Raw genomic sequence first — 353050 nt, forward strand, 5'->3', positions numbered from 1 at the left:
GAAGCTGGGCGAGGCGAACTGCAGGACCCGGCTGTGCGGGCCGATCCCGAACCGCTCGCGCTGGGTGGCGACCAGCTTGGCGACCCCGGCGTGCGCCGGAAACGTCGCCGGCCCTACTCCACCGGCTCCCCCGTGGGCCCGCTCGCCCCCGTCGGCTCCACGACCGCCCCCTGCCAGGACAGCGCCTTCCAGCCGTCGGCCGGGGAACCCTCCAGGATCACCACGCCCGTGTTGTCGAGGGGGCGGGAGGCGGCGTAGGGGACGTCGACGTTGTCGGCGCGGGCCGCCGTCCACAGGCGGATCACGGCGCCGTGGCTGACCAGGGCGACCGTCCCGGCGCCGCTCGCGGCGGCCTCGGCGATCACCGCGTCGTAGCGGCCCAGGACCTCGTCCCCGGTCTCCCCGCCGGGCATGCGCGGCGCGGTGTCCCCGGCCGCCCACGCGAACACCGTGCGCATGTACTCCTCGCCCCGCTCGGAGTGGCCGGGCAACATCTCCAGGTCGCCGGCGGAGACCTCGCGGATGCCGTCGCGGACGACGGGGTCGAGGCCCCGGGCGGCGGCCAGCGGGGCGGCGGTGAGCTGGGTGCGGGTGAGGGTGGAGACGTAGAGGGCCTCGATGTCCTCGTCGGCGAGGGCTCCGGGGAGGGCCGCTGCCTGCTGCTCGCCGAGGGCGGTCAGACCGGGCCCCGGTACCGCGGTGTCGAGCAGGAAGTCGACGTTGGTCGGGGTCTGCCCATGACGTATGAGGAGCAGGCGCATCCAGGGGTTCCTCTCACTCGGCTCACTCGACCGCACCGCGGGCCGGCAGGAAAGTGCCACTTCAGGGTACCCGGACCCGTATGAGCCCAGACGTCGACCTCACCGTCCCGAAGCCCGGCCGGCACGCGCTGCGCGACCGGCTGCTCGCCCTCGACAGCCGGCTGTTCGAGATCGGCGCCGAGCGGAACTGGCCGCTCGCCGAACCGCTGCTCCCCCGGCTCAGCCGGAGCGCCAACCACGGAGTGCTGTGGTTCGCGACGGCCGCCGCGGTGGCCGCGGCCCGCACGCCGCGGGCCCGCCGGGCCGCCGCCCGCGGCCTGGCCTCGCTCACCCTGGCCTCCCTGGCCATCAACACCCTCGGCAAGCGCTCGGTGCGCCGCCCGCGTCCGCTCCTGGACCCGGTGCCCGCGGTACGGCACCTGAAGCGGCAGCCGATCACCACCTCGTTCCCCTCCGGGCACGCCGCGTCGGCCGCCGCCTTCGCGACCGGGATCGCCCTGGAGTCCCCGGCGTGGGGCGCGGTGGTGGCACCGGTGGCGTTCTCCGTCGCCATGTCCCGGGTCTACACGGGCGTGCACTTCCCGAGCGACGTGCTCGCGGGCGCGGCTCTGGGGGCCGGCGCCGCGTTCGCCGTACGGGGGCTGGTGCCGACCCGGGCGCAGACCGGCCCACCGCCCCGGCCGCGCGCCGCGGCCCCGGCGCTGCCCGGCGGGGACGGGCTGGTGGTGGTGGCCAACCGGGCCTCCGGCAGCGCCGACCGGATGCGGGTGCTGCACCGCGAGCTGCCCGCGGCGGAGCTGGTGGAGTGCGAACCGGGCGAGGTGAAGGACGAGTTGGCGAAGGCGGCGGCGCGGGCGCGGGCGCTCGGGGTGTGCGGCGGCGACGGCACCGTGAACGCGGCGGCCGGCATCGCCCTGCGCCACGGGCTGCCGCTCGCGGTGCTGCCCGGCGGCACCCTCAACCACTTCGCCCACGACCTGAGCGTGGAGGACGGCCGGGGCCTCGGCCGGGCGGTGCGCGAGGGCGAGGCGGTCCGGGTGGACGTCGGCCGCTTCGCCTCCGGCGACCTGGAGGGCGTCTTCCTGAACACGCTGAGCCTGGGCGTCTATCCGGAACTGGTCCGAGAGCGGGAACGCTGGTCGCACCGCATCGGCGCCTGGCCCGCCGAGGTACTGGCCGTACTGCGCGTGCTGCGCACCGACCGGCATCCGCTCCGGGTCGAACTGCGCGGCGAGACCCACCCGTTGTGGCTGCTGTTCGTCGGCAACTGCCTCTACCACCGGCTGGCCCTGACCCCGGGCCGCCGCACCGACCTGGCGGACGGGCAGCTCGACGTACGCGTGGTGCACGGCGGCCGGCATCCCGCGCTCCGCCTGCTCTCCGCCGCCCTCGCGGGTCCGCTCCCCCTCCCCCACTCCCGGCTTCGCCCGAGCGGGAGGTACCCCCGCCCCGCCCAGACAAAGGTGAGCCGACTGCGCCTGACCGGTATCGCGGCCGGCACACCGCTCGCCTACGACGGTGAAGTCACCGACGTGGCAGGCGAGATGACCGTCGAGAAGCTGCCGGAGGCACTGACCGTGTACCGCCCGCTGCCCTGATCCGCCCACCGGGCATGACAGAGCGTCAGTCCACATCGCGAAACGCGGGTCTCATCATTCGACATGCGGGCGTAGCGTTGCGGATACCGCGGGACGGGGCCGTCCGGCCCCGTCCGCCGGTGTGACGCGAAGGGGTTGAGCCATGTCCAAGCCACAGGAGACCGCCGTCTACACGCACGGGCACCACGAGTCGGTGCTGCGCTCCCACACCTGGCGCACCGCCGCCAACTCCGCGGCCTATCTGCTCGGTTCGCTGAAGCCCCACATGAAGATCCTGGACATCGGCTGCGGCCCCGGGACGATCACCGCCGACCTGGCCGAACTGGTCCCCGACGGAGAGGTCACCGGCGTCGACCAGGCGCCGGGCATCCTGGAGCAGGCCCGTGCGACCGCGGCCGGTCGCGGGCTGGCGAACGTGGACTTCGCCGTCGCCGACGTGCACGCGCTGGACTACCCGGACGACACCTTCTGCGTGGTCCACGCCCACCAGGTGCTCCAGCACGTGGGCGACCCGGTGCAGGCACTGCGCGAGATGCGCCGGGTCACCAAGCCGGGCGGCTTCATCGCCGTACGCGACTCGGACTACGCGGCGATGACCTGGTTCCCGGCGGTGCCCGGCCTGGACGACTGGCTGGAGCTGTACCGGCGGGTGGCGCGCGCCAACGGGGGCGAGCCGGACGCCGGGCGGCGGCTGAAGTCCTGGGCGCGGGCGGCCGGGCTGACGGACATCACGGCCACCTCCGGCACCTGGACGTACAGCACGGCCGAGGAACGGGCCTGGTGGGGCGGGCTGTGGGCGGACCGCACGGTCGCCTCCTCCTATGCCGAACGGGCCACCGAGGGTGGCCACGCGACCACGGAGCAGTTGGCGGTGATCGCGGCGGCCTGGCGGGAGTGGGCGCAGCAGGAGGACGGCTGGTTCGCCGTACTGCACGGAGAGATTCTCTGCCGCACGTGAGCCTGATCCGCGCATGCGTACCGGTGGTGACGCCGCCGCCACCGGTGGCGGAACAAGTCGCGCGGCAGCAGCGGTCCCCCGCGGCCCGAGGTCCAGGTTCAGGTCCGCGGGCCGCAGCCCGGCCATGCGGTCCTCCAGGAGCATCAGGGTGCGCCCGATGCACTCCTCCTGCTGCTCGGTGAGGTCCCCGGTGTCGAATCCGACGGTCCGGTGACCGGCTCGGTGATCAGCTCCGTGAAGGAGTAGGCCGCCCACGGTCCGGTGAGTTCCACCCGCATCGCCGGTGCCTCGTCCTTCGTGCGGTCGACCAGTTCCACGAATTCCTCGGAAGCCGCGCGGGACACCAGATAGGCAGCGTTCAGCAGGTTCTGCCCGGACACTCCCGAAAGCGTGGCGTTCTGCGGAGGGTGCAGCCGGGAATCCTCGGCGCGTCCGGAAAGCCGCTCGTGCAGCACACGCGCGAATTCCTCGGCGGCCGGCGGGGGCGGCTGCTCGGGCGGGTCGGCGTACAGCATCACGCCCCACTCGACCCGCCCCTCGAGCCGGTCGAGGGTGTGCAGGAAGTCCGCCTCGCGGGCCTCCATCATGGTCCGTACGCCGCTGTCGTCCCGGAAGACCGTGGCCGGCCGGAGCGGGAGCGGCGTGGTGACCGTGGTGAGCGCGTCGACCACGCCCTGATGGGCACGGGCGGTCGCGGCCAGCCAGTCCAGGTCCTCCAGGTGGTCCCGCAGCGGCTCCTCGGCGAAGTCGCCCTCCGGGACCGTACTGACGACGGCGACCAGCCCGTGGTGCCTGAGCAGCCCCGGTGGGACCCCGGCCACGCCGGTGAGCTGGGCCTGCAGGGCCGCCGCGAACGGACGGCAGACGGCGTACACGTACCGGAGTCCGCCCTGTGCGGTCATCTGTCCTCCTCCTCGCGCTCGCCCTCGTCCCGGTACTCCTCATCCTGCCCCTGCTCGGCGTCCTCCGCCTCGTCGTAGGGCCTCGTCCTCCTACGGCTCCTCGTCCGGCGTCTCGTTCTCCTCCTCGGCCACCCCGTCCTCGTGGCCGCGGACGGGGTGCCTGCTCCTTCCGGTTCTCGGCCCCGCCGGCTACTTCGCGGCCCGGCCGGGCGTGCTGACCGCCGGCTCGGCGGGCCCCGGTTCGACGAAGCTGTACGGCGGGAGCGGCCCGTTGACGCTCAGGTCGAGATGCGGATGGCTCCTGCGCAGCCGCTCGACCCCGGCCAGGAAGGTCTCGGCGGAGTGCCGGTCCACGAGGAAGGACACGTTGACGAGCCAGCCGGTGGAGCCGGGCCCCGCGCTGACGGCGGCCGACTCGGTTTCGAGCGTCTGCCGCACCGCGGCCGCGTCCTCGGCCTCCCGGGCCCGTACGGCGCCCACCACCATCTCGCCGAGCCGCAACCGGCTCTGGTAACTTCCGCCGCCCGCTTTCCGGTTGGCGTCGGCCAGCGCGCGCAGCTCGGGGTTCTCGGACATCACGCGGTGCAGCACGGCCTCTTCGATGTGGCTGGCCTTGACGTTGTACTCGACCTTGCCGTCGAGGGTGCGCAACCGCTCCAGGTAGTGTTCGGCGCGTTCGGCGAGGACGCCGGTGACGGTGTCGTCGTCCGGTGCGACGCTGCCGAACCGCATGGGCAGCACGCAGCCGCCGCCCCCGGCCTGCGCCAGCACGTTCTGGTGGGCGAGCAGCTCCCGGCGCATGGGCCGGAGCCCGTCGGGGGCCTCACTGACCAGTGCGGCCAGTCCACCCTCCGTGAGAACCCGCACCCGGCGCGGCGGATCGCCGACCCCGTCCATGCCCGCGGGCAGAGCGGGGTGCGCGGCGGTCGTGATGCCGTAGACGTACGTACTCACTCCTGCTCCTCCCTCTCCTTCTTCTTGCGGCGGGCCGGGCCGTCCTGCGGGTGCGTGGCCGGGCCCGCACCGGGGTGGAGTCCGAGCCGGGTCAGCGCACGACCGCCTCCTCGACCAGCAGCCGCCCGGCCACCGCGATCGCGTCGGCGTCGATCCCCGCGGCGTGCAGCTGCTGGTCGGGGGCGGCCGAACCCGGCATGGTGCGCACGGCGAGCCGCACCAGCCGCGGCACGGGCCTGCCGTCCGCGAACGCCTCCGCCACCGCGTCGCCGAGCCCGCCCTCCTCGTGGTGGTCCTCGACGGTGAGCAGACAGCCGGTCTCCTCGGCGGCCGTGCGCAGCGTCTGCCGGTCGACGGGCTTCACCGAGTAGAGGTCGACGACCCGGATCCGGATGCCGTCCTCGGCGAGCGCGTCGGCGGCCTTCAGCGCCTCGTGCAGGGTGACCCCGGCGGCGACCACGGTCAGCCGGTCCTCCTCGGAGGAGCGCAGCACCTTGCTGCCGCCGACCGGGAACTCCTCGTCCGGGCCGTAGATCACCGGGCTCGCCCCGCGCGAGGTACGCAGATAGCGGATGCCGTCGAGCCCGGCCATGGTCGCGACGAGCCTGGCGGTCTGGTTGGCGTCGCACGGGTAGAGCACGGTCGAGCCGTACACCGAACGGAACATCGCCAGGTCCTCCAGGCCCATCTGGGAGGGCCCGTCCTGCCCGATGGCCACGCCCGCGTGCGAGCCGACCAGGTTGATCCCGCTGCCGCTGACGGAGGCCATCCGCACGAAGTCGTAGGCCCGGCTGAGGAAGGCGGCGAAGGTGGCGGCGTACGGCACCCAGCCGCGCGCGGCCATGCCGACGGCACCGGCCACCAGTTGCTGTTCGGCGATGTAGAACTCGAAGTAACGGTCCGGGTGTTCCTTGCCGAAGAGCTCGGTGCGGGTGGAGTCGCCGACCTCGCCGTCCAGCGCGACCACGTCGGCGCGGGCGTGGCCCAGCGCGACGAGCGCCTTGCCGAAGGCGTCGCGGGTGGGAACCTCTTCTCCCATGTCGTAGCGCGGGAGTTCGAGCGCACCGGTGGGCACCGAGTGCAGCGCGCGGGCCGCCGGCGGCTCCTTCACGTGGACGCGGAGATCCCGTACCCCGCCGAGTTCGGCGATGGCCTCCTCGGCGTCCGGCAACGGCTTGCCGTGCATGCCCTCGCGGTCCTCGACGGCGGCGACGCCCCGGCCCTTGCGGGTGCGGGCGAGGATCACGGTGGGCTGTCCGGCGGTCGCCGCGGCCTCGCCGCAGGCGCGGTCGACGGCGTCCACGTCGTGTCCGTCGATCTCCACGGTGTGCCAGCCGAAGGCCTGGAAGCGGCGGGCGTAGGCGTCGAGGTCGTGGCCGTGCCGGGTGGGGCCGCGCTGGCCGAGCCGGTTGACGTCCACGATCGCGGTGAGGTTGTCGAGGTGCTCGTACCCGGCGTGCTCGGCGGCCTCCCACACGGAGCCCTCCGCCAGCTCGCTGTCCCCGCACAGCACCCAGACCCGGTAGCGGCCGTGCTCCAGCCGCTTCCCGGACAGCGCGATGCCGACGCCGACCGGCAGTCCCTGGCCGAGGGAGCCGGTGGCGGTCTCCACCCACGACAGCCGGCGCGGGGTCGGGTGCCCCTCCAGGTGGCTGCCGAGCTTGCGGAAGGTGAGCAGCTCGGCGTCGTCGATCGCACCGGCCGCCTTGTAGGCGGCGTACAGCAGCGGCGAGGCGTGGCCCTTGGAGAGGACGAAGCGGTCGTTGCCGGGATGGTCGGGCCGCTCGAAGTCGTAGCGCAGATGGCGGGCGAGCAGGACCGCCATCAGATCGGCGGCGGACATCGACGAGGTCGGATGCCCGGACTCGGCCGCGGCGGCCGCCCGCACGCTGTCCACGCGCAACTGCTGGGCGAGTTCGACGAGTTCGGCGGTGTTCATGAGGCTCCTTCCGGAGGATGGTCCGTGACGGATTCGGGGGCCTTCGGCAGCTCGGGCGAGGCGGTGTCCAGCGGCACCGACCAGGACCGAACGAGGCCCAACTGGACGCCCTGGCGCGGCAGTACGGCGTCCAGCAGCCAGTCGGCGGCGACCCTGGCCCGGCCCGAGGGCATCGCCGCGAGGTGGTAGCCGCGGGCCATCAGCCCGGCGGGCGGCCCGGCCAGGGGTACTCCGAGCGGGTCGGCGGCGGCCTGCACGCCGCCGAGGTCGACGACGAACCCCAGGTCGCGATGGCGGTACGGGCGCCGGTGCCGTCCGACACCGAGCGAGGCGGCCACGTTCTCGCCGGCCACCCGGCCCTGCCGCCAGGCGTGCTGCGCGGTCATCGGCGTGAACGCGCCGGGATTGACGAGGTCGGGCACCGCCGCCGCGTCCCCGCAGGCGAACACGTCGGCACAGCCGGGCACTTGAAGGTATGGATCGACGATCAGCCGCCCCTTCTCCAGGGGCTGTCCGGTGCCCTCCACGAGCGGGTCGGGCCGTACGCCCACGCACCACACCAGGGTCCGCGACGCCACGAACTCCCCGTCGGAGAGCAGCACCCCGTCCCGGGTGGCCTCCTTCACGGAGGTCTCCGTCCGCACCTCGACCCCCCGCCGGCGCAGCACCCGGTCGGCGGTACGGGACAGCTTCTCGTCCATGCCGGGCAGCACCCGGGGCGCCACGTCCAGCAGCAGCCAGCGCGGCCGCACGCCGTGCGGGAGCCGGTTGCGGCGGGCCAGGTCGACGGTGAGCATCCGCATGTGGGCGGCGACCTCGGTCCCGGTGTACCCGGCACCGACCACGACGAAGGTGCACCGGGCGGCGGCGAGGCCGGCATCGGGGGCGACGGCGGCCAGCTCGATCTGCCGGATCACGTGGTCACGGAGGTAGAGCGCCTCCGGAAGCCCGCGAAAGCCGTGCGCGTGCTCGGCGACTCCCGGGACGGGCAACAGCTTGTTGACACTGCCGACGGTCAGCAGCAGCCGCTCGTAGCCGAGGCTGCCGGCGGTGCCCTCGGGGTCGGTGTAGTGCACGCCCTGCCCGTCGAGATCGACCTGGCCCGCCTCCCCCAGCACGGTCCGCACCCCGCGGAGGGCACCGGACAGCGGGAGGGCGATCCGCCGGGGATCGAGGATCCCCGCGGCGACCTGGGGCAGCAGGGGCAGATACAGGAAGTAGTCGGTGGGGTTGAGCAGGGTGATCTCGGCACGGCCCCGGGCCAGCCTTGCAAGCGTACGGGCCGCGCGATACCCGGCGAACCCGGCGCCGACGATCACAATCCGGGGCCGATGACTCACGGTGCGCCTCCGGGGATACGACGAGGTCCAAGGCCACCCACGTAACCGTAGGCGGGACCCTCGAACTCCGCTCGCCGAAGCGCGCCCCATCAGGGGCGCGGGGAACTGCGCGAGCAACCACATCCGGCCCGTAGCCGACCGCGCACAGCCGACCGCATGTCGCTCCCGTCAGCTCCGGTGATGAGGCGCCTCCGGATCCGCACCCGGCCTGCCCGAGAGGCCCGGCGGCTCCGCCGGCACGGGCGGATACGGCAGCCCCGTCCCGCTCGGCGGTGCACCCGGCGCCGTCCCGCCGACCACCCGGTGCGGCGCATGCGGCCTCCTCGGCCGCCCCGCCTCCCGCAGCGCACCGGCCACCGCGCCCAGGATCACCGCGGTGACCAGTGCCGCGGCCCACGCCGGGAGCAGGATCGCCCACGCCAGCCCCACGGCCAGCGCCACGGCGGCCCCGGCGTACAGGGCGACCGCGCCGGACGCGCCGTACAGCACGGCGGCCCGCCGCCGCTTGCGGCCCTGCTCGCGCAGCTCGTCCCGGACGGTCTCGCGGGCGACCTGTGCCAGCTCGTCGACGAGGTCCTTGTCCAGATGTTCGAGATGATCCAGATGTTCCATACCGTGCGGGTACCCGGACCGGAATGGCCATAACAGGAGATCACCGGAGGTGACGCCATCCCGGCCCGTGGCAACTAGGCTCGTGCCCATGGAGATTCTGGGCGCCTCCCTGCGCATCTGCGTCGACGACATCGAGACCGCGATCCCGTTCTACGAACGCCTCTCCGGCGGCAGAGCACAGCGCTTCGAACGCGGCGGTGTCCAGGTCGCCGCGGTCGGCTCGTTCCTCCTGATGAGCGGACCGGAGGCGGAGCTGGAGGTGCTGCGCAAGGTGGCCGCGACGATCGCGGTGCAGGACGTCGACGCGGCCCACCGGCTGCTGGACGACCTCGGCGCCCGCATCCTCGCGGGGCCGGTGGCCACGCCCGCCGGCCGTAACCTGCTCGCGATGCACCCGGACGGCTCGCTGTTCGAATACGTCGACCAGCACCGGGGCTGATCCGGGGCTGGTCCGGGACGGGTCAGAGGCCCTGCGGCCGCATCCGGAAGTCGTACCGGGCGGGCAGCGGCTCGTCACCGAGCCGCGCCCACAGCCGGCCGTGCGCATCCGACCCCTCCCGCAGGTCGGCCACCTCGAACCCGGCGTCGAACACGGCCCGGGCCGCCGCCCGCCGCCCCTCCGCGAGCAGCAGCTCCGCCTCCAGGAGCCGGAACCGCCCGCGCTCCCGGATCGCGGGCAGCAGCGCCTCCCACACGGCGCGGGCGTCCGCGACCCGCCGTACCCGCAGCAGCGCCTCGATGGCCTCACGGCCGAGCGCCGCGCAGGCCGCGGTCCAGGTCTCGCCGTCGTCGCGGCGCTCTCGGCACAGGTCGTCGAAGGCGTCGGCGTACCGCTCGGCGGCCCGCTCGTGCTGCCCGTACTCCTGGTCGGCGACGGCGAGACAGCGCAGCAGCGGCCAGAGCGACGGGGCGAGCGGGAGGGCCCGCTCCCAGCTGCGGACGGCCTGGGCGCGGTCACCGGCGTGCCACTGGGCGACGCCCAGGTGGTACTCGGTGTGCGGGGTGGCGGGGGCCGTCTCCAGCATGTCCCGCCAGTGCGGGGCCACCAGGGTCGGTCCGGGCGGCCGCACCCGGCGGGGTTCGGGCAGGGTGCCGGTGCGCAGCAGCTCGCGCCAGGGCGCCTGTTCCTCGGTCAGCGTCGGCTGGGCGAACGGCGTGCCGGGCAGCTTCCAGTCCGCGCGCAGCACTTCGAGGGCGCCCCAGCCGGAGCCGGTGGCGAGGAGTTCACCGGGTTCGGTGTCGGCGTACGGCTTCCAGGCGGCGTAGGCGGCGTCCAACTCGGCGCGTGGCAGGGCGAGTTCCAGCCGCTCCGCGACGTTCTCCGGCGATGCTGCCGACAGCGGGCCGTACGCCTCCAGCCAGGACACCTCGCTCTCCGCCTCCAGACGGACGTGCTCCAGCTGGGTGCGGGCCAGTCCGGCCTGGATCTCCCGGTAGCCGCCGGTGCCGGGTCCGCCGAGCCACTCCTGCCAGCGGCGGCCTCCGGGCCCCGACCCCCACACGAACTGTTTCCGGCCGCGCAGTTCGTCGGTGGAGGTCTGCACCAGGCCGTGGCCGTCGGCGTCCAGCGCGGCGATCCAGCGGCGCCGCCCGTCCGGGATGTCGTAGAACCAGTCCGCCGGGTACGGGGGTTGGACGTCGTACGCCGGTACGGGCACCCGGTGCAGTCGGCGCTCGGGCCCGGACTCCCAGGCCTCCTCGGCCGGGACGACGATCCGGCGGTCCTCCGGTACGGCCGTGTTGGACCACCAGTAGCCGGGCACCGGGTGTTCGTGCGGGTTGCGGACGCGGACGCCGGCGTACAGGAAGTCGGAGCCGTCCGGCAGCCACAGGTCGACCTGGAAGGGCAGATCGCGCAGCCGTTCCCACTCCCACAGCCGGAGCATCTCTCCCCCACTGCCTGAACGGCGTGCGCGGTGCCCCCATCCATCGGGGGCGGGGACGCGGGCCGCGTGGAGCGGGGCGCAGGAGAGGGTGGTGTGGCCGGTGGCGCCGATGTTCCACTCGATGCCGCCGGCGTACCAGGCGCCGTTGAGCGCGAGGTTGGCGGGCTGGAACACCGGGTTGCGGTACAGGAGTTCACGGCCGGTGGGCAGGTGGACGAGGGAGGCGACGCGGCCGCCGAGGCCGGGCAGGACGGTGGCGCGCAGCCGGTCGTTCTCGATCACCAGGGCGTCGAACCCGCGAGGCGTGCGCGCTCTGCCGTAGCCGTCGCGGATCCGCACCGGGAGGAGGCTGCGCAGCGGCTCGTGGCCGAGTTGGCGGGCCATGTCCCGCGGCAGGTCCTCCCGGTCGCGCCCGTCGACGCGGTGGTCCCCCACTGCCTGAAGGGCGTGGGCGGTGCCCCCATCCTCCAGGAGGCGGAGCGGCGGCAGCGGGTTGTCCGGGCCCAACTCCGCCGCGGGCAGGGTCAGTACCTCACGTCGGATCCTCGTCACGATCACCATGGAACCCGGCACCGGGTGAGCTGACCAGGGGAGCTGCCGATCAGGATTGCGCAAAGGTCAGCCGGTGGACCGCATCTCCGCCGTGATCGCCCAGCGTTCGTGGTCCCGCCAGGCCCCGTCGATGTAGATCATGTTCGGCGAGAAGCCCTCCAGCCGGAACCCGGCACCGCGGGCGAGCGCGATGGACGCGGCGTTGCCGGGCTGGGCGTTGATCTCCAGCCGATGCAGCCGCATCGGCCCGAAGGCGTAGTCCACGACCAGGCCCATCGCCTCGCGCATCAGCCCGCGCCCGGCGGCGTGCGCGAACACGCCGTAGCCGAGCGCACCGCACTGGAAGCCGCCCTCGACGATGTTGTTGATGTTGATGAACCCGGCGATCGCCCCGCCCTGCTCCCCGCCGCGCTCCCCGGCGTCCTTCTCGCAGACCAGGAACCCGGCCTTGCTGCGGTCCTCGATCAGCCGCCCCGCGTAGCCGGCGTAAGCCGCGTCCGTGGTGGGCGGGAACAGCCAGGGCTGGTGGAGGTCCTTGCTCTCCCTGGTCCGGGCGATGAACTCGGCGCCGTCCTCGTAGGTGAAGTGGCGGATGCCCACGCGGGGGCCCTCGGCGAGATAGCGGGAAGCGGTGTGCGGCATCCCGACACCCTACGCGGAGCCGGCTCGGGCGTGTCTCGGAATACGCCTCCGCAGGTCCGGAGGGCTCCGCCTGCCGGGGCGCGGCCCTCCGGGTGAGCTCTCAGCGCAGCGCCGGCTCCAGCAGGGTCAGCGTGCCCGCGTCCGCGTCCAGCTCGGCGGCCACTCCGAGCGGCATGGTCAGGGCCGCCTCGCAGTGCCCGAACCCGAACTCCTCCAGCACCGGCACGCCGAGCCCGCCGAGCCGGTCGAGGAGCATCGGCCGCACCTGCTCGTAGGGCCCGCACCGGTCCCAGGAGCCGAGCAGGATCCCGGCGACACCGTCGAGCCGGCCGGACCGCAGCAGCTGCGTGATGCTGCGGTCGAGGCTGTACGGCGCCTCGCCGACGTCCTCCAGGAGGAGCAGACCGCCCCGCGCGCCGGGGTGGGTGTGCGGGGTGCCGACGCCCGTCGCGAGCAGTCGCAGGCAGCCGCCGACGGTGACGCCCGTGGCCCGGCCGCCCACCAGCGCGGCGCCCCGGGAGGGGATCGTGCGGACCGTCTCCGGGGCGAAGAGGGTGGCCCGCAGGTGTTCCTGTGCCTCGGTGCTCTTGACGAAGTCGGCACCGGCGGCCACTGGACCGTACAGGGTGGCGAGGCCGAGCCTGATCGCGAACGCCTCGTGCAGCACGGTCGCGTCGCTGAAGCCGACGAACACCTTCGGGCCGGCCGCCCGCATCGCCTCCCAGTCGAGCAGGTCGACGAGGCGCTGTGCGCCGTAGCCGCCGCGCGCACAGAGCACGGCGGAGACGGACGGGTCGCACCATGCCTGCTGGAGGTCGGCCGCGCGCTCGGCGTCGGAGCCCGCGAGGTACCCCAGCTCGCCGTCCGTGGCGAGCACGTGGGGTGCCGCCACCGGGTCGAGATCCCAGCCGCGCAGGATGTCGAGGCCCGCCTGGAGCCGCTCCTCCACCACCGGCCCGCTCGGCGCCACGACGGCGACCCGCGCTCCGGCGGAGAGCCTCGACGGCCTTGTCAGTTCCCTCACTTCGGTCAGTTCCGCCACTTCGGTCACTTCACCAGTTCCAGCTCGGGGATGCCGGGCACGTCCAGCCCGAACACCTGAGCGTAGAGGGCGAGCTCGGCCTCCAGCGCGCGGACCAGGGTCTCCGCGCGCCGGAAGCCGTGGCCCTCGCCCGCGAAGGTGAGGTACGCGTGCGGCACCGGGCGCCCGTCGAGCCGGGCGAGGAAGCGCTCGCACTGCGCGGGCGGACAGATCACGTCGTCCAGCCCCTGGAGCAGCAGGAAGGGCGCGGTGAGGCGGTCGGCGTGCTCGCTGGGCGACCGCTCGGCGTACCGCTCGGGCACCTCGGCGAGCGGGCCGATCAGGGATTCCAGGTACTGGGACTCGAAGTCATGGGTCTCCTCCGCGCCCCAGCTGGTGAGGTCGAGGACGGGGTAGGCGATGGTGCCGCAGGCGTAGACGTCGGTGCCGGTCAAAGAGGCGGCGGTGGTCCAGCCGCCGGCGCTGCCGCCGCGGATCGCGAGCCGGGCGCGGTCGGCGGTGCCCTCCTCGGCGAGGGCGAGCGCGACGGCCGCGCAGTCCTCGACGTCGACCACGCCCCACTGCTCGCGCAGCCGCTCCCGGTACTCCCGCCCGTATCCGGTGGAGCCGCCGTAGTTGACCTCGGCGACCCCGATGCCCCGGGAGGTGAAGTAGGCGATCGCGAGGTCGAGGACGAGCGGTGTCCTGCTGGTGGGGCCGCCGTGTGCCCAGACGACGTAGGGCGGCAGTTCGCCCTCGGGGGCGCTGTGTGCGGGGTGGTGGGGCGGGTGGATGTGGGCGTGCACCTCGCGGCCGCCGGGGCCGGCGAAGGTACGGACCTGCGGATCGGGGTAGTAGGCGGGGTCGACCGCGTCCCGGTGCGGGGTGCCGACGACCCGGGCCCGGCCGGAGGCGGTGTCGAGTTCGACGACCTCGTGGGCGGTGCGCGGGCCGGCGCCGACCGCGAGGACGCGGGTGCCGTGCACGGCGAGGGTGGCGGAGAACTCGGTCCACGGTCCGGCCGCGTCGGCGATCTCGCCGGTCTCCGGATCGAGTATCCCGAGCGTCATCGCCCCACGGCCGTGGAGGACCGCGACCAGCCCGTTGTCCAGCGGCGCGAACCAGTTCTGGCCGAGCCGCCAGAGCGGCCCCGCGAACTCCTCCTCGCGCGGGCACAGGGCCACGTCGTCGCGGTACAGGTTCCACCAGCCGCTGCGGTCGCTCGCGTACAGCAGCCGGTCGTCCGCGGACCACGCGACCTGCGCCACGGCTTCGGTGGGACCGCCGGCCACGGTGCGGACCGTGTGCAGGGTTCCGTCGGCGCCGACCTCGCCGACCAGCAGTTCCGTGCCGTCCCACGGCATCCGCGGATGGTCCCAGGCGAGCCAGGCGGCCCGGCGTCCGTCGTGCGAGAGGCGTGGCCCGGTGACGAACCGGTGCCGTTCTGCGGTGAGTTCGCGTACGGCGGTCCGGTCGTCGGCGGCCGAGCCGTCCAGCGGTACGGCGGCGAGCACCCGGCGTACGTCGGTCGGCCCGTCGCCCGTGAACTCCTCAAGGACACACCAGACTTCGCCACGGTCGAGCAGCAACTGCGGCTCGGCCCAACGGGGTCCGGGCGGGGTCAGCGGCCGGGGTGCCTCGCCGGGCCGGTACAGGTACAGCCGCTGGTCGTCGAAGTGGACGAAGACCAGCAGCGGTTGACCGCCGCCGTCGGGTACGGCACCGGCCCAGGGCCGTCCGCCGTACTCGATGACCCGGCTGCGGACGTGCCACGGCGCGGGCAGCACGGACTCCCCGGTGGTGCCGCTGACCAGGGTCCTGCGGCCGCCCTCAGCGGGCCGGGGTTCGGTCCACCAGGGCTCGTCGCCGACGAAGCCCACCCATTCGGCGAAGCCGTCGTGCGCCGCCGCCAGGGCCGCGTCGATGGGTGAGGGCCACGAGCCGTACGCCTTCGTCTCCACGTTCTCTCCTCCTCGCCTGTGCCGTGCCATGCGGTGCTATGCCGTGCGCAGGAACCGGTCCAGGACCCGGACGCCGAAGTGCAGGGCCGCGACGGGGACGCGTTCGTCGACGCCGTGGAACAGGGCCTGGTAGTCCAGGTCCTCGGGGAGCTTGAGCGGGGCGAAGCCGTAGCCGGTGATGCCCAGCCGGGAGAACTGCTTGGCGTCGGTGCCGCCGGACATGCAGTAGGGCACCACGTGCCCGTCGGGGGCGAACTCCTCGACGGCGGCGCGCATCCGGGCGTACGTCGGTGAGTCCAGCGGCGCCTGGAGGGCGACCTCCCGGTGGAGGAACTCCCAGTCGACGTCCGGGCCGGTGAGGCGGTCGAGGGTGGCGCGGAACTCGTCCTCGGTGCCGTACAGATAGCGTCCGTCGACGAAGGCGGCGGCCTCGCCGGGGATGACGTTGACCTTGTAACCGGCGTTCAGCATGGTCGGGTTGGCGCTGTTGCGGACGGTGGCCTCGACCAGTTTGGCGGCCGGGCCGAGCTTGTCGAGGAGCAGGTCGACCTCGGTGAGGTCGGGTTCGATGCCGTAGAGCGCGGCGAGTTCGGTGAGGGCGGCGGAGACCGTCGGGGTGAGCCGGAGCGGCCACCGGTGCTCGCCGATGCGGGTGACGGCGGCGGCGAGGCGGGTGACCGCGTTCTCCGTGTTGACCTTGGAGCCGTGTCCGGCCCGGCCGCGCGCGGTGAGCTTGAGCCAGGCGGTGCCGCGCTCCCCGGCGGCGACGGGGTAGAGGTGCCGTCCGGTGCCGTCGTGGAAGGTGAAGGCGCCGGACTCGCCGACGCCCTCGGTGCAGCCCTCGAACAGTTCGGGGTGGTGGTCGGCGAGGAACCCGGAGCCGTCCTCGGCGCTGGCCTCCTCGTCGGCGGTGAACGCGACGACGATGTCCCGGCGCGGCCGCACCCCGTCCCGCGCCCAGGCCCGCGCCACCGCCAGGATCATCGCGTCCATGTTCTTCATGTCGACGGCGCCCCGCCCCCACACGACCCCGTCGCGGACCTCCCCGGAGAAGGGGTCGACGCTCCAGTCGGCGGCCTGCGCGGGTACGACGTCGAGGTGGCCGTGGACGAGGAGCGCGTCCGCGGTCGCGTCCGTCCCCTCGATGCGGGCGACGACGTTGGTGCGCCCCGCGGTCCGCTCAAGCAGGATCGGCTCCAGACCCGCTTCCGCGAGCCGCTCGGCCGCGTACTCGGCGGCGGGCCGCTCCCGGCAGTCGCCGCCGCCGAAGTTGCTGGTGTCGATCCGGATCAGCTCGGAGGTGAACCGGACGACCTCGTCGAGAGCCTGCTGGTCAGCCATACTGCTCCTCCACCGCGGCCGAGACGATCGTGGTGACCGCCTTGAAGGTGCGGATGCCGTCGTACATGGTCCCCTCGGTGTACGCGACCTTCCGCTCGCCGACCTGGTCCACACCGGGGACGACGGTGGCGGCGAGGGCGAGGTGCTCCGCGTCGAACTCCAGGGCGATGGTGAACGGTCCGCCGGTCACGGGTTCGTGGCGCACCGCCAGCCCGGCCGCGTCCTTGGCGGCGGCGCGGATGTCCGCGGCGGTCCGGGCGGGCGTCCGGCACACGGCCGCGTACCTCGACACGTGGTCCTTGACGGCGACCTTGCGGGCCTCGGGCGCGTAGCCGAGGGCGTCCTCGCAGGTCAGGTCGTCGCCGGTGACGAGGACGACGGGGACGCCGTACTCGGCGACGACGCGCGCGTTGAGCAGGCCCTCGCTGGCGCGGACGTCGCCCAGCCAGACGCCGGTGACGGAGTTGGGCAGGTAGGTGTGGGCGAGGACGCCCTCCATGCCGGCGCCGGTGTGGTAGCCGATGAAGGCGACGCCGTCGACGTCACCGTGCTGGACGCCCTCGACCATGGACAGCGTCTTGTGGCGGCCGGTGATCATCTGGGCACGGTCGTCGAGCTGCTCCAGGAGCAGGTTGCGCATGCTCCAGTGGGCCTCGTTGATGAGGACCTCGTCGGCGCCGCCGTCGTAGAACCCGAGGACGGCGGCGTTGACGTCGGAGGTGAACATCGGCCGGCACCGCTCCCACTGCGGCGCGCCGGGCAGCACGTCGCCGGGCCAGGTCACCCCGGTGGCGCCCTCCATGTCGGCGCTGATGAGGATCTTCATGCTGCTTCACGTTACGCGCCGGCGAGGGAACTTCCTACAAGGCAGGGAGGAGGTTGAGCCCTCTGCCGGACCTCGGCACTCCAGCGGCCGTGCCGACCGGTGCGCCGCCGGACAGGTGTCGGGCACTCGCTCCCTGACCAGGTGCATGCGGTTCGAGACCACGACGCCCCGCCGTTCACCCCGATCCCCCGAGGACCCGCTCACGAGGACCTCAAGGCCATGCCGCTTTTGGGTGACCATATCAAGACATATACCTTGCATCGGTGTTTCGATGAGTGGTGGCCAGCGGACGCTCGCAGCGACACCGCACCCGCTCTGACTGGTCCGCGGTGCATTGCGCGAGCCGTTCTCCCTCCTCCGCGAAGGGACGTCTCCCTTTCATGCCCACCAACAACAAGACCCGCACTGCGTCGGCGCCGAGGAAATCGGCGTCCTCCCAGGACAAGCTGATCGAGTCCTTGAAGCAGTACATCCGCACGCGCGGTCCGGACCTGCTCGCAGACCCCAACGTGTCGTCCGTCGGGATCGGCCACAAGCTCAAGAACGGCACCCGAGGGAAACAGATCGCGCTGCAGTTCACGGTCGACAGGAAGGCCGAGCCGGAAGCCCTCGAGGCGCTGGGCACGACCCGGATCCCGGAGAGCATCACGGTGGACGGGGTGGAGGTGCCGACCGACGTCATCGAACGCAGCTACCAGCCCCACTTCCGCGTGGTCGCGGAGGCTGAGAAGCCTCAGCGAAAGACCCGCCTCAACCCCATATTCCCGGGGGCCAGTGTCGGCGGCGTGACGGTCACGGCCGGCACCATCGGCTGCATCGTGTTCGACAGGGCCGACGGCACCCCGTACGTGCTCAGCAACTGGCACGTACTGCAGGGCCCGGACGGTCAGCTGGGCGAGGAAGCCGTCCAGCCCGGCCGGTTCGACGACAACCAGATCTCCCACAACCGCCTCGGCGTCCTGAAGCGGTCCCACCTCGGCCCGGCCGGCGACTGCGCCGTGGCCACCATCGAAGAGGGACGGACCTTTGATCCCAAGATCCTGGGACTTGACGTGGCACCCCAGGAGTTGGGTGAGGCGGCTCTGGGAGACAAGGTCATCAAGAGCGGACGGACCACGGGCGTCACCCACGGGATCGTCCGCCGCATCCAGACGATGGCCAAGATCGACTACGGTGGCGACGTCGGTGAGAAGATCATCGGCTGCTTCGAGATCGGCCCCGACAACGAACACCCGGCGGCGGACAAGCAGATCAGCAGCGGCGGTGACTCGGGTGCGGCCTGGCTGTTCAAGACGAACGGGCGGCCGAGCAAGGTCATCGCCGGACTGCACTTCGGCGGCGAAAGCGCCGGCGACCCCGACGACCACGCGCTGGCCTGCCTCGCCGGCTCCGTCTTCGAGAAGCTCGACATCACCCTGCAGCAGCCCTCTCCCGAGGAGGTACAGCCCCTGCAGGGCTACAACCCGGACTTCCTCAGCGAGCAGATCGACATACCGCAGCTGACCGCGGAGATCAACGGGGACGCCATACGCCTCAGCGGCTCCGAGGTCATCCCGTACACGCACTACTCGCTGGCCCTCAGCAAGAAGCGGCATTTCCCCTTCTGGGTGGGCTGGAACATCGACGGCGCGAACCTCAAGAAGCTCAGCCGGTCCGGCATACCGTTCACCAAGGACCCACGGCTTCCCGCGAACACTCAGGTCGGGAACGAACTGTACGAGGCCAACCGGCTCGACCGCGGCCACATCGCCCGCCGTGCGGACCTGATCTGGGGCAGCATGCCCGAGGCTCAGAAGGCGAACACCGATTCGTTCTTCTACACCAACATCACCCCGCAACTGGACGACTTCAACCAGAGCGCCAAGAACGGCCTGTGGGGCGAGCTGGAGGACGCCATCTTCGCCGACGTCGACGTCGACGACCTGAAGGTGAGCGTCTTCGGCGGACCGGTCCTCCAGGACGACGACCGCGTCTACCGGGACGTGAAGATCCCCCGTGAGTTCTGGAAGGTCATCGCCTTCGTCGAGCGAGGTGAGTTGAAGGCCAAGGCGTTCTTGCTCACGCAGAACCTGGACCAGCTCGAAGCCCTGGACCTCGACGAGTTCCGCGTCTTCCAGGTCACCCTCGACGAGATCGAGGAACGAGCCCACATCCGCTTCCCCACCGCCCTCCACAAGGGCGACCACCTGCTCGTGCCGGAGGCGGTGGCCGAGCGAAGGCCATTGGGCGACCTGGCCGACATCCACTGGGACTGACCCGGCGGCCCGCCGGCGTGTCTCGTCCTCAACACTGGGGCGTCGACTTGGCCGGGATGGTCGTGGCCGGTCGGGGTGCCGGGCGAGGAAACGCGACATCTTCCTTTTGAACCTGGCGGATCAGCACGTGCAGGCGACGTGGCGGATTGAATTCCTGAGCCAACTCGTGGGCAGGATGCGCCAGTTCAGCACTGAGGCGGTGAAGGAGAAAATGGGCCGGCGAGCGTGACGCCGCGGCGGGCTGCCCGAGGGGCCCGCCACGGCGGACGGCCGCCGCGTGCATCAGCACTCCGGGGTACGGCACGGATGCCGATCTGGAGGCCTTCGGCTCGGCGAGCGCCTCCTCGCGGATCGGCGTCCGGGACGCACACGTCGGCCGAGGCCGTCCAGGCGTGCAGTCTGTACCGCTCGTTTCAGGCGGCCCAGCTCCTGGACGAGGGGAGGTCGGCGCGCGCGTAACCCGGGGCGGCCAAGGACAGCAGCCGGAGGACACGCCCGAATCCCAGCGAACTTCCGGATGTCCGCCGCCGCCATCCGGAGAAAACGTGTCCGTTTCCAGTCGGCGATCAGCGCTCCGTCGGACATCCGGCTGACACGGCAATACGGCGACAGCATCCTTGGGTAGACGTGGTCGGCGTTCTTCGCGTCGGCGGCGCTCGGGCACGGCCGCGCCTCCGGAGCCGGAGCCGTAAGGACGCGCATGCACGTCGGGACCCCGTGAAGCTCCGGGACTCAAGGTGCAGGGGAGCCGAAATACCCATAATGTGGTAATTGGAGCGTTTCCGGGGTGTCTTCCTCTTCGTCGGGGGGTTCGGCGGTGGTTCCCGTCACCGCAAGAATCGCAGCACCGTCAGGAGACATGATGGCCACCCACAAAGCCGGGCCTCGCGCTGTCTCGGTCTACGCACTCGCCGGCATCCGGCTCTTCAACGGAGTCACCGGACTGCTCGCGCCCGACCTGCTCATCCGGCGCCTCGACCCCGATCGTGAGCCGCCCAGTCCGGCAGCCGTGTACGCCTTCCGGCTCTTCGGGATCCGTACGATCCTGCTCGGCCTCGATCTGCTGACCAACCGCGACGAGCGGCTGCGGGAGGACCTGCGCGACGGCGTCCTGATCCACGGCAGTGACACCGCGACGGCGGCCACGCTGGGCCTGAGCGGTCGGCTTCCCCCGCGTACCGCGGCACTGACCACCCTCATCTCGGCTGCCAACACGGTCCTGGCCGCCACTTCGCTCGCCAACTCGGTGAAGGGGAAGGGGAAGTGACGGGAGGGCCAGGTGCCGATTCCCCGGCCGAGACGGGTTTCGACTACATCGTCGTCGGCGCCGGGGCGGGTGGCGGACCGCTGGCGGCCAACCTCGCCGCCGCGGGCATGCGCACCCTGCTGCTCGACGCGGGCGGTGCCCCGGAGAACGACAACTACCTGGTGCCCGCCTTCCACGCGGACGCCTCCGAGGACCCCGTCCAGTGCTGGAACTACTTCGTACGGCACTATGCCGACGAGCAGCAGCAACAGCGTGACAGCAAACTGGTCCCGGACCGGGGCATCCTCTACCCGCGTGCCGGAACGGTCGGCGGCTGTACCGCTCATCACGCGCTGATCACCGTCTATCCGTACAACCGCGACTGGGACGCGATCGCGGAGGAGACCGGCGACGCCTCGTGGCACAGCACGGCCATGCGCCGGTACTTCGAGCGGCTGGAACGCTGCACCTACCGGCCGAGGCCCAAGGAGCCGCCCGCCAATCCGCTGCTGGCCGCGCTGCTGAAGGTCCTGCCCTTCACGGGCGCTCGCTACCGCAACGAAGCACGCCACGGATTCGACGGCTGGCTGCCGACCACCCTCGCCGACCCTGAACTGGCCGTCCAGGACAGGCAGTTGCTGAAGGTCATCCTCGCGGCCGCGGAGGACGCGCTGGCCGACTTCCTCGACCGGCCGCTGTCCCCGCTCGAAGGGTTCGGCTCGTTCGTCGACCCCAACGACTGGCGGGCGCAGACACACGCCCTGCAAGGGCTGTGGCAGATCCCCCTCTCCACGGCGAACGGACGGCGCAGCGCCGTTCGCGAGCGGGTCCAGGCCGTACAGCGAAGCCGTCCGGACGACCTGGTGGTCCGGACGAACGCGCTGGCGGCCCGGGTCGTACTGGACGGGAACGGAGCCGCGGCCGGAGTCGACTATCTGGACGGCGCGCACGCCTACCGGGCCGACCCCTTGAGCCGGCCGAACGCCAAGCCGCCGGTCCTGCGCAGGGTCCTCGCCGCCCATGAGGTGATCCTGGCCGCGGGTGCCTTCAACACACCCCACCTGCTGATGCTTTCGGGCATCGGACCGCGTGAGGAGCTGCGACGGCACGGCATCCCCGTACAGGTCGACCTCCAGGGTGTGGGCGCGAATCTCCAGGACCGGTACGAGGTCGGCGTGGTCAGCCGGATGGACCGCGAGTTCCCGGTCCTCAAGGACTGCGACTTCCACGCGCCGCGACCCGGGACCGGGCCGGACCGCTGCTACCGGGCCTGGCGGCACGGCGAAGGTCTTTACACGACCAACGGCGCCGTCGTCGGCGTCACCCGCAAGTCCCGTCCGGAGCTGGACGCACCCGACCTGTTCATCTTCGGCGGCCCCTTCGACTTCCGGGGCTACCGGCCCGGCTACTCGCTCGACCTGACACTCCACAAGGACCGTTTCACCTGGGCCATCCTCAAGAGCCGCACCCACAACACCGGGGGCCGGGTGCGGCTGCGCTCCACCGACCCCCGGGACACCCCGCTGGTGAACTTCCACTACTTCGGCGAGGGCACGGACAAGGACGCCGTGGATCTCGAAGCCATGGCCGGTGCCGTCGAGTTCGTGCGCCGGATGAACCGCAAGGCCGGCTCCGTGATTCTGGAGGAGTTGTGGCCCGGCAAGGACATCGACGGCGCCGACGGCGTTCGCCGTTTCGTGCAGGACGAGGCCTGGGGCCACCACGCGTCCTGCACCTGCCGGATGGGACGGGCGGACGACCCTTCGGCCGTCGTCGACAGCGAGTTCCGGGTGCGCGGAGTGGACCGCCTGCGGATCGTCGACGCCTCGGTCTTCCCCCGCATTCCCGGATTCTTCGTCGCCGCCCCCATCTACATGATCAGTGAGAAGGCGAGCGACGTCATCCTCGCGACCGCCCAAAGAGCCACCGCCCAAGGAGTATCGCGATGAGCAGACAACGACGCGCCGCAGAAGGTTCCGCAGCCGGATACCGTACGTCACTGCCCTGGCGGATCATCACCGCCGGCGCCGAATACGTGGACCGGCGTATCGGCTGGGACAGACTGCCCGTCATTCCCGGCCTGCTGACGCTCCTCGGACTGCGCATCAGGCTTCGGCAGAAGAACCTCCACGACACCGGCCTACTGCCCTCGGTCAATCTGCCCGATCCCGCGCCTCCCTCCGAGACCCACAAGGTGAACCGGACCGCCGACGGCAGCCACAACGACCTCGCCGAGCCTCGCATGGGCATGGCGGGCACCCGCTTCGGCCGGAACATCCCGCTGGACCGGATCGCACCGGCCGCACCCGAGGACGTACTGTCCACGCCGAACCCGCGCGAGGTCAGCCGCGCCGTGCTCACCCGCGACGCGCTCATCCCCGCCGAATCGGTCAACTCGCTGGTCGCCGCCTGGCTTCAGTTCATGGTCCGCGACTGGTTCAGCCACGGGACCAGCCCCACGGAACGGCCCTGGGAAGTGCCCCTCATGGACGACGACCCGTGGCCGGAGCACCCCATGCGGATCATGCGGACGCCGGACGACCCGACCCGCGACCCGCAGGCGCCGGCCGGAACGCCCGACACCCGCGTCAACGTGTCCTCCCACTGGTGGGACGCGTCGCAGATCTACGGGGCGAACGAGACCGAGCAGCGCCTGCTGCGCGCCGGCACGCTGGGCACGTTGCATCTGTGGGACGACGAGCAGTCCCCGGTCCCCTCGGACCCCTCCCGGGACCCCTCGCACATCCCCGGCTTCTGGCTGGGCCTCGCCATGATGCACGACCTGTTCGCCCGTGAGCACAACGCGATCTGCGATCACCTGCACGGCGCGTACCCGTCCTGGAACGACGAGGAACTCTTCCAGCGCGCCCGGCTCGTCAACGCCGCGCTCCTCGCCAAGATCCACACCGTGGAGTGGACACCGGCCGTGATCAGCCACCCCACCACCGTCAAGGCACTGCGCGCCAACTGGTGGGGCATCGCGGGCGAGCGCGTCCACGATCTCTTCGGCCGGATCAGCGACAGCGAGGTCGTCAGCGGCATCCCCGGCGGCGAGACGGACCACTACGGCATCCCGTACTCCCTCACCGAGGAGTTCGTGGCCGTCTACCGCATGCACCCGCTCATCCGCGACGAGTGGCATCTGCGCTCCGCCGCCGACGACACGAGCCTGCGCCACTGCACCCTCCGCGACATCGCGGGCCCCGGGGCGCTGAAGGTCATGGAGACCACCGGGATGGCCGATCTGCTCTACAGCTTCGGCACGCTCCACCCCGGACTGGTCACCCTGCACAACTTCCCCAGGTTCCTCCAGGAATTCGAGCGCCCCGACGGGCAGCTGCAGGACCTCGCCGCCACCGACATCCTGCGCTCCCGGGAATTCGGTGTCCCCCGCTACAACGAGTTCCGGCGGCTGCTGCGGCTGAAGCCCGCGGCGAACTTCCTGGAGCTGACGGAGAACCGGGCGTGGGCCGAGCAGATCCAGTGGCTCTACGACGGCGACATCGAGAAGGTCGACCTCTCGGTCGGGCTGTACGCGGAGAAGCTGCCGGCCGGATTCGCCTTCAGCGACACGGCGTTCCGCATCTTCATCCTGATGGCCTCACGCCGGCTGAACAGCGACCGCTTCTTCACCGAGTACTACACGCCCGAGGTGTACTCCAAGGCCGGTATGGCCTGGATCGACGACAACAGCATGATCACGGTGCTGCTGCGCCACCACCCGGAGCTGCGTACGGCTCTTTCGGGGCTGACGAACGCCTTCGTGCCGTGGCACACCGCCGGAAGGACGGTGACCTGACATGGCAGCGACGGACAGGTTCCGCGAGGAACGGGAGCGCCAGGTCGCGGCGGCCGCCGCGCGGTACGACGAGTCCGGCGACGAGCGGCGGGCGGTCGAGGAGCAGCAGGACGCCGGGGTCGCCTTCCCGGATTCGGAGGAGGCACTCGCGGCGCGCGCGGCCCGGCTGCTCGACCGGCAGGCGGTGCCCGCCGCCCTGGTGGTGGAGGCCGTCCGGGCGGAACCGCTGGCCCCGACCGCCGCGTACGAACGCATCCTCGGGGTGTCCAAGGACCTGCAGGCATGGAGTTTCCTGCCGCGCGGTGCCCGCGCGGCACGTACCGTCGCCCGGATCTCGGTGCGGGAGAACGGCCGTGAGCTGCCTCTCGGCACCGGCTTCCTGGTGTCGCCGAGCCTGCTGATGACCAACCATCACGTGCTCACCGACGCGGAGGCCGCCCGGCAGTGCTTCGTGGAGTTCGACGCCCAGGTCACCGTCGACAACACGGCCCAGCCGGCGACGCGGCTGGAACTCGACCCGGGCGGGTTCTTCGTCACGGACGAACGCCTCGACTTCGCCCTGGTGCTGGTCGCCCCCGGCCCGGACCCGCGGCCCGCCGGGGACACGTTCGGCTGGAACCGGCTCAGCGCCCAGCCGGGAAAGCTGGTGATCGGCGAGCCGGTCAACGTCGTCGGCCATCCGATGGGACGCCTCAAGGAGATCGCCGTACGCGACAACATGCTCCAAGTACGCCTCGACGACTTCCTCCACTACAAGACGGACACCGAGCCGGGCAATTCCGGCTCTCCCGTCTTCAACGACCAGTGGGAGGTCGTCGCGCTCCACCACAGCGGGGTGCCCAGGACCGACGAACAGGGCCGTACCCTGCGCCGGGACGGACAGGTCTGGCAGCCCGGTGACGGCGACGACGCCATCGACTGGGTGTCCAACGAGGGCGTACGCGTCAGCTCCATCCTCAAACACCTCGCCGCCCTGTCCCTCACCTCCCGGCAGCGGGAGCTGCTGGCGGAGATGGGCCCGGAGTCGGGACTGCGCCTCGCGGAGGCCGCCGGTCCGGTTGCGGCTCCGGCTCCCGCCGCCGGCCCGGTGACGGTCCCGGCACCCGCCGTCGCGGCGGCGGGCCCGGCCGTCGAGAAGGCCACCGCGCGTGCGGGCCTGCGCGCCCGGGACGGAGCGTTCGGCGGCACACGGCATCTGGTCTTCCTGCACGGTCGCTCCCAGGAAGGCAAGGACCCCGAGAAACTGCGCCGCGAATGGGCGGCCGGACTCAACCAGGGGCTTGTCCGCGCCGGGCTCCCTCCGGTCGACCCGGCGGACGTCTGGTTCCCCTACTACGGGGACCGGTTGGTGCAGGCCCTGACCGCGCACGAGGCCGTCCCCCGCCTCACCGAGGCGCCGGCCGCCAGGGCGGCGGAGGCGGTCGCACCCGTCACCCCCACCGCCCGCGCGGTGTACGAGGAGATCATCGGCGAGGCGGCCACCAAGTGGGACATGCCGAAGGAGAGCCAGCTGGCCACCGAAAGTATCGGCCTGGACGACGTGGTCGGGACCCTGCACAAGCGGCTGGGCTGGCTGGCCGCCAGGAGCGACCTCGATGCGTGGGCCATCGCCCTGGTCTTCCGTGACGTGGCCGCCTATCTCGACGACCGGCGCATCCGGGACGAGGTCCTGGACTGCGTACTGGAGACGATGCCGGACACCGGGGACGTGGTGCTCGTCAGCCACAGCCTCGGCACGGTCGTCGGCCTGGATCTCGTCACCCGGCTGTCCCCCGGAGTGAACTGCGTGCATCTGACCACGGCGGGCAGTCCCCTCGGCCTGGACAGCGTGTACAGCAGGCTGCTCGTGGGCGGGCCGAAGCGTCCGGACATCGTGGCGGACTGGCTCAACGCCTGGTGCCCGACCGACGCGGTGGCCATCGGATGCCCGCTGGGCGACGACTGGGCGGACGGACTGTCCGACCTCGCCGTCGTCAACGCCCGCGACCGGGCGCACAGCATCGTCGAGTACCTCGCCCACCCCGAGGTCGCCCGGTCGATCGGCGGCCACCTCGGCGCGTGACCAGTGGGCATCGGCTTCACGGCTTCTGGGTCTTCGGGCCGTCCGGTTCCGGGTCAGAGGGCGGGCGTCCCACGTCCGACAGCGTCTCGCGGGCCCGCTCGTCGACGAAGCGGGTCACGAGATGCTGGGCAGCGCCGAAAATGACGGCCCAGGCCATTATCTGCGGGCTGGAATCCAGATCACTCAGACCAGGAATGAACGCACCCCTGATGAGCAGCACTCCTACGAACGCGGTCAGAGCCCCGGTGGGGAATTTCAGCAGGGCTGCCGACAGCGGCAGCATATAAGGACTGCTCGTCCCCTGAATCCGGCGTAGCGACGCAATGACCGTGAGAGCCGCACCGGCCAGTCCTGCCGCCTCGGTGACGAGCACGTCGACTCGCTGCGCGTAGTCGCTCGGAACGTTCCCCTGCTTCAGGGGAACCTCCCCGGAAGGGCATGCGGCGAACTTCTTCCCCCCAGGGAGGAAGCACATGTTCAGCGAATCGGGGCAGTACCAGCCCCAGGCTGCGAGCCCAGCCGCACCGAGGAGAACGAAGAAGGTCGCAACCCGCAGAATGATGCTGAGGCTGCGGACTCTACTGAATTCGGCGTCCAGCGCGTCGTACGAAGCGCTCAGAGCGAGGGCGAGGAGCCCGCGGTCGCCCGGCAGCGGTCCTTTCGTCTCCATGCGTTCCGCGACCGCGCTCACCTGTATCCGAAGCGGGTCGACCGGGCGAAGATGCTGTTCGACGTGGCTCAGTACGTCGACGCTTCGGCCCGGCAGGTCTTCATCCGCACACAGCGTGAGCAGCATCACGTCGGTCGCGCGGACATTGGCCCAGGTCCGCTCGAGGGCTGCGGCCCCGGAGAAGAGGCGGCGCCGCGCGGAGATCGCGCACCCCGCCTCCTTCAGTTGCCGCGCGATCCCCTCCAGCGTCTCTTCTCGCCGACATTGCTCAGCCCGGTCCGCTGCCTCCCGGCACCTCTCACGGTCTGCCTGCTGTTCCAGAAAGAGAACGCGTGCGGCAGCTCGCTCGCGCCAGGCCGTTCTATGAGTCCTGAACAGCCCCTTGGGCAATGTGGGGAGCTGAGCCACGTTCTTTCGCCGGGTCGGCCCGCAGGGGTGATCGCACTTCGATTTCTCCGGCGTCGGCGTGCGCCTGACCATGAGCGAAGCGATCCACAGGAGTATGAAAACAGCGACGCTCCCTCTGGGCCTTTTCGTGCTTTCCGAACCCGTGAAGGCTTTCCCGTTGGTCATTCCGACCTCCAGTAAAGACTCCCCTCATCAGGGTAGGACTGCCGGCCAACAGGTGCACGTCAAGAAGGGCTACCGGCCCGGCGGGTCGGTAGCCATCCGGTGCCGCCCCTCAGCTCTCCCGTCCCGCCAGCACCCACTTCGACGGCAGGACGATCAGCTCACCGTCCGGTGTGGACTCGGTCGTGGTCAGGGGAAGGTCGCCGCTCGCGAGGACGGCGAGGCCGGCGTTGCGCAGGTACTCCAGGACCGCGGCGTCGGCGACCTCGCCGGGGGCGATGCCGTGCCGGAAGACCGGGGCGAGCTTGGGCGGCGGTCCCGACGGGCTCTGGGCGAGGCCGCCGAGGACGGGCCGGGCGGCCTCGGAGAGCTCGACGAGGAAGACCCGGCCGCGGCTGCCGACGAGGGTGGCGATCGTGTCGATCACCGGCTGCCGGTCGTCGGGTTCGCACTGGTGCAGGACGCCCCGCATGTACACGTTGGCGTCGCCGAGCTCCGCGTGCAGGGCCTGGGCCTCGCTCTTCTCGGCCGCGTCGAGCAGCCGGTAGCCGGCCTGTCCGCCCGGGTCGGCGTGCCGGGCGTGGTCCAGGGCGGCCTCGGAGATGTCGGTGCCCAGGACGCGGGGGAAGCGCTCGGCGAGGAAACGGGTCTGGGTGCCGTTGCCGCAGCCGAGGTCGACCAGGGGCAGGCCGGGGTCGGTGAGGTGGGGTTCGAAGAGGGCGACATGGACGGCGGCGGTCACGGCCGGTTCGGCGTCCCAGAACACCGCCCCCGGTTCGTCGGGCGCCTCACGCCAGAAGCCCTCCCAGGCACTGCGGTACCGACTCGTCACGCTCATGGCCCAACTCCCCAGGATGCAGCCGCGTATGACCCGTCGTAAGTGACGGGCCAGTACGGTTTACCCTGCGCAGGTTTCGGCCACAAGCGCCCGGCGCGTTCCTTCACTCCGCGTTCGACGTACGTGCGCCCCCTGGGTGTGCGGGACGCGGGTCAGCGGCGCCGGGCGGTGAGTTCGAACCAGACGGTCTTCCCGGCGGCCGTACGGCTGGTGCCCCACTCCCGCGCCAGCGTGGCGACCACCCGCAGTCCGCGTCCGGCCTCGGCGCCGGGGTCGACGCCGAGCAGGGTCGGCAGGGTGTGGTCGTCGTCATCGACCTCGCACAGCAGGGTCTCGCCGTGGATGAGCCGGAGCTGGACCGGGCGGCTGTGGGAGTGCCGTACGGCGTTGGTGACGAGTTCGCTGACCATCAGTTCGGCGGGGTCGGCGAGCCGGGCCAGGCCCCAGTCGTGGAGCTGCTCGCGGACGACGGCGCGGGCCCGGCGGACCTCGGCCGGGTCGAGGGCCAGCCGCCATTCGGCGACGTCCTCGGGCTCGATGCCGTTGAGGCGGGCCATCAGCAGGGCGACGTCGTCCTTGCGGCCGCCGCGGGTGTTGAGGGCGCGGATGATGGTGTCGCAGGCGTCGTCCATGGAGGCGGCCGGGTGGGCGGCGGACTCGCAGAGGGTGGCGAGACCGACGCCGATGTCCTCGCCGCGCATCTCGACCAGTCCGTCGGTGCACATGACCAGCCGGTCGCCGGGTTCGACGCGCACCCGCAGCGACTCGAAGGCGACCCCGCCGACGCCGATGGGCGCCCCGGTGGGCAGGTCCAGGAGTTCGCTGCGCCCGTCGACCGCCCGCACCAGCACCGGGGGAATGTGGCCCGCGTTGGCGAGGTGCAGTTCGCTCTCGATGGGGTCGTAGACGGCGTAGAGGCAGGTGGCGAGGTAACCGTCGCCGAGGCGCTGCGCCAGGTCGTCGAGGTTGCGCAGGAGTTGGGCGGGCGGCAGGTCCATGGCCGCCATCGTCTGCACAGCGGTCCGCAACTGGCCCATCATCGCCGCCGAGTTGAGGCCGTGGCCCATCACGTCGCCGACGACCAGGGCGGTGCGGGCGCCGGGGAGTTTCACGGAGTCGAACCAGTCGCCGCCGACCCGGCCGAGCAGGGTGCCCGGCAGATAGCGGGTGGCGATGTCGCAGCCCGCCATGCGCGGCGGGATGTGCGGCAGCATGCTGTCCTGGAGGGTCTCGGCGACGCTCTCCTGGTAGGTGTACATGCGCGCGTTGTCGAGCACGAGTCCGGCGCGGGCGGCGAGTTCGGCGCCGGTGACCCGGTCCATGTCGTTGAACATCTCGCGCTCGGGGTGGCGCAGCAGGATCATGAAGCCGAGCACGACATTGCGCGCCTTCAGCGGTACGACCAGCATCGAGCGGCCGGTGATCAGCGGCCGGATGTCGCGCTTCTCGAACTGGGAGGCGATGGCGTGGCCCATCTCCACGCTGATCCGCGGGACCAGCACCGGTTCACCGGTGGTCATGCACTGGAAGAACGGGGTGTGCGCCGGGAACGGCATGGCCTCGCCGACCGGGACGACGTCGTCCCAGCGGCCGGGTTCGTCGGTGTGCTCCAGGGCGACCCGGTGCCACATGGTGGTGGTGTCGGGCACACCGTCCGGGAACCCCTCGCCGGCGACGACCTGTTCACGCAGGTAGGTGCCGGCGACGTCGGTGAAGCGGGGGACGACGGCTCTGCTGACCTCGACGATGGTGCGGGACAGGTCGAGCGAGGTGCCGATCTTCCCGCTGACCTCGGTGAGGAATTCGAGGCGTTCGCGGACGGCCGCGTACTCCAGGTCCTCGCCCTCGTCGTCGGCGAGTTCGGCGGGCACCGGCAGGCCCTGGGCGGCGACACGGGCCGCGCGCTCGCGGCGGGCCATCCGCTCGGTGCGCCGGGCGACGCCCCAGTCGGGGGTCACGGGCACCCGGTCGTTCTGGCTGAACTCCAGGATGGGGTAGCCGAGTTCGAGGACCTGGGCGACGATCCGGGCGCTCTCGTCGACGCTCATGCTGGGCAGGATCTCGGGCAGCCGGCGGGCGAGTTCCTCCGCGCCGGGGAAGTCGGTGTGCAGGGCGAAGCCGGGTGCGATGCGCTCGAAGGCGATGCCCTCGTCCTGCTCGGCCCGGCGCAGCCGCTCGGCGTCGGCGGCGAGCACCAGCAGCCGCTCGTCCCCCGGGCCGACCAGCGGGTACGCCCACCAGAGCACATCGGCGCGGTCGCGGTCGGGGACGGTGAGCCGGGCGCGGCCGGCGGCCGGGAAGTTGAGCCGTCCGTCGAGGGAGGACTCCAGGTCGGGGCCGAGTCCGTCGTACGCCGCGTAGGCGCCGTACCGGGTGATCTCGTCGTCCTCGGGGAGCGCGCCGGAGACGGGCAGCAGGTCGAGGACGGAGCGGCCGATGGCGTCCTCCTTGGCGGCGCCGAAGAGCCGCCGGGCGCCGGTGCTCCAGTGCGAGACGTCGCCTGCGCGGTCCACGACGACCACTGCCAGGGGGATGCGGCCTGACGCGCCGTCCCCAGCACCGAGGCCGGGATGTGTGTCCCGCTCGCTGCCATGGTCCATGGCCCAGGCCCTCTCTCCCCACGGCTCCGCAAAAGATCTGTGCCGCCCGCCACTACCGTACGGTGGCCGCCGGTTGCGATGTGTGGCAATCCTGGAATTGGTTTCACCGGACCGCACCGGCGCGCAGGTCCGCGCCCCTGTCCGGCGCGCGCTCGCCCCTCGTGCCCTCCTCGTTCCGTGCTCCTTCCGTCCTCGTTCAGTCCTCGTTCAGTCCTCGTGGCCGAGCTGGAGATCGCGTTCGGTGCGGCCGCCGCCCGCGACCTGCAGGACGGTGGCGACCGGTGGGTAACCGGCGGCGATGACGGTGTACTCGCCGGAGGACAGGTCCACGAACCGGAACGTTCCGTCGGCGCCGGTGGTGAGGGTGTCCACGACGTTCCCGGCGGCGTCGAGCAACGTCACCCGCGCGTCCTCCACCGGCCGGCCGCCGCCCGCCCGGACCGTGCCCTTCAGCACGGCGCCGCCCGCGAGTTCGACGTTCTGCCGGGTCTCCCGGGAGGCCTGGACGGTGACCGGGAGGGCGGCCGGGCGGAAGGCGGGGGCGCTGGCGGCGAGGGTGTACTCGCCGGCCACCAGCTCGGTGATCACGTAGCCGCCCTCGCGGCCGCTGCGGACGCTGGCGACGACCTCGCCGTGCACGTTGGTGAGGGTGACGGTGGCGTCCCGTACCGGGGTGCCGTCGGCGGTGAGCACGCTGCCCGCGAGCCGCCCGGCGCCGCCGAGGACGACGTCCAGCTCGACGGGCCGCTCGCCGACCGTCACGGAGACGGCCTGCGGCTGGTGACCGCCCGCGGCGGCGATCAGGACGTACGACCCGGTGCCGGGCGTGGCCAGGGCGTACCGGCCGTCCTCGGCGCTGGCGCCGCGGCCGATCTGCCGGCCGACGGCGTCGATGAGCGTGAGCGCGGCGCGCGGCACCACGGTCCCGTCGGGGTGCTGCACCGTGCCGCAGACGGGGATCCCGGCGCCGGTGTGGGGCGACCGTGACGGCGGGATCGGGGCGTTGGCGGCTGTCGGTTCCGTTTCGGCGGTGGGATGGGACACCAGCGGTTTCTCCTTGAGGAAGCAGGCGACGAGCAGGCCGAGGACGAGCACCGGGACCAGGTAGAGGAAGATCCTGGGCATCGCGTCGGCGTAGGCGCGGATGTAGGCGTCGCGCAGCGCCGGGGGCAGCGCGTGGACGAGCTGCGGGGTGAGGGACTCGGGGTCGGGCAGGCGGGCGCCTGCCTGGGCAGGGAGACGTTTGTGCAGGGCGTCGGCGAGCCGGTCGGCGAAGAGGGTGCCGAAGACGGCGGCCCCGACGCTGCCGCCGATCTGCCGGAAGTAGTTGTTGGCGCTGGTGGCGGTGCCGAGGTCGGCGGGCCGCACGGAGTTCTGCACGGCGAGGACGAGCACCGGCATCACCATGCCGATCCCGGCGCCGAGGACGGCCATCCAGATGCTGTACTGCCAGCGCGGGGTGCCGACTTCGAGGCGGGACAGCAGCCACATCCCCACGACGGACACGCCGCCGCCGAGCACCGGGTAGATCCGGTAGTGCCCGGTGAGGCTGATGAGCTGTCCCGCGACGATCGAGGCGCCGACGATCCCGCCCATCATCGGCAGCATCAGCAGCCCGGACTCGGTCGCCGAGGCGCCGTCGACCATCTGCAGGAAGGTCGGCAGATAGCTGGCGGCGCCGAACAGGGCGACGCCGACGACCAGTCCGACAAGGCCGGTGACGTTGAAGACGGAGTCCCGGAACAGCCGCAGCGGGATGAGGGGTTCGGCCGCGTGGTGCTCGGCGACGGCGAACAGCACGCCGGCGACCAGCGCGCCCGCGCCCAGCCCGAGGATGACCCGCGAGCCCCAGCCGTACTCCGTCCCGCCCCAACTGGTCAGCAGCACCAGGCAGGTCGAGGCGGCGGCGAGCAGCAGGGTGCCCAGCACGTCGAACTGGCGCCGGACTTGAGGCTTCGGCAGCTTCAGCACGGCGGTGATGACGGCCAGGGTCACCAGCCCGAAGGGCACGTTGACGTAGAAGCACCAGCGCCAGGAGAGGTGGTCGGTGAAGTAGCCGCCGAGCAGCGGTCCGGCGACGGAGGCGAGCCCGAAGGCGGCGCCGATCAGGCCCATGAAGCGGCCGCGCTGCCGGGGCGGCACGATGTCGGCGATGATCGCCTGCACGCCGATCATCAACCCGCCCGCGCCGACGCCCTGGAGGGCGCGGAAGGCGATCAGCTGGTCCATGCTCTGCGCCCGTCCGGCGAGCGCGGAGCCGACGGCGAAGACGAGGATCGCGAACTGGAAGACGCCCTTGCGGCCGATGAGGTCGCCGAGCTTGCCGTAGACGGGGAGGCCGACGGTGGAGGTGAGCAGGTAGGCGGTGATCGCCCAGGACATCTTGTCGAGGCCGTGCAGCTCGCCGACGATCTTCGGCAGCGCGGTGGCGACGATCATCTGGTCCAGCGCGGCGAGGAGCAGGGCGAGCATCAGCCCGCAGAAGACCAGCCGGGTGCGGCGCGGCCCGAGTCCGGAGACCGGGGCCGGTTCCGGCACGGGGGCGTCCGCGGACACCACGGCCGGCTCCTCGTACTGCACCAACGTCGTTCCGCCCACGTACCGCTCCCCTCGTCGCGCCTGCGCACAATTGCCGCCTTATTTCCCGTAGGGCGACAACTGCGAGCAAGCACGACGAGTTACGGCACGAGACCGGCCGACACGGAGATCCACCCGAACCGGTGAGGGAGCCAACGCCCCCTGTTCATCCGGAGGTTACTCACCTCCGTGCGAACCGGTACTACTTCTCTACCTCGGTGGCGAGCTTGTCGAGCACCGCGTCGTAGATCCGGCCGAGGCCCTTGGGCGCGAAGGTCTTCTCGAAGAAGCCCCCGATGCCGCCGGCGCCCTGCCAGGTGGTGTTCACGACGACCTTGGACTTCCCCTCGCCGGCCGGGGTGACGCGCCAGGTGGTGACCATGGAGGAGTTGCGGTCCTTCTCGACCAGCTCGCCGTCGGTGGGCTCGCTGACCTCCAGGAGGCAGTCCCGGACCCGCTTGCTGGTGGCCTGCAGCTTCCAGTGGACGAGGGTGCCCTCGCCGTCGCCGCCCTCGCGCACCTCGTACTCGCTGAAGTGCTCGGAGAGCAGCTTCGCGCGCGTGCCGCTGTAGTCGGCGATCGCGTCGAACACCGTCTCCGCGTCCGCGGCGACGACCCGCTCTGTAGTGGCCTCGACCTGCGCCATCGCTTTCCTCCAGCACCTGAGTTCTCGGGGTTGCGCCAAGCCAACCACCCCGGCGCCCGGCCGCCCAAATCGGGGTACCGCAAGCGATCGGAAACGTGATCGGAAACGGCGTCCGCGCGGTCTCCACAGATCGTTCGCACGATCATGGGAACAGATGTTCTATTCTGTGGGAAGTGCTACCGAGGAGGCGTCATGCGCTGGGAGAACCTCACCGAGGAGGCCGATCACGGCCGGGCCGGCACCGCGCTGTTCGGCGCGGACGCGGTCACGACCCGGACCTTCGACACGCCCGAGTTTCGAGGAATCACGTTCCACGAGGTGCGGGCCCGCTCGATCATCAACCGGGTACCGGGCGCCTCGCGGATGCCGTTCGAGTGGACGGTGAACCCGTACCGGGGTTGCTCACACGCGTGCGTGTACTGCTTCGCCCGCAAGACCCACAGCTATCTGGACCTGGACACGGGGATCGGCTTCGACACCCAGATCGTGGTCAAGGTCAACGCGCCGGAGCTGCTCCGCCGCCAGCTCGGCTCGCGCCGCTGGCTCGGCGACCACATCGCGATGGGCACCAACGTCGACTGCTACCAGCGCGCCGAGGGCCGCTACCGGCTGATGCCGGGGATCATCTCCGCCCTCACCGAGCACGCGAACCCGTTCTCGATCCTGACCAAGGGCACCCTGATCCTGCGCGACCTCGACCTGCTGCGCCGGGCGGCGGACGTCACGGACATCGGCATATCGGTCTCGGTCGGCTTCGTCGACCCCGAGCTGTGGCGGACCGTGGAACCGGGCACCCCGGCCCCCGAGCGCCGTCTGGACGTGGTCCGCGCCCTCGCCGAGGCCGGCATCGGCTGCGGGGTCCTGATGGCGCCGGTGATCCCCTTCCTCGGCGACCACCCGGCCCAGCTCCGGGCCACCGTGCGGGCGATCGCGGCGGCCGGGGCCACCTCGGTGACGCCCCTGGTGCTGCATCTGCGGCCGGGCGCCCGCGAGTGGTTCATGAGCTGGCTCGCGGCCCACCACCCGCACCTGGTGCGGCGCTACGAGCGGCTGTACGCGGAGGGCGCCTACGCTCCCAAGTGGTACCAGCGCCGGATCACCCGTCAGGTGCACGAGCTGGCCGAGGAGTACGGCATCGGGCCGAACCGCGCGGACACCGCCCGCCGGATCCCGGTACCGGCGGCGGAGGAGGAGCCCGCGCTGCCGGAGCCGACCCAGCTCACCCTGCTCTGACCGACCTGCGGGCCCGGGGGCGTTCGGGCGCAAGCCTCGGACCAATTGGGTCATTCATCGTCAGAATGCGTTCTTCCGGGTCCCGTTTCCGGGACGATGCGGCGAGGACCGTGGCACGTGCGGTCCGCGACCCTCCGTCCTGGGAGGACCCATGCGAACACGCGCAGCCGTGCTGTGCGCCGTCGCCGCCGTCGTGGCCGGTTCGGTCACCGCCCTGCCCGCGACCGCCGCCACCCGAGCCCCCGTCCAGGTCTCCCCGGTGACCTGGACGAAGTGCGGCACCACCGACTACCCGACGCTCCAGTGCGGCTCGGTCAAGGTGCCCCTCGACCACCGGAACCCGCGCGGGCGGCAGATCACGCTCGCCCTCTCCCGCGTCCCGCACACCGCGTCGGCCTCTCAGGGGCCGCTGCTGGTCAACCCCGGCGGCCCCGGCGGCAGCGGGCTGACCCTGGCGGGCTTCGTGGCGTCCACGCTGCCCAAGAAGGTGGCGGCCCGGTACGACGTCATCGGCTTCGACCCGCGCGGCGTCGGGAAGAGCAGCCCGGCGATCGACTGCGCACCCGGCTACTTCAAGCCGGTGCGCCCCGACTCGGTCCCGGCCACCCCCGCCCTCGAACAAGCGAACCTCAAGCGGGTGCGGTCGTTCGCGGCGGCCTGCGGCAAGAAGTACGCGAAGCTGCTGCCGTACCTCGACACGGTCAATGCCGCACAGGACCTCGACTCGATCCGCCAGGCCCTCGGCGCCCGGCAGATCAGCTACTTCGGCTACTCGTACGGCACCTACCTGGGCGCGGTCTACGCGAAGCTGCACCCGGACCGGATCCGCCGCCTGGTCCTGGACTCGATCGTCGACCCCATCGGCGTCTGGTACGACGACAACCTGAGCCAGGACTACGCGTTCAACGACCGCCAGCGCGCCCTGATGGCGTGGATCGCGAAGTACAACTCGACGTACAAGCTCGGCACCGACCCGGAGAAGGTCGAGGCCAAGTGGTACGCCATGCGGGCCGCGCTGGCGAAGAAGCCGGCCGGCGGCAAGGTGGGCGCCTCCGAACTGGAGGACACCTTCATCCCCGGCGGCTACTACAACGGCTACTGGCCCTACCTGGCCGAGGCGTTCTCCGCCTACGTCAACGGCAAGAAGACGGCCGCCCTGGTCGAGGCGTACCAGAACTTCGCCGCCGTCGACGCGTCCGGCGACAACGGCTACAGCGTCTACGCGGCCGTCCAGTGCCGGGACTCCTCCTGGCCGCGGGACTGGAACCAGTGGCGCAAGGACAACTCGGCGGCGTACGAGAAGGCACCCTTCATGGTCTGGAACAACGCCTGGTACAACGCGTCCTGCGCGTACTGGCCGACGAAGGCTCTGAAGGCGCCGAGCATCGCCAACGGGAAGCTCCCGCCGGTCCTCCTGTTCCAGGCGACGGACGACGCGGCCACCCCCTACCAGGGCGGCGTCACGGTCCACCGCCTGCTGGCCGGTTCCAGCCTGGTCGTGGAGCAGGGCGGCGGCAACCACGGCATCACGCTCAGCGGCAACACCTGCCTGGACGCCCACCTCGCCGCCTACCTGACCGACGGCACCGTCCCGCACAGCGCCGGCACCGTCGACGCGGTCTGCAGGAAGACCCCCGACCCGAAGCCCCTCACCACCAAGGCGGCCTCGACGTCGTCTCGCGGCTCGACCCTGCACGGGCTGCTGGGCTTCCGCGGCTGAGCCGGTCCTGACGTCCCGTCGGGGGCGTTGTCAGACCCGTGGTCCACCATGGACGCATGAGTGATCTGACCCGTATCCCCGCCCCCGACGGAGTCGCCCCCGCCGCCCAGTACACGCACGTGGTGGCGGCGACCGGCCGGTTCGTCGCCGTCTCCGGCCAGCTGCCGCTGGACGAGGACGGCGAGCTGGTCGGCGAGGGCGATCCGGCGGCCCAGGCCCGCCAGGTCTTCGAGAACCTGCGCCGCTGCCTGGCGGCGGCCGGGGCGAACTTCGACGACGTCGTCAAACTCACCTACTTCGTCACGGACATGGCCCATCTGCCGGCCGTCCGCGCGGCCCGCGCCGCCCACATACCCGACGACCGCCTCCCGGCCGCCTCCGCCGTCCAGGTGGCCGCGCTCGTCGCCCCGCAGTTCCTGATGGAGATCGAGGCACTGGCGGTGGTGGCCGGCTGACGCCGAATCCCGGGCGGCCGGAGCCGTCCGGTCCCTAGGGTGCCGTCATGAACGACAACTCGGCCCACGTCACCTCTGCCCATGACGCGTCCCTCCATGTCCGCCCGATGACGCTCGACGACTGCGACCGGGTCTCGGAGATACGCGTCCGGGGCTGGCAGTACGCCTACCGGGGCCTCATGCCGCAGCCGTTCCTGGACGGGCTCAGTGTCGAGCGGGACGCCGAGCGGCGGCGGGCCAGGTTCCGGGACGGCGGGGACGGGGTGACGGAGCTGGTCGCCGAGCGGGGCGGCACGATCGTGGGATGGGCGGCGCACGGGCCGTACCGGGACGGTGAAGTGCGCACCGGGGACGCCGAGTTGTACGCCATCTACGTGGACGCCGCGCACCTCGGGACCGGCGCCGGGCGGGCGCTGCTCGCGACGGTCCTTGAGCAGTGCGCCGGGTACGCGCGGCTGTATCTGTGGGTGCTGAAGGAGAACGCGCGCGCCCGACGGTTCTACGAGGCCGCGGGCTTCGCGGCCGACGGCGTCGAGGAGCCGTACGAGGTCGACGGGGTGCCGGTGCCCGAGGTTCGGTACGTCAGGGAGCTCGGCGTCACCTCTGCCTAGGGATGCGGGCGAGGGCCTGGACCGCCGCCTCGGCGAGGGTGGGGTGGGCCAGGGCCTCGGTCAGGACGCGGCGGGCGCGGGTGTCGCCGAGGGCGCCGAGACCGTCCACGCAGGCGAGGGCGACCTTGCGGTAGGGATCGTGCGGGCGCAGCCGGCGTTCCAGGGTGGTGATCAGGGCGGGGACGGACTCCGGGGCACGGAGTTCGACCAGGAGACGGACGGGGTGCAGGGCGTAGGCGACGCGGAGTTCGTTGGTGGCGAGGGCGGCGGCCGCGCGGGCGGTGCGCGGGTCCTGGAGGCGGGCGAGGGCGTAGGAGGCGGAGGCGCAGCGGGGTGGGTCGCGGTGGTTGAGGAGGAGTACCAGGGTCTCGAAGGCCCGCGGGTCGCCGGCCGCCCCCAGCCGGAACGCCGCCAGCTCCCTGGCCCACAGGGGCTGTCCGGCCGCGGTGAGCACCTCCGCCAGTTCGTCGTGGTCCTCGGTGGCCAGGAGCCGGTCGAAGGCGGCCGTCCCCTGCGACTCCTGCCGCAAACGCTCCGTGAGTGATCGCAACTCTTCGTCCACGAAGCCCAGCGTAGAGGGGTCGCGGGGGCGGAGGGACGTACATCACAAACTCGGGGGGCTGGCGCGCTCGTTACCCGCCGGTTAAGCTCAATCGAGCGAGTCACCCACTCGCACTAACGCTCACGCCGGTTTGGTGACGCAGCCGCCGTGAGGACGAAGGTCGGTTCGGTACCTCGTACCGCAGTACGACCCGGCTCGGGACAGGGCCGGTCGGAATCCGCCGCTCCCGGGCGTGTGCGCGCCCGCGGCGGCAGCACCGGGCGTGTGCGCTCGCAGCCCGGCACCACCCGCATTCACGCAGCTCTCTCCGCACCCGGTGCGCCCCTCGGCGCACCCGGGAGCGTTTCCAGTCGTCACCCTCATTCCTGGAGTCCCGCGATGGCCACTCCCCAGTCCGACCCTTCCCTGTCCCCGCTCCAGACGATCGCCGTCGTCGGCCTCGGCACCATGGGCACCGGTATCACCGAGGTCCTCGCGAAGGCCGGCCGCCAGGTGATCGGCATCGACGTCGGCGAGGCCCAGGCCGCCCGGTCCGTCGCCGCACTGGAGTCCTCCACCGCCCGTGCCGTGGTCCGCGGCAAGCTGACCGAGCAGGAGCGCGCCGACATCCTCGGCCGGGTCCGCACCGGCACCGACCTGACGGCCGCCGCCGACGCCGACCTCGTCATCGAGGTGGTCCCGGAGTCGTACGACATCAAGCACCAGGTCCTGCGGGAGCTGGACGGCATCGTCCGCCCCGAGACCATCCTCGCCACCGGCACCAACGCGCTCTCCGTGACCCGGCTGGCCGCCGACTCGGCCCGCCCCGAGCGCGTCCTCGGGCTGCACTTCTTCAACCCGGCCCCGGCGATGAAGCTGGTCGAGGTCGTCTCCTCGGTGCTCACCGCGCCGGGCGCCGTCGCCGCCGTCACCGACCTGGCGATCGAGCTGGGCAAGGAGCCGGTCGCGGTCGGCGACCGCCCCGGGTTCGTCGCGGACGGGCTGCTGTTCGGCTACCTCAACCAGGCCGCCGCGATGTACGAGGCGAAGTACGCCTCCCGCGAGGACATCGACGCGGCCATGCGGCTGGGCTGCGGCCTGCCGATGGGCCCGCTGGCCCTGCTGGACCTGATCGGCATCGACACGGCGCGTACGGTCCTGGAGGCCATGTACGCCGAGTCCCGCGACCGCCTGCACGCCCCGGCGCCCATCCTCAAGCAGCTCAGCGAGGCGGGCCTGACCGGCCGCAAGTCGGGCCGCGGCTTCTACTCCTACGAGGCGCCGGGCAGCGCCGGCGTCGTCCGGGACGCGCTCACCCCGCTGGACGGCGCCGCGCTCACCCCCGGCCGTACGGTCCGCTCGGTCGGCGTCGCCGGCTCCGGCACCATGGCCTCCGGGATCGCCGAGGTCTTCGCCAAGGCCGGGTACGAGGTCGTCCTCGCCGCCCGCAGCGAGGAGAAGGCACAGGCGGCGAAGGCCCGCATCGGCAAGTCCCTGGACCGCTCCGTCGGCAAGGGCCGGATGACCGCCGAGGCGGCCGCACAGACCCTGGACCTGATCACCCCGGCCGGTTCGTACGACGCCTTCGCGGACGTCGACCTGGCCGTCGAGGCGGTCGCCGAGGACCTGGAGGTCAAGCGGCAGCTGTTCGCGACGCTGGACAAGGTCTGCAAGCCCGGCGCGGTCCTGGCCACCACCACCTCCTCGCTGCCGGTCGTCGCCTGCGCCCGCGCCACCTCGCGGCCGCAGGACGTGATCGGCATGCACTTCTTCAACCCGGCGCCGGCCATGAAGCTGGTCGAGGTCGTCCGTACCGTGCTCACCGCCGAGGACGTCCACGCCACGGTCCGCGAGGTCTGCGGCCGCATCAGGAAGCACGCGGTCGACTGCGGCGACCGGGCCGGGTTCATCGTCAACGCCCTGCTGTTCCCGTACCTGAACAACGCGATCAAGATGGTCGAGGAGCACTACGCGTCCCTCGACGACATCGACGCGGCGATGAAGCTCGGCGGCGGCTACCCGATGGGCCCGTTCGAGCTCCTCGACGTGGTCGGCCTGGACGTCTCGCTCGCCATCGAGAAGGTGCTGCACCGGGAGTTCCGCGACCCGGGCCTCGCGCCCGCGCCGCTCCTGGAGCACCTGGTGGCCGCGGGCTGCCTCGGCCGCAAGACCGGCCGTGGCTTCCGCGAATATGCCCGCCGCTGACGGCGTCGGCGACTGGTTCGGGGACGAGAAGGACTGGGGCGGACTGCTCGACCCGGGCGGCCGTCCCCCGCCCGCCCGACGCAGCCTTCCCCCGCCCTTCGCGGGCGGGGGAAACCCCGGACCTGCGCATCAAGCTGCGCACATGCAGTACGTTCGGGTCATGCCCCAGCCCGCCAAGTCCTCACGTACCCCCGCCACGCCCGACGCGCCGGAGAGCGCCGCGGGCAGCCGCGCGGCGGCCCAGCGGCTCAAGATGCGCCGGGAGCTGGCGGCCGCCGCGATGGAGCTCTTCGCGACGAAGGGGTACGAGGCGACCACCGTCGACGAGATCGCGGCCGCGGCCGGGGTCGCCCGCCGCACCTTCTTCCGCCACTTCCGTTCGAAGGAAGAGGCGATCTTCCCCGACCACGACGACACCCTGATCCGCGCCGAGGCCGTGCTGAACGCGGCCCCGGCCCACGAGCACCCGCTCGACACGGTGTGCCGCGGCATCAAGGAAGTCATGAAGATGTACGCGGCCCGGCCGGACATCTCGGTCGCCCGCTACAAGCTCACCCGCGAGGTACCCACCCTCCGCGAGGCGGAGATCGCGTCGGTGGCCCGTTACGAGCGCCTCTTCACCCGCTACCTCCTCGGCCACTTCGACGAGCACGCCCACGCGGACGACGCGAACGACGACCCGCTGCTGGCCGAGGTCGCGGCGTCGGCGGTGGTCACCGCCCACAACCACGTGCTGCGCCGCTGGCTGCGAGCCGGCGGGCAGGGGGACGTCGAGCTGCAGCTGGACCATGCCTTCGCGATCGTGCGGAAGACGTTCGGGAACGGGATCGGGGCGGGCCGGGAGGCTGCGCCCCGATCGGCCGCGTCGGCCTCGGTCGCCTCGCAGGGGGAGGTACTGGTGACGGTGGCCAGGACCGATGCGCCGCTCGACGAAGTGATGCGCACGATCGAGCAGGCGCTGAAGGAGCGGTCGTAGAGCGACGGTAGTGGCGGGTCGCGGTCACCGGATCGCGGCTCCGCCGCTCGTACGCAGTCGCCGGACGGGCTGGATCTCCTCCGACCGCGCCCTGACGTGTGCGTCACGCCGCTCGTGTGAGCCACACCTCACGGCCCGCCCCCGACGTCCGGACGTCTCCCGCAAGACGGGCCATTTTCCCCTACCCGCCAGTAGGTTTGATCGATCATCGCTCATTTGTTACGTAAAGATTTCATCTGAGAGCGATTTCTGGCACTCAGTGCCTTGCCGCCTGACACGCGGTGTCATACGTTGATGGTGTCCGGCCTGTCCCGGTGAGCCCATCGGCCCACCCGCCGGACGCCTGCGTCACAGGCAACCTCCCGCGCCACAAAGCGCTGCCGAAGCACCACCCCGCCGAACCGACGGCACCTTCCCGAAACCCTCAGCAGCACCGACGTAACCCTCAGCGCCCCTCCCCCTCAGGGGGGCGCACACCGCCGGAGGCAACACCGTGACCACTCAGGCCATTCTGGACGCGATCCAGTCGCCGGAATCGACGCCGGCCGACTTCGCCGCCCTGCCGCTTCCCGAGTCGTACCGCGCGATCACCGTGCACAAGGACGAGACGGACATGTTCGCGGGCCTGGAGACCCGCGACAAGGACCCGCGCAAGTCGATCCACCTCGACGAGGTCCCCCTGCCCGAGCTGGGCCCGGGCGAGGCCCTGGTCGCCGTCATGGCATCGAGTGTCAACTACAACTCGGTGTGGACCTCGATCTTCGAGCCGCTGTCGACCTTCGGCTTCCTGGAGCGCTACGGCCGGCTCAGCGAGCTGACCAAGCGGCACGACCTGCCGTACCACATCATCGGCTCCGACCTCGCGGGCGTCGTCCTGCGCACCGGCCCGGGCGTCAACGCCTGGAAGCCCGGTGACGAGGTCGTCGCGCACTGCCTCAGCGTGGAGCTGGAGTCGTCGGACGGCCACAACGACACCATGCTCGACCCCGAGCAGCGCATCTGGGGCTTCGAGACCAACTTCGGCGGCCTCGCCGAGATCGCGCTCGTCAAGTCCAACCAGCTGATGCCCAAGCCGAACCACCTCAGCTGGGAGGAGGCCGCGGCCCCGGGCCTGGTCAACTCCACCGCCTACCGCCAGCTGGTCTCCCGCAACGGTGCCGGCATGAAGCAGGGCGACAACGTGCTGATCTGGGGCGCGAGCGGCGGGCTCGGCTCGTACGCCACCCAGTTCGCGCTGGCCGGCGGCGCCAACCCGATCTGTGTCGTGTCCTCGCCGCAGAAGGCGGAGATCTGCCGGGCCATGGGCGCCGAGGCGATCATCGACCGCAACGCCGAGGACTACAGGTTCTGGAAGAACGAGCACGAGCAGGACCCGCGCGAGTGGAAGCGCTTCGGCAAGCGCATCCGTGAGCTCACCGGCGGCGAGGACGTCGACATCGTCTTCGAGCACCCGGGCCGCGAGACCTTCGGCGCCTCGGTCTACGTCACCCGCAAGGGCGGCACGATCGTCACCTGCGCCTCCACCTCCGGCTACAACCACGAGTACGACAACCGCTACCTGTGGATGTCCCTGAAGCGGATCATCGGCTCGCACTTCGCCAACTACCGCGAGGCCTGGGAGGCCAACCGGCTGATCGCGAAGGGCAAGATCCACCCGACCCTGTCGAAGGTCTACTCCCTGGAGGAGACCGGCCAGGCCGCCTACGACGTGCACCGCAACCTGCACCAGGGCAAGGTCGGCGTCCTCTGCCTCGCCCCCGAGGAGGGCCTCGGCGTGCGCGACGGGGAGATGCGGGCCAAGCACCTCGACGCCATCAACCGCTTCCGCAACATCTGAGACACCCGAGGTCATAGATGACTGAGCGTCAGATCGCCGAAGGCGGCCGGAAGTCCGTGCCGCAGGCGCCGAGGGAGAAGGACCGGCCGTGGCTCATGCGCACGTACGCCGGGCACTCCACGGCCGAGGCGTCCAACGAGCTGTACCGGCGCAACCTCGCCAAGGGCCAGACGGGTCTGTCGGTGGCGTTCGACCTGCCGACGCAGACCGGCTACGACCCCGACCACATCCTCGCCCGCGGCGAGGTCGGCCGGGTGGGCGTGCCCGTGGCCCATCTTGGTGACATGCGCCGCCTTTTCCAGGACATCCCCCTGGATCAGATGAACACCTCGATGACGATCAACGCCACGGCGATGTGGCTGCTGGCGCTCTACCAGGTGGTCGCCGAGGAGCAGGGTGCGGACATCACCAAGCTCCAGGGCACGACCCAGAACGACATCGTCAAGGAGTACCTGTCCCGCGGGACGCACGTCTTCCCGCCGGTGCCGAGCCTCCGTCTGACGACGGACATGATCGCGTACACGGTCTCCCACCTGCCGAAGTGGAACCCGATCAACATCTGCAGCTACCACCTGCAGGAGGCGGGCGCCACGCCGGTCCAGGAGATCGCGTACGCGATGTCCACCGCCGTCGCCGTGCTGGACGCGGTCCGCGACAGCGGCCAGGTGCCGCAGGAGCGCATGGGTGACGTCGTCGCCCGCATCTCCTTCTTCGTGAACGCCGGCGTCCGGTTCGTCGAGGAGATGTGCAAGATGCGGGCGTTCGGCCGCATCTGGGACCAGGTCACCCGCGAGCGGTACGGCATCGAGAACCCCAAGCAGCGCCGCTTCCGGTACGGCGTCCAGGTCAACTCCCTCGGGCTGACCGAGGCGCAGCCGGAGAACAACGTCCAGCGGATCGTGCTGGAGATGCTCGCCGTGACGCTCTCCAAGGACGCCCGCGCGCGTGCCGTGCAGCTCCCCGCCTGGAACGAGGCGCTCGGCCTGCCCCGGCCCTGGGACCAGCAGTGGTCGCTGCGCATCCAGCAGGTGCTCGCCCATGAGAGCGACCTGCTGGAGTACGACGACATCTTCGAGGGCTCGCACGTCATCGAGGCGAAGGTCGCCCAGCTGGTCGAGGACTCGCTCGCGGAGATGGACCGGATCCAGGAGATGGGCGGCGCGATGGCGGCCGTCGAGTCGGGCTACCTGAAGTCTCAGCTGGTCGCCTCGCACGCCGAGCGGCGGGGCCGGATCGAGTCCGGCCAGGAGAAGATCGTCGGCGTCAACATCTTCGAGACCACCGAGCCGAACCCGCTGACCGCCGACCTGGACACGGCCATCCAGACGGTCGACCCGGCCGTCGAGGCGAGGGTCGTGGCGGCGATCGGGCACTGGCGCGACACGCGCTACCAGCCGCCGTTCAACCACCCGCGGCCCTGCAAGGCGCTGGAGCGGCTGAAGGAGGCCGCCAAGGGCACCGACAACCTCATGGAGGCCACCCTGGAGTGCGCCCGCGCGGGCGTGACGACCGGTGAGTGGGCCGGGGCCCTGCGGGAGGTGTTCGGCGAGTTCCGGGCGCCGACCGGGGTCTCCTCGGCGCCGGTGGCCGTTCCCGTCGAGGCGGGCTCGGCGCTCGCCGGGGTGCGGGCCAAGGTGGACGCCACCGCGCGCGACCTGGGCAGCGGCAAGCTGAGGTTCCTCGTCGGCAAGCCGGGTCTCGACGGTCACTCCAACGGCGCCGAGCAGATCGCGGTGCGCGCGCGGGACGCCGGCTTCGAGGTGGTCTACCAGGGGATCCGGCTGACGCCCGAGCAGATCGTGGACGCGGCCCTGGCCGAGGACGTGCACGCGGTCGGCCTGTCGATCCTCTCCGGGTCGCACGCCCAGCTGGTCCCGGACGTCCTGGAACGACTCCGTGTGGCCGGTGCCACAGATATACCGGTGATCGCCGGTGGCATCATCCCGAACGGTGATGCCGAGCAGCTCAGGGAAGCCGGAGTGGCCGCGGTCTTCACCCCGAAGGACTTCGACATCACCGGAATCATCGGCCGCATCGTCGACGAGATCCGGAAAGCGAACAAGCTCGACCCCCTGGAGGTCCCCGCATGACCACGCCCGTCAACCGGCTCCGCCCGCGGCGCTCCTGCCTGGCCGTGCCCGGTTCGAACCCCCGCTTCCTGGAGAAGGCGCAGGGTCTCCCTGCGGACCAGGTCTTCCTCGACCTGGAGGACGCGTGCGCGCCGCTCGCCAAGCCCGGGGCGCGGCACACCATCGTCAAGTTCCTCAACGAGGGCGACTGGACCGGCAAGACGCGCGTGGTGCGGGTCAACGACTGGACGACCGAGTGGACGTACCGTGACGTCGTGACCGTCGTCGAGGGCGCCGGCCAGAACCTCGACTGCATCATGCTGCCGAAGGTCCAGACGGCCCAGCAGGTCGTCGCGCTGGACCTGCTGCTGACCCAGATCGAGAAGACCATGGGCTTCGAGGTCGGCAAGATCGGCATCGAGGCGCAGATCGAGAACGCGCAGGGTCTCAACAACGTCAACGAGATCGCCACCGCGTCCCAGCGCGTCGAGACGATCATCTTCGGCCCGGCCGACTTCATGGCGTCCATCAACATGAAGTCGCTGGTCGTGGGCGAGCAGCCGCCCGGCTACCCGGCGGACGCCTACCACTACATCCTGATGAAGATCCTGATGGCCGCCCGCGCCAACAACCTGCAGGCGATCGACGGCCCCTACCTGCAGATCCGCAACGTCGAGGGCTACCGCGAGGTCGCGCAGCGCGCCGCCGCGCTCGGCTTCGACGGCAAGTGGGTGCTGCACCCGGGGCAGGTCGAGGCGTCCAACGAGATCTTCTCGCCGTCGCAGGAGGACTACGACCACGCCGAGCTGATCCTGGACGCGTACGACTACTACACGTCCGAGGCAGGCGGCAAGAAGGGCTCCGCGATGCTCGGCGACGAGATGATCGACGAGGCCAGCCGGAAGATGGCCCTGGTCATCTCGGGCAAGGGCCGGGCCGCCGGCATGACCCGTACGTCGAAGTTCGAGATCCCGGAGGCATGAGGGCGATGCAGTTCGGACGCACGTACGAGGAGTTCGAGGTCGGTGCGACGTACAAGCACTGGCCCGGAAAGACGGTCACGGAGTACGACGACCACCTGTTCTGTCTCCTCACCATGAACCACCACCCGCTCCACATGGACACCAACTACGCCGAGAAGACGACGGACTTCGGCAAGAACGTGGTGGTCGGGAACTACATCTACTCGCTGCTGCTCGGCATGTCCGTGCCGGACATCTCGGGCAAGGCGATCGCCAACCTGGAGATCGAGTCGCTCAAGCACGTGGCGCCGACCTTCCACGGCGACACGATCTACGGCCAGACGACCGTGCTCGACAAGTGGCCCTCGAAGTCGAAGAACGACCGCGGGATCGTCTACGTCGAGACCAAGGGCTACAAGCAGGACGGCACGCTGGTGTGCATCTTCCGCCGCAAGGTGATGGTGCCGACCGAGACGTACATCAAGGAGCGCGGCGGCGAGCAGCCGGGCCGCCCCGAGCTCAAGGAACAGGGGAAGTAAGCGATGGCCCGTCTCGCCCAGACCGCCGGTCTGACCGACGTCCAGCAGGAGATCCTCTCCACCGTCCGCGACTTCGTGGACAAGGAGATCATCCCGGTCGCCACCGAGCTGGAGCACCGCGACGAGTACCCGCAAGCGATCGTCGACGGCCTCAAGGAGCTCGGCCTCTTCGGCCTGATGATCCCCGAGGAGTACGGCGGCCTGGGCGAGTCCCTCCTGACGTACGCGCTGTGCGTCGAGGAGATCGCCCGCGGCTGGATGTCCGTCTCCGGGATCATCAACACGCACTTCATCGTGGCGTACATGCTCAAGCAGCACGGCACCCAGGAGCAGAAGGACCACTTCCTGCCGCGCATGGCGGCCGGCGACGTCCGGGGCGCCTTCTCGATGTCGGAGCCGGGCCTGGGCTCGGACGTCTCGGCGATCACCTCGAAGGCGGTGAAGGACGGCGACGAGTACGTCCTGAACGGCCAGAAGATGTGGCTGACCAACGGCGGTACGTCGTCCCTGGTGGCCGTCCTCGTGCGGAGTGACGAAGGCCACCCCGAGGGCACGGCCCCCCACAAGTCGATGACGACCTTCCTGGTGGAGAAGGAGCCCGGCTTCGGCGAGGTCCGCCCCGGCCTCACCATCCCGGGCAAGATCGACAAGATGGGCTACAAGGGCGTCGACACCACCGAGCTGATCATGGACGGGCTGCGGGTTCCGGCCGATCGGGTGCTCGGCGGGGTCACCGGCCGAGGTTTTTACCAAATGATGGACGGGGTCGAGGTCGGCCGCGTCAACGTGGCGGCCCGTGGCTGCGGTGTCGCGCAGCGTGCGTTCGAACTGGGCGTCCGGTACGCCCAACAGCGTCACACTTTCGGCAAGGCGATCGCCCAGCACCAGGCCATCCAGTTCAAGCTGGCGGAGATGGCCACCAAGGTCGAGGCCGCGCATGCCATGATGGTCAACGCCGCACGCAAAAAGGACTCCGGGGAACGAAACGACCTTGAGGCCGGGATGGCGAAGTACCTCGCCGCCGAGTACTGCAAGGAGGTCGTGGAGGACGCCTTCCGGATCCACGGCGGCTACGGCTTCTCCAAGGAGTACGAGATCGAACGTCTCTACCGTGAGGCGCCGATGTTGCTGATCGGCGAAGGTACCGCCGAGATCCAGAAAATGATCATCGGGCGAAGGTTGCTCGAAGAGTATCGATTCCAAGGCTGATTGTCCCGGTACGGGGTGTTTTCTTCGAGAAGAAGATCACACCCCGTCAACGGTCTTCGGCCGCCGACTCGGCTTCCTGGCTTGCCCAGTTGTGGCCCCCGACCGGTACGATCCCGGAAAGCCGCCGTCCCCATTTCCCGCGCGGCATCATCCGCTACGAAGGTCATCCATGCCCCACAGCCAAACCTCTGCACATCGAGACAGCCTGGCCGGCGTACGCCTCGCGCGCGGAGCATCGCCGTGGCTTCTCCCGACCGTCGCCACCGCAGCCGTCAGCCTCCTCCGCGCCCGTCGCTCCGGCGCCGCGAAGGCCGTCGCCCTGCCCGCCACCGCGCTCGCGGCGGGCATGCTGTGGTTCTTCCGCGACCCCGAGCGTGAGATCGCCCAGGGCCGTGTCATCTCCCCCGCCGACGGTGTGGTGCAGAGCATCATGCCGTGGAAGGACGGACGCACCCGGGTCGCGATCTTCATGAGCCCGCTCAACGTCCACGTCAACCGCGCGCCCCTCGCGGGCGAGGTGACGTCGGTGGAGCACATCCCCGGTGGCTTCGTTCCCGCCTTCAACAAGGAGAGCGAGAACAACGAGCGCGTAGTCTGGCATTTCGACACCGAACTCGGCGACATCGAGATGATCCAGATCGCCGGCGCGGTGGCCCGCCGTATCGTGCCCTACGTCCCGCAGGGCACGAAGGTCGAGCAGGGCGACCGCATCGGTCTGATCCGCTTCGGCTCGCGTGTCGACATCTACCTGCCGGAGGGCGTGGACGTCGCGGTCGAGGTCGGCCAGAAGACCGTGGCTGGGGTGACTCGCATTGACCGTGATTGATCCTGAGACCCAGGCGGGCTGGGTGCCCGAGGCCGACGAGATCGGCGACGACGAGGAGGAGATGCCGCTCTCTCTCCGCCTCTCGATAGCGGACACCCTCACGCTCGGCAACGCCACGTGCGGCTTCATGGCGGTGTACTTCACCACCACCGGCATCCTGATCCCGCACCTCACCGGGGACGACCAGTCGGCCGGCATGGCGCGCCACAGCGCCGCGACCGCGGTCATCCTCATGCTCTGCGCGGCGGTCTTCGACCTGTTCGACGGCCTCGTCGCACGCAAGCTGCGCTCCTCCCCCATGGGCGCCGAGCTGGACAACCTCTCCGACCTGATCAGCTTCGGCCTCGCGCCGGCGTACTTCGTGCTCGTCTACGGCATGGTGGCCGACGACGCGTACCAGAAGGTGGCCGCGGTCGGAGCGGTGGTGGTCCTGCTGGCGGTGGTGCTGCGGCTGGCACGCTTCAGCTGCGTGACACCGCCGAACGGCATGTTCCAGGGCATGCCGTCGCCGTTCGGTGCGCTGACGGTCGTCTCGATCGTGCTCCTGGAGCTGCCCTTCTTCGCGACGCTCCTCGCGATCCTCGGCACGGCGTGGCTGATGGTGAGCCGGGTCGAGTACCCGAAGCCGCGCGGGCGCCTCGCCGGGGCGATGCTCTCCTGGATCGTCCTCTCGATGGGCCTCCTGGCGGCCTGGGCCTTCGACGCCCCCGCCGGCCAGCTGCTCCTCCAGACCGGCTGCGCGCTGCAGCTGGTGATGGGCGCGGTGATCCCGCTGTTCGCCACGGCCCGCCGGGTGAACAACTTCCGCGACAACAGGCGCGAGGCGCGGGCGGCGCAGTCCTGACCCTCGTGACGACGTGAAACGGGTGTGGCCCGGGCCTTGCGGCCCGGGCCACACCCGTTTCGGCTTCAAGGGCATACGGGGTTGGCCTTTGACCGGTCAACCACCCCTGGTCGGCGCCGAGTTGCAGAGCACAGAGCAGGAGAGGACGGTGGAATTGGATTGAACTTTACGGGGATTTGTCCCCATTCGGGGATGGGGATTACCCACCTCTTACGGATCGGAGGACAGCCATGCCCACGCCCACCCCCAAGGACTACTCGGTCCCGCACGTCTCGAAGATTCCGGCGAACGAGGGCGACACCGTCAACCTCTTCGTCCGGGAGTACGACGGCACCCAGGGCAACCAGCCTCACGAGGTGGTGCTGATGCTCCACGGCAGGAGCGTGCCGGTCCTCGCCGGGTACGACCTGACGGTCCCCGGGTCCGCCATCGACTACAACTGGGCACAGGACCTGGCCAAGCACCACTACGACGTCTTCATGATGGACCTGCAGGGCAACGGGCGGTCGCCACGCCCGAAGATGGACGAGCCCCGCAACGCCAGCCCGGCACAGCGCAGCGTCCTGTCGCCCAATCCGCTGTCGCCCCCGTACACCGGGCCGCCGTTGTACCCGCACCAGCTGAGCAACACCGACAGCGAATGTGCCGAGCTGGCCACCGTGGTCGAGTTCATCAGGTCGCTGCCCGGCAGGAACAAGCCGATGGACTTCATCGGCTGGTCCGCCGCGGCGCCGTCCATGGGGCCGTACACCCTCCAGCACCCCGAGATGGTCAAGAGCCTGTTCCTGCTCGCCCCCGTCTTCCCGCCTGCGGGGCGGTGGTCGGGCGACCCCGCGGACCCCTTCGCGATCCCGCCGAACACCCAGCTGCCGGTCTCCGACCCGCCCACCCTGTACGGCTTCCCGATGTTCGTCAGCGACAAGCAGGGCTTCGTGGACGCATGGACCCGCGAGCAGGGCGACCCACCCCAACGGGAGCCTGGCATGGAGGACACGGTATGGGCCGCCATGATGGCGAACGACCCCGTCGGCAGCAAATGGGGCCAGAAGTTGCCATCCGGCGCGTACGAGGGCATCCACCGGTTCCGGAACCTCTACTCCTGGGGCTGGACCAAGGAGACGGTGCCCTACCAGGACGCGTTGGGCAACTACGTCCTCGGTGACCGGGTTCCGGTCGCCATCGTCTACGGAGAACGGGACAAGACGGCCAACACCCAGCCGAACGTCCCGGTTCCCCCGCCCCTGCGCTTCTCCGTGCCGGCCCTCTACAAGGCCATCGGAGGGCCCGAGAAGCTGATGTTCCAGCTGGAGGGTGCGGGACACTCCATACTCTGGGAGCGCCCCGCCGAGATCGTGCACGACATCGCGTTCCAGTGGCTCCACAACAAGCACAAGGTGTGGGGCCTCACGAGCGGCAGCTACTACCGTGACTCAACGGGCGCCCTGACGCCGGTCTAGGCCGCCCTCAGCAGAGAAAGTCCCGCCCGATCTGCTCCGCCACCCGCTCCAGGATCGGACCGGCGTCCGCGATGCACTTCACCAGGTCCGGTTCGACCTCGGTGAGCGGGTAGGCGCGGCGGATCCCGGCCCGCCCGAGCGCCTCCGGCGGCAGGGCGAGGCGGCCGCAGACCGCGACGACCTCCTTGTCGGCGGCGCGCGCCGCGGCCGCGACCCCGGCCGGCGCCTTCCCGTGCAGGGTCTGCTCGTCCAGCGAGCCCTCCCCCGTGATCACCAACGTGGCCCGTTCCAGCGCGGGCGCGAAGCCCAGGACGTCGAGCATGACCTCGATGCCGGGCCGGAAGCGCGCGCCGAGCAGCAGCGCGCCGTACCCGATGCCCCCGGCGGCCCCCGCACCCGGTGCCGCCGCGTACTCGGCGGCGCGCGGACCGACCTCGGTCTCCAGGACCTTCGCGAAGGTGCCCAGCGCGGCGTCCAGGAGCTCCACGTCGTCCGGCGAGGCGCCCTTCTGCGGGCCGTAGACGGCCGGCGCGCCCTTCGGCCCGGTGAGCGGGTTGTCGACGTCGCTGGCGAGGATCAGGTCGACGGCGGACAGGCGCGGGTCAAGGCCTGACAGGTCCGCACGGGCCAAATCGGCGAGGCCGCCGCCGCCCGGCGGTACCGGTTCGCCGTCCTCGTCGAGGAACCGTGCCCCGAGCGCCGACAGCATCCCGGCGCCCCCGTCGGTCGTGGCGCTCCCCCCGACCCCGAAGACGATCGTGCGCGCACCCGCGTCCAGCGCGGCCCGCAGCAGCTCTCCGGAGCCGTACGTGGAGGCCGTCAGGGGCGCGAAGACGCCGCGGGGCAGCCGCTGCAGACCGCTCGCCTCGGCCATCTCCACGACCGCGGTGTCGCCGCGCAGTGCGAACGCGGCGGTGACCTCCTGCCCCAGCGGCCCGGCGACCTCCCGTTCGTGGCGATCGAATCCGGCCGCGACCGCCGCGGCCACCGTGCCGTCCCCGCCGTCCGCGACGGGCAGCGCCTCGACGTCGACGCCGGGCACGACCCGCCTGAGCCCCGCCGTCACCCGCTCGGCGACCTGCACGGCCGTCAGCGAGCCCTTGAACTTGTCCGCGGCGATGAGCACGCGCTGTGTCACCTGTATCCCCTTGCTCTCCGGGCCTCGCGCACGTCAAGGCCAGTCGCGCCGCTGTGACCTTAACCGGAGGACACCCTCGCCGTCATGCCCCGCCCGGACCGGCGCGTACTCCGCAGTGGCTACCCTTCCCGAGTGACCACGACTGACGCCTACGCCGCGTACATCGCGAGCCTCCCCCGGATCCTCGCCGGGGCCGCCGCGCTCTTCCGGGACACCGAGGGACGGGTACTGCTCGTCGAGCCCAACTACCGGGAGGGCTGGGCGCTGCCGGGCGGGACCGTCGAGTCCGACGACGGTGAGACCCCGCGCCAGGGCGCCCGCCGCGAGACCCTGGAGGAGATCGGCCTGGACCGCGAGATGGGCCGGTTGCTGACGGTGGACTGGGTGCACGGCACCGGCCGCCCGCCGATCGTCGCCTACCTGTACGACGGAGGTGTCGTCACCGACGCCGACCTCAAGGCGATCCGGCTCCAGGAGGAGGAGCTGCTGTCCTGGCGGCTGGTGCCCCGCGAGGAGATCGCCGCCCACCTCCCGGGCGCCCTGGGACGGCGTGTCCTGGTCGCGCTGGACGTTCTGGCGGAGGGCGCGGGCCCCGCCGAGCTGGAGAACGGCGACCAGGTGGGCTGAGCGGGCGGGCATGCCCGTCCCTCCGGGGTGGCCGTGCCCGGCGAACCGGCTCAGGCGACCGTGACCTCGATCGTGTGCCAGCCGGTGGCCCCGTCGGGCAGCGGCTTGTGCGCCTGCCCCGACTGGACCCGGCCGGTGCCGTCCGTGGCGCGCACCTGCAGCCGGTGCCTGCCGGGCGTCGCCTGCCAGGGCCAGCTCCACTGCCGCCAGGTGTCCACCGACGGCACCGCCGCGAGCCGTGCCCGCTGCCAGGGGCCGTCGTCCACGCGGACCTCCACCGCGGACACCCCACGGTGCTGCGCCCACGCCACTCCGGCGACCATCACCCTGCCCGGTGCCGGCCGCCCGCCCCCGGCCGGGGTGTCGATCCGCGACTGCGTCTTCACGGGAGCCTGCTCCGCATAGCCCCGCCGTACCCAGTAGGCGCTGAAGTCCGAGAAACTGCTCAGCTCCAGTTCCGTCAGCCACTTCGTCGCCGACACGTAGCCGAACAGGCCCGGCACCACCATCCGGACCGGGAACCCGTGCTCGACCGGCAACGGCTCCCCGTTCATCCCGACCGCCAGCAACGCGTCCCGGCCGTCACGCAGCACCGCCGTCGGCGTCCCGGCCGTGTATCCGTCCACGGAACGGCTGACCACCTGGTCCGCCCCGGCGTCCGGTTCGACCTCGGCCAGCAGATCCCGGACCGGTACCCCCAACCACCGCGCGTTGCCCAGCAGTTCGCCTCCGACCTCGTTGGACACGCAGGTCAGCGTGATGTAGCGCTCCACCATCGGCATCGCCAGCAGTTGGTCGTACGTCAACGTCAGCGGCCGTTTCACCCGGCCATGAATCCTCAGCCGCCAGTCCTTCGGCTCCATCTGCGGCACCGTCAAGGCGGTGTCGATGCGGTAGAAGTCCGTGTTCCTGGTCACGAACGACTGCACCCCGGAGACGCCGGTGGAGACCCTGGCGGGCAGGGGCGGCGCCGGACTCGCCGGGGCCGGCAGCACCACCGCGTCCCGGGCCGCGGCCACCCGCTGGGCCCAGAGCCGTCGTCCGCCCGGCACGGCCAGCGCGGCCGCGCCGATCGCACCGACCACCAGCGCGAGAAACCGCCGCCGGTCCCCCGGTTGTCCGACGCCGGCCAACGCCGAGTCGCCGGCGGCCGGCGAAGGCGTGTCCCGCACAGGCATGTCCCGCACAGGGGTGTTCGCTCCCCGCTCCGGCGTGTCCGGGCCCGGGCCCGTGGCGTTCGCGGCGTTCTCCTCGTCGCGCGCCGGGACCTCGACCGCGGGCGGCAGCGTACGGCGGAGCAGGACCAGAAGGCCGGTGGCGGCCAGGGCACCGGCCACCGACGGCAGGGGGTAGGCCCACGTGGCACTGGCACGGGTGACCGCGGCGAGAACGCCGACCGCCCCGAACAGGGCGACACCGGCCAGCCCGTACCAGAGCCGGCGCATGGCCAGGACACCGACGAATGCGGCGAAGACCGCCAGCACCAGCACGATTCCGGCCTGGAGCGCCAGCTTGTCGTACGTGTAAAAAACCGAGACCGCGAACTCCTTGACCGGAGTGGGCGCCGCGTCCACGGCGACCCCGCCCACCGCCACCAGCGGCGCGGAGGGCCCGCCCGTCGCGGCCGCCACCAGCTCGCCGACGCCCAGGGCCAGCGCGGTGGCCGCGACGCCGGCGAACTCGCCGTACCACTGCTTCGGCGGTCTCTCCGGTGCCGGCCGGTCCGGCTGCGGGGACTCCGTGTCGATGCCGGTCACCTCATGACTCCTATCGGCCGAGCCGGCGTCCGCGGGCGATGCCGGCGCCGAGCAGGACCACTCCGACGAGGGCCACGACCGGGCCGAGGACCGCCCACAGCGTCACGCCGCTCATCGCCGAGTCCTTCATGACGTTCAGGCCCTGCAACGTCCAGCCCGCGCCTACGAGGATCAGTACTACGCCGAGGACGGGGTAGAGCCACTTCTTCTTCATGGGACACCTCCGGGTGCACAACCAGGGATCGTGATGACGAGCGTGCTGGATCCGTGGCCGCCGCGGCGACCACGCTTGGACGGACCCGCATGTCAACCGATCGGCGTACGCGGGACCCCTCCGGAGCGTGGACGTGCCCCGGCGCCGGGCCGGGCATCCTGGACTCGGCGGGTCCGTAGACTGACTGCCGGAGCCGGGCGGACTGAGGTGATCGCAACGTGGCAGCGCGCAGCGGCGTCGACTTCGGGCACCGCTACCGGGTCGGATGGCATTTCCTCGTCGGCGTGGTGGCGGTGTTCGTCGCCGTCGCCATAGCGGCCGACGTCACCATGGCGCTCGGCCAGCGCCTGCTCGCTCTCGGTACGCTCGCCGTCATCGTCGCCTGGTACGCCCTGGTCGCCCCGCAGGCGGTGGGGAACGGCGACGAGCGCTGGGGCGTGGCGTACTTCGCCCTCCTGGCGGTCGCGTTCCCCCTGCTGCTGGCCATCGCCCCGATCGGTGCCGCGCTGATGTTCGCGCTCTGCCCGCAGCTGTTCGTGATGGTCACGAGGTGGCGGGTCCGTCTGCCACTGCTGCTGATCCTCTACGCCGAACACGCCTGGGCCATGTTCGCGCGGATCGGCGTCAGCCGTTACTCCCTGGCCATGATCGGCGCGACCGTTCTGGTGCCCCTGACCGTGACGATCCTCGCGGGCGTCTATCTGACCGGCATCCGGGAGCAGAACCGCAAGCGGGCCGCGCTGATCGAGGAACTCACCCGGACCCGGGCGGCGCTGGAACGCGCGAGCCACGAGGCAGGCGTCCACGCCGAACGCGAGCGCCTCGCCGCCGAGATCCACGACACCCTGGCACAGGGCTTCACCAGCGTCCTCATGCTCGCCCAGGCCGCACGGACCACCCTGCTGCGCAATCCGGCGGCCGCCGACGGACAGCTCGACATCCTGGAGAACACCGCCCGCGAGAACCTCGCGGAGGCGCGCTCGCTGATCGCCGCGCTGGCCCCGGTCGACCTGACCGGCCGCAGTCTCGCGGATGCGCTGGACCGCCTGGCCGCCCGGCACACCCGCGACACGTCCACACGGGTCGAGGTGTCGGTCGTCGGCGACCGCCCCGGTGCGCCCACCGGCACCGACGTCGCGCTCCTGCGCACCGCGCAGGAGGCTCTGGCCAATGTGGGCAAGCACGCCGACGCCACGAGCGTGCGCATCGAGCTGTGCCACGAGAAGGGCCTCACGACGCTTGCCGTGACCGATGACGGTCAGGGTTTCGATCCGGCCGCCGTCCGTGCCGGCTACGGCCTGCTCGGCATCCGTACCCGGGCCGCCGGCCTCGGCGGCACCTCCACGGTGCGATCGGCTCCCGGCCAGGGCACCACCGTCCGCGTCGAGCTGCCGTCGGCCCCGCCCGAGCAGGCGGCGCGCAGCCCGCGCCCGGTACCCGGCCACAGCGCCACCCCGGCCGCAGAGCCCGCCGGGCCGGGCCGATGACCATTCGCGTCCTGATCGTCGACGACCATCCCGTCGTGCGCTTCGGCCTGCGCGGCATGCTGGAGGCCTACGACGACCTGCGTGTGGTCGGGGAGGCGGCTTCCGGCGCGGAGGCCATCGTCCTCGCCGCGACGGCATGTCCGGACGTCGTCCTGATGGACCTGCGGATGCCGGGCACCGACGGCGCCACCGCGACGGCGCGTATCCGCCAGGAACACCCCGGCGTCCGTGTCCTCGTGCTGACCACCTACGAAGGTGACGCCGACATCCTGCCCGCGATCGAGGCCGGCGCGACCGGATACCTGCTCAAGGACACCCCGATCGGTACCCTGACCGACGCGATCCGGGCCGCGGCCCGCGGCGAGACCGTTCTCGCCCCGCCGGTGGCCGCACGGCTGGTGACCCGCATGCAGGCACCTGCCGGCAACCAGCTGACGCCCCGCGAGGTCCAGGTGCTCGGCCTCGTCGCACGCGGACTGTCCAACGGCGAGATCGGCCGGCAGTTGTACATCGGTGAGGCCACGGTGAAGACACACCTGCTGCGCACCTTCGCCAAGCTGGGCGTCAACGACCGCACCGCGGCCGTCACTCTCGCCCTCTCCCGCGGCATCCTCACCCCACCGCACCAGTGAGCCTCGCCCGCCGCACCCGGTTATCCGTTCGCCTCCGGCCGCGCAGGCGTCCTACTCTCGGCGCATGAACAAGCCTCTCGTCGCCATCCTGAGTGGCGCGGGCATCTCCACCGACTCCGGGATCCCCGACTATCGCGGGCCCAACGGGCTGTGGCGAAAGGATCCCGAGGCCGAGAAGCTCGTGACGTACGAGTACTACATGGGCGACCCGGAGATCCGGCGCCGGTCCTGGCAGATGCGGCGGAAGAACCGGACGCTGAAGGCCGAGCCGAACGCGGCGCACCGGGCGGTGGCCGAGCTGGAACGGTCCGGCGTGCCGGTCAGGGTCATCACGCAGAACGTCGACGGACTCCACCAGCTCGGTGGTATGCCCGCCCGCAAGGTGCTCGAACTGCACGGCAGCGCGCGGAGTGTCGTGTGCACGAAGTGTCAGACGCGGGGGCCGATGGCGGACGCCCTTGCCCGGGTCGCGGCCGGCGAGGCGGATCCGCCGTGCCTGGAGTGCGGCGGGATCCTGAAATCGGCGACCGTGATGTTCGGGGAGGGGCTCGACCCCGTCGTCCTCGGCGAGGCGCTAGCCATCAGCAAGGCGTGCACGGTGTTCATCGCCGTCGGGAGCAGCCTCCAGGTCCAGCCGGCCGCCGGCCTCGCGGGCGTGGCCGCCGACCACGGCGCCCGGCTGGTCATCGTCAACGCGGAGCCGACGCCGTACGACGACCGGGCCGACGACATCGTCCGGGAGCCGATCGGCACGGCCCTGCCGAAGCTGCTCGCCGCGCTGCAGGCCGGCTGAGCGCTCCGCTGGAAGTGCCGCGATGTGCCGTCTGTCGACTGCGGCGCAGCGGACTTCGCCGGACCCGCTCAGAAGAGGCCCGCTCCCCGCTCGAAGTCCAGCAGGCGCTGCTTGCGCGGCAGGCCGCCGCCGTAGCCGGTGAGGCTGCCGTTGGCGCCGATCACCCGGTGGCAGGGGACGATGATGCCGACCGGGTTCTTCCCGTTGGCGAGGCCGACCGCGCGAGAGGCCTGGGGGTTGCCGAGGGCGTCGGCGAGTTCGCCGTACGAGCGGGTCTCGCCGTAGGGGATCCGGCACAGCTGTTCCCAGACGCTGCGCTGGAAAGGGGTGCCGTTCAGGCGCAGTTCGACGGTGAACTCCTTCAGCTCGCCCGCGAAGTAGGCGGTCAGCTGTTCCTCGGTCTCGGCGAAGAGGTCGTCGTCGCGGTCGCCGAAGGTCTCCTCGGGCGGGCGATGGCGCTGGTCCTCCATGTAGAGGCCGCAGAGGGTGCCGTCCTCGGCCACCAGGGTGAGGGGGCCATAGGGGCTGTCGGTCACGGTGTGGTTCTTCACGGCAATGTCCTTGAACGTCCTTATACGGGCAGGAAGTTGATCGGGTGGCTGTCGGTCGCCCACAGGTACTGGACGGCGTAGGCCCGCCAGGGGCGCCAGGCCGCCGCGCGTGCGGTGAGGGCGGCCGGGGTGCCGGGCAGGCCCAACTCCTGGGCGGCGCGCCGGATTCCGAGGTCGGTGGGGAGGAAGGCGTCCGGGTCGCCGAGAGCGCGCATGGCGATGACGTCGACGGTCCAGGGGCCGAAGCCGGGGAGGGCGAGGAGCCGGGCGCGCGCCTCGGACCAGTCGCTCTCGACGCCCAGGTGGAGGGTGCCGTCCGCGAGTTGACGGACCAGGGTGGTGAAGGTGGTGCGGCGGGTGCGGGGCATCGCCAGGGCCTCGGGGTCCACGGCCGCGAGTGCCTCGGGGGACGGGAAGAGGTGGGTGAGGCCGCCCTCGGGGTCGTCCACCGCGGTGCCGTGGGCGGTCACCAGGCGGGCCGCGTGGGTGCGGGCCGCGGCCGTGGAGACCTGCTGGCCGAGCACGGCCCGGACGGCGAACTCCGCCTCGTCGACGGTGCGCGGCACCCGCCGCCCCGGCGCCTTGTCGACCAGGGGTGCCAGGAAGGGATCCGTGCGCAGCTGGTCGTCGACGGCGACCGGGTCGGCGTCCAGGTCGAGCATCCGCCGGCAGCGGCTGATGGCGACGGGCAGGTCCCGCAGGTCGCTGAGGGTGAGCCGGCAGGCGATGTGGTCGGGCTTCGGAGCGAGGGCGGCGATGCCGTGGCCGTACGGCAGCCGCAGGGTCCGCCGGTAGGCGCCGTCCCGCCACTCCTCGACGCCGGGTACGGCGGTGGCCGCGAGGTGGCCGAAGAGGTTGTCGGGGTTGAGGGGGGCGCGGAAGGGCAGGCGGAGGGCGAGTGCGCCCGGGGCCTGGTTCGCCGTCTCGGGGCGGCGGTTGCGCAGGTCGCTCGGGGAGAGCGCGAAGACCTCGCGGACGGTGTCGTTGAAGGTGCGGATCGAGGAGAAGCCGGCCGCGAAGGCGATCTCCGCCATCGGCAGCGCGGTCGTCTCGATCAACAGGCGGGCGGTCTGGGCGCGTTGGGCGCGGGCGAGGGCCAGCGGGCCGGCCCCGAGTTCGGCGAGCAGCTGGCGTTCGACCTGCCGGGGGCTGTAGCCGAGGCGGGCGGCGAGGCCGGGTACGCCCTCGCGGTCCACGACCCCGTCGGCGATCAGCCGCATGGCGCGGGCGACCAGGTCGGCGCGCTGGTTCCACTCCGGGGAACCGGGGCTGGTGTCGGGGCGGCAGCGCTTGCAGGCCCGGAACCCGGCCTGCTGGCAGGCGGCCGCGCTCGGGTAGAACGTCATGTTCTCGGGTTTGGGCGGTACCACCGGGCAGCTGGGCCGGCAGTAGATGCGGGTGGTCAGGACGGCGGTGAAGAACCAGCCGTCGAACCGCGCGTCCTTCGACTGCACGGCCCGTACGCAGTGCTCGCGGTCGAGGTGCATCCCTTTCTGCATGGGTCCAGCATCGGCCACCGGATGTGGCCGATGCTGGCGGAAATCCGACACGAAGGTGCGCTGACCTTCGGGACCCCGACGACCGGGAGGTTCTACGGCCGTCAGGCGAAGTAGTGGTCCTGGTCGAGGTCGGCCAGCAGCCCCGGCTGGGCGGGCCGCCAGTCGTACCGCTCACGGGTGGCGGCGCTGGATGTGGGGTTGTCGTTGCCGACGAAGGCCGCCATCCAGCCGAAGTGGTCGGACGCCTCCTCCCGTGCGAGGGACACGACCGGCACGTCGAGGCGGCGGCCGATGACCTCGGTGATGTCGCGGAGCGGGACGCCCTCGTCGGCGACCGCGTGCAGCACGGCCCCGGCCGGGGCCGTCTCCAGGGCCTTGCGGTAGAGGGTGGCGGCGTCGAGACGGTGCACGGACGACCAGCGGTTGGTGCCGTCCCCCACGTAGGCGGCGACACCCTTGTCGCGGGCGACGCCGATCAGGAACGGGACGAAGGCGTGGTCGCCTGCTCCGTGCACCTGAGGGAGCCGGATCGCCGACACCCGCACCCCCCGGTCGGCCAGGGCCAGGGCGGAGCGTTCCGCCTCGGCCCGGTGGGCGCCGGGGCCCGCGGGGTCGGGCGTGTCCTCCTCGGTGCCGCGGCGGCCCGGGGCGAGGAGGCCGGTCACGGAGGTGACGACCAGGGGCCGGCCGGACTCGGCGAGCGCGTCACCGAGGGCCTTCAGCACGTCGAGTTCGGTACGGAGAGCGCCGGGCATGTCGGAGAAGTCATGGTTGTACCCCGTGTGGACCACCCCGTCCACCGCTCCCGCCGCCGCCCGCAGCCCGGCGACGTCGTTCAGGTCGCCGCGGTGCGCCTCCGCTCCCACCTCCTTCAGGACCGCCTCGGCCGCGTCCGAGCGGGCAAGGCCGAGCACCTGGTGGCCGGCGCCGAGCAGTTCGCGGACCACCGCGCTGCCGATGAACCCGGTGGCGCCGGTGACGAACACACGCATGACACATCACCTCAGGGAGAGTGCGACTTCTTGGATGGCTTCAGCGTGCGCCCGGCCCCGGGGCCGGGTCCAAGACCTGTTCCGTACCCGGTGATGTCCGTCCGGTCATGACCGCAGCTCACGGCGGCGGCAGCGGAGACGCCGGGAGTAGAGTCGAGGGGTGCCCGATTCCTTCGTACCGCCGGTGGACCTGGAGCTGCGCCTGGTGCGCTACTTCACCGTGGTCGCCGAGGAGCTGCACTTCGGCCGCGCGGCCGACGCCCTGCATCTCGCGCAGCCGTCGCTGAGCCGTCAGATCCGGCGGCTGGAGCGGGAGTTGGGCGTCCGGCTGCTCGACCGCACCCCGCGCGGCACCCGGCTCACCGAGGCAGGCGAGACCTTTCTGCCCCAGGCCAGGGAGCTGCTGCGGACCGCCGCCCGGGCCGCCGCCAGCGCCCGCTCGGCCGCCGGGCACGGCCCGTTCACCGTCGGCTACACCACCCACCAGATCGTCACCCCGGCCGTCCGCGAACTGCGCCACCGCCACCCGGAGGCCGACGTCCGCACCCTGCACGTGGACTGGAACGAACCGCGCGCCGCGCTGCTGGACCACCGGGTCGACGTGGTGGTGACCCGGTTCCTGTTCGCCGCCGACGGCCTGGACATCACGGTCCTCTACGACGAACCGCGGGTCCTCCTGGTGCCGCTCGGCCACCGGCTGGCCGGCCGGGAGTCGGTCACCCTCGCCGACTTCGCCGACGAGCCGCTCCCCCGTTTCACCGGCGCCGACCGGATCGGCGCGAATCCCCCCGGCCACACCAACCTGGGCGCCCTGGTGGAGACGCTGGAGGACAAGCTGGAGCTGGTGGCGAGCGGTGAGGTGGTGTCCCTGGCGCCGGCCGGGTTCCGCGGCAACCTGCGGCCGGACATCGTCGGCGTCCCGGTCGAGGACGCGGCCCCCCTCCAGGTGGTCCTCGCCACCCGGGCCGGGGACCGGCATCCCCTGTTCCCGGCGTTCCGCCGCGCGGCGGAGGCCCATCTGGTCCCGCCCGGCGCCGCCCGGACCGAGCGACCGCATGCGGGGACCGGGGCAGGCCGATGAGCGGATCCGGGAGAGTCACGCTGAACGACGTGGCCGCGGCCAGCGGTGTCTCGCGCGCCACGGTCAGCTTCGTGCTGAACGACGACCCGCGCCAGAGCATCTCGGCCGCCACCCGCGACCGGGTACGGCAGGCCGCGCGCGACCTCGGCTACGTGCCGCACGGGGTGGCCCGGGCGCTGCGCGAGGGCAGTTCCCGGGTGGTGGTCCTGGACCTGGACCGGGGCCTGGAGGGCAACTACTCGCGCAGCTACGTCCGCGGCCTCGACGACGAACTCGCCGCGCACGGCCATGTCCTGCTGGTCCGGCACGGCCGGCACTCGGCGGAGGCGACCCGGCAGGTGCTGGACGCGATCACCCCGCGGGCCGTGCTGCGGTTCGCCGAGCCGTATCTGACCGGTCACGACCTGGAGGACCGGGGCGGCGGCTGGAAGGACGGCCTCGCCGCGCACGCGGCCCTGCAGATCCGGTACCTCACCGAGCACGGGCACACCCGGATCGCGCTGGCCCTGCCGGAGGACGACTCCGCGCCGGCGCGGGCCCGGCGGCGGTTCGCCGAGCACACCCTGCACAGCCTGGGCCTGCCGCCCCTGGTGCCGTTCACGGTGCCCCGGCCGCGGCAGGCGGGCACCGGGGCGGTGGCCGCGCTGCGCGCGGCGCACCCGGACGTCACGGCGGTCGCCGCCTTCGACGACGACCTCGCCCTGCGCACCCTGACCGCCCTGCACGACCTCGGCCTGGCCGTCCCCGGCGACCTGGCGGTGATCGGCTACGACGACACCGAGTACGGCGAGCTGAGCACCCCCGCCCTCACCACCGTGCACATCGACGCGGAGGCCCACGGCCGGCTTGCCGCACGCACCGCGCTGGGGCTGGACGCGGCCGGGCTGGTACCGGTACCCGCACGGATCGTCGTGCGGGACTCGGTGTGATCGTCGTGCGGGACTCGGTGTGGACGGAGTCCCGCACGCCGGGTGCGGAACGGCCCGTCAGCCCACGCGCGTGTCCGCCGTGTCCGTGGTGTCCGCCGACTCGTCACCGCGTGCCACGCACAGCGCCCAGATGATGAATCCGGACAGCGCGATCATCACGACGGACCAGACCGGGTAGTACGGCAGGGACAGGAAGTTGGCGATGATCACCAGCGCGGCGATGGCCACACCGGCGCCGCGTGCCCAGGCGGCCGGCTGGAAGAGGCCGATGCTGACGACCACGGCGATCACGCCCAGGACCAGGTGGATCCAGCCCCAGCTGGTGAGGTCGAACTTGAACACGTAGTTGGGGGTGGTGACGAAGACGTCGTCGTCGGCGATCGCCATGATGCCCCGGAACACCGCGAGCAGTCCGGCGATCAGGAGCATGACGGCGGCGAAGGCGGTCAGTCCTCCGGCCCACGCCATCTTGGCGGTGTGCCGGCGCGGGTGGTGCGCGGGATGTGTGGCGGTCATACGGCTGCCTCGATTCGTTCTCGGAGGGGGTGCTCAGCGCCCGTGGGCGGTGGGCACCGAGCCGGAGCCGGAGCGCTCGGCCGGCGGGTAGTCGCTCAGGACCAGTGCCTTGGCCCGGCGGAACTCCTCGTCCGAGATGTCACCGCGGGACTTCATCTCGGAGAGCTTGGCCAGTTCGTCGACGCTGCTGGTCTGGCCGGGGCCGCCCTTGGCGGTCTGCCGGATGTACGACTCGAACGCCTTCTGCTGGTCGCGGGCCTGGGCGATCTCCCGCTGCCCCATCCCCTTGCCACGGGCGATCACGTAGACGAGGACGCCCAGGAAGGGGACGACGATGCAGAGGAACAGCCAGCCGGCCTTGGCCCAGCCGCCCATCGAGTCGTCGCGGAAGATGTCCACGACGACCCGGAACAGCAGGACGAGCCACATGATCCACAGGAAGAGCCACAACATCGTCCAGAAGGCGCTCAGCAGCGGATAGTCGTATGCGAGGTAGGTCTGCGCGCTCATGTACGTCCTCCGTCCACGGCGCCGGCCGGTCGGCCGGGCCCTGCCGTCCCAGCGTGCGCGCGGCGGGCGCCGGGGTTCCTCACCCGGTGCGGGTGATCGTGCGCCGTTCCCGGGACCGCGGCCCCGTCACTCCGGCAGGCGCCGCATCTCGACGACCCGCAGCCCCAGGGACAGGCAGCGGTTCAGCAGGCCGTACAGATGCGCCTCGTCGACGACGGGACCGAACAGGACCGTCTCGCCGGACATCGTCACGTGTTCCATCTCCGGGAAGGCCCGGGTCAGCGTCTCCGACATGGTCCCTTCGACGCGGATCTCGTAGCGCATGAGCCGTCTCCCGCCGCGGGTCTGCTGCGGTCAGTCCGTCCCGTGATCCTGCCCCGGACGCCACCCGCGGGCCTCACCCGGCACAGGTGAACCGGGCCGAGGCGGGTGGCGGTCGGGGGTGAGGCGGGCAGCGGTCACAGCAGTCCGCGCTCGCGTGCCCGGCGCACCGCGTCGGCGCGCCGGCCCACGCCGAGTTTCCGGTAGATGCTCTTGAGGTGCGTCTTCACCGTGTTCACGGAGACGTACAGATCGGCGGCGATCTCCTGCGTGGACATCATCTGCGCCAGCCGGCCGAGCACCTCCCGCTCGCGTCCGCTCAGTTCCTCGACGAGCAGCGGCGGGGAACCGGTGCCGGGGCCGTCGCCGTAGAGCCAGCCCGCGGCCAGGCCGTGCAGCGGCGGGGAGTCCAGGAGGCGGCGGATCTCCGGCCCGGCGTCGAGGAACGGGCGGCGCAGCCGGTCCCGGCGTGCCTGAAGGAGTGCCCGGGCGAGCAGCTTGCGGGCGGTGCCGGGGTCCCCCGCTCCGGCCGCCGCGCGGGCCCGCACCAGGGTGGCCCGGACCGTGACGCCGGGGCCGGTCCGGCGGTCCGCGGACAGCCGGTCGGCCGTCTCGACGGCTTCCTCGCGGCGGCCGGCGGCGAGCCGCGCCCACGCGAGCTCCGCGGCGCACACCGGCCCGTGCGGGCCGTCGATCCCGTCCAGCAACTCGGCGGCGGGGCCGGTCCGGCCCTCGGCGAGCAGGACGGCCGCGGCGGCCAGGGCCGTGTTCGCCCGGGCCCAGGGCGAGGTCACGTGCGTCCGTACGGCAGGGTCGGCCGCGTGCGCGGCGGCGACCGGGTCGCCGAGCGCGAGCCGCAGCCGGCCCGTCACCAGGGCCCGGCAGGCCTCGGTCACCGGGTCGGGCGCGCCCGTGCCGGGGCCGGACTCGGCGGCCTCGTCCAGCAGGGCCCCGGCCCGCTCCAGCTCGTCGCGGTCGACGGCCACGGCGGCCAGCACCAGCTGGCCGAGCCCGGCGCCGGGGAACGGGCGTCCGCCACAGTGCCGGGTCGCGTCCGTCGCGGCCAGGGCCCGGCTCTCCGCGCGGTCGAGCCGGCCGTCGAAGTAGTCGAGCAGCGCCAGATGGCCGAGGCAGTCCTCCCGGGGCAGTTCGGTCAGGGCGTCTCCGGGCAGCTCGGCCACCTCGGTCAGAGCGGCCCGCGCCTCCTCGAAGTGCCCGGCCCACACCCGGGCCGAGCCCAGATGGGTGAGGAGGAGGGCGGTGAGTTCGGGATGCCTGGCGAGGAGGTGGGCGGGCACCTCGCGGCGCAGTCGGGCGGCCTCGGCCATCGCCTGCTCGGCCCGGCCCGGAGAACCGGTCAGCCGGGCCGCGAGGGATTCCAGGACCACGCAGCTCAGGCGGCCCGCGGCGGCGGTCGTACCGGGGGCCGGGCTCTGCACGGCGCGGCCGAGGTGGGCGAGGCCGTGGTCGAGGTCGTGCCCGGCCAGCTCGCGGGCCGCGCGTACCAGGTCCACGGCCGCTCCGGTGGCCTCCGGCCCCATCGCGGAGAACAGCTCGGCGAGGTCGTCGTCGGGCAGGCCGGTGAGGAGCCGGCCGATCGCCAGGTCGTCGACGAGGGTGCCGGCGGCGCACTCCCAGTCGCCCGCCGCCGCGCCCTGGGCCAGCGCCTCGGATACGGCGCCGTGGGCCCGCAGCCACCACGCGGCGCGCCGGTGCAGTTCGGGTTCGAGCCCCGGGGAGCGCGCCCGCAGATGGACCCGGAGGATCTCCCCGAACAGCGGGTGCAGCCGGTACCAGGAGTGTCCGAGGTCCTCGACGAAGGCGTTCTGCCGGCACAGCCCGGCCAGCAGCGGTCCGGCGTCGGGGCGGCCGGTCAGCGCCTCGGCCAGGTCGGGCCCGAACCGGTCCAGGACGCTGACCCGCAGCAGCAGGTCCTGCGTCTCGGGCGGCTGCCGGCCGACCACCTCGGCGAGGAGGAAGTCGGCGAGGGTGCTGTGGCCGGCCTCGAACTCCTTGAGGTACGTCTCCGGATCCGCGCTCTGCTGGGCGGCCAACGCGCTCAGCCGCAGTCCGGCCGCCCAGCCCCGGGTGCGCGCCACCAGGGCACGGGCGGCGTCGGCGGGCAGCCGAAGACCGTGCCGGGCCAGCAGGTCGGCCGCCTCCTCGGGGGTGAAGGCCAGCTCGTCGTTCCTGATCTCGGTCATGGCCGCCGCCGCCCGGTAGCGGTGCAGGGGCAGCAGCGGCTCGGTGCGGGTGACGAGGATCAGCCGCAGTCCCCGTCCGGCGTGGTGCAGGACGAACTCCAGCTGCTCGGCGGTCTCCGGGGCGGCCGGCCGGTCGAACTCGTCGAGGACGAGGATCGCGGGCCGGTCGCGTCCGCTCAGTTCGTCGGCGAGGCGGGTCAGCAGCCGATGGTCCACCATGCGGAGGCCCCCGGGAGAGCCGACGGTCCCGGCGGGCGGCGGTGTTCCGGCGGTGTGCAGGGCGTGCAGCACAGAGGCCCAGAACATGCCGGGTCCCTGGTCGCCCGCCTCGTTGGTGAGCCAGGCGACCGGTTGTCCGAGCCGGGCCGCCCAGTCGGCGACGAGGAGCGTCTTGCCGGCCCCGGCCGCGCCGTTGACCAGCGTCAGCGGGGTGTCGAGGGCCTGGTCCAGGTGTGCGGTCAGCCTGGGTCTGCGGACAAAGGTGGCGGGTCTGACCGGCACGGCGAACCTGGTACGCAGAAACGGCTCCCCCAGGGGATCGGCGTACCCGGGGGCCGGTCCCCGTGCGCTGTCGTCCCTCGCGGCCACAGAGGTCACCTCCCGTGTCCGGTCGGCCGTGGTCGGCGCTCCGCACGATCAGGATCCCAGCGTTGCGGCCGCCGCGCAGGGCGCACGGGGCCCGCCGCCCGGCATCAGGGCGGCTGCGGGTCCGGGTCCCGGCGGGGCGGCGGGCTGCCGAGGCGGGCGGCGAGGAACGGCTCCTGGGCGAGGACCGCGCCGGTGCTGACACTGACGGTGGCGGTCAGGCAGACCACGATCAGCCAGGACAGCAGCACGAACACCGAGCCCAGGGGGCCGTACTCGGCAACGGTGCGGTCGAGGGTGCGTGGCAGGTACAGCTGGGCGGTCGCGCTCAGGGCGGTCAGGGCGGCCGCCGTGATCAGGGCACCGGGCAGCAGGGGGCGCCAGCCGATCCGGCCGCCGAGGAGCAGGTGCTGCGTCCACCACCACAGGCCGGTCTGGCAGACGAGGGTGACCGGGACGCCCAGCCAGACGCCCAGGCCGAATCCGTTGTGCAGGGTGCCTTCCAGGAGCAGGGCGCCGATCCACAGGACGAGCCAGGCCACCCAGCGCCAGGGGGCGATCCGGGTGCCGCCCCGGGGGATCTCCCAGGCGCGTTTGCACAGCCGTTGCACGGCCCGGCTGACGGCCGTGGCGGAGATCAGCGCCATGAGGCCGCCGATCACGCCGGTGGTCTGCCGCAGGTCCTCGTTGGCCGGCTGCAGCAACTGCTGGATTCCGGTGTCGACCGGGCCGGACAGTCCGAAGGCCGAGCGCAGGGAGTGGAGCAGCTGGTCGCGGACGACCGGTGGGGCGTAGGCGGCGAAGACGAAGAGCAACGGAACGGCGGTCAGGAAGCACTGGGCGGCCAGGCGGGTGGCGGTGTCGAAGATGTTCACGGACACCATGCGCTCGGCGAGGTGCGTGACGACCGGAAAGCGGGTCTCCGCCCGCCGGTGCACGGCCTTCGCGGTGGTGACCAGGCGCGCGGTCCGCTCGCGCCACCGGGACCCGCCGGACCCGGACCTGCCGGACCCGGACCCGCCGCTCCGGGACACTCCGGTCCCGGACCCGCTGTGCGGCCTCCGCCCGCTGGTCGGCATCGCCTGCTCCTTTCCCTGCCGTCCAGGGTGCGGGGCGGGCGGTGCGACGGCACCCCGTGCCGTGCCGTCAGGGCAGCTGCCGAGCGAACGCCTCGTAGGCCCGCTCGTCGAAGAGCACGAACCGCACCTCCTCGACGGCCGTGTCCGCGTCCTGGACGGTCGCGACGGCGATCCGGGCGCCGTCGTCCATCGGCCAGCCGTAGATCCCGGTGGAGACGGCGGGGAACGCGACCGTGCGGGCACCGAGTTCGTCGGCGCGCTTGAGGGACTCGCGGTAGCAGGAGGCCAGCAGGCCGGAGCGGTCCTCGCCAGTGGAGTGGACGGGGCCGACGGTGTGTATGACCCACTGGGCGTCGAGGTCGCCGGCCGTGGTGGCGACGGCCTGACCGGTGGGCAGGCCCTTGCCGTAGTGGCCGGCGCGCAGCTTGCGGCAGTCCGCCAGGATGGCGGGGCCGCCGCGGCGGTGGATGGCGCCGTCGACGCCTCCGCCGCCGAGCAGGGAGGAGTTGGCCGCGTTGACGATGGCGTCGACGCTCTGCCGGGTGATGTCGCCCTGGACGAGGGTGATACGGGTCATGACTGTCGCAACCTCCTCCACACGGCCTTCGCCGCGTTGTGCCCCGACATGCCGTGCACGCCCGGTCCTGGCGGGGTGGCCGAGGAGCAGATGAAGACGGCGGGGTGCGGGGTGCCGTACGGGAACAGGGAGAGCTTGGGGCGCAGCATGATCTGCAGGCCGGAGACCGCGCCGGTGCCGATGTCGCCGCCGACGTAGTTGGCGTTGCGGGCCGCGAGTTCGGCGGGGCCCGCGGTGGCGCGGGCCAGTACGCGGTCGCGGAACCCCGGGGCGAAGCGCTCCAGTTGACGCTCCATCACTTCGGTGAGGTCGCCGGTCCAGCCGCTCGGCACGTGGGCGTACGCCCAGAAGACGTGCTTTCCCTCGGGGGCGCGGCTCGGGTCCACCACGCTGGGCTGCACGGTGATCATGAACGGCCGGTCGGGGGCGCGGCCTTCGCGGGCGGCGGCGCGCAGGGCGGTGCCGATCTCCGCGCTGTCCGCGGCGACCTGCACGGTCCCGGCGCGGCGGGCCTCCGGTGCCGTCCAGGGGACCGGGCCGTCGAGCGCGTAATCGATCTTGAAGACGCCGGGGCCGTAGCGGTAGCCCTGGTAGTAGTTGCCGAGGCCGGCGATGCGGGCGAGGGCGGTGGGCGAGGTGTCGAAGATGTACGACCGCGCGGGCGGCAGGTCGTCGAGGCGCTTGACCTCGTAGTCGGTGTGGATCGCGCCGCCCAGATCCGTCAGGTACGCGGCGAGGGCGTCGGAGATGGCCTGGGAGCCGCCGGCGGCCACCGGCCAGCCGCGGGCGTGCGCGGCGAGCGCGAAGACCAGGCCGACGGCGCCGGTGGCGAAGCCGCTCAGCGGGGCCATGACGTGGGCGACGAGTCCGGCGAAGAGGGTGCGGGCCTGCTCGTCGCGGAAGCGGCGCAGCAGCAGGGTGGCGGGCGGCAGCCCGGCCAGGCCGAACCGGGCGAGGGTGACCGGGTCGCGCGGCAGCGCGGTCAGCGGCAGGGACATGAAGTCCCGGGCCAGGGTGTCCCACTTGGGCAGGAAGGGCTCGACCAGCCTGCGGTAGGTGCCCGCGTCGCGCGGCCCGAAGGAGGCCGCCGTCTCGGCGACGGAGCGGGCCAGCACGGCCGCGCGGCCGTCGGGGAAGGGATGCGCCATCGGCAGGTCCGCGTGCAGCCACGTGAGGCCGTAGCGCTCCAGGGGCAGGGCGCGGAACGCGGGCGAGTTGATGCCGAGCGGGTGGGCCGCGGAGCACGGGTCGTGCCGGAAGCCGGGGAGGGTGAGCTCCTCGGTGCGGGCGCCGCCGCCCACGGTGTCCCGCGCCTCGAAGAGCGCCACGGAGAAACCGCGCCGGGCCAGCTCCACGGCGGCCGTCAGGCCGTTAGGCCCCGCCCCCACCACGACCGCATCGAGCATCGACGGCACGTTCGGACCCCTTCGTCAGCCGATGGCCACTCGGGTTCAGGATATGCCGGGGGACTGACACTCCCCTCGCTCGGGTTACCAGTGCGGGTTCAGCAGCAGGTCCACGATCCGGTGGGCGGTGGCGGCGTCGCGGGCCGCGGTGAACGGCAGGGCGTTGTCGCCGGTGATCCGGAACGGCTCGCCGGCGATCGTGAGGTGGGCGCCGCCCGCCTCCTCGACCAGCAGCAGCCCGGCCGCGTGGTCCCAGGCGGCCTCCCAGGAGAACGCGGTGGCGTCCAACTCGCCCCGGGCGACGGCGAGATACTCCAGGCCCGCGGAGCCGCAGGCACGCGGGGCGAAGCCGTCGGTCCACAGCGGGAAGAGCGCGCGCTTCTGCGCGTCGGTCGTGTAGTCCGGGTGGGAGGTGGCTACCCGGAGGTCCCGGTCCGCCTCGGGCGCGCCGGAGAGCAGCCGCTCGCCGTCGAGGAAGGCGCCCTTGCCCCGTACCGCCGTGGCGAGTTGCTCACGGGCCGGGGCGTAGGTCCAGGAGGCGAGCAGGACGCCCCGGTGGGCGAGCGCCACCAGCGTGCAGAAGCCGTCCTCGCCGCGCACGAACTGGCGGGTGCCGTCGACCGGGTCGACGATCCACACCGGCGCGTCGCCCTGGAGCGCGTCGTAGGTCTCCGGGTCGGCGTGCACCGCCTCCTCGCCGACCACGACGGAGCCGGGCAGGAGGGCCCCGAGCTCCGCGGTGAGATACCGCTCGGCGAGCCGGTCGGCGTCGGTCACCAGGTCGTGCGGGCCGCTCTTCTGGTCGACCTCGTGGTCGGCGAGCCGGCGCCAGCGAGGCAGGATCTCGGTCCGGGCGGCCTTGCGGATGGCGTCCTCGACGTCACCGGCGTGCTGGAGGAGAAACTCGTCGATGGTCTCCGTTGCTTCGATCATGCCTCCATGAGAGCACGCGCCACTGACAACAATCCCCACGGGTCGGATGTACGGAACATGGAATACGGACGAACAGGCGGCGCCGACGGTCGGGGGGCCGTCGACGGACGTACCAGGTCAGCGGTCCGGCGTCAGCGTCCCACCGCGTAGCCCTGCATCCCGCGCGGGTTGGCCGCCGCCGACAGCACCCCGGTTCCCGGGTCCCGGGCCACCGCGCACAGGCGTCCCTCCGACCAGCCCGGGCCGACCGTCACGTCGTGGCCGCGCCGCCGCAGCTCCGCCACGACCTCGGGGTCCGTGCGGGACTCGACGGTCAGGCTCCCGGGGCGCCGGCCGCGCGGGTAGAAGGAGCTGGGGAAGCTGTCGTTGTGCCAGTTCGGGGCGTCGATCGCGCCCTGAAGGTCGAGGCCGCCGCGGACCTCGCCGCGCAGTGCGACGGCGAGGAAGAAGTGCAGCTGCCACTGGTCCTGCTGGTCGCCGCCGGGCGTGCCGAAGGCCAGCACCGGGGTGCCGTCGCGCAGGGCGATCGACGGGGTGAGGGTGGTGCGCGGGCGCCGGCCCGGGGTGAGGGAGTTGGGCAGGCCCTCCTCCAGCCAGGCCATCTGGAGCCGGGTGCCGAGCGGGAAGCCCAGCTCGGGGACGACGGGGTTGGACTGGAGCCAGCCGCCGCTGGGCGTGGCCGCGACCATGTTGCCCCAGCGGTCGACGACGTCCAGGTGGCAGGTGTCGCCCCGGGTGGTGCCGTCGGCGGCGACCCGGACGTCCCCGGGAACCTGCGCGACCGTCGGCTCACCGGCGCCCAGCGGGTCGAAGGCGGTGCTCCGGGCGGCCTCCACGCGCGCGTACCCGGGCAGCCCCGGCGGGCGCCCGCCGGGGCTGCCCGGCCGCAGCTCGTCGGAGGCCTTGGCGCCGATCAGCTCCCGCCGCCCGGCGTTGTACGCGTCCGAGAGCAGCTCGGCCAGCGGTACCTCGGCCGCGTCCCCGTACCAGGCCTCGCGGTCGGCCATGGCGAGCTTGCAGCCCTCGACGAGGAGGTGGACGTAGTCGGCCGAGCCGTACGCGGGCAGTTCGGGCGGCAGCAGGGCGAGCTGCTGGAGCAGGGCCGGGCCCTGGCTCCAGGGGCCGGCCTTGCACACGGTCCAGCCGTTCCAGTCGTAGGAGACCGGGCTCTCGTAGCTCGCGGACCAGCCGGCCAGGTCGGCGGCGGTCAGGGTGCCGGTGTGCCGGGTGCCGCTGGTGTCCATGGTGGGGCGGGCGGCCTGCCGGACCAGCGCCTCGGCGATGAAGCCGGTGCGCCACACCTCGCGGGCCGCGTCGATCCGGGCCTCCCGGTCCCCGGCGCCCGCGGTCTCGGCGAGCAGCCGCCTCCAGGTGGCGGCGAGGGCGGGGTTGCGGAACAGCTCGCCGGGGCGGGGTGCCCGGCCGCCGGGCAGGTAGAGCTCCGCCGACGACGTCCACTCGGTCTCGAACAGCTTGCGGACGCTCTCCACCGTGGCGCCGACGTTCTCCACGGGAGGGTGCCCGAGCTCGGCGTACCCGATGGCGTACGCCAGGATCTCGTCCAGCGGCTTGGTGCCGTGGTCGCGCAGCAGGAGCAGCCAGGCGTCGAAGGCGCCGGGGACGGCCGCGGCCAGTGGTCCGGTGCCGGGGACGAGGTCGAGGCCGAGGTCCCGGTAGTGGGCGACGCCGGCGCCGGCCGGGGCCACGCCCTGCCCGCACAGCACCCGTACCTCGCCGCCGGCCGGGGCGAGCAGGATCGGCACCTCGCCGGCCGGTCCGTTGAGGTGCGGCTCGACCACGTGCAGGACGAAGGCGCCCGCGACGGCCGCGTCGTACGCGTTGCCGCCGTTCTCCAGGACCGCCATCGCCGACTGGGAGGCCAGCCAGTGCGTGGACGACACCATGCCGAAGGTTCCCTGGAGGGTGGGACGGGTGGTGAACTGCATCTGTCACCTCGCTGTGCGCACGGCCGGGCCAGGTGTCTGGCGGTTGCATGCTTTCACGGCCGTGGCGAGGCGAACCCCCTCCGGGGCTCGCCTCTCCCCGTCAGTCCTTGTCCGAGTCGGGCTTGTTCGTCGCCGCCGCGTACGCCTGGGACGGGGTCATCGCGATCCCGTTGAGGCTGACCGTCTTGTACGGGCTGACCTTGGCGCAGGTCTTGGAGTCGTCGGCGGTCGAGGCGTTGGCGTTGGAGACGGCCGCCTTGGTGTCGCCGGAGCTGGCCGGGTAGGAGGTGCCGCTGCTCCAGTCGCTGCCGATCACCAGGGTGACGCCGGTGCCGCTGCCCGACTTGATGTGCGAGCCGGGGATGTCCAGGGCCTTGGCGACGGTCTGCGCCTCGGCCTTGTCGCCGCTGCCGTAGGTCAGGGTGGTCGTGGTCGCGGAGTTCGGGGCGTTGGCCGTGCTGGTGCCGGTGCTGAAGCCCTGGGAGATCAGGGAGTTCGCGATGGCGGAGGCGCGGCCCGTGATGTCGGTGCCGTTCTCGACGGTCACGGCGATCTGCGACGCGGGCACGGTCGCGGTGGGCGTCGGCTTCGCGCTCGCGGTCGCCGAGGCCGCCGACGACTTCTTGCCCGAGCTGGTGGTCAGCGACTGGTCGTTGGCCATGGTGGCGAACAGGTCCTTGGCGCCCGCGCCGACCACCACGCGGTTGCTGTTGTTCGGGTCGGGCGCGGTCTGCATGGTGGTGAACGTCATCCGCTTGGTGGGGACCTTGTTCACGTCGGCCGCGAGCGAGATCAGCTTCTTGACGCTGTCGAGGTCGTCGTCCACGGTCAGCGCCTTGGTGGCCGCGTCGGCGAGGCTGTAGACCGCGGTGGGGTCGGTGAGGGTGCCCGCGCTCTTGAACTTGCGGATCATCGCGCTCAGGAAGATGTGCTGGGAGACGGTACGGCCGAGGTCGCTGCCGTCGCCGAAGCCGTGCCGGGAGCGGACGAACTCCAGGGCGGCCTCGCCCTTGAGGGTGTGGGTGCCCTTGGACAGCTTCAGGTGCGAGTACGTGTCGTACACGTTGTTGTTGACGCAGACGGAGACGCCGCCGACCGCGTCGGACATCTTGACCACGCCGGAGAAGTCCAGCTTGACGAAGTGGTCGATGGGGACGCCGGTGAGCTGGTGCACGGTGGCGACCTGGCAGGCCGCGCCGTACTGGAGGGCGCTGTTGACCTGGCCGTAGTAGCCGGAGGTGGACTCGCGGCTCGAACTGTCCTTGCAGGCGGGGACGTCGACCATGGTGTCGCGCGGGATGCTCATGACCGTGGCGTTGGAGCGGTCGGCGGATATGTGGACGACCATCTCCACGTCCGCGTTGCCGTTGCCGGTCTGGACGCCGGTCTCCTTGCAGCCGCCGCCGAGCTTGCAGTCGGCGGAGCTGGTCCGGCCGTCCGAGCCGATCACCAGGATGTTGATCGGGGTCCGGCCGAACGCGTCGGCCTTCTCGGTGCCGCCCTTGCCGTCGAGGGAGACGCTGTTGATGTTGCCGTTGAGGTGCTGGTAGAACCACCAGCCGGCGCCGGCCGTGACCAGCACCAGAACCGCCGTGCACAGGCCCAGGATCTTCAGGACCCGCCTGCCGCGGCCCGCCGTCTTCGCCCGCCGGGAGCCCCTGCCGCCGCGGGTCTTCGCCGCCTGCCGGGCGGCGGCCCGGCCGCCGGTCGGCCGCGTCCCGTCGGGCAGGGCCCCACGCTGTCCGGGCACCCGGTCGGTGCGGCTGCGCGTGGCCTGGCCTCCCGGGCCGTCCCACGGGTCGGTCATCTTCCACTCCCATGAACGGTCGGGTCCGTCTGCGGGTACGGTCGGGCGGGTCGGGCGTCCGCGGCGGGGTAGGGGCAGCCGCGAGGTGGGCCCATTTGGGTTGCGTGATTGCGCAATCTAACAAACCCACAGCCCCGACAGCACAGGCCCCACCCGAATTCACAGGTGAGGCATCTCATGAAACCTCCAGGACACACCTGCCGTCCGCCCCCGCGCACCGGCCCGGGTCCGCTCGGTCAGACGCCGGCCTCGTACAACCGCCGGACCGTCACCGGTGCCTGGTGGGAGCGCGCGGTCAGCTGTCCGACGGTCACCCGCACCACGGTCACGATGTCCGGATCGTCCACGTAGTAGACCTGCCGCCGGCCCTCCCGGCGGGACCGCACCAGACCGGCGAGCCTGAGCTTGGCCAGGTGCTGGCTGACCGCCGGCAGCGCGCCGCCGACCCGGTCGGCGAGGCGCGTCACGTCGCTCTCGCCCTGGGACAGCGCCCACATGATGTGCAGCCGGGCCGGCGAGGCGAGCAGCCCGAACACCGCGGCCGCCTCCGTCAGCACCCCGTCGGAGGGGTCCGTGAAGCCATCGGTGTTCTCCGCCACAGCCCACTCCCTCCCGTCACAGTGTCCGCACAGGCGCCCACTCAGTGTAGGCGTGCGGTCACCGTGCCCTGTAGGGCCTCCCCGCAATGTCCGCCACGTGTTCTTCGCATTGTCATGGGCGCGTGACAGATCATCGACGGCTCGACGTCAGGCGTATCCGGCGGCCCGTCCCGTTCATAAGCTTGCGCAACAACGCAACTCAACGGAGCGGCGCCCCGTGGAGCGGCGGCATTCACGGAGCAGCACGCGTACTGGAGGACAACGAACGTGGGCATCATCGGCTGGATCGTCCTGGGTCTCCTCGCCGGAGCCATCGCCAAGGTCCTGCTGCCCGGCCGCGACCCGGGTGGCCTGATCGGCACCACCCTCATCGGCATCGCGGGCGCCTTCGTGGGCGGCTGGCTCTCCTCCCGCTTCCTGGACCGCCCGGTGGAGAAGCACTTCTTCGACCTCTACACGTGGGGCGCCGCGATCGCCGGCTCCCTGGTCCTCCTCGTCGGCTACCGGCTGCTGTTCGGCAACTCGCGCGACTGAGCACCGGACGGTCCCGACGGTGACTCCGGTCACCCTCGGGGACCGGATGCAGTCACGACATTCCGGATGTACGGGGACCGTGGACGCGCGACATTCCGGATGTAGGGGGACGGCCCGCGGCCGCTGTCAACAGCGCGCCGGGCCCGGCCCACAGGCAAGGCACGGATTCCACTTCCGCCCCACAGGGACTCGTGTGAAACTGGCGTCCCGTCCGCAGTGCGGGCCACTCCGCACACCGTCCCCCAGCGAGAAGTGCGACTTGCGTTCTCTTCCACTGCCGCTCGCCCTCACCGCGCGCCTGACGCCGGTCGCCGTGCTCGCCTGTGCGGGCTGGATGATGGCGTCGGGCCCGGACAAGACGACGTCCACGAGTTCCTCCACCGACACCTCGGCCCAGCAGGCGGCCGGCCAGTCGGCGGGCGACTCCCCGTCGACGTCCTCCGCGTCCACGGCGGCCACCAAGACGTACTCCGCCGCCCCCGCCCCCTGCGGCAGCATCCCGGTGGCCACCATCAAGTCGCTGGTGCCCGGCGCGAAGACGGCCGGCAAGGAGATCCCCTCCACCGACACCAAGCTGCGCCGCACCTGCTCCTGGAACGCGCTCAAGGGGTACGACTACCGCTGGCTCGACGTCTCCTTCGAGATCATGGACACGAACGCGGCGGCGGCGAAGGAGTACAAGGACCGGGTCGCCGAGAAGAGCGGCGGCGGGGCCGTGCCGGGCCTCGGTGACACCGGCTACTCGGTCGTGAACCTCACCACCGAGGACAAGCAGCAGACCCGCGAGGGCGTGGTGATGGCCCAGGTCTCCAACGCGCTGGTGGTCGTCACCTACAACGGCAGCGACTTCGAGAACAAGAAGGCGCCCGACACGGACGTGATCAACAAGGGCGCCATCCAGGCGGCGAAGGCCGCGGTGACCGCGCTGAAGGGCAGCCAGTAGCCTCGGCGCCTGGCCGCCCTTCGTGCGCACGCCTCCTCCGGTCACGCTTCCTTGGGCCGCACCAGCACCGTCAGCCCCAGGTACAGCACCAGGGACGTGCCCAGGCCGACCGCCCAGCCGTAGTCGGCCAGTGAGGACAGGGCCGGGATGGGCCTGCCGTCGATCAGCGGTTTGAAGCTGGCGCCGCCGACCGCGAGGATGCCGCCGACGAGGAAGGCCACGACCGCCCGCCAGTTCCAGCCGCCGTCGTACCAGTACCGGCCGCCCGTGCGGTACAGGTCGGTCAGGTCGAGGCGGGTGCGGCGCAGGATCCAGTAGTCGGCGATGAGGATGCCGGCGACCGTGCCGAGCAGACCGCCGACCAGGCCGAGCCAGGTGAAGATGTAGCCCTGCGGGTCGGAGTACAGCTTCCACGGGAAGATCAGCACACCGAGGACGCAGGTGGCCAGGGCGCCGGTGCGGAAACTGATCCTCCGGGGCGCGATGTTGGAGAAGTCGAAGGCGGGCGAGACCAGGTTGGCCGCGATGTTCACGGAGAGCGTCGCGACGAGGACGGTCACCAGGGCGTAGAGCAGGCCGACCACGTTGTCCGTCTTCGCGGCCAGCTGGACCGGGTCCCAGATCGGCTGCCCGTACACGGCCTGCGAACCGGAGGTCACCAGGACGGAGAGGAAGGCGAAGAGGGTCATGGTGGTGGGCAGGCCCAGCGCCTGGCCCCAGGTCTGCGCCTTCTGGCTCTTCCCGTACCGGGTGAAGTCGGGGATGTTCAGCGACAGCGTCGACCAGAAACCGATCATGCCCATCAGGGACGGCCAGAAGATCTTCCAGAAGCCGCCGCCCCAGCCGAGCTTGGAGGGCTGGTCGAAGAGCGGGCCGAGGCCGCCGGCCTTGTTGCTCATCCAGATCAGCATCACGACGGCGCCGACGATGACGAAGGGCGCGGCCCAGTTCTCGAAGCGGCGGATCGTCTCCATGCCCCGGTAGATGATCGCGACCTGGAGCACCCAGAAGAGCGCGAACGACAGCCACATGGTCCAGGCGTAGCCGCCGATGTGCGAGGCGTTCGCCCAGCTGTCGCCGATCAGCTTGCCGGCCAGGAAGTAGATGGCCTCACCGCCGATCCAGGTCTGGATGCCGAACCAGCCGCAGGCCACCAACGCCCGTACGACGGCGGGGAGGTTGGCGCCGCGCACGCCGAAGGAGGCGCGGGCGAAGACCGGGAAGGGGATGCCGTACTTGGGTCCGGCGTGCCCGGTGAGCAGCATCGGGACGAGGACGATCAGGTTGGCGAGGGCGATGGTGAACACGGCCTGTTTCCAGTCCATGCCGACGGCGATGAGCCCGGAGGCCAGGGTCCAGGACGCCGTGTTGTGGGCCATGCCGACCCAGAGCGCGGAGAAGTTGTACGTGGTCCAGGTGCGCTTGGCGACGGGGACCGGCAGCAGGTCCTCGTTGGCGTACGGGCCACTCGGCGGCGGGGAGCCCGGGGTGAGCTCGACGCGCCCGTCGGAGGCGGTGACTTGGCCGGACGTCGGTATGGCCGTGGGAGCGGTGTCGGTCATGGGCAGGCCAATCGGGGTGAGGCGGGACGGGAGAGAGGCCGTGCGGGCGGGGCGGGGGGGTACGCGGTGGGGTGCGCCCTGACCCCCTTCCCGGGACGGCGGGAAGGGGGAGACCAACTGTCAGGAGTGGGCTAGCCGTTGACGGCCGGGATGACCTTCGTCCCGTACGCGTCGATGGTGGCCTCCTGAGCGTCGTGCATGTCGTAGACGGCGAACTGGTCGACGCCCAGCTCGCGCAGGGCGTTCAGCTTCTCGATGTGCTTCTCGGCCGGGCCGATGACGCAGAAGCGGTCGACGATCTCGTCGGGCACGAACTCGGTGTCGGGGTTGCCGCTGCGTCCGTGGTGCGAGTAGTCGTAGCCCTGGCGGGCTTTGATGTAGTCGGTGAGTTCGTCGGGTACGGCCGCGGAGTGCTCGCCGTACTTGGCCACCAGGTCGGCGACGTGGTTGCCGACCATGCCGCCGAACCAGCGGCACTGGTCGCGGGCGTGGGCGAGGGCCTCGGGCGAGTCGTCCTCGGTGACGTAGGCGGGGGCGGCGACGCAGACGGTCACCTCGGACGGGTCGCGTCCGGCGGCCACGGCCGCGTCCTTCACCGCCTTGACCATGTACTCGGTGAGGTAGAGGTCGGAGAGCTGCAGGATGAACCCGTCGGCCTCCTCACCGGTCATCTTCAGGGCCTTCGGGCCGTACGCGGCCATCCAGACGGGGAGTTGGGCGCCCGGTTTGACCCAGGGAAACCTGATGACGGTACCGCCGAGGTCGGCCTCGCCGCCGCTGCCGAGGGCGCGGATGACCTTCATGGCCTCGCTGATCCGGGCGAGGGTGTTGGGCTTGCGGCCGGCCACCCGCATCGCGGAGTCGCCGCGGCCGATGCCGCAGACCGTGCGGTTGCCGAACATGTCGTTGAGGGTGGCGAAGGTGGAGGCGGTGACCTCCCAGGTGCGGGTGCCCGGGTTGGTGACCATCGGCCCGACCGTCAACTTGCTGGTGTTGGCCAGGATCTGACTGTAGATCACGAACGGCTCCTGCCAGAGCACGGCGGAGTCGAAGGTCCAGCCGTAGCGGAAGCCGTTGCGTTCGGCCCGTTTCATCAGGCTGACGACCCGGGAGGCCGGCGGGTCGGTCTGCAGGACGAGTCCGAAGTCCATGGGCGCCTCTCCTAGTTGAGGTACTGACAGGTGGAGCGCGGGGTGTAGACGCCGTGCCCGGCGTGTCCGGTGTACTCCCGCTCGGTGATGACGGGTTCGCCGCGTGAGAGGACCGTCTCGACCCGGCCGGTGAGGCGCTTGCCCTCGTAGGCCGAGTAGTCGACGTTCATGTGGTGGGTCTCGGCGGAGACGACCTGCTCCGCATGGGGGTCGTAGATGACGACGTCGGCGTCGGCACCCGGGGTGATGGTGCCCTTCTTCGGGTACATGCCGAACATCCGGGCCGGGGTGGCGCAGGCGATCTCGATCCAGCGGCGGCGCGAGATGTGCCCGTCGACGACGGCCTGGTGCAGCAGGTCCATCCGGTTCTCGACGCCGGGCAGGCCGTTGGGGATCTTCGAGAAGTCGCCGCGGCCCAGCTCCTTCTGGCCGACGAAGCAGAAGGGGCAGTGGTCGGTGGAGACGACCTGGAGGTCGTTGGTCCTGAGGCCCTGCCAGAGCTTGGCCTGGTGTTCCTTGGGGCGCAGGGGCGTGCTGCACACGTACTTCGAGCCCTCGAAGTCGGGCTCCGCGAGGTTGTCCGTCGACAGGAAGAGGTACTGCGGACAGGTCTCGCCGAAGACCGGGAGCCCCTCGTCCCTGGCCCGGGCCAGCTCGGCGACCGCCTCCATCGCCGAGACGTGCACGACGTAGAGAGGGGCGCCGGCCACCTGGGCGAGCTTGATGGCGCGGTGGGTGGCCTCGGCTTCGAGGAGCGCCTTGCGTACCTCCCCGTGGTAGCGGGGGTCGGTCTCGCCGCGGGCCAGCGCCTGCTCCACCAGCACGTCGATGGCGATGCCGTTCTCGGCGTGCATCATGATCAGGCCGCCGTTCTCGGCGGAGCGCTGCATGGCGCGCAGGATCTGGCCGTCGTCGGAGTAGAAGACGCCGGGGTAGGCCATGAACTGCTTGAAGGAGGTCACCCCCTCCTCGACCAGCAGGTCCATCTCCTTGAGCGTCTCCTGGTTCACGTCGGAGACGATCATGTGGAAGCCGTAGTCGATGGCGCAGTTGCCCTCGGCCTTGGCGTGCCAGGCGTCGAGGCCCTCGCGCAGACTGTGGCCTACGCTCTGCACGGCGAAGTCGACGATGGTGGTCGTACCGCCCCAGGCGGCGGCCCGGGTACCGGTCTCGAAGGTGTCGGAGGCGAAGGTGCCGCCGAACGGCAGCTCCATGTGGGTGTGGGCGTCGACGCCGCCCGGGATGACGTACCTGCCGGTGGCGTCGATGGTGCGTTCGGCGGTGAAGGCCTCGGCGGCGGGGGTTCCGGTCGCCGCGAGGGCGGCGATGCGGCCGTCCTCGATCAGGACGTCGGCGTGGATCTCGTCGGACGCGGTGATGACGAGTCCGCCACGGATGAGGGTGCGGCCGACCATGGGTTCACGCTCCGTTCGGTTGTCGGGAAAGTGCCGGTCGTCGGTGGCTGGTCGCGCAGTTCCCCGCGCCCCTATAGGGCGCGATCAGGGAGCCGTCAGTGGGGCGTACGCGTCCGGGCGGCGGTCCCGGAAGAACTGCCAGCGGTCGCGGACCTCGCGGAGCTTGGCCAGGTCCAGGTCGCGGACGACGAGTTCGGTCTCCTTGTCGGAGGCCACCTCGCCGACGAACTGGCCCTCCGGGTCCACGAAGTATGAGGTTCCGTAGAAGTCGTTGTCGCCCAGGTCCTCCACGCCGACCCGGTTGATCGCGCCGACGAAGTACTCGTTGGCGACGGCCGCCGCGGGCTGCTCCAACTGCCAGAGGTAGCGGGAGAGTCCACGCGAGGTCGCCGACGGGTTGAAGACGATCTCGGCACCGCCGAGGCCCAGCGCCCGCCAGCCCTCCGGGAAGTGACGGTCGTAGCAGATGTAGACGCCGATCTTCCCGACGGCCGTCTCGAAGACCGGCCAGCCGGCGTTCCCCGGGCGGAAGTAGAACTTCTCCCAGAAGCCGGGGACCTGGGGGATGTGGTGCTTGCGGTACTTGCCGAGGTAGGAGCCGTCGGCGTCGATCACGGCGGCGGTGTTGTAGAGGACGCCGGGCTGCTCCTCCTCGTACACCGGCAGGATCAGGACGAGGCCCAGTTCGCGGGCGAGCGCCTGGAAGCGCTGGACGATCGGGCCCTCCGGGACCTGCTCGGCGTACTCGTAGAAGGCCTTGTCCTGGACCTGGCAGAAGTAGGGTCCGTAGAACAGCTCCTGGAAGCACAGGACCTGCGCGCCCTGCGCGGCCGCGTCGCGGGCCGCCTGCTCGTGGACCTGGATCATCGACTCCTTGTCGCCGGTCCAGGCGGTCTGGAAGAGGGCGGCACGGATCACTCGGCTCATCGGGACCTCCGGTCGCTCGGGCGTGTGTCGCTCGATGTGCGAGGAGCCTAGAAAGTCCGAAAGCAGGCTTTGAGTGCCATCGTGTCACGTCTGCGGGCGCCCGGCGTGCCACCGTGTCACGTTGCCGTCGACCCATGTTTCACCGCCGTTTTCCCAGGTCGTCGCATGTTTCACTGCTGTTGCGCGTCGTGCGCCAGGAGTGCGATGTGCACGGAGGCCGCCTGCTCGAAGTCGTCGAGGTCGACGCCGAGCCTGGTCTGTATCGCCTCCAGGCGGCGGTACAGCGCGGGGCGGGAGACGTGATGGAGCTGGGCGGTGCGGGACTTGTTGCGGCCGGTGGCGAGGTAGGTCCGCAGGACGCCGAGCAGGTCCTGCTCGGTGCCGTTCCCGCACAGCAGGCCGTCCAGCTCGCGCTCGGCGAAGGACTGGACGTGCGGGTCGTCCCGCAGCAGCCGGATCAGGCCGCGCAGGTGGACGTCCCTGAGCCGTACGACGGCCGGCAGGTCGAGGGCGGCGGTGGTGTCGGCGACCGCGTCGGCGACGTGCTGGGCCTCGCGCAGCCCGACGGGCACGTCGTCCCAGACGGTACGGGCGCCCGCCGCGGCGACGACCGCCTGCGGCCCCGTCGACTCGCCGTGCAGCCGGTCGGCGAAGTGCGCGGCGAGGGCGTCGGCGTCCTGGTCGCGGGCGAGGCTGAGGAGGACGGCGGTGATGCGCTCGGTGAGTTCGGCGACGAGCCCGGGCAGGCCCAACAGGCGCAGGATCCGCTCCAGTTGGGCCGGTTCCGCGTCCCGTACGACGAGGGGGACGAAGGTCCGCCGGTTGACCGGGAGTCCCGCCGCCCGGGCCCTGGGCAGCAGTTGGCGGGCCGGTACGACCCCGGAGACCAGGTCGGTCAGCAGGCTCTGCGCGGACTGCTCCTCCCAGGTGTGCGCGGAGCCGCCGCCGAGCATGCGGTGCAGGACGAGGGCCTCGGCACCACGGTCGGCCAGGAGCCGGCCGGTGGCGGTGTCGCCGCGGTAGCCGCACAGCATGATCTGGCCCCAGCGCTCGCCCCGGCCGCCCAGTTCGGCGCGGATCCAGCCGTCGGCCGCGCCGCCGCCGGCCTGCCGGGCGATGCGCTCCCAGTCGCGCAGCACGTCGTCCACGGCCGACCGCTCCCCCGCGGTGGCGAGGACCCGGTGCGCGAGGTTGGTGACGACGACCGGGCAGGCGCTGTGCACGGCGACCTCGTCGAGGAGCCGCTGGAGGGGGGCGTCGGCCGTGATGAGGCCGGTGAGCGCGGTGCGGACCGACTCGGAGAGGCTGACGGCGGCGAACTTCCGCCGTACCAGCCTGGACTGGACCTCCTCCGTCAGCTCGGCGAAGGGGAAGGGGCGGTGCAGGACCACCAGGGGGAGGCCGCAGCGGTCCGCTGCGCGGCGCATGGCGTCGGGCGGGGCGGGGAAGGCGCGGCCGAGGCCGAGGACGACCGCGGCGGCCTCGGCCCGGTGCAGGGACTGGATGTAATCGGCCTGTTTGTGGGCGTCGCCGGCGAGCAGGACACCGGTGGTGAGGACCATCTCGCCGCCGGTGAGCATGACGCCGACGTCGGGGGCCTCGGCGACGTGCACCCAGCGGACGGGGCGGTCGAGGTGGGCGGCGCCGGCCACCACCTCGGGGTCGCCGGCCAGGACCCTTTCCAGGGCGAGGATCTGGCGGACCGACAGTATGGGGTCTGTGGTGTTCGGGGGATCCCAGGTGGCGGTCATCTTGCTTGATCCCTTGGTCGGGTTCGGTGCGATGGGAACTGCGGGCCGGTGGGGGCTGGTCGCGCAGTTCCCCGCGCCCCTGACGGGGCGCTCCAGTGCGGGGCGCCTACCAGGCGCCCCCTCCAACAAGCACTCCTCTAATAAGCACTCCTCAAGGCCTGTTCGAGAATCGCTACGCCTTCCTCCGCCTCCGCCACCGTCAACGACAGCGGCGGGGCGATGCGCAGGGCGCTCGTGTTGTGGCCGCCGCCCTTGCCGATCAGGAGGCCGCCTTCCCGGGCCGCTTCCAGGACGGCCGAGGCGGACTTGGGGTCGGCCTCGTCCGTGCCGGGCTTGACCAGTTCGACGCCGATCATCAGGCCGCGGCCCCGGACCTCGCGTACGCCGGGCAGTTGGGCGGCGACCGCGCGGAGGCGTTCGATGAGGAGGCCGCCGACGCGGCGGGCGTTGCCCTGGAGGTCGTGTTCCAGGAGGTACGACAGGTTGGCGAGGCCCGCGGCCATGGTGATCTGGGTGCCGCCGAACGTCGAGATGCTGTTGGAGTCGAGGCAGTTCATGATCTCGGAGCGGGCCACCACGCCGCCGATGGAGCTGCCGTTGCCGATGCCCTTGGCGAAGGTGAGGATGTCCGGCGGCCCGCTCTGCCCGTGTGCCTGCCAGCCCCAGAAGTGCTCGCCGGTGCGGCCCCAGCCGGTCTGCACCTCGTCGGCGATCCAGAGGATGCCCTGCTCCTGGAGGACCTTGCGGAACGCCGCGTACAGCCCGTCGGGCGGGGAGGTGAAGCCGCCGACGCCCTGGATGGGCTCGGCGATCAGCGCGGCCGGCGGACGGGTGTGGCCGAGGAGGTCGCGCAGGTCGTCGACGCAGGCCGCGATGAAGTCACGGTCGTTCAGCTCGGCGAACGGGCCGCGGGTGCGGACGCCACCGTGGACGTACAGCGTCTGCAGCGGGGAAAGGGAGGTCGGGGACCAGCCCTTGTTGCCGGTGATGCCGACCGCGCTGAAGGAGCGGCCGTGGTAGCTGTTGCGCATCGCCAGGACGGTGTTGGTACGCCGGTAGGTCGTGGCGAGCAGCAGGGCCGTGTCGTTGGCCTCGGTGCCAGAGGTGGTGAAGAAGACCCGGGCGTCCGGAATGCCGCTCAACTGGGCGATGCGTTCGGCGAGTTCGACCATCGGACGGTTGAGGTAGAGCGTGGAGGAGTGGATGATCCGGCCGGCCTGCTCGCTGACCGCCTTCGTCACCTCGGGGAGCGCGTGCGCGGTCATCGTGGTGAGGATGCCGCCGAAGAAGTCGAGGTAGCGGTTGCCGTCCGCGTCCCAGACGTGCCGGCCCTCGCCGTGGGTGATCTCCAGGGGCTCGTCATAGTAGAGGGCCAGCCAGTCGGGCAGCACCTGGCGGTGGCGGGCGAAGAGGTCGTTCACGGCTGTACCAGCCCTTCGTAGGCGTCGGGACGGCGGTCGCGGTAGAAGGCCCACTGCTGCCGCACCTCGTCGATCAGGTCGAAGTCGAGGTCGCGGACGACGAGTTCCTCGCCCTTGTCGCTCGCGACCTCCCCCACGAACTGCCCACGTGGATCGACGAAATAGCTCGTCCCGTAGAAATCGTTGTCCCCGTACTCCTCCTGGCCCACCCGGTTGATGGCGGCGACGAAGTACTCGTTGGCGACGGCGGCGGCCGGCTGCTCCAACTGCCAGAGGTGGGCCGAGAGGCCGCGCGAGGTGGCCGACGGGTTGTACACCAACTGGGCGCCGTTGAGGCCGAGTTGCCGCCAGCCCTCGGGGAAGTGGCGGTCGTAGCAGATGTACACGCCGACCTTGCCGACGGCGGTCTCGAAGACCGGCCAGCCGACGTTCCCGGGCTTGAAGTAGTACTTCTCCCAGAAGCCCTTGACCTGCGGGATGTGGTGCTTGCGGTACTTGCCGAGGACGGTGCCGTCGGCGTCGATCACGGCGGCGGTGTTGTAGTAGAAGCCGGACTGCTCGACCTCGAAGACCGGGACGACGATCACCATGCCGGTCTCGCGCGCGAGTTCCTGCATACGACGCGTGGTGGGGCCGTCCGGGACCGGCTCGGCCCAGCGGTAGTGCTCGGGTTCCTGGACCTGGCAGAAGTAGGGGGCGTTGAAGACTTCCTGAAATCCGATGATCTTCGCGCCTCGGCGGGCCGCCTCGCGGGCGTGTTCCTCGTGTTTCGCCACCATGGACTCGGTGTCGCCGGTCCAGGTGGCCTGGACCAGAGCGGCGCGTACGACGTTGGCCATGAGCTGCTCCTTCTACGCCCGTAGAGGGTCGAAAGTAAGCCTCCTCGGAGTCCTTGCCAAGACCATCGTCGTTAAGCCGCCGAGTCGATCGCGTTTCTTACCCCGGTGGAGGAGCCAGAGGGCTCCGCCACGGGGGTTCGGCTGTGTGCCGAGTGCCGGTGCGCGGGGGCTGATCGCGCGGTTCCTCCCCCAGCCTTCGGCCGGGGGTACCCCCGGCGCCCCTTTCGGGCGCGCCCGGGTCACGCCTCTCAGGAGGCGAGGCCGGCCACCCGCAGGGCGTGCAGCAGGTCCCAGTGACGCTGGTCCGAGACCGACTGGGCCGAGCGGAGCAGCAGGGGCACCAGGCGCCGGGGATCCGGTTCCGCGCTGTGGGCCGCCTCCTCCGGGGTGCGGACCTGGACGTATGTGTCCAGCAGGGCCCGGGCCTCGCGGTGCCGGCCCTCGGTGTCCAGGGCGAGGACGGCCTCGCCGATCTCCGGGGCGGGGCGGGCAACGCCCTGGCGCAGGATCTGCCGGCCGTCCTCGGTCCGGCCCGCGGCGGTCAGGGCGTCGGCGGCCGCGACGAGCCGGGCGGGCGGCAGCGAGGCCGCCTCCCACAGGAGCGTGGCCCAGTCGGCGCCGAGCCCGGCCCGCTGGAGGGCGTCCGCGAGCAGCGGGAACCGGGCCGCGGACCAGTGCGCGACCTCGGCCAGCAGCGCGTGCGCCTCCCCGGTGCGGCCCTCCGCCCGGAGCCGTTCGAGCCGCTCCACGGCCGCCGCCACGGCCCGCTCCGACTCCTCGTCGGACTCCGCCGGCACCTGCTCGGGCCGCGCCGGTACCTCGACGGCCCCGGCGAAGCGGGCGCCGCGCGGGGTACGACGGCCGGCGGCGGCCGCGGGCACCGCCTCCGGCGTCTGCGGTACGGCGGCGGGCAGGGCCTCGTCCTCCGCCAGGCCGGCGAACCGGGCACTGCCCCGCCGCCGCTTGCGCTGCTTGGCCGGGGCGGGAGCCGGGGCCGGCTCGGGAGGCACGGTGAGGGTCTCGCCCCGCGGGCGTCCGGCGGGCTCGGCCCGGTGCTCCAGCCGTCCCATCCGGGCCTGGAGCTCGGCGCACCGGGCGGAGGCCCGTTCGTGGTCGTCGCGGGCCCAGGCGAGGTCGATGCTCAGAGCCTCGGCTTCCTCGCGGGAGTGCGCGGAGTCGAGGGCGCGGCCGAGCTGGGCCAGCCGTTCCGCGGCGTACCGCTGTTCGCGGAGGGTGACGTCGAGGCGGTCGCTCAGGTCCTCGCGGGCGCCCGGCCGGGTGTCGTACGCGGCGAGCGCGTCCGCGTGCAGCCGGCGGGCCTGCTCGGCCTCACGTGCGGCGAACTCCGTGCCGTAGCCGGTCGCCAGGTCCTGGAGCAGCGCCTCCACGACGTCCCAGGGCGGCACCTCGCGCCCGCCGAGACAGGCCTGCATACCGTCGGGGTCGCGCTGCCAGAAGACGGCGCACCAGCCGCCGCCCTGGTCCAGGCGCGCCAGCAGGCCGTTCAGGTAGTTCGCGAACTCCCGTACCCGGCCCGGGAGTTGATCCACAGTCATCGCTCGACTCCCGCCAGACCGGAACACTCCGGCTCCGTAGGCAACACCAGTTGTGTTACGGGGTTGCTACGGGGAGTTTTCAGCGGGCGCGCGGAGTCCTCATTGCCCGATCTTGACCGATGGGCGTCACGCACCGACGCACGTCACACGACGACCAGGGCGCAGCGCTCCACCAGGTCGTCCATCGACAGGCCGAGCGCGCGGGCCAGCGCGGCGACCGTGAAGAAGGCGGGGGTCGGGGCCCGCCCGGTCTCGATCTTGCGGAGGGTCTCGGCCGAGATGCCCGCCGCGGCCGCCACCTCCGTCATGCTCCGGCCACCGCGCGCCTCGCGCAGCAACCGCCCGAGCCGCTCGCCGCGTTCACGCTCTTCTGGGGTGAGAGGGGTGCGCACCATGCCACCATTCTAACCCGGTCGAGAAAACCGGTATATTAATTGGCATGGTGGAACTGAAGACAGACACATCGATCGACGCCATGTACGCGTCGGGCCAGGTCGTCGGGCGGGCCCTGACGGCCGTACGCGAGGCCGCCGGCATCGGCGTCTCCCTGCTCGAACTGGACGAGGTGGCGCGGGAGGTGCTGCGCGAGGCCGGAGCCTCCTCCCCCTTCCTCGGCTACCGGCCCTCGTTCGCACCCACCCCGTTCCCCGCCGTCATCTGCGCGTCCGTGAACGACGCGATCGTGCACGGCATCCCGACCGGCTACCGGCTGCGCGACGGCGACCTGGTCTCCATCGACTGCGGTGCGGTGCTGGACGGCTGGGCGGGTGACTCGGCGATCAGCTTCACGGTCGGCAGGCCGCGCCCGGCGGACGTACGGCTCGTCGAGACGGCCGAGCGGGCGCTCGCGGCGGGCATCGCGGCGGCGGTCGTCGGCAACCGCATCGGCGACATCGCACACGCGGTCGGCCGGGTGTGCCGGGACGCCGGTTACGGCATCCCGCAGGACTTCGGCGGACACGGCATCGGCCGCCGTATGCACGAGGACCCCGGGGTACCGAACGAGGGCCGCCCGGGCCGCGGCCTCCCGCTCCGGCAGGGCATGGTCCTCGCGATCGAGCCCATGCTGATCGGCGGCGGCCGGGACGGCTACCACGCGGCCGAGGACGGCTGGACCCTGCGGACGAACGACGGCTCCCGGGCGGCGCACGCGGAGCACACGGTGGCGATCACGGAGGCGGGGCCGCGGATTCTCACGGCCAGGAATTCAAAGAACTGACACAGGTTTTTCCTGCGCATTTCTTATCGCAATCTGCGGGTCGGCGCCGCGCAAATGAATTCTCCAGAACGCTGAACAACGACGACGGTCCCCTCGTACACCTATCCGTGACGGGCGGACAAAAAGCCGCTCAATCAGCGAAGGAGTTCTCATGGAAAACGTGCGCATGCGCGTCCCGTTCCCCCGGCCCACGCGGCGGCGGCCGCTGCCTCCGCCGCCTTCACCCCAGGACCGGCGGCGGCCCCGGCCGAATACCAACGGCCGCTGATCACGTGACATAACACTCGCCGGGCGCACCGGCCGGATTCCGGGTCCGGCCGGTGCGACAGCGCGGCACGAGAAAGGCATTGATTGTCGTGGCGGGGCGTACGGCGCCGCTGCGTTGCCGAATTGATCGGCTGATTTCCCGGCGGTTCGGCCCGGCCCCCGAGCGGCTGGACGTGCCCCCCTCCGGCGGGCGTGCGAAGGTGGTGTGACCGGGCCCTGCAGGGGCACCCGCGTGGACCGGCACGTCGACCAGCGAGCGCGTCCCGTCAGGCGCCGGGACGCCGGAACGGAACGAACGCTCATGACCAGCGGTTACCCCGGACCGGACAACTTCGGACAGGATCCTTTCGGAGAGTTCCTCGCACGCTTCTTCGGCGGCGGCGGAGCCCGCCAGGGCCCCCGGCAGATCGACATCGGCAGGCTGCTGAGCCAGCCGGCCAGGGAACTGGTGAAGGGCGCCGCCCAGTACGCCGCCGAGCACGGCAGCCGGGACCTCGACACCGAACATCTGCTGCGCGCGGCGCTCACGGCGGAGCCCACCCGTTCCCTGCTGAGCAGGTCCGGCGCCGATCCCGACTCGCTGGCGACCGAGATCGACGGCCGCGCGGGACCGGTCCAGCACCCGCCCGGCGAGGCGCCCCCGCCGACCTCGCTCTCCCTCACCCCGGCCGTGAAACGGGCCCTCCTGGACGCGCACGACCTGGCCCGGGCAGGAGGAGCCGGGTACATCGGCCCCGAGCACGTGCTGGGCGCGCTGGCCGCCAACCCGGACTCGGCCGCCGGGCACATCCTGAACGCCGCCCGGTACGCCGCCGCCGGCCTGCCGCCGGACGCCACGGAGACCGACCGCTCGCTCGCCGGCCCGGACACCCGGCGCCGTACGAGCGGCACGCCGACCCTCGACAAGTACGGCCGCGATCTCACCGAGCAGGCCGGGGAGGGCCGGATCGACCCGGTCATCGGCCGCGACGACGAGATCGAGCAGACCATCGAGGTGCTCTCCCGGCGCGGCAAGAACAACCCCGTGCTGATCGGTGACGCCGGCGTCGGCAAGACGGCGATCGTGGAGGGGCTGGCCCAGCGGATCGCGGACGGAGACGTGCCGGACGGGCTCGCCGGACGCCGGGTGGTCGCCCTCGACCTGTCCGGCGTGGTCGCCGGCACCCGGTTCCGGGGCGACTTCGAGGAGCGGCTCACCAACATCGTGAGCGAGATCCGCTCGCACTCCGACCAGCTGATCGTCTTCATCGACGAGCTGCACACCGTGGTCGGCGCCGGAGGCGGTGGCGAGGGCGGCGCGATGGACGCCGCCAACATCCTCAAGCCCGCGCTGGCCCGGGGCGAATTGCATGTCGTGGGCGCGACCACGCTTGAGGAGTTCCGCAAGATCGAGAAGGACGCGGCACTGGCCCGCCGCTTCCAGCCGATCCTGGTGCCCGAGCCGACGGTCCCGGACACCATCGAGATCCTGCGCGGCCTGCGCGACCGCTACGAGGCCCACCACCAGGTCCGGTACACCGACGAGGCCCTGGTCGCCGCCGTCGAACTGTCCGACCGCTACCTCACCGAGCGCAGGCTGCCGGACAAGGCGATCGACCTGATCGACCAGGCCGGCGCCCGGGTCCGCCTCGGCGCCCGCACCAAGGGCACCGACGTACGCGCCATGGAGCGCGAGATCGAGCAGCTCACCCGGGACAAGGATCAGGCGGTCGCCGACGAGCAGTACGAACGCGCCACCCAGGTCCGGGACCGCATCGGCGCGTTGAAGACCCGCATCACCGAACTCTCCGGCGAGGACGAGGCGGACGAGGGGCTGAACCTGGACGTGACGGCCGAGGCGATCGCCGAGGTGGTCTCCCGGCAGACCGGCATCCCGGTCAGCAGCCTCACCCAGGAGGAGAAGGAACGGCTGCTCGGTCTGGAGGCCCATCTGCACCAGCGGGTCATCGGCCAGGACGAGGCGGTCGCCGTCGTCTCCGAGGCGGTCATGCGCTCCCGCGCCGGTCTCGCCAGCCCCCAACGCCCGATCGGCAGCTTCCTCTTCCTCGGCCCGACCGGCGTCGGCAAGACCGAACTGGCCCGCGCACTCGCCGAGGTGCTGTTCGGCAGCGAGGAGCGGATGGTCCGCCTGGACATGAGCGAGTACCAGGAGCGCCACACCGTCTCCCGCCTGGTGGGCGCCCCGCCCGGCTACGTCGGCCACGAGGAGGCGGGCCAGCTCACCGAGGTCGTCCGCCGCCACCCCTACTCGCTGCTCCTCCTCGACGAGGTGGAGAAGGCCCACCCCGACGTCTTCAACATCCTGCTCCAGGTCCTGGACGACGGCCGCCTGACCGACTCCCAGGGCCGCACGGTGGACTTCACCAACACGGTCATCGTGATGACGAGCAACCTGGGCTCGGACGTGATCACGAGGCAGGGCGCCGGCATCGGCTTCGGCCCCGGCGGTGAGGAGGCGACGGAGGAGGCCCGCCGCGAGCGGGTCCTGCGCCCGCTCCGGGACCACTTCCGCCCGGAGTTCCTCAACCGCATCGACGAGATCGTCGTCTTCCGCCGGCTCACCGGCGACCAGCTGCGCCAGATCACCGAACTCCTGCTGGAACACACCCGCCGCATGCTGCACGCCCAGGGCATCACGGCCCACTTCACGGACGCGGCGGTCAACTGGCTGGCCGAACACGGCTACCAGCCGGAGTACGGCGCCCGGCCGCTACGGCGGACCATCCAACGGGAGGTGGACAACCAACTCTCGCGCTTGCTCCTGAACGGCACGGTCACGGAGGGCGGTCAGGTGACGGTGGATGTAGAGGGCGATCGTTTGGTGTTCAACGGGCCGAACCAGTCAAGCGCCCCTGCCTGAGACGCGCCCCAAAGGGGCGCGGGGAACTGCGCGACCAGCCCCCACGCACCTGGCAACTACGGCGCAGGATTCACCACCTGAGCCGACCCTCCACCCCTCCGCACCGTCTCCGCCGCCGCCAGCCACTTCCCACCCGGCAGCCGCTGCACGCCCGTAGCCGCCCCGATCTCGGGATTCAACGAGAACGAGTGCCCGATGGCCTCCAACTTCCCCCTCAGCTCGGGGTCGTTGTACAGCGCCGGCTCCAACTCGGTCTTCGCCGCGTTCCGCTGTGACGCCCGAGGCGCGGCGATCGCGTCCACCAACGGCAGATGCCGGTCGAGGAACTCGGTCAGCACCTGAAGCACCGTCGTGATGATGGTCGCCCCACCGGGCGACCCGACCGCGACCACCGGACGGTTCGCCTTGTCCAGAACGATGGTCGGCGAGATGGAGGACCGCGGCCGCTTCCCCGGCCCCGGCAGGTTCGGGTCGTGCACCGCGGGGTTCGCCGGGGTGAACGAGAAGTCGGTCAGCTCGTTGTTGAGCAGGAACCCACGCCCGGGCACGGTGATCGCGCTGCCGCCGGTCTGCTCGATGGTCAGCGTGTAGGAGACGACGTTCCCCCACTTGTCGGCGACCGTGAGGTGCGTCGTGTTCTCCCCCTCGTACGTCGTCGGCGCCGCCGTGCCCGTCGACCCGGGGTTGTTCGGGTCGCCCGGCGCGACCGGGCTGGTCAGCACCGCGTCGTCGCTGATCAGCTTCGCCCGCTCGTCGGCGTACCGCTGCGAGAGCAGCCCCTTCGTCGGCACGTCCTCGAACGCGGGGTCGCCGACCCAGCGTCCCCGGTCGGCGAACGAGATCCGGCTCGCCTCGATGTAGCGGTGCAGGTACTGCACCTCGCTTGCCTTGGAGAGGTCGGTGTTCTCAAGGATGTTGAGGGCCTCCCCGACCGTCGTCCCGCCGGACGACGACGGCGCGATCGAGTACACCTTCAGCCCGCGGTACCCGGTCTCGGTGGGCGCCTGCAACTTGGCCCGGTAGGCGGCCAGATCCTTCGCGGACAGCTTGCCCGCCCGCGCCTTCCACCCCGAAGCGGGGTCCACCGGCGGGTTGTTCACCGTCGACACGATGTCCTTGCCGAGGTCTCCCTGGTAGACGTCCGCGACCCCCTTCTTCCCCAGCTCCTTGTACGTCCGGGCCAGTTCGGGGTTCTTGAAGGTCGAGCCCACCACCGGCAGCTTCCCGCCCGGCAGGAACAGCTTGGCCGTGTCGGGGAAGTACCGGAACCGGGTCTCGTTCGCGGCGGTCTGCGACTGGAAGGTGCCGTCGACGACGAACCCGTTGCGGGCGATCCGCTCGGCCGGTTTCAGCACCGAGCCGAGCCGCTCCGTCCCCCACTGGCTGAGCGCCGTCTGCCAGGTCGCCGGCGTCCCCGGGGTGCCGACGCTCAGTCCGCTGCTGACGGCGTCGGCGAAGGCGAGCGGCCGGCCGTTCTCCACGAACAGGTTGGAGTCGGCGGTCAGCGGCGCGGTCTCACGGCCGTCGATCGTGTGCACGGTACGGGACTTGGCGTCGTAGTAGACGAAGTAGCCGCCGCCTCCGATGCCGGAGGAGTAGGGCTCGGTGACGCCGAGCGCGGCGGCGGTGGCGACGGCCGCGTCGACCGCGTTGCCGCCCTTGCGGAGCACCTCGATGCCGGCGGCGGTGGCGTCCGCGTCGACGCTGGAGACCGCACCGCCGTAGCCGACGGCCACCGGGGTTTTCGCGGTGGTGGCGGCGCCGGGGGCGGGAGGCGCCGCCGCCCCCACCGACACCACGGCGGCCGAGACCGCCAGGACCGTCAGTTTCCGCGCGACAGGGCGACGCATCCGCACCTCCAGTTCCGGAACGTCCGCGCAGCGTACCGGCGGGGCCGCAGCCCCGACAGCCACATTCAGGGCACTGTCATATGACTGCCACACTTCGAACACGGGTACGTTCCGGCCACCTGTGACCGCTAGCATGCGCGCCCATGAATGACGACCTGCGCAACATTATCCTCGGCGTCGTGGCGGCCGGCATCAGCGCGGCGCTCGGCTGGCTGGCCCGTACCTCGCTGTGGCGCCGGAGCCTGCGCCGCAAGCAGGCCTTTCTCGGGCTGCCGGAGAACTCGGAGTCGCTGCTGGTCGTCAACCGCGATCCGGCCACCTCCGAACCGGCGGTCCACCGTCTCGACGTGTTCGCGCTCCTGGAGCTGGCCGCACTGATCAAGGACTGCGGTGCGAACCTCCAGATGGTGACCCAGGACAACGTCCAGCAGGGCTTCGGTGAGCGGACCGAGTTCTGCGTCGGAGGTCCCGGGTCGAATCGCCGCATGCTCGCTCACATGTCCGCGATGCTGCCGGGCGTGCGCGTCAACATAGACCCGGAACCGGGTCCGGACCGCGGCGCCTTCCAGATCGGCACCGAGCGCTACCGCCTCGACCCGGGCATCACGGAGTACGTACTGCTGGCCCGCCTCACCGCCGGCCAACGCCCGGACGCCCGCCCCGTGTTCCTCTTCTGCGGGCAGCGTGCGATCACCAACCAGGCGGCCACCCGCTACCTCGCCCGCAACCACGAGCGGCTCGCCCGCAAGCACGGCAAGAACTCCTTCGTCCTGCTCCTCAAGGTCGTCAACTCGCAGGCGTACGGCCCTGACGTGGTCGAACTCGTCGAGGACGTCACCCGTGCCGCACAGGCACCGCTGCCGCCCGACGCAAGCGAGACGCCCCGCGCCTCGCACCGCGCCTCCTGATGCCCGCACCCTTCAACAATCTTTACTCGTACGTAACTTACCGACGGGTTACTTACGGTAAGAGGTCACGGTTACCGTCGGGTCACTTTGCATTGACACATACGGGGAGTGACCTGTGGGAACCCATCGCAAGGCCCTGCGCACGACCGCCGTGGGCGCCGTCTCCGCGACCCTGATCGCCGGAGGTGTCCTCGGGTTCGCCCCCGCCGCCCAGGCCGCCACGAACAGTGTCCGGTTCGTCGACATCACCGGCGACGGCGGCACGACGCTCAAGGCGAACGTCGTCACGCCCGCGGGCGCCGACGGTTCGCACCGCCACCCGCTGCTCGTCATGCCCACGAGCTGGGGCTTCCCCCAGGTCCAGTACCTGGCCCAGGCCCAGAAGCTCGCCGACTCCGGCTATGTCGTGGTGGCCTACAACGTCCGGGGCTTCTGGCAGTCCGGCGGCGGGATAGAAGTGGCGGGTCCGCCCGACGTGGCCGACGCGTCCAAGGTGATCGACTGGGCGCTCGCCAACACCCCGTCCGACGCCGGGCACATCGGCATGGCGGGCGTGTCGTACGGCGCCGGCATCAGCCTGCTCGCGGCCGCGCACGACAAGCGGATCAAGGCGGTCGCCTCGCTCAGCGGCTGGGCCGACCTGATCGACTCGATCTACTCGGGCCGCACGGAGCACTCTCAAGCGACCGCCCTCCTTGACGGCGTCGGCCTGGTCACCGGCCGCCCGAGCGCGGAGACCAGCCAGGTCTTCAAGGACTTCTTCGCCGCCGACCTGTCCAAGGAGCAGGAACTGATCGACTGGGGAAAGAAACGTTCCGCCGCGACCTATGTCGACCAGATCAACAAGAACGGCGCGGCGATCATGCTCGCCAACGCCTGGGGCGACACGATCTTCCCGCCCAACCAGATCGCCGACTTCTACGGCCGGTTGACCGGCCCCAAGCGGCTGGAGCTGCGCCCCGGCGACCACGCGACCGCCGAGCTGACCGGACTGTTCGGGCTGCCCAACGACGTGTGGACGGACACCGAGCGCTGGTTCGACCACTACCTCAAGGGCGAGGACAACGGGATCGACCGCGAGCGGCCCGTGCAGCTCAAGTCCCGTTCCACGGGCGGCTACGAGGGCTATCCGGACTGGAAGTCGGTCGGTGCCACGCGGCGGAAGATCGACCTCGCGGGCACGGCCACCGTCCACGCGAACGTCGACTCGGGCGCGGACGGCGGGGTCGTCTTCCTGTCCAGCATCCTCGACCAGGTCGCCCAGCTGCCCCCGGTCGCCTCGATCCCCCTGCTCCCCCGGCGCTGGGCCGCCGTCTGGCAGTCCGAGCGGTACTCCGGCGCGCAGCAGGTGCGCGGCACCGCCCGGTTGCACACCACCCTCACCCCGACCGCGGAGAGTGGCACCCTCGTCGCCTACCTCTACGACGTGGGGCCGCTCGGCCTCGGCAAGCTGGTCACCGACGCGCCGTACACCTGGCACGGCCGGACGCCCGGCACGGCGTTCGACGTGGACCTGGACCTGTTCTCCACGGCCTACGACGTGCCCGCGGGACACCGGCTCGCGCTGGTGATCGACACGGTGGACCCGCTCTACATCGAGCACAACCCGTCCGGCGCGCAGCTGACCTTCTCCTCGCCGGTGGACGACCCGTCGTACGTGTCCGTTCCGCTGCGCGAGCAGTGATCTCCGGCTGCCGCCGGCCGGGCCTGGCCCTTTGGCTGCTGCCCCCCTACGGCAGCAGCGTCCCTGGTTCGGCCGGGGCCACCTCGGCGGCCCCGGTCTTGGGACTGTGCCGCTCCCGCCTGGCCACCCAACCGGCGAACCACGAAAGCAGCATGCACATCCCGATGTAGATCGGCGAGATCACCATCACCACGGGGATGAAGGGCAAATCGTAGTCGAGGTTGGACGCGATCAGTTTCCCGGCATGGAGGAACTCCTCGTAGGTGATGAGATAGCCCAGCGAGGTGTCCTTCAGGGCCACCACGAGCTGGCTGATGACGGCGGGCAGCATGGCCCGGACGCCCTGCGGCACCAGGACGTACGACATGACCTGGGTCTTGCGCATGCCGAGCGCGAACGCGGCCTCCCGCTGGCCGCGTTCGACGCTGATCACCCCGGAACGGAACACCTCGGCGAGCACCGAGCCGTTGTAGAGGGTGAGTCCGGCGACCAGGGCGGGCAGGGGCTGGACCTTCAGCGCCACGAAGACGAAGAAGATCATCACCAGGACGGGCATGGCGCGGAAGAACTCCACGACGACGGTGGCGAGCAGGCGCACCGGCCGGTGCTCGGAAAGCCGTCCGGTGGCCAGCAGTCCGCCCAGCGCGAGGGAGAGGACGGCCGCCGTCGCGAAGGCCTTGAGCGTGTTGCCGAGGCCGCGCAGGAGGAGTTCCTGGATCCCCTGGTAGGCGAAGGGCATCCACTTCGTGTACGTGAACTGGTCGGTGTCGAAGAGGAGGTAGAGGATCCAGGCGAGCAGGGCCAGGATGACGACGGTCGCGAGGACGCCGTAGGCCGTGTGCCGTCTTCTGGTGACGGGTCCGGGGATGTCGTAGAGCGCGGTGGCCTCGGTCATCGGGCGACTCCCCACCTGCGCTCCATCACGTGGAACAGGGCGCTGATGGCGAGAGTGAGGACCAGGTAGCCGACGGCGATCCAGACGAAGGTCCAGACGATGTTGTAGCCGAGCTCGCTCAGCGTCCGGTAGGTGCCGAGGAGTTCGGTGACGCTGAAGGCGCCCGCGATCGCGGAGTTCTTGGCGAGCGCGATGAGGGTGGAGCCGACCGGCGGGATGACCGACCGGAACGCCTGGGGCAGGATCACCAGCCGGAGGGTCTGCCCGAAGGTCATGCCCAGGCTGCGGGCCGCCTCGCCCTGTCCCCTGGACACCGTGTTGATGCCGGCGCGCAGCACCTCGCAGACGAAGGCGGAGGTGTAGCAGCCGAGGGCGAGGACCGCGAACACCTGGAAGGGCAGGACCAGTCCGAAGCGGGGCAGGCCGAGGAGCACCGCGAAGAACAGGAGCGTGAGCGGGGTGTTGCGGAGCACGGTGACCCAGGCCGTGCCGAAGGCCCGCAGGGATCCGACGGGCGCGACCCGGAAGGACGCCATGACGAAGCCGAGGAGGAGGGCCAGCGCCGAGGCGTAGACGGTCAGTTCGAGGGTGCCGAGGAAACCCTCGGCGTACGTGTGGAAGTTGTCTGTCAGTACGTTCATGCCGTCCTCGCTCAGCTCGCCGGATAGCGGTCGATCGGGGGCGGTGCCGGGGCGGGTACGCCGGACAGGCCGAGCGTCGCCTCGTACGCCGTCTTCCAGTCGCCGTTCTTCTCACGTGCCTCCAGTGCGTCGTCCATCGCGAAGCGCAGGGCGGTGTCGCCGCGGGGGACGCCGATACCGAACGGCTCCTTGGAGAAGGGCCTGCCGACGACCTTGAGTTCGTCGGGGGCCTTCGCCGCGTAGCCGATGAGGATGGCGTCGTCGGTGGTGACGGCGTCGACCTGGTAGGTGAGCAGGTTGTCGACGCAGACGGAGTAGGTGTCGTAGGCGACGAGGACCGCTTTCGGGTAGTCCGCCTTGATCCGCTGGTACGGCGTGGAGCCGGCCGCCGAGCAGACGCGCTTGCCGGCGAGGTCCTGGGGGCCGTGGATGTCGTTCTCGTCGTGGCGGACGAGGAGGGACTGGCCGGCCATGTAGTAGGGCCCGGCGAAGCCGACCAGCTTCCTGCGGTTGTCGTTGATGGTGTACGTGCCGACGTAGTAGTCGATCTGGCCGTTCTGCAGTGCGGTCTCGCGGTTGGCGGAGGCGATGGTGCGGAAGCGGATCGTCTTCGGGTCGAAGCCGAGGGAGGCGGACATCATCCTGGCGATCTCGATGTCGAAGCCCGAGTAGACGCCGGTGGCCGGGTCCCGCTCGCCGAGGTAGGGCTGGTCCTCCTTGACACCGACGACGAAGTGGCCGCGCTTCTTCGCCCGGGTCCAGGTCGGGGAAGCGGGCAGCCGGAAGCCCTGCGCGACCTGGTACTCGGGGAGCCTGTCGGCCGCGGGGCCCTTCCGCGGCGGGCTGCCCTCCTTGCCGCAGCCGGCGACGGCGCCGCCGAGCAGGGCGGTGAACAGGGCCAGGGCAGCGGTCACACGGGCGGCGGGCACACGGGTGGTACGGACCATCGGTGGGGCTCCCCGCTCAGTGCTTGAGGATCTTGGACAGGAAGTCCCTGGCGCGCTCGCTGCGCGGGGCGGTGAAGAACTCCTCCGGGGTGCGGTCCTCGACGATGCGGCCGTCGGCCATGAAGACGACCCGGTGGGCTGCGGAGCGGGCGAAGCCCATCTCGTGGGTGACGACGACCATGGTCATGCCGTCCCGGGCGAGCTGCCGCATGACCTCCAGGACCTCGTTGATCATCTCGGGGTCGAGGGCGGAGGTGGGTTCGTCGAAGAGGAGGGCCTTGGGTTCCATGGCGAGGGCGCGGGCGATGGCGACGCGCTGCTGCTGGCCCCCGGAGAGCTGTGCGGGGTATTTCTCGGTGTGCGCAGACAGGCCCACGCGGTCCAGGAGTTCACGCGAGCGCCGGTCGGCCTGCTCCTTCTTGCGCCTGCGGACCTTGATCTGGGCGAGGGAGACGTTCTGCAGGACCGTCTTGTGGGCGAACAGGTTGAAGGACTGGAAGACCATGCCGACCTCGGCGCGGAGCTTCGCGAGGGCCTTGCCCTCCTGTGGCAGCGGCCGGCCGTCCAGCATGATCGTCCCGGACTCGATGGTCTCCAGGCGGTTGATCGTCCGGCACAGCGTCGACTTTCCCGACCCCGAGGGGCCGATGACGACGACCACCTCTCCCTTGCCGACGGTGAGATCGATGTCCTGGAGGACATGGAGCTCGCCGTAGTACTTGTTGACGTCCCGCAGTTCGATCAGAGGATCGACGGCCATCCGCAGCCCTACCCGCTCTCAGCTGTGTCGTGGTTGCCGCAAACTATCCAGCCGCGAGTGGGCTTGAGGCACGACACGCACTTTTCGGGCATTAGCCGTATTTACACCGTCTTTATCATCCTCCGGAATCACCGCACGGGCGGCCGTCGTTCAGGCCTCGGCGACCTCCGCGTAGAGCTGGGAGAGCTCGGGGACCCCGCTCGCGGCCCAGTCGTGTCCCGACTCGACGACCTCGAACTCCCGCCCGGACGCAAGCCGTACCACCGGCTCCCCGTCGGCCCGGATCTCCCACTCGGCGCCGGCCACGGTCCGGGTCAGGACGGTGCCCAGATACAGGCCGGCGTCGGTGCCGAGCCAGGTCAGGGTCTCCTCGTCGTCCCGCCAGCGCGGGAGCAACTGGTCGAGGGCCTCCAGCGAGGCCGGGGTGTCGTCGAGGGCGACTCCCTCCTCGGCCGCCTGGGCGCGCAGGAACTCGCACTCGGCGAGCAGATCGGGGTCGGCTCGGTGGGGGACGTCACCGGTCTTGCCGTGCCTGTTACCCAGAAAGGGGAAGTCCATGGTCCCAGGTTGACACTCACACCTCCAGGTCCACCACCACCGGAGCATGATCGGAAGCGCCCTTTCCCTTGCGCTCCTCGCGGTCGACGTAGGCGTCCTTCACAGCTTTGCCGAATGCTTCGTTGCCGTACACCAGGTCGATGCGCATGCCGCGGTTCTTGGGGAAGGCGAGCTGGCGGTAGTCCCAGTAGGTGTAGGGGTGGTCGTACTTCAGCGGGCGCGGGACGACGTCGGTCAGGCCGGTCTCGCGCAGGGCGGTGAGCGCGGCGCGCTCGGCCGGGGTGACATGGGTGAGGCCCTCGAAGGCGGCCACGTCGAAGACGTCGTCGTCCGTCGGCGCCACGTTGTAGTCACCGAGGACCGCGAAGGGGCGGCTGCCGCCCGCGTCCCCGGCGACGGCGGCCTGCAGCGCCTCGAACCACTGGAGCTTGTACGCGTAGTGCGGGTGGTCCACCTCGCGCCCGTTGGGCACGTACACCGACCAGACCCGGACCGACCCGCAGGTCGCGGAGATCGCCCGCGGCTCCACGCTGCCGTCGTATCCCGGATCACCGGGCAGGCCCTTGACGACGTCCTCCAGACCGACCTTGGAGAGCACCGCCACCCCGTTCCACCGCCCGGTGGCGTTCACCGCCGCCTCGTAGCCCAGCTCGCGCAGCGGCTCGAAGGGGAACTGCTCCTCGGCGACCTTGGCCTCCTGGAGGCAGAGCACGTCGGTGCCGCTGCTCTCCAGCCAGGCGAGGAGCCTCGGCAGGCGGGCGGTGATCGAGTTCACGTTCCAGGTCGCGATGCGCATGCTCCACAACCTACCGGGCCCCTCTGACAACCGGCCTCGGACGTCCGGTCCCGGACAGCCGACGGCCGGCCACCGGCCTCAGACGTCCGCCGAGGCCCCCGGCGCCAGCCGCTGGTGGTCCGCGCCGCCCAGGGTGCCGATCTGGCGGTCGTAGATCGGCCGGGCGAGGTCGGTGAGCAGGGCGTCGTGGATGTCGTAGGCGCGCTGCGGCTTCACCTCGCGGACGTAGTCGATGACCTCGGAGATCTTGTTCCAGGGCGCCATCACGGGGAGCATCAGCGTCTCGACGGGATGGTCGGGGACGGTGAGGGCGTCGCCGGGGTGGAAGACCCTGCCGCCGTCGATCAGGTAGCCGACGTTGGTGATGCGCGGGATGTCCGGGTGGATCACGGCGTGCAGCTCGCCGTGCACCTGGATGTCGAAGCCGGCGGCGGTGAAGGTGTCGCCGTGGCCGACGGTGTGCACCCGGCCCGGGAAGGCCGCCGTCAGCTGGTCGGCGACGGACTTCAGGGTCCAGATCTCGGCGCCGGGGTCGGCGTCCAGCGCGGCCCGCAGCCGGCCCTCGTCGAAGTGGTCGGCGTGCTCGTGGGTGATCAGGATCGCGTCCGCGCCGACGGCTGCGTCCTCCTCGCTGAACCCCCCGGGGTCGAGGACGAGCGTGCGCCCGTCCTTCTCCAGGCGCACGCACGCGTGGGACTTCTTGGTGAGCTTCATGGTCACCATCCTGCCCCCGGACCGTCCCGCAGTCCTCGGGGACTCCTCGGTCCCCGGGGTCCCTCAGCCCTCGGGAGTGGTCTCCTCGCGGATGACCTGCTGAGCCACCCGGAACGCACTGTTCGCGGCCGGTACCCCGCAGTACACCGCCGCCTGGAGCAGCACTTCCTTGATCTCGCCCGGGGTGAGGCCGTTGCGCAGCGCGGCCCGGACGTGGAAGCCCAGCTCCTCCAGGTGCCCGCCCGCGACCAGCGCGGTGAGCGTGACACAGCTGCGCGAGCGCCGGTCGAGGCCCGGCCGGTCCCAGATCTCGCCCCACGCGTAGCGGGTGACGAACTCCTGGAAGTCCCCGGAGAACTCGTCGGCCTGCTCCAGCGCCCGGTCCACGTGCGCGTCCCCGAGCACCTCCCGGCGGACCTTCAGCCCCGCCTCGTACGGGTCGGGCCGCCCCAGCGGCTGCGCCGCGACCACCGGCGGGGCGATCTCGGCGATCGGCGTGAACTGGGGCGCGACCTGCGGCACGGCCTGGGGCGCGGCGGGCAGCACCGGCTTCACCGGGGCCGCCGGGATGGCGATCTGGCCGGTGGTCGAGTCGTAGGCGGGCCGCCACGCGGCGGAGAAGTGCCGCACCAGCAGCTCGGTGACGGCGGCCGGCTGCTCGACCGGGACCAGGTGGGAGGCGCCGGGTACGACCGCGAGCCGGGCGTCCGGGATCCCGGCGACCAGGGTGCGGGCCTCGGCGGGGCCGGTGACCTGGTCGTCGGAACCGACCAGGACGAGCGTCGGTACTCCGACCCGGGCCAGCTCGTGCCGTACGTCGAAGCCGGCCAGCGTCTCGCAGGCGGCGATGTAGCAGCCGGGGTCGGTGGTGCGGACCATCTGGACGGCCCACTCGGTGATCGCGGGCTGGGCGGCGGCGAACCCGCCGGTGAACCAGCGGTCGGGCGAGGTCCGGGCGATCGGGTCGAGGCCGTTCGTCCGTACGATCACACCGCGCTGCCGGAACTCGTCCGCCGTCCCGAACCGGGGGGAGGTGGCGACCAGCGCCAGCGAGGCGACCCGCTCCGGGTGGCGCAGCGCCAGCTCGATGCCGACGGCCCCGCCGAGCGCGCAGCCCGCGTAGCCGAAGCGCTGCACTCCGAAGGAGTCGAGCGTGGCCAGCAGCCGGGCGGTCAGCTCGGTCACGGAACCGGCCGGGTGCGCCGGGGCGCCGCCGTGCCCGGGCAGGTCGTAGCGGAAGACCCGCCACTGCTGGACCAGCTCCGGGATCTGGCGGTCCCACATGTGCCAGGTGGTACCCAGTGAGGGACCCAAGATCAGGACAGGAGCGTCTTCTGGCCCGTCAAAGCGGTATTGCAGGGTGTTTGCTGGTGTCTCGCTCACCCGCCCGACTCTCTCATCTCTCACGAGATCACACATGACCGGTTCCGGCCCAGGGCCTCTTCCCCCTCTCCACGGCCGGTGCGGTACCTCCGGAGCCCTCGGGAAACGGGTACACGTTCTCCGCATGTACACATGTTCTCGCCGGCACTCCCGCCGCTCGGTGTGCCGCGTGCGGCGCGGTGTCCCACCCGGACCGCGGAGCCGCAGAGCGGATGCGACGGGTCGCCGCAGGCCCGGGTGAGCAGGGGGTCCGCGGGTGAGTGCGGCGGATCGGCAGCGCGGAATCGGGCCACGCCGGGGGCGTCACGTGGCGTGCGGACGGGTCCGGTCCCGGCCGGCGGTCATCCGGGGTCCGGCCCGGTGGACGCGGCGGCTGTGAACGTGGTGCCACGGTTGTGAGGATGCGGTGGTCGCCGCACACCCCTGGGGTGAGTCCGCGCCCCGCCCCCGGCTGCGTCACGCCGCCCCCGGCCGACGGTCACCCCTGGCGATCGCCGGCGTCGACCGCCCGTCGCCGGCCGGTCACGAGGAGGGCCCGTGGTATCTCGACCCCGTGCCGTTCCAGCCCTCCGGGTCCTCGGCCCGGTAGTGGTGGTTCACCGTGCCGGACGACGGGTGGTTCGCCACTCCGCCGACGGGGGAACCGACGATGACGGCGGCCAGGATGAACGGCAGCGCCAGGACGGCGGCAAGCAGGGACTGACGCAGCGGAACGCCGGATTTGCATCGCTTCACTTTATGTATCCGTTCTGGTGAGTTCTGTGCCGCGTGCCACCGGGCCCGCAGCGATTGGCCATGCTGGCAGGCCGTGATCAATGCGTGATCAATGTGCAGGTCAGGCGGTGAATCGGTGGCTGCTGCGCCCCATGCCGCGACGGCCGCCTCCGCGACGGGAGCGCCTTCCCGCGGGCCGTGAACGACGTCATGGAGCGACGCTCCGGTCCGTCGTCAGGCCACCCATGATGTCCGCGTCGTCGGCCAGGATCGCCTGGTGCAGCGCATGCAACTGCCGTCCGGGGAAGATTCCCAGGTCGTCGGCGAGCAGCTGGTACGCCTCGCGATAGGTGGCCAGCGCGGCGTGGCGTTGGCCGGACCGCCACAGGGCCATCATGAGATCCGCGCGCAGTCGTTCCTGGTGCGGATGATCAGCGACCGTGGCGAGGAGTTCGGGAATTATCTCGAAGTGCTGACCGTCCGCGAGCTGCGCCTGGAAGTACTTCATCAGCAGTCCGAGCCGGAACTGTTCCAGCCTGGCCGCCTCGGCCTGCATGACCAGAGTGTGGGTGAGGCCGCTCAGAGGCTTGCCCCGCCACAGCCGGATCGCCTCGCGCAGCAGCCTGCCGGCCTCCTTGGGCGCACCGTTGTGGAGGCTTTCCTGGCCGAGCTGCCACAGTTGCTGGCACCGCTCCAGGTCGACCTGATCGGACTCGGCCGTGAGCTGGTACCCGTCGCTGGTCGTGATCAGACGGACGCCGGTCGCGTAGGCGAACTGCCGGCGCAGGCGGCTCACGTACAGTTGGATGTTCTTCTTGGCGCTCGAAGGTGGTGCCTCTCCCCAGACGGCCTCGATGATGTTGTCGACCGAGACGTGCCGGTTGGCATGGAGACACAGGTAGGCGAAGAGGATCTGCGGCTTCGCTCCTCCCGGGGACACGGTGACACCGGACACGAGGATCTCGAGCGGCCCTAAAAGATTCAGCTGAGTGGGGCCGGTCTCGACCCCCGCGTCCGGGTCGGCGTCCGAACGGGACGTTCCGCCGCCCTGCCTCGCTCTGCGCATGAGCTCCACTCCTACCCCCTTACGAGAAACAAGGACCATCCGGGGAAATGGCGACGCATCCTGATGACGGGCCGCGTGTCAGACGAGGGGCAGGGCATAGACTCATCCGGATTCCTATTTTATGAACTCATCGGCGACCCGGGGCGGCCACGAATTGATTTGCAGTATTCCCGTCGAGTAGGCGAGCGCGATCAGCGCCACCCGATTCGGCATGCCGAACTGCCGGAGCATGCGCGAGATGTGGTAATCGACGGTCTTGGGGCTGATGAATAAACGTGAAGCCAGGAATTCTGAGGTCAGTCCTGCCGCGGTTCCTTCGAGGATTTTCGCCGCCATCTCACCGATGACCAGACTCTCGCTGACGGTCTTCGGCCCGGCGGGGTCCGTGGGGTGGAAGAGCTGTATGACCACAGCCCTGTTCGGCGAACTACCCCACAGGGCTGTCGCCGTGAGCACGGCCCTGAGCGGTGTGGCAGACCGTCGCCGCAGTGCTATGCGGTGACTGAACTGGTCCCGGTCTCCGACGAGCAGCTGGTTCAGGTCGCGGTCGAGAGCCTCGCGGAGGTCCGATTCTATGAGGTAGCGAAACGGCTTTCCGTACAGTTCCTCGCCCGACCCGCCGAACTGTCGGAAGAATTCCGGACTCCCGTACTGCATCTGGTGCTTGCGGTCGAGAAAAACCAAGACCTCTCTGTCCGTTGTCAGCGCAGAATGACCCATTCGTGCTCCTGTGGCTTTCGACTGCACCCTGCCGGCCCGATCGACGGCGACTCGCAGGGCAGACCTGTCGTAGGCGCCGCTGGGCATGGAGCGCTGCACGCGCCCGACCTGTTCGGTTACGGCCATACTGGCTCACGGCGATCAGCGCACGATCAGTGCGGAATCGATGAGTGCGGGCGCCGCCCGCACCCGGGTGCAGCGAGCGGAGCGGCACCGGGCGCCGGCGGACCGTCCGGTCCCCGGGCCGCTACGACGACGGGCCGGCCGGGGTCCTCGGACCGGTGCCCGGTGTCAGCACGGCTCCGGACGCCCGGTGGCGACCGGTGCGGCCTCCGGCGTCGGGGCGCGCGGGATCACCGCGGATCGGCGTATCCGGCGGCCAGGTCACCGAGCGAGACCGGTGCACCGGGATCGGGCAGGGCGGCAAGCCTGGTCCGCCTCGCGTGGTCCACCAGGTCCTGAGGGGTCAGACCGGCCAGTGCCTTGCTCACGTGCTCGAGCATGGCGGTGGCGGCGGCGAGGACGGCTTCGTCGTCCAGGGGACGCGCTTCGACGTTCATCGCCCTGGCCGTGAGCTTCTGGAGGCTGCGGAACAGATCGCCCTTGTGGACCTCACGGATCGTCAGTGACAGGTGCACGGACAGGCCGCCGCTGCCGACTGCCTCGTGGGCGAAGGCGCGTGGGATGTACAGGACGTCCCCGGCGTGCACGGTGGCGCGCAGCACCTCCGCCGGCTTCTCCCCTTCCACACTCCCCTCGCGCCATTCACCGTTCGCCGGTCCCTCGTAGACACGCCAGTCCTTGCTGCCGGCCAGCTGGAGAACGAGCACATCGGCGTCGTCGCGATGCAGTGGAGCTCCCTGGGCGCCGGGCGGGGTGACGAAGCAGAACGCCTCCACCGGCCGCTGGAGTTCGGCCGAGAGGCGGGCCAGCAGATCGCGGGTGGGGCGGTGCCACTGGTCGACCCGGTGCATGAGCAGGGTCGCGCCCTGCTCGATCAGTCCCCGTATCTTCTTCTGGTCGGCGAACCCCGGGTGGGAGACGCCTCGGACCGAACGTGCCGAGAAGTAGGTGTCGGTGGGCAGGGGACCCTCGGCGCCGGTCATCTCCAGGTAGGGCTCGTGCAGGAAGCCGCTGGCGAGGGCGTCGTCCACGTCGGCCGGCGTGAAGGGACTGACGAGGGAGCCGTCGGGAGTGAAGACACCGGGACGGCGGCGCCAGTGGTCGGCGGCGAAGGCCGCCGGGTCGCCGACCCACCGGGACAGTGTCGTGGAGTGCGCAATGGTCATGTCGTGCGTTCCTCTCTGTGCTCGGACGATGTGCGCCGGGGCACGTGGGGCCGGAGAACGGGCAGGTCGCCCCGCTCGAAGCGCTGTTTCGTCTCGGAGATCCGCACCTTGCCGCTGGTCGTCACGGGAAGGCCGCCGGCGGGCAGCAGGGCGACCTCGGAGACGTACAGGTCGAGGACCTGGGCGAGCCGGCGCCGTACCTGGGCGGCCACCTGCGCGGGGGACGGTGCGCCGGAGCCGCCGGTCACTTCCGACACCAGGCACAGGAGTTCGCCGGCCGCCTCGTCCTCGACGGTGAAGGCGGCGCACCGCCCCGGTCTGAGGCCCGGTACGGCGGCACAGGCCGCGGCGATGTCCGCCGGGTGGAAGTTGCGGCCGCGGTGCACGAGTACGTCGTCCGTCCGTCCGAGGACGAACAGCTGGCCGCCGTGGAGGAACCCGAGGTCCCTGGTGGGATGCCAACGGGATCGCCGGACCGGCTTGCGCCAGTAGCCGCTGAAGAGTTGCGGGCCCCGGATGTGGATCTCTCCCACGCGGTGCGGGTCCTGGCGGCCGTCGCCGATGCGTACCCGGGTTCCCGGCAGCGGGACGCCCGAGGAGAGCAGGGTGGTGGAGGGGGTTCCCCGCCCGGCGCGGACCGCGCGGCCCGCACGCAGTGCTTCGGTGCTGACGGCGAGGCGGAGCGGCGGGAGTTCGGGGGTGGTGGCGGTGACCGTGAGGGTCGCCTCCGCCATCCCGTACGAGGGACACAGGACCTCGGCCCGGAACCCCGCTGCCGCGAACCGGGCGGCGAACCGCTCGGCGGTGGCGGTGCGGACCACCTCACCCGCGCTGCGCGCGACCCGCCAGGCACGCAGGTCCAGGGTGGCCATCTCGTCGTCGGTGGTCTTGCGCGCGCACAGGTCGTACGCGAAGTCGGGAGCGCTGGACAGCGTGCCGCGGCAGACGGTGAGAGCGGAGAGCCATTCCGCCGGACGGCGGGCGAAGCGCTCGGTCGGCAGGAGCACGGACTCGTATCCGCTGAACAGCGGCCTGAGGATTCCGGTGATCAGACCCATGTCGTGGCTGAGCGGCACCCATGTCACGGCGACGTCGGCCGGGCTCTCGCGGTAGCAGACGGCCGCCTGGCGGCAACTCGACCGCAGGGCACGGTGGTCGATGACGACGCCCTTGGGAGAGCCGGTCGATCCGGAGGTGTACTGGAGAAAGGCGGGTGTTCGCGGGCTCACCCGTACGTCGGGCGCGCCGCCGCGCTCCGGCACGGCGGCGGCGACCGCCGGCAGCTCCTCCCAGGTGCGGATCCTGACCCGCGTGGCGGAGTCCTCCAGCGCGGGGCGCACCGTGTCCCGCCACGCTTCCGTGGTGATCACGAGAGCCGGGCAGCAGTCCCGAACGATGGCACGCAGTCGCTGCTCGAACGCCTCCGCGCGCATCGTGCGCGGGCCCGGGGCGGGAACCGCGACGAGTCCGGTGCCGATCACGGCCAGCAGGACGGCGGCGAACGTCTCGTCGTTCGGCAGCACCAGGACCACCCGTTGTCCGGGTTCGGCGTCCAGGCCCCGCAGCGCGCGGGCGACGGTGGCCACCAGCCGGTCCAGTTCCCCGAAGGTCGTACGGCGCCGGATCTCCCCTTCGTCCCAGCTGGTCAGGGCGATGGCTTCCGGCCGCTGCCGGGCGTGGTGCCGGAGCCATCCGGTGGCTGTGACGGAGTCGTGGGCCGGTCCTCCGCTACCGGGGGCCACGCGGAGCGCTCCGGGCCAGGACGCCGAGATCGGCCCGCCTCAGCTTGCCGCTGGGCGTACGGGGCAGGGAGCCCGAAACCGCGAGCACGACGCGCGGACGGGGCAGGTCCAGTTCTTCCGCCGTGGCCTCGATGGCGGGCACCGGGTCCTGGAAGTCGGCACCGTGACCGTGTTCCACGAAGCACACCGGTCGGTCGCCGGCGCCGTCGAGGGCGGCGGCGTCGGTGACTCCGGGCAGCAACCGGATGTCGTGCTCCAGTCGCGCCATCCGGATCTCCCGCGGGCTCTCGGCCCGGCCGAGGACGAACAGATGTCCCTCGTCGTCGAGATGGCCCACGTCCCCGGTCTTCAGCACGCCGGTGTCGGTCGGATCCCGGTCGGCCGCCCGCAGCCGGATGTCTATGTCCCCGGTCTCGCCCGCGGGCACGGGCCGGCCCTCCCGCGAGATCTCGACGCGGATCCCCGGCAGGGGCCGTCCGACGGATCCGGGCCTGGCCAGCCACTCCGCCGTGGTGATCTCGGTGATGACACCGTGGGACGTGCCGTAGTACTCGTGCAGGACCGGCCCGAACAGGTCGATGGCCGCGCGCTTGACCCCGGGTGGGCAGGCGGCTCCGCCGTGGAAGACGACCTGGAAGGGGTGGCTCGGTGCCGCGCCGGCCTCGACGAGGTCGGTCAGGCGGTCGGGGCTGAGCATGGCGCTGTCCGTACGGTGACGGTCCGCCAGTTCCGTGAAGGCGTCGCAGGACCAGCTTCGCTGGACGACGACCGTGCTGCCCGCCTGCAGCGCGTACAGGGCGGGGCCGAGAGTGCCCAAGTGGTAGGTGGGGTTGGCCATCAGGTGCGGGCCCCGGCCGACTCCGGCGCCGTAGCGTTCGACGACCGCGACCCCGCGGTACGGCCTGCGTGGACGTGTCCGCGCCACGGCCTGCGGCAGTCCGGTGGTACCGGAGGTGGCGAACACGAGGCGGCCCGCGGCCGGCGGCGTCGCGGGCGTGGCGGGGCCGTCCGTCCGGGCCGTCAGCTGCGTGTCGGTCACGACCGGGCAGGGCAGGGCGGGTCCGTCGGCCCAGGGCCCCGCACTGATGTGTACGGCGGTGGACACCGAAGCGAGCAGGGACGGTCCCATGGGGATCCCGAGCAGCTCACGGTCGATGGGGAAGAGACCGAAGCCGTGTCGCAGCGCGGCCAGGGCCAGCGCGAAGAAGGCCGGTCCGGTGGGAATGTCGGTCGACACGACCGCGCCGTCCGGGATCCGGTGGGCGCGCAGCCCCCGGGCCAGGGCGTCCGCGCGGCCGGTGAGATCGCCGTAGGTGCTCTGCTCGCCGTCGGCGATCACGGCCACGCGGTCCGGGTGGGTCCGCGCGGTGGCCCAGGGGTCCCAGAGATAAGGCTTCATGATTCCTCAGTGCTTGGCTGTCGACGAGGCGGGAGAGGGCTGCGCGAGCGCGGCGGCGAGTGCCGCGAGGTCGGGGAGGCTGACGACCAGTTCGACATCGACCTCGACGCCCAGGCTCTCCTCCAGACGGAGGCTCAGTTCGACCGCGGTGATGGAGTCGCCGCCGAGGGCGAAGAAATCGTCCTCGGGCACGACCGGCCTGCCGAACACCTCGCTCACGGCGGTCAGTACCTCGTCGATCGGCGTGTCGGACATGGCGCCTTCTCTGCTGGGGGGCGTGGGTCGGAATCGGGCACGGCGGGGAGGCGGACGGCCCTCACGGCTCCTGCCCGGTCATCCGGCGGGCACGGTGGCCGCCAGACCGGCGAGCATGTCGTCCAGGACCGACCGTGCCAGCCGGCGGTCGGCCCGGTGCCCGTCGTAGAGGAGGTCGACGCACAGGCGGTCGCGGAACTCGGTGCACCGGAGGTGAAGTGCGAAGGTGTCATGAAAGGTGATCCTGTGCAGCGGGTAGGCGTCAGCCGTGATCCGCAGACCGCCGATGTCGTCCGCCACCGCGGAGTTCCCTTCGAACCGGCGCAGGTTGACGTAGATGTCGCGGCTGACGGGTGCGCCGCCGGTCTCCTCCGCCTCCCGGGTCAGCGCGGTGAGGTCCGCGGCGTCGAGCCTCTGGTGCCGGAGCCCGTTGAGCAGTTGATCACGCACCTGGGTCCGCACGGAGAAGGCGTCGGCGCCGGCGTCGCGCAGGGTCAGCGGGCAGGAGCCGGCGAACATGCCCACCACGTCCATGTCCCGGGACGCACGCGAGTCCATCGAGGTCCACAGTCCCACTTCGGACATGCCGGTTCGAGTGGCCAGTGCGGTGACGAACAACCCGACCGCCGACTGCAGGACGGTGAAGCGGAACTCGGCGCACAGACCACGCAGCGCCGTGACCGTCGCGGCCGGCAGTTCCGCGCTCACCATGCCTCCTTCCGCGGTGTCGGCCTCGGCGGGGCCGGTCCGGGGCCAGGAAACACGGGTCATGAAGGCCAGGCGTTCCCGCCAGTTCGCCTGCGCCTGCTCGCGCAGCCGCTCGCTCGTCCGCTCCCGCTGCCGGACCGCCGCGTCGGCGAACGAGGGGGCGGTGTCCGGCGGGGACCCGCCGTCGCGCAGGGTCTGGTAGTCGCGCCAGACCTCATGCCCGAAGAGGTGATGGGCCCGGCCGTCGAAGACGAGGTTCTGGAAGGTGGCCAGCAGCGCGTGGTGGTTCTCGTCGTAGCGCAGCAGCCTGATGACGAACGGCCGTTGTGTGCCGTACGACCACGGGGTGACGCAGTCGCGGGACAGCAGGACCGAGGCGTAGTGGGAGAACTGTGCGGGCGAGGCGGCCTTCACCTGCACCCGTCGGACGACGTCCTCCTCGTCCTCGATGCCCCGGGTCCACTGCAACGGGTGCGGGCCCGGCACCGGATCCATCTGGAGGTGCAGGGCGTCGTGCCGGACCACGAAGGCGCGTACGGCCGCGGCGAGGGCGTCCGTGTCGAGGTCGCCCAGGATCTCGAACGCGAGCTGAGTGTTCTTGTGGGACCAGCCGTCGGAGAGGGTCTTGGTGTGGAACCACTCCTGCTCGTAGGTCAGGGGGAACGGGGTACGGACCTCTGGGTCCGTCAGGCGAGGCACAGGTACTCCGTTCCGCTCTCCTTGAGGACGGCGGGGGAACCCGCCTCGACGATGCGTCCGTCGCGCATGACGACGACCTGGTCCGCCTCGTCCATCACGGTCAGGCGGTGGGCTATGACGACGACGGTGATCCCCGCGTCCAGCAGCCCCCGCATGATGGATTCCTCGAGAGCCGGGTCGAGGGCGCTGGTCGCCTCGTCCAGGATGACCAGTTCGGGCTTCTTCGCCAGCGCCCGCGCCAGCACGATCCGCTGGCGCTGTCCGCCCGACAGCCCGTGGCCGCCGGGGGCGACGAGGGTGTTGTACCCCATGGGCATGGCTTCGATCTCCTCGTGGATGTGGGCCAGCCCGACCGCCGAGATCAGATCCTCCCTGCTGATGTCTTCACCGCCGAAGAGGATGTTGTCCCGGATGGTGCCGCCGAAGAGGTGCGCGTTCTGGTTGACGTAGCCGATGCGCCGCCGGTAGGTGGGCCGGTCGAGTTCGGCCAGGTCGGTGCCGTCGACGGTGAGGGTGCCGCCGGTGGGTGTGTACAGTCCGGCCAGCAGCATGCCGAGAGTGGACTTCCCGGAGCCCGAACGGCCGATGACGGCCATGAACTGCCCTGGTTCGAGTTCGAGACTGACGTCGACGAGGGTGGGCCGCGGAGCCCCCGGATAGCGGAAGCCGACCCCTTCGGCCTTGATCCGGCCGGGCCTGGCCACGCCGGTCTCGGCGAAGGCGCCCCGCGGTTCGGGGGCCGCTCGCAGGACGTCGTCGAGTTTGGCGAGGGTGGGCCGGACCGCGGCCAGCTGGGAGCCGGCGTCGAAGAGGCCCTCCAGCGGGATGAACAGGGCGATCGTCAGGGTCATGAAGCCCATGGCCTCGCCGAGCGAGTAGCGGTGGCTGAGGACCAGCCAGATCCCGGCGACCAGCACGATCAGCGGCGCGGCGAACTGCAGCGTGCGGCTGAGGGACGCGAACAGGGCGAGGTTGCGGCGGGCGTTCAGCCGCTTGTTGACCTCGTGGACCAGGGTGTGCGACCAGCGCTCCACCGCCCGGCCGTCCATGCCGGCGGCCTTGAGGGTGGTGATGCTCTCCAGCATCTCCACCAGTTCCTCCTGGGCCTTGGTCTGGCGTTCGAGGACCTCTTGGCTCAGTCCGGTCTGCCGGCGCCAGGTCAGCACGAGGATGCCGGTCTGCACGACGACCAGCACGGTGACGAGAAGCGACAGGAGCGGGTTCGCGACGGCGATGGCGATCAGATAGACGACGATGAGCAGGCTGTCGAAGACGGCCGAGACCGCGGTGAGGCTCAGGACCTGGACGAGCACGTTGCTGGTGCGGACCCGTAGCGCGAGATCACCGGAGTTGCGCACGGTGAAGAAGTCGTAGGGCAGGTCCGCCATATGCCCGACGATGCCCAGGGTGAGCCGTTTCTCGATGACGGCCTGGCGCCGGGTGACCAGAAACGACCGCGCCACGGACAGGGAGAAATAGAAGACGACCAGAGCGGCCAGGATGGCGCAGGCCGTCCACGCTCCGCCGGTGGACCGGTTGCCGAGGACGCGTTCGACGAGGAATCCGGCGGTGAGCGGCAGGGCGAGTTCGAAGGCCATGAGTCCGGCGGAGGAGGCGAGGATCAGCGCCAGTTCCCGGCCGCGCGGCAGAAACTGCCGCAGGCGGTGCCAGGGACCGCGGAGTTCTCTGCCGCGCAGGCGCCGGCGGGAGCCGGTTTCGAGCGGCTGCTCGAACTCCAGGGCCACGCCCGTGAAGGACTCGGCGACCGTCGCCATGGTGAGCCTGCGGCGTCCATGGACAGGGTCGACGACATCCACATGGTCTTTGCCGGCTCCTTCCAGGACGACGAAGTGGTTGAAGTTCCAGAACAGGATCGAACCGGGGGACAGCCGCGCCAGGGCTTCCGTGCCGGCGCGTACGCCGCGGCCCTTGACGCCGTATTCGCGGGCGATCTCCAGGAGGGTGCGGGCCGATGCGCCATTGCGTCCGGAACCCGCACGCGCGCGGATCTCGTCGAGGGACACGTCCACGCCGTGGTGGCGCAGCACGGTCACGAGAGCGGCGGGACCGCAGTCGCTGACCTGGGTCTGGAAGCAGACCTGCAGCCGCGCTCCGCGTGTGCGTCGCCCGAACCGCTCGCGGACCGCGGCGATCCGCTCGGCCGCTCCCCCGGGCCGGGTCACGGCAGGAGCGTGCCCGAAGACCGGTCCGAGGCCATCGCTCCTGCGATGGTGTTCGAGCGCCTCGGCGTTGAAACGCGAATCGCCAGGCATGAGTCCCTTCCCGTTGTGAGTCACTGGCCTGTCCGCCCGCGACAGAACGTCCGGACGTGAGCCGCCGGCCCGTCCGCCGAAGAAGCGCAGGCCCCTCCGGCGGACGGACCGCGGACCTCAGATCGTCAGATGACGCAGGTGAGGGAGACCCCGAACTGGCCGCCGACGATGTCGTCCAGCTCCTCTTCCGACAGGTCGGAAATGTCGATGTCGTCGAAGTTTTCCATGACTTCTCTCTTTCGCAGGGGCTTCTTCGCATCCGTGGATCGGATTCTGTAACCAGAGAACGGTGTCGAGCCACACCAAGAAATCACCGAAAAGCGATGCCCGGACGAAATCCACTACAGGCACCGAACCACCTGACGAGAGGAAGCACAGGGGATGTAATGCGTTCACTTCACGTCCGGATGACCGAACGACTGAACCGTAGAGAGCAACATTCGATCAGTCAAGCCTCGATTTCCCGTCCGCCGACACTATGAACTGAATAGGCTGGGCAGGAAGGGAAAGGTTCCGCATAAACGTCCACACTCATGGTCGCATGAAAATCGACTGGCAGAACGGCGGCCCGGAAAGACTAGTGGATTCCCTAGATCTTCGAGTTCCCCGCCCCGTTCGGGCGCCGGGCACGCGCACCTCCGGCCGCGGGACGCGGCCGGAGGTGACGGGGCCGTGGCGACGGCCGCCGACAGGTCTCGGCCACTCGGGGGAACGCCGGCCGGCCCGCTCGGCCGGTCGCAATTGGCCCGGACGTGGCACCCGTTGGCTCCCCGGCGATGCCGAGCGGAAACGCCCTGATTGGTAGACTCCCGCAGGCCATGGTCTCCTGCAGCCTCAGCCGGGAGATGCTCTGAGCATGTGCCGTATTCGTGGAGGAATGATCTCGGTGTTGACGATGCAAGAAGCACTGCTGGTGCTGAACAAGTACTGGACCGAACACGGGTGTCTGGTCGTTCAGCCCATGAACACCGAGGTGGGTGCGGGCACGCTCAACCCCGCTACGTTCCTGCGGGTCCAGGGACCGGAGCCGTGGCGTGTGGCATACGTGGAACCGAGCGTCCGGCCCGACGACTCACGTTACGGCGAGAACCCGAATCGGCTGCAGACCCACACGCAGTACCAGGTCATCCTCAAGCCCGAGCCCGGAAACGCGCAGGAGCTTTTCCTGGGCAGTCTGCAGGCACTGGGCATCGACACGGCCGCACATGACATTCGCTTCGTCGAGGACAACTGGGCGTCCCCGGCGCTGGGCGCCTGGGGGCTCGGCTGGGAAGTATGGCTCGATGGTCTGGAGATCACCCAGTTCACATACTTTCAGCAGGCAGGCGGCATCACCCTCGACCCGGTGTCCGTCGAGATCACCTACGGCATGGAACGCATCCTGATGGCGCTTCAGGGCGTCAATCACTTCAAGGACCTCAAGTACGCGCCGGGTGTCACCTACGGCGAGGCGTTCGGCCAGGCCGAGTACGAGATGAGCCGCTACTACCTCGACGAGGCCGACCTGGAGACCCAGCGGAGCCTTTTCGAGGCCTACGCGGGCGAGGCGCGCCGCATGCTCGACGCGCGTCTTCCCGTTCCCGCGTACTCCTTCGTCCTCAAGTGCTCGCACGCGTTCAACGTGCTCGACGCGCGGGGCGCCATCTCCACCACGGAGCGGGCACGTTCCTTCGCCCGGATGCGCGGGTTGGCCCACGAGGTCGCCGAGTTGTGGGTCGCACGGCGCGAGGAACTCGGTTTCCCTCTGGGCCGCGTGTCGAGCAGCGACTCCGCCCCGGCCGACACCGCGGTGAGCGAGGCTCCGGGCCGGGCGGCGGTCGCAGAACCCGTCGGGGCCGAGCAGGGCACGGTGACCCCGCCGGCCGAACCGGGGCCGGCCACCCTCGTGGTCGAGATCGGCGTGGAGGAGATGCCGCCGGCCGAGGTCACCCGGACCTCGCAGGCGGTGCGCACCGCGTTGACGGAGAAACTGGGCGCAACCCGGCTGGGACACGGTGAGATCAGGGTCGACGCCAGCCCCCGACGCGTGGTGGCCACCGTCCTCGGCGTGGAACCCCGCGAGGCCGACTACGAACAGACCGTGCGCGGGCCCCGGGTCTCGGCGGCGTTCGACGCGGAGGGAAACCCCACCAAGGCGGCCATCGGCTTCGCCAGGAGCAACGGCGCCGAACCGGCGGACCTCGGTCGCGTCACCGTCGGGGCCAACGAGCATGTCGCGCTCACCCGGCAGGTCGTCGGGCGCTCGGCCGAGGACGTCCTCTCCGCTCTCCTCTCGGAGGTCGTGACCGGACTTCGCTCCGAGAAGAACATGCGGTGGAACGCTCCGCGGCTCTCCTTCACCCGTCCGATCCGCTGGATCATGGCTCTGCTGGGAGAGCGGGTCGTCCCTTTCACGGTGTCCAGCCTGACGTCGGGACGTACGACGCAGGTTCACCGTGACGCGGTGCCTCCCACGGCGGAGGTGCCGACGGCCGACGGGTACCTGCCCTTTCTGAAGGAGCACGGAATCCTCGCGGACGCCGCGGAGCGGCGGCGCCTCGTGGTGGACGGCGCGGCGCGACTCGCCGAGGCCGTGGGCGGACACATCCAGACGGAGCAGTACGGCGCGCTGATCGACGAGATCACCAACCTGGTCGAGTCCCCCACCCCGATCCTCGGGAACTTCGACCCGAAGTACCTCACGCTGCCCGCGGACATCCTCGTCACCGTCATGCGCAAGCACCAGCGCTACCTTCCCGTGGTGGATGCCGACGGCAGCATGCTGCCCCACTTCGTCGCGGTGGCCAACGGAACGTGCGACCACGACGTCGTCCGCCACGGCAACGAGGCGGTGCTGCGCGCCCGGTACGAGGACGCCTCCTTCTTCTGGAAGGCGGATCTGGAGACCCCGCTGAGCGAGATGAGAGAGAAGACGCACCTCCTCACGTTCGAGGAGCGTCTCGGCTCCATGGCGGACCGCGCCGACCGCATCTCGGCCATCGCCCGCCGGCTGGCGAAGGTCATCGGCCTGTCCGGCACGGACCACGACGTCCTGGAACGGGCCGCGGCCCTGACCAAGTTCGACCTCGGCTCCCAGATGGTCACCGAACTGTCCAGCCTCGCGGGCATCATGGCGCGCGAATACGCCGTGCGCGCGGGCGAGAGCCAGGCGGTGGCGCAGGCCCTCTACGAGAACGAACTGCCGCGTTTCGCCGGCGACGCGTTGCCCGAAACCCTGCCGGGGGCCCTGCTGGCCCTGGCGGACCGGCTCGATCTGCTGGTCGGACTCTTCGCGATCGGGGCCGAACCCACGGGCAGCTCGGACGCGTTCGGGCTGCGCCGCTCCGCGCTGGGCGTGGTCAACATCCTCCTCAGCAGGAGCGACCTGGCCGCGATCAGGCTCGGCCAGGCGCTGGCCGTCGCGGCGGAGCACCAGGCCGTCACGGTCGAGCAGAAGCATCTGGAGGACGCGGCCCAGTTCGTGCTGCGCCGCTTCGAGCAGCAGCTGATCGAGCTGGGGCACTCCACCACCGACGTCCGCGCGGTGCTGGTGCGCGGCGACTCGCCGCGGCTGGCCACGCGGACCCTGGAGGAGCTGGAAGGCCTGCAGGGTGACGACCGGTTCGCCACCGTTCTCGCGGCGTTCCAGCGGGTACGGCGCATCGTGCCGGCCGGGCTGGAGGCGGTGTACGACCCGGAGCAGCTCCATGAGCCCGCCGAGCAGGCTCTGCACGCCGCCCTGATCAAGTGCCGGCAGGTCCTCGACGGGGAGACCTCGCTCGTCCGCTTCAACGCGGAGACGGGCGAGCTGGTCGACGCGGTGAACATCTTCTTCGACAACATCCTGGTGATGTCCGAGGACCCCGCAGTCCGGGCCAACAGGCTGGGCCTGCTCGCCGGAGTGCGCGACCTCGCGGAGGGCATCGTCGACTGGGAGTCACTGGTCTGAGAGGTCCGGCCGACCACTGACGGTTCATGAGCGGGTGCCCGTACGGGCACCCGCTCATGCGTTCCCCGGAGCCGGTCTCCCCTGCCCCGCAATCCCCCCGGCCTCACGTTGTATACACACTTTCGAGGATGAACCGACCCGATTGATAGGCTGTTGACAGCCGACGGCGGTCGGCTGGCCACTTCAGCGCACAGGTGATCGATCCAAGCGTGAGCCGATCCCCACGGTGAGTTCGTGACCATGGTGGTGACGACGGCGTTCGGAGTGGTCGGGCAAGGAGGGCCTTGGCGAGGTGACGGAAGAACTGCTCTTCGCCGTTCTCGGGGCGGTTCGTGCATACCGGGGCGACGCGGAACTGCACCTCGGTCCACCCCAGCTCCGGGCCATGCTGGCGGTCCTGCTCCTGCGACCGGGGCACACCGCGTCAAAGACACAGCTGGTGGACGCGTTGTGGGGTCCCACGCCCCCCAGCAAGGCCACCACCACGATCCGCACCTACGCCTGGCAGTTGCGCAGACTCCTGGAACCGGACCGCTCCACGCCGAGCGTGCTCGTGTCGGTCGGCGACGGCTACCGCCTGGTCGTCCCCCCGTCCTCGCTCGACGTGGGGCAGGCCGAAACGCTCACTCGCGAGGCGGCGCAGGCACGTGCCTCGGGCCGGCTGGAGGAGGCGAGCGACAGGCTGGTCCGCGCACTCGACCTGTGGCAGGGAGAGACTCTGGCCGGAGTGCCCGGCCCCTTCGCCATGAGGCAGCGTGACCGGCTCGAGGAATTACGCATCGCTCTGCTGGAGGAACGTTTCGACGTCGACCTGGCCCTCGGCCGCCATCGCCAGGTCATTCCCGACCTGGCGGACCTCACGGCCATACACCCCCTGCGCGAGCGTCCGTACGGCCTGTTGATGCGCGCGCTCTACGGGGCGGGCAGACAGGCCGACGCGCTCGCGGTGTTCAGCGGTGTCAGGAAGCTGCTGCTGGAGGAGCAGGGCATCGATCCCGGGCCTGAGCTGACCGCCGTCTACCGGCAGGTCCTGGAGAACGATCCGGCCCTCTCCATAGCGGCCGTCGAGGAACCCGCGGTGCCCGACGAACCGAAGCCGGCCGAGCCCCTCCCCGCGGCCGCCCGGGACCGGGAACCGCTGCCCGTTCCGGCACAGCTTCCGCCGCCGCTTCCCGACTTCGCCGGCCGCACCGACGCCGTCAGCGACATGCACACCCTGCTGACGACGCCCGGACGGCGAGCACCGACCGTCGTGGCGATAGCCGGGATGGGCGGCAGCGGGAAGACCTCACTGGCCCTGTTCACGGCCCACGGCGTACGGCACGCCTACCCGGACGGGCAGCTCTACGCCGATCTGCGTGGAGCGGACGACAACCCCGCCGAGCCCGCCGGCGTCCTGACGGGGTTCCTGCTGTCGCTGGGCGTCGCCGCCGAGGCCGTACCAGAGACCCTCGAAGACCGTTGCAAACTCTTCCGTTCGATGCTGAACGGCCACAGGGTGCTGATCGTCCTGGACAACGCACGTGACGCGTCGCAGGTCCTGGACCTGATGCCCGGATCGGTCGGCTGCGGAGTCATCATCACCGGCAGGTCCCGTCTCTTCGGTCTGCCGGTCACCAAACAGCTCAGCATAGACACCTTCAGGCCCGAGGAGGCCCTGTCGCTGCTCGGCGCGGTCATCGGGCACGAACGGCTCGACGCGGAACGGGAACAGGCGCTCGAACTGCTCCGGCTGTGCGGATTCCTGCCGCTGGCCATCCGGATCGTGGCCACCAGGCTGGCGTCCCGGCCGCGGTGGGCCATCGCGACACTGACCGCCCGGCTCGCCAACGAGCAGCGACGCATCGAGGAACTGCGCGTGGGTGACGTGTCGATCCACGCGGTCTTCGAACTCGGCTACCGGCAACTGCCGCCCGAGCAGGCCCGCGCCTTCCGGCTGCTCGCCGTCCCGGGGTCCCTGGACTTCGGTCTGCCGGTGGCCACGGCCGCACTCGCGACGGACGAGGAGACGGCGGAGGAGCTGCTGGAAGCCCTGGTGGACGCCGCCATGCTGGAGTCCCCCGAACCGGGCCGCTACCGCTACCACGACCTGCTCCGCGCCTTCGCCCAGTGCGCGGAGCCGGAACACCAGAACGACACCCGGCAGGCCTTCGGCAGACTGCTCGACTACCTGCTGGCCACCGCGTGCAACGCCTTCGCGCAGGCCGTGCCCGGAGACCCGGTGGCGAACTCCCTCGGCCCGCTGCGGTCCCAGGGGCTGCACTTCGGCGACGTCCACACGGCGCGTTCCTGGATCACCGGCGAGATCGGACTGGTGACGGCGGCCGCGCTGCACACCGTCGGACGGCGGACGGAGCCCTACGACGGCCAGTTGCGGACCGCCGTCGACCTGCTCATCGCGGTCAGCCCCTTCTGCGCCGACGTCCGGTTCGAGGGGCTGCGGTCCGCCGCACTGGAGCTCGCGCGGGAGGCCGAGCTAAGGGGCGACCAACGGGTTCTGGGCCGGGCACAGTTGCTGTGCTGCAGCATCGCCCTGCAGGCCGCCCGCCCGTCCGACACCGAGGAGCACGCGCGCCTGGCCGTCACGGCGTCGAGGAACACGAAGGACACGGTCATCCTCCGGCAGGCGCTCAACAACCTCGGTGTGGCGGTCATGTTTCTGCATCGATACGACGAGGCGGTGGAGTGCTTCGACGAGGCGATCGCACTCGCCCGTGTCCTCGGCCACAGGTCCGGCGAGGCGGCGACCACCATCAACGCGGCGCTCGCCCGCGTGCGCAGCGGCCGGGCCGCCGAGGCGATCCCGGCCTGCGAGACGACGCTGGTGACCCTGCGTTCCATGGGCGACCTTCCGGGGATCGCCTACGCGTTGTACGTGCTGGCTCTGGCACTGCACGAACACGGGCGGTTCGACGACGCCATCGCCCGCTACACCGAGTGCCTCGCGGTCTGCCGGTCCGCCGGCATCCGGGGGCGTGAGGCCCACGCCCTGTACCGGCTCGCCGAAACCCTCCGCAGGACAGGGCGGTACGACGAGGCGGTGCGGTACGCCACCGAGGCCGTGGCCCGGTGCGAACAGATCGGAGCCGTACGGGACCACGCCTACGCGTTGATGGTCCTGGGCCGGGCCGAGGCCGATCGCGGCGGCATCGACACCGCCCGTGTCCAGCTCGGCAAGGCGCACGAACTCTTCACCGGTCTCGGCCTGCCCGATGCCAACGATGTCAGCCGGATCCTCGATCATCTGCCGGGCGGCTCCGCACCGACGGACGCACCGTGACGGTACCGGTCGCCGACCCATATCGGCACATCGCGTCACGTCACTAAAATCCCCCTCGCGATGGAGCGGGAATACCGAAAAGTCGAGGCGCACGTCGAATATACCAGGGATGGACCACGTATATTCCCCGGCGTGCGAGAGTGAGCGCCAGCGGTCACAATATGCGCACAAAAAGCCGTGGAGCAATCAGTAATTCAGCTCCGGGGCAGCGCGGACCGCATTCGGCCCTTTCTTAGGAGGCGTTTGAATGCCCAAACCTCGCGAACAGAAGGACAACCACCTCATCTACGCCGACGCCGTGGGGTCGCGCGGTAAGTCGGGCGTGTGGTTCGGCGAGCGCGAAGACTTCAAGGCCAAGCAGGTCAGCGTGATGGACGCCGTCAAGGAGCGGATCGAGTGGGTGCCGGTCGAGGACGCCGTCATGGCGATCAGCCTTGACCCGCCCGGCATCGTTCTCATGGCGCCCAACCCGTCGCTGCCCGGCATCATCGTCCTCGCCGACGGTGCGACGTCCGAGAACACCGAGCATCTCAAGAAGCACTACACCGAGATCGTTCAGGGTGTCCTGAAGGACGCGAACATCGCGCAAGAAGACTGATCGATCCATCCCGCTGCGGTGTCATCGGCAAGCGACGGTGGCACCGCAGCGGGCTTCTCGCTGTGCGGTTCGTTCCGACGCATGGCTGGTTCCGTTTCTTTAGGAGTTCACCGTGACGAACGATGCCGATCGACTCTGGAACAAGTATTTGCTTGTCGCTCAGGGGGCGGAGGGTATTGTTTTTGATCCCGTCTCCCTGGGGAGCGCGAGTCTCACCGCCGATGAGATGAAGCGGATCCGCGACGACGAGCCCCAGATCCTGGCGGAGATGAAACAGCTGGGCTTCACTTCCGAGCCGCCGGCCGCACCTCAGCGTGATCTCATCTTCGACCGGCTCAACGGGCTGGGAATGACCGGAAAGCCGCCGCGGATCAGCGGATACCGCATCGTGGTGACCGACCGCTGCAACATGACCTGCACGTACTGCTTCGTGGACACCAACACGGGCGCCGACGACATCACCATCCCCGACCTCCGCGAAGGGCTCGAGTACCTCTTCGAGCAGAACGCCGGCCAGGAGGAGGTCACCATTCAGTGGTTCGGCGGTGAGCCGACCACCCGGTTCGACCTCATGCAGTACGGAGACGAGTACGCTCTCGAACTCGCCGAGAAGCACGGCGTGGGGCGTGTGCAGTTCACCGTCGTCACCAACGGTGTCCTGATCAAGGACCCCATGATCGAGCACTTCAAGAAGTTCAAGTACGGCGTGGGCGTCTCCTTCGACGGGGCTCCGGACGACAACAAGGTCGAGCGGTTCCTGCTGTCGGGCAAGCCTGCGGACCAGCGGATCCACCGGAACATCCAGCGGCTGATCGATGCCGGGGTGCACGTGGGCTGCAACCTCACCCCCACGCCGATCAATGTGAGCAACCTGCCGGACACCGTCGAGTACGTGCTGTCTCTCGGCATCAACTTCATCTACGTCAACACCCCCATTCCGATCTCCGGCCGCTGGCACGTCGAAGGCGAGGCGCTGTGCCGCGCGGTGTTCCGTTCGCGGCTTCTGGCGCTGTCCCGCGGTGCCATGCTGTTCTCCTCGCTCGACCGCATCTATCAGGCCCTGGACACCCGCCTGCCGAAGATGTACGAGCACATCCAGCAGGACGGCGGCCTGAACGCGGCTCTGCTGTCCCGCGGGCGCATCTCCATCCTCGACCTGAACTGGCGCGACGACTCGTTCGTCTTCCCGATCAGTCAGCTTCGGGAGCAGCCTGAGCTGCTGGCGGGAGCCGCCAAGAACCTCCTGCCGGCGAAGCAGTGCGGAGAGTGCCCCGCCGCCGCCGTCTGCGGTGGTCCGTCCCGCAACGACGTCTCGCTCCGGAACAACCCCGAGCCCGATCCGCAGATGTGCGACTTCTTCCAGTTGGGTCTCGAACTCGCCCTGACCGACCAGACGGGGTTGCAGTGACCGACAGCCTCGGAGCACTCCGCGGAGTGCTCGTCTCGACCGCCGACAACTGCGAAGTGAACTGCCGGTTCTGCTTCCGGGCCGATGTCGGACGCGACGTCCTGAGCCTCAACACCTACGCCCGGGCACTGTCGCGGCTCCACGAACTCGGCGTTGACGAGCTGTGCTTGTCCGGCGGCGAGCCGACCGACCACCTGGAGTTCCGTCAACTCGTGCGCGTTGCGCTTCAGTTCGGCTTCCGCACCTCGGTGGTCACCGCCGCCAGGACCGGCCCGCGACTCGATGCCCTCGCCGGTGTCGCCGGCATGCTCAGTCACGTCACCGTCTCCGCCGACAGCCGTAGAGCGGACGAAATCGGCCGCACCGGCCGCACGATCTCCTCGACGCCGAAGGTCTTCGAGGCGTTGGGACACCGTCGGGCGAGCCTGCATGTCACCGCATACGAGCTGGACGAAGACGACCTGAAGGCCATCGTCTCGGTGGTCGAGACGGCCGATGTCCCGGTGGAGGTCAGCCCGCTGCTGCCGTCGCCGACGTTCCGTTTCGAGAATCCCCACCTCAAGCGCGACCTGGCGTTGATCGACACCTTCTTCGGCATGTCGGAGCAGCTGAGGACAGTGGTGTCGGACTACCACGAGTGGCTGCGCGGCCCGGTCGTCCGGTCCTGCCAGTCCGCGCGGCTGTACCTGTCCGCGGACGGCTTCCTGCGCCGCTGCCCCTACGACAGCTCTCAGCAGGTGTCGGTCTTCGCGACGCGGCAGGAGATCGGCGAGGCGCTCGAGCAGTCGTTCTGCGAACCACCGACCACCGGTCTGGCCTGCATGGCGATCTGCCGTTCGGAATCCCACGAAGGGTGAGTCGTCCATGAACACGATGCAGGATCAGCCGTCCGTGGTGATCGGCACCATGCGCTGCTCGGGGTCCTTCAACGGCCTGATGGTGCTGGGTCGCGACGCGGACGAGGGCCGGGAGTTCGTCGAGGGTGCGCTCGCCCAGGGCTTCACCACGTTCGACACCTCGCCCGTGTATGCCCGCGGGAGAGCGGAGGAGGACCTCGGCGCGCACCTTCCCGGCGACGCGTCGGTCTGGACCAAGGTCGGGATCGACACCACCACTCCCCTGCCCACCCTGGACTACAGCCTCGAAGGAATGGCCAAGTCGCTGCAGGGAAGCCTGAAGCGGCTCGGGCGGGACCACGTCGAGGTCGCCTTCGTGCACAATCCGGAGCCGAGGCGGGTGTCGGACATCGACTTCGCCGGGTTCGCCAGGCACTGCTCACGGACGGGGCAGGCGGATCTGGTGGGCGTCAGTGTGCTGCTGCCGGACGTGAGTCTGCCGCAGATCGCCGGCAGGCTGCCCGCCGGCAGCGTGGTCATGTGCGAGGCGGACCAGCTGGATCCGCAGGACACGAACGTGACGCGCCTCCTCGCCGACTACCGCCTCGTGGTCCGCAGTCTCTTCTCGGGCGGCTCTCGGCTGCGGGCGGTACCGCCCGAGCGCAGGGCGGAGGCGATCGCCGCCAGGATCTCCGAGATCCACGAGATCTACCGCCCCGAAGCCGTGGTCATCGGCCCTCGGACCAAGGAGCAGCTGGATGACTACGAGGCGGGGCCGGCCTGGCTCACGTCCGCTGCCCGGCACTCCGCACCCGGGCGGTCCCATGTCACTCGATGAGGCGGAGGTGGCGCAGCAGCTGCGGGTGTTCGGATTCGCCCGCCTCCGGGGGGCCGCCGCGGACACCGTGGAGGAACTGCAGCGTGCTTTCGGCCGGCTGATCGATCTGCCGGCGGACGGTACGCCGAACGAGAGAGTCACCAGGTTCGACGCCCTCAACGAGATGCCCGAGCTGGGGCTGATCTCCGGATCGGCGTGGGTGGGCGCGATCTGCGGGGCGTTCTTCGAACGCAACCACCAGGTCATCACCAGCGATGCCAACGCGCTCGTCGGCGACTCGTACTGGCACTCGGACGGTTTCTACACCACGCCGTTCCTGCGTTTCGTTCTGTACCTGGACGCCACCGCGCACGACACGGGTGCCCTGCGTTTCCTTCCCGGTTCACATCGGGCCGACAACGGCTGGCTCGGGGAACCGACCCAGCACGTCATCAGGCACGGGGAGGACCTCGGTCTCACCGGTGGCGACGTTCCGGCGGTGGTCGTCGGGTCCGAGCCCGGCGACGTCATCGTCTTCGACACGAACGTCCTGCACTCGGCATGGCACGGCGACATACGACGGCAGCTGGCGTTCAACTGTGTCGGTGACCCGGTGACCGAGACCGAGCAGCGCGACACGCGTCGCTACTTCCTCAACCGCTACGTCTCCGGATCGGTGTCCATCGGATGAGACTCACCTCTTTGTCGGTGACCGACGCCGAGGTCACCCGCTTCAGGACGTTCGGGTTCCTCCACCTGCGCGGTGTGCAGAACGACGTCGTGCCGGCCGTCGCCGACGCCTTCGAAGATGTCTTCGAGAACTTCCCGCAGGTCGGCCGGCAGGGGCGTGCGGGCGTCGCCCGGATCGCCGAGCGCAGCGAGGTGCTCCAGAAGGTGCTCCTGGCCGAGGACCGGTGTCCTCAGGTGGCACGTCGGCTGCTGGGCACGGATGTCGTCTACGTCGGCGGCGACGGAGTCCGCTACGACGGTGCCACCTACTGGCACCGGGACGGGAACCACCGCGCTCTGCGGCTCCTCAAGATCGTCCAGTATCTGGAGCCGCTCGACGGCGGCACCGGAGCGCTGCGGTTCATTCCCGGCACCCACCGCAGAGGCGAGAGCTGGGACTCGTTCGCCGCGGAGATGGAGAACCCGATGCGTCGCCTCGGGATGCGGCCCGAGGAGGTGCCGGCCTTCACCGTCGACTCCTCCCCCGGTGACCTCATCGCCTTCGATCCGCACTCCTACCATGCGTCGTTCGGCGGTGCCGACAAGCGGCGGCAGATCACCACGACGTACGCGGCCGTGCCGGAGTCGGCCGAAGCGCGTCAGGAGCTGACGAGCTATCTGCTCGCCGACCGATCGCTCCTGTAGCCCCTCCCCCGGTACTCCGTCAGGCTTATGAAGCGCGTGAATTGAACGGGTTGGTTTGTGATGGACAACGTAACGGCGGAGACCACGGTGCCGCAGATCCCGACGGACCGGGAAGCGGAACCGGTCAAGTGGTTCGACGAACTGCGTGAGTCGCACGGTGTGCACTGGGACGAGAGCACGAACACGTGGTATGTGACGCGATACGACGACGTGTACGACCTTCTGCCTGATCCCCGGCTCGGCGCCCAGGTGGAAACCTACTGCCCGCCCTCGCTGACGGAAGAGCAGGAGAACACCTACTGGCGGGTGACGGAGTTCATCGACCGCTGGCCCGTGTTCTCCGATCCGCCGCGGCACACCGGTATGCGGCGTCTGCTCCTGCCGCTGTTCACGCCCGCCGCCGTTCGGCAGATGGTCGCCGCGATGACGGATTCCGTCGCGGCGACGAGTCCCACGGTGACGCCTGACAGGCTGTTCGCCGATGTCGTCAGGCCGGCTCTGGCAGCCGGCCTGAGCGATCTCCTGGACGAGGAGCCGGACGGCCTGGCACAGCTCGCGGACTGCGCCACCCGGATCCTGGCCGTAGGGCCGATCGAGACGTACGACCCCGGCATCGGGCGGCTCGCGGAAGAGGCCCTGGACGAGCTGACCGGGCTCGTCGCGCAGCGCTGCGCGGCTCCCCGGGGGGTCCTCGCCTCGGCGCTGAGCCGCGCTCTGTCCGACGGGACGTTGGATCTTCTGGACGCGACCGCGATATACGCCCAGCTGGTGAGTGGCGCGCTGGAACCCACCGCGGCGGCTGTCGCACGCCTGCTGGAGGCGTTGACCGGCCCGGAGAGCGCCGCCGTCGACCTGAAGGAAGACGTCGACGGGGCCGTGGACGAGGCGCTGCGGCTGGTCACGCCCTTCCACTTGGCCACCAGGCGCGCGCTGTCCGATCTGACCCTGCACGGTCACACCGTACGGGCCGAGTCGCGCGTGGTCCTCGTACTCGTGGCGGCCAACCGCGACCCGAGGCGGTTCGCCGACCCGGGCACCTTCCGTGCGGACAGGACCGGGGCTCGCCATGTCGCCTTCGGGCGGGGCCGGCACGCGTGTCTGGCCGCCGGACTCACGCGGCAGGTCATGAGGGAGATGATGCTGCAACTCGCGTCGACCGGCCTGTTGGAGGAGCTGCCTCGGCTGACCGCGGTGTGGAAGGGGGACTTCGGGGCGCGTTTCGCCGACGACCTCGTGGTCACGCGGGACGCCTGAGGCAGGCCCCAGGGGCGCGGACCGGGCCGTCGCGGTCCTCTGTGCCGTGACGAGCGCCGGCAGGGCCGTGTGGACCGGCGACCGTCGCCCCTCGTCGGCCCGCTCCGCCGGCTCCTGAACCGCAGCGACGCGGCGGGCCGCGTTCCCGTCGATCCCCGCTTCCAGATAAGGCATCACGATGATGGTCGAACCGAACAGCCTGACAGCCCTGCGCCCGGACAGCTTTCAGCCTGATGCGGAAAGTTCGGAGGCCGGACACGCCAGAAGTTTCGAGGAGACGTGGGACTTCCTGAAACCACTGCTGCCCCGCGTCCCCGTCACGCGCGTGTACGACACCACCCCCCTGGATTACATCAGCTCCCCCGTGTGGTCGGCCGTGACACCTCTGGCCAAAGACCTGATGGTGAGCGCGGGAAAGGGGGCGACTCCGATCGCGGCGAAGCTCAGCGCCGTCATGGAGGCGATCGAGCGCGTCTCGGCCGAGGAGATTCCGGCCCGCCGGATCGTCAGGGGTTCCTACGAGGAACTCGCTCCCGCCGCTGCGGTCGACCCGGAGGACTTCAGCCTGCCGCAGGACACGACGTACCGGCCCGACGCCGTTTTCTCCTGGACGGGAGCGTACGACCTGGCGCAGGGGGGCCATCATCTGGTGCCGACCGACCTCGTCCTCAATCCCTCCACGGAAGGCATGACGGCTCGGATCGAGACCAACGGGCTCGCCTCCGGAAATACGTATTCAGAGGCGGTCCTCCACGCGGTCTGTGAGCTTGTCGAGCGCGACGCGGTGTCGGAGGAAGCGTTCTACTCCGCTCACCACGACCCGGTTTTCTCTCCTCGTCGACCTTTGAGGGTCATATCTCCGGAGTCGGTTCCAGCCGGAACCGCGAAGGAGCTCATCGACGCGCTGACCGGTCAGGGTCTGGTTGTCCGGATACAGGATCTGACCAGCGTGATCGACATTCCGGTCATCCGGGTCGTCCTTTTCGACGACGGCTACTTCGGGCAGGAGGGCAAGGTGACCTACTTCCCCGGGTACGGGGCCGACCTCCAGCCCGAACGGGCGCTGCTTCGCGCTCTCACCGAGGCGTGCCAAGGTCACGCCAGCTTCGCCACGGGTGCGCGAGAGGTGTTCGAGACCGGGCGCGCGCGGCGCAGGCCGGCCGAGCTGAAGCGGCTCGACTCTCTTTACCGGAACCCCGGCTCCCTGGCGTTCCCGCAGGCCAAGGACGGCAGCGGCAGCATCCTGCAGAACATACGCACGGTCGTCGGCCGGCTGCGGGACGCAGGACACGAAAAGTGCCTGGTGACAGAACTCAGCCGCGAGGATCTCGGCGTGCCGGTGGTTCGTGTCCTGGTTCCGGGCCTCGCGTCTCCCTACGGTGAGAGTTCGCGCACCCCTACCCTCCGCCTGCTGGAATCGGTGATCTGAGCCATGAGAACCACCATATTCACCGGGCCGTCCCTGCCGCCGGGCGAGGCACGGGTCCTTCTGCCGCAGGCGCACGTCCTTCCCCCCGCGAAACGCGGCGACGTCTACCGGGCCAGAGAAAGCGGAAGCTCCCGGATCCTCATCATCGACGGATCGTTTTCGCAGGTGCTCCCGGTGTCACCGCGAGAGGTCGTCGAGGTGGCTCGCGACGGCGCTCAGATCGTCGGGGCGTCCAGTATGGGGGCCATACGGGCCGCGGAATGCTGGCCCGTCGGCGTCCACGGTGTCGGAGCCGTCTACAGGATGTACCGGTCCGGCCTCTTCGATTCGGACGACCCCGTGGTGGTCGCGACGGATCCCGACGACGACCACTCGGCGGTGAGCGTCGCCCTGGTCAATATCCGCGCGGCGATCAGAAAGCTGTACGGTCTCAAGCTGATCACCCGGTCCCAGGGTGTGGAGCTTCACCGGGTCGCCGCCGAATCGTACTATCCCGACCGGGTCTGGCGGCTTCTGCTCAAGAAGGCCGGGATCGACGACCCGAGTGGCGTGATAGGTGAAGTCGCAGCCTCTGTCGACATCAAGAGGGTGGACGCACTGAGGGCTGTTCGCTTTCTTTCGCTCCTGCCCGACGGGGCACCTGCCGATGGAACCGACCGCCGATTCAGCCAAGGGCCGCGATACTCCTCGCACGACCCGCTTCTCGGCCACAGCCGTGAAGAACTCGATCTGTCACTCCCTCCGTTCATATTCGGAACCGGCCGGTATCAGAAATACATCCGGTTCCTGCTGGCCGGACAGCTCGATGTCGCAGGACTGACCACCGGGAGCGAGTCGAAGCTCTCCCGGAATTCCTCGGTCGAGCCGGCTCTCGCGGGCCTCTTCCTGGACATTCCGTCACTGTCCGCAAACCTGATGGACAAGATTCATCATTTCAGGCAGTTCGAGACGGAAGTGATGCTGTGGCATGCGGTTCACCGGCTGAAGGATCACAAGACGAGCCGCACGGAGGTGACACCCCCTCATGAGACCAAGGTCAGGGACTCGATAGCGAAGGCCCACGGCTATGACAACTGGGACGCGCTGACAACCGACTTGCGTGACGACGCTCTGCCCAGCGGGGTCCCCCTCGACTGGATCGAGGAAGCCTGTCACGACTTGACTCTCGCCAGGTCCTGACACCCCCGGAACCGCCGGGCGGCGACACCGACGGAGGCCGGCGACAGGAAAGCGCGGACCTCTGGAGGTCGCCCGCCGCCCCGAGTCCGGTCAGCGCGCCCACCGGATCCAGGCCGGAGGTGCCTCTGAGCCACCAGCGGACGTGAGATGGGTCGAGGACCGCACGGGACAGGTCGCCAGGTCCTCCTCGTCCAGGAGCTGGAGAACTGACGAGCAGGCAGCCTCGCCAACTCCCACAGACCGTCCCGAACGATCCATCCCCAACGCCCCTCCCCATGCCCAGCCCAACAATCAACTGACCATGTAGGACACGGTCTTGGACGCGTAGGCGAGTGCAATCGCAAAGCAGGCGCACCCCGAGAGCGTCACCAGGATGGTCCTCGGCGGGGCCTCGCCGTATCACCCGCCTGTCACACAGCCATCACCAACTGGGCATGCCTTCCGGGAGCAGGAGGCCCTGACCTGTGGTTTCATGCCCGCACCGGACTGACGTATACGCCCCTGGACGGTCTTTACAACCTGTGCCAGGTCGCGCCGAGCGAGGGGCCGAGGACAAGAACCGGGGCGTCTTCCGGGCCGTCGAAGCGGTACTGGAGGGCAGGGGTCTTCGTCGCTCCTCCGGATCACCGGGGAACCCCCGCACCGCCTCCACGGCAGGGCGGGGCCCGGTGTCCCGGCCGGGCTACGTGACCTCGACGGTCACCGAGTGGGTTCAGTCGGAGGGCGGAAGCAGTGTGCCCAGTGGCCCGAGGTCCAGGTTGAGGTCCTCCATGGTCAGCCCGTACTGGGCGCACAGGTCGCTCATGCGGTCGTGGAGGAGCATGAGTGTCACGCCCAGGCGTTCTTCCTGTTCGTCGGTGAGGTCTCCTTGGTCGACGCGGTGCAGGGCCTGTCGTTCCATGAGCTGGCGCAGCAGTTCCACGAGGGTGAGGACGAGCCTGAGGAGGTCCCGTTCGACGGTGTCGGGGTCGGAGCTGATCCGCCGGGCCGGGGAACGTGGGCCCTTTCCGGCCGGCGGGTCCAGGTCGCGTGGGGCGGCGGGCAGCAACCGGAAGGCGCGGGCGGCGGCCTCCGCGACTTCGGCGGCGCGGGACGGCGGCCGGCTCTCACCCTCGGCTGTCATGGTCGCCGCCTTGCAGCGGGCCGGTGCTCGTCCAGGGCGAGGGGTTCTGCTCGCTGATGGAGACGATCAGGGCACGCAGTGAGACACGTACCAGATCGATGTCCGCGATGGACAGCACGACGTCACCGGTGAGGACGACCCCACCGGTCAGCAGCCGGTCCAGGAGATCGATGAGCGCGACCTGCCGCTGAGGCAGGCGCTCCGCTTCGGGTGGCGGGCTGGGCGTGCTCACGGGGGTGCTCCCTCCGCGGTACCGCCGGATTCGCCGGGTGGCATGGCGAAGGAGTACGGAGCCCAGGGGCCGGTGGCCTCGACCCGTACCCCGTCCAGCCCGTCGGCGGCGCGCGTCACGTCGGCCAGGAAGTCGTCGCAGCGCTCCAGGGGCACAAGGTAGGCGTCATTGACCACGTTCTCGCCGGCGCCGGCGGCGCTGCCGGCCGCTTCGGCGAGAAAACCCTGTTGCACGCGGTGCCGTACCCGGTCGGAGGCGTGCTTGCGGCCCGCGGTCTCCACCCGCTCGGCGGCCTGCTGCGCAGCCTGGTAGACGGTGTCGCGCACACTTTGCTGCTGCCGGCGGTTCCGCAGATAGGCCCGCCCGGGGTGCGGGTCCGCCGCGGGAACGGCCGGAGCCGCGGGGACCGCGGACGGCTCGACGTAGATCTTGACCCCCCATTCGACATGTTCGGAGAGCCGGGCCAGGCGCTCGGCGAACACGGTCCGCCCGGCTTCCAGGACCTCCCGGGCCCGGTTGTCGTCCAGGTAGACGGTTGCCAGGCGCAGGGGAAGGACGGTGGTGCGCTCGGCCAGGGCTTCGATCACGCCGTGGTGGGCGCGGGCCACCGTCTCCAGCCATTCCAGGTCCTCGAGATGCTGCTTGAGGGCGTCCTCCCTGAAGTCCTGCGCCGGCACATGACTCACCACGAGCCCCAGCTGATCGTCGCCGGTGTCGGTGACGAGGCCGACCGGGGCGTCGGCGACGCCCCGGAGCGGTGCGGCCGCCTCCTGTACTCCCCCTGCGGCTCGTACCACCGCATACGCGTAGGTCAGCAGGTCACTCATCGCGAGCACTTCCCCGGCGACGGCCACCCGTGACCCGGGGCGTCTCCTCCTCCGCGGGGAGGGCGTCGCCCTGGCGGAGGGCATCGATCTCGGCCCGCAACCGGCGGTTCTCCTCGGCCAGTGACCGTTCACCCCTGGCCCGGGAGGAGAGCGCGGGATCGTGCTCCCACCAGTCGATGCCCATTTCCTTCGCCTTGTCGACGGAGGCGACCAGGAGGCGCAGTTTTATGGTCAACAGCTCGATGTCGAGCAGGTTGATCTGTATGTCGCCCGCGATGACGATGCCCTTGTCGAGTACCCGTTCAAGGATGTCGGCGAGATTGGCGGAGGAGCCCTGCCCGTAGGGCGGCGCCGCTCGGGACGGGTAGGAACCAAGCCTGTTGGCCAGGGGTTCAGTCACGGTTGCGGCCTCGAATTCCCTCGTACCGGATCAGGAGTGTCAGCCCTGCCGGTAGGCACGGATCTCCTCCAGCCGGTCGAGCAGTTCGTCCTCGCGCCGGTCGAACTGCTCCTCGTCGATCTCTCCCGCGACGAGGAGACGCTCGAGCTCGGCGAGTTCGCGGTGCACCGGTGCGGGGTCGTAGTACTGGTTCTCGGCTTCCTCCCGGACCCGCTCCACGACCCATACGACGCCGCGCACGGGGGCCAGGGGAAGGGTGACGAGCTGGGTGAACAGGCCCATGAGAACTCCTTCAGACGAAGCTGTAGGGGGGCAGGGGGCCGTTGAGCCGGAAATCGAAGTCGTCACCCATCTGATGGGCGACGCTCAGCTCCGTGGTGAGGAACGCCTCTTCCTGGTCCTCGGTCACCAGGAACGACACGTTGAGAAAGTCCGAACCCGTCGGCTGGGACGAATCAAGCGTCCGGGCGTAGGGGCGCAGCGCTTCGACCACACCCGCCGCCAGCGACTCCTGCCGTGCCTGTACCTCCCGGGTGACCAGCTCCCCCAGTTGCAGCGATGCGTCGGGGGCGGCGGTGCCGCCGCGGATCTCGTCGTTGAGCTCTCGTGCCCCGTCCGACTCCCGCAGGATCTGCCGCAGCAGCGCGTCCTCGTCCTGCGACGCCTTGAGGTGGTACTCGCTGCACCCCTCCAGTGCCTGAAGCCGGTCCGTGTAGTCCGCGGCATTCTGCTCCAGGGCCACCCGGACGGCCTCGTCGCTCTCGGCGATGAGACCGAACCGCATGGGGAGCACGGTGCCGTCGGCCATGAGGCGCTCCTGTACGGCCTGGTGTGCGATGACGTCGCGGCGCTTGGGGCGTAGATCCTCCGGCGCGTCGCTGACCACAGCACACAGCGGTCCGGCCGTCACTGTCCGCAAGCCCGCCGGAGGCTCACCGACGCCGTTGAGACCGTCGAGGCGGAGCGGATGCTGCTTGCCGGTGATGGAGTAGATGTATACGGCCATGGCTCATTCCTTCGCACGCGGCGAGCCTCATTCACGCTCACGTCGGGAGGCGCGCCGAACCGGCCGCCGTCGCCTCTCCACGGGTTCCCTTTCCTTGCCCTCGTCTTCTTCCTCGGGCTCTTCTTCTTCGGCTTCCTCGGCGTCGTCACGGCCGGTGATCCCCTTGAGGGAATCGGTGACCGCTTCCGCCGCGCCGGAAAGCGCCCCCTTGGATTTTCCTTTGGCTCCGCTCTCCATTGTGTCTCCGACGATGTCGGTCAACTGGGCGGGCGCCTTCCTCCCGGATTCGAGGTCAAGGCGGTTGCACGCCTCGGCGAAGCGCAAATAGGTGTCGACGCTGGCCACGACGATGCGAGCGTCGATCTTGAGGATTTCGATCCCCACCAGCGACACGCGGACGAACACGTCGATGACGAGTCCGCGGTCGAGAATGAGTTCCAGGACGTCGTAGAGGCTGCCGGTGCCGCCACCGCGAGCGACACTGCCTCCACTTTGCGGCACCACCGTCATGGTGCCTCCCTTCACCGGCAGCGCCGTCTCAGCCCCGCCGATCGATTTGGCCACGCGTATAGCGGCGCTTCCGTTCGTATCCCACCAGATCGCCTTCCTCGTCGAGCGTCACTCGATAGGTGGCCATCACGCTGGTGGTTTCCGGGACGCGCTCCAATTCGAGTACCTCGACATCGGCTTCCCAACCGGTTTCGGTCGGTTTCACTGCCGAGACGGACTCGGGGGCACGGCCGAGCAACTCCTGGAGTTGTCCGACGGCGGAGCGTATGGCCCAGCCGACGTTGCCCTTGCCGGAGCGGCGACGGGAACCGCTCGTGCCGTCCCCGTCGGAACCGCGGCTCCGACTGCTGGATCGCCTTCGGGGTTCTGGTGCGGCCATGGTCTCTCCGGTGGTCGGAGCGGGCGCCATATTCCACCCACGAACCCTATAATTTCATAACATAGGGACACATATCGCCCTAGCGTGGATGACTTCGCGGTGACCTGCCCGGTGGTTGCATGGTGTGTCTGTGGCACAGCGGGCTGTGAGGCACGGTGCGTGCGATCCGCCTTCTGTCTCCATCGCGGGTCCGGGAACGGGGCGTTGGTCCGGATGCGGGCGTTTTCACCTGCCCTTTCCGAAGGGAACCGCTCATGAACGACACGACCAAGGTCGGCCTCGCCGCCGCCGTCGCAGCGGGCTATGTGCTCGGACGCACGAAAAAAGCGCGCCTTGCCTTCGCCATGGCAACCTACCTCGCCGGCCGCCGCTTTGGGCTCGACCCCCAGCAGTTGATGACGACCGGACTTCGCAAGATCGGTGATGTTCCAGGGGTTGCCGAGTTGAACGAGCAGGTGCGCGGCGAACTACTGGACGCCGGCCGCAAGGCACTGGCAGCCGCTGCCGATCGGCGCCTCGCGGACCTTGCCGACTCGCTCCATGAGCGGACGCTGCGCATTGGCCAGGAAAAGGACGAGGACGAAGAGGCCGAAGAGGACGAAGCCGAGTACGAGGAGGACGAGGAGGAGCAGGAGAAGGGCGAGGGGCAGTACGAGGAGGAAGAGGAAGAGGAAGCGGAAGAGGGGGAGGAGGAACCGGAGGAGGAAGAGCCGGAGGGCGAACTGGAGGAAGAGCCCGAGGAGGAGGAAGAGCCCGAGGAAGAGGCCGAGGAGGAGCCGCCGCAGCGTCGCCGTCGGCGGACGGGAATCGCGGCGCGGAAGCGCCCGGACGCACCCGCTCCCCGTAAGGCGGCCGCCAAGAAGGCCGCTCCTGGAAGGAAGGCGGCCCCGGCGAAGAAGACCGCAGCGCACCGGCCCCCCGCCAGGAAGGCGGCGTCGGCGAAGAAGACTGCGAAGAAGTCTCCGCCTCCCGCCAAGAAGGCCGCTGCGAAGAGGCCCACTGCCAAGAAGACTTCGCCGAAGAGGGCGGCCGCGAAGAAGGCGCCGGCCAGGAAGACGGCCCCGGCGCGGAAGACCGCTGCCAAGAAGACGACCGCGCGGCGGAGGTAGGCCATGGCCGGCAAAGTGCAAGACACCAACCGCCAAGAGAGTTCGGGTCTGGACCTGCTGCGCGAAGAGTTCGTCGACTACCTCGGCGCTCAGGTGGGACATCTCGCCGACAAGGCAGGGGACAAGTTGGGGGATGTCACCGACCACCTTCTCGACGCGGCCGAGAACGGGGGCACACTCGCCGGCGTCGGCGGTCGGATGCTCAAGGGCGACTCCCCGCTGAAGGCGTTCGTGGGTCAGAAGGCCAAGGGGCTCAAGGACAACGTGATGGGCAAGGTCAAGAACATTTTCGGCGGAGGGAGCGGTGGCAAGGCCGGCAGCACCAAGGTCATGAACATCATCGAGGTGCTGGACGTGGGTGTCCCGATCCGCACGGCGTACAACTACTGGACCCAGTACGAGGAGTTCAGCAGCTTCACCAAAGGCGTACGCAGTGTGTCCAAGAACGACGAGGTCGCCAGCACCTGGAAGGTGAAGGTCGGTCCGTCGACTCGGGGCTGGAAGGCATCAGTCGAGGAGCAGGTGCCGGACGAGCGCATCGTATGGAGCTCCGAGGGCGCGAAAGGCACCACCCACGGCTGTGTCAGCTTCCACGAACTCACACCCGACCTGACGCGCATCGTGCTCGTCGTCGAGTACTACCCATCGGGCCTCTTCGAGAAGACCGGCAACCTGTGGCGCGCCCAAGGCCGCCGTCTGCGGCTGGACTTCAAGAACTTCCAGCGCTACGTCACCTTCGCCGACGAGGAGGTCGAGGGCTGGCGCGGCGAGATCCGCGACGGCGAGGTGGTCCGCAGCCACGAGGAGGCACTGGAAGAGGAGGAAGCGGCAGCGGAGGACGAGGACCAGGAGGAGTACGACGAAGAAGACGGGGAGGCACTCGACGAGGAACAGGAAGGGGAGGCACCTGACGAGGAAGAGGAAGAGGAGTACGACGAAGAGGAGCCGGAGGACGAGTACGACGAAGAGGCCGAAGCCGGACGAGGCGCTCGGTGAGGTGCGGGGAGATGGCCGCCGTGACGGTCATGTCGGCGTGGCCGGCCCCCGTGAGCACCAGGCGCCTGGCGTCAACACCCGGGCACGGGACGTCAAGCTTCAGGTCGGTTGTCACGCCGTTCGTGGTCGGCGTGGAGCAGGTGATGTCGTCGGTCGTTCTGACCGCCGACGTGTCGTAGGTGATCGCCGGGCCGCTGGGGGCGCTGACGGTGCCGACGCGGCGGACGGTCCGGCCGAGGAGTCGTCGTCCCCGCAGCCGCCGGAGACCCCCGTAAGCGAACCGGAGATTCACTCTCCGGTTCGGAGGAAGGTGTGTGGGGTCGATGGCCCGGCGACGCCGCCGCAGCCCCGGACGGCGCGGTCGTACGATGTGCCAGGACGATCGCACACCCCCGGAAGTGAGACCTCTGCATGGCGGCACCCTCCGCATCCGGCGCAGCCGGCGGTTCCGGTGGAGCGGGTACGCCCAGGCCACGGCGCGACCGCGAGTTGAACCGCCGCAAGCTCCTGGCCGCCGCCCGCGAGGTGTTCCGTGATCACGGCCTGAAGGCGACTCTGGACGACGTCGCCCGTCATGCCGGGCTCGGGGTGGGGACGGCCTATCGCCACTTCCCCAACAAGCAGGCCCTGATCGACGAGCTGGTCGACGACATGTTCGCGCGCGTCGAGGAAGCCACCCGGGAGGGGGCCGAGGACGACGACGCCTGGCGCGGGCTGACGGTCAGCCTGGAGCGCGTGGCCGAACTGCAGGCGCTCGATCGCGGCCTGCGCGAGGTCGTGCTCCACAGCGACCGCACGGTGCCGGCGGGGCTGCGCCACCAGGAGCGGATCAGGCGCAACGTCGATCTCGTGGTCGAGCGAGCCAAAGAGCAGGGCGTGCTGCGCGCGGACGCGGAGCCCTGGGACCTGGTCGTGATCCAGCAGATGCTGGCCGCGGTGACCGAGCGGAGCGGACAGCCGGACCTGTGGCGGCGCTATCTGAGGTTGCTGCTGGACGGGTTGCGAGCCCGTCCCGAGCGCACGGAGCCGCTTTCCGGCGGGGACTACGGCAAGCGGTTCGACGCGCCCGGATCGCACTGGATGGGCCCGCCACCGCTGGGTACGGACGCACCGGACGCACCGCGCGACTGACGGAAAATCCTCCGGTCCGGCTCTTGGCGGCGGCGACCGAGCCGCGCACGAGCCCCCTTCGGACCATGCAGGACGTCCCGAATACCACGGCCGTCTCGTCGTGGTACTCGGGAACGCCCCCGTTACTCCGGCACAGGAGTCGGTTGAAGCAGCGGCGTCACTTTCAGAATGCCTGGCGGAACTGCTGCCAGGTCTCGTCCGAGACCCAGTTCGCGCCGCAGCGGGGAATCGTGCCGTCCTTGTCGGCGGCCACGATGTAGTGCTGGCCGACCGTGAAGGTCAGCCGCTCCGGAAGGTCGGGGTCACTGCTCACCAGAACCGTGCGCGAGCCGCCACCGCGCAGCCAGTGATCGACGTGGAAGGTGACCAGGGGCCCCTTCACGGAGGTGACCGTCCCGTAGAAGAGCGTCGGGTACCCCGCCAGCTGGTCGGGAACGGGTGCCTGGCACTTGCCGACGGCGTTGCCGGGGAGGGTCAGGTTCAGCGAGGCGCCGGCCGTGGTCGAGTGGCCGTTGCCGGAATTCGCCGCGATTCCCACGGTGATTCCACCTCCCAGCAGCAGAGCGGCAGCCGCCGCGAGCCCGAGGAGACTGCGGCGCCCCCTTCCTGCGGTCGCCTTCGCCGTGTGCGGGGTGTCGGTGGCGGTGTTTTCCGATGGGAGCACGGCGTCGGTGTTCAATGCATCCTCCACAAGACGATCGATGTCGGGCAGCGGAGCTTGTGAGGTCAGTGCCGGGTCCGCTTCCCTCAGCAGGGTCAGCAACTCGTCGTCATTCACTGACTGCTCCTTCCTTCACTCATCTTGTGTCCGGGGCTATTTGCGTTCTTTCGCTCCGGCTGCAGTTTTTCGGCGAGTTTCTTTTTCGCCCGGTGAAGCCGCATGCTCACCGCATTGGGCGTCAGGCCGGTCACTTCCGCGATCTGACGTGGCGCCAACCCCTCCCACGCCCACAGTCGCACCACCTCACGGTCCAGCTCCCCGAGTGCGGCGAGCGCGACGTGCAGGTCGCCATGATCGGTGTCGGTTGCCGCAGGGGCCTGCTGAGTGTGCATCAACCGCTCCACCAGGCGGAGCCTGCGTCCGTCCGCCCGGCGGGCGTTGGCCAGGCAACCCCGTGCCACCCCGTAACACCAGGGGAGCACGTCATCGCGGTCGGGCGGGGAGGCGGTGCCGAGTCCAGGCACGTGATCGATGCGACGCCACAGCACCAGCATGGTCTCGGACAGGACGTCCTCGACCATGTCAGGGGCCGTTCGCCGCAGCAGATACCGGTGCAGGGGTTCCGCCACCACGTGCGCCAGACTCTCGAAGCGCGCGCGCCGCTGCCGACGCGTCTCCTGTTCCGTCATGGATTCCACGACCCGTCCGTGTCCGGCACCGGCCAGTTCCTTTCATCAGCACCGCCGTCGGGTCTGCGTCAGCGACCCGCCCGGCGCGGGCCGGGAGTTGACCGGCCCCACATCCTGGCAGGCGGCATCCGCCTCCTCACCCGGACTTCAGGCCGGCCCCGTCTCGATCGCCGCGCGGACCGCGGCATGACGGCACGGTTCGGCAGGTCCGCCGTCCAGGCCGTGCCGTGCGGCGAAAGCGGTGACCGGCTCGGGATCGGGCACCAGCAGCGCGGTCACGTAGGGGCGGGGGCTGCAGAAACGCTGGATACCGGCGCAGCGCACGGTCGGTGGCACCGGGGTAGACGTAGTAGTCGCCCGTGAGCCTCTCCACTCGGTCCATGGCGACGCTGGTTCGGGCGGAGAGCCCGTGGATCCGCTCCGGAGGCACGCCCCACGCGACACGGAGAGACTGTTCAGCGCGCAGCGCGCCGGGCCGCTTACGCGGCATCGACCTTTCGGTTCGTGCCGTCGATATCCGATCCGGCGGCAGACGTCGTTGCCGACCGCTCCTTCGCATTCTCCTCGGGCTGCCGTGACGGCCCGTACGGCTGTGACCGTACCCCTTCCGCGCCGTACGGCAGCTGTCGTACCACCCAGTGACGGTGCCCGGGGGATGTGCGGGTGCGCTCCGGACGACACCTTTGGCACGTCGAACCCGACGCCATGTCTTGACCCTTCGTCTTTCGCCCCACCACATCCCATTGCGCGCGGACCGGCCGGAACATTTCGGATGCGGCCGCGGGAGGACAGAAAATGCAACGCCTATTCCTCGGCCTCGCCGCCGCCTCGCTTCTTCTCGGGGCCACCGCCTGTGGATCGTCAGGCGGTTCCGGTGATTCCGCGTCAGCCAGTGGCGGCGTCACCCACGTCAAGGTCGGAGTCATCCCGATCGTCGACGTGGCCCCCGTCTATCTCGGACAGCAGAAGGGGATCTACCAGAAGTACGGTCTCGATGTCTCGATGACCACGGCGCAGGGTGGCGCGGCCATCGTGCCGGGCGTGGCCAGCGGCCAGTTCCAGTTCGGTTTCAGCAACACGACGTCGCTCATGGTCGCTCAGAGCAACGGCGTACAGGTGAAGGCGGTCTCCAACGGTGTGGCGACCACCGGCGTGGACGGCCACGACTACGGCGCACTCGTCGTGAAGAAGGGCAGTTCCCTCAAGTCCGCGAAGGACCTGGAGGGCAAGACGGTTGCCGTCAACACGCTGAACAACATCCTCGACACCTCGGTCCGCGAGTCGGTGCGCAAGGCCGGGGGTGACCCGTCGAAGGTGAAGTTCGTGGAGCTGGCCTTCGACCAGATGCCCGCCGCCCTGGAGAAGGGCCAGGTGGACGCCGCGATGGCGGTCGAGCCCGCGCTGACCACCGTATTGAACCAAGGGGGCACGGAGATCGCGTCACCCTACGTGGACGTGGCCAGGGATCTCACCGTCGCCATGTACTTCACCTCGCAGAAGTACGCGAAGCAGAACCCCCAGGTGGTGGACAAGTTCCAGAAGGCCACCGCGGAGGCGCTGGCCTACGCGGACAGCCACCCGGACGAGGTCCGGGACGTCGTCTCCACGTACACGGAGATCCCGTCCTCCGTCCTGTCGAAGATCACGCTGCCGAAGTGGCCACAGGACATCAGCCGGTCCTCGGTGGAGACCCTGGAGAAGCTCGGCGAGCAGGACGGCCTGTTCAAGACCGCCCCGGACCTGGATGAGCTGCTGCCGTGAAAAGTCCGAACATCGCACTCGGGGCGGCGGGGCTCGCGGCCTTCCTCGCCCTCGGCGAGGCCGTGCCACGGCTGGGCCTGGTCGACGCCGACTACTTCTCGCCCCCGAGCAGGATCGCCGGCGCGCTGGGCGCGGAACTCGGCGACGGCGCCTTCTGGTCGGCGCTCGGGAACACGCTGACGGGCTGGGTGATCGGCCTGGGAATCGCGTCGGGCGCGGCCATCGTCTGCGGCCTGCTCATCACGGTCGTGCCGTTCCTGCGGCAGGTGACGGCGTCGACGATCGAGTTCCTGCGTCCCATCCCGTCCGTGGCACTGATCCCGCTGGCCGTGCTGCTGTACGGCACCGAACTGCGCTCGGTGCTTGTGCTGGTGGTGTACGCGTCGTTCTGGCAGGTACTCATCCAGGTGCTGTACGGCGTCCAGGACGTCGACCCCGTCGCCGAGGAGACGGCGCGGTCGTACGGGCTGGGGACCTGGGCACGCATCCGGCACGTGATCTGGCCGACGGCCCTGCCCTACGTCATGACCGGGATCCGGCTCGCCGCGGCGGTGGCCCTGGTGCTCGCCATCACGGCGGAACTGGTCATCGGCGCACCGGGACTGGGGGCGCTGATCGCGGTGGCCCAGGCGTCGCAGGCCGTGCCCGACATGTATGCGCTGATCACGGTGACCGGAGTCCTGGGGCTCCTGATCAACCTGGGGGCCCGGGCGGTGGAGCGGCGGGCGCTGGCGTGGCACCAGTCCGTACGCGGGGAGGTGGTGTCGTGAGGGCGCTGACACGACAGGTGCTGTTCGCGGCCGGCCTGCCCGCGGTGCTGCTGGGACTGTGGTGGGTCGCCTCGGACGGGAGCACCGACCCGTTCTGGCCACCGCTGCGCACGATCCTTCGGACCTTCCCCTCGGTGTGGACCGGCGAACGCCTGCGCACCGACCTGCTGCCCAGTGTGCTGCGCCTGGCCTGCGGCTGTACGCTCGCGGGCGTCGTGGGCGTCGGCCTGGGCACCCTCATCGGTTCCTACCGCGGGGTGCGGGCCTTCTGCGAGCCCGTGCTGGAGTTTCTGCGGGCCGTGCCGCCCCCGGTACTCGTCCCGGTGATCATGCTGTTCGCCGGCATCGGCGACACGATGAAGACGGTGGTGATCGCGAGCGGCTGTGTCTGGCCGATCCTGCTCAACACGGTGGAGGGCGTGCGCGCGGTCGACCCGGTCATGCTGGAGACGGCGCGTTCGTATCACCTCCGTGGTGCCGGACGGCTGCGCCACCTGGTGCTGCGGTCGGCGAGTCCGCAGATCGTGGCGGGTCTGCGCCAGGCCCTCTCCGTCGGCATCATCCTCATGGTCATCAGCGAGATGTTCGCGGCGAACAACGGCATCGGCTTCACGGTGGTGCAGTTCCAGCGCAGCTTCGCCATCCCCGACATGTGGACCGGAATCCTGCTCCTGGGCCTGCTCGGATTCCTGCTCTCCCTCGCCTTCCAGTTCGCCGAGCGCCGGGTGCTCGGCTGGTACCACGGCCTGCGCGCATCCACCCGGAGGTCGTGAGTGAACATTCCGAAAGGGCGAACCATGCTCGACGTACGTGGTCTGAGGAAGACCTATCAGGGGTCCGGCCGGCAGGTGGAGGCGGTCCGCGATCTCACCTTCACGGTGAAGGCCGGTGAACTCGTCTGTCTGGTGGGCCCGTCGGGCTGCGGCAAGACGACCCTGCTGAAGTGCATGGGCGGACTTCTCAGCCCGTCCGCAGGACAGGTGCTCCTCGATGGTGAACCGGTGACCGGGCCGCCGCCCGGAATGGCGATCGTCTTCCAGGAGTACGGGCGCAGCCTCTTCCCGTGGCTGAAGGTCGGCGACAACGTCGACCTGCCCCTGAAGCAGAAGAAGACACCCAGGGCGGAACGCCGAAGGCTGGTCGCCGACGCCCTGCGGTCGGTGGGGTTGCCGGACGCCGCGGACGCCTATCCCTGGCAGTTGTCCGGAGGTATGCAGCAGCGTGTCGCGATCGCCCGGGCGCTGGCCTACGAGCCCCGGGTCCTCCTGATGGACGAGCCGTTCGCGGCGGTCGACGCGCAGACCCGCGCCGACCTGGAGGACCTGGTGCGAGCCCTGTGGCAGGAGCGCGGGATCACCGTCCTGTTCGTCACGCACGACATCGACGAGGCAGTCTACCTCGGCGAGCGGGTGATCGTCCTGTCCGCCTCGCCGACCGTCGTGCAGGACGAGCTCCGGATCGATCTGCCCGACGAACGGGATCAGCTGCACACCCGGGCCGCCCCGCGCTTCACCGAGCTGCGGACTCACGTCTACGAGCAGATCCAGGCGGCCAAGCGAGCGGGCCGGGCAGGGACGTCCACGCCGTCGGCCGCATCGGCCGCCGGCGGGCATCCGGCGGGCTGAACCCGGCCGACGGTCGTCCCGATCACCGCCGCCGTCAGCGTCCCGGCACCCGGGCGGACGGCGGCGGCGCGCGTCGGTGGACTGAGCGGGCCTTCCGCGGGCCGGGCAACAGCCCGGTGACACCCTGCGCGACCGCCGCCGCCCTACCCGGAGACGGGATCTCCGTTTTGCCGTAGGGTGAGGGCATGAACGACGCCTCGATCCGGGTGGTCATCGCCGACGACCAAGCTCTGCTGCGGGGCGGATTCCGCATTCTGATCGACTCGGCCGACGACCTGGAGGTGGTCGGAGAGGCCGAGACCGGCCGCGAGGCCATCGAGATCGTCCGCCGGACCACCCCGGATGTCGTGCTGATGGACATCCGTATGCCGGAGCTGGACGGACTGGCGGCCACGCGGGAGATCGCCTCGGATCCGGACCTGGACGGCGTGCGCATCGTGATCCTCACCACCTACGAGGTGGACGAGTACGTCCTGCAGGCCCTGCGGGCCGGGGCGTGCGGTTTTCTGGGGAAGGGGATGCGCCCCGCGGAACTTCCGGAGGCCATCAGGGTCGCTGCCCGCGGCGAGGCCCTGCTGTCCCCCCGGGCCACTCAGTCGTTGATCAAGAGATACCTCGCGCTCCCCGAAGGACCGCCGCCCGTCCGCTCCGCGGAACTGGCCGAACTCACCGACCGTGAGCGGGAGATCGTGGCGCTGGTGGCCGAGGGACTGTCCAACGAGGCGATCGCCGACCACCTGATCATCTCCCGCCAGACCGTCCGCACCCATGTGCACCGCGCCATGGCCAAACTCCGGGCCCGGGACCGGGCACAGCTCGTGGTGACCGCCTACCGGACGGGGCTCGTACGCCCTGCGGCCGCGGACCGGTAGCCCCGGGCCACGAACGCGCTGCCGCAGCCGTGGCTCAGGGCTTCGTCCGGGGTGCGGGAAGGAACGCGTCCACGCTGAACACCTCGGGGCCCTCCTGGACGTCGAGACGACCACCGACGGAGGCGGCCCGCTCGCGCAGGCCCAGCAGGCCACGACCGGTGCCCCAGCGCTCCGGGGAGGGCAGCGGGGTCGTGACGGAGGAACCCCGCCGGACCTCGCCGCGGACCACCGGGTTGACCACCGTGATCCGGAGCCGGTGCGCGGCGAAGGACAGGCGGACCCTCGCGGTCGGGGGCGTCGCGTACTTGAGCGCGTTCGTCAGCGACTCCTGGATGATGCGGTAGCCGGCCACGCTGACGGCCGGGCTCAGGTCGAAGGCCCTTCCGCCGCTTTGTATGTCGATCGCCAGGCCGGCGGCCCGGAAGCCGTCGAGGAGATCGTCGAGGCGGTCGAGGGTGGGCACGGGCTCCGGCGGGAGCGGCTCGCCGTCGGGCTGGCGCAGGACGGTCAGCATCGTGCCGAGTTCGGCCAGTGTGCTGCCGCTCGCCGCGATGACGTGCTCGATGGCCGCTTCTGCCGCGTCGGGCTGTCGGCGCAGCAACTGGACGGCCGCCCCGGCCTGGAAGTTGATCACGGTGATGCTGTGGGCCACGATGTCGTGCAGGTCGCGGGCGAGACGCAGCCGCTCCTCGGCCACCCGTCGGCGCGCCTCCACTTCCCGGGTTCGCTCGGCGCGCAGGGCACGGTCCTTGATGGCCTGGATGTAGGCGCGGCGGTTCCTGGTGGCATCGCCGATGGCGGTGGTCGCACCGAGCAGGGCGATCAGCACGAGGTTGCCCGGGTCGAGGAGATGGCGCCCCGTCACAAGAAGCGTGAGGATCGGGACCACGATCGCGGTCACCGTGCCGGTGATCAGAGCACGGGTGCGCGGGGCCGCCACAGCCGCGGAATACAGGGCCACCAGACAGCACACTATTCCGGGGCCCGGCTCCCCCGTCCACAGGAGGGCCGCAAGGAAGACGGCGGTCGTCGTCGCCAGCACGGCCAACGGCATACTCCGTCGCACCGTCAGCGGCCCCGCCGAAAACACGGCGAGCAGCGTCGCGAGCCATACCGGGGCACCCTTTTCGAGGAACCCCGGGAAAAGGAGGGCCGCACAGGCAGCGGCAAGCAACCCGTCGACGAGGAACGGGTTGCCTGGCGCCCGGCTCCGGATTCCGTGCAGCACTCTCACCATCGCCGGACTCCGGCCGGTCTTTTCTCGCGGCAGCGCGTGCCCACACACTTCACGCCGTTCACGGTACGCGCCGCAACCGGCCCGGACACCCTGCCCGTCTCGTCGTACCGCTGCCGTCCTGACCGCGGTGGCCGCCCGGACCCCTGGCTCGATCTGCACCTTTCCCGGAACCCGAGGGATTCGGTGGCCGGTTCGCCCTACGCGGACCCACGTATGCGGCCCGGCACGATACGGCAGGCGCCGTATGCGCGAAAGACGGTATTCAGGGGACGCGCGAACCGGTTTCCAGAAGGCAGTTTGAACACGTCGCACCCTCCACACGACGAAACCCGCACTCCGACAAAGGTGATGATGTGAAGCGCCGAATATTCCTTTCCGGTATGGCAGCCACCGCGGCGGGCGCGACCGCCGCCTGGTACTACGGCGGAACGCAGGGCGCGGCGGCGTCGACCGGAAACCCGCTGACGTTTCCCAGGGACTCCTGCACCACGAAGACCCAGACCATCACGACGGCAGACGGCACCGAGAAGAGCGTCACCTACCGGTTCTGGGAGAACGTCGTATACGTCGCCAACCCGGTGGACCCGACCTACCAGTGCCTCAACGTCCAGGAGCCGATCGAGATCGACGGGCGGGCCATCGACGCCTCCCACGCTCCGATCTTCTTCTCCATCCCGCTCGGCGGCTTCCTCTCGGGCACGCCCGCCGGCGGCACGAACCCCGGCGGCGGCTTCCCCGGTGCCACCCCGACCGCGACGGCCACGGCCGGGGGCGCGCTGCCGCCCGGGGCGGGCGACCAGGGCGTCAACTCGGCACTGGCCCTCGCCGCCGGCTACGTCGTGGTCACTTCGGGTGCCCGGGGCCGGGAGAACGTCAAGGACGGCAAGTACTACGGCAAGGCTCCCGCCGCCCTCGTCGACCTGAAGGCGGCACTGCGGTACGTCCACAGGAACAGGGGCGTGCTGCCCGGCAACCCCAGCAGGATCATCACCAACGGTGGCAGCGCCGGCGGCAACTTCTCGTCCATGATGGGCGCCTCGGTGGGCAGTGCGCTGTTCGACTCCTATCTCCGGGAGATCGGCGCGGCGGAGGCGAGCGACGCGGTGTTCGCCTCCGCCGTTTTCTGCCCCATCATCGACCTCGGCAACGCCGACAAGGCCTACGAGTGGATGTTCGGCTCGGCCAAGCTGGACGGCGAGCTGGTCGACCGGACGGCCTCGAAGGAGCTGACCTCGCAGTTCGCGGAATACCAAGCAGCCCTCGGCCTCCATGGCGTGGGCCGGTTCGGACGGGTGACGGCCGCCAACTACGACCGGTACCTGCTGGAGAACTACGTACAGCCGGCCGCGACCAGTCACCTGCGGGCTCTCCCGGAGGCCGACCGGACGGCCTACCTGACCGCCAACCCCTTCATCGAGTGGTCGGGCGGCAAGGCGTCCTTCTCCTGGGACGGCTACATCGCGCACATCGGCCGGTCCCGTCCCGTGCCCGCCTTCGACGACAAGTCCCTGTCGGAGCCGGAGCCGGGTTACTTCGGCGACGAGACCCACAATGCACGGCACTTCACCGACTTCGGCCTTCGGTACGCGACCGGTGACAAGACCGCCACGGTCGACAGCGACATCCCGCACAAGGTCATGCTGACCAACCCGATGTCCTACCTGGAGCAGCGCAACCCGCGGCGGGCGAGGCACTGGTGGCTGCGTATCGGCACCAGCGACACCACGCACTCCCTGACCGCGATCACCAACCTCGCCCTCAAGACACAGAACCTCGGCGACGACGTCAACCTCAAGATGTACTGGGACGGTGGCCACGGCGCCAACGAGGACCCGGGCGACCTGATCAAGTGGATGGGCGAGATCACCGGCTACACCGTCGGGTAGCACGACGGCCGAGCCCGGCCGGGCCGGGACGGAAAGCGCAGAGCACACACCTGGGCGGGGTACCTGACGGTGCCCCGCCCAGTGGTCGCGAGAAGCACAGATCATCGATCTCGTTCTCCGCTGACCTCGTGCGCCGCGGCGAGTTCCCCTGCCGCGTGCTCACGGGCCGGTCACTGCCCGATGCCGTGGGCGAGGAGGCTCTCGGCGGTCTCCGCGATGGTGTCCTCGATGGGCCGCGCCCGCCACCCGAGAAGCCGCTCCGCCTTGGCGCTCGTGGCGTCGAGATCCCGTCCCAACTGGTGCCTCAGCAGTCGCAGTTCCGGGTTCACGGTGCCCAGTGCTCGCGCGAGCCACACGGGCAGTTCACGGGCCGGGGCCTTGGCGGCGCGCTCCCCCAGGCGGTCACGCAGAATGCGCGCGATCTCGACAACCCGCAGGCTGTGCCCGGCGGTTGCGAGGAAGCGCTCGCCGGCGGCCGCCGGATCGGTCATCGCGCGCAGGTGCAGATCCGCGACGTCGCGCACGTCGACGAAGCCCATCCCGAAGGGAGGACAGGCAGGCACCCGTCCCTCGATCATTCTGCGCACGAGGCGCAGGGAGGGCGGGTCGTCGGGGCCGAGCAGTGGTCCGAGGACCCCCACGGGATGAACCACTGCCAGTTCCAACCCACCGCCTTCGGCGGCGACGAACTGCCAGGCGGCGCGCTCGGCGAGCGTCTTGGACCGCTGGTAGGGCGGGATGTCGCTGTCGACGTCGGTCCAGTCCTCCTCGGTGAACGGGGTCGAGCGCGGTGGGTGCCCGATCCCGATGGCGCCGAAGGCGCTCGTCAGGACGACCCGCCGCACGCCTGCGTCCCGGGCGGCGCGCAGCACCCTCAGGACGCCCTCCCGTGCCGGGACCACCAGTTCGTCGTCGGTCGCCGGTGTGCGGCGCAGGGTCGGCGAGGCGACGTGGAGGACGAAGTCGCAGTCGGCGACGGCGTCGTCCCAGCCCTCGGGGTTTTCGAGGTCGGCGCGTACGACCGTCAGACGGTCGTCGTCGAACGGTGCGGCCGCGTGCAGCCACGAGCGCAGGGCGGGCTCGCGTCGCAGGTCGCGGACGGTGGTGCGGACGGTGTGCCCGGCGTCGAGCAGGGTCAGGACGCACCAGCTCCCGATGAATCCGGTCCCTCCGGTGACCAGTACCTGTGCCATCTCTGTCTCCTCAGCTCGCGACTCGAAAGCTCGCGACTCGAATACGGTCGCTGCCCTGGCGGGGCGGCGGGTTCTGCCGTGCCTCGGTGGCGACGAACGGTGGTGCCGGACTCCGCGCCCCGGGGCACGAGCGGGCAGCGGCGGCGGCGCTGACGACGGGGTTCACGCGAGAGCCATACCGGGAACGCGCTTGCGGATGGCCTCCATCTCGGCCTCGTCGGAGACGCCCTGCCAGTCGTACCGGGGGGTGTACGGGGCCTCCAGGGCGCGCACTTCGTCGTCGGTGAGCTCGATGTCGAGGGAGGCCACGGCCTCGTCGATCTGCCGGATCGAGCCGGCGCCGACCAGCGGCGCGGTGACGACCGGCTGGCGGCGCAGCCAGGCGAGCGCGACCTGAGCGCGGCCGGCGCCGTGGGCGTCCGCGACCTGTCCGACCGCGTCGACGATCGCGTGGTTGGACGCCTCCTGCTCGGGCGAGTAGAGGGTGTCGGCGTACGCGCCATCCGTCTCGGAGCGCGGTGTCGAGCGGGCGTCGTCCCACGCGCGGGCGAGACGGCCGCGGGCCAGCGGCGACCAGATGATCGTGCCGACACCCTCGTCCAGGCAGAGCGGGATCATCTCCCGCTCCTCCTCGCGGGCGAGCAGGTTGTAGTGGTCCTGCATCGACACGAACCGCGCCCAGCCGTGCTGCCTCTGCAGGCGCAGTGCCTTCGCGAACTCCCAGGCGTGCATGGACGAGGCGCCGAGGTAGCGGACCTTGCCGGCCTTCACGAGGTCGCTGAGCGCCTCCAGCGTCTCCTCCCACGGGGTGGCGTGGTCGTTGCGGTGGATCTGGTAGAGGTCGATGTAGTCCGTGCCGAGGCGGCGCAGGGAGTGGTCGACCTCGGTCATGACCGCCTTGCGCGACAGGCCGCGGCCGTTCGGTCCGAGCCGCATCGGGTGGCGCAGCTTCGTGGCGACCACCACGGCGTCGCGGTCGGCGAAGTCCTTGAGCGCGCGGCCGAGGATCTCCTCGCTGGAACCGTTGGAGTACATGTTCGCGGTGTCGAAGAAGTTGATCCCCGCCTCCAGCGCGTGCCTGATGAGCGGGCGCGCCTCCTCCTCGCCCTTCGACCAGACGGGGTGCCCGCGGTCGGGTTCGCCGTAGGTCATCGCGCCGATCGCGATCGGGGACACGTCCATACCTGTGGTGCCGAGCTTGATGTACTGCATGACGCCCCTCTAAAGTAAGTGGAGAACTCTCCGCATAACGTAGTGGAGAGCTCTCCACTTAGCAAGTGAGGTCCCGTGGTCCGTTCAGACGCCCGTGAGAACAGGGCGCGCATCCTCGCCGCCGCCCGCGAAGCACTCGCGGCGGACGGCAGCACGTCGATGAACCAGATCGCCCAGCGCGCGGGGGTGGGCGCGGGCACCCTGTACCGCAACTTCCCGACCCGTGAGTCGCTGGTCCTGGCCGTCTACCAGGACGAGGTGGTACGCATCGTCGGCACGGTGCCCGACCTGCTGGCCCGGATGCCGCCGCTGGAGGCGCTCCGCCACTGGACGACCGGCCTCGTCGAGGCCATGCGCAGAAAGCACGGCCTCGGCGACGCCCTCGGCCCGGGCGCGCACCAGACGATCACCGAGCAGAGCTACGGGCCGGTCATCGCCGCGATCACCGAACTCCTCGACGCCGGCAAGGAGGACGGAAGCATCCGTGTGGACGCCGACCCCGGCGACTTCCTCCAGCTGACCGGCGCGTTGTGGCGCGCCGCGTCCAGCCCCGAGGACCGGGCACCCCACATGCTGGCGCTCATCCTCGACGGACTCCGCACCCACCGGTAGGCGCCGCGCACACGCGGCCCGGCCTTCGCCGGCGCCCCCGGCGGCCGCTTCCTCCGGCACCTCGTCATCGGCGCGGTCGCCGGCGACCCGGCCATCGGCGGATGTGGTTCAGCCATGTCGTGGATGAGCCGGACAGCGGATTCGGATCGCGCGGAGGATGGTGGCCGGGTTCCGGTCGACTCATGGTCGTCCCTTTGATCGCGGCGCACGGCGGCGGTGGCCTCCCCACCCACCTCGGCCGCTCCGACCACGCCTGGCGGGCCCGCCCCGACGCCCGCGGCTGCGCCCGGGAGCCGAGCAGCTACGTGCGACGTCCCGGAGACGTCCTCGGCTCCGGAACCTGCGGCAACGGCGGTGCCTGGCCGAGCCGTGGGGCGTGCGCGGCAGGCAGGACCCGCCGCCGCTGCGGCCCGGCGACACGGTGACGCTCACCGTCGAGGGCATCGGCACGGTCTCCTACACCGTGGTGCACGGCGCTGATCCCGTGCCGGTGGCGGCCGCCCGGCGGCGCTCCCGCGAGCGGCCGTCGGAAACCTGAACCGGTGACATGGCCCGGCGGACTGCCCTGACGACACGCGGCCGTGGTCCGGACCGCATGAGCCGGAGAGGGAGCTGCGTCGTGGAGGTTCCGCCCCGCTCGAACAGGGCGGCCGGCGCCTCGCCCGTGGCGTTGAACGCCGCCTCGGCCCGGTCGAGGATCGCGGGGTCGTGTTCGACGTGACGTTCGACGAGAGGGGCACTTCTACCGGCCGTCGGCCGACAGTTCCTTCACCGGAACCCGCCGGAACTCGATCGTTTCGTAGGCCGTCCGGACGCCCGTTTCGTACAGGATGCCCACACTCTCGCCGTCGGTCTGAACGAGGTCCGAGTACCCGGCCTTCCGCGTGGACAAGGTCAGCGCCTTGCTGAAGGACCGCCCGCCGTCCGTACTGCTCCACAACGCCATCGCCGCGCGGTCGGCCGGCACGGAGGGCCCCGAGAACAGCAGGTTCCCTCCCTCCCCGGCCAGTTGCAGCACGCTCCCCTCCACCAAGGGCACGTCGTTCAGCGAGCGCTGCTCCGCATAGCCTCGGTCCAGGCCGGCACCCCCGTCACTGGAGTAGGCGTCCAGGCGGTTCCCCGGGCTCGTGCCCTTCTGGTTCCGGGCGTTGAAATACAGTCGTCCGTCAGGCAGTTGAGCCGCTGTCGACTCGTTCGCGTTGTAGACGCCCTCGTAGGAGTCATCGATGAAGCCGAGGTGCCAGGACCTCCCCCCGTCGTCGCTGTAGATCGCGTGCGCCCCGTAGTACTTGGGCTCCTGGCCGGTGTCCGGCGAACCCGGAGGCGGCGCGGAAGAGTGGTTCGCCGGGACCACCAGCCGCCCCGCGTGGTCACCCCGCGTCAGCGCGACGGCGTGGCCCGGTCCTGTGGCGTACCAGCGCCAGTCCGGCCTCTTCACCTCCGACGTGATCTCCCGCGGGGCGGAGAAGGAGCGTCCGTCGTCCTCGCTCGTCTGCACGAAGACCCGCCGGCCCTGCTCGCCCGTGGCCTCACCGCGCAGAATCTGCGCTTCGGTGACGTCACCGTTGTGGTACGAGGTGACGAGCACGATGTTCCCGGTCCGGGGATCGACGACCGGGGACGGGTTGCCCCGGGTGTTCCCCTCGCCCTTGGCGACGACCTGCAGCCGCCCCCACGTGCATCCGCCGTCCCACGACCTCCTGAGCACGACGTCGATGTCGCCGTGGTCCGCCCTGCCACCGACCCGGCCTTCGGCGAAGGCGAGCAAGGTCCCGCCGCGCGTGCGGACGACGGCGGGTATGCGGTAACTGACATAGCCTCCCGTGTCCGAGGCGTACGGAACGGAGGAGACGCATCTTCGGTCCGGCTGGGCGTCCGCGCTGCCGGCCCCGTCCGCCCAGGGCCGGTCCAGGACCACGAGCGCCGCGATGCCGATCGCGACGGCGCCGAGCACGGACATACGGCGGCTCGGGAAAGGACGGCTCATTGCTCTCCAGGTCAGCGGGACAATCCAGCCGAACCTAGAGGCGTGGCTGTGACGCGGCAACGCCTTTGAGGTGAAGGGGAGATGAAGGGCCGGGCACCCGGTTCGACCCCGAGCACATCGCCGAGCGGTACCGGCGGGCGGTCGACGACGCCGAGCCGGGTGTCGTCGACGCGCACTTCAACGGGGCCTGAGCCGCGTTGGACAGCCTCCTGCCCCTCGGCCGGTTCCGGCCTGGGTCAGCTGCTGAAGTAGAAGTAGTTCCAGGTGCCGTACGTGGTGGTGTTCACGTTGTCGCCCGAGGAGGGGTCGATGTACGAGGTGCGCACCCGGGCGCGTACGCCCGAGCTCCCGGGGTGGCCGAGGTTGACGATGGACTTGCCGTTGGTTCCGAGGGAGAAGTACTCGGAGTCCGTGGTGTACCACTTGCCGGCTGAGTAGACCTGGAGGTCCAGGCGCTCCTTGCGGCCCTTGTAGTAGGTCATCGTGGTGGTCAGGACGGCGTCGGTGTTCTTGTGGTAGTAGCGGTAGCGGGTCGAGCCGATCGTGCCGGTGCGGTAGTACTTGGACAGTGAGCTCGCGGTTTTCACGTGTGCGTAGGCGGTGGACTTGGCGGTGCGGCCGGCGTAGCGGGCGTCGCCCTTGAAGACGGCGGTCACGGCGGTGTCGCGGGACATGGTGACGGTGGCGGACAGGTTGCCGTGGGCGTCGGTCCTGCCGGTCTTCAGGAGCTTGTTCGGCTTGTCGCCGCCGTAGGGGTCGGCCCAGATCTCCACCGTGCGGTTGCTGTAGGTGGTGCCGAGGTGGGCCGTGAAGACGACGTTCTTGCCGTAGGCGTACGTCTTCTTGTTGTTGGTGAGGGTCAGAGCGGGTGTGGCGCGGGGGACGGTGACGGTGTCCGAGGCGGATGCCGGGGTGTGCGAGGCGTCCCCGGCGTAGGTCACGGTGTAGCGCACCTTGCTGCCGGCAGGCGGCGCGTCGGTGAAGGAGAACGTGCCGTTCGCGCCCAGCGCCTTGGTGCCGAGCGATGTGCCCGAGGGGGACAGCAGGTCGGTGCGCACGACGTTGAGCGGGGTGCCGGCGGGCAGCTTCAGACCGGTCGTGAGCGTGCCCTTGACGGTGAGTGTCTTGCCGCGCGTGCCGGTGGCCGGAGCGTCGACGGTCAGCTTCGTGACGTACTTGCGCGGTTCGGTGACGGTCTGCAGCTGTCGGAAGTCCGTGGTCCCGGTCAGCACGAACAGTTTCGTGCCGTCCGCCGACCAGGCCGTCGAGTGCCCGCCCCACGGCATCCATGAGTCCGACAGGTTGCGGATGCTGGCGGGGGCGTCGGCGCCGCCGGGGAAGACGTAGGTGTCGCCGGTGTTCTCGGTGTCGAGGGCGGTCGCCGCGACCGTGCCGTCCGGGGCGACGCTGACGGTCTCCGGCTCGTCCTTGACCGGGTACTCGTGCACCTTCTGCAGGTCGGAGAGCCGGTATTCGGTGACCGCCCGGTTGCCCGGCCCGGCCACGACGATCGACTGTGCGTCCGGTGTGAGGGCGCCGTCCCGGTAGAAGCCGCCCTCGTCCGCGGCGACGCGGATGACCGGGGTTCCGGAGGAGACGTCGTAGACGATGATCGGTCCGCTGCTGATGCCGGGGTCCAGGGCGACCAGGGTGGTGGGGTTCGCCGGGTCGGCGAACAGCCTCGGCGTGGTGGCGAAGTCGTGGTCGCCGGCGAGGTCGAGGGTCACGGTGGCCGGGTCGGAGCTCAGGTCGACGCCACCGAGCCCGGAGTCCCACTGGTCGCCGTAGCCGAACCAGATCCGGCCCTCGGTGAGGGCGATCCAGCGCGGCGCCGTCCCGGCGCCGGTCGGGTACTCGGCGGTCTGCGTGAGCGTCGTGGTGTCGAACGCGACGATCTTGTCCGCTCCGGTGACCGCGGCGTACAGGGTGCTGCCGTCCGGGCTCAGCTGGAGATCGGACACCTGGGGCAGGCCGGTGAGCTTGTCGAGCACCTTGCCGTTGTAGCCGACGACGGAGATCGTGTTGTCGCCGCTGATGTAGAGGTGCTGGTGGGCGCCGTCGACGACGGTGTCGTTCACGGTGCCGACGCTGATCGGCACGCTGGTGTCGGCGGCCGCCGGGCCGGCCGTCGTCAGCACCGCGGAGCTGAAGAGGGCTGCCGTCGCGACGGCAGCCGGAAGTGTGCGGAAACGCACGGTGATTCGAACCCCCCAAGGGCGAGTGGCCGCTGTGTGCGGCCTGTACCGGCCCTGTAGCCGGTGAGCGAAGGTTAGGCCGGAGCTCCGACACCCCACGCGGCGCCCTCGGTTCTGTACGGGCAGGCAGGCCAGTTCGGAGAGGGAGCAGGGTGGCGACGGCGAACTGAGCAAAGAGGCGTGCGTCAAACGCCCTTCAGCACACGGTCAAGTGCCGCCCGGCCCACAGGTCCCCAGTTCGGCTTGCCGCCGGGAAGGCCCCGGTCTCCGTTCTGCCCCATGAGCATCAGGAAGAGGCTCTTCATCGCGGCCAGCCCGCGGGCGCGCCGGATCGCCGCCTCGTCCGCATGCGCGTACATGTCGAAGAACCGTGCGGCCGTGCCCGCGGGTAGCAGCACCCATGCGGCGGCGAGGTCCCACGCCGGGTCGCCGGCGAACATCGCCCCGAAGTCGACGATGCCCGAGAGCGTTCCGTCCGAGACGACGACGTTCGCGGGATGGAGGTCGCCGTGCACCCACACCGGCGGGCCCTCCCACGCGTGGGCCGCAACGGCGTCGTCCCAGACGGCCCGGACGTCGGCAGCGATGTCGTCGGGAGCAACGGCCTGGAGGAATTTCTCGAAGCCGTCCGTGCAGTTCCTGGGGTGAGCGCCGAAGTCCGAGCTGATCGGCGCCTCGGCGGGCGCCGGCACGTGGAGCGCCCGGAGGAAACCCGCCAGTGTGTCGGCCGCGTGGGTGCCGCGGCTGATCGAGCCGTGGTCCAGCGGCTCGCCGGGAACCCATGTCATCACGGTCCAGTGCTTGGGGAAGCGCTCGGACGGTTCGCCGAACCGCACCGGGGTCGGCACCGGGAGCGGCAGGCGCGGGGCCAGCACGGGGAGCCACCGCCGCTCCTTGAGCTGGAGCTCCGGGGTGGGGTCCATGCGCTGCATGCGCACGGCCAACTCGTCCCCGAGACGCCACATCTGGTTGCCCCAGCCGCCCGCCACCTCGCGGATGGCCAGCCCTGCAAGGTCCGGATGCTGCTCCCGCAGCAGGTCACGGACCAGGTCTGCGGTGATCTCGATCCCGGTGTCGGTCATGCGAAGTCACAGTACCGAGATGCCCCGCCCCCAAGCGGCCCAGCGTCCCCGCCTTGTCGAGATCCGCGACAACCTCGTCGCCCGGGTCACCGCCGGGCGTGAGTCCCAGGGCTGCCCTTGCCCGTCGGGTGCGTTCGTCGGCGAGGACTTCCGTCCGGCCCGTTTCGACGGCACGAGTCCTGCTCGGCGACCAGGAACTCGGCGCTGCCCGCTGAGGCGGCCTCGACGATCCGCGGGAACGTGGCGTCGTCGAAGACCGCTCGGTCGGGCCGGTAGCTCGTGACGAACCCGCTCAGCAGACGGTAGATGTCGTCGGCGTCCGAGGGCGTGGCGTCGCGGATGGTCGTCATGCGGGGCCGTCCGCCGGGAGGTCGGCGATCGACGCCGTGGCGGCTGTCCGCTCCGGGGGAACACCCGACGCGGCGCAGACCTCCACCGGTCCGGTCGCGTCGGCGTGCCCGTGCAGCGGGAAGGACACGCCGAGCGAAGCGAGGATCTCCGGTGGACCGACGGGTGCGAGAGCCTTCACCTCTCCGAGATTACCTTGCACAGCAAGGGAATTGACCGTACGTCAGGCAGCCCGCAGGGGCGCCACGGTCTCGCTCACGCGTCGCCGAAGCGCCGGCGGAAGTCCTCGGCCAGGGTGTCGCCCGCGGCCTCGGCCAAGCGGCCGACCACCGGGTGCAGTACCAGGCGTCGGCGGCCTCCACGGTCACCTCCGTCCAGAGGTCGTCGTGGCCCCAGTCGTCGTGAGTGGTCACCGTGGCGTGACAGGTGTCCGGCTTGACGCATTCCGATATGGGCATACGATGGCTGCCATGGCACGAGCAGCGACGACGTCGGACGCGTTCAACGCGATCGCCGAGCCGCAGCGCCGGGACATCCTGGCGCTGCTGCGGGCGGGTGAGTGGCCGGTGAGCGACCTGGCCCAGGAGCTGGGGATGAGCCAGCCGCGGGCGTCCAAGCACCTGCGGGTGCTGCGGGAGGTGGGGCTGGTGCGGGTCCGCGAGGCGGGCAAGCAGCGCCTCTACGGTCTGGACGCCCGCGGGCTGCGGCCGATCCACGAGTGGGTCGGTGGATTCGAGCGGTTCTGGAACGAGAGTTTCGACCGGCTGGACACCTACGTGCAGGACCTCAAGCAGACCCAGCAGGAGGAGTGACCGATGGCAGAGGCAGGGCAGGAAACGCGCGCGGAGCCGGCGACGGCCGACCGGGAGATCGTGATCTCCCGGATCATCGACGCCCCGCGGGAGCTGGTGTTCGAGGCGTTCACCGAGGTCCGGCACCTGTCGCGGTGGTGGGGTCCGGAGGGGTTCACCACCACCACGCGGTCCTTCGAGTTCCGCGAGGGCGGGGAGTGGGTCTTCGTGCTGCACGGGCCGGACGGGACCGACTACGCCGAGTGGATCCGCTGGCTGCGGATCGTCCCGCCGGAGCGGATCGCGCTGCTGCACGGTGAGCACCGCGACGACCCGAACGCCTTCGAGTCGGTCCTGACCTTCGCGCCGGACGGCGCGGCGACCCGGATCGTGATGCGCACGGTGTTCCCCACCCGGGAACTGCGCGACGAGGCGGTCGAGAAGTACCGCGCGGTCGAGGGCGGCCGGCAGACCCTGAGCAGCCTGGCGGCCTATGTCGCCGACCTCGCGCGGAAGGGGGCGGAGGGCTGATGGCCGGGAAGGTGTTCTTCAGCGTGTCGATGTCGCTGGACGGCTTCATCGCGCCCGAGCCCGTGCCTGTCGAGGACGAGCTCTTCGCACCCGGCAAGCAGGACGACCCGGACGTTCGGCGCTGGATGGCGCAGTGGACGGAGCTGCAGCAGTGGGTCTTCCCGCTGCGGTTCTTCCGGGAGAACCTGAAGCTGGGCGAGGGCGGCGAGGAGGGCCGCGACAACGACGTCGCACGGGCGACGTTCGAGCGCACCGGCGCGAGCGTCATGGGCAAGCGCATGTTCGACCTCGGCGAGCTGTCATGGCCGGAGGAGGCGCCCTTCCACACCCCGGTCCTCGTCGTGACGCACACCGCGCGCGACCCGTGGGAGCGGCCCGGCGGCACCACGTTCCACTTCGTCGACGACGGCATCGAGCACGCCCTCGACCAGGCCCGGAAGGCCGCCGGCGACCGCGACGTCCGCATCGCGGGCGGCGGCGCGACGATCCTGGAGTACCTGAACGCCGGCCTGGTCGACGAGTTCTCGATCACACTGTCACCGGTGCTCTTCGGCGCCGGCACCCGCCTGTTCGACGGCGTGGACGCGTCCAGGGTCGCGCTGGAGCCGGTCCGTTCGGAGCCGTCGTCGCGGGTGACACACCTGACCTACGCCGTGCACCCACGGTAGCCGCGCCACCACTCCACCCCGGCGACCCCGTTTCCGAGGGCAGTCGAGCGAGCTTTGCTGCGCCCGGGGAACCGGATCAGGCCTCGGCGCCGAGCAGGCCCGTGCCCCGGGGGACCGTGGCCCGCAGTTCCCGCACCAAGGCGCGCACGACGGCGGATCCGACCAGTTCGGAGGTGGTGACATAGCCGACCTGTCGTGTCGGGGGGTTGGGGCCGAGATCAGTGATGCGGAGCGAGGTCGGTGCTCCGGCCAGGGAGAGCGCGGGCATGATCGCCATTCCGTGGCCTCCGCTCACCAGGGAGAGCACCGCTCCGTCGTCCTCGGCCTCGACGGTGGCCTTCGGGATCCAGTCCTGCGCCGCCCACCAGTCGCGGGTGTACGAGCCACAGTTCTCGGCCCAGTCGACCAGCGGCAGCGAACGCGGGGACGCGTGACCCGTCGGGTGCACCAGGGCATACGGCTCTTCGAGGAGCCCCCGCGCGACCAGACCCGGGGGCAGCGGCACCGAGCCGCCCAGTGTGGCGATGGCTATGTCGGCTTTCCCGTCGGCCACTTCGCCGATGGTGCCGCGCCCCACCTCGCGTACGATCCGCACCCGTGGCTCGATCCCGGGGTGCCGGGCGGACAGCCGCTGCAGGACCGGCGGCAGCAGGTGGAGAGCCGCGCTGCGGAAGGCCGCGATCCGCAGCGGCCCCTCGGCGGCATCGGGCCCCGCCGCGCCGCGCGCCTCGGTGGTCAGGACGTCCAGCAGGCGCAGGATGCGGCGGGCGTGCGCGACGGCCTTCTCGCCGGCAGAGGTGGGGCGGGCGCCGGTGCGGCCGCGGTCGAAGAGAACGGCACCGATCTTGCGCTCGCTGCCGCGAACCGAGTGGGAGACCGCGGACTGGGTCAGACCGAGTGTGTCCGCCGCGGCCGAGAACCCGCCGGTGTCCGCGACCGCCACCAGGACGCGCAGTTCGTGCGGGGCGAGATCGGAGTCGGTCGTACGGGCCACAGGGCGCTCACCTCACGGTATGAGAACTGCTCATGGAACGGCGCGACGCATGAGCCCAACCGGCTGCCGGGGCGGCGCATTCCCGCCCTACGGTCCGGGCATGAACGAGACCGCACTCACCGTGCACCAGACCGCCCGCCCGCACGGCTTTCCCACCGTCGGGCACTTCGCCTTCGTCGAGTCCCCGCTTCCCGAGCCCGCGGTCGGCAGCGCGCTCGTGGAGAACCTCTACTGGTCCGTCGACCCGTATCACCGCGAGATGATGGACGACGTGCCCGGCGGCTTCGCGCTCGACGCACCGCTGGAGGGCCGCGCCATCGGGCGGGTCATCGCCTCGCGCACGCCTCGGCTGACCGAGGGCGAGATCGTGTTCCACCGACAGGGCTGGCGCACCCACTCGGTGGTCGTGCCCGGGGAGATCCGGCGGCTGCCCCGCTTCGACCGAGTGCCCCTGACCGCGTACTTGAGCGTCCTCGGCGGCACCGGCCTGACCGCCTATGTGGGCCTGACCCGGATCGCCCGGCTCCGGGAGGGAGAGGATCTGTTCGTGTCGGCCGCGGCGGGCGGGGTCGGCACGGCGACCGGGCGGTTCGCCAGACTGCTCGGCGCCGGACGGCTCGTGGGCAGCGCGGGCTCGGCGGCGAAGGCCGGCCACCTGGTGCGGGAGGTGGGCTACGATGCCGTCTTCGACTACCACGACGGGCCTGCCGCCGACCTGCTCGGCAAGGCCGCGCCGGACGGCATCGACGTGTTCGTCGACAACGTCGGCGGCGAGCAACTGGCCGCGGCGGTGGGCGCGCTGCGCGAGTTCGGACGCGTCGTCCGCATCGGCACGATCACCCAGTACAACACCCCCGACACGACGTTCCCGCGCTTCGACTACGCGGACATCGTGGAGAAGAGCATTCGCATGGAGGGCTTCTTGGTCAGCCACTACCGTGACGTGCAGGAGGAGTTGTACGAGTTCGCGGTGCCGCATCTGCAGAGCGGGCGGCTCGCTCCGGACGAGACGGTCGTCGACGGGTTCGGGCACATCGTGGACGCGTTCCTCGGAATGCTGCGCGGCGAGAACACCGGCAAGATCATCGTGCGCGACCGCACACAGGTCCCGTCCGCAGGATGACACCGGGACCGGCATTGCGGAGCGGCGCCCTCTCCGCACACACGAGAACCGGGAGGCGCCGGGCGGGCGCCTCCCGGTCGAGGCCAACGGCGAGGAAAGCGAAGGAACTCGTTTCGGTACAGGAGTTGAGAAGGAAGCCCCTTCATGGCCTCGCCGTGGGCGACGCTAGCACTCAGCCCGGGATCAGGTCGCGCAGATTTTCGAGGGTGATGATCCGCGAGTCCGGATGCAGTCCCTCGGGACGTTCGAGGCCGATGTACGTCACGGGCTCGCCCGGGACCGGCTCGCCGTTCCACAGGTCGACGGTCGTGGTGTCGCCGGCCATCAGGTCGGTCAGGTACCCCACCGTCAACTGCTCGCGCTCCACGACGGCGCGCACCACCTTCGACACGGACACCTGGTTCTCCTCGACCCGGTTGGCCGACGAGATGCCCTTCAGATACAGGTGCAGCCACTTCGCGTGCCACCGGCCGTCGTCCGCGCGCCGGAACACCAGCGGCAGTGCCACCCGGCCCATCCCGCGCAGCTCCGACTTCATCCGCACGGTGCGCGGCTCGAACGGCCGGCCCTTCTGCTCGCCGTCGCGCAGCATGAAGCCGAAGAACGACTCCTCGACCTCCTCGAAGCCTTCGCCGGCGTAGATGTTGACCTGCGGAACGATGAAGGTGCCGCGCACTCGGTCCAGGGACAGGCTGATGAACTCCGAGGCCCCGTCGGGCGCCTCGGTGACGTCACCCGAATGCTCGCCCCCGACGGCCTTGAGGGAGGTATAGGAGAGCCAGGAATCGGTGCTGTAGTCGGCGTTGAGAAGCAGTGCCGACAGGTCGTAGTCGGTCCGGTGCTCGGTCTCTTTCCAGTACACGAAGAAGCGCAGTTGTTCGCCGTCGACCGCGGAGACCGACCCTCGCGGCAGTACGCCGAACCCGGCCGCGGTCGCCCGGCCGCTGAGCGGAAGCGCCACGTCGAGGACATCGGGGTCGAGCAGCAGCCGGCCCGGCGCCGGGAGCCGTCGACGCATCTCGGCGTCGAGGGCGGCGATCAGACGTTCGCGGTCGGCGGCCGGTACCGGCGGCCGGACGTCGGGGGTCACCCAGGCGCGGCCCCGGCGGTTGACGAAGACCCGCGGTTCGCCGCTCTCACGCGCCCGGTTGTGGAGATGCTCGCGCACCGCGAGCACGACCCGGCCGGAGACGCCGGGAGCGACCTGTACCGCGGCGGCCACCACCGCGTCCCGTTCCTCCTGGTCGGCGGCGATGCGCAGCAGGAGGTCCAGGGCGCGGAACAGCTTGCCGGGAGCGGACTTCAGCAGCGTCACCGCACCGGGGACGTCGAACGCGTCGAGCAGCTGCTCGATCCGGCTGTCGAAGGACCGTGCCTCCTTCTCGCCCCGCGCGACCGCGAACACGTCGGCGGCGTGCGGCCAGCGCGGGTACTCGTGCGGGTGGAGGCGCTCGCCGAGCCGCTTGAAGGGCTCCCGGTGCGCGTGCACGTCGGCGAGCTTGGCGGGGTTCGCGGCGACCACGGCGTCGAGACCCGCGAGCAGTCCCCGGCGCACCGGCCGTGACAGCGCCCGGAACCGGGTCGGCTCCTGCAGCGTCACGTCGCCGCCCGACAGCGCGCAGGCCAGCCGGAGCACATCGGTGACCGTGTCGAGGAGAAGGTCCGCCCCGATGCCGAGCCGGGCCTCGTTGACGACCGCCCGGTTCTCCCGGACCGGGATCGCCTCCGGCTGCGGGCCGAGCGCGCACCGCTCGGCGAGGGTCTTGAGGTCGCGCAGGTCGTCCTCGCCCAGCGGGGTCGTGCTGCCGGCCAGGGCCAGGTACAGGTCCGTGAGTTCGTCGTCCAGGTCCCGGCCGAGGTGCAGGACGGTGACCCGGTCGCCCGCCGAGGCGATCAGTTCGTCCTGCGCCGCGAGCATGTCCTCGTAGGTGTGCTGGTACCGGCCGTACGTGGGCAGGCCGAGCAGGTCCAGCACCCCGTGCCCCAGCTGCGTCAGCACGTTCTCGCGCGCCTTCTCGTCGCCGAGCGCTTTCGCCACGCACCGCATCCAGAACTCTTCGGTGTCCGGCACGTTCGCCGGGAAGTCGATGAAGTACGAGTTGTGCCGGACATGGTCGCCCACCATCTCGCCCACGGTGCGCAGCGTCCGCCTGGCGGTGTGCACGACCGCGGCCTCGGACAGCCCCGACAGCCGCTCCAGCAGCTCCGCCGAGAGCTTGAAGCCCACGGAGGTCAGCGCCGCGTCGAACTGCCGCGCGGCGACGGCTCCTTCCCCGGCGGAGCCCTTGGGGGCGGAAAGGCGGTGGGTGTGCCGGATGACCAGCGATTCGGGACTGTGCGCCATTCGGGGATGATCGCAGAGGTGCGCGAGCCTGTGCACGGGGGTTTCTGTGCGCGCTCCGACGCTGTGCTCACACCCGCCACAGCACGATCACCTCACCCGCGAGCGGCAGTTGCGGGACAGCCCTTGGGCGGATCACGGGTGGGACAACGGCCGAGCCGGTCGGCGGATCGGTGGGGGGTCTCGGGACAATCATGGGCATGAGCGACCGAATGTCCGATGCCGAGAACCGGCTGGCCAGGATCGAGGGGCTGCTGGAGAGCGGCGAGCACGATGTCGTGCCCGCGTGGCGCAGGGCCACCCAGGGCGAGCCGCGGTGGGCGGTGACCGCCGTGATCCTGGCGGCGATCGCCCTCCAGTTGATGCTGCCGCACCGGCTCGCCTTCCAGCCGTACTGGCTCCTGCCGGTCCTGGAGGTGGTGCTGCTGGCCGGCGTCATCGCCGGCAACCCCCGGCGGGTCGAGCCCCGCACCCGGTGGCTGCGGCTGCTGGGACTGGTGCTGATGGGGGTGATCAGCCTGGCCAACGGCTGGTCGGCGGTCCGGCTGGTGGTGGGTCTCGTGAACGGCACCGAGGGCCGTGACGCCGGGCCGCTGCTGCTGACCGGCGGGGGCATCTGGCTGACGAACGTCATCGTGTTCGCCCTCTGGTACTGGGAGTGGGACCGCGGCGGGCCGATGGCCCGGGTCCTCGGCCGGCACCAGTACGCGGACTTCCTCTTCGTGCAGATGCAGAGTCCGGAGACCGCACCACAGGACTGGGAACCGGGCTTCCTCGACTACCTGTACCTGTCCTTCACCAACTCCACCGCGTTCAGCCCGACCGACGTGATGCCGTTGTCGCACTGGGCCAAGATGCTGATGATGCTGCAGTCCTCGGTCTCCCTGGTGACGGTGGTCCTGGTGGTGGCGCGGGCCGTCAACATCCTGCAGTGACGGCGGGACGACAGAAACGGCGGCGACGGCGGTGACAGCACCGACGGCCGGGCTGCCTTAGGTTCGTCTCCATGAGCGAAGACTCCTTGCGCCTCGTCACGGTCGAGCGCACCGGCACCGGCCGTTTCACCGCCACGAACGCCCGCGGCGGCACGCTCGCCTTCGGCACCGGCGACGGCACCGAATTCACCCCGGTCGAGCTGCTGCTCGCCGCGATCGGGGGCTGTACGGCGGCGGACGTCGACGTGTCCACGAGCCGTCACGCGGAGCCGGCCACGTTCACCGTCACCGTCAGCGGCCACAAGGTGAGCGACGAGGACGGCAACCGGATGGCGGACCTCGCGGTCGGCTTCTCGGTCGCCTTCCCGGAAGGCACGGCCGGCGACCGCGCCCGCGCGATTCTGCCCCGGGCGGTCGCCGTCTCCCACGACCGGCTGTGCACGGTCAGCCGCACGGTCGAGGCGGGGACGCCGGTCGCCGTGTCGGTCGAGGACGTCTGACGTTCGTCGCCGGGCCGGGTCCTGCCGCGTGGCTGCGTGGGCGTGACAAACGCGTCGTCAGATGCCGGCGGAGCGGTCAAGGGATGACACCCCGCACGGCGGACTGTCACCGGCTGATGGCCAAGGGGTTACCGTTCGACCCAACTCACTTTCCAGTGGGGCCAGTTGACACAGGTTGGCGCTAGCGTTCGACCTGCGGCCACCAGGGGAGGGCCGTACAGCGGTCTGCTGGGGGTGAGCGTGATGGGGCGGGGACAGGTCCTGTCCGCGGCGGCGGTGGCACTGCTGCTCGCGGGCTGCACGAACGGCGGGCACGACGACGCCGGGGCGACGCCCAGGGACACGGCCGGGGGCAGTTCGAGCACGGCGGGCAGTTCGAGCACGGCGGGCAGTTCGGCTGCCTCGGGGGGCGCGAGCGCCTCCCCGTCCCCGTCCAGCCAGCCGTACACGCTGGCCGAGGCCGTCGCGCCGAAGACCCGGGCCGAGGCCGTGGCGTTCGTCCGCGGACTCACCGTGCAGTCCGACTACTTCGGCACCGGGTACCGAAGACGGGACCCGTACGAACTGGGTCCGGCCGACTGGGCCGTGCTCGGCGCGGACTGCCTGTGGCGCCGGGAGGCGCTCCCGTCGACCGTGCTGGCCAGTCTGACCAGGTCGTTCGTCCGGCCGGGCACGGGCGGCTCGGGAGCGGTGTACGTGTCCCTCACCGTCACCGTGCACACCTCGACCCGCCAGGCCCGGCGGGACATGGCGTCCTCGCTGGAGGAACCGCTGCGCTGCCCGCAGGAACGGCTCAACGCGACCGACACCGTGCGGGGCATGACCTCGCGCGGCGATCCGTTCGGCGAACAGCGCACCGCCACCACGGACGACGACCTCACCGAGTACGGCGAGTACGTCGTGGACGGTGACACGAAGGCCCGTGACTTCGACTGGTACAAGCACCGCCTCGGCCCGGTGACCGTGGCCGCGACCGTGCGGCACGCCGCGGGTGAGAGCGAGAAGGAGCAGACGGCCCTCACCGAGGCCGCGCTGACGGGCGTCGGCTATGTGACGGCGAACGTGGACCGCTACGGCCGGGACCGGGCCTCGGACGCCCCGTCCGCCAGTCCGTCCGCCAGTCCGTCCGCCTCTTCGTCCACCGAGGTGAAGGGAGCGGGCGATGAGTGAGACGCTGCGGCCGTCCGACCCGTCGTCGGTCGGGGGTTTCCGGCTGCTGCGGCGGCTCGGCGCCGGCGGCATGGGGGTGGTCTATCTGGGCCGCTCCGCATCGGGTGCGCTGGCCGCCGTGAAGGTGATCCGCGCGCAGGGCGCCGCCGACGACGGCTTCCGGGCCCGGTTCGCGCGGGAGGCGGAGCTGGCGGCCCGGGTCGACAGCCCCTGGGTGGTGCCGGTGCTCGGCGCGGACGCCACGGCCCAGGAGCCGTGGCTGGCGACCGGGTTCGTGGCGGGTCCCTCGCTCGCGGAGGCGGTCGCCGCGCACGGACCGCTGCCGCCGTCCGCCGTACGCGTGCTGGGCTCGCTGCTCGGCGAGGCGCTGGCCGTCGTGCACGCGGCGGGACTGGTGCACCGGGACGTGAAGCCGGGCAACGTGCTGCTCGCGGTCGACGGGCCGCGGCTCATCGACTTCGGTATCGCGCGGGCCGCCGACGACACCGCCCTGACCGCCTCCGGCATGGTGGTCGGCACCCCGGGCTTCCTCGCCCCCGAGCAGGCACGCGGCGAGGCGGCCACCGCTGCGAGCGACGTGTTCGCGCTGGGCTGCGTGCTGGCGTACGCGGGCACGGGCCGCCCGCCGTTCGGCACCGGCGCCCCGGACGCGCTGCTCTACCGCACGGTGCACGACGAGCCCGACCTCGACGGCGTCACCGGCGGGCTCCGCGGGACGCTGGACGCCTGCCTCGCCAAGGACCCCGGCGAGCGACCCGGCGCCGCGGACCTGCGGCTGCGGCTCGCCGAGGATTTCCGGCTGCGGCCGCCCACCGCCGACGCGGCGCAGTCGCCGTCGGCCTGGTTGCCGGACCCGGTGGCCCGGATGGTGGCGGCCCGGGCGGCGGAGAGCCTCGCCCTGCCGGACATCGAGCCCACGGTGGTCGACGACCCCGGCACCGGGCAGCCGGCCCGCCCGTCCCGGCGGCGTCTGCTGCTGGCCGGGGGCGCGCTGCTACTCGCGGGCGGCGGAACCGGGGCGGCGCTCTGGGCGGCGGGCCGCGACGACGGATCGGGGAAGAAGACGGCGGCCCGGCCGTCGTACGTGCTCGGGCTGCAGGTGACGAAGAGCGGGGCGGCGGCACCCCTGGCGCGGGCCTGCGAGCGGGCCGCGCGGCTGGCCGTCGCCGAGCACAACGCGACCGCGGGCCGCGCCTTCGACCTGGGCGTACGGGTCCTGGACGACCACGGCACCGTCGACGGAGCCACCGCGGCCGCCCACGAACTGGCCGCGGACCGGGCCGTCGTGGCCGTACTCGGCCCGGTCACCGAGCTGACGATGCGGGCGGCGTCGCGCGTCTACGCGTCGGCGAAGCTCACCCATGTCAGCAGCACCACGGGGCAGAACGACTACTACGTCTGGTCGCCGACCGTCACCTTCCAGACCGGGGTGGGCCATCAGGCGGCGGGCACCGCGATCGCCCTGCAGGCGCTGCTGAACGGCCTGGGCGCACCGGCGGGCATCGTCATCGACCGCTCCGGGGGCTCCGTCGAGCACGACCAGGGCAGTCTCCTGGTCAACCAGTGGCGGGAGTCGCTGCACGCCCAGGTGGTCCCGAAGGTCGTCGCCGAGGACACCGACGACGCCCCGGCCGCCGTCGCCTCCGTCCTCTCCCGCAAGGTCCACGACTTCGTCTACCTGGGCCCGCTGGACGCGACCGTCCGGGCGGCCCGCCAAGTGTCCGCGGCCGGCTTCACCGGACCGCGCTGGATGTCCCATCTCCTCTACGGCTCCGACTTCCCGAAGCTGGCGGGCGCGGCGGGCGAGGGCTGGTTCGTGGTGACGCCCGTCGTCGACGCGAGCGTTCTGAAGACGAAGGCGGCAGAGCGGTTCACGGCGGCCTGGCGGAAGCGGTACGGCGGCGTCCCGGACCCGTACGGCGCCGAGGCGTACGACAGCGTTCGGATGGTGCTGCGCGAGTTCGCCAGGACCGTACCGTCCGGCGGCGGCCGCCCCGACCGGCTCGCGCTCGCCCTGCGGCTCCACAAGGCCACCTACCAGGGCATCGCACGCACCTACGCCTTCAACCAGTACAACCAGTTCAACGCCGACGCCCGGACCATGGGCGGTGAGACCTACGTCCACCAGGTCCACGACGGGCGGTTCGTGCAGGTCGGGCCGATCCTGGCCAAGCAGACGAAGGGGTAGCGGAGTTGGAGCGGCTCCAGCCCGCCGACCCGTCCTCCGTCGGCGGTCACCGGCTGGTGGGGCGGCTCGGGGCCGGCGGCATGGGCGTGGTGTACCTGGCACGTTCGCCGCACGGTGCCTGGGTCGCGCTGAAGGTGATCCGCGAGGAGTACGCGGGAGACCCCGGCTTCCGGGCCCGGTTCCGCCGCGAGACCGAGCTGGCGGCCCGGCTCACCAGCCGCTGGACGGTACCCGTGCTCACGGCCGACGCGGACGCCCGCGCGCCCTGGCTGGCCTCCGCCTACGTGCCCGGCCTGCCGCTGTCCGAGGCCCTCGCGCTGCACGGCCCCTGGCCTCCCGGCCCGGTCCGGACGCTGGGCGCCGCCCTCGCCGCGGCCCTGGACGACGTGCACCGGGCCGGTCTGGTCCACCGGGACGTGAAACCGGCGAACGTCCTGCTCGCCGCGGACGGACCGCGCCTGATCGACTTCGGCATCGCCCGCGCGGTGGGCGCGACCGCACTCACCACGGACGGCTCGGTCATCGGCTCCCCCGGCTACCTGTCACCGGAACAGGCCCGCGGCAAGGCCGTGGGAGCGCCCAGCGACGTCTTCTCGCTGGGCTGCGTGCTCGCCCGTACGGCGACCGGACGGCCGCCGTTCGGCACCGGGGGCGCGGCGGCCGTCCTGTACCGGACGGTGCGCGAGGCCCCGGACCTGACCGGCGTCCCCGAGCGCCTCGCCCCGATGCTGCGCGCCTGTCTGGCGAAGGAGCCCGGCGACCGCCCCACGGTGCCTCAACTACGTGCTCACTTGGGCGAGTTCACTGCGGAGTCATGGCTGCCGGAGGGCCTGCCGGCGCTGGTCGCGGACCGTGCCGCGCGCGTCCTCGACCTGCCGGTGCCGGAGCCCACCGCCCTCTCCGGGGTGCCCCTCGCCGACGCCCCACCCGCTCCGTCCCGGCGCCGGCTGCTGATCGCGTCGGCGGCGGTCGGCGTCAGCGCGGTCGGCGGCGGCAGCGCCTGGTGGCAGTGGGGGCGGTCCGGGACGCCGGGGTCCGGCAAGGGCCCGCTGCCGACCCGTACGATCGCGCTGCTCGGCGACCTGTCCACCGCCGCCGTCCAGGCCCAGGCGCGCGGGGCGCGGTTGGCGGTCGACCAGCACAACGCCCGCTCCGACCGGACCTTCGACCTGGCCCTGCGCATGGCCGACGACCAGGGAACGGCGGTCGGTTCGGCCGCCGCGGCCGCCCGGCTCGTCGCCTCCCGCGAGGTGTACGCGGTGGTCGGCGCCGGCACCAACACGACCGTGCCCGCCGCCGTGCCGGTGTGCACCGCGGCCGGGCTCTGCCTGCTCATCATCCGCGCCGACACGGACGCGCTCGATGTCACGAACACCACCAGCTCCCTGGTCCTGCGCAGCAGCCGCACCGCGGGGCCCGGCGCCGTCGTGAAATATCTCAACCGGGTGGCACGGCCCGCCAGGACCGTCGTCGTGTACGACCTCACCGACGCCGACGAGGGCGAGGCCACCGTCCGGGGCGCCACCGTCTTCGGGATGCTGAAGGTGGGCACCGTCGAGGTGGCAGAGGTCGCCAAGGACGCCGGCTTCACCGACATGGCCCACGGCCTCGCCGCCCACCCGGACACGGCCGTCCTCTTCGCGGGCGGCCTCCCGGCCCGCGCCGCCGCCTGTGCCGAGGCCCTGGCCGACACCGGGCACCGCGGGTTCCGCGGCGGCGACGAACACATCCTCGGCACGCCCTTCCTGAGGGCGGGCGACGGCTGGTGGATCAGCACCGGGTACTGCGACCCGGCCACCGACCCGAAGACCCGGGCGTTCGCCGCCGCCTACCGCACCCGTTACCGTACGACTCCGCCACCGTGGGCGGCCGAGGCCTACGACGCCGTCGGCTACGCCGCCCACGGCCTCGCGGCGCCCAGCAGCGACGAACGCGAGTCCCTGCGCGCGGAGTTGCTGCGCAAGCCCTGGCAGGGCATCACCCGCAGGTACAGCTACGAGAGCCAGACCCAGTACCTGGAGACCGGCCAGGACGGTGGGTGGTTCCTCTACCGCGTCGAGGACGGCCGGGCCCGGTTCGTGGCCCGGCACGACGACATCGGGAAGAAGAAGACGTCGTAGGCCTCCCGTGGGGCGGCGGGCCTAGAAGTCCTCCGCTGCGCCGAGGCCGGTCAGTGCGCCCACCGGGTCCAGGTCGGGGGTGCCTCTGGGCCACCAGTCGTCGTGGCCCGGCTCCGACTCGTAGGCGTACCAGAGGCCGTCGCGGCCGAAGCGGAGCTGGAGGTGGCCGCCGGGGTGGGTGAGATGGTTGTGCCACGGCCGGAAGGCCGGGAGGTCGGCGGCGAGCAGCAGCGGCCGGGCCCGGTCGAAGCGGCCGGCCGGCGGGTCCCAGGGCTCTTCCAGTACCGCCAGCCCCTCAAGGCCGCCCTGCCGCCAGGCGGCGACCGCGCGCGCCAGGTCGCCCGGGGTACGGCCGACGGCGTCCGCGAGCGTGGCGTAGAGGGCGCGGGTGGACGCGGTGAGGCCGGATCCGGGGCGGGCCGCGGCGAGCCGCACCGCGTCCTGCCAGAGGGTCAGGTCGCCGACCGGGTCGTGTCCGGTGGCGAGCAGGGCGTGGGCGCGGGCCGCCGCGTCGGTGGCCAGCTGGTCCAGCGCGAACGGGTCCGGGCCGCCGGGCACCCCCGGATACACCGGCGGCTGCTCGGGATGCGCCGGAACCGGCAACGGAGGTGGCAGCGGCGGGAGTTGACGCGGCACGAGGGCCTCGGTGGCCCGGACGCCCGGCAGCGCGGCCGGCCGCCGCTCCCGGGCCGCGCGGGCGGCGTTGCGCCGGGACAGCGCGTCCAGCACCTCGCGCTCGCCGCGACCGCGCAGCAGAAGCAGCACGAACGGGTCGGCGTCCAGCAGCCGCGCGGTCTGGTAGCAGAGGGCGGCCGCGTGCTTGCAGGGGTGACCGAAGTCCGGGCAGCTGCACCGGGGTTCGAGCTCACCGGGCCCCGGCAGCAGCGGAACCCCGCTGTCGGCGAGGGTCTGCGGCAGCTCCTTGTCGAGCAGCGCGGCGATGTCGGCGGGCCGGTCGGCGGCGGCCTCCAGCAGCCGCTCCCACTCGTCCTCGCCGAAGGTCCGCAGCCGCAGCTGCACGCGGTACGGCCGGGGCCGGCTCCCCTGCACGTAGGCCAGGACCAGTCCCGGGGTCACGGTGATGGCGTCCACGTGCCCGCGCTCGGCGTAACCGCGTCCCCGCGCCAGCCGCTTCACGTCCAGCGCGCCCTCTTCCAGCGCCCGCACCCAGGCGTTGCCCCACCAGGTCGCGGCGAAGTCGGAGGCGGCAGCGGAGGTACGGGGCGGGAGGGAGGGGAAGGTGCGGCGGAGTTCGGTGTCGCGGTGGGGGGTGGCCATGGTGCGCGGGAGGTGGGGGGTGGCGATGGGTGCGGGAGCCGGGGGATCCGGCTCCGGGGGGTCGGTGACGGCCACGGAGTCGGGCTCGGGCGCGGGCTCGGAGGTTTCCGGCTCTGCCTCGTCCCTCGGCATCCGGAACGCGGTCGCCAGGAACTGCTTCAGGTCACGGGCGGTGCGACCGCGAGCCGCGGACGCCGGGGCCGGCGAGGGCGACGGCGAGGGCTGTCGCCGTACCGGGCGGGCCGGGGACTGTTCCGGAGCCTCCGCCGCAGCCGCCTCCTCAGCCCGCCTCGCCTCCGCGCGCGCCGCACGCAGCGCCTCCCTCGCGACGTCACCGGGACGGCTGCCCGGCCGGACGGCAGTGGACGCGCCGGTGTCGGCCTGGTCGACCCGCTCGGCAGCCTGCTCGGCCTGCTCGGCAACCACACCGGCCTCGGGCTCGGCGTCCCGCCTCTCCGTCTCCTTCGCGGCGGCGGTCACCCGCAGCGCCAGACGCGCAGCGTCCCCCAGCCTCGGCACCCGCTCCGCCCGTTCTCCCTCTCCCCCGTCCGGAGCCACCCCGTCGCCCCCGGTCTCCGGCCCGCGCCCCCGCGCCGCCCGCAACGCACGCCGTGCCGCGTCCCCGGGCCGCTGCTCACCCGCGCCGCTCATGACGTCCTCCGCAACGACACCAGGTCGGACAGCTCGCGGTCCGTCAGCTCGGTCAGGGCGGCCTCGCCGGAGCCGAGGATCGCGTCGGCGAGGGCCCGCTTCGCCTCCAGCATCTCGGCGATGCGGTCCTCGACGGTGCCCTCGGTGACCAGGCGGTGCACCTGGACCGGCTGGGTCTGGCCGATGCGGTACGCGCGGTCGGTGGCCTGTTCCTCCACCGCCGGGTTCCACCAGCGGTCGAAGTGGACGACATGGCCGGCCCGGGTGAGGTTGAGGCCGGTGCCCGCGGCCTTCAGGGACAGCACGAGGACCGGGGTGGCACCACTCTGGAAGCGGTCCACCATGCGCTCCCGCTCCGGCACCGGGGTGCCGCCGTGCAGCAGGTCGACCGGGACCGCGCGGGCCTCGAGGTGTGCGGTGATCATGCGGGCCATGCCCACGTACTGCGTGAAGACGAGCGCCGAGCCGTCCTCGGCGAGCACGGTGTCCAACAGCTCGTCGAGCAGGGTGAGTTTGCCGGAGCGGGCGGCCAGGCCCTCGATGCGGGGCTCCTCCTTGAGATACAGCCCGGGGTGGTCACAGATCTGCTTCAGGGCGCCGAGGAGCTTGAGCACCAGGCCGCGGCGCGCGATGCCGTCCGCCGTCTCGATGGTGAGCAGCGACTCGCGCACCACCGCCTCGTAGAGCGCGGCCTGCTCGCGGGTGAGCGGGACGGGGTGGTCGGTCTCCGTCTTGGGCGGGAGTTCGGGGACGATCCCGGGGTCGGACTTCTTGCGGCGCAGCAGGAAGGGGCGGACCAGGCGGGCCAGCCGGCCCACCGCCTGCTCGTCCTCACCGTTCTCGACGGCGCGCGCGTGCCGGGCGCGGAAGGACTTGAGCGGGCCGAGGAGTCCGGGGGTGGTCCAGTCGAGGAGGGCCCAGAGCTCGGAGAGGTTGTTCTCCACGGGGGTGCCGGTGAGGGCCACGCGCGCGGGGGTGGGGATGGTGCGCAGGGCTTTCGCGGTGGCCGAGTAGGGGTTCTTGACGTGCTGTGCCTCGTCGGCGACGACCATGCCCCAGGGCTGTTCGGCGAGCCTGGCCGCGGTGGCGCGCATGGTGCCGTACGTGGTGAGGACGAAGCCGCCGTCGAGGCCGTCCAGGGTGCGGTCGGGGCCGTGGAAGCGGCGGACCGGGACGCCGGGCGCGAACCGGGCGATCTCCCGCTGCCAGTTGCCGAGCAGCGAGGCCGGGCAGACCACCAGGGTCGGCTCGGTGCGGGCCCGCTTCAGGTGCAGGGCGATGACGGTGATCGTCTTGCCGAGGCCCATGTCGTCGGCGAGGCAGCCGCCGAGGCCGAGGGAGGTCATCAGGTCGAGCCAGGCCAGGCCCCGGAGCTGGTAGTCGCGCAGGGTGGCGTGCAGACCGTCGGGCGGCTCGGCCGGCTGGATGCCGGCGGTGAGGCGGTCGCGCAGGGCCGCGAGGACGCCGACGGGGACCGCCTCGACCCGCTCGCCGTCCACCTCGGCCTCGCCGGTGAGCGCCACGGAGAGCGCGTCGACCGGGTCGAGCAGGCCGAGTTCGCGCCTGCGCGCCTTGCGGACCAGGGCGGGGTCGACGAGCACCCAGCGGTCCCGCAGCCGTACGACCGGGCGGTGGGCCTCGGCGAGGGCGTCCATCTCGGCGTCGCTGAGCGGGTCGCCGCCGAGGGCCAGCTGCCAGCGGAACTGGAGCAGTTCCTCGCTCTCGAAGAAGCCCGTGCCGTCGGTCGCCGAGCCGGGAGCGGGCCGGACCACGGCCGCCGCGGTCAGGTCCTGGGCCAGGTCCCGGGGCCAGTGCACGGCGACCCCGGCCGCCGCGAGCCTGGTCGCCGCCACCCCGAGCAACTGCCCCAGCTCCTCCTCGGAGAGCGCGAGCACGTCCGGCACGTCCTGCTCCGCCAGGCGGTCCAGCGGCGGCCACACCCGCGCGGCCCGGCGTACGGCCAGCGCCGCGTCCACGCGCGCGCGGGGACCGAAGGCGGCGTCGGAGGCCCCCGACCACAGCGTCGCCGCGTCGGTCACCAGGGTGGGGTCGGCCAGGCTGTGCACCTGGACGATCGCCGCGCCCGCGCGGTGCGCGCCCTCCCCGTCGTCGAACAGGTCGTACGCCGACAGGTCGAGGCGCAGCGAGATCCGCACGCCCGCGTCCATGCCGGCCGCGACCTCCGCGGCCCACTCCTGGGCGTCGGGCAGCCGCTGGGCTTCTCGGGCGGCGAAGGGCCGGCCCGCGGTGTGCGAGGCGGCCGGGGTGCGGGGCAGGGTGTCGGCGACGGCGTCCAGGAAGGAGCGGACCAGCGCTTCCGGCTGGGGCAGCAGGAGCGGGCCGGGGCCGGGCAGCGGGACGGCGTGGCCCTCGACGGGCAGGGCGGCGGCCACCGCGCGCAGGTGGGCGATGTCGGCCGGCTCCAGGGGGCCGGCCCGCCAGGCGTCGTGACCTGCCGGGGTCAGGCCGGGCAGCAGCCGGCCGCGGGCGGCGAGCCGCAGCGCGTGCAGGGCGGCCGCGCCCCAGCAGGCGGTGGCGGGGTGGGCGGCCGGGTCGCGGCGGGCCCGGACGAGCAGCGGGAGGGCGGCGGCGAGCGGCAGGGTGAGTGCGGGCACCTGCCGGCGGCGGACACCGGTGGCGCCGTGCCGTCGTACGACCGTCAGCTCCTCGGTCGCGGCGGCGGGCAGCGGGTCGCCCTCGGGGTCCCAGAAGGCGATGCGGCCCTGGCGGGGGAGGTCGGCGGGCAGGTAGACCGCCGCCAGGCGCACCGGTACGTCCGCGTCGGCCTCGGCCGTCGTGCCGCCCATACGTTCTGCCACCTCCCGCCCACCTGTCGGATCAGACGTCTTCGACTGTACGGGCGGGGTCTGACAGTCGGCCCCGGCGACCGGCCGGGGGGCCGCCGCTACGGCACGGTACGGGAGACGACGTAGATCATCGGGTAGTTCGGGTCGGCCGTGTTCACGACCACGTCCTGGGTGGGCGCCGGGTTCTTCTGCTTGTGCGTCAGGCCCGACCAGGGTCCGGGGCCGGTGAACGTCCAGCCGGTGATCTTCTGATCGCGGGAGCTGATGCTGATGTCGTCCTTCTTGAGCGCGTCCCGGTTGACGCCCATGCCCTCCAGGAAGCTGTCCAGTCCGGCGCTGTTGGTGCGGAACTGGACGTAGAGGCGGCTGGTCTTCCAGTTGTTCGTCTCGTAGTACGCGATCCGGTCGGCCGGGTGCGGGACCGGCACCTGGTAGAGGCGCCGCTGCACCTTCGACGGCCAGCCCTCGGTGAGGCCGGTCGCGGAGTACTTGGACTCCTTGTCCTTGCCGCTGTTGCGGCTCTGGTTGGCGGAGATCACGAGATAGCCGGCCGGTACGCCGATGAGCAGCACGATGATCAGCAGCGTCAGCGCTCTTCGCTTGGCCTTGTGCCCCGGGGTCTCGGGCGGGCGCTGCGGTTCCTCCGGGGACGCGGCCTGACGGGGCAGCGAAGCGGTCATGCGGTGTCCCGGGTTCGGCGGGCCTCCGCGAACCGCTCGTAGCGCTCGTACCGCTCGACCCGGCGCCGCTTGGCGCGCCGGAACCGGCGGGCGACCAGGCGGGCGAGGTCGGCGGCGCCGACCATGCCGGCCTCGGGGCCCAGCTGGGCGCGCGCGATCCGGGCCTCGGGGCGGTAGCCGCGGCCGGTCAGCTGACGCTTGAACGCGTCCCGCGCGGGGCCGATGAGCAGGTCGTCGGCGGCGCTGACGCCACCGCCGATCACGAAGCAGGAGGGGTCGAGGGCGGCGGCGAGGTTGGCGATGCCGACGCCGAGCCACTGGCCGATGTCCTGGAGCAGCTCGATGCACATCGCGTCGCCCTCGCGGGCCAGCTCGGTGATCATCGGGCCGGAGATCTCGTTGATGTTGCCCTTGACGTGCTCGATGATCCCGTACGCCACCGGGGAGTCGGCCGCGGCGAGCTCCTTGGCCTCGCGGACCAGCGCGTTGCCGGAGCTGTACTGCTCCCAGCAGCCGCGGTTGCCGCACGGGCAGCGGTGACCGCCGGGCACCACCTGCATGTGGCCGAACTCACCGGCGACGCCGTACTTGCCGCGCTTGACCTGGCCGTCCTCCAGGATCGCGCCGCCGATGCCGGTGCCGAGCGTGATCATGACCAGGTGGTCCTCGCCGCGGCCGGCGCCGAACCGCCACTCGGCCCAGGCGGCGGCGTTGGCGTCGTTGTCGACGAGGACGGGCACGGCGAGCCGGCCGGCGAGGCGGTCGCGCAGCGGCTCGTTCCGCCACGACAGATGGGGGGCGAACAGCACGCGGTTGCGGTCGGCGTCGACCCAGCCGGCGGCGCCGATGCCCACCGCGTGCACGTCGTGCCGGTCGGACAGGTCCAGGACCAGTTCGACGATCGTGTCCTCGACGACCTTCGGGCTCTTGGACTTGTCCGGGGTCTCCGTGCGGAGCTTCTCCAGGATGTTGCCGTCGGCGTCCACGACGCCCGCCATGACCTTGGTGCCGCCGATGTCGATGCCGACCGTGGGCACGCGGGGGGCCGTCAGGTGGGACCGGCGCTCCCTGGTGCCGACGGTTCGCAGGACCGGGGCTCGGCGGGAGCCGATGGGGGCGGTGAGGTCGCGGTAGGTGCTCATCGGGCTCGATTCTGCCGTACGCGTGCGCGTAGTGCCGTTCGGGGGAGATAAGGAACGGGTGCGGCGCCGTTGCCGGGTGCGGGTGCGTGGGGCTGGTCGCGCCCACGCGGCGGAGCGGCAAATCTATACAGACCCGCGCCCCTGACCTCGCTGCAGTTCGTGGCGTAGACCGTTCAGGTCGCTGCCCCTGCCCGCTGCCGAGTCAGCTGTCCCCCACCACACGCGGCCATCGCGATGCCCACCCGGGGTCATATTGTCCGGACATTACGACCAGAACGGTGTCGCCGTCAGGACCGTACGAGCAGCTGGAACTCGAAGGAGTAGCGGGTCGGGCGGTAGATGTGGTCGCCGAACTCGACGGCACGGCCGGTGTCGTCGTACGTGGTGCGCTGCATGGTGAGCAGCGGGGCGCCCTCCGGCTCGGTGAGCCGGTCCGCCTCGGCGGCCGTGGCGCCGCGCGCGCCGATGGACTGGCGGGCGCTGTGCAGGGTGATCCCGGCGGTCCGCATGAGGCGGTACAGGCCGGTGGCCTCCAGCTGGGCGGTGTCCAGGTCGAGCAGGCCGGGCGGCAGGTAGTTGGTCAGGTAGGCCATCGGCTCGCCGTGTGCCAGCCGCAGCCGTTCGATGCGGTGCACCTCGGCGCCCTCGGCGACCCCGAGCGCGGCCGCGACCTCGGCGGACGCCGGGACGACGGTGTTGACCAGCACGTTCGTCGCGGGGCGCTGGCCGGCCGACTCCAGGTCGTCGTAGAGGCTGCTGAGTTCCAGCGGGCGCTTGACCTGGCTGTGCACGACCTGGGTGCCGACACCCCGGCGGCGGACGAGCAGACCCTTGTCCACGAGGGACTGGATGGCCTGGCGGACCGTCGGGCGGGACAGGCCGAGCCGTGCGGCGAGCTCGATCTCGTTGCCCAGCAGGCTGCCGGGGGTGAGCGAGCCGTGCTCGATCGCCGCTTCCAGCTGCTGGGCGAGCTGGAAGTACAACGGCACCGGGGAGCTCCGGTCCACACTGAGGTCGAGCGTCACGGTCGGGTCCACATCTGGTTTCGGCACGGGGCCGAGCGTATCCCCGTGACGGGTTGACGGGAAGTTGTGTAGTTCGATTGTCCGGACATACGGATTGACAGCGCGCGGGGTGCACCAGCACCTTGTTCCCATGCGCATCGGGGTCATCGGGACGGGCCGCATCGGCACCATTCACGCGAACACGCTCAGCCGTAATCGCGAGGTCGGATCGCTGATCCTCACGGACGTGGATCCCCAGCGGGCCCTGGATCTGGCGCACCGGCTCGGGGAGACGGCGGCGCCCGGGACGGACGAGATCTTCAGGTGGGGCGTGGACGCCGTGGTGATCACCGCCGCCACCTCGGCCCACGCCGACCTGATCGGCCGGGCGGCCCGCTCCGGGCTGCCGGTCTTCTGCGAGAAGCCGATCGCCCTCGACCTGCCGGGCACGCTGCAGGCCCTGGCGGAGGTGGAGAAGGCCGGGACGGTGCTGCAGATGGGCTTCCAGCGGCGCTTCGACAAGGGGTACGCCGGTGCGCGGGAGGCCGTGCGCTCGGGCCGGCTCGGGCGGCTGCACACCGTACGGGCGCTGACCTCCGACCAGTCCCCGCCCCCGCCGGAGTGGCTGCCGCTGTCCGGCGGGCTGTTCCGGGACACCCTGATCCACGACTTCGACGTGCTGCGCTGGGTGACCGGCCACGAGGTCGTGGACGTGTACGCGACCGGCTCGGACGCGGGGCCCGCGATGTTCCGCGAGGCCGGTGACGTCGACACGGCCGCGGCGGTGCTCACCCTGGACGACGGCACGCTGGCCACGGCGACCGCGACCCGGCTGAACGGCGCCGGGTACGACGTGCGGATGGAGCTGGCCGGCGAGCGGGACACCGTGGTGGTCGGCCTGGACGACCGTACGCCGGTGGCCTCGACCGAGCCGACCGGGCCGCCGCCCGCGGACAAGCCGTGGCCCGGCTTCCTGGAGCGGTTCGGGCCCGCCTACGAGGCCGAGCTGTGCGCCTTCGTGGACGTGGTGCGGGGCCAGCTGGCCAACCCCTGCGACGGGCGCGAGGCGCTGCAGGCGCTGCGGATCGCCGAGGCCTGCGAGATCTCCCGGCACGAGCGCAGACCGGTGGCGCTCGCGGAGATCCCGGCCCGGCCGGCCTGAGCGGCCCGACCCTGCCCGACCTGTCTGACCGGCCCGCCCGGCCCGACCGACCCGACCTGCCTGACCGGCCTCGGCCGCGGCGTGCGGCCGAGGCACGCGGCTACCAGCGCACCGGGAGGCTGCGCACCCCTCTCATCAGGGTGCCCGGCAGCCACTGCCCGTGCGGGCCGTCCAGGGCGAGGTCCGGGGCGCGCTCCAGGAGGCTGCGCAGGGCGATCCGCCCCTCCAGACGGGCCAGGGGCGCGCCCAGGCAGTAGTGGATGCCGTGGCCGAAGGCGAGGTGGCCGCGGTGGTCGCGGCGGATGTCGAACCGGCCGGGCTCGGGGAAGCGGTCACCGTCGCGGTCGGCACCGGCGAGGCTGATCATCACCGGGTCGCCCCGGCCGATGGCGGTGCCCGCGATCTCCAGGGGCTCGGCGGCGTACCGGTACGTGGCGTTCTCCACCGGGCCCTCCCAGCGCAGGGTCTCCTCGACCGCGCCGTCCAGGAGGCTCATGTCGGCGCGCAGGGCGGCCAGTTGGTCGGGATGGGTGAGCAGGGCGAGGACGCCGTTGCCGATGAGGTTGACGGTGGTCTCGTGGCCGGCGATCAGCAGGACGAAGGCCATGCCGCGCAGTTCCCCGGCGGAGAGCCGGTCGCCGTCCTCGGCGGTGGTCCGGATCAGGTCGCTGAGCAGGTCGCCGCTCGGGCCGGCGCAGCGCTTGTCCTCGATGAGCTCCGCCAGATAGTCGGCGAGCGCGACGAAGGCGTCGTACTCGCTGCCCGGGTGGCTGGACGCGACCACCTCGTTCGACAGCTTCCGGAACCGCGCGCGGTCCAGCTCGGGAACGCCGAGCAGTTCGCTGATCACCGTGATCGGCAGCGGGTAGGCGAGGGCGTCGACGAGGTCGGCGCGGCCGCGCGGGAGCATCTCGTCGAGCAGGTGGTCGGTGATCTCCTGGATTCTCGGCTCAAGTCCGGCCACCCGGCGGGCGGTGAACGCGCGCGTGATCAGACCGCGCAGCCTGGTGTGCTGGGGCGGATCGGCGACCAGCAGGTACTTGCCGATCAGCTCCTCGTCGAGGAACTGGAAGCCGATCCTCTCGGTGTCCTTGGCCAGCCTGGGGTCGGCGAGCGCCGCGCGCGCCTCCTCGTAGCCCACGACCAGCCAGGTCTCGTGGTACTGGTCGGGAAGGGGCCACCGCACCCGGTGCACCGGGCCGCGCTCGCGCAGCCGTGCGTACACCGTGTGCGGGTCCGTGCGCAGACCGTCGCCGTACTCGCCGAGGTCGGTCACCTGCATGCTCTGCTCCCCCTTCAGGAGGTCCCCGAGGCCGTCCCGTATCCGGAGAACGCACGGGCCGCCCCACAGGTGCCGCACGGGCGCCTATTCCTCCAGCAGTCCCGCGTCGTACGCCAGCAGGGCGATCTGGACGCGGTTGTTGAGGCCGAGCTTGGCAAGGATGCGGGAGACGTGGGTCTTGACGGTGGCGACGCTCATGAAGAGGCCGGTGGCGATCTCGGCGTTGGCGAGGCCCCGGCCGACCGCGACGGCGACCTCGCGCTCGCGGTCGTTGAGGGCGGCGAGCCGGTCACGCGCGCGTGCCTGCCGGGTGTCGGCCCGGGTGCCGGCCGCGTGCGCCATCAGCTGCCGGGTGACGGCGGGCGACAGCACGGGGTCGCCGGCCGCGACCCGGCGCACCGCGGCGACGATCTCGGCGGGCGGGGTGTCCTTGAGGACGAACCCGGCGGCTCCCGCGCGCAGGGCGTGCAGCACGTGTTCGTCGGCGTGGAAGGTGGTCAGGACGACGACCTGCGGGGCGTCGGCACGCGCGCGCAGCCGCTCGGTGGCGGTGAGTCCGTCCACGGACGGCATCCGGATGTCCATCAGGACGACGTCCGGGTGGGTGCGGTCCACGAGCGCCTCGACCTCGTCGCCGTCGGCGCCCTCCCCGACGATCTCGATGTCCCCGGCCCCGCCCATCATGAGGGCGAGCCCCGCCCGCACCAGCGGATCGTCGTCGACGAGCAGCAGTCTGATCGCGGTCATGGCTCCTACGTAATCACGCGGACACGTTGCCACGTGGCCGTCTCCTGGTCGTCAAGCGGCCGGTGCGGCGGCGGCCCAGGGCAGCCAGGCCCGCACCTCGAAGCCGCCGTCGCCCGTGGCCCGGTGCTCCAGCCGTCCCCCGGCAAGGGTCGCGCGTTCGGTCAGGCCGATCAGGCCCTGGCCGGAGCCGGGGACGTGCGGGGCCTCGGTCGCGGGGGCGGGGTTGTGCACGGTGATGTCCAGGCCGTCGCCGGGGGCGCCGGTGACGCTGACGGTGACCTCGGCGCCGGGGGCGTGCTTGCGGGCGTTGGTGAGGCCCTCCTGGGCGATCCGGTAGGCGGTGCGGCCGACGGAGGCGGGGACGGCGGCCGGGTCGCCGACGTGGTTGTCCAGCACCACCTTCATGCCGGCTCCCCGTGATTCGGCGACCAGGGAGTCCAGCGCGGCCAGGGTCGGCTGCGGCCGGCCGCCCGCCTCGTCGCCGTCGGCCGCGCGCAGCACGCCGATGATCTCGCGCAGGTCCTGGAGGGCCTCGTGGGCGCTCTCCCGGATGACCCCGGCCGCCCGGGCGATCTCCTCCCGGGGTGCGTCGGGCCGGAACTCCAGCGCCCCGGCGTGCACGCTGAGCAGGGTCAGCCGGTGGGCGAGGACGTCGTGCATCTCGCGGGCGATGGACTCCCGGGCCAGCCGCTGGGCCCGCTCGGCGCGCAGCCCGGCCTCGGTCTCGGCCCGCCGGGCCCGGTCGCGCAGGCTGACCATCAGCTGCCGCTTGGAACGCACGAACATGCCGAGGCTGACGACCAGGAGGCTGAGGAGCACGACCAGGATGACGATGGCCAGGTAGGGCAGGTCGGGGTCGGGGCGCAGCCAGTAGAAGAGCGGGACCAGCGCGAGGTTGACGCCGGTGATCCAGGCGACGTGCCGGAACGGGCGGTGCACGGCGAGCGTGAACAGCGCGACCATGGCGGCGCCGCCGGCGGTGTCGGAGACGAAGCCGACCGGGATCATGGCGATGGCCAGGCCTGTCGGCCAGCGGCGGCGCAGCCAGACCGCGGCACAGGCCAGCCCGCCGACCAGCTGGTCGGCGGCGGCGAGGCCGTGCGAGACGTTCGGGTCCTGGCGCATCGTGTTGGCGGCGGCCACGCCGAGGAGGACGGCCAGCAGGAAACAGCTGAAGTCGACGAGCCAGTCGCGCGCGGTGCGCCGGGGCCGACGGCCGGCCGGACCGGCTTCGGGGTCGAGTTCATGGATCACGGCGGAGGGGAACAGCCACCGCCGCCCCTCGAACGTCCGTATCGAGATGTCACCGCTCACGGTCGACAAATCTACGCAGGACCGGCCCGTGACACCTACTCGTGCACGGGATCGTCGACCAAAGTTGTGCCCGTGTGGACTTTCGGTGCGCCACGCGCGCGTGCGGACAGTCTTCCGGCGGGCACGGCTCGCCCCACGGCCGATGGCGCGGGAGAAGGCCGCGGGGCGAGGGTCGTACCGTGAAACAGTTGTTGGAACTGCTCGGATTCGTCGCTCTGGTACAGGGCGTGCTGGGGCTGCTGCACGAGTTCGCCCACTGGCGGGTGGGCCTCCTGCAACGACTCGGCTTCCTCGACGGCTACGGCGTCTACGCGAGCGTCGCGCTGATCGTGCTGGCGTGCGCGCTGTTCGCGGCCGCGGGGAGCCGGAGGTCCGGTCGGGGGTGAGCCGGAGCAAGGTATATGCGGACGCCGACAGTGAGCGGAAATAAAATACCCGCGCATGCAATTATGACTCCCGTGTCCCGCGCGGAGGCCGCCCCCGATGGCCCCGACGCACGGCACCCGTCCACAGACCTGCCAAGGAGTCGCGCGTTGAACCCGCTCTTCACCCCTTTCGACCTCAAGTCGCTGACGATCCCCAACCGCATCTGGATGGCGGCGATGTGCCAGTACAGCGCCGAGCCCGACGGTGAAGCGGCCGGCGTACCGACGGACTGGCACTTCACCCACCTGGCCGCACGCGCCGCCGGGGGCACCGGCCTGATCATCACCGAGGCCGCGGCCGTCAGCCCCGAGGGCCGGATCTCCCCCTACGACCTCGGCATCTGGAACGACGAGCAGGTGGCCGCCTTCCGGCGGATCACCGCGTTCCTCACGTCGCAGGGCACGGTCCCCGGGATCCAGCTGGCGCACGCGGGGCGCAAGGCGTCGACCGAGCGCACCTGGGTCGACCGCGGGCGTTCGATCGCCCCGGACGAGCCCCGTGGCTGGACGCCGGTGGGCCCCAGCGCGGTGGCCTTCGACGAGACGTCGACGGTGCCCGAGGAACTGACCACGGAGGGCATCCGCAGAATCGTCCAGCAGTTCGCCGACGCCGCCGTACGCGCTCTCGCGGCCGGTTTCCGGATCGCCGAGATCCACGGTGCCCACGGCTACCTGATCCACCAGTTCCTCTCCCCGCAGAGCAACCGTCGCACCGACGAGTACGGCGGTTCCTTCGAGGGCCGGATCCGCTTCGCCCTGGAGGTCGTCGACGCCGTACGCGCCGTGTGGCCCGAGGATCTGCCGGTGTTCTTCCGCATCTCCGCAACCGACTGGCTGTCGGAGAACCCCGAGGACGGCCGGACGGGCTGGACCGCCGACGACACCGTCCGCTTCGCCGGGGAACTGCTGGCGCACGGCGTCGATCTGATGGACATCTCCACCGGCGGTATCGTCCCCGACGCGAAGATCACGAGCGGCCCGGGTTACCAGGTCCCCTTCGCCGACCGCGTCCGCAACGAGACCGGCATGCCCGTCGCCGCCGTAGGCATGATCACCGAGCCCGCGCAGGCCGACGAGATCATCGCCTCCGGCAGCGCCGACGCGGTCCTGCTGGCCCGGGAACTCCTGCGCAACCCCTACTGGGCCCGGCACGCCGCCGACCAGCTCGGTGGCAGCGTCGGCTCGCCCGTCCAGTACCACCGGGCCTGACACCCGGCCCGCCGGGTACGGTGACGCCGACGGCGAAGAAGGCGTCACCGTTCGCCTGCCCAGCACTCCGGCCAGACACTTGAAAGACGAGTGTGCCGCTCGTACTTTCGCCGTTCCCGGTCGTGCACCGCATCCGGACCGTCCGGCCCGGGGCACCTCCGGGGCCGTGACGCCACGTCCGCGGAACGCGGCCGACAGTCCGGAAGCGATGCGATCGACATGATTGTCGCGATGACCTGTGCCGTGCTTGCGGCCTGCAGCAACGCATGGGGCACGGTCCTGCAGCGACGTGCCGCCACGACCACACCCGAATCGCACTCCCCCCTCGGCCTCGTCGGGAACCTGCTGCGCAGTCCCGTCTGGCTCGGCGGAATTCTCGGAGTCATCGGCTCGGCCCTGTTCCAGGCACTCGCGCTCAGCTACGGGACCCTGGCCGCCGTCCAGCCTGTCTTCATCCTCGAACTGCCGCTCGCACTCGTCTTCGGCAGCCTCGTGTTCCGGGTCCAGGTCTCCCGGAAGGCGTGGGGGTGCGTCGTCGCCATCTTCGCGGGGCTGGCGATCAGCCTCTTCTCGGCCGCTCCCTCCGGCGGCCGAGACCAGGTCCCGGGCATGTGGTGGATACCCACGATCGCCGCCGCGGGCGCGGTCGGGGCCGCGCTCGTCCTCTTCGGCCTGCGACGCCCGCACGGCCTGGCGCGCGCGGCCTGCCTGGCCGCGGCCGCCGCCGTCGGCAACGCGCTCACGGCAGCCCTGGTGAAGTCCGCGATGCACATCCTGTCCCGGCACGGAGCCACCGCGTTCTTCCTCGCGTGGCAGACCTACGGCTTCGCCCTCGTCGGCTCGTTCTCCATCATCCTGCTGGGCTACGCCATGCAGGGAGGCCCCCTCATCGCCTCCCAGCCGGCGCTCACCCTTGGCGATGCCGTGGTCAGCTTCTGCCTCGGAGTCACCCTGTACGCGGAGTCACCGCGCCACGGCATGTGGCTCCTTCCGGCCCTTTTCGGGGTCGCCCTGCTCTCGTACGGCGTTGTCACGCTCTCTCGTACCCGCTGCCTGGCGAAGTGCGTCGACCGGGACGCGGAGGAAGAGAATCACCGGGCGGAACGCCCAGCGGCAACGGCGATGTAGTCAGGAGCGGCGGAAGGGGGGCGAGGCGGACCGGGCACTGCACAGGCCTGCGCGCTGACATCGAGCAGGCGGGGCCACGTCCCGCGGTCAACAACGTGGGGGGGGAGGACCGCGGGACGAGGCCCCTGGCAGTGGGGCAGTCGCTCGAACCACTCGGATTCTTCGCCGTCGCCGTGCGGGCGGTCACGCCGTCCGCCACCGCCGGGGCCGGAGGTCCGGACGGGCGTGGACCGGACCTCCGGCGGGTCGCGCCGTTCCTCAGCGGACCGTGATCTCCTCGGCCTGCCGGCTCAGGTGGGGAAGCCGCTCAGCAGTCGAAGTCGATCAGGTCGAACGTGACGTAGTGGTCCGCCGTGTAGTAGTCCTCCTGGTACTCCTCGCCGGTGATGATGCGCCGCGCACCGCGCGTGGAGGAACCGGGCGTCTTCACGGTGTACTCGTGGTAATAACCGCTGGGCTCGCTCGGCAGCACGCCCTCCTGGTTGCGGAAGACCGTCCCGTCCTGCGAGTACGGGAACGGACCGCCCGACGCGATCAGGTCGAGCGTGTCGTACGCCTGCGACGGCAGGTCGCTGTAGCAGATACTGCCGACCGAGGTGGCAGCGGCGTCCGCCGTGGCGGCGGAGACGGTGCCGCCGACGAGGAGGGCGGACAGCAGGGCGCCCGCGGCGCCGATGCGGGTGATTCGTGGGGGGAATCTCATGGCTCCATGATGACGCGCGTAGAGTGTGGCATGTCAATGACAAGTCTGAAGAATTTGCCGCCAAGTCCTCTGAGTTTTCAGGGAGTTAACCTGGGCGGCGAGACGGTCAGGCGTTCTGCTCGGCGATGTACGAGCCGTAGTCGGGGCGGCCCGCGAGGTCGTACGACTGGATGGAGACGCCCGCCGTGGTGATCCGCCCGCCGGTGTGCCGGAACTTCGTCGGCAGGGCGCCCTCCTGGAAGAACCGGCGGCCGGAGCCGAGCACGACCGGGAAGGTCACGAGGTGGAGGGTGTCGACGAGGCCGAGGTCCAGCAGGGAGCGGACCAGGGCGCCGCTGCCGTGCACCTGGAGCTCGCCGTCGGTGCGCTCCTTGAGGGCGGCGACCTCCTTGGCGAGGTCACCGGCGAGGACCGTGGTGCCGGACCAGGCGGGGTCGGTCAGGGTCGCGGACGGGACGTACTTCGGGAGGGCGTTGAGCCTGGCCGCGATCGGGTTGCCGGGGTCGGTGATCTTCGGCCAGTAGGACGCGAAGATGTCGTACGTACGGCGGCCGAGCAGGAAGGCGCCGGCCCGCTCGAAGACCTCCGCGACGAACCGGCCGAAGTCCTCGTCGCCGTACGTGAAGCTCCAGCCGCCGTGGGTGAAGCCCCCGCCGGGGTCCTCCTCGGGGCCGCCGGGCGCCTGGTAGACGCCGTCGAGGGTGACGAACATGGTGGAGACGAGCTTGCCCATGGCGGTGCCTGCTTCCTGGGGCGGGGTCCGTTGTCATCAGCTCAGACCCCTGAGGCACCGGCAACTCATCGGTCGGCCGGTCTCCGGTGTGCCCTCACCCCGCGTGCGTCGAGAACAGTCCGCCGGTCGGCCCCTGCTTGTCGCCGCCCTGGGCCTTCTTCAGGGCGTTGGCGAGGCTCTCGATGGTGAGGGACTGCAGGATCACCCGGCCGTTGCCCTCCAGGGTGGCCAGGGAGAGGCCCTCGCCGCCGAAGACGGCGTTCATGAGGCCCTGGCGGTTGAGGCCGCCGACGCGCTGGACGCCGTACTGGATGCCCTCCTCGAAGGCGACGACGCAGCCCGTGTCGACCTCGATGCGGCCGCCGAAGTCGGCGGGGTTCAGGTCGATGAAGTTGCCCGCGCCGGCGATGATCACGGTGCCGTGGCCGGTGAACTTCTCCAGGATGAAGCCCTCGCCGCCGCTCATGCCGGTGCGCCCGCCCTGGAAGGCGATGCCGAACTCGACGGTGGACTCGGCCGCCACGAAGGCGTCCTTCTCGGCGAACCACGCACGCGTGCCGTTCAGCTCCAGGGCGCGCATCTCGCCGGGGAGCACGCCGGCGAAGCCGACGGTGCCTTCACCGCCCTGTGCGCTGAAGTACTGGAACGCCAGCGACTCGCCGGCGATCATGCGCTGGCCGACCTGCATGGCGGTGCCCATGGCCTGGCGCAGCATGCCGCCCATGCCGCCACCGCCGCCGCCCTGCTGCTGGCCGCCGCCGTTCGGACCGCTGAGCCGGGTCTCCATGGTCACGTTCGTCGTCTTGAACAGGAACTTGCCGGCCTCGCAGTACACGGTCTGGCCGGGGTGCAGGTTGACGACCGCCATCTGCATGGCGTTGCCGACGATTTCTTGCTGAAGGGTCACGGCAGAAGAACGTAGCCGACGGCCCAGCGGTTCCCTCCGCCCACCCACCACCCGACTCGGTCATCTGAGAAGCGAGGCCCCAAAAGCCAAGACCCGCCGCCCCCGAAGACCGTCCCACTCCCGGACCCCACCGATCCCCCGCGCGGGGCGGGGCACCTGCACGGAGACCGCGACCGGGCGCCGAAACACACCCGCCCCGCGACCGGCCCTGCGACAGGACCCGACCTCCTCATGCAGTCCCACCCTGTCGTTGTTCTTCGAGTTCGCTTTCCGAGGAGCCGAGTCGGGTGGGTGGGCGACAGGGTGTCAGGACAGTTCGCGATGCCTTGTGGTCAGGGCCGCTGCTCCCGCTTGCGTCGGCGAGCCGAACAACCGCAGGCGGGAGATACCGCCGTCCGGGAAGATGTCCACGCGCGCGTGCGTGCCGACCGCGGGCGTCGGCAGGACGAAGCGGTGGTTCGTGTCCGGCTGGAGGCGGGTCCGCGGCAGGATCTCGCGCCAGTCGCCGTCCTCGCCGTCCCGTACCGACACGGACGCCCAGCCCGCGCTGTTGCCCTTCAGGTATGCCGTGTCGATCTCGATCGCCCGGATCTGGGACTGGGCGGCGAGCCGGTACCGGATCCAGTCGTTGCCCTGGTCGCGGCGCCGGCGCGTCTCCCAGCCGTCGTCCATCTTGCGGGAGCGGCCGGGCTGGATGGTGTTGGTCGCGGGTGAGTAGAAGAGGTTGGAGGCATCCTCCGCCCGGCCGCCGTTCTCCAGGGCGGCCACGTCGAAGGTGCCGAGCACGGCCAGCCACTCGGGGTCCGGGACGACCTCGCCGTACACGCGCAGGCGCGCGATGCCGCCGTCGGGGTGCTGGTTGACGCGGAGGTGGGTGAAGCGCTGTTCGACGGAGACGGTGAAGCCGTTCGCCGCGTGGCCGCCGACGGGGGTGCGGGGGACGAGGGTCGTCCACTTCACGTCGTCGCCGAGGAGTTCCGCCGGGGACGGCGCGCCGGCGACCGACGTGCCCTCGACGGACACCGCCTGCGGGTAGTTGCCGCGGAAGTGGGCCGTGTCGACGACGATCCCGCGGACGACGCCGGCTGCGCCGAGCCGGACCAGCGCCCAGTCGTGGTCCTCGGCGGTGGGCCAGGGGTGGTGGGCCGAGACCCCACGGCGGCGGCGCGTCTCCCAGCCGTCCATGATCTTGCCCTTGTGCCCGAAGTGCTCGGGGTCGAACTCGGCCCGCCCCGGCACCAGCAGGTTCTCCCGCTGGGCGAAGAACTCGTCGTTGGCGGCGATGACCCCGGCACCGAGCTGCCGGTCGGCGAGGTCGACGTACTGGGTGAAGGGGAAGTCGCCGGTGCGGTAGTCCGCGTACGGGTCGCCGCCGGAGTAGGGGAGCGCGTCGCCGGTGAAGGTCGGGATCGCCGTCAAAGGTGTTCCTTTCGGTGTCGGCCGTTGCGGGTGCGGGGGGGGACGTGGAGGTCAGGGGGTGCGGGTGAGGAGGTGGCCCTTCGGGGGCGTGAACTCGCCGTCCGCGACGATGCGTTCGCCGCGCAGCCAGGTGGACCGCACGACGCCGTGGAGGGTCTTGCCCGCGTACGCGGTGACCCGGTTGCGGTGCTGCAGGCCCGCCGGGTCCACGGTGAAGGTCTCGTCGGGCGCGAGGACGGCGAAGTCGGCGTCCCGGCCCGCCGCGATGGCGCCCTTGCGGTCGTCGAGGCCGACGAGCGCGGCCGTACGGGCCGACATCCAGCGGACCACGTCCTCGAGACCGTGGCCGCGCCGACGGGCTTCCGTCCACACGGCGGCGAGGCTGAGCTGGAGGCCGGAGATGCCGCCCCAGGCGGTCGCGAAGTCGCTCGTCTTCAGGTCGGCCGTGGAGGGCGAGTGGTCGGTGACCACGCAGTCGACGGTGCCGTCGGCCAGCGCCTGCCAGAGCAGGTCCCGGTTGGCCGCCTCCCGGATGGGCGGGCAGCACTTGAACTCGCTGGCGCCGTCCGGGACCTCCTCGGCGGTGAGGGTGAGGTAGTGCGGGCAGGTCTCGACGGTGAGGCGCACGCCGTCCGCCTTGGCCGCCGCGATCAGCGGCAGCGCGTCGGAGGAGGACAGGTGCAAAACGTGCACGCGCGCATGCAGGCGTTTCGCCTGGGCGATCAGCTGGGCGATCGCCGTGTCCTCCGCGTCGCGCGGGCGGGAGGCGAGGAAGTCGGCGTACTTCGGGCCGCCCTGCTGCGGGGCGGCCGCCAGGTGGTGCGGGTCCTCGGCGTGCACGATCAGCAGGCCGTCGAAGGAGGCGATCTCCGCCAGGGACCGGGCCAGCTGCTCCTGGTCGAGGTGCGGGAACTCGTCCACGCCGGACGGCGACAGGAATGCCTTGAAGCCGAAGACGCCGGCCTCGTGCAGCGGGCGCAGGTCCTTGACGTTGTCGGGCAGCGCGCCGCCCCAGAAGCCGACGTCGATGTGCGCCTTGTCCGCCGCGACCTGTTGCTTGACGCGGAGGTTCTCGACGGTCGTGGTCGGCGGGAGGGAGTTGAGCGGCATGTCGACCAGGGTGGTGATGCCGCCGGCCGCCGCCGCGCGGGTGGCGGTCCAGAAGCCCTCCCACTCCGTGCGGCCCGGGTCGTTCACATGCACATGGGTGTCGACCAGGCCGGGCAGCAGGACGTCGTCGCCGAAGTCCTCCAGACGGGCACCCTCCGGGACGGGGGCGTCGTACGACAGCACGGCCGTGATCGTCCCGGCGGACACGGCGACCGAGGCGGCCCGCGTCCCCTCCGGGGTGATGACGCGCGTCGAGCGCAGCACCAGTTCAGCGTCGGACACCCGGACCCCTCTCTCTGCCGCCGTTTTACTTCCAGGAAACGGGATTTACACCCACGCAACGGAATTCAACGTTCTGTTGAAGGAGTCTTCACTCCCGCTCCCGCGCCGTCAAGGGCACACTGCATCTCGGGGCCCGGCAAGCACTCACTCTGGACGTTTCCACAAAGCGGAATTAGACTTCCGGCAAGCAGAACGTAGCTACGTACGACCAGGGAGTCAACCGACTGCCGGGTAGGCTTCTGCCCTTCCCGCCAGTCCCGAAAGGAACGCGCCGTGCCGACGTCCAGCGCCAGCACCACCGACTCCGCCAAGTCCGGCGGCGGCGTCCAGTCCCTAGAGCGCGCCTTCGATCTGCTGGAGCGGATGGCGGACGCGGGCGGCGAGGTGGGCCTCAGCGAGCTGTCCGCGAGCAGCGGGCTGCCGTTGCCGACGATCCACCGGTTGATGCGGACGCTGGTCGCCTGCGGCTATGTACGCCAGCAGCCGAACCGGCGGTACGCGCTCGGCCCCCGGCTGATCCGGCTCGGCGAGTCGGCGTCCCGGCTGCTCGGCACCTGGGCGCGGCCGTACCTCGCGCGGCTGGTCGAGGAGACCGGGGAGACGGCGAACATGGCGCTGCTCGACGGGGACGAGATCGTGTACGTGGCGCAGGTGCCGTCGAAGCATTCGATGAGGATGTTCACCGAGGTGGGGCGGCGGGTGCTGCCGCACTCCACAGGCGTGGGGAAGGCGTTGCTGGCGAATGTGCCGGACGCCGAGGTGCGGGCGCTGCTGGGCCGGACCGGGATGCCGGCGGCGACCGAGAAGACGATCACCACTCCGGAGGGGTTCCTGGCCGCCCTGGCGGAGGTGCGGGAGCTCGGGTACGCCGTGGACGACAACGAGCAGGAGGTGGGGGTGCGGTGCCTTGCGGTGTCCGTGCCCGACTCGCCGACCGCGGCCGCCATTTCGATCTCCGGGCCTGCGGGGCGGGTGACGGAGGCGGCGGTCGAGAAGATCGTGCCGGTGCTGCAGCAGGTGGCTGTTGAGTTGTCTCAGGCATTGGTGAGTTCGGGGGCCTGAGGGGTAGGGCCCGCCTCGCCGTGGGCGGGTGCGGGTCGCGTTGTGGCTGGTCGCGCCCACGCGGCGGAGCCGCACATCAATACAGCCCCGCGCCCCTAGGTGAACAACCGCGCCCTTCGCCTTCAAGCTCTCGGGGTCTCCCCGAACAGGTCCACCGCCTGACGTACGTCCGACAAACCCCGGGACAGTGCGCTCATCGAACCGATCGCGCCCGCGATCAGTAACAGGGAGCGGCGCAGGCGCGGGATCTCCGGCATGCCGCCCGTCACCATCGCGGCCAGGGCCGCCAGCTCGTCCTCGGCTATCGCGCGGTCCGGGAACTCGGCCGGATGCGCGGCCAGTTCGCGGCGCAGCCGGGAGACCGCCGTGCGTAGTTCCGTCACCCTCGGATCCTCGTCACTGCCGGTCACTGGCCTCTGTCCCAAGCTCCGCAACACAGCTCTCCCCCCCTCGCCAGGTGCCCCTGAACGATGGTCGGGCGCCCGGGGACGCGGGTCAGTAAACGCCCTCCCGTACGGAAAGCGCTACAGCGCGGACCGAATTTCAGCCCTTCGGAACCGGCCGCCCGCTCCGGCGTCGGGTATGCAGGACGCATGACGGACACGCATGACCAGATCGCCGGGCTACTGCTCGCCGCCGGCGGTGGCAGCCGGCTCGGCGGGCGGCCCAAGGCGCTGCTGACGCACCGGGGGCGGCCGCTGGTGGAGTACGCGGTCGGGGTGCTGCGGGCAGGTGGCTGCGGGCCGGTGCACGTGGTCCTGGGGGCCCGCGCGGACGAGGTGCGGGAGCGGGCCGAGCTCGGCGGCTGTGTGGTCGTGGAGAACCCGGACTGGGCCGAGGGCATGGGGTCCTCGCTGCGGGTGGGGCTGGCGTCGCTCGCCGGGGCGGGGGTGCGGGCCGCCCTGGTGTCGCTGGTGGATCAGCCGGGGATCGGGGGCGCGGCCGTGGCGCGGGTGCTCGGCGGGTACCGGGACGGGAACTCACTGGTGTCGGCCGCGTACGACGGGGTGCGCGGCCATCCCGTCCTGTTCGGGTCGGCCCATTGGGCGGGGATCGCCGCGAGCGCGACCGGGGACCGGGGCGCCCGCGCCTACCTCAAGGCCCACGAGGAGGCGATCACGCTCGTCGAGTGCGGGGACGTGGCCGAGCCGTACGACATCGACACGGAGGCGGACCTGGGCCACCTTGAGTGAACGGGGTGGCACTGAGCGCCACCTTCGCTCGACCCGGAGAATCTCGACATCAACAAACCATTGAACTTCCACAATGAGGAAACTAGTATCCACTGTTCAGAAGCGCCCGTCCCCTGAGCGGATGCGCTTCGCTCTACCCGGAACGACTGGCACCCGGTGCCACCGCTGAAGGAAGTGACAGCTCATGTCCGCACCAGCGCCGTCTCCGCTGGCCATCGTCGACGCCGAGCCCCTGCCCCGGCAGGAGGAGGTCCTCACCGACGCGGCGCTCGCCTTCGTGGCCGAGCTGCACCGGCGGTTCTCGCCGCGCCGTGCCGAACTCCTCGCCCGCCGCGCCGAGCGCCGCGCCGAGATCGCCCGCACCTCGACCCTGGACTTCCTCCCGGAGACCGCCGCCGTCCGCGCGGACGACTCCTGGAAGGTGGCCCCCTCCCCCGCGGCGCTGAACGACCGCCGGGTCGAGATCACCGGTCCCACCGACCGCAAGATGACCATCAACGCCCTCAACTCGGGCGCCCGGATCTGGCTCGCCGACTTCGAGGACGCCTCCGCCCCGACCTGGGAGAACGTCGTCCTGGGCCAGCTGAACCTGATCGACGCCTACACCCGGACCATCGACTTCACGGACCCGGCGAGCGGCAAGTCGTACGCCCTGCGTCCGGACGAGCAGCTCGCGACGGTCGTCATGCGGCCGCGCGGCTGGCACCTGAACGAGCGGCACGTCGAGGTCGACGGCGAGCAGGTGCCCGGCGCCTTCGTCGACTTCGGGCTGTACTTCTTCCACAACGCGCAGCGGCTGCTCGACCTCGGCAAGGGACCGTACTTCTACCTCCCGAAGACCGAGTCGTACCTCGAAGCCCGGCTCTGGAACGACGTGTTCGTCTTCGCTCAGGACCACGTCGGCATCCCGCAGGGCACCATCCGCGCCACCGTGCTGATCGAGACGATCACGGCCGCGTACGAGATGGAGGAGATCCTCTACGAACTGCGCGACCACGCCTCGGGGCTGAACGCCGGGCGCTGGGACTACCTCTTCTCCATCGTCAAGAACTTCCGTGACGGCGGGCCCAGGTTCGTCCTCCCGGACCGCAACGCGGTCACCATGACGGCTCCGTTCATGCGGGCGTACACCGAACTCCTCGTCCGCACCTGCCACAAGCGCGGCGCGCACGCGATCGGCGGCATGGCGGCCTTCATCCCGTCCCGCCGCGACCCCGAGGTCAACAAGGTCGCCTTCGAGAAGGTCCGCGCCGACAAGGACCGCGAGGCGAACGACGGTTTCGACGGCTCCTGGGTCGCCCACCCCGACCTGGTCCCGATCGCCATGGAGTCCTTCGACCGGGTCCTCGGCAACAAGCCCAACCAGAAGAACCGGCTGCGCGAGGACGTCCACGTCGAGGCCGCCGACCTGATCGCGGTCGACTCGCTGGAGGCGAAGCCGACCTACCCGGGTCTGGTCAACGCCGTCCAGGTGGGCATCCGTTACATCGAGGCGTGGCTGCGCGGGCTCGGGGCGGTGGCCATCTTCAACCTCATGGAGGACGCGGCCACCGCGGAGATCTCGCGCTCGCAGATCTGGCAGTGGATCAACGCCGGCGTCGAGTTCGAGAACGGCGAGAAGGCCACGCCGGAGCTGGCCCGCAAGATCGCCGCCGAGGAACTCGGCGCCGTCCACGCGGAGATCGGCGACGAGGCCTTCGCGGCCGGCCACTGGCAGCAGGCCCACGACCTGCTGCTCACCGTCGCCCTCGACGAGAACTACGCGGACTTCCTGACGCTGCCCGCGTACCAGCAGCTGCGCGGCTGACCTACTCCTGCGCAGCCCTGTCCGAGTGGCCCAGGGACTTCCCCGGGGCCACTCGGTCGCGTACGGCCTGCTTCACGGCCGTGGGCTCGGGGAAACCCTGGTCGCGCCGGTCCCACACCACCTCGTCACCGACCCGTACGACGAAGACGCCGCCCTTGCCCGGCTTCAGCGCCAGCTCCGTCAGCTCGGTCTCGAAGGTGGTCAGCAGCTCCTGCGCCAGCCAGGCCGCCCGCGGCAGCCAGCGGCACTGGGTGCAGTACTCGATCTCCACGCGTCGGCTGTCACTCATCGCTGTCACTGGTCACCGTCCCTCATCCGAACCGTCCCTCACCCGAACCGTCCCTCATCCGAGGTGCACCGACCAGTCCTGTCGGGCCGCGGGCTTGCCGTGCAGGTCGGGAACCCGCTTCAGCCAGGCCGGGCGTCCCTGCTGGGTCCTGGCCGCGCGGGCGGCCTCCTCGGCCGCGAGCTGGTCGCGGCCCGGGAAGTCGGTGGGGAGCCACTCGGCGGAGGCCCGCACCCGGGCCAGCAGATAGCCGACGTAGGCCTCGCGCATCTCGTCGGGCGTGCCGAAATCGGTGAGCCAGGCGTCCGGGACCTCGGCGAGGACGTCCCGGAGCAGCCTCTCGGTCACTCTGGGCGCGAGTTCGGCGTCGGCGGCCCGGGTGTCGGGGCCGTACCGGCCGAGGGCGTGATGACGGAAGTCGTACGCCTTCCCGGGGGCGGAGGTGTCCCAGCGGTGGTGGAAGACGAGGGCGGCACCGTGGTCGATGAGCCACAGGCGCGGGGGTGCGATGCCGAAGGTCGGCCAGACCATGAGGTTGGAGCTGTGCACCGTACGGTCGACGTTGACGGTGAGCGCGTCCAGCCAGACGATCCGGCCCGCCTCCAGCGGGTGCACCGGGAAGACCTCGGCGATCTGCGGGGTGAAGTCCTCCGCACCGGGCAGGAAGTCCATCCCGAGGTTCACTCCGCCGCTGGCCGCGTGCAGGTCGCGCACCTCCTGGTGCGGCTCGTCCCCGGCGATCGCCGGGTCGAAGTGCACCAGGACCAGCTCGGGGAACCGCAGCCCGAGCGCCCGCGCCAGCTCCCCCACGATCACCTCGGCGACCAGCGCCTTGTGTCCCTGCGCGGACCCGGTGAACTTGACGACGTAGGTGCCGAGGTCGTCGGCCTCGACGATCCCGGGCACGGAGCCGCCGGAGCGCAGGGGGGCGACGTAGCGGGTGGCGGTGACCTCCCTCAGCATGCTCGCCCCTCGTTCTCCGGCCTCGGACGTGAAGTGACCAGCGTAACCGGGCGTGACGGTGCGCGGCTCAGTGGCCGCCGTCGCGGCTCTCGACGCGGAATCCGAACGGCACCGTGCCCGGGTCGAGGGCGGTGATCCCGCCGTCGACGGCGAGGGTCGCGCCGTTGACGAAGGAGGCGGCGGGCGAGAGCAGCCAGGCGATCGCCTCGGCGACCTCGGCCGGGTCGGCCGGGCGGCCGGCGGGGGCCAGTCGCGTCGCCTCCGTGTACGCCTCCTCGATCCCGCCGGCCATGCCCTCCTCCGCCGCGAAGCGGGCCATGCGTCCGTCGGCCATCTCGGTGCGCACCCAGGTGGGGCACACCGTGTTGGCCCGCACACCCCGGCTGCCGTAGTCGACGGCCACCGAGCGGCACAGCTGCAGCAGCGCGGCCTTGGAGGTGGCGTACGCGGCGTTGCCCCAGCCGTTGCGCAGCGCCGCGACGGAGGCGACCGCGACGACCGCGCCGCGGGTCTCCAGCAGGTGCGGGAGGGCGGCGCGCAGGGTCAGGAACGGGCCGGTCAGGTTGGTGCGCAGCACCTCGTCCCAGGTCTCGTCCGAGAGGTCGCCGACCGCGCCGCTGCGGCCGATGCCGGCGTTGAGGACCAGTCCGTCGAGCCGGCCGTGGCGGGCGACCGCGGTGTCGATCAGGTCCTGGACCGCCGACGGGTCCGAAAGGTCGCCGGGGTGCGCCAGCGCGCCGGTCTCGTCGGCCACCCGCCGCAGCGGTTCGGGCCGCCGTCCGCCGATGACGACGTGGTGTCCGGCGGCCCGCAGCAGCCGGGCGGTGGCGGCGCCGATACCGGTACCGCCGCCGGTCACCACGACGACTCGCTCGTCATCCATGACGGTGGGCACTCCTTGTCGGCAGGGGACCGGGCGCCGTGATCGTAAGTCGGCGCCCCTTCGGTCCCGCCGGTTTCAGGCCAGGGGATTCGGCAACGGCAGATAGCGCGCGTCGGCCCCGTCCGCGCCGGTCCAGCGCAGCAGGAGGTTGGTCTTGCCGGGCAGGGTCGGGGCGGCCAGCAGGTCGGTCACCTCCGGGAGCGACTGCCGTGCCAGCTCCCGCCGCGCCGCCGGCCACGGATCGAACCCGGGATGGCGTTCGGCGAGCGCAGCGGCGACCTCGGTCAGGTGGTTGACGACCAGGCAGTACACCAGGCGCTCCCACCCGGCGGCCCGGTCCACGTCGGCCAGCAGCTTGACCCCTTCGGCGTCCCGGTACAGCGCCTGCACCGGCATGCCGTCGGCGTCGACGGCGACCAGGGTGTTCTGCAGGTGCGCCTCCAGGACGACGCCGTGTTCGGCGAAGGCGGTCACGGCCGGGGGTACGACGGCCCGCAGATACGCCTCCCACCAGGCACCCGGGTCCGCCGCCGCGGCCAGCGGGTCGCCGTCGAAGCCCTCCACCAGGCCGGCGGCGAGCAGCGGGGTGGCCCCCGGCAGCAGCGGTCCGCGCAGTCCGTCGCGGACGAGCACGGCGAGTTCCTCGAAGGCGAAGCGGGCGGTGCGGTAGCCGCGGTCGCCGAGCCAGCCGGCGGGTCCGTCCATGGCCGTGAACGCGGCGGTCGCGGCCGCGTCCGTGCGGCGCAGTCTCCGCAGGTCGTGCGCCCAGAGGCGGCGGATGTCGTTGGTGATCCGGACGTCCAGGCTGAACTTCAGGAAGAGGTCCCGCTCCGGCTCGTACACCGTGCGGATCGCGGCCGTCGGCCAGGTCACGAAGTCCGTCTCGTCGAGGCGCAGCAGCCGCCCGTCCGCGAAGGCGGGGGCGAGGTCGCGGGCGACCAGGTCGAGCTGCCAGGGGTGGGCGGGCAGCAGCCGGTAGCCGTCCGGTACGGCGGCCGGCGCGGCCAGTGCGTCCAGCGCGGCCGTGTCGCCCTCCTCCACCACCTCGTCCTCGCGGACCGCGAGCAGCACCAGCGGGAACCGGGCGTACGCCTCGGGGGCGTACGGCAGCCAGGCGGTGACCGGACCGCCGCCGCGCGCCTTGGGGGCGGGGTGGTAGGGATGGCCGGTGATGAGGGACTGCTCCGAGCGCAGATACGGGTCGTCGGGCGCCGTCGCCCGGGCGCGTGCCGCGAGCAGCGCGGCGACCGCGTCCCGGCTGTCGATCATCTCGGCCGGCAGGTCGCCGTTGGACAGCCCGGTATGTCTGCGCAGTTCCTCGGCGACGAGTTTCACCAGTTCGGCGTGGCCGACGCGGTGCCAGGTGCCGTCCGCGTACACCTCGGGCGCGGTCGGCCGGCGTTCGCCGCGCACCCGCAGCAGCCGGCCGCCGCCGGGCAGCCGGTAGACCCGCAACGGCCCTTCCCCGGCGTCCGGGAGCGGCTGGGCCACCTCCCGCAGCAGGCAGTTGAGCAGGGGCGCGGCAGCGTACACGTCGGCGCGTTCACCGACGGCGTCGCTGGGGGGCATGAGATCCACGCGTTCCATTCGTTCGCTACGTCCACACAGTCCGATCCTGATCAGTATGTCGCCCGTCACCGGTCATCATGACCGTCGTACCCGTCCCCGAGGAGCCCTCCCGTGCACCGTCCCTCCCCCATCGAGACCCGGCTCGCCGCGGAGCTGGCCGAGGCGCGGCCGGACCTCGTCGACCGGTACCAGGCCGAGCTGCCCGGTGCGCGGGCGGCGGTGCTGACCCGGCTGTGGCGGGCGCTGGCGCACGAGCCGCTGCCGTGGGTGGCGCGCCGGGTGCGCGGGGCGCACAGCCTGGCCCTGTGGCTGGCCGACGGGCGGGCGCTGCACGGGCCGCGGGCGGATCCGTACGCCACGGACGCGTATGTGACCGCCGTGCGTCTGGACGGGGAGGCGTACGACGATCCGGCGCGGCTGATGACGGATCTGGGGTGGCCGCACTCCGCCGGGTTCGCGGCCGAACTGGCCAACAGTGCCGCGTCGTTGGCGCTGTCGCGGGCCGACCGGGAGTTCTCCGCCGAGGACCCGGAGGAGTGGCCGGACCGCGACTGGGAGTGGGAGCAGCGGGTCGTCGACGGGCATCCCTTCCACCCCAACTGCCGTTCCCGGCCCGGCTTCTCGGCGGCGGAGCAGCTCGCGTACGGGCCGGAGCACCGGCCGGTGGTACGGCTGGAGACGGTTCCGGTCGCCGCCGGGGACTGCCTGCTGACCGGCGACTGGCCGGACGGACTCCGGGACGGGGAGCAGCTGTTGATTCCCGTGCACCCCTGGCAGCGCGCCCACGTCCTCAAGGGCGGCTCCGCCGAACCCTGGCGGGACGCACACCCGTTGATGTCCCTGCGCACGCTCGCGCTCCCCGGCGGACCGCACGTGAAGACGGCGATCAGTGCCCGGCTGACCTCGTCCGTGCGGGACATCTCGACGTACTCGATCGGTGCGGCGATGACGCTGTCGGCGTTCGCCACGGATCTGGCGTCCCGCACCGACGGACTCCTGCACGTCACCCGCACGCTGGGCGCGGTGACCGCCGACTCCCCCGATCTGGCGGCGCTCCTGCGCGAGTCGCCGGAGGTGTACGCGGCGGCCGGCGAGCGCGTCCTCCCGGTGGCCGCGCTGGCCACCACCGGCCTCCCCGGATCGCCCTCCTGGCTGGCCGAGTTCACCCGGCTCGCGCTGACGGCGGGGCTGCGGCTGCTGGACCTGGGCGTGGCCCTGGAGGCACACGGCCAGAACCTGCTGGTCGTGCTCTCCGAGACCGGCGCCCCGCTCCGCCTGGTCTACCGCGACCTGGCCGACATCCGGCTCAGTCCCGCCCGCCTCCGCCGCCACGGCATCACCCCGCCCGACCTGACGGGCCGCCTGGTGACGGACGACGAGGCGACCCTGCGCCGCAAGCTGTTCGGCTCCCTGGTCGCGGGCGCCCTCGCGGGCACGGCGGGTTCGGGACCGGCCCTGGCGACGGCCCTGGAGACGGCCGTACGGCATCTGCCGGCCACCCCCGACCTGGCGGCCCTCCTCGAAGGCCCGCTGCCGGCCAAGGCGCTGACCCTGATGCGGCTGTCCCCGGAGGTGCCCGGGGACCAGTGGGCGGCCCTGCCGAACCCGCTCGCCGACACGCGGTGACCGTTCCGGCACACTCGCCGCAACCCGATGATCGCGCCGGGCCGTTCGCCGTCCGCCGTTGACCTGCCGGTCACTCTCGTTTTGGGCTCCGGACCTCGTTTTGGAGCCCGGCGCCTTTGATCAATAGGATCCGCCGATGATCAGAACACATCGGCCGGCGGCAGGAGTCTGTGCTCTGCTCGCCGCCCTGGCGGCCGGGATCGCGTTCCCCGGCCATGCGGTCGCCGACGAGACCGAACAGGCCGCTCCCAAGGTGGAGCTCGTGCTGGACGTCAGCGGTTCCATGCGGACGGCGGACATCGACGGCGGGACGCGGATGGCCGCGGCCAAGCAGGCGTTCAACGAGGTGCTGGACGCGACGCCCGAGGGGGTCCAGCTCGGCATCCGCACGCTGGGCGCCAACTACCGCGGCAACGACCGCAAGGAGGGCTGCAAGGACACCGCGCAGCTCTACCCGGTCGGCACGCTGGACCGCACCGAGGCGAAGACCGCCGTCGCCACGCTCTCGCCGACCGGCTGGACCCCGATCGGCCCCGCGCTGCTCAAGGCGGCCGACGACCTCCAGGGCGGTGACGGGACCCGCCGTATCGTCCTGATCAGCGACGGCGAGGACACCTGCCAGCCGCTGGACCCGTGCGAGGTGGCCCGTGAGATCGCCGCCAAGGGCGTCGGGCTGACCATCGACACCCTCGGCCTGGTGCCGGACGCCAAGACCCGCGACCAGCTCAGCTGCATCGCGGACGCGACCGGCGGCACGTACACCTCCGTCCAGCACAAGGAAGAACTGACCGACCGGGTCGGCCAGTTGGTGGACCGGGCGGCTGACCCCGTGGTCACGCCGGTGGCGACCGAGGGCACGGACCAGTGCTCGTCCGCGCCCGCGCTGAAGTCGGGGCTGTACACCGACCGCGAGGAGTTCGGGCAGCAGCGCTGGTACAAGGTCGACGTCGACCCCGGCCAGGAGCTGCGCGCTTCGGTGAGCGTCGCGGCCGACCGGGCGGTCAACGCCGACTACGGCGTGCTGCTGCGCGCGGTGACCGTGCACGGGCGGGAGATAGTGCGCGGCGAGGCGTCGGGCCTGGGCCGTACGGACGTCATCTCGACCGGGCTGCGGTACCCGAAGGCGGAGAGCGACGACGACGAGGACACCACCCCGGAGACCGTCTGCCTCCAGGTGACCAACTCCTTCTCGGCCGCGTCCGGGGTGAAGACCAGCCCCGGTCTGCCGGTCGAGCTGACGGTCGACGTGGTGGACGGGCCGTCGAAGGCGAGCGATGTCGCTTCCTTCGGTCTCGGCCGCGGCTGGTGGCTGCTCGGCGCGCTGGTGCTGACCGGCTTCCTCGCGGGTCTGGTGTGGGGCTGGGTGTCGCGGTGGCGGGTCGCGGTCTGGAGGAGCAACTGATGTCGATCACACGTGTGTTGAGCGCCGCCCTGCTGGCGGTGGGCCTGGCGGCGGGACCGGCGGTCGCGGATTCCTCCCCCTCCCCCAGCGCCTCGGAGGACAGTGGCGCGCCCACCCAGGCGGGCACGTCCTTCCGTACGGCGGCCGAGATCGACCAGGGACAGCAGGCGACGGCCGGCGGATCGACGGGCGACTACCTGTACTGGTCCTTCCCGGCCGACGCCGGCCAGCGCCCGGACGTCAAGGCGACGGTGAAGCTGCCCGACTCGCACGCCGGGCAGACCTGGCAGCTCGACGTGTACGACGGGCTGCGGCGCCGGCAGGCCTGCCAGTACGGCGCGCAGACCCGCACGGCCGCGCAGGGCGCCGCGTCGGTGGAGCTGGCGTGTGTGATGCGTACCGTCCGGGGCTGGTCGGAACCGTGGGCCGACGACCCGCTGCCCGGCACGTACTACATCCGGCTGACGGTGGTGGACCTGACCTCGGCCGACCTCGGCCAGCCGGTGAGCGCCGAGGTGAAGGTGGACTCCAAGGACATCGGCGGCTCGGCGGCGGTGGACGGCTCGCTGGCCGAGCCGCTGGTGCCGGGGATCGCGGTCAAGTCCGCCTCGGACGACGGCAGTTCTTCGTCCGACGACGCTTCCTCGTCCACCAAGTCGGCGGTGCTGTCCTCCATCGAGCCCGACGACGGCTGGTCCTCCGGCTGGTGGAGCGACCGCTGGGTGTGGACCGGGATCGGCGGCGTACTGGCCGCGCTGGCGGGGATCGGCGGGTACGCGCTGACGCGGGGGTCGGGACGGCCGTCGCGAGTGCCGCCGGGCATGTGATCCGGTACCGACCGTAGTGACTGGGCCCCCGTTCGCGGCGGCCCAGTCGTCGTTTCAGGCCTCCCGCAGCTCCTTGGCCGGCGCGCCGTCACCGGTCACCGTCACCCGCCCGTCCCGTACCGCCTCCGCCAGCCCCAACTCGCCCCGGGCCAGGGCCGTACCCGTCCCGGCGTCGAGCACGAGCCGGGCGTCGGGCTCGGCCGGTGCCGGGCCGTCGCCGTACACCGGGCCGTCCTCCGCCCCGACGTACAGGTGGAAGTCCCCCTCCCCCAGCCGGACTTCGACGAGCCCCTCGCCCGACAGGGCCCGCAGCAGCGGCAGCGCGAACCAGTGGGCGCGGACCGCGTCGGTGGGCCGGCGCTCGCCCAGTTCGGGCTCGCCCCATGCGCCCAGCGCCTGCAGCACCGGCAGCAACCCCCGTCCACGTGCGGTGAGTTCGTAGACGTACGCGGCAGCCGGCGGGGGCAGCCGCCGCCGGGTGGTGACCCCGTCCCGCTCCATGTCCTTCAGCCGGGAGGCGAGGACGTCCGTGCTGACTCCCGGCAGATCCGCGTGCAGGTCCGTGTAGCGCCGTGGACCGGCGAGCAGCTCCCGGACGATCAGCAGGGTCCAGCGGTCGCCGACCACGTCGAGGGCGCGGGCCGCGGAACAGTACTGGTCGTAGCTTCGGCGAGGTGACATGCGACGCAGTCTAGACAACATGTTGGACTTTCCAAGCTCCTACTTGGTAAAACCAAGCAACACGAGTTCCCGGAGGGGCGCATGGAGTTCCGGCAGTCCAACAAGCTCAGCGAGGTCTGTTACGAGATCCGCGGACCGGTGATCGAGCACGCCAACGCGCTGGAGGAGGCGGGCCACAGCGTGCTGCGCCTGAACACCGGCAACCCCGCGCTGTTCGGCTTCGAGGCGCCGGAGGAGATCCTCCAGGACATGATCCGGATGCTCCCGCAGGCACACGGCTACACGGACTCGCGCGGCATCCTCTCCGCCCGCCGGGCGGTGGCGGGGCGCTACCAGACGCTGGGCCTGGAGGTCGGCGTCGACGACGTCTTCCTGGGCAACGGCGTCTCCGAACTGGTGTCGATGGCCGTCCAGGCTCTCGTCGAGGACGGCGACGAGATCCTCATCCCCGCCCCCGACTTCCCGCTCTGGACGGCGGTGACCACCCTCGCCGGCGGCAAGGCGGTGCACTACCTCTGCGACGAACAGGCCGACTGGTACCCGGACCTGGCCGACATGGAGTCGAAGATCACGGACCGCACCAAGGCCGTCGTCATCATCAACCCCAACAACCCGACCGGCGCGGTGTACCCCAAGGAGATCCTGGAGGGCATCCTCGACCTGGCCCGCCGGCACGGCCTGATGGTCTTCGCGGACGAGATCTACGACCAGATCCTGTACGACGACGCCGTCCACCACTCCACCGCGGCGCTCGCCCCCGACCTGGTGGTCCTCACCTTCTGCGGCCTGTCCAAGACGTACCGGGTGGCCGGCTTCCGCTCGGGCTGGCTGGTCGTCACCGGCCCGAAGCAGCACGCCAAGGACTACCTGGAGGGCCTCACCATGCTGGCCTCCATGCGGCTGTGCGCCAACGCGCCCGCCCAGTACGCCATCCAGGCCGCGCTCGGCGGCCGCCAGTCCATCCGCGAACTCACCACTCCCGGCGGCAGGCTGTACGAGCAGCGCAACGTGGCCTGGGAGAAGCTCAACGAGATCCCCGGCGTCTCCTGCGTCAAGCCGAAGGGCGCCCTCTACGCCTTCGCCCGCATCGACCCCAAGGTCCACCCGATCCACGACGACGAGAGGTTCGTCCTGGACCTCCTCCTCCAGGAGAAGATCCAGGTCGTCCAGGGCACCGGCTTCAACTGGCCCGCCCCCGACCATTTCCGCATCCTCACCCTCCCGCACGCGGAGACCCTGGAGACGGCGATCGGCCGGATCGGGCGGTTCCTGAGCGGCTATCGGCAGTAGTGGACCTGGGGGCTGCCTGGGTAAGTCGTCCCCATGACCCAGCGCCCGCTGCTCCTCCTCGACGTCGACGGCCCCCTGAACCCCTTCCGGGCCCGGTTCCTGCGGCACCGCGGGTACGTGACCCGCAGGCTGCACCCCGCCAACTGGTCCGCCCGCCAGCGGCCCGGCTCCCGCCGGCTGCGCCGGGGGCTGCGGGTGCGGCTGCATCCGGGGCACGGGGCCCGGCTGCTCGCGCTGCCGTACGAACTTGCCTGGGCCACCACCTGGATGCACCAGGCCAACGAGATGATCGGGCCGGTCGTAGGGCTGCCCGAGCTGCCCGTCATCGAGTGGCCGGAGCTGTTCGCGAAGGATCCGGATGGTCTGTACTGGAAGACCCGGACCGTCGTGGCGTGGGCGGCCGGGCGGCCGTTCGTGTGGGTGGACGACATGGTCACCGAACTCGACGTCCGCCATGTCGCCGAGCACCACGAAGGGCCCGCACTGCTCCTTCCGGTGGATCCGCGGCACGGCCTGCGGGCGCGTGACTTCGCCGAACTGGAGCGCTGGGCTCTTAGCCTCTGACGTATGGCTGATGTCTTTCTCGTCCGGCACGGTGAGACCGAGTGGTCGCGGTCCGGACGGCATACCGGGTGGACGGACGTGCCGCTCACCGAGCACGGCAGGGACGAGGCGCGCCGGCTGGTGCCGTTGATCCGCTCGCACCGCATCGGTGCCGCCTTCGTCAGCCCGCTCCAGCGGGCCCGCGAGACCGCCGAGCTGATCGGGGTGCCCGACGCCCGGGTCGACGCCGACCTGCGGGAGTGGGACTACGGCGGCTACGAGGGCGTGACCACCGTGGAGATCCAGCGCACCCGGCCCGGCTGGTTCCTGTTCACGGACGGCGTGGCGCCCAACCCGCCGGACCACCCCGGGGAGACCCCGGAGCAGGTCGGCGAGCGGGCCGACCGGATGCTGTCCAAGGTGGAGGCGGCGCTCGCCAACACGGAGGGGGTCGTGCTGCTGGTCGCCCACGGGCACTTCCTGCGCGTCCTGACCGCCCGCCGTCTCGGCCTGCCGCCGTCCGCCGGGGCCCTGTTCCAGCTGGCCACCGGGACGCTGTGCCGCCTGGGTACGGAGCACGAGCGACCGGTGATCGCGGGGTGGAACATCCGCCCGAGCGGGTAGCGGGACGGTGTTGTCGGTCCCCGGTCGTAACCTTCGGAGAAGGGATCCGGAGCAGGGATCCGGAGAAGGGATCGGTACCGCGCTCGACGCCGGGGAGGTGTGCACCGTGACCCGACCGCCCACCGCCGCGCAGCGGCGGGTCATCGACGCCGCCGATCCGGTCACCGGGCGGCTGCGGGGCACCGAGGCGCAGCTGGCGGCACTGGTGAGGCACGGGCTCGCCTTCCGGCACCCGCGCCCGCCGCACGACCACTTCCTGACGCCGGCCGGGCATCGGATACGGGAGGCCCCGGCCCCCCTGACCGCGACGGAACCCCGGGCCGCGGCGGAGACCGAGCCGACCGGGGGCTTCGCCGCGCGGGTCGGCGGGGAGGAGTCGGCGGAGGCCGGGCCCGCCCGTGCGCGTGAGGTGCACAGCGCCTGGCAGGGGCTGCTCGAACTGCGCCGGATGACCAATCCCGACGGCGCCACCGACCGCCCGTGCGGCTGGGAGCGTGCGCATCTGGTGCGGGCCGCCGCACTCGCCCTGGAGGCGGCCGGGCAGCCGCCCGAGGGGCCGGGCACCCCCGGGTACCGGGTGCGGGCGACCCCGCAGCCGGAGGCGGTCGCCGTGTACGCGCCGGAGGGCGAGCGGTTGCGGGCGTGCGCGGCCGCCCTGGAGCGGGCGGGCTGGCAGACGGGCGAGTACACGGAGCCGCGTACCAGAACGCGCTATCTGCTGGCATCGCCGCGCCGGGTGTGACGGGCGTGCCAGGATGCCGACAAAGGATCAGTGCGTCGTACACGAGGCGTCGTACGTGAGGCGTCGTACGCGAGAAGGGGAAGTCGTGAGCGAACCGTATTCCGTCCGGGTGACCGTCCGTGGCTACGAGACCGACGTGCAGGGCCATCTGAACCAGGCGGTGTACCTCAACTACGCCGAGCACGCCCGCTGGTCGCTGCTCCAGGCCGCCGGGGTGAGCCAGGCCGGGCTGGTGGGCCAGGGGGTCGGCCCGGTGTCCCTGGAGACGACGATCCGGTACAAGCGGGAGCTGCTCGCCGGTGACGAGGTCGACGTGACCTGCGCGTTCGAGTGGGGCAGCGGCAAGACGTTCCGGGTGCTCCAGAGGATCACCAAGGCCGACGGCACCGTGGCCGCGGAGGTCGAGGCCGTCGGCGGGCTGCTGGACCTGAAGGCCCGGAAGCTGGTCGCCGATCCGCGCGAGGTCTTCAAGGAACTTACCTCGGCCCCGGAGCTGTTCGGCCTCTGACGCGGTCCGCGCCGTCTGCACGGCCGTCTACACGTCGAGCAGTTCCGGCCGGTGCTCGGCGTCGTAGACCGCCCGGGCCTGCGCGATGTAGTGGCGGTTGCGCTCGGCCCAGTCGGTCAGCCGCAGCAGGGTCTCGTGCAACTCCAGCGCCACCGGGGTGAGTCCGTACTCCACCCGTGGGGGCACGGTCGGGTACACGGTGCGGGTCACCAGGCCGTCGCGCTCCAGGTTGCGCAGGGTGAGGGTCAGCATCCGGCGGCTGATGCCCTCGATGCCGCGCTCCAGCTCCGTGAAGCGGATGGGGCCGTGCGAGGCCGCGACCAGGATCTGCACGCTCCATTTGCCGGCCACCCTGTCAAGAACCTCGCGGACCGGGCAGGCGTGCGCGTTCACGACCTGGCTGGTAACACCGGTGTTCCTCTGGGACATCGAGCTGCCTCCTTACGCCGTCCTCTCATGGTCACTCACCATGAACCCCGTTACAAGTCGTGCACCTTGTGCACGATCGGTTCCTGTTGATGTCCCTGGCGGATTCACGGCGATTGCGGAGGCCAGAAGGCCATGTCGACCACGACCGGCACACCGGCCGCACCGGTGACTCTTTCTCGAACATACCCGCGCTGGGCGTCCCTCGCCGTCCTGTGCGCGGGCGCGCTGATGACGATCCTGGACGGCACCATCGTCACCGTGGCGATGCCGGCCGTCCAAGGCGACCTGGGCTTCAGCGGTCCGGGGCTGGCCTGGGTGGTGAACGCCTATCTGATCCCGTTCGGCGGACTGCTGCTGCTGTTCGGCCGTCTGGGTGATCTGGTGGGCCGGAAGCGGATGTTCACGGCCGGGCTCGCCGTGTTCACCGCGGCCTCCGTGGCGTGCGGGCTGGCGACGAGCCAGGGGGCGCTGATCGCGGCGCGGGCGGTGCAGGGCGCGGGCGGGGCGATGACCTCGGCCGTCGTGCTCGGCATGCTGGTGTCGCTCTTTCCCGAGCCGCGCGAACAGGCCCGTGCCATCGCGGTGTTCAGCGCGGTGGGGTCGGTGGGCGCCACTCTGGGCACCTTCCTCGGCGGAGCGTTGACGCAGGCGCTGAGCTGGCACTGGATCTTCCTGATCAACCTGCCGATCGGGGTGGTGGCCTGGCTGGCCGCGGTACGGATCCTGGCCCGCGAGCCCGGCGCCGGGCTCCGCGGGGGCGCCGACGGTCCGGGGGCGGCCCTGGTCACCGGCGCGCTGATGCTCACCGTCTACGTCATCGTCGGCTCCGGCGACCGGGGCCCGGCCGCCACTCTGCTGCTGGCCGCGCTCGCCCTCGCGCTCTTCGTGGCGTTCACCGTCCGCCAGGCCCGGGCCGAACACCCGCTGCTGCGGTTGCGGATGCTGCGCTCCCGGGCGCTGAGCGGCGCGAACGGCGTGCAGATCCTGATGATCGCGACGATGTACGGCTTCCAGTTCATCGGCGCGCTCTACCTGCAACGCGTGCTGGGCTACGGCGAGTTGCACACCGGCCTGGCCTTCCTGCCGGCGCCGCTCGCGATCGGCGTCCTGATGCTGGGGCTGTCGGCGCGCATGACCGGCCGCTTCGGCGCGTACCGCGTGCTCCTCGCCGGGCTGGTCCTCATCACCGTGGGGATGGCCGTGCTGAGCCGGGCGCCCGCCGACGGTTCGTACCCGGCCGACGTGCTGCCCCCGATGCTGCTCATGGCGGCCGGGTTCGCCGCGGCGATGCCCCCGCTCACCGGCCTCGCCATGGCCGGCGCCCGTGAGGAGGACGCGGGGCTTGCCTCCGGGCTCTTCAACACCACGCAGGTGGTGGGCGGTTCCCTGGGTCTCGCCGTCCTGTCCACACTCGCGGCGAGCCGTACCGACGGCCTGCTGCACGCGGGCGCGGTGCTGGTGCCGGCCACGGCGGCCGGCTACCAACTTGCCTTCCGGGTGGCCGCGGTGATCGCGGCGGGGGCTCTGGCACTGGCAGCGGTCACGCTGCGGCCGCGGCGCGCCTGAACCGGGCGGAGGCGGCGCGCCCGAACCGGGCAGGGCCGGCCTCTCAGGACCCCGCGAACGCTCCCCTGTGGTCCTCGGCCCACTCCCGATAGGTCCGGGCCGGCCGGCCGAGCACCTCCCGGGCGTCCTCGGTGACCACCGCGTTGCCTCCGGCACGGACGAACGCCACGCCGGTCAGGACACCGTCCACCTGGGCCCCCTCCATGCCCCAGGCCGTGCGGAGGAAGTCACGGGTCTCGTCCGGGGACAGGTCCCGTGTCGGGACCGGGCGGCCCAGGACCTCGGCGAGCACGGCGGCCTGACCGGGGACGGTGATCGCCTCGGGACCGGTCAGGGTGTACGTCCGCCCCGCGTGCCCGGCGTCGAGCAGGGCCCGCACCGCCACCTCGGCGATGTCGCGGGGGTCGATCACGCCCGAGGCGCCGTCCCCGGTCATGTTGGGGACCGGCTCGCCCGTGCGCAGGGCCGGGAGCCAGGTCAGCGTGTTGGAGGCGAACGACGAGGGCCGCAGCACCGTCCAGGCGAGCCCGCTGTCCCGCACGGCCCGCTCCCCGGCCACGTGCCAGGAGCCGGAGGGGCCGGTGGCCGGGTCTCCGGTGGCGATGGCGGAGAGCTTCACCAGCCGCTCCACACCGGCGGCCCGGGCCGCGGCGACCAGGGCCGCGTCCTGTCCCTCCTCGGGACCGGCCGGCCGGACCAGGAACGCGGCCGTCGCACCGGCCAGCGCGGCCTCCAGGGACGCCGGTTCGGCGTAGTCCCCACGCACCACCTCCACCCCGGCGGGCACCGTCGCCTTCACCGGGTCGCGGGTGAGCGCGCGCACCTTGGCGCCGCGCCCGGCCAGCTGTCGTACGACGTCTTTCCCGATGGTGCCCGTGGCACCCGTCACCAGAATCATGGGGTCCACGGTGGGCCCGCCGCGGCGCCCTTCTCTTGGAAATTCCGGCACGGCAGGACGGCCCGGACGCCGGTGCCGGTCGCCTACGGTGGAAGGGTGCCGAAGACCATCGCCGAGCCGCTTGCGACCATCCCCGACGTGCTGCGCCCGTGGATCTCCGAGGTGCGGCCCATGTCCTTCGCCGAGCCCCCCGAGGGGACGTTCGTCCAGCTGCCGGACGCGCTGACCAAGGTGGTGCTGCGGGTGACGGCGGACGGGCAGCGTGACGTCCTGGCCGTCGGGCCGCGGGTGCGGGCGACCTACCACGAGGGGAAGGCCGACATCTCGTGCGTGGTGCTGCACCTGGCACCGGGCACCTCCCGGCCCCTGCTGGGTGTGCCGGCCGCCGGGCTGGTCGGCCGGGTGGTGCAGTTGGACGCCCTGCCGGGCGGGGTGGCCCGCCGGTTCGCGCGTGAGGTGCGGTGGCTGGAGCCGCCGGCGGCGCTGCCGCGGATCGCCGAGGTGCTGCCCGGGCTGTTGTCCGAGCAGGCGGACGCGGGCCGGACGGCGCTGTTGCGGGCGGGCGTGGACGCGTTGTCCGTGCGGCTGGACCGGGCGCCCGCACAGGTACGGGACGTGGCCCGGGAACTGGCCGTCAGCGAGCGCCAGTTGCGGAACCTGTTCACCGACGGCGTCGGGGTCTCCCCGAAGCACTACGCCCGTATCGACCGCGTCCGCACGGTCGCTGCCCGCGCGGGCAGCGTGGGCTGGTCCGAACTGGCCGCCGCCACCGGCTACTTCGACCAGTCGCACATGACGACCGACTTCCGTGCCCTGATGGGCGTCCCGCCCCGCTCGTACTTCACGGGCCGGCTGCCCGCGACCACCCCCTGCCAGGCGATCCGGATCCGGCGGCCCTGAACCCGGGCGCGTGGTCCCGGTCCCAGGTGCCGGGCGTGACCCCCCGTTCCCGCAGTGCCGCCTTGCGCACCTTGCCGGTCTCGGTGAGCGGCAGTTCGCCGACCGCCTCGATGTAGCGGGGGACGGCGAACGGGGGCAGTTCGCGGGCGCAGTGCCGGGCCAGGTCCGCCGGGTCCGGCGCGCACCCGGGGCGCAGGACCACGGCGACCATCACCTCGTCCTCGGCCAGTTCGGAGGCGACCGGGAAGGCGGCGGCCGTGACGACCGCGGGGTGGGAGCGGACGGCCTCCTCCACCTCGTAGGAGGAGATGTTCTCGCCGCGCCGCCGGATGACGTCCTTGACGCGGTCGAGGAACCGGAACCAGCCGTCGGGCTCGCGGACCACGCGGTCGCCGGTCCGGCGCCAGGAGTCCGGTTCCGGTTCGGGACCGCCCAGGTAGCCGGTGCAGAAGGCGAAGGGGCGGTGGCTGCGGACGAGGAGTTCGCCCGGGGTGCCGTCCGGTACGGGGACGAGCTCCTCGTCGACCACCCGGGCGTCGAAGCCGGGCCGGACGGTGCCCAGGTACCCGGGCCGGTGGTGCTCGGGGGTGGAGCCGATGACGAGGTTCGTCTCCGTGGAGCCGAAGCCGTCGAGGAGCGTGACGCCGAACCGCTCGCGGAAGGGCTCCGCCAGCGGGCCGGGGGTGGCCGGGGAGAGGGCGCGCCGTACCCGGTGCGCCCGGTCGTCCGGGCCGGGCGGCCCGGCGAGCAGCATGGGGACCATCGCGCCGAGCAGGTAGGCGGTGGTGGCACCGGCGTCGGCCGCCTGCCGCCAGAACCGCGAGGCGGAGAAGCGCTCGCCGACCACGCAGCAGGCGCCCACCGTCATCGCCTGGGCCAGCGTGTTCAGGGCGTTGGTGTGGAACAGCGGGAGACAGGTGAACAGCACGTCGTCGGAGGTGAGACGCAGGGCGTCCGAGACCGTACGGCCCCACCACCCGAACTGGGCCTGGGGGCAGCGGACTCCGCGTGACGGGCCCGTGGTGCCGGAGGTGAAGAGGACGGCGGCGGTGTCCTGCGGGCGGACGGGGGAAGGCGGCAGCGCGGGGGCGCCGTCGGGGCGCGGGGCCGCCGCCTCCCCCACCGGCCACACCGTCCCGCGGTACCCGGCCTCGGCCGCACGCCCCGCCGGCTCGTGCTCGGCGTACAGGAACCGGGGCCGCGCCTCCCGCAGGGCGTGCTCCAGCGACCGGCCGCGCAGGGCGGTGTTCAGCGGGACCGCGACCGCGCCGAGCCAGGCGCATCCGAGGAACAGGTCCACGAGCTCGACCCGGTTTCCCAGCAGTGCTGCCACCCGGTCGCCCGGCCGGCAGCCCCGGGCCGCCAGCGCCCCCGCCGTCGCGGCCGCCGCCTCGCGGGTCTCGGCGTACGTCCGTGCTGTACGGCCGATGCGCAGGAACGGGCGGTCGCCGTACCGCTCGGCGGCCGCCTCGACGAGTTCCGGCACCGTCCGGCCGACGGCGATCACTTCGACATCCCGACGTCGTTCACCGCAGCACTCCCGCGTCGTAGAGGTATTGGAGCCGCTTCGGGGAGTATCCCGCCACCTCGCGCAGCACCTCCTCGGTGTCGGCCCCGAGCAGCGGTGCGGGCGTGCGGACCGAGCCGGGGGTGCGGATGAGCCGGATCGGCGGGCCTTCGTGGAGGAAGGCGCCGGCGGCGGGGTGGGTCATGCGGACGTAGAAGCCGCGCGCCCGCAACTGCGGGTCGTGTTCGACGAGTTCGCGTCCGTCCCGGACGGCCCCGGCGGGTACGCCCTGCTGTTGCAGCAACTCGGCGGCCAGGTCGGCGGGGAGTGTGCGGGTCCATCCGCCGATCGCCTCGTCGACGAGGGCGCTGTGCCGCCTGCGGTCGGCCGTCGCCGCCAGGTCGGGCCGTCCGATCACCCGGCACAGCGCCGCCCACTCCTCGTCCGAACGGACGCTGAGCGCCAGCCAGTTGTCCGCGCCCAGGCAGCGGTACACGCCCTGCGGACTCCACACCGGATGCGTGTTGCCGATCGGGTGCCTGGCCGAGGTGAGCAGGCTGGTGCCCAGGTGGGCCGCGATCGCCTCCAGTTGGGAGAGGTCGATGTGCTGTCCGCGGCCGGTCCGTTCCCGGTGTTCGAGCGCGGCGACGGTGGCGAGCGCCGCCTGGAGCCCGGCCACGATGTCGCCGTGGCCGTAGATGACCCCGACCACGTCGCCGGGCCCCCACCCGGTGAGGCCGGTGAGCCCCGAACTCGCCGAGACGGTGTCGGCGTACGACACCCAGCCCGCCCGGGGTCCGGTGTGGCCCATGCCGGACATGCTGACGTAGACGAGCCGCGGGTTGATCTCGCGGAGGGTGTCCCAGCCGAGGCCGAGCCTGGTCATGACCGTGGCGCTGAAGTTCTCCACGAGGACGTCCGAGGACGCGACGAGGTCGCGCAGCACGGCGACGCCGTCGTCGGTGCGGGTGTCGAGGGCGATGCCGCGCTTGTTGCGGTTGACCTCGTTGAAGTAGCCGTTGGTGTCCGGGTCGGTGTGCGGGCCGCGGGAGAGGTGCATGAAGGGCGCGAACCGGGTGGGGTCCGGCCGGCCGGCCGACTCGACCTTGATGACGTCGGCGCCGTGGTCGGCGAGCACCTTGGTGCAGTAGGGGCCCGCGAGCACCCAGGTCAGGTCGAGGACGCGGACGCCGTCGAGGGCGGGGCGGGCGGAGTCGCCGTTCCCCCGCCGCACCGGACGCTCCTCGTCGAGCAGCGCTTGGTCCGCGCCCACGGCAGGGGTGCTCAGCGAGGTGATCCGGTGGCCCTCGGGGAACGCGAACGGGAAACCGAGGTCGGTCCGGCCGTCGGCCTCGGTGAAGAAGCCGCGGGCGACGAGCTGGGGGTTGTCCGGCAGCTCGGCCGGTACGTCGACGGCGGCCCACGGCAGTTTCCGGTCCTGGGCCCGCTCCGCGAACTCGGCCTTCGGCCAGGTGCCCGCGAAGTCCTGGACGACCTTGAAGACGTACTCCTGGTGTTTCTTCCGCTCGACCGGGTCCTGCCAGCGGGGCTCGGTGAGGTCGGCCTGTGCCCCCTGCTCGCACAGCCAGTCGAGCAGCGCGTCCCACATCCGGGGGCTGCCGCCGAGCCCGCCGCCCAGATGACCGTCGGCTGCGCGGAAGAGCCCGTGCGGGACCAGCGGGTGCACGCGTCCGGGGCGGGGCGGTACCCGGTCCTCGTGCAGGTAGGCGAGGGTGCCGGCCTCCAGGGCGGCGGCGACGCAGGCCTGGGCGGAGACGTCGACGAGCTGTCCGGGGCCGCGCCGGCGGGCCCGCAGGCCCAGCAGGGCGGCGATCGCCGCGTTGACGCCCGCGAGGTGCTCCGCCTGGTTCTCCGGCAGGTGCAGGGGCGGGCCGTCCGGGTCGCCGACCTGGGCGAGCATCCCGCCGAGGGCGGCCACGACGAGGTCGGTGCCCTGCCAGTGGCTGCGCGGGCCGACCAGCCCGAAGGGGGTCACCCGGACGTGGACGAGGTGGTCGAGGCCGGTGGTGTCGGCGCCGTCCGGGGTGCCGTCGAGGAGGACGTCGGCGCCCGCGAGCAGCCGGCGCAGCCCGTCCGGTCCGGACACGGTCACCGAGCGCTTCCCGGCGTGCCAGTGGGCGAAGCCGACCGGGTCCTCGTGCCGTTCGGGACGGCCCTCGGGGGGTTCGGCCAGGATCACCTCGTAACCGATGCCGACCAGCAGCCGGCCGGCGAAGCGGGTGAAGGGGCTGGTCAGTTCGACGACCCGCGGGGTTGCTGCTGCGCTCACCTGTCCTCCTGTCCTCTGTCCTCCTGCCCTTGGGTCAGCCGTGCCGCTGGTTCAGGAAGCCGGAGACCACGCTGTGGAAGTCGTACGGCCGCTCCTCCTGGGGGTGGTGGGAGGCCTCGCTGATCACGTGCAGGTTCCCCTTGGGGATCATGCGGGCGAGCATCAGCGGGTAGTCGGGGGTGAGGAAGGCGTCGTACATCCCCCACAGGAACAGCACCGGGGCCTGGATCGTGCCGAGTTCCGCGGACAGGTCCTGCCAGTCGCCGCGCGGGTTGTCGGAGGCGCCGGCCAGCGCGGTCTCCTCGGGGTCGAGGCTCTGCTCGTAGCGCAGCCGCACCGTGCCCTCGGGAACGGCCTCGGGGTCGTACCACTCCAGGCGGGCCATCAGCTCGCGCATCTTGGTGAGGGACGGGCCGTCGCCGCCGTAGTAGACGTCCCGGGCGTTGCGGCCGCGGCGGCCGCCCTCGGGGAGCGGGGCGAGCGGGCCGTGGAAGACCGGCATGCTGCCGGTGACCACCAACGACCGTACGCGCTCGGAGTACTTGGCGGCCAGGTTCAGGGCGATGGTGCCGCCCCAGGAGTTGCAGACGAAGTCGGCCCGGTCGATCCCCAGGGCGTCCAGCAGGGCGACGGTCTTCGCCGCGTGGTAGTCCCACATGGGCCCCTCGATGACGGGCTTCGCCGACTTCCCGTACTGCAGGATGTCGACCAGCAGACAGCGGCGGTCGGCGGCGAACAGCGGGGCGACCTGCCCGAAGTCGGACCAGCCGGTGCAGCCGGGGCCGCCGCCGTGCAGGAAGATCGTGGGGCTGCCCGTGCCCCGTTCGATGTAGTGGTACTTGACGCCGTCCGCCTCCGCGTAGGCGCCCTGCGGGGGCGCCTGGATGTCCATGAGATCCATGAGCGGATCGTGCCGGGCGGCGCGGGCGGGTCCAAGCGGGCCGGTCCGCTGAGCGGTCCGGCCCGGTGGCCCCGGGGGCGCCGCCCCGCCTAGGGTCGCCGGCATGCTGGATCTCGCCGAGGAAAGGGCCCGGGCGGCCCTGGGCCGCTGGGAGGCACGCTCGCTGGGTGTCGTACGGGCCGAGGCGGCGGCCGAGTTCGCGCGCGCCGCCGGGGACACCACGCCCGCCCTCGTGGATCCCGCCGACCCGGCCTTCGTGGTGCACCCGATGTACCTCGTCAGCCTGCTGCGGCCCGCACCGGGGCCGGAGCCGGGCGAGGTACGGCCGGACGGCATGTACCGCGACGAGGTGCCGGGCACCGACGGGCTCGACGTCCGGCTCATGGCCGGCGGCCAGGCGGTGCGCTGGATCGGGGAGGTCCGGGCCGGCGACCGCGTCGAAGTCCGCCGCGCGGTCACGGCGGTGGAGCGGAAACGGCCCGATCTGCTGCTCATCACCGTCGAGAAGGAATACGCGGCCGAGAGCAGGATGCTGGTCGAGGTCACGGAGAGGTTCATCGTGCGATGACGGAGACGCGACACGGGGACGCGGTCACGGAACTCGTGCCCGACGAGGTGCTGCTGCTGCGCTTCGGCGCGGTCACCCGCAACACGCACCGCATCCACTACGACACCGCCTTCGCCCGGTCGGAGGGCCTGGACGGGCCGGTCGTCATGGCGCAGCTGCACGGCTGCCTGCTGCACCGGGCGGCGGCGGACTTCGCCGGGCCGACGGGACAGGTGCGCGAGGTCTCCTGGCAGAACCGGGCGCCCGCCCACCCGGGCGACCGGCTCACCGTGACGAGCGCGGTCCGGGACGTGGACCCGGTCAGCGGTGAGATCACCCTCGATCTCGTGGAACACCGCTCGGACGGTGTCGTCTGCTGCCGGGGCCACGCCGTCGTCGTACGTCAGGACCGGACAGGGGGCTGACCCGCTCCTCAGGACCCGCTCCTCAGGAGAAGTCCAGCACCACCTTCCCCACCGCCTCCCCCGTCCGCAGCCGTTCCACCGCCTCGGCCAGCCGCTCGGGCCCGTACCGCTCGACCGGCAACTCCCACTCCCCCGCCGCCAGTTCGCCCAGCATGCGGTCGACGTCGGCGGCGACCTCCCTGCCCCGGGTCATCAGGTTGACCGGCAGCAGTGAGACGTCGGCGAGCAGGAAGTCCGCGAGGTCGACGGTGAGTTCGCGGCCCGCGGTGTAGCCGACCAGGGCGACCCGGCCGCGGGGCCGGACCAGGTCAAGGGCGGCCCGCAGCACCGGCCCGCCCACGGTGTCGACGACCGCGTCCACCGGTCCGCCGACCGCCTCCGCGGTCAGGTCCCCCGCCAGGACCGCCTTCGCGACGGCCGGGACCCGGCCGAGCTTGGCGGGCCGTCCGACCACGCCGATCACCTCGGCCCCGGCCCGCGCCGCGACCTGCACGGTCAGCGATCCGACCGCGCCCGCGGCGCCGGTGACCAGCACCCGTTCCCCGGGCCGCACGGCCGCCACCGAGTGCACCGCCGCCCAGGCGGTACCGGCCGGGGTGAAGAAGCCGCAGGCGAGCGCCGGATCCGTGCCCTCCGGCACCGGGATCGCGGCGGCGTCGGGCACCAGGGCGTGGCTCTGCCAGCAGCCGTCCCGGCGCAGCCCGAGTCCCTTGCCGTTGACCCGGACCAGGGCGCCGACCGGGTGGGTGCCGGAGACGAGCACGAGGCCGGCCCCGTTGGTGCCGGGAACGGCGGGCAGGTCGGGGAGAATGCCGAACTTCCCGTCCACGACGTTGAGATCGAGGTGGCCGACCTGTGCCGCCAGCATCCGTACCAGGGTGTGACCCGGCCGGGCTTCGGGCACGGGCCGCTCCAGGAGCCGGGGCAGGTCCCCGAACCGTTCGAGGACCAGGGCGTTCGACGTGCCGCTCACAGTTTCACTCCGTATCGACGCAGGACCCGGGAGGCCACGATCCGCAGCACGCGGTCGAAGACGAACCCGAGGATGCCCAGGGTGATGATCCCGACGAACACCCAGTCGATACGACCGTAGTTGCGGGAGGTCCAGATCAGGGAGCCGAGGCCGACCTGGGCGGCGACGATCTCGGCGGAGACGATGGTCAGGAAGCTGTTGCCCATGGCCAGCCGGGCACCCGTGATGATGTACGGCACGGTCGAGGGCAGTACCACCCCGCGCAGGATCTGCCCCCGGCTCGCGCCCAGGGCGGCCGCGGCGCGCAGCTTGGACTCGCCGACGGCCATGACCCCGGCGCTGGTGTTGAGGATGACGATGAAGACGGCCGTGTAGAAGATCAGCACGACCTTCGAGGACTCGCCGATGCCCAGCCAGACCACGGCCAGCGTGACGAAGGCGACCGGCGGGATGAACCGGAAGAACTCGATGTACGGCTCCAGGAGCTGGCGTACGACCTTGATCTGGCCGACGAGCAGACCGGCCGGGACGCCGACGAGCAGTCCGAGGCCCCAGCCGATCAGGATGCGGCGGCTGGAGGCGATGATGGAGTTGGTCAGGGTGCCGTCCTTGGCGAGTTCGCCGGCGGCGGTGAGGGTCTCGTGCGGGGACGCCACGAGCGAGGGGCCGTAGTGCACGGCGAGCAGCTGCCAGACGCCGATGCCGACGAGGACGGAGACGGTGTACAGGCCGGCGGTCCGCAGTCCGAGGACCGCCTTGCGTTCGGCGCGCGGTTTCGCCGGCGCGGCCACGGTCACGGTGGTCATGACGTCTCCTCAAGGTCGAGTCCCTGGTCGAGTCCCTGATCAGGTCCTTCGTCGAGGCCTTGGTCGCGCAGGGCCTTGCGGACCTCTTCGCCGATGTCCTGGCGCAGGCTGCGGCGCAGGTCGAGGGCGGCCGGGTCGTCCTCGTCCCGGGGCCTGGGCAGGTCCACCGGGTAGACGGACTTGACGGAGGCCGCCGGGCCCGCCGTCATGACGGCGATCCGGTCCGCGAGCAGGATCGCCTCCTCGATGTCGTGGGTGACGAACACGACCGTGCAGCCGGAGGCCTGCCAGATGCGGGCCATCTCCTCCTGCATGACCTGCCGGGTCTGCGCGTCGAGCGCGCCGAACGGCTCGTCCATCAGCACCACCCGGGGCTGGTTCGCCAGCACGCGCGCGATCTGCACCCGCTGCCGCATCCCGCCCGAGAGCTGCCCGGGGAACCGGTCGGCGCAGTGCCGCAGTCCGACCAACCCCAGGTATTCGTCGGCCAGTTCGTTCTGCTCGGCGCGGGAACGGCCGCGCATCCGGGGGCCGAAGGCCACGTTCTGGCGGACGGTCAGCCAGTCGAAGAGGGCCTCGCTGCTCTGGAACACCATCCCGAGGTCCGGGTCGGGTCCGGTGACCGGCTTCCCGTCGACGGTCAGAGCGCCTTCGGACGGCCGGACGAATCCCGCCAGCGCCGACAGCAGCGTGGACTTGCCGCAGCCGCTCGGCCCGAGCAGGCACAGGAACTCACCGGCGGCGATGTCGAGCGTGATGCCGTCCACGGCGTGGAAGGAGCCGAACCGGATCCCGACACCGTCGACGCGGACGGCAGCGCCGTGCCCGCCCCGTCCGCCGTGCCCGCCCCGTCCGCCGTCCGCGCCGTCCGCGCCGTCGGTCCGGGCGGGTGCCGGGCCCGTCTGGATGGCCTTCGTCATCGGTCACGATCCCTTCGTGTGCTGGGTGAACCAGCCGCGCAGGGCGGCAGTGGCGACGTCCGGGCGGGCCTTGACCTTGCCGGTGTCGACGTAGAACTGAGCGGTCGCGTCGTAGGTCTTCAGGTCGGCCGAGGTGATGTCCCGCGCCCCGAAGTCGATGTCCTTGACGGCCTGGAGGGTCTGCGCGGCGGGGATCTTCGCGGCCTTCTGCGTCGCCTTCGCGGCGGCCTCCGGGTCCGACTCGGTCTGTTCGGCCGCGTCCTTCAGCGCCTCGGCCACCTTGGCGGCGGTGGCCGTGTTCGCGCCGAGCCAGGATTCGTCGGCGATCAGCCACTGGGCGTACGACACCCCGTAGTCGCCGGTGTTCTCGACGATCCGGCCGCCGAGTTCGGCGCCCTTGGTGGGCCAGGGCTCCCACAGGACGTAGGCGTCCACGTCGCCCTTCTGGAGGAGGGCCGGGATCTCGGGCGGGTCGGCGGTGACGAAGTCGACCGACTTCGTGTCGATGCCCTTGGACCGGAGATAGCGGGTGGCCGCGAGTTCGGAGAGGCCGGGGACGATGGCCATCCTGCGGATCTTCGCGGCGGAGGTGACCTTCGGGCCGAGGACGACCTTGAGGTAGCGGCCGGACTCCTCGTAGATCATGAGCGCCCGCAGGCCGGGGTTCTGCTGGAGCTTGCCGATGGTGGTCGTGTCGGAGTTGCCGGCGAGCTGGACCTGGCCCGTGGCCAGCGCGTCGACGCCCTCGCCACCGCTGCCGAACTGGACCAGCCGGACGTCGACCCCGTGCTTGGCCCACAGTCCCTGGGCGTCGGCGAGGAAGAAGGGCGCGTAGGAGGCGTCGACGCCGACGGCGACGCGGACCGTGGGTCCCTTGGCGCCGCCGGACCCGGCGGCGGAGTCGGTGGTGGCCGCGCTGCACGCGGTGAGCGGGAGCAGTGCGGCGGCGGCGAGTGCGAGCAGGCTTCTTCTGCTGGCCTGTGGCTCCATGAGCACCTCGGAGGGTTGGCGGGAGACCGGCGCGTTCGGCGGGTCGGGGGAGGCGTGCGGGCCCTTGAGGAGGCGGGGAAGTGGCCGGGTGGTGACGGGAATTCGCGCACCGTAGAACGCGCGGGGAGGTGCGCGCATGGCCGGTGGTCCGCTGAGCGGGACGCCCGCCGGGAAGGACCGCCACCGCGCCGCCGGTCTGCTCAGCGGAACGGTTTCGTAGGCCGCCACCGGCCGTGACCCGAAGCTCGTCACCACGCACCGACGGCAGCAGGAGGTCACGCACGATGACGACGGGTGAAGGCCCGAAGAACAGGAGCCGGTCCGCGCCGGGCCGGCAGGACTGGTCTTCCTGGCCGCACTACGACGGCGCCGCCGAGGGCTTCCGCGGCTACTGGTACCCGGTCACCTGGTCCAGCCACCTGACCGGCAAGCCGCAGCCGTTCACGATCTGCGGCGAGAAGATCACGCTGATCCGCGACGGCGGCACGGCGTACGCCCTGCACAACCGCTGCCCGCACCGCGGGGTGCCGCTCTCCGAGGGCGACCAGCAGTTCCCCGGCACGGTCAGCTGCCCCTACCACGGCTGGACGTTCGACCTGCCCACCGGCAAGCTGTCCGCGGTCATCACCGACGGGCCCGGCTGCCGGCTGACCGGCAAGGTGAGCGTGCGGACGTACGCGGTCGAGGAGCGCCTCGGCATGGTGTGGGTGTACATCCCCCTCACCGACGAGGAACCCCACCCCATCGACGAGCAGCTCCCCGAGGAACTCGTCTCCAACCCCTTCGTGATGGGCGGCCGGATCGAGCCGCGCGCCGGCAACTGGCGGTTCGCCTGCGAGAACGGCTTCGACGAGGGCCACGCCAAGTACCTGCACCGCACCGCCCTGTGGCGGCTGTTCAAGCCGATGCCGACCTGGAACGTCACCCGGATCGTGCCCCGCGGCCGCTGGATCTTCCGGGTCCAGGACGAGGTGCACTGGGAGGCCGACTTTCCCGGCGTGGGCCACTGGTCCAACAAGCGCTGGTGGAAGATGCAGCCGCCGAAGGAGACCTTCAACATCGGCAACACCGGCAAGGCGGACCGGATCAACCCGACGATCGAGGCCCAGGACTTCCCCGGCTTCGCGTCCCTGTCCATGCCGGGCGTGCTGCGGATCGTCTACCCGAACTTCATCCACTACGAGTTCTACGTCCCCGTCGACGCCGGCCGTCACAACTACGTCGGCGTGATGGTCAACTTCACCGAGGGCTGGTCGACCCTGCGCTTCTACGCCAAGTACCTGGGCGCGATCCGCTGGCTGTTCCACGGCCAGTTCTCCGGCCAGGACGCCTGGATGGTCGACGTCACCGACGCGCCCCCGGAGAAGCTCTACCGCCCCGACGTCTCGCTGACCGCCTGGCGGAACCTCAGCGAGGAGGAGTACGGCAAGAAGCTGGCCGGGACGGGCGCCGCGGCACCCGCAGCACCCGCAGCACCCGCAGCACCCGCAGAGAAGGAGGCGTGAGCATGCGCCGTACCCTGTTCACCCTGCTGGCCGGAGCCGCCCTGGCGATCGGGCTGCCGCTGGCCAAGCGACGCTTCGAGCGCAGCACCATGACCCAGGTCCACAGGGTCAACCAGTGAACGCCCTGGGCGGCCTCGACGAACGGCGCGCAGGCTGGGTCACGGAGGCCTGGCGGCATGTCAGCGCCGACCGGCTGCGTGAGCTGGTCATCGGGCTGGTGGACATCGCGAGCCCTACGGGGGACGAGGGGCCGCTGGCCCGGCACATCGCCCGCACCATGTCACATACCATTAAAGATTCAACAACACAGCCCCTCGACGACCGCCAAGCCAACGCCTGGTCCCGCCTCGAAGGCGACGGCACCGGCCCCGACCTCATGCTCTACGCCCCCGTCGACACCCTCACCGTGGGCGACGAGCGTGAGGATCTCCCGTGGATCGGCCCGGAGTTGCGGGAGGACATGCGACCGCGGGCGACGGTCTACGACGACCTGGTCACCGGCCTCGGCGCCTCGAATCCCAAGGGTCACGCGGCCTGCGTGATGATGGCCGCCGAGGCGATCGCCCGCGCCGGCGTCCCGCTCACCGGCGACCTGGTCGCGGCGTTCGGCGCGGGCGGCATGCCGACCAACGCCCGGCCCGGCAACCCCAGGCTCAACACCGGGCAGGGAGTGGGCTGTTCGTTCCTCCTGGAGCAGGGCGTGTGGACCGACTACGCGGTCATCGCCAAGCCCGGCTGGACGGTCTCCTGGGACGAGGTCGGCCTGGTCTGGTTCGAGGTCACCGTCCGCGGCACGCACACCTACGTCGGCTCGCGCCACCGGCTGCCGTACGACAACGCGATCGCCCGTGCCGGGGAGGTCACCCGGCACCTGGAGGAGTGGTTCGCCGGGTACGCCGAGCGGCACACCGGCGGCACGGTCGCCCCGCAGGGCATCGTCTCCTCCGTGCGCGGCGGCTGGCCGCGCACGGCCGCGGTCACCCCGGCCTCCTGCACCCTCATGGTGGACCTGCGGATCGCCCCGGAGACCTCACCGATGCAGGCGAAGCGGGAGTTCCTCGCCGCCCTCGGCAAGTTCGAGGGTGTGACCGCGGAGATGGTGCTCGCCGTTCCCGGCACCCGGACCGACCCGGACAGCTGGATCCGCCGCTCCGCGACCGCCGCGTGGGAGGCCTTCGAGGGCCGCGAGCACGAGGTGATCCGCGGCAACAGCGGTGCCACCGACGCCAATATCCTGCGCGGTCGCGGCATTCCGACGGTGCGCGTCGGCATGCCGAAGGTCCCGCAGGCCGAGGCCCCCTTCGAGATCGACTTCGCGCGCGGGATGAACACCGTCTCCGTGCGGGCGATGGAGAAGCTGACCCGCCACCTGATCCGTACGGCCCTCGACACCGTCACCCGCACCCGCACCCGCACAGAGATCCTTGGAGCCCCGGCATGACCGAGATCGTCCTGGGTGTCGGCGCGTCGCACAGCACGCTGATGAACACCCACTGGGACCAGACCTTCCACAAGGACCGCGCCGAACGCTTCCGCGACGCCCTCGCCGAGGCCCGCGACCGGCTCGCCGCCGCCCGCCCGGACACGGTGGTGCTGGTCGGCTCGAACCACTTCCGCGGCTTCTGGCTGGACCTGATCCCGAGCTTCACCCTCGGCGTGGGCGAGTGCATCGCGAGCGGCGAGTCCGGCACCCCGAAGGGCCCGCAGCCGGTGGACGTCCCGCTGGCCCGGCACCTCGCCGGTTCCCTCGTCGAGGACCACGGTTTCGACATCGCCTTCTCCGCCCGGCTGCAGATCGACCACGGCCAGTCGCACGCGATCCAGTACCTCCTCGACGGCCTCGACGTGGAGCTCGTCCCGCTCGTCGTCAACGTCTTCGCGCCGCCGCTGCCGACCCTGGAGCGCTGCGAGCGGCTCGGCCGGGCGATCAGGGAGACGATCCTCTCCTTCCCGGAGGGCCGCCGGGTCGCCGTCGTGGGCTCCGGCGGGCTCTCGCACCGGCTGCCCTGGCCCGACTGGCGCGAACCGCACGGCGACGACGAGGAGTTCATGGTCGACGCCTGGCTCAACGGCCGGGAGAACTGGCAGGACTACGACGCCCGCCGCCGCGAGATCATCCGGGCCGCCGAGGCCGCGCTCACGCCGGAGTTCGACGAGGAGTTCCTCGCCCTCCTGGGGCGCGGCGAGACCCGCCGGCTCACCGGACTCACCACCGAGGAGCTGGAGAAGCGGGCCGGCAACGGCGCGCAGGAGATCCGTACCTGGCTGCTGATGGCGGCCGCCCTCGGCCACGTCCCTGGCGAGCGGCTGGCCTACGAACAGCTGCCCGAGTGGCTGACCGGCATGGCCGTCGCCGTCCTCGACCCCGCGCATTCCGCGTCCCCCGCGTCCCCTGCGTCCCCCGCGTCCTCCGCGTCCCCCGAAAGGCAGTCATGAGCATCTGGACCGAACTCACCGGCACCGACCACCGTCTCGCCTACGTCGACGCGGGCGGCGTCCGCACCCGGGCCCTCCAGGCCGGGCCCGAGGACGGCGAGCACGTGGTGTTCCTGCACGGCACCACCGGCCATCTGGAGGCCTTCGTCAGGAACGTCCCGGCGCACGCCGCCGCCGGGTACCGCGTCCACGCCGTCGACATGCTCGGCCACGGCTACACCGACAAGCCCGACCGGCCCGGCGAGATCCCCGCCTACGTCGAGCACCTGCTCGCCTACCTGGACGCCGTGGGCGCCGAACGGGCGCATCTGGTCGGCGAGTCGCTGGGCGGCTGGGTGGCGTCCTGGGCGGCGAGCGAGCACCCGGACCGGGTCGCCTCGCTCCAGCTGCTGTGCATGGGCGGCACGAAGGTCAACCCGCAGGTGATGGAGCGGCTGAAGACCTCGACGAGGGCGGCGGCCCTGGAGGACGACATCTCCCTCACCCGCGAGCGGCTCCGGCTGCTGTGGGCCGAGTGGGACGAGGACCTCGGCGAGGAGCTGACCCGGGTCCGGTACGAGATCTACCACCGGCCGGAGTTCCAGCGGAACCTGCACAACCTGCTGGCCCTCCAGGAGGTCGACCGGCGCGAGCGCAACCTGCTGCGGCCCGACCGGATGGCCCGGATCAAGGCGCCCACGCTGGTGGTGTGGGCGAACAAGAACCCGTTCGGGGACGTCCCGGAGGGCGAGGCCATCGCCGCCGCGATCCCCGGGGCCCGGCTGGAGGTCTTCACCGGGTGCGGGCACTGGCCGCAGCACGAGAAGGCCGACCTGTACAACCCGCTCAGCCTGGCGTTCCTCGGCGAGGCGGGCTGACCGGAACAGCGAATTTACACGTGACCCATGGCCCGATCGCGGGACACATGGTTCCGTTTCCCCATGCTCCCCATGGCCACGGATTGACCGGGAGGTTCCGCCCATGACCGTCACCGCGGTCGGCCGCGCCGACACCGCTCCAGCCGGACCCGCACTCGCCGTCCCGCGCGGCTCCGCCATTCCGCGGGCCGAGGACCCCGGTCCCGACCCGACGAACTCGGTCCTGGGCAAGGTCAGGCCGATACTGGAGGCGTTCGCCGCCGAGGACGACGCGCTGTCGCTGGCGGAGCTGGTGCGCCGGACCGGGGTGGCCAAGGCGACCGTGCACCGGCTCGCGCAGGAGCTGGTCGTCTGGGGGCTCCTGGAGCGCTCGGGCTGCGACTACCGGCTGGGCCTCAGGCTCTTCGAGATCGGGCAGCGGGTCCACCGGCAGCGGATCCTGCGCGAGGTGGCCCAGCCGTACATGGAGGATCTGCTGCTGGCCACCCAGGAGACCATCCACTTCGCCATCCACGACAGCCTGGACGTCGTGTACCTGGAGAAGATCTACCCGCACCGGGGCCTGAGCGAGGAGTCCCGGGTGGCGGGCCGGCTGCCGCTGTACTGCACGGCCACCGGCAAGGCGATCCTGGCCTTCTCCCCCGCCTCCCTGTTCGCCGAGGTGGTCCGCCACGGGATGAAGCCGCTGACCCGGCACACGGTCACCTCGCCGGGGCGGCTGCGGGCCCAGCTGGAGCGGATCCGGGCCGAGGGTGTGGCGTCCGAGGCGGAGGAGATCCGGCTGGGCTACGCGAGCATGGCGGTGCCCGTCTTCAGCCCCCAGTCCACGCTGGTGGGGGCGTTGTCCATCACCGCGCCCACCTACCGGATGGACGGCCCCGGCCACGCCGTGGCGCTGCGCACCGCCGCCCTGGGCATCGCCAGGTCGCTGCGGTGAGCGCCGTACTCGACGAGGTCCTGTCCCGGGCACGTGGACTGGTCGGGGCGTGGGAGAGCGAGGACTGCGGGGTGCTCGCCGTGAAGGACTTCTGCCGGTACGCGGCGGCCCTGAACGACGTCGACTACGTCCGCCGGGCCCGGACTCAGGAGGCCGCCGGGGAGCCGGTCGTCGCGCCGGCGCTGTTCCTCGCCGGGACGATGAGCTGGCAGGACGGCCCCGTCGAGGACGAGTTGCGCCCGGACGGGCTGGCCGCCCGGGAGTCGCCGTGCACCCAGGGCCTGCCGGTCCGCCAGGTGCACGGAGGGCAGTCGGTGACGCTGCGGCGGGCCCCGGTCGCCGGCACCCGGGTGACCGCAGCCCGGGCGGTGACGTCGGCGGACCGGCGGCAGGGGCGCGGCGGCGACTTCGTCCTGCTGGGCGTCACCACCCGCTTCACCGCACCGGACGGTGCCGAACTGATGGCGATGGACGAGACGATCGTCGTACTGGAGGGCTCTTGAGCGCCGCACCCGCTGCCGGGCAGGTCTGCCCGGCGCGCTCCTACTCGCACACTCCCGTGCAGCTGTTCCGGTTCAGCGCCGTGTCGTGGAACGCGCACCGCATCCACTACGACGCCGGGTACGCCGCCTCCGAGGGGTTCCCCGGGGTCGTCGTCCAGTCGACCCTGCACGGCGAGACGCTGAGCCGCTACGCGCTGGACTGGGCCGGGGCCGGGGCCGCGCTGGAGTCGGTGAGCTGGCGCAACCGGGCCACCGCCGTGGCCGGCGAGCCGCTCATCTGGACCGGGACGGTCCGGGCGGCCGAGCCCTGTGACACGGGGACGCGCGTGACGCTCGACGTCGCCGTGGTGAAGGACGACGGCGTCCCCTGCGTCACAGGGCTCGTGGAACTCACTTGGTGTGCTGGGCGTACCAGCCCTTGAGCAGGGCGGTGTCCAGGTCGGGCGCCTTCTTGATCAGCTTCTGGTCGAGGAGGAAGTCGACGATCTTCCGTGACGAGGTGACGTCGCCGCTGTCGATGCCGCGGGCGGCGAAGGTGATCTCCGGGAGCACCTTCTCCGTGTCCGCGACGGGGAGTTTCACCTGCTTGTCCGAGGCCTCGGCGGCCGCCTCGGGGTCGGAGGTGACGAGCCGGTCCGCCTCGGCGACGGCCTTGAAGACCTTGCCGGCGGTGTCCTCGTTGTCCTTGAGCCAGGTCTGGTCGGCCAGCAGCCACTGCACGTAGCGCACCCCGAAGTCGCCGATGCGGGCCGTGATGTGGCCGCCGGACGCGGCGCCCTTGGCCGCCCAGGGTTCGTACAGCACGTACCCGTCGATGGAGCCGCGCTCCAGCATGCCGGGGATCTCCGGGGCCGAGCTCTGGAGGATCTTCACGGACTTCGGGTCGATGCCGTTGTGCAGCAGGTACTGGTGGGTCGAGTACAGGCCGAGGCCGCCGATCGACGCCATGGTCCTGATCTGCTTCGGCGAGGTGATCCCGCTGCGGAGGACGACCTTGAGGTAGCGGTCGGAGGACTGGAACACACCGAGGGCGCGCAGTCCGGGGTCGGTGACCATGAGCGGCAGGGCGGTCGAGTCGGCGTTGGCCGCGATCTGCGCGGTGCCCGCCGTAACGGCCTGGGACGCGGCGGGCCCGCCCTCCGTCTTCACCAGCTCGACGTTCACGCCTTCCTTCTTGAACAGCCCACGCTCCTCGGCGAGATAGAAGGGGGCGTACGAGGCGTCGACGCCGAGGGCGACCCGCACCGTCGGCAGCCCCGCCGCCGACGTCCCCGCCGAGTCCGTCGTCCCCGCCGTGCAGGCCGTGGTCAGGAACAGGGCCAGTGCCGCACCGACGACACCTCTCCTGCCGATCGCGTCCGTGTGCATGTCGCCCTCCCGGCGTCGTGCTGCATGGGTGGAAGGACGGTCCCAGCGCCGGGCCGGGATGCGTAAGCGAAGCGTCCTGCTGGCCGGAACGGCCCGGGGCGGGCCAGGTGTCCCGCCCACCGGAACGAAGCGGGTCGAGCGAGCAGGCGCGGGCGGCGCGTCCTGCTCACCGGAACGAACCCGTAGGGCGGTATCCGGGCCGGCTCCTACGCTCCCGGGCCATGAGCGTTCTCACCGACGTGCCGACGAGCACGGACACCCCCGGCACGATCGAGACGGACATCCTGATCATCGGCGCCGGCCCGGCCGGCCTCTACGGCGCCTACTACGCCGGCTTCCGCGGACTGCGCGTCACCGTCATGGACGTGCTGCCGCAGCTGGGCGGGCAGATCAGCGCGATGTACCCGGAGAAGCCCATCCACGACATCGCCGGGTTCCCGGCGGTGCGCGGCCGGGACCTGGTGGCGAACCTGGTCGCACAGGCGGAGCCGTACGGGCCGCGCCACCTCCTCGGCCACCGGGCCGTCGAGCTGACGCACGGGCCCGACCTGCTCCCGGTGGTGCGCAGTGACCGGGGGGCCGTGGTCCGGGCCGGGGCGGTGGTCGTCACCGGCGGGGTGGGCACCTTCACGCCCCGGCCGCTGCCGGCCGGCGAGGACTTCCTCGGCCGCGGCCAGGTGTACTTCGTGCCGGACCCCGCCGAGCACACCGGCCAGGACGTGGTGGTGGTCGGCGGCGGTGACAGCGCCTTCGACTGGGCCGCCGTACTCGCCCCGATCGCCCGGTCCGTGCGGCTCGTGCACCGCACCGCCCGCTTCCGCGCCCACCACGCGAGCGTGGCGAAGGTCCGCGGACTCGGCATCGAGATCATCACCGACACCGAGGTCAGCGCCCTGCACGGCACCGCGCGCGTGGAGCGGGTCGAGCTGCGGCACCGCACCACCCGGGCCACCCGGGAGATCCCGGCCGAGGCGGTGGTCGCGGCCCTCGGCTTCGTCGCCGACCTCGGCCCGCTCCAGCACTGGGGGCTCGCCCTGAACGCCCGCCGGATCGCCGTCGACACCCGCATGGCCACCAACCTCCCCCGGGTCTTCGCCGCCGGCGACATCACCGACTACCCCGGCAAGGTGCGCCTGATCGCCGTGGGCTTCGGCGAGGTCGCCACCGCCGTGAACAACGCGGCCACCGTCATCGACCCCGAGGCCGCGCTGTTCCCCGGCCACTCGACAGATTCCTGAGGAGAACCGACATGGCCTACGTCATCGGCTCGGCCTGCGTCGACATCATGGACCGCTCCTGTGTCGAGGAGTGCCCCGTCGACTGCATCTACGAGGGCGAGCGCAAGCTCTACATCAACCCCGCCGAGTGCATCGACTGCGGTGCCTGCGAGACGGCCTGCCCCGAGCAGGCGATCGCCGTGGACCGGCTCGCCGACCCCGAGTTCCGCGCCGACAACAGGCGGTTCTTCGAGGAGACCCTGCCGGGGCGGGCGGCGCCGCTCGGGTCGCCGGGCGGTGCGAACGGGCTCGGCCCGGTGGGCGTCGACACCCCGCTGGTGGAGGCCCGTTGATGCGGGTCGGCATCCGGGTCCCGCCCTGCGACCGGGCCGACCGCGTGCTGGAGACCGTCCGGCGGGCGGAGGAACTCGGCTTCGACGACGTCTGGTTCCCGGACTCCCAGCTGCTGTGGCGGGACGTGTTCACCACGCTCACCGCCGCCGCCCTCGGCACCGACCGCATCGGCCTCGGCACCGCGGTCACCAACCTGGCGACCCGGCACCCGGCCGTGGTGGCCTCCGCCGCACGGAGCGTCGCCGAACTCGCGCCCGACCGCTTCACCCTCGGCCTGGGCGTCGGCAACAGCTCGGTCGGCCCGGTCGGGCTGCGGCAGAGCACCTCGGCGGCGATGCGCGAGGGCGTCGGGATGCTGCGCGCCCTGCTCTCCGGCGAGGAGTGGGAGTTCCCGGGCGAGGTCCGCTCACGCCTGCGCGACCCGGGCCCGGGGTCTCCGGGGAGTCCGGGGATACCCCTTCACCTGGCCGCGAGCGGGCCGAGGAACCTGCGGCTGGCCGGGGAGATCGCCGACGGGGTGATCCTGCTCAGCGGGGTCTCCCCGCGGACCCTCGCCCAGGCGACCGCCCGGGTGCGGGAGGGAGCCGCCGGACGCGCGGCCCGGCTCCCGCTCACCGTCTCCGCGTTCTGTGCCGTCACCGACGACGTCGAGGCCGAGGCCCGGCAGCTCAAGCCGATCTGCGCCTCGATCGCCCAGAACGGCGGGGCGCCCTTCCTCGCTCTCGCGGGCATCGACGTCCACGTGCCGGAAAAGGTCGAGGGCGTCTATCCGGACCTCGTCCACGCGGAGGACTGGCAGGCGGCCGTCGACATCTGCTCGGCGTGGATCAGCGACGAGCAGGCGCTCCGGTTCGCCGAGGAGTTCTGTCTGTTCGGCACCGCCGACGACATCGCGGGCCGGCTGCGCACCCTGCCCGCGAGCGGGGTCACCGGAGTGTTCCTCCAGCACGTCGGCTCCTACGACCCGCCCACCGAGCTGATCGAGGCCGTGGGCAGCGCTGTGCTGCCCCAACTCAAATGAGGGAGAAAACCGTGCACAAAGGCTATGTGCCCAGCAGGTTCGGCCAGTTGCACTACGCCGAGTGCGGCGCCGGCGAGCCTGTCCTGATGCTCCATCAGACACCGCGCTCCTGGACCGAGTACCTGGACGTGCTGCCGCTCGTCGGCGCCGGACACCGCGCGATCGCCATGGACACCCTCGGCTTCGGCGCCTCCGCCAAGCCCGAGGGGCCGCACTCCATAGAGCGGTTCGCCGACGCGGCCGAGGAGCTGGCCGACGCCCTCGGCCTGGACCGATTCCATCTCGTCGGCCACCACACCGGCGGGGTGATCGCGGTGGAGCTCGCCGCCCGGCTCCGGGATCGGGTGGCCAGCCTCCTGCTGTCCGCGACCCCGTTCATCGACGACGAGAAACGGCGCACGGCCGCCGAACGCAAGCCGGTCGACCTGGTCGACCCCCGCCCCGACGGCTCCCATCTCCTCGACCTGTGGAACCGCCGGCGCGGCTTCTACGAGGTGGGCCAGGAGGCCGCGCTGACCCGTTTCATGGTGGACGCGCTGACCGTGCTGGACCGCGTCGAGGACGGTCACGTCGCCGTCCGCGGTTACGGGATGGACCGCAGGCTGCCGCTCGTCACCGCCCGTACGCTCGCCGTCTGCGCCCCCGGCGACCACTACTCCCTGCCCTCCCTGGAGAAGTTCGCGGCCGCCCTGGGCTGCGAGACCCGGGTGCTGTCCGGCGGACATGTGCCACTCCCCGAGCAGCTGCCCGGGGAGTTCGCGAAGGTCGTACGGGACTGGGCGGCGGCCGGGTAACCCGGTCACTTGAGGCCGATGTGCGCGCCCGGACCGAGCGGCAGGTCGAAGCCGTAGAAGACGCCCAGGATCGCCAGCCACACCACCAGGAACGGCACGGTGAAGATGGCCAGCCGGGAGATGAGGGTGCCGAGCCGGGCGTCGGGTTCGTAGCGGCGGAGCATGGCGAGGAGCAGGAAGACGTACGGGTTCATCGGCGTGATGATGCCGGTGGCCGAGTCGCCGATGCGGAACGCCGCCTGGCTGAGGGCCGGGCTCATGCCGAGCAGCATGAAGGCCGGCACGAACACCGGCCCCACCAGCGACCACAGCGCGGACCCGGAGACGATGAACAGGTTCAGGCAGGCGGCGAGGAGCACGAACGCGACCAGCGCCCAGAAGCCGGTCAGGCCGATCGCGTCGAGACCGGCGGCCGCCTTCACCGCCAGCAGGATGCCGACGTCGGACCAGTTGAACAGGGCGATGACCTGGGAGGCCACGAACATCAGGACGAGGTAGCCGGCCATGTTCTGCACCGAGCCGGTCATGGCCGTGACCACGCCCTCCGAGCCGCTGAGCGCCTTGACCGTGAAGCCGTAGGTCAGGCCGGCCAGCAGGAACGCCCCGAACAGCACCGGCACGATGCCGGTGAGCAGCGGGGAGGGCACCAGTGTCCCGCCGTCGCCGCGCAGCGGGCCGCCCTCGGGCAGCCACAGCGACAGCACCGCGGCCGCGTACGCGAGGACGACGAGCGCGGTGTACAGCAGGCCCCGGCGCTGGACGGGGGTGAGGGCGAGGTCCTGCTCCTCCTCCGGCTCGTCGGCGGAGGGCTCGTAGGGGCCCAGGCGGGGTTCCAGGACGCGGCTGATGAGGAACCCGCCCAGCGCGCCGAGGACCAGGCTGCTGGAGGCGGTGAAGAAGTAGTTGACGAGGAGGTTGAGGTCGAGGCCCTTGGCGGCCGGGAGCACCGAGGCCGCCTGCTGGGTGATGCCGATGTAGAGGGCGTCCAGCGAGCCGATCGTGAACCCGGCCGCGTAGCCCGCTCCGACACACGCGAAACCGCCGATCAGACCGGCCACCGGATGGCGGCCGGCGCTCTTGAAGACCACGGCGGCCAGCGGCGGCAGCACGATCGCGGCAACGTCGCTGATCATGTGCGCCTGGCAGGCGACCAGCGCGACCAGGTACGGCAGTAGCGCCCGGGGCGCGCGGGCCAGGGTGGCCCGCATGACGGTCTCCAGGAGCCCGGCCTTCTCGGCCACGCCGACCGCCATGATCATGAGCAGCACGGCGGCGACGGGCGGGAAGGTCGCGAAGTTGGTGACGAGGTTCTCCGTCAGCCAGCGCACGCCCTCGCCGGTGAACAGCCCGGTGACCTGCTTGGTGTCGGTGGTGCCGGGGACGGTGACGTGCACGTCGGCGAGCGAGAGCGCGGTGGAGACCACGGCAAGGAGCAGGAAGAGGGCGGTGAAGAGCAGGATCGGGTTGGGCAGCGCGTTGCCGGCGCGTTCGATCAGCGCGAGCACCCGGTCGACACCGCTGCGCCGCCCTCTGTCGGGGGACTCGCTCGGGGCGGGAAGGTCGGTCAGTGAGGACATCAGAGCCGCCCTTCCGGCGCTGTCGGCAGCAGGTCCTTGCGTACGACGCCGTCCTGGACGACGCAGACGATGTTCGCGGGGTCGCCGAGGACGCCGATGTCCTGCAGCGGGTCCCCGTCGCAGACGATCAGGTCGGCGGTGCGGCCCGCGGCGAGGGTGCCGAGGCGGTCGGCGACGCCGAGGAGTTCGGCGGCGGTGCGGGTGCCGGCGACGATGGCGGCCATGGGGTCCATGCCGAGGTCCACCAGGTAGGAGAGCTCCATCAGGTTCACCCCGTGCGGGCCGACGGCGGCGTCCGTGCCGAGGGCGATCCGGGCACCATACTCGACGGCCCGCGCGATGTTCTCCTTGGTGACGCCGGACCAGCGGGTCTTCTTCTGGTAGTGGTAGTCCGGCATCGTCTCCTTGTTGATGCCGGCGTACACGGTGGACAGCGTCGGTACGACGAACACCCCGCGCTCCGCGGCCAGGTCGAGGGCGCGCTCGTCGAGGCCGTAGCCGTGCTCGATGCTGGTGACGCCGCCCCGGATGGCGTTGAGGATGCCCGCGTTGCCCTGGGCGTGCGCGGCGACGGGCTTGCCGCCGTGCCGGCGGGCCTCGTCCACGACGGCCCGGATCTCCTCCTCAAGCAGGCCCTCGTCGTCGGGGTCGTCGTACGGGCTGCCCATGCCACCGGTGGCGCAGACCTTCACCAGGTCGGCGCCGTCGCGCAGCACCCGGCGCACCGCGAGCCGGGCCGCCGCGGTGTCGTCGGCGATCTCGGACATCCCGGCGCTCAGATCGGTGCCGTCGGGCAGCCGCACGTCGGCGTGGCCGCCGGTGTGGCTGATGATGCGTACGGCGGTGTGCAGCCGTGGGCCGACGACCCGGCCGGTCTCCACGGCCGTACGGAAGCCCGCCGACAGGCCGCCGAGGTCGCGGGCGGTGGTGATGCCGGCGTCGAGGGTCTGGCGCAGCCGGGTGACGGTGTCCAGAGTGACCAGCACGGGGTCGAGTTCGGCGCGCCGCCCGGGATGCGAGCCGTGTGCGTAGGCGAGGTGGACGTGGCAGTCGAAGAAGCCGGGCAGTACGGTGCGGCCGGCGGCGTCGACGCTCCGCTCACCGGCGGCGGGCGGGGCGGTCGCGGCGGGACCGGCATAAGCGATGATGCCGTGGGCATCGATGGTGACCACGGCGTCGTCCATCGGGGCGGCGCCGGTGCCGTCGATGAGGCGGGCGCCATGGATCCGCAGAGCGGTCTGGGGGGCGTCGGTTTCCGTCATGGGGTGCGGTCACTCCTCCTCTGTCGAGAACAGTCGAGAACAGTCGGGGGCAGTCGGGGACAGTCGGGGACAGGAGAAGGGAGTGTGGAATGCTGAAGAAAACCTGGTGTGACGATGCAGACTTCGCGCCGGATTCCCCTACCGCGTGCAGAGAAGCGCCGCCCCTGGGCGTGCAGGATCGTGCCGCCCCGGAGCCGGAACTCGACGAACTGGACCGGTGTGTGGTGCACGCCCTGCAGATCCGTCCCCGGGCGCCGTGGACGCTCGTCGGCGAGGTCCTCGGGGTCAACCCGGTCACCGCGGCAAGGCGCTGGCAGCGGCTCCAGGAGGCGGGCCTGGCCTGGGTGACCGCCTACCCCCGGCTGTACGACCCGCGGATCGTGGTCACCGGGATCGTCGAGGTGGACGCCGAGCCGGGCGCCGCCGAGGACGTGGCACAGACCGTCGCCAAGGACCCGGCCGTGCCCAACATCAAGCTCACGGCGGGCGGCCGGGACCTGGTGGCCGCCGTGCAAACCCGCAGCCTGGACGACCTGGCCCGGCTCACCACCTCCCTCTTCCAGCGGACCCCGGGGGTACGGGCGACCCGCACGCATGTCTCGACCGGCGTCTCGACGGAGGGCAGCCGGTGGCGGCTGCGCAGTCTGGACGAGGCCCAGGCCGCCCGCCTCGAAGCGGCGCTGCCCCCGTCCGGCCTCCCGGCGCCCCTGGCCGAGCCGCACTGGGACGAACTGGACACCCGCCTCCTGGAACTCCTGAGCGTGGACGGCCGGATGTCGCTGCGTGACCTGGCGGCGGCCACCGGCACCAGCCTCACCACCCTGCGCCGCCGAGTGCAGTCGCTGCTCGCGTCCCGGCTCTCCCTGCGCTGCGACCTGGCCCGGCCGCTGTCGGGCTGGCCGCTGTCCGCCGTCTACTTCGCCTCGGTGCCGGGCCAGTACGTCGAGGAGACCAGCAGGGTGCTGGCCGGGGTGCGCGAGGTCCGCTCGTGCGCGATCACGGCAGGGCCGTACAACCTGGTGATCGACGTCTGGCTCCGCGACCTGCGCGATGTGCATGCGTTCGAGGCGCACCTGTCCCGCAAGCTGCCCCGGCTGACCGTCGCCGACCGCTCGGTGGTGCTGCGCACCGTCAAGCACATGGGCCGCCTGCTCGACCACGACGGCCGCTGCGTCGGGGTGGTCCCGCTGCGGAACCCCCAGGCCGCCGGCGAGCGCCGCGCGCTCGGTTCGGCCGCCTGGACGTGAGGACGCTACGGCGTGGTCCGGTCCGGGCGGGTCGGGACCGGTACCTGGTTGAAACCGTAGTAGAGGGCGAGCAGGCCGTGTGCGGCCAGGGTGAGCGGCGCGGAGACGAAGGCCAGGCCGACGGTGACCGGGTAGCCGAGTGAGCCGAGCGCGAAGCGGGCGCGGGTGGCACGCGCGGCCTCGACGTCGACGCGGGCGTCGAAGAGGTGGCCGGTCCGGGTGAGATGCCACCACAGGGCCTGGAAGGCGGCCGCCATCAGGACCATCACCAGGCTGTAGACGGCCGCCGCCGCGTGCGAGGACGCGTCCTCGCGCAGGTACTCGGCGAGCATCGCCGTCGGCCAGGGCACGGCGGACACCACCATCAGCACCAGCAGGTTCAGGAACATCAGCTTCCGGTCGACCCTGGCGACATAGCTGAACAGCTGGTGGTGGTTGACCCACATGATCCCGACGACCAGGAAGCTCACCACATAGGCGGCGTACGACGGCCACTGGTCGCCCAGTGCCTGCCAGAGGCTGTCGCCCTCCGTGGTCTTCGGCACCTTGATGTCCAGGACGAGCAGGGTGACGGCGATGGCGAAGACCCCGTCGCTGAAGGCCTCCACACGGCCCGACTCGTTCATGACGCACTCCCCCGTCGGCTCACGGTGACTTTCTACCGCCACCCCCGTCGCCGCGTCACGTGATCGACTGAGGCGCCGCGAGCGGAACGGCGGCCTCCGTCATACCCCTCGCCTCCGCGCGCCGCCGGCCCAGGTGGTTGAAGACCAGGTTCAGCACCACCGCCGCCACACACCCCGTCGAGATCCCCGAGTCGAGGACGATCCGGGCGGTCTCCGGGAAGGCGTGGTAGAAGTCCGGCTCGGTGACCGGGATGATGCCGACGGCGAGGGAGACGGCGACGACCAGGACGTTCTCGTCCTTCTCCAGGCCGGCCCGGACCAGGTTCTGGATGCCGCTGGCCGCCACCGAGCCGAACAGCACCACGCCCGCGCCGCCCAGGACCGGACGGGGTACGACGGCGATCAGCGAGGCGGCCATCGGGCACAGCCCCATCAGCACCAGGAAGCCGCCGCCTGCCGCGACCACGAACCGGCTGCGGATCCGGGTCATCGCGACCAGGCCGATGTTCTGCGCGAACGCGCTGCACATGAACCCGTTGAAGAGCGGACTGATCGCCGAGCCGAGGGTGTCGGCGCGCAGCCCCGCCGCGATCGTCCGCTCGTCGGCGGGCCGTTCGACGATCTCGCCCAGCGCCAGCATGTCCGCGGTCGACTCGGTCATCGAGACCACCATCACCACGCACATGGAGAGGATCGCGGTGATCTGGAACTGCGGGGCGCCGAAGTGGAAGGGCGTCGGGAAGCCGATCACGTCCGCGTCCGCGACCGGGCCGAAGTCGGTGACGCCGAACGGGATCGCGACGACCGTACCGGCGACCAGGCCGATCAGCACGGCGATCTGCTTGACGAAGCCGTGGGTGAAGCGGCGAACGACCAGGACGATGAGGAGAGTTGCGGCGGCCAGCCCCAGGTACTTCGCCGAACCGTAGTCCTTGGCCGTCGGGTCGGGGCCCTGCGCCCAGCCGAAGGCGACCGGCAGCAGCGAGACGCCGATGAGCGTGATGACCGTGCCGGTGACGACGGGCGGGAAGAAGCGGACGGCCTTGCTGAAGAAGGGGGCGGCGAGGAAGCCGAGGAGGCCGGCGACGATCACGGCGCCGAAGATGACCGGCAGGGCGTCGGACCTGTCGTGCGTGGAGGCGGCTATCGCGGTCATCGGGGCGACCCCGGCGAAGGTGACGCCGTTGACGAAGGGCAGCCGGGCGCCGATCTTCCAGACGCCGAGGGTCTGGAGGAAGGTGGCGAGGCCCGCGGTGAAGAGGCAGGCGGCGGTCAGGAAGGTCAGTTCGGTGCCGGTGAGGCCGATGGCCGCGCCGACGATCAGGGGCGGGGCGACCACTCCGGCGTACATGGCGGCCACGTGCTGCAGGCCGGTGGTGGCCATTTTCAGGGCGGGGAGTTTCTCGTCGACGGGGTGCACTTGTCGCGCGGATGCTGCTGACACTGCGGCTCTCCTCCGGTCGGTTACGCATCGGCTCTGACACGGGTTTCAGGGAGGTGGTCGTGCGGGACCGAAGGACGGTGACCGTTCCCGGGCGCGCGCGTGACAGCGCGCGCCCGGGAGGCGGCCGCCGTGGACCCTTTCGGGGTCCACGGCCACCGGCCGGGAGCCGTCCCTCCCGACCGGAGCTCAGGTGTCTTGCGGAGAAATGGAGTTACTGGCCGGCGATCTGCGCCAGCCGCTGGGCCTCGGCCCGCGTCGCGCGGGCGATCGCGTCCTCGTCGACGTGCAGCAGGCGGCCCGCCTCGACGATCTGACGGCCGTTCACGAAGGAGGCGGTGACCGGGGCGGCCGCGCCGAAGACCAGGGCGGTCACCGGGTCGGCGATGGAGGCGTGGGCGAGGGTGTCCAGCCGCCAGAGGACCAGGTCGGCGAGCTTGCCGGGTTCGAGGGAACCGATCTGGCGTGCACGGCCGAGGACTTGGGCGCCACCGTAGGTGCCGAGGCGCAGTGCCTGGCGGGCGTTCAGGGCCGCTTCCCGGTGTGCGCCGAGGCGGTTGATCAGCAGCGCGTTGCGCAGCTCGGTGTGGAGTTCGCCGGACTCGTTGGACGCGGTGCCGTCGACGCCGAGGCCGACCGGGACGCCGGCGGCGAGCATGTCGGGGACGCGCGCGATCCCGGCCGCGAGGCGGGCGTTGGAGGACGGGCAGTGGGCGACGCCGGTCTGCGTGCGGGCGAACGCGGCGATGTCGGAGTCGTTCATGTGGACGCAGTGCGCCATCCACACGTCCTCGCCGAGCCAGCCGGTGGACTCGAAGTAGTCGGTCGGGCCCATCCCGAACAGTTCCTTGCAGAACTGCTCCTCCTCGACGGTCTCGGAGCCGTGGGTGTGCAGGCGCACTCCGAGTCGGCGGGCCAACTCGGCTCCCTGCCGCAGGAGTTCGGTGGAGACGGAGAACGGCGAGCAGGGCGCGACGGCCACCTGGGTCATGGCGTCGAAGGAGGGGTCGTGGTGCTCCTTGACGGTGGCCTCGGTGGCGGTGAGGGCTCCTTCGAGGGTCTCGACGGCGAAGTCCGGGGGCAGTCCGCCGTCCTTCTCACTGCGGTCCATGGAGCCGCGGGCGAGGGTGAAGCGGACGCCCGTCTCGCGGGCGGCGCGGATGATCGCGCCGGACAGGTCGCCGGAGTCCTTCGGGTAGACGTAGTGGTGGTCCATCGCGGTGGTGACACCGCCGCGGGCCATCATGGCGAGCGAGCCCTGCGCGGCCGCGTACACCATGGGCTCGTCGATGCGCGCCCAGGTCGGGTAGAGGGCTACCAGCCAGTTGAAGAGGTTGTGGTCGGTGGCCAGGCCGCGGGTGATCCACTGGTAGTAGTGGTGGTGGGTGTTGACCAGGCCGGGGGTCACCAGGTGGCCGGTGGCGTCGATACGGCGTACGACGTTCTCCAGGGCCTCGGGGGCCCGGCCCGCGCCGAGCGACTCGATGCGGTTGCCGGCGATGACGACGTATCCGTTCGCGTACTCGGTGTCGTGGGCGTCGACGGTCGCGATCGAACAGTTCTCGATGACGATGCGCTGGTCTGCTGCCATGATTCGTCCTTTTCGCTCAGTGGACTTGTGGTGAGGGCACGGCAGGACCCCGGGGATTTGAGTGCCGCGGCCGGGAAGCCCGAGGAGCCCGCGTCCCCGGCCGAGGGTGCCGATAAGAGGGGAGGTCAGAGGTTGGTGAGGTCCACCGGTATCCGCGCCTCGCAGCCGTCCCGCAGGATGGTCGCCTCGATCAGGCCGTAGGGCCGGTCGGCGGCGTAGTACACGGCACCGTCTTCGGTGGCGTTCTTGAGCCCGAACGGCTCCAGGTCGACGAGGAAGTGGTGCTTGTTGGGGAGCGAGAAGCGGACCTCGTCGATCTCGCCCCGGTTGTTGATGATGCGCGAACCCATCTGGTACAGCGTCTGCTGCAGGGAGAGGGAGTACGTCTCGGCGAAGGCCTGGAGCATGTGCTTCTTCGTCTGCTCGTAGGACTTCTCCCAACTCGGCATCTTCTGCTCGTCGTCGGTCCAGTTGAACCGCCAGCGGGCGGAGACCTGGGTGGCCAGGATGCGGTCGTACGCCTCGGGGAGGGTCGTGTACTTGTCCTTGACGTAGCCCCAGAACTCGGAGTTGGTCGAGTTCATCACGACGAGGTCCTTGAGGCCGGATATGACCTCCCACTGCGAACCGTCGTACGTGATCTGGGTGAGCCGGGTCTCCTGGCCCTTGCGCACGAAGGAGTGCTTGACCTCGTCCGCGCCGATGAACTTCGAGTTGGCGTCCGAGGCCTCGATGCGCTCCCAGGCGTACTCCTCGATGCGGATCCGGGCCCGGTGGATCGGCTCCTGCGAGGTCACGAAGTGGCGGGCGAGGTGGATGCCGAACTGCTCGGCGGACTCGATGCCGTGCTCCTTGGCGAACGCGAACACCGTGTTCTTGGTGGTGTCGGTCGGCAGGACGTTGGCGTTGGAGCCGGAGTAGTGGACCTCGTCCATGTCGCCGGAGAGCGACACCGAGACGTTGAGGTCCTTGATGTGGTGGGTGGCACCGTCCCGCGTGATCTTGACGACCCGGTTCTCGGCCTTGCCGTACTGGTTCTGTCCAAGAATCGTAGGCATGTGTAGCTAGCTCCCTCGGTAAACGGAGTAGCCGAACGGGTTGAGCAGCAGCGGTACGTGGTAGTGCTCGCCCGGTACGACGGCGAACGTGATCGCCACCTCCGGGAAGAACACGGCCGGTCCGCTGTCCCGATTCGCGGGGGCGTCCTGCTGCGCATCGGCTTGCTTCTTCTCGAAATACGGCTCCACGGCGAAGTCGAGCCGTACGTGTGTGGTGCCCTCCGGCAACGCCGGCAGGTCCTTGCACCGGCCGTCCGCGTCGGTCGCGGAACCGCCGAGCGCCTGCCAGTCCGCTTCCCGGCCGGGGCGGGCGGAGAGCTGAACCGCGACGCCCTCGGCGGGACGGCCGACGCTCGTGTCCAGGATGTGGGTGGACACGGAGGCGGTGCTGCTGGTGCTCATGGTGTCAGGCGTCCTCTTCGACGAGTCGGGCGAGCCGGATGCGGTTGATCTTTCCCAGCTCGGTGCGGACGATCTCCCGCTCCCGCTCCGGCGGGTTGCCGATCCGCTCCTTGACCGCGTCCCGCATCTCCTCGCCGCTGCGGCCGGTGGCGCAGATCAGGAAGACATGGCCGAACCGCTCCTGGTAGGCCAGGTTGAGTTCGAGCATCTCCGCCTTGAGGCCGTCCGCGGCGCCGGCCATGCCGGACTGCTCCCGGGCCGAGGTGGGGTCGCCCGGCTTGGGACGGCCGATCGGCGGGTGCCCGGCCATGGCCTCGGCGAGGTCCGCCTTGCTCAGCTCGGCCATGGCGGCGTCGCTGGCGGAGTAGAGGGCCTCGGGGGTGGCGTAGGGGCGGGCGGCGAGCAGGCGCCGGGCCCAGGTCGTGGAGGCGCACGCCTCGTGGAGGGCGGCGAAGGCCGCGTGCTCCTCCAGGTCGTTGAACCGGGCCAGGCCCGGGGGCGTGGAAGTCGACGTCACGGGAGCCTCCGTGGCCGTATGCGGCCTTCGTGCTGAACGGGCTGCCGTTAGCTAACGCCCTCCGGAACCCAGGGTCAACACTTTGTTGAAAATTCCGCGTAACAACCCCCGGGGCGCACCGGGAGGTCAGCTGTCCTTGTCCCGGTTGAGGTAGTTGTAGACGGTGAAGCGGCTCACCCCGAGCGCGCTCGCCACGGTCTCCACGCCGTGCCGTACGGAGAAGGCGCCCCGCGCCTCCAGTATGCGCACGACCTCCTGCTTCGCCTTGCGGTCCAGGTCGGCCAGTGGCTTGCCCTGCTTGCGCTCCATGGCGGCCAGGATGTGGTCGAGGGAGTCCGCGAGCTGCGGCAGTCGTACGGCGACCACGTCGACGCCCTCCCAGGCGAGCACGACGTCGTCGGGGCCGGCCTCGTCGGGCGGGAGCATCTCCCCGCCCATGGCGTCGACCAGCGGCTTCACGGCGGTGATGAAGGGCTCGTCCCCGTTTCCGGTCACTTGTCGTCACCCTCCCCCACCACGTTGACCTGGAGCGAGATCCGGGTGGCCCCGGCCTCCAGGGCCCGGCGCAGCAGCGCGTCCACGGCGGTGAGCACGGCGTCGGAGCCGCCCTCCGCCGTGTTGCCGAACGGCCCGACGTCCACCGCGTCCAGCTCGGCCGCCTCGATGACCTCACGGGCGACCAGCGCATGCGCGGGAGCCTCGTCGAGATCGAAGGGCTCGGTGGTGAACTCCACTCTCAGTCGCATTGCGCCCCCAGCACACATCCCTGACCCGGCCGCGACGGACCCACTCCGGCCGCCACGAGGCGACCCTAACGGACCATGGCCCCCCTCCGCCCTCCGCAAACGGTCGCCGGGGGCCCGAGGCGGGGCTCACCGGCCCTTGCGCAGGAAGCTCCGCAACCGCCGTTCCGGCCAAGTGTTGATCACGTCGTCCGCGGTGAGCCAGCCGCGCTGGGCGGTGCCGATGCCGTAGCGCATGTTGGCGAGGTGCGGGACGGCGTGGGCGTCGCTGTTCACGGCGAACTTCACGCCGTGCCGGCGGGCCCGCAGGATGTCCTCGTCGCGCAGGTCGAGGCGGTGCGGGTGGGCGTTGATCTCCAGGGCCGTGCCGGTGCGGGCGCATGCCTCGAAGACCGCGTCGAGGTCGGCGTCGATGCCGGGCCGCTTGCCGATGAGGCGGGTGGTGGGGTGGCCGATGACGTTGACGTACGGGTTCTCGCAGGCCCGGACGAGCCGCCGGGTCAGGGCCTCGCGGCTCTGCCTGAAGTGCGAGTGCACGGAAGCCACGCACAGGTCGAACCCGGCGAGGAAGTCGTGGGGCCAGTCCACCTCGCCCTCGGGGCCGATGTTGAGCTCGGTGCCGTGCAGCAGCCGCAGCCCGCCGCGCCGGCCCTTGGTGGGGTACGTGCCGTCCAGCTCGCGCACCCGTTCCCGCTGGGCCAGCATCCGCTCGTCGGTCATGCGCTGCATGGCCAGGTCGGGCGCGTGGTCGGTGATGGCGTAGTAGGCATACCCGCGCCGGGCGGCCGCCTCGGCCATCTCCTCCAGCGGGGCGAGCCCGTCGGTGAGGTCGGTGTGGGTGTGCAGGTCACCGCGCAGGTCGGCCTCGGTGACCAGCTCGGGCAGCTCGTCGCGCAGTCCGGCCTCGATCTCCCCGCGGTCCTCGCGCAGCGGCGGCGGGATCCAGGGCAGGCCGAGGCGCGCGTACACCTCCTCCTCGGTCCCGGAGACGACCTTCCCGCCGCTCTCGACGTCGAAGAGGCCGTACTCGGAGAGCTTGAGCTTCTGGTGCACCGCGATCTCGCGGGTGCGGATGTTGTGGGCCTTCGAGCCGGTGAAGTACTGCAGCGCGGCGCCCCACGAGTCCGGCGGCACGACCCGCAGGTCGACGTTGAGGCCCTTGCCGGTGCGCACGGACGTCTTGGTCCCGCCCTGGCCGATGACCTCGGTGACGTACGGCAGCCCGGTGAACGCCCGCATGAGCGGCGCGGAGTCCGTCGCCGCGGCGAGGATGTCGATGTCGCCGATGGTCTCGCGCATCCGGCGCAGCGACCCGGCGTACGTGCACCGCCTGCAGCCGGGCACGGCGGAGAGCGCGCCCACGATGTCCTCGGCCAGTTCCATGGCCACGTCGATCTGCACCCGCCCGCCGGAGGACCGGAGCAGTTCGATGCCGTGCAGGATGTTCTCCTCGGTCTTCGGCCCGAAGCCCTTGAGGTCGCGCAGCCGTTCGTCGCGGATGGCGGCGGCGAGTTCGTCGACCGACGAGACGCCCAGTTCCTCGTAGACCGCCATGGCCTTCTTCGGGCCGAGGGTGGGGACGGCCGTCAGCCGCCGGACCCCGTCCGGGATCTTCGCCCGCAGCTCCTCGACGGCGGCCACCGTGCCGCTGTCGAAGTACTCGCGGATCTTCTGGGCGATCGACTTCCCGACGTTCGGGATCTCCTGCAACCCCTTGAGGCCGAGCGTGGCGACGTCGGCGTGGTGACCGCCGACGGACCGGGCGGCCTTCTCGTAGACCCGCGTCTTGAACGCGTCTCCGCCGGTGATCGAGATCAGGTCCGCGTACTCCTGGAGGAGTGCGGCCACCTCGTCGTTGGACCGAGCCATGCCTTCAGGGTAGGGCGCGGGTTTTGCGCGGGCGCTCTTGACAGCTCTCCCCGGTCACAGGCAGTCTTCCATTAAGCAGAAATCAACTTCCACATTGTGGAAATAAGACAGTGGAAGGGAGCGCCCACCCCCATGGGATTTGCAGAGCAGCGCTTCACCGTCAACCTGTCGATCCTCTTCACGGAACTCCCGCTCCTGGAGCGCCCCGCAGCCGCCGCCGCGGCCGGCTTCACCGCGGTCGAGCTGTGGTGGCCCTGGGTCGACTCCCCCACCCCCGAGCGGTCGGAACTCGACGCGCTGCGCCAAGCGATCACGGCCGCGGGCGTCCGGCTGACCGGCCTGAACTTCTACGCCGGACAACTGCCCGGCCCCGACCGGGGTGCCCTGTCGGTCCCGGGCGAGGAGTCGACGAGGTTCCGCGCCAACATCGACGTGGCGGCCGGTTTCGCCCGCACCCTGGGCTGCCGGTCACTCAACGCCCTGTACGGAAACCGCGTGGACGGCGTGGACCCGGCCGAACAGGACGCGCTGGCCCTGGAGAACCTGGTCCGCGCCGCGGAGGCGGCCGACCGCAACGGGGCGGTCCTGCTGGTCGAGGCGCTCAACGAGCCGGAGTCGCCGCGGTATCCGCTGGTGTCGGCGCCGGCCGCGGTCGCGGTCGTCGACAAGGTGAACGAGACCTCGGGACTCGGCAACGCCCGCTTCCTGATGGACCTCTACCACCTGTCGATGAACGGCGAGGACCTGCCGTCGGTGATCGAGCGGTACGCCTCGAAGACCGGCCACGTCCAGATCGCCGACAACCCGGGCCGCGGCGCCCCTGGCACGGGCTCGCTCCCCCTCGAAGACCTCCTCGGCCGGCTGCGGAAGGCCGGTTACGACGGCTGGGTGGGCCTGGAGTACAAGCCGGGCGACCGCCCGAGCCCCGAAGCCTTCGAGTGGCTCCCGCGCGAAGCGCGCTGAACTCCCCGACTTTGCAGAGCAGGCAGAGAGGCACCCCCTATGAGCAGCACACTCCCCAAGATCGCCTGGATAGGCCTCGGCATCATGGGCTCCCCGATGTCCGAGAACCTGATCAAGGCGGGTTACGACGTCACCGGCTTCACACTGGAGCAGGACAAGCTGGACCGGCTGGCCGCCGCCGGCGGCACCGCGGCCGCCTCGATCGCCGAGGCGGTGCGGGACGCGGACGTGGTCATCACCATGGTCCCCGCGTCGCCGCAGGTCGAGGCCATCGCGTACGGCCCGGACGGCATCCTGGAGAACGCACGGTCCGGCGCGCTCCTCGTCGACATGTCGTCCATCACCCCGCAGACCTCCGTCGACCTGGCGAAGGCGGCGCGGGTCAAGGGCATCCGGGTGCTCGACGCGCCCGTGTCCGGCGGTGAGGCCGGTGCCGTCGAGGCCGTGCTCTCCATCATGGCCGGCGGCGAGCAGGCCGACTTCGACGCCGCGAAGCCGATCTTCGAGGCGCTGGGCCGGACCATCGTGCTGTGCGGTCCGCACGGCTCCGGCCAGACCGTGAAGGCCGCCAACCAGCTGATCGTCGCCGTGAACATCCAGGCGTGCGCCGAGGCCGTGGTCTTCCTGGAGAAGTCCGGCGTGGACCTGGCGGCCGCGCTGGATGTGCTGAACGGCGGCCTGGCCGGCTCGACCGTGCTGACGCGGAAGAAGGACAACTTCCTGCACCGCGACTTCAAGCCGGGCTTCCGGATCGACCTGCACCACAAGGACATGGGCATCGTCACGGACGCGGCCCGCACCGTCGGCGCCGCCCTGCCCGTCGGCGCCGTGGTGGCCCAACTGGTCGCGTCCCTGCGTGCGCAGGGCGACGGCGGCCTCGACCACTCGGCGCTGCTGCGCGCGGTGGAGCGCCTGTCCGGCGCGCAGGTCTGAGCCGGACCACCCGACTTCCGGGCGGTGCCGGCGCTGACACCTGTCCTGTCGCGCCCAGGCGCCGGCACCGCCCGGAAACCACTTCAACAAACTGTTGACGCCCTGGTCGACCCGATCCTAGGCTCCCAGAAGGCTCCACGAAGCGGAAACGGATTTCCGCTGACACCCGCACGGAAGGCCCACGATGTCGAAGCGCGTGCTCACCACCGAGTCCGGCGCCCCGGTCGCCGACAACCAGAACTCCGCCTCCGCCGGCATCGGCGGCCCGCTCCTGCTCCAGGACCAGCACCTCCTGGAGAAGCTCGCGCGCTTCAACCGCGAGCGGATCCCGGAGCGCGTGGTGCACGCCCGCGGCAGCGGCGCGTACGGCCACTTCGAGGTGACCGACGACGTCACCGGGTTCACCCACGCCGACTTCCTGCGCGCGGTCGGCCGGCGCACCGAGGTCTTCCTGCGCTTCTCGACGGTCGCCGACTCCCTCGGCGGCGCCGACGCCGTCCGCGACCCACGCGGCTTCGCCGTCAAGTTCTATACGGAGGAGGGCAATTACGACCTCGTCGGGAACAACACCCCGGTGTTCTTCATCAAGGACCCGCTCAAGTTCCCGGACTTCATCCACTCGCAGAAGCGAGACCCTCCCCCACTGCCCGAAAGGCGTGGGAGGTGCCCCCATTCGGGCCGTCAGGAGCCGGACAACGTCTGGGACTTCTGGGCCCACGCCCCCGAAGCCACGCACCAGGTGACCTGGCTGATGGGCGACCGGGGCATCCCGGCGTCGTACCGCCACATGAACGGCTACGGCTCGCACACCTACCAGTGGACGAACGCCGAGGGCGAGGCCTTCTTCGTCAAGTACCACTTCAGGACCAACCAGGGCGTCCGCTCCCTGAGCGGCGAGCAGGCCGCCGAACTGGCGGGCAAGGACCCGAACTCGCACCAGACGGACCTGCTCCAGGCCATCGAGCGGGGCGTGCACCCGTCCTGGACCCTGTACGTGCAGATCATGCCGGCGGCGGAGGCGGCCGACTACCGCTTCAACCCCTTCGACCTGACGAAGGTGTGGCCGCACCGGGACCACCCGCTCCGGCGGGTGGGCCGCCTGGTCCTCGACCGCAACCCGGACAACGTGTTCGCCGAGGTCGAGCAGGCGGCGTTCTCCCCGAACAACTTCGTGCCGGGCATCGGCCCCTCCCCCGACAAGATGCTCCAGGGCCGCCTGTTCGCCTACGCGGACGCGCACCGCTACCGCCTGGGCGTCAACCACACCCTGCTGGCCGTCAACGCCCCGAAGGCGACGACCTCGCGGAACTACGGCCGGGACGGCTTCATGGCCGCCAACGCCCAGGGCCGGCACGCCAAGAACTACGAGCCGAACTCCTACGACGGCCCGGTGGAGACCGGCCGCCCCCTGTCGGCACCCCTCGCCGTGACCGGCCACACGGGCACCCACGAGGCCCCGCTCCACACCAAGGACGACGACTTCTCCCAGGCGGGCGAGCTGTACCGCCTGATGTCCGCGGAGGAGCAGCGGCGACTGGTGGCGAACATCGCCGGCAGCCTCTCGCAGGTCACCCGCGACGACGTGATCGAGAAGAACCTGGCCCACTTCCACGCCGCCGACCCGGAGTACGGCAGGCGCGTGGCGGAGGCGGTCCGCGCCCTGCGCGAGGACTGACCCCACAGGCGGCCCGCGGCGGCCGACCGGCCCGGATGAGGGGTGACCGGTCGGTGTCGGCGCGCGGGCGGGGCGAGGACCGCGGCGGCGTGCGAGCCAGTGCGGTGGTGAAGGATCCGGGCGCTCTTCCCGACCAGAGGGAAGGACGCCCCCGGCTCCGTCGCACCCGCCGCGGTCCCAGCCACACCCCCTTGAGCCCCGTCCGGCGGCGCGAACGTCCTGTCGCGCCCAGCCTCGCGCCGTCGGACGGCCACAGCCGAGGAGAACCCCACGGACTCCCCGAGCGCCGGATGCGGAACCGCCCGCGTCCGGCGCTTCGGCGTGCGCTTCCGGCCGTGCCGCAGGAGCCTTGTGGCATGACTGCACATCCACCGACGGAGTTCCCGCACATCGTCGTGCACGCCCCGGCCCTGGACGGCTCCCGGCGGGTCACCGAGGGCGACGTGACCCTGGGGATCGCCTCCCACCTCGACGACGTGGTCGAGATCCTGCGGATGGCCGACCTGGACCGGATCGAGGTCGAGGAGAGCGACCTCATCGAGTGGCAGGGCGGCGGCCCGGACGACTGGCCCGGGCTGACCGAACATCCCGAAAGCTGAGGTACCGGGAGGAACGCACCGGCCCATCCTCAAATAAAGCTCTGAACTCTGTTCAGGATGCTTCAACCGCCCCAGTCAGGGGGCATATTCACGTCACACGGTGCCCGCCGGCACGGGGGCGGCGGGCACCGAGTCACCCACCACGCGAAGCGGGCGGCCCATCCCTTGGATGGGCCGCCCGCTCTCGTCCGCGCCGGCTCAGACCTTCAGCGTCCTGATGGACGTGGGCGCGTGGCCGGGCTCGGTGGCGATCTCCTCGAACTCGACGACGTTCGAGATGTCGTTGGTGGTCGACATGGAGATGTTGGTGACGCGCTCCAGGATCGCCTCCACGACGACCGGCACCCGGTGCTCGGCGGCCAGTTTCTTGGCCTGTTCGAAGGCCGCGCCCAGCTCCGCCGGGTCCGTCACCCGGATCGCCTTGCACCCCAGGCCCTCGGCGACCTTGACGTGGTCGACTCCGTAGACGCCCAGCTCGGGCGAGTTGATGTTCTCGAACTCCAGCTTGACCTGGAAGTCGATGTCGAACGCCCGCTGCGCCTGCCGGATCAGGCCCAGGTAGGAGTTGTTGACCAGGACGTGGACGTACGGGATCTTGTGCTGCGCGCCGACCGCGAGTTCCTCCAGCATGAACTGGAAGTCGTAGTCGCCGGAGAGGGCGACCACGGACGCCTCCGGGTCGGCCTTGGCCACGCCCAGCGCGGCCGGGATCGTCCAGCCGAGCGGGCCCGCCTGGCCGCAGTTGATCCAGTGCCGGGGCCGGAAGACGTGCAGCATCTGGGCGCCGGCGATCTGCGAGAGGCCGATCGTGGAGACGTACCGGGTCTCCGGGCCGAAGGCCTTGTTCATCTCCTCGTAGACGCGCTGCGGCTTGATCGGGATGTCGTCGAAGTGGGTACGGCGCTGGAGGGTCGCCTTCTTCTCCTGCGCCGACGCCGCCCACCGCGAGCGGTCGGGGAGGCCGCCCGACGCCTTCAACTCCCCTGCCACCTGGACGAAGAGCTCCAGGGCGGCCTTCGCGTCGGACGCGATGCCGTAGTCGGGGGCGAAGATCCGGCCGATCTGGGTGGGCTCGATGTCCACGTGGACGAAGGTGCGGCCGGCCGTGTAGACGTCCAGCTTGCCGGTGTGGCGGTTGGCCCAGCGGTTGCCGATGCCGAGGACGAAGTCGGACTCCAGGAAGGTCGCGTTGCCGTAGCGGTGCGAGGTCTGCAGGCCCACCATGCCGGCGTTCAGCTCGTGGTCGTCGGGGATCACGCCCCATCCCATCAGCGTCGGGACGACCGGAGTGCCCGTCAACTCGGCGAACTCGACGAGGAGTTCGGCGGCGTCCGCGTTGATGACACCGCCGCCCGCGACGATCAGCGGACGCTCCGCGGCGTTCAGCATCCCGATCGCCTTCTCGATCTGGGCGCGGGTGGCGGCCGGCTTGTAGACCGGGAGGGGCTCGTACGTCTCCGGGTCGAACTCGATCTCGGTGAGCTGCACGTCGATCGGCAGGTCGATCAGGACCGGACCCGGACGGCCGGAGCGCATCAGGTGGAAGGCCTGCTGGAAGACGCCCGGAACCTGCGCCGCCTCCAGCACGGTGACCGCCATCTTCGTGACGGGCTTGGCGATCGAGGCGATGTCGACGGCCTGGAAGTCCTCCTTGTGGATCACCGCGGTCGGGGCCTGGCCGGTGATGCAGAGGATCGGGACGGAGTCACCGGTGGCCGAGTACAGGCCGGTGATCATGTCGGTGCCGGCCGGGCCGGAGGTGCCGATGCAGACGCCGATGTTGCCGGGGTGCGTACGGGTGTAGCCCTCGGCCATGTGCGAGGCGCCCTCGACATGGCGGGCGAGGGTGTGGTGGATGCCGCCGGAGGCCTTGAGCGCCGCATAGAAGGGGTTGATCGCCGCGCCGGGCACACCGAACGCATCGGTGACGCCCTCGCGCTTGAGGATCTCAACTGCCGCGCGGGCAGCGGTCATACGAGCCATCGAGAACTCCTGCTTTCGGCTGTCGGATGCCTGCTCCCGTCGCGCCCCGCGGTGAGCATTGCCTCAAGTTTTCCGCATTACGGAAAATAACTTCTACTATCTGAAATCAATGTAGGTGCGGTGACGAACGTCGTCAAGGGACGGACAACCGGGCCCCGGCGGGAGCACCATGGGACGGCTGAACCGACGCGACGCCTGAGGTGGGGCCATGTCCGAGAGCGTGCCGGTGCGCTGTCCGGCCTGTCGGCGCGAGCACGTCTACACCGCGCCGTCGTACCCGTGCGCCTGCGGCGCGCCGGTCACCCCGAGCCTCGACGGCACGGCCGGGCCGACGCCGGTGGCGCACCGCGCCTGGGACGCGGACTGGGTGACGGTGAGCTGCGGCTCCTGCGGCCGCCGGGACCAGTGGCCGCAGCCGGAGCTGGGCTGCCCGTGCGGGGCGGTGCTGCGGATCGCGGTCGCCGGGGCGGTGTCCGCGCCGCCGCCGGACCCCGAGCCCCGGCCCGCCTTCCACCCCGTGACGATCCGCACCGCCCGGGACGCGGTCACCGCGGCCGCGCTCTATCTGCGCTGGCTCGGCTACCGGGACATACGGCGGGCCGACCAGCGGCCACCGTCCGGCATTGGGCTGGCCGCCCGGGGGCTGGTGGCCCAGGTGGACCCGACCGTACAGCCGGCCTCACTGCGGGACGTGGAGTGCCTGTGGCTGACGGCGATGACGGAGGATTCGGGGTGCGTGTACTTCTCCCTTGCGGGGTACGCCGAGGAGGCGCGTGAGCGGGCCGACGCGTTGGGGGTGCCGTTGTTTGTTCTGGACCTGACGGGGACGCCTCAGCCGGTCAACAGTCCTGCGGATGAGTTGCATGCCGCAGGTGAGTGACCTGACTGCGGGCCGGTGGGGGCTGGTCGCGCCCACGCGGCGGAGCCGCATATCGAATACAGCCCCGCGCCCCTGACGGGCGCTGCTGCTTACCGGGCGCTGTAAGTCTCCCTCAGTTCGATCTTGCGGACCTTGCCCGAGACCGTCATGGGAAAGGTCTCCAGGATCTGGATGCGGCTCGGCACCTTGTAGTGGGCCAGGCGGCCCTCGCAGAAGGCGCGGAGTTCGTCCAGGGTCGGCGGGGCGGCGGGGTCGTGCGGGATGACGCAGGCCAGGACCTCCTCGCCGTACCTCTCGTGCGGCACCCCGACCACCTGGACGTCCCGGATCTTGGGGTGGGCGTAGAGGAACTCCTCGATCTCGCGCGGGTAGATGTTCTCGCCGCCCCGGATGATCATGTCCTTGATGCGGCCGACGATCTCGACATACCCGTCCTCGCGCATCATCGCCAGGTCGCCGGTGTGCATCCAGCGCCCGGGGTCGACGGCCTCCGCCGTCTTCTCGGGCTCGTTCCAGTAGCCGAGCATCACGCTGTAGCCCCGGGTGCACAACTCGCCCGCCGTGCCGCGCGGTTGGGTGACCCCGGTGGCCGGGTCGACGACCTTGACCTCCAGGTGCGGCAGCACCCGGCCGACCGTGCCGGTGCGGTGTTCCAGGTCGTCCTCGATCCGGGTCTGGAGCGACACCGGGGACGTCTCCGTCATGCCGTAGCAGATGGAGACCTCCGCCATGTGCATCTCGGCGACCACCCGCTTCATCACCTCGACCGGGCAGGGCGAGCCCGCCATGATGCCGGTGCGCAGGGAGGACAGGTCGTAGGACGCGAAGTCGGGGAGGTTCAGCTCCGCGATGAACATGGTCGGGACGCCGTAGAGCGAGGTGCAGCGCTCCTGCTGGACCGCCTCCAGGGTGGCCTTCGGGTCGAAGGACGGGGCCGGGATCACCATGCAGGCGCCGTGCGAGGTGGCGGCCAGGTTGCCCATCACCATGCCGAAGCAGTGGTAGAAGGGCACCGGGATACAGATCCGGTCCTGCTCGGTGTAGGCGATGGACTCACCCACGAAGTAGCCGTTGTTGAGGATGTTGTGGTGGGAGAGGGTGGCGCCCTTCGGGAAGCCGGTGGTGCCCGAGGTGTACTGGATGTTGATGGGGTCGTCGCAGGACAACTCGGCCGTACGGATGGCCAGTTCGCTGCTCCGGTCGGCCGTCCCGCGGGCGGTCAGCGCCTCCCAGCTCGGGTCCCCGATGTAGACCGTCTCCCGCAACTCGGGGCACCTGCCCCGCACTTCCTCCACCATCGCCCGGTAGTCGCTGGTCCGGTGGCTGAGCGAGGCGAACAGCAGGGAGATCCCCGCCTGGTTGAGGACGTACTCGACCTCGTGGGTGCGGTAGGCCGGGTTGATGTTGACCATGATCGCGCCGATCCGGGCGGTGGCGTACTGCACCAGCACCCACTCGGCGCAGTTGACCGCCCAGATGCCCACCCGGTCGCCCTTGGCGACCCCGCTCGCGAGCAGCGCGCAGGCCAACCGGTCGACGTCGGCGGCGAATTCGGCGTAGGTCCAGCGCCTGCCGGCCGGTACGTCCACCAGCGCCTCGCGGTCCGGCCAGGCCGCGACCGCCCGGTCCAGGTCGGCCCCGATGGTGTCGCCGAGCAGCGTGGTGCCGCTCGTGCCGTGTGTGTACGACGAACTCACCGGAAGTCCTCCTCGCGGTACTCGTCGGCCGAGCCGGCGGCCGTGGCCTCGCGCAGCTCGATCCGGCGGATCTTCCCGGACACGGTCTTCGGCAGCGGGGCGAACTCCAGCCGGCGGACCCGCTTGTAGGGCGCCAGGACCTGCCGCGAGTGCTCGAAGAGCACCTTCGCGGTGTCCGGGCCCGGCTCCCAGCCCGCCGCAAGCACGATGTACGCCTTCGGCACGGCGAGCCGCAGCTCGTCCGGCGCGGGCACGACGGCCGCCTCGGCCACCGCCTCGTGCTCCAGGAGCGCGCTCTCCAGCTCGAACGGGCTGATCTTGTAGTCGGACGCCTTGAACACGTCGTCCGCGCGGCCGACGTAGGTGATGTAGCCGTCCTCGTCCCGGGAGCCGATGTCCCCGGTGCGGTAGTAGCCGCCGGCCATCGCCTCCGCCGTACGGTCGGCGTCCCCGTGGTAGCCCGTCATCAGGCCTACCGGCCGCGCCGACAGGTCGAGCGCGATCTCGCCCTCCACCACACCGGGAGCGCCGCTGACCGGGTCCAGGAGCTCCACCCGGTACCCCGGGCTGGGGCGGCCCATCGACCCGGTCTTCAGGGGCTGTCCGGGGCTGTTGGAGACCTGCACGGCCGTCTCGGTCTGCCCGAACCCGTCCCGGATGGTGACGTGCCAGGCCCGCCGCACCTGCTCGATCACCTCGGGGTTGAGCGGCTCGCCCGCCGCGACGACCTCGCGGGGCGGGGTCGCCAGCTGGCTCAGATCCGCCTGGATGAGCATGCGCCACACCGTCGGCGGGGCGCAGAAGGACGTCACCCCGTGCCGGTCCATCTCGGCCATCAGCCGGCCCGCGTCGAAGCGGCTGTAGTTGTGGATGAAGACCGTGGCCTCCGCGTTCCACGGCGCGAAGAGGTTCGACCAGGCGTGCTTGGCCCAGCCCGGCGAGGAGATGTTCAGGTGCACGTCACCGGGCTTGAGGCCGATCCAGTACATGGTGGCCAGGTGCCCGATGGGGTACGAGGTGTGGGTGTGCTCGACCAGCTTGGGGCGGGCGGTGGTGCCCGAGGTGAAGTAGAGCATCAGCGGGTCGTCGGCAAGGGTGGGGCCGTCGGGCACGAAGTCGGCCGAGGCGGTGTACGCGTCCTCGTACGGCTCCCAGGGCCCCGCCTCCGACGGCGGCAGCCCGCCGACCGCGATCCGGGTGTAGGCCCCCGGCACCTCGGTGAACTTGGCGGCGTCCTCAGCCCGCACGAGCACGTGCTTCACCCGGCCCCGGTCGACCCGGTCGCGCAGGTCGGCCGGGCCGAGCAGCGGGGTGGCCGGGATGACCACGGCCCGCAGTTTCATCGCGGCCAGCGCGGTCTCCCACAGCTCGGCCTGGTTGCCGAGCATGACGAGGATGCGGTCCTCCGGCTCGACGCCCCGCGCCCGCAGGTGGTTCGCGACCCGGTCGGAGCGCTCGGACAGCTCGGCGAAGGACAGCTTCGTCTCCGAGCCGTCCTCCTCGACGATGTGCAGGGCGGTGCGGTCGTTGCCCTCGGCGATGACGTCGAACCAGTCCAGCGCCCAGTTGAAGTGATCCGGACGCGGCCACTGGAAGCCCTCGTAGGCGGTGGCGTAGTCCGCACGGTTTTCCAGCAGGAAGTCCCGTGCCCCGCGGAAGTCCTCCGTCGCACTCGTCATACGCGTCTCCTTCAGTACCGGACCATTGCCGGGCGGCTCTCTGGCATCGTGTAATCCGTGATGCAGGTCTCACTACCCCCGAACGGGGGTGTGGACAGCACGAGGCCGGGGTCGAAGGGGCAGGACAGGTGGCAGCAGAGGTCACGGGGGCGGTGGAGATACGTGGTGCGCTGTCCAGACTCCGGCGCACCACCGGGCTTCCGATCGCCTTCGGCGGGCTGGTCGAGCCGGGCCGGACCCTGGTCCGGATCAGCGAGCTGACCGGCACCAACACGGCGTCGCTGCGCTCGCTCGCGGTCACCTCCGGGAACGGCCTGGGCGGCAAGGCGGTCGCCCTGGCCCGCCCGTGCGCGGTCGTCGACTACTCGGCCTCCCGGCAGATCAGCCACGAGTACGACATCCCGGTGGCGGCCGAGGGCCTCCGCTCGGTGCTCGCGGTACCGGTGGTGGTGCGGCGCCGGGTGCGGGGCGTGCTGTACGGCGCGCTGCGCACCGCCCAGCCGCTGGGCGACCGCACGCTGGGCGCGGCGGTGGCGGCGGCCCGGGACGTGGAGCAGGCGCTGGTCGTCCAGGACGAGGCCAAGGGGCTGCTGGCGGCGGCGCGGCCGGAACCGGCCGTCGTACCGGATCCGGGGGCCGCCTGGGAGCAGGTGCGGGAGGCGCATGCCGCGCTGCGGGCCCTGGCGCCGCGGATCACCGATCCGGAGCTGCGCGCCGAACTGCTGGCCGCCTGCGGGCTGCTGACGGCGCCGGTGCCGGAAACCGTGGCGGTACTGGCGCCCAGGGAACTGGACGTGCTGGCATGGGTGGCGGCCGGGGCGACCAACGCGGCGGTGGCCGAGCGGCTGGGGCTGCGGCCCGAGACGGTCAAGGGCTACCTGCGCTCGGCGATGCGGAAGCTGGGCGCGCACACCCGGGGGGAGGCGGTGTCGGCGGCTCGTCGGACGGGGGTGTTGCCATAGCCGGAGGGGACCCATTCCATTCATGCGGACGCGCAGTGAATTGCCATATGCGAAGCCCCTGTTATTTCCCTCACCACGCCGTTCGGCCGGATTTCAGGGTTCATTGCCTAGAATTTGGCCCGGACACGACACACGAGGGGAGCGGTGACCGTGCGACGGGACTTCCAGGAGCCTGCCAGATGCCGCCCCGACCTGGTCATCGGCCGGGCGGAGCTCTTCGCGGCGGCCCGGGAGCAACTCTCCTCGGGAGGCAGCGTCCTCCTGCACGGGCCCGCCGGAATAGGAAAATCGACCGTCCTGCGGGCGCTGGACGCGGAATACTCCGGCACCGCCCGCACCGTGTTGCGCTGCTCGGCAACCGAGTCCGAATCCCATCTTCCGTTCCTCGCCCTCGCCGACCTCTTCGGCCTGGTCCTCGACGACGTCTCCGCCCACCTGCCCGGCGCCCAGCGCACCGCCCTGGAGTCGGCGCTCACCGGCCGCGGCGAGTCCACCCTCCAGCGCGACGGCCTCGCCCTGCGCCTCGCGGTGCTGTCCACGCTGCGCGTGCTGGCCGCCGAGGGGCCCGTACTGATCGTCGCCGACGACCTCCAGTGGCTGGATCCGGCCAGCGCCGAACTCCTCGGCTTCGCCGCCCGCCGTCTCGGCGGCACCCCGGTCCAACTGCTCAGCGCGGTCCGCACGGAGGGCCAGGAGTACGACCGTCACCTACGCGCGTCGCCCCCGGACACCGTCGCCGTCCGGCTCGGCGCGCTCAACCGCAAGCAGGTCTCCGAACTCCTCGACCACCGCGGCCACACCGGGCTGAGCCGGTCCACGGTCCGGGAGATCCACCGCACCAGCGGCGGCAACCCGCTCTTCGCCCTCGAACTCGGCCGCGCCCTCGCCGAGAACCCGACCCCGCCCCGCCCCGGCGAGCCGCTGCCGGTGCCGACCTCGCTGCGCGCCCTGGTGCTCAGCCGCCTCGACATGCTCTCCGTCGAGGCCCGCCGCACCCTGCTGGTGGCCAGCGCCGGCGCCCGCCCCACCCAGGCCCTGCTGCACGCGGCCGGCCGGGAGAACGCCGAGGCCGAGTGCGCCCAGGCGGCCGAACTCGGGCTGCTGGCCACCGAGCCGGAGGGGCCCGCCGTACGCTTCGCGCATCCCCTCATCTCCGCCGCGCTGTACGCCGAGGCGCCCGCGCAGGAGCGCCGGGCCGCGCACGCGGCGCTGTCCACGGCCGCCTCCGACCCGATCGAACGGGCCCGGCACCTGGCCCTGGCCACCACCGGCACCGACCCGGAGGTCGCCGACCGGCTCGCCGAGGCCGCGACCGAGGCCCGGGACCGGGGGGCGCCCTCGGTGGCCGCGCAGATCGGCCTGCTCGCCGCCCGGCACACCCCAGGCGACCACACGCCCACCGCGGACGAGCGCCGGCTGCAGGCGGCCGAGGACGCGACCAGCGCGGGCGAGATCGACCTCGCCCAGGACATCGCCCGCGAGGTGCTCACCCACGCCACCCGTCCGGCGGACCGGGTGCGCGCCTGGATCCTGGTGATCGACTCCGCCGGCCACACCATGACCGAGGTCGACGCGGCCTTCCCGCACGCCCTCGCCGACGCCGGCGACGACCCGCGGCTGCTCGGCAAGGTCCACTACCAGCTGGCCTGGCGGGCGCTGATCGTGGGCGGCGACTTCACCGAGGCCCGGCAGGCGGCGGCACACTCCGCCGACCTCGCGGCCGAGGGCGGCGACCGGCGCACCGAACTCCTCGCACTGTCCCTCCAGGCCCAGGTCGAGACCCTGATGGGGCATCCGGCGGCGCCCGCCACCATCAAGCGCGCCCTGAAGGAGCCCCAGGACCCGAACGTGGCCTGCCACCACAACGGGGCGGGCAGCGCCAGGTTCCGCTGGCTGGTGATGGGCGACCAGCTGGCCGAGGCACGGGCCACCGTCACCGCGCTGCTGCGCGAGGTCCGCCGGCGCGGGCAGGTGGAGAGCGAGGTGCACTTCCTGCGCGGCCTCGCCGAGACCGAGCTGCGCGCCGGGCACTGCGGCCGGGCCCTCGACCTGGCCCGGGAGGGCCTGCACCTCGCCCACGACTCCGGGATCGGCGAGACCGCCTCCGCGATGCTCACCTCGCTGGCCGAGGCGTCCGGCGGCGACGTGGACCGGGGCCTGGCGCTGGCCCGGGAGGCGGTGGAGCACGCCGAGCAGGACGGCGACACAATGTACCTGTCCCGGGCCCTGGGCGCCCTCGGATACGCCCAGTTGGTGGCCGGCGACCCGGCGGGCACGGTCCGCTCGCTGCGCCGGGTGCGGGAGCTGGAGCAGAGCCTCGGCATCACCGACCCGGCCCGCGGCCGCTGGCAGGGCGACCTCGCCGAGGCACTCGTCCGGGTGGGTGAACCCGCCGAGGCCCAGGACGTCATCGACGTCACCCGGGAGCACGCGCTCAGACTCGGCCGGGAGAGTGTCCTGGCCGCGCTCGACCGGGCCGAGGCGCTGGTCCGGGCCGCGCACGGGGAACGCGACGCGGCCGTCACCCTGCTGACCTCGGCTCAGGACCGGTTCGCCAAACTGGGCTACGGCCTGGAGGAGGCGCGGGCCGCGTTCGCGCTCGCCGCGCTGCGCGACAGGCGCTCGCGGACGGCCTTCGACGAGGCCACCCGGCTGTTCCGGCGGTGCCGGGCGCTGCCGTGGCTGCGGCAGGTGGACGAGGCCGTCTCGGCGCCGGAGCCGCCGGTCGAGCCGCCCGCCGCGCTCGACGCCCTGGACGGGCTGGCCGCGATGGAGCGTCAGGTCGCCGCGCTGGTCATGGAGGGCGCCACCAACCGGGAGATCGCCGCCCGGCTGTTCATCAGCGTCAAGACCGTCGAGGCCACGCTCACCCGGGTCTACCGCAAGCTGGGCATCCGATCGCGGGTGGACATAGTCCGTTTGGCCGCAGGGCGACGCGCGAAGTGAGAGCGCTCCCGGTTAACTGAGGCGGACCGAGGGTTTTCCCTCCCCCATCCCCCTAGGGGGTTCCCTCATTGGGAGGGTGGGGTTCCGGGTCCTAGCTTATGGATGTGCCGCTCGCCCGGGCATACGGGGGTCGGTCCCGCGACCCCCGTGCTGCACCCCCCACACCCGCGCGACCCCCACCGGCAACCCCCACTGAGGAGACTCATGTTCGGGCACCACCGCGCAAGAAAGTCCGCCGCAGTCCTGGTGGCCACCGCCGCCGCCGCGGCGTCCGCGCTGATCGCGTCCCCCACCGCGTCAGCCGCCCCCCAGCCGATCGTCGGCGGAACGACCACCACGACGACCGCGTACCCGTTCATGATGCAGATCACGGACGCGTCCGGCAGCCAGTTCTGCGGCGGCACCCTGGTGTCGGCCACCAAGGTGGTGACCGCCGCCCACTGTATGGAGGGCGAGTCCACGAGCAGCGTCCGCGTGGTCGGGGGCCGCACGTACCTCAACGGCACCAACGGCACGGTCAGCAAGGTCAGCAAGATCTGGATCAACCCGGACTACACGGACGCCACCAACGGCGACGACGTGGCCGTCCTGACGCTCTCGACGTCGATGTCGTACACCCCGGCGTCGTACGTCTCCTCCTCCCAGACGAGCGTGTACGCGGCCGGCACCACGGCCCGCATCCTCGGCTGGGGCACCACCTCGGAGAACGGCAGCTCCTCCAACCAGCTGCGGACCGCGACCGTCCCGATCGTGTCCGACTCCAGCTGCAAGAGCTCCTACGGTTCGGACTTCGTCCAGACCGACATGGTTTGCGCCGGATACACGTCCGGCGGCACAGACACCTGCCAGGGCGACAGCGGCGGTCCCCTGCTCATCGGGGGCGTCCTGGCAGGGATCACTTCCTGGGGAGAGGGGTGCGCGGAGGCCGGTTACCCGGGTGTCTACACCCGGCTGACCACCTTCTCGAACCTGGTGACCACGCAGGTCAACTCGTAACCAGAAGACCTCCCGAGTATCCCTCGGGTGAGTGACCAGGGGGCGTTGCGGGCTTCCACGAGCAGCCCGCAGCGCCCCCTATCCATGTCGCGGCCCGGCTACTTGTCGGCGGTGAGTGTGCCCGCCGCGCCCCAGCTGTCGGCCGGGACCTCGTGGATCCAGACCTGCACGGTCTCGGCGGGGATCTTGTACGCGTCGACGAACGCGTCGGTGACGCGCCGGACGAGCTCCCGCTTGAGTTCGGGGTCGCGGGGGCCCTGCTGCACGGTGACGATCGGCATCGCTGAACTCCTTCGTGTGGGTGTCCCGTTCGGAGGCCTGTCCGGGGTTCCGTTCGTGGTCCCGTTCGTGTCCTCGTTCGGTCCTGTTCGGTGGGTCCAGTCCAGCGCGTCGGACGTCCACGACCAAGAAGCAGATCCCGACCGCAGCGATCAGTGTTCGTGATCGTCGCAGGCCAGGAGCAGGGCGGCCAGGTGCGGGGAGGGGGTGACGGCGGGCACGGCGAGGCCCGTCGCGAGGGACAGGCCCGGCGCCCGGAACGGCACGAAGGCGACCCGGGGGCTGTGCAGCACGCGCGCGTGGGACGCGTACACGACCGTCCACAGGAGGCCGGCACCGATGCTGGCGAGGGTGTCCTGGAGGGAACCCGGTGACGGTCCGGGCAGCGGCTCGAAGCCGGCCTCGCGGCAGGCGCCGACGACCAGGTCGACGAGGGCCGGGTTGGTGCGGCGCTCGGTGAGCGCGAGAGGGAGGCCGGCCAGCTCTTCGACGCCGATCTCGGCGCGGTCGGCGAGGGGGTGGGCGGCGGGGAGCGCGGCCACCAGGGGGTCGGGCCACAGCGGATGGACCCGTATCCCGGGCACGGGCTCGACGGCCCGGACGAACGCGGCGTCCAGGCGGCCGCCGGCGACCCGGGCGAGGCGTTCCCCGACCGGCAGCGAGTACAGCTCGACGGGCACGTCCGGCGCGCGGCGCGCGAACGCGTCCAGCACCCGGTCCAGGTGCGCGCCCAGTCCCGTGCTGGTGCCGATCCGCAGCCCGGCCGGCGGGGCGACCGCGGCCCGGGCCCGCTCGGTCGCCGCCAGCACCGCCCGCGCCTCGGGCAGCAGCCGCTCCCCCGCGCCGGTGAGCCGGACCCGGCGCGGCGAGCGGTCGAACAGCTCGGCGCCCAGTTCCCGTTCCAGGCGCTGTATCTGCTGGCTGACGGCCGACTGCACGATGTGCAGGCGCTCGGCGGCCCGCCCGAAGTGCAGCTCCTCGGCCACGGCGACGAAGTAGCTGAGCTGCCGGAGTTCCATGGCACCGACTCTAGGGCTCTGCGTGGACGGGGCGGGGCGGGCTGGGTGTGATGGTGGCGGCGACGGGCCGGGCGGACTGGCCGCTCATGGCCCTGCCTGCGCCACGACGGTCCCGAACCGGATGTCGTACCGCCCGCCGGGGTGCAGGGTGGCCAGCATCCGCTCGCCCTCTTCCACGATCGCGGCCCGCTCGGCCGTCCCGCCGCTCGGTGGCCCGAAGGTCTCGATGACCAGGGCGTCCTCCGTCAGCTTCCACACACCCGCCAGGAATCCGTCGACGAGGAGGGTGCGGTGGGCCTGGTTGCCCCGCCAGGCACGGCCCCGGTGTGCGGGCGGGACGACACGGGTGCGGTCGGCATGGGAGAGGAGGAGGTTGTCGAACTCGGGGAGGAAGCGGGGCGGGGCCGGGGTTCCGGGGTCGGGGCGGGGCGCGTCGGGGAGGTCGAAGAGCTCGGCGCCGGTCTCGTCCCGGAAGGTGAGGAGGCGGGGCCGCAGCCGTTCGAAGGCCGCGCGGAGCCGGGTCAGTCCGGCCCAGGTCTGCATGTCCCTGACGGACGCCGGGCCGAAGGCGGCAAGGTAGCGCAGGACCGCGGTGTCCGTGGCAGCCGTGGCGTCGGGGGCGGGCGCCGGCTCGGCGGGGCGGCCGAGCCAGTGCTCGGCGGTGGTGAGGGCGACCTGCCCGGACCGCCCCCACAGTCCGCGCGGGGTGACCTGGACGAGGGGCAGCGTGCAGCGGGCGGCGACGGCGAGGGACTGCGGGTCGGCGTCCGGCCACTCGGCGCGCAGCGCCTCCCGCAACCCGGCCATGGTGCGCGGCTCGGCCTCGACCAGGTCCCGGGCGAGCGCGGCGAGCCGGTCCAGGTCGACACCGGCCAGTCCCTTGCGGAAGGCGGTCAGTTCCCGGCTCCGGGCGGGCTGGACCAGCGGGCGCAGGGTCAGCGCGTCGGCAGCGGTGTGGGTGTGGATGGTCGACCGCAGCGTGACGATCCGGACCACCTCCCGGTCGGCCATCGGCTCGGACAGCTGCTCGGGCGCGAAGCCGTCGAGGCGGGCGGCGAGGGCGTAGTACGGCGGCTTGACGTTCTGCGCCTGGAGCCCGACGAGATGCGCCACGGCTTCCTTCGCCGACCGCGGTGAGCGGCGCAGCAGGAGCTGACGGTCGAGGGTGGCGCGGTTGAGAGCACGGGTGCCGAGGACCGGGCCGGACGGCTGCTTCGTCATACCGGGCACGCTAACGCCGAACGCGGACAGATCCTGTCCGCATCTCTCACCGAATCCCGTCCTCGTTTCCCTCCGCCGGGCCCGTATGCCCCGTATATCCTGCGACGAGACTCACCGATCACGCGTGATCACTCGGACCACGCGGATCACACAGCTCACGCCGATACAGGCTCCACCGAGAGGCGGCCGCGATGTCCGAGCGACGCCCCAGCCCAGTCTCGAAGAACGCCCCGAATGGAAGGAACGGCCGGGGCACCAGAAGGTCCGTCTGGCGTCGCGCCCTGCCGCAGGAGCAGGACGACACGACCGAGCTGCCGGCGCCCGGGTCCACGCCGGGCGGGGAGTCCGCCGAGCCGCCGAGCATCGTGGAGGCGGCGCTGTACAGCGACGGAGTGCGGGTGTCGACACCGTCGACCCTCGCGGAGACGTACCGCGAACTGCGCGACACACCCTCGAGCATGGCGTGGATCGGCCTGGCCCGTCCCACCTCGGACGAACTCCTTTCCCTGGCCGCCGAGTTCGACCTGCACCCGCTCGCGGTCGAGGACGCGATGGAGGCACACCAGCGCCCGAAGCTGGAGCGGTACGGCGACACCCTCTTCGTCGTCCTGAGCGCCGCCCGCTATCTGGACACACCGGAGGAGGTCGACTTCGGCGAGCTGCACGTGTTCGTCGGCGCCGACTTCGTGATCACGGTCCGGCACGGCGCGGCTCCGGACCTCTCGGCGGTCCGCCGCCGTATGGAGGACTCCCCCGACCTCCTCAAACTCGGCGCGGAGGCCGTCCTCTACGCGATACTCGACGCGGTGGTCGACGGCTACGCCCCGGTCGTCGAGGGTGTCCAGAACGACATCGACGAGATCGAGACGGAAGTCTTCCGCGGCGACCCGTCCGTATCCCGCCGGATCTACGAACTTTCCCGCGAGATGGTCGAGTTCCAGCGCGCGACCCGCCCTCTCGTCGGCATGCTGCACGGCCTGATGGCCGGCTTCACCAAGTACGAGACCGACGAGGAACTCCAGCGCTACCTCCGCGACGTCGCCGACCACGTCACCCACATCAGCGAACGCGTGGACGGCTTCCGCCAGGCCCTCACGGAAATCCTCACGGTCAACGCGACCCTGGTCACCCAGCAACAGAACGCGGAGATGCGGGCGTTGGCGGAGGCGGGGTTCGAACAGAACGAGGAGATCAAGAAGATTTCTTCTTGGGCGGCCATTCTGTTCGCCCCGACACTGGTCGGAACGATCTACGGGATGAACTTCCGAGAGATGCCGGAGTTGCACTGGGCACTGGGATACCCCTTCGCGGTCGTCCTGATGGCAGTTGTGTGCACCAGCTTGTACCTCATCTTCAAGCGGAAGGACTGGCTCTGAGTAACCGGTCGACGAGGGCCTACACCAGGGCCTCGCGGGAGCCGAGGTAGTCGTCAGAAGGCCCACCCGAGGCCGCTGGGGAGAATCTGGGGAGAATGAGATGCGCTCCGCTTCGGCCGGTTCTCCCCGGCGCGGGCCAACGGTCTTGCTGAACCTTGAGGCATCAGCATCAACGGCGGATGCCGAACATCACGGAGGGTAACCGCACTTCCGGACCGGCCTCGAACTTGATGAAGTATTCGACTGAGCGGCATAAATCCCTGTCGGTGCCGCGCGGATGCCGTACGGTAGAGACACCGGCGCGGGGTGGAGCAGTTCGGTAGCTCGCTGGGCTCATAACCCAGAGGTCGCGTGGTTCAAATCCCGCCCCCGCTACCAACATCCGGCCCCCGGCGACATTTCGTCGCCGGGGGCCGGAGTCGTTCGGCACCAGGGCTCCAGCTCGTACGCCGTCGCCAGACGTATCCGGGTGTCTTCGCACGTCAACGGCGCCGGCGTTGACCAGCGCCAGGATGTCCCACCGGGCGGTAGGTAGCGAGGTCGGCGTCAGGAACGAGGGGCGGGCCTGCCGGTGAGTGTGCGCGGCAGCGAGGTGAAGCGAGAGATCACGGCTTCAGCGCCACGGCTCCCAGCTGGGGTACGACCGTGGGCTCTTCGCCGGGCTCCGGCCGCCACAGCGAGCAGGACACGAGCCCGGGCTCCAGGAGCGTGAGCCCGTCGAAGTACTGGGCGACCTCCTCGCTGCTGCGGGCGGTGACCGGCGGTTTGGCGTTGGCGTTCCAGAACTCCATCGCCTCAAGCTGGAGGTCGCCGCCGAGTTCGGGCTCCGTGGTGGGATGGGTCAGTACGAGGAAGCTGCCGGGGGACAGCGCCTCCACGAGCCGACGTGCGATGGCCCGCGCCTCGTCACCGTCAAGGACGAAGTTGAGGATGCCGAGCAGCATGAGTGCGGTGGGCTTGGTGAAGTCGAGTGTCTGTCCGGAGATGCGCAGAATGGTGTCCGGGTCGTGCACATCGGCGTCGATGTAGTCGGTGGCGCCTTCCGGGGCACTGGTCAGCAGGGCGCGGGCGTGCGCGAGCACGATGGGGTCATTGTCGACGTACACGATCCGCGACTCGGGGGCGATCCGCTGGGCGATCTCGTGGGTGTTCTCCAAGGCCGGCAGGCCGGTGCCGATGTCGAGGAACTGACGGATGCCGTGCTCCTCTGCCAGACAGCGTACGGCGCGGCCATGGAACTCCCGGTCGGTGCGCGCGATGTCGCGGATGACGGGGATCATTCCGGCAACGTGATCGCCTACCTGCTGGTCGACCTCGTAGTTGTCCTTGCCGCCCTGCCAGTAGTTCCACACGCGAGCGTTGTGCGCCGTCCCGGTGTCGAGTCGCTGCACTGCGGCGGTGGCGCTCTGGTTCTCGCTCACGTCTTCCTCTCCTCGCACGCCCAAGGGCCGCGTGAAATAGGGCACTTGCGGTCACGGCTGCGCTATGGCACATCGGTGGGCGTCATTCTGCCGTACACCGCCATCGTCGTGCCCTGGAACAGGTGGGGCGGAGGAGACTTGGGTCTACGGCGCTCTGCTCGCGGCTGTCGCCACTTGGGTCGGTCTGCCCCTGCCGGACGATGAGATCCACCAGGCGTCCTCGTGATCCGCTCCCGGCCGGCCAGCTGATGCGGAACTCGGCTCACCCTGGGGAAGGTCGTGCACCCTTCCGGGGGGCGCGGGCCCGCGAGCCAGTAGTCAACGGCGACCTGGGTACCGAAAGCTGAGCCGCCCGGCGGCGAACCCTCGTGACGTGGCCGGACTGGCTGGCCTAGATGATCTGGTCCAAGGGGTCAGTGAGCGTAGGCGATCAGTGAGCGTAGGACGGTTTGTCCGGTGGCGTCGTTGTGCCAGATCGCGGCGGTCAGCGCGAGGATGCGTTGCATGACGCGAGCTATGACACCTCCGGGTGTGCGCCCTCGGTGCCGTTCGAGGTCAAGCTGTCCCTTGAAGTGTCGCCGATGAGAGTCTGTCGGGGGCGCTCTCGCAGAAGCTCGCATTCGGCTGCCAGGAGGTCAAGGAGGGTCTCGCGTTCGTCGGCCTTGGCCCCGGTCAGGGCGAAGGCGATGGGCAGGCCCTGAAGGGTGCAGACCAGGTGCAGGCGCAGGCCCCAGAAGAAGCGGCTGTGGCTGGCGCAGCAGCCGTATTCGGCCCAAGCTGCCCGGTCGGAGCGTTTGACGGTCTCGCGGGAGCGGCCGCATTCCACCGGGGTGGAGTCCACGACCCATACGTCGTCGCTCCACACCGAGGTGGTGGTGGCCAGGATCCGGTTGACGCTTCGCATCAGACCGGCGGGCGCCACGGCGCCAGGTCGGGATGCTCCTTCAGCATGTCGTCGGTCGTCGCATAGGGTGCTGTCGCGAGGGTGTCCAGATCGTTCGTCACAAAACGATCTTGGGCACCCTCGTTCTCGTCTCCGCAGGCACCCCTTGGACCACACCACCAGGAGGAACCAGTGTCATACCCGCTACTGCTCACCCCCGAGGAGAAGCTCGCCGACGCGAAGAAGCTGTTGAGCCTCCCGCGTATCGTCGTGATCTGCGGCTCCACCCGCTTCATGACCGAGATGAACGAGGCCGATCTGCGGGAGACCAAAGCCGGAAAGATTGTCGTCAAACCGGGCTGTGACATGAAGTCGCCGCACGAACTTTGGTCCGATCCTGTCGAGGCCGAGGCGCTGAAGGTTCGACTCGACGATCTGCACCGGGCGAAGATCCGGCTCGCTGATGAGGTGCTCGTAGTCGGCGACTACATCGGAGACAGCACCCGAGCCGAAATCGCCTACGCCCGTTCGCTGGGCAAGCCCGTGCGGTTCACGCACCCCGAAGTCGACCCTGACGCCTGACCGCCCGCCGCCACCTCGACAACCAGGGCCGGCAGCCCGCCGCCCGACCGTCTCGCGGTGGCTTCGGCCGCCGCCCACCCCACACCCTCCGCAGGCATCCCTTGGTATTGATCATCTGAGTGCCTGACGTGCGGGCAGCCTTCGTCTGATCCTGTTGCTCCGTCACAGAGGCGCTTGACACCGCCCGGCCCTCCAACTGCAAGGGCTCCAAACCCTCCTGGGCTGATAACGACGGCTTCCGTCTCAACCCTCGACAGCAACCGCCTGTGATCATCGGACCCACCGGAGCAGCTTCTCTGGCACGCCCCACCGACCCCGCTCGGGGCCATTCCCTGGGGAGAATCTGGGGAGTATGAGCGGCACTGGCGAGCGCGCGGGGAGAATCGACTGCGTAACCGGGCACAAGCGTGAAAGGCCCGGAAAGACGAAGATCTCTTCTTGGGCGGCCATTCTGTTCGCCCCGACACTGGTCGGGACGATCTACGGCATGAACTTCAGAGAGATGCCGGAGTTGCACTGGGCACTGGGATACCCCTTCGCGGTCGTCCTGATGGCAGTTGTGTGCACCAGCTTGTACCTCATCTTCAAGCGGAAGGACTGGCTCTGAGCAGCCGGCCGACGAGTGTCCGCCCCGGCGCCGTACGGAAACCCGGCAGCCGGGGCGAAGGGCCCGCGATCAGGCGGCGCGTGCGGCGCGGCCGGCCGCCCACGTGGCGGCGGCATCCGCGACGCGGCGCCCCAGCGCCTCGGCGGTGGCAATGTCGCTGGCCGTCACTCCCTCGGTCCCCTGATCCGCGTTGGACTGAGCGGCGGCACCCAGGAAGAAGCCCAGCCTGTTGAGATCGTTCTCGCTCCCCTTGGACGAGTTCCAGCCCCCCGGCAGGCCGAGCGCGATCCAGTGCATACCGTGCTGCGACGCCAGCGTCGCGAAGTACTGGAGAGTCGACTGCTTGTCGCCCGCCTTGGAAGCCGAGTTGGTGAATCCGGCCGCCAGCTTGTCCTTCCAAGCCTGCCCGAACCAACGCTCGGAGCTGGCCTCCGCGAAGGCGTGGAAAGCGGTGGCAGCGGTTCCCATGTAGGTGGGGGATCCGAAGATGATCGCATCCGAGGCGTCCAGCTGCCTCCACTGGGCGTCGGTGATCTCACCGACGGCGATCAGGTTCACGACGGCGCCGGCCTCCTTGGCGCCACGCTGGACAGCCTCGGCAATGACGGCGGTGTGGCCGTAGCCGGAGTGATAGGCGATGGACACGATGGGCGAAGTCACGAGTAACTCCTACGCTTGAAAGTGAATGCTTCGAGATTCAACTTATTGGCGCCCTCGCAGGTGAACCGGGTAGGAGGCCGACAGATCATGGTTAAAATCCGACACTTGGGCGTGACGGCTACTCCGGTTAGGCTGGCATCGGCCAGGTTCCCTGCGTGAGGGTGGCTACTGGTGACGGTGAGAAAACGACAGAGCGCGTCGCGCGAGATCGCGGACATCGGCTTCGCTCCCGCCGTCGGCACACCTGCCGGCATCGAAATCATCTCTCTGGCCGACCTGCGGGAGCGGGCCGCCGTCCACATGGGCGGCGGACGACTGCAGGCACCGCAGCGACCCACGTTCCACCACTTGATCACCCTCTCCAGCGGCTCGTTGTGGCACGCGGTGGACTTCACCGGCTACGCCCTTGAGCCGGGCTCCTGGCTCTGGACCCGACCTGGTCAGGTACAGCAGTGGGGTGATCTGGACGACGCCGAGGGCACCCTGGTCCTCTTCGAGGGCGACTTCCTGGATCCGGCTACCGTGGCCGCAGCGCGGATGGACGATCCGTACGCCCCCGCGCTCCAGGTTCCCGGTCCCGAGGACCGTCACGCGCTGGAGACGGCCGTGGACCATCTGGCGCTGGAGTTCCAGGCGTTGCGTGGCATCTCCCTGGAAGCTCACGTGGCGGTGTTGCGCCACCTGCTGGCGGTCCTCGTGCTGCGCCTTTCGCAGCGCACCGCGCCCGTGGGCAGCCCGGCACCGGACCCGGGGGAGACATTCCTCCACTTCCGTGACGCGGTCGAACGCGACTTCACCCGCACCCGCCGCCTGGAGGACTACGCCCGAGCCCTGGGCTACTCACCGCGCACCCTCTCCAGGGCCGCGCTGACCGGAGCCGGGGTGGGGGCGAAGGAGTTCATCGACCGGCGGGTCGTCCTGGAAGCGAAGCGCCTGCTGGCGCACGGCGATCAATCAGCCGCCCGTGTCGCGGCGCAACTGGGCTTCACCAGCGCCACCAACTTCAGCAAGTTCTTCCACCAGCGCACCGGCCAGTCTCCGCTCGCCTTCCGCGCGACCGTCCGCGGCCGCTCCTCGGAGGATGACGGGAGCGAAACGCCCCACGCCAGGCCACCTGGGGGGTGAGCGTCGCTCCCGGGAGCGTGGCCAAGAGACAAAGACCCGCAGAGCCCGCCCATCGACAGTCCGGTGCACATGGGCAGCAGGGTGACGCCGAGGACCGCCACGGGTGGTGGTCACGGTGGCCCACCACCCGGCGCACGGACCCGTAGTGAGTATGGGTCAGCCCCAGCGCATCTCGCCGGTGGCGACCTTGGTGCCCAGGTCCAGAGACACCGCCAGGCCCAGGTCTGGGTAACGCTGGAGCATCGCGGACTTCAGGGCCTCGGAGTCGTTGCCGTGCTTGGCCAGTTCCTCCTCGAACTCGGCGAGGTAGGTGCGGGTGAAGCCGATCACCGAAGCATCGGTGGCGGAGTCGGCGGAACGGTGGCCGGCGATCACGAACCGCGGGGCGAGCCGCTCCATCTCGGTGAGCGTCTCGGCCCAGGCGTGCCGCTCACGCGGCGTAGGGGTGTCGGCGGTCCACACATGCAGACCGGCGAAGAGCAGGACCCCGCCCACCACCGCGCGGTCCTCGGACTGCCACAGGTACTCGGTGCGCCAGACCAGGTCGGGGTGGCCGCCGCGCAGCTCGAAGTCGTGGCCCTCGATGCTGACGCGGTCTCCTTGCAGCACCTCCGGGACGATCACCTCGGTGGGCAGGTTCCTGCCCAGGTGTGCCCAGGTCTTGAGCTTGCCCTGCCAACTGCGCTTGATCCGCTCCACGGTGGTGGCGGTGGCGACGATCCGCACCTCCGGGAACGCCTGGCGGATCACCTCCAGGCCGAAGTAGTAGTCGGGGTCGGCGGTGGTGACCACGACGGTGGTCAGCTCCTTGCCGCTGTCGATGACGTCCGCCAGGACCCGGTGCTGCTCGGCTAGCGTGAACTGGCCGTCGACCAGGAGTGCTTCGCGCTCACCCGTGACGAGGACGGACGACTTGTTCAGGCCGGTGTCGCCGGCCGTGTGAACGGAATACGTCAGGCTGGACATGGGTGCACTGCCCTTCGGGGGGTTGCGGGAGGGTGGCTTCAGGCGGCCGTGGTGGCGGCCACGTGCTGGTCCAAGGCGTGGGTGAGCGCGTCGGCCGAAGTGGCCGGGCCGCCCAGGCGGTCGGTGCCGTGGGGGGTGTGCAGCAGCAGCGTCGGGTAGGCATCGACGCCCAGACGGCGCACCTCGAGGAAGTCGGCCTCCGCCTCGGCACGGGCGGCGGGCGAAGCGAACGCGGCCGCCACCGCCTCGGCGTCCAGACCCAGCTCGGCCGCGAGCTCCCGGTACACTCCGGCAGCGGAGAGGCTGCGGCCGTCGCGGTACCAAGCACGCTGCATCGCGGCCGCCGCTTCGAGGGCGTTCACTCCTGGCCGGCTGCGCAGCGCGACCAGGCCGGTGGCGGCGTCGGCGGAGTCCATCACCGCGTTTCCGTCCGCCAGCACGGCCCGGTAACCGTCGCCGAAAGTGACACCGGTCAGGTGGGTGATGCGCTCATTGGCGCCGGGGATGTGCGGGTAGGACGACACCGGAAGTGCGCGCGAGCCGGTGAACAACCCGCCGGACAGCACTCGCAGCTCGATCCGGTCCGCGTTGGTGGTGGCGAACTCGTGCAAGGCGGGGCCGAAGCCGTAGCACCAGCCGCAGTAGGCGTCGAAGGCGTAGGTCAGCCGAATGCGCTCCACAGAACTCATCGCGCTTGGTCCTTTCCGGAATCCGTCACCCGGCTCTCTGCATCGGTCGGGCCGGCGCCGTCAAAGCTATGCTCAGAAGCACGTCGTTGCCGGATACGCAGACGACTGACCATGGTCAAAATCCGACTGTCCGGCGATCCCCTCAGAGGAGAAGGACTGGCCTTCGGGCGGAGTCGGCTGCATGTCATGCAGATGCCATGCGAAACGCCCGGACGGAGATGTCCGGCCGGGCGTTTCGTGGTTGCGACGCGGCAGCCCCACGTCTGCCCTGTCGCTGTGCGGCTAGCGCAGCGTGGTGTTGCCTTCGCCGCCGACGACGACCGGGGCGTCCTTCACCGGCGTGGCCTCGCCGACGTCCCAGCCCTCCGGCTTCGCGCCGGGCACCTCGACGAGGGACGGCTTCTCGGCCGTGACGGGGCCGCCCTCGACGACGGTGAGGTCGCGCAGCTTCTTGGCGGTGCCCGGCTTGATGTGGTGCGGGTGCGGGTTGCCGGGCGCCTCGGAGATCGTGACGCCGTCGTGCTTGGTGGTACTGCTGCCGGTCGAGGCCGCGGCGGCAACCCCGCCCGAGGCGAGCAGTACGGCCAGTGCGCCGGCCATCACGGCACCCTGACGACGCGAGATGCTGTTCCTACGCACCTTCATGCGATCAACTCCTTCGCAGGTGGAGGGAGACAGGGGTGCCGGCACGCGTCCGGCCCCGGTTCCCTCGGGATCGAGAACGAGGCAACTCTCGCCCCTGCCGGCTGAAGATCCACTGAACGTCCTGAAGATCCCCTTCAGCACCTGATGTCCCGGGCTCGATGCCCGAGCTGTCTGCAGAGGACTTCGCCGAGAGCCAGAAGCACAGCACCACGCAGGTTGGGGAACGCGTTCCTTCGGCGTCTGGCCGTAAGGCATGCCACAGCACGACAGCCTTTGCTTTCGCCGCGGCCTTCTCCCATCAGACGCCGACCCTTCGTACGCCTCGGCCGAAGCTGGTCTCAGGTTCAGCTCTGTGCGTCCATGAGCGCGGTGGCCGTGAGCCACACGACTGCCCGGTTGAGGCGTTCGGGATGAAGGGTGCACATGGCATCGAAGAATTCGATCCGGCTCGTTGACTCCTTCAGGAGCCGGTCCGCGTCACGGATGTACTGCCGAGTTTCCTCGATGGTGGCCGGACTGTCCAAAAGCGCCTTGTTCTTGTGTCCGGAGACGACGTGGCGCGGCGCGAGGCGCTCGACCGTGTCGAGCGCCTGAAGCCACTGTGCACGCCCGCCATCCGCAGATTCGGAGAGGTACGCGTGCACGCCGTTATAAACGACATCGCCGGCGACGACGAGCCCGATCGAGGGAACGTGCAGCACGGTGGTGCCGTCGGTATCGCTGTGTCCGACTTCGACGGAGCGCAGAACGTTGCCCTCCAGAAGAAATCCTTGCGCTGGTACGGGCTGTGCGAGCACGGGAGTCGGCGGGATCTGACCGGGGAACAGGTTGTCCCACTGGGCCTTTCTGAATTCCGCCGAGCTCTGCTGCCGCATGAGACGGATGCTGTCCTCGCCGGCGAGTACCACGGCGCCGGGGAAGCGCTCGACCAGAGGGCCGGAGCCGAACCAATGGTCGCCGTGGCCGTGCGTGATGAAAATGTTTTCGAGGTGCTTGCCCGACTGCTCGACCCAGTCACCCACCCTCCGGGCCTGCTCGATCGTCAGCGGGGGATCGACCAGCACCGCGTTCTTCTCCCCGTAGATCAGTGTGGTCGACATCGGCGACCAGGAGAACAGCTCTCCGTTGGGAATGGGATCCGTGACGCTGGTGGGGATCGGATCGGAGATGAAGACTTCGTACGCCAAATCGGTCTGGGAGGCCATCTCTGCCACGCCCTTTTCCTTGTGGTGGTTGTCTGGTGGCGCCTTGATGGGGACGGACAGCTCAGTTGCCCCTCTCACCTCGGGACCATGACGTCCCAGTGCTCGACGGCTCGCCCGTCCGCCACCCGGAACAGGTCGTGGAACACGAAGTCGGCGCCCGCGAAGACGCCCACCGAACGGACGTAGGCGAAGTTCCCCTCGGCGACGACGTCCAGTACGTCGGAGTACTTGAGGGACTGGCCGGACTTCGCCAACTCACCCAGTGCGGCCGCCAGCCCGCTGATGCCGTCGGCGAAGCGGGGATTGTGCTGGATGTAGGACTCGCCCACCAGGTAGCGGTCCAGGTCGGAGAAGTCGTTGTCGACCAGAATCGTGCGCACCGTCTCTTCCGCCACCCTGCGCGTGGCGTCCGTGTCGGCCGTCGTGTCGATGACGGCGGCGCCGTCGACCTGGGTGTGACCGTTGGCCGTCTGTTCCACGATCGGCTCCTGGTCACCCCAGTGGCCGGCGATCTGCCCATCCGCGATCTGCCAGAGATCCAAGGCTGCGGCCCGGCCGCCGTCGGGGGACGTCGTCGTGGCGTGCGTCACGACGACGTCCCCCTGTGCCAGCACGCGGTGCACCTGGTTCTTGCGCCCAGTGGTGTCGTCGATGGCCGCGAGGACGACCTGCTTGTTGGCTTCGTTGCTCATGGCGTTCGCCTCTTGTCGTTCGTAGGCGGGGTTTGACTGTCGTACGGCCGCACCGGACCCCGTTGAGAGTGGTGGCTGCACCGTGAAAGTGAGTACAAAAAATGTACTCACTGAGGACGTTAACCTAGCACAGTGAGTACTGAATCTGCACCGACACCCCGCGTCTGTTCCGTGACCGACGCGGTAGCAGTCGTCGGCGAACGCCATTCGCTGCCGATCGTGCGCGAGCTGCTGTACGGCAACCGGCGCTTCTCCGAGATCGCCGACGCCGTCGGGCTCTCCCGGACGCTGCTGTCCACACGGTTGCGTCGACTGGAGACGGCCGGCGTCGTGGAACGGCGGCGCTACAGCGAGCATCCGCCGCGCGACGAATACGTCCTCACGGAGGCGGGCCGGGCCCTGCTCCCCGTGCTCGCCGCCCTCAAGGAGTGGGGCGACACGTACTGCCGCGACGGCATCGCCACAACGGAGTTCCAGCACCGATGCGGCGCCGTCCTGCACACCCGAGCGGACTGCGCGGCCTGCGGCGAGGAGATCCGCTTCGAGGACCTGGCCGTGGTGGGAGGCACCCACCCGCCGCAGATACGACCCTGAGCGCCTCGCGTCTCGCACGCCCTCCGGCCCGGAACCTCGCGCCCACCGCCTCCGCCCACCACAGGCCGGGCCCGCGCGCACGAAGGGCGGGACCGTCCGGCACGGATCACACTCGTGTCACCCGACCGGGTGCCAGGGCGCACACCGCCGGGCCCGTCAAAGGCAGTGCCGGTCCCGCGGCCCGCCGCGCGTTCCGGTCGTCGCCCGGGAGTGGTTCAGCGCCGTCGGAGCTGTCCCTTCCACCGGATCCGCCTCTCACCGGAGCGTGCCCGGGTCCCCGGCAGGACCACCGAGCAGGCGGCGAGGGCAAGGCCGGCGACCAGTGCGACGGCGACGGTGGCACGGACGCGCACCGTCCGCGGCCGCAGCCACAGGCGCCGGCGGTGTCCGCGGTCACGCTCCGTCGGAGCGGAGCCGGTAGGCCCCGCCGGGCACGGTTTCGATACTGGCCCGGCCGAAGGGACGGTCGATTTTCCGGCGAAGAGCACTGACGTTGACCTCCACGATGTTCGGGCCGCCCTCGTACGCGCTGTCCCAGACCCGGTCCAGGATGGCCGCCTTGCTGATGGCGATGTCCGGCGTTGCCGCGAGCAGCGCGAGGACGTCGAACTCGCGAGGGGTAAGGGCGATGTCCGTGCCGGCACGGCGGCAGCGGCGGGCTCCTGTGTCGATCTCCAGGTCCCCGAAGTGCTGGACGATCTGCCGCTCCGGGCGCGCGCGACGTATCAGGGCGTGCAGCCGGGCGGTGAGGACGACGAAAGAGAACGGCTTCGTCAGATAGTCGTCTGCCCCGGTCTCCAGCCCTTCCGCTTCGTCGTACTCACCGTCTTTCGCCGTCAGCATCAGGATCGGGGTGTTGTCGCCGATCGACCGCAGGTGCGCGCACACCTTGTAGCCGTTCAGGCCCGGCATCATGACGTCGAGAATGATCGCGTCGTAGGTGTCCGCGGCCGCCTTGGCGAGACCGTCAAGGCTGTCGCTCGCGGCGTCCACCGCGAAACCCTCTGCGCGAAGGCCCTGTTGGAGCAGCTCCACGAGACGGGTGTCGTCGTCCATCACCAGCACACGCATGCCCTCTACCTTGCCCGACCGGTCGCGCCAGGCGCTGAAGAGGATCTTCAGGACGTTCGGCGACCCTTCAGCCGACGGATCGGACCGCCCGCGCGACCGGGTGGCGACCCCGTCATCCACCGAGCCGTCTTCCTGCCCTGGGCACTGCCCGAGGTGGATGCGCGCACGTACGTCGACGAACTTTGCGACCGTTCCGTCTGATCCAAGTGCGGTCGGTTCCGTCCGGAGTTCCCGGGGCGGCGGACTCCGACCCCACCCACGGACGCTCAGGCGGCGGTGCCGAGGGGGTTGAGGATGGCCATGCGCCAGGTGCCGTCCTGACCACGACGGGCGACATTGGCAGTGGTGCCGGTGGCCTTCTTCCGGTTGCCGTCGGGACCGGTGATCTCGAGGGTCCACTCCTCGCTGATGAACGCGATGTCGTCGCCGGCCACGATGCGCGACGGGCCGTTGGACAGCTGGGCGTTGCCGGCGATCGACCCGGCCGTGTAGTCGCGCAGCGCCTGACCTGTGACGGTCTCACCGGTGACGGTACGCATGACCGCACCGGGCGCGAGCAGGCTCAGGACCTCGTCGAGATTCCCGGAGTTCATGGCCTTCTCGAAGGCCGGGGGGAGCTGCGCCGGGTCGGTAATGGGAGTCGGCATGGTCGTTCCTTTCAGAATTGGATGTTGTGCAGATCTTTGAGATGGCGGGTGCTGGGACCCGCGTGTGAAGGTCCGCCAGGATGCTCCGCGGGCAGCAGCGCCGTGCTGACCGCCGCCGCAGGTCCACCCCTGGGGAGGCGTGGGACCGTCAGGCATACCGGCGAAGGAAGCCGGCCAACGCCGGGTTGACCTGGTCGGGATGAGTGAGGTTCGGCGTGTGTCCTGCCCCGGTCACGGTGACCAACTCCTCGGCACCGGGGATCTTCCCGGCCAGCGCCTGGCCCAACGGATACGGGATCGGCTGGTCCGCGTCGCCATGGACGACCAAGGTCGGCACCGTGATCTCACCGACCCGGCCGGTGATGTCGTCAACCCCCATCAGTACCTGCACCGCGTCGGCGAGCCGTTCACGCGGCTGCGCCCTCCACTTCGCCAGCCACTGATCGTGGATCGCGGGCCGGCCCAGCAGCATCCCCAGCAATACCGGGGCCACTGCCTCCGGACCCGCTCCGCGGAATCCCTCCGACACACCACGCATCTGCTCCAGCGCCTCGAGCGGCCAGGAGACCGAGGTCGTGTCGATCAGCACCAGGGCCTTGACCCGCTCAGGCGCCAGCAAAGCGGCCCGCATCGACAGAAAGCCGCCCTGCGAATGCCCCACCAGCGCCGCCTGCCGCACACCCAGATGATCCAGGAGCCCGATCAAGTCGGCGGCCGAGTCCCAGTAGGTGTAGGTCTTATCGTCGTCCTCGGTCCGGCCGTGCAGCCGCTCGTCCCACGCGACGACCCGAAAGTCCCCGGCCAGGCCCTGGATCTGATGCACCCACATGTCACGGTCCATGAGGTTGCCGTGGCTGAAGACCACGACCGGGCCCTCACCACCGCTGTCCTCGAAGTAGAGGCGGGCACCGTTGACGTCTGCGTACGGCATGGTTGTTTTCTCCATTCCTCCCGGCCACACCAGGCAGTCAGAGGCTTGACCGGACGCGGATAACGCGCTGACTGCGTGCTTGAACAATGCGCGATGCGTGCTGCGCAGGCGAGGTGTGCAAGAGTCTCGCCATGGTCGAAAATGGACTCGCCGATCCGCTCAAGGCGAGCGCCTCGGAGAGCCCGGGCTCGGCGCAGTCTCCGCTCCACGGTCCAGATGCCTCTGGCTGTCCGAGCGGTCGGGGCTGTCAGCGCTGCGTGGCGCGGAATGCCCCGGGAGTGGCACCCACCGTCCGCTCGAAGAACTTCCCGAAGTTGGTGGGCTCCGTGAAGCCCAGCATGCGCCCGACGGACGCGACAGGAAGGCCGGTATGTACCAGCAGCCGCTTGGCCTCCAGGGCGACACGGTCGTCGATGAGATCCTTCGCGGTACGGCCCGTAGCGGCCAGACAGGCTCGCGTAAGCGTCCGCGGCGAGTAACCGAGGTGCGCGGCATACTCGGCAGCACGGCGCCTCGTGGCGAACGCGCGTTCCAGCTCGCCGCGGAAGACCCGGAACACCTCGCCCCCCGCCGCGGGATTCCATTCACCGGGATGCGGCAGCCGGGCCATGCGTACCAGCAGCGCAGCAAGAAGCTGCCGCAGCAGTTCCACAGTGAGTTCCGCCTGTGAAGCGTCCCGCTCGGCCAGCGTGGCGTATTCCGCCGCTATCTCGGCCACGGCCACCGACATGGCCCGGTACTCCCCCGCGGACAGTGAGAAAGCGGCAGGACTGAGCCCCTCGTCGATGACGGCTGCGCCGGCAGGCCCCGGCGGTGGAAAGGCAGGCGTGAACACCACCAAGGTCGCATCGAGATCCGCAATGCCCCCTTGAGGATCCGCGGGGAAACGCTGCACCTGGCCAGGACGCACATGCAGCAGAGTTCCCGGAGCGCACGGGTAAGCCACAAAGTCGATCAACGCGGTACCCTCGCCGCGGGTGACCAGGGTCAGCTGATGGAAGTCCGGACGACTGGGCGCCGCCGCGACAGACGGCAGCAGCCGCTCACGCAGCGTCGCGAAGGACAGAACCTCCAGCCCCAGCCGGGGCTGATCCGGGTTGTCATAGCTGACGTCGACGACATCCGGGCTTCCCATACCAGCCATCCACCAATGATCGCAGTTGCGGCCGACCACACCGGCGGCGAGCTTCCTTCGCCCTACTCACCCCGCGCCCTCTCCAGGGCCGAGCTGGACGGCGGCGGGGACGGGAGCGAAAAATCACCGACCGCCGGGTCGTTCTGGAAGCCGAACGTCTCCTGGCACACGACGACCCGCCGGCCTCCCACATCGCGGCGCAGCTTGGCTTCACCAGTGCCACCAAACTTCAGCCAGTTCTTCCATCGGCTCATCGGCCACTCTCCGATCGCCTCTCGCGCGACCGTCCGCCGTCGCTCTTCGGAGGACGGAAAGGGCGATACGCCTGGTACCGGGCGGCCCCACCGGTGAGGACCGCGCCCGCAAGGGGTGCCACCAGATAGAGCCACAGATGTGACCAGTCACCTGGCCGGTGGGCCCACAGAACGGGGCCGAACTGGCGGGCGGGATTGGCGGACCCGCCCGTGAGGGTGCCGAGGGCGATCACGACCACGGCGGAAGCGGCGGGGCGAGCCAGCGGGATCCAGCGCGTCCACGCACGACGGGACATCAGCAGCAGGGTGACGGTGAGGACAGCGGCGGTAGACACGGCTTCCACGGTGAACAGCAAGGTCGGCGAGCAGGAAGGAGCGGGTTCAACCGCGGCGTAGGCCATCCGGTCCCCGAGGACCGGGCCCCACACGAGGCGGGCCAGGCCGGTACCCGCCACGGAACCGGTGAGCTGGGCAGCGAAGTACGCCGGAACCCGGCGGCCGGGGAAAGCACCGGTCAGCCACAGGCCGAGGGTCACCGCCGGGTTGAGATGTCCGCCGGAGTAACGGCCCCATGGAGAGGACAGCGCCCCCGCGAGCGCCGCGCCGACCATCACCGCCACGACCGCAAGCTGAAGATGCGGTTGTGGCAGGGCCCGGCTGAGCGGCGATGCCGACATCCAGCGGACGGCGGTCACCACGACGAACAGGACACCGCCAGTAAGGACGAACTCCGCGACTGTCGCCCCCCAAGGGGTGGCATCAGTAGTCCGCCGTGCAGGTACAGAGGCCATCGTGGACACGGTCAGCCCCTGGCCATCATGTCGATGGCGACCCTGGTGCCCAGGTCCGGAAACACCAGCGGGCCCAGATCCGGGGGCATGGGCGCGCTTAGTTCACAGGGTGCTGAGTGGGTGGCTTCAGGTGGCCGTGGTGGCGGCCACGTGCTGGCAGGGCATGGGTGAGGGCGGCGGGCGAAACGAACGGGGCCGCCTCGCCACCGCAATCGCCGGCATCGCGGGAGCGGCCGAGATCGCACCCCGCAGAATTTTTTTTCCCCGTACTTCCGCTCCGTACTTCCGCTCCGAACTTCCGTTCCCAACAAGACATCGCGCTCAGCCGGTTCACCGAATCGAGGGACCGGCTGACCGCCCAGCTGCGCGACCGCGAGCCGCACGACGCAGCCATGGAAATCCTGGGCCGATGGCCACGGGCCGAAGGACAGGACGACGAGAACAACGGGCTCGAACACCGCATGTTCTCGGCCAACCGTGCACTGCGCGCCTCCCACAGGACCGCCGCCCCCGACGCAGCCGTGAAAGCCCTCGCCGAAGAACTCGGCGCCGTTCCCCACGGCATCGGTCCTCGCATCGCGACCGCCTTGGCTCTCTTTGCAGTCGGGATGCCGACACTCAAGGGCCCGGGACGCGGTGCCGGGTCAACACGGGCGCGGAGCCAGGCACACGGGGTGCCCGGCTCCGCGTCTTCTTCGTGGCGGCTGCCCGCCGGCAGGCGGCCACGGCACCCGGCCGCGGCCATCGCGAGACGTCGTCAGGCCGGACGCACCGGGGTGGCGACCAGCTCGTCCAGCCCGGGGAAGGGATTGTCCGGCCGGTGCTTGCGATACACGATGTCGACGAACGACACCGGCGCCCACTTCGACGGCTGCTCGTCGATCTGATGGACCAGCTGCGCATGGATCTTGTTCCGCAGATCCAGATACGGAAACGCCGCGTGCGCCGCGTCCAGTACCGCCCGGTCCACCTCCTCGATACCGAAAGCGAACATGTCGGCACCGATACCGAAATGCGCGAGAGCGCCGACCAGATGCTTGTGGGGCGCGATCCCCGGCGAGGTGTGCAGCGCCACCGCATCCCAGATCTGGTCGGCGGCGACATCGGACAGCCCGTGCTCCCGGGCGAATCGAGCGGCCCGGAACGCACCGTCCACCTCGAACCTGTTCGGACCCTGCCCGGCGTCGGTCAGACCGATGTCGTGCAGCACCGTGGCGAGAAAGAGCGTCTCGTCGTCGTAGTCCGACCCGGCAACGAGCTTCCTGGCGGTGGCGATACTTCGAGCATAGAAGTAACTGCGGACAGTGTGGTTGAGCAGCCATGCCGGAGAGTGCTCGGCAGTGAAGGCGACAGCGGCCTCCGTAGCCGCCGTACGCGGCCACCCTCCGATTGCCTCCGGAAGATTCTCGAGCACGCTCACTTGCCCTCAGTCTCCAGTGCCAGGTGCTCGGCCATGACCACCTCGGCCGGGCGCAGCTCCCCCACGACGTTGGACTGCTCGAAGTAGGTGTACCAGCCGGAGCTCTCGACACCGGCCAGGAACACATCGGCCACTTCCCTCGAAGGGGCCTGCCAGACCGCGAACCATTCATAGGACGCGGACTGCGCGGCCGGTTCCACCCTGCCCCAGCCGAGCGTCACGAATCCGATGTCCGCGAGCTGCTTCATGGCTTCCTGAATCCCTGTGAACAGGTCGTTCCGCGCCTTCTCGTCGGCGGCGAAGAACGCGGGCTTCGGTGTCCACATCTCGACGACTACGTACATATTGCGCATCTCCTGACTAATCGCGATCGGCGTGATGCGCCCAGCCTAGGAAGAGCGCGACCACCGTACGATGGCCAGATGGACATTAATCCCAAGGATCCGGCCAAGGTCGCCGTGGTGGTGCAGCCCGGCTACGTGCTGTTGGACGTAGCCGTTCCTCAGCAGGTGTTCGGCCGCTGGCCGGACTGGGTGACCGCCTGCTGGCCCGGCGGCGCCCCCTACGAGCTGACCTTGGTGAGTACGGTTCCCGCGGAAAACCCGCTGGTGCCCCGCGAGGTCGAGCCGCTCGACCGGCTGGACACGGCGGACACCGTGATCGTCGCCGGAGTGCAAGACCCCACCGGGTCTCCGGACGCCGAGCTGGTCGAACGGCTGCGTGACGCGTACAACCGGGGCAGCCGGATGGTGTCGATCTGTACGGGCGCCTTCGCCCTGGCGGCGGCCGGGATCCTGGACGGCCGCAGCGCCACCACCCACTGGCGCTGGGCCGGCCTGCTGCGAGAGCGCCACTCGTCGGTCGAGGTCCGCGAAGCGGAGCTCTACGTCGAGGACACCGGCGTCTTCACCTCCGCGGGTGTCCTCGCCGGAACCGACCTGTGCCTGCATCTCCTGCGGCTCGATCATGGTCAGGCCGCCGCGAACACGATGGCCCGCTTCTTGGTCAGCCCGCCCCACCGCGAAGGAGGACAGGCCCAGTTCATCGAGCACATCCCGCCCGACGGTGACTCCGAGATCACCGACGTGATCGCCTGGATCCTGGAACACCTCGACGAGCCGCTCACCCTGGAGTCGGTCAGCCGGCACAGCCACATGAGCACACGAACCCTGCGCCGCAGATTCCGGGCCGTGACCGGAACGAGCGTCATGAACTGGGTGGCCATGCAACGCGTGGGCCGCGCGCGCGAACTCCTCGAGACCACGCGCCTCGGCATCGACGACATCGCCCACCGATGCGGCTTCGGCTCCGCGGAGTCATTGCGCATCCACTTCACCGCGATGACCAGGACCAGCCCATCGGGCTACCGCCGCACCTTCGCTTCCTGATGCTGTTGTCCAACGGTCCCACCTACCGGGGGGACGCCGTTTCGCAGCAACTTCGGTCACGGATCAGGGCCCACAGGACGTCGACGCGCCGACGGGCGAGAGTGAGCTCGGCTGGGACGCGTTTCTTCCCTCCGGCGCGTTTGCGGTCGTAGAACTTCCCCGGGCTCGCGTCGTAGCGGACGCCGACCAGCGCGGAGGTGAAGACGCGCTGGAGCCTTCGGTGGTGGACCAGCGTCCGGTGAGGGTTGCCGCCGACCTTGCCCGGACTGCGCGCCTTGGCCGACGGACTCTGTGACGGCGCGGTCCGGCCTTCGCCGTCAGGCGGCCTGGTGCTGGAAGGTGCGGCGATAGGCCGTGGGGGTATTGCCGACCGTGTCACGGAAGCGGGCGCGCAGGTTGGCTCCGCTGCCGAGTCCGCACCGGACGGCGATCTGCTCCACCTGGAGGTCGGTGGCCTCCAGGAGTTCTCGCGCGCGGTTGATGCGGGCGGTCAGGAGCCATTGGTGGGGGCTGACGCCGGTTTCCTGGCGCCACAGGCGGGTCAGGGTGCGCGGGGAGACGCCGGCATGGTCGGCGAGGTGGGGGATGGTGAGCTCTTCTTCGAGGTGGAGCAGGGCCCATTCACGGGTATCGGCGAGCGTGGTGGCCTGGGGGGTGGGGAGGGTCCTGTTGATGTATTGCGCCTGTCCGCCGTCACGGTGTGGGGCGGCGACGATGTCCCTGGCGATGTCGTTCGCGACAGCTGCGCCGAGGTCTTTGCGGACCAGGTGCAGACACAGGTCGATGCCGGCCGTGAAGCCCGCGGAGGTCAGGATGGTGTCGTTGTCGATGTAGAGGACGTTGCGGTCGACGCGCAGCCGGGGGTAGAGCTCTTCGAGGTCATCCGCCTTGGCCCAATGGGTGGTGACGGTGCGGCCGTCGAGCAGTCCGGCCGAGGCGACGGCGAAGGCGCCGGTACAGATGGAAGCGATGCGTATCCCGGCGCGGCCGGCGAGCTTGAGAGCGGCCCTCACCCGTGGACGCGGAGGGCGCCGGAAGTCCTCGAAGCCCGGGACGATGATCGTGTCCGCTTCGGCGAGCGCCTCGAGACCCGCGGTCAGCCCGAGGGTGAAACCGGCGCTCGTGGTCACGGCCTCCTCGGTGTCGCCGCACACGGTCAGCTCGTAGGGGGTGTTCGGACGGGCGTTGAAGATCTGCGTGGGGATCCCCAGATCCATGGGCAGCACGCCGTCGACCGCCAGGACCATGACCCGGTGCTTGTTCATGGCCGCAATATTACGTCCGACACCAGTGTCACAGGGAGGGCCAGGGAGCCGTCGCGCCTCGCCCCAGAAATGTTCCCGGGATAAACCCCCTGATCAAGTCGCTGATCGGGTGACCGGAAAGCATGGGCTCACCTGCACGACCTGGCCCAAAAGATGCGCATGCTGGCAGATGAGCCGTGTCCTGGAAGGGATGTTCCGGAGCAGGATCGAAGAGCGAGCGCGGGGCAGCCGACTCCACACACCGGTGGAGTGGTCCGAGAGCCCCGGCCGTGGACGAGGAGCCCGCGATGACTTTGCAGAATGTGGTGGGCCGCTTCTTCGACGTGCGGGGCGGCCAGGTGTACGCCCACGTCCGCGAGGGTGACGGCCCGGCGCTGATCTTCCTGCACTACTGGGGAGGCTCACGGCGCACCTGGATCCCGGTGCTTCAGCGGCTGGATCCCGGGCAGGGCTTCGTGGCCTACGACCAGCGTGGATGGGGCGACTCCACGAGCGTGCCGGGACCTTATGACCTGGAGCAGCTCGCCGACGACGCACAGCGGGTCGTCGACGCACTCGGACACTCCCGCTACGTGCTGGTCGGGCATTCCATGGGCGGCAAGGTGGCTCAGATGGTGGCCGCACGCAAGCCCGCCGGTCTGAGGGGAGTCGTCCTCGTGGCGCCCGCGCCGCCCGCGCCGGTCGGGGTGACCGAGCAGGTGCAGGAGACGGTTTCCCACGCCTACGACAACGAGGAAGCGGTTCTTCAGAGCATCGACCTGATGCTGACCCGCGGCGGGCTGACTCCCGAACTGCGTCGGCAGGTGGTCGAGGACAGTCTGCGCGGCGGCGACGAGGCCCGTCTCGAGTGGCCGCGCCAGGGCCTGGTCCAGGACGTGTCGGCCGGCCTCTCGGCCATCGAGGTGCCGGTGCTGGTTCTCGCGGGCAGCCACGACCAGGTCGACCCGCCGACCGTGCTCGCCGACCACCTGCTGCCGCTGATCCCGACCGCCACGCTGACCGTCCTGAAGGACACCGGCCACCTCTCACCCCTTGAGGTGCCCGACCAGGTGGCAGCGCACATAGGCGCGTTCGTCGCCCAGCTGTAAGCACAGCACTCCAGCCGCACATCCCCCGTGTGGCGATCGGCTGTCACGCCACCTGCCGTGCAGCCGCACCCCCCATACCCGGCACGCGTGAGCGTGCCGCCCGGCCACCGCCCCGATCCGCCCCGGACCGGGGCCCGAAAGAAGGAGACACATCATGACCACCGACGCACACCTGTCCGTCTTCGAGCAGCTCGACCTCCCCGACACGAGCCTCACCCGGGACACATTCGCCTTCGCGGCACAGGCCACGCCTGCCTTCATTCACGATCACTGCGTCCGCAGCTACGTCTTCGCCCGCGCCCATGCCCAGAACCAGGGTCTGCGCGCCGGTACCGACTACGACGACGAGCTGCTGTTCGTCGCTTGCGTCCTGCACGACTTGGGACTGAGCGAGGAGGGCAGCAACAGCGACCAGCGTTTCGAGGTCGACGGCGCCGACCTCGCCGCGGCATTCCTCCGCGAGCGTGGTGTCGACGAAGGGCGTATCGCCGTCGCCTGGGACGCCATCGCTCTGCACACCTCGGACGGCATCGCCTCGCGGAAGGGCAGGGAGGTGGCGCTGGCGCAGGCGGGTATCGCCACCGACATCCTCGGAGTCCGGCGGGAGAGCCTTCCGGCCGGCCTCGCCGACGAGGTGCACGCCCTGCTGCCGCGTCAGGACCTGGCCCACGGGTTCAGCGACCTCATCATCACCCAGGCCGTGGCCAAGCCCCACAAGGCGTCCCCGACGACCTTCATCGGCGACCTGCTGCGTCGTCACCTGCCCTACGGCGCCTATCCCAACTGGTACGACCTGATCGACGCGGCCGGCTGGGGCGACAAGCCGGTCGGCGTCACCGCCCGGCGCCGTGCCGAGACGCCCCAGCAGGTGGGGACCTTGTACATGGAGTACCTGGAGGCCGGTGACGTCGAGGGTTTGGTGTCGCTCTACGAGCCGAACGCCCACTTCGTTCCCACCCCCGGAACCCACCTGGTGGGCACGGACGCCATCCGCACGGCCATGCAGCAGATGGTCGACAGCGGTGCCCACCTCACGCTCGAACCGCGCGAGATCCGACAGGTCGACGATGTCGCCCTGGTGTCGAACATCGCCACCCTCACCGGGGTCGGACCGGAGCCGGTGGTCTCCACCACCACCGAAATCCTCCGACGCCAGCCGGGCGGCGGCTGGGTTCACGTCGTGGACGACCCGTTCTTCAGCTGATCGCGTCGGGCGGCCTGGGCACGGAAGCACAGGCCACCCGCCCCTCCCAGGGCTTGGCGGGCATCTGATCAATGTTCAGGACACTGTGAGGGATGGCCCAACTGAGCCTTCGGAGAAACCCTCTGTGCGAGCAGCCCGTCAAGAGTTGTGGATCTCGTGGCGTGAGAGGCGGGCCAGGCACTCGTAGTGTGCCCTCTCCCGGCTCTCATCCGGGGCTGCCCCAGCCGGTCATCCCTCGTCGATGCACAGGCAGAAGGGACGGCCGGCCGGGTCGAAGAGCACCCGGACGTTCTCCTGCGGCTGGAACTCCGCCACGGTGGCGCCCAGGGCGACCGCATCGGCGACCGCCGAGTCCAGATCACCTACCTGGAAGTCGAAGTGCATCATCGGGCGCTGGTCCCCCTCGGCCGGAGGCCACACGGGCGGCCGATAGCCCTTTGCCTGCTGGAACACGAAGAACGGTCCTTGCGGGGAGGCGGCGACGACAGCCGTGCCCGGCTCTTCGTGCCCGAGGTGCCAACCGAGGAGTTCGGCGTAGAACTTCGCCAGCCCGCTGGGGTCCGGCGCCTCGATCGCCGTTCCCCACCACATGCCGTCAGTTCGAGATCTCATTCGCGCAGCCTGCCTGATGAGCCCCGCACGTGACCGGGTAATTGTCACCGGTCGCGTGGTGCGGATCAGGCGGCAGCCTCCCCTCGCTCGACCGGCTTGAACACCATCGCGAGAGCGGCGGCCGGGTTGCCGGCACCGCGGGTGGCCTTGGTGCGGAGTTTGACCTGGAGAAGGTCGGCTCTCCGGGGTTCGTGGTCCGCAGACGGATCCGGTGCTCGGCCGGGAAGGTGGAGAACGCCAGCAGTTCCTCGACGTCGTCGGTGGTCCCCGTCCGCGATCTGCCCCGGACCAGCCGCAGAGCAAAGGAATTGACTATTCCTCATGTCCTAACAAAAGTCCGTACCAAACCCTTGACTGGTCTGGACCAATCGCGCTTTGCTGCTGGGGGTACCACTCACCCCCTACCTCTGGAGTGGCGCATGAGCGCAACCATGCCCAGCGGATTCCGCATAGCCAGCTATGGCAGGTGCATGACAATATTGGCCATGCTGGCCAGCCTCCTCGGCGCGTTCACCGTCCTCGGCGCCGCGAGCCCCGCGGCTGCGGCGGACTGCGCGGCGGCCTGGAGTTCCGGCGCGGTCTACACCGGCGGCATGACCGCCTCCTACAACGGCGACAACTGGCAGGCCAAGTGGTGGACCCAGGGCGAGACGCCCGGCGTCGCCGCAGTCTGGGCCGACCAAGGAGCCTGCGGTGGCTCCAGCGGAGGAGGCACCGGCAGCACCTGCAACTACCCCGCCTGGGTGGCCGGACAGTCCTATGCGACCGGCGCCATCGTGAAGTACACCCCCAATGGCCAGTACTACATCGCCACCCACGACAACCCCGGATACGACCCCACCATCAGCACCTGGTACTGGTCCCCCTACACCTGCACCGGAGGCTCCGGTGGCGGCGGCACGGGCGGATTCGTGGTCAGCGAAGCCCAGTTCAACCAGATGTTCCCGAACCGGAACTCCTTCTACACCTACAGCGGCCTGGTGACGGCGCTCAGCGCCTACCCCGGCTTCGCCACCACCGGCAGCACCACCGTGCAGAAGCAGGAGGCCGCGGCGTTCCTGGCCAACGTCGACCACGAGACCGGCGGCCTCGTCTACATCAACGAGGTCGACCAGTCCGGGAACTACTGCGCGAGCGAGCCCTACGGCTGTCCCGCCGGCACCTACGCCTACTACGGGCGCGGCCCGATGCAGCTCAGCTGGAACTTCAACTACAAGGCCGCCGGCGACGCCCTCGGCGTCGATCTGCTGGACAACCCCGGCCTGGTTGCCTCCGACGCGGCGATCTCCTGGAAGACCGGCCTGTGGTACTGGAACACCCAGACCGGTCCCGGCACGATGACCGGACACAACGCCATGGTCAACGGCGCGGGCTTCGGCGAGACCATCCGCAGCATCAACGGCAGCATCGAGTGCAACGGCGGCAACACCGCCGAGATGCAGGACCGCGTCAACGACTACCTCTCCTTCACCTCCATCCTCGGTGTCCCCGCAGGCTCCAACCTCACCTGCTGACCGCCTCCCCAACACCGAGTCAATGAGGATTTTCACGGTCGGCGGGCGGTTGCCCGCCGACCGTGAGCGGACGCGGACCGGAGCCGGAACGGTCAGCCGTCGTGCCGCTCGCACACGAAACTGTGGTCACCCGGCCCCAGGCCCGACACGGTCACCGCGCCGTCGGCCACGGCCACGTCGCGAGTCGATGCCCGCCGGCCGTCCCACAGTGTCCGCCGGCCGGTGCGCACGCGTTGCCCCCGTGGGTCGCCGGGGAAGGCGACCGATCCCTGGGTGTGTCCGGGCACGTGGACGGTGAGGCGGAAGGAGCGTGCGCCGTTCTCCCATTCGACGCCCAAGGGGCCGTGTGGGGTGGGCAGTTGGCCGGTCGCCCAGTCGATGTCGGCGGGTTGCGGGCGCACCTCCCAGGTGGCGTAACCGGGCGAGGTGGGCCGGGCACCGAGCAGGTGGTGGGTCAGGACCGGCAGGACACCGGTGGACCAGCCGTGGGCCATGCTGGTGTAGGCGCCCTCGTACAGGGATCCGTCCGGCCCGATGCCTTCCCAGTGGGTGATGCCGGGGTCGTTCCCGTCCATCCAGCCGTAGGTGCGGCGGATCTGGTCCAGCGCGGAGTCGGCCCGGCCGGTCAGGAAACGGGCTTCGATCTCCGGGTAGGAGGTGAAGGCGTAGACCCGCTGGGAGGCCTGGTCGAAGAGGGTGTCGTTGTCCATGAACGCGTTCCCGTACGCCCGCCCGGTCGTCGCGTCGAGATGCGCCAGCGCCGCTGCGGCACGGTCGGCGCTCGCGATGCCGGTGACGACGGCGAGGGAGTTGCCGTCCTGGGCGTGACGCACGGCGCCGGTGGCGGAGTCCAGGTAGGCGCCCGCGTCGGCGTCCCACAGCGCGGAGTTGACGGCCTGCGCGACCGTGTCCGCCCTGGTGCTCCAGCGCGCGGCGTCGGCGTCCTGCCCCAGCAGCCGGGCCAGCCGGGCCGCGTCCTGGAGGGCCTGGACGTAGAGCGCGTTGTAGTAGGTGACGCGGCCCGTGCGGCCCAGGAAGGCGTAGTCGCCGTATCCCCCGGTGTTGTTGAGGCCCTTGCTCAGCAGGCCCGCGTCGTCGGTGACGCTGGGGTACCAGGTGTCGAGGACCTTCAGCAGGGTCGGGTAGTAGCGGGTGGCGTACGGGCGGTCGCCGGTGTAAAGGACGTAGTCCCAGCTGCAGGTGACCCAGTAGAGCGGGTAGTCGAAGAGGGGCAGGGTGTAGTTCCCGATGGAGGCGGGCGGGATCCAGCCGTCGGCGCGCTGATGGTCGGCGAGGTCGGCCAAGACGTTGCGGGCCGCCTCGGCGGCGTCGTCGTGGGTCAGGTAGAGGGTGCGCGCGGAGACGGCGAGGTCGCCGACGTACGGGTCGCGGTCGCGCTTGGCGCCGTCCTGCAGGACCAGCTTCCCCTCCAGCGAGGCGCTCCACGCGTTGCGTGGATCGACGTCGTCCTGGCGGAAGGTGTCGGTGACCAGTTCGTTGGTGTACGAGGCGCCGTACCAGTAACGATTCAACTCGTCGTCGGAGCAGAGGAACCAGCCGCGGTAGGTGCTGGGCGTACCCAGGTACGCGGTGAACTGCAACGCGATCGAGTCGATTTCGACCGTCCCCCAGGGCTGGGCGGCAGGGCTGTCCGAGGCCAGCGCGTCGAGGCTGATCCTGAGGTAGCGGAATCCGTGCAGCCCGTCCGCGAACACCTTGTCACCGGCCTGGAAGCCCTTGTGGTCGGTCCAGTTGGCGCCCTTCGCGGGCACGGCGAACTGGTCCGTGCCCTGCCCGGCACCGCCCGCCTGGTCGGAGCGGGTGAAGTCCGAGCGGTCGGTGAGGAATTGCCGGGTCTCGGAGAACGCCACCCGCACCCCGGGTGAGTTGTCGGACGCCGAGGTGAACCGGATCTGCGGATAGCCGACCACGACCTTGCCGAAGTCAACGGTGATGCTCGGTACGGGAATCGGGTCGACGGGAGCGGGCCATACCTCGTTGATCCGCGTGAAGTAACCGTGCGGGGTGTCCTGCGCGTTGGTCACCGTGATGCGCACGCGGTCGGTACTGACCTCCTCCGTGAACGGAACGGCCCTCTGGACCGCGTCGTTGCCGGTGACCGTGGCGGCGGCGTGCCAGTCGCCGTCGCGCCACACATCGACCGTCCAGTCGGTCGGCACGCCGTCGCTGTCGGAGATCAGCGTGATGCCCGTCAAGGGTGTGACCTGCGGCGCGGTGATGGTGAGGACGTCGGGGAACGCCCCCAGGGTGTCGTCGTTCCAGAAGGTGTCCGGGTTGCCGTCGATCGCATTGGCGGCGTCGTAGGTGCGCGGCTGCCCGTCGTTGCCGTTGTTGCCGGCATGAGCCGACGAGGCCTCGGCCGTGGTGCCGTCGGGCCAGCGCGGCGCCGCCGCGGGGCTCGGACGCCGCAGGACGGATCCGGCACCGCCCGGCTTGAGCAACGCCTCGGGCTTCTTCACGTCGCCGCTCACCGCGACGATCCGCGCGGGGCGGACCGTGCGGGAGGACGGGCCCTGGACGTACCGGTGCCAGCCGCCGGCGCGGCGCGACGGGCCGCCGGTGGCGGAAGCGGAGGTCTGCTCGGCCGGGAGCGCCTCTGCCGAGGGGAGTCCGGCGGAGAGGGACACCGCCGAGAGCCCGACAGTGCCGGCCGTGGCCAGAACTGTGCGCCGGGAAAGACCCTTGTCCGGTGTGCTGTTCGACGCCATGGCGCTCCCTACTCTTCCTTGAGCAAGAATGGTTTGAATCGTTTCAATTCCCAGTTGCGAGGTGACGCTATCTCGAACGCGGGGCGCCCGTACAGCGTTGGGACAGGAGTAATTCGCCGATCCCTGAGCACACATGACACTGCGGCGTCGACGCAGTGTCCGGCGCAAGCACCACGTCGAGCACCGGGTCGAGTCCTTCGAGCAGCGACGCCTACGTCAGCGCGAAGGCCAGCAGTGCCGTCGTGGTGAAGTCCAAAGACGGTTCCACGGTCTGCCAGGCGCCGACGTCGTCCACGTACCGCGACCCCTTGCCGTCGAAGTCCGTCCAGGCTCCGGTCGGCGGGGTGGCGGTGCACTTCTTCATGGTGGGGAAGGTGTTCAACTCCGCAAGTTCCGCGGCCGCGTTGGGGCCGTTGACCACGGCGCCCCGCAGGATCGCGCCCTTGCCGTCGTGGCTGCCCCGGAGGTTGGCCAACTGGTGTTCCGGGCAGTGCGGGTAGACCTCGCCCGCACCGATCACGAAGCTGGTCCCCCAGGGATTCGCGCCGAGGGCCCAGCCGCGCTGCCGCCCGGCGAAGGCCGCGTAACGGGTGTCGCCGGTGGCCTTGGCGTAGAGGCGGGCGGTGGCCACCAGGCCGAAGGTGTGCGGTACGGCGTCGAAGTCGTCGTAGACCGCGCCGGCACCGAACGGGTCGTGCCCGGCGCCGTCGACGCCGTCGTCCAGCTGGCGGCGCAGGTCCTGGTACAGGTCCGCCTCCCCGATGCCGCCCGTCCGGGCGCCGTCCAGAGCGGTGGCCAGGTCGACATGGGCCAGGGCGCTCACGTCCGCGACGTCGAGGGTGCCCTTGACGTCGGAGTCCAGGTAGGCGCGGGCCCAGTGGGCCGCGTCGGCCGTCCAGTCCCCCTCCCGGTCGTCCCCCACATCCCGTGCCGCCAGGGCCAGTTCGGCGGCGGCGAACTCCAGGTCGTCCTGCCAGGAGTCCTCGGGGTAGAAGGCGCTCGGGAAAGCGGTGAAGAGCGGTTCGCCGGGGTCCGGGTCGGTGTCGGCAAGGTCGTAGACGGCGGCGGCCTTGTCCAGCCAAGCCCGCGCCTCCTCCGGATCGGTGCCGGCCACGCGCTGCGCGGCGAGGGCGAAGGCCGCGGCCACCCGCCCCGCCAGACTGGGGGTGATCGGCTCGCCCGGCTCGTTCGCGCGGAAGACCGGACGGTGCTTGATCGTGTAGTCGGGGTCACCGGGCCGCACGTCGAGCCGGTCGTCGGCCTCCGGCAGCCGCCACACGTCGTGGTCGGTCCGTACGGCGTCGTTGCCCGCGCCGATGCCGACCTGGGCGTAGAGCGTCTCGCTGTCCTCGTCCCACATCTTGTCCAGCCAGTCCAGCCCGTGCGAGGCCTCGGCGGACAGTTCCGTCATGTGCGGCAACTCGCGCTGGGCGAGCTGGAGTTCGGCGACCGAGTAGGAGGTGGTGCCGGTGAACTTGAGGAAGTCGCCCGCGTCGAACCAGCCGCCCGAGACGTCGGCCCGGTCGCCGGTCGGGATCAGCCGCTCGTCGAGCAGTTCGGTGCCCTCCTCGTCGTAGTCCGGATCGGCGTAGACGGTCGCGTCCTCGTCGGCCAGATGGGACGGGCCGCGCTCGAGAGCGCCGCCGGGCAGGACGTCGGCTCCGTCGCGCTGGGCCTGGAGGAAGCGGATGTTGTCCCGGACCAGCGGGGTCATCAGCTCCCGGGCGCCGGCGATGCGGAAGGCGGGCGAGCGGCCTGCCGCGGTGCCGGTGAGGACGAGGCGGTAGGTGCCGGGGGTGTTCAGGGCGGAGAGGTCCGCAGTGCGTACCGAGGGGTACTTGGCGTTCCAGTGCCCGGTGACGGGACCGAGCCGACCCGCCGCCACCACCTTGCCCTCGCCGGTGTCGACGACCTTGAAACGGGCTCCCGCGAGGGCCTTCGAGGGGCCCATGACGTAGGCCTGCTTCGTCTCGCCGCGCACATAGCCGACCTGGTCGACCCGGACGGCCACGTCGGTCGAGGGCGGTGTGCGGGCGCCGCCGAAGGGCATGCCGAACAGGTTCACGGCGACGAGCAGGGTGCCCAGGCCACTGACGCCCGCGGCGACCAGCAGCCCGGGGGTGCGCAATGAGTTCATGCGCCCACGGTGCCGGGGCCTTCATGAGATGACGATGAGGACGCCGGTGTCGTGCGGGGCGGGCGCACCGGCAGCCGCAGCTCGGCGAGCAGCCCGCCGCCGGGGGCGTCCGTGAGGCGGGCGGTGCCGTGATGCAACTCGGCGACCCAGCGCACGATGGCGAGTCCGGCGCCGGTACCCGCGACGGCCCCTGACCCCCCGGTGACCGTGACCCCCCGGCGGAACACCCGCTCCCGGTCCCCCGCCGGTACCCCCGCCCCGTGGTCGCGCACCGTCACCAGCCCCGGCGCGACCGTGACCTCCACCGGCGCCCCCGCCTGGCCCCCGTGCCGCTGGGCGTTCTCCACCAGGTTGCGGACCGCCTGGGCCAGCAGGCCGGGGTCGCCGAGGACCACCACCGGCTCGGACGCCACCGTGACGCTCGCGTGGTCCGGTAGTTCCTCGACCGTGGTCTCCACCAGCTGGTCCAGGCGCAGCGGCACCCGCTCGACCTGCTGCGCGCCCGCCTCCAGCCGGGCTCTGGCGAGCAGCCCGGTGACCAGCCGGCTCAGCCGGTCCACCAGCCGCAGCGCCTCGTCGGAGGAACCACCCCGCTCCACCACGAGCCGCAACGTCGCCAGCGGCGTGCGCAGTTCGTGTGCCGCCTCGGCCAGGAACTGCTCCTGCTGCCCGAGCCCGCGCACCGCAGGCCGCATGGCGCGGCCGGAGAGCACATGGCCGACGGCCGCCGCGCAACAGACCAGCGCCGTACAGCCGAGCGCCAGCCACCGCACCAGGACGTCGTGATCGTGCTCGCTGCGCGCCAGCTCGGTGCCGACCAGCACGGCGGCCCCGATCCGGTCGTCGTCCCAGACCGGAGACGCCGCCCAACGCAAGCGCCCGCCTCCGGCGGACGGCGCGCTGACCAGCACGGTCTCCTGTTCGTCCAGGACGCTCCGCCAGATCCGGTCCAGCCGTTCCGCGTCGGGCAGCGCCGAGCGCGTGGGGACGACGTTCCGCACCGACGGTGCCTTCCCCGACGCCGACCGGATGACGGCCAGCACCTGTGCGCCCCGGGCGAGTTCGTCCTCCCGCAGCGGCTCCAGATGCAGCACCCCCGCGTCGAACCACACCGCCCGCGACAGACCGGTGGCACGGCTGCCGACCTCGTGGTCGAGGCCGGAGCTGCGGGACCCGGCGTCGATACGGACGGCGACGGCGGCGAGTACGACGAGACAGGCAGCCGTGGCCGAGGCGAACAGGAGCGTCATCACCCGGCGGGTGCGCCGCAGCCGGGCCACGGCGGGAGACACGGCGGACGCGGTCTCACGACGCCTCACTCCTCGCCGCCCAGGTGGTAGCCGACACCGCGCACCGTCCGGATCGGATCGGGCGGGCCGAGCCGACGGCGCAGCTGGCCGATGAGGACGTCCACCACGTTGGACATCGGCTCGCTCGCCTCGTCCCAGCAGCTCTCGATCAGCTCGGTGCGCGTCACGACCTCGCCCGCGCGCAGCATCAGCATCTCGAGCACCGCGAACTCCTTGGCCGACAGGCTCAGCAGTACCCCGGCCCGGGACACCCGGCGCCGCGGCAGATCGACCTCCAGGTCGCCCGCCCGCAGGACCGGCGGCCGCGCGGGCTGGTCCCTGCGGCACAACGCCCGTACGCGTACGGCCAGTTCGGCGAAGGCGAACGGTTTGACCAGGTAGTCGTCCGCGCCATGCTCGAAGCCGGCCACCCGCTCGTCCACCGCGTCCAGCGCCGTCAGCAGCAGAAAGGGCAGCGCCGATCCCGTACGCCGGTGCGCGGCCAGCAGCGTGAGCGAGTCACCGTCCGGCACCGCGCGGTCGGCCACGACACAGTCGTAGCGATTGACGGCGAGCTTGAGGTCCGCCTCGGCCAGAGTGCCCGCCAGATCCACCGCGAAGCCCTCGCCGCGCAGTTGAGCGGCGACGACAGGGCCCAGGTCGGGATCGTCCTCCAGGACCAGAACGCGCATGGTCCGGAGCTTAGACGGTGGCCGTGTCGCCCGAGTGGCGCGACTTTCGTCGCGCGCGGGTGCGACGAACGGATGCTGTGTGCCCGGGCGGGGGTGCCTACCGTGGGCGCGTGGATGTGACGATGAAGGCCCTCGATGTCCGGGAGGGCATCCGGAAACACCTGGGCGCGGCGGGTATGTGGCCTCGGCGGCGGATCGTCGGCGAGACGCTGCTGGCCCTCGTGCTCGCCCTGCTCACGGCCCTGACCCTGCCGAACGCGAGCGTGCCGCGGGCGGTCGCCGTGGCGGTGGCCGTCGTGGTGGCCGCGCTGCTGCGGCGGGCGTTCCCGGGGAGCGTGCTGGTGCTCACCGCGGCGCTCGCGGGCGTGCTCGGCGCCTTCTGGCTGTTGCTGATGGTCGTGAGCTGGTCGGCGGGGTCCAGGATCGAGGCGCCGCGGCGGGCACTCACGCTGTTCGCGGCCTCGTACGTCCTCTACGCGGGACTCTCCGTCCAGCTGGCGGCCTTCGCGCTGCCCGCGCCGCAGACGCTGCTGTTCGTCACGCTCGGGTTCTTGGCGGCGGTGGTCGTGCCCGCTCTGGCCAGCCGCTACCGCGCCCAACGGCACAGGCTGCTGCGCGCGCTGCACGAACAGAACGCCCAGCTGCTGCGGGAACGCGAGATCGTCGCGTCCCACGCCCGCCTGCGGGAGCGGCAGCGGATAGCGCAGGACATGCACGACAGCCTCGGCCACCAGCTGGCGCTGATCGCCGTGCACACGGGTGCCCTGGAGGTGGACCGGGGCCTGACGGACGGCCAGCGCGAGGTGGTCGGCGTGCTGCGGGAGGCGTCCGTGACCGCGATGCACGAACTTCGCGAGGCCGTCGGCATCCTGCGTGACGGCACCCCGGACCGGGCGCGGGAGCGCGAGGACGCACCTGAGCCCGTCACCCGGGGCGCCGCGGGGGTCGACGCCCTGGTGGCGGCGGCGCGGGGCACCCGGGCGGTCGTGGAGCTCCGGCGCACGGGCGAGGCACGGCCGCTGGCCCCCGCCGCCGACCACGCCGCGTACCGGATCGTGCAGGAGGCCCTCACCAACGCCCTCAAGCACGCCCCGGGAGCCCCGGTCACCGTGGCGCTGCGCTACGAGCCGGATTCCCTGGTGGTCGAGGTCGCCAACGGACCGGTGCCCGCGACGGCCGAGGACGCGGGGCGGACCGTGGTCAGCGGCGGGCAGGGCCTGACCGGGCTGCAGGAACGGGCCCGGCTGGTCGGCGGCCTGGTGCACGCGGGGGCCACGGCCGACGGCGGGTTCCGGATCGCGGGCGTACTGCCCTATCCGGGGCGGGAGACGACGACCTTCGTCGACACGGCGGACGACTTCCGGGGGCAGAGCGGAGGGCAGGTGCCCGGAGACGGTGGCGACCTCATCGACTGGTCCGGTCCGCCGGACAGACAGAAGGAGTTCGACATCGCCATGGGAAGCAGGAGGAAGGGCCTCTGGATCGGATGCGGCGGCGCGCTGCTGGCCTTCGTGGTGCTCGGGGGGCTGGCCGTCGTGTTCGTCGTCAAGCTGGTGGGCGACGAGGCCGACAAGCTCGTGATCGACCCGTCGGTCTACGACTCGGTGCGGGTCGGCGACACCGAGGCGGCCGTCCGGGACAGGCTGCCGCACGGCAGGTCGTTCCTGGCCCAGGCGCTGGACAGCGACCACGGTGCTCCCCCGGCACCGCACGGAGCGACGTGCTCGTCCTACCTGTCGAGCGGGGACTGGCCGGACGGGGGCGGCAAGGCGCCCGCCTTCCGCTTCTGCTTCCGGGACGGCAAACTGATCGAGAAGCGGACGTTCATGAGCACGTCGTAGCCATGAGCACGTCGTAGCCTCGACCACCAAGCAGGAGAGCTGTGATCAGGGTTCTCGTCGCGGACGACGAACCGCTCATCCGGGCGGGCATCAGGATGATCCTCACCTCCGCCGACGACATCGACGTCGTCGCGGAGGCCGCCGACGGCCGTGCGGCGGTCGAGCTGGTCCGTGCGCACACCGTCGACGTGGCCCTGCTCGACATCCAGATGCCCGTACTGGACGGCCTGTCCGCGCTGGCCGAACTGCGCCGGGCGGCACCGGCCGTGCGGGCCCTGATCCTGACGACGTTCGGCGAGCGGGAGAACGTACTGCGCGCACTGAGCGAGGGCGGCGCCGGGTTCCTGCTGAAGGACTCGGCGCCCGCCGAGCTGATCCAGGCGGTACGGGCGGCGGCCGCAGGGGACGCGTATCTGTCGCCCGGCGCCACCCGCCATGTGGTCGACTCCCTCGCCTCGGGCCGTGCCGCGGCGCGCGGCGAGGAGGCACGGCGACGCCTGGAGGCCCTGAGCGAACGGGAGTTGGAGGTGCTCGGACTCCTCGGCGAGGGGCTGTCGAACGCCGACGCGGGCGCCCGGATCCATGTGAGCGAAGCGACGGTGAAGACGTACGTCAGCCGCATCCTGACGAAGCTGGGGTGCGAGAACCGGGTCCAGGCGGCGTTGCTGGCCCGGGACGCGGGGCTCGGGCCCGACTGACCCACCGGTGCGCGGGGTTCACGCCGGGAGCCGGCGTCCACTCCTCCGTCGGAGCGTCCCGGCTCACGCCCGCGGAAGCCCTGGCGACGGCATGAACGGGGGGGCTCCCCTTACGACTCCGGGCCGATGCGGCCCGGGCGACAGGAGACTTGAATGACGGACATCCCGTCTCACGGCAGCGCTTCGTCCAGGACCTCGCCTACCTGGGTGTGCCGGAGACGCAGGACCCGGACGGGACGCGCATCCTGACCAGAAGCTGACCGCCGCGCTCTCGTGTCCGTCCGTCCGGGGTATGGCCAGGCATACCCCGAAGACGGGGCCTGGCCGGCAGGGTCCGTGCGCTGCGGGCGGTTAGCGTTGTTCCCGTGCCCGGGAATCCGCAGACCGTGTGGGAGTCGATGCAGGGGCGCCGGTTCCTCCTGGGCGCTTGGCCGTGGCGTGCGCTGGGCTACCTGCTGGCGTCGGTGCCGCTGATGCTGTCGGCCGGCGTGGTGATCGGGGCACTGACGCTGCCGTGGCTCATGACCTGGTCGCAGGTCGTCCACGGCGCCCATGTCCCACCAGGCGGCATGCTCGCCTCGGTGCTGGGCGGGGGCGTGCTGATCGCCGTCGGCGCCCCGCTGGCGGCGATGCCGCTGACGGTCGCGGAGCGCAGGAGACTGGCTCTGGTGGACACGCGTCCGGTGCGCTCGGGCCACCGGGTGCCGCCGCGGCCCGGTCCTTGGCCATGGGTCCGGACCCGCTGCCGCGAGGCGGCGACCTGGCGCGAGGTCGCCTATGCCGTCCTCTTCGTCACGGTCGGCCCGGTGGCGTACCTGGTGGTGTTCGGCGTCGCGTTCCTGGTGGCCGGGTTCATCGCCGCGCCGTTGCTGGTCCATGACGGCACTCCGGTGGCGCTCGGGTTCGGCAGTGCCGACAGTGTCGGCGACGCCCTGTGGTACGCGCTGGCGGGCGTGGTGATGCTTCCTGCCGTGCCCTACCTCCTGGCCCTGCTCGCCGGTGCGCACGGTGCGGTGGCGCGGGCCCTTCTCGGCGACGGGGACGAGCACCGGCTGCGGGCCGAGCTGGTGGAGGTGGCACGGTCACGGGCGCGGCTCGTGGACGCGTTCGAGGCCGAGCGGCGCCGCATCGAACGCGACCTGCACGACGGCACCCAGGAACGGCTCGTCAGCCTGACGCTGCGGCTCGGCCTGGCGCGTCTGGACATCGCGCCGGGGACCCAGGCGTACCAGAACGTGACCGACGCCCATGAGCAGGCCAAGCAGCTCATGGCCGAGCTGCGGGAGCTGATCCGCGGCATCCACCCCAGAGTGCTGACCGACCGGGGGCTGACGGCGGCGCTCGGCGAGCTCGCCGACCGGTCCGCGATCCCGGTCACCGTACGCACAGAACTGACGGACGTGACGGACCGGCTGCCCCGGCACGTGGAGACGACCGCGTACTTCGTCGCCACCGAGGCACTGACGAACATCGCCAAGCACAGCCGGGCCACCGCCGCCTCGATCACGGTCCGGCGAGAAGGGCGGACGCTGACGGTCGAGATCCTCGACGACGGCATCGGCGGCGCCGACCCGGCGCGGGGCACGGGCCTGACCGGCCTCGCGGACCGGCTGGCGGTCGTCGACGGCAGAATACTGCTGTCCAGTCCGGACGGCGGACCGACCCTGCTACGTGTGGAGCTTCCGTGCGGCCAGAACGATCTGCGATCCGAGTAGTCCTGGCCGAGGACGGGCTGCTGCTCCGGGAAGGCCTGGCCAGTCTGCTCGGCAGGTTCGGCTTCGAGGTCGTGGCGACGGTCGGCGACGCGGAGGGGCTCCGGGCGGCCGCCGCGGAGCACGAGCCGGATCTGGTGGTGACCGACATCCGGATGCCACCGGGTTTCACCGACGAAGGGCTGCGCGCGGCCGTCGAACTGCGGCGTACCCACCCCGGCACGGCCGTGGTCGCCCTGAGCCAGTACGTCGAGCTGAGCTACGCCTCCGACCTGCTCGATTCGGCGGACGGCCGGGGCGTGGGCTACCTCCTGAAGGACCGTGTGGTCGATGTGGAGGAGTTCGCCGTCACGCTGCGCAGCGTGACGGCGGGCGCAACGGTGGTCGACGCGCAGGTCGTACGGCAGCTGCTGCAGCGGCAGCGCGACCCGCTGTCGAGCCTGTCGGCACGCGAACGCGAGGTGCTCGGCCTCATCGCCGAGGGCTGCTCGAACGCCGCGATCGCCCGGACCCTGGTGGTCTCCGAGGCCACGGTCGGCAAACACGTCGGGAGCATCTTCGGCAAACTCGACCTGCCGCCGGCCGAGAGCACCCACCGCAGGGTCCTGGCGGTGCTCGCCTATCTCCGGAATTCGGCTCGCTGAGCGACACCGCGCAGAATGACGGTGGCGGTCATCACCAGCCAGACCTGCAGGGAGAAAACCGCTATACGCTCCGCGCCACCCATTCCGAGACCGAAATAGTTGTCGCCGAAGTGCACGATCGTCCCGGCGAACGCGAGCGTCCCGATGACCAGAGTCGGCACCTTGAGGGCCCTGAGCGGTCCACGGCCGAAAGCCACTCCGGCGACGAGCAGCCCGATGTTCCCCCCGACCATGATGAACAGCGCACCGAGTACGTGCATATTGAGATCGACGTCAGCCGGCCACAGCGCGGCGAGCAGATACCCGCAGGCGCCGATGCCGATCAACACCCGAGCGGTCACCGACGCCCGCCCTCGCCCCCAGGCCTGCGCGGTGAGCAGGACACCGAGGAGGACGAGCAGTGCGGCCACGACGATCGCGCCGTTGAACAGCGTATGCGCGGGGGAACAGATATAGCGGACGGGTGGATTGTCGAGGGGGTCGGTGTTCCCGCAGTACACGTTCCCCAGGTCGCTGATGTTGTTGTTGCGCAGACTGTACGGGGTATTCCAGGCCAGCTGGGCGATGATGTTTCCGAGAACGAAAATTCCTGCGCCGGCGAGCCAGGAGACGGCTCCGATTCGGGTGACCGTGGAATCAAGAAGTCGGTGATGGGTGACCATGCCGGTCATCGAACCATCGGCACCTCGGCAAGGTCATTACGGCGGCCGACCAATCTCAGGTAGGGCCAGCCATACCGCCCCTGCCCCTCACGAAACACCGGCTATGGTCGGCTTTCCCGCCGGGCGCCGTCGTCGCCCTCGCGGTAGAGCACCAGGTGCTCGTGGTGGAGAACACCGTCGCGGATGTCGCCGGTGGCGGTGAAGCCGGTGTCGTCGACGTAGTCGAGGTGGTCGCCGGTGACGGTGTAGCTGCCGGTGTAGGCGCTCGGGCGGTTGCCGCGGGCCTCGTCGTAGCGGCCGTTCGACAGCAGTTCCTGGCGGATGAACCCGTCGGCGGTCACCCACATCCCGACGTACGGGTGCGGGTCGCGGGGCGTGTCGTTGCTGGTCATGCCGCTACGATCGGCCCGCCGGCCGGTGGCAACCAGGCCGCCGTCTCCCCAGGTGGGGGCTTCCTGGGTGCGGCGCACCCAGCATCCTGGGCCGGCCGGATCGTGGGTGCCCGGCACCTAGGGACAGAGCGGCCTGGTTCCGGTTCCGCCGCGCGACGAACCTGATGGTCAGGCGGCTGCCGTAGCCGCCGGACACTCGCCTCGGACCCACGTCGACGCGCACTCCCGCAGCGGACACACCGATGAGGCGACTCCACCGAGGAGCACGCAATGACCATCACCGTCACCGACGCCGACACCGTGAGCTGGAACCCCGAGGCCCTCGACGAGATCCTCTCGAACGACGAGGGGCGTCCCGTCCTGTTCACCAATGCCCGGATCCTGACGATGGACCCGCTGATCGGGGCCATGGTCGGCGCCGACATCCTGTTCGTCGGCTCACTGATCGTCGGGGTCGGGCCCGGCATCGTCACCGCGGCCGGCGACGACAACGCCATCGTCGTCGACGCCACCGGCACGACCGTCGTCCCCGCCGTCATGGACGCCATCGCGCTGGCCGGCGGCCGCGGCCACCGCTCGGAGTACGCCGCGACACTGACCCCGGGCAACACCACCGACTTCCTGGTGGTGCCCGACGAACTCGCCGACGACGTGCCGAGCGCGGTGGCCACCCTCCTGACCCACCCGGAGCGGGTCCGCGCCCTCGTCTCGGCGGGCCGACCGGTGCTGTGGGCCGGCGCCGACGTCCCCGGCCGGCCCGCCGCACCCGAGGCGGGCGTCCCGGACGCGGAGGACCTGACCGGCAGCCCGCGGGTCGGTGTCTGGATCGACCGGAACGACTTCCTGCACCAGGAGCTCACCGCTGGCGGCCGCTACGACGAGACCCGGGGCGGCCGCCCGCACGCCTACCAGGGCCGCTACTGGACCGACGGCGACCGCATCGACTACCTGGACGACCTCGGCTTCTGGGCCTACGGCGAGTTCCGGGGCGACGAACTCCACCACGCGGGCTACGTCATGAAGCTCGGCTGACACCCCGTCCCCGTCCCCGTCCCCGTCCCCGTCCTCTTTCCTCGCCGTACCGAAAGAAGAACCTCATGAACCTCAACGACACCACCAGCGCCGCCGTCCTCGAAGAGCTCCGGCGCCGGCCCGCCGACCGGCGGCGCATCCTGTTCACCGGCGCGACCGTCGTCACCATGGACCCCGGCCTCGGTGTCGTCGACGGCGGTGACGTCCTCGTCGAGGGCGACACGATCACCGCGGTCGGCCCCCGCCTCGACGCGGCGGACGCCGTGGTCGTCGACGCCACCGGCACCATCCTGGCCCCCGGCTTCGTCGACACCCACCGGCACGCCTGGGAGGCCCAGTTGCGCCGGATCATGCCGGACGTCGACGACCTCGGCGGCTATGTGACGGCCACCCTCGCCGGCTACGCCACGGTCTACCGGCCGCAGGACATGTACATCGGCACCAGACTGGCCGCCCTGACCGCGATCGACAGCGGCATCACGACCATGCTCGACTTCTCCCACAACTCCCGGACCCGCGAGCACTCCGACGCCGCCGTCGAGGCGCTGCGCGACACCGGCATCCGTGGCGTGCACGCCTCCATGGGCCCGCACTTCGGCGACTGGGACCGGCAGTGGCCCGGCGACCTGACCCGTCTCAAGGAGCAGTACTTCAGCAGCGACGACCAGTTGCTCACGCTGCGCCTGGCGACCCTGGCCACCGACGAGATCGCCGGACCGGCGCTCGCCTACGGCCCGGAACTCGCCCGTGTCGCCGAGGAACTCGGCATCGGGGTGAGCGTGGACGCCGTCTTCGGCACCGCCTCCTCCGACGCGGTCCTGCGCTGGGCCAAGGACGGCATCCTCGGCCCCGACGTCACCCTCATCCACTCCACCGGGCTGACCCCCGAGGCGTGGCGGGCGATGGGCGATTCCGGCACCACCGTGGCGCTCGCGCCGACCTCCGACGCCCAGATCGGTCTGGAGACCGCGGTCCCCGCCGTCGACGAGGCGCTGTCCGTCGGCATCCGCCCCGGCCTGAGCATCGACGTCGAAGTCGCCCTGGCCAGCGACATGTTCACCCAGATGCGGGCCCTGCACGCCATCCAGCGGATGCGCGCGGTCAACGCCGCCTACGGCACCGACCGGCAGCTCTCCCGCATCACCACCCACGACGTCCTCGACTTCGCCACCCTCCAGGGCGCCCGCACCAACGGCCTGGCCGGCGTCACCGGTTCACTCACCCCGGGCAAGAAGGCCGACCTCCTGGTCATCCGGGCCGAGGATCTCAACAACATGCCGCTCAACGACCCGATCGGCACGATCGTGCTGGGCTCCGACGCCCGCAACATCAGCGCCGTCCTCGTCAACGGCGAGCCCCGCAAGTGGGCCGGACAGGTCCTCGACGTCGACCTGGCCGCGCTGCGCGGCGAGGTGCACGCCTCGCGCGAGTACGTGCTGAACACCCCGGCCGTCTGAGCATCGCCCCTCCCCGTCCCGTGGTCCCCCGGCCGCTCCTCCTTCCGCTCTTCCCTCCGGCCGGGGACCCGCTTGGAGCTGCCATGTCCCACCCCAACCCGCAGAACCGTCCTACGCCGGCGGAATCCTGGTGGGCGGTGCGGTCGCCCTGCTCCAGGTCAAGCGGGACACCCTCACGGACCTGCGGGACGCCGGCCGTATCGACGACATCGTCCTGCGGACCGTCCAGCGCATGCTCGACGTGGAGGAGGTCCGGCTGAGGAGCAAGGCCAGTCCCTCGACGGCCGGTTCCGACCCGCCGTCACCGTCATCCCGCGGCGGTGAGCGCTCCCAGGGCGCTCGCCTGGGTCCGCCAGTCGGTCTGGTTCGGGCTGGTGCCGGCCCAGCGCTCACCGAGGGCGTTGAGAGAGGTCCGGTCCTGCGTCCACAGGGTGTCCGCCTGCTTCTGCACGTAACTCCGGTACGTTCCGGAGCCGGTGGCGGTCGCCAGGTCGGCGAGGTTCCGCATGAAGATGCCCTTGAACTGCTTCTGGTTGTCGTCGCAGGACGCCGAGCCGACGTCGCAGGACTCGGTGAGCACTCCTCCGACGGTGAGCGCCGAGTTGCCGATCGCGGCGTCGGCGAGGGTCCGTGCGGTGGTCAGCAGGGAGCTGTCGCCGGTCGACTTCCACAGTTCGGTGAAGCCGCCGATGGCCAGCCCCTGGTTGTAACTCCACACGGTGGAGCCGTTGTTGGTGCACGACGAGGTCAGGCCGTCGTTCACCAGACCCGACGGGTTGATCATCCCGCTGGCCTGATACCAGGCCGCGGACGTCTTCGCCCGCTGGAGCCACAGGGTGTCACCCGGGATGCGCTGGTGCAGTGCGGTGGTCAGCCACAGGTACTGCCCGTTCGTCACCGCGTTCTTGTAGGTCCGCTCACGGTCCCACCACACGCCACCACCGCAGGTACTGGTGTCCCAGTACTGCTGGACGTAGTTCGCGATGGTGACGGCCTCGTCGAGGTAGCGGGCGTCGCCCGTGTAGTCGTACGCGTCGATCCAGGCGATGGCCCACCAGCCCGAGTCGTCGATGGACCGGCTGATGAAGTCGCCCTCGATCGCGTCCGAACTGCGCACCCCGGCGGCGAAGACACCCTTGTTCTGGTCGAAGGTGCGCGCGATGACCCCGTCGTAGTCGTGCGTGCCGGTGGTCTTCGCGAAGTCGACGAGGGCGGTGAGGGTGGCGGCCGAGTTCCACCAACTGCTCGGCCACCAGCCGTTGTAGGGGTCGTACGACGACATCAGCGCGTCCGCCGCCGCGCGCGCCCTGGTCGGTGCGGGTCTGACCCATGCGGTGCAGCTGCCCTCGTTGTGGCTCGCCTCCCGGCCGCAGGCGCGGACCGCGCCTGCGTAGAGGAGGCCGCGCGGGTCGCGGGTGGCGTACATCGCGGTACGGGTGCCGGTGGCTCCGGACGGGGTGGCGGTACGCCCCAGGGAGGAGCCGTCCGGCCAGGTCGAGCCGCCGTCCCAGGAGCGGTCCAGCCAGATCTCGTCACCGGCGCCTCCGCTGTCGATGCTCGCCCAGGCCATGGAGTTCTTCTGGTCGACGTGCAGCCGGATGGTGCGGCCGTAGAGGGTGGTGGACGGTACCGGCTGGTCGTCGCCGGCCGCCTGGCCCGCGCTCGTGCCGTCGCAGAGGGTGTCGCAGACGGTGGGATAGACCCAGTTCGTGCAGCCGACCCCTGCCGCGTCACCGCAGGCCCGGACCAGTCCGCGCCGGTGGTTGCGGGGGTCGGTGATGTTGTACATCAGCGTCCTGGTGCCGGTCCAGGTGCCCGGGATGCTCGCCTTGCCGAGCAGCCCCTCCCAGGTGGCGCCGCCGTCCCAGGAGCGGTCCAGCCACACCGAGTCCCCGGTCACGCCGTCGTCGATGCTGGCCCACGCCATGTCGTCCGCGGCGGACACATGCAGTTCCAGGCGGCGGCCGTTGAGGTCCTTGTCCGGCACCGGGAAGGTCTCCTGCCGGGCCTGCGAGGGGTCGAGCGTGTCGCAGGCCAGGACACAGACCTGGGTGGCGGCGGACGCGGGCGTCGCGGCCGGCACCAGGGCGGCGAACGCGAGCGCGGCCGCCGGCAGGAAGCCGAGAAGGCGTGGTACGACAACGATGTCTGAACGGCGTGAGGGCACCGGGGCTCGCCTCGATTTCACGATGGGGGATGACGGTCGGCGCGCGTGACGGGGGCCGACGGCTCTGGTCGGGCCGGGCCGGAATCGAGCACTGGTCCATACCTGTCTGCGAGGCAGTGAACCGGCTTGGCGAGACCCTGTCAATGCCGCAAGGGCGCTTCACCCCAAGGGAGTTGAGAGACGACCGTGACGGGTTGACACCCGGTTTTCGGGCGCCCATCATCGGTGGAACTTCGGCGAGGTTCCTCGTGCATCCAGCTGTCACAACAAACCCGGGGCTTCGCTCGGCACGTTTTTGAATCGTTTCAGACACCGTGTTTCCCAGGTCCCCGCGTCCCCCACCCAGGAGGTCTCCATGCGCCGTCGCTCACCACTGAGCAGACCCCCGGGCCGGCACCATCTGCTCGGCCTCGCCGTCCTCGCGGCCACCGTGCTCGCCACGGGCCCGGCGCCCGCCACCGATGCCGTGCCGATGTCCGCCAAGGAGACCCCGACGGACGCCCGGACGGCGGCGGCCGACCCCCTGAACTACTCGCCGGCCTCACGCACCCTCAAGCCGACCGCCGTCTACCGGACGTCCGGCAGCGTCGCGAACCCGCAGAACGTGCTGAGCGGACAGCCGACCCGGATCTCCGGCTCGCAGTCGGCCGTCACCCTCGACTTCGGCAAAGAGGTCGCCGGCATGACAACGTTGTCCTTCGGGAGTACGAGCGACAGCGGGCAACGGGTCGGCCTGGCCTTCAGCGAGTCGTCCCTGTACGTGGGCAACACCAGCGACCGCAGCAGCGGCCGCGACGGCGAGGACGGCGCCCTCTACGCCACGGCCTCCGCGGGCGGCACCTACACCGTCCCCACCGCCCAACTCCGCGGCGGTTTCCGCTACCTGACCGTCTTCCTCGACACCTCGGGCTGGGTGGACCTCCAGGGCGTCAGCCTCGGCTTCACGGCGGCACCCGGGAAGTCCGACCCGGCCGACTACCCCAACTACTTCCACTCCAGCGACGACCTGCTCAACCGCATCTGGTACGCCGGGGCGTACACGGTCCAGCTCGACACGATCGCCTCGGACCAGGGCCGCGCCTGGCCGCCGCCGGCCTCGGCGTGGGACAACGGCGCGACCGTCGGCGTGGGCGACTCCGTCCTGGTCGACGGCGCCAAGCGGGACCGCACCGTATGGCCCGGCGACATGGGCATCGCCGTCCCCACGCAGTACGCGTACTCGGGCGACCTCACCTCGACCCGCAACGCACTCACGACGATGTACGACGCGCAGTCGGCGGAGGGCGAAATCCCGTGGTCGGGGCCGCCGTTCAACCTCACCGGCTCGGACACGTACCACACCTGGACACTGCTGGGCACGTCGACGTACTACACGTACTCCGCCGACCGGGCATGGCTGGACTCGGAGTGGGCCGACTACAAGCGCGGGATGGCCTTCATCACCAACAAGATCGACGGCAACAACCTGCTCAACGTGACCCGTACCCAGGACTGGGCCCGGGTCGGTCAGGGCGGGGAGAACATCTCCGCGAACGCGCTGCTGTACGCCGCGCTCAGGGGCGGCGCGACCCTGGCCACGGCCGAGGGCGACAGCACACTCGCCGCCGGCTGGACCGGCAAGGCGGACGCGATCAGGGCGGCGGCCAACTCCCGGCTGTGGGACGCCTCCAAGGGCATGTACAAGGACAACCCCACCAGTGGTCTGTACCCGCAGGACGGCAACTCCCTCGCGGTCTGGTACGGGTTGACCGACTCGGCGGCCAAGGCGAAGAGCGTCGTCGCAGGGCTCGGGAAGAACTGGGGTGCGTACGGCCCCACCACCCCCGAATGGGGCGGCAACGTCTCGCCCTTCGCGGGCGGCATGGAGCTCAACGCCCGCTTCACGGCGAACGACGACTACACCGCCCTGGACCAGATCCGGCGCACCTGGGGCCACATGCTCGACAGTGACATCGGCACGAAGAGCACCTTCTGGGAGGGCCTCAAGGCCGACGGCGGTCTGGCCTACGGCGGTTCGTTCATGAGCCTGGCCCACGGCTGGTCCTCGGCCCCCACCTCCACGCTCACCTTCGACGTGCTCGGCACCGCACCCGAGTCGGCGGCCGGCGCCTACCGCTTCGTCCCGCACCCCGGCGACCTGACCAGCGCCGAGGGCCGTATCACCCTGCCCCAGGGCGCCGTCGACGCCTCCTGGTCCCGCGACCCCGCCGCCGGCACCTACTCGGCGCACCTGACCAGCCCGTCCGGCACCAGCGGCCGTATCGGCGTCCCGAAGTTCGGTGGCGGCAACGTCTCGGTGTCCGTGAACGGCACGGTCGTCTGGCGCGACGGATCCTTCACGCCCGCCTCCGGCATCACCGGCGCGAGCCAGGACGACACCTACGTCTACCTCACCGGCGTGGCCCCGGGCAGCTACACCGTGACCGCCACCGGCCTCGGCAACCCGGCCGCGTCCGCCGACCCGGCCACCACCGGCACGCTGCGCGCGGGCTACACCCGGTGCGCGGGCGAGGGCGGCACCTGCTCCTTCAGCGGCACCCGCTCGGTGGCCTACGGCGCCGGGACGTACACGTACAAGACGGTGACCGACACCACCGCCTGCACCAACGCCTCCTTCGGCGGCGACCCGGCGCCGAATCTCGCCAAGTCCTGCTACGTCGCCGACGCCGGCGGCCCGCCCGGCTACACCGTCTGCGCGGCCGAGAACGGGACCTGTGCCGTACCCGGCTACAACCGGGACGTGGTCTACGGCGCCAACGGCGACTTCGTGCACCAGGTCACCAACGGGTCCGTCACCTGCTCCAACGCCCACTTCGGCGATCCCGTCGACGGCGTCGCCAAGTCCTGCTACCTGCCGTCCGCCGGAGCGCCGGCCGGCGGCTGGACCAAGTGCGCGGACCAGAACGGCACCTGTTCGGCCGCCGCCGGACAGCCGGTGGCGTACGGCGCGTTCGGAGCGTTCACCATGCTCACGGCCACCGGCGACACCCCGTGCACCGACGCGACGTTCGGCGACCCGATCCCCGGCGAGTCGAAAGCCTGCTACACCGCCACCGGCGGCCCGGCCGGCTACGCCACGAACTGCTCCGACGAGACCGGCACCTGCGCCTTCGGCGGGCAGCAGACCGTCGCCTACGGCGCCCGGGGCACCTTCGTCTACAGAACGTTCACCGGCGGCACCGCCTGCACGACCACGGCGTTCGGCGGCACGGACCCGCTGCCGGGCGTACGGAAGGGCTGCTACCTGACTCCCTGAGTACTCCGGCAGCCCGCCCGTGTCCGTCGGGCGGGCCGCCGGATCACTCGGGGTGCGCCACCGCCTCCCTCTGGAGCTGCACCGCCGCGAGCAGGCTCAGCCTCGGCTCCGCCTGACGCAGCGCCTTCACCGCGGCGACCGAACCGACGTCCCCGGTGAAGCCGGCGGCAGCGAGCCGGGAACGGACCCAACGGGCACGCAGCCGGGTCTCGGTGGCGGCGGCGGTGGATTCCACGAGAGCGGCGGCACGTTCCAGGCCCGGGCGTTCCTCCGGCGAGGCTTCCGCCAGCGCCTGGCGCAGGGCCGCCGCGACCTCGTCCGTGTCCCGGATGGTCAGCACGAAGGTGTTTTTCCTGCTCGGTCCCGTGATTCCTGTCATGAGCGTCAGCCTGACGGCCATGGTCGCTGCGCGCCAAGCGACTTGAGGAGGCTCAGAGGTGCCGCCCGGCCTGCGGTCCGCCCGGCTCCTCTCCACCGACGGAGGCGTGGCGGGGGAGAACAGCACCGCGCTGCTCTCCCCCGCCACGCCGGAACGAACGTCAGATGGCCTGGGCGGTGGGCAGGATGGTGATCTCGGTGAGGTTGACGTGGCGCGGGACGGCGGCCATGAAGGCGACGGTCTCGGCGATGTCGGCGCTCTGCAGGACGTCGATGTCGTGGATGAGGTCGGCCATCAGCTTGGACGCGTCGGGGTCGGTGACGTGGTCGGGGAGCTCGGTGTCGACCATGCCGGGCTCGATGGTGGCCACGCGGACCAGCTTGGGACCGAGTTCGACGCGCAGCAGCCGGGTGAGGTGGCTGATGTACGCCTTGGTGCCGGAGTAGACGGAGAACTTCGTCAGGATGCGGGTGGCCGCGATCGACGACGTGTTGATCAGATCGGCGGGCCTGCCCGCGGCCGCGGACTCCGTCAGGTGCGGGACGAACGCGGCGATGACGTTCATCAGGCCGCCGATGTTGAGGTCGATCTGGCGCTGCCAGTCGTCGACCTTGAGTTCCTCGATGCCGGAGATGAGCTGGACACCGGCGTTGTTGAACACGAGGTCGGCCTTGCCGAAGCGCTCGGCGACCTGGTCGGCGGCGGCCTGGACAGCGGCGCGGTCGGTGACGTCGACGGCCAGGGCGAGCGCGGTGCCGCCGGCGCTCTCGATGTTCTTGACCACGCCGTCCAGACGCTCCTTGCGGCGGGCCAGTACGACCACGGTGGCGCCGAGTTCGGCGAGGCGCTCGGCGGTGACGGCACCCATGCCGCTGGAGGCGCCGGAGACGACGGCGACACGGCCGGCGAGGGGGGCACCGGTGAGCAGGGCAGCAGACATCACAAAACCTCGATCTCTTTGATCACAGGAGGGGGAGAGACAAGGGGAGGGAGACGGGGAGGGAGACGGTGCGGGGGAAGCTCCGGGTGCCCGAGCGGGTCGGGCACCCGGTGGAGCGTCGGCGTCAGGCGGCGTCGTCGTGCGCGGTGGCCGCGGACTTCTCGCACCACCGGGCGAGGTCGTCCTGCACCTGCTGGTACTTGACGTCGAGCCGCTCCAGCGTGTCTCGTCCGAGGTAGAGATGCGTGGGCAGCTTCTCGGTGGCGGCCACCTCGACGATGAGGGCGGCGCCCTTGACGGGGTCGCCGAGCTGGGCGTGGTTGGCCCGGTCGATCCAGTCCAGGGTGACGTGCGCGGGGGTGTCGTCGTAGTCGCTGATGCGGTGCTGGGCGACCGACAGGGAGCTGGCATCCAGGAAGTCGGTGCGGAAGACGCCCGGCTCGACGACCATCGACTGGATTCCGAACGGCGCCATCTCGGCGGAGAGCGCCTCGCTGATGCCCGCGACCGCGAACTTCGACGCGGAGTACAGGCTGACGCCCGGCTCGCCCTCGAAACCGGAGCGGGAACCGATGTGCACCAGCCGGCCCGAGCCCTGCTTGCGCATCACGGGCAGCACGGCGCGGGTGACGTTGATCAGGCCGAAGACGTTGAGGTCGAACAGCGACCGGGCCTCCGCGTCGGAGATCTCCTCCAGCGCGCCCAGCAGGCCGCGGCCGGCGTTGTTCACCAGGACGTCGATGCCGCCGAACCGCTCCACGGCCGCCTCGACCGCCTGCGGGATGCTGTCGTTGTCCGTGACGTCCAGGGCGACCGCGAAGACCTTGCCGGAATTCTTCAGATCGTCCGGTACCCGCTCCGGATTTCGTACGGCGACCACGACATTGTTACCGCCTGCCAGAGCGGCACGGGCGATTTCCGCGCCGATTCCGCGGGAGGCACCGGTGACAAACCACGTAGCCATGGGAAAAACCTCTTTCGTTCTTTCCCCTTCGAGGGGATTTCCTGTTGACGTATTCGAGTCTGTCCCTCCTCCCCGGCGATATGAAGGCAGCGGTTTTCCTGGGAGTCCTGCACCCAGGATGACGCTCAGGTGCCGCGCGCGGGGTTCTGCCGGCGCGGCACCTCGGGCGCGCTGACGGAGCCCAGCAGGGCCAGCCCGTCGGCGGACGGGGAGCCGGGCTCGGCCTGCAGGACGACGAGCTGCTGGCCCGGGACGCTGCGGATGTCGAGGGCCTCGTGCCGCAGCTCCAGGTCGCCCACCACCGAGTGGTGGACCTGCTTGATCTCGTAGGGTGGGACCCGGGTGTACTCGCGTGCCCACAGGGCGCGGAACTCGCCGCTGCGGACCGACAGCTCACCCACCAGCTCCAGGATGCGGGGGTCCTCCGGGGTGCTCGCGGCGGTCTGCTGAAGGTCGGCGACCGCCCGGTGCCTGGCCCGCTCCGGGCTGCGGTAGAAGGTCTTCGCCGCGGGGTCCAGGAAGAGCATGCGCAGGACGTTGTCGTGCTGCGCGAAGTCGCGGTAGAGGGCGTCGGCCAGTGCGTTGGTGGCGAGCAGGTCCTGGGCGTGGCCGATGATGAAGGCCGGCGTCCTGGTCCAGCTCTCGATCAGCTGCCGCAGGTGCGGCCGGACACGCTCGACCCGGACGGGTGCCTTGGTACGGCGGCCTCCGGGCAGGGCGAGCCGGAAGAGCGTCCGCTTGTCCCCGTCACCGAGTTGCAGCACGCGGGCCATGGCCTCTAGGACCCTGGGCGAGGGGCTGAGCTCGCGGCCCTGCTCGAGCCGGCTGTAGTAGCTCAGGCTGACCCCGGCGAGGGTCGCGACCTCGTCGCGCCGCAGCCCGGGCACCCGCCGCCGGCCGGCGGCGGGCAGTCCCGCCGCCGCGGGGCTCAGGCGTTCCCTGCGGGTGCGGAGAAACCGACCCAGCCCTTCCACCGGGTCGAGGTGCGTGTCGTTGTCCATGTCATCGAGGCTAGGCGGAAAACGCCCGGGAAAGTTCCGCCGACGGTGGGTGCATTACACCCAGGATTACGGGCGCCACACACCCAGGATTACGGGCTCCACGCGGCAGGACCGCGACGGATCACGGCCCGCCGTTTCGGTCCCCCTCCCCTTCCCGAACCCCACCCTCTGTGATCACGGCTCGACCATGCGTGTTATTGCGTGACCGGCGCTTCTCATCGGCCGAAATCCATCTACTCTTGCCGCATGAGCAATGGGACGCCTTTGGGTGATTTTCTCCGAGCCCGCAGAGAAGCCCTGAAGCCGCACGACGTCGGTCTCCCCGAACACGGGCGACGCCGCGTGCCGGGACTACGCAGAGAGGAAGTCGCACTGCTCGCCGGAGTCAGCTCCGACTACTACATCAGGCTGGAACAGGGGCGCGAGAACAGCCCGTCCGCACAGGTCCTCGATGCCGTGGCGCACGCGCTGAAACTGGACGCGGAGTCCACCGACCATCTCAACCGGCTCTGCCTGGCGGCCTCTCAGCGCCCGCACAACTGGGGCGAGGCCGACGTCAGCGGGCAGCTGCTGCAGCTGTTGGACGGATGGGACCACACTCCGGCCTTCGTCGTGGGCCCGGCCCTCGACATCATGGCGGGCAACTCCCTGGCCACGGCCCTGCACAGTGGTTTCGAGAAGTTCGACAACCTCGCCCGGATGGTGTTCGTGGACCCGGCGGGGCGTGACTTCTACCAGGAGTGGGAGCGGGCCGCGCACTCCTGTGTCGCCGAGATCAGGGCCGCCTACGGCCATGACCCCGAGTCCGCCCGTATCGCCGAGGTCGTGGCGGAACTGTCCGCCCGGAGCGAGGAGTTCGCCGCGCTCTGGCAACTGCACGACGTCAAGGGAAAGTCCCAGGAGGGCAAGCACCTCAAACACCCTCAGGTCGGGGACCTGCACATCAAGTTCGCGGCCTTCACGGTCAACGGGGCTCCGCACCAGCAGCTGGTGGTCTACCAGGCCGAGCCGGCCAGCCCGACGGCGACCGCCTTCGAGACGCTGAGGGCCATGGCGGCCCAGCCGGAGCAGGCCCGGGCGGACGCGATGGACCCGAGCATGTGAGTTCCGGTGGAGGCTGGTCCTGCCACACCCAGGAAGAACGCGGCCTTCATGGCGGTGCCCCCGGCTGCCGACACTCGATGCCACGGACCGTCGAGCTGAAGGACCGCATGACCAAGTGGCGGTACCTCCTGTAGGCAAGCACGAACCGGCACGCAGTCCACTCGGCACGGCAGACGGCACCACGGAGACGACACCGCCACCCTCGCGGCGGCGGGCGGCCGGCTGCGGTCGGCTGCTTCAGCGGAATCACCGCACGACGGCAGCATCTCGCGTCCGTGGCGGCGGACTGGCTCTGCTTCGAGGACGTAGCCGGCCGGGGCCTGCGGGGTGCGCATCCAGCAGGTCGCGGTGCGGGCCGCCGCGGGGAGGTCCTTGGCGGTGGTGACGGCTGTGCAGCTCGCCCACATCCGGGCCGTCCACCCGCCCGAAAAGGAAGCCCTGGGTGCCTTGGCCGTCGAGACCCGTTTCTCCCCTCCGGTCGCCTTCAACTGCCCTATATTCATTGCAAGTTGGGTCGCGCGCATGCGTGAGGCGATGACGATCCGATCGGCTCCGCAAGTCGTCGTCGCCCACCGGACCGCAATCGGAAGCGTGGGAACCGCCGGATGGCCCAGTGGCATCGGTACAGGGGCGGGGCACACGCCGACTCGGCAGTCCCCCCGCGGCGCGGGGTACGGCGAGCACCGGACGAGCACTGACACAAGGGGCGGGATCGTGGCGTATGCGAGAGGCCCGCACATCTGCGGTGCCCTGGTGATGTGCGGGTTACTACTGGTCGGCTGCACGGGCGGCGAAAGCGGCGGCGACACGGAGACCGGGACTGCCGCGGACGCGAGCGCAGGCACGGACGCCACGCCGACGGCCTCGCCGACCTTCGAGACGGATCCCGCGAAGCAGCCGAGAACCGCGGCCCAGGCACGGGCGCTGATCAGGAAAGTGATCGCCGGCCCGGAGCTGTTCGGGCAGAGCGTGGTGCGGACGACACCGTACGAGAGCGACCCGAGCCGCTGGGCACTGCTGGGCGACGGCTGCGCCTGGCAGTTGGAGAAACTGCCCGCCGGCGTACTGGCCACGCTGACCCGGCACTTCGAAGTGCCCGCCGGGGGCGGCAAGGGGCTGGTGCGGCTGTCGGCCACGATCACCGTGCACCGTACGGTGCTGGACGCGGCCTGGGAACAGGCCGGAATGCTGGAGGAGTCCCTCGGCTGCCAGGAGGAGCTTCTGCGGCCGGGCGAGCGGCTCACGGAACTGAGCTCGACCGCGTACGCGCGGGGCGAGGGACACAACGAGTACAGCGACGAGTCACTGGAGGAGACGGGCCTGTGCGTGAGTGACTCTCACGGCGGCCCGTATCCGTACAAGTACGACCAGGCCACGCTGGGCCCTGTGGTGGTCAGCACCTCCGTGTGCGGGGGCCGGGGACGCGAACCGGACGACCTGTGGGCCCTTGTCCAGAGGGCCCTGCCCAAGATGCTGCTGAGCGTGAAGGACGAGATCGGGAGCCCCGCCGGATCGGGATCCGCATCACCGGAGCCGGGCGCCTCCGCCGACGAGGGCACCTCGACGCCGGGGACGAAGTCGGACCAGGAGGGGGGTGCGTGATGGAGCGGTTGCTTCCCTCCGACCCGTCCCGCCTCGGCGGCCACCGGCTGCTGGGACGGCTGGGCGCCGGCGGCATGGGCGTGGTCTACCTGGGCCGTACCGAGGCCGGGGACCTGGCCGCGGTGAAGGTGATCCAGCCGGAGTACGCCGACCAGGCGGAGTTCCGGGCCCGGTTCCGCCGGGAGGTGGTCTCCGCCCGGCGGGTGGACAGCCCGTGGGTGGTGCCGGTGGTGGGCGCCGACACCGAGGCCGTGGCACCGTGGCTGGCCACGGCGTTCGTGCCGGGTCCGTCACTGGCCGAGGCGGTCGTGGCCCGCGGGCCGCTGCCGACGCGCGCGGTGCGGATACTGGGCAAGGTGCTGGCGCGGGCCCTGGCCGCGGTGCACGACGCCGGTCTGGTGCACCGGGACGTCAAACCCGGCAACATCCTGCTCGCCCTCGACGGACCCCGGCTGATCGACTTCGGCATCGCGCGGCCCACGGCTGCCGAGGAGACGGAACTGACCTCGGACAGCGTGGTGGTGGGCACGCCCGGTTTCCTCTCCCCCGAGCAGGCGCGGGCCCTGGAGGTCGGCCCGGCGAGCGATGTGTTCTCCCTCGGCTGCGTTCTGGCGTACGCGGCCACGGGCCGGCCTCCGTTCGGCACCGGCACGGCGGACGCGCTGCTGTACCGGACCGTCCACGACACGCCGGACCTGGACGGCATCGACGACGCCGAGGTGCGCACGCTGCTTCGGCGATGCCTGGACAAGGAGCCCGCGGCCAGGCCCACGGCGGCCGAGGCGGACACGGAACTGGTGGAGGACGCCCCGGCGGACTCCATCGACTGGCTGCCGGACGCGGTGGTCACCATGGTGGCCGACCGGTCCGCCGAGATGTTGGCCCTGCCCGGCATCGAACCGACCGAGATCTCCGCGGACGCCGGGCCGGACACCGGTGCCGGGGCGCCGGGGCGCCGCCGGGTCCTGGCCCTGGCCGCGGGCGGCGCGGCCCTGCTCGCGGCAGGCGGCGGCGCTGCCCTCTGGGCGGCGCTGCGCGGCGACGACCAGCAGGATCCAGCGGCGCAGTCCACCGGACGGCGCTGGATCCTGGGCGTCCACGCGGACCTGAGCGGACCGCAGAAGGAGGCCGGGACGGCACAGGAGCGCGCCGCCCGGCTGGCCGTGGAGCAGTTCAACTCCCGAGCGGACAAGCCGTTCACCCTCGCCCTCCGGGTGCTGGACGACCGGGGTGAGCCGGCCCGGGCGGAGCGGGTGGCCCGACAGCTGACCGGCCAGGACGATGTGCTCGCCGTACTCGGCCCCACCGGCTACGCCTCGACCGAGGCCGCCCTGGAGGTCTACGAGGGAGCCGGGCTGCCGGTGCTGACCGTGTCCGAACTCTCCCTCACCGCCGCGGAGTCGGCCCTGCTGGCCGAACCGAAGGCGTATTTCCGCACCTCGCCCATGACCGCCTTCGCCGTCTACAACACCGTCCTCAGCCTCGCCGCCCTGGGTTCCCGCCGCCCGGGCCTGCTGATCGACCGCGCGGGGCGGATCACCGGCCTGGAGTCCGCGCAGGTCGTCCGCGACACCTCGCGCGCCCACGAAACCGGCCTGTACGCCAGGGTCGTGCCCGCCGCCGCGCCGGACGCGTCCGTGGTGATCGCCGACATGCTCGCCCACGACATCGACGGCTTCTTCTGCACCGGCACCCCCGAGCGCGCCGCCACGGTCGCCCGCGCCCTGGCCGAACGGGGCTTCACGGGGCCACGGTTCCTGGACGCGCCCACAGCCACCGCGGCCTTCGTCACCGCGGCGGGGGACCCGGCCGACGGCTGGCAGACCCTGACCCCGTACATCAGCCCGGACGCCACACCCGTACGTGCCTTCGCCACCGCCTACCGCAAGCGCTACGGCAGCGCACCGGGTATCTGGGCGCCGGAGGCCTACGACACCACCCGCCTCGTCGCCGACCGGCTCACCGCCCTGGCCCGGGAGGGCGTCCGACGCCCCAGCCGCGCCCAGGTCACCGAGGCCCTCACCAAGGCTCGGTTCAAGGGGCTGAGCACGACGTACGCGTTCGACAAGAGTAAAGAGCTCACCATGCAGCGGGCCTACCACTACCGGGTCGACGGCGGCCGGTTCGCCTACGTCGGCACGCTGCCCGCGTCCTGACGGCGGCGGGAGCAGGCGATGCGTGCGCTGCGGGCCGAGGACCCCGAGACACTGGGCGGGCACCGGCTGCTCGCCCGGCTCGGAGCCGGCGGCATGGGCACGGTCTATCTGGCCCGCGCCGCCGACGGGGCGGTCGTCGCCGTGAAGATGATCCGCGCCGAGTACGCCGCGGATCCCGCCTTCCGGGCCCGCTTCCGCCGCGAGGTACAGCTGGCCACCGGGCTCGACGCCCGCTGGGTGGTGCCGGTGACGGCCGCCGACACCGAGGCGCGCGAGCCGTGGCTCGCCACCGCCTTCGTGCCCGGGCCGTCACTGGCCGAGACGGTCGACGGACACGGTCCGCTCCCGGCGCGCACCGTCGTCGTACTCGGCGCGCGTCTGGCGCAGGCGCTGGCCGAGGTGCACGCGGCGGGCCTGGTTCACCGCGACGTCAAACCCGCCAACATCCTGCTCGCGCAGGACGGGCCCCGGCTGATCGACTTCGGCATCGCCCAAGGCACCGGCACCACCGCGCTGACCGCCCCCGACGCGATCATCGGAACCCCCGGCTACCTCTCGCCCGAACAGGCCCGGCCCCATGAGGGCGAGGTGGGCCCGCCCAGCGACGTCTTCTCCCTCGGCTGCGTGCTGGCGTACGCGGCCACGGGCCGACGGCCGTTCGGCACCGGCGACGCGGCCGCGGTCCTGTACCGCACCGTCCACGAGGGCCCCGACCTCACCGGCCTGGACCGTCTCCTGCCGCCACCGCTGTACGCGGCAATCACCGGTTGCCTCGCCAAAGACCCCCGGCACCGGCCGACGGCCGCCGAACTCCGTGACGCGTTCGAGGCGGTGACCGGCCGGGCGCCGGGCGGAGCGGAGGAGCGCGGCACGAGCCGGGGGGCCGGGCCCACCGGGCAGGGTGACTGGCTGCCTCCCGAGGTGCTGCGGCTGGTGGCCGACCGTTCTTCCCGCGCCCTCAACCCGCCGCCGCGCCCGCCGGCCCGTACCTCCCCGGAGACGGTCCGGAAGCTGCCCCGGCGCCGCATTCTCGCGCTCGGCGGCTTGGCGGTCGCCGCCTCGGGCACCGGCGCCGCCGTTCTGCTGAACCGACGGAACACCGCGGCGGCCGGCACGCCCCCCACCGTGCCGACCCACACCATCGGCTTCCAGGCCGACCTGACAGGGCTTCAGAAGGACACCGGAACAGCGCAGGAACGCGGGGCCGGCCTCGCCGTCGCCACGCACAACGCACGCCCCGACGTCTCCTACCGCCTCGCCCTTGCCCGGTACGACGACCGAGGCGAGACCGCACGGGCGAAGGACGCGGCCCGCAGCCTGCTCGCCCGGTCCACCGTCCTCGCGGTCATCGGCCCCACCACGACCGCCGCCGCACGCGCCGCGGGTCCGCTCTACGCGGCCGCGTCGACACCGTTCGTGCTCGTGTCGGTCGACGCCGACGAGTCTGGACTGTCCACGGACTCCCTACGGCGCACAGTGTGCGAGACCAGAACATCGGATTCCGAGCGCGCCCTGCCGCTCATCCTCTACCTGACCCGGGTGCATTCCACGCGCCGTACCGCCGTCATCGAGGACCAGGCCGCGGGAGAGACGGCCTGGGACATCAGCCAGTACATCCGCGAGGCACCGCCCAGCGAGGGCACGGTCACCGTCCACCCGGTGGCGGCCGACACCGACGACTTCCGCCCGGCCGTCGCCAAGGCCCTGGCCACCGACCCGCAGGCCGTCATCCACGCAGGGGTCTCCCCGAGCCGCGCCGCTGCCGGCGCCCGCGCCCTGGCAGCGGCTGGATTCACCGGCCCCCGCATGGGATTCGAGCCCGTCATGCGGCCGGCCTTCCTCACCACGGCGGGCGATGCGGCCGAAGGCTGGATATTCGAAGCCCCGTACACCGAACCGGAATCGGCCGGGACCAAGGCGTCCAAGGCGTTCACCGCCGCGTACCGGAAACGCTACGGCCAGACACCCGGGCGATGGGCCGCCGAGGCGTACGACGCCGTCGGCCTGATCGCCCGCACCCTCGACGCACTCGGAGGCGGCGCGGAGATCGAGCCCGGCCAGGTCGCCGAACGCCTCTTCCACACTGCCTACGACGGCGTGGCCAAGCCGATCCGCTTCACCCAGGACGCCACGCACACGCTCGAAGCGGTGAACGCAAGCTTCCTCTACCAGGCCGGAGACGGGGAGTTCCGGTTCCTGGGGCGATACGACCAGGCACGCTGAGCAGCAGCGGCAGGAAGGGCTCCCCCGCGGACAGTTCGGGCAGCACAGCGGACCGCCGCGGCCGGTCGGCCGTCGGGCGGCGTCGGGGACCACGGTCTCGGATGTGAGCCGGCCGAGCCCGTCGTAGCCGTAGGTGACGGTGGAACCGGGAGTGATCCGGCGCCTGAGGGTGCCCGGTCAGTCGCGGGCCGGCCGCGTTTCCGCGTTCAGCCCTCGCCTCCCCACCCGGCCGACGAAATCGAGCAGTACGGGAAGCACCTCGGCGCGGTTCGCGTCGAGGAAGAAGTGGCCGCCGTCGAAGGCGTGCGAGGAGAAGTCCGCGTCGGTGAAACGGCTCCACCCCGCAACCCGGTCCGGCAGGACGAACGCGTCATCGGCCCCGTACAGCGCCTGTACAGGGCAACGGAGCGGGGGCCGGTCCGGCACCCGGTACGTCTCCGACGCCCACAGGTCGTTCCGGATGATCGGCAGAACCATGGCGACGAATTCGGGGTCGCGCAGGAGGAGTTCGTCGAAGCCTCCGAGCGCCCCGAGGTCGGCCAGCAGATCGGCGTCGTCGAGAGCCCGGGTGTCGCGGAACCGGGCGTCCGGGGCGACGGCCGCCGAGGCGACCAGGCCGAGGGGGCCGGCGGAGCGGTCGGCCAGGCGGTGCGCGACCTCGTACGCGACCAGCGAGCCCATGCTGTGGCCGAGCAGGACCAGGGGCGGCGCGTCGGTCTGTGCCGACAGTTCCGCGCACACCTGCTCGGCCAGCGCGGTGACGCTGGGGACGAGCGCCTCGGCGGAGCGGTCGTGGCGGCCCGGGTACTGGACCGCCACCACCTCCACCCAGGGCGGCGTCTTCGACGACAGCTCGAAGAACGAGTTCGCCGTGCCGCCCGCATGCGGAAAGCAGAGCAGGCGGATGTGTGCCCCGCCCCGCGCGTGGAACCGGCGCAGCCAGCCGCGGCGGCCCCGGTTCACGACCGTCTCCCGGTCACGGTGCTCCTCATGACAGGAGCAGGGCCGGCCGCAACGACGCACCGTCCGCCGCCGTCGCCCGGCACGCCGTCGGCTCCAGGTCGGCGTAGACGAGTTCGGTGGCTTCCGGTCCGGCTTCGGCCAGCACCGTGCCGTCCGGGCCCCATACCGCGCTGGAACCGCACGCGTGCCAGCCGCCGGTGTGCCCGACGTGGTTCGCCATGAGGACGTACAGGCCGTTGTCCCGGGCCCGGTCGGGCAGCCAGGTGCGGGACTCCTGGTAACCGTTGCCGACGCTGAACAGCGCGGAGAGCAGATACGCGTGGCAGCCGTCGGCGGCGACCGTCGCGGCGTGCTCCGGGAACCCGGAGTCGTAGCAGATGCCCAGGCCCAGTCGCCAGCCGTCGAGTTCCAGGGTGCAGTTGCCTGTACCGGGACGGTACAGGCCCGTCTCGCTGCCGAAGAGGAACTGCTTGTCGTAGCGCCCGGCGACGGAACCGGCGCGGGAGAAGACGAACACCGAGATGGCGAGGCCGTCGCCGTCGGCCGACACCGCACCGACCACCGCCGCCGTACCGCTGTCCCGGCACGCCTCGGCGATCGGGGCCAGGCGCGGGTCGTCCACCGAGACCGCGAGGCCGGCCGGGTCCGCGGCGACCAGGTCCGGCTCGTAGCCGCAGAGGAACTTCTCCGGGAACACGACCAGTTGGGCGCCGAGCGCGGCGGCCTCCCGGATCGACGCGGCGACGGTCGCCACGTTGCGCACGACGTCGCCGGGCACGGGGCAGGCCTGGGCCGCCGCGATCCTGATCCTGCCGCGCGGCCCGTGGGGCTCTGCAAGCTCACGCATGCTCGGTGACTCCCTTCCCGGCCGGGGCCGGACGTTGGGCGACGGCGACCAGGGGCCGCACCGCGAGTGTGGCGACCGCCAGGCAGCCGGCGAAGACCACCCAGCCGAGGGTGCCGTGGTCGATCACCCCCGCGGTCACGATCGTCGGGCCGAGGACGAACTGCAGACCGGTACCGAGATTGAAGGTGGCCAGGTATTCGGCTCGGCCTTCCTCGGGCGCCAGGGCGTAGGAGACGCCCCAGCCGCCCGCGGACTGGAACAGCTCGGCCCCCGTCATCACGATGACGCCGGCGATCAGCAGCACGACGACCACCGGGGTCGCGTGGGTGTGGGCCGCGACGAGGAAGAACAGGCAACAGGCGACCAGCGCCCAACCGCCGCGTTGCAGCGCGGTGACGCTGCCGTCCAGGGTGTCGGAGCCCTTCGACGCCCATACCTGCCCGAGGACCGCCACGACCGTGTTGACCACGAGCAGCACGCCGACCGTGGACCGGGGCGCGCCGGTGTGCAGCGTCACCCACAGCGGGATACCGACGCCGAGCAGTGAGATGTGCAGGCTGAGCACGCCGTTGATCCCGGCGACGGCCAGGTGCCGCTTGTTGCGGAGGTGGGCCAGTCGCAGGGGTGCGCGCCGGGCCGAGCCGGTCTCGCCGTCGGCCGCCGGTGCCGCGGCCAGCATGGCGGCCGCGATGAGGCAGAACACGGCGTTGCCCAGCATGATCATGGAGAACCCGGTGCGGGTCCCGTAACCGATCGCGACCGTGGCGGCCAGGCCGCCGAGGGAGAATCCGACGTTGTAGACGACCCGGGAGCGGGCCATCATCGCCAGCCGTCCTTCGGCGCCGACGGTGCGCTCCACGAGGGCCTGGTAGATCGGCGAGAGGGCCTGCTGTCCGACGCCGATCATCGCGACGGCGATCAGGAACTGCCAGTAGGAATCGGCGAGAAGCAGCACGCCGAAGCTCAGGGCCCGCCAGACGTGGAGCAGCGCGAGCACCTGGCGGGGGCCGTGGCGGTCCGCCAGCCAGCCGAGGACGGGCTGGCAGACCAGTCCGAGCAGCCCGGCCACGGACAGGCCGAAGCCGACCTGCGCGGCGCTCAGGCCGAGGACGGCCACGAAGTAGACGGCCGAGCCGGCCAGGTAGAGACCGGTTCCGGTGCTGTCGATGAGGCCGATGCCGAGCAGGGTGCGGGCGCCGCGCAGGCTTGCCGCGGGGCCGAGAAGGGCGACGGCGAGTCGGCGGCGCCCTGGGGGCTCGGCGGGTTCAGGGGTGGTCACGGGCTGGCTCCTAAGGGACGGGCCGGGTGGGGGGCGGGGTGGGGGGGCGATGGGGGGAGGAACAGGTCCTCCCCCCGCTCGGGTGCGGGTGCCGGGCGGGTCGGCGGTCAGGTCCGCGGTGTCTCGTGGACCGCTGTGGCCAGCAGGTCCGCGACCGCCTCCGGGCGGGTCCGCGCGAAGTAGTGGCCGCCGTGTGTCAGTTCGGCCAGCCGCGGTGCCCGGACCGCCGTCTCCCAGGCTCCGTACGCCTCGCGGTAGCCCTCGGTCGCCGGGTCGTCGGCCGCGATCACCACGGTGCACGGCACGTCCAGCGGCTCCGGCGGCGCGGTCCGCAGGCCGAGCAGGTACGTGTTGGCGGTCAGCGAGTCGTGGCGGAACGTGCGCACGAGCAGGTCGCGGGTCGCCTCCTCGGCCGAGTCGATCGCTGTCGAGCCCGTCCAGTCGACGACCAGGTCGCGTACGTCGCCGAAGGAGAGCCGCTCGGCGTTGCCCAGCGTGTCGCGGATGGTGCCGGCATCGGCGAGCAGCTTCGCGGCCAGGAACAGGTGCCGCACCGTCCGGCCCCGCTCGGTGAGCTGCCGTGCCAGGGCGAGAGCCAGGGCCGAGCCGACGCAGTGGCCCCACAGCACCAGCGGCCCGCTCGTCGTCGCATCGATCTCGGCGGCCAGACGTGAGCAGATCTCGTCGAAGGGCAGCAGATCCGCACCCGAGGCCCCCGGAGCGTGTCCGGGCAGTTCGGCGGCGGCCACGGCGACCGTGATGTCGCGCCGGGCGAGTTCCTGTGCGACCGGCCGGAAGTGCACGGCGTTGCCTCCCGCGTACGGCAGGAGGACGACGGTCGCCGCGGCGTTCGCGGGTTCGGTGAACCGGGCCAGCAGGGCGCCCTCCTCCGCGGGGGCGGAGCCGGCCTTCTCCGCCGCGGCCTCCGCGAGCTCGCGGAGGATGGAGCTGCGCATCACGTCGCGCAGCGACACCCACTCCTTCAGCTGCACGCTCACGCGCAGCGCGGCCAGCGAGTTGCCGCCGATGTCGAAGAAGTCGTCGTCGATGTCGATGCCGTCCGGTTCGGTCTCCAGGACCCCGGCCCAGACCTCTCGGATCCGCTCGATGAACGGTGCGAGTACGTCCGCGCTGTCCGGACGAACCGTCGGCCGGGTGGTCGCGGGCGCCGGCGGCGCCTCCTCGACCGCCGCGGCGGAGTTCTGGTGGTCCACGAATGCGAGGACGCCGTCCGGTCGCCAGAACCCGCGCCGCCCCGTGGGACGCCCCGAGACCACCACGTCGCCGGTCGTCCCGACGGGCGCGGCCGTCCCCCCGGCCGCGTCGACCACGGTCGTCGCGTCCGGGTGGGATGCGCTGAACGCGGCGAGTTCCGCCAGCTCCGTCTCCGCCAGCAGCTCGGCGGAGTGATGCGGGGCGTCGGGCGTGTCGACCATGTGCGTCAGGGCCCGGCGGTAGTACCCGCCGATCCGCTCGATGTGCTCGGTGTCGAACACCCCGGTGTGGTAGTGCAGGCTGAGCTGTACCTCGTCCGTGTAGAAGTGCTGCGAGAACTCCGCGCGCAGCGGGAACTCGGTGATCGCCGCTGCCCGTACGTCCAGCAGCGCGAACTCCGGCAGCTCCTTCAGCGCCTTGAGCGAGTGGAAGTGGGTGAAGTTGAAGACCGTCTCGAACAGCGGGTCGGTGGTCCGCTGGTCCTGCTTCACCTTCGCCATCGGATACCGCCGGTAGGGCAGCAGCTCGGCCTCGCTCCGGTACGTCTGCCGGATCAGCTCCGTCCATGTCCCCTCGGCCACCTTCACCCGCAGCGGCATGGTGTTGAGGAAGACGCCCAGCGCGCGGTCCGCGCCCGGCAGCTCGGGCCGGCCGCCGTGCTCGTATCCGGTGATGACGTCGAGGTTTCCGCACAGCAGGGTGTGCACCCGCAGATGCGCGGCGAGCAGGACGTTCTTCACCGGCACGCCCAGCCGCCCGGCCAGGGCCACGATCCGGTCCGACAGGCCGTCCGGCAGTTCGATGTCCCGGAACACCACGTCCAGGCCTTCGCCGGGCTCGGCCGGCCGCAGCCGCGGGATCTCGGTGTGCGGCCGCCCGTCCAGCGCTATGCGCCAGAACTCCCGGAAGTCCGGGGAGTCGATGGCGTGCCGTTCGAGACCGATGAAGTTGCGCAGATGGTTGACCACCTGGGGGGTGTCGACGGTCCGCCCCTCCAGCAGCGCGTAGTAGATGCCGAACAGCTGGACGTGCACCTGGTTGATGCTCCAGCCGTCCAGTGCCGAGTTGTGCTGGCTGACGCTGTACCGGTAGAGCTCGTCGGACAGGATGTGGATGTGGAACCGGAAGAGCCCCGGTTCGTCCCAGTCGAAGGGCCGGTTCTGCTCGCGGTGGAACCACTCGTCGTACCAGGCGTCCTGCTTCTCCCGGCCGAGGTGCCGGATGTCGTGGACGACCAGCGGCAGTTCCTCGATCCGCTCGTGCACCAGCTGCAGGTACTCCGCGTACTCGTGCAGGTGGTAGCTGGTACGGAAGATCGGGTTGCGTTCCACCAGGATGCGTACCGCCTCGCGGAACAGCCCGGGGTCGATGGAGCTCTGGATCAGGTAGCTGATGATGTCGTGGTAGCTCGTGTTGCCGTGCATGATCTCGCTCTGGTAGATCAGCCCGGACTGGAGCATGGCCATCGGATAGGCGTCCTCGATGCCCTCGGGAATCAGGGCCCGGTCGCGGTCGCCGATCAGCTCGAAGGCCCCGAACTCCGTCGGCGGGGCGTCTCCGGCCGCCGCCTCGCCGACGCCCGCCGCGAGTTCCCGCACCGTGGGATGGGCGAACAGCTGCTGGAAGGTGAACTCCATGCCGTCCTTGCGGGCTTTGGCGAGCACCGAGACGAAGTGGATGGAGTTGCCCCCCAGGGCGAAGAAGCTGTCCGTCGCGCCGACCCGCGCCACGCCCAGCACGTCGGCCCAGATGCCGGCGAGGGCACGCTCTGCCTCCGATTCGGGCGCGACGTACTCGGAGGTGCGTACGGCCGGCTCGGGCAGCGCCGAGCGGTCGAGCTTGCCGTTCGGGGACAGCGGGAAGGCCGCGAGCGGGACGATGCGCTCGGGGACCATGTACGCGGGCAGGGTGACGGCGGCGTGCGCGCGCAGGTCGTCCTCGGTGACGTCGCCGGCGCAGACGACGTATCCGTACAGTCGGCCCTGGCCGTCGTCGCCGGTCCGCAGCACCACGACGGCGTCGGTGACCTCAGGGTGGGCCAGCAGCCGCTGCTCGATCTCGCCGAGCTCGATGCGGTACCCGCGCAGCTTGACCTGGAAGTCGATGCGGCCGAGGTAGTCGATGGCGCCGTCGGGGAGGCGCCGTACCAGGTCGCCGGTTCGGTAGGCGCGGTCCTCGCCGGGCAGCGGGTCGGTCACGAAGCGCTCGGCGGTCAGTTCCTCGCGGTGCAGGTATCCGCGGGCGAGTCCGGCGCCGGCGATGTACAGCTCGCCGGGCATGCCGATCGGCAGCTCGCGGCCCGCGGCGTCGAGGACGTACAGCCGGGTGTTGTCGATGGGCAGGCCGATCGGCACCACGGTGTCGTCGGCGGCGGTGCGGTGGTGGCTGACATCGACGGTGGCCTCGGTCGGGCCGTACAGGTTCACCAGTTCGGCGCCGGTGCCGAGCTGGTGGAACGCGGTCACGTGGTGTCGGCCGAGGGCCTCGCCGCTGGCGAACACGCGGCGCAGCGGGGCGAGTCGGGAGGCCGCGTCGGCAGCTCCGACGTAGTCCAGGAACGCGCCGAGCATCGTGGGGACGAAGTGCATGACGGTCACGCCGAACCGGTCGATCGCCTCGACGATCGCGTCCGGCTCGCGCTCGCCCCGCGGTTCGAGCAGACACACGGCGGCGCCTTCGATCAGCCACCAGAACAGCTCCCACACCGAGACGTCGAACGCGGTCGGGGTCTTGTGGAGGATGACGTCGTGGTCACCGAGGGGGTAGGTGCGCTGCATCCAGTGCAGGCGGTTGACGACACTGCGGTGTTCGACGACGACGCCCTTGGGCAGTCCGGTGGAGCCGGAGGTGTAGATGACGTACGCGGTGTCGTCGGGGCTGCCGAAGGGGACCGGGTCGGCTGTTTCCGCTTCGAAGGCCTCCCGGACCGCGTCGTCGAGGGCGATCACCGTGGTTCCGGCCCCCGGCAGCCGTCCGGCCGAGGCCGCGTCGGCCAGCACCAGGTCCGTCCGGCTGTCGGACACCATGTGGGCCAGCCGCTCCTGCGGCAGCGACGGGTCCAGCGGCAGATACGCGCCGCCGGCCCTGATCACCGCGATGATCCCGGCCAGCGCCGCGAAGGACCGCTCCGCCAGCACACCCACGATCACGTCCCGCCCGACACCGGCGGACCGCAGGCGCGCCGCCAGATGTGCGGTCACGTGGTCCAGCTCGGCGTAGGTGTAGGAGCGTTCGGGCGTGACGATCGCGGTCTGCCCGGGGCGGGCCGCCATGGTCCGGGCGAACAGCTCCGAGAGCGTCACCCGGTCGGGGAAGGGGTGGGCGGTGTCGTTCGCGGCTTCGGTGACCTCGCGATCGTGCTCGGTGCGCAGGTCGAGTCCGGCCAGGGGCGCACGCGGTGCGTCCAGCGCGGCGGCCAGGAGGGTGCGGCACCGCTCGGCGAGCAGGTGCGCCGACTCCGGCAGGAAGCGGGCGCCGTCCACCCGGACGACGAGCGAACGCCGGGCCGCTCCGAAGCCGATGAAGGTGTCCGCGGCGGGAAGCCGGTCGTCGGCGGGCCCGGCGTCGCCGAGGACGACGACCTCCGGCAGGCCGGCCACCAGCTCGACCGGGTAGTCCTCGTACGGGCGGCTCTCACCGACCGCCGTGCCGAGCCGGGCCGCGACCGCGGCGAGCGAGTCGTCGTCGGCGAGGGTCGTGCGGAGCGGGACGACGTCGGCGAGGCCTCCGGGTGCGGCGGGAAGCCGGCCGACGAGCAGGTCGTCGACGCCCGTGAAGGAGCGCAGCAGCGCGACGGCGACGGACGTCAGCAGCACGGCGGCGGCCTCGGCGTCCCCCCGGCTGACGGCTTGGAGACGCTCGCCGGTGTCGGCGTCCAGCGGCAGCTCGGCCGTGTGGCGATGGGCCGCGCGGTCGGCGGAGGGCCGGTCGGCGGGGAATCCGACGGCGGTCGCGTCGGCCAGACGCGAGGTCCAGAAGGCGGCGGCCTCGGGGCGCTGGGCCGCCGCTACGCGCCGCTGGCCTGCGGTGAGGTCGGGCGTCATGAGGACGGCTCCTTGGGTGTGATTCATCGTCGGTCTCAGAAGTCGAAGTCGAAGGCCGGCACGGCGGAGGGCGCTGCGGGGACGGCGGACGGCGGCACGACCGGTTCGTCGGGGTCGTCCAGCAGCCGGTCCACGGTCGCCAGCAGCAGTTCCTTGAAGCTCTCGACGGTCGGCGGGTCGAACAGCTCGGTCGAGTACTCCCAGTCGGCCCGGAGCCCCGACGGGTGGTCGTACACCTGAAGGTTCAGGTCGAACATGGTGTGTCCGGGGAACAAGGGGCGCAGCGTCAGCGGTGTGCCGAGGAAGTCGACGGCGAGCAGATCCGCGGCGTGCAGGGCGAGCATGGTGTCGAACAGCGGGGTGCGGCCCGGGATCTGCTCGGCGCCGGTCAGCGCAGCCAGCTCGTCGAGGCCGCAGGTGCTGTGCACGAGGGCCCCGCCGATTCCCGCCGCGGCCTGCGTGACCAGGGCGGCCAGCGGCGTCTCGGCACCGGCGTCGAGCCGCAGGCAGACGGTGTCCACGAACATGCCGACGGTCCGGTCGAACGCGGCTTCGCCGCGGCCGATCGTCGGCACCCCGAGGGTGACGTCGGCACTCCCGGTGAGAGTGCGCAGGAAGGCTCCGTACCCGGCGGCGAGCACGGGGAACAGCGTGGTCCGCCGCTCGGCCGCCAGCGCTCGCATCCGTGCGGTGCGCTCCGGCCCGAAGTGCAGCCGGGTGGTCGCGCCGGCGAAGGTCCGCAGCGCCGGACGCGGTCGGTCCGCGGGGAGTTCGGGCCGCGCGGGCGCCGAGCGGAAGACGTCCTTCCAGTAGGACCGGTCGGCCTCCCGCCGGGCCGCCGCGGCCTCGCCCTCGGACCAGGCCAGGTAGTCGGCGAACGACCGTGTCGGCGCCTCGACGGGACGCCCGTGGTAGGCGGCGTCGATGTCGGCGAAGACCCGGCGCAGCGAGTCCCCGTCCAGGATCAGGTGATGTGCGTCGACGAAGAGCTGTGCCGCGTCCGCGTCCCGGGAGAGGGTCGCCCGCAGCAGCGGTGCACGGTCGAGCGCGATCGGCCGGATCTCCGCGACGGGATCCAGCGGGGCGTGCCGCTGCTCCAGGTGGAAGGGCACCGCGGGTACGACGCGCTGTACGGGGCCGTCCGGCCCGTCGGTGAACTCGGTGCGCAGTGCGTCGTGGGTCCCGATCACTTCCGCGAAGGCCCGCTCCAGGGCGGCCGGATCGACGTCGGGTGCCAGGTCGATCAGCAGCGAGACGTTGTACTGGACCGTCTCCGGCCGGCTGCGCTGCGCTGCGTACATGGCGCGCTGCGCCGACGTCAGGGCGAAGGTGTCGCGCTGCTGCGCCCCGTCCGGGTGGCCGGGGGTCTCGGTGGGCGCGCCGTCCACGTGGCCGGAGGTCTCGGTGGGCGCGCCGTCCAGGACCGCGGCCAGCTCACGGATCGTCGGCCGGCCCAGGATCTCCGAGACCGGGATGCTCCGGCCGAACTCGTCCGCGATCGCACGTGACAGGCGTGCCGCCCCGAGCGAGTCGACGCCGAGGTCGAGCAGCGAGTCGAGGACGCCGGGCGTGTCGATGCCCAGCAGCCCCTCCCAGAGGGAGACGAGCCGCTTCTCGGCCTCGGACTCGGCGGGTACGTACTCCTCCGGCATGTCCGGCATCGACACCGCGTCCGGCAGCGCCGCCCGGTCCACCTTGCCGTGTGCGGTCAGCGGCAGTTCGTCGAGTACGACCAGATAGCCGGGCACCAGGTGGGGGGAGAGCTTCGACGCCAGGTAGGCGCGCAGGTCACGGCTGTCCAGCCAGCTGGTGGCCGCGGCATACCCGACGAGGTACCGGTCGGCCGGCTCCGGGCCCCGGTCGCGCAGGACGACGACCGCGTCGACGACCTCGGGGTGGCCGCGCAGCGCCTCCTCGATCTCGCGGAGCTCGATCCTGAAGCCCCGCACCTTGACCTGGTCGTCGGTCCGGCCGAGGAACTCGATGACCCCGTCCGCACGCCGCAGTGCCAGGTCACCGGTCCGGTACATGCGCCCGCCTCGCCGGAACGGGTCGGTGAGGAACCGTTCCGCGGTGAGCTCCGGACGGTTCAGGTAGCCCAGCGCGACGCCGTCCCCTCCGACGTACAGCTCTCCTGCCGTGCCGGCCGGCACGGGGCTGCGGGCCTCGTCGAGTACGTAGGCCGAGGAGTTGGCCGGTGGCAGGCCGATCGGGATCGTCCCGGCGGTGTCGGCTTCGGTGATGGTGTGCAGGGTGGAGAACGTCGTGTTCTCCGTCGGCCCGTATCCGTTGACGACGCGCAGGTCCGGGCAGGCCGCCATGACCGCCGCGACATGCCGGCCGACGACGACGTCCCCGCCGACGAACAGTTCCCGCAGCGGCGCGAACAGGCCGGGTTCCTGCCCGGCGAGCTGGCTGAACAGCGGCGCCGTCAGCCACAGCGTGTTCGCGGCGTGCTCGCGCAGCGCGGCGCCGAGCCGGGCCGCGTCCAGGATCGTGTCGTCGTCCACCAGCACCACACAGCCCCCGGCCAGCAGGGGCCCCCAGACCTCGAAGGTGGTCGCGTCGAACGAGACCGCTCCGGTCTGCAGGACCCGCATGTCCGGCCCGAACCGGGCGAATCCCGAGTTCACCACCAGCCGCAGGACGTTGCGGTGCGAGACGACGACGCCCTTCGGGACTCCGGTGGACCCCGAGGTGTACATCACGTAGGCGGGGCTCTCGGCCCGGAGGTCTCCGGGCAGTGCGGTGTCCCGCGGACCGCTCGCCCCGGCGTCCAGCACCGGCAGCCCGGCAGGGGCGGTGAGGCCCTTGCCGATCACGGCCTTCGCCCCGCTGTCGGCCAGCAGCAGGGCCACCCGCTGGTCCGGCTCGCGCGTGCTGACCGGCAGCATCGCCGCGCCCGCCTTCAGGACCGCCAGGTACGCCGTGATCCAGGCGATGCCGCGGCCCAGCCGCACCGCCACCAGGTCACCCGGCCGCACCCCGGCGGCGACCAGCGCCCTGGCCGACGCGGTGGACGCCTCGTGCAGTTCCCCGTAGGTCACCGAGGCCGTCGGGGTGACCAGGGCGGTGCGGTCCGGGGTGGTCTCGGCGATCCGCGTGAAGACCTCGTGCACGGTCGCGTCCAGCGGATAGTCGGCGGCCGGTCCGTGAGCGCCCGGCCCGGGGTCCGACTGGGTGAGGGTGACTGTCATGTCGTCGGCCTGTCCGGCTGGGAGCGGAAGACGGGACGGAATGTCGCGTCGATGGAGGTCACGGTGGCTTCCAGGGCGGCGTGATCGGGAGCGTGCCCGTAGACGACTCCGAGGTGACTCTGCGTCCCGTCCTGCCGGTCGTAGGTCCGGCCGGGGGCGGCGTGGACCTCCACGTGGTCGACGCCGGGCAGCGCCGCGAGCTCGTCCACACCCTCGACGGCGCTCAGTGTGCCGCCGCCGTCGTCCGGGACCGCCAGGAAGTACTGGTAGGTGACGCCGTGGAACCGGGGCGTCAGGTCGCCGCGGACCGGCAGGCCCAGGGCGTCGTCGATCGCGAGCCGGATCAGGTTGACCCCGGCGGCACGCTTGAGGATCTCCGGGACGTAGCCGCCGACGCGGCCGTTGACCTCGATGACCCGCGGCCCGTCAGGGGTCAGCTTGATCTCCGTGTGGGTGACACCGCTGGTCACGCCGAGCGCCTTGACCGCGGCCGCGTCGACCGCCAGGACGGCGTCCTGGTCCGCGGCGCTCAGCGAGCACGGCAGCAGCATCCCGGTCTCGCGGAACGGCTCGGCCAGCCGGAACTTGCCGGTCACACAGACCTGTCGGGAGCCGGTCCCGGTGTGCACGGACTCGACCGAGACGTAGTCGCCGAAGAACGCCCCGGCGACGCCCGGATCCCCCTGCAGCAGTTCCTCCACGACGAACTCGGTGTCGTGGGGCAGCGCGCCGAGGACCGCCTCGGTCTCCTGGGCCGTCGTGAGCCGGAAGGTGTCCTTGCTGCCCGCTCCGCGGCGCGGTTTCACCACGGCCGGCAGGCCCACTGCCTCGATGGCGGCCCGCGGGTCCGGCGACAGGGGCCGGAAGCGGATCGTGTCGACGCCCGCGGCGGCGAACGCGCCGCGCTGGGCGATCTTGTCGGTCAGCAGCGCCACGGTCTGCGGGGCGTGACCGCGCAGACCGAGGGCCTCGGCGAGGCGGGCGGTCTCGGCGAGCTGGTACTCGCTGAAGGTCACGATCCCCGCCGGCCGGTGCTCGGCGACGGCCCGCACCCGCTCGGCGTCGTCCAGTCCGGTCACGTCGCACAGCGCGCCGAGGGGGGCCAGGCCGGCCCAGGCCTCGGCGACCTGCGGCCGGTTCCGGTCGCCGACGAAGAGGAGGTCGCAGCTGCGGCCCGCGGCGGCGCGGATCGTGGCGCCGGAGGCCGAGCCCGTGTCGTACACGACCGCGAGCAGCGGCCGCCGTGATGCCGTCGTCATGCCGACGCGTCCTGGGTCCGGCGCGCGAACAGTTCGGCGAGTTCGGTCGGGGTGGCGTGGACGTACAGCTCGCGCAGCGAGATCGCGGGCAGGCCCGCGCGGCGCAGGGCGCCCGACAGGCGCACCGCGAGCAGCGAGTTGCCGCCGCTCTCGAAGAAGTCGTCGTCGGGTTCGGCTGCCTCGCCGAGCACTTCGGACCACGCACTCAGGACCTGGCTCAGGACGGTGTCGGTCCCGGTGTCGGTCCCGGTGTCGGCCGGTGCGGGTCCGGCGGCGGGCTCCGGCGCGGACCGGACCAGTTCCCTGAGCCGGGCGGAGTCCACCTTGCCGTTGACGGTCAACGGCAGTGCGGCGATGGGCGTGACCGTCGACGGCACCATGTAGGCGGGCAGGTAGGAGGTCATGCGCCGGCGGATGTCGTCGACGCCGCGGTCGCCGTTCACGACGACGTACGCCTCGAGCCGTGCGGTCGCCGAATCGCCGGCGACGGCCTGGTGCACCGTCACGGCGGCCGCGGTCACACCGGGGTCGGCGAGCAGCACCGAGCGGATCTCGTCCAGTTCGATCCGGAATCCGCGCAGCTTCACCTGGCTGTCGATGCGGCCGAGGTGGTCGAGTCGGCCGTCCGGGGCCAGTCGGCCCAGGTCTCCGCTGCGGTACTGGCGTGTGCCGGTCACCGGGTCGTCGACGAAACGCGCCGCGGTCAACTCGGGCTGGTTCAGGTACCGGTCGGCGAGGCCGGCCCCGCCGACCCAGATCTCACCCGGTACGCCGTACGGGAGCACCGCGCCCCGGCGGTCGCGTACCGAGACGGACCAGCCGGGCAGCGCCCGTCCCACCGAGCGGCTCACCGCTGTCACATCGCCGGGGGTCACCGTCTGAGCGGTGACATGGACGGTGGTCTCCGTGATACCGAACATGTTCACGAGGCGGCAGCGGGTCGCAGGGTGGCGGCGGAACCAGCCCTGGAGCATGCGCACGTCCAGCGGCTCGCCGCCGAAGACGACGAGGCGCACCGCGAGGGCGGTGCCCTTGCGGGCGTCGGCCTCCTGCAGGGCCGCGAATGCCGCCGGTGTCTGGCTGAGGACCGTCACGCCGCGGGCGGCGAGGAGGTCGTGGAAGTCCTCGGGCGACCGGGCCGTGTCCGCGCCGACCACCACCAGGTGACCGCCGGTCAGCAGGCAGCCCCAGATCTCCCAGACCGAGAAGTCGAAGGCGCTGGAGTGGAAGAACGACCACACGTCGGAGGAGCCGAGGGACATGTCCGCGCGGGTCGCGTCGACCAGCGCCGCCACGTTGGCGTGCGGGACCGCCACGCCCTTGGGCCGGCCGGTGGAGCCCGAGGTGTAGATGACGTACGCGATGTCGGCCGGGTCGCCCCCGGCTACCGTGTCCGCCGCGTCCGCCGGAGACGAGGCCAGGAGTTCGGCGGTGGTCACCTTCGGGTGGTCGGGAAACGTTTCGTCATCGGCTGCGGCCGTCACGACCGTCTTCACGGCGGCGTCGGCGGCGGTGTAGGCCAGGCGCTCGGCCGGGTAGGCCGGATCGACCGGCACGTAGGCGGCACCGGCCATCATCACGCCGAGCATGGTCGCGACGGTGTCCACGTCGCGGCCCAGGCAGACGGCGACGTGGTCGCCCGCGCGGACCCCGCGCTCGCGCAGCCCCGCCGCGATCCTGCCGCCGCGCTCGGCCAGTTCACCGTAGGTCAGGGTGGTGGCGTGGTCGGACACGGCCGGGGCGTCCGGCTGCGCACGGACGAGGTCGGTGAAGGCGGCCGGGACGGTCGTGGGCCGGAATCCGGTACGGCCCGCGGTGCGGCCGCGTTCGATGATCTCGGCCGCCGTGGCCTCGGGCAGTCGCGCCACCTCGCCGAGCGCCGCGTCGGTGGTGCCGAGCGCGTAGGCGTCCAGCAGTGCGCCGAGGACGTGGGCGAACTGCTCGGCGCCCACCGGCGCCATGACGGAGTCCTCGGTGGTGAGGACGGCTGCCGGACCGCGCTCCGGCGTCACCTCCACGGTGACCGTGACCGGGAACGGCGCGGCGGTGAAGGGGACGTAGCGGTCCTGGCCCGTCTCGACCACGAACACGCCGACCGCCGGATCGGTGCCGTCCTCGGCGGTGCCGACCGTCAGCGCGAGTGCGCCGAGGGACGGGGCGTCCTCGTCGTCGTCGGGGTTCCTCGTGGTGTGGCAGGAGACCGTGTCGTCGACGAGCACGGTGAAGGCGGCCGAGTCCGCGACGCGGTAGTGCGCAAGCGTCGCCGCCACGGCGTCGCGGGCCACCGCGGCGGCCTGCTTCGCGTCGCCGACACGCGCCCGGGTCACCGGGACCGGAACCCGAAGGGGCTCGCCGCGTCCTGTCGGTTCTCCCAGGCCCCATGCGGCCGGGCCCGGCCGCGGCCCTGGCCCGGCCGGGAACGTCACCGTGACGTCCGTGCCCTGCGCCAGGTCGGCGAGCGCACCGAGACCGGACCGGCCGAGGCGGTCTCGGTGGGCCACTATCAGCAGGTCGGCGGCGCCGTCGGCGTAGGTGAGGACGGTCAGCCGGGCGAGGCCGGCCACCGAGCGGCCGATCTCGCGTATGCGGCGTTCCTCGGCGGCGGGGTCGTCGGCGCCGGCTGCGACCGGCTCGTCCCAGAGGCGGAGGCCGGCCAGTTCGGGCTGCCGCTCGGAGGCCGTGCCGAGTCGGCCGCGCAGGGTGCCGATGTCGTCGCCTGCGGAGAGCCGCCGGATCAGGGCGTGGCTGCCTTTGTCGGCGGTGCTCCGCACCGCGCGGGAGGTGGTCGGTGCCATGGTGGTCTGGTTCCTTCGGAAAACCGGTGAACGCGCCGGGCGCGGTCGCGCCCGGCGGGTGGCCCGGGGGTTACGGGCCGGGTGAAGGTGCGGCACACCGGCCGGTCCGTCGGTCGCCGCAGCGTGAACGAACCGCTCTGCCGGTGCCGCCGCCGTTTCCTCAGGCCGTCAGCGGGCCGTGAAGCCGGAGTCGACGGTGATGACGGTGCCGGTGACCCTCCGGGACTCGCCACTGACCAGCCAGACCGCGGCGTCCGCCACGTCCAGCGGGTCGACCAGGGCGTTGGTCGGCACCGACTCCAGGTAGACCGCTTCCTGCTCGTCGTAGCTGATGCCGAGCGCGTCGGCCACGACCGCGGTCATCTGGCCGTCCATGGCCGGATCGTCACGTACCGGACCGGGGCACAGCGCGTTGACCCTGATGTCGTGGGGGGCGTAGTCGAGGGCGGCGGACTTGGTCAGTCCCACGACGGCGTGTTTGCTGGCCACGTAACCGGCGAAGTGGCGGTAGCCGACCAGACCCGCGGTGGAGGCGACGTTGACGATGGATCCGCCGCCGTCGCGCAGCATGACCGGGACCACAGCCTTCAGCACCCGCCATTCACCGGACACGTTCACATCGAGCATGACCTGCCATTCCTGCTCGGTGAACTCGTGGGCCGGCTTGCCGGACGGGGCTCCGATGCCGGCGTTGTTGATCAGCCCGGTGATGGTCCCGAAGCGATCGATTCCCAGCTCGACGGCCGCCTCGACCGCTTCGGCGCTGCGTACGTCGGCCGGCGCCACGAGCACACTGGCGCCTTCCTTGCGGCACAGGTCGGCGGTGTGCTCCAGCTGCGCGGGCGACCCCAGGCTGTAGGGGACCTCGGAAAGGTCGCCGTCGACATCGACCAGGACGAGGTCGGCGCCCTCGGCGGCGGCGCGCAGTGCGCAGGCCCGCCCGATGCCTCGGGCGGCACCGGTGATCATGACGACGGAGCCACGCAGTCGCATCTCAGACCTCCACGACCGGGGTCGAGCCGGCCAGCGTACCGACGACGATGTCGATGAGGGGCTGTGCGTCGGCGGCGACGTACATGTGGCCGCCGGCCACCTCGACCTGACGGAACGGGCCCCGGGTCACCTCGCTCCAGCCGGCCAGCGCCGCACGCGGGACCATCGCGTCGTCGGTGGCGCACACGGCCGTCACCGGGACCTCGACGGGACCGGACCCGGTCGGCGTGTAGCCCTCGTCCATCCGGAAGTCGGCCCGCAGCGCGCCCATGAGGACCTCGCGCATCTCCGGGATCTCCATGGCCGGGTGTGTGTATCCGGTGATACGGCGGACATGTGCGAGGAACTCCTCGTCGGACAGCCCGGCGGTCTGCGCGGAGTTGCCGAGGAACGGCGCGCGGGCCGCACTGACGAACAGGTGCTGTATCCGCTGCTCGTACCCGGCGGCGACGAGCCGGAGACAGATCTCGTAGGCCAGCGTCGCGCCGAGGAAGCAGTGGCCCAGCAGGGCGACGGGAGCGGCCTCGGCATGCTCGACGGCGGCGGGCAGCAGGGCGTCCGCCGCGCCGTGCAGATCGGTGAACGGCTCCTCGTCCAGCAGGCGTTCCCGGCCGGGCAGGTTGAGGGGGGCGAACTGGACCGTGTCCGGGGCGAGTTTGTTCCAGGGCCGGAAGAAGCTCGCGCCGGCACCCGCGAAGGGCAGGCAGATCACACGGACGGGAGCAGGGGTACTCATTGGTCTCCTGACAGCACACGGGTGGTGCCTCGTCGGTGGGCACGGTTCTGAGCCGATTCAGGGCTCGGATCGGCCACAGTGAGGTGTGGAAAGCGAGACGCCATGCCAAAGGAACGGTCTTCTGACCATGACTCCATGGGGGCGATTACGCGCCTCTAAAGAAACATCTACAGGTCAATGCGTCCGCACGAAGTACTTCCATAGAAGTCGCGGATCACATGAGCAGCGCGCGATTCATCTTCCCCCCGAAATACTCTACGAAACCCACCCCGGAAGGGTGAGCAAGAGCGCGATCCCGGCGACCTGGTGACGGTCTCGGAACCGCAGCACCAGAGGATAGTACTAATCCGGGCGGCCGCCAAGCCATCAAAATTCAAAGGAATGCATTACTCCGCCTTACGCAAATCATGGACATGTCATACTATACTACCCAATCACACCGATTGGCCTTTCGTTCAAACCATTCCGGCGTCAGGGCGAAAGGAATTCGCCAGATCCACCGACAATTTTCCGCCACATTGATGCACTCGGCGCATTCCGGAAGAGGACGCCGCGGCGGCATTCCGCGGCCTCACGTACCTGCGAACTCCTCGTGCGACCGGCCACCGTGCGCCGCGCCGCCGCTTCCACACCGTCCGGGTCGACGGCGGCTACACGGGACGCCCGGCCGATCGGACAGGCGAGAAGCTCCAGCTCACGTGCGAGATCGTCAAACGCACCGCCGACAGCAGCGGGTTCGTGGTCCCGCCGCGGAGGTGGGTGGTGGACACGAGACGCCGCGAGGGGCATGAACTCTCCGGCCCTGCACCTGGCGTGCCCACCCCGCTCCACCAGGTGTCTTCGACCACAGCCCCTCGACCTGGCGGTCCGGAGGCAGGACCGTCGCCGCCATGCCCCCGGTCCGCCTCCCCCACCCCCACAAGCCGGATTCATGCCGGCCCGAATCAGACGAACGCGTCCGGAAAGCGGATGACGTCTTACCCGCCGGCGCGGACCGCAAAAAATTCACCCACACATCCGCTATCGGCAAAGGGTCCTCGCCCTAAACCGCCATCTCGGCCCTCACGGCATCGAGAAGGCCCATCCCCTGAGTACATGCCGATGCATCCGGAATCACGTACGGCACATGCCACACCCCATTCGCAGACGCGATCGTCGCAGCGTTCCCCCGGACCCCGCCGGGGAGAATCCGGGGAGCGTGAATACCTCTGGGGAGCGCGCGGGGAGAATCGACTGCGCGACCGAGGACGAGCCCGAAAGACCGCCAAAGAGGGAAAATCGCAGGTCAGCGCCAAGATCGATAACCTTTCCGCAGGTCAGGGCCACCTCGCGGAGGACTTCAAGAAGATCTCCTCTCGGGCGGCGATCCCGTTCGCTCCGACGCCGGTCGGGACGGTCTACGGGATGAACTTCAGGGAGATGCCGGAGTTGCACTGGGAACTCACTCGGAAACCCCTTCGTGATCGTTCTGATGGTGGTCGTGTGCACCGGTCCGTGCTTCATCTTCAAGCGGAAAGACCGGCTCTGAGCGTGTCGGGGGCTTCGCGACCGCGGTGTTCCTGCCGACCGCGCAGATGGGCGGGTTCGGCGTATCCGGCCCCGCGGTCACGACGTGGGCAACACCCGTCAAGCACCCTGCGAGCGGGGTGCCGAGCGCCGTACGGACGTCCGCCTCCAGCGGCGCGCTCGGGCGGGCAGGCGGCCGGCGGCGCGCCGACGAGGCGGACCGGCTCCGGGGCGGGCTCGGCGGCCGTCGGACGGGGGACGCGGGACGAGGGCAAAGGTCTGCTCCCAAGATGCGTCGGTGCCCCGCTAGCCGAGCGTCCGCAGCACCTCGGCGATGGCGGCCCGGTACGTCCGCAGTGCCTGCAGCCCGGCGGCGTAGCGGGCACGGTGCCTGGAGATGTCCGCGGCCTGCTGCCGCGCCCGGACGGCGTGCCAGAGTTCGGCCGTATGGTGGCGGCGCTTGCAGGTGACGTCCGCGACGGCGGTGGCCCGCTCGCGGGGCGTATGCCGGGTGTTGCCGTCGCTGCCCCGCTGCCAGGTGGTGTCCGTATACGCCGCGACGGGGTCGGGATAGCGCGTGAATCCTTGGTCTGCCACACAGCGGGACCACACATCCCACGCCGTACGGAGGCGCGGGTCGCGCTTGACGGCCTTGTCGACCTCGATCTCCCGTGTAGTCGCGTAAAGCCAGTCCCGCTTGACGTCGATGCCGCGCATCAGCCGCCGGCTCGACTCCGCGGTGCAGGTGGGGAAATCCGCATACTCGGCGGTGGTCATGCGGCGGCCCTTCGGCTGCAGAGCCCGGGACTGGGCCGGGTCCCAGCCGTAGCCCCAGCGGCGGGCGGCGTCGAGATCCAGGGCACCGTAGTCGGTGCCGACCGCGGTCGCGACGATGGGATCGCTGGGGTAGCGGGGGTCGAGCGGGAAGTCCGGGTGGCCGTGCTCCGCCATGCACTGCCGGACCAGCAACGCCGATGCCCGCTGCGATCGCTGGTAGTCCTGCGCCGTGAAGTCGTAGCGGTCGGCCGGGAGGGGGCCAAGGTCCGACGCCGTACGGATGGCCTCCGGCCCTCCTGAGCCGGAGACACAGAGCGCCGCCAGCACCACCACGACACCCAGTCGCCACCCCCGCATTGTCATGCCCAGGGATGCTAGCGAACAGCGTGCAAGGGCCGGCCATGGCCCCGGCAACTCACCCACGCCCGCCCGGACTCCGAGCGCCGGCCGGAACTGCTGAAAGCGCGGGTGCGGGCCCGTCGGCCGTTCTTGTGGTCCCGGCGCGCCGGAACGGTGCCGCCCGGGTGGGGATCGGTCAGGTGGCCAGCAGGCCGCCGTCGATGTACAGGTCGTGGGCGTTGATGCCGGTGTTGCGGAGCAAGAAGTCGGTGGCGTCGGCGATCTCGGCCATGGTCACCAGCCGTCCGATCGGTGTCCGGGCCGAGTGCGGTGGGTCGGGGACGTCGCGCCACTTGGGGCTGTCGCCGATCAGACCCGGGTGCAGTGCGTTGACGCGGTGCGGGGCGATCTCCACCGCGAGGGTCCTGACCAGGCCGGTGATTCCGGCGTTGAAGGTGCTGACGACGGTGGAGCCGGGGTAGGGGCGTTCCTTGGCGAGCCCGCCGAAGAGGACGACGGACGCGTCCGGGGTGAACCGGTCGCGCAGCACGCGGACGGTCTCCGCGTAGCCGACGAGTTTCATGGTCACGGCCGAGACGGCGTCCGTGATGCTGAACTGTGCCAGGGTGTTCGCCGCCTGGCCGACGGCGGTGATCACGAGGTGGTCGACCTCGGTCACGTCCGCCAGCGAGGCGCTGATCGTCTCGGGCTGGGCGAGGTCGAGGGCCAGTCCACGGATGCCGGGACCGATCCGGGCGGCGATGGTCTCGGCGCGCTCCTTGTCCCTGCTGGTGATGACGACGTCGTCGCCGCGGCTCGCGAAGTGCTGGGCGATGACGCTGCCCAGCCCGCCGCTGCCGCCGACGATGAGAGTGCTGGTCATGCGGAGAGGGTCCTTCCGTGGTCGGTTGCCTGGAGGCTGGTCAGGGTGGTCCGGGCCTGCTCGCGCAGGGCCGGGACCAGGGGCAGGGCGGCCTGCGGCAGGTTCGCCGTGACCACCGCGAGTTCCGCGGGGGTGCCGACCTGCTCGAAGAAGCCGATGTTGAGGTGGGCGCCCACGGGTGGGGCGGAGGCGATGACCCCGCGGGAGAACTGCGCCCAGGCCTCGTCGGACAGGTGCGCCGCCAGCGCCGGGAACAACAGGGGCTCCTCGCGTTCGAGGTGGGTGTGCACCAGGTCGCGCACCCGTGTCGCCGCGGCGGTCAGCACCACCCGACCGTCGGCGTCGTCCCGGACGGGAGCGGCGGCCGGCGCGTCCAGCGCCGCGTCCAGAGTGTCGTGCTCGGCTTCGAGTTCGGCCGGCCCGGCAGCGTCCGTGGGGGCTGCGGCCGTCAGTGGCGGCCAGAGCACGTCGTCCTCGCTCTCGTGATGGTGCCGCAGTGCCGCCACCAGGAAGTCACGCTACTCCGCCGACGCCGCAGTCGGCGCGCCGGCACTCTGCGCGGCTTCCACCAGCAGGGACGTCGCGGCGCTCACCACATGGCTCCCTCCGTCGTTAATATCCACCTGGATATTAACGTAGCACCGGTCGCGGGCCCTGCGTTCCGCCGGCCGTAGAGTGATCACATGAAGGAGGTGCCGTGAACGACGCAGAGCCGGCCGAGGAACCGCCGCGCAGGCGCCGTCGGGATCCCGAGGGTCACCGGGCGGCCATCCTCGAGGCGGCCCGCCACACCTTCGCCGAGCGCGGCTACACCCGTACGACGCTGCGTGAGGTCGCGCGCCGGGCCGGCGTCACCCACGGCCTGATCACCCGTAACTTCTCGTCCAAGGAACGGCTCTTCCTCGCGGCGGTGCCGGGCAACCGCGACCTGGAGCGCGTCGCGGCCGGTGACGCGGCGACGCTGCCCGAGCGGATCGCCCACGCCTTCGTAGAGAGGATGGAGACCGACGCGGCCAACGACCCGCTGATCACTCTCCTGCGCAGTGCCGCACACGACGAACACACCGCCGCCCACCTCCTGACCGCGATGCAGGAGCACAGCGCCGCCGTCTACCGGTCCGTCCTCTCGCCCGATGAACCCGGGAAACCCGGGGAGCCCGGCGAATCCGGCGAATCCGGGAGTGAAGCCGGGGGTGAACCCGCCACGGCCGACGGCGACTTGGACACCCGGGTAGCGCTCGTGGGGGCCCAGATGATCGGCGTGGCGTTCAGCAGGTACATCGCACGGACCGAGCCCCTCGCCTCGCTGCCGGCCGACCGGCTCACCGACCACCTCGCCCGCGTACTGCGGCACATCCTCTTCGCCTGACCCTCCACCGGCGCCGGTCAGGCATTCGGGGCAGGCGCCTCCACAGCTGCCCGACCCGCGTCGGACGCCGGCGGCCCCTCCTACGGCGCGGCGTATCCGGGCACGGAAGGCCAGCGCAGGGTCAGGACGACGGACTCGTCCTCCGCGACCCAGGAGTGATCGACTCCCTGGCCCCAGACGACGTAGTCGCCCTGCTCCTCCAGGAGCACGCTACGGCCGGGGAACTCCAGGCGGAAGCGACCGGTGATGAGGACCAGGAGGGCTGTGCGCACCTCGCCCTTCACCCATTCCGTCCGCTGTTCGCCGCGTGCGTGGACACCCCATTTGACCTCGACGGCGTGGCTGTGCCGGGGGTCGTCGTGCTCCTTGAAGTGGCCGAGCAGCCATCCCCGGTCCGTTGCCGCGTCCTTGCCCGCCTTGCCCACGTACACGCTGTCTTCCATGCATCCGAACGCTAACAGCGGCTGCCACGCCGGTCGGAACAGAGCGCCGGGCGGCCTGAGGTCACAGGCCGGCGGGCCGGCGGGCCGGCTCCGCTCACCGGAGCGTGTCGAGGAGCAGGCTCGCGGCCACCGCCGCGCCGTCGGTGCGGAGCCTGGCGCCCAGCGCCCTGGCCCGCGCCCGGGTTTCGGGGGCCAGGGCCGCCTTGAACGCGACGCGCAGGGTTTCGGCGGTCGGAGCCGGTTCGTCCAGCGCCGCGCCGACGTCCAGGGCCGCCACCCGGCCGGCCCAGTACGGGTTGTCCGCCAGCTGGAGAGCCACCACCACCTGCGGAACACCCGCCCGGGCTGCCGTCAGCGTCGTGCCCGCGCCGCCGTGGTGGACCACGGCGGCCACCCTGGGGAAGAGCCGCTGGTGGCTGACCTCGCCGATGGCGAAGCAGTCGTCCCGGACCTCGGGCAGGTCCAGGTCGGCCCAGCCGCGGGAGACGAGTACGCGGTACCCCTGGGCAAGGCTCGCCTCGACGGCCTTGCGGGCGATGTCCGGCGACGGCCGTATGCTGCCGAACCCCACGTAGACGGGCGGCTCCCCCGCATCCAGGAACGCCACCAGTTCGGCCGGGAGCGGGCGTTCGTCCGGCAGGGTCCAGGCACCTGTCTGTACGACGTCGAGGCCCGGGGTCGGCCGCCACGGTCCCAGGACCGGGTCCGCCGCCAGCCACGGCCGGTCGGTGTAGACGTGGTCGCGGACGTTGTCCACGGGAGGCAGACCGATCGCTGCCCGGTGGTCGTTGAGCACCTCGCCGAACTGCGCGTTCACCTGGTGGGCGTCCAGCTCCCACAGCGTGCGGTTGTCGTTCGCCTCCGGCTCGGGCCAGCCCGGTCGCGGTGGCGGGGCGTGGTGGGGCGAGGGCAGGTTGACCGCCGAGTAGCACGCGTACACGTAGCCGACGCCCGCGGCCTCGGCCACGGACCGCGCGGCGATCTGCGCCAGGCCGGCCGCCACCAGCACGTCGCACCCGTCGGCCGCCGCGGGGAAGACGTCGAACTGCGTGCCGACCATCTCGGTCCGGTAGCGGGACAGTTCCGCCGCCGACGGCAGAGTCGTCCCCCGCATCAGTTCCCGCACCGGCGGGCCGACCGGCACCAGCGGCACGCCGATCCCTGCCAGCCGCTCCGCGAACTCCTCGTCGGGCGGGGCGCACATGCGCGCCTCGGCGCCAAGCGCCCGTAACCGAACTGCGAGGGCCACCAGGGGTTCGACATCGCCACGCGTCCCGTAGGTGGACAACAGCACCCGCATCCAGCGCCCTCTTTCGCTCTGTCTTCCCCTGCGTTTCGGTCCATGCCGTACGTGTGTGACACCGGAGGCTGCGGAGGTTCCGCGAGCACCGTGGTGCTGGATACCCAGGCACGCCGTGCCCCATGCGGATGCGATACCGGGCCTCGTCGGGCAGCGGCCATCTCGCCCGGAGCCGCCCCCGGTAACTACGGTGATCGCGAGCATGTCCTCCAGGCCCGCGGTGCGGCCTCGGCCTGGAGCCGCACGCAACCTGCAAGGCGCGCAAGGTTCCCCGATCTACAACAGAATCCGAGAGCCACTCCATGCATCGTTCTCCCGCGCCCGTCCCCGATGTCTCGATCATCCTGCCCTGCGCCGGATTCGGAACGCGCTTCAGTGCGCCCTATCCGAAAGAGCTGCACTGTCTGGCCCCCGGGGTCACCGTGCTGGACCGCAGCCTGGAAGCCGTCGTCGAACTGGCCAAGAGCGGCCTCAACGTGCGCGTGGTCGTCGTGTTCGGAACACACAAGCTCGACACCGTGGGTTATCTCGCCCGGTATGCCAAGACCCTGCAGATGGTGTTCGTCTACCAGGACGAGTCACTTGAACCGGGCCTCGAAGGCGCGATCCGCTCCGGTCTGCCGATGACCCGGGGGCCGGTGGCCCTTGTCCTCCCCGACATCGTCCTGACCGGCCAGAACAGTGCCGGCAGCCTTCTCGCCGCGTTGCGGTGCGTGGAGGTGACGGGGTGGAGCGTGGTGGCCGCCGAAGGGCGGGATCCCGGCACGCTGCGGCAGATGGGCGCGCTCGCCGTGGCCGAGCAGGGCGGCGTCATGACCGTCGGAGCGGCCACCGACAAACCGGTGGATCCTTCGGGCTTCAACGCCTTCTGGGGCATGGTGGCAGCCAGCGAGGAGGAAGCACACCGGTTACCCGACGTGGTGAGCACGGAAGCGGACAGCCCGCTGGCAGGTGCGATCGCTCTCATGGTGGAGGGGATCGTCAACTACAACACCTCCGCGGGCTGATTCGTCCGAGTCCGAAGTGTCCGGGACAGAGGTGTCCGGGACAGAGGTGTCCGAGTCCGAGTGAAGGTGCCGTACAGGGAGGGCGTGCGATGGCGGACAACGCGGATGACACGGAGCGCGGTGGCAGGGCCGATGCCGAGCGGCTGCGGCTGGCGGCGGCCGACGCGGGGCGGGTGGCGTGGCGGCGCTGGGGGCCGTATCTGAGCGAGCGGCAGTGGGGCACGGTGCGCGAGGACTACAGCCCCGGCGGTGACGCCTGGTCGTACTTCACCCATGACCAGGCCCGCTCACGGGCCTACCGCTGGGGCGAGGACGGCATCGCGGGCGTCAGCGACGACAAGCAGCGGCTGTGCTTCGCGCTGGCGCTGTGGAACGGCCGCGACCCGATCCTCAAGGAGCGGATGTTCGGCCTCACCAACGCCGAGGGCAACCACGGTGAGGACGTCAAGGAGTACTACTTCTACCTCGACAGCACACCGACCCACTCGTACCTGAAGTTCCTCTACAAGTACCCGCAGGCGGAGTTCCCGTACGACGAGCTCGTGACCGTCAACCGGGACCGCGGGCGCGGCGAGTCCGAGTACGAGCTGCTGGACACCGGTGTCTTCGACGAGGACCGCTACTTCGACGTGTTCGTGGAGTACGCCAAGGCCGGCCCCGAGGACCTGCTCGTCGAGATCACCGCGCACAACCGCGGACCCGACGAGGCCACGCTCCATCTGCTGCCGACGCTGTGGTTCCGGCACACCTGGTCGTGGGCGGGCGGCACCGCGGTGCCCGGCCTGCGGCACGCGGACGGCGCGATCCTCGCCGACCACGCGGAACTCGGCGCGCGCCGACTGTACTTCGAGGGTGCGGCGGAGACCCTCTTCACCGAGAACGACACCGACAACGAGCGCATCTTCGGCAGCCCCAACGCCACCCCCTACGTCAAGGACGGCATCGGCCGGTACGTCGTCCACGGCGAGCAGGACGCCGTCAATCCCGAGCGGACCGGCACCAAGGCGTCCGTCCACCATGTGCTCACCGTGCCCGCCGGCGGCAGTGCCACCGTCCGTCTGCGCCTGACGGACGGTGAACTCGCCGATCCGTGGGGCGATTTCGGCGAGGTGCTGGACACCCGCCGGGCCGAGGCCGACGCCTTCTTCGAGGGTGTCGTCCCGGACGGTCTCGGCGAGGACGAGCGGCGGCTGGTACGGCAGGCACTGGCCGGGATGCTGTGGAGCAAGCAGTACTACTACCTCGACGTGGAGCGCTGGCTCGCCGAGCACGGCGTCGACCCGCTCGCCGCCGACCCGCGCGTCCGCAACAGCGCCTGGTACCACATGGTCAACGACGAGATCATGTCGATGCCGGACACCTGGGAGTACCCGTGGTTCGCGGCCTGGGACCTCGCCTTCCACACCATCGCGCTGTCCATGGTCGACATCGGGTTCGCCAAGTCGCAGCTGGAGCTGCTGCTGCGCCGCCTGTATCTGCATCCCAACGGCCAGATCCCGGCGTACGAATGGAACTTCGGCGACGTCAACCCGCCCGTGCACGCCTGGGCCGTCCTCTTCGTCTACGAGCTGGAGAAGCAGCGCACCGGCCGCGGGGACCGGGCCTTCCTGGAGAACGCCTTCCAGAAGCTGACGAAGAACCTCACCTGGTGGCTCAACCGCAAGGACGTCGACGGCAACAACGTCTTCCAGGGCGGCTTCCTCGGACTGGACAACATCGGGGTCTTCGACCGCAGCGCACCGCTGCCCACCGGCGGCCACCTGGACCAGGCCGACGGCACCGCGTGGATGGCGCTGTACTGCCAGAACCTGCTGGAGATCGCCGTCGAGCTGGCGGCGGAGAACCCGGTGTACGTCGAGCAGGCGCAGACGCTGTTCGAGCACTTCGCGTGGATCGCCGTCGCCATGAACCGCATCGGCAAGGACAACGCGAGCCTGTGGGACGAGGAGGACGGCTTCTTCTACGACGTGCTGCGCCTGCCCGACGGCAGCGCGACCCCGCTGCGGGTCCGCTCCCTGGTCGGCCTCATCCCGCTCGTCGCGACCAGTGTGGTCGGCGCCTGGTCCGACCGCCGGTTCCCGGAACTCGTCGAGGGTGCCCGGGAGTTCGTGCGGCGGCACCCGGCCGTCGAGGGTCTGGTCGCCTCCCACGACGTCCTCGGGTCGGGCGCGGAGGGACGGCACCTGTTCGCGCTGTTCGACGAGGACCGGCTGCGCCGGATCCTGACCCGCATGCTCGACGAGGAGGAGTTCCTCGGCCCGCACGGCATCCGCTCCCTGTCCCGCCACCACGCGGCGCACCCCTACACGTTCGAGGTGCACGGGGAGACGTACGGCGTCGGCTATCTGCCCGCCGAGTCCGACTCGGGCATGTTCGGCGGCAACTCCAACTGGCGTGGCCCGGTGTGGTTCCCGGTCAACGTCCTGCTCGTCCGCGCCCTGCTGAACCTGCACGCCTACCACGGTGACGGGTTCATCGTGGAGTGCCCGACCGGTTCCGGCCGGCGGCTGAACCTGTACGAGGTCGCCCGCGAGATCTCCGGCCGGCTCACCTCGACCTTCCTGAGCGACGAGAACGGCCACCGCCCGGTGCACGGCGCCCAGCCCAGGTTCGCCAAGGATCCGCACTGGAAGGACCTGATCCTGTTCTACGAGTACTTCCACGGCGACAACGGCGCCGGCCTCGGCGCCTCCCACCAGACCGGCTGGACCGGCCTGGCCGCGGTCACCGCCACCCTGTTCCATGTCGTCGGCGCGGGAGACTGGGGCGCCCTGCGGGAGGAGCCGCTGTCATGACGGTGATCTACGAGATCAACACCCTCGTCTGGCTGGGCGAGTTGAATGGACGCTACGGGCGCCCCGTCACTCTCGGCGACGTTCCCGGCGAGGTCTGGGACGAGGTCGCGCGGCCGGGCGTGGACACCGTGTGGCTGATGGGCGTATGGGAGCGCAGCCCGGCCGGGCTGCGGATCGCCCTGGACAACCAGGAGTTGCTCGCCTCCTTCCGCGAGGCGCTGCCCGGCCTCACCGAGGCGGACATCGCCGGATCCCCGTACTGCGTACGGAACTACGTCGTCGACCGGTCCCTCGGCGGACCCGAGGGGCTGGCCGCGGCACGGGCCGAACTCGCCGCGCGCGGAGTGCGCCTGATCCTGGACTACGTCCCCAACCACGTGGCCCCCGACCACCCCTGGCTCACCGAGCGCCCGGACTGCCTGGTCCAGGGCACGCCCGAGGACCTGGCCCGCTCTCCGGAGTCGTTCCTGGAGGCCGCCCAGGCCGTGTTCGCCCGGGGCCGTGACCCCTACTTCCCGCCCTGGCCGGACGTGGTCCAGCTGAACGCCTTCAGCGAGCGGCTCCGGGCGGCGACGGTCGAGACGCTGGTGTCGATCGGCGACCAGGCCGACGGCGTGCGCTGCGACATGGCGATGCTGCCGATGAACGACGTGTTCGCCAAGACCTGGGGCGAGCGGGCGGGACAGGTCCCGGCCGAGGACTTCTGGCCGTTCGTCATCGGCCGGGTGCGGGAGCGCCACCCCGGCCTCCTCTTCGTCGCGGAGGCGTACTGGGACCTCGAATGGGCCCTCCAGCAGCAGGGCTTCGACCACTGCTACGACAAGCGGCTCTACGACCGTCTGGTCCACGAGGACGCCGGCTCCGTCCGTGCCCATGTGCAGGCAGGCCTCGGTTACCAGCGCGGACTCGTCCGGTTCCTGGAGAACCACGACGAGCCCCGGGCCGCCGCCACGCTGCCGGGCGAGAAGGAACGGGCGGCGGCCGTGGCCGTGGCCACCCTGCCCGGCGCGACCCTCTGGCACGAGGGCCAGTTCGAGGGCCGCCGGGTCCGCCTGCCCGTGTTCCTCTCGCGCCGGCCCGAGGAGCCGGCCGACGCCTCCCTGCGCGACTTCCACGACCGTCTCGTGGCCGCCGTGGCCCCCGTGCGCGAGGGTGAGTGGCGGCTGCTGGACTGCACCGGCTGGCCGGACAACGACACCCACCGCGATCTGCTCGCCTGGTCCTGGACCACGGGCCGGGACCACTGCCTCGTCGTGATCAACTACTCCGGGGAGCCGGCCCAGGGGCGGGTTCCCCTGCCCTGGGACGAGCTGCGCGGGCATTCGTGCCGACTGGCCGGGCTGCTCGACGGGAGCACCTACGACCGGGAGGGCGACGAACTGGTCGACCCGGGCCTGTTCGTCGCCCTCGATGCCTGGCAGTGGCACCTGCTCTCGCTCCCCCGGTGACCGAGGGGCGCCTGGGGGTACCCCCAGCGCCCCTTGCGGGGGCACGGTTCCGCTCAGCCGGTGTAGCCGGTCACGTCGCCGATCCAGGTGATGAAGTCGCCCGGGTCCTCGTCGGCGCCGTGGGCGGCGTCCCAGTACATCAGGGCGTTGACGTCGTCGCCGAGGTTCTCCAGGCTCAGGGCGAGGTTGCCGAGGATCGTCAGCGCGGTGTCGGTGTCCTTGGTGCCGGTGCGGATCCACCAGTACGTGGCCCGGTCGTCGTTGCCGTCGCCGATGAAGTACATCGGGTTCATCATGTTCAGCTTGCCGGGGATGTCGCTGTCCAGTGACGTGCCGCCGGTGCCGGAGGTGTCGTTGGCCAGGCTGTAGTCGGTGAAGTGCCGGGCCTCGGTGGTGTCGACGCCGAACTCGTTGTTCTCGCCGGCCGACAGGTCGAAGGCGTCGAACGCCGGGGCGTCCTTGCCGCGGTTCCCGACGTGGTCGAGGTAGTCGGACCAGGAGAACGTGGCCGACGAACCGTCCCAGGTGATGAAGGTGTTGGAGGACAGGTACGTGGTCCGGTCGTCGTCCGACAGGTCCGCCAGGTAGGTGGTGGCCGCCGGTTCGAGGTAGGTCGCCAGCAGGTAGTCGTCGAGGTTGTCGGCCGTGATGGTGCCGTAGTCGTCCGCCGTCAGGCCGAGCCCGGACTGGTACGTCTCGAACAGGGCTGTCAGGTCCCCGGAGACGTCCTGGTCGACCTCCTCGCCGCTGCTGAGCGTGTTGGTGCCCCAGTTCCACTCGTAGGCGCCGTCCGCGTTCTCCAGATCGGTGATGGGGCACCAGGCGCCGGTGGCGTAGACGATGTCGTCGGCGTCGGCCGCACCGAGTGCGCTGAGGTGGTCGTCGTACAGCGAGCTGCCGCCGGAGGCACCCAGCAGGGCCGACAGGGCGCCGCCGGCACTGGTCCCGGCCGTCACTATCCTGTCGGTGTCGCCCGGGATGGTGCCCGCGTTGTAGCGCACGTACCGGATCGCGGCCTTGAGGTCGACGATCGCCGCCGGCGCGGTGCCGTAGTAGTCACCGCTGGAGTCCACCAGGGTCCGGCCGCGCGCGCCCGGCTCCACCGCGACGTACCCGGCCGCGATGGCCAGTTGCGCCCGGCTGCTGCTCACGCCCGTGTTGGTCGACACCGAGGAGGGGAGGTAGCCGCCGATCGAGTTGGAGACGAGGATCGGGGCGTCGGTGGCGTCCACGGCGGTGCCGTCGATCGACACCGGGACGCTGACGGTCAGGCTCTGGTAGGTCTCGTCCACCGGGTCGGTGACGTAGGTGATGGCCGACCAGAAGTGGTACGTGACCTCCTTGTCGCCGTCGTCGGTGGAGATCGTCGTCGTGATCTCGGTGTACGCGTCGGGGTCGAAGGCCAGCGAGTCGGACGCGGCCGTGCCGGACGACGCGGTCGCCGCCGACGCGTTCGTGCCGCCGGCGATCCCCACTGCCGGAACGGCGACCGCGGCCGCGGCAATTCCCTTGATCAGGGCCCTGCGGTTCATCTTGTGCGTCATTTCGTGTCTCCTTCGCGAGGCGCAGCAGTTTCCGAACCGCGGGCGACGGCATGACGGGATTTCTTCGCCGATGGGAGCGCCAGTGCGGGTGTCCGGAGAGTTCTGAAACTGCTTCACGGGGCGCTTGTCTCGATCTCGGCAGCGAACGTAATTCATTGGCGACAATATTGTCAGCAATTCCAGCGACTCCACGGTCAACCCATAGAGACCGCTCCATGGCCTGAGATTCCTGAAATCACGCTGCGGGCGTCCTGCGATGGTCAAGAGTGCGTCACATGACCGCGGCGGCTGAGCGGGCGGGAGCCGGCCGACGTACTGAAGGAGCAGGTAGACGCGACTCCGACGAAGGGCACCTTCCTTGATCCCGCGACGCATCGGCCCGAGCCTCGCTCTGGGGCTCGCCTCCGCTTTCCTGTTGGGGGCGTGCGGCTCCTCGAACGGCACCGACACCGGCGCCGGCAACGCCGCACCGGCTGCCCCGGTCACGTCGGCCACCGCGGATCCGGGGACCTCCGCGCCGGCCGTCGGCGGCAGCCCCGCGAGCGGGCAGACGGCGACGACCGCCGTGGTGACGACCAGGACGGCCCAGGGTCTTGGCAGCATCGTCACCGACGACAAGGGGCTGACCCTCTACCGCTACGACAAGGACCAGGCGAACCCCTCCAAGTGGACGTGCTCCGGCGCCTGCACCAAGACGTGGCTGCCGGTGATCGTGCCGGAGTCCGTACAGACCTCGGGGGTGGAGAAGAGCCTCCTCGGCACGGTCCACCGGAACGGCGAGACACAGCTCACCCTCGCCGGCTGGCCGCTCTACCGGTACGTGGGCGACACTGCGGCCGGACAGACGAACGGCCAGGGGAAGGACGGGGAGTGGTACGCCGTCACTCCCGCCGGCCAGAAGTCCACCGTCACGGGCTGACGTCCGGAGAACGAACCGCGGCACCGGAACGAGCCGCGACAATTGATTTCCAGGACCTGTTCTTTTTGAATGGAATTTCGAACAACCTGGAGAAAAGCCACGCCGCGCATATCGAGACCGGCAGGCCCACCGCCAGCGTGAACCAGAACGTGGGCAGTCCCGGCGACACGAAATGCGGGGCGATTCGGCGCATCACGGCCATGACGATCGGGAGATGGATCAGGTAGAGGCTGTAGGAGAAGCTGCCGAGGCCGTGGACGGGACGTGCCGTCAGGAGCCGTACGAGGACGGCGGGTTTTCCGGTGGCGACGGCGGCCAGCAGCATCGTCATGGCCGGAGCGATGGCGAGATCGATCCAGAAGTAGTGGTTCACCGTCCAGACGGAACCCCGGACGGCACCGAGCGCCAGGACCGGCAGGGCGGCGAGGACGGCGAACCACCCCCACGGCAGTCGTCGCACCCTGTCCGACGCGGTGACGATGCCCGCGCCTGCCACGCCTGCGGCAAACACCGGAGCGAGATGGGGAGCGAGCCAGTTGTCGCCCTCCACCGGGTTGGCGCCGGCCGCCGTAAGACCGATGACGACCACCGGAAGTGTCACCGAAGCGGCCAGCATCGCGGCGCCCGAGCGCCGGCGGACGAGGAGGAGAAGGGGGAAGAGGAGATAGAGCTCGGCCTCCACCCCTATCGACCAGAACGCACCGTTCGGCGTCGGGGCGGTGACCATGTCCTGGGCGACCAGGCCGAACACCAGGACCGTCGCGCCGGTGGGCGGCCCGAAGTGCGAGGCCGGCACCACGAACCGCGAGATCAGCAGGCTCATGGCCAGTGCCGCCCAGTACGGGGGCAGGATGCGCCAGGCGCGCCGGCGCAGGAACTCGCCGACACCGGCCGACCGCCAGCCGTGCCGCGCCGGGGAGATCGCCAGGGAGAACCCGGACAGCACCAGGAAGAAGACGACGGCAAGGCGCCCGAACATCAGCCCGCCCAGCCACGGGGGCGCCGAACTGTGCGGATAGCCCGGGAAGGTGTACAGCCAGCAGTGGAACAGGACGACGTACAGCGCCGCCAGACCACGGAGGCCGTCCAGGCCCCGCACCTGCGGCCGGGCCTGCGCTCCCGCACCGTTGCCGCTCTCTCCCCGGCGCAGGGGGGCGGCCAGGTCGAGGGTGCTCCCGGCCGGGCGACTCGAATCCACTGAAATGGCGCAACCCTTCCTCCGGGCACCGACTGCCGCGCGCTTCGATGCCGTCGGGCAGCACCGCGCCGCCCCACAGGGACAGGTACGTGACCCCCGGCCGGGCCGTTCAACAGGCCCTGCGCTGGGGTCTGCCCGGCGAGTGCGGCCGGGGGCGGCGTCCCGTCTTACGGAGTCGTGACGTGCGGGCGTGGGCGCGTGGTCCGGGGGCCGCGGGCGCCTAGCGTGGCCTCATGCGTGTACTGGTCACCGGCGGTGCCGGGTTCATCGGGTCCCATGTCGTCGAGGCGCTGACGGAGCGCGGGCACGAGGCGGTCGTGTTCGACGTCCGGGACGATCCGGGCGCCGACGTGCGCAGTCCGGTGGCGGTGGGGCGGGCCCTCGCGGGCGTGGACGCCGTCTGTCACCAGGCCGCGATGGTGGGGCTCGGAGTCGGGTTCGGTGACGCGGCGGAGTACGTCTCGCGCAACGACCTGGGTACGGCCGTACTGCTCTCCGCGATGGCCGCGGCGGGGGTACGGCACCTCGTGCTGGCCGGGTCGATGGTCGTGTACGGGGAGGGCCGGTACGAGTGCCCGCGGCACGGTGTCGTACGGCCCGGGCCGCGCGCGGTCGCCGATCTGGACGCGGGGCGGTTCGAGCCGAACTGCCCGGTGTGCGGGGACGAGTTGACGCCGGGGCTGGTGGGTGAGGACGCGCCCGTCGATCCGCGCAACGTGTACGCCACGACCAAGCTGGCCCAGGAGCACCTGGCCGCCGCCTGGGCCCGGTCGACGGGCGGGTCGGCGGTGTCGCTGCGCTACCACAACGTGTACGGGCCCCGGATGCCCCGCGACACCCCCTACGCGGGAGTCGCCTCCTTCTTCCGTTCCGCGCTCGCCCGGGGCGAGGCACCCCGGGTGTACGAGGACGGGCGGCAGCGCCGGGACTTCGTGCACGTCCGGGACGTGGCCGCCGCCAACGCGGTGGCCCTGGAGGCACGGCCCGCCCAGGGGGTGCTGACCGCGTACAACACCGGAAGCGGCGAGCCGCACACCGTCGGCGAGATGGCCCGCGCGCTGGCCGAGGCGCACGGTGGGCCGCTGCCGGTGGTCACCGGGGAGTACCGGCTGGGCGACGTACGGCACATCACGGCCGACTCGTCACGGCTGCGGGCCGAACTGGGCTGGAAGGCCGAGGTCGGGTTCGCCGAGGGGATGCGGGAGTTCGCGCACGCGGAGTAGGCGCCGGGCCGTGGCGCCAGCGTTACGGCGCCGTCGGCAGGGTGACCTCGAAGCGGCAGCCGCCGGGGATGTTGTGCACGGTGGCCCGGCCCCGGTGGGCCTCGACGATCCCGCGCACGATGGCGAGGCCGAGGCCGGCTCCGGCCGGCGGGGTCCGGGCGTGGGTGCCGCGCCAGCCGGTGTCGAAGACGCGGGGCAGGTCCTCCTCGGGGATGCCGCCGCAGCCGTCCGTGACGGACAGGACGACGGCACCCTCGGCCGACCGCTCGGCGGCGACCGCGACCGTGCCGTCGGGGGGTGTCCGGCGGATGGCGTTCACCAGCAGGTTGCCCAGCACCCGGCTCATCTCCTTGCCGTCCACCTCGACCGGCACCGGCTCCACCCGGTCGCCGACCAGCCGTACGCCGTACTCGCGGGCCAGCGGGTCGACGCCCGCGAGGGCGTCGCCGACGAGGTCGTACACCGACATCCGGCTCGGGCTCAGCGCGAGCGTGCCCGCGTGGATGCGGGAGAGTTCGAAGAGGTCGCCGACCATGTCGTTGAGGCGCTCGACCTCCGTGCGGATCTGCTTGTGATAGCGGTCGGGATCGCTGGCGACGCCGTCCTCCAGAGCCTCCGACATGGCCCGCAGACCGGCCAGCGGGGTGCGCAGGTCGTGCGAGATCCAGGCGACGAGTTCCCGCCGCGAGGTCTCCAACGCCCGCTCCCGTTCCCGGGATTCGGCGAGCTTCGCGCTCGTCGCCGCCAGCTCGCGGCTCACCTCCGCCAGTTCGGCGGTGGCCGGGACCGGCGGTGCGGCGAAGTCGCCGTCCTCGCCGAACGAGCGTGCCGCGAGGGCGAGTTCACGGCTGCGGGCGACGACCCAGCGGCCCAGTATCAGCGCGGTCGCGAGGGACACCGCGGCCGCCATCGCCACGACGGTCGTCACCACCGACAGGTCGTGCGAGGAGAGGAACATCGCCCAGGCGACGGCCAGGGTGCCGGCGAGCATCGCGACCACGCCGACGGCGGCGACCACGGCGAGGGACGCGGTCAGCGAGCGGCGGCGCAGCAGGCGCAGCGCGGCCGCCCCGAGCAGTCCGGTGCCGGCGGCGCCGGCGAAGGCGTACAGGGCGATGAGGAAGGTGTCACGCATGGTCAGGCCGCCCCTTCCCGTCCGCCCTGGCTGTCCTGGCTGCCCTGGCTGCCCTGGTTGTGCTCTCCGTTCGGCTCGAAACGGTAGCCGACGCCCCACACCGTCTGGATCAGCCGCGGCCGGGCCGGGTCGTCCTCGACCTTCGCGCGCAGCCGGCGGACATGGACCGTGACGGTGGACAGGTCGCCGAAGTCCCAGCCCCACACCGCGCGCATCAGGTCCTCCCTGCTGTACGCCCGCCCCGGGTGCCGCAGGAAGAAGGCGAGGAGATCGAACTCGCGCAGGGTGAGGGCGAGTTCGGTGCCGTCCTTGGTGGCGCGGCGGGCGCCGGGGTCGAGGGTGAGCCCGGCGCACGAGAAGGACCGGTCGGCGGGGGCGGGGCGGCTGCGGCGCAGTACCGACTCCACCCGCAGGACCAGTTCACGGGGGCTGAACGGCTTGGTGACGTAGTCGTCGGCGCCGACCTCCAGGCCGAGGATGCGGTCGTCCTCGTCGCCACGCGCGGTGAGCATGATGACCGGGACGGGGGCGTGGCCGCGCAGCCGCCGGCAGACCTCCAGGCCGTCCATGCCGGGCAGCATCAGGTCGAGCACGACCAGGTCGGGCCAGTGGGCGGCGGCGCGGGTCAGGGCGGCGGGGCCGTCGCCGGCGTGGTCGACCAGGTACCCGGCGCGGTCCAGGTACCCGGCGACGATCTCGGCGACGGTCGGATCGTCGTCCACGACCAGGACCCGGGCGGCACCGGCGGTGGCCTCGGCCTCGGTGAGCTCGTACGGCTGCTGCATGCCTCCACCCTCGCACCGGGCCGTCGCGGGTGTCGCGGCCGGGCGTGGGCTCGGGGTGGGACGTTCGCGTTTCGTAAGAAACCAGGGAGGCGGGGGGCACCGGCGACGCCGGGCGCCGACGTCCGCGTTTCGTAAGCAGCCGAGGCCCGGAATGTCCGGTTCGCGTTCGTAGGGTGAAGGCCGTGACCACCTCACCTTCTTCTCCCTCCCCTTCCCCTGCGACGGACGTGGACGTCGTCCTCCCCTGTCTGAACGAGGCGGAGGCCCTGCCCTGGGTGCTCGGCCGGATCCCGGCGGGCTGGCGGGCCCTCGTGGTGGACAACGGCTCCACCGACGGCTCGGCGGACATCGCCCGGGCGCACGGGGCGACCGTCGTCCACGAGGCGCGGCGCGGCTTCGGCGCGGCATGCCATGCGGGGCTGACCGCGGCGACCGCCGGCATCGTCTGCTTCTGCGACTGCGACGCCTCGCTGGATCCGGGCCTTCTCGTGCCGTTCGTGCGAGAAGTCCTGGACGGCGAGGCGGACTTGGTGCTCGGCCGCCGGCGTCCCGAGGGGCGGGGCGCGTGGCCGGCGCATGCCCGCGCGGGGAATCTGGCGCTGGCGCGGATGCTGCGGCGGCGCACGGGGCTGCGCCTGCACGACCTCGGTCCGCTGCGGGCCGCTCGCCGCGAGGGGCTGCTCGCGCTGGACCTGGACGACCGGCGCAGTGGGTATCCGCTGCAGATGGTGGTGCGGGCGGCGGACGCGGGGTGGTGGATCACCGAGCACGAGGTGCCGTACCTGCCGCGCACCGGTACGTCCAAGGTGACGGGGACCTGGCGTGGCACCTGGCAGGCGGTGCGGGACATGAGCCGGGTGCTGCACGAGACACCCCGGGTGCGGGTGGGTGGGGGCTGAGCGCGCAGTTCCTCCCCCAGCCCCCACCCACCCGCAC

Annotated in this window: 303 protein-coding genes, 1 tRNA gene and 5 pseudogenes; 132 read left to right on the plus strand and 177 right to left on the minus strand. The window is 71.3% G+C overall.

Annotated features, from left to right (window positions below):
• Positions 1–113 precede the first annotated feature (113 nt).
• Positions 114–761 (minus strand): histidine phosphatase family protein, encoded by a 648-nt coding sequence (locus ABT137_RS14100; RefSeq protein ID WP_351707532.1) that lies wholly within the window; start codon positions 759–761, stop codon positions 114–116.
• Between the two features lie 80 nt (positions 762–841).
• Between ABT137_RS14100 and ABT137_RS14105 the strand changes: the two genes are divergently transcribed.
• Both ABT137_RS14105 and ABT137_RS14110 read left to right on the plus strand, forming a co-directional pair.
• On the plus strand, positions 842–2359 hold the full coding sequence (locus ABT137_RS14105) for a bifunctional phosphatase PAP2/diacylglycerol kinase family protein (protein ID WP_351707535.1): 1518 nt from the start codon (positions 842–844) through the stop codon (positions 2357–2359).
• 142 nt (positions 2360–2501) lie between these two features.
• A complete protein-coding gene (locus ABT137_RS14110) occupies positions 2502–3317 on the plus strand; it encodes a class I SAM-dependent methyltransferase (protein ID WP_351707538.1) in 816 nt (271 codons plus the stop codon).
• Positions 3318–3460: 143 nt separating this feature from the next.
• Here ABT137_RS14110 and ABT137_RS14115 read toward each other — a convergent pair whose 3' ends face one another.
• The 5 genes from ABT137_RS14115 to ABT137_RS14135 form a co-directional block, all read right to left on the minus strand.
• Positions 3461–4219, minus strand: coding sequence for a GvpL/GvpF family gas vesicle protein (locus tag ABT137_RS14115; protein ID WP_351707541.1), 759 nt, complete (start codon positions 4217–4219; stop codon positions 3461–3463).
• Between the two features lie 189 nt (positions 4220–4408).
• On the minus strand, positions 4409–5173 hold the full coding sequence (locus tag ABT137_RS14120) for a GvpL/GvpF family gas vesicle protein (RefSeq protein ID WP_351707544.1): 765 nt from the start codon (positions 5171–5173) through the stop codon (positions 4409–4411).
• Between the two features lie 91 nt (positions 5174–5264).
• Positions 5265–7112: a transketolase gene (locus tag ABT137_RS14125; protein ID WP_351707547.1), complete on the minus strand. Its 1848-nt coding sequence runs from the start codon at positions 7110–7112 to the stop codon at positions 5265–5267.
• Positions 7109–8452 (minus strand): NAD(P)/FAD-dependent oxidoreductase, encoded by a 1344-nt coding sequence (locus ABT137_RS14130; protein ID WP_351707550.1) that lies wholly within the window; start codon positions 8450–8452, stop codon positions 7109–7111. The genes ABT137_RS14125 and ABT137_RS14130 overlap by 4 nt, the downstream gene beginning before the upstream one ends.
• 168 nt (positions 8453–8620) lie before the next feature.
• A complete protein-coding gene (locus ABT137_RS14135) occupies positions 8621–9064 on the minus strand; it encodes a phage holin family protein (RefSeq protein ID WP_351707553.1) in 444 nt (147 codons plus the stop codon).
• 88 nt (positions 9065–9152) lie between these two features.
• On the opposite strand from ABT137_RS14135, the gene ABT137_RS14140 reads away from it, so the two are divergent.
• Positions 9153–9503, plus strand: coding sequence for a VOC family protein (locus ABT137_RS14140; protein ID WP_351707556.1), 351 nt, complete (start codon positions 9153–9155; stop codon positions 9501–9503).
• A 22-nt stretch (positions 9504–9525) separates the two neighbouring features.
• On the opposite strand, the gene ABT137_RS14145 is transcribed toward ABT137_RS14140, so the two are convergent.
• The 6 genes from ABT137_RS14145 to ABT137_RS14170 all read right to left on the minus strand — a co-directional run bounded on the left by ABT137_RS14145 (position 9526) and on the right by ABT137_RS14170 (position 17293).
• Positions 9526–11511 carry a DUF5107 domain-containing protein gene (locus tag ABT137_RS14145; RefSeq protein WP_351707559.1) on the minus strand — a complete coding sequence of 662 codons (1986 nt, stop codon included), beginning with the start codon at positions 11509–11511 and terminating at the stop codon, positions 9526–9528.
• A 57-nt stretch (positions 11512–11568) separates the two neighbouring features.
• Positions 11569–12144, minus strand: coding sequence for a GNAT family N-acetyltransferase (locus tag ABT137_RS14150; protein WP_351707562.1), 576 nt, complete (start codon positions 12142–12144; stop codon positions 11569–11571).
• Positions 12145–12244: 100 nt separating this feature from the next.
• Positions 12245–13168 (minus strand): S66 peptidase family protein, encoded by a 924-nt coding sequence (locus ABT137_RS14155; protein ID WP_351708371.1) that lies wholly within the window; start codon positions 13166–13168, stop codon positions 12245–12247.
• Between the two features lie 23 nt (positions 13169–13191).
• Positions 13192–15156, minus strand: coding sequence for an LpqB family beta-propeller domain-containing protein (locus tag ABT137_RS14160; protein WP_351707565.1), 1965 nt, complete (start codon positions 15154–15156; stop codon positions 13192–13194).
• A 6-nt stretch (positions 15157–15162) separates the two neighbouring features.
• On the minus strand, positions 15163–16467 hold the full coding sequence (locus ABT137_RS14165; RefSeq protein WP_351707568.1) for a M20/M25/M40 family metallo-hydrolase: 1305 nt from the start codon (positions 16465–16467) through the stop codon (positions 15163–15165).
• Positions 16460–17293, minus strand: a complete 834-nt coding sequence (locus tag ABT137_RS14170) for a M55 family metallopeptidase (RefSeq protein WP_351707571.1) — start codon at positions 17291–17293, stop codon at positions 16460–16462. Before ABT137_RS14170 ends, ABT137_RS14165 begins: the two co-directional genes overlap by 8 nt.
• A 380-nt stretch (positions 17294–17673) precedes the next feature.
• On the opposite strand from ABT137_RS14170, the gene ABT137_RS14175 reads away from it, so the two are divergent.
• From ABT137_RS14175 to ABT137_RS14195, 5 genes are all read left to right on the plus strand, one after another.
• Positions 17674–19548, plus strand: coding sequence for a DNA/RNA non-specific endonuclease (locus tag ABT137_RS14175; protein WP_351707574.1), 1875 nt, complete (start codon positions 17674–17676; stop codon positions 19546–19548).
• An 862-nt stretch (positions 19549–20410) separates the two neighbouring features.
• Complete coding sequence (locus tag ABT137_RS14180; protein ID WP_351707577.1) at positions 20411–20815, plus strand: hypothetical protein; 405 nt, start codon at positions 20411–20413, stop codon at positions 20813–20815.
• The gene (locus tag ABT137_RS14185) at positions 20812–22743 is read left to right on the plus strand and encodes a GMC family oxidoreductase (RefSeq protein WP_351707580.1); all 1932 of its coding nucleotides are present in this window, start codon (positions 20812–20814) and stop codon (positions 22741–22743) included. Before ABT137_RS14180 ends, ABT137_RS14185 begins: the two co-directional genes overlap by 4 nt.
• Positions 22740–24593 carry a peroxidase family protein gene (locus tag ABT137_RS14190; RefSeq protein ID WP_351707583.1) on the plus strand — a complete coding sequence of 618 codons (1854 nt, stop codon included), beginning with the start codon at positions 22740–22742 and terminating at the stop codon, positions 24591–24593. Before ABT137_RS14185 ends, ABT137_RS14190 begins: the two co-directional genes overlap by 4 nt.
• Before the next feature lies 1 nt (position 24594).
• Positions 24595–26655: a trypsin-like serine peptidase gene (locus tag ABT137_RS14195; protein WP_351707586.1), complete on the plus strand. Its 2061-nt coding sequence runs from the start codon at positions 24595–24597 to the stop codon at positions 26653–26655.
• A 16-nt stretch (positions 26656–26671) separates the two neighbouring features.
• Here ABT137_RS14195 and ABT137_RS14200 read toward each other — a convergent pair whose 3' ends face one another.
• From ABT137_RS14200 to ABT137_RS14220, 5 genes are all read right to left on the minus strand, one after another.
• A complete protein-coding gene (locus ABT137_RS14200) occupies positions 26672–27898 on the minus strand; it encodes a hypothetical protein (protein ID WP_351707589.1) in 1227 nt (408 codons plus the stop codon).
• 109 nt (positions 27899–28007) lie between these two features.
• The gene (locus tag ABT137_RS14205; protein ID WP_351707592.1) at positions 28008–28733 is read right to left on the minus strand and encodes a class I SAM-dependent methyltransferase; all 726 of its coding nucleotides are present in this window, start codon (positions 28731–28733) and stop codon (positions 28008–28010) included.
• Between the two features lie 152 nt (positions 28734–28885).
• Positions 28886–31333 carry an ATP-binding SpoIIE family protein phosphatase gene (locus tag ABT137_RS14210; RefSeq protein ID WP_351707595.1) on the minus strand — a complete coding sequence of 816 codons (2448 nt, stop codon included), beginning with the start codon at positions 31331–31333 and terminating at the stop codon, positions 28886–28888.
• Positions 31334–31540: 207 nt separating this feature from the next.
• Positions 31541–33931: an MFS transporter gene (locus tag ABT137_RS14215; protein ID WP_351707598.1), complete on the minus strand. Its 2391-nt coding sequence runs from the start codon at positions 33929–33931 to the stop codon at positions 31541–31543.
• A 181-nt stretch (positions 33932–34112) separates the two neighbouring features.
• Positions 34113–34556 (minus strand): SRPBCC family protein, encoded by a 444-nt coding sequence (locus ABT137_RS14220; protein ID WP_351707601.1) that lies wholly within the window; start codon positions 34554–34556, stop codon positions 34113–34115.
• 192 nt (positions 34557–34748) lie between these two features.
• On the opposite strand from ABT137_RS14220, the gene ABT137_RS14225 reads away from it, so the two are divergent.
• The 4 genes from ABT137_RS14225 to ABT137_RS14240 all read left to right on the plus strand — a co-directional run bounded on the left by ABT137_RS14225 (position 34749) and on the right by ABT137_RS14240 (position 38575).
• A complete protein-coding gene (locus ABT137_RS14225) occupies positions 34749–35789 on the plus strand; it encodes an Rv2578c family radical SAM protein (RefSeq protein WP_351707604.1) in 1041 nt (346 codons plus the stop codon).
• A 151-nt stretch (positions 35790–35940) separates the two neighbouring features.
• Positions 35941–37509 carry an alpha/beta hydrolase gene (locus ABT137_RS14230; protein WP_351707607.1) on the plus strand — a complete coding sequence of 523 codons (1569 nt, stop codon included), beginning with the start codon at positions 35941–35943 and terminating at the stop codon, positions 37507–37509.
• A gap of 56 nt (positions 37510–37565) precedes the next feature.
• Positions 37566–37964, plus strand: coding sequence for a RidA family protein (locus ABT137_RS14235; protein WP_351707610.1), 399 nt, complete (start codon positions 37566–37568; stop codon positions 37962–37964).
• A 47-nt stretch (positions 37965–38011) separates the two neighbouring features.
• Positions 38012–38575, plus strand: coding sequence for a GNAT family N-acetyltransferase (locus tag ABT137_RS14240; RefSeq protein WP_351707613.1), 564 nt, complete (start codon positions 38012–38014; stop codon positions 38573–38575).
• Here the strand turns inward: ABT137_RS14240 and ABT137_RS14245 are convergent.
• Entirely contained in the window at positions 38562–39137 is a 576-nt protein-coding gene (locus ABT137_RS14245) for an adenylosuccinate lyase (protein ID WP_351707615.1), read from the minus strand. The genes ABT137_RS14240 and ABT137_RS14245 overlap by 14 nt on opposite strands.
• Positions 39138–39515: 378 nt before the next feature.
• Here ABT137_RS14245 and ABT137_RS14250 point away from each other — a divergent pair, with 378 nt between their 5' ends.
• From ABT137_RS14250 to ABT137_RS14295, 10 genes are all read left to right on the plus strand, one after another.
• Positions 39516–41321, plus strand: a complete 1806-nt coding sequence (locus ABT137_RS14250; RefSeq protein WP_351707618.1) for a 3-hydroxyacyl-CoA dehydrogenase family protein — start codon at positions 39516–39518, stop codon at positions 41319–41321.
• 142 nt (positions 41322–41463) lie between these two features.
• Positions 41464–42297, plus strand: coding sequence for a TetR family transcriptional regulator (locus tag ABT137_RS14255; protein ID WP_351707621.1), 834 nt, complete (start codon positions 41464–41466; stop codon positions 42295–42297).
• Positions 42298–42790: 493 nt separating this feature from the next.
• Positions 42791–44134: a crotonyl-CoA carboxylase/reductase gene (ccrA, locus tag ABT137_RS14260; protein ID WP_351707624.1), complete on the plus strand. Its 1344-nt coding sequence runs from the start codon at positions 42791–42793 to the stop codon at positions 44132–44134.
• 17 nt (positions 44135–44151) lie between these two features.
• Positions 44152–46224 (plus strand): ethylmalonyl-CoA mutase, encoded by a 2073-nt coding sequence (locus ABT137_RS14265; protein WP_351707627.1) that lies wholly within the window; start codon positions 44152–44154, stop codon positions 46222–46224.
• On the plus strand, positions 46221–47186 hold the full coding sequence (locus tag ABT137_RS14270) for an HpcH/HpaI aldolase/citrate lyase family protein (RefSeq protein WP_351707630.1): 966 nt from the start codon (positions 46221–46223) through the stop codon (positions 47184–47186). Before ABT137_RS14265 ends, ABT137_RS14270 begins: the two co-directional genes overlap by 4 nt.
• Before the next feature lie 5 nt (positions 47187–47191).
• Entirely contained in the window at positions 47192–47704 is a 513-nt protein-coding gene (locus tag ABT137_RS14275) for a MaoC family dehydratase (protein ID WP_217547894.1), read from the plus strand.
• 3 nt (positions 47705–47707) lie between these two features.
• Positions 47708–48913 carry an acyl-CoA dehydrogenase family protein gene (locus ABT137_RS14280; RefSeq protein ID WP_351707635.1) on the plus strand — a complete coding sequence of 402 codons (1206 nt, stop codon included), beginning with the start codon at positions 47708–47710 and terminating at the stop codon, positions 48911–48913.
• 169 nt (positions 48914–49082) lie between these two features.
• Positions 49083–49739: a phosphatidylserine decarboxylase gene (locus ABT137_RS14285; RefSeq protein WP_093498140.1), complete on the plus strand. Its 657-nt coding sequence runs from the start codon at positions 49083–49085 to the stop codon at positions 49737–49739.
• Between the two features lie 22 nt (positions 49740–49761).
• Positions 49762–50583: a CDP-diacylglycerol--serine O-phosphatidyltransferase gene (gene pssA / locus ABT137_RS14290; RefSeq protein WP_351708374.1), complete on the plus strand. Its 822-nt coding sequence runs from the start codon at positions 49762–49764 to the stop codon at positions 50581–50583.
• 230 nt (positions 50584–50813) lie between these two features.
• On the plus strand, positions 50814–52040 hold the full coding sequence (locus ABT137_RS14295) for an alpha/beta fold hydrolase (RefSeq protein ID WP_351707638.1): 1227 nt from the start codon (positions 50814–50816) through the stop codon (positions 52038–52040).
• A 7-nt stretch (positions 52041–52047) separates the two neighbouring features.
• Here the strand turns inward: ABT137_RS14295 and ABT137_RS14300 are convergent, their stop codons facing one another.
• The gene (locus ABT137_RS14300) at positions 52048–53166 is read right to left on the minus strand and encodes a glycerate kinase (protein WP_351708376.1); all 1119 of its coding nucleotides are present in this window, start codon (positions 53164–53166) and stop codon (positions 52048–52050) included.
• Positions 53167–53310: 144 nt separating this feature from the next.
• Between ABT137_RS14300 and ABT137_RS14305 the strand changes: the two genes are divergently transcribed.
• Entirely contained in the window at positions 53311–53805 is a 495-nt protein-coding gene (locus ABT137_RS14305) for an NUDIX domain-containing protein (protein ID WP_351707641.1), read from the plus strand.
• A 50-nt stretch (positions 53806–53855) separates the two neighbouring features.
• Here ABT137_RS14305 and ABT137_RS14310 read toward each other — a convergent pair whose 3' ends face one another.
• Positions 53856–55562 carry a molybdopterin-dependent oxidoreductase gene (locus ABT137_RS14310; protein WP_351707644.1) on the minus strand — a complete coding sequence of 569 codons (1707 nt, stop codon included), beginning with the start codon at positions 55560–55562 and terminating at the stop codon, positions 53856–53858.
• 10 nt (positions 55563–55572) lie between these two features.
• Positions 55573–55776 (minus strand): hypothetical protein, encoded by a 204-nt coding sequence (locus tag ABT137_RS14315; protein ID WP_351707647.1) that lies wholly within the window; start codon positions 55774–55776, stop codon positions 55573–55575.
• Positions 55777–55994: 218 nt separating this feature from the next.
• Between ABT137_RS14315 and ABT137_RS14320 the strand changes: the two genes are divergently transcribed.
• The 3 genes from ABT137_RS14320 to ABT137_RS14330 all read left to right on the plus strand — a co-directional run bounded on the left by ABT137_RS14320 (position 55995) and on the right by ABT137_RS14330 (position 58688).
• Positions 55995–57263 carry a sensor histidine kinase gene (locus ABT137_RS14320; RefSeq protein WP_351707650.1) on the plus strand — a complete coding sequence of 423 codons (1269 nt, stop codon included), beginning with the start codon at positions 55995–55997 and terminating at the stop codon, positions 57261–57263.
• A complete protein-coding gene (locus ABT137_RS14325) occupies positions 57260–57895 on the plus strand; it encodes a response regulator (RefSeq protein ID WP_351707653.1) in 636 nt (211 codons plus the stop codon). Before ABT137_RS14320 ends, ABT137_RS14325 begins: the two co-directional genes overlap by 4 nt.
• A 64-nt stretch (positions 57896–57959) precedes the next feature.
• Complete coding sequence (locus ABT137_RS14330) at positions 57960–58688, plus strand: SIR2 family NAD-dependent protein deacylase (RefSeq protein ID WP_351707656.1); 729 nt, start codon at positions 57960–57962, stop codon at positions 58686–58688.
• Between the two features lie 68 nt (positions 58689–58756).
• Here the strand turns inward: ABT137_RS14330 and ABT137_RS14335 are convergent, their stop codons facing one another.
• From ABT137_RS14335 to ABT137_RS14345, 3 genes are all read right to left on the minus strand, one after another.
• Positions 58757–59239 (minus strand): methylated-DNA--[protein]-cysteine S-methyltransferase, encoded by a 483-nt coding sequence (locus ABT137_RS14335; RefSeq protein ID WP_351707659.1) that lies wholly within the window; start codon positions 59237–59239, stop codon positions 58757–58759.
• 20 nt (positions 59240–59259) lie between these two features.
• Positions 59260–60726 (minus strand): AlkA N-terminal domain-containing protein, encoded by a 1467-nt coding sequence (locus ABT137_RS14340; RefSeq protein ID WP_351708378.1) that lies wholly within the window; start codon positions 60724–60726, stop codon positions 59260–59262.
• A 113-nt stretch (positions 60727–60839) separates the two neighbouring features.
• The gene (locus tag ABT137_RS14345; RefSeq protein ID WP_351707662.1) at positions 60840–61730 is read right to left on the minus strand and encodes an SDR family oxidoreductase; all 891 of its coding nucleotides are present in this window, start codon (positions 61728–61730) and stop codon (positions 60840–60842) included.
• A 160-nt stretch (positions 61731–61890) separates the two neighbouring features.
• Here ABT137_RS14345 and ABT137_RS14350 point away from each other — a divergent pair, with 160 nt between their 5' ends.
• Positions 61891–62811 (plus strand): LysR family transcriptional regulator, encoded by a 921-nt coding sequence (locus tag ABT137_RS14350; RefSeq protein WP_351707665.1) that lies wholly within the window; start codon positions 61891–61893, stop codon positions 62809–62811.
• 29 nt (positions 62812–62840) lie between these two features.
• Positions 62841–63740, plus strand: coding sequence for a LacI family DNA-binding transcriptional regulator (locus ABT137_RS14355; protein WP_351707668.1), 900 nt, complete (start codon positions 62841–62843; stop codon positions 63738–63740).
• Positions 63741–63797: 57 nt separating this feature from the next.
• Here ABT137_RS14355 and ABT137_RS14360 read toward each other — a convergent pair whose 3' ends face one another.
• From ABT137_RS14360 to ABT137_RS14410, 11 genes are all read right to left on the minus strand, one after another.
• Positions 63798–64256 (minus strand): DUF7144 family membrane protein, encoded by a 459-nt coding sequence (locus tag ABT137_RS14360; protein WP_351707671.1) that lies wholly within the window; start codon positions 64254–64256, stop codon positions 63798–63800.
• Positions 64257–64289: 33 nt separating this feature from the next.
• Positions 64290–64766 carry an SHOCT domain-containing protein gene (locus ABT137_RS14365; RefSeq protein WP_351707674.1) on the minus strand — a complete coding sequence of 159 codons (477 nt, stop codon included), beginning with the start codon at positions 64764–64766 and terminating at the stop codon, positions 64290–64292.
• A gap of 126 nt (positions 64767–64892) precedes the next feature.
• Positions 64893–65090 carry a DUF8691 family protein gene (locus tag ABT137_RS14370; protein ID WP_089107713.1) on the minus strand — a complete coding sequence of 66 codons (198 nt, stop codon included), beginning with the start codon at positions 65088–65090 and terminating at the stop codon, positions 64893–64895.
• Positions 65091–65224: 134 nt separating this feature from the next.
• The gene (locus ABT137_RS14375) at positions 65225–67888 is read right to left on the minus strand and encodes a winged helix-turn-helix domain-containing protein (RefSeq protein WP_351707677.1); all 2664 of its coding nucleotides are present in this window, start codon (positions 67886–67888) and stop codon (positions 65225–65227) included.
• A gap of 95 nt (positions 67889–67983) precedes the next feature.
• Positions 67984–68955: a YhjD/YihY/BrkB family envelope integrity protein gene (locus ABT137_RS14380; RefSeq protein ID WP_351707680.1), complete on the minus strand. Its 972-nt coding sequence runs from the start codon at positions 68953–68955 to the stop codon at positions 67984–67986.
• 67 nt (positions 68956–69022) lie between these two features.
• Positions 69023–69532: an O-acetyl-ADP-ribose deacetylase gene (locus tag ABT137_RS14385; protein WP_351707683.1), complete on the minus strand. Its 510-nt coding sequence runs from the start codon at positions 69530–69532 to the stop codon at positions 69023–69025.
• On the minus strand, positions 69529–70938 hold the full coding sequence (locus ABT137_RS14390) for a phytoene desaturase family protein (RefSeq protein WP_351707686.1): 1410 nt from the start codon (positions 70936–70938) through the stop codon (positions 69529–69531). Before ABT137_RS14390 ends, ABT137_RS14385 begins: the two co-directional genes overlap by 4 nt.
• 84 nt (positions 70939–71022) lie before the next feature.
• Positions 71023–71871: an inositol monophosphatase family protein gene (locus tag ABT137_RS14395; RefSeq protein ID WP_351707689.1), complete on the minus strand. Its 849-nt coding sequence runs from the start codon at positions 71869–71871 to the stop codon at positions 71023–71025.
• A gap of 131 nt (positions 71872–72002) precedes the next feature.
• Entirely contained in the window at positions 72003–73817 is a 1815-nt protein-coding gene (locus tag ABT137_RS14400) for a gamma-glutamyltransferase family protein (RefSeq protein ID WP_351707692.1), read from the minus strand.
• 100 nt (positions 73818–73917) lie between these two features.
• Entirely contained in the window at positions 73918–75624 is a 1707-nt protein-coding gene (locus tag ABT137_RS14405) for an LCP family protein (RefSeq protein ID WP_351707695.1), read from the minus strand.
• Positions 75625–75860: 236 nt separating this feature from the next.
• Positions 75861–76223 (minus strand): ArsR/SmtB family transcription factor, encoded by a 363-nt coding sequence (locus tag ABT137_RS14410; protein ID WP_351707698.1) that lies wholly within the window; start codon positions 76221–76223, stop codon positions 75861–75863.
• Between the two features lie 267 nt (positions 76224–76490).
• On the opposite strand from ABT137_RS14410, the gene ABT137_RS14415 reads away from it, so the two are divergent.
• Positions 76491–76757, plus strand: a complete 267-nt coding sequence (locus ABT137_RS14415) for a GlsB/YeaQ/YmgE family stress response membrane protein (protein WP_181809448.1) — start codon at positions 76491–76493, stop codon at positions 76755–76757.
• A gap of 259 nt (positions 76758–77016) precedes the next feature.
• Positions 77017–77700: a hypothetical protein gene (locus tag ABT137_RS14420; RefSeq protein ID WP_351707701.1), complete on the plus strand. Its 684-nt coding sequence runs from the start codon at positions 77017–77019 to the stop codon at positions 77698–77700.
• Between the two features lie 41 nt (positions 77701–77741).
• Here ABT137_RS14420 and ABT137_RS14425 read toward each other — a convergent pair whose 3' ends face one another.
• From ABT137_RS14425 to ABT137_RS14465, 9 genes are all read right to left on the minus strand, one after another.
• Entirely contained in the window at positions 77742–79262 is a 1521-nt protein-coding gene (locus ABT137_RS14425; RefSeq protein WP_351707704.1) for an NCS1 family nucleobase:cation symporter-1, read from the minus strand.
• Positions 79263–79393: 131 nt separating this feature from the next.
• Entirely contained in the window at positions 79394–80413 is a 1020-nt protein-coding gene (locus tag ABT137_RS14430; protein ID WP_351707707.1) for a TIGR03842 family LLM class F420-dependent oxidoreductase, read from the minus strand.
• A gap of 11 nt (positions 80414–80424) precedes the next feature.
• On the minus strand, positions 80425–81828 hold the full coding sequence (gene hydA, locus ABT137_RS14435; protein WP_351707710.1) for a dihydropyrimidinase: 1404 nt from the start codon (positions 81826–81828) through the stop codon (positions 80425–80427).
• Between the two features lie 84 nt (positions 81829–81912).
• Positions 81913–82755, minus strand: a complete 843-nt coding sequence (locus tag ABT137_RS14440; protein ID WP_350788917.1) for a nitrilase-related carbon-nitrogen hydrolase — start codon at positions 82753–82755, stop codon at positions 81913–81915.
• Between the two features lie 170 nt (positions 82756–82925).
• Positions 82926–84506, minus strand: coding sequence for a PucR family transcriptional regulator (locus tag ABT137_RS14445; RefSeq protein ID WP_351707713.1), 1581 nt, complete (start codon positions 84504–84506; stop codon positions 82926–82928).
• A 137-nt stretch (positions 84507–84643) separates the two neighbouring features.
• Complete coding sequence (locus tag ABT137_RS14450; protein WP_351707716.1) at positions 84644–85927, minus strand: aspartate aminotransferase family protein; 1284 nt, start codon at positions 85925–85927, stop codon at positions 84644–84646.
• On the minus strand, positions 85924–86766 hold the full coding sequence (locus ABT137_RS14455; RefSeq protein ID WP_351707719.1) for a nitrilase-related carbon-nitrogen hydrolase: 843 nt from the start codon (positions 86764–86766) through the stop codon (positions 85924–85926). Before ABT137_RS14455 ends, ABT137_RS14450 begins: the two co-directional genes overlap by 4 nt.
• A 248-nt stretch (positions 86767–87014) precedes the next feature.
• Positions 87015–88322: a hypothetical protein gene (locus ABT137_RS14460; protein WP_351707722.1), complete on the minus strand. Its 1308-nt coding sequence runs from the start codon at positions 88320–88322 to the stop codon at positions 87015–87017.
• 143 nt (positions 88323–88465) lie between these two features.
• Positions 88466–88717, minus strand: coding sequence for a helix-turn-helix domain-containing protein (locus ABT137_RS14465; RefSeq protein ID WP_351707725.1), 252 nt, complete (start codon positions 88715–88717; stop codon positions 88466–88468).
• Between the two features lie 44 nt (positions 88718–88761).
• Between ABT137_RS14465 and map the strand changes: the two genes are divergently transcribed.
• Both map and ABT137_RS14475 read left to right on the plus strand, forming a co-directional pair.
• Positions 88762–89541 (plus strand): type I methionyl aminopeptidase, encoded by a 780-nt coding sequence (gene map, locus ABT137_RS14470; RefSeq protein WP_351707728.1) that lies wholly within the window; start codon positions 88762–88764, stop codon positions 89539–89541.
• A 568-nt stretch (positions 89542–90109) separates the two neighbouring features.
• Complete coding sequence (locus tag ABT137_RS14475) at positions 90110–92668, plus strand: ATP-dependent Clp protease ATP-binding subunit (RefSeq protein WP_351707731.1); 2559 nt, start codon at positions 90110–90112, stop codon at positions 92666–92668.
• A 56-nt stretch (positions 92669–92724) separates the two neighbouring features.
• On the opposite strand, the gene ggt is transcribed toward ABT137_RS14475, so the two are convergent.
• The gene (gene ggt, locus ABT137_RS14480) at positions 92725–94518 is read right to left on the minus strand and encodes a gamma-glutamyltransferase (RefSeq protein ID WP_351707734.1); all 1794 of its coding nucleotides are present in this window, start codon (positions 94516–94518) and stop codon (positions 92725–92727) included.
• Between the two features lie 143 nt (positions 94519–94661).
• On the opposite strand from ggt, the gene ABT137_RS14485 reads away from it, so the two are divergent.
• Both ABT137_RS14485 and ABT137_RS14490 read left to right on the plus strand, forming a co-directional pair.
• Positions 94662–95426, plus strand: a complete 765-nt coding sequence (locus tag ABT137_RS14485; RefSeq protein WP_351707737.1) for a hypothetical protein — start codon at positions 94662–94664, stop codon at positions 95424–95426.
• A gap of 115 nt (positions 95427–95541) precedes the next feature.
• On the plus strand, positions 95542–97110 hold the full coding sequence (locus ABT137_RS14490; protein WP_351707740.1) for a CocE/NonD family hydrolase: 1569 nt from the start codon (positions 95542–95544) through the stop codon (positions 97108–97110).
• Between the two features lie 46 nt (positions 97111–97156).
• Here ABT137_RS14490 and ABT137_RS14495 read toward each other — a convergent pair whose 3' ends face one another.
• The 17 genes from ABT137_RS14495 to ABT137_RS14575 form a co-directional block, all read right to left on the minus strand.
• Entirely contained in the window at positions 97157–98005 is an 849-nt protein-coding gene (locus ABT137_RS14495; RefSeq protein ID WP_351707743.1) for an amino acid ABC transporter permease, read from the minus strand.
• Positions 98002–98646 (minus strand): amino acid ABC transporter permease, encoded by a 645-nt coding sequence (locus tag ABT137_RS14500; RefSeq protein ID WP_351707746.1) that lies wholly within the window; start codon positions 98644–98646, stop codon positions 98002–98004. The genes ABT137_RS14495 and ABT137_RS14500 overlap by 4 nt, the downstream gene beginning before the upstream one ends.
• Before the next feature lie 11 nt (positions 98647–98657).
• Positions 98658–99593 carry a glutamate ABC transporter substrate-binding protein gene (locus ABT137_RS14505; RefSeq protein WP_351707749.1) on the minus strand — a complete coding sequence of 312 codons (936 nt, stop codon included), beginning with the start codon at positions 99591–99593 and terminating at the stop codon, positions 98658–98660.
• A 16-nt stretch (positions 99594–99609) separates the two neighbouring features.
• Positions 99610–100353 (minus strand): amino acid ABC transporter ATP-binding protein, encoded by a 744-nt coding sequence (locus ABT137_RS14510; RefSeq protein ID WP_351707752.1) that lies wholly within the window; start codon positions 100351–100353, stop codon positions 99610–99612.
• A 150-nt stretch (positions 100354–100503) separates the two neighbouring features.
• Positions 100504–100911: a DUF6278 family protein gene (locus tag ABT137_RS14515; RefSeq protein ID WP_351707755.1), complete on the minus strand. Its 408-nt coding sequence runs from the start codon at positions 100909–100911 to the stop codon at positions 100504–100506.
• Between the two features lie 16 nt (positions 100912–100927).
• A complete protein-coding gene (locus ABT137_RS14520; RefSeq protein ID WP_351707758.1) occupies positions 100928–101707 on the minus strand; it encodes an exodeoxyribonuclease III in 780 nt (259 codons plus the stop codon).
• Positions 101708–101785: 78 nt separating this feature from the next.
• Positions 101786–102421, minus strand: coding sequence for an MBL fold metallo-hydrolase (locus ABT137_RS14525; protein ID WP_351707761.1), 636 nt, complete (start codon positions 102419–102421; stop codon positions 101786–101788).
• Between the two features lie 63 nt (positions 102422–102484).
• A complete protein-coding gene (gene pcaDC / locus ABT137_RS14530; protein ID WP_351707764.1) occupies positions 102485–103804 on the minus strand; it encodes a bifunctional 3-oxoadipate enol-lactonase/4-carboxymuconolactone decarboxylase PcaDC in 1320 nt (439 codons plus the stop codon).
• 522 nt (positions 103805–104326) lie between these two features.
• Positions 104327–104539, minus strand: a complete 213-nt coding sequence (locus tag ABT137_RS14535) for a hypothetical protein (RefSeq protein ID WP_351707767.1) — start codon at positions 104537–104539, stop codon at positions 104327–104329.
• A 187-nt stretch (positions 104540–104726) separates the two neighbouring features.
• Positions 104727–105584 carry an AfsR/SARP family transcriptional regulator gene (locus ABT137_RS14540; RefSeq protein WP_351707769.1) on the minus strand — a complete coding sequence of 286 codons (858 nt, stop codon included), beginning with the start codon at positions 105582–105584 and terminating at the stop codon, positions 104727–104729.
• A 114-nt stretch (positions 105585–105698) separates the two neighbouring features.
• A complete protein-coding gene (locus ABT137_RS14545; protein WP_351707772.1) occupies positions 105699–106304 on the minus strand; it encodes a helix-turn-helix transcriptional regulator in 606 nt (201 codons plus the stop codon).
• A 353-nt stretch (positions 106305–106657) separates the two neighbouring features.
• Positions 106658–107593 (minus strand): JmjC domain-containing protein, encoded by a 936-nt coding sequence (locus tag ABT137_RS14550; protein WP_217547997.1) that lies wholly within the window; start codon positions 107591–107593, stop codon positions 106658–106660.
• Complete coding sequence (locus ABT137_RS14555; protein WP_351707776.1) at positions 107590–109335, minus strand: AMP-binding protein; 1746 nt, start codon at positions 109333–109335, stop codon at positions 107590–107592. The genes ABT137_RS14550 and ABT137_RS14555 overlap by 4 nt, the downstream gene beginning before the upstream one ends.
• Positions 109322–110734 carry a class I adenylate-forming enzyme family protein gene (locus tag ABT137_RS14560; protein WP_351707779.1) on the minus strand — a complete coding sequence of 471 codons (1413 nt, stop codon included), beginning with the start codon at positions 110732–110734 and terminating at the stop codon, positions 109322–109324. Before ABT137_RS14560 ends, ABT137_RS14555 begins: the two co-directional genes overlap by 14 nt.
• A 6-nt stretch (positions 110735–110740) precedes the next feature.
• Entirely contained in the window at positions 110741–110989 is a 249-nt protein-coding gene (locus ABT137_RS14565; RefSeq protein WP_075029626.1) for an acyl carrier protein, read from the minus strand.
• Positions 110990–111067: 78 nt separating this feature from the next.
• Positions 111068–112396 carry a condensation domain-containing protein gene (locus tag ABT137_RS14570; RefSeq protein WP_351707782.1) on the minus strand — a complete coding sequence of 443 codons (1329 nt, stop codon included), beginning with the start codon at positions 112394–112396 and terminating at the stop codon, positions 111068–111070.
• The gene (locus ABT137_RS14575; protein ID WP_351707785.1) at positions 112384–114579 is read right to left on the minus strand and encodes a peptidase domain-containing ABC transporter; all 2196 of its coding nucleotides are present in this window, start codon (positions 114577–114579) and stop codon (positions 112384–112386) included. Before ABT137_RS14575 ends, ABT137_RS14570 begins: the two co-directional genes overlap by 13 nt.
• Before the next feature lie 985 nt (positions 114580–115564).
• Here ABT137_RS14575 and ABT137_RS14580 point away from each other — a divergent pair.
• The 11 genes from ABT137_RS14580 (at position 115565) to ABT137_RS14630 (ending at position 130772) form a co-directional block, all read left to right on the plus strand.
• The gene (locus ABT137_RS14580) at positions 115565–118597 is read left to right on the plus strand and encodes a glycine--tRNA ligase (RefSeq protein WP_351708381.1); all 3033 of its coding nucleotides are present in this window, start codon (positions 115565–115567) and stop codon (positions 118595–118597) included.
• Positions 118598–118889: 292 nt separating this feature from the next.
• Complete coding sequence (locus ABT137_RS14585; protein ID WP_351707788.1) at positions 118890–121877, plus strand: AfsR/SARP family transcriptional regulator; 2988 nt, start codon at positions 118890–118892, stop codon at positions 121875–121877.
• 247 nt (positions 121878–122124) lie between these two features.
• Entirely contained in the window at positions 122125–122475 is a 351-nt protein-coding gene (locus ABT137_RS14590) for a hypothetical protein (RefSeq protein WP_075029623.1), read from the plus strand.
• Between the two features lie 226 nt (positions 122476–122701).
• The gene (locus tag ABT137_RS14595) at positions 122702–123883 is read left to right on the plus strand and encodes a radical SAM protein (protein ID WP_351707791.1); all 1182 of its coding nucleotides are present in this window, start codon (positions 122702–122704) and stop codon (positions 123881–123883) included.
• Complete coding sequence (locus ABT137_RS14600; RefSeq protein ID WP_351707794.1) at positions 123880–124740, plus strand: radical SAM protein; 861 nt, start codon at positions 123880–123882, stop codon at positions 124738–124740. The genes ABT137_RS14595 and ABT137_RS14600 overlap by 4 nt, the downstream gene beginning before the upstream one ends.
• Before the next feature lie 7 nt (positions 124741–124747).
• A complete protein-coding gene (locus ABT137_RS14605) occupies positions 124748–125557 on the plus strand; it encodes an aldo/keto reductase family protein (protein ID WP_351707797.1) in 810 nt (269 codons plus the stop codon).
• Positions 125544–126227: a phytanoyl-CoA dioxygenase family protein gene (locus ABT137_RS14610; protein WP_351707800.1), complete on the plus strand. Its 684-nt coding sequence runs from the start codon at positions 125544–125546 to the stop codon at positions 126225–126227. Before ABT137_RS14605 ends, ABT137_RS14610 begins: the two co-directional genes overlap by 14 nt.
• Positions 126224–126910, plus strand: a complete 687-nt coding sequence (locus tag ABT137_RS14615) for a phytanoyl-CoA dioxygenase family protein (RefSeq protein ID WP_351707803.1) — start codon at positions 126224–126226, stop codon at positions 126908–126910. The genes ABT137_RS14610 and ABT137_RS14615 overlap by 4 nt, the downstream gene beginning before the upstream one ends.
• A gap of 60 nt (positions 126911–126970) precedes the next feature.
• On the plus strand, positions 126971–128164 hold the full coding sequence (locus tag ABT137_RS14620; protein ID WP_351707806.1) for a cytochrome P450: 1194 nt from the start codon (positions 126971–126973) through the stop codon (positions 128162–128164).
• 178 nt (positions 128165–128342) lie between these two features.
• Positions 128343–129593, plus strand: a complete 1251-nt coding sequence (locus ABT137_RS14625) for a YcaO-like family protein (protein ID WP_351707809.1) — start codon at positions 128343–128345, stop codon at positions 129591–129593.
• A gap of 3 nt (positions 129594–129596) precedes the next feature.
• Positions 129597–130772, plus strand: coding sequence for a TfuA-like protein (locus ABT137_RS14630; protein WP_351707812.1), 1176 nt, complete (start codon positions 129597–129599; stop codon positions 130770–130772).
• Positions 130773–131484: 712 nt separating this feature from the next.
• On the opposite strand, the gene ABT137_RS14635 is transcribed toward ABT137_RS14630, so the two are convergent.
• From ABT137_RS14635 to ABT137_RS14670, 8 genes are read right to left on the minus strand one after another with little or no spacing between them, the layout of a single operon-like run.
• Positions 131485–131895, minus strand: coding sequence for a gas vesicle protein K (locus ABT137_RS14635; RefSeq protein ID WP_351707815.1), 411 nt, complete (start codon positions 131893–131895; stop codon positions 131485–131487).
• Positions 131879–132127, minus strand: coding sequence for a gas vesicle protein (locus tag ABT137_RS14640; RefSeq protein WP_351707818.1), 249 nt, complete (start codon positions 132125–132127; stop codon positions 131879–131881). Before ABT137_RS14640 ends, ABT137_RS14635 begins: the two co-directional genes overlap by 17 nt.
• On the minus strand, positions 132124–132954 hold the full coding sequence (locus ABT137_RS14645) for a GvpL/GvpF family gas vesicle protein (protein ID WP_351707821.1): 831 nt from the start codon (positions 132952–132954) through the stop codon (positions 132124–132126). The genes ABT137_RS14640 and ABT137_RS14645 overlap by 4 nt, the downstream gene beginning before the upstream one ends.
• Positions 132947–133354 carry a gas vesicle protein gene (locus tag ABT137_RS14650; protein ID WP_351707824.1) on the minus strand — a complete coding sequence of 136 codons (408 nt, stop codon included), beginning with the start codon at positions 133352–133354 and terminating at the stop codon, positions 132947–132949. The genes ABT137_RS14645 and ABT137_RS14650 overlap by 8 nt, the downstream gene beginning before the upstream one ends.
• Positions 133355–133393: 39 nt before the next feature.
• Positions 133394–133636 carry a gas vesicle protein GvpG gene (locus ABT137_RS14655; protein ID WP_351707827.1) on the minus strand — a complete coding sequence of 81 codons (243 nt, stop codon included), beginning with the start codon at positions 133634–133636 and terminating at the stop codon, positions 133394–133396.
• 10 nt (positions 133637–133646) lie between these two features.
• Positions 133647–134360 (minus strand): GvpL/GvpF family gas vesicle protein, encoded by a 714-nt coding sequence (locus ABT137_RS14660; protein ID WP_351707830.1) that lies wholly within the window; start codon positions 134358–134360, stop codon positions 133647–133649.
• A gap of 27 nt (positions 134361–134387) precedes the next feature.
• A complete protein-coding gene (locus ABT137_RS14665; RefSeq protein ID WP_351708384.1) occupies positions 134388–134870 on the minus strand; it encodes a gas vesicle structural protein GvpA in 483 nt (160 codons plus the stop codon).
• 28 nt (positions 134871–134898) lie between these two features.
• On the minus strand, positions 134899–135249 hold the full coding sequence (locus ABT137_RS14670) for a gas vesicle protein GvpO (RefSeq protein ID WP_351707833.1): 351 nt from the start codon (positions 135247–135249) through the stop codon (positions 134899–134901).
• Between the two features lie 254 nt (positions 135250–135503).
• Between ABT137_RS14670 and ABT137_RS14675 the strand changes: the two genes are divergently transcribed.
• The 3 genes from ABT137_RS14675 (at position 135504) to ABT137_RS14685 (ending at position 138485) form a co-directional block, all read left to right on the plus strand.
• Positions 135504–136358 (plus strand): histone protein, encoded by an 855-nt coding sequence (locus ABT137_RS14675; RefSeq protein WP_351707836.1) that lies wholly within the window; start codon positions 135504–135506, stop codon positions 136356–136358.
• Positions 136359–136361: 3 nt separating this feature from the next.
• The gene (locus tag ABT137_RS14680) at positions 136362–137354 is read left to right on the plus strand and encodes an SRPBCC family protein (RefSeq protein WP_351707839.1); all 993 of its coding nucleotides are present in this window, start codon (positions 136362–136364) and stop codon (positions 137352–137354) included.
• Between the two features lie 411 nt (positions 137355–137765).
• Entirely contained in the window at positions 137766–138485 is a 720-nt protein-coding gene (locus ABT137_RS14685; protein WP_351707842.1) for a TetR/AcrR family transcriptional regulator, read from the plus strand.
• Positions 138486–138648: 163 nt separating this feature from the next.
• Here the strand turns inward: ABT137_RS14685 and ABT137_RS14690 are convergent, their stop codons facing one another.
• From ABT137_RS14690 to ABT137_RS14700, 3 genes are all read right to left on the minus strand, one after another.
• On the minus strand, positions 138649–139263 hold the full coding sequence (locus ABT137_RS14690; protein WP_351707845.1) for a hypothetical protein: 615 nt from the start codon (positions 139261–139263) through the stop codon (positions 138649–138651).
• Positions 139260–139835, minus strand: a complete 576-nt coding sequence (locus tag ABT137_RS14695) for an RNA polymerase sigma factor (protein ID WP_351708387.1) — start codon at positions 139833–139835, stop codon at positions 139260–139262. The genes ABT137_RS14690 and ABT137_RS14695 overlap by 4 nt, the downstream gene beginning before the upstream one ends.
• 147 nt (positions 139836–139982) lie before the next feature.
• A complete protein-coding gene (locus ABT137_RS14700) occupies positions 139983–140171 on the minus strand; it encodes a hypothetical protein (RefSeq protein ID WP_351707848.1) in 189 nt (62 codons plus the stop codon).
• A 459-nt stretch (positions 140172–140630) separates the two neighbouring features.
• On the opposite strand from ABT137_RS14700, the gene ABT137_RS14705 reads away from it, so the two are divergent.
• The 5 genes from ABT137_RS14705 to ABT137_RS14725 all read left to right on the plus strand — a co-directional run bounded on the left by ABT137_RS14705 (position 140631) and on the right by ABT137_RS14725 (position 144863).
• Entirely contained in the window at positions 140631–141596 is a 966-nt protein-coding gene (locus ABT137_RS14705) for an ABC transporter substrate-binding protein (RefSeq protein WP_351707851.1), read from the plus strand.
• Positions 141593–142366, plus strand: a complete 774-nt coding sequence (locus ABT137_RS14710) for an ABC transporter permease (RefSeq protein ID WP_351707854.1) — start codon at positions 141593–141595, stop codon at positions 142364–142366. Before ABT137_RS14705 ends, ABT137_RS14710 begins: the two co-directional genes overlap by 4 nt.
• Complete coding sequence (locus ABT137_RS14715) at positions 142363–143139, plus strand: ABC transporter permease (RefSeq protein ID WP_351707857.1); 777 nt, start codon at positions 142363–142365, stop codon at positions 143137–143139. The genes ABT137_RS14710 and ABT137_RS14715 overlap by 4 nt, the downstream gene beginning before the upstream one ends.
• Positions 143140–143163: 24 nt before the next feature.
• Positions 143164–143991: an ABC transporter ATP-binding protein gene (locus ABT137_RS14720; RefSeq protein WP_351707860.1), complete on the plus strand. Its 828-nt coding sequence runs from the start codon at positions 143164–143166 to the stop codon at positions 143989–143991.
• A gap of 185 nt (positions 143992–144176) precedes the next feature.
• On the plus strand, positions 144177–144863 hold the full coding sequence (locus ABT137_RS14725; protein WP_351707862.1) for a response regulator: 687 nt from the start codon (positions 144177–144179) through the stop codon (positions 144861–144863).
• Between the two features lie 34 nt (positions 144864–144897).
• Here the strand turns inward: ABT137_RS14725 and ABT137_RS14730 are convergent, their stop codons facing one another.
• Positions 144898–146100: a sensor histidine kinase gene (locus ABT137_RS14730; RefSeq protein WP_502984516.1), complete on the minus strand. Its 1203-nt coding sequence runs from the start codon at positions 146098–146100 to the stop codon at positions 144898–144900.
• A 380-nt stretch (positions 146101–146480) separates the two neighbouring features.
• Between ABT137_RS14730 and ABT137_RS14735 the strand changes: the two genes are divergently transcribed.
• Positions 146481–147986, plus strand: a complete 1506-nt coding sequence (locus ABT137_RS14735; RefSeq protein ID WP_351707868.1) for a subtype B tannase — start codon at positions 146481–146483, stop codon at positions 147984–147986.
• A gap of 170 nt (positions 147987–148156) precedes the next feature.
• Here the strand turns inward: ABT137_RS14735 and ABT137_RS14740 are convergent, their stop codons facing one another.
• The gene (locus ABT137_RS14740) at positions 148157–149179 is read right to left on the minus strand and encodes an SDR family oxidoreductase (RefSeq protein WP_351707871.1); all 1023 of its coding nucleotides are present in this window, start codon (positions 149177–149179) and stop codon (positions 148157–148159) included.
• A gap of 162 nt (positions 149180–149341) precedes the next feature.
• Positions 149342–150391 carry an aldo/keto reductase gene (locus ABT137_RS14745; protein WP_351707874.1) on the minus strand — a complete coding sequence of 350 codons (1050 nt, stop codon included), beginning with the start codon at positions 150389–150391 and terminating at the stop codon, positions 149342–149344.
• A 75-nt stretch (positions 150392–150466) separates the two neighbouring features.
• On the opposite strand from ABT137_RS14745, the gene ABT137_RS14750 reads away from it, so the two are divergent.
• Positions 150467–151003, plus strand: a complete 537-nt coding sequence (locus tag ABT137_RS14750) for a TetR/AcrR family transcriptional regulator (protein ID WP_351707877.1) — start codon at positions 150467–150469, stop codon at positions 151001–151003.
• Positions 151004–151314: 311 nt separating this feature from the next.
• Positions 151315–151541: pseudogene (locus ABT137_RS14755) on the plus strand (fumarylacetoacetate hydrolase family protein); the annotation flags it as partial.
• A gap of 204 nt (positions 151542–151745) precedes the next feature.
• Here the strand turns inward: ABT137_RS14755 and ABT137_RS14760 are convergent.
• The 5 genes from ABT137_RS14760 to ABT137_RS14780 form a co-directional block, all read right to left on the minus strand.
• Positions 151746–152990, minus strand: a complete 1245-nt coding sequence (locus ABT137_RS14760) for a sialidase family protein (protein ID WP_351707880.1) — start codon at positions 152988–152990, stop codon at positions 151746–151748.
• Positions 152991–153226: 236 nt separating this feature from the next.
• A complete protein-coding gene (locus ABT137_RS14765; protein WP_351707883.1) occupies positions 153227–155185 on the minus strand; it encodes a YncE family protein in 1959 nt (652 codons plus the stop codon).
• A 185-nt stretch (positions 155186–155370) separates the two neighbouring features.
• Positions 155371–156267 (minus strand): aminoglycoside phosphotransferase family protein, encoded by an 897-nt coding sequence (locus tag ABT137_RS14770; RefSeq protein WP_351707886.1) that lies wholly within the window; start codon positions 156265–156267, stop codon positions 155371–155373.
• An 86-nt stretch (positions 156268–156353) separates the two neighbouring features.
• Complete coding sequence (locus ABT137_RS14775; RefSeq protein ID WP_351707889.1) at positions 156354–156617, minus strand: GNAT family N-acetyltransferase; 264 nt, start codon at positions 156615–156617, stop codon at positions 156354–156356.
• On the minus strand, positions 156614–156796 hold the full coding sequence (locus ABT137_RS14780) for a hypothetical protein (protein ID WP_351707892.1): 183 nt from the start codon (positions 156794–156796) through the stop codon (positions 156614–156616). The genes ABT137_RS14775 and ABT137_RS14780 overlap by 4 nt, the downstream gene beginning before the upstream one ends.
• Before the next feature lie 289 nt (positions 156797–157085).
• Here ABT137_RS14780 and ABT137_RS14785 point away from each other — a divergent pair, with 289 nt between their 5' ends.
• From ABT137_RS14785 to ABT137_RS14795, 3 genes are read left to right on the plus strand one after another with little or no spacing between them, the layout of a single operon-like run.
• Positions 157086–157427, plus strand: coding sequence for an ArsR/SmtB family transcription factor (locus tag ABT137_RS14785; RefSeq protein ID WP_351707895.1), 342 nt, complete (start codon positions 157086–157088; stop codon positions 157425–157427).
• 3 nt (positions 157428–157430) lie between these two features.
• On the plus strand, positions 157431–157937 hold the full coding sequence (locus tag ABT137_RS14790) for an SRPBCC family protein (RefSeq protein ID WP_351707897.1): 507 nt from the start codon (positions 157431–157433) through the stop codon (positions 157935–157937).
• Complete coding sequence (locus ABT137_RS14795; protein WP_351707899.1) at positions 157937–158605, plus strand: dihydrofolate reductase family protein; 669 nt, start codon at positions 157937–157939, stop codon at positions 158603–158605. The genes ABT137_RS14790 and ABT137_RS14795 overlap by 1 nt, the downstream gene beginning before the upstream one ends.
• Before the next feature lie 76 nt (positions 158606–158681).
• Here ABT137_RS14795 and ABT137_RS14800 read toward each other — a convergent pair whose 3' ends face one another.
• A complete protein-coding gene (locus ABT137_RS14800) occupies positions 158682–159599 on the minus strand; it encodes a LysR family transcriptional regulator (RefSeq protein WP_351707901.1) in 918 nt (305 codons plus the stop codon).
• Between the two features lie 100 nt (positions 159600–159699).
• Between ABT137_RS14800 and ABT137_RS14805 the strand changes: the two genes are divergently transcribed.
• A complete protein-coding gene (locus ABT137_RS14805; protein ID WP_351707904.1) occupies positions 159700–160722 on the plus strand; it encodes an NADP-dependent oxidoreductase in 1023 nt (340 codons plus the stop codon).
• Between the two features lie 172 nt (positions 160723–160894).
• Here the strand turns inward: ABT137_RS14805 and ABT137_RS14810 are convergent, their stop codons facing one another.
• Positions 160895–163066 carry a TerD family protein gene (locus ABT137_RS14810; RefSeq protein WP_351707907.1) on the minus strand — a complete coding sequence of 724 codons (2172 nt, stop codon included), beginning with the start codon at positions 163064–163066 and terminating at the stop codon, positions 160895–160897.
• 197 nt (positions 163067–163263) lie between these two features.
• On the opposite strand from ABT137_RS14810, the gene ABT137_RS14815 reads away from it, so the two are divergent.
• From ABT137_RS14815 to ABT137_RS14835, 5 genes are all read left to right on the plus strand, one after another.
• Positions 163264–163998 carry a hypothetical protein gene (locus ABT137_RS14815; RefSeq protein WP_351707910.1) on the plus strand — a complete coding sequence of 245 codons (735 nt, stop codon included), beginning with the start codon at positions 163264–163266 and terminating at the stop codon, positions 163996–163998.
• A 71-nt stretch (positions 163999–164069) separates the two neighbouring features.
• On the plus strand, positions 164070–164498 hold the full coding sequence (locus tag ABT137_RS14820) for an OsmC family protein (RefSeq protein WP_351707913.1): 429 nt from the start codon (positions 164070–164072) through the stop codon (positions 164496–164498).
• A gap of 243 nt (positions 164499–164741) precedes the next feature.
• The gene (locus tag ABT137_RS14825) at positions 164742–165668 is read left to right on the plus strand and encodes a hypothetical protein (protein ID WP_351707916.1); all 927 of its coding nucleotides are present in this window, start codon (positions 164742–164744) and stop codon (positions 165666–165668) included.
• Positions 165661–167856 (plus strand): bifunctional serine/threonine-protein kinase/ABC transporter substrate-binding protein, encoded by a 2196-nt coding sequence (locus tag ABT137_RS14830; protein ID WP_351707919.1) that lies wholly within the window; start codon positions 165661–165663, stop codon positions 167854–167856. The genes ABT137_RS14825 and ABT137_RS14830 overlap by 8 nt, the downstream gene beginning before the upstream one ends.
• 5 nt (positions 167857–167861) lie before the next feature.
• A complete protein-coding gene (locus ABT137_RS14835; RefSeq protein ID WP_351707922.1) occupies positions 167862–169976 on the plus strand; it encodes a protein kinase domain-containing protein in 2115 nt (704 codons plus the stop codon).
• Between the two features lie 21 nt (positions 169977–169997).
• On the opposite strand, the gene ABT137_RS14840 is transcribed toward ABT137_RS14835, so the two are convergent.
• From ABT137_RS14840 to ABT137_RS14860, 5 genes are all read right to left on the minus strand, one after another.
• Positions 169998–171905, minus strand: coding sequence for an SWIM zinc finger family protein (locus ABT137_RS14840; RefSeq protein WP_351707925.1), 1908 nt, complete (start codon positions 171903–171905; stop codon positions 169998–170000).
• Positions 171902–174712, minus strand: a complete 2811-nt coding sequence (locus ABT137_RS14845) for an SCO1167/SCO6262 family helicase (protein WP_351708390.1) — start codon at positions 174710–174712, stop codon at positions 171902–171904. The genes ABT137_RS14840 and ABT137_RS14845 overlap by 4 nt, the downstream gene beginning before the upstream one ends.
• Positions 174713–174810: 98 nt before the next feature.
• Entirely contained in the window at positions 174811–175392 is a 582-nt protein-coding gene (locus ABT137_RS14850; RefSeq protein ID WP_351707928.1) for a sugar kinase, read from the minus strand.
• On the minus strand, positions 175389–176534 hold the full coding sequence (locus ABT137_RS14855; RefSeq protein WP_351707931.1) for an ROK family glucokinase: 1146 nt from the start codon (positions 176532–176534) through the stop codon (positions 175389–175391). The genes ABT137_RS14850 and ABT137_RS14855 overlap by 4 nt, the downstream gene beginning before the upstream one ends.
• 287 nt (positions 176535–176821) lie before the next feature.
• Complete coding sequence (locus tag ABT137_RS14860; RefSeq protein ID WP_351708393.1) at positions 176822–177559, minus strand: GntR family transcriptional regulator; 738 nt, start codon at positions 177557–177559, stop codon at positions 176822–176824.
• A 130-nt stretch (positions 177560–177689) separates the two neighbouring features.
• Here ABT137_RS14860 and ABT137_RS14865 point away from each other — a divergent pair, with 130 nt between their 5' ends.
• Positions 177690–178700 (plus strand): Gfo/Idh/MocA family protein, encoded by a 1011-nt coding sequence (locus ABT137_RS14865; protein WP_351707934.1) that lies wholly within the window; start codon positions 177690–177692, stop codon positions 178698–178700.
• Positions 178701–178800: 100 nt separating this feature from the next.
• On the opposite strand, the gene ABT137_RS14870 is transcribed toward ABT137_RS14865, so the two are convergent.
• The 3 genes from ABT137_RS14870 to ABT137_RS14880 all read right to left on the minus strand — a co-directional run bounded on the left by ABT137_RS14870 (position 178801) and on the right by ABT137_RS14880 (position 182052).
• Positions 178801–179982: a cytochrome P450 family protein gene (locus tag ABT137_RS14870; protein ID WP_351707937.1), complete on the minus strand. Its 1182-nt coding sequence runs from the start codon at positions 179980–179982 to the stop codon at positions 178801–178803.
• An 84-nt stretch (positions 179983–180066) separates the two neighbouring features.
• The gene (locus tag ABT137_RS14875; protein WP_351707940.1) at positions 180067–180729 is read right to left on the minus strand and encodes a response regulator; all 663 of its coding nucleotides are present in this window, start codon (positions 180727–180729) and stop codon (positions 180067–180069) included.
• Between the two features lie 51 nt (positions 180730–180780).
• Complete coding sequence (locus ABT137_RS14880) at positions 180781–182052, minus strand: sensor histidine kinase (protein ID WP_351707943.1); 1272 nt, start codon at positions 182050–182052, stop codon at positions 180781–180783.
• 170 nt (positions 182053–182222) lie between these two features.
• Here ABT137_RS14880 and ABT137_RS14885 point away from each other — a divergent pair, with 170 nt between their 5' ends.
• From ABT137_RS14885 to ABT137_RS14895, 3 genes are all read left to right on the plus strand, one after another.
• Positions 182223–182429: a hypothetical protein gene (locus ABT137_RS14885; protein ID WP_351707946.1), complete on the plus strand. Its 207-nt coding sequence runs from the start codon at positions 182223–182225 to the stop codon at positions 182427–182429.
• A gap of 147 nt (positions 182430–182576) precedes the next feature.
• Positions 182577–183677 (plus strand): NADH:flavin oxidoreductase/NADH oxidase, encoded by a 1101-nt coding sequence (locus tag ABT137_RS14890; RefSeq protein ID WP_351707949.1) that lies wholly within the window; start codon positions 182577–182579, stop codon positions 183675–183677.
• Positions 183678–183908: 231 nt separating this feature from the next.
• On the plus strand, positions 183909–184805 hold the full coding sequence (locus tag ABT137_RS14895; protein ID WP_351707952.1) for a DMT family transporter: 897 nt from the start codon (positions 183909–183911) through the stop codon (positions 184803–184805).
• A 307-nt stretch (positions 184806–185112) separates the two neighbouring features.
• Here ABT137_RS14895 and ABT137_RS14900 read toward each other — a convergent pair whose 3' ends face one another.
• The 5 genes from ABT137_RS14900 to allB all read right to left on the minus strand — a co-directional run bounded on the left by ABT137_RS14900 (position 185113) and on the right by allB (position 189959).
• Positions 185113–185508: a ribonuclease domain-containing protein gene (locus ABT137_RS14900; RefSeq protein ID WP_351707955.1), complete on the minus strand. Its 396-nt coding sequence runs from the start codon at positions 185506–185508 to the stop codon at positions 185113–185115.
• A 106-nt stretch (positions 185509–185614) separates the two neighbouring features.
• The gene (locus ABT137_RS14905) at positions 185615–186241 is read right to left on the minus strand and encodes a dihydrofolate reductase family protein (RefSeq protein ID WP_351707958.1); all 627 of its coding nucleotides are present in this window, start codon (positions 186239–186241) and stop codon (positions 185615–185617) included.
• Positions 186242–186335: 94 nt separating this feature from the next.
• Complete coding sequence (locus tag ABT137_RS14910; protein ID WP_351707961.1) at positions 186336–187148, minus strand: AIM24 family protein; 813 nt, start codon at positions 187146–187148, stop codon at positions 186336–186338.
• Positions 187149–187454: 306 nt separating this feature from the next.
• Positions 187455–188567, minus strand: coding sequence for an allantoicase (gene alc, locus ABT137_RS14915; RefSeq protein ID WP_351707964.1), 1113 nt, complete (start codon positions 188565–188567; stop codon positions 187455–187457).
• A gap of 51 nt (positions 188568–188618) precedes the next feature.
• Positions 188619–189959 carry an allantoinase AllB gene (allB, locus tag ABT137_RS14920; RefSeq protein ID WP_351707966.1) on the minus strand — a complete coding sequence of 447 codons (1341 nt, stop codon included), beginning with the start codon at positions 189957–189959 and terminating at the stop codon, positions 188619–188621.
• 273 nt (positions 189960–190232) lie between these two features.
• Between allB and ABT137_RS14925 the strand changes: the two genes are divergently transcribed.
• The gene (locus ABT137_RS14925; RefSeq protein ID WP_351707969.1) at positions 190233–191021 is read left to right on the plus strand and encodes an IclR family transcriptional regulator; all 789 of its coding nucleotides are present in this window, start codon (positions 190233–190235) and stop codon (positions 191019–191021) included.
• A 122-nt stretch (positions 191022–191143) separates the two neighbouring features.
• On the opposite strand, the gene ABT137_RS14930 is transcribed toward ABT137_RS14925, so the two are convergent.
• Positions 191144–191458: a DUF5955 family protein gene (locus ABT137_RS14930; RefSeq protein ID WP_351707972.1), complete on the minus strand. Its 315-nt coding sequence runs from the start codon at positions 191456–191458 to the stop codon at positions 191144–191146.
• A 156-nt stretch (positions 191459–191614) separates the two neighbouring features.
• Here ABT137_RS14930 and ABT137_RS14935 point away from each other — a divergent pair, with 156 nt between their 5' ends.
• Entirely contained in the window at positions 191615–192214 is a 600-nt protein-coding gene (locus tag ABT137_RS14935; RefSeq protein WP_351707975.1) for a nucleotidyltransferase family protein, read from the plus strand.
• A 184-nt stretch (positions 192215–192398) separates the two neighbouring features.
• Positions 192399–194021: a malate synthase A gene (gene aceB, locus ABT137_RS14940; protein WP_351707978.1), complete on the plus strand. Its 1623-nt coding sequence runs from the start codon at positions 192399–192401 to the stop codon at positions 194019–194021.
• Position 194022: 1 nt separating this feature from the next.
• Here the strand turns inward: aceB and ABT137_RS14945 are convergent, their stop codons facing one another.
• From ABT137_RS14945 to ABT137_RS14960, 4 genes are all read right to left on the minus strand, one after another.
• Positions 194023–194310 carry an Rdx family protein gene (locus tag ABT137_RS14945; protein ID WP_351707981.1) on the minus strand — a complete coding sequence of 96 codons (288 nt, stop codon included), beginning with the start codon at positions 194308–194310 and terminating at the stop codon, positions 194023–194025.
• 54 nt (positions 194311–194364) lie between these two features.
• Complete coding sequence (locus ABT137_RS14950; protein ID WP_351707984.1) at positions 194365–195270, minus strand: HipA family kinase; 906 nt, start codon at positions 195268–195270, stop codon at positions 194365–194367.
• 67 nt (positions 195271–195337) lie between these two features.
• A complete protein-coding gene (locus ABT137_RS14955; protein WP_351707987.1) occupies positions 195338–196153 on the minus strand; it encodes an SDR family NAD(P)-dependent oxidoreductase in 816 nt (271 codons plus the stop codon).
• 75 nt (positions 196154–196228) lie between these two features.
• Complete coding sequence (locus tag ABT137_RS14960; protein WP_351707990.1) at positions 196229–197740, minus strand: IucA/IucC family protein; 1512 nt, start codon at positions 197738–197740, stop codon at positions 196229–196231.
• A gap of 93 nt (positions 197741–197833) precedes the next feature.
• On the opposite strand from ABT137_RS14960, the gene ABT137_RS14965 reads away from it, so the two are divergent.
• From ABT137_RS14965 to ABT137_RS14975, 3 genes are all read left to right on the plus strand, one after another.
• On the plus strand, positions 197834–199348 hold the full coding sequence (locus ABT137_RS14965) for an IucA/IucC family protein (protein WP_351707993.1): 1515 nt from the start codon (positions 197834–197836) through the stop codon (positions 199346–199348).
• Positions 199349–199484: 136 nt separating this feature from the next.
• The gene (locus tag ABT137_RS14970) at positions 199485–200750 is read left to right on the plus strand and encodes a VWA domain-containing protein (RefSeq protein ID WP_351707996.1); all 1266 of its coding nucleotides are present in this window, start codon (positions 199485–199487) and stop codon (positions 200748–200750) included.
• The gene (locus ABT137_RS14975; RefSeq protein ID WP_351707999.1) at positions 200750–201577 is read left to right on the plus strand and encodes a hypothetical protein; all 828 of its coding nucleotides are present in this window, start codon (positions 200750–200752) and stop codon (positions 201575–201577) included. The genes ABT137_RS14970 and ABT137_RS14975 overlap by 1 nt, the downstream gene beginning before the upstream one ends.
• A 54-nt stretch (positions 201578–201631) precedes the next feature.
• Here the strand turns inward: ABT137_RS14975 and ABT137_RS14980 are convergent, their stop codons facing one another.
• Positions 201632–202258: a winged helix-turn-helix transcriptional regulator gene (locus ABT137_RS14980; protein ID WP_351708001.1), complete on the minus strand. Its 627-nt coding sequence runs from the start codon at positions 202256–202258 to the stop codon at positions 201632–201634.
• Between the two features lie 81 nt (positions 202259–202339).
• Here ABT137_RS14980 and ABT137_RS14985 point away from each other — a divergent pair, with 81 nt between their 5' ends.
• From ABT137_RS14985 to ABT137_RS15005, 5 genes are all read left to right on the plus strand, one after another.
• Entirely contained in the window at positions 202340–203548 is a 1209-nt protein-coding gene (locus ABT137_RS14985) for a pyridoxal phosphate-dependent aminotransferase (RefSeq protein ID WP_351708004.1), read from the plus strand.
• Positions 203549–203581: 33 nt separating this feature from the next.
• Entirely contained in the window at positions 203582–204112 is a 531-nt protein-coding gene (locus ABT137_RS14990) for a hypothetical protein (RefSeq protein WP_351708007.1), read from the plus strand.
• A 3-nt stretch (positions 204113–204115) separates the two neighbouring features.
• Positions 204116–204715 (plus strand): histidine phosphatase family protein, encoded by a 600-nt coding sequence (locus ABT137_RS14995; protein WP_351708010.1) that lies wholly within the window; start codon positions 204116–204118, stop codon positions 204713–204715.
• A gap of 106 nt (positions 204716–204821) precedes the next feature.
• Positions 204822–205457, plus strand: a complete 636-nt coding sequence (locus ABT137_RS15000) for a hypothetical protein (RefSeq protein ID WP_351708013.1) — start codon at positions 204822–204824, stop codon at positions 205455–205457.
• A gap of 85 nt (positions 205458–205542) precedes the next feature.
• On the plus strand, positions 205543–205965 hold the full coding sequence (locus ABT137_RS15005; RefSeq protein ID WP_351708016.1) for an acyl-CoA thioesterase: 423 nt from the start codon (positions 205543–205545) through the stop codon (positions 205963–205965).
• Between the two features lie 27 nt (positions 205966–205992).
• Here the strand turns inward: ABT137_RS15005 and ABT137_RS15010 are convergent, their stop codons facing one another.
• Positions 205993–206394, minus strand: coding sequence for a winged helix-turn-helix transcriptional regulator (locus ABT137_RS15010; protein ID WP_351708019.1), 402 nt, complete (start codon positions 206392–206394; stop codon positions 205993–205995).
• Between the two features lie 132 nt (positions 206395–206526).
• Between ABT137_RS15010 and ABT137_RS15015 the strand changes: the two genes are divergently transcribed.
• On the plus strand, positions 206527–207960 hold the full coding sequence (locus ABT137_RS15015) for an MFS transporter (protein ID WP_351708022.1): 1434 nt from the start codon (positions 206527–206529) through the stop codon (positions 207958–207960).
• A 43-nt stretch (positions 207961–208003) separates the two neighbouring features.
• Here the strand turns inward: ABT137_RS15015 and ABT137_RS15020 are convergent, their stop codons facing one another.
• Positions 208004–208858: an NAD(P)H-binding protein gene (locus tag ABT137_RS15020; RefSeq protein ID WP_502984517.1), complete on the minus strand. Its 855-nt coding sequence runs from the start codon at positions 208856–208858 to the stop codon at positions 208004–208006.
• A gap of 96 nt (positions 208859–208954) precedes the next feature.
• Between ABT137_RS15020 and ABT137_RS15025 the strand changes: the two genes are divergently transcribed.
• Positions 208955–209758 (plus strand): helix-turn-helix domain-containing protein, encoded by an 804-nt coding sequence (locus ABT137_RS15025; protein ID WP_351708028.1) that lies wholly within the window; start codon positions 208955–208957, stop codon positions 209756–209758.
• Here ABT137_RS15025 and ABT137_RS15030 read toward each other — a convergent pair.
• The 3 genes from ABT137_RS15030 to ABT137_RS15040 are packed head-to-tail and all read right to left on the minus strand — an operon-like array spanning position 209700 to position 214456.
• Complete coding sequence (locus ABT137_RS15030; protein ID WP_351708031.1) at positions 209700–211265, minus strand: AMP-binding protein; 1566 nt, start codon at positions 211263–211265, stop codon at positions 209700–209702. The two genes, ABT137_RS15025 and ABT137_RS15030, sit on opposite strands and share 59 nt — an antisense overlap.
• Before the next feature lie 19 nt (positions 211266–211284).
• Entirely contained in the window at positions 211285–213555 is a 2271-nt protein-coding gene (locus ABT137_RS15035) for a CaiB/BaiF CoA-transferase family protein (RefSeq protein ID WP_351708034.1), read from the minus strand.
• Between the two features lie 34 nt (positions 213556–213589).
• Positions 213590–214456 (minus strand): alpha/beta fold hydrolase, encoded by an 867-nt coding sequence (locus ABT137_RS15040; protein WP_351708037.1) that lies wholly within the window; start codon positions 214454–214456, stop codon positions 213590–213592.
• A 103-nt stretch (positions 214457–214559) separates the two neighbouring features.
• On the opposite strand from ABT137_RS15040, the gene ABT137_RS15045 reads away from it, so the two are divergent.
• Both ABT137_RS15045 and ABT137_RS15050 read left to right on the plus strand, forming a co-directional pair.
• Positions 214560–215024 carry an FAS1-like dehydratase domain-containing protein gene (locus ABT137_RS15045; protein ID WP_351708040.1) on the plus strand — a complete coding sequence of 155 codons (465 nt, stop codon included), beginning with the start codon at positions 214560–214562 and terminating at the stop codon, positions 215022–215024.
• Entirely contained in the window at positions 215021–215428 is a 408-nt protein-coding gene (locus tag ABT137_RS15050; RefSeq protein WP_351708043.1) for a hotdog family protein, read from the plus strand. The genes ABT137_RS15045 and ABT137_RS15050 overlap by 4 nt, the downstream gene beginning before the upstream one ends.
• A gap of 22 nt (positions 215429–215450) precedes the next feature.
• On the opposite strand, the gene ABT137_RS15055 is transcribed toward ABT137_RS15050, so the two are convergent.
• Genes ABT137_RS15055 through ABT137_RS15070 form a run of 4 tightly spaced genes read right to left on the minus strand, consistent with a single transcriptional unit; the run spans position 215451 to position 219255 of the window.
• The gene (locus ABT137_RS15055) at positions 215451–216401 is read right to left on the minus strand and encodes a quinone oxidoreductase family protein (protein WP_351708046.1); all 951 of its coding nucleotides are present in this window, start codon (positions 216399–216401) and stop codon (positions 215451–215453) included.
• Complete coding sequence (locus ABT137_RS15060) at positions 216398–217207, minus strand: ABC transporter permease (protein ID WP_351708049.1); 810 nt, start codon at positions 217205–217207, stop codon at positions 216398–216400. Before ABT137_RS15060 ends, ABT137_RS15055 begins: the two co-directional genes overlap by 4 nt.
• Positions 217204–218127, minus strand: a complete 924-nt coding sequence (locus ABT137_RS15065; RefSeq protein ID WP_351708052.1) for an ABC transporter ATP-binding protein — start codon at positions 218125–218127, stop codon at positions 217204–217206. The genes ABT137_RS15060 and ABT137_RS15065 overlap by 4 nt, the downstream gene beginning before the upstream one ends.
• A 3-nt stretch (positions 218128–218130) precedes the next feature.
• Entirely contained in the window at positions 218131–219255 is a 1125-nt protein-coding gene (locus ABT137_RS15070; protein ID WP_351708055.1) for an ABC transporter substrate-binding protein, read from the minus strand.
• Between the two features lie 146 nt (positions 219256–219401).
• Between ABT137_RS15070 and ABT137_RS15075 the strand changes: the two genes are divergently transcribed.
• The 7 genes from ABT137_RS15075 (at position 219402) to ABT137_RS15105 (ending at position 225777) form a co-directional block, all read left to right on the plus strand.
• Positions 219402–220622 (plus strand): aromatic ring-hydroxylating oxygenase subunit alpha, encoded by a 1221-nt coding sequence (locus tag ABT137_RS15075; protein ID WP_351708058.1) that lies wholly within the window; start codon positions 219402–219404, stop codon positions 220620–220622.
• Between the two features lie 124 nt (positions 220623–220746).
• Positions 220747–222063, plus strand: a complete 1317-nt coding sequence (locus ABT137_RS15080; RefSeq protein ID WP_502984519.1) for a M20 family metallopeptidase — start codon at positions 220747–220749, stop codon at positions 222061–222063.
• Positions 222060–223058, plus strand: coding sequence for a DODA-type extradiol aromatic ring-opening family dioxygenase (locus tag ABT137_RS15085; RefSeq protein WP_351708064.1), 999 nt, complete (start codon positions 222060–222062; stop codon positions 223056–223058). Before ABT137_RS15080 ends, ABT137_RS15085 begins: the two co-directional genes overlap by 4 nt.
• Positions 223055–223915, plus strand: coding sequence for an alpha/beta fold hydrolase (locus ABT137_RS15090; RefSeq protein WP_351708067.1), 861 nt, complete (start codon positions 223055–223057; stop codon positions 223913–223915). The genes ABT137_RS15085 and ABT137_RS15090 overlap by 4 nt, the downstream gene beginning before the upstream one ends.
• A 103-nt stretch (positions 223916–224018) precedes the next feature.
• Positions 224019–224852: an IclR family transcriptional regulator gene (locus ABT137_RS15095; RefSeq protein ID WP_351708070.1), complete on the plus strand. Its 834-nt coding sequence runs from the start codon at positions 224019–224021 to the stop codon at positions 224850–224852.
• A complete protein-coding gene (locus ABT137_RS15100) occupies positions 224849–225355 on the plus strand; it encodes an FAS1-like dehydratase domain-containing protein (RefSeq protein ID WP_351708073.1) in 507 nt (168 codons plus the stop codon). Before ABT137_RS15095 ends, ABT137_RS15100 begins: the two co-directional genes overlap by 4 nt.
• Entirely contained in the window at positions 225352–225777 is a 426-nt protein-coding gene (locus ABT137_RS15105) for a hotdog family protein (RefSeq protein ID WP_351708076.1), read from the plus strand. The genes ABT137_RS15100 and ABT137_RS15105 overlap by 4 nt, the downstream gene beginning before the upstream one ends.
• On the opposite strand, the gene ABT137_RS15110 is transcribed toward ABT137_RS15105, so the two are convergent.
• Positions 225746–226723 carry an ABC transporter substrate-binding protein gene (locus ABT137_RS15110; RefSeq protein WP_351708079.1) on the minus strand — a complete coding sequence of 326 codons (978 nt, stop codon included), beginning with the start codon at positions 226721–226723 and terminating at the stop codon, positions 225746–225748. The genes ABT137_RS15105 and ABT137_RS15110 overlap by 32 nt on opposite strands.
• A 221-nt stretch (positions 226724–226944) precedes the next feature.
• Between ABT137_RS15110 and ABT137_RS15115 the strand changes: the two genes are divergently transcribed.
• The 4 genes from ABT137_RS15115 to ABT137_RS15130 are packed head-to-tail and all read left to right on the plus strand — an operon-like array spanning position 226945 to position 230109.
• Positions 226945–227961, plus strand: coding sequence for an NAD(P)/FAD-dependent oxidoreductase (locus ABT137_RS15115; protein WP_351708082.1), 1017 nt, complete (start codon positions 226945–226947; stop codon positions 227959–227961).
• A gap of 11 nt (positions 227962–227972) precedes the next feature.
• The gene (gene fdxA, locus ABT137_RS15120) at positions 227973–228293 is read left to right on the plus strand and encodes a ferredoxin (RefSeq protein WP_351708085.1); all 321 of its coding nucleotides are present in this window, start codon (positions 227973–227975) and stop codon (positions 228291–228293) included.
• A complete protein-coding gene (locus tag ABT137_RS15125) occupies positions 228293–229315 on the plus strand; it encodes an LLM class flavin-dependent oxidoreductase (protein ID WP_351708088.1) in 1023 nt (340 codons plus the stop codon). Before fdxA ends, ABT137_RS15125 begins: the two co-directional genes overlap by 1 nt.
• Positions 229312–230109: an alpha/beta fold hydrolase gene (locus ABT137_RS15130; RefSeq protein WP_351708091.1), complete on the plus strand. Its 798-nt coding sequence runs from the start codon at positions 229312–229314 to the stop codon at positions 230107–230109. The genes ABT137_RS15125 and ABT137_RS15130 overlap by 4 nt, the downstream gene beginning before the upstream one ends.
• Before the next feature lie 5 nt (positions 230110–230114).
• Here the strand turns inward: ABT137_RS15130 and ABT137_RS15135 are convergent, their stop codons facing one another.
• Together ABT137_RS15135 and ABT137_RS15140 are read right to left on the minus strand one after the other, a co-directional pair.
• Positions 230115–231686, minus strand: a complete 1572-nt coding sequence (locus ABT137_RS15135) for an AbgT family transporter (RefSeq protein WP_351708094.1) — start codon at positions 231684–231686, stop codon at positions 230115–230117.
• A complete protein-coding gene (locus ABT137_RS15140; protein WP_351708097.1) occupies positions 231686–232948 on the minus strand; it encodes a metal-dependent hydrolase family protein in 1263 nt (420 codons plus the stop codon). Before ABT137_RS15140 ends, ABT137_RS15135 begins: the two co-directional genes overlap by 1 nt.
• 170 nt (positions 232949–233118) lie before the next feature.
• Between ABT137_RS15140 and ABT137_RS15145 the strand changes: the two genes are divergently transcribed.
• A complete protein-coding gene (locus ABT137_RS15145; RefSeq protein ID WP_351708100.1) occupies positions 233119–234195 on the plus strand; it encodes an Lrp/AsnC family transcriptional regulator in 1077 nt (358 codons plus the stop codon).
• 5 nt (positions 234196–234200) lie between these two features.
• Here the strand turns inward: ABT137_RS15145 and ABT137_RS15150 are convergent, their stop codons facing one another.
• The 9 genes from ABT137_RS15150 to polX all read right to left on the minus strand — a co-directional run bounded on the left by ABT137_RS15150 (position 234201) and on the right by polX (position 242442).
• The gene (locus tag ABT137_RS15150; RefSeq protein WP_351708102.1) at positions 234201–234821 is read right to left on the minus strand and encodes a TMEM175 family protein; all 621 of its coding nucleotides are present in this window, start codon (positions 234819–234821) and stop codon (positions 234201–234203) included.
• A gap of 55 nt (positions 234822–234876) precedes the next feature.
• Positions 234877–236265 (minus strand): nucleobase:cation symporter-2 family protein, encoded by a 1389-nt coding sequence (locus ABT137_RS15155; RefSeq protein ID WP_351708105.1) that lies wholly within the window; start codon positions 236263–236265, stop codon positions 234877–234879.
• 211 nt (positions 236266–236476) lie between these two features.
• Positions 236477–237853, minus strand: a complete 1377-nt coding sequence (locus ABT137_RS15160; RefSeq protein WP_351708108.1) for an 8-oxoguanine deaminase — start codon at positions 237851–237853, stop codon at positions 236477–236479.
• 125 nt (positions 237854–237978) lie between these two features.
• Entirely contained in the window at positions 237979–238911 is a 933-nt protein-coding gene (gene pucL, locus ABT137_RS15165; RefSeq protein ID WP_351708111.1) for a factor-independent urate hydroxylase, read from the minus strand.
• 6 nt (positions 238912–238917) lie between these two features.
• Positions 238918–239313: a hydroxyisourate hydrolase gene (uraH, locus tag ABT137_RS15170; protein WP_351708114.1), complete on the minus strand. Its 396-nt coding sequence runs from the start codon at positions 239311–239313 to the stop codon at positions 238918–238920.
• A gap of 4 nt (positions 239314–239317) precedes the next feature.
• Positions 239318–239830 carry a 2-oxo-4-hydroxy-4-carboxy-5-ureidoimidazoline decarboxylase gene (uraD, locus tag ABT137_RS15175; RefSeq protein WP_351708117.1) on the minus strand — a complete coding sequence of 171 codons (513 nt, stop codon included), beginning with the start codon at positions 239828–239830 and terminating at the stop codon, positions 239318–239320.
• A 126-nt stretch (positions 239831–239956) separates the two neighbouring features.
• The gene (locus ABT137_RS15180; protein WP_351708120.1) at positions 239957–240325 is read right to left on the minus strand and encodes a helix-turn-helix domain-containing protein; all 369 of its coding nucleotides are present in this window, start codon (positions 240323–240325) and stop codon (positions 239957–239959) included.
• Positions 240322–240576, minus strand: a complete 255-nt coding sequence (locus ABT137_RS15185) for a YkoF family thiamine-binding protein (protein ID WP_351708123.1) — start codon at positions 240574–240576, stop codon at positions 240322–240324. The genes ABT137_RS15180 and ABT137_RS15185 overlap by 4 nt, the downstream gene beginning before the upstream one ends.
• A 126-nt stretch (positions 240577–240702) precedes the next feature.
• Complete coding sequence (gene polX, locus ABT137_RS15190; protein ID WP_351708126.1) at positions 240703–242442, minus strand: DNA polymerase/3'-5' exonuclease PolX; 1740 nt, start codon at positions 242440–242442, stop codon at positions 240703–240705.
• Between the two features lie 132 nt (positions 242443–242574).
• Between polX and ABT137_RS15195 the strand changes: the two genes are divergently transcribed.
• The 4 genes from ABT137_RS15195 to ABT137_RS15210 all read left to right on the plus strand — a co-directional run bounded on the left by ABT137_RS15195 (position 242575) and on the right by ABT137_RS15210 (position 246612).
• Positions 242575–243405, plus strand: coding sequence for a TIM barrel protein (locus tag ABT137_RS15195; protein WP_351708129.1), 831 nt, complete (start codon positions 242575–242577; stop codon positions 243403–243405).
• A gap of 39 nt (positions 243406–243444) precedes the next feature.
• Complete coding sequence (locus ABT137_RS15200; RefSeq protein WP_351708132.1) at positions 243445–244338, plus strand: 2-hydroxy-3-oxopropionate reductase; 894 nt, start codon at positions 243445–243447, stop codon at positions 244336–244338.
• Between the two features lie 184 nt (positions 244339–244522).
• A complete protein-coding gene (locus tag ABT137_RS15205; RefSeq protein ID WP_351708135.1) occupies positions 244523–246013 on the plus strand; it encodes a catalase in 1491 nt (496 codons plus the stop codon).
• A gap of 356 nt (positions 246014–246369) precedes the next feature.
• A complete protein-coding gene (locus tag ABT137_RS15210; protein ID WP_351708138.1) occupies positions 246370–246612 on the plus strand; it encodes a hypothetical protein in 243 nt (80 codons plus the stop codon).
• Between the two features lie 198 nt (positions 246613–246810).
• Here ABT137_RS15210 and gcl read toward each other — a convergent pair whose 3' ends face one another.
• Positions 246811–248595: a glyoxylate carboligase gene (gcl, locus tag ABT137_RS15215; protein WP_351708141.1), complete on the minus strand. Its 1785-nt coding sequence runs from the start codon at positions 248593–248595 to the stop codon at positions 246811–246813.
• A 208-nt stretch (positions 248596–248803) separates the two neighbouring features.
• On the opposite strand from gcl, the gene ABT137_RS15220 reads away from it, so the two are divergent.
• A complete protein-coding gene (locus ABT137_RS15220) occupies positions 248804–249475 on the plus strand; it encodes a hypothetical protein (protein ID WP_351708144.1) in 672 nt (223 codons plus the stop codon).
• Positions 249476–249564: 89 nt separating this feature from the next.
• On the opposite strand, the gene ABT137_RS15225 is transcribed toward ABT137_RS15220, so the two are convergent.
• Together ABT137_RS15225 and ABT137_RS15230 are read right to left on the minus strand one after the other, a co-directional pair.
• On the minus strand, positions 249565–251172 hold the full coding sequence (locus ABT137_RS15225) for an AMP-binding protein (RefSeq protein ID WP_351708147.1): 1608 nt from the start codon (positions 251170–251172) through the stop codon (positions 249565–249567).
• A complete protein-coding gene (locus ABT137_RS15230; protein WP_351708150.1) occupies positions 251169–252851 on the minus strand; it encodes an AMP-binding protein in 1683 nt (560 codons plus the stop codon). The genes ABT137_RS15225 and ABT137_RS15230 overlap by 4 nt, the downstream gene beginning before the upstream one ends.
• A 128-nt stretch (positions 252852–252979) precedes the next feature.
• Here ABT137_RS15230 and ABT137_RS15235 point away from each other — a divergent pair, with 128 nt between their 5' ends.
• The 3 genes from ABT137_RS15235 (at position 252980) to ABT137_RS15245 (ending at position 257755) form a co-directional block, all read left to right on the plus strand.
• Positions 252980–253813, plus strand: coding sequence for a helix-turn-helix transcriptional regulator (locus ABT137_RS15235; RefSeq protein WP_351708153.1), 834 nt, complete (start codon positions 252980–252982; stop codon positions 253811–253813).
• A 144-nt stretch (positions 253814–253957) separates the two neighbouring features.
• Complete coding sequence (locus tag ABT137_RS15240) at positions 253958–256759, plus strand: helix-turn-helix transcriptional regulator (protein ID WP_351708156.1); 2802 nt, start codon at positions 253958–253960, stop codon at positions 256757–256759.
• A gap of 204 nt (positions 256760–256963) precedes the next feature.
• Positions 256964–257755, plus strand: a complete 792-nt coding sequence (locus ABT137_RS15245) for a S1 family peptidase (RefSeq protein WP_351708159.1) — start codon at positions 256964–256966, stop codon at positions 257753–257755.
• A gap of 98 nt (positions 257756–257853) precedes the next feature.
• On the opposite strand, the gene dmpI is transcribed toward ABT137_RS15245, so the two are convergent.
• The 3 genes from dmpI to ABT137_RS15260 form a co-directional block, all read right to left on the minus strand.
• Positions 257854–258183, minus strand: a complete 330-nt coding sequence (dmpI, locus tag ABT137_RS15250) for a 4-oxalocrotonate tautomerase DmpI (RefSeq protein ID WP_351708396.1) — start codon at positions 258181–258183, stop codon at positions 257854–257856.
• 3 nt (positions 258184–258186) lie between these two features.
• Positions 258187–259053: a LysR family transcriptional regulator gene (locus ABT137_RS15255; protein WP_351708162.1), complete on the minus strand. Its 867-nt coding sequence runs from the start codon at positions 259051–259053 to the stop codon at positions 258187–258189.
• Between the two features lie 84 nt (positions 259054–259137).
• Positions 259138–260274, minus strand: a complete 1137-nt coding sequence (locus tag ABT137_RS15260) for a winged helix DNA-binding domain-containing protein (protein ID WP_351708165.1) — start codon at positions 260272–260274, stop codon at positions 259138–259140.
• Between the two features lie 191 nt (positions 260275–260465).
• Between ABT137_RS15260 and ABT137_RS15265 the strand changes: the two genes are divergently transcribed.
• A complete protein-coding gene (locus ABT137_RS15265) occupies positions 260466–261650 on the plus strand; it encodes a magnesium and cobalt transport protein CorA (protein ID WP_351708168.1) in 1185 nt (394 codons plus the stop codon).
• Positions 261651–261950: 300 nt separating this feature from the next.
• Positions 261951–262028: transfer RNA gene (locus ABT137_RS15270), tRNA-Met, on the plus strand.
• Between the two features lie 227 nt (positions 262029–262255).
• On the opposite strand, the gene ABT137_RS15275 is transcribed toward ABT137_RS15270, so the two are convergent.
• Together ABT137_RS15275 and ABT137_RS15280 are read right to left on the minus strand one after the other, a co-directional pair.
• Positions 262256–263071, minus strand: a complete 816-nt coding sequence (locus ABT137_RS15275; RefSeq protein WP_351708171.1) for an SAM-dependent methyltransferase — start codon at positions 263069–263071, stop codon at positions 262256–262258.
• Positions 263072–263484: 413 nt separating this feature from the next.
• A pseudogene (locus tag ABT137_RS15280) lies at positions 263485–264076 on the minus strand (transposase).
• 70 nt (positions 264077–264146) lie between these two features.
• Between ABT137_RS15280 and ABT137_RS15285 the strand changes: the two are divergent.
• Together ABT137_RS15285 and ABT137_RS15290 are read left to right on the plus strand one after the other, a co-directional pair.
• The gene (locus tag ABT137_RS15285; protein WP_351708174.1) at positions 264147–264536 is read left to right on the plus strand and encodes a hypothetical protein; all 390 of its coding nucleotides are present in this window, start codon (positions 264147–264149) and stop codon (positions 264534–264536) included.
• A 427-nt stretch (positions 264537–264963) separates the two neighbouring features.
• Positions 264964–265143: pseudogene (locus ABT137_RS15290) on the plus strand (CorA family divalent cation transporter); the annotation flags it as partial.
• Positions 265144–265212: 69 nt separating this feature from the next.
• Here the strand turns inward: ABT137_RS15290 and ABT137_RS15295 are convergent.
• Entirely contained in the window at positions 265213–265803 is a 591-nt protein-coding gene (locus ABT137_RS15295) for a flavodoxin family protein (protein ID WP_351708177.1), read from the minus strand.
• A gap of 171 nt (positions 265804–265974) precedes the next feature.
• Here ABT137_RS15295 and ABT137_RS15300 point away from each other — a divergent pair, with 171 nt between their 5' ends.
• Positions 265975–266928: a helix-turn-helix domain-containing protein gene (locus ABT137_RS15300; protein ID WP_351708180.1), complete on the plus strand. Its 954-nt coding sequence runs from the start codon at positions 265975–265977 to the stop codon at positions 266926–266928.
• 156 nt (positions 266929–267084) lie between these two features.
• Here ABT137_RS15300 and ABT137_RS15305 read toward each other — a convergent pair whose 3' ends face one another.
• From ABT137_RS15305 to ABT137_RS15325, 5 genes are all read right to left on the minus strand, one after another.
• Positions 267085–267894 (minus strand): MBL fold metallo-hydrolase, encoded by an 810-nt coding sequence (locus tag ABT137_RS15305; RefSeq protein ID WP_351708183.1) that lies wholly within the window; start codon positions 267892–267894, stop codon positions 267085–267087.
• Between the two features lie 38 nt (positions 267895–267932).
• Positions 267933–268583: a DsbA family protein gene (locus ABT137_RS15310; protein WP_351708186.1), complete on the minus strand. Its 651-nt coding sequence runs from the start codon at positions 268581–268583 to the stop codon at positions 267933–267935.
• 282 nt (positions 268584–268865) lie between these two features.
• Positions 268866–269228: a hypothetical protein gene (locus ABT137_RS15315; protein WP_351708189.1), complete on the minus strand. Its 363-nt coding sequence runs from the start codon at positions 269226–269228 to the stop codon at positions 268866–268868.
• Positions 269229–269572: 344 nt separating this feature from the next.
• Positions 269573–270433: an MBL fold metallo-hydrolase gene (locus ABT137_RS15320; RefSeq protein WP_351708399.1), complete on the minus strand. Its 861-nt coding sequence runs from the start codon at positions 270431–270433 to the stop codon at positions 269573–269575.
• Between the two features lie 74 nt (positions 270434–270507).
• Positions 270508–271125, minus strand: coding sequence for a nuclear transport factor 2 family protein (locus ABT137_RS15325; RefSeq protein ID WP_351708192.1), 618 nt, complete (start codon positions 271123–271125; stop codon positions 270508–270510).
• A 171-nt stretch (positions 271126–271296) separates the two neighbouring features.
• Between ABT137_RS15325 and ABT137_RS15330 the strand changes: the two genes are divergently transcribed.
• Positions 271297–271719, plus strand: coding sequence for a winged helix-turn-helix transcriptional regulator (locus ABT137_RS15330; protein ID WP_351708195.1), 423 nt, complete (start codon positions 271297–271299; stop codon positions 271717–271719).
• Between the two features lie 393 nt (positions 271720–272112).
• On the opposite strand, the gene ABT137_RS15335 is transcribed toward ABT137_RS15330, so the two are convergent.
• The 7 genes from ABT137_RS15335 to ABT137_RS15365 form a co-directional block, all read right to left on the minus strand.
• The gene (locus ABT137_RS15335) at positions 272113–272790 is read right to left on the minus strand and encodes a response regulator transcription factor (protein ID WP_351708198.1); all 678 of its coding nucleotides are present in this window, start codon (positions 272788–272790) and stop codon (positions 272113–272115) included.
• A 266-nt stretch (positions 272791–273056) separates the two neighbouring features.
• On the minus strand, positions 273057–273437 hold the full coding sequence (locus tag ABT137_RS15340) for a YybH family protein (RefSeq protein ID WP_351708201.1): 381 nt from the start codon (positions 273435–273437) through the stop codon (positions 273057–273059).
• 148 nt (positions 273438–273585) lie between these two features.
• Positions 273586–274368 (minus strand): alpha/beta fold hydrolase, encoded by a 783-nt coding sequence (locus ABT137_RS15345; RefSeq protein WP_351708204.1) that lies wholly within the window; start codon positions 274366–274368, stop codon positions 273586–273588.
• Between the two features lie 247 nt (positions 274369–274615).
• The gene (locus ABT137_RS15350; RefSeq protein ID WP_351708207.1) at positions 274616–275512 is read right to left on the minus strand and encodes an AraC family transcriptional regulator; all 897 of its coding nucleotides are present in this window, start codon (positions 275510–275512) and stop codon (positions 274616–274618) included.
• Positions 275513–275753: 241 nt separating this feature from the next.
• Entirely contained in the window at positions 275754–276455 is a 702-nt protein-coding gene (locus ABT137_RS15355; RefSeq protein ID WP_502984518.1) for an MIP/aquaporin family protein, read from the minus strand.
• An 850-nt stretch (positions 276456–277305) separates the two neighbouring features.
• On the minus strand, positions 277306–277968 hold the full coding sequence (locus ABT137_RS15360; RefSeq protein WP_351708212.1) for an HD domain-containing protein: 663 nt from the start codon (positions 277966–277968) through the stop codon (positions 277306–277308).
• Entirely contained in the window at positions 277965–278312 is a 348-nt protein-coding gene (locus ABT137_RS15365) for a DUF6616 family protein (protein WP_351708215.1), read from the minus strand. Before ABT137_RS15365 ends, ABT137_RS15360 begins: the two co-directional genes overlap by 4 nt.
• Before the next feature lie 78 nt (positions 278313–278390).
• Here ABT137_RS15365 and ABT137_RS15370 point away from each other — a divergent pair, with 78 nt between their 5' ends.
• Entirely contained in the window at positions 278391–279356 is a 966-nt protein-coding gene (locus ABT137_RS15370) for a GlxA family transcriptional regulator (RefSeq protein WP_351708218.1), read from the plus strand.
• A gap of 22 nt (positions 279357–279378) precedes the next feature.
• Here ABT137_RS15370 and ABT137_RS15375 read toward each other — a convergent pair.
• A pseudogene (locus ABT137_RS15375) lies at positions 279379–279627 on the minus strand (IS110 family transposase); the annotation flags it as partial.
• Between the two features lie 46 nt (positions 279628–279673).
• Positions 279674–280621, minus strand: coding sequence for a GlxA family transcriptional regulator (locus tag ABT137_RS15380; RefSeq protein WP_351708221.1), 948 nt, complete (start codon positions 280619–280621; stop codon positions 279674–279676).
• 287 nt (positions 280622–280908) lie between these two features.
• Between ABT137_RS15380 and ABT137_RS15385 the strand changes: the two genes are divergently transcribed.
• Positions 280909–281709, plus strand: a complete 801-nt coding sequence (locus ABT137_RS15385) for an alpha/beta fold hydrolase (protein WP_351708224.1) — start codon at positions 280909–280911, stop codon at positions 281707–281709.
• A 154-nt stretch (positions 281710–281863) separates the two neighbouring features.
• The gene (locus tag ABT137_RS15390) at positions 281864–282913 is read left to right on the plus strand and encodes an SgcJ/EcaC family oxidoreductase (protein ID WP_351708227.1); all 1050 of its coding nucleotides are present in this window, start codon (positions 281864–281866) and stop codon (positions 282911–282913) included.
• Between the two features lie 228 nt (positions 282914–283141).
• On the opposite strand, the gene ABT137_RS15395 is transcribed toward ABT137_RS15390, so the two are convergent.
• Both ABT137_RS15395 and ABT137_RS15400 read right to left on the minus strand, forming a co-directional pair.
• Positions 283142–283525 (minus strand): VOC family protein, encoded by a 384-nt coding sequence (locus ABT137_RS15395; protein ID WP_351708230.1) that lies wholly within the window; start codon positions 283523–283525, stop codon positions 283142–283144.
• Between the two features lie 74 nt (positions 283526–283599).
• A pseudogene (locus ABT137_RS15400) lies at positions 283600–283787 on the minus strand (IS256 family transposase); the annotation flags it as partial.
• Between the two features lie 223 nt (positions 283788–284010).
• On the opposite strand from ABT137_RS15400, the gene ABT137_RS15405 reads away from it, so the two are divergent.
• On the plus strand, positions 284011–285039 hold the full coding sequence (locus ABT137_RS15405) for a glycoside hydrolase family 19 protein (RefSeq protein WP_351708233.1): 1029 nt from the start codon (positions 284011–284013) through the stop codon (positions 285037–285039).
• 92 nt (positions 285040–285131) lie between these two features.
• Here ABT137_RS15405 and ABT137_RS15410 read toward each other — a convergent pair whose 3' ends face one another.
• The 4 genes from ABT137_RS15410 to ABT137_RS15425 form a co-directional block, all read right to left on the minus strand.
• The gene (locus tag ABT137_RS15410) at positions 285132–287768 is read right to left on the minus strand and encodes an alpha-L-rhamnosidase-related protein (protein ID WP_351708235.1); all 2637 of its coding nucleotides are present in this window, start codon (positions 287766–287768) and stop codon (positions 285132–285134) included.
• Between the two features lie 211 nt (positions 287769–287979).
• Positions 287980–289905, minus strand: a complete 1926-nt coding sequence (locus ABT137_RS15415) for a glycoside hydrolase family 9 protein (protein ID WP_351708238.1) — start codon at positions 289903–289905, stop codon at positions 287980–287982.
• Entirely contained in the window at positions 289902–291197 is a 1296-nt protein-coding gene (locus ABT137_RS15420; protein ID WP_351708241.1) for a sensor histidine kinase, read from the minus strand. Before ABT137_RS15420 ends, ABT137_RS15415 begins: the two co-directional genes overlap by 4 nt.
• Before the next feature lie 23 nt (positions 291198–291220).
• Positions 291221–291886 carry a winged helix-turn-helix domain-containing protein gene (locus tag ABT137_RS15425; RefSeq protein ID WP_351708244.1) on the minus strand — a complete coding sequence of 222 codons (666 nt, stop codon included), beginning with the start codon at positions 291884–291886 and terminating at the stop codon, positions 291221–291223.
• A gap of 176 nt (positions 291887–292062) precedes the next feature.
• On the opposite strand from ABT137_RS15425, the gene ABT137_RS15430 reads away from it, so the two are divergent.
• From ABT137_RS15430 to ABT137_RS15445, 4 genes are all read left to right on the plus strand, one after another.
• Entirely contained in the window at positions 292063–293727 is a 1665-nt protein-coding gene (locus ABT137_RS15430) for a sensor histidine kinase (protein WP_351708402.1), read from the plus strand.
• 41 nt (positions 293728–293768) lie between these two features.
• On the plus strand, positions 293769–294425 hold the full coding sequence (locus tag ABT137_RS15435) for a response regulator transcription factor (protein ID WP_351708247.1): 657 nt from the start codon (positions 293769–293771) through the stop codon (positions 294423–294425).
• Positions 294426–294790: 365 nt separating this feature from the next.
• Entirely contained in the window at positions 294791–296140 is a 1350-nt protein-coding gene (locus ABT137_RS15440; protein ID WP_351708250.1) for a sensor histidine kinase, read from the plus strand.
• Positions 296110–296781 (plus strand): response regulator, encoded by a 672-nt coding sequence (locus ABT137_RS15445; protein ID WP_351708253.1) that lies wholly within the window; start codon positions 296110–296112, stop codon positions 296779–296781. The genes ABT137_RS15440 and ABT137_RS15445 overlap by 31 nt, the downstream gene beginning before the upstream one ends.
• On the opposite strand, the gene ABT137_RS15450 is transcribed toward ABT137_RS15445, so the two are convergent.
• Together ABT137_RS15450 and ABT137_RS15455 are read right to left on the minus strand one after the other, a co-directional pair.
• Entirely contained in the window at positions 296757–297452 is a 696-nt protein-coding gene (locus ABT137_RS15450) for a DUF998 domain-containing protein (RefSeq protein ID WP_351708256.1), read from the minus strand. The genes ABT137_RS15445 and ABT137_RS15450 overlap by 25 nt on opposite strands.
• Before the next feature lie 92 nt (positions 297453–297544).
• Entirely contained in the window at positions 297545–297835 is a 291-nt protein-coding gene (locus tag ABT137_RS15455) for an Atu4866 domain-containing protein (protein WP_351708259.1), read from the minus strand.
• A 270-nt stretch (positions 297836–298105) separates the two neighbouring features.
• Here ABT137_RS15455 and ABT137_RS15460 point away from each other — a divergent pair, with 270 nt between their 5' ends.
• Together ABT137_RS15460 and ABT137_RS15465 are read left to right on the plus strand one after the other, a co-directional pair.
• On the plus strand, positions 298106–298867 hold the full coding sequence (locus ABT137_RS15460) for an Atu4866 domain-containing protein (RefSeq protein ID WP_351708264.1): 762 nt from the start codon (positions 298106–298108) through the stop codon (positions 298865–298867).
• Between the two features lie 65 nt (positions 298868–298932).
• Positions 298933–300324 (plus strand): amidohydrolase family protein, encoded by a 1392-nt coding sequence (locus ABT137_RS15465; protein ID WP_351708267.1) that lies wholly within the window; start codon positions 298933–298935, stop codon positions 300322–300324.
• A 307-nt stretch (positions 300325–300631) separates the two neighbouring features.
• Here the strand turns inward: ABT137_RS15465 and ABT137_RS15470 are convergent, their stop codons facing one another.
• Positions 300632–302251 (minus strand): glycoside hydrolase family 76 protein, encoded by a 1620-nt coding sequence (locus tag ABT137_RS15470; protein WP_351708405.1) that lies wholly within the window; start codon positions 302249–302251, stop codon positions 300632–300634.
• 595 nt (positions 302252–302846) lie between these two features.
• Between ABT137_RS15470 and ABT137_RS15475 the strand changes: the two genes are divergently transcribed.
• Complete coding sequence (locus ABT137_RS15475) at positions 302847–305747, plus strand: alpha-L-rhamnosidase-related protein (protein WP_351708270.1); 2901 nt, start codon at positions 302847–302849, stop codon at positions 305745–305747.
• 43 nt (positions 305748–305790) lie between these two features.
• Here ABT137_RS15475 and ABT137_RS15480 read toward each other — a convergent pair whose 3' ends face one another.
• The 4 genes from ABT137_RS15480 to ABT137_RS15495 form a co-directional block, all read right to left on the minus strand.
• Entirely contained in the window at positions 305791–306126 is a 336-nt protein-coding gene (locus ABT137_RS15480; protein WP_351708273.1) for a hypothetical protein, read from the minus strand.
• Positions 306127–306286: 160 nt separating this feature from the next.
• Entirely contained in the window at positions 306287–307069 is a 783-nt protein-coding gene (locus ABT137_RS15485; protein WP_351708276.1) for an SDR family oxidoreductase, read from the minus strand.
• 121 nt (positions 307070–307190) lie between these two features.
• Entirely contained in the window at positions 307191–308030 is an 840-nt protein-coding gene (locus tag ABT137_RS15490; protein ID WP_351708279.1) for an SDR family NAD(P)-dependent oxidoreductase, read from the minus strand.
• Positions 308031–308155: 125 nt separating this feature from the next.
• Positions 308156–309031 carry a helix-turn-helix transcriptional regulator gene (locus tag ABT137_RS15495; protein WP_351708282.1) on the minus strand — a complete coding sequence of 292 codons (876 nt, stop codon included), beginning with the start codon at positions 309029–309031 and terminating at the stop codon, positions 308156–308158.
• A gap of 246 nt (positions 309032–309277) precedes the next feature.
• On the opposite strand from ABT137_RS15495, the gene ABT137_RS15500 reads away from it, so the two are divergent.
• The 4 genes from ABT137_RS15500 (at position 309278) to ABT137_RS15515 (ending at position 316116) form a co-directional block, all read left to right on the plus strand.
• A complete protein-coding gene (locus ABT137_RS15500) occupies positions 309278–310135 on the plus strand; it encodes a helix-turn-helix transcriptional regulator (RefSeq protein WP_351708285.1) in 858 nt (285 codons plus the stop codon).
• A 756-nt stretch (positions 310136–310891) separates the two neighbouring features.
• Positions 310892–311737: a hypothetical protein gene (locus ABT137_RS15505; RefSeq protein ID WP_351708288.1), complete on the plus strand. Its 846-nt coding sequence runs from the start codon at positions 310892–310894 to the stop codon at positions 311735–311737.
• The gene (locus ABT137_RS15510; RefSeq protein WP_351708291.1) at positions 311737–313893 is read left to right on the plus strand and encodes a bifunctional serine/threonine-protein kinase/ABC transporter substrate-binding protein; all 2157 of its coding nucleotides are present in this window, start codon (positions 311737–311739) and stop codon (positions 313891–313893) included. Before ABT137_RS15505 ends, ABT137_RS15510 begins: the two co-directional genes overlap by 1 nt.
• A gap of 18 nt (positions 313894–313911) precedes the next feature.
• Complete coding sequence (locus ABT137_RS15515) at positions 313912–316116, plus strand: bifunctional serine/threonine-protein kinase/ABC transporter substrate-binding protein (protein WP_351708294.1); 2205 nt, start codon at positions 313912–313914, stop codon at positions 316114–316116.
• A gap of 177 nt (positions 316117–316293) precedes the next feature.
• Here the strand turns inward: ABT137_RS15515 and ABT137_RS15520 are convergent, their stop codons facing one another.
• From ABT137_RS15520 to ABT137_RS15575, 12 genes are all read right to left on the minus strand, one after another.
• A complete protein-coding gene (locus tag ABT137_RS15520) occupies positions 316294–317079 on the minus strand; it encodes a thioesterase II family protein (protein WP_351708297.1) in 786 nt (261 codons plus the stop codon).
• Between the two features lie 25 nt (positions 317080–317104).
• Positions 317105–317926, minus strand: coding sequence for a carbon-nitrogen hydrolase family protein (locus ABT137_RS15525; protein ID WP_351708300.1), 822 nt, complete (start codon positions 317924–317926; stop codon positions 317105–317107).
• Complete coding sequence (locus tag ABT137_RS15530) at positions 317919–319205, minus strand: MFS transporter (RefSeq protein WP_351708303.1); 1287 nt, start codon at positions 319203–319205, stop codon at positions 317919–317921. Before ABT137_RS15530 ends, ABT137_RS15525 begins: the two co-directional genes overlap by 8 nt.
• Before the next feature lie 107 nt (positions 319206–319312).
• Entirely contained in the window at positions 319313–324463 is a 5151-nt protein-coding gene (locus tag ABT137_RS15535) for a non-ribosomal peptide synthetase (RefSeq protein WP_351708306.1), read from the minus strand.
• A 35-nt stretch (positions 324464–324498) separates the two neighbouring features.
• Positions 324499–327660: a non-ribosomal peptide synthetase gene (locus ABT137_RS15540; RefSeq protein ID WP_351708309.1), complete on the minus strand. Its 3162-nt coding sequence runs from the start codon at positions 327658–327660 to the stop codon at positions 324499–324501.
• Positions 327657–328919 (minus strand): ATP-grasp domain-containing protein, encoded by a 1263-nt coding sequence (locus ABT137_RS15545; RefSeq protein WP_351708312.1) that lies wholly within the window; start codon positions 328917–328919, stop codon positions 327657–327659. The genes ABT137_RS15540 and ABT137_RS15545 overlap by 4 nt, the downstream gene beginning before the upstream one ends.
• Complete coding sequence (locus ABT137_RS15550) at positions 328916–331714, minus strand: non-ribosomal peptide synthetase (protein WP_351708315.1); 2799 nt, start codon at positions 331712–331714, stop codon at positions 328916–328918. Before ABT137_RS15550 ends, ABT137_RS15545 begins: the two co-directional genes overlap by 4 nt.
• Positions 331715–331882: 168 nt before the next feature.
• Positions 331883–332707 (minus strand): SDR family oxidoreductase, encoded by an 825-nt coding sequence (locus ABT137_RS15555; RefSeq protein WP_351708318.1) that lies wholly within the window; start codon positions 332705–332707, stop codon positions 331883–331885.
• 1 nt (position 332708) lies between these two features.
• The gene (locus ABT137_RS15560) at positions 332709–333443 is read right to left on the minus strand and encodes a thioesterase II family protein (RefSeq protein WP_351708321.1); all 735 of its coding nucleotides are present in this window, start codon (positions 333441–333443) and stop codon (positions 332709–332711) included.
• A 1812-nt stretch (positions 333444–335255) separates the two neighbouring features.
• A complete protein-coding gene (locus ABT137_RS15565) occupies positions 335256–336089 on the minus strand; it encodes a hypothetical protein (protein ID WP_351708324.1) in 834 nt (277 codons plus the stop codon).
• A 172-nt stretch (positions 336090–336261) separates the two neighbouring features.
• On the minus strand, positions 336262–336948 hold the full coding sequence (locus ABT137_RS15570) for an SDR family oxidoreductase (RefSeq protein ID WP_351708326.1): 687 nt from the start codon (positions 336946–336948) through the stop codon (positions 336262–336264).
• A complete protein-coding gene (locus ABT137_RS15575) occupies positions 336945–337454 on the minus strand; it encodes a hemerythrin domain-containing protein (RefSeq protein WP_351708329.1) in 510 nt (169 codons plus the stop codon). The genes ABT137_RS15570 and ABT137_RS15575 overlap by 4 nt, the downstream gene beginning before the upstream one ends.
• Positions 337455–337645: 191 nt before the next feature.
• Between ABT137_RS15575 and ABT137_RS15580 the strand changes: the two genes are divergently transcribed.
• Positions 337646–338317: a TetR/AcrR family transcriptional regulator gene (locus tag ABT137_RS15580; RefSeq protein WP_351708332.1), complete on the plus strand. Its 672-nt coding sequence runs from the start codon at positions 337646–337648 to the stop codon at positions 338315–338317.
• 80 nt (positions 338318–338397) lie between these two features.
• Here ABT137_RS15580 and ABT137_RS15585 read toward each other — a convergent pair whose 3' ends face one another.
• Together ABT137_RS15585 and ABT137_RS15590 are read right to left on the minus strand one after the other, a co-directional pair.
• Positions 338398–338760, minus strand: a complete 363-nt coding sequence (locus tag ABT137_RS15585; RefSeq protein WP_351708335.1) for a cupin domain-containing protein — start codon at positions 338758–338760, stop codon at positions 338398–338400.
• Positions 338761–338854: 94 nt separating this feature from the next.
• Positions 338855–340060 (minus strand): glycosyltransferase, encoded by a 1206-nt coding sequence (locus ABT137_RS15590; RefSeq protein WP_351708338.1) that lies wholly within the window; start codon positions 340058–340060, stop codon positions 338855–338857.
• Positions 340061–340362: 302 nt separating this feature from the next.
• Here ABT137_RS15590 and ABT137_RS15595 point away from each other — a divergent pair, with 302 nt between their 5' ends.
• From ABT137_RS15595 to ABT137_RS15605, 3 genes are all read left to right on the plus strand, one after another.
• A complete protein-coding gene (locus ABT137_RS15595) occupies positions 340363–341067 on the plus strand; it encodes a glycosyltransferase family protein (protein ID WP_351708341.1) in 705 nt (234 codons plus the stop codon).
• Positions 341068–341156: 89 nt separating this feature from the next.
• Entirely contained in the window at positions 341157–343862 is a 2706-nt protein-coding gene (locus ABT137_RS15600) for an MGH1-like glycoside hydrolase domain-containing protein (RefSeq protein ID WP_351708344.1), read from the plus strand.
• Positions 343859–345310: an alpha-amylase family protein gene (locus tag ABT137_RS15605; protein ID WP_351708347.1), complete on the plus strand. Its 1452-nt coding sequence runs from the start codon at positions 343859–343861 to the stop codon at positions 345308–345310. The genes ABT137_RS15600 and ABT137_RS15605 overlap by 4 nt, the downstream gene beginning before the upstream one ends.
• A gap of 53 nt (positions 345311–345363) precedes the next feature.
• Here the strand turns inward: ABT137_RS15605 and ABT137_RS15610 are convergent, their stop codons facing one another.
• Positions 345364–346854: a subtype B tannase gene (locus tag ABT137_RS15610; protein WP_351708350.1), complete on the minus strand. Its 1491-nt coding sequence runs from the start codon at positions 346852–346854 to the stop codon at positions 345364–345366.
• Between the two features lie 358 nt (positions 346855–347212).
• Here ABT137_RS15610 and ABT137_RS15615 point away from each other — a divergent pair, with 358 nt between their 5' ends.
• Entirely contained in the window at positions 347213–347773 is a 561-nt protein-coding gene (locus ABT137_RS15615; protein ID WP_351708353.1) for a hypothetical protein, read from the plus strand.
• On the opposite strand, the gene ABT137_RS15620 is transcribed toward ABT137_RS15615, so the two are convergent.
• On the minus strand, positions 347763–348971 hold the full coding sequence (locus ABT137_RS15620; protein ID WP_351708356.1) for an acyltransferase family protein: 1209 nt from the start codon (positions 348969–348971) through the stop codon (positions 347763–347765). The genes ABT137_RS15615 and ABT137_RS15620 overlap by 11 nt on opposite strands.
• A gap of 233 nt (positions 348972–349204) precedes the next feature.
• Between ABT137_RS15620 and ABT137_RS15625 the strand changes: the two genes are divergently transcribed.
• A complete protein-coding gene (locus ABT137_RS15625) occupies positions 349205–350194 on the plus strand; it encodes an NAD-dependent epimerase/dehydratase family protein (protein ID WP_351708359.1) in 990 nt (329 codons plus the stop codon).
• 22 nt (positions 350195–350216) lie between these two features.
• On the opposite strand, the gene ABT137_RS15630 is transcribed toward ABT137_RS15625, so the two are convergent.
• Entirely contained in the window at positions 350217–351329 is a 1113-nt protein-coding gene (locus tag ABT137_RS15630; RefSeq protein ID WP_351708362.1) for a sensor histidine kinase, read from the minus strand.
• Between the two features lie 2 nt (positions 351330–351331).
• The gene (locus ABT137_RS15635; protein WP_351708365.1) at positions 351332–352114 is read right to left on the minus strand and encodes a response regulator transcription factor; all 783 of its coding nucleotides are present in this window, start codon (positions 352112–352114) and stop codon (positions 351332–351334) included.
• Positions 352115–352287: 173 nt separating this feature from the next.
• Between ABT137_RS15635 and ABT137_RS15640 the strand changes: the two genes are divergently transcribed.
• Positions 352288–353013 (plus strand): glycosyltransferase family 2 protein, encoded by a 726-nt coding sequence (locus ABT137_RS15640; RefSeq protein WP_351708368.1) that lies wholly within the window; start codon positions 352288–352290, stop codon positions 353011–353013.
• Positions 353014–353050: the final 37 nt, after the last annotated feature.

The organism is Streptomyces sp. NPDC001980, assembly GCF_040296885.1.
Classification (GTDB): Bacteria; Actinomycetota; Actinomycetes; order Streptomycetales; family Streptomycetaceae; genus Streptomyces.

Coding starts and splice junctions, on each gene's coding strand:
- ABT137_RS14175 (WP_351707574.1), top strand. CDS start 17,674: ATGCCCACCAACAACAAGACCCGCACTGCGTCGGCGCCGAGGAAATCG.
- ABT137_RS14365 (WP_351707674.1), bottom strand. CDS start 64,766: ATGAGCGCGCAGACCTACCTCGCATACGACTATCCGCTGCTGAGCGCC.
- ABT137_RS14720 (WP_351707860.1), top strand. CDS start 143,164: ATGCTCGACGTACGTGGTCTGAGGAAGACCTATCAGGGGTCCGGCCGG.
- ABT137_RS14405 (WP_351707695.1), bottom strand. CDS start 75,624: ATGACCGACCCGTGGGACGGCCCGGGAGGCCAGGCCACGCGCAGCCGC.
- ABT137_RS15315 (WP_351708189.1), bottom strand. CDS start 269,228: ATGAAGGTGCGTAGGAACAGCATCTCGCGTCGTCAGGGTGCCGTGATG.
- ABT137_RS15255 (WP_351708162.1), bottom strand. CDS start 259,053: ATGGAACTCCGGCAGCTCAGCTACTTCGTCGCCGTGGCCGAGGAGCTG.
- ABT137_RS15565 (WP_351708324.1), bottom strand. CDS start 336,089: ATGACAATGCGGGGGTGGCGACTGGGTGTCGTGGTGGTGCTGGCGGCG.
- ABT137_RS15605 (WP_351708347.1), top strand. CDS start 343,859: ATGACGGTGATCTACGAGATCAACACCCTCGTCTGGCTGGGCGAGTTG.
- ABT137_RS15020 (WP_502984517.1), bottom strand. CDS start 208,858: ATGATTCTGGTGACGGGTGCCACGGGCACCATCGGGAAAGACGTCGTA.
- ABT137_RS15340 (WP_351708201.1), bottom strand. CDS start 273,437: ATGCCGACTCCCATTACCGACCCGGCGCAGCTCCCCCCGGCCTTCGAG.
- ABT137_RS14725 (WP_351707862.1), top strand. CDS start 144,177: ATGAACGACGCCTCGATCCGGGTGGTCATCGCCGACGACCAAGCTCTG.
- pucL (WP_351708111.1), bottom strand. CDS start 238,911: ATGCCTACGATTCTTGGACAGAACCAGTACGGCAAGGCCGAGAACCGG.
- ABT137_RS14210 (WP_351707595.1), bottom strand. CDS start 31,333: ATGGACCATGGCAGCGAGCGGGACACACATCCCGGCCTCGGTGCTGGG.
- hydA (WP_351707710.1), bottom strand. CDS start 81,828: ATGGTCGGCCGCACCCTCATCCGTGGCGGACTCGTCATCACCGCGTCC.
- ABT137_RS15390 (WP_351708227.1), top strand. CDS start 281,864: ATGACCACCGACGCACACCTGTCCGTCTTCGAGCAGCTCGACCTCCCC.
- ABT137_RS14440 (WP_350788917.1), bottom strand. CDS start 82,755: ATGAGCCGAGTGATCCGTGCCGCCCTCTTCCAGACCGCCTGGACCGGC.
- ABT137_RS14960 (WP_351707990.1), bottom strand. CDS start 197,740: ATGGAACGCGTGGATCTCATGCCCCCCAGCGACGCCGTCGGTGAACGC.
- ABT137_RS14145 (WP_351707559.1), bottom strand. CDS start 11,511: ATGGTGATCGTGACGAGGATCCGACGTGAGGTACTGACCCTGCCCGCG.
- ABT137_RS14790 (WP_351707897.1), top strand. CDS start 157,431: ATGGCAGAGGCAGGGCAGGAAACGCGCGCGGAGCCGGCGACGGCCGAC.
- ABT137_RS15550 (WP_351708315.1), bottom strand. CDS start 331,714: ATGGCACCGACCACCTCCCGCGCGGTGCGGAGCACCGCCGACAAAGGC.
- ABT137_RS15230 (WP_351708150.1), bottom strand. CDS start 252,851: ATGACGAGTGCGACGGAGGACTTCCGCGGGGCACGGGACTTCCTGCTG.
- ABT137_RS14865 (WP_351707934.1), top strand. CDS start 177,690: ATGCGCATCGGGGTCATCGGGACGGGCCGCATCGGCACCATTCACGCG.
- ABT137_RS15205 (WP_351708135.1), top strand. CDS start 244,523: ATGTCGAAGCGCGTGCTCACCACCGAGTCCGGCGCCCCGGTCGCCGAC.
- ABT137_RS14980 (WP_351708001.1), bottom strand. CDS start 202,258: ATGTCACCTCGCCGAAGCTACGACCAGTACTGTTCCGCGGCCCGCGCC.
- ABT137_RS15480 (WP_351708273.1), bottom strand. CDS start 306,126: ATGACAGGAATCACGGGACCGAGCAGGAAAAACACCTTCGTGCTGACC.
- ABT137_RS14810 (WP_351707907.1), bottom strand. CDS start 163,066: ATGGCGCACAGTCCCGAATCGCTGGTCATCCGGCACACCCACCGCCTT.
- ABT137_RS14955 (WP_351707987.1), bottom strand. CDS start 196,153: ATGGATGACGAGCGAGTCGTCGTGGTGACCGGCGGCGGTACCGGTATC.
- ABT137_RS15470 (WP_351708405.1), bottom strand. CDS start 302,251: ATGGCGTGGGCCAGCATCGACGACGGCGTGACCGGGGACTCGGTGTGG.
- uraH (WP_351708114.1), bottom strand. CDS start 239,313: ATGAGCACCAGCAGCACCGCCTCCGTGTCCACCCACATCCTGGACACG.
- ABT137_RS15365 (WP_351708215.1), bottom strand. CDS start 278,312: ATGTACGTAGTCGTCGAGATGTGGACACCGAAGCCCGCGTTCTTCGCC.
- ABT137_RS14475 (WP_351707731.1), top strand. CDS start 90,110: ATGACCAGCGGTTACCCCGGACCGGACAACTTCGGACAGGATCCTTTC.
- ABT137_RS15450 (WP_351708256.1), bottom strand. CDS start 297,452: ATGACCGGCATGGTCACCCATCACCGACTTCTTGATTCCACGGTCACC.
- ABT137_RS15425 (WP_351708244.1), bottom strand. CDS start 291,886: ATGCGCGTTCTGGTCCTGGAGGACGATCCCGACCTGGGCCCTGTCGTC.
- ABT137_RS15535 (WP_351708306.1), bottom strand. CDS start 324,463: ATGACGCCCGACCTCACCGCAGGCCAGCGGCGCGTAGCGGCGGCCCAG.
- ABT137_RS14615 (WP_351707803.1), top strand. CDS start 126,224: ATGAGACTCACCTCTTTGTCGGTGACCGACGCCGAGGTCACCCGCTTC.
- ABT137_RS15475 (WP_351708270.1), top strand. CDS start 302,847: ATGCGCCGTCGCTCACCACTGAGCAGACCCCCGGGCCGGCACCATCTG.
- ABT137_RS14225 (WP_351707604.1), top strand. CDS start 34,749: ATGCGCTGGGAGAACCTCACCGAGGAGGCCGATCACGGCCGGGCCGGC.
- ABT137_RS14820 (WP_351707913.1), top strand. CDS start 164,070: ATGAGCGAAGACTCCTTGCGCCTCGTCACGGTCGAGCGCACCGGCACC.
- ABT137_RS15150 (WP_351708102.1), bottom strand. CDS start 234,821: ATGAACGAGTCGGGCCGTGTGGAGGCCTTCAGCGACGGGGTCTTCGCC.
- ABT137_RS14805 (WP_351707904.1), top strand. CDS start 159,700: ATGAACGAGACCGCACTCACCGTGCACCAGACCGCCCGCCCGCACGGC.
- ABT137_RS15350 (WP_351708207.1), bottom strand. CDS start 275,512: ATGGCTGGTATGGGAAGCCCGGATGTCGTCGACGTCAGCTATGACAAC.
- ABT137_RS14990 (WP_351708007.1), top strand. CDS start 203,582: ATGACCCAGCGCCCGCTGCTCCTCCTCGACGTCGACGGCCCCCTGAAC.
- ABT137_RS14855 (WP_351707931.1), bottom strand. CDS start 176,534: ATGAGCACCTACCGCGACCTCACCGCCCCCATCGGCTCCCGCCGAGCC.
- ABT137_RS14605 (WP_351707797.1), top strand. CDS start 124,748: ATGAACACGATGCAGGATCAGCCGTCCGTGGTGATCGGCACCATGCGC.
- ABT137_RS15200 (WP_351708132.1), top strand. CDS start 243,445: ATGAGCAGCACACTCCCCAAGATCGCCTGGATAGGCCTCGGCATCATG.
- ABT137_RS15505 (WP_351708288.1), top strand. CDS start 310,892: ATGTGCGGGTTACTACTGGTCGGCTGCACGGGCGGCGAAAGCGGCGGC.
- ABT137_RS15625 (WP_351708359.1), top strand. CDS start 349,205: ATGCGTGTACTGGTCACCGGCGGTGCCGGGTTCATCGGGTCCCATGTC.
- ABT137_RS14430 (WP_351707707.1), bottom strand. CDS start 80,413: ATGGACTTCGGACTCGTCCTGCAGACCGACCCGCCGGCCTCCCGGGTC.
- ABT137_RS14330 (WP_351707656.1), top strand. CDS start 57,960: ATGAACAAGCCTCTCGTCGCCATCCTGAGTGGCGCGGGCATCTCCACC.
- ABT137_RS15245 (WP_351708159.1), top strand. CDS start 256,964: ATGTTCGGGCACCACCGCGCAAGAAAGTCCGCCGCAGTCCTGGTGGCC.
- ABT137_RS14190 (WP_351707583.1), top strand. CDS start 22,740: ATGAGCAGACAACGACGCGCCGCAGAAGGTTCCGCAGCCGGATACCGT.
- ABT137_RS14140 (WP_351707556.1), top strand. CDS start 9,153: ATGGAGATTCTGGGCGCCTCCCTGCGCATCTGCGTCGACGACATCGAG.
- ABT137_RS14945 (WP_351707981.1), bottom strand. CDS start 194,310: ATGAGTGACAGCCGACGCGTGGAGATCGAGTACTGCACCCAGTGCCGC.
- ABT137_RS14465 (WP_351707725.1), bottom strand. CDS start 88,717: ATGGTGCGCACCCCTCTCACCCCAGAAGAGCGTGAACGCGGCGAGCGG.
- ABT137_RS14580 (WP_351708381.1), top strand. CDS start 115,565: ATGCAAGAAGCACTGCTGGTGCTGAACAAGTACTGGACCGAACACGGG.
- ABT137_RS15385 (WP_351708224.1), top strand. CDS start 280,909: ATGACTTTGCAGAATGTGGTGGGCCGCTTCTTCGACGTGCGGGGCGGC.
- polX (WP_351708126.1), bottom strand. CDS start 242,442: ATGGCTCGGTCCAACGACGAGGTGGCCGCACTCCTCCAGGAGTACGCG.
- ABT137_RS14770 (WP_351707886.1), bottom strand. CDS start 156,267: ATGACCGACACCGGGATCGAGATCACCGCAGACCTGGTCCGTGACCTG.
- ABT137_RS15585 (WP_351708335.1), bottom strand. CDS start 338,760: ATGGAAGACAGCGTGTACGTGGGCAAGGCGGGCAAGGACGCGGCAACG.
- ABT137_RS14895 (WP_351707952.1), top strand. CDS start 183,909: ATGACCTGTGCCGTGCTTGCGGCCTGCAGCAACGCATGGGGCACGGTC.
- ABT137_RS14875 (WP_351707940.1), bottom strand. CDS start 180,729: ATGACCGCGATCAGACTGCTGCTCGTCGACGACGATCCGCTGGTGCGG.
- ABT137_RS14275 (WP_217547894.1), top strand. CDS start 47,192: ATGCAGTTCGGACGCACGTACGAGGAGTTCGAGGTCGGTGCGACGTAC.
- ABT137_RS15560 (WP_351708321.1), bottom strand. CDS start 333,443: ATGAGTACCCCTGCTCCCGTCCGTGTGATCTGCCTGCCCTTCGCGGGT.
- ABT137_RS14740 (WP_351707871.1), bottom strand. CDS start 149,179: ATGGCACAGGTACTGGTCACCGGAGGGACCGGATTCATCGGGAGCTGG.
- ABT137_RS14150 (WP_351707562.1), bottom strand. CDS start 12,144: ATGCCGCACACCGCTTCCCGCTATCTCGCCGAGGGCCCCCGCGTGGGC.
- ABT137_RS15040 (WP_351708037.1), bottom strand. CDS start 214,456: ATGGATCTCATGGACATCCAGGCGCCCCCGCAGGGCGCCTACGCGGAG.
- ABT137_RS15110 (WP_351708079.1), bottom strand. CDS start 226,723: ATGCACACGGACGCGATCGGCAGGAGAGGTGTCGTCGGTGCGGCACTG.
- ABT137_RS15610 (WP_351708350.1), bottom strand. CDS start 346,854: ATGACGCACAAGATGAACCGCAGGGCCCTGATCAAGGGAATTGCCGCG.
- ABT137_RS14315 (WP_351707647.1), bottom strand. CDS start 55,776: ATGAAGAAGAAGTGGCTCTACCCCGTCCTCGGCGTAGTACTGATCCTC.
- ABT137_RS14595 (WP_351707791.1), top strand. CDS start 122,702: ATGAAGCGGATCCGCGACGACGAGCCCCAGATCCTGGCGGAGATGAAA.
- ABT137_RS15140 (WP_351708097.1), bottom strand. CDS start 232,948: ATGACGGAAACCGACGCCCCCCAGACCGCTCTGCGGATCCATGGCGCC.
- ABT137_RS15090 (WP_351708067.1), top strand. CDS start 223,055: ATGAGCATCTGGACCGAACTCACCGGCACCGACCACCGTCTCGCCTAC.
- ABT137_RS15500 (WP_351708285.1), top strand. CDS start 309,278: ATGAGCAATGGGACGCCTTTGGGTGATTTTCTCCGAGCCCGCAGAGAA.
- ABT137_RS15125 (WP_351708088.1), top strand. CDS start 228,293: ATGCGGGTCGGCATCCGGGTCCCGCCCTGCGACCGGGCCGACCGCGTG.
- ABT137_RS14985 (WP_351708004.1), top strand. CDS start 202,340: ATGGAGTTCCGGCAGTCCAACAAGCTCAGCGAGGTCTGTTACGAGATC.
- ABT137_RS14220 (WP_351707601.1), bottom strand. CDS start 34,556: ATGGCGCAGGTCGAGGCCACTACAGAGCGGGTCGTCGCCGCGGACGCG.
- ABT137_RS14125 (WP_351707547.1), bottom strand. CDS start 7,112: ATGAACACCGCCGAACTCGTCGAACTCGCCCAGCAGTTGCGCGTGGAC.
- ABT137_RS14255 (WP_351707621.1), top strand. CDS start 41,464: ATGCAGTACGTTCGGGTCATGCCCCAGCCCGCCAAGTCCTCACGTACC.
- ABT137_RS14160 (WP_351707565.1), bottom strand. CDS start 15,156: ATGGCACGGCACAGGCGAGGAGGAGAGAACGTGGAGACGAAGGCGTAC.
- ABT137_RS15490 (WP_351708279.1), bottom strand. CDS start 308,030: ATGGCTACGTGGTTTGTCACCGGTGCCTCCCGCGGAATCGGCGCGGAA.
- ABT137_RS14385 (WP_351707683.1), bottom strand. CDS start 69,532: ATGACCCGTATCACCCTCGTCCAGGGCGACATCACCCGGCAGAGCGTC.
- ABT137_RS14795 (WP_351707899.1), top strand. CDS start 157,937: ATGGCCGGGAAGGTGTTCTTCAGCGTGTCGATGTCGCTGGACGGCTTC.
- ABT137_RS15220 (WP_351708144.1), top strand. CDS start 248,804: ATGTCCGAGAGCGTGCCGGTGCGCTGTCCGGCCTGTCGGCGCGAGCAC.
- fdxA (WP_351708085.1), top strand. CDS start 227,973: ATGGCCTACGTCATCGGCTCGGCCTGCGTCGACATCATGGACCGCTCC.
- ABT137_RS15265 (WP_351708168.1), top strand. CDS start 260,466: ATGTCCGAGCGACGCCCCAGCCCAGTCTCGAAGAACGCCCCGAATGGA.
- ABT137_RS14390 (WP_351707686.1), bottom strand. CDS start 70,938: ATGCTCGATGCGGTCGTGGTGGGGGCGGGGCCTAACGGCCTGACGGCC.
- ABT137_RS14840 (WP_351707925.1), bottom strand. CDS start 171,905: ATGAGCGGCGCGGGTGAGCAGCGGCCCGGGGACGCGGCACGGCGTGCG.
- ABT137_RS14485 (WP_351707737.1), top strand. CDS start 94,662: ATGAATGACGACCTGCGCAACATTATCCTCGGCGTCGTGGCGGCCGGC.
- ABT137_RS14285 (WP_093498140.1), top strand. CDS start 49,083: ATGCCCCACAGCCAAACCTCTGCACATCGAGACAGCCTGGCCGGCGTA.
- ABT137_RS15600 (WP_351708344.1), top strand. CDS start 341,157: ATGGCGGACAACGCGGATGACACGGAGCGCGGTGGCAGGGCCGATGCC.
- ABT137_RS14345 (WP_351707662.1), bottom strand. CDS start 61,730: ATGCGTGTGTTCGTCACCGGCGCCACCGGGTTCATCGGCAGCGCGGTG.
- ABT137_RS15455 (WP_351708259.1), bottom strand. CDS start 297,835: ATGACCAGCAACGACACGCCCCGCGACCCGCACCCGTACGTCGGGATG.
- ABT137_RS15210 (WP_351708138.1), top strand. CDS start 246,370: ATGACTGCACATCCACCGACGGAGTTCCCGCACATCGTCGTGCACGCC.
- ABT137_RS14730 (WP_502984516.1), bottom strand. CDS start 146,100: ATGGTGAGAGTGCTGCACGGAATCCGGAGCCGGGCGCCAGGCAACCCG.
- ABT137_RS14975 (WP_351707999.1), top strand. CDS start 200,750: ATGTCGATCACACGTGTGTTGAGCGCCGCCCTGCTGGCGGTGGGCCTG.
- ABT137_RS14165 (WP_351707568.1), bottom strand. CDS start 16,467: ATGGCTGACCAGCAGGCTCTCGACGAGGTCGTCCGGTTCACCTCCGAG.
- ABT137_RS14845 (WP_351708390.1), bottom strand. CDS start 174,712: ATGGGCGGCACGACGGCCGAGGCCGACGCGGACGTACCGGTGCGCCTG.
- ABT137_RS14970 (WP_351707996.1), top strand. CDS start 199,485: ATGATCAGAACACATCGGCCGGCGGCAGGAGTCTGTGCTCTGCTCGCC.
- ABT137_RS14550 (WP_217547997.1), bottom strand. CDS start 107,593: ATGACCATTGCGCACTCCACGACACTGTCCCGGTGGGTCGGCGACCCG.
- ABT137_RS15465 (WP_351708267.1), top strand. CDS start 298,933: ATGAACCTCAACGACACCACCAGCGCCGCCGTCCTCGAAGAGCTCCGG.
- ABT137_RS14825 (WP_351707916.1), top strand. CDS start 164,742: ATGGGGCGGGGACAGGTCCTGTCCGCGGCGGCGGTGGCACTGCTGCTC.
- ABT137_RS14520 (WP_351707758.1), bottom strand. CDS start 101,707: ATGCGCATCGCGACCTGGAACGTGAACTCGATCACCGCCCGCCTGCCG.
- ABT137_RS14545 (WP_351707772.1), bottom strand. CDS start 106,304: ATGGGTCATTCTGCGCTGACAACGGACAGAGAGGTCTTGGTTTTTCTC.
- ABT137_RS15430 (WP_351708402.1), top strand. CDS start 292,063: ATGTGGCCTCGGCGGCGGATCGTCGGCGAGACGCTGCTGGCCCTCGTG.
- ABT137_RS14515 (WP_351707755.1), bottom strand. CDS start 100,911: ATGGACTTCCCCTTTCTGGGTAACAGGCACGGCAAGACCGGTGACGTC.
- ABT137_RS15380 (WP_351708221.1), bottom strand. CDS start 280,621: ATGAACAAGCACCGGGTCATGGTCCTGGCGGTCGACGGCGTGCTGCCC.
- ABT137_RS14560 (WP_351707779.1), bottom strand. CDS start 110,734: ATGAAGCCTTATCTCTGGGACCCCTGGGCCACCGCGCGGACCCACCCG.
- ABT137_RS14200 (WP_351707589.1), bottom strand. CDS start 27,898: ATGACCAACGGGAAAGCCTTCACGGGTTCGGAAAGCACGAAAAGGCCC.
- ABT137_RS15345 (WP_351708204.1), bottom strand. CDS start 274,368: ATGCCGTACGCAGACGTCAACGGTGCCCGCCTCTACTTCGAGGACAGC.
- ABT137_RS14360 (WP_351707671.1), bottom strand. CDS start 64,256: ATGACCGCCACACATCCCGCGCACCACCCGCGCCGGCACACCGCCAAG.
- ABT137_RS14565 (WP_075029626.1), bottom strand. CDS start 110,989: ATGTCCGACACGCCGATCGACGAGGTACTGACCGCCGTGAGCGAGGTG.
- ABT137_RS14270 (WP_351707630.1), top strand. CDS start 46,221: ATGACCACGCCCGTCAACCGGCTCCGCCCGCGGCGCTCCTGCCTGGCC.
- ABT137_RS15115 (WP_351708082.1), top strand. CDS start 226,945: ATGAGCGTTCTCACCGACGTGCCGACGAGCACGGACACCCCCGGCACG.
- ABT137_RS14905 (WP_351707958.1), bottom strand. CDS start 186,241: ATGGGCAAGCTCGTCTCCACCATGTTCGTCACCCTCGACGGCGTCTAC.
- ABT137_RS14685 (WP_351707842.1), top strand. CDS start 137,766: ATGGCGGCACCCTCCGCATCCGGCGCAGCCGGCGGTTCCGGTGGAGCG.
- ABT137_RS14460 (WP_351707722.1), bottom strand. CDS start 88,322: ATGACTGTGGATCAACTCCCGGGCCGGGTACGGGAGTTCGCGAACTAC.
- ABT137_RS14115 (WP_351707541.1), bottom strand. CDS start 4,219: ATGACCGCACAGGGCGGACTCCGGTACGTGTACGCCGTCTGCCGTCCG.
- ABT137_RS14230 (WP_351707607.1), top strand. CDS start 35,941: ATGCGAACACGCGCAGCCGTGCTGTGCGCCGTCGCCGCCGTCGTGGCC.
- ABT137_RS15050 (WP_351708043.1), top strand. CDS start 215,021: ATGACGGAGACGCGACACGGGGACGCGGTCACGGAACTCGTGCCCGAC.
- ABT137_RS14525 (WP_351707761.1), bottom strand. CDS start 102,421: ATGAAGCTCACCAAGAAGTCCCACGCGTGCGTGCGCCTGGAGAAGGAC.
- ABT137_RS14660 (WP_351707830.1), bottom strand. CDS start 134,360: ATGGCCGTATACATCTACTCCATCACCGGCAAGCAGCATCCGCTCCGC.
- ABT137_RS14380 (WP_351707680.1), bottom strand. CDS start 68,955: ATGCCGACCAGCGGGCGGAGGCCGCACAGCGGGTCCGGGACCGGAGTG.
- ABT137_RS14735 (WP_351707868.1), top strand. CDS start 146,481: ATGGCAGCCACCGCGGCGGGCGCGACCGCCGCCTGGTACTACGGCGGA.
- ABT137_RS15060 (WP_351708049.1), bottom strand. CDS start 217,207: ATGACCACCGTGACCGTGGCCGCGCCGGCGAAACCGCGCGCCGAACGC.
- ABT137_RS14295 (WP_351707638.1), top strand. CDS start 50,814: ATGCCCACGCCCACCCCCAAGGACTACTCGGTCCCGCACGTCTCGAAG.
- ABT137_RS15010 (WP_351708019.1), bottom strand. CDS start 206,394: ATGTCCCAGAGGAACACCGGTGTTACCAGCCAGGTCGTGAACGCGCAC.
- ggt (WP_351707734.1), bottom strand. CDS start 94,518: ATGCGTCGCCCTGTCGCGCGGAAACTGACGGTCCTGGCGGTCTCGGCC.
- ABT137_RS14180 (WP_351707577.1), top strand. CDS start 20,411: ATGGCCACCCACAAAGCCGGGCCTCGCGCTGTCTCGGTCTACGCACTC.
- ABT137_RS15460 (WP_351708264.1), top strand. CDS start 298,106: ATGACCATCACCGTCACCGACGCCGACACCGTGAGCTGGAACCCCGAG.
- ABT137_RS15130 (WP_351708091.1), top strand. CDS start 229,312: ATGAGGGAGAAAACCGTGCACAAAGGCTATGTGCCCAGCAGGTTCGGC.
- ABT137_RS14495 (WP_351707743.1), bottom strand. CDS start 98,005: ATGACCGAGGCCACCGCGCTCTACGACATCCCCGGACCCGTCACCAGA.
- ABT137_RS15495 (WP_351708282.1), bottom strand. CDS start 309,031: ATGGACAACGACACGCACCTCGACCCGGTGGAAGGGCTGGGTCGGTTT.
- ABT137_RS14670 (WP_351707833.1), bottom strand. CDS start 135,249: ATGGCCGCACCAGAACCCCGAAGGCGATCCAGCAGTCGGAGCCGCGGT.
- gcl (WP_351708141.1), bottom strand. CDS start 248,595: ATGGCTCGTATGACCGCTGCCCGCGCGGCAGTTGAGATCCTCAAGCGC.
- ABT137_RS14500 (WP_351707746.1), bottom strand. CDS start 98,646: ATGAACGTACTGACAGACAACTTCCACACGTACGCCGAGGGTTTCCTC.
- ABT137_RS14705 (WP_351707851.1), top strand. CDS start 140,631: ATGCAACGCCTATTCCTCGGCCTCGCCGCCGCCTCGCTTCTTCTCGGG.
- ABT137_RS15305 (WP_351708183.1), bottom strand. CDS start 267,894: ATGTCCAGCCTGACGTATTCCGTTCACACGGCCGGCGACACCGGCCTG.
- ABT137_RS15370 (WP_351708218.1), top strand. CDS start 278,391: ATGGACATTAATCCCAAGGATCCGGCCAAGGTCGCCGTGGTGGTGCAG.
- ABT137_RS15555 (WP_351708318.1), bottom strand. CDS start 332,707: ATGCGACTGCGTGGCTCCGTCGTCATGATCACCGGTGCCGCCCGAGGC.
- ABT137_RS15515 (WP_351708294.1), top strand. CDS start 313,912: ATGCGTGCGCTGCGGGCCGAGGACCCCGAGACACTGGGCGGGCACCGG.
- ABT137_RS14655 (WP_351707827.1), bottom strand. CDS start 133,636: ATGGGCCTGTTCACCCAGCTCGTCACCCTTCCCCTGGCCCCCGTGCGC.
- ABT137_RS15015 (WP_351708022.1), top strand. CDS start 206,527: ATGTCGACCACGACCGGCACACCGGCCGCACCGGTGACTCTTTCTCGA.
- ABT137_RS15335 (WP_351708198.1), bottom strand. CDS start 272,790: ATGCGTGTGCTGGTGATGGACGACGACACCCGTCTCGTGGAGCTGCTC.
- ABT137_RS14280 (WP_351707635.1), top strand. CDS start 47,708: ATGGCCCGTCTCGCCCAGACCGCCGGTCTGACCGACGTCCAGCAGGAG.
- ABT137_RS14205 (WP_351707592.1), bottom strand. CDS start 28,733: ATGAGCGTGACGAGTCGGTACCGCAGTGCCTGGGAGGGCTTCTGGCGT.
- ABT137_RS15325 (WP_351708192.1), bottom strand. CDS start 271,125: ATGAGCAACGAAGCCAACAAGCAGGTCGTCCTCGCGGCCATCGACGAC.
- ABT137_RS14850 (WP_351707928.1), bottom strand. CDS start 175,392: ATGACCGCTTCGCTGCCCCGTCAGGCCGCGTCCCCGGAGGAACCGCAG.
- ABT137_RS14100 (WP_351707532.1), bottom strand. CDS start 761: ATGCGCCTGCTCCTCATACGTCATGGGCAGACCCCGACCAACGTCGAC.
- ABT137_RS14110 (WP_351707538.1), top strand. CDS start 2,502: ATGTCCAAGCCACAGGAGACCGCCGTCTACACGCACGGGCACCACGAG.
- ABT137_RS15415 (WP_351708238.1), bottom strand. CDS start 289,905: ATGAACTCATTGCGCACCCCCGGGCTGCTGGTCGCCGCGGGCGTCAGT.
- ABT137_RS14635 (WP_351707815.1), bottom strand. CDS start 131,895: ATGACAGCCGAGGGTGAGAGCCGGCCGCCGTCCCGCGCCGCCGAAGTC.
- ABT137_RS15075 (WP_351708058.1), top strand. CDS start 219,402: ATGACGACGGGTGAAGGCCCGAAGAACAGGAGCCGGTCCGCGCCGGGC.
- ABT137_RS14195 (WP_351707586.1), top strand. CDS start 24,595: ATGGCAGCGACGGACAGGTTCCGCGAGGAACGGGAGCGCCAGGTCGCG.
- map (WP_351707728.1), top strand. CDS start 88,762: ATGGTGGAACTGAAGACAGACACATCGATCGACGCCATGTACGCGTCG.
- ABT137_RS14240 (WP_351707613.1), top strand. CDS start 38,012: ATGAACGACAACTCGGCCCACGTCACCTCTGCCCATGACGCGTCCCTC.
- ABT137_RS15395 (WP_351708230.1), bottom strand. CDS start 283,525: ATGAGATCTCGAACTGACGGCATGTGGTGGGGAACGGCGATCGAGGCG.
- ABT137_RS14775 (WP_351707889.1), bottom strand. CDS start 156,617: ATGACGACCATCCGCGACGCCACGCCCTCGGACGCCGACGACATCTAC.
- ABT137_RS14325 (WP_351707653.1), top strand. CDS start 57,260: ATGACCATTCGCGTCCTGATCGTCGACGACCATCCCGTCGTGCGCTTC.
- ABT137_RS14665 (WP_351708384.1), bottom strand. CDS start 134,870: ATGACGGTGGTGCCGCAAAGTGGAGGCAGTGTCGCTCGCGGTGGCGGC.
- ABT137_RS15590 (WP_351708338.1), bottom strand. CDS start 340,060: ATGCGGGTGCTGTTGTCCACCTACGGGACGCGTGGCGATGTCGAACCC.
- ABT137_RS14425 (WP_351707704.1), bottom strand. CDS start 79,262: ATGACCGACACCGCTCCCACGGCCATACCGACGTCCGGCCAAGTCACC.
- ABT137_RS15135 (WP_351708094.1), bottom strand. CDS start 231,686: ATGTCCTCACTGACCGACCTTCCCGCCCCGAGCGAGTCCCCCGACAGA.
- ABT137_RS15630 (WP_351708362.1), bottom strand. CDS start 351,329: ATGCGTGACACCTTCCTCATCGCCCTGTACGCCTTCGCCGGCGCCGCC.
- ABT137_RS14680 (WP_351707839.1), top strand. CDS start 136,362: ATGGCCGGCAAAGTGCAAGACACCAACCGCCAAGAGAGTTCGGGTCTG.
- ABT137_RS14675 (WP_351707836.1), top strand. CDS start 135,504: ATGAACGACACGACCAAGGTCGGCCTCGCCGCCGCCGTCGCAGCGGGC.
- ABT137_RS14745 (WP_351707874.1), bottom strand. CDS start 150,391: ATGCAGTACATCAAGCTCGGCACCACAGGTATGGACGTGTCCCCGATC.
- ABT137_RS14105 (WP_351707535.1), top strand. CDS start 842: ATGAGCCCAGACGTCGACCTCACCGTCCCGAAGCCCGGCCGGCACGCG.
- ABT137_RS14170 (WP_351707571.1), bottom strand. CDS start 17,293: ATGAAGATCCTCATCAGCGCCGACATGGAGGGCGCCACCGGGGTGACC.
- ABT137_RS14540 (WP_351707769.1), bottom strand. CDS start 105,584: ATGCGCAGAGCGAGGCAGGGCGGCGGAACGTCCCGTTCGGACGCCGAC.
- ABT137_RS15085 (WP_351708064.1), top strand. CDS start 222,060: ATGACCGAGATCGTCCTGGGTGTCGGCGCGTCGCACAGCACGCTGATG.
- ABT137_RS14400 (WP_351707692.1), bottom strand. CDS start 73,817: ATGCAGTTCACCACCCGTCCCACCCTCCAGGGAACCTTCGGCATGGTG.
- ABT137_RS14265 (WP_351707627.1), top strand. CDS start 44,152: ATGACTGAGCGTCAGATCGCCGAAGGCGGCCGGAAGTCCGTGCCGCAG.
- ABT137_RS14760 (WP_351707880.1), bottom strand. CDS start 152,990: ATGAGCCGTCCTTTCCCGAGCCGCCGTATGTCCGTGCTCGGCGCCGTC.
- aceB (WP_351707978.1), top strand. CDS start 192,399: ATGTCCGCACCAGCGCCGTCTCCGCTGGCCATCGTCGACGCCGAGCCC.
- ABT137_RS15545 (WP_351708312.1), bottom strand. CDS start 328,919: ATGACGACGGCATCACGGCGGCCGCTGCTCGCGGTCGTGTACGACACG.
- ABT137_RS14995 (WP_351708010.1), top strand. CDS start 204,116: ATGGCTGATGTCTTTCTCGTCCGGCACGGTGAGACCGAGTGGTCGCGG.
- ABT137_RS14695 (WP_351708387.1), bottom strand. CDS start 139,835: ATGACGGAACAGGAGACGCGTCGGCAGCGGCGCGCGCGCTTCGAGAGT.
- ABT137_RS15405 (WP_351708233.1), top strand. CDS start 284,011: ATGCTGGCCAGCCTCCTCGGCGCGTTCACCGTCCTCGGCGCCGCGAGC.
- ABT137_RS15635 (WP_351708365.1), bottom strand. CDS start 352,114: ATGCAGCAGCCGTACGAGCTCACCGAGGCCGAGGCCACCGCCGGTGCC.
- ABT137_RS14785 (WP_351707895.1), top strand. CDS start 157,086: ATGGCACGAGCAGCGACGACGTCGGACGCGTTCAACGCGATCGCCGAG.
- ABT137_RS15410 (WP_351708235.1), bottom strand. CDS start 287,768: ATGGCGTCGAACAGCACACCGGACAAGGGTCTTTCCCGGCGCACAGTT.
- ABT137_RS14815 (WP_351707910.1), top strand. CDS start 163,264: ATGAGCGACCGAATGTCCGATGCCGAGAACCGGCTGGCCAGGATCGAG.
- ABT137_RS15320 (WP_351708399.1), bottom strand. CDS start 270,433: ATGGCCTCCCAGACCGATTTGGCGTACGAAGTCTTCATCTCCGATCCG.
- ABT137_RS15045 (WP_351708040.1), top strand. CDS start 214,560: ATGCTGGATCTCGCCGAGGAAAGGGCCCGGGCGGCCCTGGGCCGCTGG.
- ABT137_RS14340 (WP_351708378.1), bottom strand. CDS start 60,726: ATGCACCTCGACCGCGAGCACTGCGTACGGGCCGTGCAGTCGAAGGAC.
- ABT137_RS15595 (WP_351708341.1), top strand. CDS start 340,363: ATGCATCGTTCTCCCGCGCCCGTCCCCGATGTCTCGATCATCCTGCCC.
- ABT137_RS14620 (WP_351707806.1), top strand. CDS start 126,971: ATGGACAACGTAACGGCGGAGACCACGGTGCCGCAGATCCCGACGGAC.
- ABT137_RS14870 (WP_351707937.1), bottom strand. CDS start 179,982: ATGCAGGTGACCGACCTCGGCGAGTACGGCGACGGTCTGCGCACGGAC.
- ABT137_RS14445 (WP_351707713.1), bottom strand. CDS start 84,506: ATGACCGCCACCTGGGATCCCCCGAACACCACAGACCCCATACTGTCG.
- ABT137_RS15570 (WP_351708326.1), bottom strand. CDS start 336,948: ATGACCAGCACTCTCATCGTCGGCGGCAGCGGCGGGCTGGGCAGCGTC.
- ABT137_RS14950 (WP_351707984.1), bottom strand. CDS start 195,270: ATGCTGAGGGAGGTCACCGCCACCCGCTACGTCGCCCCCCTGCGCTCC.
- ABT137_RS14830 (WP_351707919.1), top strand. CDS start 165,661: ATGAGTGAGACGCTGCGGCCGTCCGACCCGTCGTCGGTCGGGGGTTTC.
- ABT137_RS15525 (WP_351708300.1), bottom strand. CDS start 317,926: ATGCGTGAGCTTGCAGAGCCCCACGGGCCGCGCGGCAGGATCAGGATC.
- ABT137_RS15095 (WP_351708070.1), top strand. CDS start 224,019: ATGACCGTCACCGCGGTCGGCCGCGCCGACACCGCTCCAGCCGGACCC.
- ABT137_RS15195 (WP_351708129.1), top strand. CDS start 242,575: ATGGGATTTGCAGAGCAGCGCTTCACCGTCAACCTGTCGATCCTCTTC.
- ABT137_RS14935 (WP_351707975.1), top strand. CDS start 191,615: ATGACGGACACGCATGACCAGATCGCCGGGCTACTGCTCGCCGCCGGC.
- ABT137_RS14455 (WP_351707719.1), bottom strand. CDS start 86,766: ATGGCCAACGTCGTACGCGCCGCTCTGGTCCAGGCCACCTGGACCGGC.
- ABT137_RS14645 (WP_351707821.1), bottom strand. CDS start 132,954: ATGAGTGACCTGCTGACCTACGCGTATGCGGTGGTACGAGCCGCAGGG.
- ABT137_RS14510 (WP_351707752.1), bottom strand. CDS start 100,353: ATGGCCGTCGATCCTCTGATCGAACTGCGGGACGTCAACAAGTACTAC.
- ABT137_RS15260 (WP_351708165.1), bottom strand. CDS start 260,274: ATGACGAAGCAGCCGTCCGGCCCGGTCCTCGGCACCCGTGCTCTCAAC.
- ABT137_RS15310 (WP_351708186.1), bottom strand. CDS start 268,583: ATGAGTTCTGTGGAGCGCATTCGGCTGACCTACGCCTTCGACGCCTAC.
- ABT137_RS15510 (WP_351708291.1), top strand. CDS start 311,737: ATGGAGCGGTTGCTTCCCTCCGACCCGTCCCGCCTCGGCGGCCACCGG.
- ABT137_RS15065 (WP_351708052.1), bottom strand. CDS start 218,127: ATGACGAAGGCCATCCAGACGGGCCCGGCACCCGCCCGGACCGACGGC.
- ABT137_RS14610 (WP_351707800.1), top strand. CDS start 125,544: ATGTCACTCGATGAGGCGGAGGTGGCGCAGCAGCTGCGGGTGTTCGGA.
- ABT137_RS14395 (WP_351707689.1), bottom strand. CDS start 71,871: ATGATCGAAGCAACGGAGACCATCGACGAGTTTCTCCTCCAGCACGCC.
- ABT137_RS14250 (WP_351707618.1), top strand. CDS start 39,516: ATGGCCACTCCCCAGTCCGACCCTTCCCTGTCCCCGCTCCAGACGATC.
- ABT137_RS15540 (WP_351708309.1), bottom strand. CDS start 327,660: ATGACAGTCACCCTCACCCAGTCGGACCCCGGGCCGGGCGCTCACGGA.
- ABT137_RS14135 (WP_351707553.1), bottom strand. CDS start 9,064: ATGGAACATCTGGATCATCTCGAACATCTGGACAAGGACCTCGTCGAC.
- ABT137_RS14900 (WP_351707955.1), bottom strand. CDS start 185,508: ATGAGATTCCCCCCACGAATCACCCGCATCGGCGCCGCGGGCGCCCTG.
- ABT137_RS14625 (WP_351707809.1), top strand. CDS start 128,343: ATGATGGTCGAACCGAACAGCCTGACAGCCCTGCGCCCGGACAGCTTT.
- ABT137_RS15070 (WP_351708055.1), bottom strand. CDS start 219,255: ATGCGCGCACCTCCCCGCGCGTTCTACGGTGCGCGAATTCCCGTCACC.
- ABT137_RS14505 (WP_351707749.1), bottom strand. CDS start 99,593: ATGGTCCGTACCACCCGTGTGCCCGCCGCCCGTGTGACCGCTGCCCTG.
- ABT137_RS14235 (WP_351707610.1), top strand. CDS start 37,566: ATGAGTGATCTGACCCGTATCCCCGCCCCCGACGGAGTCGCCCCCGCC.
- ABT137_RS14370 (WP_089107713.1), bottom strand. CDS start 65,090: ATGCGCTACGAGATCCGCGTCGAAGGGACCATGTCGGAGACGCTGACC.
- ABT137_RS14590 (WP_075029623.1), top strand. CDS start 122,125: ATGCCCAAACCTCGCGAACAGAAGGACAACCACCTCATCTACGCCGAC.
- ABT137_RS15160 (WP_351708108.1), bottom strand. CDS start 237,853: ATGGCAGCAGACCAGCGCATCGTCATCGAGAACTGTTCGATCGCGACC.
- ABT137_RS15185 (WP_351708123.1), bottom strand. CDS start 240,576: ATGCGACTGAGAGTGGAGTTCACCACCGAGCCCTTCGATCTCGACGAG.
- ABT137_RS14630 (WP_351707812.1), top strand. CDS start 129,597: ATGAGAACCACCATATTCACCGGGCCGTCCCTGCCGCCGGGCGAGGCA.